The organism is Brevundimonas sp. MF30-B (assembly GCF_004683885.1).
Classification (GTDB): domain Bacteria; phylum Pseudomonadota; class Alphaproteobacteria; order Caulobacterales; family Caulobacteraceae; genus Brevundimonas.
Map to the genome: position 1 here is coordinate 273947 of NZ_CP038440.1, position 442335 is coordinate 716281.

General features: G+C 67.7%; 456 protein-coding genes, 7 tRNA genes, 1 pseudogene and 1 riboswitch (2 of these 465 only partly in view). Of the genes and pseudogenes, 214 read left to right on the top strand and 250 right to left on the bottom strand.

All coding sequences use genetic code 11. The annotated features are described in order from the left end of the window. Positions 1-1498, top strand: the 3' portion of a protein-coding gene (locus E4M01_RS01345; RefSeq protein ID WP_167765460.1) for a ShlB/FhaC/HecB family hemolysin secretion/activation protein. Its footprint begins 134 nt before the window's first position; 1498 of the gene's 1632 nt are visible here — the last part of the coding sequence; its start codon lies beyond the left edge, outside the window; its stop codon occupies positions 1496-1498. Between the two features lie 4 nt (positions 1499-1502). Here the strand turns inward: E4M01_RS01345 and ccmB are convergent, their stop codons facing one another. Both ccmB and ccmA read right to left on the bottom strand, forming a co-directional pair. Next, complete coding sequence (ccmB, locus tag E4M01_RS01350) at positions 1503-2165, bottom strand: heme exporter protein CcmB (protein WP_135066335.1); 663 nt, start codon at positions 2163-2165, stop codon at positions 1503-1505. Next, positions 2162-2767 carry a heme ABC exporter ATP-binding protein CcmA gene (gene ccmA / locus E4M01_RS01355; RefSeq protein WP_135066640.1) on the bottom strand — a complete coding sequence of 202 codons (606 nt, stop codon included), beginning with the start codon at positions 2765-2767 and terminating at the stop codon, positions 2162-2164. Before ccmA ends, ccmB begins: the two co-directional genes overlap by 4 nt. A gap of 197 nt (positions 2768-2964) precedes the next feature. On the opposite strand from ccmA, the gene acnA reads away from it, so the two are divergent. Beyond that, a complete protein-coding gene (acnA, locus tag E4M01_RS01360) occupies positions 2965-5682 on the top strand; it encodes an aconitate hydratase AcnA (RefSeq protein ID WP_135066338.1) in 2718 nt (905 codons plus the stop codon). Positions 5683-5792: 110 nt separating this feature from the next. Here the strand turns inward: acnA and E4M01_RS01365 are convergent, their stop codons facing one another. Beyond that, complete coding sequence (locus E4M01_RS01365; RefSeq protein ID WP_135066340.1) at positions 5793-6326, bottom strand: hypothetical protein; 534 nt, start codon at positions 6324-6326, stop codon at positions 5793-5795. A 90-nt stretch (positions 6327-6416) separates the two neighbouring features. Then, positions 6417-7304 (bottom strand): hydrogen peroxide-inducible genes activator, encoded by an 888-nt coding sequence (locus E4M01_RS01370; RefSeq protein ID WP_135066342.1) that lies wholly within the window; start codon positions 7302-7304, stop codon positions 6417-6419. 143 nt (positions 7305-7447) lie between these two features. Between E4M01_RS01370 and E4M01_RS01375 the strand changes: the two genes are divergently transcribed. After that, the gene (locus E4M01_RS01375) at positions 7448-8017 is read left to right on the top strand and encodes a peroxiredoxin (protein ID WP_245158324.1); all 570 of its coding nucleotides are present in this window, start codon (positions 7448-7450) and stop codon (positions 8015-8017) included. 200 nt (positions 8018-8217) lie between these two features. After that, a complete protein-coding gene (locus tag E4M01_RS01380; protein WP_135066345.1) occupies positions 8218-8754 on the top strand; it encodes a carboxymuconolactone decarboxylase family protein in 537 nt (178 codons plus the stop codon). A gap of 45 nt (positions 8755-8799) precedes the next feature. Here the strand turns inward: E4M01_RS01380 and E4M01_RS01385 are convergent, their stop codons facing one another. Genes E4M01_RS01385 through E4M01_RS01395 form a run of 3 tightly spaced genes read right to left on the bottom strand, consistent with a single transcriptional unit; the run spans position 8800 to position 10169 of the window. Then, the gene (locus tag E4M01_RS01385) at positions 8800-9339 is read right to left on the bottom strand and encodes a Smr/MutS family protein (RefSeq protein WP_135066348.1); all 540 of its coding nucleotides are present in this window, start codon (positions 9337-9339) and stop codon (positions 8800-8802) included. Next, positions 9336-9572 (bottom strand): helix-turn-helix transcriptional regulator, encoded by a 237-nt coding sequence (locus tag E4M01_RS01390; RefSeq protein WP_135066350.1) that lies wholly within the window; start codon positions 9570-9572, stop codon positions 9336-9338. The genes E4M01_RS01385 and E4M01_RS01390 overlap by 4 nt, the downstream gene beginning before the upstream one ends. Before the next feature lie 18 nt (positions 9573-9590). Continuing rightward, complete coding sequence (locus E4M01_RS01395) at positions 9591-10169, bottom strand: DUF2975 domain-containing protein (protein ID WP_245158325.1); 579 nt, start codon at positions 10167-10169, stop codon at positions 9591-9593. 453 nt (positions 10170-10622) lie between these two features. Between E4M01_RS01395 and rdgB the strand changes: the two genes are divergently transcribed. Together rdgB and hemW are read left to right on the top strand one after the other, a co-directional pair. Then, entirely contained in the window at positions 10623-11225 is a 603-nt protein-coding gene (gene rdgB, locus E4M01_RS01400) for an RdgB/HAM1 family non-canonical purine NTP pyrophosphatase (RefSeq protein WP_135066353.1), read from the top strand. Next, on the top strand, positions 11218-12378 hold the full coding sequence (hemW, locus tag E4M01_RS01405; RefSeq protein WP_135066355.1) for a radical SAM family heme chaperone HemW: 1161 nt from the start codon (positions 11218-11220) through the stop codon (positions 12376-12378). Before rdgB ends, hemW begins: the two co-directional genes overlap by 8 nt. Before the next feature lie 11 nt (positions 12379-12389). Here hemW and E4M01_RS01410 read toward each other — a convergent pair whose 3' ends face one another. The 3 genes from E4M01_RS01410 to E4M01_RS01420 form a co-directional block, all read right to left on the bottom strand. Continuing rightward, entirely contained in the window at positions 12390-13019 is a 630-nt protein-coding gene (locus E4M01_RS01410; RefSeq protein WP_135066358.1) for an inner membrane-spanning protein YciB, read from the bottom strand. A gap of 1 nt (position 13020) precedes the next feature. Beyond that, a complete protein-coding gene (gene ftsY / locus E4M01_RS01415) occupies positions 13021-13956 on the bottom strand; it encodes a signal recognition particle-docking protein FtsY (RefSeq protein WP_135066361.1) in 936 nt (311 codons plus the stop codon). Positions 13957-14349: 393 nt separating this feature from the next. Beyond that, positions 14350-15417, bottom strand: coding sequence for a DUF4062 domain-containing protein (locus E4M01_RS01420; protein WP_135066364.1), 1068 nt, complete (start codon positions 15415-15417; stop codon positions 14350-14352). 608 nt (positions 15418-16025) lie between these two features. On the opposite strand from E4M01_RS01420, the gene E4M01_RS01425 reads away from it, so the two are divergent. Together E4M01_RS01425 and E4M01_RS01435 are read left to right on the top strand one after the other, a co-directional pair. Then, positions 16026-18071, top strand: coding sequence for an NAD(+) synthase (locus tag E4M01_RS01425; protein ID WP_135066367.1), 2046 nt, complete (start codon positions 16026-16028; stop codon positions 18069-18071). A gap of 142 nt (positions 18072-18213) precedes the next feature. After that, entirely contained in the window at positions 18214-18834 is a 621-nt protein-coding gene (locus E4M01_RS01435; protein WP_167765462.1) for a DUF4168 domain-containing protein, read from the top strand. A 64-nt stretch (positions 18835-18898) separates the two neighbouring features. Here E4M01_RS01435 and E4M01_RS01440 read toward each other — a convergent pair whose 3' ends face one another. Further along, positions 18899-20074, bottom strand: a complete 1176-nt coding sequence (locus E4M01_RS01440) for an acetyl-CoA C-acetyltransferase (protein WP_135066373.1) — start codon at positions 20072-20074, stop codon at positions 18899-18901. A 164-nt stretch (positions 20075-20238) separates the two neighbouring features. Between E4M01_RS01440 and E4M01_RS01445 the strand changes: the two genes are divergently transcribed. From E4M01_RS01445 to E4M01_RS01455, 3 genes are all read left to right on the top strand, one after another. Continuing rightward, positions 20239-20952 (top strand): hemolysin III family protein, encoded by a 714-nt coding sequence (locus tag E4M01_RS01445; protein WP_135066376.1) that lies wholly within the window; start codon positions 20239-20241, stop codon positions 20950-20952. Positions 20953-21021: 69 nt separating this feature from the next. Then, positions 21022-21633: a polyhydroxyalkanoate synthesis repressor PhaR gene (gene phaR, locus E4M01_RS01450; protein ID WP_135066379.1), complete on the top strand. Its 612-nt coding sequence runs from the start codon at positions 21022-21024 to the stop codon at positions 21631-21633. After that, a complete protein-coding gene (locus E4M01_RS01455; RefSeq protein ID WP_135066382.1) occupies positions 21630-21941 on the top strand; it encodes a hypothetical protein in 312 nt (103 codons plus the stop codon). The genes phaR and E4M01_RS01455 overlap by 4 nt, the downstream gene beginning before the upstream one ends. A gap of 145 nt (positions 21942-22086) precedes the next feature. On the opposite strand, the gene E4M01_RS01460 is transcribed toward E4M01_RS01455, so the two are convergent. After that, positions 22087-23742: a thiamine pyrophosphate-binding protein gene (locus E4M01_RS01460; protein ID WP_135066385.1), complete on the bottom strand. Its 1656-nt coding sequence runs from the start codon at positions 23740-23742 to the stop codon at positions 22087-22089. Positions 23743-23813: 71 nt separating this feature from the next. Between E4M01_RS01460 and E4M01_RS01465 the strand changes: the two genes are divergently transcribed. Next, positions 23814-23951, top strand: a complete 138-nt coding sequence (locus E4M01_RS01465) for an entericidin A/B family lipoprotein (protein ID WP_135066388.1) — start codon at positions 23814-23816, stop codon at positions 23949-23951. 109 nt (positions 23952-24060) lie between these two features. On the opposite strand, the gene truA is transcribed toward E4M01_RS01465, so the two are convergent. Next, the gene (truA, locus tag E4M01_RS01470; RefSeq protein WP_135066391.1) at positions 24061-24804 is read right to left on the bottom strand and encodes a tRNA pseudouridine(38-40) synthase TruA; all 744 of its coding nucleotides are present in this window, start codon (positions 24802-24804) and stop codon (positions 24061-24063) included. A gap of 14 nt (positions 24805-24818) precedes the next feature. On the opposite strand from truA, the gene E4M01_RS01475 reads away from it, so the two are divergent. Continuing rightward, positions 24819-25058: a hypothetical protein gene (locus E4M01_RS01475; RefSeq protein WP_135066394.1), complete on the top strand. Its 240-nt coding sequence runs from the start codon at positions 24819-24821 to the stop codon at positions 25056-25058. Here the strand turns inward: E4M01_RS01475 and fmt are convergent. Further along, entirely contained in the window at positions 25050-25967 is a 918-nt protein-coding gene (gene fmt, locus E4M01_RS01480; RefSeq protein ID WP_135066397.1) for a methionyl-tRNA formyltransferase, read from the bottom strand. The two genes, E4M01_RS01475 and fmt, sit on opposite strands and share 9 nt — an antisense overlap. A 341-nt stretch (positions 25968-26308) precedes the next feature. On the opposite strand from fmt, the gene E4M01_RS01490 reads away from it, so the two are divergent. Continuing rightward, positions 26309-28408: a S8 family peptidase gene (locus tag E4M01_RS01490; protein ID WP_245158326.1), complete on the top strand. Its 2100-nt coding sequence runs from the start codon at positions 26309-26311 to the stop codon at positions 28406-28408. 25 nt (positions 28409-28433) lie between these two features. Here the strand turns inward: E4M01_RS01490 and grpE are convergent, their stop codons facing one another. Genes grpE through E4M01_RS01505 form a run of 3 tightly spaced genes read right to left on the bottom strand, consistent with a single transcriptional unit; the run spans position 28434 to position 30684 of the window. Beyond that, positions 28434-29018, bottom strand: coding sequence for a nucleotide exchange factor GrpE (grpE, locus tag E4M01_RS01495; RefSeq protein ID WP_135066649.1), 585 nt, complete (start codon positions 29016-29018; stop codon positions 28434-28436). 38 nt (positions 29019-29056) lie between these two features. Continuing rightward, a complete protein-coding gene (hrcA, locus tag E4M01_RS01500; RefSeq protein ID WP_135066403.1) occupies positions 29057-30130 on the bottom strand; it encodes a heat-inducible transcriptional repressor HrcA in 1074 nt (357 codons plus the stop codon). Beyond that, complete coding sequence (locus tag E4M01_RS01505; RefSeq protein WP_245158327.1) at positions 30127-30684, bottom strand: GNAT family N-acetyltransferase; 558 nt, start codon at positions 30682-30684, stop codon at positions 30127-30129. The genes hrcA and E4M01_RS01505 overlap by 4 nt, the downstream gene beginning before the upstream one ends. Positions 30685-30728: 44 nt before the next feature. On the opposite strand from E4M01_RS01505, the gene rph reads away from it, so the two are divergent. Further along, complete coding sequence (gene rph, locus E4M01_RS01510; RefSeq protein ID WP_135066406.1) at positions 30729-31457, top strand: ribonuclease PH; 729 nt, start codon at positions 30729-30731, stop codon at positions 31455-31457. A gap of 57 nt (positions 31458-31514) precedes the next feature. Continuing rightward, the gene (locus E4M01_RS01515) at positions 31515-31898 is read left to right on the top strand and encodes a hypothetical protein (RefSeq protein WP_135066409.1); all 384 of its coding nucleotides are present in this window, start codon (positions 31515-31517) and stop codon (positions 31896-31898) included. Here the strand turns inward: E4M01_RS01515 and E4M01_RS01520 are convergent. The 3 genes from E4M01_RS01520 to ald form a co-directional block, all read right to left on the bottom strand. Continuing rightward, on the bottom strand, positions 31889-32251 hold the full coding sequence (locus E4M01_RS01520) for a hypothetical protein (RefSeq protein ID WP_209316058.1): 363 nt from the start codon (positions 32249-32251) through the stop codon (positions 31889-31891). The two genes, E4M01_RS01515 and E4M01_RS01520, sit on opposite strands and share 10 nt — an antisense overlap. Positions 32252-32334: 83 nt before the next feature. After that, positions 32335-32688, bottom strand: coding sequence for a DUF6152 family protein (locus E4M01_RS01525; protein ID WP_135066415.1), 354 nt, complete (start codon positions 32686-32688; stop codon positions 32335-32337). A gap of 87 nt (positions 32689-32775) precedes the next feature. Then, positions 32776-33894: an alanine dehydrogenase gene (gene ald, locus E4M01_RS01530; protein WP_135066418.1), complete on the bottom strand. Its 1119-nt coding sequence runs from the start codon at positions 33892-33894 to the stop codon at positions 32776-32778. 140 nt (positions 33895-34034) lie between these two features. On the opposite strand from ald, the gene E4M01_RS01535 reads away from it, so the two are divergent. Then, a complete protein-coding gene (locus E4M01_RS01535) occupies positions 34035-34511 on the top strand; it encodes an Lrp/AsnC family transcriptional regulator (RefSeq protein WP_135066421.1) in 477 nt (158 codons plus the stop codon). Here E4M01_RS01535 and E4M01_RS01540 read toward each other — a convergent pair. After that, positions 34486-35805 carry an FAD/NAD(P)-binding protein gene (locus E4M01_RS01540; RefSeq protein ID WP_135066424.1) on the bottom strand — a complete coding sequence of 440 codons (1320 nt, stop codon included), beginning with the start codon at positions 35803-35805 and terminating at the stop codon, positions 34486-34488. The genes E4M01_RS01535 and E4M01_RS01540 overlap by 26 nt on opposite strands. A gap of 45 nt (positions 35806-35850) precedes the next feature. Then, positions 35851-37350, bottom strand: coding sequence for a phosphomannomutase/phosphoglucomutase (locus E4M01_RS01545; RefSeq protein ID WP_135066427.1), 1500 nt, complete (start codon positions 37348-37350; stop codon positions 35851-35853). Positions 37351-37590: 240 nt separating this feature from the next. Between E4M01_RS01545 and E4M01_RS01550 the strand changes: the two genes are divergently transcribed. The 3 genes from E4M01_RS01550 to E4M01_RS01560 all read left to right on the top strand — a co-directional run bounded on the left by E4M01_RS01550 (position 37591) and on the right by E4M01_RS01560 (position 39364). After that, entirely contained in the window at positions 37591-38307 is a 717-nt protein-coding gene (locus E4M01_RS01550; protein WP_135066430.1) for a 2,3-diphosphoglycerate-dependent phosphoglycerate mutase, read from the top strand. Beyond that, positions 38304-38921: a bifunctional diaminohydroxyphosphoribosylaminopyrimidine deaminase/5-amino-6-(5-phosphoribosylamino)uracil reductase RibD gene (ribD, locus tag E4M01_RS01555; RefSeq protein WP_245158328.1), complete on the top strand. Its 618-nt coding sequence runs from the start codon at positions 38304-38306 to the stop codon at positions 38919-38921. The genes E4M01_RS01550 and ribD overlap by 4 nt, the downstream gene beginning before the upstream one ends. Positions 38922-39028: 107 nt before the next feature. Beyond that, positions 39029-39364 (top strand): hypothetical protein, encoded by a 336-nt coding sequence (locus E4M01_RS01560; RefSeq protein WP_135066433.1) that lies wholly within the window; start codon positions 39029-39031, stop codon positions 39362-39364. Between the two features lie 60 nt (positions 39365-39424). Here E4M01_RS01560 and prfA read toward each other — a convergent pair whose 3' ends face one another. After that, a complete protein-coding gene (gene prfA, locus E4M01_RS01565; protein WP_135066436.1) occupies positions 39425-40492 on the bottom strand; it encodes a peptide chain release factor 1 in 1068 nt (355 codons plus the stop codon). Between the two features lie 190 nt (positions 40493-40682). On the opposite strand from prfA, the gene E4M01_RS01570 reads away from it, so the two are divergent. Then, positions 40683-41315: a response regulator gene (locus E4M01_RS01570; protein WP_135066439.1), complete on the top strand. Its 633-nt coding sequence runs from the start codon at positions 40683-40685 to the stop codon at positions 41313-41315. A gap of 53 nt (positions 41316-41368) precedes the next feature. Continuing rightward, on the top strand, positions 41369-42145 hold the full coding sequence (locus E4M01_RS01575) for a sulfite exporter TauE/SafE family protein (RefSeq protein ID WP_135066442.1): 777 nt from the start codon (positions 41369-41371) through the stop codon (positions 42143-42145). On the opposite strand, the gene E4M01_RS01580 is transcribed toward E4M01_RS01575, so the two are convergent. The 3 genes from E4M01_RS01580 to E4M01_RS01590 all read right to left on the bottom strand — a co-directional run bounded on the left by E4M01_RS01580 (position 42142) and on the right by E4M01_RS01590 (position 43483). Then, entirely contained in the window at positions 42142-42738 is a 597-nt protein-coding gene (locus tag E4M01_RS01580; RefSeq protein ID WP_135066445.1) for a glutathione S-transferase N-terminal domain-containing protein, read from the bottom strand. The two genes, E4M01_RS01575 and E4M01_RS01580, sit on opposite strands and share 4 nt — an antisense overlap. Positions 42739-42763: 25 nt before the next feature. Then, complete coding sequence (locus E4M01_RS01585) at positions 42764-43123, bottom strand: DUF6481 family protein (protein WP_135066448.1); 360 nt, start codon at positions 43121-43123, stop codon at positions 42764-42766. Between the two features lie 165 nt (positions 43124-43288). Beyond that, positions 43289-43483, bottom strand: a complete 195-nt coding sequence (locus tag E4M01_RS01590) for a hypothetical protein (RefSeq protein WP_135066451.1) — start codon at positions 43481-43483, stop codon at positions 43289-43291. A 386-nt stretch (positions 43484-43869) separates the two neighbouring features. On the opposite strand from E4M01_RS01590, the gene E4M01_RS01595 reads away from it, so the two are divergent. Further along, the gene (locus E4M01_RS01595) at positions 43870-45084 is read left to right on the top strand and encodes a cell wall hydrolase (RefSeq protein WP_245158329.1); all 1215 of its coding nucleotides are present in this window, start codon (positions 43870-43872) and stop codon (positions 45082-45084) included. Positions 45085-45309: 225 nt separating this feature from the next. Here the strand turns inward: E4M01_RS01595 and nadC are convergent, their stop codons facing one another. The 8 genes from nadC to E4M01_RS01635 form a co-directional block, all read right to left on the bottom strand. Beyond that, complete coding sequence (nadC, locus tag E4M01_RS01600) at positions 45310-46155, bottom strand: carboxylating nicotinate-nucleotide diphosphorylase (RefSeq protein WP_245158330.1); 846 nt, start codon at positions 46153-46155, stop codon at positions 45310-45312. Beyond that, positions 46152-47675 (bottom strand): L-aspartate oxidase, encoded by a 1524-nt coding sequence (locus tag E4M01_RS01605; protein WP_135066454.1) that lies wholly within the window; start codon positions 47673-47675, stop codon positions 46152-46154. The genes nadC and E4M01_RS01605 overlap by 4 nt, the downstream gene beginning before the upstream one ends. Then, positions 47672-48526 (bottom strand): metalloprotease, encoded by an 855-nt coding sequence (locus E4M01_RS01610; protein WP_135066457.1) that lies wholly within the window; start codon positions 48524-48526, stop codon positions 47672-47674. The genes E4M01_RS01605 and E4M01_RS01610 overlap by 4 nt, the downstream gene beginning before the upstream one ends. Positions 48527-48581: 55 nt before the next feature. Next, a complete protein-coding gene (gene nadA, locus E4M01_RS01615; RefSeq protein WP_135066460.1) occupies positions 48582-49661 on the bottom strand; it encodes a quinolinate synthase NadA in 1080 nt (359 codons plus the stop codon). Between the two features lie 195 nt (positions 49662-49856). Then, a complete protein-coding gene (locus tag E4M01_RS01620) occupies positions 49857-50948 on the bottom strand; it encodes a Glu/Leu/Phe/Val dehydrogenase (RefSeq protein ID WP_135066463.1) in 1092 nt (363 codons plus the stop codon). A gap of 86 nt (positions 50949-51034) precedes the next feature. Continuing rightward, on the bottom strand, positions 51035-52051 hold the full coding sequence (locus E4M01_RS01625; RefSeq protein ID WP_135066466.1) for an alpha/beta fold hydrolase: 1017 nt from the start codon (positions 52049-52051) through the stop codon (positions 51035-51037). Next, positions 52051-52632, bottom strand: a complete 582-nt coding sequence (locus E4M01_RS01630; RefSeq protein ID WP_135066469.1) for a uracil-DNA glycosylase family protein — start codon at positions 52630-52632, stop codon at positions 52051-52053. Before E4M01_RS01630 ends, E4M01_RS01625 begins: the two co-directional genes overlap by 1 nt. After that, positions 52629-52901 carry a DUF3253 domain-containing protein gene (locus E4M01_RS01635; protein WP_135066472.1) on the bottom strand — a complete coding sequence of 91 codons (273 nt, stop codon included), beginning with the start codon at positions 52899-52901 and terminating at the stop codon, positions 52629-52631. The genes E4M01_RS01630 and E4M01_RS01635 overlap by 4 nt, the downstream gene beginning before the upstream one ends. Positions 52902-52997: 96 nt before the next feature. On the opposite strand from E4M01_RS01635, the gene E4M01_RS01640 reads away from it, so the two are divergent. After that, the gene (locus E4M01_RS01640) at positions 52998-53432 is read left to right on the top strand and encodes a PaaI family thioesterase (RefSeq protein ID WP_135066475.1); all 435 of its coding nucleotides are present in this window, start codon (positions 52998-53000) and stop codon (positions 53430-53432) included. A gap of 81 nt (positions 53433-53513) precedes the next feature. Continuing rightward, on the top strand, positions 53514-54650 hold the full coding sequence (gene ispG, locus E4M01_RS01645; RefSeq protein WP_135066478.1) for a flavodoxin-dependent (E)-4-hydroxy-3-methylbut-2-enyl-diphosphate synthase: 1137 nt from the start codon (positions 53514-53516) through the stop codon (positions 54648-54650). Positions 54651-54666: 16 nt separating this feature from the next. Here the strand turns inward: ispG and E4M01_RS01650 are convergent, their stop codons facing one another. The 3 genes from E4M01_RS01650 to E4M01_RS01660 all read right to left on the bottom strand — a co-directional run bounded on the left by E4M01_RS01650 (position 54667) and on the right by E4M01_RS01660 (position 57812). Next, positions 54667-54957: a hypothetical protein gene (locus E4M01_RS01650; RefSeq protein WP_135066480.1), complete on the bottom strand. Its 291-nt coding sequence runs from the start codon at positions 54955-54957 to the stop codon at positions 54667-54669. Between the two features lie 105 nt (positions 54958-55062). Continuing rightward, positions 55063-55932 (bottom strand): flagellar motor stator protein MotA, encoded by an 870-nt coding sequence (motA, locus tag E4M01_RS01655; protein WP_135066483.1) that lies wholly within the window; start codon positions 55930-55932, stop codon positions 55063-55065. Positions 55933-56012: 80 nt separating this feature from the next. Continuing rightward, positions 56013-57812, bottom strand: coding sequence for a long-chain-acyl-CoA synthetase (locus E4M01_RS01660; RefSeq protein ID WP_135066486.1), 1800 nt, complete (start codon positions 57810-57812; stop codon positions 56013-56015). A gap of 238 nt (positions 57813-58050) precedes the next feature. Between E4M01_RS01660 and E4M01_RS01665 the strand changes: the two genes are divergently transcribed. From E4M01_RS01665 to E4M01_RS01725, 13 genes are all read left to right on the top strand, one after another. Further along, entirely contained in the window at positions 58051-58512 is a 462-nt protein-coding gene (locus E4M01_RS01665) for a peptidase S1 (RefSeq protein WP_135066489.1), read from the top strand. A gap of 133 nt (positions 58513-58645) precedes the next feature. Then, the gene (locus tag E4M01_RS01670) at positions 58646-59164 is read left to right on the top strand and encodes a hypothetical protein (RefSeq protein ID WP_135280305.1); all 519 of its coding nucleotides are present in this window, start codon (positions 58646-58648) and stop codon (positions 59162-59164) included. Positions 59165-59295: 131 nt separating this feature from the next. Further along, the gene (locus tag E4M01_RS01675; RefSeq protein ID WP_135066495.1) at positions 59296-61353 is read left to right on the top strand and encodes a TonB-dependent receptor domain-containing protein; all 2058 of its coding nucleotides are present in this window, start codon (positions 59296-59298) and stop codon (positions 61351-61353) included. Between the two features lie 90 nt (positions 61354-61443). Then, positions 61444-61530 (top strand) — tRNA-Leu (locus E4M01_RS01680). A gap of 103 nt (positions 61531-61633) precedes the next feature. Further along, entirely contained in the window at positions 61634-62248 is a 615-nt protein-coding gene (locus E4M01_RS01685; RefSeq protein WP_135066498.1) for a ribonuclease D, read from the top strand. A gap of 4 nt (positions 62249-62252) precedes the next feature. Then, positions 62253-62912: an LPS export ABC transporter periplasmic protein LptC gene (gene lptC, locus E4M01_RS01690; protein WP_135066501.1), complete on the top strand. Its 660-nt coding sequence runs from the start codon at positions 62253-62255 to the stop codon at positions 62910-62912. 2 nt (positions 62913-62914) lie between these two features. Then, a complete protein-coding gene (locus tag E4M01_RS01695) occupies positions 62915-63403 on the top strand; it encodes an LptA/OstA family protein (RefSeq protein WP_135066504.1) in 489 nt (162 codons plus the stop codon). A 33-nt stretch (positions 63404-63436) separates the two neighbouring features. Then, positions 63437-64198, top strand: coding sequence for an LPS export ABC transporter ATP-binding protein (gene lptB / locus E4M01_RS01700; RefSeq protein WP_245158333.1), 762 nt, complete (start codon positions 63437-63439; stop codon positions 64196-64198). 22 nt (positions 64199-64220) lie between these two features. After that, a complete protein-coding gene (locus E4M01_RS01705; RefSeq protein ID WP_135066510.1) occupies positions 64221-65507 on the top strand; it encodes an SDR family oxidoreductase in 1287 nt (428 codons plus the stop codon). Further along, on the top strand, positions 65504-65974 hold the full coding sequence (locus E4M01_RS01710) for a DUF2269 domain-containing protein (protein WP_135066513.1): 471 nt from the start codon (positions 65504-65506) through the stop codon (positions 65972-65974). Before E4M01_RS01705 ends, E4M01_RS01710 begins: the two co-directional genes overlap by 4 nt. A gap of 79 nt (positions 65975-66053) precedes the next feature. Continuing rightward, a complete protein-coding gene (gene rpoN, locus E4M01_RS01715; protein ID WP_135066516.1) occupies positions 66054-67562 on the top strand; it encodes an RNA polymerase factor sigma-54 in 1509 nt (502 codons plus the stop codon). A gap of 62 nt (positions 67563-67624) precedes the next feature. Beyond that, the gene (gene hpf / locus E4M01_RS01720) at positions 67625-68281 is read left to right on the top strand and encodes a ribosome hibernation-promoting factor, HPF/YfiA family (protein ID WP_135066519.1); all 657 of its coding nucleotides are present in this window, start codon (positions 67625-67627) and stop codon (positions 68279-68281) included. Between the two features lie 69 nt (positions 68282-68350). Then, positions 68351-68815 (top strand): PTS sugar transporter subunit IIA, encoded by a 465-nt coding sequence (locus tag E4M01_RS01725; RefSeq protein ID WP_135066664.1) that lies wholly within the window; start codon positions 68351-68353, stop codon positions 68813-68815. Between the two features lie 4 nt (positions 68816-68819). Here the strand turns inward: E4M01_RS01725 and E4M01_RS01730 are convergent, their stop codons facing one another. The 4 genes from E4M01_RS01730 to E4M01_RS01745 form a co-directional block, all read right to left on the bottom strand. Further along, positions 68820-69080 (bottom strand): DUF1150 family protein, encoded by a 261-nt coding sequence (locus E4M01_RS01730; protein WP_135066522.1) that lies wholly within the window; start codon positions 69078-69080, stop codon positions 68820-68822. Between the two features lie 55 nt (positions 69081-69135). After that, a complete protein-coding gene (locus E4M01_RS01735; protein WP_135066525.1) occupies positions 69136-69555 on the bottom strand; it encodes an Hsp20 family protein in 420 nt (139 codons plus the stop codon). Positions 69556-69720: 165 nt separating this feature from the next. After that, positions 69721-69796 (bottom strand) — tRNA-Ala (locus tag E4M01_RS01740). A 157-nt stretch (positions 69797-69953) separates the two neighbouring features. Further along, positions 69954-70415 carry a TIGR02300 family protein gene (locus E4M01_RS01745; RefSeq protein WP_135066528.1) on the bottom strand — a complete coding sequence of 154 codons (462 nt, stop codon included), beginning with the start codon at positions 70413-70415 and terminating at the stop codon, positions 69954-69956. A 131-nt stretch (positions 70416-70546) separates the two neighbouring features. Between E4M01_RS01745 and aroA the strand changes: the two genes are divergently transcribed. From aroA to mscL, 5 genes are all read left to right on the top strand, one after another. Then, the gene (gene aroA, locus E4M01_RS01750; RefSeq protein WP_371682908.1) at positions 70547-71863 is read left to right on the top strand and encodes a 3-phosphoshikimate 1-carboxyvinyltransferase; all 1317 of its coding nucleotides are present in this window, start codon (positions 70547-70549) and stop codon (positions 71861-71863) included. After that, on the top strand, positions 71860-72498 hold the full coding sequence (cmk, locus tag E4M01_RS01755; RefSeq protein WP_135066534.1) for a (d)CMP kinase: 639 nt from the start codon (positions 71860-71862) through the stop codon (positions 72496-72498). Before aroA ends, cmk begins: the two co-directional genes overlap by 4 nt. A gap of 167 nt (positions 72499-72665) precedes the next feature. Then, on the top strand, positions 72666-74366 hold the full coding sequence (rpsA, locus tag E4M01_RS01760) for a 30S ribosomal protein S1 (RefSeq protein WP_135066537.1): 1701 nt from the start codon (positions 72666-72668) through the stop codon (positions 74364-74366). 282 nt (positions 74367-74648) lie between these two features. Next, entirely contained in the window at positions 74649-74939 is a 291-nt protein-coding gene (locus tag E4M01_RS01765; protein ID WP_135066540.1) for an integration host factor subunit beta, read from the top strand. Positions 74940-74950: 11 nt separating this feature from the next. After that, complete coding sequence (gene mscL, locus E4M01_RS01770) at positions 74951-75373, top strand: large-conductance mechanosensitive channel protein MscL (RefSeq protein WP_135066543.1); 423 nt, start codon at positions 74951-74953, stop codon at positions 75371-75373. Positions 75374-75388: 15 nt separating this feature from the next. Here mscL and yihA read toward each other — a convergent pair whose 3' ends face one another. From yihA to rpmH, 4 genes are all read right to left on the bottom strand, one after another. After that, entirely contained in the window at positions 75389-76039 is a 651-nt protein-coding gene (gene yihA / locus E4M01_RS01775) for a ribosome biogenesis GTP-binding protein YihA/YsxC (RefSeq protein ID WP_135066546.1), read from the bottom strand. A 67-nt stretch (positions 76040-76106) separates the two neighbouring features. After that, a complete protein-coding gene (gene yidC, locus E4M01_RS01780) occupies positions 76107-77903 on the bottom strand; it encodes a membrane protein insertase YidC (protein WP_135066549.1) in 1797 nt (598 codons plus the stop codon). After that, positions 77900-78325: a ribonuclease P protein component gene (rnpA, locus tag E4M01_RS01785; RefSeq protein WP_135066552.1), complete on the bottom strand. Its 426-nt coding sequence runs from the start codon at positions 78323-78325 to the stop codon at positions 77900-77902. Before rnpA ends, yidC begins: the two co-directional genes overlap by 4 nt. A 23-nt stretch (positions 78326-78348) precedes the next feature. Beyond that, on the bottom strand, positions 78349-78483 hold the full coding sequence (rpmH, locus tag E4M01_RS01790; RefSeq protein WP_003164000.1) for a 50S ribosomal protein L34: 135 nt from the start codon (positions 78481-78483) through the stop codon (positions 78349-78351). Between the two features lie 123 nt (positions 78484-78606). Between rpmH and E4M01_RS01795 the strand changes: the two genes are divergently transcribed. Together E4M01_RS01795 and E4M01_RS01800 are read left to right on the top strand one after the other, a co-directional pair. Further along, the gene (locus E4M01_RS01795; RefSeq protein ID WP_135066555.1) at positions 78607-79353 is read left to right on the top strand and encodes a TVP38/TMEM64 family protein; all 747 of its coding nucleotides are present in this window, start codon (positions 78607-78609) and stop codon (positions 79351-79353) included. Next, positions 79350-80765, top strand: a complete 1416-nt coding sequence (locus tag E4M01_RS01800) for a sensor histidine kinase (RefSeq protein ID WP_135066558.1) — start codon at positions 79350-79352, stop codon at positions 80763-80765. The genes E4M01_RS01795 and E4M01_RS01800 overlap by 4 nt, the downstream gene beginning before the upstream one ends. A gap of 2 nt (positions 80766-80767) precedes the next feature. On the opposite strand, the gene E4M01_RS01805 is transcribed toward E4M01_RS01800, so the two are convergent. Next, a complete protein-coding gene (locus tag E4M01_RS01805; protein ID WP_135066667.1) occupies positions 80768-81031 on the bottom strand; it encodes a hypothetical protein in 264 nt (87 codons plus the stop codon). 105 nt (positions 81032-81136) lie between these two features. Here E4M01_RS01805 and E4M01_RS01810 point away from each other — a divergent pair, with 105 nt between their 5' ends. Beyond that, positions 81137-81652, top strand: coding sequence for a cell wall hydrolase (locus E4M01_RS01810; RefSeq protein ID WP_135066561.1), 516 nt, complete (start codon positions 81137-81139; stop codon positions 81650-81652). Here the strand turns inward: E4M01_RS01810 and E4M01_RS01815 are convergent, their stop codons facing one another. From E4M01_RS01815 to prmC, 11 genes are all read right to left on the bottom strand, one after another. Continuing rightward, positions 81653-82126: an RNA pyrophosphohydrolase gene (locus E4M01_RS01815; protein ID WP_135066564.1), complete on the bottom strand. Its 474-nt coding sequence runs from the start codon at positions 82124-82126 to the stop codon at positions 81653-81655. 31 nt (positions 82127-82157) lie between these two features. Next, entirely contained in the window at positions 82158-83345 is a 1188-nt protein-coding gene (locus E4M01_RS01820) for a divergent polysaccharide deacetylase family protein (RefSeq protein WP_135066567.1), read from the bottom strand. A 113-nt stretch (positions 83346-83458) separates the two neighbouring features. Beyond that, complete coding sequence (locus E4M01_RS01825; RefSeq protein WP_135066570.1) at positions 83459-84895, bottom strand: S41 family peptidase; 1437 nt, start codon at positions 84893-84895, stop codon at positions 83459-83461. 131 nt (positions 84896-85026) lie between these two features. Next, positions 85027-86109 carry a murein hydrolase activator EnvC gene (locus tag E4M01_RS01830; RefSeq protein ID WP_135066572.1) on the bottom strand — a complete coding sequence of 361 codons (1083 nt, stop codon included), beginning with the start codon at positions 86107-86109 and terminating at the stop codon, positions 85027-85029. After that, positions 86110-86574, bottom strand: coding sequence for a 23S rRNA (pseudouridine(1915)-N(3))-methyltransferase RlmH (gene rlmH, locus E4M01_RS01835; RefSeq protein ID WP_135066574.1), 465 nt, complete (start codon positions 86572-86574; stop codon positions 86110-86112). Between the two features lie 85 nt (positions 86575-86659). Beyond that, a complete protein-coding gene (rsfS, locus tag E4M01_RS01840; protein ID WP_135066576.1) occupies positions 86660-87100 on the bottom strand; it encodes a ribosome silencing factor in 441 nt (146 codons plus the stop codon). 117 nt (positions 87101-87217) lie between these two features. After that, the gene (locus E4M01_RS01845) at positions 87218-87880 is read right to left on the bottom strand and encodes a nicotinate-nucleotide adenylyltransferase (protein ID WP_209316090.1); all 663 of its coding nucleotides are present in this window, start codon (positions 87878-87880) and stop codon (positions 87218-87220) included. 67 nt (positions 87881-87947) lie between these two features. Further along, positions 87948-89201: a pentapeptide repeat-containing protein gene (locus tag E4M01_RS01850; protein WP_135066581.1), complete on the bottom strand. Its 1254-nt coding sequence runs from the start codon at positions 89199-89201 to the stop codon at positions 87948-87950. Next, positions 89198-90463 (bottom strand): pentapeptide repeat-containing protein, encoded by a 1266-nt coding sequence (locus E4M01_RS01855; RefSeq protein WP_135066584.1) that lies wholly within the window; start codon positions 90461-90463, stop codon positions 89198-89200. Before E4M01_RS01855 ends, E4M01_RS01850 begins: the two co-directional genes overlap by 4 nt. A gap of 52 nt (positions 90464-90515) precedes the next feature. Then, positions 90516-91481 (bottom strand): DUF4167 domain-containing protein, encoded by a 966-nt coding sequence (locus tag E4M01_RS01860; RefSeq protein WP_245158332.1) that lies wholly within the window; start codon positions 91479-91481, stop codon positions 90516-90518. A gap of 323 nt (positions 91482-91804) precedes the next feature. Beyond that, complete coding sequence (gene prmC / locus E4M01_RS01865; protein WP_135066590.1) at positions 91805-92695, bottom strand: peptide chain release factor N(5)-glutamine methyltransferase; 891 nt, start codon at positions 92693-92695, stop codon at positions 91805-91807. A gap of 116 nt (positions 92696-92811) precedes the next feature. Here prmC and E4M01_RS01870 point away from each other — a divergent pair, with 116 nt between their 5' ends. Further along, a complete protein-coding gene (locus tag E4M01_RS01870; RefSeq protein WP_135066593.1) occupies positions 92812-94086 on the top strand; it encodes a YihY/virulence factor BrkB family protein in 1275 nt (424 codons plus the stop codon). On the opposite strand, the gene E4M01_RS01875 is transcribed toward E4M01_RS01870, so the two are convergent. Continuing rightward, positions 94083-95108, bottom strand: coding sequence for an NAD-dependent epimerase/dehydratase family protein (locus E4M01_RS01875; protein WP_135066596.1), 1026 nt, complete (start codon positions 95106-95108; stop codon positions 94083-94085). The genes E4M01_RS01870 and E4M01_RS01875 overlap by 4 nt on opposite strands. Before the next feature lie 138 nt (positions 95109-95246). On the opposite strand from E4M01_RS01875, the gene E4M01_RS01880 reads away from it, so the two are divergent. The 4 genes from E4M01_RS01880 to E4M01_RS01895 all read left to right on the top strand — a co-directional run bounded on the left by E4M01_RS01880 (position 95247) and on the right by E4M01_RS01895 (position 98572). After that, positions 95247-96590, top strand: a complete 1344-nt coding sequence (locus tag E4M01_RS01880; protein WP_167765464.1) for an ATP-binding protein — start codon at positions 95247-95249, stop codon at positions 96588-96590. A 66-nt stretch (positions 96591-96656) separates the two neighbouring features. Continuing rightward, positions 96657-97298, top strand: a complete 642-nt coding sequence (locus E4M01_RS01885; protein WP_135066602.1) for a DUF4893 domain-containing protein — start codon at positions 96657-96659, stop codon at positions 97296-97298. Positions 97299-97359: 61 nt separating this feature from the next. Next, positions 97360-98097 (top strand): DUF4893 domain-containing protein, encoded by a 738-nt coding sequence (locus E4M01_RS01890; protein WP_135066605.1) that lies wholly within the window; start codon positions 97360-97362, stop codon positions 98095-98097. Between the two features lie 67 nt (positions 98098-98164). After that, the gene (locus E4M01_RS01895; protein WP_135066608.1) at positions 98165-98572 is read left to right on the top strand and encodes a hypothetical protein; all 408 of its coding nucleotides are present in this window, start codon (positions 98165-98167) and stop codon (positions 98570-98572) included. 59 nt (positions 98573-98631) lie between these two features. Here the strand turns inward: E4M01_RS01895 and E4M01_RS01900 are convergent, their stop codons facing one another. After that, positions 98632-100260 (bottom strand): serine hydrolase, encoded by a 1629-nt coding sequence (locus tag E4M01_RS01900; protein ID WP_135066611.1) that lies wholly within the window; start codon positions 100258-100260, stop codon positions 98632-98634. 225 nt (positions 100261-100485) lie between these two features. Here E4M01_RS01900 and E4M01_RS01905 point away from each other — a divergent pair, with 225 nt between their 5' ends. Further along, the gene (locus tag E4M01_RS01905; RefSeq protein ID WP_135066614.1) at positions 100486-102768 is read left to right on the top strand and encodes a TonB-dependent receptor domain-containing protein; all 2283 of its coding nucleotides are present in this window, start codon (positions 100486-100488) and stop codon (positions 102766-102768) included. Here E4M01_RS01905 and E4M01_RS01910 read toward each other — a convergent pair. After that, positions 102765-104672: a BCCT family transporter gene (locus tag E4M01_RS01910; protein WP_135066617.1), complete on the bottom strand. Its 1908-nt coding sequence runs from the start codon at positions 104670-104672 to the stop codon at positions 102765-102767. The two genes, E4M01_RS01905 and E4M01_RS01910, sit on opposite strands and share 4 nt — an antisense overlap. A 141-nt stretch (positions 104673-104813) precedes the next feature. Between E4M01_RS01910 and clpB the strand changes: the two genes are divergently transcribed. Beyond that, complete coding sequence (gene clpB / locus E4M01_RS01915; RefSeq protein WP_135066620.1) at positions 104814-107414, top strand: ATP-dependent chaperone ClpB; 2601 nt, start codon at positions 104814-104816, stop codon at positions 107412-107414. A gap of 43 nt (positions 107415-107457) precedes the next feature. On the opposite strand, the gene E4M01_RS01920 is transcribed toward clpB, so the two are convergent. After that, positions 107458-107661, bottom strand: coding sequence for a hypothetical protein (locus E4M01_RS01920; RefSeq protein WP_209316059.1), 204 nt, complete (start codon positions 107659-107661; stop codon positions 107458-107460). Between the two features lie 1039 nt (positions 107662-108700). After that, positions 108701-109051, bottom strand: coding sequence for a hypothetical protein (locus tag E4M01_RS01930; protein WP_135066629.1), 351 nt, complete (start codon positions 109049-109051; stop codon positions 108701-108703). Positions 109052-109264: 213 nt separating this feature from the next. Here E4M01_RS01930 and E4M01_RS14390 point away from each other — a divergent pair, with 213 nt between their 5' ends. Then, positions 109265-109828: a hypothetical protein gene (locus E4M01_RS14390; protein WP_209316060.1), complete on the top strand. Its 564-nt coding sequence runs from the start codon at positions 109265-109267 to the stop codon at positions 109826-109828. Between the two features lie 63 nt (positions 109829-109891). Further along, positions 109892-111613: a methionine--tRNA ligase gene (gene metG, locus E4M01_RS01940; RefSeq protein WP_135066632.1), complete on the top strand. Its 1722-nt coding sequence runs from the start codon at positions 109892-109894 to the stop codon at positions 111611-111613. Positions 111614-111638: 25 nt separating this feature from the next. On the opposite strand, the gene E4M01_RS01945 is transcribed toward metG, so the two are convergent. Together E4M01_RS01945 and rlmB are read right to left on the bottom strand one after the other, a co-directional pair. Further along, on the bottom strand, positions 111639-112454 hold the full coding sequence (locus tag E4M01_RS01945; RefSeq protein ID WP_135066634.1) for a TerC family protein: 816 nt from the start codon (positions 112452-112454) through the stop codon (positions 111639-111641). 39 nt (positions 112455-112493) lie between these two features. Continuing rightward, the gene (rlmB, locus tag E4M01_RS01950; protein ID WP_135066637.1) at positions 112494-113366 is read right to left on the bottom strand and encodes a 23S rRNA (guanosine(2251)-2'-O)-methyltransferase RlmB; all 873 of its coding nucleotides are present in this window, start codon (positions 113364-113366) and stop codon (positions 112494-112496) included. A 147-nt stretch (positions 113367-113513) separates the two neighbouring features. On the opposite strand from rlmB, the gene E4M01_RS01955 reads away from it, so the two are divergent. The 3 genes from E4M01_RS01955 to tuf all read left to right on the top strand — a co-directional run bounded on the left by E4M01_RS01955 (position 113514) and on the right by tuf (position 115007). Next, positions 113514-113597: transfer RNA gene (locus tag E4M01_RS01955), tRNA-Tyr, on the top strand. An 84-nt stretch (positions 113598-113681) separates the two neighbouring features. Further along, positions 113682-113755 (top strand) — tRNA-Gly (locus tag E4M01_RS01960). Positions 113756-113816: 61 nt separating this feature from the next. Further along, a complete protein-coding gene (gene tuf / locus E4M01_RS01965; RefSeq protein ID WP_135067176.1) occupies positions 113817-115007 on the top strand; it encodes an elongation factor Tu in 1191 nt (396 codons plus the stop codon). Positions 115008-115081: 74 nt separating this feature from the next. On the opposite strand, the gene E4M01_RS01970 is transcribed toward tuf, so the two are convergent. From E4M01_RS01970 to E4M01_RS01980, 3 genes are read right to left on the bottom strand one after another with little or no spacing between them, the layout of a single operon-like run. Then, complete coding sequence (locus E4M01_RS01970) at positions 115082-116107, bottom strand: RodZ family helix-turn-helix domain-containing protein (protein WP_135062632.1); 1026 nt, start codon at positions 116105-116107, stop codon at positions 115082-115084. A gap of 9 nt (positions 116108-116116) precedes the next feature. Next, the gene (ptsP, locus tag E4M01_RS01975; protein ID WP_135062799.1) at positions 116117-118411 is read right to left on the bottom strand and encodes a phosphoenolpyruvate--protein phosphotransferase; all 2295 of its coding nucleotides are present in this window, start codon (positions 118409-118411) and stop codon (positions 116117-116119) included. 43 nt (positions 118412-118454) lie between these two features. Continuing rightward, positions 118455-119714 (bottom strand): aspartate kinase, encoded by a 1260-nt coding sequence (locus E4M01_RS01980; RefSeq protein WP_135062630.1) that lies wholly within the window; start codon positions 119712-119714, stop codon positions 118455-118457. 56 nt (positions 119715-119770) lie between these two features. Between E4M01_RS01980 and ubiG the strand changes: the two genes are divergently transcribed. Beyond that, positions 119771-120598 (top strand): bifunctional 2-polyprenyl-6-hydroxyphenol methylase/3-demethylubiquinol 3-O-methyltransferase UbiG, encoded by an 828-nt coding sequence (gene ubiG / locus E4M01_RS01985; protein WP_135062628.1) that lies wholly within the window; start codon positions 119771-119773, stop codon positions 120596-120598. Here ubiG and E4M01_RS01990 read toward each other — a convergent pair. Further along, positions 120595-121458 (bottom strand): glutamate racemase, encoded by an 864-nt coding sequence (locus E4M01_RS01990; protein ID WP_135062626.1) that lies wholly within the window; start codon positions 121456-121458, stop codon positions 120595-120597. The two genes, ubiG and E4M01_RS01990, sit on opposite strands and share 4 nt — an antisense overlap. Before the next feature lie 131 nt (positions 121459-121589). Here E4M01_RS01990 and E4M01_RS01995 point away from each other — a divergent pair, with 131 nt between their 5' ends. Further along, positions 121590-123770 (top strand): M3 family metallopeptidase, encoded by a 2181-nt coding sequence (locus E4M01_RS01995; RefSeq protein ID WP_135062624.1) that lies wholly within the window; start codon positions 121590-121592, stop codon positions 123768-123770. Between the two features lie 98 nt (positions 123771-123868). Here E4M01_RS01995 and E4M01_RS02000 read toward each other — a convergent pair whose 3' ends face one another. Then, on the bottom strand, positions 123869-124669 hold the full coding sequence (locus E4M01_RS02000) for a SapC family protein (RefSeq protein WP_135062622.1): 801 nt from the start codon (positions 124667-124669) through the stop codon (positions 123869-123871). A gap of 102 nt (positions 124670-124771) precedes the next feature. On the opposite strand from E4M01_RS02000, the gene E4M01_RS02005 reads away from it, so the two are divergent. The 7 genes from E4M01_RS02005 (at position 124772) to E4M01_RS02035 (ending at position 131601) form a co-directional block, all read left to right on the top strand. Continuing rightward, entirely contained in the window at positions 124772-125257 is a 486-nt protein-coding gene (locus E4M01_RS02005) for a Fur family transcriptional regulator (protein WP_135062620.1), read from the top strand. After that, the gene (locus E4M01_RS02010) at positions 125230-126147 is read left to right on the top strand and encodes an alpha/beta fold hydrolase (RefSeq protein ID WP_245158201.1); all 918 of its coding nucleotides are present in this window, start codon (positions 125230-125232) and stop codon (positions 126145-126147) included. Before E4M01_RS02005 ends, E4M01_RS02010 begins: the two co-directional genes overlap by 28 nt. 78 nt (positions 126148-126225) lie before the next feature. Then, positions 126226-127728, top strand: coding sequence for a CoA-acylating methylmalonate-semialdehyde dehydrogenase (locus E4M01_RS02015; protein WP_135062618.1), 1503 nt, complete (start codon positions 126226-126228; stop codon positions 127726-127728). 142 nt (positions 127729-127870) lie between these two features. Further along, entirely contained in the window at positions 127871-128824 is a 954-nt protein-coding gene (locus tag E4M01_RS02020; protein ID WP_135062616.1) for a hypothetical protein, read from the top strand. A gap of 73 nt (positions 128825-128897) precedes the next feature. Next, a complete protein-coding gene (locus tag E4M01_RS02025; protein WP_135062614.1) occupies positions 128898-129677 on the top strand; it encodes a hypothetical protein in 780 nt (259 codons plus the stop codon). 8 nt (positions 129678-129685) lie between these two features. Next, complete coding sequence (locus E4M01_RS02030; RefSeq protein ID WP_135062612.1) at positions 129686-130459, top strand: metallophosphoesterase; 774 nt, start codon at positions 129686-129688, stop codon at positions 130457-130459. A 68-nt stretch (positions 130460-130527) separates the two neighbouring features. Further along, positions 130528-131601 carry a phosphatase PAP2 family protein gene (locus E4M01_RS02035; RefSeq protein WP_135062610.1) on the top strand — a complete coding sequence of 358 codons (1074 nt, stop codon included), beginning with the start codon at positions 130528-130530 and terminating at the stop codon, positions 131599-131601. Positions 131602-131660: 59 nt separating this feature from the next. On the opposite strand, the gene E4M01_RS02040 is transcribed toward E4M01_RS02035, so the two are convergent. Continuing rightward, positions 131661-132989, bottom strand: coding sequence for a M23 family metallopeptidase (locus E4M01_RS02040; protein WP_245158200.1), 1329 nt, complete (start codon positions 132987-132989; stop codon positions 131661-131663). 409 nt (positions 132990-133398) lie between these two features. Here E4M01_RS02040 and E4M01_RS02045 point away from each other — a divergent pair, with 409 nt between their 5' ends. The 5 genes from E4M01_RS02045 (at position 133399) to E4M01_RS02065 (ending at position 138291) form a co-directional block, all read left to right on the top strand. Beyond that, on the top strand, positions 133399-136575 hold the full coding sequence (locus tag E4M01_RS02045; protein WP_245158199.1) for a YdbH domain-containing protein: 3177 nt from the start codon (positions 133399-133401) through the stop codon (positions 136573-136575). A gap of 77 nt (positions 136576-136652) precedes the next feature. Then, positions 136653-136850: a YnbE family lipoprotein gene (locus tag E4M01_RS02050; RefSeq protein ID WP_135062606.1), complete on the top strand. Its 198-nt coding sequence runs from the start codon at positions 136653-136655 to the stop codon at positions 136848-136850. Positions 136851-136880: 30 nt separating this feature from the next. After that, positions 136881-137243, top strand: a complete 363-nt coding sequence (locus E4M01_RS02055; protein ID WP_135062604.1) for a YdbL family protein — start codon at positions 136881-136883, stop codon at positions 137241-137243. A 22-nt stretch (positions 137244-137265) separates the two neighbouring features. Beyond that, positions 137266-137535: a hypothetical protein gene (locus E4M01_RS02060; RefSeq protein WP_135062602.1), complete on the top strand. Its 270-nt coding sequence runs from the start codon at positions 137266-137268 to the stop codon at positions 137533-137535. A gap of 3 nt (positions 137536-137538) precedes the next feature. After that, positions 137539-138291 carry a dienelactone hydrolase family protein gene (locus E4M01_RS02065; protein ID WP_135062600.1) on the top strand — a complete coding sequence of 251 codons (753 nt, stop codon included), beginning with the start codon at positions 137539-137541 and terminating at the stop codon, positions 138289-138291. A gap of 3 nt (positions 138292-138294) precedes the next feature. On the opposite strand, the gene E4M01_RS02070 is transcribed toward E4M01_RS02065, so the two are convergent. Both E4M01_RS02070 and E4M01_RS02075 read right to left on the bottom strand, forming a co-directional pair. Then, complete coding sequence (locus E4M01_RS02070) at positions 138295-139212, bottom strand: hydroxymethylglutaryl-CoA lyase (RefSeq protein WP_135062598.1); 918 nt, start codon at positions 139210-139212, stop codon at positions 138295-138297. Continuing rightward, positions 139209-140870 carry a glycosyltransferase family 39 protein gene (locus tag E4M01_RS02075; protein WP_135062596.1) on the bottom strand — a complete coding sequence of 554 codons (1662 nt, stop codon included), beginning with the start codon at positions 140868-140870 and terminating at the stop codon, positions 139209-139211. Before E4M01_RS02075 ends, E4M01_RS02070 begins: the two co-directional genes overlap by 4 nt. Positions 140871-140947: 77 nt before the next feature. Between E4M01_RS02075 and nth the strand changes: the two genes are divergently transcribed. Then, entirely contained in the window at positions 140948-141703 is a 756-nt protein-coding gene (gene nth, locus E4M01_RS02080) for an endonuclease III (protein WP_135062793.1), read from the top strand. Here nth and E4M01_RS02085 read toward each other — a convergent pair. Then, the gene (locus tag E4M01_RS02085) at positions 141646-142512 is read right to left on the bottom strand and encodes a RimK family alpha-L-glutamate ligase (protein ID WP_135062594.1); all 867 of its coding nucleotides are present in this window, start codon (positions 142510-142512) and stop codon (positions 141646-141648) included. The two genes, nth and E4M01_RS02085, sit on opposite strands and share 58 nt — an antisense overlap. 231 nt (positions 142513-142743) lie before the next feature. Here E4M01_RS02085 and E4M01_RS02090 point away from each other — a divergent pair, with 231 nt between their 5' ends. After that, entirely contained in the window at positions 142744-143763 is a 1020-nt protein-coding gene (locus tag E4M01_RS02090; protein ID WP_135062592.1) for an adenosine kinase, read from the top strand. 70 nt (positions 143764-143833) lie between these two features. On the opposite strand, the gene E4M01_RS02095 is transcribed toward E4M01_RS02090, so the two are convergent. From E4M01_RS02095 to E4M01_RS02105, 3 genes are all read right to left on the bottom strand, one after another. After that, positions 143834-144010, bottom strand: coding sequence for a DUF1328 domain-containing protein (locus E4M01_RS02095; protein ID WP_135062590.1), 177 nt, complete (start codon positions 144008-144010; stop codon positions 143834-143836). Positions 144011-144101: 91 nt separating this feature from the next. Further along, a complete protein-coding gene (locus E4M01_RS02100) occupies positions 144102-144500 on the bottom strand; it encodes a hypothetical protein (protein ID WP_135062588.1) in 399 nt (132 codons plus the stop codon). After that, entirely contained in the window at positions 144500-144844 is a 345-nt protein-coding gene (locus tag E4M01_RS02105) for a YqjD family protein (protein ID WP_135062586.1), read from the bottom strand. The genes E4M01_RS02100 and E4M01_RS02105 overlap by 1 nt, the downstream gene beginning before the upstream one ends. Positions 144845-144981: 137 nt before the next feature. On the opposite strand from E4M01_RS02105, the gene E4M01_RS02110 reads away from it, so the two are divergent. From E4M01_RS02110 to E4M01_RS02120, 3 genes are all read left to right on the top strand, one after another. Beyond that, positions 144982-145638 (top strand): fumarylacetoacetate hydrolase family protein, encoded by a 657-nt coding sequence (locus E4M01_RS02110; protein ID WP_135062584.1) that lies wholly within the window; start codon positions 144982-144984, stop codon positions 145636-145638. Further along, positions 145635-146267, top strand: a complete 633-nt coding sequence (gene maiA / locus E4M01_RS02115; protein WP_135062582.1) for a maleylacetoacetate isomerase — start codon at positions 145635-145637, stop codon at positions 146265-146267. Before E4M01_RS02110 ends, maiA begins: the two co-directional genes overlap by 4 nt. A gap of 89 nt (positions 146268-146356) precedes the next feature. After that, positions 146357-147262, top strand: coding sequence for an aldo/keto reductase (locus E4M01_RS02120; RefSeq protein ID WP_245158197.1), 906 nt, complete (start codon positions 146357-146359; stop codon positions 147260-147262). Here the strand turns inward: E4M01_RS02120 and E4M01_RS02125 are convergent. After that, a complete protein-coding gene (locus E4M01_RS02125; protein WP_135062578.1) occupies positions 147246-149063 on the bottom strand; it encodes a TonB-dependent siderophore receptor in 1818 nt (605 codons plus the stop codon). The genes E4M01_RS02120 and E4M01_RS02125 overlap by 17 nt on opposite strands. Positions 149064-149235: 172 nt before the next feature. Further along, positions 149236-149383, bottom strand: a riboswitch (cobalamin riboswitch). Between the two features lie 99 nt (positions 149384-149482). Here E4M01_RS02125 and mutS point away from each other — a divergent pair. From mutS to trpS, 4 genes are all read left to right on the top strand, one after another. Next, a complete protein-coding gene (gene mutS, locus E4M01_RS02130; protein ID WP_135062576.1) occupies positions 149483-152173 on the top strand; it encodes a DNA mismatch repair protein MutS in 2691 nt (896 codons plus the stop codon). Then, on the top strand, positions 152170-154806 hold the full coding sequence (gene glnD / locus E4M01_RS02135) for a [protein-PII] uridylyltransferase (RefSeq protein ID WP_135062574.1): 2637 nt from the start codon (positions 152170-152172) through the stop codon (positions 154804-154806). Before mutS ends, glnD begins: the two co-directional genes overlap by 4 nt. A 32-nt stretch (positions 154807-154838) precedes the next feature. Beyond that, on the top strand, positions 154839-156434 hold the full coding sequence (murJ, locus tag E4M01_RS02140; protein WP_135062572.1) for a murein biosynthesis integral membrane protein MurJ: 1596 nt from the start codon (positions 154839-154841) through the stop codon (positions 156432-156434). A gap of 130 nt (positions 156435-156564) precedes the next feature. Beyond that, on the top strand, positions 156565-157599 hold the full coding sequence (trpS, locus tag E4M01_RS02145) for a tryptophan--tRNA ligase (RefSeq protein WP_135062570.1): 1035 nt from the start codon (positions 156565-156567) through the stop codon (positions 157597-157599). 6 nt (positions 157600-157605) lie between these two features. Here the strand turns inward: trpS and E4M01_RS02150 are convergent, their stop codons facing one another. Next, on the bottom strand, positions 157606-157818 hold the full coding sequence (locus E4M01_RS02150; RefSeq protein ID WP_135062568.1) for a hypothetical protein: 213 nt from the start codon (positions 157816-157818) through the stop codon (positions 157606-157608). On the opposite strand from E4M01_RS02150, the gene E4M01_RS14230 reads away from it, so the two are divergent. After that, positions 157817-158038 carry a hypothetical protein gene (locus E4M01_RS14230; RefSeq protein ID WP_167792135.1) on the top strand — a complete coding sequence of 74 codons (222 nt, stop codon included), beginning with the start codon at positions 157817-157819 and terminating at the stop codon, positions 158036-158038. The genes E4M01_RS02150 and E4M01_RS14230 overlap by 2 nt on opposite strands. Before the next feature lie 333 nt (positions 158039-158371). Here E4M01_RS14230 and E4M01_RS02155 read toward each other — a convergent pair whose 3' ends face one another. The 14 genes from E4M01_RS02155 to E4M01_RS02220 all read right to left on the bottom strand — a co-directional run bounded on the left by E4M01_RS02155 (position 158372) and on the right by E4M01_RS02220 (position 173846). Beyond that, a complete protein-coding gene (locus E4M01_RS02155; protein ID WP_135062566.1) occupies positions 158372-158755 on the bottom strand; it encodes a carboxymuconolactone decarboxylase family protein in 384 nt (127 codons plus the stop codon). A gap of 2 nt (positions 158756-158757) precedes the next feature. Further along, the gene (gene pcaD, locus E4M01_RS02160) at positions 158758-159540 is read right to left on the bottom strand and encodes a 3-oxoadipate enol-lactonase (RefSeq protein ID WP_135062564.1); all 783 of its coding nucleotides are present in this window, start codon (positions 159538-159540) and stop codon (positions 158758-158760) included. Next, positions 159537-160865: a 3-carboxy-cis,cis-muconate cycloisomerase gene (pcaB, locus tag E4M01_RS02165; RefSeq protein WP_135062562.1), complete on the bottom strand. Its 1329-nt coding sequence runs from the start codon at positions 160863-160865 to the stop codon at positions 159537-159539. The genes pcaD and pcaB overlap by 4 nt, the downstream gene beginning before the upstream one ends. Before the next feature lie 23 nt (positions 160866-160888). Beyond that, positions 160889-161524: a protocatechuate 3,4-dioxygenase subunit alpha gene (gene pcaG / locus E4M01_RS02170; RefSeq protein ID WP_135062560.1), complete on the bottom strand. Its 636-nt coding sequence runs from the start codon at positions 161522-161524 to the stop codon at positions 160889-160891. Then, positions 161524-162228 carry a protocatechuate 3,4-dioxygenase subunit beta gene (gene pcaH / locus E4M01_RS02175; RefSeq protein WP_245161285.1) on the bottom strand — a complete coding sequence of 235 codons (705 nt, stop codon included), beginning with the start codon at positions 162226-162228 and terminating at the stop codon, positions 161524-161526. Before pcaH ends, pcaG begins: the two co-directional genes overlap by 1 nt. After that, positions 162225-163424 carry a 3-oxoadipyl-CoA thiolase gene (gene pcaF / locus E4M01_RS02180; protein WP_135062558.1) on the bottom strand — a complete coding sequence of 400 codons (1200 nt, stop codon included), beginning with the start codon at positions 163422-163424 and terminating at the stop codon, positions 162225-162227. The genes pcaH and pcaF overlap by 4 nt, the downstream gene beginning before the upstream one ends. Continuing rightward, the gene (locus E4M01_RS02185; protein WP_135062556.1) at positions 163421-164068 is read right to left on the bottom strand and encodes a 3-oxoacid CoA-transferase subunit B; all 648 of its coding nucleotides are present in this window, start codon (positions 164066-164068) and stop codon (positions 163421-163423) included. Before E4M01_RS02185 ends, pcaF begins: the two co-directional genes overlap by 4 nt. After that, complete coding sequence (locus E4M01_RS02190; RefSeq protein ID WP_135062554.1) at positions 164065-164781, bottom strand: CoA transferase subunit A; 717 nt, start codon at positions 164779-164781, stop codon at positions 164065-164067. The genes E4M01_RS02185 and E4M01_RS02190 overlap by 4 nt, the downstream gene beginning before the upstream one ends. A gap of 111 nt (positions 164782-164892) precedes the next feature. Further along, complete coding sequence (locus tag E4M01_RS02195; protein WP_135062552.1) at positions 164893-167784, bottom strand: TonB-dependent receptor domain-containing protein; 2892 nt, start codon at positions 167782-167784, stop codon at positions 164893-164895. 183 nt (positions 167785-167967) lie between these two features. Next, complete coding sequence (locus E4M01_RS02200) at positions 167968-170088, bottom strand: acetate--CoA ligase family protein (RefSeq protein WP_135062550.1); 2121 nt, start codon at positions 170086-170088, stop codon at positions 167968-167970. Positions 170089-170098: 10 nt separating this feature from the next. Then, on the bottom strand, positions 170099-170932 hold the full coding sequence (locus E4M01_RS02205) for a p-hydroxycinnamoyl CoA hydratase/lyase (protein ID WP_135062548.1): 834 nt from the start codon (positions 170930-170932) through the stop codon (positions 170099-170101). 39 nt (positions 170933-170971) lie between these two features. After that, positions 170972-171436, bottom strand: a complete 465-nt coding sequence (locus E4M01_RS02210) for a MarR family winged helix-turn-helix transcriptional regulator (protein ID WP_135062546.1) — start codon at positions 171434-171436, stop codon at positions 170972-170974. A gap of 89 nt (positions 171437-171525) precedes the next feature. Further along, the gene (locus E4M01_RS02215) at positions 171526-172668 is read right to left on the bottom strand and encodes an acyl-CoA dehydrogenase family protein (protein WP_135062544.1); all 1143 of its coding nucleotides are present in this window, start codon (positions 172666-172668) and stop codon (positions 171526-171528) included. After that, complete coding sequence (locus E4M01_RS02220; RefSeq protein ID WP_135062542.1) at positions 172665-173846, bottom strand: acyl-CoA dehydrogenase family protein; 1182 nt, start codon at positions 173844-173846, stop codon at positions 172665-172667. Before E4M01_RS02220 ends, E4M01_RS02215 begins: the two co-directional genes overlap by 4 nt. A gap of 166 nt (positions 173847-174012) precedes the next feature. On the opposite strand from E4M01_RS02220, the gene E4M01_RS02225 reads away from it, so the two are divergent. Together E4M01_RS02225 and E4M01_RS02230 are read left to right on the top strand one after the other, a co-directional pair. Beyond that, positions 174013-175104: an aromatic ring-hydroxylating dioxygenase subunit alpha gene (locus tag E4M01_RS02225; protein ID WP_245158196.1), complete on the top strand. Its 1092-nt coding sequence runs from the start codon at positions 174013-174015 to the stop codon at positions 175102-175104. Positions 175105-175142: 38 nt separating this feature from the next. Then, the gene (locus tag E4M01_RS02230; RefSeq protein WP_135062540.1) at positions 175143-176108 is read left to right on the top strand and encodes a PDR/VanB family oxidoreductase; all 966 of its coding nucleotides are present in this window, start codon (positions 175143-175145) and stop codon (positions 176106-176108) included. A 27-nt stretch (positions 176109-176135) separates the two neighbouring features. On the opposite strand, the gene E4M01_RS02235 is transcribed toward E4M01_RS02230, so the two are convergent. Together E4M01_RS02235 and E4M01_RS02240 are read right to left on the bottom strand one after the other, a co-directional pair. Further along, positions 176136-176810, bottom strand: a complete 675-nt coding sequence (locus E4M01_RS02235) for an RraA family protein (protein ID WP_135062538.1) — start codon at positions 176808-176810, stop codon at positions 176136-176138. Next, positions 176807-178090, bottom strand: a complete 1284-nt coding sequence (locus tag E4M01_RS02240; RefSeq protein WP_135062536.1) for an MFS transporter — start codon at positions 178088-178090, stop codon at positions 176807-176809. Before E4M01_RS02240 ends, E4M01_RS02235 begins: the two co-directional genes overlap by 4 nt. Positions 178091-178353: 263 nt before the next feature. Here E4M01_RS02240 and E4M01_RS02245 point away from each other — a divergent pair, with 263 nt between their 5' ends. Continuing rightward, the gene (locus E4M01_RS02245) at positions 178354-178911 is read left to right on the top strand and encodes a MarR family winged helix-turn-helix transcriptional regulator (RefSeq protein ID WP_167765310.1); all 558 of its coding nucleotides are present in this window, start codon (positions 178354-178356) and stop codon (positions 178909-178911) included. Between the two features lie 88 nt (positions 178912-178999). Further along, entirely contained in the window at positions 179000-180499 is a 1500-nt protein-coding gene (locus E4M01_RS02250) for an aldehyde dehydrogenase family protein (protein ID WP_135062533.1), read from the top strand. Between the two features lie 60 nt (positions 180500-180559). Here the strand turns inward: E4M01_RS02250 and E4M01_RS02255 are convergent, their stop codons facing one another. From E4M01_RS02255 to E4M01_RS02270, 4 genes are all read right to left on the bottom strand, one after another. After that, positions 180560-181618, bottom strand: coding sequence for an amidohydrolase family protein (locus E4M01_RS02255; RefSeq protein ID WP_135062531.1), 1059 nt, complete (start codon positions 181616-181618; stop codon positions 180560-180562). Between the two features lie 61 nt (positions 181619-181679). Beyond that, positions 181680-182987 (bottom strand): aromatic ring-hydroxylating dioxygenase subunit alpha, encoded by a 1308-nt coding sequence (locus E4M01_RS02260; protein WP_135062529.1) that lies wholly within the window; start codon positions 182985-182987, stop codon positions 181680-181682. A 127-nt stretch (positions 182988-183114) separates the two neighbouring features. Next, positions 183115-184071: a PDR/VanB family oxidoreductase gene (locus E4M01_RS02265; protein ID WP_135062527.1), complete on the bottom strand. Its 957-nt coding sequence runs from the start codon at positions 184069-184071 to the stop codon at positions 183115-183117. A gap of 207 nt (positions 184072-184278) precedes the next feature. Continuing rightward, positions 184279-184995: a FadR/GntR family transcriptional regulator gene (locus E4M01_RS02270; RefSeq protein ID WP_167765308.1), complete on the bottom strand. Its 717-nt coding sequence runs from the start codon at positions 184993-184995 to the stop codon at positions 184279-184281. 197 nt (positions 184996-185192) lie between these two features. Between E4M01_RS02270 and E4M01_RS02275 the strand changes: the two genes are divergently transcribed. From E4M01_RS02275 to E4M01_RS02295, 5 genes are all read left to right on the top strand, one after another. Next, positions 185193-186200: an amidohydrolase family protein gene (locus E4M01_RS02275; protein ID WP_135062523.1), complete on the top strand. Its 1008-nt coding sequence runs from the start codon at positions 185193-185195 to the stop codon at positions 186198-186200. Positions 186201-186223: 23 nt separating this feature from the next. Continuing rightward, a complete protein-coding gene (locus E4M01_RS02280; RefSeq protein ID WP_135062521.1) occupies positions 186224-187252 on the top strand; it encodes a protocatechuate 3,4-dioxygenase in 1029 nt (342 codons plus the stop codon). Then, positions 187249-187917: an RraA family protein gene (locus E4M01_RS02285; protein WP_135062519.1), complete on the top strand. Its 669-nt coding sequence runs from the start codon at positions 187249-187251 to the stop codon at positions 187915-187917. The genes E4M01_RS02280 and E4M01_RS02285 overlap by 4 nt, the downstream gene beginning before the upstream one ends. Further along, positions 187914-188582: an RraA family protein gene (locus E4M01_RS02290; RefSeq protein WP_135062517.1), complete on the top strand. Its 669-nt coding sequence runs from the start codon at positions 187914-187916 to the stop codon at positions 188580-188582. The genes E4M01_RS02285 and E4M01_RS02290 overlap by 4 nt, the downstream gene beginning before the upstream one ends. A gap of 65 nt (positions 188583-188647) precedes the next feature. Continuing rightward, a complete protein-coding gene (locus E4M01_RS02295) occupies positions 188648-189967 on the top strand; it encodes an MFS transporter (protein WP_135062515.1) in 1320 nt (439 codons plus the stop codon). Positions 189968-190358: 391 nt separating this feature from the next. Here the strand turns inward: E4M01_RS02295 and E4M01_RS02305 are convergent. Then, positions 190359-190433: transfer RNA gene (locus E4M01_RS02305), tRNA-Gly, on the bottom strand. A gap of 233 nt (positions 190434-190666) precedes the next feature. Then, positions 190667-191449 (bottom strand): SDR family oxidoreductase, encoded by a 783-nt coding sequence (locus tag E4M01_RS02310; RefSeq protein WP_135062513.1) that lies wholly within the window; start codon positions 191447-191449, stop codon positions 190667-190669. 54 nt (positions 191450-191503) lie between these two features. Between E4M01_RS02310 and E4M01_RS02315 the strand changes: the two genes are divergently transcribed. Then, positions 191504-191914 (top strand): YkvA family protein, encoded by a 411-nt coding sequence (locus E4M01_RS02315; RefSeq protein WP_135062511.1) that lies wholly within the window; start codon positions 191504-191506, stop codon positions 191912-191914. Here E4M01_RS02315 and E4M01_RS02320 read toward each other — a convergent pair. Both E4M01_RS02320 and E4M01_RS02325 read right to left on the bottom strand, forming a co-directional pair. Next, a complete protein-coding gene (locus tag E4M01_RS02320; protein ID WP_135062509.1) occupies positions 191911-192648 on the bottom strand; it encodes a 2OG-Fe(II) oxygenase family protein in 738 nt (245 codons plus the stop codon). The two genes, E4M01_RS02315 and E4M01_RS02320, sit on opposite strands and share 4 nt — an antisense overlap. Further along, positions 192645-193646 (bottom strand): NADPH:quinone oxidoreductase family protein, encoded by a 1002-nt coding sequence (locus E4M01_RS02325; RefSeq protein ID WP_135062507.1) that lies wholly within the window; start codon positions 193644-193646, stop codon positions 192645-192647. The genes E4M01_RS02320 and E4M01_RS02325 overlap by 4 nt, the downstream gene beginning before the upstream one ends. A gap of 78 nt (positions 193647-193724) precedes the next feature. On the opposite strand from E4M01_RS02325, the gene E4M01_RS02330 reads away from it, so the two are divergent. Continuing rightward, positions 193725-194600, top strand: coding sequence for an isoaspartyl peptidase/L-asparaginase family protein (locus E4M01_RS02330; protein WP_135062505.1), 876 nt, complete (start codon positions 193725-193727; stop codon positions 194598-194600). Here E4M01_RS02330 and E4M01_RS02335 read toward each other — a convergent pair whose 3' ends face one another. The 5 genes from E4M01_RS02335 to E4M01_RS02355 form a co-directional block, all read right to left on the bottom strand. Further along, positions 194601-195431, bottom strand: a complete 831-nt coding sequence (locus E4M01_RS02335; RefSeq protein WP_135062503.1) for a serine protease — start codon at positions 195429-195431, stop codon at positions 194601-194603. It abuts the gene before it with no gap. 4 nt (positions 195432-195435) lie between these two features. Next, positions 195436-195870 carry a DUF350 domain-containing protein gene (locus E4M01_RS02340; protein ID WP_135062501.1) on the bottom strand — a complete coding sequence of 145 codons (435 nt, stop codon included), beginning with the start codon at positions 195868-195870 and terminating at the stop codon, positions 195436-195438. Between the two features lie 123 nt (positions 195871-195993). Further along, positions 195994-197151, bottom strand: coding sequence for a 23S rRNA (adenine(2503)-C(2))-methyltransferase RlmN (gene rlmN / locus E4M01_RS02345; protein WP_135062499.1), 1158 nt, complete (start codon positions 197149-197151; stop codon positions 195994-195996). 69 nt (positions 197152-197220) lie between these two features. Further along, a complete protein-coding gene (ppc, locus tag E4M01_RS02350; protein WP_135062497.1) occupies positions 197221-199917 on the bottom strand; it encodes a phosphoenolpyruvate carboxylase in 2697 nt (898 codons plus the stop codon). Between the two features lie 68 nt (positions 199918-199985). Next, on the bottom strand, positions 199986-201989 hold the full coding sequence (locus E4M01_RS02355; RefSeq protein ID WP_209316061.1) for a prolyl oligopeptidase family serine peptidase: 2004 nt from the start codon (positions 201987-201989) through the stop codon (positions 199986-199988). Between the two features lie 317 nt (positions 201990-202306). Between E4M01_RS02355 and ffh the strand changes: the two genes are divergently transcribed. The 3 genes from ffh (at position 202307) to rimM (ending at position 205041) form a co-directional block, all read left to right on the top strand. Continuing rightward, on the top strand, positions 202307-203827 hold the full coding sequence (gene ffh / locus E4M01_RS02360; RefSeq protein ID WP_135062495.1) for a signal recognition particle protein: 1521 nt from the start codon (positions 202307-202309) through the stop codon (positions 203825-203827). A 20-nt stretch (positions 203828-203847) separates the two neighbouring features. Continuing rightward, on the top strand, positions 203848-204411 hold the full coding sequence (rpsP, locus tag E4M01_RS02365; protein WP_135062493.1) for a 30S ribosomal protein S16: 564 nt from the start codon (positions 203848-203850) through the stop codon (positions 204409-204411). Between the two features lie 102 nt (positions 204412-204513). Then, positions 204514-205041, top strand: a complete 528-nt coding sequence (rimM, locus tag E4M01_RS02370; RefSeq protein ID WP_135062491.1) for a ribosome maturation factor RimM — start codon at positions 204514-204516, stop codon at positions 205039-205041. A gap of 2 nt (positions 205042-205043) precedes the next feature. Here rimM and E4M01_RS02375 read toward each other — a convergent pair whose 3' ends face one another. The 6 genes from E4M01_RS02375 to E4M01_RS02395 all read right to left on the bottom strand — a co-directional run bounded on the left by E4M01_RS02375 (position 205044) and on the right by E4M01_RS02395 (position 208969). Continuing rightward, complete coding sequence (locus tag E4M01_RS02375) at positions 205044-205439, bottom strand: DUF6491 family protein (RefSeq protein ID WP_135280306.1); 396 nt, start codon at positions 205437-205439, stop codon at positions 205044-205046. Positions 205440-205472: 33 nt separating this feature from the next. Beyond that, entirely contained in the window at positions 205473-207275 is a 1803-nt protein-coding gene (mnmD, locus tag E4M01_RS02380; protein WP_135062487.1) for a tRNA (5-methylaminomethyl-2-thiouridine)(34)-methyltransferase MnmD, read from the bottom strand. 112 nt (positions 207276-207387) lie between these two features. Next, a complete protein-coding gene (locus E4M01_RS02385) occupies positions 207388-207672 on the bottom strand; it encodes a hypothetical protein (protein WP_135062485.1) in 285 nt (94 codons plus the stop codon). Between the two features lie 158 nt (positions 207673-207830). Next, complete coding sequence (locus E4M01_RS14235) at positions 207831-208097, bottom strand: hypothetical protein (RefSeq protein ID WP_167765306.1); 267 nt, start codon at positions 208095-208097, stop codon at positions 207831-207833. A 91-nt stretch (positions 208098-208188) separates the two neighbouring features. After that, entirely contained in the window at positions 208189-208761 is a 573-nt protein-coding gene (locus tag E4M01_RS02390) for a cob(I)yrinic acid a,c-diamide adenosyltransferase (RefSeq protein WP_135062483.1), read from the bottom strand. Between the two features lie 4 nt (positions 208762-208765). Further along, positions 208766-208969: a twin transmembrane helix small protein gene (locus tag E4M01_RS02395; protein WP_135062481.1), complete on the bottom strand. Its 204-nt coding sequence runs from the start codon at positions 208967-208969 to the stop codon at positions 208766-208768. A gap of 135 nt (positions 208970-209104) precedes the next feature. Here E4M01_RS02395 and E4M01_RS02400 point away from each other — a divergent pair, with 135 nt between their 5' ends. Then, complete coding sequence (locus E4M01_RS02400; RefSeq protein ID WP_135062479.1) at positions 209105-211267, top strand: TonB-dependent receptor domain-containing protein; 2163 nt, start codon at positions 209105-209107, stop codon at positions 211265-211267. A 90-nt stretch (positions 211268-211357) separates the two neighbouring features. Continuing rightward, entirely contained in the window at positions 211358-212482 is a 1125-nt protein-coding gene (locus E4M01_RS02405) for a hypothetical protein (protein ID WP_135062477.1), read from the top strand. Between the two features lie 58 nt (positions 212483-212540). On the opposite strand, the gene ahcY is transcribed toward E4M01_RS02405, so the two are convergent. Further along, complete coding sequence (ahcY, locus tag E4M01_RS02410; protein WP_135062475.1) at positions 212541-213932, bottom strand: adenosylhomocysteinase; 1392 nt, start codon at positions 213930-213932, stop codon at positions 212541-212543. A 161-nt stretch (positions 213933-214093) separates the two neighbouring features. Here ahcY and E4M01_RS02415 point away from each other — a divergent pair, with 161 nt between their 5' ends. From E4M01_RS02415 to E4M01_RS02425, 3 genes are all read left to right on the top strand, one after another. Beyond that, complete coding sequence (locus E4M01_RS02415) at positions 214094-215014, top strand: aspartyl protease family protein (RefSeq protein ID WP_167765304.1); 921 nt, start codon at positions 214094-214096, stop codon at positions 215012-215014. 65 nt (positions 215015-215079) lie between these two features. Next, positions 215080-215451, top strand: coding sequence for a Tat pathway signal protein (locus E4M01_RS02420; RefSeq protein ID WP_135280307.1), 372 nt, complete (start codon positions 215080-215082; stop codon positions 215449-215451). 230 nt (positions 215452-215681) lie between these two features. Beyond that, positions 215682-216263 (top strand): manganese efflux pump MntP family protein, encoded by a 582-nt coding sequence (locus E4M01_RS02425; RefSeq protein WP_135062469.1) that lies wholly within the window; start codon positions 215682-215684, stop codon positions 216261-216263. On the opposite strand, the gene E4M01_RS02430 is transcribed toward E4M01_RS02425, so the two are convergent. Then, the gene (locus E4M01_RS02430; RefSeq protein WP_135062467.1) at positions 216260-216781 is read right to left on the bottom strand and encodes a methylated-DNA--[protein]-cysteine S-methyltransferase; all 522 of its coding nucleotides are present in this window, start codon (positions 216779-216781) and stop codon (positions 216260-216262) included. The genes E4M01_RS02425 and E4M01_RS02430 overlap by 4 nt on opposite strands. Beyond that, positions 216768-217841 carry a bifunctional transcriptional activator/DNA repair enzyme AdaA gene (locus E4M01_RS02435; protein WP_135062465.1) on the bottom strand — a complete coding sequence of 358 codons (1074 nt, stop codon included), beginning with the start codon at positions 217839-217841 and terminating at the stop codon, positions 216768-216770. Before E4M01_RS02435 ends, E4M01_RS02430 begins: the two co-directional genes overlap by 14 nt. Before the next feature lie 109 nt (positions 217842-217950). Between E4M01_RS02435 and E4M01_RS02440 the strand changes: the two genes are divergently transcribed. Then, positions 217951-219117: a CaiB/BaiF CoA-transferase family protein gene (locus E4M01_RS02440; RefSeq protein WP_135062463.1), complete on the top strand. Its 1167-nt coding sequence runs from the start codon at positions 217951-217953 to the stop codon at positions 219115-219117. 107 nt (positions 219118-219224) lie between these two features. Further along, the gene (locus E4M01_RS02445) at positions 219225-219644 is read left to right on the top strand and encodes a hypothetical protein (RefSeq protein WP_135062461.1); all 420 of its coding nucleotides are present in this window, start codon (positions 219225-219227) and stop codon (positions 219642-219644) included. A 64-nt stretch (positions 219645-219708) separates the two neighbouring features. Here the strand turns inward: E4M01_RS02445 and E4M01_RS02450 are convergent, their stop codons facing one another. From E4M01_RS02450 to E4M01_RS02470, 5 genes are all read right to left on the bottom strand, one after another. Continuing rightward, entirely contained in the window at positions 219709-220632 is a 924-nt protein-coding gene (locus tag E4M01_RS02450; RefSeq protein ID WP_135062459.1) for a hypothetical protein, read from the bottom strand. Positions 220633-220646: 14 nt separating this feature from the next. Beyond that, entirely contained in the window at positions 220647-223325 is a 2679-nt protein-coding gene (locus E4M01_RS02455) for a fimbria/pilus outer membrane usher protein (RefSeq protein ID WP_135062456.1), read from the bottom strand. After that, complete coding sequence (locus E4M01_RS02460) at positions 223322-224164, bottom strand: fimbria/pilus periplasmic chaperone (RefSeq protein ID WP_135062454.1); 843 nt, start codon at positions 224162-224164, stop codon at positions 223322-223324. The genes E4M01_RS02455 and E4M01_RS02460 overlap by 4 nt, the downstream gene beginning before the upstream one ends. 156 nt (positions 224165-224320) lie before the next feature. Beyond that, entirely contained in the window at positions 224321-225157 is an 837-nt protein-coding gene (locus E4M01_RS02465) for a hypothetical protein (RefSeq protein WP_135062452.1), read from the bottom strand. 245 nt (positions 225158-225402) lie between these two features. Further along, complete coding sequence (locus E4M01_RS02470; protein ID WP_135062450.1) at positions 225403-225942, bottom strand: hypothetical protein; 540 nt, start codon at positions 225940-225942, stop codon at positions 225403-225405. Between the two features lie 316 nt (positions 225943-226258). On the opposite strand from E4M01_RS02470, the gene E4M01_RS02475 reads away from it, so the two are divergent. Continuing rightward, a complete protein-coding gene (locus tag E4M01_RS02475) occupies positions 226259-227092 on the top strand; it encodes a tryptophan 2,3-dioxygenase (protein WP_256359976.1) in 834 nt (277 codons plus the stop codon). Positions 227093-227152: 60 nt separating this feature from the next. Continuing rightward, positions 227153-227638, top strand: coding sequence for a PA2169 family four-helix-bundle protein (locus tag E4M01_RS02480; protein ID WP_135062448.1), 486 nt, complete (start codon positions 227153-227155; stop codon positions 227636-227638). Positions 227639-227716: 78 nt separating this feature from the next. Here the strand turns inward: E4M01_RS02480 and rplS are convergent, their stop codons facing one another. The 5 genes from rplS to E4M01_RS02505 are packed head-to-tail and all read right to left on the bottom strand — an operon-like array spanning position 227717 to position 232395. After that, the gene (rplS, locus tag E4M01_RS02485) at positions 227717-228139 is read right to left on the bottom strand and encodes a 50S ribosomal protein L19 (protein WP_135062446.1); all 423 of its coding nucleotides are present in this window, start codon (positions 228137-228139) and stop codon (positions 227717-227719) included. 1 nt (position 228140) lies between these two features. Beyond that, entirely contained in the window at positions 228141-228866 is a 726-nt protein-coding gene (gene trmD / locus E4M01_RS02490) for a tRNA (guanosine(37)-N1)-methyltransferase TrmD (RefSeq protein WP_135062445.1), read from the bottom strand. A 39-nt stretch (positions 228867-228905) separates the two neighbouring features. Beyond that, positions 228906-230075, bottom strand: coding sequence for an aminotransferase class V-fold PLP-dependent enzyme (locus E4M01_RS02495; RefSeq protein ID WP_135062443.1), 1170 nt, complete (start codon positions 230073-230075; stop codon positions 228906-228908). A gap of 26 nt (positions 230076-230101) precedes the next feature. Then, positions 230102-231511, bottom strand: coding sequence for a bifunctional glutamate N-acetyltransferase/amino-acid acetyltransferase ArgJ (gene argJ / locus E4M01_RS02500; RefSeq protein WP_371682909.1), 1410 nt, complete (start codon positions 231509-231511; stop codon positions 230102-230104). Further along, positions 231508-232395: a peptidylprolyl isomerase gene (locus E4M01_RS02505; protein ID WP_135062441.1), complete on the bottom strand. Its 888-nt coding sequence runs from the start codon at positions 232393-232395 to the stop codon at positions 231508-231510. The genes argJ and E4M01_RS02505 overlap by 4 nt, the downstream gene beginning before the upstream one ends. A gap of 276 nt (positions 232396-232671) precedes the next feature. Between E4M01_RS02505 and secA the strand changes: the two genes are divergently transcribed. The 3 genes from secA to E4M01_RS02520 are packed head-to-tail and all read left to right on the top strand — an operon-like array spanning position 232672 to position 236161. Then, positions 232672-235515 (top strand): preprotein translocase subunit SecA, encoded by a 2844-nt coding sequence (gene secA, locus E4M01_RS02510; RefSeq protein ID WP_135062439.1) that lies wholly within the window; start codon positions 232672-232674, stop codon positions 235513-235515. Positions 235516-235549: 34 nt separating this feature from the next. Continuing rightward, the gene (locus tag E4M01_RS02515; protein WP_135062781.1) at positions 235550-235957 is read left to right on the top strand and encodes a (deoxy)nucleoside triphosphate pyrophosphohydrolase; all 408 of its coding nucleotides are present in this window, start codon (positions 235550-235552) and stop codon (positions 235955-235957) included. A 24-nt stretch (positions 235958-235981) separates the two neighbouring features. Then, positions 235982-236161, top strand: a complete 180-nt coding sequence (locus E4M01_RS02520; protein ID WP_135062437.1) for a Flp family type IVb pilin — start codon at positions 235982-235984, stop codon at positions 236159-236161. A 3-nt stretch (positions 236162-236164) separates the two neighbouring features. Here E4M01_RS02520 and E4M01_RS02525 read toward each other — a convergent pair whose 3' ends face one another. After that, positions 236165-237046, bottom strand: a complete 882-nt coding sequence (locus E4M01_RS02525) for a methyltransferase domain-containing protein (RefSeq protein ID WP_135062435.1) — start codon at positions 237044-237046, stop codon at positions 236165-236167. Here E4M01_RS02525 and E4M01_RS02530 point away from each other — a divergent pair. The 4 genes from E4M01_RS02530 to E4M01_RS02545 are packed head-to-tail and all read left to right on the top strand — an operon-like array spanning position 237045 to position 239389. Then, positions 237045-237836, top strand: coding sequence for a ComF family protein (locus E4M01_RS02530; protein ID WP_135062433.1), 792 nt, complete (start codon positions 237045-237047; stop codon positions 237834-237836). The genes E4M01_RS02525 and E4M01_RS02530 overlap by 2 nt on opposite strands. A 24-nt stretch (positions 237837-237860) precedes the next feature. Next, on the top strand, positions 237861-238118 hold the full coding sequence (grxC, locus tag E4M01_RS02535) for a glutaredoxin 3 (protein WP_135062431.1): 258 nt from the start codon (positions 237861-237863) through the stop codon (positions 238116-238118). 3 nt (positions 238119-238121) lie between these two features. Continuing rightward, positions 238122-238958 (top strand): carbon-nitrogen hydrolase family protein, encoded by an 837-nt coding sequence (locus tag E4M01_RS02540; RefSeq protein WP_135062429.1) that lies wholly within the window; start codon positions 238122-238124, stop codon positions 238956-238958. Next, positions 238955-239389 (top strand): DUF1178 family protein, encoded by a 435-nt coding sequence (locus tag E4M01_RS02545; protein ID WP_135062427.1) that lies wholly within the window; start codon positions 238955-238957, stop codon positions 239387-239389. Before E4M01_RS02540 ends, E4M01_RS02545 begins: the two co-directional genes overlap by 4 nt. On the opposite strand, the gene E4M01_RS02550 is transcribed toward E4M01_RS02545, so the two are convergent. Together E4M01_RS02550 and E4M01_RS02555 are read right to left on the bottom strand one after the other, a co-directional pair. Beyond that, on the bottom strand, positions 239386-240072 hold the full coding sequence (locus E4M01_RS02550; protein WP_135062425.1) for a response regulator transcription factor: 687 nt from the start codon (positions 240070-240072) through the stop codon (positions 239386-239388). The genes E4M01_RS02545 and E4M01_RS02550 overlap by 4 nt on opposite strands. A 59-nt stretch (positions 240073-240131) precedes the next feature. Next, entirely contained in the window at positions 240132-240836 is a 705-nt protein-coding gene (locus E4M01_RS02555) for a YggS family pyridoxal phosphate-dependent enzyme (RefSeq protein WP_135062423.1), read from the bottom strand. Between E4M01_RS02555 and E4M01_RS02560 the strand changes: the two genes are divergently transcribed. After that, positions 240835-241491 (top strand): thiamine phosphate synthase, encoded by a 657-nt coding sequence (locus tag E4M01_RS02560; RefSeq protein WP_209316062.1) that lies wholly within the window; start codon positions 240835-240837, stop codon positions 241489-241491. The two genes, E4M01_RS02555 and E4M01_RS02560, sit on opposite strands and share 2 nt — an antisense overlap. On the opposite strand, the gene E4M01_RS02565 is transcribed toward E4M01_RS02560, so the two are convergent. Beyond that, positions 241481-241897 (bottom strand): NtrZ family periplasmic regulatory protein, encoded by a 417-nt coding sequence (locus E4M01_RS02565; RefSeq protein WP_135062419.1) that lies wholly within the window; start codon positions 241895-241897, stop codon positions 241481-241483. The genes E4M01_RS02560 and E4M01_RS02565 overlap by 11 nt on opposite strands. A 398-nt stretch (positions 241898-242295) precedes the next feature. Between E4M01_RS02565 and E4M01_RS02570 the strand changes: the two genes are divergently transcribed. The 4 genes from E4M01_RS02570 (at position 242296) to holA (ending at position 246882) form a co-directional block, all read left to right on the top strand. Beyond that, positions 242296-242685 (top strand): DUF3576 domain-containing protein, encoded by a 390-nt coding sequence (locus E4M01_RS02570; protein WP_371682916.1) that lies wholly within the window; start codon positions 242296-242298, stop codon positions 242683-242685. Between the two features lie 70 nt (positions 242686-242755). Beyond that, positions 242756-245332: a leucine--tRNA ligase gene (leuS, locus tag E4M01_RS02575; RefSeq protein ID WP_135062415.1), complete on the top strand. Its 2577-nt coding sequence runs from the start codon at positions 242756-242758 to the stop codon at positions 245330-245332. Then, positions 245329-245811, top strand: coding sequence for an LPS assembly lipoprotein LptE (lptE, locus tag E4M01_RS02580; RefSeq protein ID WP_135062413.1), 483 nt, complete (start codon positions 245329-245331; stop codon positions 245809-245811). The genes leuS and lptE overlap by 4 nt, the downstream gene beginning before the upstream one ends. 18 nt (positions 245812-245829) lie before the next feature. Next, a complete protein-coding gene (gene holA / locus E4M01_RS02585) occupies positions 245830-246882 on the top strand; it encodes a DNA polymerase III subunit delta (RefSeq protein WP_135062411.1) in 1053 nt (350 codons plus the stop codon). 10 nt (positions 246883-246892) lie between these two features. Here the strand turns inward: holA and E4M01_RS02590 are convergent, their stop codons facing one another. From E4M01_RS02590 to hemE, 11 genes are all read right to left on the bottom strand, one after another. Next, entirely contained in the window at positions 246893-247078 is a 186-nt protein-coding gene (locus tag E4M01_RS02590; protein WP_135062409.1) for a hypothetical protein, read from the bottom strand. A 4-nt stretch (positions 247079-247082) separates the two neighbouring features. Beyond that, positions 247083-247964 carry a ParB/RepB/Spo0J family partition protein gene (locus tag E4M01_RS02595; RefSeq protein ID WP_135062407.1) on the bottom strand — a complete coding sequence of 294 codons (882 nt, stop codon included), beginning with the start codon at positions 247962-247964 and terminating at the stop codon, positions 247083-247085. Between the two features lie 19 nt (positions 247965-247983). After that, positions 247984-248787 carry a ParA family protein gene (locus E4M01_RS02600; protein WP_135062777.1) on the bottom strand — a complete coding sequence of 268 codons (804 nt, stop codon included), beginning with the start codon at positions 248785-248787 and terminating at the stop codon, positions 247984-247986. 7 nt (positions 248788-248794) lie between these two features. Next, positions 248795-249361, bottom strand: coding sequence for a 16S rRNA (guanine(527)-N(7))-methyltransferase RsmG (gene rsmG / locus E4M01_RS02605; RefSeq protein WP_135062779.1), 567 nt, complete (start codon positions 249359-249361; stop codon positions 248795-248797). Between the two features lie 50 nt (positions 249362-249411). After that, entirely contained in the window at positions 249412-251274 is a 1863-nt protein-coding gene (mnmG, locus tag E4M01_RS02610) for a tRNA uridine-5-carboxymethylaminomethyl(34) synthesis enzyme MnmG (RefSeq protein ID WP_371682910.1), read from the bottom strand. Positions 251275-251343: 69 nt separating this feature from the next. Further along, positions 251344-252648, bottom strand: coding sequence for a tRNA uridine-5-carboxymethylaminomethyl(34) synthesis GTPase MnmE (mnmE, locus tag E4M01_RS02615; protein WP_135062403.1), 1305 nt, complete (start codon positions 252646-252648; stop codon positions 251344-251346). A 40-nt stretch (positions 252649-252688) separates the two neighbouring features. Beyond that, positions 252689-252913, bottom strand: a complete 225-nt coding sequence (locus E4M01_RS02620) for a DUF6489 family protein (RefSeq protein WP_135062401.1) — start codon at positions 252911-252913, stop codon at positions 252689-252691. A 72-nt stretch (positions 252914-252985) separates the two neighbouring features. Further along, entirely contained in the window at positions 252986-254401 is a 1416-nt protein-coding gene (gene rho, locus E4M01_RS02625) for a transcription termination factor Rho (protein ID WP_135062399.1), read from the bottom strand. A 205-nt stretch (positions 254402-254606) separates the two neighbouring features. After that, positions 254607-255071, bottom strand: coding sequence for a CopD family protein (locus E4M01_RS02630; RefSeq protein WP_135062397.1), 465 nt, complete (start codon positions 255069-255071; stop codon positions 254607-254609). Continuing rightward, a complete protein-coding gene (gene hemH / locus E4M01_RS02635; protein ID WP_135062395.1) occupies positions 255068-256120 on the bottom strand; it encodes a ferrochelatase in 1053 nt (350 codons plus the stop codon). The genes E4M01_RS02630 and hemH overlap by 4 nt, the downstream gene beginning before the upstream one ends. Then, the gene (gene hemE / locus E4M01_RS02640; protein WP_135062393.1) at positions 256117-257151 is read right to left on the bottom strand and encodes a uroporphyrinogen decarboxylase; all 1035 of its coding nucleotides are present in this window, start codon (positions 257149-257151) and stop codon (positions 256117-256119) included. Before hemE ends, hemH begins: the two co-directional genes overlap by 4 nt. A gap of 481 nt (positions 257152-257632) precedes the next feature. On the opposite strand from hemE, the gene E4M01_RS02645 reads away from it, so the two are divergent. Genes E4M01_RS02645 through dnaQ form a run of 5 tightly spaced genes read left to right on the top strand, consistent with a single transcriptional unit; the run spans position 257633 to position 261265 of the window. After that, positions 257633-258502: a pyruvate, water dikinase regulatory protein gene (locus E4M01_RS02645; protein ID WP_135062391.1), complete on the top strand. Its 870-nt coding sequence runs from the start codon at positions 257633-257635 to the stop codon at positions 258500-258502. Then, positions 258499-259104, top strand: a complete 606-nt coding sequence (locus E4M01_RS02650; protein ID WP_256359979.1) for a nucleoside triphosphate pyrophosphatase — start codon at positions 258499-258501, stop codon at positions 259102-259104. Before E4M01_RS02645 ends, E4M01_RS02650 begins: the two co-directional genes overlap by 4 nt. Further along, a complete protein-coding gene (locus E4M01_RS02655) occupies positions 259101-259892 on the top strand; it encodes a shikimate dehydrogenase (RefSeq protein WP_135062389.1) in 792 nt (263 codons plus the stop codon). Before E4M01_RS02650 ends, E4M01_RS02655 begins: the two co-directional genes overlap by 4 nt. After that, positions 259889-260530 carry a dephospho-CoA kinase gene (coaE, locus tag E4M01_RS02660; protein ID WP_135062387.1) on the top strand — a complete coding sequence of 214 codons (642 nt, stop codon included), beginning with the start codon at positions 259889-259891 and terminating at the stop codon, positions 260528-260530. Before E4M01_RS02655 ends, coaE begins: the two co-directional genes overlap by 4 nt. Before the next feature lie 6 nt (positions 260531-260536). Then, positions 260537-261265, top strand: a complete 729-nt coding sequence (gene dnaQ, locus E4M01_RS02665) for a DNA polymerase III subunit epsilon (protein WP_135062385.1) — start codon at positions 260537-260539, stop codon at positions 261263-261265. 6 nt (positions 261266-261271) lie between these two features. On the opposite strand, the gene E4M01_RS14630 is transcribed toward dnaQ, so the two are convergent. From E4M01_RS14630 to E4M01_RS02685, 4 genes are all read right to left on the bottom strand, one after another. After that, positions 261272-263101, bottom strand: a complete 1830-nt coding sequence (locus tag E4M01_RS14630; protein WP_135062383.1) for a heparinase II/III family protein — start codon at positions 263099-263101, stop codon at positions 261272-261274. After that, on the bottom strand, positions 263098-263772 hold the full coding sequence (rpe, locus tag E4M01_RS02675) for a ribulose-phosphate 3-epimerase (protein ID WP_135062381.1): 675 nt from the start codon (positions 263770-263772) through the stop codon (positions 263098-263100). The genes E4M01_RS14630 and rpe overlap by 4 nt, the downstream gene beginning before the upstream one ends. Positions 263773-263825: 53 nt before the next feature. Next, the gene (locus tag E4M01_RS02680) at positions 263826-265130 is read right to left on the bottom strand and encodes an RsmB/NOP family class I SAM-dependent RNA methyltransferase (protein WP_245158195.1); all 1305 of its coding nucleotides are present in this window, start codon (positions 265128-265130) and stop codon (positions 263826-263828) included. An 80-nt stretch (positions 265131-265210) separates the two neighbouring features. Next, positions 265211-267172 (bottom strand): potassium transporter Kup, encoded by a 1962-nt coding sequence (locus E4M01_RS02685; RefSeq protein WP_135062377.1) that lies wholly within the window; start codon positions 267170-267172, stop codon positions 265211-265213. 143 nt (positions 267173-267315) lie between these two features. Here E4M01_RS02685 and E4M01_RS02690 point away from each other — a divergent pair, with 143 nt between their 5' ends. Beyond that, positions 267316-267768, top strand: coding sequence for an Rrf2 family transcriptional regulator (locus tag E4M01_RS02690; RefSeq protein WP_135062375.1), 453 nt, complete (start codon positions 267316-267318; stop codon positions 267766-267768). Next, positions 267765-268565 carry an SDR family oxidoreductase gene (locus E4M01_RS02695; RefSeq protein WP_135062373.1) on the top strand — a complete coding sequence of 267 codons (801 nt, stop codon included), beginning with the start codon at positions 267765-267767 and terminating at the stop codon, positions 268563-268565. Before E4M01_RS02690 ends, E4M01_RS02695 begins: the two co-directional genes overlap by 4 nt. An 11-nt stretch (positions 268566-268576) precedes the next feature. On the opposite strand, the gene E4M01_RS02700 is transcribed toward E4M01_RS02695, so the two are convergent. The 3 genes from E4M01_RS02700 to E4M01_RS14635 form a co-directional block, all read right to left on the bottom strand. Continuing rightward, on the bottom strand, positions 268577-268903 hold the full coding sequence (locus E4M01_RS02700; protein ID WP_135062371.1) for a TonB family protein: 327 nt from the start codon (positions 268901-268903) through the stop codon (positions 268577-268579). A gap of 151 nt (positions 268904-269054) precedes the next feature. Next, the gene (locus tag E4M01_RS02705) at positions 269055-270263 is read right to left on the bottom strand and encodes a cation:proton antiporter (RefSeq protein WP_245158211.1); all 1209 of its coding nucleotides are present in this window, start codon (positions 270261-270263) and stop codon (positions 269055-269057) included. Next, entirely contained in the window at positions 270263-271954 is a 1692-nt protein-coding gene (locus E4M01_RS14635; protein ID WP_167792136.1) for a PAS domain-containing protein, read from the bottom strand. Before E4M01_RS14635 ends, E4M01_RS02705 begins: the two co-directional genes overlap by 1 nt. 139 nt (positions 271955-272093) lie before the next feature. Here E4M01_RS14635 and E4M01_RS02715 point away from each other — a divergent pair, with 139 nt between their 5' ends. Beyond that, entirely contained in the window at positions 272094-272687 is a 594-nt protein-coding gene (locus E4M01_RS02715) for a response regulator transcription factor (protein ID WP_135062365.1), read from the top strand. 166 nt (positions 272688-272853) lie between these two features. On the opposite strand, the gene E4M01_RS02720 is transcribed toward E4M01_RS02715, so the two are convergent. Next, positions 272854-273066: a hypothetical protein gene (locus E4M01_RS02720; protein WP_135062363.1), complete on the bottom strand. Its 213-nt coding sequence runs from the start codon at positions 273064-273066 to the stop codon at positions 272854-272856. 198 nt (positions 273067-273264) lie between these two features. On the opposite strand from E4M01_RS02720, the gene pyrC reads away from it, so the two are divergent. After that, a complete protein-coding gene (gene pyrC, locus E4M01_RS02725) occupies positions 273265-274338 on the top strand; it encodes a dihydroorotase (RefSeq protein ID WP_135062361.1) in 1074 nt (357 codons plus the stop codon). On the opposite strand, the gene E4M01_RS02730 is transcribed toward pyrC, so the two are convergent. From E4M01_RS02730 to E4M01_RS02745, 4 genes are all read right to left on the bottom strand, one after another. Beyond that, the gene (locus E4M01_RS02730; RefSeq protein ID WP_209316063.1) at positions 274327-274530 is read right to left on the bottom strand and encodes a hypothetical protein; all 204 of its coding nucleotides are present in this window, start codon (positions 274528-274530) and stop codon (positions 274327-274329) included. The genes pyrC and E4M01_RS02730 overlap by 12 nt on opposite strands. A gap of 58 nt (positions 274531-274588) precedes the next feature. Further along, positions 274589-275371, bottom strand: a complete 783-nt coding sequence (locus E4M01_RS02735; RefSeq protein ID WP_209316064.1) for a DUF6671 family protein — start codon at positions 275369-275371, stop codon at positions 274589-274591. Positions 275372-275538: 167 nt separating this feature from the next. Then, positions 275539-276519, bottom strand: a complete 981-nt coding sequence (locus tag E4M01_RS02740) for a sodium-dependent bicarbonate transport family permease (RefSeq protein WP_245158193.1) — start codon at positions 276517-276519, stop codon at positions 275539-275541. A gap of 70 nt (positions 276520-276589) precedes the next feature. Beyond that, positions 276590-277309: a DUF2490 domain-containing protein gene (locus E4M01_RS02745; protein WP_167765302.1), complete on the bottom strand. Its 720-nt coding sequence runs from the start codon at positions 277307-277309 to the stop codon at positions 276590-276592. Between the two features lie 111 nt (positions 277310-277420). On the opposite strand from E4M01_RS02745, the gene E4M01_RS02750 reads away from it, so the two are divergent. From E4M01_RS02750 to E4M01_RS02785, 8 genes are all read left to right on the top strand, one after another. Further along, positions 277421-278296 carry a LysR substrate-binding domain-containing protein gene (locus E4M01_RS02750; RefSeq protein WP_135062356.1) on the top strand — a complete coding sequence of 292 codons (876 nt, stop codon included), beginning with the start codon at positions 277421-277423 and terminating at the stop codon, positions 278294-278296. A gap of 199 nt (positions 278297-278495) precedes the next feature. Continuing rightward, complete coding sequence (locus E4M01_RS14240; RefSeq protein WP_167765300.1) at positions 278496-278681, top strand: YdcH family protein; 186 nt, start codon at positions 278496-278498, stop codon at positions 278679-278681. A gap of 97 nt (positions 278682-278778) precedes the next feature. After that, positions 278779-279249, top strand: a complete 471-nt coding sequence (locus tag E4M01_RS02760) for a TerB family tellurite resistance protein (protein ID WP_167765298.1) — start codon at positions 278779-278781, stop codon at positions 279247-279249. Between the two features lie 291 nt (positions 279250-279540). Next, a complete protein-coding gene (locus E4M01_RS02765) occupies positions 279541-279726 on the top strand; it encodes a hypothetical protein (protein ID WP_135062353.1) in 186 nt (61 codons plus the stop codon). A gap of 103 nt (positions 279727-279829) precedes the next feature. After that, the gene (locus E4M01_RS02770; RefSeq protein WP_245158192.1) at positions 279830-280399 is read left to right on the top strand and encodes a carbonic anhydrase; all 570 of its coding nucleotides are present in this window, start codon (positions 279830-279832) and stop codon (positions 280397-280399) included. Positions 280400-280839: 440 nt separating this feature from the next. Continuing rightward, positions 280840-281256 (top strand): hypothetical protein, encoded by a 417-nt coding sequence (locus E4M01_RS02775; RefSeq protein WP_135062351.1) that lies wholly within the window; start codon positions 280840-280842, stop codon positions 281254-281256. A gap of 278 nt (positions 281257-281534) precedes the next feature. Next, positions 281535-282518, top strand: coding sequence for a calcium/sodium antiporter (locus tag E4M01_RS02780; RefSeq protein ID WP_135062350.1), 984 nt, complete (start codon positions 281535-281537; stop codon positions 282516-282518). A 648-nt stretch (positions 282519-283166) separates the two neighbouring features. After that, on the top strand, positions 283167-283454 hold the full coding sequence (locus E4M01_RS02785) for a zf-TFIIB domain-containing protein (protein ID WP_135062349.1): 288 nt from the start codon (positions 283167-283169) through the stop codon (positions 283452-283454). Between the two features lie 282 nt (positions 283455-283736). On the opposite strand, the gene E4M01_RS02790 is transcribed toward E4M01_RS02785, so the two are convergent. The 3 genes from E4M01_RS02790 to E4M01_RS14660 all read right to left on the bottom strand — a co-directional run bounded on the left by E4M01_RS02790 (position 283737) and on the right by E4M01_RS14660 (position 284826). Then, entirely contained in the window at positions 283737-284057 is a 321-nt protein-coding gene (locus E4M01_RS02790) for a HigA family addiction module antitoxin (RefSeq protein WP_135062348.1), read from the bottom strand. Between the two features lie 55 nt (positions 284058-284112). Continuing rightward, on the bottom strand, positions 284113-284394 hold the full coding sequence (locus E4M01_RS02795) for a type II toxin-antitoxin system RelE/ParE family toxin (protein WP_135062347.1): 282 nt from the start codon (positions 284392-284394) through the stop codon (positions 284113-284115). 123 nt (positions 284395-284517) lie between these two features. Then, on the bottom strand, positions 284518-284826 hold the full coding sequence (locus E4M01_RS14660) for a helix-turn-helix transcriptional regulator (RefSeq protein WP_349677572.1): 309 nt from the start codon (positions 284824-284826) through the stop codon (positions 284518-284520). 237 nt (positions 284827-285063) lie between these two features. On the opposite strand from E4M01_RS14660, the gene E4M01_RS02805 reads away from it, so the two are divergent. From E4M01_RS02805 to E4M01_RS02820, 4 genes are all read left to right on the top strand, one after another. Continuing rightward, on the top strand, positions 285064-285357 hold the full coding sequence (locus tag E4M01_RS02805; protein WP_135062345.1) for a hypothetical protein: 294 nt from the start codon (positions 285064-285066) through the stop codon (positions 285355-285357). Beyond that, positions 285354-285626, top strand: coding sequence for an RNA polymerase sigma factor (locus tag E4M01_RS02810; protein WP_135062344.1), 273 nt, complete (start codon positions 285354-285356; stop codon positions 285624-285626). Before E4M01_RS02805 ends, E4M01_RS02810 begins: the two co-directional genes overlap by 4 nt. A gap of 273 nt (positions 285627-285899) precedes the next feature. Beyond that, positions 285900-286103, top strand: coding sequence for a hypothetical protein (locus tag E4M01_RS02815; protein WP_135062343.1), 204 nt, complete (start codon positions 285900-285902; stop codon positions 286101-286103). Between the two features lie 12 nt (positions 286104-286115). Beyond that, the gene (locus E4M01_RS02820) at positions 286116-287789 is read left to right on the top strand and encodes a recombinase family protein (RefSeq protein ID WP_135062342.1); all 1674 of its coding nucleotides are present in this window, start codon (positions 286116-286118) and stop codon (positions 287787-287789) included. On the opposite strand, the gene E4M01_RS02825 is transcribed toward E4M01_RS02820, so the two are convergent. Beyond that, positions 287760-287836: transfer RNA gene (locus E4M01_RS02825), tRNA-Arg, on the bottom strand. The two genes, E4M01_RS02820 and E4M01_RS02825, sit on opposite strands and share 30 nt — an antisense overlap. A 158-nt stretch (positions 287837-287994) precedes the next feature. Here E4M01_RS02825 and E4M01_RS02830 point away from each other — a divergent pair. Continuing rightward, complete coding sequence (locus tag E4M01_RS02830; protein ID WP_167765296.1) at positions 287995-289215, top strand: NADP-dependent isocitrate dehydrogenase; 1221 nt, start codon at positions 287995-287997, stop codon at positions 289213-289215. Positions 289216-289300: 85 nt separating this feature from the next. Next, positions 289301-289870 carry a DUF2939 domain-containing protein gene (locus E4M01_RS02835; RefSeq protein ID WP_135062340.1) on the top strand — a complete coding sequence of 190 codons (570 nt, stop codon included), beginning with the start codon at positions 289301-289303 and terminating at the stop codon, positions 289868-289870. A gap of 1 nt (position 289871) precedes the next feature. Here the strand turns inward: E4M01_RS02835 and pyrF are convergent, their stop codons facing one another. Further along, positions 289872-290585 carry an orotidine-5'-phosphate decarboxylase gene (gene pyrF, locus E4M01_RS02840; RefSeq protein WP_135062339.1) on the bottom strand — a complete coding sequence of 238 codons (714 nt, stop codon included), beginning with the start codon at positions 290583-290585 and terminating at the stop codon, positions 289872-289874. A gap of 89 nt (positions 290586-290674) precedes the next feature. On the opposite strand from pyrF, the gene E4M01_RS02845 reads away from it, so the two are divergent. From E4M01_RS02845 to E4M01_RS02855, 3 genes are all read left to right on the top strand, one after another. After that, the gene (locus E4M01_RS02845; protein WP_135062338.1) at positions 290675-291370 is read left to right on the top strand and encodes a MarC family protein; all 696 of its coding nucleotides are present in this window, start codon (positions 290675-290677) and stop codon (positions 291368-291370) included. 60 nt (positions 291371-291430) lie between these two features. Next, complete coding sequence (locus tag E4M01_RS02850; RefSeq protein ID WP_135062337.1) at positions 291431-292249, top strand: enoyl-ACP reductase; 819 nt, start codon at positions 291431-291433, stop codon at positions 292247-292249. Between the two features lie 224 nt (positions 292250-292473). Next, on the top strand, positions 292474-293502 hold the full coding sequence (locus tag E4M01_RS02855) for a ribonucleotide-diphosphate reductase subunit beta (RefSeq protein WP_371682917.1): 1029 nt from the start codon (positions 292474-292476) through the stop codon (positions 293500-293502). 17 nt (positions 293503-293519) lie between these two features. Here E4M01_RS02855 and E4M01_RS02860 read toward each other — a convergent pair whose 3' ends face one another. Together E4M01_RS02860 and E4M01_RS02865 are read right to left on the bottom strand one after the other, a co-directional pair. Further along, a complete protein-coding gene (locus tag E4M01_RS02860) occupies positions 293520-293927 on the bottom strand; it encodes an acyl dehydratase (RefSeq protein WP_135062335.1) in 408 nt (135 codons plus the stop codon). Between the two features lie 13 nt (positions 293928-293940). Continuing rightward, complete coding sequence (locus tag E4M01_RS02865; RefSeq protein ID WP_135062334.1) at positions 293941-294960, bottom strand: NADP-dependent oxidoreductase; 1020 nt, start codon at positions 294958-294960, stop codon at positions 293941-293943. A gap of 329 nt (positions 294961-295289) precedes the next feature. Between E4M01_RS02865 and E4M01_RS02870 the strand changes: the two genes are divergently transcribed. Beyond that, the gene (locus tag E4M01_RS02870) at positions 295290-295637 is read left to right on the top strand and encodes a hypothetical protein (RefSeq protein WP_135062333.1); all 348 of its coding nucleotides are present in this window, start codon (positions 295290-295292) and stop codon (positions 295635-295637) included. Positions 295638-295715: 78 nt separating this feature from the next. Here E4M01_RS02870 and E4M01_RS02875 read toward each other — a convergent pair whose 3' ends face one another. Continuing rightward, positions 295716-296510, bottom strand: coding sequence for a response regulator (locus E4M01_RS02875; RefSeq protein WP_135062332.1), 795 nt, complete (start codon positions 296508-296510; stop codon positions 295716-295718). Positions 296511-296708: 198 nt separating this feature from the next. On the opposite strand from E4M01_RS02875, the gene E4M01_RS02880 reads away from it, so the two are divergent. The 5 genes from E4M01_RS02880 to E4M01_RS02900 all read left to right on the top strand — a co-directional run bounded on the left by E4M01_RS02880 (position 296709) and on the right by E4M01_RS02900 (position 301100). Then, the gene (locus tag E4M01_RS02880) at positions 296709-296906 is read left to right on the top strand and encodes a NepR family anti-sigma factor (RefSeq protein WP_135062771.1); all 198 of its coding nucleotides are present in this window, start codon (positions 296709-296711) and stop codon (positions 296904-296906) included. Further along, positions 296903-297505, top strand: a complete 603-nt coding sequence (locus E4M01_RS02885; RefSeq protein WP_135062331.1) for a sigma-70 family RNA polymerase sigma factor — start codon at positions 296903-296905, stop codon at positions 297503-297505. Before E4M01_RS02880 ends, E4M01_RS02885 begins: the two co-directional genes overlap by 4 nt. A gap of 104 nt (positions 297506-297609) precedes the next feature. Further along, complete coding sequence (locus E4M01_RS02890; protein ID WP_135062330.1) at positions 297610-299295, top strand: sensor histidine kinase; 1686 nt, start codon at positions 297610-297612, stop codon at positions 299293-299295. Between the two features lie 75 nt (positions 299296-299370). After that, complete coding sequence (locus E4M01_RS02895) at positions 299371-299511, top strand: entericidin A/B family lipoprotein (protein WP_135062329.1); 141 nt, start codon at positions 299371-299373, stop codon at positions 299509-299511. A 137-nt stretch (positions 299512-299648) separates the two neighbouring features. Continuing rightward, complete coding sequence (locus tag E4M01_RS02900; protein ID WP_209316065.1) at positions 299649-301100, top strand: NAD-dependent succinate-semialdehyde dehydrogenase; 1452 nt, start codon at positions 299649-299651, stop codon at positions 301098-301100. 3 nt (positions 301101-301103) lie between these two features. Here E4M01_RS02900 and E4M01_RS02905 read toward each other — a convergent pair whose 3' ends face one another. The 3 genes from E4M01_RS02905 to E4M01_RS02915 all read right to left on the bottom strand — a co-directional run bounded on the left by E4M01_RS02905 (position 301104) and on the right by E4M01_RS02915 (position 303861). Then, complete coding sequence (locus E4M01_RS02905) at positions 301104-302084, bottom strand: alpha/beta fold hydrolase (RefSeq protein WP_135062328.1); 981 nt, start codon at positions 302082-302084, stop codon at positions 301104-301106. Further along, on the bottom strand, positions 302081-302995 hold the full coding sequence (locus E4M01_RS02910) for a class I SAM-dependent methyltransferase (RefSeq protein WP_135062767.1): 915 nt from the start codon (positions 302993-302995) through the stop codon (positions 302081-302083). The genes E4M01_RS02905 and E4M01_RS02910 overlap by 4 nt, the downstream gene beginning before the upstream one ends. 83 nt (positions 302996-303078) lie before the next feature. Further along, positions 303079-303861, bottom strand: coding sequence for a class I SAM-dependent methyltransferase (locus tag E4M01_RS02915; RefSeq protein ID WP_135062327.1), 783 nt, complete (start codon positions 303859-303861; stop codon positions 303079-303081). A 256-nt stretch (positions 303862-304117) separates the two neighbouring features. Between E4M01_RS02915 and E4M01_RS02920 the strand changes: the two genes are divergently transcribed. After that, positions 304118-304582, top strand: a complete 465-nt coding sequence (locus E4M01_RS02920; RefSeq protein WP_135062326.1) for an Hsp20 family protein — start codon at positions 304118-304120, stop codon at positions 304580-304582. 60 nt (positions 304583-304642) lie between these two features. On the opposite strand, the gene obgE is transcribed toward E4M01_RS02920, so the two are convergent. The 14 genes from obgE to trmB all read right to left on the bottom strand — a co-directional run bounded on the left by obgE (position 304643) and on the right by trmB (position 320144). After that, positions 304643-305695, bottom strand: a complete 1053-nt coding sequence (gene obgE, locus E4M01_RS02925) for a GTPase ObgE (protein WP_135062325.1) — start codon at positions 305693-305695, stop codon at positions 304643-304645. Between the two features lie 30 nt (positions 305696-305725). Then, on the bottom strand, positions 305726-306178 hold the full coding sequence (locus tag E4M01_RS02930; protein WP_135062324.1) for a hypothetical protein: 453 nt from the start codon (positions 306176-306178) through the stop codon (positions 305726-305728). Beyond that, positions 306175-307461: a hypothetical protein gene (locus E4M01_RS02935; protein ID WP_135062323.1), complete on the bottom strand. Its 1287-nt coding sequence runs from the start codon at positions 307459-307461 to the stop codon at positions 306175-306177. The genes E4M01_RS02930 and E4M01_RS02935 overlap by 4 nt, the downstream gene beginning before the upstream one ends. A 99-nt stretch (positions 307462-307560) precedes the next feature. After that, positions 307561-309795, bottom strand: a complete 2235-nt coding sequence (pnp, locus tag E4M01_RS02940; protein WP_135062322.1) for a polyribonucleotide nucleotidyltransferase — start codon at positions 309793-309795, stop codon at positions 307561-307563. Positions 309796-310032: 237 nt separating this feature from the next. Next, a complete protein-coding gene (rpsO, locus tag E4M01_RS02945) occupies positions 310033-310302 on the bottom strand; it encodes a 30S ribosomal protein S15 (RefSeq protein WP_135062321.1) in 270 nt (89 codons plus the stop codon). Between the two features lie 12 nt (positions 310303-310314). Next, positions 310315-311247: a tRNA pseudouridine(55) synthase TruB gene (truB, locus tag E4M01_RS02950; protein ID WP_135062320.1), complete on the bottom strand. Its 933-nt coding sequence runs from the start codon at positions 311245-311247 to the stop codon at positions 310315-310317. 43 nt (positions 311248-311290) lie between these two features. Next, positions 311291-311740, bottom strand: coding sequence for a 30S ribosome-binding factor RbfA (gene rbfA, locus E4M01_RS02955; RefSeq protein ID WP_135062319.1), 450 nt, complete (start codon positions 311738-311740; stop codon positions 311291-311293). 63 nt (positions 311741-311803) lie between these two features. Beyond that, positions 311804-312502 carry a DUF2459 domain-containing protein gene (locus E4M01_RS02960; RefSeq protein ID WP_135062318.1) on the bottom strand — a complete coding sequence of 233 codons (699 nt, stop codon included), beginning with the start codon at positions 312500-312502 and terminating at the stop codon, positions 311804-311806. A 9-nt stretch (positions 312503-312511) separates the two neighbouring features. After that, positions 312512-313042: a hypothetical protein gene (locus E4M01_RS02965; protein WP_245158190.1), complete on the bottom strand. Its 531-nt coding sequence runs from the start codon at positions 313040-313042 to the stop codon at positions 312512-312514. Between the two features lie 103 nt (positions 313043-313145). Then, positions 313146-316139: a translation initiation factor IF-2 gene (gene infB, locus E4M01_RS02970; protein ID WP_135062317.1), complete on the bottom strand. Its 2994-nt coding sequence runs from the start codon at positions 316137-316139 to the stop codon at positions 313146-313148. A gap of 79 nt (positions 316140-316218) precedes the next feature. Beyond that, the gene (locus tag E4M01_RS02975) at positions 316219-316920 is read right to left on the bottom strand and encodes an RNA-binding protein (RefSeq protein WP_135062316.1); all 702 of its coding nucleotides are present in this window, start codon (positions 316918-316920) and stop codon (positions 316219-316221) included. An 18-nt stretch (positions 316921-316938) separates the two neighbouring features. Then, the gene (gene nusA / locus E4M01_RS02980; RefSeq protein WP_135062315.1) at positions 316939-318711 is read right to left on the bottom strand and encodes a transcription termination factor NusA; all 1773 of its coding nucleotides are present in this window, start codon (positions 318709-318711) and stop codon (positions 316939-316941) included. Further along, a complete protein-coding gene (gene rimP / locus E4M01_RS02985; protein WP_135062314.1) occupies positions 318711-319310 on the bottom strand; it encodes a ribosome maturation factor RimP in 600 nt (199 codons plus the stop codon). The genes nusA and rimP overlap by 1 nt, the downstream gene beginning before the upstream one ends. Positions 319311-319439: 129 nt before the next feature. Beyond that, positions 319440-320144 (bottom strand): tRNA (guanosine(46)-N7)-methyltransferase TrmB, encoded by a 705-nt coding sequence (gene trmB, locus E4M01_RS02990; protein ID WP_135062313.1) that lies wholly within the window; start codon positions 320142-320144, stop codon positions 319440-319442. An 80-nt stretch (positions 320145-320224) separates the two neighbouring features. On the opposite strand from trmB, the gene E4M01_RS02995 reads away from it, so the two are divergent. Continuing rightward, a complete protein-coding gene (locus tag E4M01_RS02995; protein ID WP_135062312.1) occupies positions 320225-320419 on the top strand; it encodes a Trm112 family protein in 195 nt (64 codons plus the stop codon). Here the strand turns inward: E4M01_RS02995 and E4M01_RS03000 are convergent, their stop codons facing one another. Further along, positions 320420-321151, bottom strand: a complete 732-nt coding sequence (locus tag E4M01_RS03000) for an alpha/beta fold hydrolase (protein WP_135062311.1) — start codon at positions 321149-321151, stop codon at positions 320420-320422. A 66-nt stretch (positions 321152-321217) separates the two neighbouring features. Between E4M01_RS03000 and E4M01_RS03005 the strand changes: the two genes are divergently transcribed. The 10 genes from E4M01_RS03005 (at position 321218) to E4M01_RS03050 (ending at position 329873) form a co-directional block, all read left to right on the top strand. Then, entirely contained in the window at positions 321218-322174 is a 957-nt protein-coding gene (locus tag E4M01_RS03005) for a glycosyltransferase family 9 protein (RefSeq protein ID WP_135062310.1), read from the top strand. Continuing rightward, positions 322171-323091 (top strand): glycosyltransferase family 9 protein, encoded by a 921-nt coding sequence (locus tag E4M01_RS03010; RefSeq protein WP_135062309.1) that lies wholly within the window; start codon positions 322171-322173, stop codon positions 323089-323091. Before E4M01_RS03005 ends, E4M01_RS03010 begins: the two co-directional genes overlap by 4 nt. Then, positions 323088-324047 carry a glycosyltransferase family 9 protein gene (locus E4M01_RS03015; RefSeq protein ID WP_135062308.1) on the top strand — a complete coding sequence of 320 codons (960 nt, stop codon included), beginning with the start codon at positions 323088-323090 and terminating at the stop codon, positions 324045-324047. Before E4M01_RS03010 ends, E4M01_RS03015 begins: the two co-directional genes overlap by 4 nt. 86 nt (positions 324048-324133) lie before the next feature. Beyond that, positions 324134-324655 (top strand): translation initiation factor IF-3, encoded by a 522-nt coding sequence (gene infC, locus E4M01_RS03020; RefSeq protein ID WP_135062307.1) that lies wholly within the window; start codon positions 324134-324136, stop codon positions 324653-324655. Positions 324656-324861: 206 nt separating this feature from the next. Continuing rightward, complete coding sequence (rpmI, locus tag E4M01_RS03025) at positions 324862-325059, top strand: 50S ribosomal protein L35 (RefSeq protein WP_003166435.1); 198 nt, start codon at positions 324862-324864, stop codon at positions 325057-325059. Positions 325060-325169: 110 nt separating this feature from the next. Next, complete coding sequence (rplT, locus tag E4M01_RS03030; RefSeq protein ID WP_135062306.1) at positions 325170-325523, top strand: 50S ribosomal protein L20; 354 nt, start codon at positions 325170-325172, stop codon at positions 325521-325523. Between the two features lie 103 nt (positions 325524-325626). After that, the gene (pheS, locus tag E4M01_RS03035) at positions 325627-326703 is read left to right on the top strand and encodes a phenylalanine--tRNA ligase subunit alpha (RefSeq protein ID WP_135062305.1); all 1077 of its coding nucleotides are present in this window, start codon (positions 325627-325629) and stop codon (positions 326701-326703) included. A gap of 1 nt (position 326704) precedes the next feature. Continuing rightward, positions 326705-327097: a hypothetical protein gene (locus E4M01_RS03040; RefSeq protein ID WP_135062304.1), complete on the top strand. Its 393-nt coding sequence runs from the start codon at positions 326705-326707 to the stop codon at positions 327095-327097. Further along, on the top strand, positions 327094-329502 hold the full coding sequence (pheT, locus tag E4M01_RS03045; protein WP_135062303.1) for a phenylalanine--tRNA ligase subunit beta: 2409 nt from the start codon (positions 327094-327096) through the stop codon (positions 329500-329502). Before E4M01_RS03040 ends, pheT begins: the two co-directional genes overlap by 4 nt. Before the next feature lie 38 nt (positions 329503-329540). Next, the gene (locus tag E4M01_RS03050; RefSeq protein WP_135062302.1) at positions 329541-329873 is read left to right on the top strand and encodes a DUF2794 domain-containing protein; all 333 of its coding nucleotides are present in this window, start codon (positions 329541-329543) and stop codon (positions 329871-329873) included. A gap of 15 nt (positions 329874-329888) precedes the next feature. Here E4M01_RS03050 and E4M01_RS03055 read toward each other — a convergent pair whose 3' ends face one another. Further along, positions 329889-331601, bottom strand: a complete 1713-nt coding sequence (locus E4M01_RS03055) for a hypothetical protein (protein WP_135062301.1) — start codon at positions 331599-331601, stop codon at positions 329889-329891. A gap of 194 nt (positions 331602-331795) precedes the next feature. Between E4M01_RS03055 and E4M01_RS03060 the strand changes: the two genes are divergently transcribed. From E4M01_RS03060 to E4M01_RS03080, 5 genes are all read left to right on the top strand, one after another. Further along, positions 331796-332500 (top strand): response regulator transcription factor, encoded by a 705-nt coding sequence (locus E4M01_RS03060; protein ID WP_135062300.1) that lies wholly within the window; start codon positions 331796-331798, stop codon positions 332498-332500. After that, the gene (locus E4M01_RS03065) at positions 332469-334109 is read left to right on the top strand and encodes a stimulus-sensing domain-containing protein (RefSeq protein ID WP_135062299.1); all 1641 of its coding nucleotides are present in this window, start codon (positions 332469-332471) and stop codon (positions 334107-334109) included. The genes E4M01_RS03060 and E4M01_RS03065 overlap by 32 nt, the downstream gene beginning before the upstream one ends. Continuing rightward, positions 334106-334528 (top strand): HPr kinase/phosphorylase, encoded by a 423-nt coding sequence (locus E4M01_RS03070; RefSeq protein ID WP_135062298.1) that lies wholly within the window; start codon positions 334106-334108, stop codon positions 334526-334528. The genes E4M01_RS03065 and E4M01_RS03070 overlap by 4 nt, the downstream gene beginning before the upstream one ends. A 99-nt stretch (positions 334529-334627) precedes the next feature. Further along, positions 334628-335032, top strand: a complete 405-nt coding sequence (locus E4M01_RS03075) for a PTS sugar transporter subunit IIA (protein WP_135062297.1) — start codon at positions 334628-334630, stop codon at positions 335030-335032. Further along, on the top strand, positions 335029-335325 hold the full coding sequence (locus tag E4M01_RS03080) for an HPr family phosphocarrier protein (RefSeq protein WP_135062296.1): 297 nt from the start codon (positions 335029-335031) through the stop codon (positions 335323-335325). Before E4M01_RS03075 ends, E4M01_RS03080 begins: the two co-directional genes overlap by 4 nt. 7 nt (positions 335326-335332) lie before the next feature. On the opposite strand, the gene E4M01_RS03085 is transcribed toward E4M01_RS03080, so the two are convergent. From E4M01_RS03085 to E4M01_RS03095, 3 genes are all read right to left on the bottom strand, one after another. Further along, positions 335333-335779, bottom strand: a complete 447-nt coding sequence (locus E4M01_RS03085; RefSeq protein ID WP_135062295.1) for a putative signal transducing protein — start codon at positions 335777-335779, stop codon at positions 335333-335335. A gap of 10 nt (positions 335780-335789) precedes the next feature. Then, entirely contained in the window at positions 335790-337874 is a 2085-nt protein-coding gene (locus tag E4M01_RS03090) for a transglycosylase domain-containing protein (protein WP_135062294.1), read from the bottom strand. Positions 337875-338011: 137 nt separating this feature from the next. Beyond that, complete coding sequence (locus tag E4M01_RS03095) at positions 338012-338938, bottom strand: alpha/beta fold hydrolase (protein ID WP_135062293.1); 927 nt, start codon at positions 338936-338938, stop codon at positions 338012-338014. 110 nt (positions 338939-339048) lie between these two features. Between E4M01_RS03095 and E4M01_RS03100 the strand changes: the two genes are divergently transcribed. Beyond that, positions 339049-340170, top strand: a complete 1122-nt coding sequence (locus E4M01_RS03100; protein WP_135062292.1) for an aromatic ring-hydroxylating dioxygenase subunit alpha — start codon at positions 339049-339051, stop codon at positions 340168-340170. A 17-nt stretch (positions 340171-340187) separates the two neighbouring features. On the opposite strand, the gene E4M01_RS03105 is transcribed toward E4M01_RS03100, so the two are convergent. Then, positions 340188-340841: a TetR/AcrR family transcriptional regulator gene (locus E4M01_RS03105; protein WP_245158189.1), complete on the bottom strand. Its 654-nt coding sequence runs from the start codon at positions 340839-340841 to the stop codon at positions 340188-340190. A gap of 322 nt (positions 340842-341163) precedes the next feature. Between E4M01_RS03105 and E4M01_RS03110 the strand changes: the two genes are divergently transcribed. The 11 genes from E4M01_RS03110 to E4M01_RS03160 all read left to right on the top strand — a co-directional run bounded on the left by E4M01_RS03110 (position 341164) and on the right by E4M01_RS03160 (position 350721). Further along, positions 341164-343293, top strand: a complete 2130-nt coding sequence (locus E4M01_RS03110; RefSeq protein ID WP_135062291.1) for a M13 family metallopeptidase — start codon at positions 341164-341166, stop codon at positions 343291-343293. A gap of 219 nt (positions 343294-343512) precedes the next feature. Continuing rightward, on the top strand, positions 343513-344232 hold the full coding sequence (gene ccmC, locus E4M01_RS03115; protein ID WP_135062290.1) for a heme ABC transporter permease CcmC: 720 nt from the start codon (positions 343513-343515) through the stop codon (positions 344230-344232). Further along, positions 344232-344450 (top strand): heme exporter protein CcmD, encoded by a 219-nt coding sequence (gene ccmD / locus E4M01_RS03120; RefSeq protein WP_135062289.1) that lies wholly within the window; start codon positions 344232-344234, stop codon positions 344448-344450. Before ccmC ends, ccmD begins: the two co-directional genes overlap by 1 nt. After that, positions 344447-345013 carry a DsbE family thiol:disulfide interchange protein gene (locus E4M01_RS03125; protein WP_135062288.1) on the top strand — a complete coding sequence of 189 codons (567 nt, stop codon included), beginning with the start codon at positions 344447-344449 and terminating at the stop codon, positions 345011-345013. The genes ccmD and E4M01_RS03125 overlap by 4 nt, the downstream gene beginning before the upstream one ends. Positions 345014-345064: 51 nt before the next feature. Next, complete coding sequence (locus E4M01_RS03130) at positions 345065-345310, top strand: hypothetical protein (protein WP_135062287.1); 246 nt, start codon at positions 345065-345067, stop codon at positions 345308-345310. 79 nt (positions 345311-345389) lie between these two features. Beyond that, positions 345390-345890, top strand: coding sequence for a hypothetical protein (locus E4M01_RS03135; RefSeq protein WP_135062286.1), 501 nt, complete (start codon positions 345390-345392; stop codon positions 345888-345890). 47 nt (positions 345891-345937) lie between these two features. Further along, positions 345938-346813 carry a 16S rRNA (cytidine(1402)-2'-O)-methyltransferase gene (gene rsmI, locus E4M01_RS03140; protein ID WP_135062285.1) on the top strand — a complete coding sequence of 292 codons (876 nt, stop codon included), beginning with the start codon at positions 345938-345940 and terminating at the stop codon, positions 346811-346813. Next, positions 346810-347208: a YraN family protein gene (locus E4M01_RS03145; RefSeq protein WP_135062284.1), complete on the top strand. Its 399-nt coding sequence runs from the start codon at positions 346810-346812 to the stop codon at positions 347206-347208. Before rsmI ends, E4M01_RS03145 begins: the two co-directional genes overlap by 4 nt. Further along, a complete protein-coding gene (locus E4M01_RS03150; protein ID WP_135062283.1) occupies positions 347205-348020 on the top strand; it encodes a transglutaminase family protein in 816 nt (271 codons plus the stop codon). Before E4M01_RS03145 ends, E4M01_RS03150 begins: the two co-directional genes overlap by 4 nt. A 123-nt stretch (positions 348021-348143) precedes the next feature. After that, the gene (gene gshB, locus E4M01_RS03155; RefSeq protein ID WP_135062282.1) at positions 348144-349088 is read left to right on the top strand and encodes a glutathione synthase; all 945 of its coding nucleotides are present in this window, start codon (positions 348144-348146) and stop codon (positions 349086-349088) included. Positions 349089-349149: 61 nt separating this feature from the next. Then, positions 349150-350721, top strand: a complete 1572-nt coding sequence (locus tag E4M01_RS03160) for a YifB family Mg chelatase-like AAA ATPase (RefSeq protein WP_135062281.1) — start codon at positions 349150-349152, stop codon at positions 350719-350721. A gap of 1 nt (position 350722) precedes the next feature. Here the strand turns inward: E4M01_RS03160 and E4M01_RS03165 are convergent, their stop codons facing one another. Both E4M01_RS03165 and E4M01_RS03170 read right to left on the bottom strand, forming a co-directional pair. Beyond that, entirely contained in the window at positions 350723-351868 is a 1146-nt protein-coding gene (locus E4M01_RS03165) for a serine hydrolase domain-containing protein (protein WP_135062280.1), read from the bottom strand. Positions 351869-351877: 9 nt separating this feature from the next. After that, on the bottom strand, positions 351878-353089 hold the full coding sequence (locus E4M01_RS03170; protein ID WP_135062279.1) for a TIGR03862 family flavoprotein: 1212 nt from the start codon (positions 353087-353089) through the stop codon (positions 351878-351880). Positions 353090-353139: 50 nt separating this feature from the next. On the opposite strand from E4M01_RS03170, the gene greA reads away from it, so the two are divergent. Then, the gene (gene greA, locus E4M01_RS03175; protein WP_135062278.1) at positions 353140-353619 is read left to right on the top strand and encodes a transcription elongation factor GreA; all 480 of its coding nucleotides are present in this window, start codon (positions 353140-353142) and stop codon (positions 353617-353619) included. Here the strand turns inward: greA and E4M01_RS03180 are convergent. Beyond that, positions 353613-355247, bottom strand: a complete 1635-nt coding sequence (locus tag E4M01_RS03180; RefSeq protein ID WP_135062277.1) for a leucyl aminopeptidase — start codon at positions 355245-355247, stop codon at positions 353613-353615. The genes greA and E4M01_RS03180 overlap by 7 nt on opposite strands. A 166-nt stretch (positions 355248-355413) precedes the next feature. Here E4M01_RS03180 and E4M01_RS03185 point away from each other — a divergent pair, with 166 nt between their 5' ends. Beyond that, positions 355414-355722, top strand: coding sequence for a hypothetical protein (locus E4M01_RS03185; RefSeq protein WP_135062276.1), 309 nt, complete (start codon positions 355414-355416; stop codon positions 355720-355722). Between the two features lie 4 nt (positions 355723-355726). Here E4M01_RS03185 and E4M01_RS03190 read toward each other — a convergent pair whose 3' ends face one another. The 3 genes from E4M01_RS03190 to E4M01_RS03200 all read right to left on the bottom strand — a co-directional run bounded on the left by E4M01_RS03190 (position 355727) and on the right by E4M01_RS03200 (position 358423). After that, entirely contained in the window at positions 355727-356452 is a 726-nt protein-coding gene (locus E4M01_RS03190; RefSeq protein WP_135062275.1) for a M48 family metallopeptidase, read from the bottom strand. After that, positions 356418-357698 carry a polyhydroxyalkanoate depolymerase gene (locus tag E4M01_RS03195; RefSeq protein WP_135062274.1) on the bottom strand — a complete coding sequence of 427 codons (1281 nt, stop codon included), beginning with the start codon at positions 357696-357698 and terminating at the stop codon, positions 356418-356420. The genes E4M01_RS03190 and E4M01_RS03195 overlap by 35 nt, the downstream gene beginning before the upstream one ends. 104 nt (positions 357699-357802) lie before the next feature. Continuing rightward, positions 357803-358423 (bottom strand): SCO family protein, encoded by a 621-nt coding sequence (locus E4M01_RS03200; RefSeq protein WP_135062273.1) that lies wholly within the window; start codon positions 358421-358423, stop codon positions 357803-357805. A 46-nt stretch (positions 358424-358469) separates the two neighbouring features. On the opposite strand from E4M01_RS03200, the gene E4M01_RS03205 reads away from it, so the two are divergent. Together E4M01_RS03205 and E4M01_RS03210 are read left to right on the top strand one after the other, a co-directional pair. Further along, positions 358470-359918: an ActS/PrrB/RegB family redox-sensitive histidine kinase gene (locus tag E4M01_RS03205; RefSeq protein ID WP_245158188.1), complete on the top strand. Its 1449-nt coding sequence runs from the start codon at positions 358470-358472 to the stop codon at positions 359916-359918. Positions 359919-359959: 41 nt separating this feature from the next. Continuing rightward, the gene (locus tag E4M01_RS03210; protein ID WP_135062271.1) at positions 359960-360514 is read left to right on the top strand and encodes an ActR/PrrA/RegA family redox response regulator transcription factor; all 555 of its coding nucleotides are present in this window, start codon (positions 359960-359962) and stop codon (positions 360512-360514) included. Positions 360515-360592: 78 nt separating this feature from the next. Here the strand turns inward: E4M01_RS03210 and E4M01_RS03215 are convergent, their stop codons facing one another. The 7 genes from E4M01_RS03215 to E4M01_RS03245 form a co-directional block, all read right to left on the bottom strand. Then, a complete protein-coding gene (locus tag E4M01_RS03215) occupies positions 360593-361336 on the bottom strand; it encodes a thioredoxin family protein (RefSeq protein WP_135062270.1) in 744 nt (247 codons plus the stop codon). 55 nt (positions 361337-361391) lie between these two features. Further along, positions 361392-362459, bottom strand: coding sequence for an enoyl-CoA hydratase/isomerase family protein (locus E4M01_RS03220; protein WP_371682911.1), 1068 nt, complete (start codon positions 362457-362459; stop codon positions 361392-361394). Continuing rightward, positions 362456-363592, bottom strand: a complete 1137-nt coding sequence (locus E4M01_RS03225) for an isobutyryl-CoA dehydrogenase (protein WP_135062269.1) — start codon at positions 363590-363592, stop codon at positions 362456-362458. The genes E4M01_RS03220 and E4M01_RS03225 overlap by 4 nt, the downstream gene beginning before the upstream one ends. 78 nt (positions 363593-363670) lie before the next feature. Continuing rightward, positions 363671-364603, bottom strand: coding sequence for an N-acetyl-gamma-glutamyl-phosphate reductase (argC, locus tag E4M01_RS03230; RefSeq protein ID WP_135062268.1), 933 nt, complete (start codon positions 364601-364603; stop codon positions 363671-363673). 74 nt (positions 364604-364677) lie between these two features. Then, positions 364678-365169 carry a 30S ribosomal protein S9 gene (rpsI, locus tag E4M01_RS03235; protein ID WP_135062267.1) on the bottom strand — a complete coding sequence of 164 codons (492 nt, stop codon included), beginning with the start codon at positions 365167-365169 and terminating at the stop codon, positions 364678-364680. Between the two features lie 2 nt (positions 365170-365171). Beyond that, positions 365172-365645, bottom strand: coding sequence for a 50S ribosomal protein L13 (gene rplM / locus E4M01_RS03240; RefSeq protein WP_209316095.1), 474 nt, complete (start codon positions 365643-365645; stop codon positions 365172-365174). A gap of 175 nt (positions 365646-365820) precedes the next feature. Then, positions 365821-366171 carry a phage holin family protein gene (locus E4M01_RS03245; protein WP_135062265.1) on the bottom strand — a complete coding sequence of 117 codons (351 nt, stop codon included), beginning with the start codon at positions 366169-366171 and terminating at the stop codon, positions 365821-365823. 103 nt (positions 366172-366274) lie between these two features. Here E4M01_RS03245 and E4M01_RS03250 point away from each other — a divergent pair, with 103 nt between their 5' ends. Then, entirely contained in the window at positions 366275-366712 is a 438-nt protein-coding gene (locus E4M01_RS03250; protein WP_135062264.1) for an HIT family protein, read from the top strand. Here E4M01_RS03250 and E4M01_RS03255 read toward each other — a convergent pair. Continuing rightward, on the bottom strand, positions 366709-367818 hold the full coding sequence (locus tag E4M01_RS03255) for a GNAT family N-acetyltransferase (protein ID WP_135062263.1): 1110 nt from the start codon (positions 367816-367818) through the stop codon (positions 366709-366711). The two genes, E4M01_RS03250 and E4M01_RS03255, sit on opposite strands and share 4 nt — an antisense overlap. Before the next feature lie 264 nt (positions 367819-368082). On the opposite strand from E4M01_RS03255, the gene E4M01_RS03260 reads away from it, so the two are divergent. Further along, the gene (locus E4M01_RS03260; protein ID WP_135062262.1) at positions 368083-369876 is read left to right on the top strand and encodes a peptide MFS transporter; all 1794 of its coding nucleotides are present in this window, start codon (positions 368083-368085) and stop codon (positions 369874-369876) included. Positions 369877-369955: 79 nt separating this feature from the next. Here E4M01_RS03260 and E4M01_RS03265 read toward each other — a convergent pair whose 3' ends face one another. Next, positions 369956-372040, bottom strand: coding sequence for a TonB-dependent siderophore receptor (locus E4M01_RS03265; protein WP_135062261.1), 2085 nt, complete (start codon positions 372038-372040; stop codon positions 369956-369958). A 166-nt stretch (positions 372041-372206) separates the two neighbouring features. On the opposite strand from E4M01_RS03265, the gene E4M01_RS03270 reads away from it, so the two are divergent. From E4M01_RS03270 to folP, 12 genes are all read left to right on the top strand, one after another. Further along, positions 372207-373190: a TraB/GumN family protein gene (locus E4M01_RS03270; protein ID WP_135062260.1), complete on the top strand. Its 984-nt coding sequence runs from the start codon at positions 372207-372209 to the stop codon at positions 373188-373190. 81 nt (positions 373191-373271) lie between these two features. Continuing rightward, complete coding sequence (gene tolQ, locus E4M01_RS03275; protein WP_135062259.1) at positions 373272-374027, top strand: protein TolQ; 756 nt, start codon at positions 373272-373274, stop codon at positions 374025-374027. Between the two features lie 3 nt (positions 374028-374030). Continuing rightward, positions 374031-374504, top strand: a complete 474-nt coding sequence (locus E4M01_RS03280; protein WP_135062258.1) for an ExbD/TolR family protein — start codon at positions 374031-374033, stop codon at positions 374502-374504. Between the two features lie 4 nt (positions 374505-374508). Next, a complete protein-coding gene (locus E4M01_RS03285; protein ID WP_135062257.1) occupies positions 374509-375333 on the top strand; it encodes a hypothetical protein in 825 nt (274 codons plus the stop codon). 123 nt (positions 375334-375456) lie between these two features. Beyond that, positions 375457-376824, top strand: a complete 1368-nt coding sequence (tolB, locus tag E4M01_RS03290) for a Tol-Pal system beta propeller repeat protein TolB (protein WP_135062256.1) — start codon at positions 375457-375459, stop codon at positions 376822-376824. A 148-nt stretch (positions 376825-376972) separates the two neighbouring features. Then, complete coding sequence (pal, locus tag E4M01_RS03295) at positions 376973-377527, top strand: peptidoglycan-associated lipoprotein Pal (RefSeq protein ID WP_135062255.1); 555 nt, start codon at positions 376973-376975, stop codon at positions 377525-377527. Between the two features lie 114 nt (positions 377528-377641). After that, complete coding sequence (locus E4M01_RS03300) at positions 377642-378493, top strand: tol-pal system YbgF family protein (protein ID WP_135062254.1); 852 nt, start codon at positions 377642-377644, stop codon at positions 378491-378493. After that, positions 378484-379770, top strand: a complete 1287-nt coding sequence (gene tilS / locus E4M01_RS03305) for a tRNA lysidine(34) synthetase TilS (RefSeq protein ID WP_167765292.1) — start codon at positions 378484-378486, stop codon at positions 379768-379770. Before E4M01_RS03300 ends, tilS begins: the two co-directional genes overlap by 10 nt. 55 nt (positions 379771-379825) lie before the next feature. Next, positions 379826-381796, top strand: coding sequence for an ATP-dependent zinc metalloprotease FtsH (gene ftsH / locus E4M01_RS03310; protein WP_135062252.1), 1971 nt, complete (start codon positions 379826-379828; stop codon positions 381794-381796). Between the two features lie 127 nt (positions 381797-381923). After that, complete coding sequence (locus E4M01_RS03315) at positions 381924-382577, top strand: hypothetical protein (RefSeq protein WP_135062251.1); 654 nt, start codon at positions 381924-381926, stop codon at positions 382575-382577. A 2-nt stretch (positions 382578-382579) separates the two neighbouring features. Then, positions 382580-382885, top strand: coding sequence for a transcriptional regulator (locus E4M01_RS03320; protein WP_135062250.1), 306 nt, complete (start codon positions 382580-382582; stop codon positions 382883-382885). After that, positions 382882-383691, top strand: coding sequence for a dihydropteroate synthase (folP, locus tag E4M01_RS03325; protein ID WP_135062249.1), 810 nt, complete (start codon positions 382882-382884; stop codon positions 383689-383691). The genes E4M01_RS03320 and folP overlap by 4 nt, the downstream gene beginning before the upstream one ends. On the opposite strand, the gene E4M01_RS03330 is transcribed toward folP, so the two are convergent. From E4M01_RS03330 to E4M01_RS03350, 5 genes are read right to left on the bottom strand one after another with little or no spacing between them, the layout of a single operon-like run. Beyond that, complete coding sequence (locus E4M01_RS03330; protein WP_245158187.1) at positions 383661-384068, bottom strand: VOC family protein; 408 nt, start codon at positions 384066-384068, stop codon at positions 383661-383663. The genes folP and E4M01_RS03330 overlap by 31 nt on opposite strands. Next, the gene (locus tag E4M01_RS03335) at positions 384065-384538 is read right to left on the bottom strand and encodes a DUF1579 family protein (protein ID WP_135062248.1); all 474 of its coding nucleotides are present in this window, start codon (positions 384536-384538) and stop codon (positions 384065-384067) included. The genes E4M01_RS03330 and E4M01_RS03335 overlap by 4 nt, the downstream gene beginning before the upstream one ends. A gap of 12 nt (positions 384539-384550) precedes the next feature. After that, positions 384551-384997, bottom strand: a complete 447-nt coding sequence (locus tag E4M01_RS03340; protein WP_209316066.1) for an SRPBCC family protein — start codon at positions 384995-384997, stop codon at positions 384551-384553. A 23-nt stretch (positions 384998-385020) separates the two neighbouring features. Then, positions 385021-385554, bottom strand: coding sequence for an SRPBCC family protein (locus tag E4M01_RS03345; protein ID WP_135062246.1), 534 nt, complete (start codon positions 385552-385554; stop codon positions 385021-385023). After that, the gene (locus E4M01_RS03350; RefSeq protein WP_135062245.1) at positions 385551-385874 is read right to left on the bottom strand and encodes a helix-turn-helix transcriptional regulator; all 324 of its coding nucleotides are present in this window, start codon (positions 385872-385874) and stop codon (positions 385551-385553) included. The genes E4M01_RS03345 and E4M01_RS03350 overlap by 4 nt, the downstream gene beginning before the upstream one ends. An 81-nt stretch (positions 385875-385955) precedes the next feature. On the opposite strand from E4M01_RS03350, the gene E4M01_RS03355 reads away from it, so the two are divergent. From E4M01_RS03355 to E4M01_RS03370, 4 genes and pseudogenes are all read left to right on the top strand, one after another. Then, complete coding sequence (locus tag E4M01_RS03355; RefSeq protein WP_135062244.1) at positions 385956-386291, top strand: multidrug efflux SMR transporter; 336 nt, start codon at positions 385956-385958, stop codon at positions 386289-386291. Continuing rightward, positions 386288-387085 carry a bifunctional hydroxymethylpyrimidine kinase/phosphomethylpyrimidine kinase gene (gene thiD / locus E4M01_RS03360; protein ID WP_135062243.1) on the top strand — a complete coding sequence of 266 codons (798 nt, stop codon included), beginning with the start codon at positions 386288-386290 and terminating at the stop codon, positions 387083-387085. Before E4M01_RS03355 ends, thiD begins: the two co-directional genes overlap by 4 nt. Next, positions 387082-387390: pseudogene (locus tag E4M01_RS03365) on the top strand (nucleotidyltransferase family protein); the annotation flags it as partial. The gene thiD and the pseudogene E4M01_RS03365, both read left to right, overlap by 4 nt. 62 nt (positions 387391-387452) lie before the next feature. Next, complete coding sequence (locus tag E4M01_RS03370) at positions 387453-389111, top strand: recombinase family protein (RefSeq protein ID WP_135062241.1); 1659 nt, start codon at positions 387453-387455, stop codon at positions 389109-389111. A gap of 16 nt (positions 389112-389127) precedes the next feature. Here the strand turns inward: E4M01_RS03370 and E4M01_RS03375 are convergent, their stop codons facing one another. The 3 genes from E4M01_RS03375 to E4M01_RS03385 form a co-directional block, all read right to left on the bottom strand. Continuing rightward, positions 389128-390027 carry a tyrosine-type recombinase/integrase gene (locus tag E4M01_RS03375; RefSeq protein WP_135062240.1) on the bottom strand — a complete coding sequence of 300 codons (900 nt, stop codon included), beginning with the start codon at positions 390025-390027 and terminating at the stop codon, positions 389128-389130. Then, on the bottom strand, positions 390024-390413 hold the full coding sequence (locus E4M01_RS03380; RefSeq protein ID WP_135062239.1) for a hypothetical protein: 390 nt from the start codon (positions 390411-390413) through the stop codon (positions 390024-390026). The genes E4M01_RS03375 and E4M01_RS03380 overlap by 4 nt, the downstream gene beginning before the upstream one ends. A gap of 135 nt (positions 390414-390548) precedes the next feature. After that, positions 390549-391130, bottom strand: a complete 582-nt coding sequence (locus E4M01_RS03385; RefSeq protein WP_135280309.1) for a TetR/AcrR family transcriptional regulator — start codon at positions 391128-391130, stop codon at positions 390549-390551. Between the two features lie 17 nt (positions 391131-391147). On the opposite strand from E4M01_RS03385, the gene E4M01_RS03390 reads away from it, so the two are divergent. Continuing rightward, positions 391148-391465 carry a multidrug efflux SMR transporter gene (locus E4M01_RS03390; protein WP_135062237.1) on the top strand — a complete coding sequence of 106 codons (318 nt, stop codon included), beginning with the start codon at positions 391148-391150 and terminating at the stop codon, positions 391463-391465. A 3-nt stretch (positions 391466-391468) separates the two neighbouring features. On the opposite strand, the gene E4M01_RS03395 is transcribed toward E4M01_RS03390, so the two are convergent. The 11 genes from E4M01_RS03395 to E4M01_RS14250 all read right to left on the bottom strand — a co-directional run bounded on the left by E4M01_RS03395 (position 391469) and on the right by E4M01_RS14250 (position 397884). Next, positions 391469-391687, bottom strand: a complete 219-nt coding sequence (locus tag E4M01_RS03395) for a hypothetical protein (protein WP_135062236.1) — start codon at positions 391685-391687, stop codon at positions 391469-391471. Further along, positions 391684-391851, bottom strand: a complete 168-nt coding sequence (locus tag E4M01_RS14245) for a hypothetical protein (RefSeq protein WP_167765290.1) — start codon at positions 391849-391851, stop codon at positions 391684-391686. Before E4M01_RS14245 ends, E4M01_RS03395 begins: the two co-directional genes overlap by 4 nt. Then, a complete protein-coding gene (locus E4M01_RS03400; protein WP_135062235.1) occupies positions 391851-392357 on the bottom strand; it encodes an NUMOD4 motif-containing HNH endonuclease in 507 nt (168 codons plus the stop codon). Before E4M01_RS03400 ends, E4M01_RS14245 begins: the two co-directional genes overlap by 1 nt. A 169-nt stretch (positions 392358-392526) precedes the next feature. Next, complete coding sequence (locus E4M01_RS14395) at positions 392527-393069, bottom strand: hypothetical protein (RefSeq protein WP_209316067.1); 543 nt, start codon at positions 393067-393069, stop codon at positions 392527-392529. 131 nt (positions 393070-393200) lie between these two features. After that, the gene (locus E4M01_RS03410; protein WP_135062234.1) at positions 393201-393596 is read right to left on the bottom strand and encodes a hypothetical protein; all 396 of its coding nucleotides are present in this window, start codon (positions 393594-393596) and stop codon (positions 393201-393203) included. Between the two features lie 124 nt (positions 393597-393720). Next, positions 393721-394272 carry a hypothetical protein gene (locus E4M01_RS03415; protein ID WP_135062233.1) on the bottom strand — a complete coding sequence of 184 codons (552 nt, stop codon included), beginning with the start codon at positions 394270-394272 and terminating at the stop codon, positions 393721-393723. Between the two features lie 256 nt (positions 394273-394528). After that, positions 394529-395188: a hypothetical protein gene (locus E4M01_RS03420; protein ID WP_135062232.1), complete on the bottom strand. Its 660-nt coding sequence runs from the start codon at positions 395186-395188 to the stop codon at positions 394529-394531. A 198-nt stretch (positions 395189-395386) separates the two neighbouring features. Then, a complete protein-coding gene (locus E4M01_RS03425; protein ID WP_135062231.1) occupies positions 395387-395605 on the bottom strand; it encodes a hypothetical protein in 219 nt (72 codons plus the stop codon). Next, positions 395605-396135, bottom strand: coding sequence for a hypothetical protein (locus E4M01_RS03430; protein WP_135062230.1), 531 nt, complete (start codon positions 396133-396135; stop codon positions 395605-395607). Before E4M01_RS03430 ends, E4M01_RS03425 begins: the two co-directional genes overlap by 1 nt. An 18-nt stretch (positions 396136-396153) precedes the next feature. Then, positions 396154-397680, bottom strand: a complete 1527-nt coding sequence (locus E4M01_RS03435) for an ArdC family protein (RefSeq protein ID WP_135062229.1) — start codon at positions 397678-397680, stop codon at positions 396154-396156. Positions 397681-397719: 39 nt separating this feature from the next. Next, complete coding sequence (locus tag E4M01_RS14250; protein WP_167765286.1) at positions 397720-397884, bottom strand: hypothetical protein; 165 nt, start codon at positions 397882-397884, stop codon at positions 397720-397722. Between the two features lie 473 nt (positions 397885-398357). On the opposite strand from E4M01_RS14250, the gene E4M01_RS03440 reads away from it, so the two are divergent. After that, positions 398358-398681 carry a hypothetical protein gene (locus E4M01_RS03440; RefSeq protein ID WP_135062228.1) on the top strand — a complete coding sequence of 108 codons (324 nt, stop codon included), beginning with the start codon at positions 398358-398360 and terminating at the stop codon, positions 398679-398681. Positions 398682-398950: 269 nt separating this feature from the next. Here the strand turns inward: E4M01_RS03440 and E4M01_RS03445 are convergent, their stop codons facing one another. Continuing rightward, a complete protein-coding gene (locus E4M01_RS03445) occupies positions 398951-399409 on the bottom strand; it encodes a hypothetical protein (RefSeq protein WP_135062227.1) in 459 nt (152 codons plus the stop codon). 68 nt (positions 399410-399477) lie between these two features. Here E4M01_RS03445 and E4M01_RS03450 point away from each other — a divergent pair, with 68 nt between their 5' ends. Beyond that, positions 399478-399810, top strand: a complete 333-nt coding sequence (locus tag E4M01_RS03450) for a hypothetical protein (protein WP_135062226.1) — start codon at positions 399478-399480, stop codon at positions 399808-399810. Here E4M01_RS03450 and E4M01_RS03455 read toward each other — a convergent pair whose 3' ends face one another. The 4 genes from E4M01_RS03455 to E4M01_RS03470 form a co-directional block, all read right to left on the bottom strand. Continuing rightward, complete coding sequence (locus E4M01_RS03455; RefSeq protein ID WP_135062225.1) at positions 399811-400200, bottom strand: response regulator; 390 nt, start codon at positions 400198-400200, stop codon at positions 399811-399813. It abuts the gene before it with no gap. Positions 400201-400317: 117 nt separating this feature from the next. Continuing rightward, on the bottom strand, positions 400318-401565 hold the full coding sequence (locus E4M01_RS03460; RefSeq protein ID WP_167765284.1) for an AAA family ATPase: 1248 nt from the start codon (positions 401563-401565) through the stop codon (positions 400318-400320). An 85-nt stretch (positions 401566-401650) separates the two neighbouring features. Then, the gene (locus E4M01_RS03465) at positions 401651-402391 is read right to left on the bottom strand and encodes a hypothetical protein (protein WP_135062223.1); all 741 of its coding nucleotides are present in this window, start codon (positions 402389-402391) and stop codon (positions 401651-401653) included. A gap of 74 nt (positions 402392-402465) precedes the next feature. Continuing rightward, a complete protein-coding gene (locus E4M01_RS03470) occupies positions 402466-402681 on the bottom strand; it encodes a hypothetical protein (RefSeq protein ID WP_135062222.1) in 216 nt (71 codons plus the stop codon). A 249-nt stretch (positions 402682-402930) separates the two neighbouring features. Between E4M01_RS03470 and E4M01_RS03475 the strand changes: the two genes are divergently transcribed. Continuing rightward, positions 402931-403785, top strand: coding sequence for a site-specific DNA-methyltransferase (locus E4M01_RS03475; protein ID WP_135062221.1), 855 nt, complete (start codon positions 402931-402933; stop codon positions 403783-403785). Here the strand turns inward: E4M01_RS03475 and terL are convergent. From terL to E4M01_RS03520, 8 genes are all read right to left on the bottom strand, one after another. Further along, entirely contained in the window at positions 403782-405491 is a 1710-nt protein-coding gene (gene terL, locus E4M01_RS03480; protein WP_135062220.1) for a phage terminase large subunit, read from the bottom strand. The genes E4M01_RS03475 and terL overlap by 4 nt on opposite strands. A gap of 63 nt (positions 405492-405554) precedes the next feature. Beyond that, positions 405555-405833 (bottom strand): hypothetical protein, encoded by a 279-nt coding sequence (locus E4M01_RS03485; protein ID WP_135062219.1) that lies wholly within the window; start codon positions 405831-405833, stop codon positions 405555-405557. Beyond that, positions 405830-406060 carry a hypothetical protein gene (locus E4M01_RS03490; RefSeq protein ID WP_135062218.1) on the bottom strand — a complete coding sequence of 77 codons (231 nt, stop codon included), beginning with the start codon at positions 406058-406060 and terminating at the stop codon, positions 405830-405832. Before E4M01_RS03490 ends, E4M01_RS03485 begins: the two co-directional genes overlap by 4 nt. Before the next feature lie 25 nt (positions 406061-406085). Next, a complete protein-coding gene (locus E4M01_RS03495) occupies positions 406086-406580 on the bottom strand; it encodes a hypothetical protein (RefSeq protein ID WP_135062217.1) in 495 nt (164 codons plus the stop codon). 3 nt (positions 406581-406583) lie between these two features. Next, on the bottom strand, positions 406584-409619 hold the full coding sequence (locus tag E4M01_RS03500) for a hypothetical protein (protein ID WP_135062216.1): 3036 nt from the start codon (positions 409617-409619) through the stop codon (positions 406584-406586). A 3-nt stretch (positions 409620-409622) separates the two neighbouring features. Beyond that, positions 409623-409847 carry a hypothetical protein gene (locus E4M01_RS03505; RefSeq protein WP_135062215.1) on the bottom strand — a complete coding sequence of 75 codons (225 nt, stop codon included), beginning with the start codon at positions 409845-409847 and terminating at the stop codon, positions 409623-409625. A gap of 69 nt (positions 409848-409916) precedes the next feature. After that, the gene (locus E4M01_RS14255; RefSeq protein ID WP_167765281.1) at positions 409917-412481 is read right to left on the bottom strand and encodes a phage tail fiber protein; all 2565 of its coding nucleotides are present in this window, start codon (positions 412479-412481) and stop codon (positions 409917-409919) included. A gap of 77 nt (positions 412482-412558) precedes the next feature. Continuing rightward, positions 412559-415984, bottom strand: a complete 3426-nt coding sequence (locus E4M01_RS03520) for a hypothetical protein (RefSeq protein ID WP_135062214.1) — start codon at positions 415982-415984, stop codon at positions 412559-412561. On the opposite strand from E4M01_RS03520, the gene E4M01_RS14260 reads away from it, so the two are divergent. Then, positions 415964-416350, top strand: a complete 387-nt coding sequence (locus E4M01_RS14260) for a hypothetical protein (protein WP_135062213.1) — start codon at positions 415964-415966, stop codon at positions 416348-416350. The genes E4M01_RS03520 and E4M01_RS14260 overlap by 21 nt on opposite strands. Positions 416351-416500: 150 nt before the next feature. On the opposite strand, the gene E4M01_RS03525 is transcribed toward E4M01_RS14260, so the two are convergent. From E4M01_RS03525 to E4M01_RS03580, 12 genes are all read right to left on the bottom strand, one after another. Beyond that, a complete protein-coding gene (locus E4M01_RS03525) occupies positions 416501-418705 on the bottom strand; it encodes a M23 family metallopeptidase (RefSeq protein ID WP_135062212.1) in 2205 nt (734 codons plus the stop codon). Next, positions 418698-419168 carry a hypothetical protein gene (locus E4M01_RS03530; RefSeq protein ID WP_135062211.1) on the bottom strand — a complete coding sequence of 157 codons (471 nt, stop codon included), beginning with the start codon at positions 419166-419168 and terminating at the stop codon, positions 418698-418700. The genes E4M01_RS03525 and E4M01_RS03530 overlap by 8 nt, the downstream gene beginning before the upstream one ends. Before the next feature lie 13 nt (positions 419169-419181). Continuing rightward, complete coding sequence (locus E4M01_RS03535; protein ID WP_135280311.1) at positions 419182-419589, bottom strand: hypothetical protein; 408 nt, start codon at positions 419587-419589, stop codon at positions 419182-419184. A gap of 124 nt (positions 419590-419713) precedes the next feature. Continuing rightward, positions 419714-421906, bottom strand: coding sequence for a hypothetical protein (locus E4M01_RS03540; protein WP_135062209.1), 2193 nt, complete (start codon positions 421904-421906; stop codon positions 419714-419716). Further along, on the bottom strand, positions 421903-422517 hold the full coding sequence (locus E4M01_RS03545) for a hypothetical protein (protein WP_167765279.1): 615 nt from the start codon (positions 422515-422517) through the stop codon (positions 421903-421905). The genes E4M01_RS03540 and E4M01_RS03545 overlap by 4 nt, the downstream gene beginning before the upstream one ends. A gap of 76 nt (positions 422518-422593) precedes the next feature. After that, the gene (locus E4M01_RS03550) at positions 422594-423541 is read right to left on the bottom strand and encodes a phage capsid protein (RefSeq protein ID WP_135062207.1); all 948 of its coding nucleotides are present in this window, start codon (positions 423539-423541) and stop codon (positions 422594-422596) included. A 246-nt stretch (positions 423542-423787) separates the two neighbouring features. Continuing rightward, positions 423788-424630 carry a hypothetical protein gene (locus E4M01_RS03555; protein ID WP_135062206.1) on the bottom strand — a complete coding sequence of 281 codons (843 nt, stop codon included), beginning with the start codon at positions 424628-424630 and terminating at the stop codon, positions 423788-423790. After that, on the bottom strand, positions 424627-426159 hold the full coding sequence (locus tag E4M01_RS03560) for a portal protein (RefSeq protein WP_135062205.1): 1533 nt from the start codon (positions 426157-426159) through the stop codon (positions 424627-424629). Before E4M01_RS03560 ends, E4M01_RS03555 begins: the two co-directional genes overlap by 4 nt. Positions 426160-426521: 362 nt before the next feature. After that, the gene (locus E4M01_RS03565; protein ID WP_135280312.1) at positions 426522-426737 is read right to left on the bottom strand and encodes a hypothetical protein; all 216 of its coding nucleotides are present in this window, start codon (positions 426735-426737) and stop codon (positions 426522-426524) included. After that, positions 426734-426919, bottom strand: coding sequence for a hypothetical protein (locus E4M01_RS03570; protein WP_135062203.1), 186 nt, complete (start codon positions 426917-426919; stop codon positions 426734-426736). The genes E4M01_RS03565 and E4M01_RS03570 overlap by 4 nt, the downstream gene beginning before the upstream one ends. Positions 426920-427154: 235 nt before the next feature. Then, positions 427155-427445: a hypothetical protein gene (locus tag E4M01_RS03575; RefSeq protein WP_135062202.1), complete on the bottom strand. Its 291-nt coding sequence runs from the start codon at positions 427443-427445 to the stop codon at positions 427155-427157. A 36-nt stretch (positions 427446-427481) separates the two neighbouring features. Further along, positions 427482-429848 (bottom strand): DNA-directed RNA polymerase, encoded by a 2367-nt coding sequence (locus tag E4M01_RS03580; RefSeq protein ID WP_135062201.1) that lies wholly within the window; start codon positions 429846-429848, stop codon positions 427482-427484. A gap of 106 nt (positions 429849-429954) precedes the next feature. On the opposite strand from E4M01_RS03580, the gene E4M01_RS03585 reads away from it, so the two are divergent. Both E4M01_RS03585 and E4M01_RS03590 read left to right on the top strand, forming a co-directional pair. Then, positions 429955-430527, top strand: a complete 573-nt coding sequence (locus tag E4M01_RS03585) for a nucleotidyltransferase family protein (RefSeq protein ID WP_135062200.1) — start codon at positions 429955-429957, stop codon at positions 430525-430527. Then, positions 430524-430829, top strand: coding sequence for a nucleotidyltransferase family protein (locus E4M01_RS03590; protein WP_135062199.1), 306 nt, complete (start codon positions 430524-430526; stop codon positions 430827-430829). Before E4M01_RS03585 ends, E4M01_RS03590 begins: the two co-directional genes overlap by 4 nt. Before the next feature lie 6 nt (positions 430830-430835). Here the strand turns inward: E4M01_RS03590 and E4M01_RS03595 are convergent. Both E4M01_RS03595 and E4M01_RS03600 read right to left on the bottom strand, forming a co-directional pair. Next, positions 430836-430920: transfer RNA gene (locus E4M01_RS03595), tRNA-Leu, on the bottom strand. A gap of 182 nt (positions 430921-431102) precedes the next feature. After that, a complete protein-coding gene (locus E4M01_RS03600; protein ID WP_135062198.1) occupies positions 431103-432110 on the bottom strand; it encodes a fumarylacetoacetate hydrolase family protein in 1008 nt (335 codons plus the stop codon). Between the two features lie 82 nt (positions 432111-432192). Here E4M01_RS03600 and cobT point away from each other — a divergent pair, with 82 nt between their 5' ends. Then, on the top strand, positions 432193-434052 hold the full coding sequence (cobT, locus tag E4M01_RS03605; RefSeq protein ID WP_135062197.1) for a cobaltochelatase subunit CobT: 1860 nt from the start codon (positions 432193-432195) through the stop codon (positions 434050-434052). 3 nt (positions 434053-434055) lie between these two features. Here the strand turns inward: cobT and E4M01_RS03610 are convergent, their stop codons facing one another. Further along, positions 434056-434397 carry a hypothetical protein gene (locus E4M01_RS03610; protein ID WP_135062196.1) on the bottom strand — a complete coding sequence of 114 codons (342 nt, stop codon included), beginning with the start codon at positions 434395-434397 and terminating at the stop codon, positions 434056-434058. A 110-nt stretch (positions 434398-434507) separates the two neighbouring features. Between E4M01_RS03610 and E4M01_RS03615 the strand changes: the two genes are divergently transcribed. The 6 genes from E4M01_RS03615 to E4M01_RS03640 all read left to right on the top strand — a co-directional run bounded on the left by E4M01_RS03615 (position 434508) and on the right by E4M01_RS03640 (position 439902). Next, complete coding sequence (locus E4M01_RS03615) at positions 434508-435269, top strand: electron transfer flavoprotein subunit beta/FixA family protein (RefSeq protein ID WP_135062195.1); 762 nt, start codon at positions 434508-434510, stop codon at positions 435267-435269. Continuing rightward, positions 435270-436199, top strand: a complete 930-nt coding sequence (locus E4M01_RS03620; RefSeq protein ID WP_135062194.1) for an electron transfer flavoprotein subunit alpha/FixB family protein — start codon at positions 435270-435272, stop codon at positions 436197-436199. Between the two features lie 112 nt (positions 436200-436311). Then, positions 436312-436605 carry an autorepressor SdpR family transcription factor gene (locus E4M01_RS03625; RefSeq protein ID WP_135062193.1) on the top strand — a complete coding sequence of 98 codons (294 nt, stop codon included), beginning with the start codon at positions 436312-436314 and terminating at the stop codon, positions 436603-436605. After that, on the top strand, positions 436602-436976 hold the full coding sequence (locus E4M01_RS03630; RefSeq protein WP_209316068.1) for an ammonium transporter: 375 nt from the start codon (positions 436602-436604) through the stop codon (positions 436974-436976). Before E4M01_RS03625 ends, E4M01_RS03630 begins: the two co-directional genes overlap by 4 nt. 104 nt (positions 436977-437080) lie before the next feature. Then, positions 437081-438550 carry an amidohydrolase gene (locus E4M01_RS03635; RefSeq protein ID WP_135062192.1) on the top strand — a complete coding sequence of 490 codons (1470 nt, stop codon included), beginning with the start codon at positions 437081-437083 and terminating at the stop codon, positions 438548-438550. After that, a complete protein-coding gene (locus E4M01_RS03640) occupies positions 438550-439902 on the top strand; it encodes an amidohydrolase family protein (RefSeq protein WP_135062191.1) in 1353 nt (450 codons plus the stop codon). Before E4M01_RS03635 ends, E4M01_RS03640 begins: the two co-directional genes overlap by 1 nt. Positions 439903-440070: 168 nt before the next feature. On the opposite strand, the gene E4M01_RS03645 is transcribed toward E4M01_RS03640, so the two are convergent. From E4M01_RS03645 to E4M01_RS03660, 4 genes are all read right to left on the bottom strand, one after another. Then, the gene (locus E4M01_RS03645; protein WP_135062190.1) at positions 440071-440736 is read right to left on the bottom strand and encodes an LON peptidase substrate-binding domain-containing protein; all 666 of its coding nucleotides are present in this window, start codon (positions 440734-440736) and stop codon (positions 440071-440073) included. Positions 440737-440746: 10 nt separating this feature from the next. Beyond that, positions 440747-441649, bottom strand: a complete 903-nt coding sequence (trxA, locus tag E4M01_RS03650) for a thioredoxin (RefSeq protein WP_135062189.1) — start codon at positions 441647-441649, stop codon at positions 440747-440749. A gap of 103 nt (positions 441650-441752) precedes the next feature. Continuing rightward, positions 441753-442301 (bottom strand): GNAT family N-acetyltransferase, encoded by a 549-nt coding sequence (locus E4M01_RS03655; RefSeq protein WP_135062188.1) that lies wholly within the window; start codon positions 442299-442301, stop codon positions 441753-441755. Next, positions 442298-442335, bottom strand: the 3' end of a protein-coding gene (locus E4M01_RS03660) for a prolyl-tRNA synthetase associated domain-containing protein (protein WP_135062755.1). 442 nt of this gene lie beyond the right edge of the window; the window shows 38 of its 480 coding nt (coding positions 443-480); the start codon falls outside the window, past its right edge; the stop codon is at positions 442298-442300. Before E4M01_RS03660 ends, E4M01_RS03655 begins: the two co-directional genes overlap by 4 nt.

Below are 442335 nucleotides of genomic sequence, written 5' to 3' on the forward strand. Positions count from 1 at the left end.
CCGACGTCCCGCCGATGTGGCGGCCCAGACCCGGGGTCCGGACATCCCCGCCGCCGCCCAAACCGTCGAGCCGTTCGTCTTGCGGGCCGTGTCGATTGAAGGATCGCGGCTGGAGGCGGGAAGGCTGGAAGCGGCTGTGACCCCGTTCATTGGCCAGACGCTGACGGCCGACAGCCTCGCCCGGCTGCGCGCAGCGGTTGCCCAGGCCTACGCCGGATCACCCTGGGCGCTGCCCATCATCACCGTCGACGGGAGCGAGGCGGAGCGCGGGGTGCTGAAGATCACGGCGCTGGAAGGCCGGATCGATCGGATAGCCATCACGGGCGACACCGAGGGCGACGTGGATCTGGTGCGTCGCTACGCGGCGGCGCTGGCCGCCGAACATCCATTGAGCCGGCGAAGGGCCGAGCGCTATTTCTCTCTCATCGGCGACATTCCGGGTCTGAAAACCACCACGCGCGCGGTCCAAGGCCGCAGCCCAGAGACCATCGACCTCGGGCTGGAGATCGAGCGAACGCCCTGGGAAATCGGCCTCGGTCTGGACAACCGCGGGTCGCGCACCTTGGGCCGGACGCAGCTGGTCGGCTCGGTGGTCCGCAACGGCTGGCTGACGATGGGAGATCAGACGCGGATGACGGCGGTCGCTCCGGTCGAGGTGGAGCGCTTCCAATATGCGGCCGTGTCTCACCGTCGCCCGATGGGACACGACGGAGCCGCCGTCACCGGCTCCCTGGGCTACCTGCGCACCCGTCCGCCAGGCGGGGTCGAAGGCGACGCCCTGAGCGGGGGGATCGTTGTCAGCTGGCCCGCGATTAGAGGCTATCGAGACAATCTCGTCGTCAGCGCCGGGCTGGACGGCGTGAACAGCGACAGCGCCGTCTTCGGCGAGCGGATCGCCGATGAACGCACGCGGGTCCTACGGGCCTCGGCGGCGTGGAGCCGCGCCACGCCCCGCCTGACCGCCGGCGCGAGCCTGACCCTGAGCCAGGGGGTTGACGGCCTGGGAGCGAGGGGCCTGCCTGGCCTGACCGACCTGGACTTCGCGAAACTCAACGCCCGCGTCGAGGCCGTCCGCGCCGTGGGCGACAGCCTGCGGCTGACGGGCGCCGTCAGCGCGCAGTACAGCCCCGACGCAGCTCCGGCGTCGGAGCAGTTCGCTTTGGGCGGCGCAGAGTTCGGACGAGGTTTTCCGAGCGCCTTGGCCACCGGCGATTCCGGGTGGGGAGCGCGGGCGGAGGCGGCTTTCAGGCCCCGCGCCGTCGGCGGCTTGCTGGCCGGAAGCGAGATCTACGTCTTCGGCGACGGTGGTCAGACGCGCATCAATCCCCGGCCCGGCCTGGCGCACGGCCGCCTGAAACTGGCCTCGGCCGGCGCCGGCGCGCGGGTGGCGCTGGGTCGCCGAAGCCAGATCGAAGTCGAGGCCGCCAAGGCGCTGACCGATCCCCGACCCGACGCCGACGACTGGCGCTTCAACTTCGGGGTATCGACGCGGTTCTAGGCTTTCAGCCCTGAGCCGAGCGAACGGCGGCGGCGCCGGCGAGCGGCGCGAGGGCCGCGGCGAACAGGGCATAGGCCGTTAGAAAGGCCAGGGCGGGAGCCGGCGACAGGCCCTGTGACGCCTGCTCGACCGCGCCGGCGCCGAAGATCACCGGCGGAATGAACAGCGGCAGCACGACCACGGCAATCAGCACGCCGCCGCGCTTTGCGCCCAGCGCAAGGGCCGCGCCCAGCGCGCCGGTGAAGGCGAAGCCCAGCCCGCCGATCAGGGCGGCGAGCCCCGTCAGTCCCACCAGTTCGGTCGGCTGACCCAGGGCCAGGGCGGCGACGGGCGCCGCCAGAGCCAGGGGCAGGCCCGTCGCGCACCACTGGGCCAGGGCCTTGAGCGTAACGACGGCCTCCATGGGCAGAGGGCCGGACGCGATCAGGTCCAGCGCCCCGTCCTCGAAGTCCCGCTCGAACATCCGCTCCAGCGACAGCAAGGACGCCAGCGCCAGGGCGAGCCAGGTCGCGCCCGAGGCGGCCGGGGCCAGGACCTTGGCGTTCGCGCCCGCCGCCAGCGGCAGGATGGCGGTCAGGCACAGCAGAAAACCGCAGGCGAGCAACGGCCCGCCGCCGCCACCCCAGGCCAGGGACAGCTCGCGTCGGAACAGGCGTGTCGCGCTCACGACGCCGCTCCCAATTCGACGGGCCGCGCCGTCACCGGCAGCGGATCATGCACCGCCGCCAGGATGATCCCTCCGCCGGCCAGATGCTCGGCCATCATCTCGCCGACCCGCCCGCGCCAGCCGGCGTCCAGCGGCGCCAGCGGCTCGTCCAGCAGCCATAGGGGGCGCGGCGCGGCGATCAGCCGGCCCATGGCCAGGCGTCGCCTTTGGCCCGCCGACAGTTTGCGCGTCTCGAGATCGAGCAGGGGTCTCAACCCCAGACGTTCGACCGCGCTTTCGATCCCGGCGGCGTCAGCGCCCAGATAGCCGGCCTGGAAGTCCAGTTCGTCGCGCGCGGTGCGGCCGCCCTTCAGCCCTTCGAGATGGCCCGTCAGATGCAGTCGCCCGCGTCGGGCCTCGGTGGCGTCCATGCCGAAGTCGATGGTTCCGGCGTCGGGCCGGATCAACCCGGCCACGGCGCGCAGCAGACTGGTCTTGCCCGCTCCGTTCGCCCCCGTGAGCGCACCCGCTTCGCCGGGCTTCAGCGCAAACGTCAGGCCGGTGAACAGCCGCCGCTCGCCGCGTGAGAGGGCGAGATTCTGGACATCGAGACCCGTCAGCATGGCCGACACGCCTTGAGAACCGCTCTCAATATCCATGACGCCGTCGTGGATACATGGACGGGTAAGACAAGCCGGACTATATCCGCCATCGCCGCAGCAGGCTTTCGCCGCGCGCGCCGGGGACCTGTGCGCCCCGTCGTCCAGCGCGCGAAGGCGCAACCGAATTGTCGGGCGGCGATGACCAGAGGAACCCTCCCATGCCGTCAGTCGACAGCCTGTCCACCCGTCGCGATCTCTCCGTCGGGCGCAAGAAATACGCCTATTACAGCCTTCCCGCCGCCGAGGAAGCCGGTCTGACCGGGATTTCCCGCCTGCCGCGCTCCATGAAGGTGCTGCTGGAGAACCTTCTGCGCAACGAAGACGGCGTCTCGGTCAGCGAGGGCGACCTCAAGGCCGTGGCCGCCTGGCTCGAGAACAAGGGCGCCGTCGAGCACGAGATCGCCTTCCGCCCGGCCCGCGTGCTGATGCAGGACTTCACCGGCGTGCCCGCCGTCGTCGACCTGGCCGCCATGCGCGACGCCATGGCCAAGCTGAGCGCCGATCCCAGCAAGATCAATCCGCTGAACCCCGTCGATCTGGTCATCGACCACTCGGTGATGGTCGACAACTTCGGCACGTCCAAGGCCTTTGGCCAGAACGTCGAGCGCGAATACGAGCGCAACATCGAGCGCTACAACTTCCTGCGCTGGGGCTCGTCGGCGTTCAACAACTTCCGCGTGGTGCCCCCCGGCACCGGCATCTGCCACCAGGTGAACCTGGAAAACCTGGCCCAGACCGTCTGGACCCTGACCGAAGGCAAGACCACCGTCGCCTATCCCGACACCGTGGTCGGCACCGACAGCCACACCACCATGATCAACGGCCTGGCCGTCCTGGGCTGGGGCGTCGGCGGCATCGAGGCCGAGGCGGCCATGCTGGGCCAGCCGATCCCGATGCTGATTCCCGAGGTCGTCGGCTTCCGCCTGACCGGCAAGCTGCCCGAGGGCGCGACGGCCACCGACCTGGTGCTGACCGTCACCCAGATGCTGCGCAAGAAGGGCGTGGTCGGCAAGTTCGTCGAGTTCTTCGGCGACGCCATCGCCGGCATGACCATCGAGGACCAGGCGACCATCGCCAACATGGCCCCGGAGTACGGCGCCACTTGCGGCTTCTTCCCGGTGTCGCGCGCCACGATCGACTATCTGACCGCCACGGGCCGCGACAAGGCGCGCGTCGCCCTGGTCGAGGCCTACGCCAAGGCCCAGGGCCTGTGGATCGACGAGACCTCGGAAGACCCGGTCTTCACCGACGTCCTGGAACTGGACATCTCGACCGTGGTGCCGTCGCTGGCTGGTCCGAAGCGTCCGCAGGATCGCGTCGAGCTGACCACCGCCGCCCCGGCTTTCGAAACGGCGCTGGCCGAAGTCTTCGCCCGCCCCGTCGACGGCGGGCGCGTGGCCGTGGAGGGCCAGAAGTTCGATCTGGGCGATGGCGATGTCGTGATCGCCGCCATCACCTCGTGCACCAACACCTCCAACCCGGCGGTGCTGATCGCCGCCGGCCTGGTGGCGCGCAAGGCTAATGCGCTGGGCCTGAAGGCCAAGCCCTGGGTCAAGACCTCGCTGGCGCCCGGCTCGCAGGTCGTCACCGACTATCTGACCGACGCCGGCCTGCAGAAGGATCTGGACGCGCTGGGTTTCAACCTGGTCGGCTACGGCTGCACCACCTGCATCGGCAACTCGGGTCCGCTCGATCCGGCGATCTCCAAGGCGATCAACGACGCTGGCCTGGTCGCCACCTCGGTCCTGTCGGGCAACCGCAACTTCGAAGGCCGCGTGAACCCCGACGTCCAGGCCAACTATCTGGCCTCGCCGCCGCTGGTCGTGGCCTACGCCCTCGCCGGCTCGATGCGGATCGACATCACCAAGGATCCGATCGGCAAGGACAAGAAGGGCAACGACGTCTTCCTGAAGGACGTGTGGCCGACCAGCCAGGAAATCGCCGACATCCAGAAGAAGTCGGTCACGCCCTCCATGTTCGCCAAGCGCTACAAGGACGTCTTCAAGGGCGACAAGCACTGGCAGGCCATCAAGGTCACCGGCGGCCAGACCTATGAGTGGGACGACAACTCCACCTACGTTCAGAACCCGCCCTACTTCGAGGGCCTGTCGATGGAGCCGACCCCGGTTCAGGACATCGTCGAGGCGCGCATCCTGGGCATCTTCGGCGACTCGATCACCACCGACCACATCTCGCCGGCCGGTTCGATCAAGAAGGCCTCGCCCGCCGGCGCCTATCTGACCAACCACGGCGTCGAGGCGCTGGACTTCAACAGCTACGGCGCGCGCCGCGGCAACCACGAAGTCATGATGCGCGGCACCTTCGCCAACATCCGCATCCGCAACAAGATCACCCCGGACATCGAAGGGGGCGTGACCAAGCACTTCCCGTCGCAGGACACGATGTCGATCTATGACGCGGCCATGCGCTACCAGGCCGAGGGTCGTCCGCTGGTCGTCTTCGCCGGCAAGGAATACGGCACCGGCTCGTCGCGCGACTGGGCGGCCAAGGGCACGCGCCTTCTGGGCGTCCGCGCCGTCATCGCCGAAAGCTATGAGCGCATCCACCGCTCCAACCTGGTCGGGATGGGCGTGGTGCCGCTTCAGTTCAAGGCCGACGGCTGGCTGAAACTGGGCCTGACGGGCGAAGAGATCGTCACGATCCGCGGCCTGTCGGACGTCAACATCGGCAAGCTGAAGCCGCGTCAGGACCTGTGGGTCGAGATGTTCCGTCCCTCGGACGGCAAGATGGCCCGTTTCCCGGTCCGCTGCCGCATCGATAACCAGACCGAGCTGGAATACTTCAAGGCCGGCGGCGTCATGCCCTACGTCCTGCGCAACCTGGCCCGCGGCCCGGAAGCCGAAGCGGCGGAGTAGGCCTCAGGCCGCGCGCGACAGGCCCGCTATCCGGCCTCAAGCAGCGCGTAGCGCGATAGGTCAACCAATAGAGGGCCGGCGGAGCGATTCCGCCGGCCTTTTTCGTCCGGTCAGCCTCGGGTGGCGTTGTGAAGGCCGGGCCGACGAGGATTTCGTTCAAACGCCATTGCGCACAGGGCTCGGCCGAACTCTTCGGACACCATCATCTGACGATCGCCGACCATGCCGGCGATCCGCCCGCCCGCCTGGGCGCCGACCACGATAGGATATCGGCCCATGACCTGACCGCCCCGTGCGGGATCGACCAGTTCCGCCGTCGCACGCATCTGATGCATGCCATGCCCCCGCACGAGGACGCCCATGCGGTTTGCGCGTCTCACCTCCTCGACGTGGACGCGCAGTTGCAACGGATAGGTTCCGTAGGCGCAGGCGTTCAACTCTTCCTGAACCTCGGCGACGAAGGTGTCGGAAAAATCATCCTCGACGTTCAGCCAGGCGCTCGACATGACGATTGAGGTCACCTGTGCGGTCTCAACCAGCCCCGGCGGCAGATCCAGCGAAGGGCCGCCTCTGACCACCGGCGCACAGGCCGCCGTCAAGACACACAGACTGAACAGGCCGAAGCCCGCGATAATCGGTTTCATTCTTCCACTCCCGACGAAGGCGGCCATTCAGCCTATGCCCAATGAACGGTGGATGAACCTTGATACGCGTGAAATTAAATCCCCGTAACGTCAGTCGAGCGTCAGCGCCTCGGCTAGCAGCCGCGCCTCTTCGGCCCGGCTGGAGCCTGTGCGCCAGGCGACGACGATCTCGCGCTTGGGCGCATCGGCCGAAATGGGGCGCACCACGACGCCCGGGTCGTCGGCCAGGCCGGCCTTGACCGCCATGCGCGGCAGGAAGCTGACCCCCAGGCCGGACGACACCATCTGCACCAGGGTGTGCAGGCTGGTCGCGGCGAAGACGTCGTCGCCGCGCGGGGCCTCCAGGTCGATGGCGGCCAGGGCCTGATCGCGCAGACAGTGGCCGTCTTCCAGAAGGATCAGGTCGTCGGCCTTCAAGGCCCCCGCCGGCAGCGGCCCCACGCCCGCCAGCGAATGTCCGCGCGGGGCCGCAGCGAGGATTTCATCATCTCCGATGCGCGCGTGCTGGATGCCCGAGGATGTGTAAGGCAGAGCGATCACCGCCGCGTCCAGCTGCCCGCCCTTAAGTCCTGCGATCAGGCGTGGGGTCAGGTCCTCGCGAATGAAAAGCCGAAGCGCCGGGTGTTTCTCCTTCAGCCCCGGCAGCTTGGCCGGAAGCAGGAAGGGGGCGACCGTCGGAATGATCCCCAGCCGGAAGCGACCCGACAGCGGCCGACCGGCGTTGCGCGCCGCCACCACCAGATCCTCGGCTTGCGTGAGCACCTGTTCGGCGCGCCGGACCGCCTCGACCCCGACCGCCGTCAGCTGGACATTGCCTCGTGTGCGCTCGACCACCGGGGCGCCCAGAATGCGCTCCAGCTCCTGCACGCCGGCGCTCAGCGCGGGCTGGCTGACATGGGCGGCCTCGGCGGCGCGGCTGAAGGAGCCGTGCTCGGCCAGAAGCTTGAGATACTGGAGTTGGCGAAGGGTAGGCAGCATCCCCAGATCCTATCACCGACCGGTTTCTCGCATAAGCGAAATCTATGTGCAAATGCGAAAGGATCGATTTGACTTGAGCGCCTCCAGCCCCCATCTGAACCCTGTGGCGGCGTCCTCCCCGACGCCGCTGATTCAATTCAACCATGATGGAGACCGCGATGCTCGGCGTCGGCCAAACCCTGCCTGACTTCAAGATCATCGGCGTGAAGCCCGGCTTCAACGCCCACGAGGAAAACGGCGTGTCGGCCTTCGAGCCGATCACCAAGGACAGCTTCGAAGGCAAGTGGAAGGTCATCTTCTTCTACCCGAAGGACTTCACCTTCGTTTGCCCGACCGAAATCGCCGCCTTCGCCAAGCTGGGCAAGGATTTCGAGGACCGCGACACCGTGGTGCTCGGCGGTTCGACCGACAACGAGTTCACCAAGCTGGCCTGGCGTCGTGACCACGCCGACCTGAACAAGCTGCCGATCTGGCAGTTCGCCGACAACGGCGGAAAGCTGGCCCGCGCGCTCGGCGTGATGGACGAAGAAGAAGGCGTCGCCCTGCGCGCGACCTTCGTGGTCGATCCGCACAACGTCATCCAGCACGTTTACGTCACCAACCTGAACGTGGGCCGCGCGCCGGAAGACACCCTGCGCGTCGTCGACGCCCTGCAGACCGACGAACTGTGCGCCTGCAACCGTCCGGTCGGCGGCGACGTCCTGGCCGCCTGATAGGCCGTCCAAGTTGACGATCAAGGGCGGCGGCGGATCCATTCGCCGCCGCCTTTTTTCTTAGTGGGCGCTATGCTCGGCTCGCAGAGCCTCGCGGCTTGAGCGCTGCTAGCGCCAACCTATCCATGACCCCATAATGCGGCTCAAGCCGCGAGCGACCGCGTCGCGCGCGCAGCCGCTTCCCGAAGGGAACCAGAACCATGTCCATCGACGCCCTGCGCGACTTGATCCCGGCCTATGGCAAGGACATCTCGCTGAACCTGTCCTCGCTCGCCAACGAGTCCGTGCTGAACGACCAGCAGAAATGGGGCTGCTTCCTGGCCTCGGCCCACGCCATCGGCGTCGGCCCCGTGGTCAAGCTGATCGAGGCCCAGGCCGCCTCGGTCCTGTCGCCCGAAGCCCTGAACGCGGCCAAGTCGGCCGCCGCCATCATGGGCATGAACAACATCTACTACCGGTCGCTGCACCTGATGAAGAACCAGGAGTACACGACCCTGCCGGCGCGCCTGCGCATGAATGTGATCGCCAATCCCGGTGTGGAGAAGCTGGACTTCGAACTGTGGTCCACCGCCGTTTCGGCCATCAACGGCTGCGGCGCCTGCCTGGACGCCCACGAGGGCGAGTTGCGCAAGCACGGCGTTCCCAACACTCAGATCCAGGCCGCCCTGCGCATCGGCGCCGTGGTCCACGCCGCCAGCCGCATCGTGGCCTCCGAGCAGGCGACCTCTGGTTCTTGAGCGAAAAACTGAGGCCCGAAGCCAAGGCTTCGGCCCCGATTTCGCTCACCGCTTCTTGAGCGTGACGTAAAGCGCGCCGTCGCCCCCGTGGCGGCGGTGCGCCGGGGCGTGGCCGGACACGACGCCCCTCAGGCTGGGTCCGGTCAGCCAGTCATGGATAGAGGCGCGGATGATCCCGCCGCCTCGCCGCCCCTGCCCGGTGACGACCAGCACGGCGCGCAGGCCCCGCGCCTGGGACGACACCAGAAACGCCCTTAGCTGGTCCTCAGCCTCGAAGCGGCCAAAGCCGTGCAGGTCGATGGACGCCTCGATCGGATCGCGCTCCCGCGACAACCGGCGCTGCCGTCGAGGCTCAAGGGTTTCGGGCGCGGCCGCTGGGCGCGTGGGCAGGACCTTGGCGGGTGTTCGAGGAACCGGGGCCTGCGGCATGGCCGCAGCCTTGGCGCCCGCGCGCGGGATCGGCGTCGGCTCGCTGGGCGTCGCGCCCTGGGTCATCAGCAGCGCCTTGCGCCGCGCGCGCGGTGTGACGGTGGAAGCCACCCGCTTCCACAGCCGAACGCCGTCGTCTTCGCCCGGGCCGCTCATGCCTCGTCGTCGATCATCTCTCCGGCCGGACCGGGGACATGGGCGATCAGATCGCCGGGCTGGCAGTCCAACTCGCGGCAAAGCGCGTCCAGGGTCGTGAAGCGCACGGCGCGCGCCTTGCCCGTCTTCAGGATCGACAGATTGGCCACGGTCACGCCCACGCGGTCGCTGAGCTCGGTCAGCGACATGCGCCGTTCGGCGAGCAGGCGGTCAAGCTGGATGATGATGGCCATATGGGTCGGGCTTTCGGCTCAGATGGTCAGTTCGGATTCATGACGCAGACGCGCGCCCTCGCGAAACACCTCGGCCAGCACCAGCACGACCAGGATGGAGAAGATCGGCGTCATCATGTCGCCCAGGCCCTGGCTCTCCAGCATGCCGGGGGCAAGCCGCGTGGACACCACGAAGCGCGCGATCCAGACCCCGCCGTTCACCACCGCCAGGATCAGGCCGATCTGGCGCAGGCGACGGACGTTGTCGGGTTGGAAGGGGTCGCCGATGGTCAGTGTGCGGAAGATCTTGCGCAGAGACCTCAGGATCAGCAGGAAGCCGCCGAAATAGGCGGTCACAGCGCCCATGCCGAACAGGATCAGCGGCCGGGTCAAGGGCAGGCGGCGGCCGTCATCGGCGCCGCCGACCGTCACGGTCAGATTGTCGAGCGGCACGAATACGGCGGCGATCACGCACAGCAGTAGGATGAAGGTGGTCAGCGCTAGCAGGCCATAGGCCACATCCAGCGCGATCTTCAGAAGGCTGGCCACCGAGCCGGGACCCAGGGTCCGAAAGCCGGCGACGGGAAGTCCGGGGCGCGCTCCGAGCATCGGCATCATCGGGCGTCGCATCGAAAAGGCAGCTCCGTCAGACCGGGTGAAGCCCAGCGGGGGCCGCGCGGGGTCCGGTCGACCCGCACGCGGCTCTATACATCGCTGTCTTCATCTGTCTCGTCAAAGTCCTCTGATCGTCGGCGGGATCAGAAGGCTTGCAGCAGAATGGCCACGGCCGCAGTCGGCAGGGCGGCCAGCATGACCGTGTGCAGGAAGGCGGCGCCGGCCTTGTCGAGCCATTGCGAGGCGTTCATCGTATGCATCGTGTTTCTCCGTCGTCTGGATGGGGGCGTTTATTGCCCTGATTGATTGTGTCGCTGCACGATCGTTCTGCTTTCGCTTTCGATCACGGCCGGTGCGACCCCCGTCCGTGATCAAAGTAGTAGGCCTCGCCTCGCCGGAAATCACGTTACATATCGTTTAACGATATTAAACTTTGGCAATCCAGGAGCCGCCTTCGTGAATCTCAAGCTTATCAAGGGGATGCGGCTGGTGCTGGCGACCCATAATCCCGGCAAGGTGCCCGAGATCGCCGCCCTGCTGGGCGAAGGTTACGAACTGGTCACGGCCGGCCAGCTGAACCTGCCCGAGCCCGAGGAAACCGAGACAACCTTCGTCGGCAACGCCCTCCTGAAGGCGCGCCATGCGGCGGAGGCGTCCGGCGAGGTCGCCATCGCCGACGACTCGGGGATGTCGGTCGCCGCGCTGGACGGCGCGCCCGGCGTCTTCTCGGCGCGCTGGGCCGGGCCGGGCAAGGACTTCGGCCTGGCGATGCGCAAGGTCGAGGAGCGGCTGGAGGAGGTCGGATCGACCGACCGGGCGGCCTGGTTCACCTCGGCCCTGGCGGTGGCCTGGCCGGGCGGACCGGCCGTGGTGGTCGAGGGCCGCGTCGATGGCGAGCTGGTGTTTCCGCCGCGCGGCGACCGCGGCTTCGGCTACGACCCCATCTTCCGGCCCGAGGGCGGCGATCTGACGTTCGGCGAGATGGACCCGGCGGCCAAGGACGCCATCAGCCACCGCGCCCGCGCCTTCGAGACGTTGAGGGCCTGGCTGATTGACTGACCCCCTCGACCCCGGCAGCGACCTGGCGGTCTATGTCCACTGGCCCTACTGCGCCCGCGTCTGCCCCTATTGCGACTTCAACGTGGTGCGCGACCGGGGGCGGGTGGAGGAGCAGGCCGGGCTGGCGAGCGCCATCCTGGCGGACATGGAGGCGCAGGCCCGGCGGGTCGGGCCTCGGCGGCTGGCCTCGATCTTCCTAGGCGGCGGCACGCCGTCGCTGATGGCGCCCGAGGCCGTGGCTGAGGTGATCGCGGCGGCGCATCGGCTGTTTCCCACCGACCGCCCTGTCGAGGTGACGCTGGAGGCCAATCCGACGGACGCGGAGGCCGGCCGCTACGCCGCCCTGGCCCAGGCCGGGGTAAACCGCCTGTCGCTGGGGGTGCAGTCGTTCGACGACGAGGCGCTGCGCTTCCTGGGGCGGGACCATTCGGCGGACGAGGCGCGGCGCGCCATCGGGCTGGCGGCCAGGGCCTTTGCGCGCCTGTCGATCGACCTGATCTACGCCCGGCCGGGCCAGACGGTCGCGGACTGGACGGCCGAGCTGGATGCGGCGCTGGACCTCGGGTTCGAGCACGTGTCGCCCTACCAGCTGACCATCGAGGCCGAGACGGCGTTCGGGCGGGCCCTGCGGCGCGGCCGGCTGATCCCGCCCGACGAGGACCGGGCGGCCGAGCTGTACGAGGCGACGCAGGCGCGCCTTCAGGCCGCGGGCTTCGAGGCCTATGAGGTGTCGAACCACGCGCGGGGGCATGGGGCGCGGTCGGCCCACAACATCCACGTCTGGCGAGGCGGAGACTATCTGGGTCTGGGACCGGGCGCGCACGGGCGGCTGACGCTGGGGGGCGTGCGGACCGCGACGGTCGCGCATCGCCGCATCGCCGACTATGTCGCGGGCGTCGAAGCCAGGACGCCCTGGGCCGAGGTCGAGGCGCTGGACGAGCGCGGCGCCGCCGAGGAGGCGCTGCTGCTGGGCCTGCGCACCGTGGAGGGCGCGGCGGGCCGGCATCTGACCACCCTGGGGCTGTCGGCCGAGCGCGGGCCGCTGGCCGATCTGATCGAGGAGGGCTTCGTCACCCTCGCGTCGGGCCGCCTGGTCGCCACGCCGCGCGGGCGGCCGCTGCTGGACGCCGTGCTGGGGCGGCTGCTGACCTAGAGGCCCAGATCCTAAAGACCCGGATCGGGCGGGACGGGGGCGACCTCGTCCTCGTCCTTGATCAGGTGCTTCATGATGAAGAAGACCTGCCAGATGCCAAACGCCGCCGAGGCCATCCACAGGCCGCCGCGGAAGGTCATCCAGGCGTCGTTGGTCATCATGTGGCGCACCACTTCATTGACCACGGCGACGGCGGCGAAGAACAGGCCGTAGCGCAGGGTCAGGCCGCGCCAGCCCTCGTCGGTGATGCGGATGGCCGAACCCAGCAGATACTTGAACGGATACTTCCTGAGCGGCAGCGAGCCCAGCAGCACGGCGGCCAGGAGCAGGTTCTGCACCGTGATCTTGATCTTCAGCAGCTCCTCGTTCTGGAACACCAGGGTCAGGACGCCGAAGATCAGGGCGAAGCCGCCGGCCAGAAGCGGCAGAGGCGCCAGGCGCTTTTCGACCAGATAGCCGATCAGCAGGGCCACGGCTGAGGCGCCGACCAGAACCCAGGTGGCCTGGATCATGGCGACATGGCTTTCCAGGCCCAGCACGACCCGATTGACCAGATAGGCGGCGAGGAAGGCCATCAGCGCGCCGAAATCGACGGCCTGGCGGATCCACTGGCCCGACTTGGGCGCGGCGTGCTGGGTCATGTCAGTCCTCTAGCCCCACCAGGGAACGGGAAAACGCGCGGGCGTCGAAGGGTTGCAGATCGTCGACGCCCTCGCCCACGCCGATCAGCTTGATCGGGGCGTCCGACGCCTGGGCCACGGGCACCAGAACCCCGCCGCGCGCCGTGCCGTCCAGCTTGGTCATCACCAGGCCCGAAACATAGGCGGTGCGGCCGAAGATCTGCTCCTGGGCCAGGGCGTTGCGGCCCACGGTGGCGTCCAGCACCAGCAGCGTCTCGTGCGGCGCCTCGGGGTCGATCTTCTTGAGCACCCGCACGATCTTGAGCAGCTCGTCCATCAGGGCGGACTTGTTCTGCAGCCGGCCGGCGGTGTCGATCAGCACCACGTCGTGCCCCTCGGCGCGGGCGCGGGTGAAGGCGTCGAACGCCAGGCCGGCCGGATCGGCGCCGTCGCGGCGGCTCTCGAAATCGGCCCCGGCCCGCTCGGACCAGACCTTGAGCTGGTCGCGCGCGGCGGCGCGGAAGGTGTCGCAGGCCACCACCATGACCTTGGCCCCCTTGGCCGTCAGGTCCGAGGCGATCTTGCCCAGGGTCGTGGTCTTGCCCGAGCCGTTGACGCCGACGAACAGCACCACGAAGGGTTTGGGCCCCGACAGCGGATCGAACGTCGCTTGGCGCGGCGTCAGCTCGGCGGCCACGGCCTCGGCCAGCGCCTCCTTGACCTCGCGCTCGTCCGACACCTTGCCGAAGCGCAGCTCGCGGAAGCGTTCGACGATGCGGTCGGTCGCGGCCGGGCCCAGGTCGCTTTCCAGCAGATGCTCCTCCAGCTGCTCCAGCGCCGCCTCGGACAGCGGCTCCTTGACGAAGCTGGCGACGACCTGATCGGTCATCTGTTTGGAGGAGCGGCTGAGGCCCGCGCTGAGGCGCTGGAACCAGCCCTTCTTGGGCGTATCGGTCATGGGATGGCTTTAGCCGGGGCGAGGCCCGCCGTCATCCGCATTCGCGGCGACGGGTTTCAGACGGCGGCGCGGAAAAAAAGCAGGGTGTGAATAGTGCGAATGGTGTGAAACCGCTCCGGCTGCGCGCGCGAGAGGCGCTGAGGCACCGGCATTATACGGGCAGTTTGAACTAGGGCGCGGAAGTGCGACTCTGGAAGGCGATACGTTTTTGAAGTCACGTCAATACGACTGTCTCCAATCCGGCTGCTCCTGACTTCAATCGGACCTTCGCAGCGTCCGCATTCCGGTCGGGGCTGAAAGCTAAATCCAGTGCGCTTATCAGAAGCGGGATCGCAAACGGCCGAGGAAGCCAGACTGCGTGGGCGAAGGCAGTTAGTCGCTAGCGATCAAGGCTCACGCTACTGGGAGGTCCTCGTCATCTTCAATGGGCCTCCCGGCAGCTGAGCCGCCGGTTGGATCGACGGCTTTTCGGATCGCCGTCAATTCCATGAACCGCTGACGACCTTGGTCAGTCAGCGAGACATACTCATGGTATTTCCCATCTACCCCCTTGCCCATATAGATTTTGACCAGCCCCAAGGCCTCCAGTTGAGTCCTAATGCGAACGTCATCCATGCTGTTGAGAGTGTGAACCTGACTTCGACCAGCAAACTCTTTCACGGCTAATGACACGCCGCTTCTAATGGCGGCGGTAGTTCGCCCCGCTGTACCTAGCTCGCTTGCAATGCCTAAGAATATTTGCTTCCAGGTGAGCGGGCATGATGTTTCAGGATAGGTAACGCGAGTGCCGTGTCCAGACCTATAAGTATAGCGAATGTCGAACGAGTCCCCGAAATCGGCTAGGTTGGACAGTTTGGGCTTGCTCGCCGTCTCTAGCGCCCAGAGCTTCTTTTTGAGGTCTGCATTCTCCAGGAGCAGTTTGTTTGATTGCTCGAGGATTGGCTGCGAAGCTGCTGCATCCCCCCTAATCCAGCCGGTTTGAGGATGGTTCGCGAAGGCGTGCGAAAGGGCCTTCACGACAACCATTTGAAGTGCCTCACGGCTCTTCCAGAACCGCACCAACCTACCCTTACCGACTTTATCTCTGAACTGCTCTAGCGCCTGGCGCTGTCCTTCATCAACGTCGACAAACTTCGACGGGATAACTCCTACATCACCATGGATGAAGGCAATTACGAACTTTCCTGTCTCCACCGCATAGTCGTATTCGCGCTCAGTGTAGCTGATGCCCTCTGGGTCAAGCGATCCGTAGCGGCCGCCGATGATGAGGACATAGTAGTCGCAGCCATCAATAATGCGCTTGATATAATCCAACTGCTCCATGTCGGTAGCCGGAAACAACTCCATCCCAGCCGGGATGTGTTGCAAGTCCAAAATAGTATAAATCGTGTCTTGTCGCTCCTCCTGTAGATCAGTGAAGGTGGATGAGACAAATACCTGATATTTTTTGGCGGTGGTCACTTGGGTTCTTTGAGCCTTGACTCAAGCATTTTCACCCCGCGAGAAGCGACGGTCCGCCCCCAAGCATGGTCAAGGAGCACGCGGATCGCTTCGGGTCTACTGAACCGCCCACCATCTTCCTCGATCCAATTGTCCAACCTCTGAAGCTGATCGGGCTGGAGGCGGACTTGGACCTGCACACCAGATTGTCCCGGGCGCTTGGCGTTTCTAGTAACAGAACCTTCGGACTTCATAGCCTTCTGATACCAAAAGAACAGGCCGAGCGGAAGCCATCGACCCGGCCATGACCGAGGCATCTACCTATTATGGAGATCGAGGCTGCGGCTAATCCGACCACTAGTATACCCGTGCCTCCTTGCCCTGGCCGCCCTGCTCACCCTTTCACTGTGCCACCCAGCGACGGCGACATGCTGGCGCTGGACAGGCAACCGGCTCGGCCGGAATGCGAAGTGTGCCCGCTCCCGCATCTGAATGTCCGCATTTCGGCTGTCAGCTAACGACTGAATTGACGTTTGAGCGCTCCAATACCTCCGCCATTCACCCCTCCCGCCATTCACGCCTATATGATGACCTCCACCGGCCCTGGCCGGGGCGAGCGGATTTGAGCGATGGCGCAGGATCACCTCTTTTATAGCCCCTCGACCCACGGCTTCGTGCGGGTGGGAGCGGCGACGCCGGTCGTGGCTACGGCGGACCCGGCGGCCAATGCGCGGGCCCATGTCGAGCTGATGCGGCGCGGGGCCGAGGCGGGCGTGCAGCTGCTGGTGTTTCCTGAGCTGAGCCTGTCGGCCTATGCGGTGGACGACCTGTTGATGCAGGACGCGCTCTTGGCCGAGGTCGAGCGGCGGATCGGCGAACTGGCGCACGTCGCCGACGAACTGGGCCTGGTCGCGGTGTTCGGCGCGCCGGTGCGCCAGGGCGACGCCCTGTTCAACTGCGCCGTGGTGGTCGGGCCGGGCGGGGTGCTGGGCGTGGTGCCCAAGACCTATCTGCCGAACTATCGCGAATACTATGAGAAGCGCTGGTTCGCGCCGGCGGCGGCGCGGTCGGACGACACGGTCACGCTGAACGGGGAGACGGTGGATTTCGCGCCGGGCCTGGTGTTCGAGGCGGTGGACCGGGCGGGCTTCGTCTTCTCGGCCGAAATCTGCGAGGACTTCTGGGCGCCGCAGCCGCCCTCGACGCGGGCGGCGCTGGCCGGGGCGCGGATCCTGTGCAACCTGTCGGCCTCCAACATCGTGATCGGCAAGGCCGAGGAGCGCGAACTGCTGTGCGCCAGCCAGTCGTCGCGGACCCTGTCGGCCTATGTGTTCGCCGCCTCCGGCTGGGGGGAATCGACCACCGACCTGGCCTGGGACGGCCAGGCGATGATCCACGAACTGGGCGCCAGACTGGCCGCAGGCGAGCGGTTCTCGCTCGAGCCGCATCTGACCCTCGCCGACGTGGATGTGGGCCGCATCGGGCTGGAGCGGCTGAGGAACGGCACATTCGCGGATTGCGCGCGGGCCGAGGGCGAGGCGGCGACCGTCATCCCGTTCGAACTGGGCGGTCACGACAGGACCGACGATCTGATCCGGCCGCTGGACCGCTTTCCCTTCGTGCCCGACGACGCCGCGCGGCTGGATCAGGACTGCTACGAAGCGTTCAACATCCAGGTCCAGGGCCTGATGCGGCGGCTGACGGCGACCAATGGCGAGCGCATCGTCATCGGCGTGTCGGGCGGGCTGGATTCGACCCAGGCGCTGCTGGTCGCGTGCCGGGCGTTCGACCGGCTGGGGCTGCCGCGCTCCAACATCCTGGGCTTCACCCTGCCGGGCTATGCGACGTCGGACGGGACCAGGTCGAACGCCTGGGCCCTGATGAAGGCCCTGGGCGTCACGGGCGGCGAAATCGACATCCGCCCGGCCGCTGACCAGATGCTGAGGGACATCGGCCACGCCTATGCAATGGGCGAGCCGGTGCATGACATCACCTTCGAGAACGTGCAGGCGGGCTTGCGCACCGACTATCTGTTCCGCCTGGCCAACCAGCACCGGGCCTTTGTGCTGGGGACCGGCGACCTGTCGGAGCTGGCGCTGGGGTGGGCGACCTATGGCGTGGGCGACCACATGAGCCACTACAACGTCAACGGCGGGGTGGCGAAGACCCTGATCCGGCACCTGATCCGCTGGGTCGCCGAGCGCGAGCCGGAAGGCGGGGCCGCCGAGGTGCTGCGCGCCATCCTGGCCACCGAAATCAGCCCCGAGTTGGTCCCCGCCGACGCCGAGGGGCGCATCCAGTCGACCGAGGGGACCGTCGGGCCCTATGCGCTGAACGACTTCTTCCTGTTCTATATCAGCCGGTTCGGAATGCGGCCGTCCAAGGTCGCCTTTCTGGCGCACCAAGCCTGGAAGGACGCAGGCGCTGGCGCCTGGCCCGCCCATACGCCGGACGCCGAGAAGGAGGCCTATGACCTGGCGACCATCCGCCAATGGCTGCGCAAATTCCTCGTGCGCTTCTTCCAGACCAGCCAGTTCAAGCGTTCGGCCCTGCCCAACGGGCCCAAGGTGGTGACGGGCGGCTCGCTGTCGCCGCGCGGGGACTGGCGCGCGCCGTCGGACGCCTCGGCGCAGGTGTGGCTGGACGAGCTGGACGCTAACCTGCCGGAATCGTGACTTATTTGCGGAACCCGGCGAAGCTTCCTACCTTTTAGGTCTCCCCGCTCCTCCCGTTGTTGATCAACTTCCGGCCGCGCGGGGGCCCGTGGATGCGGGCCGGCGTGACGTCGGGCGGACCGGAGGCAAAGAAGGATACGACATGCGTCTTGTGACTCTCGCCGCCCTTTCCGCCCTGACCGCCGCCGCCGCGGCGCCCGCCCTGGCCCAGGACGCCGCCGCCCCGGCCGCGACCCCCGCCCCGGCCGCTCAGCCGGCCCCTCAGGCAGAGCCGCAGGGCGCGCCGACCGACCAGGAGCTCAGCCAGTTCGCCGGCGCCATGCAGCGCCTGAGCGTCATCTCGCAGCAGGTCCAGGGCGGCCAGCCCACCGCCGAGCAGCAAGCCGAGATGGCCTCGATCGTTCAGAACTCGGGCCTCGAGGTCGAGCGCTTCAACGCCATATCGACCCAGGTCTCGGCCGACACGACGCTTCAGGCCCGCGCGGCCGTGGCCGGCGCCACGCCGTCGGCCGCCGGTTCGGTCGGCGCCTCGGTGACCGACGCCGAAGCCGCCCAATTCGCCACCGCCATGGCCTCGATCTCGGGCCTGGCCCAGCAGCTGAACGGCGCCCAGCCGAACGAAGAGCAGCAGGCGCAGATGGCCTCCGCCATCGAGGCCTCGGGCCTCGACATCGAACGCTTCAACGCCATTTCCGGCGCCCAGGCCCAGGACGAGCACCTGCGCGCGCGCATCGCCCTGGCGGCGGCTCAGCGCGGCGAATAATCGCCTTTAGGCCAAGCCGATCAGCGGGCCGTCCTTCGGGGCGGCCCGCTTCTTCGTGGGCGGGTCAGGCCCGCTCCACGCACAGGGCCACGCCCATGCCGCCGCCGATGCACAGGGTGGCCAGGCCCTTGGACGCGCCCCGCCGCTTCATCTCGTGCAGCAGTGTGGTCAGGATGCGCGCGCCCGAGGCGCCGATGGGGTGGCCGATGGCGATGGCGCCGCCGTTGACGTTCACCTTGGCGGGGTCGAGCCCCAGCTCTTTCAGCACGCACAGCGACTGGGCGGCGAAGGCCTCGTTGGATTCGACCAGGTCCAGGTCGGCGACGCTCCAGCCCGCCTTCTCCAGCGCCTTCCTGGACGCCGGGATCGGGCCCGTGCCCATCACCGCCGGATCGACGCCGGCGGTGGCCCAGGACGCGATGCGCGCCAGGGGTTCGAGCCCGCGGGCCTTGGCCTCCTCGGCGCTCATCAGCACCAGGGCGGCGGCGCCGTCGTTCAGGCCGGACGCATTGGCGGCCGTGACCGAGCCCTCCTTAGTGAAGGCGGGGCGCAGCTTCTCCATCGCCTCCAAGGTCGCGCCGTGGCGGATGTACTCGTCCTGGTCGACGACGATGTCGCCCTTTCTGCCGGCGATCGTGACGGGCGCGATCTCGTCGGCGAAACGGCCGGCCTTCTGCGCGGCCTCGGCCTTGTTCTGCGAGGCGACGGCGAAGGCGTCCTGATCGGCGCGGCTGATCGACCACTTGTCGGCGATGTTCTCGGCCGTCTGGCCCATGTGATAGCCGTTGAAGGCGTCCCACAGGCCGTCCTTGATCATGGTGTCGATCAGGGTGACGTCACCCATCTTCTGGCCAGTCCGCAGGGCCTGGGCGTGCGGGGCCTGGCTCATGCTCTCCTGACCGCCCGCAACCACGATCTTCGCGTCGCCCAGAGCGATCTGCTGGGCGGCGATGGCCACGGCGCGCAGACCCGAGCCGCAGATCTGGTTCAGGCTCCAGGCGGGGGTCTCCTTGGGGATGCCGGCGCCCATCGAGGCCTGGCGCGCAGGGCCCTGGCCGGCGGCGGCCTGAAGCACATGGCCCAGGATGACCTCGTCGACGGCCTGGGGCTCCACGCCCGCGCGCTCGAGCGCCGCCGTGATGGCGACTTCGCCGAGCTTGGAAGCGGGCAGGCCGGACAGGGCGCCGAGGAAGGCGCCGACGGGGGTGCGGGCGGCGGAAACGATGACGACGTCGGTCATGGCGGAGACTCCAGCAAGACGCCTGGGGGAGGGCGACGACAGTGCGGCTTTCATGCCGCATCCCAATGGCGTCGTCACGTGCGGCGGGCCGGATTCACGGATTAGGCGCCATGTCGCGGCAAGCTGAGCGGAACGAACGGCGCTGCTATCGGATTGAGGGTCCCATGCTGACGCGTCTGAAAGCCCTGGCCACCCACGTCTGCACGCCGGACGAGCTGGATATGATCGAGCATTATCAGACGCGCGGCGAGCGGCTGGCCGACCTGTGGGTCCATGTGGTCGGCCTGGTGCTGGCGGGGATCGGCGGGGTGGCGCTGGCGCTGCTGGCGGCGATCTATTCGGGCGTGGGCGCGGCGTTCTCTACGGCGATCTACGCCCTGTGTCTGGTCGCCATGCTGACCGCCTCGACGGTCTACAACCTGACCCGGCCCTGCGCGGCGCGGCCGGTGCTGCGGCGGCTGGACGAGGCGGCCATCTTCCTGATGATCGCCGGCAGCTACACCCCCTTCACGACCCAGAGGTTCGAGGGCGCCTGGTCCATCGGCTTCACGCTTCTGGTCTGGGCCATCGCCTTCGCCGGCGTGGGGGCCAAGATGTTCGCGCCGCGCATCTCCGACGCCTTCTGGAGCGGGGTCTATGTGCTTTTCGGCTGGCTGGCCGTGATCGCCCTGAAGCCGATGATCGAGACGGTCCATCCGCTGGCGCTGGGCCTGCTGGTGGCGGGCGGGCTGATCTACACCGCCGGCGTCTTCGTCTTCATCAATCAGAAGGTGAAGTTCCGTCGCGCCATCTGGCACGGGTTCGTCGTGGCGGGGGCAGGCACCCATTGGGCGGCCGTGCTGGTCGGGGTCGTCCTGGCTCCCGGATTGGCCAGTTGACCGGCCGGGCTGGCGCAATGCGCCAAGCCGGTCGATAGTGCCGCCTTGCAACAGAACGCGGGAACAAGCGTGGCGAACAAGAAAGCTCAGGGTGGAACCGACGATCCGATCGTCATCAAGAAGTATGCGAACCGCAGGCTCTACAACACCGCGACCTCGGCCTATGTGACGCTTGAGGACCTGGCGCAGATGGTGCGCGAGGGGGTCGAGTTCGTCGTCTATGACGCCAAGACCAACGAGGAGCTGACGCGACAGATCCTGACCCAGATCATCTTCGAGGAGGAAAGCCGCGGCGAGGCGCTTCTGCCGGTGCAGTTCCTGCGCCAGCTGATCGGCTTCTACGGCGGGCAGATGCAGTCGGTGCTGCCGTCCTATCTGGAGATGTCGCTGGACTCCTTCACCCGCCAGCAGGAGCAGCTGCGCGGTCAGTTCACCCGCGCCTTCGGATCGACGCCGGGCGCGGGGTTGATGGAAGAGGCGGTCAAGCAGAACATGGCCATGTTCGAGCGCGCCATGCGGATGTTCCCCGGCTTCGCCGCCGGAATGCCCGCGGCCGCCAAGCCCGAACCGCAGGCCAAGGCGTCCGACGACGCCGCGCCAGACCCCTTGGCTGAAATGCGCCGCCAGATGGACGAGATGCGCGCCCAGATCGACCGGTTGGCCACGGACGGAAAAAAATGAGCGACGACCGCGTCGGCGACGATCGGCGCAAGACGCCGCGTCGGCGCGGCGAGCGCCGGGCCGGATCGACCTCGCGCGCCCTGGTCCCGGCGGGCGAGGTGGTGGATCACGCTGTCACCCCGGCAAAGCCTGCCGCCCCGGATGATCCCGCCTTCACCGCCCAGATGCTGGCCCAGGGTCAGGTCAAGCGCGGCCTGAAGGGCGGCCCCCCGGTGCTGAGCGCCGCCCGCGCGGCCTATCTGGGCGCCGAGTACGCCGATCGCGACCGCCGTCCGCCCAAGGGCAAGGCCGCCGTCACCGACGTCTGAACTGGCCCGAGGTTTGCTTGAGACGCTCCGAACGTTCCGGAGCCGACCATGCCGACCCTCTTCTCCGCCGCCGCCCGCCTGTTCGACGTGACCGCCGTGGCGCTGATCTTCCTGGCGTTCGGCTGAGCGGCCCTCGAAGCGAAATCTAGCCGCCCCGCAGCTGAGTCAGGGTGCGGCCCGGCGCGATGTCTTCAGCCGACGTGATCAGGTGCACCAGGGCCGGTCGGCCCGCCTCGCGCGCCGCCTTCAGGGCGGCCGGGAAGTCTTCGGTCCGGTCGCAGCGCACGCCGAAGGCGCCGAAGGCCTGGGCGTATTTGACGAAGTCCGGGTTCTTCAGATCGGTGGCGACCACTCGGCCGGGGAAGTGGCCTTCCTGATGCATGCGAATGGTGCCGTAGGTGCCGTTGTCGACCACCACCACCACGGCGTTGACGCCGTACTGGACCGCGGTGGCGATCTCCTGGCCCGTCATCAGATAATCGCCGTCGCCGGCGATGCAGACCACGTCGCGGTCCGGATGGATCGACTTGGCCGCCAGGGCCGCCGGATAGCCGTAGCCCATGGCGCCTGACGTCGGCGCCAGCTGGGTGCGGCACGCACGGTGGCGATAGAAGCGGTGCAGCCAGGCGGCGAAGTTGCCTGCGCCATTGGTGACGATGGCGTCGGCTGGCAGCCCCTCGGCCAGATGCGCCATGCAGACGCCCAGATTGACCGTGCCGGTGACTTCGCCGGGCGTGGAGAAGGCGTGCCAGTCGGCGTGGCCTTGCTTGGCTTCGTCATGCCAGGTCCGCCCCGGTTCTATGGCGGTCAGGGCGAAAGCGGCCAAGCTGTTGTCGGCGACCGCGCTCATCGTGGTGGGCCAGACGCGGCCCAATTCTTCTGGGCCGGGATGGACGTGGACCAGCGCTTCGGCGGTGCGGTCGCGGTCCAGCAGGGTGTAGCCTTGGGTCGGGTTCTCACCCAGGCGCGCGCCGATGGCGATGATCAGATCGGCGTCCTTCGCCCGCTGGATCAGCTTGGGATTGCAGCCCAGCCCCAGGTCGCCGACATAGTTGGGGCGGTCGTTGGACAGGATGTCCTTGCGGCGGAACGACAGGCTGACCGGCAGCCCCAGCCGCTCGGCCCAATCGCCGATCGCGCCCGCCGCCTCTTCGCTCCAGCCGGATCCGCCCAGCACCAGCAGCGGACGCTCGGCCTTGGCCAGGCGCTGTTGCAGCTGTTCGACGAAGGCGGGGTCCAGGGCGGCCTTGGCGGGCGTGACCGCGCGCACCGGCGCGGGGCCGCCGTCCTCCAGCAGCACGTCCTCGGGCAGGGCGATGACCACCGGCCCCATCCGGCCCTGCAGCGAGGTGGCGATGGCGCGTTCCACGATCTCGACGGTGCGCTGGGGGCTTTCCAGCTCGGTCGCCCATTTGGCCAGGCCGCCGAAGACCTCGCGATAATCGATCTCCTGGAAGGCGCCGCGGCCCCGGTCGGTCAGGGCGATCTGGCCGACAAACAGGATCATCGGCGTGGAATCCTGATGCGCCGTGTGCACCCCGATCGAGGCGTGGGTCGCGCCCGGTCCGCGCGTGACCATGCAGACGCCCGGCTTTCCGGTCAGCTTGCCGTAGGCCTCGGCCATGTTGGCGGCTCCGGCCTCATGGCGGCAGGCGATGACCTGGATGTCGGACGTCACGTCGGCCAGCGCGTCCAGCACGGCCAGATAGCTCTCTCCCGGCACGCAGAAGACGCGGTCGATGCCGTTGACGATCAGGGTTTCGACGAGGCGGCGGGCGGCGGTTCCGGCGGGCTGGGTCATGGCCCCGGAGATAGACCAGATGGCCGAGGCTGGCTATCAAGGCGCACTGCAACGCTTGATCGGAGCCCGCCATGCGTAAACTCGCCGCCCTGTCGCTGATCGCCGCCTCGCTGGCGCTGACCGCCTGCAACACCGTCGCCGGCGTCGGCCGCGACATGCAGGCCGCCGGCCAGGCCGTGACCGGCGCCTCGAACGACGCGCGCCGCTAAACGCTTCCGTCTCCCCGGCGAAAGCCGGGGTCCAGAGCATCAGGCGTCAACTTCAGACGCTTCGATTGCCGTGCTGGGCCCCGGCCCGCGCCGGGGAGACGGGGCAGGGTCAGTCGCCGTAAACGACCCCGGTCAGATACAGGCCGGTCGAGGGCGCGACGGGGCCGCACCGCGCACGGTCGCGCGCCGCCAGCGCCTCGGCCACCGCGTCCTCGCCCCACCGGCCCAGACCGACCTCGACCAGCGTGCCGGTCATCGACCGCACCTGACGATGCAGGAAGGAGCGGGCGGCGAAACGCAGCCGGACCTCTTCGCCGACGCGCTCCACCGCCACCTCGTCCAGCGACTTGACCGGCGAGGCGGACTGGCAGTTTACGTCGCGAAAGGTGGTGAAGTCGTGATGTCCGACCAGGGCCTGGGCCGCGCGATTCATGGCTTCGGCGTCCAGCGGCTTCTTCACGTGCCACACCCGGCCATGGTCCAGGGCCGGACGGCCGGGGCGGTTCAGAATGCGATACAGATAGCGCCGGCCGGTCGCGGAAAAGCGCGCGTGCCACTCGTCATCCACCAAGGCGGCGTCCAGCACCGACACCTCGTCCTCGATCAGGTGAGCGTTCAGCGCATTCATGACCGTGCGCGCCGGCCAGTCGCGTTCAAGGTCGACATGGACGACCTGGCCGGTGGCGTGCACGCCGGTGTCGGTTCGGCCCGCCGCCGCGATCCGCACCGCCTGGCCCGAGAACTTCCGCACCGCCTGCTCGATCGCGCCCTGCACCGTCGGCCGGCCGGCCTGGGCCTGAAAGCCGTTGTAGCCCGAGCCGTCGTATTCGATGGTGAGACGATATCTAGGCATAGAGGCTCGAGCTAATGGCGGTCATCAAGAACTTTCAACGGTCCGATAGGCAGACCTTCAAGCTTCAGCCGACCCAGGTGGTGGGCTTCTATGGCACGTTCGGTGACGGCCAGACAAAGGTGCTGCAGATCGATACTCTTGGTTCTGAGGCTCGGGAGAATCGCCAAAAGCAGAGCCAAACTTTCCAACTTGACGTGAAGAGCGCGGAACAACTCTGGCGCTTGCTGGAGAAGGAGTTCGGCTTCTCAGCCTAGGCTTGCGCCCGGCGCGATCGGATAGCCGCGCAGCATTTCGACGTCGGCCTGGGCCGCCTTGCCTTCACGCTGAACGCGCGACAGACGGACCGCGCCCTCGCCGCAGGCGACGACCAGGCCGTCGCCGTCCAGCACCTGGCCGGGCGCGCCGGCGCCAGGCACGACCGCTGACATCAGCGCCTTGATGCGGGCGCCGTCGGGGCCGGCGAACCACGCGCCGGGAAAGGGCGACAGGCCGCGCACATGGGCGTCGATCTCGGCGGCCGGACGGCTCCAGTCGATGCGGGCCTCGGCAGGCGTGATCTTGCGGGCGTAGGTGGCCTCGCCGGCCTGTTCGGTCTCGGTCGCCCCGCCGCGTTCGATGGCGGCCAGGGCGCGGGGCCACAGGCTGGCGCCGGTCACGGCCATGCGATCCGAGAGGCTGGCGGCGGTGTCGTCGGGCCGGATGTCCAGAACTTCGCTGAGCAGGATCGGGCCTTCATCCAGCCCCTCGCTCATGCGCATGATCTGCACGCCCGTCTGACGGTCGCCCGCCATGATGGCCCGCTGGATCGGGGCCGCGCCGCGCCAGCGCGGCAAGAGCGAGCCGTGCAGGTTGAAACAGCCCAGGCGCGGCACCTCCAGCACCTCGCGCTTCAAGATCTGGCCATAGGCGACGACGCAGGCGGCATCGACTTCCAGACCGCGAAAGGCCTCGATCGCCTCGGCCGTCTTCATGGATTCAGGGGTGAACACCGGCAGGCCCATGGTCTCGGCGAAGGCCTGGACCGGCGAGGGCTTCAGCGTCTGGCCCCGCCCCTTGGGACGCGGCGGCTGGGACCACACAGCGACAACCTCATGGCCCGAGGCGATGAGTTCGGCCAGCGACGGCACGGCGAATTCGGGTGTTCCCATAAAGGCGATGCGCATCCGCGCCCCCATGCCCCACGTAGTGAAAAGGAGCAAGGCGGGCCGCGTCTTCCCGATCACACCTTTTCAATCTCCTCCAGCCAAGCTTCGTCGATTTTCTTGTCAACGAACCGTGTTGCTCGCAGTGTCGTCGCCGGTTCTTGGAGCGCGCCATGGTTTCGCGTCGTCATCGTCTGTGCGCGGCCGTCGGCGTCGCGCTGACTGTCCTCCCGTTGCTGGCGGCCTGTGGCGGAGGAGGAGGCGGGGGCGGCGGCTCTGCCGGGCCCATCGTCACGCCGCCGCCTCCTCCTCCGCCGCCTCCTCCTCCTCCGCCACCGCCTCCCCCGCCGCCGCCGCCCGCCGTGCCCTCGCAGACGTCGCGGGAGTACGAGCGCAACTACGGCGTGGCGAACGTCAACGCCATATCAGCCTGGCAGAGCGGAGCGACAGGGCGCGGGGTCACCGTCAGCGTGGTCGACAGCGGAATCCAGATGGACCACCCCGACCTGGCGACGAACATCTCGCCTCTGTCCACCGACATCGTCGTGGGCCGCAACCAGATCATGGGCCAGGATCGCCACGGCACGCGTGTTTCCGGAGTCATCGCCGCGCCGTTCAACGACTACGGCACCGTGGGCGTGGCCTACAACGCCACCATCCTTTCGATCCGGGCGGACATCAGCAACTGCACCGATCCGGACAACACCGTCTGCTTCCGGGGGTCGGATCTCGCGCGGGCGCTGGACTACGCAGTGGCCAATGGAGCCAAGGTGATCAACCTGTCCCTCGGCGGTGAAGCCCCATTGGGCACGGCGTTCGAGGCGGCCCTGGCGCGCGCCATCGGAGCCGGCGTGGTTTTCGCCATCGCCTCCGGCAACGAGGCCGGGGCCAATCCCGAATGGCCCGGCCGATACGCCAGCGACCCGCGCTTCGCCGGCGGGATCATCGTCACCGGCGCGCATAATGTGAACAATCAGATCGCGGGCTTCTCCAACCGGGCGGGCGTCTCGCGCGACTACTTCCTGTCGGCGCCGGGCGTGGAGGTCATCACGGACTGCGAAACCCCGACCACCTGCTGGCGGGTGAACGGCACCTCCTTCGCCGCCCCGGCTGTCGCCGGGGCGCTGGCGTTGCTGCTGGAGGCCTTTCCGAACCTGACCGGCCGGCAGGCGGTGGACATTCTGCTGCGCACCGGCCGGGACGCCGGGGATGTCGGCGCCGATGGGGTCTACGGCCGCGGCCTGCTCGATATCGCTCAGGCGTTCCAGCCGGTCGGCGCGACCACTTCGCCCCAGTCCGATGGAACGGCCGTGAGGGTCGCCCAACTGCCGGGCGCCCATGTCGGCGGAGCCTTCGGAGCGGCCCTGAGCACTCCAGCCCTGGACACCATCGCTCACGATGAATTCCAGCGGCTGTTCCGGATGAACCTGGGCGCGGCCTACTCGCCGGCCCCGCGTCGCAGCTGGCAGCCGGAAACGCCTCAGGCCATGCGCCAGACCTCGGTATCCATGGATGGGCCCGGAGGCCTCCAGTACGCCCTCGTCGCTGCGGCGGCCGTGCCGGAGCCCGATCCGGTCGTGACCCGCTTTGGGCCGTTCGATGCGCCATGGCAGGGTTCAGAGCCTCGGCAGGAGGCCCTGCTGGACATCCAGGCGGGACGGATGTCGTTCGCCGTCTGGCAGGGCAAGGGCGGATCGCGGTCGCCGTTCCGCGGCGCGGCGGGCGACGGCTTCGCCGCCCTGACCCAGGCCGACCACGCCATGCGCGCGGCGATGAATTTCGGAGCCGTGACTGTCACCGCGGAGACCGGATCCGGCGACCGCCGCGCAGCGCTGCAACAGGTTCAACAAGACGCCTCCAGCTACGCGCGCGGATCGGTTGGTTGGCGGGGTGACGGCAAGGGCCTGTCCATCTCGGCGGGGAGCCTCGACGAACGGATGGGGCCGCTGGGCGCCTATATGCCGCTGAACTCCGACTTCCGCCTACCGTCGGAAACCCGTTTCGCAGCTGTCGGCGGGGACATCGCGCTGGGCCGTGGGATGACCCTCGTGGGCGAGGCGGGCTTCGGCCGCACGGACATCGAGGGGCGTTTCCTGAGCCTGACCGAGCCGGCGATCAGCTCCACCTGGCGGGTCGGCCTGGTGACCGCCTGCCCGGTCGCCGTACTGGGTTGTTCGAACCTGACGTGGGAGGTGTCGCAGCCGCTGCGGATCGAGAACGGCGTGTTCAGCGCGGTGTTGGCCGATATTCCGCTAGAGTATTTCGACCCGGTGACCTTCTCGGAGCGTCGCTTCTCCGCGGCGCCGGAAGGGCGTGAGATCAATTTCGCCCTGCGCAGCCTGCACGGCCTGGGCGACGGCTCGGCCCTGCATCTGGAGGCCGTGATGATCCGTCAGGAACAACACCGCCTGGAGGCGCCGATGGGCTATGCGCTGCTGGCGAGCTGGCGGCGAGGGTTCTGACCCCCGCCGCCTGTATCGGTTCGGCTCAGGCCTTGCCGTCGTAGTTGCCGCCCGGTGCATAGCCGGCGCCGGCGGCCGCGCCCGATCCCTTGGCGGCGACGACCACCATGGCGGGACGCACGGTGCGGCCGAAAAGGGCGTAGCCGGCTTGAAGGGTCTGGATCACCTGGCCGCCCTGAACCGTATCGGACGGCTGCTCCATCATGGCCTGGTGCAGATGCGGGTCGAAGGCCTCGCCCGGCTCGGGCGCGACGCGCTTGAGGTTGTTGGATTCGAACGCCTGGAGCAGCGACTTCTGGGTCAGCTCCAGTCCCGAGACCAGACCAGCGGCGGCGCCCTCGGCGTCCTTGGGCGCGGCCTGAATGGCGCGCTCCAGATTGTCGGCTACGCCCAGCAGGTCGCGGGCGAAGCGCTGGATGGCGTAGGCGCGGGCGTCATTGGCCTGGGTCTCGGCGCGGCGTTTGACGTTTTCCGTCTCGGCGATGGCGCGCAGGGCGCGGTCCTTCCACTCGTCACGCTCGGCGATCACGGCGTCCAACGGGGCCAGGTCGCCGTCGTCGACCGGTTGGGAATCCAGCCCCGCCTCGGCGTTCAGCTCGGCCTCGCCCATGTCGGCGTCCAGCTCGGTTTCGTCTCTGATGTCGTCGTTCACGTGTCTTGTCCGTCCAGCATGCGCCCCAGCACCCGGGCGGTGTAGTCCACCAACGGGATGACGCGGGCGTAGTTCAGTCTCGCAGGGCCGATGACGCCGACGGCGCCCAGCACTCGCTGCCGGCCCGACATATAGGGCGCCGCGATCACGGCGGAACCCGAAAGCGAAAACAACCGTGTCTCGGCGCCGATGAAGATGCGCACGCCCTGCGCGCCCGCCACCCCGTCCAGCAGGCCGATCAGCTGCTCTTTCTGCTCCAGATCGTCGAACAGAGTGCGCACCCGCTCCAGATCCTCGACCGCGTCGCGATCCTGCAACAGGTTGGCGCGGCCCCGCACGATCAGGGCGCGGTCGCGCTCGGCCCCGCCCGACCAGGCGGCCACGCCGTCCTCGACCAGCCGGGCGGCAGCTTCGTTCAGCTCGCGCCGGGCGGCGTCCAGTTCGCCGCGCATCTCCACCCGCGCTTCCGACAACGGCCGCCCGCGCAATCGGGCGTTCAGGAAGTTAGAAGCCTCCTGAAGTGTGGAAGGCGTCACACCGGCCTTGAGCGGCATCAGCCGGTTCTCCACCGTGCCATCGTCGGCGACCAGCACCGCCAAGGCCTGATCATGCCCGAGGGCCACGAACTCGACATGCTTGACGCCCGCGTCGCGCACCGGACTTGCGACTACGCCTGCGCCTCCGGCGAGGCCTGACAAGAGAGCCGAAGCCTCGTTCAGCGCTTCTTCGAAGTTTCTGCCGCGCCCGGCCAGCCGCGCGTCAATCTCGCGCCGCTCCTCGGTCCCGACATCGCCGATCTCCAGCAGGCCGTCGACGAACAGGCGCAGGCCCGCGTGCGTCGGGATGCGACCGGCCGAGGTATGCGGAGAGGCCAGCAGCCCCGCCATCGTCAGATCCTGCATGGTGTTGCGGATCGAGGCGGGCGACAGGGATATGCCGGTCATCGACAGGGTGCGAGATCCCACGGGCTCGCCGGTCTGCAGATAGCTCTCGACAATGCGCCGGAAGATGTCGCGCGCGCGCTGATCCAGCACCCCCAGACCGGCGTAAGGGGCGGTGAAGGGCGTCATGAGCGCGGCCTCGCGGTCCAGGTGGCGCGCGTCAGCCGCATCACGAGACAGTCGTCTTCCCCGAATGTTCGCCGACCCTCGTCCACGAAGCCCAGCCGACGATAGAAGCGTTGCGCATCCGTGTTGGTGGCCAAAGGGTCGATCACGACCGCATCGACGCCGGGCGCGGCGAAGGCGTCATCCAAGGCCAGGCTCATCATGGCTGTGCCCAGGCCCTTGTTAAGGGCGTCGGCGGGACCGATCCAGATGTCGATGGCGCGCAGGCCCGGCTCGATCTCGCCCCAGTAATGGCTCGGTTCGCTGTGCGGATCGCACACCTGCAGCACGCCGACGGGTCTGCCGTCCGCCTCGGCGATGAAGGTCGTGATCCCGCTGGCGGCGTCGGCCAGCTCCTGAGGCCAGTCAATGCCGTCGAAGGCGACCTCGAGGTCTGGTCGATCGCTGGAGCAGGCGATGACGTGCGGCTCGCGATCCCAGGCTTCAAGCGTCGGAACGTCGTCGAGCGTGGCGGGACGCAGACGGACATCCGGATTGTGGAAGGAGGACAGGCTCACCGTTTCAAGATACAGCCCCGCAACATCGCTTCCAAGGAGTTCCCATGCGCCCGTCCGAACGCACCCCCGAACAGCTTCGTCCCGTGACGCTGGAGACGGGTGTGAACCGCTACGCCGAAGGCTCGTGCCTGGTGTCGTTCGGCCACACGAAGGTCCTGGTCACCGCCTCCGTGGAGGAGAAGGTGCCGGGCTGGATGCGCAACAGCGGCCAGGGGTGGGTCACCGCCGAATACGGCATGCTGCCGCGAGCCACCCACACGCGCGGCCGCCGCGAGGCCGCCGCCGGCAAGCAGTCGGGCCGCACTCAGGAAATCCAGCGTCTGATCGGCCGGTCGTTGCGCGCGGTGGTCGACCTTAAGGCCCTAGGCGAGCGCCAGGTGCTGATCGACTGCGACGTGATCCAGGCCGACGGCGGCACCCGCACCGCCTCGATCACCGGCGCCTGGGTCGCGATGGCCCAGGCCCTCGGCTATCTGCGCGCCGAGGGCGTCCTGAGCGCCGACCCGATCCTGGACCAGGTGGCGGCGGTGTCATGCGGCGTGTTCAACGATCTGCCGGTGCTGGACCTCGACTATGAAGAAGATTCGACGGCCGAGGCTGATTCCAACTTCGTCCTGACCGGCGCCGGGCAGATCGTCGAAATCCAGGCCACGGGCGAGAAGCGCGGCTTCTCGCGCGGCGAGTTCGACCGCCTGTTCGAGCTGGCCGAGATCGGCTGCCGCGACCTGTTCGTGATGCAGAAGCAGGCGGTGGATGCGGCGCTGAAGCGCTAATCGCGAACGGTTGCGGCCCAGGCGCGTTGCCGCAGGAGACCCATCAGGAGATCCCTCATGCGCCTGGCCTTCCTCGCCGCCCCCGTCGTCGCCCTGGCCGCCCTGACGGCCGCCTGCAATCAGAGCGACCCCGCGCCGGTCCCGCCGCCCGAGACGGCGACCGCCCCGGTCGAGGCGCCTGCGCAGCCCCCGGCGGAAGTCCCGGTGCAGACGCCAGCCGCCACGCCGGCGTCGAGCGGTTCATGCCTGGATGAGATCGGTCAGGAGGCCGCGACGCGGCTGGTCGAACAGTGCCGCGCGGTCAGTCCGGCGACGCGCCCGCCGTGCAACACCGCCAATCCCTGCGCGATGATCCAGGGCGAGATCGACCGGTCCTGCGCCCTGTGGGAGGGTCAAGGCGACGCGCCTGAGGAATGCCGGCCGGCCGCGCCTCAGACGTAGGCGATCATCCGCCCGGCCACGGCGACAGTGATCCACAGGATCAGGGAGGCGGCGGCGAAGGCTGCTGCGGCCCGGCCGTGCGGCTTGATCCATTCGAAGGCGGCGGCGTTGGCGACCGCTGCGACGATGAGGATCAGCTTCAGCCTGAACAGGTCGGAGCCCGCCAGTGCGACGGCGTCGGCGGCGAACAGGACAGCCCCGCTCAGCACCAGCAACCCGAAGCCGCCAACCGCCAGGGGCCGCACGACAGCCAGAAGCGTCTGCGCCGGCAGGGCGCGGCCCCAGCCCAGCATCCGCAGGTCATAGACGCCGATCGCGCCCAGCAGGCCGGCCAGGCCCAGAACGTGCGCCACGTTCGCGATCGGATAGGCGAGGGCCGAGCCCGACGCCCAGCGGCCGAAGCCGGACGCCTCGACCGCGCCGGCCAGTTCCGCGATCAGCGGAGTTCGACCGTCTTGTCGCCGACGATGATGCGTTCGGCGCGCATCTCACGCGTTCCGTCCTTGCGGGGATAGGCGTGTACGGTGACCGTCCGGCCGACGGCGATGTCGGCCTCGGCCAGGCCACGCGCCTGCATGCGCGACACCGGTGCCAGGACGACGTCCCAGCGCTGGCCGTCGACCGTCAGGACCAGGCTGCCATGCGGGCTGCCCCAGCTGGACTCAACCACCGGAGCGGTCGGGCGCATGACCTTCTCGGCGTCGTAGGAACTCCAGCCGTGATGGGCCCAGGCGGCCCCGGCGGTCAGGGCCACGACGGCGGGCGCGGCGATCCAGGATAGACGAGACATCGGCTTCTCTCCCTTGGTTCAGGCGATGACACTAACCCGTCCCGCCTCGACTGAGCCGCGACCCTCGGTCGCATAGGCCGCCCCGTTTCAGCCCTGCGGCCAGACGCCGAACGGGTCGGTCCATTCCAGGCCCAGAGCCTGGGCGACCGCCGGATAGGTGATCTCGCCCTTCAGCACGTTCAGGCCGCGCGCCAGATGCGGATCCTTGCGCAGCGCCTCCAGCCCATGGTCGGCCAGCGCCAAGCCGAACGGCAGGGTGGCGTTGTTCAGGGCCTCGGACGAGGTGCGCGGCGCGGCGCCCGGCATGTTGGCCACGCAATAGTGAACCACGCCATCGACGGTGTAGGTCGGGTCTTCGTGGGTGGTCGGCTTCGAGGTCTCGAAACAGCCGCCCTGATCGATGGCGACGTCGACCAGCACCGAGCCGGGCTTCATCTTCTTCAGGTGCTCGCGCTTGACCAGCTTGGGCGCCTCGGCGCCCGGCACCAGGACGGCGCCGATGACCACGTCGGCCTTGACGATCTCTTCCTCGATCGCGCCGATCGAGGAATAGCGGGTGATGACCCGGCCGCCGGTGACTTCGTCGATATAGGCCATGCGGGGGATGGAGCGTTCCAGCACCACCACCTCGGCGCCCAGGCCCATGGCCATGCGCGCCGCGTTCAGCCCGACCACGCCGCCGCCCAGCACCAGCACCCGCGCGGGCGCCACGCCCGGCACGCCGCAGAACAGCAGACCCATGCCGCCGTTGTGCTTCAGCAGGGTCTCGGCGGCCGAGAAGACGGCGATGCGGCCCGCGACCTCGGACATCGGCGCCAGCAGCGGCAGGCCGCCGCGCGCATCGGTCACCGTCTCATAGGCGACGGCGGCGCATTTGGAGGCGATCAGACCCTTGGTCTGCTCGGGGTCCGGCGCCAGGTGCAGGTAGGTGTAGAGGATCTGGTCCTCGCGCAGCATCTCCCACTCGACCTTCTGGGGCTCCTTGACCTTCACGATCATGTCGCTGTTAGCGAAGACAGTCGCGGCGTCAGCCACGATGGTCGCGCCGGCCTTGACGTAGTCGTCGTCGGTGAAGCCCGCGCCCATGCCGGCGCCCGTCTGGACGGAGACCTGGTGGCCGCGCGCCGCATATTCGCGGGCGGCGGTGGGCGTCAGGCCGACGCGGTGTTCGTTCTTCTTGATCTCGCTGGGCACGCCGACGCGCATTGTGTCTCTCCCGAAACTGGCCGTCCGCCTGTTTCGGCGGATCGTTCGGGCGCGACCATAGCGCCGGACGAGGCGCAGATTCCGGTTCATTTGCCTGGGTTATCGGCGTAAATGCGCAGACTCTGCGAGGATCGTGCGCAATGAAGACAGTTTCGGCCGTCGAACTGGACGCCATCGACCGCAAGATGCTGCGGTTGCTGCAGCAGGACGGGCGTATCACCAACGCCGATCTGGCGCGGCAGGTGGCCCTGTCGGAAAGCGCCTGCCTGCGGCGTCTGCGGGCGCTGGAAGGCGCGGGCGTGATCAGCCGCTACGCCGCCATGATCAACGAGCGGGCCGTGGGCCTGCCGATCAGCGTCTTCGTCACCGTCACCCTGGCCAGCCAGTCCGAAGCCGCGCTGACGGCCTTCGAGGCCGCCGTCGCCGCCGTGCCCGAGGTGATGGAATGTTATCTGATGACCGGCGGGTCGGACTATCTGCTGCGGCTGGTGGTGCGCGACGTGGATGATCTGGAGCGGCTGCACGCCAAGGCCCTGACGCGTCTGCCGGGCGTCAACCGCGTCTCGTCCAGCGTCGCCATGCGGGCGGTGGTCAAGCGCGGGGCGCTGCCGGTGTGAGGTGGTCCGTCAGCGCCTCGATCCGCTTGCGGATGTCGGGCACGGCGATCGTCTCCCAGAAGGCCGCGCGTGAAGGCGGCCCCAGCACATAGAGGGCGTCGTCGGGCCGACCCTGGGCGTCCAGAACCCGGCCTTCGCCGTCCAGGTCCAGCCCCAGCCGCAGAGGGTCCAGCCGCGCCCGGCCCGCGGCGATCAGCGGACCCGTCAGCGGGTCGCGCGCCGCATCATGGCCCGGTCCGGTGCAATCGAGCAGCCAGTCGGCCTGCAGCGCGCCCGGCGCGCCGCCGCCGCGCGGGCGATAGCCGGCGCGAACGTCCGTCTCGTCGGCCTCAACGCGGCCAAGCCGACCGGCGATGATTGTCAGCCGGCCCTCGGCGTTCAGCCGTTCCAGGAATCGGCCGATCCGCGCGGCGACGCGATGGCGGTGCACGTCCCACCAGGGGCGCAGATGCCGGACCAGCCGCGCTCGCTCGGCGACCGTGGCCTGGCTCCAGAGGTCTGCGGTGATGGGGCGGTAGGCCTCCATCACGGGCATCCAGCCAGCCGTCTCGGCCCTGGCGCGCGCAGCGTTCAGCCGCCTCGATACAGGCCCCGCCAAGGCTTGAGCCGGCAGGTCGGCCGCCGCATCATGGTGTTCGCCATGCGCGCGGGGCAGCAGGCCACGCCGCGACAACGCCACGGCCTTGCCGCGCCAGCCGCCCGCCTCCAGGCTCTGCAGCATGTCGACCATGGTCAGGCCGGTGCCCACGATCAGCACACGGTCGTCGGCGCCGATGCGCTCCAGCGCGCCGGGCGCCCAGGGATCGGACAGGGTGCGGTCGCTCGCGCCGCTCTCGGCGGTGCGCGGCGCGGGATTGCCGGTGGCCAGCACCACCGCGCGGCCTTCGATGCGGCGTCCATCAGCCAGACGCACGCCGTCGGCCTCAAGGGCGACCGCCTCGCCCTGCACCGTCTGGATCAGTCCAGTCGCCCGCGCCCTGTCGAACCGGTCGGCGACATAGCGGCCGTAGACGGCGCGCGGCGCGAAGTCCTCGGGATCGGCCAGTTCGGGCCGGCTGGCCTTCAGCCAGTGCACGAAGTCAGCAGGCCGGCCCTCCACCGCGCTCATGCGGCTGGATCTGACGTTCAGCAGATGACCTTCGAACGGCGTCGAATAGGCCACGCCCAGGCCGAAGCGGTCGTCGCGGCCGATGACGGTCGAACGCTGCCCGCGCTCGGCCAGCCGCGCCGCCAGCATGGCGCCGGAGAAGCCCCCGCCGACGATGACGATCTGATCTGCCCCAACCTCGCCCATGGCCGTCAGTGGCCCGAACGGCCGGCGCCGTCAAACCGCCCGGCTTCAGATTTCCTGGTTGTAGGCGCCGATCTCGGGATAGGCGGCCAGGCGCGGCTTGACCTCTTCATGGAACAGGGCGCGCATGTCGTCCTCGGAGCGCATCGACTCCACCACGACGACCAACTCGGGCTTGTTGGACGAGGCGCGGACTAGGACCCACGAGCCGTCTTCCAGGTGCACGCGCACGCCGTTGACGGTGATCGCCTCGACGATCTTGCGGCCCAGGATGGAGCCGCCGGCGTCGGCCAGGGCCTGATACTCCGCCACGATCCGCTCCAGCACCTCGTACTTCAGCTCGTCGTCGCAGTGGGGCGACATGGTCAGGCTGGTCCAGGCGTCCGGCAGAGCCGCCTTCAGTTCGCTCAGCTTTTTACCCGGATTGCGGTCCAGCATGGCCAGGATGGCGCCGGCGGCGACCAGCCCGTCGTCATAGCCATGGCCCAGTTCGCCGGCCATGAAGAAGTGGCCCGACTTCTCGAACCCGGCCAGGGCGCCGATTTCGGCGGTCTTGCGCTTGATGTAGCTGTGGCCGGTCTTCCAATAGACCGTCTGGGCGCCATTGGCCTTGAGCACCTCGTCGGTCTTGTACAGGCCCGTCGACTTCACATCGACGACGAAGGTCGCGTTGGGATGGATGGCCGACAGGTCGCGCGCCAGCATCAATCCGATCTTGTCGGCGAAGATCTCCTCGCCCGTGTCGTCGACCACGCCGCAGCGGTCGCCGTCGCCGTCGAAGCCCAGGGCCAGGTCGGCGCCCGTCTCGCGCACCCGCTGGGCCATCTGGCTCAGCATGGCGTGGTCTTCGGGGTTCGGATTGTATTTGGGGAAGGTGTAGTCGAGGTCGGCGTCCATCTCGATTACCTCAACGCCCATGCGGCGCAGGGCCTCGGGCGCGAAGGCGCCGGCCGTGCCGTTGCCGCAGGCGGCCACGATCTTGAGCGGGCGCTTGACCTGAACCTTGGACGCCACATCGGCGATATAGCGTTCGCGGAAGCCCTCGACGCGCTCCAGCCGGCCGTTGGGCCGAGCCACGCCCTGGCCCTCCAGCACGATTTCCTTCAAGCGGCCGATCTCGTCGGGGCCGAAGGTCAGGGGCGGGTTGGCGCCCATCTTCACGCCGGTCCAGCCGTTCTCGTTATGGCTGGCGGTGACCATAGCCACGCACGGCGCGTCCAGCTCGAACTGTCCGAAATAGGCCATGGGCGACAGGGCCAGACCGACGTCCAGCACCTCCATGCCGCCTTCCAGCAGGCCCAGGATCAGCGCTTGTTTCACGCTCAGCGAATAGCCGCGGAAGTCGTGGCCGACCACGATGCGCGGCTTGACCCCGATCTCGTGCACATAGGTCGCCAGGCCCAGACCCAGGGCCTGGATGCCCAGCAGATTGATCTCCTTTTCCAGGATCCAGCGCGCGTCGTATTCGCGAAAGCCCGTCGGCTTGACCAGCGGGACGGTCTCGTACTCGGCCGTGTTGGGGCGCAGGTCCTGGCGCGGTTTGATCATCGGATTGGGTCCTGAAAACAGCTGGGCGGTCAGGGCCAGACCGCGGCGAGCGCGATCAGGGCCAGGGCGACGAGGGCGGATGCGCCGAAGAAAACGCGGTCTGACATGACGATGTCTCTAGCGGCGGCTTCCGACGGGGACAACAACGCCGCTGGTCGACAAGGGATGCGCGAACACGGCGAAACCTTGACCTGCGCCCGGCGCGGGGCCTACCCCGAAGGTTCGCCAACGGAGAGCCCGATGCCTCGACTGATCCTGCTGCGCCACGGCCAGAGCCAGTGGAACCTGGAAAACCGCTTCACCGGCTGGGTCGACGTCGACCTGACCGCCGAGGGCGAGGCCCAGGCCCGGCGGTCCGGCGAGCTGATCGCCCAGGCGGGATTCCATCCGTCGGTGATGTTCGTCTCGGTGCTGAAGCGGGCCAAGCGCACGGGCGCCCTCGCCCTGCAGACGGCTGGGCTGAAGGATGTGCCGGTGGTCGAGGACTGGCGCCTGAACGAGCGCCACTACGGCGGGCTGACGGGGCTGAACAAGGCCGAGACGGCCGAGAAGCACGGCGAGGATCAGGTCAAGGTCTGGCGCCGCAGCTATGACGTGTCGCCCCCGCCGCTTCCTCCGGGCGGCGAATGGGACTTCGCCGGCGACGAACGCTACGCCGGCAAGGCCATCCCCGACACAGAGAGCCTCAAGACCACGCTGGACCGGGTCGAACCCTATTGGAACGAGGCCATCGCGCCGCGGCTGAAGGCCGGCGAGGACGTGCTGATCGCGGCCCACGGCAACTCCCTGCGGGCCATCGTCAAACTGCTGTTCGCCGTCCCGGACGACCAGATCGTCGGGGTGGAGATCCCGACCGGCAATCCGCTGGAGATCGACCTGGACGCCGGCCTGAAGCCGACCGCCGCCCGTTATCTGGACGCCGACCGCGCCCAGCCCCTGCCGGACGTGGCGGCGTGACCGACCAAGAAGCCATGCGCCGCGCCATCGACCTGGCGCGGGCGCACATGGGCCGCACCTGGCCCAATCCGTCGGTCGCCTGTGTGATCGTCAAGGACGGCGAGGTCGTCGCCGAGGCCGCCACCGCCGACGGCGGCCGTCCCCACGCCGAGGAACAGGCTGTGCCCGCCGCCGGCGACAGGGCGCGCGGGTCGACCGCCTATGTCACGCTGGAGCCCTGCGGCGCGCGGTCGTCGGGCCGTCGGTCCTGCGCTCACTTCCTGGTCGAGGCCGGCGTGGCGCGGGTGGTCGTGGCCTGCGTCGATCCTTCGCCCTTCGCCTCGGGCCGGGGCGTCGAGCGCCTGCGCCAGGCGGGGCTCGAGGTCGAGACCGGCCTGCTGTCGGACGAGGCGGCGGTCCTCTACGAAGGCTATCTGCACCGGCTCGAAACCGGGCGGCCCATGGTGCGGCTGTCCAGCGACGGCGAAGGCTTCGACGCCCGCTTCGCCGCCTCGGCCAAAGCCGACCTGACCACCGAACTCAAGCGCCTGGGCGAAGCCGGCTACACCCGCCTGTGGACCTCGCCAGGCGACCTGGCGGACGCGCTCAGGGCGCAGGGGCTGCTGACGGAGTAGGGGAACGGCCCGTATGCGATCCATCAAGAACGTCTGCTGCGTGGCAGGCATCCAGCGACCGCAATCGACTCGTTGCGGATAGTGGCAAGGCTGCTTAGCGTTCATGGATGGAGGCGCTGCCTATGACACTTCGGAGAATCATCCGGCGCTGGGAGGTTAGCGAGGAAAGAGCTTCAAGACGCCAGTTCTACGGCAAGACCTTTAGTGATCGCTTTGACGGGTGGCGCCGATCCAGAAGAAACGAAGCAAAGGTGTTACTGCTAGCCATGGCGCCGATGGCCGCGATCGGGCCATTCATTGGGCAATGGTCAGATGCTTCGCTTTTCGGAAAGGCCCTGCTGGCGCTGCTTTCCCTCTGGTTTTTGGCGGTGGCGATAGGCGGTGGCTTCATCTTTTTCCGCGCTAATGTTCGAGCTTCACGTGATCATTCTAAAGAAAAGTAGTGTCCGCCTCCCACCCTCAGCGGACTGCTGCTGCGTCCGCTTCTGAGCATCCACTAAATCTCAGCCGAACTCCGCCTCCAGGTCCGCCAGGCGCGCGGCCTGGTCTTCGGCGATCAGGGCGTCCAGCACGGGGTCGATGTCGCCCTCCAGGATCTGCGGCAGGCTGTGCAGGGTCAGGCCGATGCGGTGGTCGGTCACCCGGCCCTGCGGGAAGTTGTAGGTGCGGATGCGCTCGGACCGGTCGCCCGAGCCGACCTGGGACTTGCGCGCGTCCGAGCGTGCGGCGTCCTTGGCCTGGCGCTGCATGTCGTACAGGCGCACGCGCAGGTTTTTCATCGCCTTGTCGCGGTTCACGTGCTGCGACTTCTCCGAGCTGGTCACCACGATGCCGCTGGGCAGGTGGGTGATGCGCACGGCCGAGTCGGTCTTGTTGACGTGCTGGCCGCCCGAGCCCGACGCGCGGAAGGTGTCGATGCGGATGTCCTTGTCGTGGATCTCGATCTCGACGTCCTCGACCTCGGGCAGGACGGCGACGGTGGCGGCCGAGGTGTGGATGCGCCCGCCGGCCTCGGTGGTCGGCACGCGCTGGACGCGGTGCACGCCGCTCTCGAACTTCAGCCGGCCGAACACGCCGTCGCCGGTGACGGTGGCGATGATCTCCTTGTAGCCGCCGGCCTCGCCCTCGGTGGCGCTGTCGATCTCGACCCGCCAGCCGCGCGTGGAGGCGTAGCGCGAATACATGCGGAACAGATCGCCGGCGAACAGGGCCGCCTCGTCGCCGCCGGTGCCGGCGCGCACCTCCAGCACGGCCGAGGCGTTCTCGTCGGCGTCGCGCGGGGCCAGCAGCAGGGCGACCTCGCGCTCCATCTCGGGCAGCCGGTCCTTCAGCGCCTCGAGCTCAGCCGCCGCCATCTCGGCCATTTCCGGGTCGTCGGCCATGACGGCCAGGTCGCCCATCTCGGCCCGGGTGCGCGCCAGGGCCGACACGGCGTCGGCCACGGGCTTCATCTCGGCGTGCTCCTTGGACAGGCGCACGATCTCGGCCCCGTCGGTGGCCGCGCCCATGCGGGCCTCCACCTCGTGGAAGCGGTCGAGCACCTGGTCGAGGCGGGCCTGGGGCAGTCGCAAGGGCGGGCGTCCTGAAGGGCGAGGCGAAGGGCGCGAGCCTTACCCCGCGCGGCCCGCCGCTGTCGATTCCATGTGATCGCGCCCGGCTGGAGCGAAAGTGAACAGGGCTCACAACGGCGTCAGCCGCCTTTCGCCAGGGGCGCCGACGGCCTAGCTGCGCATTCGGCTGTTTCAGACTGGAGGCTGGCCCATGTTCGACGATCCTCGAAACGCACCGACCCTGGACAAGGATGTGGAGCGGCTGTGCGCTCTGTACGACCGCCTGCTGGCGGACGAGGCCGCTCCTTTGAACGAGGCGGCGGCGGCCGAACTGGCGGCCCTGGCCCAGATCTTCGACCTGGACGCGGCGCGCCCCCACGCCGAGGTCTGGCAGGACGTGCGTGCGGTCATCACCCGCCAATCGCCGCGCGACGCCGACGAAACGGCGGCGCCCGTGGCCGGCGAGCCCCTGACCCTGATGCTGGTCGAGGACGATCCCGACATGGCCGCCGACCTGACCGAGGCCCTGGTCGCGGCCGGGCACGATGTCGTCGGCCCCTTCCACAACGCCGCTGCGGCCGAGGTCGCCGCCGGCCTGCACGCCATCGACCTGGCGCTGCTGGACATCAATCTGTCGGGTGAGACGACGGGGGTGGAGCTGGCGCGCTCGCTGAAGTCCCGCTGGGGCCTGCGCTCGGTCTTCCTGTCGGGCGACGTCACCGCCGCCGCGCGCAGCGCCGATGTCGCCGAGGCCCTGATCACCAAGCCCTATACGGCCCGCGAGGTTCTGGCGGTCGCGGCGCGTGTCACGGCTGGAGGCGACGGGAACCGGGTCACAAGCTGAGCCTTTAGCCGAGTGGCGGCTGTTCGCCGGCCTGGAACATCGGCAGGGCGCGCATGGAGACCTTCTTCCTGTTTCTGCTGGTGGGCGTGGTGGCCCAAGGCGTCGATGGCGCCCTGGGCATGGCCTACGGCGTGATCTCCACCTCGGTTCTGCTGGCGCTCGGCGTGCCTCCGGCCACCGCCTCGGCCAGCGTCCACGCCGCGGAGGTCTTCACCACCGCCGCCTCAGCCTCCAGCCACGTCTGGCATCGAAATATCGAATGGCGGCTGTTCCTGCCCCTGGCGGTCGCCGGCGTCATCGGCGGGGTGCTGGGCGCCTATGTTCTGGCGGGGATCGAGGGCGACATCATCAAGCCCTTCATCATCGCCTATCTGGCCCTGATCGGTCTGTGGATCCTGTGGCGCGCCGGTCACGACGTGAAGCCGCGCCGCCTGCCCGCCTGGATCACCGGTCCCGTCGGAGTGGTCGGCGGTTTTCTGGACGCCATCGGCGGGGGTGGATGGGGCCCGACGGTGTCGTCCGCCATGGTCGGAGCGGGCCAGGAGCCGAGACGCGCCATCGGCACGGTGAATACGGCGGAGTTCTTCCTGACGGTGGCGATTTCGGCCACCTTCGTCTGGGCCCTGGTGACCGGCCACTGGCAGGACGCAGGCGCGATCCAGGACCATTTCAGCGCGGTCGCGGGCCTGGTGGTCGGCGGTCTGATCGCCGCCCCCTTCGCCGGCTACATCGTCAAGAAGATTCCGCGCCGGGCGCTCACCTACGCCGTCGGCGGCCTGCTGCTCGTGCTCGCCGCCTTCCAGGGCGCTCAGCTGGCCGGACTGTTCTAGACCGGCGAGGTATCGCGGAAGCTGTCGCGGGCTTCCAGCGCCTCGGACAGGGCGACCAGGCGGGGGCGACCCGCGCGCCAGTCGATGTCGGGATGACGGAATCCGATCCAGCTGGCGGCCACGCCGGCGGTGATCACGCCCATATCCAGCGGATCGGCCTTGAGGTCGGCGGCTTCAAGGCCGTCCAGGGCCCGTCCCAGGTTGCGCGTCCAGCGCTCGATCCAGGAGGGCGACCGCTCGTCCTCGGGCCGGCGCAGCTCCAGCACGCGCTTGACGCCCATTTCCAGCGCGGCGTTGGCCAGGGTCTCGATGCGGCGCACCCGCAGGCGCTCGGGCCCGGAGGCAGGCAGCAAACGCGGCCCCTCGCCGATCTCGTCCAGGTATTCGCAGATCACCGGGCTGTCGGTCAGCGGCGCGCCGTCGGCCGCGATCAGGGCCGGAACCTGCACGATGGGATTGGCCGCGAACAGATCGGGCGCGTCGGCGTAGGGGTCGGTGGCGATCTCTTCGATCCGATCCGACAGGCCCTTTTCACGCACCACGATGCGCACCTTGCGGGCGAAGGGCGATGGAGCGGTGATATAGAGCTTCATCCGTCGACCTCGCCCCGGCTATGCCTTAGCGGCGAGCCTTGCGCGCAGCGTAGCGGGCGTCGCGGCGGGCCTTCTGCTCTTCCTTGGTAAGCTGCTTGCGGGCCTTGCGGTCAGCGCGCTTGGCGGCTTCGACCTCTTCCTGGGCGGCCTGCTCGGCGGCGAGGCGCTCGGCTTCCTTGGCGGCCTTTTCCCGGCGCTCTTCGGCCTTGGCCAGCTCATGCTGCTGACGCAGGGCTTCCTTCTCGGCCGCCCGCTTCTGAGCCAGCTTGTCGAACTCGGGGTCCTGAACCGTCGGCTTGGGCTTGAACTTGGCCAGAAGCGCCTTCTTGGCTTCCTGCTGAGCGGTGAGGCGGTCGGTGAAGGCAGTCTGTTTCAGGTCTCGCATGCGGGAAAGAAATCGTGTCCTTGGAAGAGATCAGATGAGGCGGTGATCGGCGGAGCCGAGAACGTCGGCGCCGGAAAAGCCGAAAGCGGCGCGGAAATCAAGCCGCGCCGCTTTCGGCGTCACATAAGCCTCCAGCCGAAATTAGCAAGCGGAGGCGTTGCTCGGTCAGCGGGGATTCTGGGCCTTGCTGACGGCCGTGCCGGCCGCGCCGCCGACTGCTGCGCCCACCGGACCGCCGACGACGGCGCCCGCGACCGCGCCGGTGGCGGCTTTCTGCTCGGTGGTGGTGCCGCACGCGGCGAGCGACAGACCGGCGGCGACCACAGCGGCGAAACCGGCGACTTTAAACGAACGAACCATGAGGGCAGCCTCCTGAAAACAGTGACGCTTCAACGGCGGAAGCGGCGCGGCGTTCCCACTTCACGGCCGCAACAATTCGGCTGCGGCGAGATGAGAACTCAGGTCGTGCGGGTACGATTCATGCATGATCCGAAGCGACCACATGATTTAAAGCACCAGTAATCAGGCGATTGATTGCGGGGTCGAGTCTCGCTGGTCTTGACCACACCCTTAGCTGCGGCGCCGCCATCTCGCGGCGCCAAAAGGTCATGGTGCAATGCAAACAAAGTTGCGAATCGACCACATTTCGGCCACGCTTCCCCGGATAAAGGCCCGCTTTCCCGATCCCGGCCGGTCGCCGAGGGTTGGTTCCGCTGTCGGACCGCGACGCTTTCAGGTCGCCCGGCGTGCGAGACTATCTCAGGGGCTGCTTTCCCGCCCTGCCGCACAGGATCGAGCTTTTGTCCCTTTTCTCGCACTCGCGTGCGCTTCTGCGCGTCCGATCGTGGGGCCGGCACCGGACCCTGACCGCGGCGACGTGCGGCTGCCTCGTGGGCCTGGGAGTGGGCGGAGCCTATCTCGGTGGGACGATAGCCAAGGCCGACGCCGTGCGCGGCCAGGCCCAACGGCTGCAAAGCGCCGCAACGGCGGGCTTTACGGAAGAGGCTCTAGCCGCCGCCGCCGGAGGACTGGACGCCAGCGCCTTGTCTATTGCGCGCCGCCATGACCCCTACTCCATCGCCGGCCCCGATCAGCGCGACCGCCAGGCCGAATTGCTGACGGCGCGTCTGGAGCAGCTGCGGCAGGGTGACGCCGGCTTGCGCCGGGCGCGAATGGACGCCGGCCCCGCCATGCAGCCCTTCCGGCTCGGCGGCGCGCTGGATCAGTCGCGCGATCTCGAATGCCTGACCCAGGCCGTCTATTACGAAGCGCGCGGCGAAGGCCGCGCCGGAATGCAGGCTGTGGCCCAAGTGGTCCTGAACCGCAGTCGCCACCCGTCCTTCCCCAAGACCGTCTGCGGCGTGGTCTACCAAGGCTCTAACCGTTCCACCGGCTGCCAGTTCAGCTTCACCTGCAACGGCGCCATGCGCGGCGCGGTGAACCGCTCTGCCTGGAACCGCGCGCGCGACATCGCCTCCAGCGCGCTGTCGGGCCAGGTCTTCGGCCCGGTGGGGTCGGCGACCCATTTTCATACGACAGCGGTCGCGCCGGGCTGGCGGAACACCCTGGTGCGCGTCGCCCAGGTCGGCGACCACTATTTCTACCGCTTCGGCGGCCGTAGCGGTTCGGCGTCGGCCTTCGCCTACGAAGCCCGCCCGTCCGCGCCGGCAGCCAGTGAACCGCGTCTGGTGCAGGCCAGCCTGGACCCGGTAGCCGCAGCGCGTCAGGCTGGACAGGCGGTCGCCTATACGATGGTCCTGGCTCAGGAAGGCCTCAGCGCACCCCGTCAGGACGCCCAATCGGGGACGCAAACCCAAGCCCCCGCTCGCGCCGCAGAATCGATGCGCCGCGCCGAGCCTGCGCAAGAAGCTCAGCCGGCTCCTGCCCGCAACGCGCCTACGCAAGCCCCGGGCGATAAGGCCGAAGCCAGGACATCTTCGCCAACGGAAACGTCGTCCTAGCAATCGTCGGGCTTTCCAGGCCTCGCTGGATTGCGAGTCGAGTCATCGGTCCGCGTTGACCGTGGCGTATTATGGACGCCCTGCGGCGAGACCGCCCTCCTTGATGGGTCTGTCGTCAGCGCCGACTTGGGCGCAAAGCTGCGCGGCTCGTTGGCGACACGGATAGGGCGGCTCATTGGACGTCTCCTGCACGGAGACAACCGAGCCCTTCCCCGGATGTTCCGCTCAGGCGGCGTCCAGGCCGATGTCCAGGCTCGGCGCCGAATGGGTCAGGGCGCCGACGGAAATCACGTCCACGCCCGTCTCGGCGATGGCGCCCACCGTCTTCAGGTTCACCCCGCCTGACGCCTCCAGCACCAGCCGGCCGGCGGTGCGGCGCACCGCCTCGCGCAGGTCGTCCAGGCCGAAGTTGTCCAGCATGACCACGTCCGGCCCGTCGGCCAGCGCCAGCACGGCGTCCAGCTGGTCCAGGCCGTCGACCTCGACTTCGACCTTCATCAAGTGGCCGACAGCGGCCCGGGCCCGGCGCACCGCCTCGGCCGCGCCGCCGCAGACCGCGACGTGGTTGTCCTTGATCAGCACCGCGTCATCCAGGCCGAAGCGGTGGTTGGATCCGCCGCCCATGGCCACGGCGTGCTTTTCCAGCGCGCGCAGACCGGGCGTAGTCTTGCGCGTGTCGGCGATCCGGGCGCCAGTCCCAGCGACGGCCTTGACATAGGCGCGGGTCAGGGTCGCCACGCCGCACAGCCGCCCCAGCAGGTTCAGCGCCGTCCGCTCCCCCGCCAGCAGGGCTCGGGCGTTCGCTTCGACACGCACCAGGGTCTGCCCCGCCTCGAAGGCCTCGCCGTCCGTGATCCGCTCCTCGACGACGGCGTCAGGGTCCATCGCCCGCACGGCCAGGCGCACCACGGCCAGGCCCGCCGCGACGCCGGTCTGGCGCGCAGCGAAATCGGCGGTCAGGCGCGCGTCGACCGGAATGCAGGCGGCGGCCGTGACGTCGCCGGCCCGGCCCAGATCCTCGGCCAGCGCCAGACGCACCACGGGGTCGATCAGCAGGTCGGGAAGGCTCACGCGGCGGCGCTCCTGAAGGTCTGGCCGGCGGCCAGGGTGATGCGGCTGTGACGGGCCTCGGGCGCCGCCTCGGGATAATCGGACCGGAAGTGGCCGCCCCGGCTTTCGCGGCGATCCAGCGCCGCCTGGGCGATCAGCCGCGCGGCGACCAGGGCCGGGGCGCGCGGCGCCTCGATCTCCAGCCGGTCGATGACGCCGATCAGCCGGGTCAGGCCGCCGGCGTCGCGCTCGACCCCGGCGTCGGCCGTCATGGCCTGGCGAAGCGCGGCCAGCGCCTCGGCGCTCAGTCCAGGCGCGATGAGCCCGGCGTCGCCCCCGCCCGCTCCGGTCGCCTGAGCCGCCGCCGCGCCCGTGCGGCGGCCGAAGGCGGCGGCTTCCAGCAGGGAGTTGGAGGCCAGGCGGTTGGCTCCATGCACGCCCGTCGCGGCGCATTCCCCAACCGCGAACAGGCCCTTTAGACGCGTTCGGCCGTCCGCGTCGGCGGCGATGCCGCCCATGTGATAATGGGCCGCCGCCGCGACCGGGATCGGCTGTTCGCGCGGATCCAGCCCGGCCCCCAGGCAGGCGGCGAAGACGGCGGGAAAGGCTTCGGGAAAGTGGGCGCCGATGGCCTGGCGCGCATCCAGAAAGGCGCCGCGTCCCGACTGGACCGCACGATGCACGGCGCGGGCGACGATGTCCCTGGCGGCCAGGTCGGCGTCGGCGGCGGCGCCCAGCAGAAAGGCGCCCGAGGCGTCGATCAGACGCGCGCCCTCGCCCCGCAGGGCCTCGGTCGCCAGCGGCGCCGGGTCCAGGCCCACGTTGATCGCGGTGGGATGGAACTGGACGAACTCGGGATCGAGGATTTCCGCGCCCGCCAAGGCCGCCAGCCCCAGGCCCTCGCCGCGCAGGGCGGAGGGGTTGGTGGTCATGGCGTAAAGCCCGCTGGCGCCGCCGGTCGCCAACACGACCGAGGGCGCGGTGACCTCGACCAGCCGACGGCCGCGCGCGATCAGGGCGCCGCCGATGCGGCCGTGGGCATCCTGCATCAAGCCGACCAGGCGGCCGTCCTCGATGACCGTAACGTGGGGCGCGGCGCGCACGGCGGCGACCAGGGCCGACAGGATGGCGCGTCCAGCGCCGTCGCCGCCGACCCGAGCGACGCGGGCGATGCTGTGCGCCGCCTCGAGGTTGACGGCGAACCCGCCGGCCGCGTCCCGGTCGAACGGGGCGCCAAGCGCGGCCAGCCACTCCACCGTCTCGCGCCCCGCCTCGGTCAGGGCGCGGGTCGCCTCGGCCTCGACCAGGCCGGCACCCGCGCGCGCCGTATCGGCGGCGTGCAGATCGGGCGAGTCCGAGCCAGAGAGCGCGGCGGCCACCCCGCCCTGGGCCCAGGCTGAGGAACAGGCCTGAAGCAGGGGGGCGGGGCTGATGACGAGCGTCGAACGCGGTCCGGCCTGCAGCGCCGCCGACAGGCCGGCCAGGCCGCCGCCGATGATCAGCGGTCCGTCGTGGCGCAGGCGCTCGACGCTCTTTGTCATCGGCCGAGACCCAGGATGCGCGCGCCGCCGTCCAGCGCGGCGCCGGCGTCGCCGGTCAGCGGGATCACCGACATGAGGCCCACGCCGACGCAGGCCGCCGCGGTGATGACGAACAGGCCGACGCTGAAACCCGCCTCCTTCCAGCTCAGCTGACGCCCTTCAGGCCGCCAGACGCCGCGTCGCAGATGGCCGACCAGGGCCAGGGCCAAAAAGGCGGTGAAGATGAAGGCGCCGTTGGTCAGGCCCCACCAGATCACCAGGGCGCCGACCGCGACCATGGCGCCCATCTCGACCCACGGATGGATGCGCGCGAGCACGGGGCCCAGCGCCTTGGAGCCGTCCAGCGGCGGCGCGGGCGCGAGGTTGATCAGGTTCAGGAAGGCCACCGCGAAGACGCCCTGCAGCCAGATCGCCTGTCCCGTCAGATAGAAGGCGGCCAGAAACGGAATGGCGGCCAGCAGACCGAACGCCGGCCCGGCCAGCGACACCAGCACCCCATGCCACTCGCTGTCGGGCAGCCGCCGGCTCTTGGCCAGGCCGCCCAGGAACGGGATGATGTAGATGCGCGCCGGACCCATGCCGAGCCGGTTCATCGCCAGGACGTGGCCGTACTCATGCACGAACAGGCCGAAGATGGCCGCGCCCGCGAACATCACGCTGCCGGTGATCCACCAGATGAAGCCGCCCAGCAGGACGGTCGAAATCAGCGCCCACAGCGGATGCTGACCCTTGTCCTCATCCTCGACCCGGACTGGCCGACGCGTCTGAGACGCCGGCGCGGGCGCCGACAGCTCTTCCGGGCGGGGGTCCCAGGGACCGGGACGGCGGATGGGGGGATCAATGTCGCTCATGGCGTTCCAGATGGGGCGCGCGGCCGGATCTAGCGAGGGGACCGGTCGTCGCGCCTCAGATCAGCTCCACATCCACACGGTGGCGCGCCTTGAACAGGTCGTAGCGCGCCGGGATGGCGGGCGGCGGCAGGTCGATCATCCGTTGCACGGCCAGACGGCCGCGTTCGGCCATGTCGTCGGGCACCGTCACCTCGAACTGCATGTTGACCAGGCAGTCGCGGATGTTGGTCAGGGTGATGCGCTTCATGTGCGGGCACAGGTTGCACGGGCCGATGAAGTCGACGCCGGGCACGTCGCCCTTCACGTTGGACGCCATCGAGCACTCGGTGATCATCACCACCTGCTTGGGCCTGCGCGCCTCGACATAGTCGATCATCGCCGCAGTCGAGCCGGCGAAGTCCGACGCGGCCAGCACGTCCTCGGGGCATTCCGGATGAGCCAGGATCTCGGCGCCCGGATAGGCGGCGCGCATCTCCTGGATGTCGGCGGCGGTGAAACGCTCGTGCACCTCGCAGCGGCCCTTCCAGGCGATGATGCCCACGGTGGTCTGGGCCGCGACATTGCGGGCCAGGAATTCGTCCGGGATCAGGATGACCCGGTCCACGCCCCACTCTCGCGCGGCCCATTCGACCACTTGGACGGCGTTGGCCGAGGTGCAGCAGATGTCGGTCTCGGCCTTCACGTCGGCGGTGGTGTTCACATAGGTGACGACCGGCAAGCCCGGATAGCGCTGCTTGATCAGGCGCACGTCCGCGCCCGTGATCGACGAGGCCAGCGAGCAGCCGGCGCGCAGATCGGGGATCAGCACCGTCTTGGACGGGCTGAGGATCTTGGAGGTCTCGGCCATGAAGTGCACGCCGGCCTGGACGATCACCTTGGCGTCCGAGCGCGCGGCCTCCTTGGCCAGGCCCAGGCTGTCGCCGACATAGTCGCCGACGCCGTGAAAGATTTCGGGCGTCATATAGTTGTGGGCCAGGATGACGGCGTCGCGCTCGCGCTTCAGTCGGTTGATCTCGCTGATCAGCCGCGCCTGATCGGGCCACTCCATCGGGGTGACGAATTCCTTGACCTTGTCCCAAACGGGCGCGGTCTCGCGTTCCATCTCGCGCGACAGTCCGAAAGCGCCGTCCGCCATGCTCATCTCCGTCGGATATGCTCTATGTGAGCAAATCCCAGGGCCGATAAACGCCGACAAGGTTCTAGTTTACCAGCGACTTATGCTCACTTTCAGTATAAGCGGGTGCAATCTAGTCCGGCGCGCCGGAAATGCAAGCGGCGCCGCGTCAGGATCGACGCGGCGCCGCAGCACCGATCAGCAATGGAATGAGGCTCAGGCCGCCTTCAGACGCTCGGCCTTGGCGTCGGCCGCAGCGGCGATGCGCGCCTCGGCGATGGCGTCGGCGATCTCGTGCGTCGGCCGCTTTTCGGATTTGGCGCGCTCCAGCACCTCCTCCAGCGTCTCCATGAGGCGCGACAGCTTGGCCTCGACCCAGGTCGGATCGTAGGCGCCGCCGCTTTCGCGGGCCTTGAGCTCGGAGGCCACATTGATGATGCCGCCGCCGTTCACGACATAGTCGGGCGCATACAGCACGCCGCGCTGGAACAGGGCCTGGCTGATGTCCGCCGTGGCCAGCTGATTGTTGGCGGCTCCGACGACAGCCTTGACCGTCAGTCGGTCCAGCGTTTGCGGGTTCAGCGTCGCGCCCAGCGCGCACGGTGCGTAGATGTCGGCCTTGACGTCATAGATGGCGTCGGGCGCCACGATCTGCGCATTGGTGCGGGCCGCGACCTCTTCCAGCAACTCGGTGTTGACGTCGGTCATGACCAGCTTGGCGCCGGCGGCGTGCAGCTTGTCGGCCAGATAGCCGCCGACGTGACCGATGCCCTGCAGAGAAATCGTGAGTCCGGTCAGGTCGTCCTGGTTCCACAGGCGGCGCGCGGCGACCAGCGTCGAGCGGAACACGCCCTCGGCGGTGACCGGGCTGGGGTCGCCCGAGGCTTCCGGCCCTTCGCTCAGGCCCAGCACATAGGGGGTGACCTTGCGGGCTTCGGCGATGTCGGCGACCGACACGCCCACGTCCTCGGCCGAGTAGTAGCAGCCGCCCAGGGTGTCGAGCGCACGACCGAAGGCGTGGAACAGCTCGGGCGTCTTCTGGGTCTTGGAGTCGCCGATGATGACCGACTTGCCGCCGCCCATCTCCAGGTCCGCAACGGCGTTCTTGTAGCTCATGCCGCGCGACAGACGCAGCACGTCCTCCAGCGCTTCGGCCGAGGAACCGTAGTTCCACATGCGGCAGCCGCCGACGGCCGGACCGCGCGCGGTGGAGTGAACCGCGACGATGGCCTTCAGGCCGGTCTTTTCGTCAAAGAAGGCGTGCACGCCTTCGTGGTTCGCGAACGAGGGTGAATCGAACAGCGTCATGCCCTGAACCTGGCCTTCCCTTGGGATATTATTTTGCGGGCCAGATACGCGCCCGCACGGGCGGGGGCAAGCGTCGCCGTCCGGCCTCAGCGCCGATTGAGGCTTTCGGCCACAGTCGGCGCGCCGCTGGGCAAGGGGGCGGCCGCGTCGCGCAGATAGGCCTCGACGTCGCGATAGACGACCTCGCCGCCTAGGTCGCGGTTCAGGATGTGCCAGCCATCGATGTAATAGCCCGTACGCAGGTGCGGGGCGTCGCCTGCTCGGGCCAAAGCCCGCCGCATCGGGCCCTTCTGGACGATCTGATCGTGGCCGCCATACAGCAGCAGCGTCGGCGCCCCGCCGCGCCCCAGGCTGCGGGACGCCGTCTCCATCAGGCCCACCAGCCCCGACAAGGTGTCGAACCGGGTCGACAGGATGGTCTCCGGATCGCGCCCGTTTCGGATCAGTTCCAGCAGGTTGTCCGACGCGCGAATGCGCCGGGTGACGAACTCGGGCGGCTGCACGGCGCGTTCGCCCAGGGCGCGCGCGGCGACCCATAGCCCGGCGCGGTTGAAGGCGTTCTGGCTGGACCAGCCCCAGACGCCGGGCGCCAGCAGCACGACGCGATCGGCCGCCGGGGGCCGGTCCGAGGCGAAGGCGGCGGCTGCGACCGAACCGCCCATGCTTTCCCCCACCACCGCGATCAATGCGCGCGGATGAGTCTGGCGCGCCAGCGCGACGGCGGTGCGCAGATCCTCGACCATCAGGTCTTCGCCCGCCCAGGTCCCGCGACCGGGCGCGCCGCCGAAGCCGCGCTGGTCATAGGCCCAGGTCTCGATCCCGCGCGCCGCCCACCAAGGGCCGGCCAGGCGGAAGGAGGCGTTGTGGTCATTCATGCCGTGCAGGGCGACGATCACGGCCCACGGCTCTCCGTCGTCGGGCGTCCAGCGCAGCAGGGGCAGGCGCGCGCCGTCGCCCATCACCAGCGCGCCTTCCAGACCGGGCGCCGCAGCCTCGACACGCGGACCGGCGAAACCCTCGGGCGGGGTCAGCGGCGACTGCACATAGGGGGTGGCGCAGGCCGCCAGCATCAGCGCCGCGCAGGCAATAAACAGCCGGCGCATCACGACAGAATGTCCCGCACCCGGCCACGCAGATAGGGGACCACCTCGGCCTCGAACCACGGGTTCCTCCTGAGCCACGCCGTATTGCGCCATGACGGGTGCGGCAGTGGCAATACGTGAGGCAGATACTCGCGCCAGGCTGCCACGGTTTCGGTCATGTTGGCCTTGGCCCGGCCGCCCAGCGCCCAGGCCTGGGAATGGCCGCCGACCAGCAGGGTCAGTTCCATCGCCGGCAGGGCGTCCAGCAGACGCGGCCGCCACAGCTGGGCGCAACGCTTCGGCGGCGGATAGTCGCCGCCTTTCGGCGCCGTGCCGGGATAGCAGAAGGCCTGCGCCGCCACGCCCAGGCGACGGTCGCCATAGAAGGTCTCGGAATCGACGCCCATCCAGTCGCGCAGGCGATCGCCGGACGGGTCGGTGAAGGGCAGACCGCTCTCGTGCACGCGCCGCCCGGGGGCCTGGCCGCAGATCAGCAGACGCGTCTCGGGAAACACCCGCACCACCGGCCGGGGCTCGTGGGCCAGTTCGCCGGCGCAGGCCCGGCAGGCGCGGATGTCGTCGAGAACGGTCTGGAGGCTCATTCAGCCTCGGATGTGGTCCCCTCGCCCTCGTTCGGCAAGCGCAGCCGGATCACGCCCTTGAAGGCGTTCGGATCGACCGGTTTGCCCTTCTTGGTGATGACAAGGCGGCCTTCGCGGGCCAGGCCGACGGCGACGCCGCGCACCTTGCCCATCATGCGCTGCCACTGTTCCGGCTGCAGGCTCTTGGCCACTTCAGACGGGCAGATGCTCTTGCCGGCTTCGCGGCGGGACAACAGGTTGAAAATCTCGGCTTCGATCGGATCGCTCATTGCGCCTATATGCTGCATTGCGAGAGCGAGAAGAAGGCCTGGATGTATCGGGCCTCAAGCCGCGCGAAGCGCGATAGGCCGTCAAGGATTCCAGAAATGGTCGCCAAGATTACAATCACCGAAGGCGAGTTCGCCGGCTGGCAGACCTACGACCTGCACGGCACGTTCGATCAGGTGGTGGGGCCGTTCTATTTCAGGCCCGACGCGGACGGGCGGATGCGCTGCGCCTTCCGGGCCGAACAGAAGCACATGAACGCCGGCGACCGGATGCACGGCGGCTGCCTGATGACGTTCGCCGACATCGCCCTGTTCCAGACCGCCTATCAGGAAATGGAGGGCAAGAACGGCGTGACTGTGCAGTTGGACTCCACCTTCATCGACGGCGCGAGGGTTGGCGAGCTGGTCGAGGCCACGGGCGAGGTAGTGCGCGCGGGGGGCTCGCTGATCTTTGTGCGAGGACAGATCACCACGGGCGACCGCATGCTGATGACCTTCTCGGGCGTGATCCGGAAATTCGAGAGAAGGCCCTAGGCTGGCGACCGTGACGTCATGCAAAGACGCCGGGCCTGCGTCGTAGCGTCGTCGTAAGGGGCGCCCTATGTTGTCGCCGTCATGAGCACCTCATCCGATCTCGGCCATATCAGGCCTTGGCGCCATATCGAACGGCGCAGAAGCCGCCAGATCCGCGTGGGCGCGGTCCTGGTCGGCGGCGACGCGCCGATCAGCGTCCAGTCCATGACCAACACCCCGACCTCTGACGCCGCCGCGACGATCGACCAGATCCGTCAGCTGGAAGAGGCCGGCGCCGACATCGTGCGCGTCTCCTGCCCGGACGAAGAGTCCACCGCCGCCTTCCGCACCATCGCGCGCGAGGCCAAGGTTCCCTTGGTCGCCGACATCCATTTTCACTACAAGCGCGGGATCGAGGCGGCCCAGGCTGGCGCCGCCTGCCTGCGCATCAATCCGGGCAACATCGGCTCGGCCGACCGCGTGCGCGAAGTGATCCAGGCCGCCAAGGACCACGGCTGCTCCATGCGCATCGGCGTCAACGCCGGCAGTCTGGAAAAGGAGCTGCTGGAGAAGTACGGCGAGCCCTGCCCTGACGCCATGGTCGAGAGCGCGCTGAACCACGCTCGCATCCTGCAGGACCACGACTTCCACGAGTTCAAGATTTCGGTGAAGGCGTCCGACCCTTTCCTGACCGTCGCCGCCTATCAGCAGCTGGCCGAGGCCATCGACTGTCCGCTGCACCTGGGCGTGACCGAGGCGGGGCCGTTGCGCACCGGCACGATCAAATCGGCCATCGGCATGGGCTCGATGCTGTGGGCCGGGATCGGCGACACCATCCGCGTATCCCTGGCCGCCGACCCGGTCGAGGAGATCAAGGTCGGCTTCGACATCCTGAAGTCTCTGGGCCTGCGTCACCGGGGCGTGAACATCATCGCCTGCCCCTCGTGCGCGCGTCAGGGCTTCAACGTCATCGAGACGGTGGGGATTCTGGAAGAAAAGCTGGCCCATGTGACCACGCCGATGTCGCTGTCGATCATCGGCTGTGTCGTGAACGGGCCGGGCGAGGCGCTGTACACCGACGTCGGCTTCACCGGCGGCGGCAAGGGCGCGGGCATGGTCTATCTTAACGGCAAGATCGCCCACAAACAGGCCAACGACGGCATGATCGACGAGATCGTGGCGCGGGTCGAAGAGAAGGCCGCCGAGCTTGAGGCGGTGAGAGCGCGGGCGGCCGGCTAGGGCCGCCCGGCTGAAATCACCGTGCGGGCGGCGTCGTGGACGATCCCATGCCGTCCGGCGCGGGATCGGGCGGCAGGGTCGGCGGGGTCTGGCCGGGCGCCATGGGGTCGGTGGTGGGAACCGTGCCAGCCGGCGGCATCGTGCTGTCGCTCGGGGCCGGGGCCATGTCGGCCGGCGGCATCGGCGCCGTGGTCGTCGCGTCCATGCCGGTCGTGGTTTCGGCGGGCATGGTTTCATCGCGGTTGTCGCCGCAGGCGGCCAGGGCCAGGGCCGCGGCGCCGGCCAGCAGAAGTGCGGTCGTCTTCATGGAAAGTCCTCCAGGCTCGATCGCTTAGGGCCAAGGCGGCTCGCGCGATCGTTACCGGAAGACAACCTGCGTGATCCGCACCTGTTCCCTAGCGATGATCGCCGATCAGGCGTCGGTGGGGGCGGCTGACAGCGCCTCTTCCATTTCGGAGAAGGACGGCTGGGCGTCCGACGGAATGTCGCCGCGACCGATCTCGACCGAGATCTGGGCGGCATTGCCGTGCAGGTGGGCGACCAGCACCGACTGGATGATCTTGTAATACGCGCCGTCGCCCTCGATCACTTCCTTCAGGCGCGTCGCCATCGGACCAACCAGGCCATAGGCCAGGAAGACGCCCAGGAAGGTGCCGACCAGGGCGCCGCCGATCATGCCGCCCAGGACTTCCGGCGGTTCGGTGATGGCGGCCATGGTCTTGATGACCCCCAGCACGGCCGCGACGATGCCCAGCGCCGGCAGGGCGTCGGCGGTGTTCTGCAGGGCGTGCGCGGGCGCCAGGGCCTCGTGATGGTGCTTCTCCAGCTGCTTCTCCATGGCGTCCTCGATCTGATGCGGATCCTCGAGGTTCATGGTCATCATGCGCAGGGTGTCGCAGATGAAGTCCGTGGCGAAGTGGTCCTTCAGCACCTTGGGGTATTTCTGAAATATGGTGCTCTCGGCAGGCTTTTCGATGTGGCTTTCCAGGGCGATGACGCCCTTTGACTTCATCGTCTTGGTCAGCTGGAACAGCAGGCTCAGCAGGTCCTTGTAGTCCTGCTTTTTCCACTTGGGCCCGCCGAAGATGCGGCCGAAACCCCCTGCCACGCCTTTCAGCGTCGTCATCGAGTTCGCCATGACGAGCGCCGCGACCGCCGCGCCGCCGATCATCATCATCTCATATGGCAGGGAATGGAGAATGACCCCCATCTTGCCGCCGGCGATGGTGTAGCCGCCAAAGACCATGCCGAAGAGCAGCACGATGCCGATGATCTGGAACATGGGTGCGCGAAGGTCCGGCCGGGATAAGGACCTTCACCATGGCGGTTAATGCTTAAGGGGCCGTTGTCGTCGAACGCCGATCAAAGGCGCACCTCTCCCGAAACGATAGCCTCTCGCGCCTTCGGGCTGAGCTTCTGATACCCGGTCTTTCCGCCGCGCACGTAGAGGTTGGCGCCCGTCTTCTCCAGATCAAACCCGTCCCGAACGAGATCGATCTTGCGGTACTTGAACGTCCCGGTCGTCTCGGCCGCCTGGATAAGACGAACGAACACGGGACGAGCGTAGGGCGGCAACTGCTCATCGACGTGCGCGGCGAAGGCGGCGGGGCTGAAGCGGCCCTCAACGACCAGTGCGACCATGCCCGCCTTCCCGTCGTGCCCGGGGGTCGGGACGCCGTAAGCGATCACCTCCTGGACGCCGGGGGCCTCGGCCAGCCGCTGCTCGACCTCCGAGGTGGAGACGTTCTCCCCCTTCCAGCGGAAGGTGTCGCCGATTCGGTCGACGAAATAGAAGTAGCCGTCGGAATCCTGGCGCATCAGATCGCCGGTTCGGAACCAGCGGTCGCCGCGCTTGAACACATCCGTCAGAATTTTCTTCTGAGTGGCGGCCTTGTCGGCATAGCCCGAGAAGTCGTGGCGCACATCGTCGCCGATGGCGCCGATCGCCTCGCCGATCTCGCCCACAGACGCCTGGCGGCATAGTCCATTGGCCAGACGAACGGGTTCCTCGGTCTCGACGTCGAACGCCACCAGCTTGATATTAAGCTGCCTTTTCAGGAAGCCAGGCACTCGGCCGACCGCCCCCGGGCGGCCGTCGAAGTTGAACAGCGAGACGTTGCCTTCCGTCGAGCCGTAGAACTCGAGAATCTCGGGGATGGCGAAGCGGGCCTGGAACTCGGGCCAGACATCGGGCCGCAGACCGTTGCCGAAGGCCAGCCGCAGCTTGTGTCCACGCTCCTCGGGCTGTTCGGGCGAGTTGACCAGGTAGCGGCAAAGCTCGCCGATGTAGACGAACATGGTCGCGCCTACGCTATGGACGTCTGGCCAGAACCCGCCGGCCGAGAAGCGCCTGCGCAGCACCAGCTTGCCGCCGTTCAGGAGAACCGAGCCGACGCCGACCATGCCCCCGGTCGAGTGGTAGAGCGGCAGGACATTGATGAGCACATCCTTTTCGGTGGAGGCCGTAGCCCCGGCGAACGCGCGCATGTACGTCCGGGCGCGTGAGTGAGGAATCCGGGCGGCCTTGGGCAGGCCGGTGGTTCCCGAGGTGTAGATAAACAGCGCCGTATCGCGATTGGTCAGGCCCTGGCGAAGGTCGCGGTTGGGCCGCACGCTGGAGGCCGATCGCACCGCCGCGTCCAGGGAGCGGCGCTCGCTGGCCTCATGCTCCGACCGAAGACCCAGAGCCCAGACCATCAGGGTGCGGTCCACGAGCGGCCGCGCCTCCTCGACGCAGGTCCAGCAATCCTGATCCGTCACCACATTGAATGCGCCCGAAATGGTCAGGCAGTGGGCCAGGGCGTGGCCGGTGAGGTTGGTGTTTATGAGCGCCGTGGCCACCCCGACCTTGGAGAAGCCCAGCCAGGCGGCCAGATAGTCGGCCCGATTGGTCATCATCAGGGCCACGACGTCGCTGCGCCGGAGGTTGCGGCTCTTGGCCCAGTGGCCGTAGCGGTTGGCCAGAGCGTCCAGCTCTCGATAGGTCAGACTGCGGTGCTCGTCCTGGACCGCGACGTTGTCGCCGAACTTGTCGACCGCCTCCTCAAAGTCGTCGCAGATCAGGACGTCGCTATCCAGTTGGATCGGCTTGATGCGCTTCAGCAGTCGACGCAGGCCGCCGACGAACTTCAGGTCACGTCGGATATTGGCCGCCAGCCCCATGTCGCACTCCCAGTCCTGCCGTCCCTTGGGTGTGGGGCATGGCGCGGGGGCCGGTCAACCGCACATGGACTATTGGCGAGCGGGAAAAAGCCATTTGCGATCACGCGTTGCGCAACTGCGGCGGTTAACGCAGCGTCAATGATGCGGCGGGTTGTCGCGGCTGTCAGCTAAGGTGTAGCTTCGTGGAACAGCGGTCATCGGCATAGGGCTGTCAGGCCGCCTGCGGGACATCGCCTCCATGAAACTGATCATCGCCGCCGCCGCCGCGCTGATGGGCCTGGCCGCATCGGCCCACGCACAGGACTACAATGGTTCGCCGAACTTCGGCGAAGTCCATCTCCAAGCAGGATTCACGCCCGACCCGCACCTGACCAGCCTGCGCGCAGGCGGGAGCATCGACGCGTCGACCCGGTTCAATGAGTGCCAAGGCTACATCACAAACGCGCCCGACGTGCGCCTGCACTGGACCGGATCGAGCTCGTTGTCGCTGAAGATCTCAGCTCAAGCTTCGGCGGATGTGACCCTGGTGGTGAATGGACCCGACGGCCAGTGGTACTGCGACGACGATTCCGGCGAGGGGACCAACCCGTCGTTGACGCTCAAGCCCCAGGCCGGGCGGTACGAAATCTGGGTGGGGACCTACTCCAGCGGGGAAACACAGCGGGCGATCCTCTCGATTTCGGAGCTGGAAAGCTTCTGATCCAAAAGCGGCGCCGTTGTCGCCGCAACTGTGGCGACAACGGTTTTTCTTGAAGGTTTCGAGCCTATTCGCGGAACGGCGCTTGGCCGATCGGGTTTCCCTGACCATCGTTATGGAGGACCCGACTATGTCAATGACCTATTCGACCGACCGTGAGCCCGGCATCTTCGAAGAGACCCTGCCGCCCCGCGAGGCGGAGACGCGTCGCGCGCCCGCCCGTCGCAAGGCGCGCGCCGGCAAGCCGATCAAGACTTGGATGATCCTGGCCCCCCTAGGCGCAATCGTGCTGGTGGGATCCGGCGCCCTCATGCTGCAGGGGGGCGACAACACGACCGCCGCTCTGACGGCCGAGCCGGCGGCGACAGCGCCCACGCCGGCAACGTCGCTTGCAGCGCCCGTAGCGCCAACGGCGACCGAAACAACCCCGGCTCCGATCCCGGCTGCGCCGGTCGAGACCTCGCCCGCTCCCGTTCAGCGCGCCGCATCTCAGACCCGGGCGGCAGCCCCGGCAGCGGCGGCCGCCGAGACGCCGGTCGAACCCGTCGGCCCGCGTCCCTACGCCGCAGAGGCCCCTCCCACGGCCGCTTTGAACGCCCCGCCGGCTTCGGCGGCGCCCCCGCCGCCCGCCATCACTACTCAGCCGCTGATCTGAGGCGGCGGCAAGGCCCCGGTTCGCCGGGGCCTTGCCAATTTGTAATCCGACAGGCCCCCGTACAAGCGGTTGCGCGTGGTTACGGTATAACATATGCACCCTGGCAAATCTTGATGACCTTCGAGTGAGCCATGCGCCTGCGAACCTGCCTTCTCGCCTCCGCCTCCGTTCTGCTGATCACCGCGCCGGCGGCCGCTGGAGCGCGCGATGACCTGCCTCAGGCCGGTCCGACGACCGCCCTGCTGCCGGACGTGGTTGTCACCGCCGACCCCCTGGGTCGCGATCGTAACGACGTCGTGTCGAACGTCGCGGTCCTGTCGGGTGATGAACTGGTGCATCGCCGCCAGGGCACCCTGGGCGAGACCTTGAACGGACTGCCGGGCGTGAACGCCGATCCGTACGGCGGCGGCGCCGGTCGGCCCGTGGTGCGCGGCCAGACGGCGCCGCGCGTAAAGGTGCTTTCGGACGGCGTCGGACTGCTAGATGCGTCCGAGGTTTCTCCTGATCACGCTGTGACCGGCGAACCTCTTCTGCTTCAGGGGGTCGAGATTCTGCGCGGTCCTTCGGCCCTGCTGTACGGCGGCGGCGCTATCGGGGGCGCGGTCAATCTGATCGACAACAAGGTGCCGACCGCCATTCCCGCCAACGGCGGCGAGGGGGTGATCGAGGCGCGCCTCGGCACGGCGGACGACGAAGAGGCGGGCGTGATCGGCCTGACCGCAGGCGGGGGAAACTTCGCTCTCAGAGTCGAGGCCGTCGGCCGCAAGACGACCGACTACAAGGTGCCGGATTTCGACGAGGCCCGTCTGGACGGAACGTTCAACGAAACTTCCACCGGCACCATCGGCCTCTCGTGGGTCGGAACTCGCGGCTACCTCGGCGCCGCCTACACGGAGCAGCGCAGCCAGTACGGCTTGCCCGGCCACGAGCATGAGTATGAGGATTGCCACCCTCACGGCTCCAGCCTGCATTGCGGCGGCCACGATCACGACGAGGACGACCACGATCATGACCACGACCATGATCACGATGACCACGCCGTTCCCTTCGTCGATCTGCTGAGCAAGCGCGTTGACATCCGCGGGGAGATTCGAGACCCGTTCGCCGGCGTCGAGCGCATCCGAGTGCGCGGCGGCTTCACCGACTACCAACATCAGGAGATAGAGGACGGCGAAGTCGGCACGACCTTCACCAACAAGGGCCATGACGCCCGCTTCGAGGTGCAGCACGCGCCGATCGCGGGCTTCCGCGGCGTCGTCGGCTTCCAGACCTCGCGCAGCGACTTCGCCGCCGTCGGCGACGAGGCCTTCCTGCCGCCCAGCCGCACCGACAGCCAGGCCGTCTTCCTGCTGGAAGAGAAGGTCATCGGCGACTGGCGTCTTGAAGGCGCGGTGCGTCAGGAATGGCAGCAGGCCTCAGCCGACGGCCAGCCCGACGCCGATCATTCGCCCTTCTCGATTTCGGGCGCGGCAAGCTGGCGCTTCTCGCCCGGATGGACGGCGACCCTGGCCCTGGCCCGCTCGCAGCGCGCGCCCAGCGCCCAGGAGCTGTATGCAGACGGCGTGCACCTGGCGACCAACACCTTCGAGATCGGCGATGCGGACCTGGACGTCGAAACCAGCTACTCGGCCGAGCTGACCCTGAAGCGCACCCAAGGCGCCCTGACCCTGACCGGCAGCGCCTATCGCTACAACTATGACGGCTACATCTTCGCGCGCACCCTGGACCAGTTCGAGGAGTTCCGCCTGATCCAGTACAGCCAGGCCGACGCCAGCTTCACCGGTGTGGAAGGCGAGGCGCGCTGGGCGTTCCAGCCAGGTCTGTCGGCAGCGGTGTTCGGCGATTATGTGCGCGCCGAGTTCGACGAAGGCGGCGACCTGCCGCGCATCCCGGCCGCGCGCCTGGGCGTGCGGGGCGACTTCACCACCGGCGCCTGGTCGGGCGGAGCCGAGTATGTCCGCGTGTTCGAGCAGAACGACATCGCCCCGTTCGAAACCGTTACGCCCGGCTACAACATGATCAACGCCACCCTGGCCTATGATCTGAACCTCGGCCCGGCACAGACCCAGGTCTATGTGCGCGGCACCAATCTGCTGGATGAAAAGGCGTTCAACCACGCCTCCTACCTTGCTGACGTTCAACCGCTGCGGGGCCGCAACTTCGTCGTGGGGGTGCGCGCGCGCTTCTGATGCGGAAACTGTCGCATACAGGTTAAAAGGCCTGTTGACCGGCGAAAGGCGGGCCCCTATAGGTCCGCGCCTCCGAGGGGAAACCCCCGGGCCCAGATGGCGGAATTGGTAGACGCGCTGGCTTCAGGTGCCAGTGGCTTAACGGCCGTGGAGGTTCGAGTCCTCTTCTGGGCACCATCATTCGAAACGGCGTCGCGCCTCACGGTGCGGCGCCGTTTCTGCATCCGGCGAACGGCCCAGCCTCTCGCCTTGGGGCCGCAGGCCGATTACTTAGGACGCCATGACCGTTCATCTGCACCACGGCGACCTGCCTGACGACCTGGACCTGGGACCGGTCGTCGCCATCGATTCCGAGACGCTGGGCCTGCGCTTCCGCCGCGACCCGCTGTGCGTGGTTCAGCTGTCGTCCGGCGACGGCGACGCCCATGTGGTCCAGCTGAACCGCCCCGCCTACGACTGCCCCAATCTGAAGCGGCTGCTGACCGATCCCGACGTGCTGAAGATCTTCCACTTCGGCCGCTTCGACATCGGCATGTTCCAACTGCACCTGGGGGTGGAGACCCGCCCAGTCTATTGCACCAAGATCGCGTCCAAGCTGGCGCGCACCTATACCGACCGGCACGGGTTGAAGGACGTGGCGCGCGAGTGCGCTGGCGTAGACCTGTCCAAGGCCCAGCAGTCCTCCGACTGGGGTGCGGCGGTGCTCACGCCCGCCCAGCTGGAATACGCGGCCTCGGACGTGCTGCACCTGCACGCCATCCGGGCGCGCCTGGACGAGATGCTGGCCCGCGAGGGCCGCACCGAGCTGGCCCGCGCCTGTTTCGACTTCCTGCCGACGCGCGCCGCGCTCGACCTCGCCGGGTGGGACGAGATCGACATCTTCGCCCACAGCTGAACCCATGGACGAACCGCTCGACCCTCGCGAGGAGAGACGCCGCGCCGACGAGGCGCGGGTCGCCCAGGCGGGCGAGCGGTGGCGCGCGCGCTCACGTCGGGTCAGGCTGTACCGCCGACTGCTGCCGATCCTGATCCTGGCGCTGGCCGGCGCCACCCTGACCTGGACGGTCTTCCGCACCGTCATGAGCGATGTGGAGCGGCGAGCCAGCCAGACGCAGGGGATCGAGCTGGAAAAGCCGATGTTCCACGGCCAGGACGATCAGGGCCGCTCCTTCACCGTCGGGGCTCAGGGCGCCGTACGGGATCCGGCGACCGGACAATTCCGGCTGATCGGGCCCGCTCTGAAGCTGAACCTGGGCGGGGCCAAAGTCACCGAAATCACCGCCGACGGGGGGCAGTACGACCCCGACGGACGAAACGTCGTCATCGGTCCGAACGTGCGTATCTCCGACGGCGGCTCGGGCTTCACCCTCACCACGCCCGAGGCCGTGGTCGACACCCGCACGGGCGTCGTCACCGGATCCAAGGGCGTTCAGGCGTCGGGCCCCCTTGGAAGCCTGACCGCTTCGTCCTATGCGATCTATGACCAGGGCGAGCGCGTCGAGTTCAAGGGCTCTGGCGACACCAAGATTCGCGGCGTGTTCAACGTCGCCGGGAGCTGACCATGTCGAAACCCGTCCTCGCACTTATTCTAGCCGCGGTCGCCCTGGCCGGCGCAGCCACGGCCCAGACCCAGGCCCGCCAGACCGTGAGCAACCAGCCCATTTTCTTCGGCGCAGACGACGGCGGCGTGACGCCGGGCGGTTTCGCCCTGCGCGGACGGGCCGAGGTCATCCAGGGCGAGAACCGTCTGCGGGCGAACTCGATCGAGATCGCCCAGAACGGCGGAACGACCACGGGCGCCACGGCTTCGGGCGACGTCTATTACGTCACCCCCAATGAAAGCATCCGCGGCGACCGCGCCGTCTATTCCGTTTCGGCCGCCACGGTGACCGTCACGGGCGATGTGATCCTGACCCAGGGCCGAAACGTCCTCACCGGCGGTCGTCTGGTCTACAACATCGACACGGGCGAGGCGCAGATGGCTGGCGCGCCGCGCGGCGGAGGCGCGGGCAACCGCATCCAAGGCGTCTTCTATCCGACGCAGGACTGAACCTTGGCCCGCAAGGAACTCTCGGCGCTCAACCTGCATGACGACGCGGAAGCCCCCGCGCCAGCGGCCGTGGCCCGTGAGACGGGCCTGCGGGTCAACCACATCGCCCGCGCGTTCGGGGCCCGCCAAGTCGTCCAGGATGTCTCCCTGACCGTCCAGCGCGGGGAGGTCGCGGGCCTGCTTGGCCCCAACGGCGCAGGCAAGACCACCTGCTTCTACATGATCACCGGCCTCATCCCGGTCGATTCCGGGTCGATCTGGCTGGACGGCGAGGACATCACCGCGCAGCCCATGTATCAGCGCGCCCGCATGGGCCTGGGCTATCTGGCGCAAGAGGCCTCGATCTTCCGCGGCATGACGGTGGAGCAGAACATCCGCGCCGTGGTCGAACTGCGCGAGCAGGGCGCGGCCATCGGGACGGAGACCAGCCGTCTGCTTGAGGAGCTGCGCATCGACCACCTGCGCCACGCGCCGGCCGCCGGTCTGTCGGGCGGAGAGCGCCGCCGCGTGGAGATCGCGAGGGCCCTGGCCGGTCGGCCCAGCTTCATGTTGCTCGACGAACCGTTCGCCGGCATCGACCCGCTTGCCATCGCCGACATCCGCCAAGTGATCCGCTATCTGTCCGGCGAGGGCATCGGCGTGCTGATCACCGACCACAATGTGCGCGAGACGCTGGACATCATCGACCGCGCGGCGATCATCTCGGCCGGGTCGGTGCTGTTCGAAGGCACTGCCGAAGAGGTCATCCGCGACCCCGAAGTCCGCCGCGTCTATCTGGGCGATCTGTACGCCTGACGCCGAACAAGAAGGGGCGGTCGTGAGGGTTCTGGTGGTCGGGGGATACGGCCTGATCGGCGCGCAGGTGGTCGCCCGACTGCTGTCGCAGGGTCATCAGGTCGTGGGCGCGGGGCGTGCGGTGTCGTCCGCCCGTCGCCGCCTTCCATCGGCCGTCTGGATTGACCTAGACATGGGACGCGCCTCGGACGCCGAATGGGCTGAGGCGCTCAGCGGGATCGATGCGGTGGTCAACTGCGCCGGCGCGCTTCAGGATGGTCCGACGGATGACTTGCAGGCGGTGCATCAGAGGGGTCTGCAGGCCCTGATCCAAGCCTGCGCGCAGACTGGAATCCGTCGCCTGATCCACATCTCGGCCTCAACCATCGACGGCCGCACAGACGCCTTCAGCGCCACCAAGCGCGCGGGAGAGGCGGCGGTCAGCACAAGCGCGCTCGACTGGGTGATCCTGCGTCCCGGTCTGGTGCTGGCCCGAAGCGTCTACGGCGGAAGCGCCCTCTTGCGAGGCTTGGCGGGCTTTCCGTGTTTCATCCCGGTGGTGCACGCCGACGCCCTGGTGCGGGTCGTGTCGGCCGACGATGTCGCGGATGCCGTCGTGCGCGCCCTTCGGCCCGACGCGCCGGTTCGGGTGGCTGTCGACCTGGTGAGCGCTGAAGCGACGACCCTTGGCGATCTGCTGAGGAGGCTTCGAGGCTGGCTGGGTCTTGCGCCCGCTCCGATCGTCTCCGTGCCGCCGATCTTCGCCAGGCTCACGGGCCACGCGGCCGACGCTCTGGCCTGGCTAGGCTGGCGCGGCCCCCTGCGCACGACCGCCTTGTCGCAGTTGGCGGGCGGCGTCGGTGGACGGCCGGAAGACGCAGCGCGGCTGGGCCTGACGCTGCGCCCGCTGGCCGCCGTTCTGGAAGCATCGCCGGCTTCGGTTCAGGACCGCTGGCATGCGCGGCTGTACTTCCTGAAACCCGCTGTTCTGGCCGGGCTGGCGCTGTTCTGGCTAGCATCCGGCGTGGTAGGCGCGCTCAGCTTCGAGGCGGCTGTTTCGGTCCTGACCAACGCCGGGATGACGACGCCCCCTGCACAGGCCGGCGTTCTGGCGGGCGTCGTGGCGGATGTCGCCCTGGGCCTGATGCTGATGTTCCGGCGGTCCGCGCCCTGGGCGCTGAAAGGCATGGTGCTGGTGACGGGCGCATATCTTTTGGGCGCGACGGTCTGGGCGCCTGGGCTGTGGGCCGACCCGCTGGGCCCGCCGGTCAAGACCCTTCCAGCCGCGCTGCTGGCGCTCTGCGCCTTGGCTCTTCTGGAGGAACGATGAGCCTGTTCCTGCTGGTGAAACTGGCGCACATCATCGGCGCGACCGTGCTGTTCGGGACGGGGGCTGGCATCGCCTTCTTCATGCTGATGGCGCATCGGACCGGAAGTCCGCAATTGATCGCGCACACGGCGGGCGTGGTGGTCGTGGCCGACACCCTTTTCTCAGCGACGGCCGTCGTCCTGCAGCCTCTGACCGGCCTGTGGCTGGCGCAAATGGCTGGCTACGGGCTGCTCGAGCCGTGGATCGTGGCCAGCCTGGCGCTCTATGTCGTAACGGGCGTCTTTTGGCTGCCGGTGGTGTGGATTCAGCTGCGGCTGCGCGACCTCGCACGCCAGTCGGTTGAGACCGGCGAAGCCCTGCCTGCGGCCTACCACCGTCTGTGGCGCATCTGGTTCGCCTGCGGTTTCCCCGCTTTTGCCGCGGTGCTTGCGATCCTGTGGCTGATGGTGGCGCGACCGACGTTCTGACGTTGGGGAGCCGTTAACCCCTTTGGCGACACAGTCGCCAAAGCAAGTTCCGGGCCAGTCGCCCGGCGGGGGCGCCACGGTGATCGGTCAGAGGCTGGAGGTCAGGCAGGGGCAGGGGCTGGTCATCACGCCCCAGTTGCAGCAGGCCATCAAGCTGCTGCAACTGTCGAACCAGGAGCTGGATGCCTTCGTAGAGGCCGAGCTGGAACGCAATCCCCTGCTGCAGCGCGACGAGACCGACGCCAATGGCGAGACCGAGGCGACGCTCCAGCGTGAAGACGCGGCCGATCGCGCCGAAATGAGCTTCGAGGACGGCCGAGCCGGCGACGGCGGCGACGCGGTAGACGCGGGCTCTGACGACATCCACGGCGACGCCGCCCCGGGCGAGCGCACCTCCGACCGCATGGCCGAAGACAGCCAGCCCGGACTGAACGACTGGTCGCGTGTCGGCTCGGGCGGCGGGTCCTTCGACGGCGAAGGCGGCGAACTGCCCGACAGCCGCGCCGTGACCCTGTGGGAGCATCTGCAGGCCCAGGCCTCGTCGGCGCGCCTGTCGCCGGCGGACCACGCCATCGCCCTGGCCCTGATCGACATGACCGACGAGGGCGGTTACCTGCGCGGCGAACTGGCCGAGGTGGCCGACCGGCTGGGCTGCGGCCTGGATCGGGTCGAGGCGGTGCTGGCCGTCTGTCACGGCTTTGAGCCGACCGGCGTCATGGCGCGATCGGTGCCGGAATGCCTCAAGCTGCAGCTGATCGAGCGCAACCGCTTCGATCCGGCCATGGGCTGCCTGCTGGACAATCTGGACCTGCTGGCGCGGCGCGACCTGGCGGGCCTGCGCAAGGTCTGCGGCGTGGACGCCGAGGACGTGGCGGAGATGGTGGCCGAGCTGAAGGCTCTGACGCCGCGACCAGGCGCGGGCTTCGGCGGCGAGCCGGCTCAGACGGTGATCCCCGACGTCCATGTGCGGGCCGACCCGGCCGGCGGCTGGAAGGTCGAGCTGAACGCCGACACCCTGCCGCGCCTGCTGATCGACAAGCGCTATCACGGCGTGGTGGCGGGCGGTGCGCGCTCGGACACCGAAAAGACCTTTGTGGCCGACTGCGCGGCCCAGGCGAACTGGCTGGTCAAGTCGCTGGACCAGCGGGCGCGCACCATCCTGAAAGTGTCGTCCGAGATCGTGCGCCAGCAGGACGCCTTCCTGGCCTTCGGCGTCGAGTTCCTGCGCCCCCTGACGCTCAAGACCGTGGCCGACGCCATCGAGATGCATGAATCGACGGTCAGCCGGGTCACGTCCAACAAATATGTCTCCACCCCGCGCGGCGTTTTCGAGCTGAAATTCTTCTTCACGGCGGCGATCCAGTCCGCCGACGGGGGCGCCGCCCACTCGGCCGAGGCGGTGCGTCACCGCATCAAGGGTCTTATCGACGGCGAAGCGGCGCAGGGCGACGTTCTGTCCGACGACAGGATCGTGGAAATTCTCAACGAGGCCGGCGTCGACATCGCGCGCCGTACCGTCGCCAAATATCGGGAAGCCTTGCGGATTCCGTCGTCGGTCCAGCGCCGGCGCCTGCTCAAGGCCGGCTGAAGCCTCACCACAAATCGGTGATCGGCGTTGACACCAAACCGGGGTCGTCGCGTTCTATCGACATGCAAGTCCAAGTGAGCGGCAAGCAAGTGGATGTCGGCGAAGCGTTAGGCTCGCGCATCTCCCAGGAACTCGAAGACGGAGTTGGAAAATACTTCGAACGCGGCGGTCAGGACGCCGAGGTCGTGGTGTCCAAGGACGGGCACGGCTTCAAGGTCGATTGCTGGGTCAGGCTGGCCTCGGGCCAGTCGCTGGTGACCAGCGGTCAGGGCGGGGACGCCCATTCCGCCTTCACCGATAGTCTCGAAAAACTCGAGAAGCGGGTGCGCCGCTACAAGCGTCGCCTCAAGGATCACCACATCGGTCCCAAGGGCCTGTCGCCCGAGAAGACCGAGGACGCAGCCCGCGACGTGGCCCGCTCGATCGTGCTGCGGGATCCCGACACAGTCGAAGACGACGCGTTCGGCGAAGCGGGGCGTCCGGACGAGCCCCCGCCTGTGGGCATGGTCATCGCCGAGACCGAGCACGAGATCCGCACCATCACGGTGGGCAGGGCGGTGCTCGAGTTAGACATGACCGGCTACCCAGTTGTCTTGTTTCGCAATGCGGCGCACGGCGGCCTGTCGGTCGTTTACCGACGGCCCGACGGCAATGTCGGCTGGATCGACCCCGAAAGGACGCTGAAGGCCAACGGCAAGTCGAACGGCTCGACCGGTTAAGCTTTCAATGGGACGGCGCACCGGTTAAACGGCCCGCCGTCCCTTGTGCGGGGTCAAAGCGGGGTCGTGATGGATATCGGTAATCTGCTGGCGGCGGACGGCGTCTTGCTGAGGGGGTCCGCCTCCTCCAAACGTCAGGCTCTGCATCTGGTGGCAGAAGCGGCCAGCCACGCGCTCGGCATCGATGAGGCCAAGGCTTACGTCGCCTTAGCTGAGCGAGAGAGCTTGGGCTCGACCGGCCTGGGAGCCGGTGTTGCGGTGCCCCACGCCAGGATCGAGGGACTGGACCGCGTTTGGGCGGTATTGGTGCGGCTCGAGACGCCGGCGCCCTTTGATGCCTTGGATGACCGGCCCGTCGATCTGCTCATGGGGCTGTTCGGCCCGCCAGATGCGGGCGCTGAACATCTGCGGGCGCTGGCTGCTGTGTCCCGGGCGCTGCGCGCGCCAGCGTTCCGCGAGCGCCTTCGGCAGGCGCGGACAGCGGACGCCGTGCGCGCCGTTTTCGTCGAAGAAACGACCCAAACCGCTGCTTGACGTCCTAGTGGACGGAAACGGGCTCTAACTCGTGGGCCACGGCGGCGGCGAAGGCGGTGGCGCGGTCTATCATGACCGCCAAACGCTCGCCGTCGGCGCCATGCACGGCGTAAAGCGTCTGATCGGGATCTATCTCCAACCCCTGGGCCGTCTCGACCTGGGCGTCGGCGAGTACGTCCGCCGCCTTGATTTCGCGGACATAAACCAGGTCGGGAGCACCCAGACCGGCGAAGTCTTCCTTAGTCATGATGGTCTCGGGCGTCATGGTGACCGCCTCCTTCAAAGGTGCAACGCCCGGATCGCCGAGCGGTTCGACCGCCTCAGCCGGTCGTGATGGGGATGCTCTGGACGGTCGCCTTCTGGTCTGGACGCAGCAGGTCGACGTGCAGCAGGCCGCGCTCCAGGCGCGCACCCTGGACTTCCAGCCCGTCGGCCAGGACGAAGCTCCGCACGAAGCCCCGCGCCGCGATGCCGCGATGCAGAAAGGCCTGTTCGCCGCGGCTCTGATCGTCGCGCTTGCCCGCGATCGTCAGCTGACGCCCTTCGATCGTGATGGCCAACTCATCGGACGTGAAGCCCGCGACCGCCAGGGTGATGCGAACGGCGGCGTCGCCTGTCTGCTCGACATTGTACGGCGGATAGCTTTCGGCCGCAGCCTTGGCGGCCCGGTCGATCAGGGCTCGGGTGTGGTCGAACCCCAGCAGGAAGGGGCTGTCGAACAGCACAGTGCGCGTCGTCATCTCAGTCGGTCCTCGAAAGCGACCTGACCGTCGGCGTCTCCCGTCATCGGCAAGCCGCCCGGCCGTCCAAGAAGATGGTGGGCTGTCGTGGCGCGATCAAGACGCGCCGGCGCGACCTGAAGCCGCAAATGGAAAACCCCCCGCCGGGTCTCGGCGAGGGGTTTATGGTGGAGCTAAGCGGAGTCGAACCGCTGACCTCTTGAATGCCATTCAAGCGCTCTACCAACTGAGCTATAGCCCCGGACCGTTTCGGCCTGGTCCGCCGGTTCTTCTTTCGAAACGCCCCGGCGAGGCGGCGGAAACTATGTCAGGGCCTGACGGTGATCAAGACCCGTCCCGCATTTATTTTCGCCCGGCCAGGACACTGCGAAAACCGGGCGAAAACAGATGGTTGAGCGTTAATCGTCATCCTTGGAAGGCTTGGCGATCTCGTCGTCGAAGGAATCGTCATCCTCGTCTTCGATGAAGGGGACGGAATCGTCGTCATCGTCGTCGCCGAGGTCGTCGTCGCCGTCCGACGACCCCATGCCGGCGTCGTCATCGGAGGATTCGTCGTCGTCGTCGTCCGGAGTGACGATCGGTTCATGGCCTTCCTGATCGATCTCGGGGGTCGAGGTTTCCGCTTCCTCGTCCTCGTCGTCGCTCTCGCCCGACTTGTCCTTGACCTGGTCTTCGGCGTCTTCATCGGCGGCATAGCCCGCCGGGCGTCCGCGACCGATGGTGCGCCGGTTCTTCAGCGCCTCTTCGGGGTCGAACTCGGTGTCGCACTTGGGGCAGTGGGCGGGACGACGGGTCAGGTCGTAGAACTTAGCCTGGCAGTTCGGGCAGACCTGCTTGGCGCCCAGTTCGGGATTGGCCACGGACGATGCTCTCGAAAAGGGGTGATTTCGGGCGGCTCCCTTGCCACCCCCAAGGGCCGCTGTCAAAAGCTCTCTCTTCTCTACCCCATTTGGGCGCCGCCCGGCGCGCGATCCGCAAACGAGACCGCCGGGTGACGACCCCCTCCATCCTGACCTCCAGACCGTCCAATCCACTCCGGGGACACGTGCGCGCGCCGGGCGACAAGTCGATGTCGCACCGGGCGCTGATCCTGGGGGCGTTGGCGACCGGCACGACGCGGATCGAGGGGCTTCTGGAGGGCGAGGACATCCTGGCCACCGCCCGCGCCGTCCAGGCTTTCGGCGCCAAGGTCGAGCGCACCGGCGAGGGCGCCTGGCGTGTCGAGGGCCAGGGTGAGTTCCGCACGCCGGCCGATGTCATCGACTGCGGCAACGCCGGAACGGGGGTTCGTTTGCTGATGGGCGCCGCAGCCGGCCAGCCGGTCGAGGCGACCTTCGACGGCGACGCCTCGCTGCGCAAAAGGCCGATGAAGCGTGTGACCGACCCCCTGACCGCCATGGGCGCCCGCTTCGCCTGGCAGGGCGCCGAGGACCGGTTGCCCGCGACGCTCAAGGGCGGCGGGCTGAGCGCCATTCATCACGTCCAGACCGTGGCCTCGGCCCAGATCAAGTCGGCGATCCTGCTGGCCGCCCTGACGGCCGAGGGCGAAACCTGCGTCGTCGAGCCGGAGAAGAGCCGCGACCACACCGAGCGGATGCTGCGCGCCTTCGGCGTGGAGGTTTCCGTGGTCGCCGAGGGCCAGGGCTGGCGAATCCGGCTCAAGGGCGGCCAGACGCTGAAGGCGGCGGTCGTGGCCGTGCCGGGCGACCCGTCGTCGGCGGCCTTTCCGCTGGCGGCCGGCCTTATCGTGCCGGGATCCGAGGTGACGGTCGAGGGCGTCATGCTGAACGCCCTGCGTACGGGCCTTTTCGACACCTGGATCGAAATGGGAGCGGACCTGACCATCGCCAATCGCCGCCAGAGCGGCGGCGAGGACATTGGCGACGTCACCGCCCGCCACTCGCGCCTGAGGGGCGTGGTCGTGCCTGAAACGCGCGCCGCCTCCATGATCGACGAGTATCCGATCCTGGCGGCCACCGCCGCCTTCGCGGAAGGACAGACCATCATGCGCGGCGTGGGCGAGATGCGGGTCAAGGAAAGCGATCGCATCCGTCTGATGGTCGACGGCCTGCGCGCCTGCGGCGTCACTGTCGAAGAAGAGGCGGAAGGGTTCATCGTCATGGGCGGCGCAGTCCGCGGCGGCGCGATCGTCGCCACCGCCCACGACCACCGCATCGCCATGAGCCACCTGATCCTGGGCCTGGCGGCTGAACAGCCCGTGTCGGTGCTGGACCCTAAGATGATCGCCACCAGTTTCCCCGACTTCGTCGAACTGATGCAGGGTCTGGGCGCCGAGGTGGGCCCATGAGCGGCCTCATCATCGCCGTCGACGGCCCGGCCGCTTCGGGCAAGGGCACCATCGCCTCGCGGCTGGCGGCGCATTACGGCCTGCCGCATCTGGATACGGGCCTGCTCTATCGGGCGGTGGGCCTTAGCCTGCTGGACCAGGGCGTGTCACTGGACGACGCGCAGGCCGCCGAGGCGGCGGCGCGGGCGCTGGACGTGTCGGGCCTGTCGGACAATCCGAGGCTGATCGAGCGCGGAACCGGCGAGGCCGCCAGCCGCGTAGCCGGCCATCCCGGCGTGCGCGCGGCCCTGCTGAAGCTGCAGCAGGATTTCGCCGCCCTGCCCGGCGGGGCGGTGCTGGACGGGCGCGACATCGGCACGGTCATCGCGCCGGACGCGGTCGCCAAGCTGTTCGTCACCGCCAGCCCGCACGTGCGCGCCACGCGGCGCTGGACCCAGTTGACCAAGCGCGGCGAGGTCATCGCCTTCGAGGACATGCTGGTCGACATCATGCGCCGCGACGAGCGCGACGCCGGCCGCGGCGCCGCGCCCATGGTCCAGGCCGCAGACGCGGTCTTGCTGGACACGACAGAGATGGATATAGAAGCCGCCTTCGATGCGGCCCGCCGTATCGTCGAGACGGCGCGCGCGAACTAGGCCCTCAGGCCCTTTCGCAAATCCAACGCTCCCACCCTCGGCTTCCGCGGGCGATCGGGTCGAGCTTCGGCCCCGCATCCTGACGACCTGCCTTTTCTTCTGACAACCACTTCGCGCGGGGCCGTTCGGTCGCGCGCCATAGCCCTTTCCTCCAACCCCAGAGCTTCATGACCGATACCCTGAACCCCACCCGCGACGATTTCGCCGCGCTGCTCGACGAACAACTGCAAGGCCGCGACCTCGGCGAAGGCCAGGTCGTGCACGGCCGCGTGGTCGGCATCGAAAAAGACATCATCATCGTCGACGTCGGTCTGAAGACCGAAGGCCGCATCGCCGCGCGCGAGTTCGGGCAGGGCGAAGGCGCCGTCATCCCCAAGGTGGGCGATAACGTCGAAGTCTATCTGGAGCGCGTCGAGAACGCCCTGGGCGAAGCCGTCATCAGCCGCGACAAGGCTCGCCGCGAGGAAGCCTGGACCCGTCTGGAAGGCGTGTTCGCCGAAGGTCACCCGGTCAACGGCGCCATCGTCGGCCGCGTCAAGGGCGGCTTCACCGTCGACCTGGGCGGCGCCTCGGCCTTCCTGCCCGGCAGCCAGGTCGACATCCGCCCGGTGCGCGACGTCGGCCCGCTGATGGGCAAGGAACAGCCCTTCGCCATCCTGAAAATGGACCGTCCGCGCGGCAACATCGTCGTCTCGCGCCGCGCCATCCTGGAAGAAGCCCGCGCCGAACAGCGCACCGAGCTGGTCGGCCAGTTGGCCGAGGGCGAAGTCCGCGAAGGCGTGGTCAAGAACATCACCGACTACGGCGCGTTCGTCGACCTGGGCGGCATCGACGGCTTGCTGCACGTCACCGACATGAGCTGGAAGCGCGTCTCGCACCCGAGCCAGGTCCTGGCCGTGGGCGACACCGTCAAGGTCCAGATCGTCAAGATCAACCCGGACACCCAACGCATCTCGCTGGGCATGAAGCAGCTCCAGTCGGACCCCTGGGACGGCGTGGAAGCCAAGTACCCGGTCGGCGCCAAGTACACGGGCCGCATCACCAACATCACCGACTACGGCGCCTTCGTGGAGCTGGAGGCCGGTGTCGAGGGCCTGGTGCACGTCTCGGAAATGTCTTGGACCAAGAAGAACGTCCACCCCGGCAAGATCGTCTCCACCTCGCAGGAAGTGGACGTCATCGTGCTGGACGTCGACAGCTCCAAGCGCCGCATCTCGCTGGGCCTGAAGCAGGCCCAGGCCAATCCCTGGGACGCCTTCCTGGAAACCCACCCCGTCGGTTCGACCGTCGAGGGCGAGGTCAAGAACGCCACCGAGTTCGGCCTGTTCATCGGCCTGGACAACGACATCGACGGCATGGTGCACCTGTCCGACCTCGACTGGTCGGTGTCGGGTGAGGAAGCCATCCAGCGCTACCGCAAGGGCGAAATGGTCAAGGCCAAGGTGCTGGACGTCGACGTCGAGAAGGAACGCGTCTCGCTGGGCATCAAGCAGCTGGGCGGCGATCCGATCGGCGAGGGCGACACCTACAAGCGCGGCCAGCAGATCACCGTCACCGTCTCGTCGATCGAAACCGGCGGCATCGAGGTCAAGTTCGGTGAAGACGACGCGCCGGTCACGGCCTTCGTGCGCAAGTCGGACCTGTCGCGCGATCGCAACGAGCAACGTCCGGAACGTTTCGCCGTCGGCGACCGCGTCGACGCCATGATCACCGCTGTGGACAAGGCTTCGCGCCGCGTCTCGGTGTCGATCAAGGCTCTCGAGATGAAGGACGAGCAGGAAGCCATCGAACAGTTCGGTTCGTCGGATTCCGGCGCCTCGCTGGGCGACATTCTGGGCGCCGCGCTCAAGAACGCCAACAAGGAGTAGGCCTCAAGTTGCGGAGCGCCCTGCGTTCTGCGACAGGGTTTGAGGATGGGGCGGCCGGAGCGATCCGGCCGCCCTTTTCCATGCCGGCTCGCCCACGAGGCGAAGCGACCCCGCCTGGGTCGCCAGAGGCGGGAAAGAAAGCCCTTAACGACGATATTCCGCCCCAATTGGCCATGCAGGTCTTTTTCCTGCGGAAAGCTGTGGTTAGTGTGCGGCGGCGGTCATTGAGGCCGTGACCCCAGACAGCCCGGCGACGGGCGCGGCAGGGCGGGGGCCTATTCGATGATCAAGTCGGAACTGATCGACAAGCTGGCGGCGGAGAACACCCATCTGACCCACTCGGAGGTCGAGCGGGTGGTGAACATCGTGCTCGGCCGAATGACTGATGCGCTGTCGAATGGCGGTCGGGTCGAACTTCGGGGCTTCGGCGCCTTCTCGGTGCGGTCGCGGCCAGCGCGCTCGGGGCGAAACCCGCGCACGGGCGAGACTGTCGATGTCCCGGCCAAGTCGGTGCCCTTCTTCAAGAGCGGCAAAGAGCTGCGTGAACGGCTCAACGCCTCGGGCGACGCCTGAAGGAGCCGCGAATGAGCCTGCTCAAGGAATTCCGCGAGTTCGCGGTCAAGGGCAACGTCATCGACCTGGCGGTCGGCATCATCATCGGCGCCGCCTTCAACGGCATAGTCCAGAGCCTGGTCAATCAGGTGATCATGCCGCCGATCGGCCTGGCCACCGGCGGCATCGACTTCTCCAACCTGGAGTGGGTGCTCGTCCCCGAGAATCCGGCGACCGAAGAGATCGAGAAGGTCGCCATCCAGTACGGCGCCTTCATCAACACCCTGATCCAGTTCCTGATCGTGGCCTTCGTGGTCTTCATGCTGGTCAAGGTGATAAACAAGCTGCGTCGAGACCAGGCGGCCCAGCCGGATCCCGCGCCTGCCGCCCCGACGGCCACCGAAAGTCTCCTGACCGAAATCCGCGACGAGCTGAAATCGCGCCCGCGGCTATAGCGCCCGGTCCAGTCCTCAGCCTCCGGAAGGCGAGGTCTCGGTGGCGCGCATGACCATGGCGCGCAGTTCGGGAATGCCCGTGCCCTTGTCCGACGAGGTCACCGCGACTTCCGGATAGGCGGCGGGCCGCTTCGAAATGGCCTTGAGCGTCGCCTCAGCTACGCGCTCGACCTCGCTGGCCTTCAGCTTGTCGGCCTTGGTAAGCACGATCTGATAGCTGACGGCCGACAGGTCCAGCGCGTCCAGCGCCTCGGTGTCCACCGCCTTCAGCCCGTGGCGGCTGTCGATCAGCAGATAGACCCGCTTCAGCGTCACCCGGCCGCGCAGATAGTCGCGCCCCAGGTTCTGGAACCGCTTCACCTCGCCCTTTGACGCCTTGGCCCAGCCATAGCCTGGCAGATCGACCAGCCGCATCTTGCCGTCCAGGTCGAAGAAGTTGACCTCGCGCGTGCGGCCAGGCTCGTTGGACGCCCGCGCCAGCTTGTTCATGCCGACCAGAGCGTTGATCAGGCTGGACTTGCCGACGTTGGAGCGCCCGGCGAAGGCGACCTCGGGCAGGTCGGGCTCGGGCAGTTGCTCGATCTTGGCGCAGCCCATGACGAAGGTCGCCGGCCGCGCGAACAGCACGCGCGCGCCCTCGAGTTCTTCGTCGGTGAAATCGCTCATATCCGTCTCCCGGCGACGCCGGGCCCCCACGATGGAGCCCGGTCATTCACGGGTGGTGCAGTCGGCCTCAGGCCTTCTTGAAGCGGGCCAGGAAGGTGTCGATCGGGTTCTCGGCCTTGAAGCGGTGCATGATGATGTACTGCTGTAGGATCGACAGGATGTTGTTCCACGCCCAGTAGATCAGCAGCCCGGCCGCGAACGGCGCCATGATGAAGGTGAAGACCAGCGGCATGAAGGCGAAGATCTTGCGTTGAACCGGGTCGGGCGCAGGCGGGTTCATCGCCATCTGCAGCCACATCGTCAGGCCGTAGAAGATCGGCAGGATGCCCAGGTGCAGCGGCCCGTTCAGCAGGCCGCCGATCAGGGGAACCGACGCCACGTCCCAGGGGAACAGGCCGAACCCGGTGAAGATCGACGACGGGTCGCGCGCCGACAGGTCGCGTATCCATCCGAAGAACGGCGCGTGGCGCATCTCGATGGTGACGAACAGCACCTTGTACAGGGCGTAGAAGACCGGAATCTGGATCAGGATGGGCACGCAGCCCGCCAGCGGATTGATCTTCTCGCGCTGGTACAGCGCCATGATTTCCTGCTGCTGCTTCTGCGTGTCGCCTTCGTGCTTCTTCTTGATCTCCTCCATCTTGGGCTGGAGGGTCCGCATCTTGGACAGGCTTTCGTAGGCCTTGTTGGCCAGCGGGAACATGATCAGCTTGACCACGACGGTCAGGCCCAGGATGGCCAGGCCGAAGTTGCCCATCAGGTTGAAGAAGAACTCCACGACCATGAACAGCGGCCGGGTCAGGAACCAGAACATCCCCCAGTCAATGGCGTAGACGAAGCGCGGCAGGTCCAGTTGCTCCTCGTAGGACTTCAGGATCTCGTTGCGCTTGACCCCGGCGAACAGGCGCTGGGTCTCGGTGACCTGGCGGCCCGGCTGAATGGTGCGCGACTGGCCCAGCAGATTGGCTTCGTGGACATTGGTTTCGCCCGCCGCACGCACGCGGAACTCGCCCTGGACCTGTTCGGTCTGCGGGGGGATCAGGGCGGCCAGCCAGTATTTGTCGGTGATGCCCATCCAGCCGCCGGTCGAGGTCTGCTCGACCCGGGGGCGCTTTTCCCAGTCCTTGTACTTGATCTGCTCGGTGGAATAGGAGCCCTCGCGGCCGAAGGTGCCGATCGCGCCCTCATGCAGGATCATCTGCCGACCCAGGTCGTCGGGCACGCCCTGACGCTGCACCGAGCCGTAGGGCGCGATGGTGATGGGCTGGGTCCCCAGATTGGCGACCGTGTCGGAGACGGTGAACAGATACTGGTCGTCGATGGAGATGACGCGGGTGAAGCGCAGGCCCTGGCCGTTGTCCCAGATCAGGGTCACCGGCGTCGTCGGCGTGAGCGTCTGCCCGTTTGTCAGGCGCCAAAGGGTGTTGGGCCCGGGCACGCCGCCCGGCACGTTGGGGCCGGTCCAGCCGAACTGGGCGAAATAGGCGTGCTGCATGCCCTGCGGGCGGAACAGCTCCACCGGCGGCGAGTCGGCGTCCAGCGTCTCGCGGTAGCGGGTCAGGAACAGGTCGTCGATGCGGCCGCCCTGCAGCGACAGCGAACCGCGCAGGGTCGGCGTTTCGATCGCCACGCGCGCCGCCGAGCCGAGCGCAGCCGAGCGATCAGTGACGAAGACGCCGGTTTCGGGCCGCAGCGCCGTGTTGGAGGCGTCGGCGGCCGGTTGGCTCTGCTGCTCGGCTGCGGCGCGCTGGGCGGCCTGGCGGCGCTCGGCCTGCGGCTGCATCACAAAGGCGTAGTAGGCCAACATGATGACCGCCGAACACACGATGAAGATCAGCGTGTTGCGCGAGTTCTCGTTCTTCATCGGGGCGGGCTGTCCTGCACAACGGCGGAAGGGTCGGCCGGTCGGCCTGAGGGGGCGGCGGGCGCGGGGGCCGCGCGCGGGGTCGCCAGCCTTGTAAGCACCCATTTCACATCGTCAAGCAAACGGTCCCAGGGACGGTCAGCCGTGCCCATTCGGGCGATGAAGACATAGTCGCGTCCGGCCAGGGCGTGGGCGGGCGCCAGCAGACGCGCGGCCTCTCTCAGCCGGCGCTTGGCGCGGTTGCGGACCACCGCGCCGCCGATCTTGCGCGTAGCGGTGAAGCCCAGTCCGACGGCGTCTGATCCGTCGCCGCGGTCCAGCATCTGGATGACCACGCCGCCGCGGGCCTCGGAACGACCTTTGGCGGCCGCCAGGAACTGGGGCCGCCGCTTCAGTCGATGAAGTTCAAAGGCGTCGGTCATGCGCCGGACAACGGCGCGCGCCGTCAGGCCGTCAGGCGCTTGCGGCCCTTGGCGCGGCGGCGGGCGACGATCTTCTGGCCGTTCTTGGTGGCCATCCGCGAACGGAAGCCGTGACGGCGCTTGCGCACGAGTCGCGACGGCTGATAGGTCCGCTTCACGGTCGGCTCCAAACATAACTGGTGTGAGGCGGCGGGCAGGAAGACGTCCACCGCAGGAAGGGCGGGCGTATAAGCGGGGACTGGCGCGGTGTCAACGCCGAGCTGATCAGGGAAAACGAGCGGATGCAGCAGCGAAGGGCGAAGGACTGGGCGATCCGCCTTCTGCCGCTGGCCGCCGTCGCGGCTCTGGTGGCGCTGATCTTCGCCATGGGGTGGAACCGCTACCTGTCCATGGAGATGCTGCGCGAGCACGGTCTGGCGCTCCAGGCCTATGCGCGCGACCATTATCTGATCGCCCTGATCGCCTTCGTCGCCGTCTATGCGTTGGCGACGGCCTCGACCATTCCGGGACCGGTCTTCCTGACCCTGTTGGGCGGGATGATGTTCGGGCCCTACGTCGGCGCCTTGGCCCAGGCCACGGGCGCCACCATCGGCTCGATCGTGATCTATCTGGTGTACCGCACCGCAATCGGCCGCTGGCTGAGGGCCAAGTTCGAGGCGGACGCCGGCCTGATGGACCGGATAGCCAAGGGAATCGACCGCAACGCCTTCCTGACCCTGCTGACGCTTCGGCTTATCCCCAGCGTGCCCTTCGTGCTGATCAACGCCTGCGCCGGCATGGTGGCGGCGCCGCTGCGGCCCTACATCGCCGCGACCTTTCTGGGACTGCTCCCGTCGACCTTCATCTACACCTGGATCGGCTCGGGCCTGGGAGATCTTCTTCGCGCCGGCGTGCGTCCTGATCTGCGCATGCTGGTCGGACAGTTCTTCTGGCCGCTGATGGGGGTGGCCTTTCTGTCGCTGCTGCTTCCCGCGCTTATCAAGGGCGTTCAGATCTGGCGCACGCGACGCCGGGCGGCGGCGGCATGAGCCGGCTGGACGTCCTCTCCGCGCTGCGCCGGCTGCGCCTCGCCGCGCCCGAAGGTCTCACGCCGCGGCTCCTGATCCTGACCGCCCTGTTCACCCTGGCCGTGCTGTCCGCCATCGTCCTGCCCAGCGCCGCCGCCTTCCACGAACGCTGGCTGCAGGATCGGCTGCAGTCGGCCGAACTGGCGTCGGTGGGTGTCGAAGCCCTGCCCTATTCCGCCGTCGAGGACGAGACGGCCGCCGAACTGTTACGCATCGGCGGAGTGCAGTCGGTGGTGGTCGGCGAGCAGGGTGTGCGCCGGCTGCTGCTGCAGGCGCCCAACCTGCCCCGGGCGCCCGAGCTTATCGACCTACGCGAGCGGAACTTCGGCCAGCGGCTGATGGACCCCTGGCGCACCCTGTTCGGCCACCCGGACCGCTCGCTGCGCGTTCAGGCGGCGCCGCGCTATCGCTCGGGCGATCTGATCGAGATCCTGGCGCCGGCGCAGCCGCTGAAGATTGAACTACGCGGCTTCCTGCTGAACACGCTTCTGACCGCGCTGTTGATTTCGACCCTGGCCGGCGGACTGCTCTATGCGGCCCTGGCCTACCTTGTGGTCCAGCCGCTGAGGCGGGTGACCAAGGCCATCGAACGCTTTGCCTCCGATCCAGAGAGCGCCGGCGAGGCGCCAAGCCCGCGCCGCGACGAGATCGGCCGCGTCGAACGCGAACTGGCGCGGATGCAGGACGAGGTGCGCCAGTCCCTGCGCGCCCGCGCCCGCCTTGTGGCGCTGGGCGAGGCGGTGGCGAAGATCAATCACGATCTCCGGAACATGCTGACCTCGGCCCAAATGGCCTCCGAACGGCTCGCCGCCTCGGCCGACCCCCATGTGGCCAAGGCCCTGCCACGGCTTGAGCGGGCCCTGGGGCGGGCCTCGACCCTGGCGCGCAACGTGTTGGACTACGGCAAGAGCGAGGAGCCGCCGTCTCAGAAGGTCCGCCTCGCCCTGACGACCGCCGTGCGCGCCGCGGCCGAGGACGCGGGGCTGGACCCCCGGGGCGTGCGTCTCAAGACCCGCCTGCCGGCCCGGTTGATGGTCGAGGCCGATGCAGATCAGCTGCATCGCATCTTGGTCAATCTGATGCGCAACGCCCGCCAGGCCATCGAAGCCGCGGGACTCGAGGAGGGCGTCATCGAAGTGTCGGCGCACGAGGCCGAGGGACGCTGCCTGATCCGCCTGACCGACAACGGCCCTGGGATCCCGCCGCGCCTGGCCGAGCGCCTTTTCGAGCCCTTTGTCAGCGGCAAGGCTTCGGGCGGCACGGGCCTGGGCCTGACCATATCTCGAGAGCTGGCCGCGCTTCACGGCGGCGATCTGCGCCTGGTCGAGACCAGCGAGCGCGGCGCCGTCTTCGAACTTGCGCTGCCGGCCTGACCTCAGTCCAGGCCGTCCTCGGTGACGACGAACGGCCGGTTCTGAGCCTTGGCCTCAGCGGCCAGCTCCTCCTGAACCCGATGCCAGCGGCGCAGGCGCTCGAAGGCGATGACATTCTCGGGCGAAGCGTCCATCCAGTCTCGGAAGGCGATCACCTCGGGGTCACGTTCGCCGGCGTCCGGCGCCGGCATGGGCGGAGTGGACGGCAGCCGCGCGGCCACGCTCGCGGGAATGGGATAGTCGCCCGAGGGCGTGCTCAGCATCATGACCGGCATCTAAGCCGCGCTTTGGACGACGGCGCAATCTCAACCTTTCGCCGCGACAAGCGTTGCCGCTTTCGACAGGATGACGAAGACCACAAGGGAAGCTCCATGACACGCCTCGTCCTCACCGCCGCAGCCCTCTCCGCCTTGGCGCTCGGCCTGGCGGCGCCGGCCGTCGCCCAGCAGCAAACTCAGGCCCAGGTCTCCGCCCAAGCGGCCACGGGCGACGCCGCAACGCAGGCGCGACTGCGCGCGCAGGGCGAGGCTTATCACCGTGCGCCGGACTCCGCTCAAGATCCCGACGAACTGGTGCGAACCCGAATTCTCAATGCCGAGATCGCCGCCGGCAACATGGCGGCCGAGGATCAGGAGCGCGCCGCGGCCGCGGTGCACGCCCAGGCCCTAGCCAGCCATGAAGAGGAGGAGGTGCGCGCCGCCACGGCCCGCGCCGAATACGAGGCCACCCTGCGCGCTTCCGAGGCCGCTCAGGCGCGCTACGATGAGATGTACGCCGCCTGGGAAGCCCAGGTCAGGGCGTGCAATGCGGGCGACCGCCGGGGCTGCGCCGCCGGTCCCGCGCGCTTCGATCCGACGCCACCCGCGCCCGCGCCGCGCCGCTGGTGATCAGCCGGCGAAGCGGGCGAAGGACTCGATGACGCGGGCGTAGGCCTCGCGCTTGAACGGCACGATCAGGTCGCACGCTTCGCTCAGCCGCCCCCAGCGCCAGGCGTCGAACTCCGGCTCGCCATGCGCCGTCAGATCGACCTCGGCGTCCTGGCCCAGGAAGCGGCAGGCGAACCACATCTGCTTCTGCCCCTTCCAGCCCCGCGCCTGTTTTGAACCGCCGTAGTCGGCCGGGAAGTCGTACGCGATCCATTCGTCGGTTCGACCCATGACCTCGACCGAGGTGACGCCCGTCTCCTCGGCCAATTCGCGCAAGGCGGCGGCCTGCAGGTCCTCGCCCTCGTCCACGCCGCCTTGCGGAAACTGCCAGGCGTGGGCGCCGGATGTGTGGATGCGGTGTCCGTACCAGGCCAGACCGTCGCGGTTGAACAGGACGACGCCGACGTTGGGGCGGTGCAGGCTAAGATCGGTCATCGACGCCAGATAGCCCGCGTCGTCGCTCGTGTCAGCGTCCAGGGCGTTGGGTCATCGCCGAAGCGGGGGCCAGCTGCAGGCCGCGCGCGTCAAGGCCCTCGGCCCACCGGGCGGCGGCCTCAACGGTCACAGGATAGCTGAAGCCGGCGCCCATGGCGGAGCCGCGCGACTTGGCGAGAGCCTCGATCGCATTCAACTGGGCCATGATGGCGGCGGGGCTCTGGGTTTGGTCGATGACGCGATCGGCGCTGGCGCGCGCCCAGGCGCCGGGCCGGCGGCCCGCCGAGCCGTCGTCCAGGAAGGCCACGCCGCGCTGGCGCAGCACGCTCAGAAAGGCGTTCATGCCAGCGTCCGAGGCCATGAAGCGGTCGCCGAGATAGTTGGTCACCCCGAAGTAGCCTGTGGCCCTGCCGAGCAGCCAGTTCATCTTGGCCGTCACGTCGTCGGCTCCGCCCGAGGCCAGCAGGGTGTAGGGCCCAGGATCGTTGTCCGGATAGCCCGAGGGCTCCATCGGCATTTCGATCAGCACCTCGTGACCCTGGGCGCGGGCCTGGTCGATCCAGCTCTGCAGATTGTCCGCATAGGGCACGAAGCTCAGCGTCACCTCGGCCGGCAGGCGTTCGATGGCGGCGCGGGTGGTGACGGCGTTCAGCCCCAGGCCGCCCACGATCAGCGCCACGCGCGGCTTGCCATTCGAGCGGAATGGACGGGCATACGCCTGAGCCGGCACACGGCCGTCCGTGGCGATGACCGGCAGCGGACCGTCTGGCCCCGGCTGGCTGAGGCCGGCGATCGGCGCGGGCGCCAGAGGATCGGCAGCGCGGCGCGGTGCGCCCACCGGCACGCCGCCAGAGACCACCGCGCCGTCAGGCAGGGTGATCAGCGCCTCCCCGCCCTCGACGCCCGCCGACAAGGGATCGGTCGCGATCAGCGCCTGATAAGGATCCATGCCCTCGATGAAGAAGGCCTCGAAGCCCGACGGCGGCGCGGTGGACACGGCGTCACGCGTGATCTCGCCCCGCGCGCTGGGGGCGCCCGCGCGCGGGTCGCCCAGCACCGCCACGAACAGGGCGCCCGCCGCCAGCAGCAGTCCTCCCGCCGCCGCAACGGCGACCGGCGGCTTCTTCAGGATGGCGACGACCGGCGCGAGATTCAGCGACGCCTTGGGGGGCGGCGATCCGGCGGCGGCGGCGAGGGCGGACTGACGTTTGGCGAACATGGCTCGGGCGGGTCGGACGAACAGCGTCCACTCCACCCTGACGCCCGCCGGTTAAGAAACCCTAACGGCGGATTCACCACGATGTCTGCGCCCGTCTCCCATCGGGAGAGGGATCAGGGCTGCGGCGTCGGGCGCGGCTCGTTGCCTGGCGTGATCTCCGGCGCGCGGGTCGGCCGAGCGGCGTCGGGCGCCGTGGTCGAAACGCCTGGCGTCTCCGCCACCTCCACGGTCGGTTCGGTGACCACGATGTTCGCCGGCGCGGCCGCCAGACGGCTCAGATTTCCGCCCGCGCGCAGCACGTCGAAGGCGCGCTGCAGCTGATAGTCGGCGTCCTTGTCGTAGTCCGGGCCCGGCGCCTCACGCGGGGTGTGCGCCCCCCGGCGTTCGGCGCCGATCGAGGCGTCCAGCGCGGTGGAATAGGCGGCTTCGGAATAGATGAAGCTGGAGCGCGAGACGATGCGCGCCTCGGCCTCGGTGCGGGCCACCTCCAGGTCCGGCTCGATACCGATCTTCTGGATCGAGCGGCCCGACGGCGTGTAGTAGCGCGCCGTGGTGATCGACAGGGCGCCGTCCTGGCCGCCGCGGATCGGGATGACGGTCTGCACCGACCCCTTGCCGAAGCTGGTCAGGCCCACGACCGTCGCCCGTTCCTGATCCTTCAGGGCGCCGGCCACGATCTCTGACGCCGAGGCCGAGCCGTAGTTGATCAGCACCACGACCGGCAGGCCGTCGGCCAGGTCGCCCGGTTTGGCGGCGTAGCGTTCGATCTGGTCGGGGCGACGGCCGCGCTGGCTGACGATCTCACCACGCTCCAGGAAGGCGTCCGACACGTCGATGGCCGCCGTCAGCAGGCCGCCGCCGTTGTTGCGCAAATCCAGCACATAGCCCCTCAGACCCGGCTTCTCGGTCTTCAGGCGCGCGATGGTCTCGTTCAGCTCGCGGCCGGTGTTCTCGTTGAAGGTCGAGACGCGCAGATAGCCGAAGTCGCCCTCGATGCGGCCGGTGACCGATTCAATGCGGATCACCTCTCGGGTCAGCACCACCTCGCGCGGCTCCTCGCCGTCGCGCAGGAAGGTCACGGTCACGCTGGTGCCCATGGCGCCGCGCAGCTTCTCGGACACCTGGCTGACGGTCATGCCGGCCGCGTTCTGGCCGTCGATGGCCGAGATGACGTCGCCCGCCTGGACGTTGGCGCGGCCGGCCGGGCTGTTGTCCATCGGCGAGATGACCTTCACCAGGCCGCCCTCGGCGGTGATGGTCAGGCCGACGCCGGAATACTGGCCCTCGGTGCGCTCGCGCAGGTCGTCGAAGCCGCTGGCGGGCAGATAGTTGGAGTGCGGATCCAGCGAGGTCATCATCCCCTGAAGGGCCGCCTCGATCAGCTTCTTGTTGTCGACCGGCACCACATAATACTGCTCGACCACCCCCAGGACGTCCCCGAACAGCTCCAGCAGGCGGAAGGTCTCGTTGCGGGGGGTCTGGCTGGATACGGCCATGGCCGACCCGCCAAGCACCGCGGCGGCGCAGCCCAGAAGAAGCAGTTTACGCATTCGGTCTCTTTCGATCGGCGTCATCTCAACACCGGGGCGTCAGGTAAGTCCGGTGTAGCGGCCAAAAGGCGGCGCCGGGGAGTCTCGTCGATAAAATCAGCGTCAGCGGGGGACGCAAGGGATTTCCACCGTCAACGCAGCCAAGGCGCCGGATCGATCGGACGGTCGTCGCGGCGCAGTTCGAAATAGATCTCGCCGTCCGCGGCCGACCGGCCCAGCGCCTGACCATCGGCGACTGCGTCGCCGGCCGAGACATCCAGCCGGTCCAGCCCCGCCACGACCGCGCGCCAGCCCGGCCCCAAGTCCAGGATCACCACCTCGCCCCAACCTGACAGCGACCCGGCGTAGGCGACGCGGCCCGCCGCCGGCGCCTTGGCCAGCGCCCCGTCGGCCCGCCACCGCCAGCCGTCCGACCGCGCCCCTTCGCCCCGGCCCCAGGTCGCGGACGGCGCGCCGGCGACCGGCGCCGTCAGCCGCGCCCGCCCCGCCGGCAGGCTGGCCGTCTCGCGCGGCGCGGCCTCGGGCGCGCGGGCGTCACCCCCCAGTTCGCGCACGCGCGCCTCCAGCGCCCGCGCCGAGCGTTCGGCCTGCTCCGCCTCGGCCTTCAGCACCGCCGCCAGGGCGGTGCGGCGGGCGCGCAGTTGGTCGACCCCGGCCAGCCGGTCCTCCTGGGCGCTCTCGCGGGTGATCAACCGCTCGGCCGACATGACCGCCAGCCGGCGGATGCGGCCCAGCTCGGCCTGTTCGGTCATCAGAGCCTCGGCGCGCGCCTCGACCTCGGGGGCCATGGCGCGGATCAGGATGGCGGCCCGCACCGTGTCGGTGGCCCGCTCGGCCGGGATCAGCAGCGGCGGCGGGGGCTTGCGGCTCATCAGCTGAAGCGCCGACAGCAGCCGCGCCTGCGCGTTGCGCTCGCGCGCCAGCCGGGTGACCAGCTGCGCCTCGCGCTGAGACAGCTCGTCGAGCCTCAAGCGCTGCGAGCGGATCTGGATGTCCTCCTGGGCGGCTTCCCGCTCCAGAGCCGTCAGGCGGCGCTCCAGCTCGGCGGTTTCGCGCTGCGCGGCCTGGGCGTCGGCCCTCAGCCGGCGCGCCCGCACGGTCTCGTCGCGATACTCGGCCTCCAGCCGGCGCAGGTCCTGCGCGGCCTGAGGCAGGCGCGCGGAGGCGGGCGCGGCGACGGCCAGCATCAGAAGGGCGGGAATCAGCGGTCTCATCTAGTCGCGATGATAGGGCGATCCCGCCAGAATGGTCACCGCCCGATAGAGCTGTTCGGCCAGCATCGCGCGCGCCAGGGCGTGAGGCCAGGTCTGCGGCCCGAAGGCCAGGAGCGAACCGGCCCGCGCCCGCACGCTCTCGTCCAGCCCGTCGGCCCCGCCGATGGCGAAGGCCAGCCGCCGTTCGCCGCGATCTCTCAACAGCGCCAGATGTTCGGCGAAGGCGCGCGAGGACCAGGCCTTGCCGCGCTCATCGCAGGCGATCAGATGCGCCCCCTCGGCCGCGCCCAGGATCAGTTCGGCCTCAGGCGCCTTGCCGGGCTTCCTGGGCTCCAAGTCGATCAGTTCCAGCGGCCCCAGGCCCAGCGGCCGGCCGGCCAGGGTCGCACGCCGCGCATAGTCGTCGGCCAGCGCGGCCTCGGGCCCGCGACCCGGCTTGCCGATGGCGATAAGCGAGAGCTTCATAATGTAGGCCCTATCGCCTTGCACACGGTGCAAGGCTGCTTGAGGGCGCCGCAGCGGGAGGAACCACCCACCCGCTTGGCCTCCGTCAGGCGTTGGCGCCCGCGCCGCGGTGGGCGCTGTCGACCGACCAGATCTTCTCGATGTTGTAGAACGTCCGCACTTCGGGCCGGAACAGGTGGATCACCACGTCGCCGGCGTCGATCAGCACCCAGTCGCAGTGCGGCAGGCCCTCGACCTTGGCCTTGCCCAGGCCGTGGTCCTTCAGCAGGCGCAGCAGGTGATCGGCGATGGCGCCGACGTGGCGGTGCGACCGGCCAGAGGCCACGATCATGGCGTCCGACATCGGGCTTTTGCCGCGCAGGTCGATCAGAACGATGTCCTGGGCCTTGTCGTCGTCCAGCTTGGACAGCAGGGCCTGCTCCAGCGGCGTGGCGCCGACCGGCAGGGGATCGCTGGCATCGCGGGCTGCGGAGAAGTCGCCGTCTTCCAGGCCGTCTTCGGGATGGACAGGGTCGATCGGGTCCATCTCGTTCGCCGTGTTCGAAACGGCGGTGTCTTGCGCGTCGTGCGCGGGCGAGGGTGTCAGCGGAGGGCTCCGAGGCGATGAACTAAAGGCGCAGCCTAGCACGGATGGCGCGCCGGGTCACCCGTCGGCGTCCCGGGCGTCTCGCGCGGCCCGGATGGCGGTGGAGGAGCGGTGGTTCAGCGGGGCCGTCAGATAGGTCCAGGCCGGCGCCGCCAGGCGCGGCAGCAGACGCGCCTGCGCGGCCGGCACGCGGAAGCGGGCGAAACGCTGGGCGCCCGGCGCGGTGCGGCTGTCCAGCAGGCTGCCGGGCCGCGCGATCACCGCCACAGGCATAAGCCGCATGATGTCGCTCCAGCCCCGCCAGCGGTGGAATCCGGCCAGATTGTCCGACCCCATCAGCCAGACAAAACTCACGTCGGGGTGGCGCGCCACCAGGACGCGCAGCGTGTCGATGGTCCACGAAGTACCGGCCCGCGTCTCGAAATCCGACACGATCATCGACGGCCCGTGGGCGACAGCCGCCGCCGACGCCATGCGATCGGCCAGAGGCGCGCTGTCGGCGGCGTTCTTCAGCGGGTTCTGCGGCGATACGAGCCACACCACCCGATCCAGGCCCAGCCGCGCCAGAGCTGTCTCAGCGACGTGCAGGTGGCCGTCATGCGCGGGATTGAAAGAGCCGCCGAACAGGCCGACCCGCATGCCGGGCTGCAGGCCCAGGCCGTCTCTCAGGGCGCCCCGTCGCGGACCGGAGGCTTTCGGCGCGGGGCCGGCGTGGAACAGGGGCAAGACGGGCTCGAGGGTTATGCTCAGTGCGGAGCTAACACGCCTGGGCGCGTCTGTCGCTAGATCAGGCTGCGGCGATTTCCGGCGGCAGGCCCCGTGCGCGGTCCAACCGCGCATCGACAAGCTGAGCGGCGGTCACACTCGCCTGGGTGAGGTCCGCACCCGCCAGGTCGGCGCCGGTCAGAACCGCGTCGGTCAGGTCGCAACCCCGCATGACGGCGTAGCGGAGCCGCGCTTCGACCAGGGTCGCTGGCATCGAGCGGGTCTTTGACAGCGGCAGCGGGCCTAGGCTGGCCCCCGCCAGATCGGCCTTGCTCAACAGCGCTCCGTTCAATCGGGCCCCGCGCAGATCGGCCCCTCGCAGATCCGCGCAGCGCAGATCGGCGCCATCGAGATTCGCGCCCTGGAAGCCGGTGTCGCGCAGATCCATGCCAACGAAACAGGCCCCTCGCGCACTGATGGCGGGCAGTTTGAACCCTCTCAGCTGTCCTTCCAGCGGTCTCAGATCCTCGCTGTCCAGCACTGCGGGTCGACCGAGCACTCCCCCGCTCTCGGCCCAGGCCATCGCATCCTTCAGGGCCTCAAGCATGACATCGGCCCGCGCCTTCATGGCCGCGTCGGGGGTGCGCAGCACGCCGGACAGGTCGGTCCTGTCCAAACGGGCAGCCTCCATCGCAACGCCGGTCAGCACTGCCCCCCGCAACCGCGCTCCGGCGAAATTGGCGCCGCCCACATCGGCTCCGTCCATCATGGCGCCCGATAGGTCTGCATCCTTTAGATTGGCGCCGTTCAGCCGGGCGCCGCGCATTGAGCAGTCGGTGAAGTCCGCCTTGAAGGCGCTGACCCCGTCGAAGCGCGAGCCGTCGAGAAGAGCGCCCGAGAAGCTGGCGCCGTCAGCGATGCCCAGCATCTTCTCGTTCTTGACCGCAGACAGCCCCTTGGTGGCGTGCGGAATGGCCAGCACCCCCTCGCGGAAATCGGCCTGGCTGAGGTCCGCCTGGCTCAGATTGGCGCCGCGCAGACAGGCGCCGCGAATGTCGGCACGGCGCAGATTGGCGCCCGTCAGGTCCGCCCCGCGCAGATCGCAGCCGAACAGGATGGCCCGCTCGAGCCGAGCGCCCGACAGGCGGCCGTTCTCCAGCGACGAACCCGTCAGATCGGCGTCGTCCAACAGGATTTCCGACAGATTCAGGTCGCTCAGATCCAGGAACTTCAGGCTGGCGCGCCGCCCGCCCGAGCGACCTTCCAAAAAGCGCAGGTGGGCCTGGACGAACATGTCCAGTTCGCCCTGGGTCAGTCGACGGCGGACAAAGGTCATGCGGGCAGGCTGTCCAGGCCACGCGCGCCGTCCAGCCGCGCGTCGTCCAGCACCGTCTGCTTCATATTGGCGCCGTGCAGATGCGCCCGGCTTAGGTCCGCGCCGGTCATGTCGGCCCGGTGCAGGTCCGCGCCCGACAGGTCCGCGCCACGCAGGCTGGCCCCTGTCAGATCGGCCGCCAGCAGCCGTTCGGGCCCTATCAGCAACGGCCCCAGCTGCGCCTGGCGCAGGTCAGCCCCCGACAGGCGAGCGTTCTTCAGCCGCGCGCCGCGCAGGTCGGCGCCCTGCATTCGGGTCGAGCGCAGATCGGCGCCCTCCAGATGCGCGCCCTGAAGCTGCACCCCTTCCATGTCCAGGCCGTAGAAAACCGCCTCCTTGGCCGACAGGGCGGTCAGGTTAAAACCCACGATCGAGCCCAGGCCGCGCAGATCGACCCGGTCGAACACCGACGGCTGGCCCTCGACGCCCCCGGTTTCGCACCACCGGGCATGGTCGCGCAGCATCTCGGCGGCCGGCATTTCCGCCACGGGCGCGCCCGACGAGCGGTCGTCGGTCAGCACGCCCTCCATCTTGGCCCCGTCGGTGCGCCACATCGCCGACTTCACCCCCACCAGAATGGCGTCGCGCAGATCGGCGCCCGAGAGGTCCGCCCCCGAAAGGTCCGCGCCAGCAAGGTCCGCGCCGCGGAAGGTGGCCTGCTTGAGATTGGCGCGAACCAGCTTGCAGTCCTTCATGATGGCGTCGGAGAAGTCGGCTGACTGGGCCAGAATGCCCGCAAGCTTGGACCGCTGCAGATTGGCGCCGACCAGCGTTGCTCCCTGGGCTTGGGCGACGTTCCGATTCTGAGCTTCGACGACGCGGTAACCCAGCCGCGCATCTGCAGCGGCCAGCGCGCCTTCTCTGAGGTCCGCCTCGAACAGGTCTGCGCCGGTCAGGTCGGCGCCACGCAGGCACGCTCCACGCAGATCGGCTCGGCGCAGACTGGCCTCGACCAGGATCGCGTCCTGCAGGTCGGCCCCGAAAAGGTTGGCGTTGTCCAGCCGCGCCCCCGTCAGATCACATCCGATCAGACAGGCCGCCGCGAAATCGGCGTCGGCGAGGTTGCAGCCGCGGAGGTCCAGGCCTGAAAGGTCCATCCAGGCGAACACCGCGCGCGCGCCTCCGGGGCGGGCCTGCCACAGCCGATCATGCCGCGCGCATATCGCGTCGACCTCGGCTTGGGTGAGCTTCTTGCGCTCGATGTCCTGGGGCTTCTCCGCCATGGCGCCATTCTGGGGCGGCCATGCTTAATGAAGCTTTGCGAAAACCGGCGTTTCAGCCTTCGTCGGCAGGGGCTTCGGCCTTTTTCCGCGGCGCGCGTCGACGCGGGGCCGGCGGGGCTTTCTCGGACACGGCTTCGGTCTCCGCGATGGACTCAGCACGCGGCGCGCCACGCGTCAGGAACCCCGGCAGGACCGAGGGGCCCTCGTCGTCGGTAGACGCTTCGGTCACGCGCGGGGTGCGCGGACGGCGCGGCGCCCGTTCGGGACGCGCCTCGGCCTGCGGCGCGGCCTCGGCCTGGACCCCAGCGTCTTCGCGCGGAGCGTCGACGGTCTCGGCTCGGGCCTCGTCGCCGGATTTGCCCTGAGCGTCGGCGTGGCCCTCGGTCGGGGCGTCGCCGTCGCGTTCGAAGCGGCGATTGCGTTCCTCGCGGCGACGCTCCCAGCGTTCGCGGCGCGTTTCGCGCCGGCCGCCTTCGCCCTCGGCGCGCGGCTCGCGGTCGTCCTCGCCGCGATCGCGCGAAGGCTCGCGATTGGCGTCGCGCTCACGGTTGTTGTCACGGTCGCGATTGTGGTCGCGATCGCGGTTATTGTCGCGGTTGGCCTCGCGCTCGGCGCGTTCGGCCTGGCGGCGGACCTCGTCTTCCTGCTTCTGCTGCTCGGCCTGCTGGGCGGCCATGAAGGCGGCCGCCTGGGCGCCGGACTCGTCTTCGAAGTCGATGTCGAAGCCCTGGCCGGCCAGCTCGCGCTGGGCGATCTCGCTGACGGGCCGCTGCGGCTGCAGAGCGCGCAGGACGCGGAAATAGTGCTCGGCGTGCTGGGTGTAGTTCTCAGCCAGAACGCGGTCGCCGGCAGACGAGGCGTCGCGCGCCAGCTGCATGTAGCGCTCGTACACCGTCTGGGCGTTGCCCCGCACCTTGATGTTCTCGGGACCTTGCGAGTCCCAGGACCGGTTCGGATTGGCGTTGTTGGCGTTATTGGCGCCGCCGGGCTTTCTGTTGCGTCCGCGTTGACGCTTCATGCCCTTGAAATCTCTCATCGAACGCTGACCGTGGTTGGGGACGCGCCACCGAGGATCGGCAGCCAGGTCCCTGTTCGTATTCCGCTCGCTCGGGGCCTATCCCCGCTGTCGACCTGTTCGGAAAACCAGTGTCCCCGCCGTGGTGCGCCCGGACCTTGTGAGCCCCGGCCGTCACGATCTCCGCGCGCGCGCCACCGGGCGAACCGGCCCGGACGGATGCGTTTGGAGGGGGAGACGAGGCGAGACTTAGCGCGCCCCGCCGGTTTCTCCAAGACCTTTAAGCGCCGCACCGAAATCGGAGAGCGCCCCGGTGCGCTCTCAACCTATTGCGCGCCCTCGGCGACGGGCAGGGCGTGGACGCGGGGATCGGGGCCGTTGGTCACCACCCGGTCGCGGTCGGCCAGATCCTTGACCACCTTCACATCCTCGAACCCTTCGGCCTCGAACAGCGCCTTGACCGCCTTGCCCTGGTCCCAGCCGATCTCCACGGCGAAGACGCCGCCCGGCCGCAGGATGCGCTTCACCTCGGGCGCCAGGTCGCGATAGGCCTGCAGCCCATCCGGCCCGCCGTCCAGCGCCAGGCGCGGATCGTGATCGCGCACCTCGGGATCCAGGCCGTCGATGTCGTCCGACGGGATGTAGGGCGGGTTGGACGCCACCAGGTCGAAGCTGTGATCGGCAATGCCGGCCGCCCATTCGGTGCGCAGGAAGGTGGCGCGGCTGTCCAGGTCCAGGTTGGCCGCGTTCTCGCGCGCCACGGCCAGGGCCTCGGGCGAGATGTCGGTGCCCAGTCCCCGCGCGCCGATGCGCTCGGCCAGGGTCGCCAGCAGGATGGCGCCCGAGCCGGTGCCCAGGTCGATCATCTCGAACGCCTTGTGCGGCGGGAAGGCCAGCAGGATCACGTCCAGCAAGGCCTCTGTGTCCGGCCGCGGGCTGAGGACGTCGGGCGTGACGTTCAGATGGATCTTCCAGAACCCCTTCTTGCCCAGGATGCGCGACACCGGCTCGCGCTTCAGCCGCCGTTCGACATAGCCGTCCAGCGCGGTTTGCTGGTCCGGCGTCACCGCGCGATAGGGGTCGGTCAGGATGTCGGTGCGCGTCGCACCGGTCGCCGCCTCAAGCAGCAGTCGGGCGTCGATCGAGGGGCTGTCGATCCGGCCGTCCTTCAGGCGAGCCTGGGCGGATTTCCAGGCGGTCAGCAGGGTCGGGCTCACGGGCGGCTCCGCAATGAGGCTGATGAACAGGGCGCGTGCCTACGCTTACGCGCCCGCGTGGGCAATCGCCTCGCGCTTTGCGGGAACGCCCTTGGACCTTCACCGTTGCGCAAACCATGTCCAAGGCCGCTTCCCGTTTCCGTCTCCCCGATCTCGCCACGCGACTGCTGAACCGTCGCAAGCCGCCGTCCGGCGGAGGGCTGGGCGCGCTGTGGCGATACCTCGGCGCGACGGTCGGCGGTCTGGCGGCGGGCGCGGGCGCGGCGCACCTGATCTACACCCAGGGCCACCGGTTTGGTCTTGAGCTGCGCGCCTATCGCCCCTCGCCTGAGGACGCGCCTGATCCGACGCCCGAGGACTACGACGCCCGCGAGCCTGGCCGGGGCCGTCTGGCCCGACGGCCGACGCACATTCCGATGAAGGGCTGGGTCGACATCCTGTGGCGCACGGGTGCGGGTTATCTGGGCGACCGGGTGGGATTCGTCGCCGGTGCGGTCACCTTCTTCGTCGTGCTGGCGCTGTTTCCGATGCTCGGCTCGTTCGTCACCATCTACGGCCTGTTCGCCGATGCGGGCGACGCCTGGAGCCGACTGCAGTTCCTGTACTCAATGCTGCCCGCCAATGTGGCCGAGTTCCTGGGCGGGCAGATGCAGCGCCTGGCCGAGAACTCCACCGGCCAACTGACCCTGACCCTGGCCTGGACCCTGCCGCTGTCGCTGTGGGCGGCGAACGGCGGCATCCGCAACCTCTTCTGGGGGATCAACGTCGCCTATCACGAGACCGAGCGCCGCAACATCGTGACCTACAACCTGATCTGCCTGGCCTTCACCGTGTCGGGCCTGATCGCGGTTATGCTGAGCGCGGCGCTGGTGATCGGCGTGCCGGTCGTGGTCGGCCTGTTCGGTCTGACCGAAGAGATCCAGTATCTGGCCCTGCTGCGCTGGCCCGTGCTGTTCGTCGGCTATGTCTTCGCCCTGGCGCTGATCTACCGCTTCGGGCCGTGCCGGGCCAAGGCGCGGTGGCGCTGGCTGACCCCGGGGGCCCTGGTCGCCGCCACGCTCAGCCTGGGCCTGTCGGGCATTTTCAGCTGGTATCTGCAGACCTTCGTGCGCACCGATTCCTACGGTCCGCTGGCGGCGGTGATGGGTTTCCTGCTGTGGACCTGGCTGTCGGTGCAGATCATCCTGATGGGGGCCAAGCTGAACGCCGAGATCGAGCATCAGACGGCGCTGGACACCACCACCGGCAAGCCGGAGCCGCTTGGCAAGCGCGGGGCGGTGATGGCGGATTCGGTCGGCGCGCGCCGCGGAAACCCCGCCGCGCTGGCCTTCACCCTGAAGCACGCCGAGGCCCTGTCTGACCGGGTTCTGCGCCGCAAGATCGAGCGCTAGACCCGGTAATAGTCCCGGTACCAATCGACGAACCGACCCACCCCGACCTCGACCGGTGTTTCCGGGGCATAGTCCAGAGCCGCGCGGGTCTCGGTCACGTCGGCTTCGGTGCTGACCAGGTCGCCATCCTGATACGGCATCAGGTTCAGCACCGCCTTGCGGCCGGCCGCCTCCTCGATCAGCTCGATGTAGCGCATCAGCGGGGTGCGCCGGCCCGCGCCCAGGTTCAGTATCCGCCACGGCGCCACACCGCTGGTCGAAGGATCCGGCCGCGTCGCATCCCAGCCGGGGTCCGCCGTGGCCGGACGGTCCAGGGCTGCGATCACGCCCGTGACGACGTCGTCGACATAGGTGAAGTCGCGCTCCATCCGCCCCTCGCCGTACACGTCGATCGGCTCGCCCTTCAGGATCGCGCCGGTGAATTTGAACAGCGCCATGTCGGGCCGCCCCCACGGACCATAGACGGTGAAGAAGCGCAGTCCCGTCGCCGGCAGGCCGAACAGATGGGCGTACGCGTGAGCCATGGCCTCGTTGGCGATCTTGGTCGCCGCATAGAGCGTCAGTGGATGATCCGCCCCCTGCTTCACCGAGAACGGCAAGGCGCCGTTGGCCCCGAAGGCCGAGCTGGTTGAGGCGAAGACCAGGCTGGTCGCCTGGGTCGCGCGCGCGCCTTCCAGGATCGACAGGAAGCCCGTCAGGTTGGAATCCGCGTAGGTCCAGGGCGAGTCGATGCTGTAGCGCACTCCCGCCTGCGCCCCCAGATGGACGATGCGCCGCGGCCGCTCGGCCTCGAACAGCGCCGCCATCGCCGCCCGGTCCGCCAGGTCGATCTCGTGGTGGCGATAGGTCGGAAAGGCCTCGAGCAGCGCCAGTCGCGCGCGCTTCAGCGCCGGATCATAGTAGGCGTTCATGTTGTCGACGCCGACCACCGTCTCGCCGCGCTCCAGCAGGCGGCGCGCGGTGTGGAAGCCGATAAAGCCCGCCGCGCCGGTGACCAGCACCGGTCCGTCCCTGTCCGTCATGGTGCACTCCGTCTCCCGCTGGCTGGATACGCCGCCCGCCGACGCCGCGCCACCCCGTCGCATTCAGCACAACCCATGGAAGAATCTTCACCGAATCTACACCGATTGATTGCAACCTGGACGGGTGGAGGGGTTGTTATGTTGTTTCTCTCGATTGTGCTGGTCATGGCCGTCGTCGCCTGGATCAGCGGACTGACCATGGCGCTGGCGTCGCGGGCCGAGGCCAAGCGGCTGCGGGTGCTGAACAACACGCTGGAAGAGCGGATAAGAGCGCGCACCGCCGACCTCACCCAGGCGCTGGCGGCGTCCGAGGACCAAGCCCGCGCCTTGTCCAGTGCGAACCAGGCCAAGTCGGACTTCCTGGCGGCCATGAGCCACGAACTGCGCACGCCGCTGAACGCGGTCATGGGCTTTTCGCACATCCTGCAGATGAACGCCGAGGCCGAGCCTCTGACCCTGCGTCAGACCCAGGCCGTGGAGCAGATCCTGGCCGCCGGCGCGCACCTGCTGGCCCTGATCGAAGAGGTGCTGGACTTGGCTCGCATCGAGGCCGGCAAGCTGTCGTTGTCGATCGAGCGCGTGGATCCGCTGCTGGTCGCGCGCCAGGTCTGCGACAGCCTGCAGCCCGAGGCGCGCGCGGCGGGGGTGACCCTGATCGCACCGCCGCCCCAGGCCGGTCTGGGCGCCGTGGCCGACCGTACGCGACTGCGTCAGGTGCTGCTGAACCTGCTGAGCAACGCCATCAAATACAATCTGCCCGGCGGCTCGGTCCGGCTGGAGGCGCGCCATCAGGACGGCGGACTGACCCTGTCGGTGATCGACACCGGCTGCGGCCTGCCCGCCGACCGCATGGCCGAACTGTTCCAGCCTTTCAGCCGTCTCGGCCGCGAGACCTCGGCGACGCCCGGCACCGGGGTCGGCCTGGCCGTGTCGCGTCGCCTGGCCGAGGCCATGGGCGGACGGCTCGCGGCCGAAAGCGTCGAGGGCCAGGGCTCCACCTTCAGCCTGTGGCTGCCGGGCTCAACCGAGGCCATGGTCCTTGCCCCCGCGCCCGAGGTTGACGCCGCCTCCCTCGGCGACCTGCCCCAGGCGACCATGCTCTACGTCGAGGACAATCCCGCCAACGTCACCCTGATGCGCCACGTCATCCGCGCCCTGGGTCCGATGCGCCTGTTCACCGCCGAGACGGGGCCCGAGGGCCTGACCCTGGCGCGCGACCTGCGGCCCGACGTCATCCTGCTGGACATCAACCTGCCGGGCATGGACGGCTACACCCTGAAGACGGGGCTGGACGCCGACCCCCTGACGCGAGGCATCCCGGTGCTGGCCCTGTCGGCCAACGCCATGCCCGAAGACATCAAACGCGGCCGTCAGGCGGGCTTCGTGGCCTATCTGACCAAGCCGCTCGACATTCCCGCCCTGGCCGAGGCCTTGGGGCGGGCGCTGAATGCGTCAACACCCGTGAGCGGCCGGGCGGCCTGATCCCGCCCGCCCGGCCCGACCCGGCTCCGGCTTGACGCGGAGGCGGCGGACGGCTTTGAGCCCCCCATGTCCGTCCGCCGCCTCCCCTATCTTCTGCTGCTCACCACGCTGATCGCGGGGTGCGCCGCGCCGGCGGCCTCGCCCCCGCCGCCGCCACCGTCGCCCGGCGCCGTCCTGCCCGACTGGCGCGCGGTGGTGACGGCGACCGACCGCGACCGCCTGCGTCGCACCGAGGCGGCCTGGGGCCTAGCGCTGGAACAGGCCCGGCGGGGATCGCCGGACCGCCTGCGCGGCCTGGGCGACCTGGCCGACGCCGACGCGCGCCTGAGCGACCCGACCCCGCCCATCGGCGACTATCGCTGCCGCCTGGTCCGGCTGGGCTCCCAGGACGGGGCCGGCCCCGCCCTGGTCGTCGGCGAGTGGAGCCGCTGCCGCATCGAGGCCACCGCCCAGGGCCTGCGCTTCTCCAAGCTGACGGGAACCCAACGCCCCGCCGGCCTGCTGTTCCCCGAGGACGAGCGTCACATGGTGCTGCTGGGCGGACTGGCCCTGGCGTCCGAACCGCCCGCCAGCCGCTATGGCCGCAACCCGGCGCGCGATCTCGCCGGCAGGGTCGAGCGCATCGCCGCCGAGCGCTGGCGCATCGTCCTGCCCTGGCCCCAGGCCGGGGCCAATCTGGACCTGATCGAGCTGATCCCGGCGGGCTAGGATTGAACCGGGGCCGCTCCTGGTTCGTTCGAGCGTTTCAATCGCCCGGAGAGCCGCCGCCATGCGCCTGTCGCCGATCCTCGCACTCGCCGCCCTGTCGCCGCTAGCGCTCGCCGCCTGCGACCGCGGCTCCGACGCCACTGCGGAGGCCCCGGCGCCCACCGAGCTGAGCCCCTCGACCGAGGCTCCGCCCCTGCCGGCCGACCCGGCTCCGACCGATCCGGCCGTCTCGCCGCCCGCCTCGGGCGAGCAGGGCGGAACGGACGACTGGCGCGCCGTCGCCAATCCCGAGGACGCCTCGGCCCTTGGCCGTCTGGACGAGGCGTGGCGAATGGCCCGCGCCTCGGCCGACGCAGCGGGCTTCGCCGACGAGGTTCAGTCGCACGGCGCCCTGGTCGATCCGAACGCGGGGCTTCAAGGCCGGCTGCAGCCCCCGCCTGGCGAGTATCGCTGCCGCTCCGTACGCATGGGTGTGAAGGGCTCTGTCGGGCTGGCCTACATCGCCTATCCCTTCTTCCGCTGCTCGGTCGAGCTGACGCCCGGCGGCGACCTGATCCTGACCAAGACCACCGGCTCGCAGCGCACGCGCGGACTGCTGTATCCCGACACCGACCGTCGCCTCGTCTATGTCGGCGCCCAGGCCTGGGGCGATCAGGAACAGGGTTTTCCGCGCTACGGCCAGATGCGCGAGCGCGACCAGGTCGGCGTGTTCGAACGCATCGGCCCCAATCGGTGGCGCCTGGTCATCCCCTTTCCCAAGCAGGAAGCCCAGATCGACATCCTGGAGCTGACTCGCTGAAGCCGGCTTGACCCCGGCGGGGCGCCCCGTCCACCCTTGGACCATCAGCTGTAAAGGGGGGCGCGCCATGAGAGGCGGACTGGGTTTCACAATCGGATCGATCGTGCTCGTGGCCATCGTGGCGGCGGTCGCCCTGGTGGGCTTCCCCACCTACAACGTCTACGCCAAGCAGATGCAGGGCCGCGCCGCCTATGAGGAGGCGGTTCAAAACCGGCGCATCCGCGTCCTAGAAGCCCAGGCCGCTCTGGATTCCGCCAAGCTGACGGCCGCCGCCGAGATCGAGCGCGCCAAAGGCGCTAACGAGGCCAACCGCATCATGGCCCAGGCGCTGGGCGGGCCAGAGGCCTATCTGCGCTGGAGCTACATCAACATGCTCCAGGAGACGGCCGGAAAAGAAGGCCGCCAGACCATTTACATCCCCACCGAGGCGGGCATGCCCATCCTCGAGGCCGGCCAGCGCCCGACGATCCGCTGATCCATCGGTGAGTTGCGGCCCGCGTCAGGTCGCCGTCGCGGGCCTGCTGCTAAACCCGCTCAGCGGCGCGCCAGACGCAGGTCCTGATAGTCGTAGCTGAAGTCGATGTCGGGACTGACGCCCTTCATCGTGGCGCGCACCGGCCGGCCGCCTTCGATCTCGAAGGTGATGAAGGCGTCTTCCTCGCGCTTGTCGGGGAAGCGGGTGCGGAAGGTCTCGCCGTCGTAGGGCTCGAGCGGCCCCTTCAGCGCCGGCGTGCGGCTGAAGGCCAGCCACAGCCCTGCGCCGCGCCGCGACACGATGATGTCACCGTACCAGGGGTCCGACCACGTCCCGACATAGGCGTCCAGCGCCAGGGACGGCGCCGCGCCCGCGCGCTGGTTGGCGTCGATCTCGACCGCGGCGGCCAGGGATTTCTCGTTGCCCTCGGCCTCCAGCCGCTTGGAATCGGCGATCCAGTCGAAACCGGCCTTGCCCATGACGATGTCGGCCACGCCTGAGCGAAGCGCGCGCAGCAGGAAGCTCTCCTCGGCGTTGGTGAAGATGGCGAATCCGGCCTTGCGGGCCGGGATCAGCACGGTGGCGGAGATGCCGCCCGGCGAGCCGCCGCCGTGCGTCACCATCCGCTCGCCCCGATAGTCCTGCACCTGCCAGCCCATGGCGTAGGTCGAGGCGATGGCGCGGCCGGGCAGCTCGGCGGTGGGGCCGGGCGACGAGCCGGCGATGATGTTGGGCCGCCACAGCTCCCGCGCCGCGGCCTGCGAAAACAGCCGCGTCCCATCCGGCAGTTCGCCCTCGGCCAGGCACACCGCGATCCACTTGGCCCAGTCGGTTGTCGTGGTGCAGAAGCCGCCGGCGGCCGCGGCCGAATCCCAGTTCCAGATGTCGGCGATGCTCTCGGCCAGCACCGTCATCGGACCCTGATAGCGCAGCGGCGGCCCGACCCGTCCGTGCGGCAAGGCCGACTTCGCCGGATCGGCGCGTGTCATCAGCGGGACGGTTTCGGTCATGCCGACCCGATCCAGGATGCGGCTCTGGATAAAGTCCTCCCATGCCTGCCGCGAGACCTGTTCGATCACCGCGCCGGCGACCACGAACATCAGATTGCAATAGTGATAGCGCGCGCGGAAACCGTCCTCGATCGGCACCTGGGGCACGGCGGCCAGCACCTCGGCGCGCGTCCGGTCGCTGTTGGGCCAGAACAGCAGGTCGCCGGCGCCAAGGCCGAAGCCGGCGCGGTGGCTCAGCAGGTCGCGCACCGTGATCCGCTCGCCGATGACCGGATCCGACAGGGTGAAGCCGGGCAGATAGGTCCGCACCGGCTCGTCCCACTTCACCTTGCCCTCGTCGACCAAAATGGCCAGGGCCGCCGCGGTGACGTTCTTGGTGTTGGAGGCGATGGCGAACAGGGTGTGTTCGTCCGCGCGCTGAGCCTGACCCTGACGGCGGACGCCATAGCCGCGCGTCAGCACTGCCCGCCCGTCGCGCACGACGGCGACGCCCACCGCCGGCTGGTCGGGCCAGGCCGCCATGGCGCGCTTCACATAGGCGTCGATCTGCTCGGCCAGACCCGCGTCGTCATTGGCCGGCGACGCCTGGCTCCAGGCTGGGCTGGCGGACAGGGCGACCAGGCCGCCGGAGGCGAACAGGGCGGAACGACGCGACAGGCTGGGCTGACGAACGGACATAAAACGGCTCCCGATTTACTCGGACGCTAGCGCCGCCGTGAACGCCGCGCCAGCCTGGACCAGACACCGCCAAAAAGCCCCCGCCCTCATCCTGCCTCGACCATGAAATTCCTGTAACCTTCTGAAAAGACGACGTTTCATGACCGCGATGTAACTAGGGACGCTGGACAACCCCTGATATCAGCAAAGGTGGAACGGGCCGGACGAGCCCGCAGGGGCTGACCAATGATCCGACTGAAGACCATCCTGCTCGCCGGCGCCATCGCCGCCGTGACGTCGCCCGCGCTGGCCCAGACCGCCGCGCCGCAGAGCCAGCCTCAACCGCGTCCCGCGCCGACTCAGGGTCCGGCCAATCAGACCCAGCCCGCGCAGACGACGCCTCAGGAGCCTGCGGCCGAGGAAAAGGAAGAGACCGCGACCGTGGCCGACGTCGTCGTCAGCGCCCAGTCCGACGGCATTCGCACCTCGATCGATTCCGTCAGCTACAGCTTGGCCAACGACCTGCAGGCGACGACCGGCAGCCTGGCCGACGCCCTGCGCAACGTGCCGTCGGTGGACGTCGATCCCGAGGGCAACGTGTCCCTGCGCGGCGATTCCAACGTCACCATCCTGGTCGACGGCCGCCCCTCGGGCATCCTGACCGGCGCCGGGCGAGGCCAGGCGCTGATCCAGCTGCCGGCGGACCAGTACGCCCGCATCGAGGTCATGACCAACCCATCGGCCGCCTATAGCCCCGAAGGCTCAGGCGGGGTCATCAACCTGATCACCAAGCCCACCGCGCCGCGCCCGGGCGTCCAGACCACCGGCTCGATCCGCGCCAACGTCGGTGATAACGGCCGCTGGAACGCCGGCGTCAGCGGTTCCTATCAGAAGGACCGCCTGACCCTGTCGGGCGACCTCAGCTACCGCGCCGATCCAAACAGCATCGGTTTCGTGCGGCTGCGCGAGCGCCTGGATCCGGTCACCGGCGCCGTGGTGTCGACCAGCACCAACACCCAGGGCGTGGAGATGGAGCAGAACGGCGGTTTTGGCCGCTTCACCGCCGAATACCGCCTGACCGACAAGACCCAGCTGACCGGCGAGCTTCGCGGCGTGGCCTTCTCGGGCGACGGCGACGTCACCGGCCTGTTCGAGACGCGCGACGCCTCGGGCGCCTTGACCAGCGCCTATCGCCGCGACGGCTCGATGAACTTCGACTTCGTCAACTGGGGCGCCACCGCCCGCCTGCTGCACCGCTTCGACACGTCTGGCCACGAGTGGTCCAACGAGCTTCGCTACGACAGCAACTCCAACGAAAGCGCGGGCCGCACGCTGAACCGCTTTCTGACACCGACCGCGCCGGACCTGTTCGAGCGCACCGATCAGGCGCTGGATCAGGTCACGCTGGGCTTCACCAGCGCCTATGTGCGCCCCATGGAGGACGGCGGGCGCCTGCGCGCCGGCTATGAGCTGAACCAGCAGCGCCCCGATCAGGACGTGACCCTGTCGCGCGGTCCGTCCGAGGGCGGCCTCGTGGTCGTGCCGGGGTTCAGCAACCGGTTCGAAGGTCGCCAGACTGTCCACGCCCTGTACGGCACCTATGAGCGACCGCTCAGCGAGAAGTTGTCGGCCCAGGCCGGCCTGCGCCTGGAGCAGGCGGACATAAAGATCGACGACGTCACCGGCGGCGCCTCGGCGACCCAGGACTATTTCCGCGCCTATCCGACGGCGCACCTGCAGTATCAGCTGTCGGACAGCCAGACCCTGCGCGCCAGCTATTCGCGCCGCATCCAGCGGCCCCAGCTGGGCCAGCTGAATCCTTTCGTTGTCTATGCCGATCCGCTGAACCTGCGCTCGGGCAACCCGGACCTGGAGCCGCAGGAGACGGACGCCTTCGAGGCCATGTGGCAGATGCGGTCGGGCCAGACCTTCTATCAGGCCACCGCCTATCTGAGAGACACCGACAAGGCCTTCACCGAGGTGGCGACCGATGTGGGCGGCGGCGTGCTGCTGACCCGGCCCGAGAACCTGGGCTCGCGCCGCGACATCGGCCTTGAGGTGACCGCCAACGGCCGCCTGCATCCCACGCTTCGCTACAACGCCTCGGTCAACGTCTTCCGCCAGGAAATCGACGCGGCCGGCATCCCCGGCGGCGTCGACCGCCAGGCGACGCTGGCCAGCGGCCGGGTCAGCCTGTCGTGGCAGCCGACGCCCGAGGACTTCTTCCAGCTGACGGGCTTCTGGCAGGGCGAGACACTGCTGGCCCAGGGCACGCGCGAGGCGGGCGGCATGGTCAACCTCGGCTACCGCCGCAAGCTGACCGACAAGCTGTCGCTGAACGTCACGGGCCGCGACATCCTAAACACCTTCAACAACGACACGGTCTACGAGACGCCGCTGTTCCGCGACAGGTTCGAGCAGGACATCAAGCTGCGAGCCTTCTACATCGGCCTGACCTACAACTTCGGCTCCAGCCCGCGCCGCCAGCCCGAGCAGTTCGACTTCTCGACCGGTCCGACCGGGGGCTAAGCCAGACGCCAGACGGCCAACTGCTCCAGCACGTCGGCCGTCAGCTGGGCGCGGGTGAAGCCGGTCACGTCGCGTGGCCGGCCGCCGTCGCCCGTCTGGGCCGTCAGCCGCCATTCGATGGCGCGGCGCCCTTCGGAGGCGTTCAGCGGCGTGGCGGCCGGCAGAGGCCGCGAGCGCGGCCCCAGGCGGTACAGAAAGTCGCGGCCCGCGCCGCTTTCGACCACCAGCCAAACCGCGTCGCCCTCCATCTCGACCTTGGCGCCCTCCAGGCCCTCGGCGCCCAGGGCGTCGCGCACCTCGACCAGGGCCGGTGCGCCGTTGCGCTCGATCTGGCGCGCGATCTCGGCCCGGCTGGCGGGTTGGAACAGCCGCTTCAGCTGCTCGCCCAGCGGCGGACTTTCGGTCTCGATGGCCCGCCCGCTGAGGTCGGCGTTCATCTGTCGGATCAGCCCGGCCGCCAGCAGGATCATGATGATGCAGAACGGCAGGGCCGCCACCAGCGTCGCCGCCTGCAACGCCCCCAGGCCACCCGCCAGCAGCAGGGCCGAGGCAGCCAGGCCCTGGAACAGGCACCAGTAGATGCGCTGCCAGCGCGGCGTGTCCTCGGCGCCGCCTGAGGCCAGGGTGTCGATCACCAGCGAGCCGGAGTCCGCCGAGGTGACGAAGAAGACCGCCACCAGGGCCACCGCCAGGGCCGAGGTGAAGCCCGCCGCCGGCAGATACTCCAGGAAGCGGAAGATGGCTGTCGACAGGTCGATCTCCACCGCGCGCCCGATGGCCCCGGCCGCCCCGCCCATGTCCAGAGCTATGGCCGTGTTCCCGAACACCGTCATCCACAGGAAGGTGAACGCCGTGGGCACCAGCAGCACTCCGGCGATGAACTCGCGCACCGTCCGGCCGCGCGAAATGCGGGCGATGAACATGCCCACGAAAGGCGACCACGCGATCCACCAGGCCCAGTAGAACAGCGTCCAGTCCGCCATCCACGCCCGCGGCTCATAGGCGTACAGGGTGAAGGTGCGCACGAAGAAGTGGTCCAGATACAGGCCGAAGTTCTGCACCAGGGCCTTCATCAAAAAGCCCGTCGGGCCCGTGACCAGCACGAAGATCATCAGGCCAACAGCCAGGGCCAGGTTCAGCTCGGACAGCCGGCGCACGCCCTTGTCGACGCCGGACAGGACCGACATCGTCGCCACGCCCATGATGACGGCGATCATCACGACCTGGGTCGCCGGATCGATCGGCAGGCCGATCAGCTCGGCCAGGCCGGCGTTCATCTGGGCCACGCCCAGACCCAGCGAGGTGGCGATGCCGAACAGGGTGCCGCAGATGGCGAAGATGTCGACCGCATCGCCGATCGGCCCGTTGATGCGCCTGCCCAACAGGGGGAAGAGGCCCGACCGCAGCGTCAGCGGCAGACCCTTGCGGTGCGCGAAATAGGCCAGGCTCAGCCCCACCACCGCATAGATGGCCCAGGCGTGCACGCCCCAGTGGGTGAAGGTGATGACCATGGCCTCGCGCGCGGCGGCGAAGGAGCCAGGCTCAACCTCGGGCGGCGCGATATAGTGCTGGATCGGCTCGGCGACGGCGAAATACATCAGGCCGATGCCCATGCCCGCCGCGAACAGCATCGCCAGCCACGAGATGTAGGGGAAGTCCGGCTCGGCGTCGTCGGCGCCCAGCTTCAGCTTGCCCGTCGGGCCCAGCGCCAGATAGGCGACCACGCCCAGGAAGCCCGCCACGGCGGCGACGTAGAACCAGCCGAAGGTGTCGATGACCCACGACTGGGCCAGCTTGAAGGCGTAGTCCGACCAGCTCGGCGCCACGAACGCCAGGAGCAGCAGCCCGCCGGCGATTCCGCTCGCGCCCCAGAAGACACGCGGGTTCATCTTGGTCTTGAGCATCGGGGGCAAGCGCGCCTTTCCAGTCAAGGTTCCGAAGCCTAGCCCCTTGCGTGGCTCTCGGGCCACACCCACGTCGGTTCAGCGGTTGGCGTCGCCCGAACCGGGGCGCCGAACCGGGTCCGCTTTTCGAAGGGATGCGCCGTGAACCTCGACCTCTATTCCGACCGCGCCAAACAGGCCGTTCAGTCCGCCCAGTCGCTGGCGCTCGCCCGCCGGCATCAGCAGTTCGCGCCCGAACACCTTCTGAAGGTGCTGCTGGAGGAGCGCGACGGCCTGGCTCGAAATCTCATCACCCAGGCCGGCGGCGACGCCAAGCGCGCCGAGGCTGACGTGGAGACCGCGCTCGGCAAGCGCGCCCAGGTCACCGGCGGCTCGGGCCAGCTGTATCTGGACGGCGACACCGCCCGCGTCTTCGCCTCGGCCGAGGCGGCGGCCAAGAAGGCCGGCGACCAGTTCGTCACCACCGAGCGCCTGCTCAGCGCCCTGGCCCGCGAGGGCGGCGTGGCCGCCACCGTGCTGAAGGCCGCCGGCGCCGACGCGGATAAACTCGACGCCGCCATCACCGAAATCCGCAAGGGCAAGACCGCCGACAGCGCCTCGGCCGAGGACGGCTATGACGCGCTGAAACGCTACGCCCGCGACCTGACCCTGGCGGCGGCGGACGGCAAGATCGACCCCGTCATCGGCCGCGATGAAGAAATCCGCCGCACCATCCAGGTCCTGGCCCGGCGCACCAAGAACAACCCCGTCCTGATCGGCGAGCCCGGCGTGGGCAAGACCGCCATCGTCGAGGGCCTGGCCCTGCGCATCGTCAACGGCGACGTGCCCGAAAGCCTCAAGGACAAGAAGGTGCTGGCGCTCGACATGGGCAGCCTGATCGCCGGCGCGAAATACCGCGGCGAGTTCGAGGAAAGGCTGAAGGCCGTGCTGAACGAGGTCTCGGCCGCCGAGGGCCAGATCGTCCTGTTCATCGACGAGATGCACACCCTGGTCGGCGCCGGAAAGGGCGACGGGGCCATGGATGCGTCCAATCTGCTGAAACCCGCCTTGGCGCGCGGCGAGCTGCACTGCGTCGGCGCCACCACGCTGGACGAGTACCGCAAGCACGTCGAGAAGGACGCAGCCCTGGCCCGCCGCTTCCAGCCCGTCTTCGTCTCCGAGCCGACGGTGGAGGACACGGTCTCGATCCTGCGAGGCCTCAAGGAGAAGTACGAGGTCCACCACGGGGTGCGCATCTCCGACAGCGCCATCGTGGCCGCCGCCAGCCTGTCGAACCGCTACATCACCGACCGCTTCCTGCCCGACAAGGCCATCGACCTGATCGACGAGGCCGCCAGCCGCGTGCGCATGGCGGTCGATAGCAAGCCCGAGGCCCTGGACGAGATCGACCGCCGGCTGGTCCAGCTCAAGATCGAGCGCGAGGCTCTGAAGAAGGAGACTGACAAGGCCTCGGTCGCCCGGCTGGAGAAGCTGGAGGACGAGATCGCCGACCTGGAAGGCCAGTCCGACGACCTCACCGCCCGCTGGAAGGCGGAGAAGGAAAAGGTCGGCCAGGGCGCCCAGCTGCGCGAAACGCTGGACCGCCTGCGGCTGGAGCTGGCCGCCGCCCAGCGCGCGGGCGATCTGGGCCGCGCGTCGGAGATCGCCTACGGCCAGATCCCCCAGATCGAGAAACAGCTGGCCGAGGCCGAGGCCAATGAGTCAGGCAGGGACTCTGGCAAGTCCGGCCCCCTGACCCCCGAGGTCGTCGACGCCGAACAGATCGCCGCCGTCGTCAGCCGCTGGACCGGCGTGCCCGTCGACAAGATGCTGGAGGGCGAGCGCGAGAAGCTGCTCAAGATGGAAGACGCCCTGCGCTCGCGCGTCGTGGGTCAGGAAGACGCCCTGATCGCGGTGTCCGACGCCGTGCGCCGGGCGCGCGCGGGCCTGAACGACCCCAACCGCCCGCTCGGCTCCTTCCTGTTCCTGGGCCCGACGGGCGTGGGCAAGACCGAGCTGACCAAGGCCCTGGCCGAGTTCCTGTTCGACGACGAGGCCGCCATCACGCGCCTGGACATGAGCGAATACATGGAAAAGCACAGCGTCAGCCGCCTGATCGGCGCCCCTCCGGGCTATGTAGGCTATGACGAGGGCGGCGCCCTGACAGAAGCTGTCCGTAGGCGCCCCTATCAGGTCGTCCTGTTCGACGAGGTCGAAAAGGCCCACCCCGACGTCTTCAACACCCTGCTTCAGGTGCTGGACGACGGCCGGCTGACCGACGGCCAGGGCCGCACCATCGATTTCAGGAACACCCTGATCATCATGACCTCCAACCTGGGCTCCGAAGCCCTGGCCAATCAGGGCGAGGGTGACGATGTCGAGGCCGTGCGCCCCTTCGTCATGGAGGCCGTGCGCGCCCACTTCAGGCCCGAGTTCCTGAACCGCATCGACGAAATCGTCCTGTTCCAGCGCCTGGGCCGCGAGCAGATGGGCGGCATCGTCCGCATCCAGCTGTCGCGCTTCGAGAAACTGCTGGCCGACCGCCGCCTGACCCTGGCCCTGGACGACAGCGCCGCCGCCTGGCTGGCCGACAAGGGCTACGACCCGGTCTACGGCGCCCGCCCCCTGAAACGCGTCATCCAGAAAGAGCTGGTCGACCCCATCGCCCGCAAACTCCTGGCCGGCGAGATCGAGGACGGGAGCGTGATCGCGGTCTCAGCCGGCGCGGACGGGCTGGAGATCGGGAAGGCGCGGGTGCATTGACAGAAGGCCGCGAACCAGGTTCGCGGCCTTCACTGCCCAATCCTCAAGAGGTATGGCAGGCATTGCTGCAATAATAGCAGCCGTTCGAGCGCCAATAGATCGTTTTGGCTTTTGTCACTGCAGGACGACAGGAATCATACTCGCCCAAGAAGGTGCGGTTGTGCTCCGCCGGTCCGTGGGTGCAGTTGTAGGTATGCACTTCGTGGTCGCCGTTAGGCTGAGCATTCTGATTGACGTAGTAGCGCATTGCTTTCTCCAAAGCCGTTCTTAGTCATCGCAGATGACGGGCGGCAGCGCGCGCCGCCGCCCGTCTTTCGATCATCGCTGAGCAGTTGCCCACGGTCGCGAAGGTCGATCAGGATAGGTCGGCCTCAGCGGCGGCTGCGGATATGACGGCCTGTTCGGAAGCGATGGCCGTTGCGGCGAGGTCGGACGTTGCGGGAAAATCGACATACCGGCCCCCAATCAGCGGTTGCTGTTTGGGGTGCGATGGGTCGGCTTCCACGTCGATCCAGGCGTCGTGGTTGGCGGTAGGCGATGGTTGTCCGGCACTGTCGTGAAATTGGGCCGGGCACCGCCACGCGGGCCTACTTCTTGGAAGATGCCGCCGTTACGGCCGACATTGGATCCAGGTTTTTTAGTCATCGTTGATCTCCGTGGAATCTCTCGGATTCACAGGTTTTCGATGACGCTGTGGACAATCGGTGTTGCCGTGGTAGGCACGGCGTGCGCACTGATTCGCACAGCGTCGGTAGGCGCTACGGAGAGGGGCAACGGGTACTCGGCGTGAGAACTTTGTTCCCCGCGTTCCTCTCCACCTTCCTTTGAACCTCGCCGCATCACGCAGGCTGGTCCAAGGACATTTTGCTGAAAACTTCTGTTGCATCCTCCCTTGGGAATCGCCGACCTTTTTGCGGCAGCGTAACCGTATTCACCCTTTAGCACTTTCGTCTATGAGTGCCATTAACTTTTCCACAAGATATGGCGCCACCCCCCAAATATAGGGTTTTTTCGAGCAGCAACGCACATCAGGTTGGGGCTTTTTGTCGTCAGCGGCACCGAGTTGGAAGTCGGCAGATCAGAAAGGGACGCCTGATTTGTGGCACCAAGTGCCCGCAGACTCTCGCCTCCCCCCGATGTAAGACAGTGGCCCCAAAATGAACGACAGCGGGCGAAGTCAGCGTGACCGTGGCGGGACGCGAGCTATCAAACGCCCTCTCTCTCGGCCGGCGGAGAGCTTTACCGTCGCGCGCTCAAACCCTCTCCCACTGGGAGATGGTGAGTACTTACTCCCCCAACACCGGCATCACCTCCACCCCGTCGCAGGGGAAGATCGTCATGTGGGGGTGGTCTTGGAACAGGCGGGCGGCGGCCTCGTGGGTGTCGGCGCGGACCACCACGAAGACGGTCAGCCGATTGACCGCATCGGCGATCCGGCCCGCGTCGTCGATGCGCAGGGTCGACCCCAGCGGGCCGCCGATGTGGACGATGCGGTCGCGATGCGCCGCCTCCCAGGCCTTGACCGCCGCCACGCCGACTTCGGCCCGCGCCGCCTGCTCGGCCTCGCTCATCGCCTTCCAGGCCCGGAACCTGGGCCCGGCCTTGTCCATGGTGAAGACCGCCAGATAGTGCGCCATGCCGCACGCTACCCCCTTCCTTCTCCCATTAGGAGAAGGTGGCCCCGAAGGGGTCGGATGAGGGGCGGCGGTGTGAGGCGGCGAAGCCGCCGGCTCTGACGGTCGACCCTCACCCTTTCGGCTGGCGCATCGCTGCGCTCTGCGAGCCTCAAGCCCTCTCCCAGCGGGAGAGGGATGAGCGTAGGCTGGAGGTCGCAAGGTAAAGGAACCGCCATGACCCGCGCCGCCCTGTTCGCCCTGACGATCTCCGCCCTCGCCCTGACCGCCTGCGGCCAGCCCGCGCCGAGCGAGCCCGCGGCGCCGGCGGCCGCGCCCGCTCCCGCCGCGCCTGCCGCCGCCCCCGCGCCCGCCGGGCTGGAGGCCGCGCTGCGCGCGATGCACGCCGACGACGGCGACCTGACCTACGCCTTTGCGCCCATCGACCTGGACGGCGACGGGGCCGAAGAGGCCCTGGCCTATGTCATGGGGCCGATGGTCTGCGGCTCGGGCGGGTGCAATCTGTATGTGATGGCGCGCGAGGGCGAGGGCTGGCGGATGGCGGCGCGCACCACCGTGACCCGCACCCCCATCGGCGTGCTGCCCACCTCGACCAACGGCTGGCGCGACCTGGCCGTGTCGGTCGGCGGCGGCGGGGCCGAGGCCGGCTCGGTGCGCCTGGCCTTCGACGGCCGGACCTACGCCGCCAACCCCACCACGGCGCCCGCCGCGCCGCTGAACGCCGGCGACCAGGTCGACATCCTGATCCCCGCCGTGCCCGACGCCCGCCCCCTGCCCTGACGCGGGATGACGCCGGGCCGGCGGCGGCCTATATCGGTCGCCTCCCGAACGCTTCGAGACCCCATGGCCCGCATCCTCGTCACCTCCGCCCTGCCGTACATCAACGGCGTCAAGCACCTGGGCAATCTGGCGGGCTCCATGCTGCCGGCCGATGTCTGGAGCCGCTTCAAGCGCGCCCAGATTCTTCCTGATGGGAGCCGCCATGAGGTGCTCTACATCTGCGCCACCGACGAGCACGGCACCCCGGCCGAGCTGGCCGCCGCCGCCGCCGGTCAGGACGTGCGCGCCTATTGCGACGAGCAGCACCAGGTCCAGAAGGCGGCCGGCGAGGCCTTCGCCCTCTCCTACGACTGGTTCGGCCGCTCTTCGTCCGACGCCAACCGCCGCCTGACCCAGCACTTCGCCAAGGTTCTGGAGGAACGCGGCCTGATCGAGGAGCGGGTCGACCGGATGATCTATTCCGTCGCCGACGCGCGCTTCCTGCCCGACCGCTATGTCGAGGGCACCTGCCCGCACTGCGCCTATGAAAAGGCGCGCGGCGATCAGTGCGACAACTGCGGGCGGCTGCTGGACCCGACCGATCTGATCGAGCCCTATTCCGCCGTCTCGGGCAGCCGGGATCTGGAGGTGCGCGACACACGCCACCTGTATCTGCTGCAGACCAAGGTGGCGGACGACATTCGCGCCTGGGTGGGATCGAAGGACTGGCAGCCGCTGGCCAAGTCGATCGCCTACAAGCATCTGGACGAAGGCCTGATCGACCGCGGCATCACGCGCGACCTGAAATGGGGCGTGCCGGTGGTCGGGCCCGACGGCGGTCCGCGCCCGGGCATGGAGGGCAAGGTCTTCTACGTCTGGTTTGACGCCCCCATCGAATACATCGGCGCGACCGAGGAATGGGCCGAAGCGAACGGCCGGACCTGGCGCGACTGGTGGCGCACCGACGAGGGCGGCGAGGACGTCCGCTATGTCCAGTTCATGGGCAAGGACAATGTCGCCTTCCACACCGTCAGCTTCCCCGCCACCATCCTCGGCTCGGGCGAGCCGTGGAAGACGGTGGACCAGCTCAAGGCCTTCAACTGGCTGAACTGGTACGGCGGCAAGTTCTCGACCTCGATGAAGCGCGGCGTCTTCATGGACCAGGCGCTGGACATCGCGCCCGCCGATGTGTGGCGGTGGCACCTGACGGCCTATGGTCCCGAACACTCCGACGCGGCCTTCACCTGGGAGCAGTTCCAGTCGACGACGAACAAGGACCTGGCCGACGTGCTGGGCAACTTCGTCAACCGGATCGTCAAGTTCACGGAATCCAAGTTCGACGGCGTCGTGCCCGAGGGCGGAGAACCCGGGCCGGTCGAGGCGAAACTGCTGGCCGATGTCTCGGCCGGGATCGCCGAGGCCACGGCCCAGTTCGAGGCGATGGAGTTCAGGAAGGCCTGCCAGGCGCTGCGCGCCGTCTGGGTGCTGGGAAACGAGTATCTGCAGGAAGCCGCCCCCTGGACCGCGCTGAAGACCGACCGCGACCGCGCGGCGGTGGGCGTGCGCACCGGCCTGAACCTGGTCGCCCTGTTCGCCCGTCTGGCGGCGCCCGTCATGCCCGAGACGGCGGGCCGCATCGCTCAAACCGTGGGCGCGGCCGACCTGTCTTGGCCCTCCGCCGGCGACGACTGGACCCAGGCGGTCCAGCCCGGCCAGGCGGTTTCGGCGCCCTCGGTGCTGTTCGCAAAGATCGAGGACGTCCAGGTGGCCGAATGGTCGGAACGGTTCGGTGGCGCGGAGGCCTGAGGCCTGAGAGATGCCTGCAGGCCTGTCAGGCCGCAGGCGTCTCCGCCAGCGGCGTCGGCGGAGCCGGCAGGGCGCTGCCCTCGGTTCGAACACCCCGCCAATGCTTGGCCATTTCGTCGGCGCCGATGGCCATGAAGGCTGGAACGACCCGATTGTGGGCGTCGACATTCTCGGTGCGCACCACGACAGAGCGATAGCCGTCCCAGATCATGTGCAGCGCGACGTACAGCACGATGACGAGGCCGATGTAGGCGATCCAGCGGTGCCGGTTCAGAAGCTTGGCGATGAAGGTCGCCGCCAGACCCATCAGGGCGATCGACAGAACAAGGCCGAAGACCATGATCCAGGGATGGTCGTGGGCCGCCCCGGCGACAGCCAGAACATTGTCCAGGCTCATGGTCAGGTCGGCGATCATGATCTGAACCAGGGCCGCGCCGAACGTCTTGCGCTTCAGGCCCAGAGCTTCGGGGCTGGGCCCCCTGCCGTGTTCGATCGACTGGGCCAGCTCCAGTTCGGCCTGGGCCTCGGCCTGGTCGTGGGTCGCCTGCTCGCGCAGCTCGCGCCACATCTTCCAGCACACCCACAGCAGCAGGAAGCCGCCCGCCATCAGCAGGCCGACGACAGCCAGCAGCTGCACCGTGATCAGGGCCAGGCCGATGCGCATGACGACGGCGGCCGCCAGGCCGATCAGGATCGCCTTTCGGCGCTGCTCGGCCGGCAGGGCGGCGGCGGCCAGGCCGACGGCGACGGCGTTGTCGCCCGCCAGGACAAGGTCGATCATCAGAACCTTGGCCAGGGCCGAGAGCTGGCTGAGAAGTTCGGGGGTCAGCAGGGCGTCCATATCGGCGCCTTAGGCGTGCGCCGGCCCTGCGTCAATCTGTCAACCGGCAGGCTTGCGCCCCTGCGCCCGCGCCGCCTCATACAGCGCCACGGCGGCGGCGTTGGAGACGTTCAGGCTTTCAAAGCCGCCCGGCATCGGGATCCTGGCCATCACCTCGCAGTGCTCGGCCACCAGCCTGCGCACCCCGTCGCCCTCCGAGCCCATGACCAACACAGTGGGGCGATGATCCAGCGCCTGCTCCAGCGTGTGCTCCGCATCGCCGTCCAGGCCCACGGCGCGCCAGCCGTGTTCGGCCAGGGTCTCAAGCGCACGGCTCAGATTGGTGACGCGAGCGTGGGGCAGGCGCTCGGTCGCGCCGACGGCCGCCTTGGCCAGAGCGCCGGCCAGGGCCGGGGCGTGCCTGTCCTGAACCACGATGCCGCGCGCGCCGAAGGCCAAGGCCGAACGAAAAATGGCGCCGACGTTCTGAGGATCGGTCAGCTGGTCCAGCATGACGATCAACCCTTCAGCCGGTTCGGCCAGGTCGCGCAAATCCACGCCCTCCAGCGGCTGAACCTTGAAGGCCAAGCCCTGATGCACGGCGCCGGCGGGCAGCAGCCGGGTCAGGGCCTGGACGTCCACGACTTCGATGCGGTGGCCGTGAGCCAGGCCGTCGCGCTCGATCTCGGCGGCCCGCTCCTCGGTCGCCATCAACCGGCCCATGCCGCGCCGCGCAGGATTGGCCAGGGCCGCCAGCACCGGATGGCGGCCCCACAGAAAGTTGTCGCCCTCGGGCTTGGTCCGCCCGGCGCGCGGCGCGGCTTCAGCCGCGCGGGAGCCCTGACCGGGCCGGTCCGGACGGCCTTCCGGCCGCTTCTGGAAGCCCTGCTTTTTACCGGTTTTCCGGTCGTTGCGTTCGCGGTTCGACGACACTATAAGACGCCCTCCGATTTGGGGCCCCAGGGCCTTCGGGTCAGGCGCACCCCTCTATTACAGGCGCGTTCGACAGCGAAGGTTTTTGTTCCGAACGGTCGCTTCGACCGTCGGTTCAGCCTTGGAACGGTGTTGAAAAAGGCGCGCGGGGGAATGTCCCGAGCGGCAAAGGGGGCGGACTGTAAATCCGCTGCGTAAGCTTCGCAGGTTCGAGTCCTGCTTCCCCCACCACGCGCCTTTTCGAACACGGCTCCGGGCGAGGCCGCACTGAGGAGCGGAACGTCAGGCCGGCAGCGGTCCTTTCGTTCTTTCTGCGCGGGTATAGCACAATGGTAGTGCAGCAGCCTTCCAAGCTGAGGATGTCGGTTCGATCCCGTCTACCCGCTCCAGGTTTTTGATGAGCATGACGCCCATCCGACGAACGGACCCGGGCCATTAAGGAGTTTGGCCATGGCCAAGGAAAAGTTCGAACGTAACAAGCCGCACTGCAACATCGGCACGATTGGTCACGTTGACCATGGCAAGACGACGCTGACGGCGGCGATCACGATGACGCTGGCCAAGACGGGCGGCGCGGTGGCCAAGAACTACGCCGACATCGACGCGGCGCCGGAAGAGAAGGCGCGCGGCATCACGATCAACACGGCGCACGTCGAGTACGAGACCGAGAACCGCCACTACGCCCACGTCGACTGCCCCGGCCACGCCGACTATGTGAAGAACATGATCACCGGCGCGGCGCAGATGGACGGCGCGATCCTGGTGGTTTCGGCCGCCGACGGCCCGATGCCGCAGACCCGCGAGCACATTCTGCTGGCCCGTCAGGTCGGCGTGCCGGCCCTGGTCGTGTTCATGAACAAGGTGGACCTGGTCGACGACGAGGAACTGCTCGAGCTGGTCGAGATGGAAGTGCGCGAGCTGCTTTCGTCGTACCAGTTCCCGGGCGACGACATTCCGATCACCAAGGGCTCGGCCAAGGCCGCGACCGACGGCGTGAACCCGGAGATCGGCGAGCAGCGCATCCTGGAGCTGATGCAGACGGTTGACGCCTACATCCCGCAGCCGGAGCGTCCGGTGGACCTGCCGTTCCTGATGCCGGTGGAAGACGTCTTCTCGATCTCGGGCCGCGGCACCGTGGTGACCGGCCGTGTCGAGCGCGGCATCGTCAAGGTCGGCGAGGAAGTCGAGATCGTCGGCATCCGTCCGGTTCAGAAGACGACCTGCACGGGCGTCGAGATGTTCCGCAAGCTGCTGGACCAGGGTCAGGCGGGCGACAACGTCGGCGTGCTGCTGCGCGGCACCAAGCGCGAGGACGTCGAGCGCGGCCAGGTGCTGTGCAAGCCGGGTTCGATCACCCCGCACACCAAGTTCCTGGCCGAGGCCTACATCCTGACCAAGGAAGAGGGCGGCCGTCACACCCCGTTCTTCACCAACTACCGTCCGCAGTTCTACTTCCGCACCACGGACGTGACCGGCATCGTGCACCTCAAGGAAGGTGTCGAGATGATCATGCCCGGCGACAACGCCGAGCTGACCGTCGAGCTGATCACCCCGATCGCCATGGAAGAGAAGCTGCGCTTCGCCATCCGCGAAGGCGGCCGCACCGTCGGCGCCGGCGTGGTCTCCAAGATCCTGGCCTAAAACACCCCAGGTCAGACCAGAACGACAACGGCCCCCGGAGAAATCCGGGGGCCGAGTTCGTTGGGGGTGAGCGCTCAAGCTTCGGGCGGCGGCTGAACCGGCGTTTGCGCCGCTGCGGCCTGCGCGCGCTGCGCCTCGAGCCTGGCGGCTTGGCGCACCTCGGCCTGACGGGCCGCCGCTTCGGCCTGGGCGTTCAGCTGAGCCAGCGGCATGACGGGGCGGGCGAGATGTCCCGCGTGCTCTCCATTGAGGTACAGATCGAAGGCCTCCACCTCGGGAACGTCGATGGTCGCGGCGGTGGCCAAAGGGGCTCTCCAGCTGTCGCCTTCCGCCATGGCGCGGGCGAACAGAACGCGGCTGTCGCTGATGCGGACGACAAGCGTCGTCGGCTTCCTGGCCTGCAGGATGACACGTGAAGCATTGGCGGGCGCCCCGTACACAGCCCCGCGAGGATTGAAGGCTCGCTGCACAGGCGGGGCATTCACCGCGACCGCAGCGGCCATGGCCGAGGCGTCCTCAGGATCCACGCCCGAAAGCTCGGCTTCCAGGCCCGGGGTGATGTACATTTCCGGCGTTGTCTGGTCAGGCGGCGCCGGCAAGGGAGCGCCCAGGGTGATGGCCCTTTCGGCGTCTGCCATCTCGGCCCAATCCTCCGGCGTCTGAGTGATGGCCGAGGGATGCGGCGCATCCAACCTGGCCACTCGCACCACCACATTCCACACGACCACAGCGAGGACGAGGACCACCACGGCGGCCACGATGCGCGGCGAGCGCCGCCGCATCTCCTGAAAATCCACTCCTGTCGGCGCCTGCAGCGGCACCGTGCTGTCAGGGCTTTCGCGCTTCAGCCGCTCGACCGCGTGATGTTCGTCCAACCCCAGGGCTTGGGCGTAAGCTCGAACATAGCCGATCGCGAAAATGCGCGAGGGGAGCGCCGACCATTGGTTTTGCTCAAGAGCCGCCAGATGTCGACGGTGAACCCGCGTGTGCGCTTCGAACTGCTGAAGGCTGTAGCCCGAGCGCTCGCGCGCCTCACGCAGAGCTTCGCCCAGCGTCTCGGCCTGATCGAGCAGATCATGGATGGCGACGCCCGTCAGCATAGCCACGACCTACAGGGCCACGTTCAGTTTGCGCGCCAACGATTCGATCTCGCCCCTCACCGAACCGGCGGATGATAACAGCAGGCCCGCCATGCCGCGCCGCGCTGCGGTCAGATCGGCCGACAGGATCATGCGCTTGACCGGACCCACGCCGCCGGCCGGCGCCGACAGGCGGGTGAAGCCCAGGGCGATCAGGGCGAAGGCCTCCAGCGGCCGGCCGGCCAGCTCGCCGCAGACCGAGGCCGGCGTGCCGGTGTCCGCGCAGGCCTTCTGGATCGCCTGCAAGGCCCTGAGCGCCGGCGGCGACAGCGGGTCGTAGCGGTCCGACACCAGCGGATTGGTCCGGTCGGCGGCGTACATGTACTGGAAGAGGTCGTTGGTCCCGACCGAGACGAAGTCGGTCAGCGGCAGCAGGGCGTCCAGGTGCCACAACACCGAGGGGCATTCGATCATGGCCCCCACGCGCAACAGGCCCGGCAGAGGCCGACCGCGCCGCCGGGCCCAGTCGCACTCGACGTCCACCAACTCGCGCGCGGCGCGGAACTCGTCCACCGTCGCGATCATCGGGAACATGATGCGCAGTTCGCGGCCCGCCGCCGCCGCCAGCAAGGCGCGAATCTGCAGTCTCAGCAGGGCCGGGCGATCCAGGCCCAGACGGATGGCGCGACGGCCCAGCGCGGGGTTCTCTTCGCGTTCGTTGTCCAGATAGGGCAGCACCTTGTCGCCGCCGATGTCCAGGGTGCGGAACACCACTGGCCGGTCGCCCGCGGCGTCCATGACCAGCCGGTACAGCGCCGTCTGCGCCGTCAGGCGGGGCAGTTCGTCGGAGACCATGAACTGGAACTCGGTGCGGAACAGGCCGATGCCCTCGGCCCCCGTCAGATCCAGATTCTCGAGGTCCACCGCCAGACCGGCGTTGGTCAGCAGCGTGATGCGCGTGCCGTCGGTGGTCACGGCCGGCGTATCGCGCAGCAGGGCGAACTCGGCCTGACGCTGGCTTCGCACGGCCATGCGGCTCTGCACCGCCGCCAGCATGTCCGGGCGGGGCCGCAGATAGGCCTCGCCGGTCTCGCCGTCGGCGATGACCAGGTCGCCCTCGCTCAGCCGATCGCGCACGCCTGCCAGACGGCCGACGCACGGAATCTGCAGCGCGCGCGCCACGATGGCGGCGTGGCTGGCGGCCGAGCCCTCTTCCAGCAACAGGCCGCGCAGTTTGGCGCGGGGGTATTCCAGCAGGTCCGCCGGTCCCAGGTTGCGCGCCACCAGGATGGCGTCGTCGGGCAGGTCACGCTCGCCCGGCTTGTCGCCCGCCAGCACGCGCAGCAGCCGATTGGCCAGATCCTCGAAGTCGTGCAGCCGCTCGCGGATGTAGGGATCGCGCGCCTGGGCGAAGCGGGCGCGGTGTTCGTTGCGCACCCGATCAACCGCGGCCTCGGCCGTCAGACCGCTGCGCACCGCCTCCTCCAGTGACCGGTTCCAGCCCCGGTCGTCGGCGAACATGCGGTAGGTTTCCAGCACCTCGAACGACGGCCCGGCCAGCTTGCCCTGCCCGCCGTCCAGCATGGCGTCGATGCTGGCCCTCAGGTTGGCGAGGCCCAGTTTCAGCCGGTCTTCCTCCAGCACCGGATCGTCCGACAGCAGCCGCTCGGGCGGCAGGGGAGCCTCATGCAGCACGACCTGGCCGTAGGCGAGCCCCTCGGCGAACCTCTGGCCCTGGATATGCTCTGGCCGATGCGGAGCCACCTCGACATCGCGCAGTTCGTCCTGCGCCAGCAGCTCGCCCGAGGCGACCGTCTCGGCCAGCACCATGGCGATGGTCTGGATGTCCTCGACCTCGTCGTCATCGTAACGACGCTCGGCCCGGTTCTGCACGACTAGAACCCCGATGGCCCGGCCGCCACGCAGCAGGGGGGCGCCCAGGAAGGCGTGATACGGGTCCTCGCCCGTCTCTGGGCGATAGGAGAAGCTGGGGTGGTTGGGCGCGTCCGACAGGCTGACCGGCTGGGCGAGGCGGGCCACCTCTCCCACCAGGCCCTCGCCCGGTCGCAGACGGGTGTTGTGAACAGCCTCGGGATTCAGGCCCTGGGTGGCGAACAGCTCAAGCTCGCCCGAGGCGCGGCGCAGATAGATGGAGCAGACCTCGGCGACCATCGACTGGGCGATGATCCGCACCACCATGTCGAGGCGGTCCTGGGCCGAGGGCGCGCTGTCGCCAGGCCCCACGGCGGCGCCGGCCAGCGCCTCGCGGATCTGGCGCAGGAGGTTCCTGGGCCCCCTCGTCGTCAATCCGCCGCCCTTGGGCATGATCGCTCCCGTGACGGGCGACACCGCGTCGCCCCGCTTCATCCTATAGCGCGTCCAGGCCGTAGGCCGAATGCAGGGCCCGTACGGCCAGTTCGGCGTAGGCGTCCTCGATCAGCACGCTGATCTTGATCTCCGAGGTCGAGATGGCCTGGAACTTGATCCCCTTGTCGGCCAGGGCGCGGAACATGGTCTGGGCGACGCCCGCATGGCTGCGCATGCCCACGCCGACGACCGAGACCTTGGCCACGTCGGTGTCGACGCGGATCTCTTCGAAGCCGATCTGGCCCTGCGCCTCCTTCATCAGTTCGGCGGCGCGCGTGGCGTCGCGGCGGCCGGTGGTGAAGGTCAGATTGACCGCGCCTTCGGTGCGCGCCTGGCTCTGGACGATCATGTCCACATTGACGTTCGCCTCGGCCAGCCGCGTGAAGACGTCGGCGGGCGCGTCGGTGCGGTCCGACAGCCCCAGAAGGGCGATGCGGGCCTCGTCTCGGCTCATGGTCACGCCGGACACGATGCGTTTTTCCACGATCTCCTCCTCGTCGCAGATCAGGGTGCCGGCGGCCGCCGGGAGATTTCCGTATTCGTCAGGTTCGATGAAGCTGGACAGCACTCGCACGGGCACCTGTTTGGCCATGGCCAGCTCGACCGAGCGGGTCTGCAGCACCTTGGCCCCCAGCGACGCCATTTCCAGCATCTCTTCGTAGGACACGCGCTCCAGCCGGCGCGCCTTGGCCTCGATGCGCGGGTCGGTCGTATAGACGCCGTCCACGTCGGTGTAGATGTCGCACGGGCAGTCCAGCGCCGCCGCCGCCGCCACCGCCGAGGTGTCGGAGCCGCCGCGGCCCAGGGTGGTGATCCGGCCATCCCGCGTCACGCCCTGGAAGCCCGGAATGACCGCGATCTCGCCCGCATCCATGGCCGCGCCCAGCTGGTCGCCGGGAATGTCCTCGATGCGCGCCTTGCCATGGGCGTCGTCGGTCAGGATCGGCACCTGCCAGCCCATCCAGCTGCGCGCCTTGAAGCCCATGTTGCGCAGCGTCAGCGCCAGGAGCCCCGAGGTCACCTGCTCGCCCGAGGCCACCACCACGTCGTATTCGTCGTCCGACAGGGCCACGCCGGCCGAGGGCGCGCCCGCGCCGTCGGTCCAGGCCACCAGCTCATTGGTCTTGCCCGCCATGGCCGAAACCACCACGGCGACCTGGCGCCCGCGCCCTGCCTCGGCCGCGACGATGCGCGCCGCACGACGGATGCGTTCGAGGTCGCCCATCGAGGTGCCGCCGAACTTCATGACCAGCCGCGTCATCGTGGCCCGAAACTCCCGCCTTGCATGGAGGGCGCGGGGGGTTCATCCCTCGGCCCATGGCCGCTTCTAACGACAGCCGCACCGCGCGCAAACCCCAAAGCCTGGAGGGTTTTTCCGACCCGCCGAGCGCAGGCTCGCCCGACGTCGCATCCGGCGCCTCGATCGACCCCGCCGACGTGGCCCGCTTCTCGGCCCAGGCGGCCGAATGGTGGGATGCGCGGGGGCCGTTCGCGCCGCTGCACCGGTTCAATCCGGCCCGTCTGTCATTCATCCGAGACCAGGTCTGCGCCCGCTTCGGCCGCGACGCCCGGGCGCTTCGTCCGTTCGAAGGCCTTTCGCTGATCGACATCGGCTGCGGCGGCGGCCTGGTGGCCGAGCCGATGCGGCGCATGGGCTTTGACGTCACAGCCGTGGACGCCTCCTCCGAGAACATCGGCACCGCCCGCGCCCACGCCGCCGAGACCGGCCTGGACATCGCCTATCGCGCCGCCACCGTAGAGCAGATCGAAGCCGAGGGCGCCGGGCCGTTCGACGTCGTGCTGGCGCTCGAGATCATCGAGCACGTCACCGACCCCGAGGCCTTCATCCGCACCGCCTCGCGCCTGGTCGCCCCGGGCGGAATGCTGATCGTCGCCACCCTGAACCGCACCCTGCGCTCGCTGGCCCTGGGCAAGGTCGCGGCGGAGTATGTGCTGCGCTGGGTCCCGGCGGGCACCCACGACTGGCGCCAGTTCCTCAAGCCCGAGGAGATCCGGCTGATGCTGTCGCAAGAGCCGCTGGCCGTGCACGGCCCCTATGGACTGGCCTATGATTTGATCAACGACCGCTGGAGCGAAAGCACCGACGCCGCCGTCAACTTCATGATGGTCGCGACTCGGGACTAAGCCGCCGACAAGCTGAGCGGCTCCCCCCAGAACCGGCTGACCCGATCGCTCTGGGGGCCCGGCTGTCCGGTGGTCAGGAACACCCTTCGTCCTGTTTCTCCCAGATCATACTCGGGGTGGCGCTCGAAATAGGCCTCTAAAGCCTCGGCGACGGCGCTGGGCTGATGGATCACGGTGGTCGTGGGCGGCAGGGCCGCGGCGAACAGATCGGCGACGATCTCATAGTGGGTGCAGCCAAGGATCGCCTTGTCAGGATGACGGCCGATCCGGCGACGCAGGGCGTCGACATGTTCGTTCACGACGACCGACAACTCCTCCGTCGAGGCGCCGAGCTCGATCAGCCCCGCCAAGCCCGGGCAGGGCTCGCAGAAGACGGCAAGGTCTTCGCGCCGTTTGTCGATCTCTATCTCATAGACCCGGCTGATGGCCGTCGCCGCAGTGCAAAAGACGCCCGTGACCTCCAGGGCCGCCTTCTTCTCTCCATCCAGCCGGCCGTCGTGCTCCGCTTCAAAGCTCCAAGGCAAGCCGGTGGCCGCCTCGATGGTGGGAACGATTATGCCCAGCAGATTGACTGGGCGGCCCAGCCGATCCCGCTCGCCCGCGACCCAGGTTTGCTGAAGCCGACGCAGCGCTATGGCGGAGGCCGTGTTGCAGGCCAGGACCACGACCGAAGCGCCCGCATCGAACAGACGCGCGCATCCCGCACGGGTCAGTTCGACGATCTCCTCTCCTCCGAGCCCGCCGTAAGGCGCATTGGCCTGATCCGCCAGATAGACGAAGTCTCGCCCGGGAAACCGCCGGGTCAGTTCGCGGTGAACGGTCAGCCCGCCCACCCCAGAGTCGAATACGCCGATAGCCATGAGCCAAGCTCTTAGAGGGGATGCGGCGGCCTGACGAGAGGGCCTGATCCCGCTTGAAGCGCCCGAAAGGTGACGGGGCCGCCACTGTGTGACTATGTAGCAGCCAGTTCTGCATTCGAACGGAGTGATCCATGCACAGACGCCAGCTTCTCATCGCGGGGGGCAGCCTGATGGCCCTGACCGCTTGCGGCACCACAGGCCAGATGGCCGGAAGCTCAGGCCTGGCGGGCGCGCCCGACGCAGCGACCCTGGCCGAAGACGCCCGCATCGCCCGCGCCGTCCTTCCCACCCAGACGCCCCGCGCCGAGCTTCTGCAGGTCTGGACCGGTCCCTATGAAGGCGTCCCGCCGTGGGACCGCGTCACCGCCGACAAGCTGCGCGAAGCCATCATCGAGGGGATCGCCCTTCGCCGTGCCGAGTATGAGGCCATCGCCGCCAATCCAGAGCCGGCGACATTCGCCAACACGTTCGTCGCCATGCAGATGGCCGGCGAGCCTCTGAGCCGCGCCAACGCGCTGTTCGGCGTCATGACCTCCAACATCGGCTCTGCCGACTACCAGGCCGTTGCTCGCGAAGTTTCGCCGCTTCAGTCGGCGGCCGGCGACGAGATCACCTTCAACGAGGCCCTGTTCGCCCGCATCAAGTCCGTCGCCGACAATACCGTCGGGCTGACCGCCCAGCAGCGCCGTGTGGCCGAACGCTCGCGCGATCAGTTCGTACGCGGCGGCGCCGCCTTGGATGCTCAGAAGAAGGCCCAGCTCGGCGAGATCAACACTCAGCTCGCCAACCTCTTTACCGCCTTCAGCCAGAAGGTCGTGGCCGACGAGAACACCTGGACCGTCATCCCCAACGAGGCGGGCGTCGCCGGCCTGCCGGCCTCCAATAAGAACGCCGCCGCCGCTGCGGCGCGCAGCCGCAATCTGCAGGGCTGGGTCATCGTCAACACGCGCTCCAGCGTGGACCCGTTCCTGACGTTCGCCGACGACCGCAGCCTGCGCGAGCAGGTCTGGCGCAAGTTCATCATGCGCGGCGACAACGGCGACGCTAACGACACCAAGGCCGACATCGCGCGCATCGTCGCCCTGCGGGACCAGCGCGCCAAGCTGCTGGGCTATCGCCACCATGCAGAGCTGCGCATGCAGGACACCATGGCGCGCACGCCCGATGCGGCCATGGAGTTGATGATGCGCGTGTGGGAGCCGGCCAAGGCCCGAGTGACCGAAGAAGTGGCCGACATGCGCGCCATCGCCGGTCACGAGATCGAGCCTTGGGACTACCTCTATTACGCCGAGAAGGTGCGGAAGCAGAAGTACGACCTCGATCAGAACGACCTGAAGCCGTATTTCGAGTTGAACGCGGTCAAGCGGGGCGCCTTCTACATGGCCGAGCGCTTGTACGGCTTCACCTTCACTCCGGTCCCTGCCGGAAGCGTCCCGGTCTTCCATCCCGACGTCGAGGTGTTCGAGGTCCGGGGTCCCGACGGCGCCCATGTGGGCCTCTTCTACTCCGACGACTTCGCACGCGCAGGCAAGCGGTCGGGGGCTTGGGCCACGACCTACCGCAGCTATTCGACCTATGACGGCGTCAAGAACGTTCTGTCGTCGAACAACAACAACTTCATCAAGGCCGAGGCTGGCCAACCCCTGCTGATCTCGCTGGACGACGCCGAGACCCTGTTCCACGAGTTTGGCCACGCCCTGCACTCGCTGTCGTCGCGCGTGACCTATCCGTCGCTCGCCGGCACGCCGCGCGACTATGTTGAGTATCCGTCGCAGGTGCACGAGCACTGGGTGCTGAGCCGGCCGATCCTGGACGGCTTCATGAAGCACGTCGAAACCGGTCAGCCGATGCCGCAGGAGCTAGTCGACCGCATCGAGGCGGCCTCAACCTTTAATCAGGGCTACGCTACGGTCAGCTATCTGTCGTCGGCCCTGGTCGACATGGACCTGCACACCCGCGCCACGCCGCCGACCGACATCGCGGCCTTCGAGCGCGAGAGCCTGGCCAAATACGGCATGCCCAAGGAGATCGTGATGCGGCACCGCCTGCCGCAGTTCAATCACCTCTTCACCTCGGACGCCTATTCGGCGGGCTATTACTCCTACCTCTGGTCCGAGGTGATGGACGCCGACACCTGGGCCTATTTCGAGGAGTCGGGCGACGTCTTCAATCCGGACATCGGCCGCCGCTACAAGGAGATCATCCTGGCGGAAGGCAACTCGTCGGACCGCGCCGAAGCCTATCGCCGCTTCCGCGGGCGCGACCCGGATGTGGCGGCCCTGCTGCGGGTTCGCGGCTTCCCGGTCAACTGATCGCACGGGGGCCGGCATGACCGGCCCCGCAACCTCATGCAAAAGGCCCGGCGGATCACTCCGCCGGGCCTTATTCACGTCCTGAGATGAGCCTGCGATCAGGCGTTCGCAGCCGTTGGCATGGCGTTGGCGCGCTGGAAGGCCATGGCGATCAGGCGATCCCAACCGGCCAGCGACACCAGATGGGCGTAGATCTGGCCCAGGGCGCCGTTGTCGCGCAGTTCGGCCAGCTTTTCCGCCGGCAGGGCGCGCAGCTTTTCCTCATCGACAGCGAAGTACTCGGCCACCTTCTGGGGTTGCCCAGCCGTGCCGTCGGGGTTGCGCGGCGTGAAGGAGGCTTCGCGGACATGGAACAGGTCCAGCTCAATCAGAAGGATGACGAAGCTCTCCGTCCTCAGGCGCTCCTGCTCGAAGCTGTTGCAGAACTCCATCGCTTGCTTCGTGTAATCGCTGGGTTGCCCATTGACGAACAGAGGGGTCTGGCCCCCTTCCTTGATGAAGGGTGCTGCACGGTCGAGGCACAAGATCATCCGCTTCTGCTGGTCATCGTTGGCGAAAACGAAGGGGTAGCGTCGGACATAGGCGGGAATATACGCGTCGCTGCGGAACTCACCCGAGGAGTCTACAAAAAGGTTGTCGTCCTGACGCAGGCCCATCACGGCGACGGGAAGTTTTTCGTCGCCCAGGAAAATGACCGGATAAGACAACGCGGCCGGAGCGAATTCGGTGACGGTGAGCGGCACAATGTTGGACTTGGCGACAAAGCCATACGGTTTTTCGACCGGATCGACACCCAGCTTGCCATGCAGCTCCACGGAAAGCGGCTCCGGCTTGTCGTAAAACAGGACGTTGCCGGACAGGTCGCCCGAGGCCTGGGCGGAGGCGGTGGTGTCGGTCATGATAGGCTCTGGTGAAACGGAAGGCGGGCCTTCTAGCCTAAGGCGAGGGCGGCGGCAAATCGGTGCGTTGCGCTAGGCGCTCGGACGCCCTAGCTGTCAGCGATGAGCTCTGGTTGCGATCACCAACACGACCACGACGGACTTCAAGGTCCGGCGCTGGAAGGCGCCTTGGCTGCAGCCGAGGCGCGCTGCGCGACGCTTGGCGAGCGGATGACACCGCCCCGGCGGCGGGTGCTCGAACTGCTGTTGGCCGAAGGCGAGCCGGTCAAGGCCTACGATCTGATCGCTCGCTATGGGGCCGACGGCACAGCGGCCAAGCCTCCGACCGTCTATCGGGCCCTGGATTTCCTGGAGAAGCAGGGATTTGCGCACCGCATTGCCTCCATCAGCGCCTATGTGGCCTGTGCCGGCGGCGACCAGGCGCACGCTGCGGCCTTTCTGATCTGCGACTGCTGCGGCGTGACGCGCGAGTTTGCTACGCCGTTCGACAGTGCTCTTGACGCCGCAGCCCGGGCCGCCGGCTTCGTTGTGGAGCGCACGACCGTCGAGGCGCACGGTCGGTGCGACGCCTGCAGCCTGTCGGCCTGATCGTGGATAACGAGATGGGCGTCGAGACGCCGCGTCGCCTGTCGTTCGCCCTGGACGGTCGCGGGTCGGGCGAGATGGCGGTCCTGGAATGGGGCGATCCGACGCGGCCGGTGGACCTGATCTTCGTCCACGCCAACGGATTCAACGCCCGCACCTATTCGACCCTGCTGGCGCCGCTGGCCGAGGGCCGCCGCATCTGGGCGCCCGACCTGCGCGGGCACGGCCGTACGACCCTGACTGCAGACCCCGAGGGCCGCTGGAGCTGGGACGACCACGGCAACGACCTGGCGGCCCTGATCGATCAGGCCGGGTCGTCGTCGCTGGTGCTGGCCGGCCATTCGATGGGCGGCACATCGGCCGTTCTGGCCGCCGCCCAGCGGCGCGAGCGTGTGCGCGCCATGACGCTGTTCGACCCGGTCATCTGGTCGCGCGGCGCGGTCCTGGCCTTTGGACTGCCGGGACTGCGTCAGTTGCCGCGTCGCATCCCGCTGTATCTGAACGCCCTGAAGCGGCGGGCCCGCTTCGACAGCACCGAACAGGCCCGCGCCGCCTACGCCGGGCGGGGCGCTTTCAAGGGGTGGCCCGATCAGATGCTGGCCGACTATGTCGAGGACGGCTTGATCCCGACCGACGACGGCCTGGCTCTGGCCTGCGCGCCACGGTGGGAAGCGTCCAACTACGCCGCCCAGTCGCACGACCCCTGGCGCGCCCTGCGCCGATACGGCGGGCCGGTCCGCATCCTGGCCGCTGAGATCAACTCGACCTGCCGTGTGCCCAAGTGCGCTGCGGGCCTGCCCCGGGTTTCGGTCGAGCGACCGCCGGGCGCGACCCACTTCTTCCCCATGATCCAGCCCGGCCTGGCGAGCGAGGCGCTGCGGCGCCTTCTGTGACGCTGGCGTCCCAGGGTTCCGGGCGCTAAACCGAGCGCCAACGACAAGAACGGAAATTCCAGGATCAAGGCCCAGCTCATGCGCGATATTTCCCATTTCATCGACGGCGCGGCGTTCACGGGCGCTTCGGGCCGGTTCGGCGACGTGTTCAATCCGAACACCGGCGAGGTTCAGGCGCGGGTTCAACTGGCGACCGACAGCGAACTGGACCGCGCGGTTCAGGCCGCACAGGCCGCCTTCGAAGGCTGGTCCTCGACCAATCCCCAGCGCCGCGCGCGGGTGATGTTCGAGTTCAAGCGTCTGGTCGAAGCCAATATGCAGGAGCTGGCCGAGCTGCTGAGCTCGGAGCACGGCAAGGTCATCGCCGACTCCAAGGGCGACATTCAACGCGGCCTCGAGGTCATCGAGTTCGCCTGCGGCATCCCGCACGCGCTGAAGGGCGAATACACCTGGGGCGCCGGTCCCGGCATCGACGTCTATTCGATGCGCCAGCCGCTGGGCGTGGTGGCGGGCATCACCCCGTTCAACTTCCCCGCCATGATCCCGATGTGGATGTTCGGCGTGGCCATCGCGGTCGGCAACACCTTCATCCTGAAGCCCAGCGAGCGCGATCCGTCGGTGCCGGTGCGCCTGGCCGAGCTGATGATGGAGGCGGGGGCCCCCGCCGGCGTGCTGAACGTCGTCCACGGCGACAAGGCGGCGGTCGACGCGATCCTGACCCACCCGCAGATCCACGCCGTCAGCTTCGTCGGCTCGTCCGACATCGCCCACTATGTCTACCAGACCGGCGCGGCCAACCATAAGCGCGTCCAGGCGATGGGCGGGGCCAAGAACCACGGCATCGTCCTGCCCGACGCCGATATGGATCAGGTGATCAAGGACCTGGCCGGCGCGGCATTCGGCAGCGCGGGCGAACGCTGCATGGCCCTGCCGGTGGTGGTGCCGGTCGGCGACAAGACCGCCGAAACCTTACGCGAGCGCATGGTCCAGGAGATCGAGACGCTGCGCGTCGGCGTCTCGACCGACGACAAGGCGCACTACGGGCCCGTCGTCACGGCCCAGCATAAGGCCCGGGTAGAGGGCTGGATCGACCAGGGCGTCAAGGACGGCGCCGAACTGGTCGTCGACGGTCGTGGCTTCTCTCTGCAGGGCCACGAGAAGGGCTATTTCGTCGGCCCGTCGCTGTTCGACCACGTCAAGCCGGAGATGGAGTCCTACAAGGAGGAGATCTTCGGCCCGGTGCTGCAGATCGTGCGCGCCGGCAGCTTCGAGGACGCCCTGTCGCTGGCGTCCAAGCACCAGTACGGCAACGGCGTCGCCATCTTCACCCAGAACGGCCGCGCGGCCCGCGACTTCGCCGCCCGCGTCAACGTCGGCATGGTCGGCATCAACGTGCCGATCCCAGTGCCGGTCGCCTATCACACCTTCGGCGGTTGGAAGCGCTCGGCCTTCGGCGACACCAACCAGCACGGCATGGAGGGCGTCCGCTTCTGGACCAAGACCAAGACCGTCACCGCCCGCTGGCCCGACAGCGAGCTGGAGCACGCCGACAGCTCCTTCGTTATCCCGACGATGCGTTAAGCGAGGTATCGCGACGGTTCGGATTCGCGCCTGACGCGTCCTTGGGTGATTGTTCAGGATCGGGCGTCATGGTGACGCTCATGATCCGAGACGAAGCATGAGCCGACAGGCGAGCCGGGCCAGACGCGGAAGCGCCGGGACAATGGTCCTAGGCGCGGTTGCGGCCGCCCTGCTGTTCGCGGTCGGCTTTGTCGGCCACGACAAGCTGGCGCCCCTGGCGCCCGCCGCCCTGCAGCCCGCAGCGCCTCAGCCGCGCGTGGTGGATGCGCAGGCCCAGGAGATCGAGGCCCTGCTGGCCCAGGCCTCCTGGGTGTCCCTGGGCGGCGCGGGCGCGACCGTGCACATCCTGGCCCACCGCCATAACGAGACCTCGGCGCGCTTCCTGACCGAGATGGCCCCCCGCCTGGCCGACAGCGGCGCAGAGGTGCGGGTGACGATGTTCGCGCCGACGGACCGTGACGGCGTGGTCCAGTCCACCAAGGCCGAGCGCGCGACCGTCGCCGAACTGTGGCTCACCCGCGATCCGGCCCTTCTGGAGCGCTGGCTTGCGACCGACCCCGCGCGCTGGACGGCGGCGGGCCTGCCTTCGGCGGACGAGGGCGTGGCGAGGACGGATGTTGTCGATCAGGGCCGGCGCCTGGCCGCACGACTGGAAGGCCTGTTCTCGGCGGCGGGCGGTCGACCGGGCTATCCGCTGGTGATCTGGCGCGGCGCCGATGGTCGGCTCAGGGCCTGCAGCTGCTCGGACCAACGATCCTGGGCCGTCGTGCTTGAGGACCGCGCCAGACCCGATCCGGCTCCTACGCCGATGGAGGCTGTCCCGGCCGCCCCGCCTGCGCCGAGACGCCCGGCGCCGCCCGTCACCCCTGCCGGGCAGCCCTATCCCGACCTGCCGCCGCCCAAGGCCGCGTCCTCCCAACGGACTTCTGAAGCCCCTGCGCCGGCCCCTGCGCCGCGCGCTCAAAGGTCCGCGCCGCCCCCTCCGGCCGTCGCCGCCCGGCCTCAGGCCGAGCCGCCCGCGCGCCGCGAAAGCCGTCCGGCCCCGGGTCGCGCGCGCCCGGAAGCCAAGCGCCAGGACGACAGCCTGTTCTTCTGATCCTGCGGAACCGCGCGGCGAAGGAGGCCGTTTCGCTGCCTCGCCCCGCCTGTCGGGCGCGCAGGAGCGTTCGATGTCCGACACCGTGGCAGACCCCAGCTTTCACCCGCCAGCCGAGGCCGTGGCCTTCTACGAGGAAAGCCTGCGGCTGCTGAAGGAAAGCGGCATCCCGTTTCTGCTGTCGGGGACCTATGCGGTCGCAGCCTACACCGGCATTCGCCGGCCGACCAAGGATCTGGACGTCTTCTGCAAGCCGGGCGACTACCCGCGCATCCTCGCCTTCTTCCAGGCCCGCGGCTATCGCACCGACGTCGAAGACGAGCGCTGGATCGCCAAGGTCTGGAAGGACGACAAATACTTCTTCGACGTCATCTTCGCCATGTCGAACGGCACCATCGCCGTTTCGGACAGCTGGTTCGGCGATGACACAATCGAGGTCTACGGCCACAAGGTCGGCATCACGCCGCCGACGGCGCTGATCCTGTCCAAGGTCTTCATTCAGGACCGCTATCGCTACGACGGCGCCGATGTGAACCACGTCATCCTGAAGCAGGCCGACGCCATCGACTGGAAGTCCCTGCTGAACCAGATGGACCTGTATTGGGAGGTGCTGATGGCGCACCTGCTGAACTTCCGCTTCGCCTATCCGACCGAGCGCGACAGCGTGCCCGCCTGGCTGATGACCGAGCTGAGCGAGCGGCTGCAGGCCCAGGTCGATCTGCCGGCGCCGCGCGTGAAGGTGTGCCGCGGCCGGCTGTTCAGCCCGCGCGACTATGTGGCCGACATCTCCGAATGGGGCTTTGGCGACGTGGTCGGCAAGGGGCTGGAGGAACGGCACGACCCCGTCGATTGAGAGAGCGCATGACCGACCCGACCCCTGACCCTCAAACGCCCCAGCCCGGCATGACCGGCGGCTCGGCCAAGACCCTGCGCGTGGCGGCGGTCGGCGACCTGCACGTCGGCGAAGGCGCCGAACGGCCGCATCGCGAGCTGTTCGACCGCGTGCACGAGGACGCAGACGTCCTGTGCCTGTGCGGCGACCTGACCAACTTCGGCAAGACGCGCGAGGTCGAGATCCTGATCGAGGACATCAGGGCCTGCCGCATCCCCATGGTGGGCGTGCTGGGCAACCATGAGCATGAATGCGGCCAGCCAGACGAAGTCACGCGCATGCTATGCGACGCGGGCGTCAAGATGCTGGACGGCCAGGCCTACGAGATCGAAGGCGTCGGTTTCGCCGGCGGAAAGGGCTTTATCGGCGGGTTTGGCCGCTACATGCTCAGCTCGTTCGGCGAGAGCCAGATCAAGCGGTTCGTGCAGGAGGCGGTCGACGACGCCAACGCCATCGAAACCTCGATCCGCACTCTGAGGACCGAGCGCAGCGTGGTTCTGCTACACTACGCCCCCGTGGTCGACACGGTGATTGGCGAGCCGCCTGAAATCCACGCCTTCCTGGGGTCGTCGCGCCTGGCCGAGACCATCGACCGCTACGACAACATCAGCCTGGTCGTGCACGGCCACGCCCATCGCGGCGCACCGGAGGGCAGGACCAACAAGGGCGTGCCGGTCTACAACGTCGCCCTGCCCGTGCTGAAGACTCTGGGAGAGACGCCATATCGGGTGTTCGAGGTCTGACGGACCGCCGTTCAGCGATTTCTTAAACGTGATGCGTCAGGCTGTGCGTGAACCGAACGGGGACGCGGATGACGGCCGGATCACTGAAGTCGATGGCGTGGGACGCTGTCCGCTGGAACGCGCTGCCTGTGGCGATGATCGTGGCCCTCATTGCGGCCGGGGCCGCGCTGGGCGCACACCACGACTTCCATTTCGGCTTCATTGTCTTCCAGGACTTCTGGCTGCTGTTCAACGTCGCGGGCTTTGGGGCGATCCTGGCGGGGGCGGCCCTGCTGGAGCTGTTCCGGTCTCGACCCGCCAGGCCGTTCGCCCATCTGCGGGTGAAGTTCGGCGAGTGGCGGGTTCTGAAGCGCGCGATCGTCGCCTTGCCGATCCTGCTCACGGCCCCCGCCATGTTCTCCGCCTTCTCGGCGGTCAAGGCGGGCATTCCGGTCATGAACCCCTTCCACCTAGACCCCCTGTTTGCGGAGATGGACCGCATTATTCACGGCGGAGACGCCTGGACGCTGGTCCGGCCGGTCCTGGAGACGCCGGCGGCGGTGTTCGCCATCAACATCGCCTACCATCTCTGGTTCTTCCTGTTCTACGGGGCCCTGGCCTTGGCGGCGGTGATGGTGCGCGACGTGCGGCTGAGGAACCAGTTCCTGACCGCCTTCGTCCTGACATGGATCGTGCTGGGCCTGGTGGTCGCCACGCAGATGTCGTCGGTGGGGCCGGTCTTCTTCGCGGACTTCTATCCGCAACTGGCGGACCCCTATGCTGAACAGATGGCTCTGCTGAGGGCCGCCGACGAGCATTATCCGATCTGGGCCCTGGACGTTCAGGCTCTGCTGCTGGAGGGCGCCCGCAACCCGGCCCAGGACTCCATCGGGCGCGGCATATCGGCCATGCCTAGTCTGCATGTCGCCGTGTCGGTTCTGATGGCCCTGTTCACGCGGCGAGTGAACCGCTGGCTGGGTCTCGCGGCCTGGGTTTTCGCGGCCGTGATCATGCTGGGCTCGGTGGTCCTGGCCTGGCACTACGCCGTGGACGGCTATCTATCGGCGCTGCTGACGCCGATGGTCTGGGTCCTCGCCGGCTGGCTGACCCGGCCTCGGCGCGTGCTGGCCGCGGCGCCCCTGCCCCAGCCCGCATCCGCCTGAGGCGCCAAAGAAAACGCCCGCCTGCGAGAGGCGGGCGCATCGTTGTCCTGAAATCGACCTCAGCCCTGGGCGGGTCTCAGGCCGTCCGCCGACGCCTGCTGAAGCTGGGGCTTGCGCTCGCCGCCGGCGGCGATGATGCGGTCGATGCGGGCCTTCTCGGCGCGGAAGGCGGCGAGGTCGGCGCCGGAAAGCTCGGTGCCTTCCTGAGTTTTCACGCCCGCCGGGTTGATCCGCTGGCCGTTGCGCCAAATTTCATAGTGCAGGTGCGGGCCGGTCGAGGCGCCGGTCGAACCGACATAGGCGATGACCTGGCCTTGGCTGACACGTTGGCCGGGGCGGATGCCCGAGGCGTAACGCGACAGGTGAGCGTAGCCGGTCTCCAGACCGTTCGGATGGCGCACCCGCAGCCAGTTGCCGTAGCCGCCCCACCGACGAGCTTCGACCACCACTCCGTCGGCCGGCGCCACGATCGGGGTCCCGGTCGAGGCGGCGAAGTCGATGCCTTGGTGCATCTTGCGATAGCCCGAGATCGGGTGCGTGCGCACGCCGTAGCCGGACGAAACCCGACGGAAATTCTGTAGGGGGGTGCGCATCATCGCCGAACGCAGGTTCTTCCCGTTGGCGTCGAAATACTGAGCCTCGCGCGCGCCGGCGGGCTGGAAGCGGTAGAAGACGTGTCCCTTGAGCTCAGCGTACAGCAGGTCGCCGGTCTCAATGGTGCGCCCGCCTTCGGTAACCGCCCGGTCGAAGACCAGGGTGAACTCGTCGGACGCCCGCACGTCGCGCTGCATGTCCAGCTTGTGGGCGAACAGCTGGCTGGCGCGGCGCACAATGGCGGAGGTCGCGCCCATGTTGCGGGCCGTGGCGAACAAGGAGCGTTCGACGTCGCCGTTCAAAACCAACGTCTCGCGCGTGACCTTCTCTTCGAGAGCCCGCAGACGAAGCGCGCCGTCGAAGCTGCGGGACACGGTCAGCTGAGTGGCCGGGCCCGTGCGCATGGTCAGGCCGATCAGGCGGGCGTCGCCGCGGCCGGCGCGCTCCTTGGCGATGGCGGTTTCGAACTTGAGCCCGGCGCGCAGCTCCTTGAGGTCGAAGGCGCCGGCCACCGTCGCCGCCACCGCGGCGGCTTCCTCGGCGGTGACGCCGGTGCGGCGAACGGCCTGTTCGAAGGTTTCACCGCGACGGATCTGAACCGGGACGGCTTCCGGCGTCGTGAGCCCCGCAGGAGCGCCCGCGGCGGCGAACGCCTGAGCCTCTAGGGCGTTGAGCTGGGTGACGCTGAGCGGAGGCGCTTCGTGGGCGCGGGCCGGTTGATGGACAGCCTTTCCGGCCATCAGTGCGACGGAAACCGCCGCGACAGTGGTGAGCAGATGAGGCGACAGACGCATCGGCTGTCGACGCGGATCGAACTGAGCCATCGGTCCCCGGCAGCGACGGCGCACTTCAGCGCCTAGACACAATAAACAAGCACTGGAATCACAGTGACCGCGACCAGATCCCCCGACCGCGAGGCAAGCCGTATAGCCTGCTGAGTCCATCCTGTGAAGACAGTCGGTTACAAATGGTTAACCGGAGTGAAGCGCCGGGGGCTGTCGAGGGGGCCGATAGTGTCGTGGAAAGTGATCGACGGGCGCTTGTCGCCCTATCTTGTGTTCACGATACCAGCCACACCCAGATATCGCCTCGGTTGACTGCAAGTGTCCCACCTGCCACGCAGCAGTGTTCTTGCGGCAACGCTGTCGCGAAGCGCACGTTTGTCATCCTTGACCGTCTTCTGTCCTTGAGCGGACTCGTCGCTTGACCACCACTTCCCCCTACAAAATTCCAGGAGACGACGGGTCCAAGCCGCGGCGGCCGCGCATTCTGACCGTCATGGCGGCGATACTCGCGATCCTGATCGTGCTGGCGAGCCTGCTGTACCTGAACCGTCGCGCGGCGGCGCGCGAACTGCTCGTGGGCTGGCTCGAGCAACGAGGAATCGACGCCGAGGTCGACGTCGAGGCGGTCAACCTCAATCGCTTCGTCGCCCGAGTCCGCATCGGCGACGCAGACGACCCGGACTTCACCGTAGAGAGGGTCGAGATCGACTATGCCGTGGCGGGGCCCTGGTCAGCCCGCGGCGCTGGAGTGACTCCCAGCCGCATCAGGCTGATCCGCCCGATCTTGAGGGCCACCTGGGCGCAGGACCGCTTTTCCCTGGGATCCCTGGACCCGCTGATCGAGGAGTTCCGGTCCCGTCCGCCCAATCCGGACTCCGCCCCGCCGGAGGTTATCGTCGAGACCGGCCGGCTGCGGCTCTTGACCGAATACGGCCCCTACCCTGTGCTGGCCGACGCGCGGCTGGTCGATGGCCGGCTCGTCGCGCTGACGGCGCGGGCGCCGGCGGCGGCGCTCAGGAGCGGACGGATCGAGGCGCGCGGCCTGGCCTGGCGGTTGGATGCAACCGGTCAAGGCGACGCCCTCAGCTTTGATCTAACCGCCGAGGCCGGCCGCGCTCGCATCGGCGACTCCGCTGTGACTGGGGCCCGCATGAGCCTTGACGGCGCGCTGCCGTATCCCGATCCCGAGGTGGCGCGCATCGGCGGCGCGGCGCGGGTCGCCGCCGCCGGACAGGCCGAAGAGGTGCGCCTGGGCGCGATGTCGGCGACGGGGGTAGAGCTGACGGCCGAGTTCGAAGGCCGGGTGCGCGGCTGGCTCGAGGCGTTCGATCTGGGCGGCCGCGTGGGGATGAACCTGGAGGCACGGCGCCTGTCCGGTCCTTCGGCTCTGGGACACGCCCTGTCGCTGACCATGACCGAGGCCGAGCTGGAGGTTCGACGTCCGCGAAACAGCGCGGCGCGTTGGTCTGTCGCGGGCCCGGCGCGTGTGAACGCCGGTCGATTGTCGGCCGACGGCCTGAGAGGCGAGGCCGTGACCCTTTCGACCCCAGGTCTGGATGCAGGCGGTCAGGGACGGGCGTTCGAGGTTGAGGCGCCGTTGCAGGCCTCGGCCGGGCGGCTGACCTGGTCCGACATCCAACTTCGGCAAGTACAGGCCAGCACCGCCTTTAATCTCAGCCACGCGGGCGCCACCCTGATCACGGCGACCGGTCGCGCCTCGGCCGCTCGTGCGGAGTGGCCGCTGTTCGGCGCGCCGGCCGGCGACGATGTTCCCGAGCTGGCGCAGATGAAGCGAGCCCTGTCGAACTTCGCGCTGGACGCCCCCGGCTTCACGTTCACCACCGGCAGTCCGGGAACAACTCTGGCGCTGACGCGCCCGCTGACGGCGCGACCGCTCAACGGCGGCGTGCTGACGGTATCGGCGGCGAACCGACACCTCTATTCAGCAGAGCCGGGCAGGGCGGGCGGCGGCGCCCTGCGGCTGGCGGCGACGCGAGGCCAGGGCCTGCCGGCGCTGGACATGACCGTTCCCGACTGGCGGCTCACGCCTTCAGGCTTTGAAGCTCGGCTGACAGGCCGTGCGGGACTGGACTTCGGCCTGGCGCGCCAGATCGACCTGACCACCGCCGGCCTGCTGGCCTCGTCGGCGGGGCGGCTGACCTACACGGCCCAAGACTGCACGCCGCTGACCGTGGCGCGGCTGGAGCTCGAGGAAAACAGCGTCACCGGTATCTCGGGCCGTCTGTGCCCGACCGATGCGCCCCTGGTTCTGGTCGAGGGCGGGCGCTGGACCGCGCGCGGCCGGTTCGAGGGCGTCGCCGCCGAGGCGCCGTTTCTTCAGATGCAGTTCGCCGACGCCCAGGGTCCGCTGCGCGTGGACGGCGGTCCGTCCGGCCTGTTGCTGACGGCGGGCGTCGAGGCCGCCAGCGTAACCGACGCCGCCGAGCCCGTGCGCTTCCGCCGCCTTTCGGCGAGGGGTCGAGCGGGCCTGAGCAACGAGGTCTGGAGCGGCGACTTCGCCCTGTCGCGCGGCGATTTCGCCCTGGGCCAGGTAATGCTGACCCACGACGGCCGGGCGCAGGCCGGCGGCGTGACGATCGACACCGGCCTGCTGACGTTCGCCGAGGGCGGGCTTCAGCCCAATCTGCTGAGCCCATTAGTCGAGGACTATGTCCAGAACCCGGTGACGGGCTCGGCGCGGTTCCAAGGCCGATTCGACTGGTCTGCGACATCCGAGGTCGGAACCAGTTCGGGCCGGCTGACCATTCCGTCGCTGGATTTCGTCAGCCCCGCTGGCCCGGTCGAGGGCCTGTCGGGCGACATCGCCTTCAACAGCCTGGCTCCGCTGCAGGCCGCGCCGGGCCAGCGCCTGACGGTTCGGTCACTGAACGCCTTCGCGGACCTGTCGGACCTGGAGCTGGTGTTCGGCCTGGACACCGCCGCCCTGCTGGTCGACGGCGCCGCCGTTCGCGTGGGCGGCGGCTGGGCGCGGCTTGAGCCGCTGTCCATTCCCTTGGACCCCAAGGCCGCGACGACCGGCGTGCTGGTGCTGGAGAATGTCCAGATCGGCGACCTGATCTCAGGCGCGGGCTTCGCCGAGCAGGTTCGGATGGATGCGATGGTGTCGGGGCGGCTGCCCTTCACGTGGGACGCCGCGAACGGCGCGCGCGTCTCGGGCGGCCAGCTGACGGCGACGCGGCCCGGCCGGCTGTCGATCCAGCGCGAGGCTCTCAGCGATCTGGAGGCGGGCGGCGCCGGCGAGGACGTGGCGCCCAACACCGTGCAGGACCTGGCCTATCAAGCGATGGAGAACCTGGCCTTCGACCTGCTGACGGCCGAGGTGAACAGCCTGGACGGCGGGCGGCTGAATCTGCTGTTCCATATCAAGGGACGCCACGATCCGCCCCAGCGGCAGGAGCTGCGCCTGAGCCTGCGCGAACTGATCACTCGCGACTTCCTGAAGCGCGAACTGCCCTTGCCGTCGGACACGGGGATCGATCTGACGCTGGACACCACGCTGAACGTCAATCAGCTGATTTCGGACCTGATCGCCTATCAGCGCGCGCGGGCCGGCGAGCTGGAGCCGACGCCGTGACGGCTGGCCAATCGTTCAGAACCCGTTCACCCTCAATGGCGTTTAAGTCGTCGCGAACCAATACGGAGCTTCGCGCCATGATCCGTCGCCCCAGATCCACAGCCGGCCTGATGCTGGCCGCCGCCGCCCTGTCGATGGGTGCGGCCGCCTGCACGCCCACGGTCCGGCTGGAGGTGGCGCCGATCTCGATCTACGCCAAGCTCGACGCCGAGGTCCGCGTCAGACTCGATCAGGAGCTGCAGCAGCTCCTGCGCGAGAACCCCAATCTGTTCTGATCCGATAATAGTCGGAGGAAGGCTTCAGTCATGACGTTCCGCAAGCTCTTCGTCATCGGCGCCGCCATCGCGGCGCTGGGGGTGGCGGCCGGCGCGGCCTATGCGCAGACGGCCCAACAGAAATCGATGATCGACGCCGCCAAGGCGCAGGGCGTGGTCGGCGAACAGGCCGACGGTTACCTGGGCATCCGGCAATCCAGCGCCGACGCCTCGCTGCGAGAAGCGGTTCAGGTGACCAACGACGCGCGTCGCCGCGCCTATGCGCAAAGCGCGGCTCAGGCCGGCACCACCGCCGAAGTGGCGGGAGCCCGCATGTTCGAGGCGCAGCTTCTGCCGCGCATCTCGTCCGGCCAGTGGTACCGCAACGCCCAGGGGCAGTGGGTCCAGCGATAGGCCGCTGCGCCGCTGATCCGACATGACGTCGCGCCTCGCCCGCTTCGCCTTGTCGACAGGCCTGGCCGTCGTCATTTCGGTGGCGGTCACGCTGGGGCTCGGGCTGACCTGGACCGCGATCGGCGGCGGCGCCATGAGCCTGCACGGCTGGATCGCCCTGGCCATCGGCATCTTCGGCACGGCCGCCCTGGCCTGGGGCCTGATGACCCTCGCCTTTCGCTCGGACCGCGAAGGCTGGGACGACTGCGTCGACAACAGTCTGGACCCGGGCCGCGAAGAGCCGCACGACTGAGCCATGGACGACATTGCATCTCTCTGGCGCCGGCTTGAACCACATGTACAGGTCTATGGGCCGGCGGACGATCGGCCCCGCCCTGCTGTGATCCTGTTCCACGGCTGCGGCGGCCTGCGCAGCCATCTGCCGCGTTACGCTGAGGCGGCGACCGCAGTCGGATGGCGGACCTTCGTGGTCGATTCCTACGCCCCGCGCGGGATCAGCCGCGCTGTGGCCCTGACCACTGTCTGCACCGGGCTGAAGCTGCGCGGTCATGAGCGCGGCGGTGATGTCCTGGCCGCCATCCACGGCGTGTCGCAGCGCCCCGATGTCGATGCGGGCAGGCTGGCGCTCGCCGGCTGGAGCCATGGGGGCTGGGCCATCATGGAGGCCCTGAGCGCCGATCCGGCGAGACCGGGCGCACTGGGCGTGACGGACGCCGCCTCCGGCGATCTGTCGGGGGTCAAGGCGGTCTGGCTGGCCTATCCCTACATCGGACCTTGGGCCTTCAACCGGATGCGGCCCTGGCGGCATTGCCCGCGCCTGCTGGCGGTGACGGCCCGCAAGGATCACCTGACGACGGTGCGCAACGCCGAGCGGGTCAACGCCATGATCCAGGGCTGCGGCGTGACGGTCGAACACTGGATCGCGGATGGCACCCACGCCTTCGACGAGCCGACCAACAACGGCCCGATGCGGCATAATCCGGATCTGACGCTGGAGGCGCTGGATCGGTTCGCCCGTTTCCTTCAGGACACGGCGCCCACGCCTTGAATTCTAGCGAGGGAAGCGCCCGGCTCGGCTGAGCGCGCTCGACGCCGGCTTGCCCAGCTTGTCACCGATCCAGCGCGCGGCCTCGATCAGGGCGTCCAGGTCGTAGCCGGTGTCGAACCCGCCGCGCTCCAGCATATAGACGAGGTCCTCGGTGGCGATGTTCCCGGTCGCGCCCGGCGCGAAGGGGCAGCCGCCGATGCCGCCGACCGAGGCGTCCAGTATGGTCACGCCCGCCTCGACGCCCGCATGGGCATTGGCCAGGCCGGTGTTGCGCGTGTCGTGAAAGTGCAGACGCAACGCGGCGTCCGGCGCGGCGCGGCGCGCGGCCTCGACCTTTTTCGTCACGCTCCACGGGTCGCCGGCGCCGATGGTGTCGGCCAGGGCGATCTCGGCCACACCCAGGGCGGCGATGCGCCCGACGAGGTCGGCGACCTGATCGGCGGACACCTCGCCGTCGAACGGGCAACCCCAGACGCAGGACAGTGTGGCCGACAGGCTGGGCGCCGCCCCGGGCTCGCCCTCGGCGTTGGCGCGGCCGGCGACGATGGCGGCCAGCATCTCGACCTGCTGATCGACCGACAGGCCCTGGTTCTTCAGGCCGAAGCCGTCGGTGGCCGACATCGCCACATTGACCTCGTCGGCCGATGTGGCGAGCGCGCGGTCATAACCCCGGCCGTTCAGGACCAGGCCGATGCGGCTGCGCCCGGCCTCATGCGGCAGGGCGGCCAGCACCTCTTCGGCGCCGGCCATCTGAGGCACGTATTTGGGGTGGACGAAGCTGGCGGCCTCGATGCGGCGCGCACCGGCGGTTTCCAGCCGGCGCACAAAGTCGGCGCGCACCTCGGGCGACAGGACCGTCGTCTCGTTCTGCAGGCCGTCGCGCGGCCCGACCTCGACGATCTGGATGAAGGGTCGGCTCATCGGCCGCCTCCGGGCGGGGCGTAGATCGTCAGGTCCACATCGTCGCCGGTCGAATAGTTGCGCCCCCGCACCTCGCCGACGGCGCGGCCGACGACGCCCAGACCGGCAGAGGCCTGGCGGAAGGCTTCGGCGTCGCGCGCCTCGACGATCGCGGGCCGGCCCTCGGCCAGGGCGCGCGCGGCGCCGGCGGCGTCGGTCAGCTGGGTGTCGCGGCCGGTCAGGAAGACGAAGCTGGGCTCGTGGAAGGTGGTGATGGCGACCGGCCCTGGATAGCGGCCCTGGCGCGGGTGCAGATCGGCGCGCTCCAGCGCCTTCTCCAGCTGGGGCGAAACGGCCAGGGGGCGCAGCTGTCGAATCGTGCCCGACAAGGCGGCGTGCGAGACGATGCCGAACGCCAGGGCCAGCAGCAGGCCGGTGATCGCCGCCCGATTGATCAGCAGGAAGCCCCCAATCGCGGCGGCGGCGACAGCCGAAACGATGGTGACGGTGGCCCAGGTCTGGGCCGTGGAGGTGCCGAACTCGGTCAGGCCGTAGACGGTGATCAAACAAATCACGACGGAGGCGAAGGCCATCAGCCCGGCTCCGCTCCAGCGCGAGATGCGGCCGATGGGCTGGGTCAGGGCGGCGGCGGCCAGCAGCGCCAGGGCGCCGAAGGTCGGCAGGGTGTAGTGGGCCAGCTTGGTCGGGGCGAGCTCGAAGATCAGCCAGGCCGGGACCAGCCAGCAGATCAGGAACCTGACAGCCGGCTCGGCCCGCCGCGACCAGGCCGTCGAGATCGCCGCCGGCAGCAGCAGGGTCGCCGGGAAGAACAGCAGGGGCGCCAGCAGCAGATAGGTGCCGGGCCAGGCCCCGTGGCTTTCGTGCGCGCCCGCGATCTTGGGCGCCAGGTCGCCGCCGATGGCCTCGCGCCAGAAACCGCCGTCCGTGGCGATGGTGATGGCGATGGCCCACGGCCCGACGATCAACGCCGTCAGCGGCAAACCCCAGCCCCAGCCCAGCTTGCCCAGCCAGCGGATGTCGCGGTCCCAGATCGACAGCGCCAGGATGGCCGGCGCGATGACGATCAGGCCGATCGGCCCCTTGATCAGGATGGATGCGCCGAGGCCCAGCCAGAACAGCAGCTTGTGCAGCCGCTGCGGCCGCTCGCCCGCACGGGTCGACATATAGATGCGCGCCAGCCCGGCCATGGCCAGGGTGACCGAGCCGCACAGGAAGGCGTCGGTCTTGGCGATGCCGGCCTCGGTCGACAACAGGAAGGTCGCGCCCAGAATGGCCCCGGCCAGAAAGCCCGCGCGCCGTCCGAAAAGGGCGCCGCCCGCCCAGGCGGCGGCCCAGGCGGCCAGCATGGCGCCCAGCAGGCTGGGCAGGCGATAGGGACCGATGTCGCGCGCCTCGACGCTGGAGGTCACCGACACCGCCACGGCCTGCAGCCAGTAGATGCCGACCGGCTTCTTCCAGCGCGGATCGTCCTGGAAGCGAATGTCGACGAAGTCGCCCGTCTCAAGCATCTGGGCCGTCGCCTGGGCGTAGCGGCTCTCGTCGCGATCCAGCGGCGGCAGCAGCAGCAGACCAGGCAGGCCGGCGATTAGGGCGACAATCATGGCCAGGACGGGCCCGCGCCAGCCGGCGATGTGTCGGTCGAGGTTGGGGCGCGTCATGGCGCTGTCGTATCACGAGGCCCGCACCGCCTGAAAGCGGGCTTGACGGCGCCGTGAACACGGGCGACCCACGGCCCATGCCGCCCGCCGCCCGCAACGCCAGGACACCCCGCGCCGCGCCGGGCTTTCGCTTTCCGCCTGACCGGGATCGGGTGGAGACAATCTTCCGGCGTCTGAGCGGCGTCATGCCCGAGCCGAAGACCGAGCTGGACTTCACCTCGCCCTTCACCCTGGTCGTCGCCGTCGCCCTGTCGGCCCAGGCGACGGACGTCGGCGTGAACAAGGCGACCAGCAAGCTGTTCGCCGTCGCGGACACGCCCGCGAAGATGGCGGCGCTGGGGGTCGAGGGGGTGACGCCCTACATCGCCTCGATCGGCCTGTATCGAAACAAGGCCAAGAACGTCGTCGCCCTGTCGCTCATGATCCTCGATCAGCACGGCGGCGAAGTGCCGTTGAACCGCACGGACCTTCAGGCCCTGCCCGGCGTCGGACGAAAAACCGCCAGCGTGGTTCTGAACGAACTGGGCGTCGAGCCCGCCATCGCGGTCGACACCCACGTGTATCGCGTCTCGCATCGGCTGGCGCTGGCCAACGCCAACACCCCCGACAAGGTCGAGGCCCAGCTGCACAAGGTGGTCCCGGCGCAATGGCTGCCCAAGGCGCACCACTGGCTGATCCTGCACGGCCGCTATGTGTGCACGGCGCGCAAGCCCAACTGCCCCGGCTGCGTCATCTCCGACCTGTGTCCGTCCAGGGCGGGGATCATGGCGGACGCTCAGCCCAGCCGTTCGCGCACCGCCCGGGCGAAGGCCGCGCCGCCGTCCGGCGCATAGGCCAGATAGAAGTCCGGCTCGATCAGTTCGGCCTCCATCAGCACCCAACACTCGCCGTCGCGCGTCATGTCGATGCGGGCGTAGAGCAGCGGCTCGTCGATGGCGGACAGCACCCGCTCGGCCAGGACCAGGGCCTCGGCCGGGGGCTGGATCGGCTCGTACAGGCCGCCGAACTGAACCTGGATGCGGAAGTCCCCGTTCACCGGGCGCTTGCGCACCGCATGGCTGAAGCGCCCGCCGAAGAACAGCAGCGAGGTTTCGCCCTCGGTCTCGATGGCCGGCAGATAGGGCTGGATCATCGCCCGCCCGGCAGGCGGATCGCTCAGCGCCTCGCCCGGCGCCAGGCGCAGCGTGCGCCAGGCGCCGCCCGACACGGTCGGCTTGACCACCAGCTGGGACGCGCCCGTTTCGGCGAAGGCCGCGGCCATGACGGCGTCGTCGACCGCCGCGCTCCAGATCGTCGCCGGGATCGGCACGCCCTTGTCCGCAAGCCGGGCCAGATAGACCTTGTCGGAATTCCAGCTCAGGACCGAGGCGGGATTGGCCAGCGGCAGGCCGGCCTTGATCCACGTGCGGCAGGCCGCCATCCAGCGCTCGTGATCGCGGTGATAGCCCCAGGCCATGACCGGCAGGATCAGCGGAAAGTCCGCCAGCCTGTTCGCGTCCTCCACGTAATCGGTCCAGGGCGTCGGCCGAACCGTCACGCCTTCCTTCGCCAGCGCCTGGCTCAACCGCTCCAGCACCCCCGGCCACTGGCCGGCGTACGACGGGTCGGCGGGGTCGGGCGTCAGGACGGCGATCTGGGTCATGGGCGTGTCTTAGAAGATGAAACGATATCCGAAAATCCTTCTCCCCGCCGGGGGAGAAGGTGGCTTGCGGAGCAAGACGGATGAGGGGGACGTGTCCTCATCCTGATCGTCGGACGTTGAGCCTCGATCCGCCCGCCCCCTCATCCGAGCCGCTCACGCGGCCCACCTTCTCCCCCGAGGGGAGGAGGGTGAACTGGCGCCTCTCCCGTTTCCTCTGTAAGGGGCGCGGCCATGACCCAGACCCCTGCCTCTCCCGTCCGCTTCGACGTCTGCGCCGTCGGCAACGCCATCGTCGACGTGCTGAGCCCGTGCGAGCCCGCCTTCCTGGACGGGCGCGGCCTGACGCCGGGCTCGATGCAGCTCGTGGACGAGGCCCAGAGCGCGGACCTCTACGCCGCCATGGCCGCGGGCGTCGAGGCGTCCGGCGGGTCGGCCGGCAACACCGTCGCGGGCGTCGGCTCGTTCGGCGGGCGCGCGGCCTATGTCGGCAAGGTCGCGCCCGATCAGCTGGGCGAAGTCTTTAGCCACGACATTCGCGCCGTCGGCGTGCATTTCGACACGCCGGCGCTGGAGGGCGGAGCGGGAACCGGTCGCTGCCTGATCAACGTCACGCCCGACGGCCAGCGCACCATGTGCACCTTCCTGGGCGCCGCCAACCAACTGTCGGTCGAGGACATCGACGCGGCGCTGATCGGCGACAGCGCCATCGTCTATCTGGAAGGCTATCTGTTCGACCCGGCGCCGGCGCGCGCGGCGTTCGAGCAGGCGGCCAAGGCCGCGCACGCGGCAGGCCGCAAGGTGGCGATCACCCTGTCGGACACCTTCGTGGTGGCCCGCTGGCGCGCCGAGCTGCTGGCCTTCATCGAAGTCTCGGCCGACATCGTCCTGGCCAATGAGGCCGAGCTCGCCGCCCTGTTCGAAACCGAGGACTTCGACGCTGCCTGCGATCGCCTGGCCGCCATGGCCGAGGTCGCCGCCGTCACGCGCGGCGCGGCAGGGTCTGTGATCATCCGGGGCGAAGAGCGTGTCGCCGTCGCCGCCTTCCCGGTCGACAAGGTGATCGACACCACCGGCGCCGGCGATCAATACGCCGCCGGCGTGTTGCTGGGACTGGCGCGCGGCCTGAGCCTGGCCGAGGCGGGCGCCCTGGGCTCGCTGGCGGCCGCGGAAGTCATCGCCCACTGGGGACCGCGCCCGATGACGTCGCTGATCGATTTGGCCAAGACCAAGGGTCTGACGCTCGGCGCCTGATCCCGCCCTTTGGACATGAAAAAGGCCCCGGATCGCTCCGGGGCCTTCGTCATATCTGGCTCTCGCCTGTCTAGACCCTGGGGCCTCGGCCTCGCAGTCCGCCCGCCACCAGTGCGATGACGAACAGGATGATGGCGATCACGGCGATGAACTTGGCGATCTCGAACGAGAAGTTCGCGATGCCGCCGAAGCCTAGAACGGCCGCGACCAGCGCGATGACGAGAAAGATGATGGCCCAACGTAGCATGAGGCGTCCTCCGAGCGGTTGATGTTCGGCGGAGCCCTTCCGCCAGATCAACCCAACGCTCCCTGCGACATAGCGTTCCCGCAAAGCTTGCCTACCAGCGGCGGCGATAGCGCTTCTCGGCACGCTTCTCCGTGATCATCGACGCGGCGATGGCGGCCAGCGCAGGGTTGCGCAGCAGCAAGAACAGGATGCCCAAGCCGCCTGCGGCGCCCAGCACAGGACGATGGCGGACGATGTGGATGATCTTTCCAGCCAGGCCTTCCGGCTCCTCATCATCTTCGTGGTCGTCCTTGCCCTTGCCCAGGAAGACCAAGGCCGTGACGATGCAGATCAGGGCGAAGACGCCCGTGGTCACGGCGGCGGCACCGAGCGGCGTCATCACCAGGGACAGGGCGTAAAAGACGGTGAAGCCGAGGGCGACCGTGGCCACCAGGGCGCTGGCCGCCACCACGGCGATGGCGGTCAGCTTTTTGAACAGCCCATCCAACATCAGCGGCGACGACCGCCGAGCAGCAGGCCGATGACGACCCCGACGCCGAGCGCGATCGCGGTCGACTGGACCGGGCGCTCCTGCACGCGTTCGGTGACGTAGCGCTGGGCTTCGTCGAAGCGCTCGGCGGCGTCATCGTAATATTCGCGGCTGCGGACGCGGGCCTGCTCGTAATAGCCGCGGGCGCGCTCGCGGGCTGCGTCGGCCTTGGCGCGAACGGCGCCCTCGGTCTCAGACGCCTTGGCCTTGAGGTTTTCCTTTTCCTCGCGGACGACGGTCTTCAGATCCTCCTTGAGGGTCTTCAGGTCGTTCTTGACGTCTTCTCGAGCCTTGGTCGTGGCCATGGTGCGCTCCGATGCGTGAAAGCTTGGCGTTATGTATAGGGAACCCCGCCTTGCAACGCCACTCGCCCGCCTGGGTTCCCCGCAACGCAGCAATGCCGCGCTGGGAAAGCCCGGCGCGGCGCATTAGGAATACGCGCATGACCCAATGGCTGTTCCCGCCCGCCCCCACGCCGTCGCTGCCCATCGCCGGCCGCCCCGAGCGGTTTCCGGTACGCCGCATCCTGTGCGTCGGTCAGAACTACGCCGCCCACGCGCGCGAGATGGGGGCGGACGGCCGCCCGGCGCCCTTCTTCTTCGCCAAGCCCGCCGACGCCCTGGTTACGGACGGCGCGAACCCCGCCTTTCCCGGCGAGACCCAGAACCTGCACCACGAGGTCGAGCTGGTCTGCGCCATCGGCGAGGGCGGCGCGATCGTCGGCTGGGCCGTCGGCTGCGACCTGACCCGGCGCGACATCCAGGCCGAGGCCAAGTCCAAGGGCCGGCCGTGGGAGGCGGCCAAGGCCTTCGATCAGTCCGCGCCCTGCGGCGCCCTGACCCTGGGCGACCTGCCCGACCCGGCCGGCCCCATCGCCCTGACAGTCAATGGGGAGACGCGCCAGTCCGGCCGGCTGGACGACATGATCTGGAGCCCGCAGGAGGTGCTGGTCCAGGCGCGGCGCTTCTGGGACGTTCAAGCCGGGGACCTGATCTTCACCGGCACGCCCGAGGGCGTCAGCCCGCTTCAGCCCGGCGACCGGGTCGAGGCCCTGGTGGCAGGCCTGTCGCCCCTCAGCTTCCGGATGGGCGCGCAATGATCCTGCACGGCTACTGGCGTTCGGGCACCAGCTATCGAACCCGCATCGCCCTGAATCTGAAGGGGCTGACCTATGAGACGCGGGGCGTCGACCTGCGCCAGGGCGCGCAGAAGACCGCTGATTTCCTGGCGATGAACCCGCAAGGCCTGGTGCCCGCCCTTCAGGTCGGAGATGCGGTCCTGACGCAGAGCCCCGCCATTCTGGAATGGCTCGAGGAGGCGCATCCCCAACCGCCGCTGCTGCCGTCCGGCCCGCTGGACCGGGCCCAGGTGCGGGCCATGGCCGCACTGGTGGAATGTGACATCCATCCGCTGAACAATCTGCGGGTGCTGAAGGCCCTGCGCGAAAGTTTCGACGCCGACCAGGCCGCCACGGACGCCTGGGCAGGCCGCTGGATCGGAGCGGGCTTCGATGCGCTGGAAAGTCTGGTTCAGCGCCACGGCGACGGCTGGTGCTGGGGCGATCGACCGACGCTGGCCGACTGCTGCCTGATCCCGCAGATCTATTCCGCCCGGCGGTTCAACGTGGACATGACGGCCTGGCCCGCCCTGTCCGCCATCGAGAGCCGGGCCGAGGCGCACCCCGCCTTCCAGGCCGGCCACCCGGATCGCCAGCCGGACGCCGACTGAACTGCCCACAAATGGTCACGGTTTTCCACCGGACGCTCAATCTCCCTTAAGCATTCGGGGCGCACCGTCGGTGTGTGAGATTCGACGCCTTGCCCTCTCCGGCGGACCGGCTGGCCATCGCTGCGGTGACCGAGCCCGAACGCGCGCCTGACGCCTTCATGACGGCGCCCGTCGGCGCGCGCGAAGACGCCATGCGCCATCTGCTGCAGACCGCGGCCGACGCCGGCGTCGGCGTGGTTGCGACTCGCCCCGAAGGCGATGTCGAGCGTCTGCTGGGTCAGGCCTGGCCCTTCCCCTCGCCCTTCCGCGTCACTGTGCGGACCGTGGCCTTGGCCGACGGCCTGGATCGGATCGAAGCCCGCGCGCGCCGCTCGCTGGAGCGCATGGGCCTGCCGCGCGGCGAGGCGCTGCTGGTGTCCAACGCCGCCGATCTGGCCGGCGCCGAAGGCCGCGCCCTTTGGGACCGGTTGAAAAGCCTCAAGGACCGCGGCCTGTTCCGCAAAATCGGCTTCTGCGCGACCCTGGACGACGGCCCCGCCCTGCTGGCGCGTCGGCTGGAGCCGGACCTGGTCCAGATTCCGTGCAACCTGCTGGATCAGCGCGCCGCCACCGAAGGCGTTCTGGCCGAGCTGAAGGCCGCCGGGGCCGAAATCCACATCGCCCATGTCTTCGCCCAGGGCGTCCTGTTCGCCGCTGGCGAAAGCCTGCCGCCCGAACTGGCCGGACACGCCCTGGCCTTGTCGCGCGTCCGGCGTCGCCTGGCGGAATCGCGCCTGGACCCTATGCAGGCGGCTCTCGCCTTCGCCCTGAACCTGCCCGAGGCCTCGGCCGTGGTGGCCAGCGTCGCCTCGGCGGCCGAGCTGCGCGCCGTGCTCGCAGCGGCCCACGCGCCCGCGCCGGCCATCGACTGGTCGGCGCTGGCGCTGGAGACGCCGGCGGCCCGCTCGCTGGGGCAGGCCGCCGACATCCGCTATCGGATCAATAGCGCAGCCTGATCCCGACGTAGCCCGACCGGCCCGGCTCACCGTAGCCGAGCACCTGCTGATAGTGCTTGTCCGTCAGGTTCTCGATACGCGCCGTCAGATCGACATTGGGCGTCAGCGCATAGGCGCCGTTCAGATGGGCGACGACGAAGCGATCGCGCACCCCGCCGGCGTCGTTCTGATCACCCTCGGCCCGCACCGTCAGGGCGCCCGAAAGACGTTCCCCGCTCCAGCCCAAGATCGCCGAGCCCGAATGCTTGGGCACGCGCAGCAGGCGCGCGCCCGTGGTCCGGTCCTCGGCGTCGGTCCAGGCATAGGCAAGGGTCAGGTCGAAACCGCCGCCCAGCAGAGCCCTGCCTTCCAGCTCCACCCCATCGGTCCGCGTCTTGGCGATGTTGATGTAGCGGCCGGCGACATAAGTGATCTGGTCCTGCACGTTCAGGCGATAGAGCGTCGCCCGCGCCTGCAGCCGGCCGTCCGAGGTGCGATAACCGAGCGCCGCCTCGACGCTGTCGGCGGTCTCTGGGGTCAGGTCCGGCCACGGCAGCGGCGCAAAGCAGAAGTCGCACACCGACTGGCTGATCGACGGCGCTTTGAAACCCGTCCCATAGGCGCCCGACAGGGTGAAGCCGTAGTCCAGATCATAGGCGGCCGAGATGCGACCGGTAGTCTTTGAGCCGAAGTCTTCGGTGTCGTCCCAGCGCAGGGCGCCGGTCAAATCCAGGCGCTCCGTGGCGGCGAACCGCCCCACCGCGAACAGGGAGGTGATGCCCAGATCATCCGAGAGGCCGCTCGACAGGGCGCCCGACGTCTCCTCGCGCTCGGCGCCGAAGGCATAGGCGACGGCGCCCGATTCGCCGTCGGCCTGCCAGCGATAGACCTGCCGGTCGGCGCTGAAGGTCGAGCCGAAGCCGCCGCTGTAGCTGGTGCGTTCGATGTCCGAAGCCGCGACGCTGAACTGATGGTTCAGACCTCCGGCGGCCAGGCGCAGGCGGGCCAGGCCCGACCACTGCTCGCTGTCCTGCGTGTCGTCGGTGTCGGCCAGGGCGTAGGTGGGGGCGGGGAAGCCGTCGAGGTCGGCGTGGCTGTCCGACCAGCGCAGCGAGCCGTCGATCTGGGCGTTCGGCGCCACGGCGTAGCGGCCCTTTACGCCTACAGTGGTGTTCCTGAACCCGTCGCGTTCGGGATTGCCGTCGCGTTCGTCCGCCGCCGAAATGCCGTCGGTCTCGAAGCGTGAAACGTAAGCGCCGATGGCGTACCGGTCGTTGGCCACGCCGCCGGCCAGGCGGCCGCGCCGGGTGTCGAAGCTGCCCGCCTCCGCTTCAGCGCGCAGGCCGTCCAGCTCGCGGGCGGTGAAGGCGATCACCCCGCCGATGGCGTCCGAGCCCCACAGCGAGGACTGGGGTCCGCTGAGGACTTCGATGCGTTCGATGTCTCCCAGTTCGAAGCCGGAGAAGTCGAAGGCGCCGTTGATCTCGGCCGGGTCGTTGACGGGCGCGCCGTCGACGAGGACCAGGGTCTTCCCGGGCGCCGCGCCGCGCATGCGGACCTGGGCGACGCCGCCGAAGGCGCCCGAGCGCGTCACCGACAGGCCCGGCACGTCGGCCAGGATGTCGGCGGCGAACACCGCGCCTCGCTGTTCGATGGCGCGGTCGTCGATGACCCGTGCCCCGGGCGTGTCCAGGGCGATCGCCGGCAGGCGCGTGGCGGTGACGACCACCTCCTGCAGCGTCGTGGGATCGACCTCCTGGGCGAATGCAGGGAAGGCGACGGCGCAGGCGGCCGCCGTGGAAAGCAGGATCGAGCGTCTCATGGCTCATGACTCCGTGATCGGCCCGGCGACGGCGCGCGCGAACGGGCTGGCGAATGCGACCGATCCGCCGGGCCTTGCAGGTCCGGACGGCGCAGAGATCGGGTCGCTTCGACGGAATTCAGTCCCCGCGCCTCTGCCTGGTCCCGGACAGCGACGAGCGACATCGGCGGCCAGGTCTCCTGGCTTGCGGGTCAAAAAGCGCCGGCCTCGCCTTCCCAGACCCCAAGGGATCCAGTGGCGCCGGGATCGCTCCCGGATCGGACGACGGTCTCACCGCCTACAGTTGCGGGCACAGCCGCGGTGTCTGACCGCGTTCCCTTAACCGCCTGCCGGGCTTCTCGCAGGCCCAAAGCGTGGCCGCAAGTCGCGTCACACGGCGCTTGAGGCGACGGCCCTGATCCGTCACCTTCCGGCCACGCATGAACGCTCCACTTTCCCCGCCAAAGCCTTATCCGAAGCCCGAGCCCGGCGTGACCCCGGTCATGGCGCAATTCCTGGCGGCCAAGGCCGACCATGCCGACGCCCTGCTGTTCTTCCGCATGGGCGACTTCTACGAACTGTTCTTCGAGGACGCGGAGAAGGCAGCGGCCGCCCTGGGCCTGGCCCTGACCAAGCGCGGCAAGCATCTGGGCGAGGAGATCCCTATGGCCGGCGTGCCCGCGCACGCCGCCGAGGGCTATATGGCGCGGCTGATCCGCCAGGGCTTCCGCGTCGCCCTGTGCGACCAGGTCGAGGATCCCGCCGAGGCCAGGAAGCGCGGCTCCAAGTCCGTGGTCAAGCGCGAGGTGGTGCGGGTCGTCACCCCCGGCACCCTGACAGAGGACAGCCTGCTGGACGCGCGCGGCGCCAATCGCCTGGCAGCCGTGTCCGTGAGGAAGGGCCGGGCCGCCGTCGCCGTTGTCGAACTGTCGGCCGGCGTCGTGGACTGCGTGGCCTGCGATCCCGAAGACCTGGGTGCGACCCTGGCCGCCTTCCGCCCGTCCGAAGTGCTGGTGCCCGACCGCCTGTTCTCTGACGCCGCGCTGAAGGCGGCGCTCGACGGCTCGGGCGGCGTGGTCCAGGCCATGCCCCAGGCGCTGGGCGAACCGGTCGCCAGCCGGGCGCGGGTCGAACGCCTATACGGCGTCGCGGCGCTGGACGGTTTCGGCGCCTTCGAAGAAGCCGAGGTTTCGGCGCTGGGTCTGGTCGCCGCCTATCTGGAGACGACCCAGGCCGGCCGCACGCCCGCCCTGGCACCGCCTCGCCGCTCGGTTGAGGCGGGGTTCCTGGCCATCGATCCGGCCACCCGCCAGAGCCTGGAGATCGACCGCACTCAACGCGGCGAGCGCGAGGGCAGTCTGCTGGCCTGCCTGGACCGCACCGTCACGGCCGGCGGCGCACGATCGCTGGGCGAGCGCATCGCGCGGCCCCTGCGCGACCCCGCCGCGATCAACGCCCGGCTGGACGCCGTGGAATGGTTCGTCGAGCGCCGCGACCTGCGGCGCGACCTGCGCGAGGCGCTGCGCGGCTCGTCCGACGTCGCGCGGGCGGTGTCGCGTCTGGCGCTGGGCCGGGGCGGTCCGCGCGACCTGGCCGCCGTGCGCGCCGGGCTCAAGACCGCCGAGGGGCTGGTCGGGCGGCTGATGGCGCGGCCTGATCCGCTGTCGGGGCCGCCGGCGCGCATCGCAGACTGTCTGGCAAATCTCTCACCCACGACCGAGACGTCCCGGCTGCTGGCCGCGCTGAACGACGGTCTGGTCGAGGAACCGCCGCATCTGGCGCGCGACGGCGGCTTCGTTCAGCCCGAGCACCGCCCCGAACTGGACGAGACCCGGCGCCTTCGCGACGACAGCCGCCGCGTCGTCGCGGACCTCGAGGCCCGCGCCGCCGCCGAGGCGGGCGTGCCCTTCAAGGTCCGGCACAACGCCGTGCTGGGCTATTTCCTGGAAACCACCGCCAAACACGCCGATGGCCTGCTGCGCGCCGGCCCGGACAGCCGCTTCATCCACCGCCAGACCTTGGCCAACCAGGTCCGCTTCACAACGGTCGAACTGTCCGAGCTGGACGCGAAGATCAGCCAGGCCGGGGTGCGCGCCCTGGCCATCGAGACCGAGACCTTCGAAGGTTGGCGCGCCGAGGTCCAGACCCTGGCCGCGCCGCTCCAGGCCCTGGCCGACGCCCTGGCCGAACTGGACGCCCACGCCGCCCTGGCCGAATGGGCCGAGGAGGTCTCGGCCGTGCGCCCGACGGTGGACGAGACCCTGGGCTTCGAGGTCGAGGCCGGCCGCCATCCGGTGGTCGAGGCGGCGGTGAAGGCGCAAGGCCTGCCCTACACGCCCAATGACGGGCGGCTGGACGGCGCAGGCGCAGCCCACGCCCGGCTGGCCATTGTCACCGGGCCGAACATGGCCGGCAAGTCGACCTTCCTGCGCCAGAACGCGCTCCTGGTCATCCTGGCCCAGGCCGGCGCCTTCGTGCCGGCGCGCGCCATGCGGCTGGGCGTCGTGGACCGGCTGTTCAGCCGCGTCGGCGCCGGCGACGACCTGGCGCGCGGACGCTCGACCTTCATGACCGAAATGGTCGAGACCTCGGCCATCCTGAGCCAGGCGACCGAGCGCAGCTTCGTTGTGCTGGACGAGATCGGGCGCGGCACCGCCACCTATGACGGCCTGGCCATCGCCTGGGCCGTGGCCGAGGCTCTGCACGAGACCAACCGCGCCCGCACCCTGTTCGCGACCCACTATCACGAGCTGGCGCGGCTGGAGGATCAGCTGGCCTACGTCTGTAATCTGTCGATGAAGGCGCGCGAGTGGAACGGCGATCTCGTATTCCTGCACGAGGCGGCGCCCGGCGCAGCGGACCGGTCGTATGGCGTCCAGGTGGCCCGGCTGGCGGGCGTGCCCGGACCGGTCGTAGCGCGGGCCAAGGCGGTGCTGGATCGACTGGAGGGCCAGAAGGCCGCCGTCGCGCGTCTGGACGACCTGCCCCTGTTCGCCGTCGCCGATACCGCCGCGCCCCCGCCTGAACCCTCGGCCGTGGAGCGCGCGCTCGATGCGCTCGACCCAGACGCCCTCAGCCCGCGCGAGGCGCTGGAGGAACTCTACCGCCTGAAGGGCCTGGCGGGCCGGTGACCGCTCCCTCGCCCGACGACCTGCTGATCGCGGCGGCCGGGGCGGCCGATCCACGCGCGGCGGTCGCGGCGGTGCTGGGCGAACGTTACGATCAGGCGCGCGAGCGGGCGGCTCAGAAGCTGGCGGGCGGTCAGGCGGGCGTCGAAGTGGCCCGGCAGTATTGCGCCGCCGCCGACGTCCTGATGACCAGCCTGTGGCGGCTGGCGACCGAGGTGCTGTATCCGGCCCCCAATCCCACCGAGGCCGAGCGGCTGTGCGTGCTGGCCGTCGGCGGCTATGGGCGCGGCGTGCTGGCGCCGTTCTCGGACCTGGACCTGATGTTCCTGCGTCCGTGGAAGACCACGCCGCGCAGCGAACAGATCGTCGAGTTCGTCCAGTACGTCCTGTGGGATCTGAACCTGAAGATCGGCGCCTCCACGCGCTCGATCGACGAGGCCCTGACCCTGGCCTGGCGCGACATGACCGTGCGCACCGCGCTGCTGGAGGCCCGCTTCCTGGCCGGCGACGAGCGCCTAGCGGAGGGCTTCCTGGCCCGGTTTCGACGCGAGGCGGCCCAGATCGATCCCCGCCCCTTCATCGCCGCCAAGCTGGAGGAGCGCGAGACCCGGCACCAGAAGGCCGGCGCCTTCCGCTATCGCGTCGAGCCGAATGTGAAGGACGGCAAGGGCGGCCTGCGCGACCTCAACACCCTGTTCTGGATCGCGCGCGGACTGGCCCCCGACAGCCATCTGGGCGCCCGGGCGCTCGAGGGTCTTCTGACGGCGCGCGAGCGGCGGCTGTTCGAGGAGGCCTTCGACTTTCTGTGGCGCGTGCGGGCCAATATCCACCTGGTCGCCGGGCGCGCCGAGGAAAGACTGACCTTCGATCTGCAGCCCGAGATCGCACGCCGCATGGGCTGGCGCGGGCGCGGCGACGAGCTGGCGGTCGAGCGGTTCATGCGCCGCTATTTCATCGTGGCCCGCGACGTGGGCGCCCTGACGCGCGCGGTCAGCGCCCAGCTGGAGGCGCGCCAGCAGAAGAAGGCCATGGGCCTGTCGCGCCTGTTGCCCCGGCGGCGCAAGCGCCTGCCCGTCAAGGGCCTGGTCATTGAGGGCGGCCGCCTGTCGATCGCCGGGCCTGGCGTTTTCGAGACCGATCCGCCCCTGCTGCTCAAGCTGTTCGCCGAAGCCGACCGGCTGGATCTGGACCTCCATCCGGACGCCTTTTCGGCGGTCACGCGCGCCCTGCCGCTGGTGACGCCTGCCTTGCGTCGCGATCCCGAGGCGGCTCAGGCCTTCCTGACCGTGCTGGCTCACGGACAGCGGCCCTATCGCGCCCTGACCATCATGAACGAGACCGGGTTGCTGGGCCGCTTCCTGCCGGAATGGGGACGGATCGTCGGCCAGACCCAATTCAACATGTACCACGCCTATACGGTGGACGAGCACACGCTGCAGGCCGTGGGCGTCATCAACGACATCGCGCGCGGAAAGCTGAGGGACGATCATCCGCTGTCCAGCGACATCGTGCACCGCATCGCCGACTTCGAGGCCCTGATGCTGGCCATGCTGCTGCACGACGTGGGCAAGGGCGGCGACCGGGGGCAGTTGGAGGACGGGGCCATCGCCGCGCGTCGCGCCTGCGAGCGGCTGGGCGTCGAACCGCGCCGGATCGAGCTGGTGGTCTGGCTGGTGCGCCATCATCTGACCCTGTCGGACTACGCCCAGAAGCGGGATGTGTCCGATCCCGAGACAGTGCGCGCCTTCGCCGCCGTCGTCGGTGATCTGGAGCGGTTGCGCACCCTGGTGGTGCTGACCGTCGCCGACATCCGCGCGGTGGGACCGGGCGTGTGGAACAGCTGGAAGGGCCAGCTGATGCGCGACCTCTATGGGCGCACGGAGGCCCTGTTCCACGGCGAGGACATCGGCCGCGCCGACCCCCTGGCCCGGCACCCCGAACTGGTCGAACGCGCTAGACAAGCCGGCGCGGCGGCCGAGGCCTTCATGGACGAAGAGGGCGGCGGGCTGCGCGTCGCCGTCGCCGCGCGCGACCGCCAAGGTCTGTTCGCCGACCTGGCCGCCGCCCTGGCCGCCCTGGGCGCCGACGTGGCCGGGGCCCGCCTTGCCACCTCGCCCGACGGCATGGCCCTGGACGTCTTCGACCTGCACGGCGAGCCCGACGCCCGACGGCTGAAACGGCTGACCCTGGCGCTGGAACGCGCCGCCCTGGGGCGTTCGCGCCCGACGCCGCCCGGCCCCGAGCCGGTCAGCGCGCGGCGCGCGGTCTTCGACGTGCGGCCGGTGGTCATGATCGGCCGCGCCAGCGATCAGGGGCCGGTCATCCTGGAGGTTTCGGGCGCCGACCGGCCAGGCCTTCTAGCCGACCTGGGCCGGACCTTGGCCGACCACGACCTGTCGATCCGCTCGGCCCACGTCGCGACCTTCGGCGAGCGAGCGGTGGACAGCTTCTATTTGGACCGGGAGCCCGAAAGTCCGGCCGCCCTGAAAATGGCGCTGGAGGCGGTGCTGGACCGCTCGCTTCCGATCGCGCCGGGACGCCGCCCCGCGCCGGTCCGCGCTAGCGCCCGCGACGTGTCAGAGATCGGTCGCCTGCCGTCGCCCCAGCCCGTATCGCGGCGTCGCAAAGCGCGCTAATCGCTGAGGCTCCGCCGCCCCGGATCGCGCCCTTGAGCCTCGCCCGCAACACCCTGGTGCAATCGACCCTGACGCTGGGCAGCCGCGTGCTGGGCTTCGCCCGCGACCTGTTCCTGGCCGCCCGTTTTGGCCAAGGGCCGATGATGGACGCCTTCACCACGGCGCTGATGCTGCCCAACATGTTCCGGCGGCTGTTCGCCGAGGGCGCCTTCGCCCAGGCCTTCGTGCCCATCTACGGCGGCGTGCGCGAACGCGAGGGCGAAGAGGCCGCCGCCGTCACGGCGTCCGAGGCGCTCAGCTTCATCTTCGCCGTCGTGGCCGGCTTCTGCATCGTGTTGCAGGTCGCCATGCCCTGGATCATGCCCTGGCTGCTGTCGGCGTGGCGCGACGACGTGGGCGTGATGAGCGCAGCGGTCACCGCCGCCCAGCTGACCATGCCCTATCTCGCCTGCATGACCATCGCGTCTTTGCTGTCCGGCGTGCTGAACACCAGCGGCCGTTTCGCCCTGTCGGCGGGCGTGCCGGTGTTCCTGAACCTGTGCACCCTGGTCCCGCTCCTGGCGCCCAGCCTGATCCCGATGAGCCAGCCCACCATCCTGCTGTGGACCAGTGTGGCGGTCACGGTCTCGGGTCTGGTTCAGATGAGCCTGCTGTGGTGGGGCGTGCGGCGGCTGGGCGTGACCGTCCGTCTGTCCTGGCCGCGTCTGACGCCGGGTGTGAAGAAGACCCTGGCCCTGGCCGTGCCCGGCGTGCTGGCGGGCGGCGCCTTTCAGATCAACTCGCTGGTCAGCCAGTTCCTGGCCGGGTCGAACGAAGGCGCACGCTCGGTGCTGTACAACGCCGACCGCCTGTACCAGCTGCCGCTGGGCCTGGTCGGGGTGGCGCTCGGCTTGGCTCTAGTGCCGCGCCTGACACGGGCCTTTGTTTCCGGCGACCACGAAGGTGGGCGGCGCACGATGGACGACGGCATGACCCTGGCGCTCGCCTTCGCCCTGCCGGCGGCGGCAGCCCTTTTCGTCATCCCCTTCTTCATCATAGACGCCACGGTGACGCGCGCCGCCTTCACCAGCCAGGATGCCGCCCGGACGGCCGACGTGCTGCGTCAGTTCGCCTGGGGCGTGCCGGCGTTCGTTCTGGTCAAGGTGCTGACCCCGCCCTTCTTCGCGCGCCAGGATACGCGGCGGCCCATGATCTACGCCGTGGCCTCGGTGATCGCGACGGTGGTTCTGGGCGCTAGCCTGTTTTTCGGCCTGTCGCGTATCGGCGTGGACGGCGTTCTGGGCCTGGCCATCGCGACCAGCACGGCGGCCTGGCTGAACGTCGCCCTGCTGGCCGGAACCCTGGCGCGCGAGCATGTCTGGCGGCCCTCGCCCGCCTTTCTGTCGCGGTTCGTCCGCGTCGTCGGCGCCAGCGTCCTAATGGGGCTGGTGCTGTTCCTGGCCAGCCTCAACTATCCGCTCCTGTCGCGCCTGTTGCTGACCAAGGAGATCGCCGTGCTGATCGTGTGCGGCGTCGGGGCGGCGGTCTACGGCGCGGCCCTGCTGGGTCTTCGCGCCGTCACCTTGGCGGAACTCAGGGGCGTGCTGCGTCGCGAACCGGGCGCCAAGGCCGTGCAAGGGCTGGACTGACGACCCGATGTGGCGATAAGCGCGAGGCATGACAGCCTCGGGCCTCTCCCTCGACCGGCGATGGCGCGGCTAGCTCCGCCCCGATCGCCCCGATCGCCCCTGTCCGCCCCTTCGCTTCGAGACCCGCATCATGACTGACACCTCGGCTGACTACACCGGCCCGCGCCGCATCCTGAGCGGCATCCAGGCCTCCGGCGCCCTGCACCTGGGCAACTATCTCGGCGCGCTGAAGCGCTTCACGGCGCTGCAGGACGAGGGCGCGCCCTGCTTCCTGTTCGTGGCCGACATGCACGCCATCACTGTCTGGCAGGATCCGGCCAAGCTGGCCGCCCAAACGCGCGAGATCGCCGCCGCCTACCTGGCCTCTGGACTGGACCCGGCCAAGTCGACCATCTTTCCGCAGTCCGCCGTCCGCGCCCACGCCGAGCTGGCCTGGGTCTTCAACTGCGTCGCCCGCCTGGGCTGGCTGGACCGCATGACCCAGTTCAAGGAGAAGTCCGGCAAGCACAAGGAACGCTCCTCGGTCGGCCTCTACACCTACCCTGTGCTCCAGGCGGCCGACATCCTGCTTTACAAGGCCACGCAGGTGCCGGTCGGCGAGGACCAGAAGCAGCATTTGGAATTGACCCGCGACATCGCGGCCAAATTCAACACCGACTTCTCAGCCCCCGGTTTCTTCCCTCTGCCCGAACCCCTGATCCAGGGGCCGGCGACGCGGGTCATGAGTCTGCGCGACGGCTCGGCCAAGATGTCCAAGTCCGATCCGTCGGATCAGAGCCGCATCAACCTGACCGACGACGCCGACGCCATCGCCGTCAAGGTCAAGAAGGCCCGCACCGACGCCGAGCCCCTGCCCGAGACGCTGGACGGCCTGGCCGACCGCGCCGAGGCCAAAAACCTGGTCGCCATCTACGCCGCTCTCGCCGGGACAACGCGCGAGGCTGTGATCGCGGAGTACGCCGGCCAGGGCTTTGGCGCGTTCAAGCCGCGCCTGGCGGAGCTGGCGGTGTCCGAACTCGCGCCCGTCACAGCCGAGATGCGCCGTCTGATGGACGATCCGGCCGAGATCGACCGCGTTCTGGCCGACGGGGCGCGTCGCGCCGCTGAGATCGCCGATCCGGTGGTCGACGAGGTCAAGCGCATCGTGGGCTTCTGGCGCCCCTGATCGAACCTAGGTGATCTGGTCGCGATGCGTCTGCGTCCCGGCCGGCAGGCCATCGACGTCCTGCCAGGGGTCGTCGGTCTCGCGCACCGCCAGGATCGACTCGCCAGGGTGCATCAGCGGCACGGCGGCGTCGCCGGCCTGAACGTCTGTCTTGGACGGCACCTTCAGAACGCGTTTGGCGCCATCCTCGGCGCCCACGGTGACTTCGTAGATTCGCATGATCGGTCTCCTTGAGGGGATCGAACCCGCCGGGCGTCGGATGCGTTCCTGCGACATGACCGACCCCGACACCGATCCCCCCCTGAACCGCCACGGCTGGAGCGCGATCCTGATCCTGGTGATTCTGGGCTTCGTGGCCCTGCCCTTCCTGGTCTTCGCCTGGGCCAAGCTGAGCGACTGGGGTCTGTTGGGGGCATGGGCCTTGGGCGCCGGGGCCTAGACGCATCCCGCGAAGTCGATGCAAACCTCATGACGGAAGGGCGTCCGGCCACTGATGTAAAGGCGCTGGCTGGGCCGCGACGATCCCGCACCAGGCCCACGGACTGGAAGCAGCGCTGGAGGTCGACGAACGGCTGGACCGGCGCCGGCACGGGTCGGGCGAGTTCGGGCTGGTCGATGACATCGGCCAGGGCGTCGCCCAGCTGAGAGCTGTCGTGTGCCGCCAGGGCCTGCCCCCGCGCCGCGCCTGAGCCGAGGTGTCTCGACACCGGCGCCTTGACGATGACCCGCTGACGCACGTCCAGCCGGAAGGCGCTGCCGGCCCTAGCCCGCTCTAGCTCGCCCGGCGGCGCTTCAGGATGTCGGAGAAGTCATGATAGGCGGCGTTGGCGGCTGGGACGCCGCAGTAGATGGCCGCCTGGAAGATGGTTTCGCTGATCGTCTCGGGCGGGACGCCGTGGTCCAGCGCGGCTCCGACATGCAGCCGGAACTCCTCGCTTCTGTTGAGCGCGATCATCATGGACAGGACCATGAGCCGCCGCGTCTGGTGATCGATGCCGGGGCGGCTCCAGACCGTGCCCCAGGCATAACGGGTGATGAGGTCCTGGAAGTCCGCCGTGAGCTCGGTGGTCGAGGCGATGGCCCGGTCGACATGGGCATCGCCGAGCACCGATCGTCGCGTTTCGAACCCCAGCGCCAACCGTTCGGATTCATCCATTGTCAGGCCTCCAGAAAATCGAGCACGAGATTATTGAAGGCGGGCGGCTGCTCGATGTTCGACAGATGGGCCGCCGGCAGGCTCGCCAGCCGCGCGCCAGGGATGAGAGCGGCCAGCTCCTCGGCCTTCTCCGGCGGGGTGGCGGGATCCCGCGTCCCGCCGACGACCATCACCGGCCTGGCCAGGCGATGCAGGTCGGGTCGGTTGTCCATGTCGCGAATGGCGGCGCAGCAGCCGATGTAGCCCGCGGGGTCGAGGGCAAGCAGTTCGGCGCGCCGCCGCTCCACCGACGAACGACCTCCGTCTCGAAACTCCGGCGTGAACCAGCGCTCCATGACCGCGTCAGCAACGCCTGCCATGCCCAGGCTCCGCACCGTGCCGATGCGGGCGTTCCAGCTTTCGGGCGGCCCCATCCAGGCGGCGGTATTGGCCAGGACGAGACGATCCACGCGATCGGACGCGTGCAGGCCCAGCCACTGGCCCACCATTCCCCCCATGGAGACCCCGACGAGGTGAGCGCGGTCGACGCCCGCCGCGTCGAGCACCGCCACGGCGTCGGCGCCGAGGCGCGCCATGTCGTATTCGCCCCCGGGCGCATCGGAGTCGCCGTGCCCGCGACTGTCGTAGCGGATGACACGGAACACCTGCTGGAAGGCGGCGAGGTTGGCGTCCCACATCGATCGTCGCGTGCCCAGGGAGTTGGACAGCAGAAGAGGCGGGCCGGAGGTCACCCCAGTGACGTCCCAGGCGATGCGCACGCCGTCATCGGTCAGGAGATGGTTCATGGCTCGCCGACCAGTCGACGCTCGAGCTCGGAGGCGGAGACGACCGTCCGACCGAGGTCGAAGACCTCGTCCCAGCGTCCGGCCAGAGCCGCCGCAGCCCCAGGGTTGGCCTCCAGCGCCTGGCGCAGTGTGATCCCCTCGTCGACCACCCGTGCAGCGGCGGCCTTCACCCGGGCATGCGCCTGGGCCCGGCCGAGCGCGCCGGTGAGGGCCACGGCGGCCGCCTCGGAGAATAGTAGCCCCCGCGTCATCTCAAGATTGGCCGCCATCCGGTCGGCATCGATCCGAAGTCCCTCGAAGACATCGGCCATGCGGGCCGCGGCCCCGCCCGCAAGTCTGAAGAGGTCAGGCACGACCTCCCACTCCGCGTGCCATCCCCCGACATCACGCTCGTGCGCCTGGGGCAGGCTCATCATCAGGGTGGCGGCCAGTCCGGGCGCGCGTCGCGACGCCGCCAGGACCGCCGTGACGGCGACGGGGTTGCGCTTGTGGGGCATGGCGGAGGAACCGCCGCCGCCGTCCGCCGGAACCTCGAAGGCCTCGGACGTCTCGGTCGCCATCATGAGGCTGATGTCGAGCGCGGCCTTGGCCAGCACTCCCACCAGGATCGCCAGGACCGAGCCCAGCAGCGCGATACGCTCGCGTCGCGCGTGCCATGACGGCGAGGCGGTCAGGCCCAGTTCGGCGGCGAAGCCGTCCAGCACGGCCGGACCCCGCCCGCCCATCGAGGCCAGGGTTCCGGCCGCCCCGCCCAGTTGGGGCGGCAAATCCTCGATCGCCGCCTGAACGGCGCGGCGGGCGCGGCGGGCGCTGTCCAGCCATCCCGCGGCCTTCAGTCCGAATGTGGTCGGGAGGGCGTGCTGCAGCAGGGTGCGTCCCGCGAGAACATGATGGCCCCGATCCTGAACCTGTTTCACCAGGGCGGCGTCGACGCGGTCCAGGTCGGCGGCCAGGCTTGTCCACGCCCTGCGGACCTGGAGCACCAGGCCGGTGTCAATGATGTCCTGGCTCGTCGCCCCGTGGTGAACCCAGGCGGCGCTGTCCGGATCGATCCGGGCGACGTGCTCCATGAGCGCCGTCACGAGCGGGATCGCCGGATTGGCCGCCCTGGCCACGGCGCGCCCCAGCGCCGCCAGGTCGTAGAGCTCGGCCTGGCAAGCCCGCTCGATGGCCGGGGCTGCGCCGGCTGGAATGAGCCCCACGCCGGCCTGGGCCCGGGCGAGGGCGGCTTCGGCGTCCAGCATGGCCTGAAGCCGGGCGTCGTCGCCGAAGGCGACGTCCATCGACGGCGTCGAGAAGAGCGAAGCGGTGAGAACACTGGTCATGACGTGAGCCTGCCGCCTCGCGGTCAAAGGTCGAAGAAGACGGTCTCGTCCGGTCCGGACAGGCGAATGTCGAAGCGCCAGGTCTGGCCTTCGGGCCGCGCCAGCAGGGTGCGCCGCCTCCCCTCGGGGACAAGGGCCAGTATGGCGTCTTCCGCGTTTGCAGGATCGTGGGCGAAATAGATCCGGGTGACCAGCCGCTTGAGCAAGCCCCGGCCGAACACGCCGACGGCGAGGTGGGGGGCCTGCGGCCTGCCGTCCGGACCGGGAACGCCGCCAGGTCGGAGAGTACGGAAGCGATAGCCGCCGTCTTCGTCCGTGGCCGCGCGGCCGAACCCGGAAAAGGCGCCGCCTGCGATAAAACGCGGATCGTCCGGGCTCGCATAGACACCGGCGGCGTCCGCCTGCCAGATCTCGATCAGGGCGTCGCCGACCGGGGCTCCGTCCAGGTCGGTCACCACTCCGACAATCTCGAGGGCATCGCCGGTGACCGGCGCGGCCCGGCTATGGCGCGCAAGCCGGTCGTGGCCGGCCGGAATGAGATCCGGGCGGGCGCCGAGGTCCGACCCGGTTCCGACCAGGTCGGCGCCGCCTCGCCATGGCAGGGCATAGTGGAAGAAGGGTCCGACGGTCTGCCACGGCGTCTGTCCGATGCGGTCCATCAGTCGGTCTCCATCGGCGTGGCCTGACGGCCTCTTAAGACGATGTCGAACACATAGCCCAGGGCGTGGGCCTCCTCCGTCGTCTCCAGATCGAACCGGCTGATCAGGCGTTCAAGCGCTTCCGGCGGGCTGGCGTTGGCGATGGGATCCAGGGCGATCAGGGGATCTCCGGGAAAATACATCTGGGTGACGAGACGGGCCGCAAAGGCCGGACCGAACACCGAGAAATGAATGTGCTCCGGCCGCCAGGCGTTGGAGTGATTGCCCCAGGGATAGGCCCCGGGCCTGATCGTCACGAAGCGATAGCGGCCCTGGTCGTCCGTCACGGCGAGGCCGGACCCCGTGAAGTTGGGATCCAGCGGCGCATCCCAGCGGTCCTTGTGGTGCATGTAGCGGCCGGCGGCGTTCGCCTGCCAGAGCTCGACCGCCGTGCCGGCCACGGGCCGACCCCGGTCGTCCAGGACCCGTCCCGACACGATTATGCGCTGGCCGATCGCCTCGGCCGACCCCCGCCGCGTGAGGTCCGTCATCGAAGGCCCCGCAAGCGCCGCCCAGTTCGAAGGGCCGGTCGTTTCCGTCAGGGTCTGGGGGATGCGGACGAGAGGCTGACCCGGAGACCGCTTCAGGGTCGACCCATAGGGCCGGTGCAGGGACGGCGGATGGCCTGCGTCTTCGGGTGAATAGGGTTCGCGCTCGACCATCATACCCGCTCCACGACAAGGGCGACGCCCTGCCCCACCCCGACGCACAGGCTGACGAGCGCGCGTCGCCCGCCGCCCTGCTCGAGACCGTGGACGGCCGTCTGGACCAGGCGGGCGCCGGACATGCCGAGCGGGTGGCCCAGCGCGATGGCGCCGCCGCGAGGATTGACCCGTTCGTCGTCGGGACGGACGCCGAGTTCACGCAGGCAGGCCACGACCTGGCTGGCGAAGGCCTCGTTCAGCTCGATGAGGTCCATGTCGTCCAACGACAGTCCCAGGCGCTCCAGAAGTCGCCGGGACGCCTGCACCGGCCCAATGCCCATGACGTCCGGTTCGACGCCCGCCGAGGCGAAGCCGAGAAGGCGCGCGCGCGGCTCCAGGCCCTGCTGTTTCGCACCGGCTTCCGAGGCGATGAACATCGCCGCCGCCCCGTCGTTTACGCCCGACGCATTGCCCGCAGTGACCGTTCCGTCCGGCCTGACAGCGGGCTTGAGCGCGGCCAGCCTGTCCAGCGTCGTCTCCCGCGGATGCTCGTCGCGATCCATCCGACCGGTCGCCTCCCGGGGCCGTTCGACCTCGACCGCCACGATCTCCCGGCCGAAATAGCCCGAGGCCTGGGCGGCCGCGGCCTTGCGCTGGCTTTCGAAGGCGAAGCGATCCTGATCCTCGCGGCTGACGCCCCAACGCTGCGCGACCGTCTCGGCGGTCTCCGGCATGGAGGCGACGCCGTGCAGGGCCTCCATCCTCGGGTTCACAAAGCGCCAGCCGATGCTGGTGTCCTCAATCCTGGCGGAACGCTGGAAGGCGGTCTCCGCCTTGGCCATCACGAACGGCGCGCGCGTCATGGATTCCGCGCCGCCGGCCAGGGCGAGGTCCATTTCTCCGGCGCGGATGGCGCGAGCCGCCGCCGCGACGGCGTCCGCCCCGGAGGCGCACAGGCGGTTGACCGTGACGCCCGGGACGCTGACCGGCAGTCCGGCGAGCAGGCCCGCCATGCGCGCCAGATTGCGATTGTCCTCGCCCGCCTGGTTGGCGCAGCCCAGATAGATCTCCTCGATCGCCTCGGGATCGACGTCGTTGCGCTCAAGCAGCGCCCGCACCGGCACGGCCGCAAGATCGTCTGCGCGAACCGGGGCCAGCCCGCCGCCCCAGCGCCCGATCGGCGTCCGCACCGCGTCGCAGACGAAGGCCTCGGTCATGCGAACTCTCCCAGGGACAGGGCCGCCTCCGTCCGGGCGGCCACCTCGTCGGGCGCGACCCCGTCCGCCAGTTCGACCAGGCGGAGGCCGGCGTCGTCCGGCAGCACGTCCATCACGGCCAGGTCGGTGATGATCCGGTCGACCACGCCCGCTCCGGTGAGCGGCAGCGCGCAGCGGCGCAGCACCTTGGACTGGCCATGTTTGTTGGCGTGATCCATGACCACGACCACGCGACGGACGCCCGCCACCAGGTCCATGGCCCCGCCCATGCCCTTCATCATCTTGCCGGGGATGGTCCAGTTGGCGATGTCCCCGTTCTGCGCGACCTCCATGGCGCCCAGGATCGTGAGGTCGACATGGCCGCCGCGGATCATGGCGAAGCTCTGCGCGCTGTCGAAGAAGCTCGAAGTCGGCAGCTGGGTGATGGTCTGCTTGCCAGCGTTGATGAGGTCGGGATCGGCCTCGCCCTCATAGGGGAAAGGCCCCATGCCCAGCATGCCGTTCTCCGACTGCAGGGTGACATGCAGACCGGCCGGAATATGGTTGGCGACCAGGGTCGGAATGCCGATGCCCAGGTTCACATAGAAGCCGTCCTGCAGCTCGCGCGCGGCGCGCGCCGCCATCTGCTCGCGGCTCCAACTCAAGGAACGGTCTCCATCCGAGGCCGCTCGGTAAGCTTCTCGATGCGCTTCTCGTTGACGGTGGAGAGCACCACCCGGTCGACATAGATGCCGGGCGTGTGGATGACCTCCGGATCCAAGGCGCCGGGCGCCACGAACTCCTCGACCTCGGCCACGGTGACGCGGCCGGCGGTGGCCATCACCGGGTTGAAGTTCCGCGCGGTCTTGCGGAACACCAGATTGCCTTCCGGATCGGCTTTCCAGGCCTTGATCACCGCCAAATCGGCCCTCAGCCAGGTCTCGCGCACATAGTCGCGCCCCTCGAAGGCCTCGACCGGCTTGCCTTCGGCGACCACGGTGCCGACGCCCGTGGGGGTGTAGAAGGCCGGGATGCCCGCGCCTCCGGCGCGGATCCGCTCCGCCAGCGTGCCCTGGGGCGTCAGCTCCAGCTCCAGGTCACCAGACAGATAAAGCTGTTCGAACAGCCGGTTCTCTCCGACATAGGAGGAGATCATCTTGCGGATCTGGCCGTTGTTCAGAAGCATCCACAGTCCGAACCCGTCGGCGCCGCAGTTGTTGGAGACGACTGTCAGGCCGGAGACACCTGAGTCACGGATCGCCGGGATGAGGCTCTCCGGATTGCCGGACAGGCCGAACCCTCCCGACATCAGGGTCATGCCGTCGAACAGAAGTCCGTCCAGGGCCTCCGCCGGAGAGCCGAACAGCTTGCCGCTCATGCCCTGGGCCCCGTAACGGGAGCGTCGGCCGTGACGCAGCGCCCGCCGTCGGCGAGCCTGAAGGCACTCGCCGACGTTGAAGAAACTGAGCTCACAGCTGACCGCCCGCCATCAGTATTTGACCCGCAGGCCGAGCGAGTAGGATCGCCCGATCCGGTCGTAGAGGCCCGCCACCGCAGTCGAGGGGAAGGGAGGCTCGGTATTGGTGACGTTGTTCACCGAGCCGTAGACTTCCGCCGTCTCGCTGAGACGGTACGACCCCGACAGATTGACATAGAACCGGCTGTCGACCCGGTTGTCCGCGATCGAGATCGGCGAGCGCGGATCATAGAAGGGGCTGTCGGGCCCCACCAGTCCGTTGTCGATGCTTCCGCCCCCGACATAACGCCCCTGGAGGGTGGCGGAGAAGCGGTCCGTCGCGTAGTTGAGCGACCCGTTCAGGACCCATTCCGGCGCATTGGTGGCTCCGTTGTTCTGCCCCGAGGTGAAGCCGCCCACCTGTCCAGCGCGGTTGATCACGCCGCCCAGGCTCTGGATCACCCCTTGGGCGTTGAAGACCGGCGTCGCGCCCGTGCCGTCGTCGAAGATCAGGTCCTCGGTGTAAGTCCCGAAGAGACGCGACGTCAGGTGGCCGGCGAACAGCGGCAGACGATAGCTGACTTCGAAGTCAACACCCCGCGCCTTCAGAGAGGCCACATTGAGCAGTTGCACGCTCACCGACCGAACCGCCGTCGAGCCGCCCGTTCCCGAGCGATCCACGAAGCCGCAGAAGAAGCCGGGCGCCCCGCCGGCGATCTCGCCAAAGCAGTTGTCGGCGACCGTCTGCGGGGTGAAGGACGAGATCGCCCCTGCGATGTCGATGTCATAGTAGTCGACAGAGAAGCGCAGGCCGGGAACCGCTGAGGGGCTGATCACCGCCCCGACGGTGAGGGTGTCGGCCTCTTCCGGCTGAAGCGTCGGGCTCGGGCTGAAGATGACGGTGGTCTGCTCTGTCACCCCGGTGAACGGATTGCGGATCGTCGTGACGCTCGAAGTGGTGGAGAACAGTTCACTGGCGTTGGGCGCACGGATGTCGCGTGAACGCGTCCCCCGCAGGCGCAGATCGTCAAAAGGCTCCCAGGTCGCACCGACCTTCCAGGTCGTGACGCCGCCGCTCGTGCTGTAATCGGTGTAACGAACGGCCGCATTCAGGTCCAAGGTCTTGGCGAACGGAGCGTCTGCGGCCAGCGGGACCACGGTTTCCGCGTAGACTTCCTTGACCGAAAGGTCCCCTGCGAAAGGTCGAGGATTGCTGAAGGTGAACCGGCCGTTTGCGGCCAGGTCGTCGGATGTAGCGGTGGTTTCCTCCTTGCGGTACTCACCGCCTGCCGCAACCGAGACCGGCCCCGCCCAGGTGCTGAACGGCTCGCCGGTGATGTTGGCGGCGAACACGCTCTGTTCGAGCTCGACGCGGTAGATCTGGGTGCCGTGGGTGTAGTCGATCGCAGCCGCAGACGGAGACCCTTGGCCGATCAGATTGATCGGAACGCAGCCCGCCGCGCGCGCCACCGCGTCGCGGCAGATCGGATCGCCGGTGATCGGATCGCTCACGGCGTCGACCGCATAGGCGAAGTTCTGGGCGATCCGGAGGTTCTCAATCGTGGAGTCGGCGATGTTGCGGCCGAACTGGTAGTAGGCGTCCCAGGCCCAACCCCCGCCGAGGTCTCCGCTCAGCCCGGCTGCGAAACGGGTGGTGGTGCTGAAATTCTCAGCGTCGGTCGGCCCGAAATCGTCATTGGCGCGGCCGATCGGGAAGGAGGTGATTCCATTGGCGTCCATGATTGAAGCGACGGAAGCCGGAAGGAAGGGGTTGTCGCGCCGTATGACGATGGCCGTCAGGCTCGAATCCCTCGACTGGGGCGTGCGGAACCGCGCTCCGGCGCTGGCGTAGCTGAGCTCCGCGAAAGCCTGGATTGACGACGTCAGATCGTACTTGAAGTGCCCCGTCGCGGCCTCCCGGAAGATTTCCGGAAGCAGGGTGTGCTGACCGCGCGAATAAATGCCGTCCCCGGTGAAATCGATCGCGTTGACGCCGATGGCGTTTCCATAATCGAACGGCAGAACGGTTCCGCCTGGTCCGAACTGGATTCCGCGCAGCGGACCGCCCGGATTTGCGTTAGGCCCGATGATGACGCCGCCATAGGTCTGGTTGTTCTGCGTCACTCCGCTGGCGTAAAGGCGCGAAGGGTTGTCGCCGCGCGGACCGGAGAAGGACACCAGTTCCTCCCAGCGGCGGCCCCACTCGCGGTCATTGTAGCTGCTGATGCCGCTGCCGTTGTAATATTCAGCGCCCACCACGAAGTGGCCCCGCCCTTCGTGGAACTCGTCGCCGAGCGCCAGGCCCACGCGCACTGTTTCGTTGTCGCCCTCCTGGGTCACGCCATAGGACACGTCGCCCTTGGCCCCGCGCAGGGTGGAATTGAGGATGATGTTCACGACGCCGGCCACGGCGTCGGAGCCCCAGGCGGCCGATGCGCCGCCGGTCACCGCCTCGATCCGGTCCACCATGACGGTCGGAATCAGGTTGAGGTCCACCTGACCGGTCGCCGAGGACGGCACATAGCGTCGGCCGTTGACCAGGGTGAGGGTGCGGATGCTGCCCAGACCGCGAAGGTCCGCGAAGCTCTGTCCGCCGCCCAGCAGGTTCTGGGGATTTGTCTGCGGCGTCTGGCTAGGCCGGAAAGCGGGCACTTCGTTCAGGAAGTCACCCACATTCGGCAGGGCCCGTTGTTCAAGGGCCTCGGCGCCCAGGACGGTCGTGGGAGTGGGCGCGTCGAAACCGGCGCGTGCAACTCGAGTTCCGGTCACCACGATGTCGCTGACCTGTGCGGTCGACGGCTCCGCCTGGGCCGCCGGCTCCGCGACCACGACTTGAATCGCGGCCTGAGCCTCGACGGCGGAGAGAACCAGGGCCGACGCCGCGGCCGTCCCCAGTAGAGTCGCTCGAGTGACCTTGAAGGCCATGGGTATCCTCCCAATCCCATGCTGACCGGCAGCATTTCCGTTTCCTCGCCGACTGCGCTCTGCGTCGCATGTCGGCCCTTGGGGATGGCTATTGCCTGAAACCCCTATATTGGTGTGTTCAACAACATTGTCTTTGTCAACACTACCGATGCTTTTGGAACAATATCCATCGGAAGACGCAGCTCACCCGCCGGTGGCGGCGAAGACCAGGGCGTCCAGCGCCACCACCCCCTCGCCCTCCGCGTGGACGACAAGCGGATTGATCTCGATCTCTCCGATGGACGGATTGGACAGCATGAAGCGACCCAGACGTGCGGCGACGGCTGCTACGGCGTGATGGTCCTTCACCGTCGATCCGCGGCCGCCCGTCAGAAGGGTGGCTGCTCTTAGCCTGAGGATTTCCTCGGCGATGTCCGCCTCTGCCAGGTCGGCCGGCAGGATGCGGAAGTCCTTCATGGTTTCGGTCCAGACGCCGCCCAGGCCGATGACCAGGATCACGCCCCAGTCCGGATCGCGGCGCGCCGCCAGGATCATCTCAAGGCCGCGCGCACCCATGCGTTCGACGAGCAGACCGTCCAGCACCATCTCGGGTCGAGCCCGGCCCACATCGGCGGTCATCCGGTCCCACGCCGTCCTCAGATCGGCCTCGGTCTCGATCGAGAGCGCCACGCCGCCCACGTCGGACTTGTGCGGCAGATCGGCGGCCTGGGCCTTGAGCGCGACCGGATAACCGATCCGCCCTGCGACGCCGACGGCTTCGTCCGCGGTTCGGGCGAGCCCGCCCGGCGGTATGCGCACGCCAAGGTCGGCCAGGAGCTGCTTGGCGCGGTGTTCCGGCAGGACGGGATCGGCGGCGGAGAGGGTGACGCTCGGCGTCGGCTCGCCGGACACGCCGGCCTTGCGCGCACGCTCCACATTGCGCCCGAACTCCATCGCCGCCGCCTGCGCCCGCAGGGCGCGTTCCGGAGACCGGGTGAAGGCGATCCGCGCGTCGCGGACGCGTTCCAGGAATTCCGGCGCAAGCGGGGAGCCGTCGCCCATGATGGCGAGCGACACAGGCTTCTTCGCGTCCGACAGGGCCGGCTGAAGACCGTCGAAATACTTCACCGCCTGGCCTGGCCCGCCGGGGGTGATGGCGACCACGACGCTGCCGATGGCGGGGTCGTCCAGAACCGCCTGGAGCCCCCGGCCCAGCAGGTCCGGTTCGCGTTGCGGCTGCGTCGTCAGGTCCAGGGGATTGGACGGCTGGGCGTAGGCGGGAAGGATGGCGGCAAGCCCCTCCAGGGTGGCCGGCGCCAGTCGCGGCACGTCCAGCCCCATCGTATCGCAATAGTCGAGCGCAATGCCGCAGAAGGCGCCGGAGGTGGTCACAATCCCCACCCCGCCGGAGGGCGGGCCCGTGCGGGCGAGGATCTCAGCCACATCCACAAGCTCTTCCAGGGTCTCGACGATGACGGCGCCGGCATGGCTGACCAGGGTGCGCATGGCCGCGTAGTTGCCGGCCATGGCCCCGCTGTGGGACTGGGCCGCCTCCTGGGCGCGCTCGCTCCGGCCCGGATGCATCAGCACCACCGCCTTGCCCTTGTCCCGACAGGCGGAGACGGCCGCCAGGAAGTCGGAAGGGCGTCGGATCTGTTCGGCGAAGACGATGACCGACCGTGTCGCCTCGTCATCGGCGAAGTCGGCCAGGAAGTCCTCGAGGCCCAGAGACGCCTCATTGCCCGTGGACACGCCATAGGACAGCGGCAGGTGCCGCGTCGTCAGGGCCAGAGTAAGATGCGCCATCATCCCGCCGCTCTGCGTGAGGACGGCGACGGCCTGCCCCTGGCTCGGCGGCAGGGTCGGCGTCATCCCGCCGCTGAACCCGACGTACATGGGACGCACATAGTTGCGATAGCCCAGGCAGTTGGGGCCGATGAGCCGCATGCCGCCCGCTTCGGCGGCTTCGACCAGGGCGTCCTGGGCGGCCTTGCCCGCCTCGCCCAGTTCCGCGAAGCCGGAGGCGAAGATGATGCCGACACCCACACGCCGGGCGGCGCAGGCCTGGACGGTTTCCAGAATGGCGGCCGCCGGCACGGCGAGGATGGCGAGATCGACGCCTTCAGGCAGATCCGCGACGGAAGAAACCGATGTCCGCCCGTCGATCTCCACGCCGCTGCGGCTCACCAGGTGAATGTCGCCGTCGTAGCCGCCCGCCACAAGATTGTTCAGGGCGTTGCGGCCGGCGCTGCCGGGGGTGGCCGAGACGCCGACGACGGCGATGGAGCGCGGACGAAGGGCGCGGTCGACGGGCGTCCGGGTCACGGGCGAGGCCTCAGGCGTCACGACGGTAGCCGCCCAGGCCGGGACGATAGGACTTGTCGTCAAGGAACTGGGACATGCCCTTCTGACGCCCACGCTCGGGATCGGAGCCGGCGGAGGTGGCCGCCATGGCTCCCAGGACAGCCTCAGCCGTATCCCAGTCCATGGTCTTCACATATTTGAACGCGTTTTTGGCGAAGCGAAGCACGGTCGGGTTCTTGTCGAGCAGTGTGCGGGCCACGGCCTCGGTGTGGCTGCGCAGCTCCGCGGCGGGGACCGATCTGTTGACGAGACCCATTTCCGCGGCCTTTCGTCCGTCGAACGGCTCGCCGGTCATGATGTAGTACAGGGCGTCACGATGGTTCATGACCTCGGCGACGGCGCGCGTCACATTGCCGGCCGGAATGATGCCCCAGTTGATCTCCGACAGGCCGAAGGTGGCTTCGTCGGCCGCGAAGGCGAGGTCGCATCCGACCAGCGGCGTGAAGGCGCCCCCGAAGCACCAGCCGTTGACCATGGCGATGGTCGGCTTGGGATAGTGCATCAGCCGCCGCCACATCCAGTTGGTGGCTTCCTTGCGCACCCGCGCCTGCTGCAGGGCGGTCTGCCCCTCGGTCTCGCGGAAATATTCCTTCAGGTCCATGCCGGCGGAAAAGGATTCGCCGGCGCCGGTCAGCACCACGACCCCGACGTCCTCGCGCTGTTCCAGCTCATCCAGGACCACGTTCATCTCGCGGTTCAGCGTGGGGCTCATGGCGTTGCGCTTGGCCGGTCGGTTGAGGGTGACCCATGCCAGGCGATTGTCGATCTGGACATCGACGACGGAAGGAATGGCGGTCTCGGACATGAAGTCTCCTTGGGCGGGTTCAGGCGGCTGAGGCCGCCTTCAGTCTGGGGAAAGGGGCAGCCGGGACAGGAAGGCCTTGATGGCGGCGACCTGATCGGCCGGGATGTCGGCGAGCACGTCGCGCTCGATCTCGCTCACCCGCGCATCGATGGCGGCAAGGTTCTCGCGGCCCTTGTCGGACATCTCCACCAAGGTGATCCGGCGGTTCGCGGGATTCTCGGAGCGGACGACAAGCGCCTTGCCTTCGAGCTGGGCGACCTGCTGGGTGACGCCCTGCGGCGTGATTCCGGTCATGCGCGCCAGATCGGCCGAGGAGCACGGCCCCTTGCGGCCCAGCGTCGCCAGCATCGAATAGTCCGCCGTCGTCATGCCGAAGCTGCGGGTGACCGCCTCGACCCGCGCATGACCCGCGGAGTACCAGCGCTTGACCAGATAGAAGAGCCAGGGCGCGGCCGTACGGCCAGCGCCGGGTTTTGCGGTCTTGGGACTGGGCGGACGGGACATGGGTGAACCTGATGAAGCCGGCGCCGGACTGCGCCCGCCTTGTCCTACCACTGTTTCAGAACAGCCTCTTTATATCAAGTCACTTTATATCAAGTCGCTTTTACGTCCGCACCTGTCGCCTCCGCATAGCGCAGGAGGTGATGATCGCCGTCGCCCCACCGGCGCTCGAACAGCCCCAGCCGGGCGAAGAAATGGGCGGCGGGATACTCTTCGGCTAGCCCCATGCCGCCGTGCATCTGGACGGTTTCCTGGGCGATCAGCCGCGCGGACTGGCCGCACCGGACCTTTGCAGCCGAGACCCGCCAGCCGGAGTCGGTCGCCTCGGCGTCCAGGGCGTTCAGCGCAACCTGGGTGATGGCTTCGGCCAGGGCCTCTGCGATCTTCATGTCCACAAGGCGATGCTGCAGCGCCTGGAAGCCTCCTATCGGTCCGCCGAACTGCTTGCGCGTGCGCACATAGTCCAGGGTCAGGGCGTTGGCCGCCCGCATAGCTCCCACGGCGTCGGCGCACTGGAGCGCTGCGGCCTCGTCAACGGCCCGGTCCAGCACCGCCGCCGCATCGGTCATGCCGCCGAGTAGGGCGTCCGGGTCCAGTCTTACGCTGTCGAGCCCCACCTCGGAGAGACCCAGGCCGTCGAATGCCTGTCCTGCCGTTCGGGTCACCCCCGGCGCATCGGCCTCGACCAGGAACAGACCGGTTCCGCCGCCGTCCATCCGGGCCGAGACCACCAGCAGTCCCGCAGCGCCGCCGCCCTCGACCGCCTGTTTAGACCCGTCCAGCACCCAGTGCGCGCCGTCTCGGCGCGCCGTGGTGGCGCGCACGCCGAGCCCGTACCGACCTTCGGATTCGATATGGGCGAGACTGGCGATGCATGCGCCGGACAGCAGGCCCGGTGCCCAGAGCGCCTTCTGCTGCGGGGAGCCGAACCTGTCGATCAGGCGCGCCCCGAAGACGACGGAAGGCAGCAGGGGCTCCAGGGCCAGGGCCCCGCCCAGGACGTCCAGGGCCGCCCCCAGATCGCCCAGTCCGCCGCCAAGCCCGCCGCCCTCTTCCGAAACTCCCAGGGCCAGCAGTCCCAGCTCGGCGTAAGCCGCCCACGCCTCGGTGGAGTAACCCGGAGCCTCGCGCCTGAACCGCTGGCGGCTCTCGAAGTCGTACTGGCGCTGCATCAGGCGAGACAGGGATTCCCGCAGCTGTGTGCGGAACTCGTGCGTCGGCTCGTCGTGCCTCATTGGCCCCGGCCTCCCAGACCCAGCATACCCTTGGCGATGATGTTGCGTTGGATTTCGTTCGAGCCGCCGTAGATCGACACTACTCGGGTGTCGAAATGGCTCTTGAACAGGGCTGCGCCGGCGTCGCCCTCGTCCGGGTCGGCTTCGAAGGGCAGGGCGCCGGGACCGCGCACATCCACGAGCAGTTCCGTCAGACGCTGCTGCATTTCGGACCCTCGGATCTTGAGCATATTGGCCTCGAAGCCCGGAACCGCGCCCTTCTGCACCTGGGCCAGCATGCCCAGGCTCAGCGCCTCGATGCTCAGCAGGTCGATCTCGGCGGCCGCGATGCGGCTGCGCAGCAGCGGCTGGTCGAGCATCCTGCCGCCCGCCCCGTCCGGCGCCTCCGCGGCGAGCTGCTTTACGAGCCTGAGCTGGCGCTTGCACAGGCCGACGCGCGCGATATTCAGGCGCTCGTTGCCCAGCACGACCCGGGTGTAGTCCCAACCCTTGTGGACTTCGCCCACCAGACTGGAGGCCGGGAGACGGACGGCGTCGAAAAAGACCTCGTTCGTGGCCTGGCGGCCGTTGAGCAGAAGTATGGGCCGGACGGTCACCCCCGGCGTGCTCATCGGCAGGACGAACATGGAGATGCCCATCTGGCGCTTGGGCGCGCCGGGGTCCGTCCTCGCCAGGCAGAACATCATGTCGGCCCGATGGGCCATGGTGGTCCACATCTTCTGACCGTTGAGAACCCAGTCCTCGCCGTCCTTCACGGCCGAAAGCCGAAGCGACGCCAGGTCCGACCCCGCGCCCGGCTCCGAAAAGCCCTGGCACCACTGCTGGTCGCCGGCGATGATCCCCGGGAGATAGGCCTGCTTCTGGGCCTCGGAGCCGTACCGGATGAGCGTCGGCGCGAGCATCATGAGGCCGAACGGGCTCAGCTCCGGCGCGCCTTCCTCGGCCAGGGTCTCCGAAAACAGGTAGGCGCGCGCCGGCGACCAGTCCTGGCCGCCCCACTCGACCGGCCAGTGGGGCGCAGCCCAGCCGCGTGCATGAAGCGCCTTGTGCCAGGCCTTGCGCGCCTCGGGCGCAACCGGAAGGGCATGGATCACCCTGCGGCGAACGTCGGCCGGAAGGTTGTCATCGACAAACGCCCGCACCTCGTCGGCGAACGCCAGATCTTCGGACGTATGCATGGGACGCCTCCTTGAGGTCAGCCTACGTCCAAGGCCCGCCTTATATCAAGCCGCTTTATATCAAGCCGATTTTGATAGAGGAGTGTTTTGGGAACTTTTCTGTTGTTTTTGACAACTTTGCGTGCGAGCTTTTGAGCAGAGGAAACGTGGCAGAGGGATCCAACCCGTGCACGAGCTGATCAACAAGACGCCGGCGGGCGCTCAAGCTCAGGACTATCCCCTGAACGCCTGGTACGCCTGCGCCTACGACATCGAACTCAAGCATGAGCTTCTGGCGCGCACGATCTGTGACCGCGACCTGGTGATGTACCGGCGCACCGACGGCGCGCCCGCCGTCCTGGCCGACAGCTGCTGGCACCGCATGCTGCCCCTGTCCAAGGGCCGGCTGGTAGGCGACGAGATCATGTGCGGCTACCACGGCCTGAGATACAACGCCGAGGGCCGCTGCACCCACATGCCCTCTCAGGAGACGATCAACCCGGCGGCCTGCGTGCGCAGCTATCCGGTGGTCGAAAGGCATCGCTTCATATGGATCTGGATGGGCGACCCGGCCCTGGCCGATCCGAAGTCGATCCCGGACCTGCACTGGAACGATGATCCGGAGTGGGCGGGCGACGGCGAAGTCATCCATGCCCGCTGCAACTACAAGCTGGTGCTCGACAATCTGATGGACCTGACCCACGAGACCTTCGTGCATGGCTCGTCCATCGGACAGGACGCCGTGGCCGAGGCCCCGTTCATGACCTTCCACGGCCAGCGACGCGTCGAGGTCGAGCGCTGGATGACCGACCTCGAGGCCGCGCCGCCGTTCTGGCGCCAGCAGATGATGTGGAAGTTCGGGGCGTCGGACCGGGTGGATCGCTGGCAGATCATCCGGTTCGAAGCTCCTTCCACCATCGCCATCGACGTCGGGGTCGCCGCGGCCGGCAGCGGCGCCCCGCAGGGCGACCGCAGCCAGGGCGTCAACGGCTATGTCCTGAACACCATCACCCCCGAACGCGACGGCTCCTGCTGGTACTTCTGGGCCTTCAGCCGCAACTACGCACTGGGCGATCAAGCGATCACCCAGCGCATCAAGGCCGGCGTTCGCGGCGTCTTCGGCGAGGACGAGCTGATCCTCGAAGCCCAGCAGAAGGCCATCGACGCCCACCCGGGTCGGGACTTCTACAATCTCAATATCGACGCCGGCGGGGTCTGGGCGCGCAAGCTCATCGACCGGATGATCGAAGCCGAACAGGTCCGGACTGCGGCCGCCTGATCTGCTCCTCCCCGACCCAGCCAAGCCTTGGAGCTCCCATGGAACATGACAGCATGTGGATTCCGGCGGTCCTGCGCCGGATCGAGGACGTGGCCGAAGACATTCGTCTGTTCGAGATCGAGCCCGACGGCGGCGCCACCCCCTATCCGACAGGCAGCCATATCGAGATCGAGGTCCTGATCGGCGACGAGCCCGCGACCCGCTCCTACTCCCTCGTCGGAGCCGGGCCGACCGAGGGGGTCTGGCGCATCGCGGTCAAGCGACTGCCGCAGAGCCGTGGCGGCTCGGAGCGGATGTGGGCGCTCGCACCCGGCGCCCGGCTCAGGATCGCGAGGCCCACCTCCCATTTCGAACTCAGACCGGGAGCGCCGTCCTATCTGCTGCTGGCCGGCGGCATCGGCATAACGCCCATGGTCGGCATGGTTGAGGCCCTCGCCGCCGCGGGCGCGGACGCCCGCCTGGTCTACGCCGTTCGCAGCCGCAGCCAGGCCGCCTTCCTCGATCGGCTCGCTGGCCGCCTGGACCTGCGCGTCGACGACGAAGGCGCCGTCGTCGATCTCGACGCGGAGATCGCCGGCCTGCATCCCGAAGGTGAAATGTATGTCTGCGGCCCCGTAGGCCTGATGGAGGCGGCGCGCCGCGCCTGGAGCCGCGCGGGGCGTCCGGCCGAGCGGCTGCGCATGGAGACGTTCGGCTCAAGCGGACACCATCCCGCCCAGGACTTCGTGGTGCATGTCGCGGACCGGGACCTGACCCTCACGGTGCCGGCCAACCGCAGCCTTCTCGACGCCCTGGCCGGCGCCGGGGTCGACGTCGCCTCAGACTGCAAGCGCGGCGAATGCGGCCTCTGCGCGGTTCAGCTGGTGGCGGTTGCGGGAGAGGTCGATCACCGGGACCTGTTCCTGTCCGATCATCAGAAGATGGAGAATGCGCTGATCTGCGCCTGTGTGTCCCGCGCGGTCGGGACGGTCACCGTGGACACCGGACACCGCGCCCACCTGTGAGCTCGGCCTGAGGCGATAGGATTAAGGTCAGGCGCGCCCCCTGAAGGGCGCGCCTGGCGTCACTGAAGTCGGCGCGCCCTTGGCGAAGCCGTAGAGATCGAGCGTGCGCGCGCCCTGGCGGATTCGTGCAATCTTGTCCGCCTCGTCGGCTTCCCGGGCCTCTCCGGCGGCGATCACCGCTTCAACGTCGCCGGCCGGCAGGACCACGACCCCGTCGCGGTCGCCCATCACCAGGTCGCCGGGGCGTATCACCACCTCGCCGATCCGCACCGCCGCCTGCAGCCAGGCGACGGCTTCGTAGTCCTTGCCCGTTCCTTGAATGCAGACCCCGTTGGAGAACACGGGAAAGTCCATGGTCGACAGGCCGGCCGTGTCTCTCACGCCGCCGTCGATGACGAGACCGCCAAGACCCCGGGCCAGCGCGGCCTCGTTGAGGATGTCGCCCCAGTAGCCGGCCTCGACCCCGCCGCTGACGTGCACAACCAGGATATCGCCCGGCTGCGCATGATAAAGCGCGTGATGGATCTGCAGGTTCGAAAAGGCCGGACAGTGGACGGTGAAGGCCGGTCCGCACAGCCGCATGGCGTTGTTGACCGGCTTGATCGACGCGGGTAGCGCGCCCCGTCGGCCGGCGGCCTCGTGCAGGGTTGCGGCGCCCAGTCGGGAGGCCCGTTCGTACGAGCCCCGCGGGGCCGGCGTCATGATTTGGCGCCGGCGGTTGAAGCCTGGCTCTCGCGAGAGGCCGCCTTGCTGGCTCGCAGCGACAGCCAGTATTCCGGCTTGATCGTCCAGATCATGGCCGAGGCGATCAGCGGCAGGATGGCGAACAGGACGAAGGCCGAGGTGTAGGATCCCGACATGTCGTACATCTTGCCCATCAGCCAGGGGCCGACGGCGAAGCCCGCACTCACCAGGGCGGTGTAGAAGCCCAGCAGGGTGCCGAGCCGAGCGGGTCCATAGACATGCTTGGTCATGACCGTGGTGTCGATGAGCACAGCCGAATGGCCGATCGCCCGGGTGATGATGAAGGCCATGAAGATGATCGGGTTGAGCAGGGCGAAGGCCAGCAGGACCGATACGCTGAGAGTCGCCCACAGCACGGCCAGTCCCTTGTTGGAGGTTCCATCGAGGATGTTGCCTACCAGGACCCGCGTGAGGATGCCTGCCAAGCCCAAAGCGCTGACGCCTGCCGCGACCAGATCGCGCGGTATGCCGGCGTCGTTGAAGATCAGCACCTGGTGCTGCATGAAGGCCTGATCGACGAGAGCCACCAGGAACACGCCGCCGCCAATCACCCAGAAGCGGCGCTCGCGAATAAGGTGCCCCAGGGAATCCTCCTTGGCGACCTTGACGCGGTTCGCCGCCTGGACGCGTCGGCCGAACGCCATCGTCTTGGCGAACAGGCCGCAGGCCAGCAGCGGGATGGCGACCAGCCAGATTCCGCCCGAGAGCGCCGCGATCGCCGTGCGCCAGCCCCAGGCTTCGGTGGCGAAGACGACGAAGAAGGGCAGGATGATCGATCCCGTGACAGTGCCGATCAGGGCCAGGCCCATCGCCGAGCCCTGAGAGGTGTTGAAGGCGCGCGAGATCAGGACCTTGAGCGAGACCATGGTTCCGCCCGCCGCGAAACCCAGCAGGATGCCGATCATGTAATAGGCTGTCAGGCTGTCGACCCAGAGGAAGGAGACGAGCGCCAGTCCGCCCATCGCCACCGTGACGATCAGCGAGGCCCAGGCGCCGACGATGTCGACCACACGTCCGGCCAGAAGGGCCGCCACGGCCCCGACCGCGTATTTCGAGGAGGCCAGCAGCGTCGCCTGCTCCCGTGTCCATCCGAACTCGTTGATCACTTCCGGATAGATGAAGGGCAGCGCGAAGGCGGGAGCCGCGAACCCGAAGAGGAAGCAGCAGAAGGCCACGACGAGAACAAACCAGTTCTGTCGAAACTCGGCGCGAAACTCGCTGTCGAACCTGAACATCATTCCTCCGACGATTCCTCGCGGCTGGCGTATGTTCGCCGGGCTTATGCCCCTGCCGACAGCAGGATCGTAAGCCGATATTGTTTCCAAGGACAATCGTTTTGTTGGGTCGAGATCGATTCTCGGCCAAGAGGCCCGGGCAGGGCGCCTTTTTGGGTTTGCAGCCCTGTGGGCCTGCTCGCTATGGTAGCGGAATGGCCAGGCAAAAGACTTCCAATACCCAGCAGACGTCAGGCCCCACGGGCCTGAAGAGCTTCAGAAACCTGATGACCTTTCGCCTGCATATGGTGGCAAGGCTGTCTGAGCGGGTATCGGAGGACTACTATCGACAGCGGTTCGACCTGTCGCTTCCGGAGTGCCGTGTGATCGGCATCACGGGAGGCTACGGCTCCGTCTCCTTCAAGAAGGTGGCCAGCGACACCTATCTGGAGAAGAGCTATGCGAGCCGTGTGGTCTCCGCGCTCGTGGACCGCGGCATCATTGAAAAGCTGGAGAATCCGTCGGACAGCCGATCGGTCCTGCTGAGCCTGACCCCACACGGGGTGGCGGTGCATGACCAGATGCACAAGGCCGCCATACGGCTGAACGAGTGGCTGAGCACGGACCTTCTGAACAGCCAGGTCGAACAGCTCACAGCTACGCTTCGGCATTTGGAGACGAAGCTGGAGAGCCTCAGCCATTCGCTCGAAGAGATCGAACAGGCGTCCGAGACGCCTGACGCCGCCCTGACCGGATCGCCGGCACGCCAGACCGGCGCCATCGCACTGGATCGCGACCTCGCCCAGACCCTGGCGGACGCCCTGGCCCTGCAGCTTGGCCGCTGAGCCGCCGCGCCAGTCAGCAGAAAATTATTGTAGCCTCACACAACGATAATCATACTGCGCCCAACGAAATAGAGTTGGGAGGTCGATCATGTTCGAGCACGGCGTCGAGCGGCAAGCAGACGGCGGGGACCTGCCCATCCCCGTGGAAGGCCATCTGATCGACGGGGTCCTGCGTCGCGGCCCCGAAACCTTCGAGGTCATAAATCCCGCCACGGGCCGGCCCTTTGCGCTCTGCCCGAGCGCAGGCAGGGCCGATCTGGACGATGCGGTTCGCGCCGCGCGCCGCGAAGCGGCCTCCTGGCGCGCCCTGGCCCCCGAGGAACGCCGACGCCTGATCTTTCAGTTCGCCGATAGCATGGTGGAGGCCGCCGGCGACATCGCGCCGTTGCTGACGCAGGAACACGGCAAGCCGCTGGAACAGGCGAAGTTCGAACTCACCGTGGCGGCCCATCACATGAAGCAGCTGTCGTCGATATCCATCGACGACGAGATCCTGCGCGACGACGACGCGCGCGGGCGCGTCCTGCTGCGCTACCATCCGCTGGGGGTCGTAGGCGCGATCGCGCCGTGGAATTTCCCGATCGCCCTGGCCATGCACAAGGTCGCCCAGGCCCTCTACACGGGCAACACCCTGATCCTGAAGCCATCGCCCTTCACGCCTCTGGCGACGCTGGCCGTGGCCGCGCTGGCGCGCGACATCTTCCCGGCCGGTGTGATCAACGTCATCGCCGGCGGCAATGAGTTCGGCGCCTGGATGAGCAGCCACGAGGGGATCGACAAGATCACCTTCACGGGATCGGTCGAGACCGGGAAGAAGGTGATGGCCAGCGCCTCGGCGACGCTCAAACGCATCACCCTGGAGCTGGGCGGCAATGACGCGGCTCTGGTCCTCGACGATGCGGACCTGGACGTCGTGGTGCCCGGCCTGGCGCGCAGCGCCTTCTACAACAGCGGCCAGATCTGCATGGCGACCAAGCGGGTCTATGTCGCAGACGCCCTGCATGACGCCTTCGTGGACCGTCTGACCGCAGCCCTGGATCACCACCGTCCGGGCGACGGGATGGACCCGTCGTCCACGCTCGGCCCGCTCCAGAATGCCGCTCAGTTCGGCAAGGTTAAGGCCTATCTCGAAGACGCCCTGCGTCAGGACGGCGCCGCCCTGCGCAGCGGCGGCGACGTCGCCGAGGCGGGCGGATACTTCATCAGTCCCACCGTGATCACCGGCCTTTCCGATGAGGCCCGTCTGGTCAGGGAAGAGCAGTTCGGCCCTGTGCTTCCGGTGCTTCGCTTCGCGGACATCGACGAAGCCGTGGCGCGGATCAACGATTCCCGCTTCGGGCTGGGCGCCTCGGTCTGGGGGCGCGACCTCGACCGGGCCCTGGGCGTGGCCGAGCGGCTGAACGCGGGCACCGTCTGGGTCAATCGCCATGGGGTCAATGAATCGGAGGTGCCCTTCGGCGGCATGAAGGATTCGGGCTACGGCCGCGAACACGGTCAGCTCGGTCTGCGCTCCTACATGGAGCTCCAGGTGGTCAGCCTGCCGCCGCAGCCCCAGCCGGAACGCGCGCCGGCGCCTCCGGCGACCTGAAAAGAAGGGCGGTCGTCCTTTCGGTCGACCGCCCCAGTTTCAGGGAGAAACCTTCGCCCGTCAGAGGCGATCCGAAAGCCGGAAAAGACGGCGGGCATTGCCTTCGAAGAAGGCCGCCTTGGCGGCGTCCGCCATCGGCATGGCGTCCAGCGCCGCGACTTCTTCCACATTGTACTGGTACGGATAGTCCATCGCATACATCACGCGATCTTCGCCGATCACGTCCTGCAGGAAGCGGATGGGCGGCGCCCAGGCCACGCCGCTGTTGGTGTAGTGCAGGTTCTCGCGCATGTAGTCGCTCGGCCGACGCTCCAGCGGCTTCATGGACGAATAGCGACCTGAGGCGACGGACGCCTGGTGCATGTAGTCGATGCGGTAGAGGGTGAACGGCAGCGACTCGCCGACATGCCCGACGACAAGCTGAAGCTTGGGAAAGCGGTCGAATACGCCGGCGATGATGAGACGCAGCACATGCATGCCCGTCTCGACGCTGAAGCCGTAGATGGCGCCGTCCAGCCCCTTGTCGAGAAGGGGGCTGATCATCGCGTTGTTGGGCGAGTTCGGATGCAGGTAAACCGGCGCGCCCATGGCCTCGGCCGCCTCGAAGATCGGCCAGAATTTCGGATCGTCGAGATACTCGCCCTGGGTGTGGGAGTTCAGGATGACCCCGTTGAGCCCCAGCTTGCCGACACCGCGCTCGATCTCCTTGGCGGCCTGGGCCGGATCCTGCGGCGCGCACGCGGCAAGACCGGCGTAGCGGTCGGGGTGACGTGAGATGGCGTCGGCCAGCCAGTCGTTGGCGTAGGTCGAAAAGGCGGTGGCTTCCGCCCTGGGCATGATCTGAACGCCTGGCGACGTCAGGGCGAGGATGGCGACATCCACGCCCGCGGCGTCCATGTGCTGAAGCCTGCGCTCGTCGACGTCGGACAGGCAGTCGCGGATGTGGCGGCTCCGTGCGCTGTCCGAGGTGAGGTAGAAGCCCCACATGCTGCTGAAGCCGACGTCGTCCACACCGCCCTCATCGATCAGGCGCTTGTAGCGGGTCAGCATGTCGGGCGGGCAGAACGCCTCTTCAGTGGCGATCCGCTTGTAGGGTCGGGGTGTCTGGGTCTCGGCCATAGGCAAGCCTCCCGGCGCTAACGCCGCTACGAAAGATGGCTGGGTTCAGATGGAACGGGGCTCAGCCGCCCCGCGTCGGAAACTGCAGCGGCGCATGCACCTGCTTCAGGTCTTCCGGCGTGACCCCCATGGCTGCGGAGTAGGCCGCGGCGATCTCCGCCGGCTGTCCCGCCTGGAAGGCGTAGCCCTGCAGATGGTGGCCGAGGATGGGGTGTTTGATCAGATCGGCCTTGCTCATGCCCGTGGTGTAGTTGGCGCGGTTCACGATCGGCAGCTCGACGGAGATGTTCTGCTCGGGATCGCGGATGATCGCCTTGGGATCCTCGCCGCGCTTGATCTTCTCCATGTCCTGGAAGAACTGACGCCGGATCATCACCACGCCCCGGTCGCTGCCGCTCAGATTTTCCTTGGACCGATCCGCGATTGTTCCCTGTCCCACCCAGGCGACGAAATCCTGGTTCATGACGTGGGTGGACAGCCAGCGCCCGTTCTCATCCTTGATGGGGCCGTACCACGAGGGGATGGTCTCCTGCTCGAAGGGCTCGCTCTCGTGGGGCACGCGCGAGAAGGACCAGCAGACGCTGAGGGTGTTCTCGTCGTCGATCGGCACCCGCCACTCGAAATGATCTCCCAGGAAGACGCCGTTGGGCCACAGGGTGACCCGGCCCACCTTCCAGAGGTCATGCTCCTCGTCGGTGTCCTCGCGCACGCGCTTGTAGACGAAGCCGTGCTCGAACTCGTCGAAGCCAACCTTCAGGTGCTTCGCCGCATAGGGTCCGGTCTGGTTCTTCAGCCGGACGCTCCAGTTGGCGTGCATCCATTCGAAGTGGACGGGATCGATCGAATTCTCCTGGCACTGGAACCAGTTGCAGGGAATGTTGGCGAAGACGATCTGCTTAAAGCCGTTGGTCCAGCCGAAGGGTTCGTAGTTGGGCAGGAGCGGCGCCGGCAGCGGCCCCATATAGGCCCACAGCAGGCCGCCCTTCTCCTGCACCGGGTAGGATTTGATCTTGATCTTCTCGCGCAGCTTCAGGTCCGGAGTGGCCACGTCGTCATAGGGCTGCTCGATGCACTGGCCGGTCTCGTCGAACAGCCAGCCATGGTAGTTGCAGCGCAGCCCGCACTGCTCGACGAAGGCGTAGGAGAGGTCGGCGCGACGGTGGGGACATTGCCGGTCGATCAGTCCGTACCGACCCCCCAGATCCTTGTAGAGCACGAGGTCCTCGCCCATCAGGCGCGCCGCCCGAACCGGCTTCTCGTCGAACTCACTGGCGGCCCCGATCGGCATCCAATATCGGCGCAATAGATCGCCCATCGCCGTGCCCGGACCCACCTGGGTCAGCAGATCGTTCTTTTCCTGGCTGAGCATGGCTGGAGCCTCCCTGTCTTCTATCGAGCCGACCGCCGAGGCGGGGCTGGCTATTTATGGTGGAATATAACCATCTCGTTGTCTTGTTCAACGATTTAGGCGTGCGTTTCCGGCCGGACGGCTCCGGCTAGAGGTCCAGCACGAGGAGGGGCGTTCGCGCCCGGGAACAGCAGGGAGCGAACTCGTCCATTTCGGTGCCCATCAGCACCATGTCCCTGTGGTCGGGCTCCCCTTCGATCACCCGGGTGATGCAGGTGCCGCAGATTCCCTGCTGGCACGAGACCGGGATTTCGATGCCGTGGTCGGCCAGAACCTCCACCACGGTCCGGTCGGCGGGGATTGGATAGACGGCGCCCGTGCTGTTTACGCGGACCTCAAAGGCCTGGTCGCCGTCCACGACGATCGGAGACGCTGAGAAATACTCCCGGTGCAGCTGACCGTCGCTCCACCCCTGCGACCGGGCGCTGGCAAGCACCCAGTCGATAAAACCCTGCGGTCCACAGACATAGATGTGGACGCCAGGCTGCGGCGCTCCGAGCGCCTTGTCGGGATTGAAGCGCTGATGGTCCGGCCCGTCGTCGAAGTGGAGAATCAACCGGTCAGCGAAGTCGCCCCTGACCAGCTCATCGTGGAAGGCGGTGCGTGCAGGCGACCGGGTGCAGTAGTGAAATTCGAAATCGGCGCCCTCGGCCTGCAGATGGGCGGCCATGGACAATAGCGGGGTCACCCCTATGCCGCCCGCAATCAGGATGGAGCGACTTGCGCCGGGCGCCAGCTCGAAGTGATTTCGGGGCGGACTGATGTTCACCGCCTCCCCTTCGGCGAAGGCGTCGTGAAGCCGGACGGATCCTCCACGCGAAGCCGGATCCCTCAGCACGGCGATGCGATAGCGCTCGGTCTCGCCCGGCCTGTTGCAGAGCGAATACTGCCGCAGCACGCCGGGTTCGACCTCCACGTCGATGTGCGCTCCGGCGCTGAAAGGCGGCAGCGCGCCTCCATCGGCCGCCACGAGTTCGAAGGTCTGGATGTCATCCGCCGCCGGCCGCTTGGCCTGGATGCGGACGGCGATCATGGAGGGGGGCATGGCGGCGTCTCCGGCGCTCAATCTGGTCGATAACAACAAAACGGGGCCGGACTTCGGGTCCGGCGCAGGATCCGGGGTCGGACCCGCTGCCCGTCAAACCATATGATAGTTTGACTATGATGTGCGGAGTCCGCTGTCCATTTGTCAAGCGGCGGCGACAGCAACACGCAGGTGGACCGCGTAGGAGACGGCGTTCCTGTTCGGCCCCTACCGATTCTGTGTGACGGCGTCTCTCTGGCGCAGGAGGTGCTCGTGCATCGCCCTGCCGGCGCCCGGGGCGTCGCGCGTCTCGATGCGTTTCAGTATCTCTCCCAGCGACTGGTAGCCGGTGTCAGCACCGGCGGTTCCCGAAGGGTAGGACGACGCCCGATACAGGTTCAGCAGTGCGTGGGAGATGGCCTGCATGAGCGCGATCAGGGTACGGGCGCCCGAAGCTTCGACGATCGCCATATGGTAGTCGAGGATCAGGCCGATGGGATTGCGCCCGGCCTCTCCGGACGCGCGTATGTCCGCAAGAAGGCCTTGAAGCTTCATCAGATCCTCAGGGCTGGCGTGCATGGCGGCCAGTTCGGCGGCGCGCGCCTCAACGGCGATGCGGGCGTCGAACACCTCCTCAGCCGAGACCCCGAGGAGGATGAACTGGACCGCCAGCGCCGTTGCGAAACGTCCCGGCTCGCCGACCGCGATGCTGGCCCCGCCGCCGACGCCTGTCTTGACGCGCACGACGCCCAGCGCCTCGAGCCGGCCCAGGGCCTCGCGCACGGGCGCCCGGCTCGCCTGAAAGGTCTCCACCATCTGGGCTTCGGTCCCCAGGAAATCGCCGGGCTTCAGCTTTCCCGCGAAAAGGTCGTCCAGAACGCGGGTCACGATGCGGGACGGCATCGACACGCTGCGCCCCGCCGGGGCTGGATCCGGTTTCAACATGCCAACTCTCCTCACCCTGCAGACCCTGGAAACCATATGACACATTCGCGTGTCATAGGCGATCTCACTGCCCACATCGATCGCGCTCCAAGCCCACTCGTCATGTCGAGCAAAACCATTATGTTGCTTGCGTCTACTATTTCTCGCACCTAGGCTGCGCTGAAAGCCGCCGCAGTGCGGTGAACGGAGAAAGCGCCATGATCATCGACTGCCACGGCCACGTCAGCGCCCCGGCGGAGCTCTGGGCCTATAAGGCTTCGGTCCTGTCGCATCGCGGATCGCATGGCCGCGGCGGCGTTCGCGTCAGCGACGATGATATCCGTCGGGCGGTGAACAAGGTCGAGATGGCCCCGTGCGGGCATCTCGACATGCTGGATCGCCACGGCACCGACGTTCAGCTGATCTCGCCTCGCCCGTTCCAGATGATGTCCAGCTTCGAACCCGGCCGCGTGGTCCACTGGTTCGTGGAGGAGACCAACACCATCATCCATCGGCAGACCCAGCTGTTCCCCAACAAGTTCGTCGGGGTGGGCGGCCTGCCGCAGGTCGCGGGCGAGCCGATCGAGAACACCTTCCGGGAACTTGACCGCTGCATTGGCGAGCTTGGTTTCAAGGGCGTGTTGCTGAACCCTGACCCCTACGAGAACACACGCACCGACGGCCCCGGCCTGGGCGATCGCTATTGGTATCCGCTGTACGAAAAGCTCTGCGAGCTCGACGTGCCCGCCCATATCCACGCAACCGGTTCACGGTCCGACCGCTCACCCTACAGTCTGCACTTCATCAACGAGGAGACGATCGCGGTCTACAATCTGGTGAACTCCAGCGTGCTGGACGACTTCCCGGAGCTGAAGATCGTGGTCAGCCACGGCGGCGGCGCCATTCCGTATCAGCTGGGCCGGTTCGAAGCGGGCTCGATCCATCCCGGGGCCAAGCGACGCTTTTCCGAGGGGATGCGCAAACTCTACTATGACACGGTCCTCTACACCGAAGGCGCCTTGCGCCTGCTGATCGAAACCGTCGGCGTCGACCAGTGTCTCTTCGGGTCCGAATGCCCCGGCGTCGGATCAAAGATGCTGGACGGCCACGACCACACGATGGACCACATCGCGCCGACGATCGCCAAGTTCGATTTCCTCAGCGACGCCGACAAGAAGAAGATCTTCGAAGACAACGCGCGCCGCGTCTTCAAACTCGACATCTGAAGGCGGCAGAAAAGGAGGCCGCCATGGCCGAGATCGTCCTGGGCCTCTGGACAACCCACGGCCCCACCCTTTCAACCACGCCTGAAGAGTGGCTTCTGCGCCTGCCGGCCGATCGCGCGCGCTCCAACCATCCATTCCGCGGCAAGACCTACGATTTCGACAGCCTGGTCGAGCTGCGTCGGGATGAGAACCTGGGGGAGAAGGCCTCGGAGGCCGAGCGCACGCGTCGCCACGCCGCCTGCCGTGCCGCGGTGGAGCGGATGGCCGACATCTATGAGGCGGCCAAGCCCGACGTCGCGGTGATCTTCGGCAATGACCAGGGCGAACTGTTCCTCGACGACATCATGCCGGCCCTGACCGTCTTCGACGGCCCCACCCTGTGGAATGCACCCGCCACGGAAGAGCAGGCGGCCAAGATGGCGCCGGGAATCCACGCTGCCGAATGGGGTCACAACCCGCCGGTACGCACGGACTACCCCGGCGAGCCCGAGCTCGCCGCGCACATCATCCGCCAGGCCGTGGCGGATCAGTTCGACGTCGCCCGCTCTGCTCGCCTGCCGGAGAACCCGGGGCACTGGAACAGCGGCATCGGGCATGCCTTCGGCTTCGTCTATCGACAGATCATGCGCGACAAGGTGGTCCCGAACGTTCCCCTGATCGCCAACACCTTCTTCCCGCCGAACCAGCCCACCGCGCGCCGGATGTTCGAGTTCGGCCGATCGGTCGGCCGAGCGATACGCGATTGGGACACCGATGCGCGCGTCGTGGTGATCGGGTCTGGCGGGATGAGCCATTTCGTCATTGATGAATCCTTTGATCGCAGCATCATCGACGCGATCGAGGCCCGCGACGGCGAGATGCTGTGCAATATCGCGGAGTCGTGGTTCCAGTCAGGCACCTCGGAGCTCAAGAACTGGGTCGCGGCCGCCGGCTGTCTGTTCGAGACGGACCTGTCCGGCGATCTGGTGGACTATGTGCCCTGCTATCGGTCCGAAGCCGGAACCGGCACAGCCAACGGATTCGTCGCCTGGGCCGAGAGAGGACAGGCATGACCCAGACCCCTGCTCAGCGTCTTGCGCGGCTCGACGCCTGCGCCGTGTCCGACGCCCTGGATCAACTGGGCCTTGAGCCGTCGATCACCGGACTTCGCCCCCTTTCGGTGCGTCAGCGGATCTCGGGCCGGGTGACGACCGTGAGGCTAGCGGCCGGCAAGCCGGCGCAGGGGGCGCCGCCGCGCCATCTGTGCACCACCGCCATCGATGCTTCGGAGCCCGGCGCGGTCGTCGTCGTCGAACAGCGGACCGGCGTCGAATGCGCCGGCTGGGGCGGAATCCTGTCCAATGCGGCGCGTGGCCGTGACCTGGCCGGCGTCATCGTCGAGGGGCTGGCCCGCGATGTCGACGAGGCCGCGGACATCGGCTTTCCGGTCTACGGACGCGGATCCACCGCGCGCACGGCGCGCGGGAGGATCCATGAAGCCGAGACGGGCGGCCCGATCACCGTGGGCGACGTGTTGGTCAGGGACGGGGATTGGGTTGTCGCCGATTCCAGCGGCTGCGCCTTCGTGCCCGCTGACGCCCTGGACGCCGTTCTGGAGGCCGCCGAGCATATCGCCGCCAAGGAAGCGGCCATGACCAAGGCGGTGCTGGGCGGCGAACCCGTGAGCACCGTGATGGGCGCCCGATACGAACATCTGCTGGAGAAGAGCGGCCAATGACTGACGCAACCGTTGCGGACGCCAATGTGGAACGCGCCAGCCGCCTCGAGACGGCCACGCTGAGCGACGCCCTAGACAAGCTGGGCATCGCCGGCCAGTGCCTCGGCATCAAGCCGCTGGATCAGAAGTCCAGGCTGGCGGGCCGGGCCTTCACCCTGGCCTATGCGCCCGCCGGTCCGGGAGGCACGGTCGGCGATTTCATCGACGACGTGCCCCAGGGGGCGATCGTCGCGATCGACAATGGGGGACGCCCGGACGCGACGGTGTGGGGGGACATCATGACCCTGTACGCGCACAATCGCGGCATCGGCGGCACGGTCATCGACGGCGCCTGCCGGGACACCCATCTGGCTCTGGACCTGGGCTATCCGCTCTACAGCCGAAGCTATTCGATGCGCACGGGCAAGGACCGCGTGCAGCTCGAAGCCGTGCAGGCCGTGGTCAACATCGGGGATGCGCGCGTCCGGCCGGGCGACATCCTGCGCGGCGACTCCGACGGCGTCGTGGCGATCCCTCAGGATCGAGAGGACGAGGTGCTTTCCACCGCAGAGGCCATCGATATCGCCGAAGGGCGCATCCGCCAGGCCGTACTCTCAGGCCTTCGGCTGGACGAGGCGCGTCGTCAGCAGGGCTATCACACCCTCCAGACACCGGGTGAGACCTGAGCCGCCTGCAAAGTTCCGCCTCCGCAAGCGCCTTGATCGCCGCGTCCCCCCCGGACGGCCTGCCCATGCCGCGTCGCCTCTGGGCGATCGGAGCGATCTCTTTCGGCACGGCCCTGCTCGTGCTCGACAACGCAATCGCGACAATCGCCCTGCCGACGATCGCCGAAGCCCTGGACGTGCCCCAGGCCTCCGCCGTCACGATCGTGACCGTCTATCAACTCGTGCTGCTTATGGCCCTGCTGCCGTTTTCAGCGCTGGGCGACCGGATCGGCCACAAACGGCTGTACCAGTCCGGACAGATCACCTTCGTTCTCGCCAGCCTGCTTTGCTTCTTCGCCGTCAACCTGCCCATGCTGCTGGCCGCGCGAGCGGCCCAGGCCCTGGGGGTGGCGGCGGTCCTGGCGGTGAGCGCCGCCCTTCTGCGGCGGATCTATCCGTCGGCGGCGCTCGGCCGAGGGCTCGGCCTGAACAGCATCATCATCGGCTCAGCCGCAGCTTTCGCCCCCACCGTGGGAGGGCTGATCCTGGCGCTGGGATCCTGGCGATGGGTGTTCCTGGCGGCAGCCCCCTTCGCCGTGCTCTCCCTGGCCATCGGGCGGTTTCTGCCGGCGCCTCCTCCGGCTCGGAAAGATTACGACCTGGCCGGGGCCGCCCTCTGCGCCCTGATGTTCGGCGCGCTGATCGGAGCGCTGGAACTGCACGTCCATGGCTCGGCTATGTCGCTCACGGCTCCGCTCGCCCTGGCGGGCCTCGTCGGAACCTGGCTTTTCGTTCGACGCGAGCGTGGCCGTGAGGCTCCCATCCTTCCGATCGATCTGCTGTCGAAGCCTGCCTTCGCCCTCGCCACGACTTCCGCCCTTCTGTCGTTCGTCGCATCGATCGCCTTCACCCTGTCGCTGCCGTTCCGGCTCGGCTCAGCCTACGCGCTCTCACCGGCGGAGATCGGCGCGGTCATGGCGGCCTGGCCTCTCACCATGATGATCGTGGCGCCCTTCGCCGGCTATTTGTCGGACCGCGCGCCGAAGGGACTGCTGGGCGGCCTGGGCATGATCCTGTGCTGCGTGGCCTTTCTTCTCATGTCGCGGCTGCCAACGACCTTTCCCGGCTTTGGCCTCCTGATAGGCCCGCTCATGCTCGGAGGCGTGGGGTCGGGCCTGTTTCTGGCGCCCAACTCGCACCTCATCCTTTCCTCGGCGCCCTCTTCCCGCAGCGCCTCGGCCGGTGCGATGATCTCGACTACGCGGCTGCTAGGATCCGCCCTGGGCGCCACGGTGCTCGCCGCCCTGCTCGCCAGCGGCCTGGGCCACGGCCCCGGGCCCGCTCTGGTGGCCGCCGCCTGCGCCGCCGTCGCCGCCGCCTGCAGCTTCGCCAACCTGAAGGCCTAGACTGCCCTCACGGCTCGCAACCCCCTTGCCGTCTTCAACCCTGCCACGTCGGACGCGGCGACGCCGTGACCATCGTGCCGGTCAGCCAGATGCCGACCACGCAACAGGCTGCCGACATCATGAATGTCTCGCGACCCTTCCTCATCTCTCGACGCGATGCTGGACGCATCCCAGAGGCTGCGGGAGGCCGCCAAACCGCGCGTGTCTCGAGGGGCGGTCATAAAGTTCGCTGGACGGTCATCAGAGCGGGCGTGTCCAAGCGAACACACCTCGATCAAGCCATCTTCCGTCCTGCAGACGGTTTTGATGACCATGTGATGACCAGCGCCGCGGCGGGCAAAAAATCGGGGCTTACCGAAACCGGTAAGCCCCTGATTTTATTGACTTCGACTGGAGCGGGCGAGGCGATTCGAACGCCCGACCCTCACCTTGGCAAGGTGATGCTCTACCCCTGAGCTACGCCCGCACTCCGTGGAGCGACGATGCCGCCCCGTGTCGAGGAAGCGGCGTATAGCGGAGAGAAACGCAGTCGGGCAAGAGACTTTTCAGAAGAATTTCCGGTCGAGCCCGTCTCCCGACGGGAGCGGGCTTAAGCCCACGAAGGCGCAGCGATCGTGCTGGGGCGCCGAGGTGAGGGGCTTTTCTGCACGGCCTTGATCGCCGATCCTCACGCCCGCCCGCCAGAACGACGGCTCCGCCTCAGCGCGGGGCCAGACGGATCCCCCCGTCCAGGCGGATGCATTCGCCGTTGATGTACACGTTGCGCGCCAGCTCCAGCACCAGCGAGGCGTAGTCCGCCGGCGTGCCCAGGCGGCTGGGGAACGGGATGGCGGCGGCCAGGGCGTCCTGAATCTTCTGGTCCATGCCCGCCATCATCGGCGTCCACATGATGCCGGGCAGGATGGTGTTGCAGCGCACGCCCTCCTGGGCCAGGTCGCGGGCGACCGGCAGGGTCATGGCGTAGACGCCGCCTTTGGAGGCCGAATAGGCCGCCTGGCCGATCTGGCCGTCCTGGGCCGCAACCGAGGCGGTGTTGACGATCAGACCGCGCTCGCCGTCGGCCATGGGCTCCAGCGTGACCATGCCGGCGGCCGACTGGGACAGCACGCGGAAGGTGCCGAACAGATTGACCGTCACCGTCTTCTCGAACTGCGCCATGTCGTGGGCGCGGATTTCTCCGGTGTCCTTCTTGCGGCTGACGGTCTTCTGGCCCGTGGCGATGCCGGCGCAGTTGACAGTCAGGCGCTCCTGACCATGGGCGGCGCGCGCCTTTTCAAAGCCGGCTGCGACCGAAGCGTCGTCGGTGACGTCGACCTGGCAAAAGACGCCGCCGATCTGCTCGGCGATAATCTCGCCGCGCTCGACGTTCATGTCGAACAGCGCGACCTTCACACCCTGGGCGGCCAGCGCGCGCGCCGTGCCCTCGCCCAGGCCCGAGGCCCCGCCCGTCACCACCGCCGCGATCGAACCGTCGAGTTTCATGGCCTGAGCCCCTATATGAGTGAACCTTGGAAGAGTGTGCGGGATTTAGCCGTCATGGCCGCAAACGCAAAACGCCCCTTTGGATCCTGGTCGCCGCGCGACGTGATCGATCCCAAGCGCGCCCTGATCCCGTCGGTGGTGCGCGTCAACGAGCGGCGGGTGAAGCAGGGCTTCTGGCCCAAGGTGGCGCGGACGGCCGCGCACATCCCGTTCGCTGACCGGCTGCTGAGCGTCTGGTACGCCGCGCGCGATCCCAAGACGCCGGTGGCGGCCAAGGGGATCATGCTGGGCGCGCTGGCCTATTTCGTCCTGCCGGTCGACGCCATTCCCGATGTCTTCGTCGGCATAGGCTTCACCGACGATGCGGCGGTCATCGCCGCCCTGTTGGCGACCCTGGGCAGCCATGTGAAGCCGCGCCACCACGAAAAGGCCGAGCGGGCGCTGGACGATCTGAAGACCCGCTAGGTCTGCGGCTGACCAGCTTCGGGCGGATTGACCCGCCACCAGCCGGTGATCGAATGACGCGGGCCGCCGGCGAACGGGGCGACCATCGAGACGGCGTGGTCTTGCGGCACCCGAAAGACGTTGAGCGTCCCAAAGGCTGGCGTGAAGGTTTCGCCGACTGCTCCGTCTCCGTCCAGAAACATCAGCAGGCCGCCCCACTCGGCCCGCCAGCGCGGCGTCAGATTCAGCACATAGGCATAGAGTCGCCCCGCGCCCTCATGTTCGTCAGTGTGGCTGTTGAGAAAATGGCCCGGTAGATAGCGGGTGGCCTGGGCGTCGACATAGGCGATGCGGTCGTCGCCGGTCAGGTCGCGCGCGAAGTGGAGAAAGGCCTCGCTGTTGAAGAGGCTATGGACGTCGTACAGCGCCTGCGGGATCGGCAGGCCCATGGCCCGCGCCTGACCCAGGCGCAGACGGTCGAAGATAAACTGAAAGCCCTCGGTCGCCTCTTCGTGGGCCAGTCCGATCAGGCGGGCCTGCTCCTCCAGCGGCTCGCTGTTGAACACGGCCACCGGCACGTCGGCATTGTAGGGGTTCCGGATCGCGCGGTTCCAGACCATGTCGGGGTGGACCATCGCCTCGGCCAGGATCGTCGCCCCATCGCCTAACACCCGCTCCACCCGAACGCGGCTCGTTTCGGCCAGCCGAGCGCGCGCGGCCGCTATGTCCACGCCTGCGGCCAGAGACAGGCTCATGACGCGATCGTCACGACGATCTTGCCCATGGCCTGGCGGTCGCCCAGGGCCTTGATCGCCTCGCCCGCCTGCTCGAACGGATAGGTCCGGCTGACACGGGGCTTGATCTTGCCCTCGGCGTAGAGGCGGAACAGGTCGGCCATGTTGGCCGTGTGCGCCGCAGGGTCGCGCATCACCGCCGCGCCCCAGAACACGCCAATCACCGACACCGACTTCAGCAGCGTCAGATTCAGCGGCAGGGACGGAATGCCCGCCGGGAAGCCCACCACCAGATAGCGGCCGTTCCAGTCCATGGCCCTCAGGGCTGGCTCGGCGTAGTCGCCGCCTACCGCGTCATAGACCACATCGGCGCCGTCCCGCCCGGTCGCCAGCTTGAACTCGCCTGACAGCTCCTTCTGGGCGGCCTTGTCCATATGGCCAGACGGATAGATCAGGCCATTGTCGGCCCCCAAATCCAGCGCGAACTCGACCTTGTCGTTGGTCGAGGCTGCGGCGACCACGCGCGCGCCCATGGCCTTGCCGAGCTCAACGGCCGCGGCGCCGACGCCCCCTGCGGCGCCCAGCACCAGCAGCGTCTCGCCCGGCTGCAGGTTCGCCCGGTCCTTCAACGCATAGTAGCTGGTGCCATAGGTCATGATCAGGGCCGCGCCCTCTTCGAAACTCATGGTCTCGGGCATCTTGATGACGGTGGCCGCCGGCACGGCCAGCCGCTCGACCAGCCCGCCCCAGCCGGGCACGGCGATAACGCGGTCGCCCTTGAACAGCCCCTTCACGCCCTCGCCCACGGCTTCGATGACGCCGGCCACCTCGCCGCCCGGCGAGAAGGGCCGTTCGGGCCGGAACTGATACTTGTCCTCGATGATCAGGGTGTCGGGAAAGTTGATGCCCACCGCCCGCACATCGATGATCACCTCGCCCTTCTTGGGCGTCGGATCCAGCCTCTCCTCCAGCACCAGGGTTTCGGGACCGCCGGGGGTCTTGGACAGGATGGCGCGCATGTCGGCTTCTCGTGTGGCGGGGAGGATCGAGGGAGGCTAATCAGGCGCGTACGACTTGCCTAGTCCATCGGAGGCCGCGTGACGCGACCAGCCCTCATTCTTCACGGCGGCGCCGGCGCCCGCCGCTCGCGCGACTACACCGCGGAGATCGCGCATATGCGGTCTGTCGTCGAGGCCATGAAGCCGCGGCTGGAGGCCGGCGAGCCGGCGCTGGACGTGGCCGTCGCGGCGGTGGTGATGCTGGAGGACTCGGGCCTCTATGTCGCCGGTCGGGGAGCCTCGCCCAATCTGGACGGGGCCTATGAGCTGGACGCCAGCCTGATGGACGGCCCCAGCGGCAAGGCCGGGGCGGTCGCGGCGCTGCAGGGCTACCGCAATCCGGTCGTCGCCGCCCGCGCGGTGATGGACCGAACGCCTCACGTCATGCTGGCCGGCGAAGGCGCCGCGCGGTTCGCTGCCGATCAGGGTCTGACGACGGTTGACGACCCCGCCGCCTGGTTCACCGGCGCCGGCCAGGGCGAGGACAATCATCCGCCCGGAACCCTGGCGCACGGCACCGTGGGCTGCTGCGTGCTGGACATGGAGGGGCGGCTGGCGGCCGCGACCTCGACCGCCGGCGTGTTCGGCAAGATGCCGGGCCGGGTCGGCGACACGCCGATCCCCGCCGCTGGAACCTGGGCCGACGGACAGGCCGCCGTGTCCTGCACCGGCCAAGGCGAGTATTTCATTCGCTTGGCCGCCGCCGCGCGGGTCGCCTGGGGCGTGGAGGGCGGACAGACCCTTGCTCAGTCCGCGCAATCCGTCATCGACCGGATCGGCGCCCTGGGCGGCGACGGCGGCCTGATTGCTCTCAGCCACGACGGACAGATTGCGGCGCCCTTCAATAGCCAAGGCATGAAGCGCGCCTGGCTGGGCGTTGACGGCGAGATCGGGGTTGAGGTCTTCGGTCGCTGATCAGGCGGACAGGCAGACGACCTGGGCCACCCGAAGGTCGCGCCTCAGCCCTTCCGCCACCTGGCCGTAGTTGTCGGTGTTCACCGGCTCGCCCAGCACCTGTTCATCGGCTGCCTGCTGCCCGCCGACTGTGGGTCCGAAGGTCTCGGGCGAGGTAGTGTAGACGCGGCCCCGGCGCGGGGATTCCGCCAGGGTGACGCCCACGGCCCGCCCGCGCGCGTCCAGCACCGGACCGCCCGACAGGCCCGCCAGGGTGCCTTCCAGCCCTCGAGTGCGTCCGACCTCGGCCCAGGCCAGGACGGGCTCGTCGCGCTCGCCTCGCCCCCGGACCCGCAGGGTTTCGCGGCCCAGCAGCCGGCTGGCCACCTCGCCGGGCCGCCCCTGCGGAAACCCAGGATGGTAGGCGCGCTGGCCGCGCCTCAGTTCTGACCCCGAATAGACGGGCAAGGCAGGCGGCCCCCCGTCGGTCAGCAGCACGGCGATGTCGGCCCGTGGCGCCAGGCGCACGTCGGCGGCCACCGCACGCCCGCCGCCGACGACAAGGGCAGGCTGGCGACAGCCCTCAACCACGTGGCGGGCCGTGACCCATCGGCCTTCTCCGGCGATCGAAAAGGCAGTGCCGGAGGACGGCTGGAACGGGATGTCGGGAGCGTTGACCACCACGGCGGGATCGAAAGGTGTTATGGGGCCCAGAAGCTCGCCCTCGGCCTCTGCGTCGACAGGCGGGCTTGATGCGACGTCGGCGTTCTCCCGGCGGCCCAGAGAGGCGGCCAGAAGCACGCCTACCACCGCTGCATAGATGGCCCAGTCCGGCAGGCGTGGGAAATGCATGGGCTCAGCCCGTCAGGGCGGCGGCCAGCACCAGAGCGGTCGCAAGCTTCGCGCCCACCAGGACGACGGCGGCGGACATCTCGCCCTTTTCGATGCGCTGCGGCAGGCCGGTCAGCACCAGATCGACGAGCCGGAAGCACAGCAGTTGAATCACCAGCGTGGCCACGCCCCAGATGACGATGTCGCGGGCCGTGGTCGAAACAGAAAGAGACACCGCCAGCGGAACAGCCAGCCCCACCAGCACCCCGCCGAACGCCAGGGCTGCGGCCGCATTGCCCTGGCGGATCAGGGTGACCTCGCGCCAGGGCGTCATCAGCGAATACAGCACCGCGCCCGCGCCCAGCAGCACGAGCGTCACCGCCAGGTGCAGCAGCATCACTGGAAATCCGCTGGCGAAGGCCTGAACTTCCGGGCTGGACAGGGCGTTGGACGGGTCCATCAGACGGCGCCTGATCAAGGAGTGCAGATAGGAACGAAACCGGACCGTCCTTGCCCCATTGCCGCCCCAATCCGCAAGGGCGTCGAGGTCACAGTCCGCGACTGAAGTTTACAGACGACGGTCTCAAGCCGCCGCCTGCTCCGCCTTCCTGAGCGCAGACGCCCGGACCTTCTCGCTCTCGGACTTCAGCTGGCCGCAGGCGGCGAGAATGTCGCGACCGCGCGGGGTGCGGATCGGGGAGGCGTAACCGGCATTGTTCAGGATCGCCGCGAACCGCTCGATGGTCTTCCAGTCCGAGCATTCGTAATCGGTGCCCGGCCACGGGTTGAACGGGATCAGATTGACCTTGGCGGGGATGCCCTTGATCAAGTCCAGCAGGGCGCGGGCCTCCTCGGGGCTGTCGTTGACGCCCTTCAGCATGACGTATTCGAACGTCACCCGCCGTGCGTTGGACAGGCCCGGATAGGCGCGGATGCCGGCCATCAGCTGGTCCAGCGGATATTTCTTGTTCAGCGGCACCAGAACGTCGCGCAGCGCATCGTTGGTGGCGTGCAGGCTGATCGCCAGCATGGCAGCGGTGCGCTCGCCGAGCTCGTTCAGCTTGGGCACGACGCCCGAGGTCGAGACGGTGATCCGCCGACGCGAGAGGGCGATGCCCTCGTTGTCAGAGATGATGTCGATGGCGTCGGCGACGTGGTCCAGATTGTAGAGTGGCTCGCCCATGCCCATGAAGACGATGTTGGACAGGCGGCGGTCTTCCTTGGGCGACGGCCATTCGCCCAGATCGTCACGAGCCACCTGGACCTGAGCCACGATTTCGGCCGTGGTCAGGTTGCGCACCAGCTTCTGCGTGCCCGTGTGGCAGAAGGTGCAGTTCAGGGTGCAGCCGACCTGGGAGGAGACGCACAGCGCCCCGGCCCGGCCCACGTCGGGGATGTAGACGGCCTCGACCTCGATGCCCGGCGCCGTCCGGATCAGCCATTTGCGCGTGCCGTCCTTGGACACCTGGCGCTCGACGATCTCGGGGCGGGCCAGGGTGAAGTGCGCGGCCAGCTTGGCCTGCATGTCCTTGGCGACGTTGCTCATGGCCGCGAAGTCGGTCACGCCGTAGTGGTGGATCCAGCCCCAGATCTGGCTGGCGCGCATCTTGGCCTTTTCGGGCGGGCAGACGCCGGCGTCGATCAGCGCCTGGCGCAGCCCCGCACGCGTCAGACCGCTGAGGTTGACGGGGGCCGCAGCGGCCGGCGACGAAGCGCGCGAAAGATCGAGCGTGATGCTCAAGGCTGATGATCCTGAACGACGGGAGGCGCGCCTTATAGCACGGATCGCGCTGGTTTTAAGGCAGGGGCGTCAGCCGCTGTTGCGCAGGCCCGCCGCCACGCCGTTGATGGTCAGCAGAATGGCGTCGCGCAGCTGGGGGTCGTCGTCGCCAGCGCGCCGGCGGCCGATCAGTTCGACCTGGACGTGGTTCAGCGGCTCGACATAGGGCATGCGCAGCTGGATCAGCTGCTCCAGTTCGGGCTGGCCGCCCAGCAGTCGATCCTCGCCGGTGATCGCCAGGACGGCGGCGTGGGTGCGCTCCCATTCGGCGCGGATCTCGCCGAGCACCCGCTCCGCCAGGGCGCGATCGGGCACCAGTCCGGCGTAGCGTTCGGCCAGTGTCATGTCCGACTTGGCCATGACCATCTCCATGTTCTGGATCAGGGTGCGGAAGAAGGGCCAGTCGCGGTTCAACTCCGCCAGCCGCGCCATGTCCGCGCCCTGCACCGCCGAGCCGAAACCGAACCAGCCCGGCAGCATCACCCGCGACTGCGACCAGCTGAACACCCAGGGAATGGCCCGCAGATCCTCGATCCGCGTCGAGGACGTCCGCGACGCCGGGCGCGAGCCGATCTTCAGCTCGGCGATCTCGGCGATGGGGGTGGCGGCGCGGAAGTAGTCGACGAAGCCGGGGGTGTCATAGACCAGGGCCCGATAGGCGCCGCGCGACCGCTCCGACAGATCGTCCATCAGCGCCAGCCGGTCGTCGTCGTCCGACAGGTCGGGACGGGGCTCTAGCGACGCCAGAAGCGTGCCGCAGGCCAGGGCGTCCAGGTTCAGCCGCGCCACCGCCGGCTCGCCGTATTTGTTGGCGATGACCTCGCCCTGTTCAGTGATGCGGATGCGGCCGCTGACCGTGCCTCGAGGCTGGGCCAGGATGCCGGCGAAGGCCGAGCCGCCGCCGCGCCCGACCGCCCCGCCGCGACCGTGGAACAGCTGCAGCCGCACGCCCGCCGCCTCGGTTACCTCCAGCAGGGCGCGCGAGGCCTGGTGCAGCGACCAGCCCGAGGTCAGGTACGAGCCGTCCTTGTTCGAGTCCGAATAGCCGATCATCACCTCCTGCACGCCGCGCGCGCGGGCGACGGCACCGGCCGAGGGCTGGGCCAGAAGGCGTTCGAGCGTCGGCCGCGAAGCGTGCAGGTCCTCGATGGTCTCGAACAGGGGCGCCGCCTGGATCGGACAGGCGCCGGGGTCGGCCGGATCGAACAGACCGGCTTCCTTGAGCAGCAGATAGACCTCAAGCAGATCGGACGCCGCGTCGGTCTTGGAGACGATGTGGGTGCGGATCGCCTGCGGCCCGAACCGGGCCAGCGCTTCCGCGGCCGCCGCCAGGATCTCGCGCTCCTTCAGGGTCTCGGCGTCATAGTCGGCATAGGCCGAGAACAGCGGGCGGGGCGAGGCCAGCTCGGCCTCAAGCACCGCGACGCGCGCGTCCTCGTCCAGGTCGAGATAGTCGTCGGCGACGCCCGCGCCTGTCAGCAGATCGGCCACGACCCGTTCGTGCATATCGGCATTCTGACGCAGGTCCAGGGTCGCCAGGTGGAAGCCGAAAGCCTGCACTGCCGCGATCAGACGCGACAGGCCGTCGTCGGCGAAGGCCGCGCCATGGCCCTGCACCAGGCTGTCGCGCAGCAGCCGCAAGTCGGCCTCCAAGGCGTCCGGCCCCTCATAGGCGGGGGCCTCGAACCCGGCCGGGCGCGGCGGGGCGGCGTCGGCCAGTTCCAGATGCGTCGCCGCCAGCCGGGCGTAGATGTGCGACAGCGCTCGACGATAGGGCTCGTCCGCGCGATGCGGCGAAGCGTCGCCCGAGGCGTCGGCCAGGGCCTGCAAGGCAGGGCTGACCTTCGCCAGATCAGCCGACAGGCTCAGCTCGCCGCCCAGCGCATGCACGGCCTCCAGATAAAACCCCAGCACCGCCCGCGCCTGGGTGCGGAAGGCCGCCTTCAGCGTCGAGGCGTCGACATTGGGATTGCCGTCGCGGTCGCCGCCGACCCAGGCCCCGACCTTGAGGAACGGCTTGAGCTCCGGCGCGTCCAGCAGACGCCGCCAGTCGGCCAGCTGTTCGGGCACGACCTTCAGGAAGACCCGCTGCATGAAGGACACCGCCGTGTCGATCTCGTCCTGCACCACCAAGCCCTCGGCGCGCACCAACCGGGTCGCCCACAGGATCAGTATCTGGCGCATCAGCCCGGAGTTCAGCCTATCCGGCGCGTCGGCGACGCTCGCGCGGTCGTACTCATCCAGCAGATCGCCGATGGCCGTGATGCGGTCGATCACGCTCTTGCGCCGCACCTCCGACGGGTGGGCCGTCAGCACCGGCGAGATCAGGGCGCTGTCCAGCAGATCGCGCGCGGCCTCCGGCCCCACCCCGGCCTTGGCCAGCCGACGCAGCGCGCCCTCGGGCGTGTCGGGCCGTTCGCCGGCCGAGGTCTGAGCCCGCGCGCGGCGCTGGCCGGCCCGATCCTCGGCGATGTTGGCCAACAGCGAAAACAGGGCGAAGCCGTGCGCCAGACCCGCCGCCTCGCCCGCGTCCAGATCCTTGAGCAGGCCTTCCAGCGTCTGCGCCTCGGCGTCGGCGCCGTCGCGGTGCCAGGCGACCGAGGCCTGACGCACCGCCTCGACGCGGTCGAACAGAGCCTGTCCGCCCTCGTCGCGGATCACATCGCCGAGCAGGCCGCCCAGCAGACGGATTTCCTCGCGCAGTCGGTCGTCGGCGGCCTGGATCATGAAGCGTCTCTCGTCAGAAGGGATGCGAGCAGAAGTCCCGGCGGCCAGGCCGGTTGCGCGTCGTAACCCTATTGTGCGCTGACCGGCGGCAGGTCGAAGACGTCGCGCAGGAACAGGTTGGTCACCTCGGCCTGGGCGTCGGCGTTGGATTTCTTGCGGAAGCCGTGACCCTCGTCCATCGCCAGCAGGTACCAGACCGGCCGCCCATGGCCGCGCACGGCCGTCACGATCTGCTCGGCCTCGGAGCGCGGCACGCGCGGGTCGTTGGCGCCCTGGATCACCAGCAGCGGGCTGGTCATCCGGTCGGTCAGGTTCAGGGGCGAGATCTGGTCGAAGACCGCCCGCATGGCCGGGTCGCGCTCGTCGCCGTACTCGGCCCGGCGCAGGTCGCGGCGATAGCCCTCGGTGTTCTCCAGGAAGCTGACGAAGTTGGAGATGCCGACGATGTCGACACCGCCCGCCAGCCGATCCGCATAGGCCGCCATCGAGGCCAGCACCATGAAGCCGCCGTACGATCCGCCGTGCACGACCACCCGCTCCGGATCGAGGTCCGGCTGGGTCGCGATCCAGTCCAGCAGGGCTCCGATGTCCTTGACCGAATCCTGGCGCAGCGGGCCGTTGTCGAGCGAGACGTAGCGCTTGCCGTAGCCGGTCGAGCCGCGCACGTTGGGCACGATCACCGTCGCGCCCAGGTCGGCGATCCACTGCTGATAGGTGGTGTTGAAGCCCGGTCGGGACTGGCCTTCGGGGCCGCCGTGAATATCGATGACGACCGGCGCGCGGCCCGAGGCGTTGGGCGCGCGATAGACGAAGGCCGGCACGCTGAGGCCGTCGAAGGAGTCGAACCGCACTAGCTCCGGAATGACGAAGGCCGAGGCGTCGATCGGGCCTACTTCGGACTCGGTCCAGCGCGTCAGACCGCCCCCGGCGACGTCCCACGTCCAGACGTCGCCCGACGATCGGGGCGTCGACATGGTGATGGCCAGCGAGCGGCCGTCCGGCGAGAACTTGATCCCACCCACCACGCCGGTCGGCAGTTCGGGCTGCGGCAGGGCGCGGCGCGTGCGCAGGTCGCGCAGGTGCAGTTTGGAATAGCCGTCCTCGTTGGTGACATAGGCCAGCACCCGGCCGTCATCCGACAGCTCGACGGACGCCACGTCCCAGTTCAGCCCTTCGGTCAGCGGCGTGACCGCGCCGTCGGCCAGCGAGATTTCGACCAGGCCGCGGAAATCGGACCCCTCGTCGCTGGTGGCGATCACCGAGCGCGCATCCGGCCCGAACAGGGCGTCGCCATAGGAGACGGGCGTGTCGGACGAACGAACCTCGCGCACCTGGCCCGAGGCGACATCCAGCACCCACAGCTCGCTGTCCTGGATCGAGTTGTACTTGGTCAGCAGGATCGACCGGCCGTCCGACGAAATGTCCGCCGGCTGCCAAAGCCCGTCGCCGCGATACAGCACCCGCCGCTGGCCCGGCTGAGACGGATCGGCCGCCACGATCTCATAGGTCGCCTGGCCCGGCCGCACCTGGCTCCACACCGCCAGACGGCCGTCGTCGGACACCCGCAGGCCTTGGTTGCGCGTCCCGGCCTCGGTCAGCGCCGTCTCGGTGCCGTCCGGTCCCGCCACATAGATCTGGAAATATTCGGCGCCGCCGCTGTCGCGCGAGTAGGCATAGCGGTCCGAGCCCGGCAGGGCGGTGGCGCCGCCCACCGGCTCGGCGAAGAAGGTCAGCTGCCGCCGGTCCGCGCCGGGCGCTGCGACCCGGTGGATCTGCGCGGTTTCGCCGAAGCGCGTGCTGATCAGCATGCCGCCGTCTGCGGTCCAGTCCTGGAAGGACGCCGAGCGCGCGTTGCGATAGCGCTGCAGCTGCGGCTTCAGCTCGGCTGGGATCGCGGGGATGCCGTCGAACACCAGCGCACCGACTTCGCGCCGGTCCGGCTGGCCGGCGGCGGTCTGGGCTCCTGAGGTCTGCGCCCCGGCGCTCTGCTCGCCCTGCGCCAGCGCCATCGGCGCCGTCGAGGCCAGAAGCACGGTCGCCAGCGCCATGCGGCACGCCAGATTGCGGATCATCGTCGCCTCCCCTTGTGTCAAGGTAGGGAATCAAACGGGCTGAAGTTCCGCCTGGCAAGCGTCGGCCTTGTCTTTGACCCGCTTTTCCCTCATAAGCCGCCGCTTCCGGCGCAAGTGAACCCTGCGTCTCCACCCGCACGACCCCTTTCTTGGTCGTGCTACCGCGCTTCGCGCTACTTGAGCACGCGCTCAAGCAGGCCGAAGGCCGGTAGCGCAACGAAGATGAGGACGAGGCGGGCGAGAACCCTCTGCCGACGTGATCGTCGCCAGAGGCCGTTTCGCTATGGAGACCCGTTCGAGCGCATGAAAGGGTTTGAATGTTCGAGGCTCTGAACGAGCGGCTGACAGGCGTATTCGACCGGATCACCGGCCGCGGCGCCCTGTCCGAAAAGGATGTCGAGGCCGCGCTGCGCGAGGTCCGCGTCGCCCTGCTCGAGGCCGACGTCGCCCTGCCCGTCGTCAAGGACTTCATCGCCAAGGCCAAGGAGGCCGCGACCGGCGAGGACGTGATCCGTTCGGTCAAGCCGGCCGATCAGGTCATCAAGATCGTCTATGACGGCCTGGTCGACATGCTAGGCGGCGAAGAGCCTGTCGGGCTGAACACCAACGCCACGCCCCCCGCCGTCATCCTGATGGCCGGCCTGCAGGGCTCGGGCAAGACGACGACCTCGGCCAAGCTGGCGCTGCGCCTGACCAAGTTCGATCGCAAGAAGGTCATGATGGCCTCGCTGGACACGCGGCGTCCGGCGGCGATGGAGCAGCTGCAGACCCTTGGCAAGCAGATCGAGGTCGCCACCCTGCCGATCGTGGCGGGCGAGAGCGCGGTCCAGATCACCCGCCGGGCCCTGTCCTCGGCCAAGCTTCAGGGCTTCGACGTCCTGATCCTGGACACCGCCGGCCGCATCACCCTGGACGAAGGGCTGATGAACGAGGTGGCTGAGGTCGCCGACATCAGCCGCCCCGTCGAGACCCTGCTTGTCGCCGACAGCCTGACCGGCCAGGACGCGGTGCGCACCGCGGCCGCCTTCCACGAACGCCTGCCGCTGACCGGCCTGGTGCTGACCCGCGCCGACGGCGACGGGCGCGGCGGCGCCATGCTGTCGATGCGCGCCGTCACCGGCTTGCCGATCAAATATCTGGGCGCGGGCGAAAAGGTCGACCAGCTGGACGTCTTCGACGCCCGCCGCGTCGCCGGCCGCATCCTGGGCCAGGGCGACATCGTGGCCCTGGTCGAAAAGGCCGCCGGCGAGCTGGATCAGGCCAAGGCCGAGAAGATGGCCCGCAAGCTGGCCAAGGGTCAGTTCGATCTGGACGACCTGGCCGGCCAGCTGGCGCAGATGAAGCGCATGGGCGGTCTGCAGGGCGTCATGGGCCTGCTGCCGGGCGTGGCCAAGATGAAGGCCCAGATGGCCGACAACAACATCGACGACCGCATGATCGCCCGCCAGGAGGCCATTCTGTCGTCCATGACCAAGGCCGAGCGCAAGAAGCCCGACCTGCTGAACGCCAGCCGCAAGCGCCGCGTGGCCGCCGGCGCCGGCGTCGAGGTTCAGGATATCAACCGCCTGCTGAAGCAGCACCGGCAGATGGCCGACATGGTCAAGTCGCTGTCGCGCGGCGGACCCAAGAAGATGCAGCAGATGGCCGCCATGCTGGGCGGCCTGGGCGGCGGTGCGGGCGGGGCCGACATGGCCCGCCTCAAGGCGATGGGCGGGGGCAAGATGCCCGAGCCGGACGCCGAACAGATGAAAGCCCTTCAGGACCGGTTCGCCGGCCTGGGCGGCGGACAAACGCCGGGGGGCCTTCCGGGTCTTCCCGGCCTCCCCAAGAAGAACTGATTCCTAGAAAGAGACTGACAATGCTGAAGATTCGTCTGGCCCGCGGCGGCGCCAAGAAGCGCCCCTACTACCACATCGTCGTCGCCGACTCGCACTCGCCGCGCGACGGCAAGTTCATTGAGAAGGTCGGCAGCTACAACCCGATGCTGCCCAAGGACGGCGACAAGCCGCGCATCGCCCTGAAGGCCGACCGCATCGCCGAGTGGCTCGGCAAGGGCGCCCAGCCCACCGACCGCGTCGCGCGCTTCATCAGCCAGTCGCAGGACGAAGCCCTGGTCGGCAAGGTGAACTGGACCCAGTCCAACAACCCAAACAAGGCCCAGCCGGGCAAGAAGGCTCAGGAACGCGCCGCCGAGCGCGCCCAGCGCGAAGCCGACCGCGCCGAAGCCGAAGCCGCCGCCAAGGTGGAAGCCGCCGAAGCCGCCGAGCGCGCCAAGGCTGAAGCCGCCGCCGCCGCTGAAGAAGCCAAGAACGCCCCGGCTGCTGAAGACGCTCCGGCTGAAGACGCCCCCGCCGAGGAAGCCGCCGCTGAAGAGGCTCCGGCCGCTGAAGACGCCCCGGCTGAAGACAAGGCCGAGGGCTGATCCCTTCGCGGCGTCCGGTTTTGACCGGATCGGATATGGAAAGCAGCGTCCTCACGGGCGCTGCTTTTCTGTTATGGGCGGGCAGGAACTGCGGAGAGCGGCATGGCCGGCGATGACAGACTGATCCTGGTGGGCCAAGTGGCCGGCGGCTTCGGCGTGAAGGGCGAGGTGCGGATCACCGCCTACACCGCCGACCCGCTGGCGCTGACGGCGTACGGCCCCCTGTTGCGCGCCGACGGCTCGCCCGGCCTGACCCTGACCTCGGCCCGGCCCGACAAGAACGGCGTCGTCGGCCGCGCCCGCGAGATCGCCACCAAGGAGGAGGCCGACGCCCTGCGCGGGTTGAAGCTGCACGTGCCGCGCGACCGCTTTCCCGAGCCCGACGAGGACGAATTCTATCTCGCCGATCTGGTGGGCGTCGAAGCGCGCGACCCCGACGACGCCGCGCTGGGCGTGGTGAAGTCGGTTCAGAACTTCGGCGCCTCGGACATGCTGGAAATCGCCCCCGCGACCGGCGGCCCGACCTGGTATCTGCCCTTCACCCGCGAGGCCGTGCCCGAACTGCACCTGACCGCCGGCTGGCTGCGCGCCGTGCGCCCGACCGAGGTGGGCGAGCGCGAGCCGGACTGAGCCTAGGGCCTCTGGCGAGACGGCAGGGCCTCGACTTCCGCCTCGGTCAACTGGCGGCGCACGACCGCGCGGCACGGCTCGGCTCCCGCGCCGATGACGACCCAGTCGTCAACGCAGACGCGATTGCCGCCCCCGGCCTGAGGTCGGATGACGATGGCGTTGACGAAATCCAAATCTCGACAAAAGCCTGAAGTGTCCAGTTGGAAAACATTGCGCGACAGGTCGCGGATGTAGATGCTCTGGCTGTCGCCGGAACGGAAGTTGCGAACGAAATCGGTGCGGAAGCACGCTCTCGGTTCGCCTATCACATCCTCGCTCGACAGGCTGGGCGAGAGCGGCGCGCACCCGGCCAGGCCCGCCATCGTGGCTATCACTGTAAGAAGCGGTATCGATCGCATGGTCGGCTTCCCTGACTGTCCCCTGCCGCAAACTTAAGCCTCGTCTAGGCCATCAGGTTGCGCAAGAGGCCGCATCCGAAAGCGGAGCGGATTAAGCCGAGCGGCCTGATCAACAGTGAGCGGCGACGGCGCGCCGACAATCCGCGCGGCGATATGCTCGGCCAGCAGCGGCGCCACGCAGAAGCCTCGGGACCCCAGGCCACCCAGAACGTGCAGACCGGCTTCGATCTCACCGCAGAGGGGCAGTCGATCCGGCGTCGTGGCCCTGACGGCGGCGCGGGCGGAAGACTCGGCGGCGGAGACCCGATCGGCCTTGCCGGGCATTCGCGCCTGCAGAGCCGCCAGGTTTCGCGCGGAGTCTTCCGCGCGGACCGTCGTGTCGGTCTCGCCTCGATCATGGGTGGCCCCAAACAGCATCAGCCGTCCGTCAGACACGCCATATCCGCCCCAGGCGGCGGCGAAGGGCGCACCGTCGGTAGCGACCCAGTCCGCTTGTCCTCGCACCGGGCTCAAAGGCGCCTCCGACCACAGGCCTTGGACGCCCCATCCACCGGCCAGAACGAGGTGATCCGCCGCCGCAATCGCCTCGCCGCCGGCGTCGATCAGCGCCCACAGGTCGCCCCTTCGCTCCACCCTTGCGATGTGCGCGGTGATGCGTGCCGTGCTTTCCAGCCATGATTGGCGAATGACGGAGGGCCGGACGGCCAGCGCTCCGGACATCAGCAGCGCGCCGGGAAGATCAGCTTCCTGCAGGCGCGACGCGACCTCCGCGCTCTCAAGCCGGTTCATTGCGCCGACCGGCCACACGGCCTGCTGGGCGATGTGATCGTACCGCCTGGCGTCCCGGTCGGCCGCCTCCATCTGGACAACGCCTTCCACGGCTACGGCGTCAGGCAGGTCGAGATAGAGACGTCTCGCCCGCTCCAAGACCGCGGCGTAGAGGGCCGCCAGCACCGCATCCCCTGCATCGAGCCGCGGGGTCGCCAGCGCCAGCGGAAAACCCGAAGCCAGGTCGGACGCCCCATCTTCGACCACGGTCACGGCGACCCCTTCGGCGCCCAGGGCGCGCGCAACGGCGGCGCCGCCGACGCCAGCGCCCAACACCAGGGCCGAGGGTGCTGCGGTTGCAGACGCCGCGCCAGGCAGGCGCGCCTCCAGCCGCTCGCGCTTGCGGCCATGACCCGGGCGCTTCTCCACCTCAAAGCCACGGGCCGCGAGCGCGCGCCGCACATGACCCGCGACGGTGAAGGTTGACAGGCGCGCCCCTGCGGCCGAGCGGACGGCGACGCCGTCCATCACGGCCTCGGACCACATGGCGGGATTGAGCGCCGGCGAGAATCCGTCGAGGAACCAGGCGTCCGCCCGGCCCGTCCATTGGCTCAAAGCGGTTTCGACCTCGCCGATGAACAGGTCCAGCACCGCGTCGAACTGGGGCAGGTCCAGGCGGTGCAGGCCGGGCGTGCTCTCGGGCCACGCCGCCAGCAGGGCCTCTGCGGCGGGCGCAATCTCGGGCCAGGCGGTCAGCGCGCGGCGCGCCTCGTCACGCGACAGCGGATAGGCCTCGATCGAAAAGACATTCAGTCGCGCGCCCGCCGGGCGGCTGTCTCTCCACAGCGTCAGCAGGGCGGCGATATTCAGACCGGTGCCGAAGCCCAGTTCGCCCACCACGAAGCGGCGCCGGCCGGCCCAGGCGTCGGGCAGGCCGCAACCGGCCAGGAAGACCGCGCGGCTTTCCGCCAGGCCGTCGTCCTTGGAGAAATAGACGTCGCCGAACCGGCCCGAGCGGGGCTCGCCCTCAAGGCTCCAGTCCAGGCGGGGATCGGTGTCGATGGTCACAGGCGCTTCTAGGGCCGAACCGACCTTGCGCGCACGAAAAAAGGGGCCGCCCGAGGGCGACCCCTTTCCGTCATCCCGGCGAACCGGGACGAACCGTCAAAAGACCGAAGTCTTAGTGAGCGGCGGCCGGAGCCGGAGCAGCAGCCGGAGCTTCCGTGGTGGCCGGAGCAACGGTGCCGTCAGCAGCCGGAGCGGCGGCGGCGGCGGCCGAAGCTTCGCCAGCGGCGGCAGCGGCGTCGGTGGCGGCGGCGTCGGCGGTGGCGGCGGCGTCAGCGGCGGTGTCGGCAGCGGCCGAAGCGTCGGCGGCGGCGTCGGTCGCGGTGTCTTCGGCGGCCGGTTGGCAAGCGGCCAGGGCCAGAGCGGCGGCCGAGGCGGCGATCAGAGCGGTGATGCGCATGGTTTTGTCCTTCAGAAGGGAAATGGCGGGGTCATGAACCCCCGCTGAGGACAGATAACGGGATCGTGAGCGAAACCGCAAGCGAATTCTCACAGCTTCGTGATCGATTGCGGTGAACACGCGAGGCGGGCGTCTGCGCCCGCCTCGCGTGTGTCGATTTATTGCGCCGGAGCCGGGGCGGGAGCGTCGGCTGGCGGCGTGGTGCCGGCGGCGACGGCGGCGTCGGTCGCTTCAGCCGCGGCGGCGTCCGCCGAGGCTGCGGCCGAGCCGGCGGCTTCCGCGGCCTGATCGGCGGCGACCGCAGCGGTGTCGGCGGCCGCGTCAGCGGTGGTGTCTGCGGCCGTGGTGTCGGCCGGCTGCTGGCAGGCGGCGACCGAGAGAGCGGCCACGCCGGCGGCGGCGGTGATCAGCGTACGGATCTTCATGTGTCTTACCCCTGTCTGTCAGTCGGGCCGATCCCGACAAGCTTTACAGGGGTAACGCGGCCGTGAGCCGATGTGCAAGTCTCGGCTTGGTTCAGCGGGTGGCGCCGGGCCGCCATTTCACGTCCCCGGCGCCGTTGGCATTGGCGCGGCGGGCGGCGACGAACAGGTGGTCCGACAGGCGGTTGAGATAGCGTACCGCCTCCGGGTTCAGCTCCGCCCCGGTCTCGACGAGGGCGACCGCCTCGCGCTCGGCGCGGCGACAGACGGTGCGCGCCAGATGCAGGTGCGCCGACAGGGGCGCGCCGCCCGGCAAGATGAAGCTGTCGAGCGCCTTCAGGCTCTCGTTCATCCAGTCGATCTCCTGCTCCAGCCGTTCGACCTGCGAGGCGACGATGCGCAACGCCTCCCAGGCGGGCGGCGGATCCAACGGCGTCGCCAGATCGGCTCCGAGGTCGAAGAGCTCGTTCTGGATGCGAGCCAGCATGGCGTCGATGCGGTCGTTCTGGCCCGAATGCAGGCGAGCGACGCCCAGGACGGCGTTCAGCTCGTCGACCGTGCCATAGGCGGCGACGCGAGAGTCGGTCTTGGAGGTCTCGGCGCCTGAGGCCAGGCGGGTGCGGCCGCCGTCGCCAGTCCGGGTGTAGATCTTGTTCAGCACCACCATCGCATCAGGCTCCGTGCGTGGATTTCCACCAGAAGCCGATCAGCAGCAGGACGACCGCCACCGCCTGCAGCAGCACTCGCAGCCGCATGATCTTGTTGGACCGCGAGCGGGCCAGGTCGCCCCCGCGATACAAGGTGTAGAGGCCATAGAAAAGGGTGATGGCCACCGCCGCCACAGCCGCCAGGATCAGGATGTCAAAGACGCTCATGGCTGTCTTCTAGGCTTGTGTCCGCCCTTGCGCCAGCAGTTCGCTCAGCAAGTGCGACTAATTCGCATTTATCCTTGACAGGGAGGGGGAGTCGCTATTGAGAGGCGCTCGCAAGTATCTCTTTGGGGCGCCTTCATGATCATCTCCTCCGTTCTCTCGCGCAAATCCGGCTGGTTGAGCGCGGTCGCCCTCAGCGCCGTGGCGTCTTCAGCCCTTGCATCGCCCGAAGAGACGGATCAGAGCCGCCAGCAGCAGGCCCACCAGGTGGCCGACGTGGTCGTCACCGCGGCCGGTTTCGAGCAGCGCATCCAGCAGGCGCCGGCCTCAATCAGCGTCGTTCCGCGCGCCGAGATCGAGGAGATGCGCGCGGTCTCCATCGCCGAAATCCTGACCGCCGTCGAAGGCGTCGATGTCGGGGCGCCCGTCGGCAAGACTGGCGGCCAGACCATCAACATCCGCGGCATGGGCTCGGACTACACCTTGATCCTGATCGACGGTCGCCGCCAGAACACGGCCGGCAGCGTTACGCCCAACGGCTTTGGCGAGACCGCGACCAGCTTCCTGCCGCCCGTCTCGGCCATCGAGCGGATCGAGGTCGTGCGCGGCCCGGTCTCGACCCTGTACGGCTCCGACGCCATGGGCGGCGTGGTCAACATCATCACCCGCAAGGTCGGCGATGTCTGGACCGGCTCCGGCACGGCTCATTACACCCTGCAGGGTGATAACGAGTTCGGCGACATCCGCGGCGGCGACGTCTACCTCAGCGGCCCGCTGATCCGCGATCGCCTGGGCCTGACGCTACGTGCCTCTCGGTCCGAGCGCGAGGCGTCGAGCCTGACCTTCGAGAACGCGGTCGGGACCGATGCGCCCGTCACCGGTTTCGGGCGCAGCTCGACCGCCAACCGCATCTGGAGCGTCGGCGGCCGCCTGTCGGCGACCCCGCACCCCGATCACGACGTCTGGCTGGACGTCGATGTCGCGCGCCAGTGGTACGACAACCGCAACAGCGAGATGGGCACCGCCACCACCGCCGGCGGCTATGACAAATTCCTTGAGTTCAACCGCGACCAGGTCTCGCTGGCGCACGACTGGCGCCTGCCGTTCGGCATGCTGGAGTCCAATGTGTCGCTGGGCCGCACCGAGACCGTTGGCCGGATCATCCCCAACGGCGTCGCCGGCGCTGGCGGTCCTCGCACCCTGGAGAGCGAGAACCGCATCTTCGACACCAAGCTGTTCTCGCAGTGGCGCAACCACACCTTCACCGTCGGCGGCCAGTACTGGGAAGCCGAGATGGTCGACGGCGTGGCGCCCGAGCGGTTCGAGCACACCCAGTGGGCCCTGTTCGCAGAGGACGAGTGGCGTTTCACCGACACCCTGGCCCTGACCCTGGGCGCGCGTCACGACGACCACTCCAAGTTCGGCTCGCACTTCAGCCCGCGCGCCTATCTGGTGTGGAACGCGACCGACGCCTGGACTTTCAAGGGCGGCGTAAGCCAGGGCTTCAAGACGCCGCGGCTGGAGCAACTGGCGGAGGGCATCAACGGCTTCGGCCAGCAGGGCCGCCTGCCGCTTTTGGGCACGCCCACGCTGAAGCCCGAGACCTCCACTTCGACAGAGATCGCCGCCTTTTATGACGCCGGCGGCCCGATCCGGGCCAGTCTTACGCTGTTTCACAACACCTTTGAGGACAAGATCGCCTCGGGCGTGCCAATCGCCAACTGCAGCTTCGGCCTGACGGCGGCGCAGTATGCGGCCGGGGGCTATCCGACCACGGGCTGCGCCGACGTCGGCTTCTGGCCCACCTTCGCCACCTTTGGCCAGTCGGTGAACATCGACGAGGCCGAGACGCGCGGCGCCGAGGCTTCGATGCGCTGGCGCTTCGCCCCGGATTGGATGCTGCAGGCCAACTACACCTTCACAGAGAGCGAGCAGAAGTCGGGCGCCTCGGCCGGCCTGCCCTTGACCGACACGCCCGAGCATATGGTCAACGCCAATCTGCGCTGGCAGGCCACCGACCGCCTGGGCCTTTGGGTGCGCGGCGAATATCGGTCGGAGCGTTATCGCGGCGCGGGCGTGCCCCAGGACGTCTGGGGCGACTACGAGGCCTATGGGCTGATGCACATCGGCGGCGCCTATGACGCGACCGACAACGTCACCTTTACTGCAGCCGTCTACAACGTGTTCGACACCGACTTCGTGCAGCTGCTGCCGTACGGAACGCCGGTCGCCTACACGCCGAAGTACGCCAACAACCAGGAGCCTCGACGCCTGTGGGTTTCTGTGACGGCGCGCTTCTGAAACGCGCGCGAGGTTGATCGACCAAAGTTTTTCAAAGGCACGGTTGATCAACCTTTACCCTGTATGGGTCCTTCTTAGATCGGGGGATCCATGTCAGACCGCAACGTTCGCAATCTCGAGCATCTCCGTCGCACGGCCTCGACCGCGCGCGTGCTCAACTTGTTGAACGTCGCCGAGGAACACGGTCACACCGAGGAATGGGCCGAGAAACCCATGTTCCAGACCGCCGGACTGAACCGTTCGCTGATCATCAAGCACCGCCTGCGCCGCAACGAGCTGGACCTGTTTCCCGGGCGTCGCCAGATCGCGACCAAGGTGGTCATTCCGATCGACAGCACCGACCTGAAGAGCGGCGGCCGCTATGTCTTCGTGGACCAGTTCGGCTTCGAGCGGGCGCTGCACGAATCCTTCGGCCTCGGCCACGACCATCCCGACCTGCAAACCTTGCGCCTGATGGACAAGTTGCCGTCGCTGGACCCCTTCCTGCTGCGCGAGCAGCTTCGTCGCGGCGGGGTGGATGCGGGCGCCTGCTATTTCGCCCTGTCAGAGGCCGACCTGGATCGGATGCTCAGCTTCGTGAAACAGGAGATCGAGCCGCTCGTCATCCTCAGCCTGGGTGGAGATGTAACCGCTTCCAGCTCTATCGAGCGGATGGCGGCCAAGATTCTGTCAAACGCGCCTGGCGACGGCATGGAGGTTCTGGGCCAGACGCTGCGTCTGCAGCCTGAGCAGTACCAGGAGGGCGTTTTCTGCTGGAAGGGCTTCCTCTATTACAAGTGGTCGCTCAACGCGATGACGGCCGACGTGGCGAGCGTCGCGGACGCCGTTGCCAAGGTGAAGCCGACCGGCCCCAGCGATCCAGCGGCGCGCGAGTACATCGAGCGCGGCCGCCACGTCCTTCGCAGCCACATCCTCAAGACCTGCGTCGAGGTCAGTCGCACGCTCAAGGTCTACGACGAGGCCTATGAGGGTCTGACGCGCGAAGGCAATCCGCTGGCCTTCCGCGACTTCCTTCTGGAGGCGCCGGCCATGTTCAGCCGCCTGGGCGATCAGTTGGGCGCGGTGCAGCACATCGTCAGCTTCTGGAACTTCCGTTTCGGACCCAAGTCGCCGCCGGTCGGGGTAGACGAGCTGATCGACATCTTCATGGACTTCGAGACGGGCCTGATGGGCCGCGAGTCCAGCGCCGTAGACCCGCGCGACATCGCCGCCTGACAACGAAAAAGGGCCCGGCGTTCGTTCGCCGGGCCCTCGTCTTTTCGATCGCTTGTGATCAGTAGCGATAGTGGTCCGGCTTGAACGGGCCCTCGGTCGGCACCGAGATGTAGTCGGCCTGGTCCTTGGACAGCTTGGTCAGCTTGGCGCCCAGCTTGGCCAGGTGCAGGAAGGCGACCTTCTCGTCGAGGTGCTTGGGCAGGACATAGACCTGGTTCTGATAGGCGGACTTGTTGGTCCACAGTTCGATCTGGGCCAGCGTCTGGTTGGTGAAGGACGCACTCATCACGAACGAGGGGTGGCCCGTGGCGTTGCCCAGGTTCACCAGGCGGCCCTTGGACAGCAGGATGATCTTCTTGCCGTCCGGGAACTCGACATGGTCGACCTGCGGCTTGATCTCGTCCCACTTCATGTTCTTCAGGCCGGCGACCTGAATCTCGGAGTCGAAGTGGCCGATGTTGCAGACGATGGCGTTGTGCTTCATCGCCCGCATATGCTCGACGGTGATGACGTCCTTGTTGCCGGTCGCGGTGACGAAGATGTCGGCCTTGCCAGCCACGTCTTCCAGCGTCTGGACGTCATAGCCTTCCATCGCCGCCTGCAGGGCGCAGATCGGGTCGATTTCGGTCACGATCACGCGCGCGCCGCCCTGGCGCAACGAGGCGGCCGAGCCCTTGCCCACGTCGCCGTAGCCGCAGACCACCGCGACCTTGCCCGACAGCATGACGTCGGTGCCGCGGCGAATGGCGTCGACCAGCGATTCACGGCAGCCATACAGATTGTCGAACTTGGACTTGGTGACGCTGTCGTTGACGTTGATGGCGGGGAAGGGCAGTTCGCCGCGCTCGGCCATCTGATACAGGCGGTGCACGCCGGTGGTCGTTTCTTCCGACACGCCGCCGATGGCGTCGCGGATCGCCGAATAGAAGCCGGGCTTCTCCTTCAGGTACCGCTTCATCACCGCGTAGAGGGCTTCTTCTTCTTCGTTCTGCGGGTTGTCCAGGACGCTGGCGTCCTTCTCGGCCTTGGGACCCAGGACGCACAGCAGGGTGGCGTCGCCGCCGTCGTCCAGGATCAGGTTCGGATAGCCGCCGTCGGCCCATTCGAATATCTTGTGGGCGTAGTCCCAGTACTCTTCCAGCGTCTCGCCCTTAGTGGCGAACACGGGCGTGCCGCTGGCGGCGATGGCGGCGGCGGCGTGGTCCTGGGTCGAATAGATGTTGCACGAGGCCCAGCGGACCTCAGCGCCCAGCGCTTCCAGCGTCTGGATCAGCACGGCGGTCTGGATAGTCATGTGCAGGCTGCCGGCGATCCGGGCGCCCTTCAGCGGCTGAGCCTTGCCGTATTCATCGCGCAGGGCCATCAGGCCGGGCATTTCGGTTTCGGCGATGGCGATTTCCTTCTCGCCCCAGGGAGCGAGAGAGATGTCGCGCACGATATAGTCGGCCACGGTCGGCTCCTGATGTCGTCTTTTCGGGAAAGTCAGCCGCCGTATAGCCGCCGCCGCCGCTCGGGGCAAGAAACCCATAAGGATGTCCTTATATCCGTGCCTGCGGTTTTTCTTGCCGCGCGGGCCGCAAAGGCGTTTGCTGCGGCTGAGGAGGAATGGCGATGCTTTCTCGCCGTTCGTTGCTGTGGACCGCGGCCGGATGGGCCGTCGGAGCGCCGGCTGCGGTCGCTCAGGAAGCCGCTCCCGGCGACACACCGCATGAGCCGGCGTCGGCGAGGACCCGTGGACGGGTCGTCGCCGCCACCCATGTGAACGGGCGCGGGCCTTTGCGTTTCGCGATCGACAGCGCGGCCAACTGCTCCGTCATCGCCAGCGACCTGGTTGCGCCGCTTGAATTGCGAGCGGGGGAGCCCCTGACCATGCACACGCTTCTCGGCGCGGAGGTCGTCCCATCCGTCTGGGCCGAAGAGATCGCCAGCGGAGCGCGACGCCTTCAGCGTCAGCGTCTGGCCGTCGGCCTTCGGTCGGCCATGGAAGGTCTGGATGGTCTCCTGGGAATGGACTTCCTGCTTCGGCAGCGACTGACGCTCAATTTCCGAGGGGGCGTGCGGGCGCGCATCGGCGGCTCCTCCGCGCGGCGAGGCCTGTCGGAAACGTCCCCCTCGCTGCTGAAGCGGACGAATCTGCTTCAGGTCGGGCCGTTCGATCTTTTCGCCATCCCCGTAAAGCTGGGCCGGGCGGCGGCGGTGGCCATCGTCGATTCCGGCGCCGAAGCAAGCGTGATCAACCTGCCCGCCGCCATCGCCGGACGCGCCAGGACGATACCTCCGGCGGAAGGCGGACAAAGCCGGATCCAGTCACCCAGCGGCCTCTCCGCGGCGGCTCACGTCCGCGTGCTGCCAAGGCTCAGCTTCGCGGGATACACGATTTCGCAGTTGCCGGTGGTCGTCGGGGATTTTCACACGTTTCGTATTTCGGGTCTGGAGCAGCAGCCCGCCATGCTTCTCGCGGTTGACGTCCTGAGTCTCTTCGACAGCGTCTGGATGGATCTCGGCCGAGGCGAGTTCGGCGCGTCCCTATAGCCGCAGCGGGACTGCTGAGCGGATGCAAACCGCGTCTTAACGAGCAACGGCCCATGATCGCCCCCATGGAACGCCGGGTCCTCATAGGTCTGAAGCCGCGCCGCACGGGCGGGCCCACCGCCCCGCCTTCGGCCAACACCTACCTGCGTCTATCGACGGCGACCGGCACGGTGGTGCGCGGCGACGGTCGTAGAGGCGTGATGTCGGTGGAAGTGGGAGTGGATGTCGCGGACGTCGCCCTCCGCACAAGGGCCGAACAGTCGCAGCCCCGCTTGAACGCGGCCTACGGGGCCGTCATCCAGCGCACCGCCCAAGGTTTGCTGCCGGCGGCTGTTCCTGACGTCGATGCGCTGGCGCGGGCCCTACAATCCGCCACGGACCAGGTGCTCGGCCGGCCGGGCGCTCGCGTGCTGCTGGGCACGGTGATGGTGGTCTGATCGTTGATCTCCACCGCGCGGGCGGCTAGAGGGACGCCCACCCGTTGGGGAGTAGCCGCCGGCAGCGTCATGGCCGGGGTCGCGTCAACACATTCGCCTTCGCCGTTTTCGGCGCGGGCGTGGCGCGATCAGTGAAGCCTTGGCTTCACCTGGCGAGACCAGCGCGTCCTGTCGCCTTGCCGGGCTGACGGAAGGACGCGCGTCTCGTTGCTCGCCCGGCGGAGTACTCCATGACCCCAGGCGCCATCGCGATCCTGTCGCTCAGCATGTCCACGGACGCCTTCGCCGCCGCCGTCGGCCGTGGCGCGGCGCACCGCCCGACCTGGCCCGCGGCCGTGCGCGCGGGCCTGGTGTTCGGCGTGATCGAGGCCATCACCCCCATCATCGGCTGGGGCTTGGGCATGATCGCCGCCGGCCTGGTGGAGCGGATCGACCACTGGATCGCCTTCGGCCTGCTGGCGGTGGTCGGCGCCAAGATGATCCACGAGGGCCTGAAGAAGACCGACGAGGACGCCCCCCCGCGTCGCGCGGGCGTGTGGCCCCTGATCGCCACGGCCGTCGGCACCTCGATCGACGCCGCAGCCGTGGGCGTGGGCCTGGCCTTCATCGGCGTGAACATCTGGATCATCGCGCTCAGCATCGGCGTCACCACCTTCGTGCTGACCACGGTGGGCATGCGCATCGGCGCGGCCGTCGGCGTGCGGTTCGGCAAGGCGGCCGAGATCATCGGCGGCGTGGCCCTGATCGGCATCGGCACGCTCATCCTGGCGGAGCACACGGGCCTGCTGTCCGGCGGGGGCGTGAAGCTCTAGGGCCGCCGCGCGGCCTGCTCGTGCGCCAGCAGCCAGCGCTTGCGCTCCAGCCCGCCGGCATAGCCGGTCAGGGTTCCGTTGGCGCCGACGACGCGGTGGCAGGGCGCGATGAGGGCGATGGGATTGGCGCCGTTGGCCAGGCCGACGGCCCGCACCGCGCTCGGCCGGCCGATCATGGCCGCCAGTTGGGCGTAGCTGCGGGTCTGGCCCGCCGGAATGGTCTTCAGCGCCGCCCAGACCTGACGCTGGAAATCCGTTCCGCCCGTGCGGGTCGCCAGGCCGTCCAGCGCGTGCGCGTCGCCGTCGAAATAGGCCCGGACCGCCATCCGCACGGCCTCGGGCGCCAGGCCCTCTGACAGTTCCACTGCGCCGTAATGTCGCGCGAGCAGCTTCATCATGCGCGGTTCGAAGTCCGTGAAGTCCAGCGCGCGCACCGCGCCCTCGGCGTCGGTGACCAGCAGCACTTCGCCCAGCGGCGTCTCGATCCGGTCAAGCGTCAGGCGTTCAGGCCGCGACATCACGCGTCTCCATCGTCTTGAGATACAGCGCCCCATAGGCGCGCCAGGGCCGCCAGGCCTCGGCCCGCTCGGCCAGCGTCCTGGGAAAATCCTCGGGCAGTCGATCGCTGGGCGCCGTCTCGACCGCCTCGAGCCAGTCGCCCGCCAGCCTCAGCCCCGGCCGCGCCTCAAGCGCCGACCGCAGGCCGGGATCCAGCGCCAGATCGGCGGCGATGGCCTCGGGGTCGGCCGACAGGTCGAACACTCGCCGCACCCGCGCCAGCACGCCCGGCAGAACCCGCAGGTCCGGCGTCTCGACCTCGACCGCCAGCCGACCCTTGGCGAACCGGGCCGAGACCGAACCCGCCGCGCCGTCGACCTCTCGCGACAGGGCGCGCCGCCAGACGCCGGCCTGAACGCTGTCGCCGCGCGCCGTGAGCGCCGCCAGCATCGCCCCTTCATCATAGGGCGCGCGATAGGCCAGGCTCAGCCTGACGCCGCCACCTTCGCCGCGTGTAGCCCCGCGCCGAAGCGCCGAGGGCGGGCGGCCATACAGGGCCTGGAAGGTCTCGTTGAAGCGCCGCACGCTGCCGAAGCCCGAGGCCAGCGCCACCTCGGCCAGCCCTAAGTCCGTCTCCTGAATCAGCGCCTTGGCCAGCAGCACGCGCCGGGTCTGAGCCACGCTGACCGGCGCTGCGCCCAGATGTCGTCGGAACAGACGCCGAAGCTGCCGCTCGCCCATGCCCAGCCGGGCCGCCAGGGTGTCCACGTCGGCTTCGTCCAGCACCCCCGCCTCGATCAGGGCCAGGGCCCGGCCGACGGTGGCCGATGTGCCTTTCCACGCCCCCATGTCGGGCGCCGTCTCGGGCCGGCAGCGTAGGCAGGCCCGGTATCCCGCCTCTTCCGCCGCCGCCGCGCTGGGGACGAAACTGACGTTATCGCGCCGAGGCGTGCGCGCCGGGCAAACCGGCCGACAGTAGATTCCCGTCGTCTTCACGCAGGTGAAGAACCGACCGTCGAACCGCGGGTCGCGCGTGACGACCGCGCGGTAGCAGGCTTCGGGCTCCAGCGACTGGTTCATGAGCTCAGCATGAGCCCGACGCCCGTCGATGTCTCGCGGTTTTCGGACATCGCAGCGGCACCCGGCCGTTTCCCGCGACATCCTTCGACATCAGTCCTAGATTGGCCGCATGACCACTACTTCCTCTCCGCCCCTCAAGGGTGTCCGCGTGCTGGACCTTTCGCGCGTGCTGGCCGGGCCTTGGGCGACCCAACTGCTGGCGGACCTCGGCGCTGAGGTGATCAAGATCGAACGGCCGGGCGTCGGCGACGACACCCGGCACTGGGGTCCCCCCTTCACCATCCGCACCGACGGCTCGCGTGGGGACGCGGCCTATTTCCTGTGCGCCAACCGGGGCAAGGGCTCGGTGGAGCTGGACATCGCCACGCCCGACGGCGCCGAGGCGGTGCGCCGCCTGGCCGCGACCTGCGATGTGGTGGTCGAGAACTTCAAGGTCGGTGGCCTGAAGAAGTACGGCCTGGACTACGCCAGCCTCTCCAAGGACCGCCCAGAACTGGTCTATTGCTCCATCACCGGCTTTGGCCAGACCGGCCCGCGCGCGCACCAGGCCGGCTACGACTACATGATCCAGGCCATGGGCGGGCTGATGAGCGTGACCGGCCAGGCCGATGGCCAGCCGGGCGCCGAGCCCATGAAGGTCGGTGTCGCCGTAGCAGACCTGTTCACCGGCCTGTATGCCGCCAACGGCGTGCTGGCCGCTCTGCTGAGAGCGCGGGCGTCGGGAGTCGGCGGCCATGTCGACATCGCCCTGTTCGACGTCCAGGCGGCCATGCTGGCCAATCAGGCGACGAACTGGTTCGTTTCGGGACAGGCGCCCGGCCGCATGGGCAACGCCCACCCCAACCTGGCCCCCTACCAGCCCTTCGCCTGTTCCGACGGCTCGGTCGTGGTCGCCGTCGGCAACGACGGCCAATTCCGCGCCCTGGCGACCGCCTTGGGCGCGCCTGAGCTGGGCGAGGATCCGCGCTTCGTGACCAACGCCGTCAGGGTCGAGCACCGCGCGGCTCTCTCGGCCGCCCTTTCGGCCCTTGTCGTCGGCTTCACCCAGGCCGGGCTGATCGCGGCGCTGGAAGCGGCGGGCGTGCCCTGCGGGCCCGTCAACACTGTGGATCAGGTCTTCGCCGAGCCTCAGGCCGTGGCGCGCGGCTTGGTGGTCGAGCAGACGCGCCCGGACCTGACCCAGCCGGTCCGCACCGTCGCCAATCCGATCCGTCTGGACGGAGCCCCGCTGGTGGCTGCTGCGCCGCCCCCCGCCCTGGGCCAGACGAATGGTTAGCGCCCGCTAAGCCTGTTCGCATACCGCTCGCTAAGCGTGTCTGATCGCCTGACCTTAACAGGGCCGGGTCTAGGGTCGTGTCACAACGGCATGGATCGGACGACCCGATGACCAAGACCTTTCGCGTGATTTCCTCGGCCGCCGCCCTGGCCGCCGCAATGACCTTCGCCCAGGCCGCCCAGGCGGGCCCGACCGGCAGCCACACCTTCCGGGTGACGGCGACGGTGCCGGTCGCTTGCTGGGTTCGCCCCGCCAGCCCGGTGCTGGCTGAAACCGGCCGTTCGGGCCAGGTGGTCGAGGCGTGCAACAGCCCAGGCGGCTTCACCGTCTCGGCCAATTACCGACCGCTGCTGGCGACCGAAAAGGCGCGGCTGATCTACGGCGACCGTGCGCTGGATCTGGCCAAGACCGGCGACCAGGTGCTGCGTCGCTCCAACCTGGCCACCATCCGCACGGTCGACTACCGCTTCGACGAGGTCGAGTTGGAGCAGCCGCTGGTGCTGGCGCTGACGATCCAGCCGATCTGACGACGCCCTTCGACGTGCCTTTAAATGAGGCCGGGCCGTCGTTCGTCGGCCCGGCCTTTTCGCGTCAGATCGCCGACACCGTGAAGGTCAGGACATCGGAATAGTCCCCGGCCCGGCGGCCCGCCGTCGAGCCGATGTTGATCGACAGGGGATAGTCGTCCAGGCGCGGGCGGCGCGACACCACTTCCAGCTGATCGCCCTGCGCCAGGTTCATGGCGCGGTCGCCGATCGCCAGACCATAGGGCACGAACCAGTCGCTGGCCCCTTGACGGAGCCGCCCGGCGTTTGCCGAGGTCACCGACACGCGATAGCCGCCGGTGCTGAGCACATACAGGCTGGTGTTCAGGGTCCGTCCACCCTGGGTCAGGTCGCCCAGGTCGATGGTGGCGAGACCGCCGCGCCGCGTGAACTCGCCCTTCAGCCCCATCAGCGCGGTCGAGGCCACCTGCACGCCCAGCGTCACGGGCTTCTGCGTCTGGGGCGCTCCGTTGGGATGGTTCACGCCGATGAAGACGTTCTGTGAATACAGCCCCGCTCCCAGCAGCGACTGAGGATCGACGGCGAAGCTGAAGCGCAGGATTTCGCGCTCGCCGGGGCGCAGGTTGAATGATCGGCCGCCGGGCCGCCGGGCGCTTTCGCCCGTGCGGGGCGTCACGTCGATCGAGCCGCGCTCGTCGACCAGCACATAGGGCAGGCGCTGCGGATCGCCGCTCAGGGCCAGGCCGAAGGGGTCGCCCGACGTATCCACGACCACCTCGCCCGTGCACGGGCCGGAGCCGCGGTTGACGACGGCCAGGTCGAACTGGCGCGCCGCCTCGCTGTCGGCGAAAGGATCAAATTGGACGATCCACTGGTCCGGGCCGGACTCGAACGCCAGCTGGCAGTTGGGCTGGCCCTGGCCTTGGCCTTGGGCGGCGGCCTGACCGGCAAGGGTCAGAACCCCTAGGGCGGCGGCGAGCGCGGGGACGAGCGTCTTGGCGCGAAACATGAGCGACCTCCGGGTCATTCGGGAATATTCAGCGGGACGCGCAGGATCTGCAGGTCCAGCAGGCCGTCGTTGTCCGCCGGGACGGCGAACTCGAAGCTGGTCGCCGGGCTGGAGAACAGCTCGACGCGATAGCGTTTGCCGGGTTCCAGCTTCTGCACAGCGAAACGGCCCACCGAGTTGGTGAAGAACAGTTCAGGCTCGGCCGTCGGATCATCCAGCGCAATCACTCGACCCGACACCAGGGCGACCGGCTTGTCCTGATTGCCAACCAGGCGGCCCAAGGCGCTGACGAACTTCGAGGACCCCACTTCGATGGCGTAGCCGCTGCGATAGGCGGGGCGCACGCGCACGATGCCTTCGCCGATGTCGTAGCCGAGCGGCGCGTCGATGGCGTCATAGCGCACCGACTGATTCACGTAGGAGGTCAGGGTGTTGTCCAGCGCCGGTCCGAAGGCGCCGCTTCGCGAGGTGAAGCGTCCGCCCTCCAGCGTCTCGCCGGCGATCACGCCGCCGTCCAGCGTCTCGTGCGGATAGACGATGGCGAAGCTGTCGAAGATGGTCCTGCCCATGGCGACCTTGCCGCCCGTGGTGGCGAAGGAGGTGCCGACACGCAGGCTGGTGACCTGTTCCTGGGTGATGTTCGAGAAGCTCTCGCCAAAGGCCAGATGCGACAGGCTGGCGTCGAAACGGTTCGAGATGTAGTCGACCTGGCCCGACACCGTCTTGGCCCCGTCGTCATGCGTGGCCGCCAGCGAATAGCCGAAGCTGTCGACGCGGTTCTCTGGCGCCTGCTGGAAGCGGATGCTGCCGGAATCGCGGGCGCTGGAGTAGCGGGCCTCGGCGCGGCGGTCGTAGCGCGGCGTCCAGACCAGGGCGGCCGTGACGCCGAAGCCGTCGCCGCCCAACCCGCCGAACGGCGAGTTGCTGGGCAGACCCAGTTCCACGTATTCAGCGCCCACCTGGACACTCCATTGGCGTGCGTAACGGTAGCTGGAGGTGAGGTTCAGAGAGTAAGAATCTTCGCGAAAGGCGTCACGGCTCTGACGGTATGAACCGCTAAAAGCCATAGTCCAGTCTGGCGAGAACCGTCGTGAATATGCTGCAGACAGGGTCCAAGCCGTCTGATTTTGACCTAGAGAATTTCCCAGATCGGCAAAGTTCTCGGAGGTGTAGTCCGCTACCACGGTCCAGACGTCGGCGGTGCCGCCGTAGTCCAGGATGTAGTCGTAGCTGACGGTGAAGGCGTAGCCCTGGTCCACGAAACTGCTGTTCGAGACCGCGCCGTCCAGCCGAAGGCGCGAGCCCGCGTTCAGCAGGTACTGCGTCTGGCCGGTCAGGGTCTGCACATCGGCCGAGGCCTGCAGGCCCACGCCGATCGACGGGCGGTCCAGAAAGGCCTTGCGGTAATAGCCGGTAAAGGCGACGTCGCCGCCGGAATAGTCGGGCGAGCCAAAGCCGCGGTTGCTGACCACGCCGACATAGGCGGCGTATTCATAGTCGCCGGGCTCCAGGTCGATGCTGTCCAGATAGGCGTTGTAGGCCACGCTCTCGCGGCGGCCGGACTGGCCCTCGATCTCCAGCTGGATGTCGTTGCTGCCGGTGGTCAGCGGCAGGTTGGAGACGTCGTACTGGCCGGGATCCAGGCGGAACTCGCGCACGAAGACGCCGTTGCGCAGCACCCGAACGACCGAGTTCTCCTGCAGCACGATCTGGCGCGCGCCGGTCAGGACGTTGTTGCGGAAGGATTCGAACCGGCGCTTCTGGCGCGCCACGCCCAGGCCGCCCAGCTCGACGAAGCCCTGCCGGCCGCGCGTCTCGGCGCTGAGGTCGCCCAGCACCCAGCGGCGATACTCTTCGGGCTGGTCATAGACGAAGCGGGCGTAGCGGCGATCGACCTCATAGGTGTCGGCGAACCGATCGTCGCGACCTTGGACGTCGGCTTCGAACACCAGGCCGCCAAGGCGAACCGCGCCGTTCAGGAAGATGCTGGGCTTGTCGACGTCGCCGGTGGATTCGCGACGTTGCAGCGCCATGCTGGTGTTCAGATAGGCGCTGAACGATTCCGGGCCGCGTTCCGGCGCGTCGGGCGTGCCGCCGCGGAACAGGGATTCAGGCACGCGGCGTGTAGGATCGATGCGCAGCACCAGCACGGCCAGCTGTTCGGGATCGTAGTCCAGCGCGATGCCGGATCCGCCGATGGCTTCCGGCTCGAACGACGTCCGGCCCGCCAGGGTCACGTCCAGTTCGCCCTGCGCCTCGGGCGTCAGCAGCGGATTGATCAGGGCCTTGAAGCCGGCGGAATCGACGATGAAGCGGTCGTCGCGCGTCAGCAGAACCGGCAGTTCGCCCAGCACCCGGCGGTTGAACTGCAGCGGCACCGTCAGATTGATGTCGCGGTCATAGGGGTTGATGTTGGGCCGCGTCGGCTGGGCCTGGCTCTCGGCCGAGGCCTGGGCGGCGGGCGCGGCGTCCTGGGCTGGCGCCTGTTGAGGCGCGGGGGGTGCGGCGGGCGCGGCCTGGACCTGCTCGACCGCGCGGGCCGCGGCCAGGCTGGCCAGATTGAGCGCAGCCGTCTGCGCCGCCTCCAGCGAGTCCAGCGTGGCCCGCGCGGCTTCGGCCGCCGCCGCATTGGTGGTCGACGAAATCGCCGCGATCAGGGCGATGGCCGAAACTGTCCCCCCCGAGACCTTCATCGCGTGAACCGCACCGTCACGGGCTTGGAGGGATCGAGGGCGACGCCGCCGGTCGGGATCTTGAAGGTGCGGCGTGCGCCGCCGGGCGCCAGGTAGCCGACGCCGACCGTGGCCGCGACCGTCTGGCTGGAAAGGGCCTGAGAAAAGGGCTGGCCGGCCATGTCGGTGCCGGTCACGGTCCAGGTGGCGCCGCTCATCAGAGCATAGCGCTTGCCGCGGTTGACGACCGTAACCTCCAGACCCGGCTCTTCGGGCGGAGCGGCCAGGGGCGTGTCGCCGCTCAGGGACGGGTCGATCTCGGCGGCGGGCGGAGCGACCAGGGCCGGCTTGGCGGACTCGACCTGAACGTCGGCCTCGGCACCCGGAGGCGCGACCACGATCAGGGCCTTCATCGTATAGAGGACAGACACCTGCAGCGATCCGCCGCCTTCGCCGTCGGGCGTGGTGGCGACCGGCAGCTGGCGGACCCACAGGTAATAGGCGCGCGAGGTATCGATGGCGGTGTCGCCGACCCACTGGACGCGCACGACCTGGCGGCCGTTGGCGGGCACCAGGCCCTGGGGCGGGAAGATCAGGAAGCTGTCGTCGGCGGGCGTTTCGGTCAGCCCGCCGTTCTCGTCCATCGTGATCTCGGTGATCATGGTTTCGAACGGCATGGCAGACGAGCCGATGTTGCCGACCTCGATCCGAGCGGCCGATCCGGCGCCGCTGGTGGTCAGCTCGGACACCATGGGGGAGACACGCATGGCCTCGGCCGAACTGACGGCCAGGAAACCCCCGACCACCACGGCCGTCACCGCACCCAGGCGGCGCGCGCTTTGAACCAATCCGCGAAACATCTCGATACTCCCCGACGGCCCCCCGGCCAGCTGGCCAAAGAAGCCCACAAACTGTGGTTATGCAACCAAGCAATTCTCGTGCCGAACGCGTTGCCTGCGCCCATAAAAAACGAGGGGGCGCATCGCGCCCCCTCGCCCTTCGCAAGGATGCGCGCCTCAGTTGGCGGCGATCGTCACGGTGAAGCTGCCGTCATACGAGCCGGCGAGCAGCGCGTTCGGCGCTTGCGGGATGACAACGCGCAGGCTCATGTCCGACTTCCAAGCTCCGTGAGAAGCAGAACCGGCATCGGCGTTCAAGCCAACGTTCAGCGTTTGCGTCTGACCGATACCCATGCCCGTGCCATTGGCGGCAGTGTATTGGGCAGCGATCTCGTAAGGCAGGTTAGCCTGGAACACGCTGGTGTCGTAGTTGGAGCCGGTGCTGTTGACCAGACCACGAACATCATCCTTTTGAATGGTGATCGTATTGGCGGTGTTGCAGCCGGCCAGGTTGGTGTCGAAGGTCATCGCGGCGGGAGCAACCATGGTGAATGCCGCCGCAGCACCAGTGTTGTCAGAAGCGTAGACGCCGATCTGGCCAAAATCGAAATTGAGGCTGTTGCTGGTGCCGGTGTAGAAGGCGCAGTCAGGCGTCACGGTGCCGCTCAGCGAGAACGTTGCTTCCAAGCTATCGTCGGCGGTGCCGACGTTGCCGACCGACAGCGCAACCCCGTGCCACGCGGCGTTATTGGCGTCCGGATTGTTTGCGGTGGCCAGATTAGAAGCGTTGCTGATGGCTCCGAAGCCGAGAACGCCGCCATACGGGATGTTCACAGTCGGATTGATCAGGGTAGGCGCTGTGATGGAAACGTTGCCAAGCGCCCCAAAGCCGAGGGTGATGTTGTTCACGCGCGCCTGTTGGCCTTGCTGAACAGTCCGAAGAGATTGAGCCGAGACGGCGGTGGCCGACAGGGCGACGACGGCGACGCCGGCGAGAAGCGAAGCGATTTTCATTGGAAGTCTCCAAGCGAGGTTTGACGAAAAATCGTGCCGACCGAGATGGAGAAGTCCCCCCGATCTAACGCTGGTTTTAACGATCCATTAAGAACCGGGTCAACAGTAAAAAACGACGATTTTGCGTTTTCTACCGTCAGGTGAATAATAACTATTGAACACAAATACCCAAAAAGCCCAACGATTCTGTCATTGCTGAGCTTTGGGCCAGTATTAATGATGTAGAGTTTGAGTTTAGTCGCCGCCTACATGCGCGGCGTGACCGTCAGGGTCACCGTCTCGGTGTAGCGGCCGGCCAGAAGTCCCGCGCCCTCGGGTCGTCGGGTCTGGAATTCGATCATGCCGCCGCCGGCGCTGATGCCGTCGCCGCTGCTCAGCGTGCGGCGGGCCAGAAGCTCGCGCGAGGTGAAGCGCTCCTCGACCGTCGCCGGCGCCGGGCGCACCGTCGGCACCACCAGACGCAGGTCGTATTCCAGCAGGCCCGCGAACGGCCCCTCGCCGCCCGGCTTGGTCACATGGGCCAGGCCGCCGCGCGCCGAGCGCACGTCGATGTCGAAGGGCACGTTGCAGTCCAGACCGAACGCCGCCTGGGCGCCTTCGCCCCCGCGCAGCTCGCCCAGATCGATGTCGCCGCCGCCCGACAGCATGCAGCGCGAGGCGATCCGGCCGGTCACGCCCACATCGAGGCTGCGACCCAGGGCGACGCTCTTGTCGGGCCCATGCGCAAAGGCCGGAGCGGCGCATGCTGAAGCGGTCAGGCCCGCAGCCAGCGCGACAGCGCGCAAGCGGTTCACCCGCGAAAAGTGCTTTTTCCCCACGCCCATCGTCTTGGTCCCCACGCCGCCGAAGCGGCCGCCCGCCGATGTGGCGAGCCCTCCCCTCGTGAGTTCCAAGAACCGTGCCATCTCATTGTGACACACCCTTCAGGGCGCACCGGATGGTCGTGGTTAAGGAACCCTTAACGGCGGTCGTCATACTCCTGCCCCGCGGCCGACGCAACCTCGTTCTGTGATCGCCACAATCTCAACCCACGGAAGAATATGGTTAAGCTGTCGGCCGGGCGCGTCTGGCCGGGGCCTGCGGGACGGGTCATAAGGGGCCATGACCGACACCCGCACGACCGCTATCGAGACCGCCGCCCATGAGCCTGGCGGCATGACCTACGCCGGCTATCTGGCGCTGGATCAGCTGCTGGCGGCCCAGCATCCGTGTTCGGATCAGCATGACGAAATGCTGTTCGTCATCATCCACCAGACCAAGGAGCTGTGGCTCAAGCAGATCCTGCACGAGGTCGCCCTGGCCCAGGCCCTGGTGCGGGCGGGCGATCTGGTGCCAGCCTACAAGTCGCTGGCGCGGGTCAGCCGCATCCAGGCGGTCATGACCCAGAGCTGGGACATCCTGGCCACCATGACACCGGCCGACTATCTGCGCTTTCGCGGCGAGCTGGGGGCCTCCTCGGGCTTTCAGAGCGATCAGTTCCGCCGGCTGGAGGCCATGCTGGGGCTGAAGGATGAGCGCTTCCTGCGCTTCCACGTCGAACGGCCCGAAGCCCATGCGGCGCTGAAGGCCGCCATCGCCGCGCCCAGCCTGTACGACGACGCCCTGCACCAGCTGGCGCGCGCGGGCCTTGCGGTGCCGGCGACTGTGCTGAATCGGGACGTCTCGCAGCCCTATCAGGCCGACCCCGGCGTCGAGGGGGCCTGGCTTGAGGTCTATCGCGACACCGAGCGCTGGTGGCCGCTGTATCAGCTGGCCGAAAAGCTGGTCGATCTGGACGACGCCCTGCTGACCTGGCGGCACAAGCACGTCGTGACGGTCGAGCGGATCATCGGCCGCCGGCGCGGCACCGGCGGCACCGACGGGGTCGGCTATCTGGTCGAGACGCTAAACCGGCGCTGCTTTCCCGAGCTGTGGTCGCTGCGCACGGCGCTGTAGGCCCGAAACCAAAGCTCGGCGAAAGGGTTATGGGCTCCGACCCCACTCAAGGAGCCGGTCATGAGCAACCCCAACGACCCCGACATCAAGGTTCTGAACGGCCTGATCGAAACGACGCTGGACAGCGTCGACGGCTATCGCGAAGCCGCCAAGGAAACCGACAACTCCGCCTATCGCGCCCTGTTCGAACGCCGCGCCGAGGAGCGCGCGGGCGTCGCCTCAGACCTGCAGGCCTGCGTCCGCAGCCTGGGCGGCGACCCCGAGGACGACGGCTCGATCCTGGCCAAGGCGCATCGCGCGTTTCTGGACATCAAACACGCCCTGCTGCGCAACGAGCAGTCGGTCGTGGACTCCGTCGAAGCCGGCGAAGACCATATCAAGGCCAAGTACGAACGCGCGCTGGAAGACACCAAGCTGTCGGCCACCACGCGCGAGACGGTGCGCCGCGCCTATGCCGTGGTGAAGACCGGCCACGACCAGATGCGCGACCTCAAGCACAGCCTGGAAAGCCGCAGCGACGCCGACAGCCCGGTCTATCCGACCTGACCGCGCTTCAACCCTGAACGACAAAGGCCCCGGTCCTGCGACCGGGGCCTTTTTTGATCTGGGCGTGCGCCGAGCCGATCAGGACTCGGTGTCGGCCGCCTCGGCCTTGCCGGTTTCCGGCACCGCGACCTTGGGGGTGCGCACGGTCTGGCGCTCGGCGATCCGGGCCGACTTGCCGCGACGATCGCGCAGGTAATAGAGCTTGGCGCGCCGCACGACGCCGCGACGCTTGACCTCGATGGACTCGACGTTCGGCGACAGGATGGGGAAGCGACGCTCCACGCCCTCGCCGAAGGAAATCTTGCGGACCGTGAAGGTCTCGTTCACGCCGCCGCCGTCACGGGCGATGCAGACGCCTTCGAACGCCTGGATGCGTTCGCGCTCGCCTTCCTTGATGCGCACGTTGACGCGCAGGGTGTCGCCGGGCTGGAAGTCGGGAATCTTGCGGTCACCCAGGACGCGGGCTTTTTCTTCGGCAGCGAGCTGCTGGACGATGTTCATGTCATTCTCCTCGGGCTTTTTCGCCCTTTAGCTGTGAGTTGGCGAGATGCGCCGCCCAGAGGTCCGGACGCCGTTCCCGCGTGGTCGTCTCCCGCTGCGCCTGCCGCCACTGAGCGATCCGCCTGTGATCGCCCGACAGAAGCACCTCGGGTATGTCGAGCCCCTCGAACGTCCGCGGTCGCGTGTACTGCGGATGCTCCAAAAGCCCGTCCTCGAAGCTTTCGGACGACAGGCTGTCGCCTGAGCCGAGCACGCCGGGGATCAGTCTTACGCACGCCTCGATCGCGACCATCGCCGCCGCCTCGCCGCCGGCGAGAACCGCGTTTCCGACCGAAACCTCCTCGAACCCGCGCGCGTCGAGCACACGCTGATCCACCCCCTCGAACCGACCGCAGAGAACGGTGACGCCGTCCGCCTTGGCCCATTCCTTGACGCGCGCCTGGGTCAGGGGCCGACCCCGGGCGCTCATGTACAAAAGCGGCCGCCCGGCCCCGGATACGCTGTCGAGCGCCCTGGCCACCACGTCCGCCTTCAGAACCGCTCCCGGTCCGCCGCCCGCAGGGGTGTCGTCCAGGAAGCCGCGCGTATCTGTGGAAAAGGCGCGAATGTCAACCGTATCCAGGCTCCACAGGCCCCGCTCGCGCCACGCCGTGCCGATCAGCGAGACGCCGAGCGGCCCCGGAAAGGCCTCGGGAAACATGGTCAGGACGGTGGCGGTGAAGGGCATGGCGCGGGCTTCATAGAGACAAAGCGCGCGCGGTGCGACTCAACCGTTCAGGACGGAGGCGCAGCGCTGGATCAGGGCGTCCAGGTCGGCGTCATCCTGATACAGGCCAAAGCCGAAGCGGATGACGTCGTCGCGCACGTCGGTGACGACGCCCGCCTCCAGCAAAGCCGCGCGCCAGGCGGCGGCGTCCGGGTGACGCAGGGCCAGGAAGCGTGCGCGCGGCGCCTGCGCCTGCACCGGGTTCAGCACCTCGGCCTCGACCAGACGGCCCGCGCGGCCCTCAGTCACAGCCGCCTGGAAACGCTCGGCCAGGCTGCGGGCGTGGGCGGCGACGGCCGCGGTGTCCAGGCCGGCCTCGTCCAGGGTGCGACGTACGGCGTTGAAGCGGTATAGGGCCGTGAAGTCGAACGTAGCGCCCCAGAAGCGGCCCCCGTCGGTGCGGTAGCCGACGCCGCCGGGCGGCCCGGCCAGATCGCCGAACTCTGCGAACCAGCCTGTGACGACCGGCCGGGGGCAATAGCCGGCCGGGGCGTGCAGGAAGCAGACGCCCTCCCCGGACATGGCGTATTTGTAGCCGCCGCTCAGGTAGAAGACGCGGTCCTGGACCGCCGACAGGTCAGTCGGCAGGGCCATGAAGCCATGATAGCCGTCCACCACCACCCACGGCCCGCCGGGGCGAGCCAGCTCGGCCAGATCCGCGATGCGGTCGAACACGCCGCCGGTGCGGAAGAAGACCTGACTGACCAGGATCAGGTCGTGCGCGCCGGCCCGCGCCGCTTGGACGAAACGCTCGGCGAAGGTGTCGAACGGGTCCAGCGCCACGCGCTCGACGACCACCGCGCCGGCCTCTTCCCAGCGGGCGGCCTGGCGGCGGAAGGAATGGAATTCGCCGTCGGTGGCCAGAATGCGCACGGGACGGCGTTCGATCCCCGACACCAGCCGGACCAGCAGGTCGTGAGTGCTGGAGGCGAACACCACGGTGTTCGGGTCCGACAGGCCCAGCTCGGCCGCGACATGGGCCTGGGCCTGCGGCACGACCTCGCCGAAGATCTGGTCCCACTTGCGGTCGGCGTGCCGGTTGGCCTCGTCCCAGGCCGCCTGGTGAGCTTCGAAGCTGGCGTCGGGCCACAGGTGGTGGCTGTGCGCGGCGAAGTGCAGGCGGTCGGGAGCGAGCGACAGGGAGCGGGAGAACAGGGGTTTGAAACTCATGGTCGTCCTTGCGGCCGCCGGAACCGTCAACTGCGATAGTCGCCGTTGATCTCGATGTAGCGCTTGGTCAGATCGCAGGTCCACACCGTGGCCGAGGCGCGGCCAGAGCCGACGTCCACCGTGATGTCGATCTCCGGGCGCTTCATATAGGCGCTCATCTTGGCCTCGTCGTAGGTCGGCGAGGGCGCGCCGTCGACCGCCGCGACATGGGGGCCGAAGCGGATAGCCAGGCGGTCGCGGTCGACCGGCTCCTCGGTCTTGCCCACCGCCATGACGATGCGGCCCCAGTTGGCGTCCTCGCCGGCGATGGCGGTCTTGACCAGAGGGCTGTCGGCGATCGACTTGGCCAGCTTGCGCGCCGACGCGGGGCTGGCGGCGCCGTCCACCGTCACCTTGACGAACTTGGTCGCCCCCTCGCCGTCGCGCACCAGCTGGTGCGCCAGGTCCAGCATGACCTTGTCCAGGGCGGCCGAGAAGCTCTTGAGCCGGCGGTCGCCGACCCGGCCAATGCGCGGCGCGCCCGAGGCGCCGGTGGCGAAGATCAGGGCCGTATCGTTGGTCGAAGTGTCGCCGTCCACCGTCACCGAATTAAAGGTGGTGCGCACATGCACGTTCAGCAGCGCCCTCAGCACCGGGGGCGCAATGGCGGCGTCGGTGACGATGAAGGCCAGCATGGTGGCCATGTCGGGCGCGATCATGCCCGACCCCTTGGCGATGCCGGCGACCTTCACCTTGACGCCGTCGATCTCGGCCTCGGCCGCCGAGCCCTTGGGGAAGGTGTCGGTGGTCATGATGGCCTGGCCCGCCTCGGCCCAGCGATCCGCATGAAGGGCGGCCTCGACGTCGGGCAGGCGCGCCACGATCTTCTTCTCGTCCAGCACCACGCCGATGACACCGGTCGAGGCCAGCATGACGTCGCGCTGGCGGCAGCCGAAGCGCTTGGCCACTTCCGACGCGGTGCGCCGAGCCGCGTCGGCGCCGGCCTTTCCGGTGAAGGCGTTGGCGCAACCCGCGTTGACGACCAGGGCGCGCACGTCCTCGCCGCCGCGATCCGCCTCCAGATGCCGCCGGCACCAGTCCACGGGGGCCGAACCCACCTTGTGCCGGGTGAAGACGCCGGCGCAGGTCGTGCCGGGCGCGAAGCGGAAGACCGTCAGATCCTGTCGCTCGTGCTTGTAGAACCCGGCCCGCGCTGTGGCGATCTCGACCCCGACGATCGGGGCGATCGCGGGGAAGGGCACGGCCAGAGGCGACACGTCCAGGCCCGGCTTGCCCGGCGCGGCCGGCGCAGCGGTGGCGACGGTTCCCCCAGTCGCCCGCTTCAGCGCCGTGGCGAACGGATCCAGCGCCTTTTCGAGCGCATGTTCGAGCTTGTGCCCCGTCGAGGCCTTCGAAGGCTTCTGTGGCCGGCTTGGAGGCGTGGGCTTGCGGCTCAAGACGCGACGACCCCCTTGGAAGGTGACTTGGACGGCGTTTGCGGCGCCGGCAGGATTTCGACCTCGGCCTTGCCGCGCAGATCCTCAAGCAAGCGACGCACACCCTCATAGGTCAGATAACGCACGATTTGGGGGCGCGCCTGCTCCAGCGTCGGCGGCGTGGCGGGGCGTCGGTCCTCGACCTTGACCACGGCCCAGCCGCCCTCGGTCTCGAAAGGGCCCACCAGGGCGCCCGACGGCTGGTCGCGCAGCGCGTCGGCGTATGCCTGCGGCAGGACGTCCAGAGTGGAATAGCCCAGGTCGCCGCCGGAAAAGCGCGTCGCCTCGTCAACTGAGCGTTCGCCGGCCACCGCCTCGAAGGCGGCGCCTTGGGCCAGCACGCCGACCACGGCCTCTGCTTCCGGCCGGGTGCGCAACAGGATCAGGCGAAGGCGCAGCTCTTCGGCGTTCTGCGCCAGCCTGAGCTGCTCCTGATACAGCCGCTCAACCGCCTGGTCGGAGATCGAGCCGTTGACCACGCTCTCGACCAGCATGTCGCCGAGAATGCGCTGACGCGTCGCTTCCAGCCGGCGCTGGGCCAGGGCGGACTGGTCCAGACCCCGCCGTTCGGCCTCGCGGGCCAGCAGGCGCTGATCGACCACTTCGTCAAGCACGCGGCGGAACAGGTCGGAGGTGGCGTCCAGCGGTTCGCCGTCGCCGACCAGACCTTGGGCCACCGCCTCGCGTCGCACGTCGGAGGCCCAGATAGTCTGGCCCTCGACCGTGGCGACCGCCTGGTCGCCGGCCTCGGGCGGACGGCCTTCGCCCCCCCGGCCGCAGGCGGCCAGGGTCAACAGTCCCAGAGCCAGCGCCACAATGGTGATCGGGCGCGAAACCAATCTCATCGGCGCTCCCCGCCCAGCGGCGCCGGAACCCAAAGGCCGTGCGCCCGAAAAGCCCCTCGCGTTGACAGGGGTATGGCCGGTGCTTAAGTCCCGCCTGCGCCCAAGTCGAGGGGTTTTCGGCCGTTCGCGCGGCCCTGCGCGCGCTTGAACAGGCGCCCGGGGGCGCCGGCCGGCTTGATCCCGCCGCAGGCGCGTCGTCACCGCCCCACCCTGGGCCCCGTCCTGGGATCTTTTCAGAGCCGTCCCCACGCGCTCCACCGCCTTACCGGAAACTCCATGCTCGGCATCAAGAAACTGTTCGGCTCCGCCAACGACCGCAAGGTCAAGGGCTTCATGGCCCAGGTGCAGAAGATCAATGCGATGGAGCCCAAGTACGCGGCCCTGTCGGACGACGAACTTCGGATGATGACGGACCACTTCCGCGACCGCATCGAGAAGGGCGAAAGCCTCGACAAAATTCTGCCGGGAGCCTTCGCCGTGGCGCGCGAAGCCTCCAAGCGCGTCCTGGGTCAGCGACAGTACGACGTCCAGCTGGCCGGCGGCATGATCCTGCACGAGGGCGGCATCGCCGAGATGCGCACGGGCGAGGGCAAGACCCTGGTCGCGATCGCGCCGGCCTATCTGAACGCCCTGGCCGGCAAGGGCGTGCACGTCATCACCGTCAACGACTATCTGGCGCGGCGCGACGCCGACTGGATGGGCCGCGTTTATGGCTTCCTGGGGCTGGAGGTCGGGGTCATTGTCAACGGCCTGTCCCAGGGCCAGCGCCAGGCCGCCTATGAGGCGGACATCACCTACGGCACCAACAATGAATTCGGCTTCGACTACCTGCGCGACAACCTGGTCTATGACCGACGCGAGATGGTCCAGCGCGGCCACCACTTCGCCATCACCGACGAGGTCGACTCTATCCTGATCGACGAGGCCCGGACCCCTCTGATCATCTCGGGCCCGACCGAGGACCGGTCCGAACTCTACAAGATCGTCGACGCCATCGTGAAGAAGATGATCGTCGACAAGTCGACCTATGACCTCGACGAAAAGCAACGCCAGGCCCTGCTGACGGAAGAGGGCTCCGAATACATGGAGCGGGCCCTGGCCGAGGCCGGCCACCTGGATGCCGACACGACGGACCTCTATGAGGCGGCCAACGTCAGCCTGGTGCACCACATCAACCAGGCGCTTCGCGCCAACACCCTGTACCAGCGCGACAAGGACTACATCATCAAGGGCGGCGAGATCGTCCTGATCGACGAATACACGGGCCGCATGATGACCGGCCGACGTCTGTCCGAGGGCCTGCACCAGGCCATCGAGGCCAAGGAAGACGTCAAGATCATGCCCGAGAACCAGACCCTGGCCTCGGTGACGATCCAGAACTATTTCCGCCTCTACTCCAAGCTCTCGGGTATGACCGGCACGGCCGCGACGGAGGCCCAGGAGTTCATGGACATCTACAAGATGGACGTCCTGGAGGTGCCGACCCACCGTCCGATCCAGCGCAAGGACTACGACGACGAGGTCTATCGGACCTACGCCGAGAAGAACCGCGCCATCGCCGCCCAGGTCGCCGACTGCCACGTGCGCGGCCAGCCCATCCTCGTCGGCACCGTGTCCATCGAGAAGTCCGAGGAGCTGTCCAAGCTGCTCGACACCTATGACTACAAGGTCGAGACCGCCCGCACGCTGAAGCCTGAATACGCCGGCCGGGAAAAGGAAGCGCAGAAGATCGGGGACGACGCCTACGACATTACCTATGTCACGGGCCGCGGCATCCCCCACAGCGTCCTGAACGCCCGCCAGCACGAGCAGGAAGCCTTCATCGTCGCCGACGCCGGCCTGCCGGGCGCGGTGACCATCGCCACCAACATGGCCGGCCGCGGCACCGACATCCAGCTGGGCGGCAATCTGGAGATGCGCCTGGACAAGTGGCGTCTGGACCAGCGCAATATGGGCCTGGAGATCACGCGCGAGGCCGAAATCGCGATGGAGGTCCAGCTGAAGGCCGAGATCGCCGTTCAGCGCGAGAAATCGCTGGCCGCCGGCGGCCTGTTCGTTCTGGGCACCGAGCGCCATGAAAGCCGCCGCATCGACAACCAGCTGCGCGGCCGCACCGGCCGTCAGGGCGATCCCGGCACCTCGAAATTCTATCTGTCGTGCGAAGACGACCTGCTGCGCATCTTCGCCGGCGACCGGCTGGACGCCATCATGCAGCGCTTCGGCGTCGCCGAGGGCGAGGCCATCAGCCATCCGTGGCTGAACCGCGCGGTCGAGACGGCCCAGAAGCGGGTCGAGGCGCGCAACTACGACATGCGCAAGAACGTGCTGAAATACGACGACGTCGTGAACGACCAGCGCAAGGCCGTGTTCGAACAGCGCCAGGAGTTCATGGATTCCGAAGACCTGTCGGAACTGGTCGACGACTTCCGCCGGGACGTGGTCTCCGACCTGGTCGAGCGCCACATGCCGCCCAAGGCCTACGCCGAACAGTGGGACATCGACGGCCTGGACGAGAAGGTGAAATCCACCCTCGGCCTTGAGTTGCCGTTGCACGACTGGGCCGCCGAGGAAGGCGTCTCCAACGAAGAGATCGAGGAGCGCATCCAGGCCGCCGCCGACGCGCGCGCGGCCGAGCGCCTGGAGCAGATCGGCGCCGAGCAGACGCGCGGGCTCGAAAAGCAGTTCCTGATGCAGATGATCGACATGCAGTGGCGCGAGCACCTGGTGCATCTGGACCATCTGCGGGGCGTCATCGGCCTGCGTGGCTATGGCCAGCGCGATCCGCTGAACGAGTACAAGACCGAAGCCTTCAACCTGTTCGAAGGCCTGCTGCATGAGCTGCGCCACAACGTCACCCGCTGGCTGATGACGGTCGAGTTCCGGTTCCAGCCGCCGCCGGAGATGCCCGAGTTTCAGGAGATCCACCTGAACCCCGGCACCGGCGAAAACGAGATGGCCAACCCCATGGCCCAGAACCCGGAAGGCCAATTGCAGGGCGACGACCGTGCGCGCCTGCCCGTCGAGGCCCTGCCTGCCGGCTGGCAGCAGACCTCGCGCAACGCGCCCTGCCCCTGCGGCTCGGGCCGCAAGTTCAAGCACTGCCACGGGGCGCTGGTCTGATCGGGCCGAACTGGTGACCTCCGACAACGCGGCCATCGCAACGACGCCTGTCGTACTGGTGGTCGCCGTCGCCCTGGTCGACGCCGACGGGCGCGTGCTTATCGCCCAGCGGCCCGAAGGCAAGCAGATGGCCGGCCTTTGGGAGTTCCCAGGCGGCAAGGTCGAGCCCGGTGAGCGGCCGGAGCAGGCCCTGATCCGGGAGCTGAAGGAAGAGCTGGACATTGACGTCCAGTCGGCCTGCCTGGCGCCCTTCGTTTTCGCCAGCCACGGTTACGAATCCTTTCACCTTCTGATGCCACTGTATCTGTGTCGGCGGTGGTCCGGCGTGGTGAAGGCCCGCGAGCACGCGCGGCTTGCGTGGGTCAAACCGGATCGGCTGAGGGACTATCCCATGCCGCCGGCGGACGAACCTCTGGTCGCCTGGCTGCGCGACCTGCTCTGACGCCTTGAGGAGGGCGGCCGGTCGATGCAGACCTTCATTCAGCGGCTGATCGACGATGAATCCGGGGCCACGGCGCTGGAGTACGGCCTGATCATCTCGCTGATGTTCCTTGTCTTCCTCAGCGCCCTGACCGCCTTTGGCAACCACACCAGCGGCCTTTTCAATCGAGCCATGGACGCGATCCGTGGGGCGATGGGCGGCTGACCGCTAATCCTCGCCCGTCTGCTCCCTGACGCCCAGGGCGTCCGCCAAACGCATCTTCGCCGATCCGCGCGTCAGCGGCTTCTGCTGGCTCTCGTGCGGGGCCCAGCCGGCCAGGTGGATGATCTCAAAGGTCGCGCGCACCCGCCCGTCCGGATCCGAGAACCGTTCCGCATAAAGCGCCGCCGCACGCGCGGCGATCTCGCGCGTCAGGGGCCGGACGGGCCCGGCCAGGGCGTTGGTTTCGCCCATGGCCCGCAGATCGCGCATCAGGGCGAAGGCGTCGGAATAGCGCACCACCACCGTGTCGACGTCCACCACCGGCAGGGCGAATCCCGCCCGTTGCAGCAGGGCCGCGCCGTCATAGCCGTCCGCGAAGGGCGACACCCGCGCCTGGGCGCCGCCGCGCACCTGAAGTTCTGCCTCGGTCAGGACCTGCCGCAGCTCCGATAACGTTCCAGCGCCGAAGATCGCACCGAGAAACAGCCCGTCGGGTCGCAACGCGCGCCGGATCTGGGCCAGGGCGCCGGGCAGGTCGTCGGCCCAGTGCAGGCCCAGCAAGGCCACGATCAGATCGGTCGATCCGGGCGCCCGATCCAGCGGCTGATGCGCCGGCGCCGCGCGCCAGGCCGGATCGCCGGCCTCGACCGCCCCCACGCGCTCCGCCGACGGTCCCTCGGCCAGGGCCTCGGCGAACAGGCCGACGTGAGGCGACAGGTCGACCGCGGCCGGAAACTCGCGCAGGATGGCCGCCAGACTGTCGGCGGCGTCGGCGGCGACGCGGCGGTGCAGGAAGTCGGCCTGGGGGAACAGGCCCTGCGCGCGCGCCAGACGGGCGGCGCGACGGGCGGGGTCGAACAGTCGGGGCGGGGCGGAGGAGGAGCTCATGTCGCTTCAGGATGGGGGCTGGACGCGCGGTTTGAAAGCCGCGCCGCACCTCAAGGCGTTCGGGCGCGCCCTCGCCGACGTGCTTTTGCCGCCCCTGGCGCACGACAGCCGCGAGGCCACCGCCTCCATGGGCCTGACGCCCGACGCCTGGAGCCGCGTGGTGTTCCTGGAGGATCCCGTGTGCGACGGCTGCGGAGCCGCGTTCGAATTCGACGGCGGGGCCTTTGCCGAAACCAAATGCGCGGCCTGCCTGACCAAGCCCTACCGGTTCGAGCGAGCGCGGGCCGCCTGTGTCTATGACGAAGCATCGCGCGGCCTGATCCTGAAGTTCAAGCACGGCGATCAGCAGCAGTTCGGTCCTCTGTTTGCGCGCTGGATCAGCCGATCGGCCGCGCCCTTGATCGCCGAGGCCGACGCCATCGCCCCGGTGCCGCTGCACCCCGCCCGCCTGCTGGGACGGCGCTTCAATCAGGCCGCCGAGATCGCGCGCCCGCTGGCCCGTGCGGCCCGGCGCGAGTATCTGCCCGACGCCCTGGCCCGCACCCGCGCGACGGACACCCAGGGCGGCAAGTCCGGCCGCGGTCGGCGCGAGAACGTGCACGGCGCCTTCGTGATGACCGAGGCGGGCCGCCTGAAGGTCAGAGGGCGGCGCATCCTTCTGGTCGATGACGTATTGACTACCGGAGCCACCGCCGAGGCCTGCGCCGAGGCGCTGATCGCCGCGGGCGCGCGCGCCGTGGATCTGGCGGTCGTCGCCAGGGTGCGCACCGCGCGCGAACTGCCTATCTAGGGCTAGTCAACACGGAGAAGAAATTTGGCCGAAGTCGTCCTCTACACCAAGCCGGGCTGCCCCTATTGCATGGCCGCAAAGTCGCTGTTCGAGCGCAAGGGCGTGGATTTCATCGAGATCGTCGCCTCCAACGACCCCGAGAAGAAGGCCGAGATGGTCGAGAGGTCCGGCGGCAAGGCCACCTTTCCGCAGATCTTCGTGGGTGGAAAACACCTCGGCGGCTCCGACGACGTCCACGCCTTGGACAGCCGAGGCGGCCTGGATCCCCTGCTTCAGGCCTGACCTATGGTCGAGCTCCCGCTCAGGATCGCACTGATCCAGGCCCGCTCGCCGGCGACGGCGCAGGCGGCGCTGGATCACGTCACGCCGCTGATCCGCGAGGCGGCGGCGGGCGACGCCCGCCTGATCCTGACGCCCGAGGCGACCAATCTGATGGAGCAGCGCCGCGACCGCCGCGGCGAGGCCATCGTCGATCAGGACGCGGACCCGGCGGTGCAGGGCCTGCGTGCGCTGGCCGCCGAACTGGGCGTCTGGCTGCTGATCGGCTCGGCTATCGTGCGGTCCGGCGACGATGCGCGATCGGCCAACCGGTCGCTGCTGATCGACCCGCAGGGTCAGATCACGGCCGCCTATGACAAGCTGCATGTCTTTGACGTCGATCTCCCGAATGGCGAGACCTACCGCGAAAGCAACGGCGTCCGGCCCGGAGACCGTGCCGTGGCCGCCGACACGCCTTGGGGAAGAATGGGCCTGACGGTCTGCTACGACCTGCGATTCCCGCACCTGTTTCGGGCCCTGGCCAAGGCGGGCGCAAGCCTCATCGCCGTGCCGGCCGCCTTCACGGTTCCGACCGGCGAAGCGCATTGGGAGACCCTGCTGCGCGCCCGCGCCATCGAGACCGGCGCCTTCGTGCTGGCCCCCGCCCAGGGCGGAATGCACGAGGACGGCCGCCGCACCTGGGGCCGCTCGACCGTGGTGGCGCCATGGGGCGAGGTCATCGCGCGGCTGGACAACGACGCGCCCGGCGTGCTTTTCGCCGACCTCGATCTGGCGGCCGTGGACAAGGCGCGGCGCGCCATTCCCGCCCTGACGCATGACCGAGACTTCGACCCGCCCGCATGATCCGCTACGCCCTGACCTGCGACCACGCCCACGGCTTCGAAGCCTGGTTCGCCTCGTCGTCCGACTATGACGATCAGGCCGCGCGGGGTCTGGTCGAATGCCCCTTCTGCGGTTCCCGACAGGTCGACAAGCAGATCATGGCTCCGGCGGTCGCGGGCACGCGCAAAAGCGCGCCGGACGGCGAGGCGGCGGCCAAAATGCAGGCCATGATGAGCCAGGCCGCCCGCCAGGTCCGCGCCCATGTCGAGGCCAACTTCGACTATGTCGGCGACGCCTTCGCCCGCGAGGCCCGCGACATTCACGAAGGCCGCTCCGAGAAACGGGAAATCTACGGCGAGGCCACCCCCGCCGATGTAAAGAAGCTCAAGGACGACGGCGTTCCCGTCGCACCCTTGCCGCCGGCTCCGATCGATCCGTCCAAGGCCAACTAGGGCTGCAGGCGGTACCCACCCGTGTCGGTCAGCAACAGGCGCGCCTGGCCGGGCTCGGGCTCGATCTTCTGGCGCAGGCGGTAGATGTGGGTTTCCAGCGTGTGGGTGGTGACCCCGGCGTTATAGCCCCATACCTCGGTCAGCAGCTCTTCGCGCGACACGGGCTTGGCCCCGGCGCGGTAGAGATACTTGAGGATGTTGGTTTCCTTCTCCGTCAGCCGGATCTTCCGCGCCTTGCCGTCCAGCAGAATCTTGGCGGCGGGCCGGAACTCATACGGGCCGACCTGGAAGACGGCGTCCTCGGACTGTTCATGGCTGCGCAGATGAGCGCGGATGCGCGCCAAGAGCACGGCGAAGCGGAAGGGCTTGGTCACATAGTCGTTGGCGCCGGAGTCCAGACCCAGGATGGCGTCGGAATCCGACGACTGCCCCGTCAGCATGATCACCGGCGTCGAAACTCCCGCCTTGCGGATCAGCCGGCACGCCTCGCGCCCGTCCATGTCGGGCAGGTCGACGTCCAGCAAGATCAGGTCGGCGCGGATCTCGCGCGCCTGGCGCACGCCGTCGGTGGCGGTCGCGGCCTGGACCGGCCGGAACTCCTCGTGCAGAGCCAGCTGCTCGGCCAGCGCCTCGCGCAGGTCGTCGTCGTCGTCGATGATCAGGATGGTCTTGGGTGCGGGCATGAACACAGAATGGCGAGGCTTGAGGGCCGCGCCAAGGCGTGCGGCCGCATTTGTCACACTCAAGAGGGCGAAAGCGGCGCTTTTCGTTCCCCGAAAAGTCTCGAACCCAGTCGGACATGGGTCGCGCCGGCCGCAATGGCTGCTTCGAAATCGTCGCTCATGCCCATGGACAGGGTGTTGAGCCCGTTGCGGGCGGCGATCTCGGCCAGCAGTCGGAAATGCGGTTCGGGCGGCGCGTCGGCTGGTGGAATGCACATCAGGCCCTCGACCAGAAGGTCGGCCGCACGGGCGCTCGCGATGAGGGCGTCAGCGGCGTCAGGCGCGACGCCGGCCTTCTGATCCTCGAGGCCCGTGTTGACCTGAATAAGGACCCGTGGCGCTCGGCCCCGCCTTTCTCCGGCGCGGGCCAGGGCCTGGATCAGGCGATCGCGGTCCACCGTCTCGATCACGTCGAACAACGCCACGGCCTCGGCCGCCTTGTTGGTCTGCAGCGGACCGATCAGGCGCAGCTCTAGATCGGCAAGGGCATCGCGACGGTCGGCCCAGCGCGCTTGCGCCTCCTGCACCCGGTTTTCGCCGAAGACGCGCTGACCGGCGTCCAGCGCGGCCCGGACCCGGTCGGGCGCCTGCGTCTTGGTCACGGCGGTCAGGGTCGGATGGTCGGTTCGGCCGGCGGCCTCAGCCGCCCGGGCGATGCGGTCGCGCGCCTCTGCAAGAGCCTCGGCGATGGACGAAGCCGGCGTGGCGGGCGATGAGGCGGACATGACTGCTCTCCTCACGGACGACGCCCAACGACTGTGGGACGCCGCACAGGCTCTAAACCGCGCCGCCGCCGCTGTCAGCCCGGCGGCCGGCCGCCTGCCGCCGCTGCTGTTCTTCACCGACCCGGCGCGGACGCCTCGCCCATGGGAGACCGCCGCGCGCCTGCCTGCCGGGGCCGGAGTGGTGTTTCGCCATTTCGGTGCGGCGGACGCTCTGGATCAGGCTCGACGGCTGAGGCAGGCGACGCGCTCGGCGGGGGTGCGTCTGCTGATCGGACTCGACGCCGAGCTGGCGCAGGCGGTCGCGGCGGACGGCGTCCACCTGCCGGAGCGAGCGCTGTCGACCGCCTATGGTCTTTCGGAGCGATATCCGGGATGGATCATGACCGGCGCTGCGCATTCAAAGGAAGCTCTGAACACAGTGCGGGCGCTGGACGCCGTTGTGCTGTCGCCGGTGTTCCCCGCGGGCGGCGCTTCAGCTTCGCGACCATCGCTGGGTCTGGGAGGACTGGCCGAGTTGGCCGCCGCCGCGCCCTGCCGGGCCTATGCGCTGGGCGGAGTGACGGCGGCGAATGCGGCCACCCTGACAGGCGTGTGCGGCTTGGCGGCGGTGGATTCGATCGCCAAGGCCTTCGGCCCCGACACGATCAGAACTTGAAGATGGTCTCGAGCCGCACCCGAGGCTGGCCCCGGCGGTCGGTTTCGGCGGGGCGAGCGGGGTCCACCTCGCGCGCCCCCAGATCGGCGGCGGCGCCGACGCTGAGGCGACGGTTCAGACGATAATAGGCGCCGGCCTCTACGTCGCCTAGGTCCGCCTCGCGCCCGACAGGCTGATTTAGGTTGAAGTTCAGACCCCATCGGCCAGGATCATACCAGCGAAGGCCCCGGCGCGGCGCAGGGGCGGAAGTGGCCCGGTCAGCGGCCGTCGAAGCGTCGGCAAGAGAAGTCTGAGCGACCGGCGCGCGGCGCTGCGCAGTGTTCGCGCTCTGCGCCTGCGCGACTTCGGCGGCGCTGGCGCAAGCCAGCCCGAGGAATATCGCCGCCATGACGCCGCCGAAGCGCATATCCTGCCCTCTCGCGTCGGTTTTTCCGACGCCTGTCGTCTGGAATGCGGCATTGCCGACTTCAGACTCACTGCGATTAAGCGCCGTCTGTCCGCACGGTCAATGCAACGCGGGTTTCACGGGCCGGTTCCGGACGATTCGGTCGCCTCTTGTGTCCCATGCGTCACGCGATGGACGACAACGACGACCCACTTGCGTCAAAGGGAGGCCGCCAAGCGCCCATTCGCCTTGTCATCGCCCCTTTTCGCCGTGTTATAGACAATCGCCGCGCCGGCATCGGCCAAGGCCGCCGCTGATCGTCCGACGGTTCGGCTCGGTGTTTCACTTTAACGAAGAGGTTTTCGATGGGCCAGTTCCGCGGCGCTCTCAAGGCGATCGTCCCGGCCGTCCTGCTGGGCATGACCGTCACCGCATGCGGCGGCGTGCCGGGCTTCCGGTCCAATCGAGCAGCCGAGGCCCAGCCCGGCATCGGCGTGAACGCCTTCCTGTGGCGTGCGACCCTGGACACCCTGTCATTCATGCCCCTTGCCAGCGCCGACCCGTACGGCGGCGTGGTGAACTATGACTGGTACGCCGATCCGGCCACGCCGAACGAGCGCTTCAAGGCGACCGTCTTCATTCTGGATCGCCGCCTGCGCGCCGACGCGCTGAACGTGACGGTGACCAAGGAAGTGCGCGACGCCTCGGGCGGCTGGGTCACGGCCCAGGTCGCTGCACAGACCGAGACCGATCTCGAAAACGCCATCCTGACCAAGGCGCGTCAGCTCAACCTGGCGACAGCCCGCTAAACCTTCTCTTCGCAATCCTCGGGGGCCGGCTTCAGGGCTCAGCGCCTGAGCCGACGCTTCAGGACTGACCGTGGCCCGATACGAGCCCAAGACCGCCGAACCTCGCCAGCAGGCCCGCTGGGCGGACGCCGACGCCTTTTCCGTCTCCAACGAGGATACGGGTCGTCCAAAGTACTATGTGCTTGAAATGTTTCCGTATCCCAGCGGGAACATCCATATGGGGCACGCTCGGAATTACGTCATGGGCGACGTGGTGGCGCGTCACAAGCGGGCCCAGGGCTTCGACGTTCTTCACCCGATGGGCTGGGACGCCTTCGGCATGCCGGCCGAGAACGCGGCCATGGAGCGCGGCGTCCATCCCGGCGACTGGACCTGGTCCAACATCGCCAACATGCGCGAACAGCTGAAGCTTTTGGGCCTGTCGCTGGACTGGTCGCGCGAGTTCGCGACCTGCGACCCCGACTACTACGGAAAGCAGCAGGCCTGGTTCCTGGAGCTGTGTCGGCGCGGCCTGGTCTATCGCAAGGACGGCGTGGTCAACTGGGATCCGGTCGACAACACCGTGCTCGCCAATGAACAGGTCATCGACGGCCGCGGCTGGCGCTCGGGCGCCGTGGTCGAGAAGCGCAAGCTGAACCAGTGGTTCCTGCGCATCACCGACTATGCCGATGATCTGATCGAGGGCCTGACCGAGCTGGAAGGCCGCTGGCCCGACAAGGTCCGGCTGATGCAGGAGAACTGGATCGGCCGCTCCAAGGGTCTGCAGATGACCTGGGCCTGGGCGGGCGACGCGCCGGCGGGCTTTGAAAGCGGGCTGGAAATCTACACCACCCGGCCCGACACCCTGTTCGGCGCCAGCTTCATGGGGCTGGCCCCTGACCATCCGATCTCCAAACAGCTGGCCGAAGCCGATCCGGCCATCGCCGCTTTCGTGGCCGACTGCCGCAAGGGCGGCTCCAGCCAGGCCGAGATCGAACAGGCCGAAAAGATCGGGCGCGACACCGGCCTGAAGGTCGTGCACCCCTTCACCGGCCAGGAAATTCCCGTCTGGATCGCCAACTTCATCCTGTCGGAATACGGCACCGGTGCGATCTTCGCCTGTCCCGCGCACGACCAGCGCGATCTGGACTTCGCCCACAAATACGATCTGCCCGTAATCCCGGTCGTCCGGCCAGAGGGCGCGGGCGACGACTTCTCCGTGGGATCGGAAGCCTACACCGGCCCCGGCTTGATCTTCCATTCCGACTTCCTGGACGGGCTGGACATCGAGACCGCCAAGGCCGAGGCCGTGCGCCGCATCGAAGCCACTGGCCAGGGTCAGGGCGCGACCATCTATCGCCTCCGTGACTGGGGCGTGTCGCGCCAGCGGTATTGGGGCTGCCCCATCCCGATCATCCACTGCGAGGCCTGCGGTCCCGTCGAGGTTCCGGCCGACCAGCTGCCGGTCGAACTGCCCAAGGATGTCACCTTCGACGTGCCCGGCAATCCGCTGGACCGCCACCCCACGTGGAAGCACGTCAAATGTCCCTCGTGCGGGGGCGACGCCCGGCGCGAGACGGATACGCTGGACACCTTCGTCGACAGCTCCTGGTACTTCGCCCGCTTCGCCGATCCCAAGGCGGCCGATCCGATCAACCGCGCCGCCGCCGCCCGCTGGCTGCCGGTCGATCAGTACATCGGCGGGGTCGAGCATGCGGTGCTGCACCTGCTCTACGCTCGCTTCATTAGCCGCGCCCTGACGGACGCGGGCCTGATGGACGTGAAGGAGCCCTTCGCCGGCCTGTTCACCCAGGGCATGGTGGTCCACGAGACCTATTTCGACGGCGTTGACAACGGCAAGCCGCGCTGGATCGAGCCCTCGGACGTGCGCATCGAGACGGTCGACGGCCAGCGTGTCGCCACCCGGCTGTCGACGGGCGCCCAGGTCTCGATCGGCGACATCGAGAAGATGTCCAAGTCCAAGAAGAACGTGGTGGCCCCGCAGGATATCATCGAGGCCTATGGCGTCGACGCCGGCCGCCTGTTCGTCCTGTCCGACAGCCCGCCCGAGCGTGACGTGCAGTGGTCGACCGGCGGCGTCGAGGGCGCCAGCCGCTTCGTCCAGCGCGTCTGGGCCGAGTTCGACGGCTTCGACGCCGCTCAGTCCGGCGATGCGGCCGCTGGCGCCGCCCTGCGCCGCGAAACGCACAAGGCCATCAAGGCCGTGTCGGACGGGGTCGAGGGCTTCCGCTTCAACTCCGCCATCGCCAAGCTCTACGCCTTCGTCGCCACCGTGCGTCAGTACGCCGGTGCCGACGCCGAGGCCCGCCGCGAGGCCCTGTCGGCCCTGGCGCGCCTGGTCGCCCCCTTCACGCCCCACCTGGCCGAGGAATGCTGGGCCCGCCTGGGTGAGGACGGCATGGTCCTGAATGCGCCCTGGCCCGTCTACGACCCCGCCCTGGCCGCCGATGACGAGGTCACCCTGCCGATCCAGATCGGCGGCAAGCGTCGCGGCGAGATCGTCATGCCCAAGGGTGCAGACCCCAAGGCGGTGGAAGAGGCGGCGCTGGCCAATGCGGCCGTTCAGGCCTACCTTGCCGCCAACAGCCTCTCGGTCCGCAAGGTGATCGTCGTGCCCGACCGCATCGTCAATCTGGTGGCCGGATGAGGCGCGCACTGGCGATTCTGGCGGCCTCCGTAGCTCTGTCGGGTTGCGGCTTCACGCCCCTTTATGGGGACCTCGGAGTAGCGGGCGGCTTGTCTCGCATCACGGTCAGCACGCCGGACGACCGGCTGGGGTATCGGCTGCGCGAGCAGCTGGAGGACGCCCTGGGCTATGACCGGACCGCGCCGTCGGCCTACGCCCTCTCAACGGTCCTGGATGCGCAGCGCCGTCCTCTGGGTCGCCGCATCGACGACACCGCCAGCCGCTATGAACTGACCGTGCGCGCGGTCTGGACCCTCACCCCCGCCAGCGGCGGCGAAGCGCTGACAGGTACAGAGACAGCCACCGTCACCTATGCCGCGGCCGACCAGCCCTATGCCGCCATCGCCGCCCAGCAGGACGGCGAGGATCGCGCCGCTGCGGAACTGGCCCGACTGATCCGGCTGGACCTCATGCGGGCGCTCGCCGTCGGCCAGCCCTAGGCCGGGAGCGGTGACGCCATGATCCTGGCCAAGCGGCCCGAGGTCGATCGCTTCCTCAAGTCACCGGACCCCGCCGTCCGCGCGGCTCTTTTCCACGGCAAAGACCGCTCCGGCGTGGGCGAGCGGGCGGTGGTTCTGTCCAAGACGGTGACGCCGGACCTCAACGACCCGTTCAACGTCACCCTGCTGACCGAGACCGACATCGACAACGATCCGGCGCGTCTGGAGGACGCCCTGACCGCCATGAGCCTGATGGGCGGTCGGCGCCTGGTGCGGGTGCGACTGAGCGACGGCAAACCGGGCGTCGACAAGGCCCTGGCCGCCGCCCTGACGATCCATGCCGACGGCGGCTTCAACCCCGACGCCATGCTGGTGATCGAGGCCGGAGCGCTGGGGCGGGAATCCGCGCTGCGCAAGGCGGCGGAAAAGGCCACGGGCGCCGTCTCGATCGCCTGTTATGAAGACGAGGTCGGGGATGTGTCGCGCATGACACGCGAGGCCCTCGCCGCCGACAAGGTGGGCCTGACCTCGGACGCGCTGGAGATGTTCGTCGCCCGCCTGCCCCGCGAGCGTGGTCTGATGCGCCAAGAGATCGAGCGGTTGGCCCTGTTCATCGGACCCGGCTCAGGACGCAGCATTGGTCCCGAAGAACTGGAGCAGCACCTGGGCGTCGAGCCGGACGCCTCTCTGTCGGACGCCGCGCTCCAGGCCTTCGGCGCGCGGCCCGGTCCTGCCCAAGCCGGCCTGCGCCGCGCCTTCGCCGAGGGCGAGAGTGCTGTCATGGCCGTGCGCATGACCGCGCTTCACCTCGGGAAGCTTCGTCGAATCAATATCTTGCAACAGAGCGGCGCAGGCGCGAAGGAGGCCGCCAAGGCGGCCGGCGTCTTCTGGAAACAGGAAGCCGAAATGCTGCGTCAGGCGCGCGGCTGGCGGCTGGAAATGCTCGACGAGGTGCAGGACAGCGTCAACGCCGCCGATGTCGCGTCCAAGACGACAGGCCAGCCTGACCAACTGATCGCCGAGCGCCTATTGCTGGAGATCGCCGCGCGCGGGCGTCGCCTGGGGCTGTAAAGCCCGGCTTCTAGCCCCGCTTGGAGGCCTTGCGGAAGGCCGGCTTGTTCATTGCTGCGGCCTGACGCTGCATCGACTTCTCGGTCCCGCCGACCGGCGCCTTGCCCGGCTTCCCGGGGGCCGACACGCCCGCCTTCTTGGCCGCCAGCGCGCGTTTCAGGGCGTCGAGCGCCTGGGCCTTGTCGGTGTCGGTCATGGGGTCAGCCCTTCATCAGTCGACGGCACAACTCGTCGAGCTGCTCCAGCGATCCATAGCGCAACGTCAGCTCGCCCTTGCCGCCTTTGTCGCTGAGCGCGACCTTCAGGCCCAGCGCGTCGGCCAGATCCTGTTCCAGCGCGGCGATGTCGGCGTCGCCGTCCGAAGATTTAGCCTTGCTCGGACGCGGCGTTTTCGGGCCCTCGGCCGCCTGTCGCGCCAGGGCCTCGGTCTGACGCACGTTGAGCCCTTTGGACAGGACCACATCGGCGAGCGCCTTGGGGTCCGGCGCGGTGATCAGCGCGCGCGCGTGGCCGGCCGTCAGCTTCTCCTCCATCACCAGATTCAGCACCGAGATCGGCAGCTGCAGCAGGCGCAGGGTGTTGGCTACGTGACTGCGGCTCTTGCCGACCACGCCGGCCAGGGCGTCCTGGCTGCGGCCGAACCGCTCCATCAGGTTTGAATAGGCGTTCGCTTCCTCGACCGGGTTCAGGTCGGCGCGTTGCACGTTCTCGATGATGGCGGCTTCCAGAACGTCGCTGTCCTCCATCTCATGGACGACGATCGGCACTTCCTTCAGACGCGCCGCCTGGGCCGCGCGCCAGCGCCGTTCGCCGGCGATGATCTGCCACACGCCCTCCTCGCCGGGCTGGGCGCGAACCAGGATCGGCTGCAGCACGCCCTTGTCGCGGATCGAAGCCGTCAGTTCGTCCAGATCTTCGCGCTGGAAGATCTTGCGCGGCTGATCAGGATTGGGCTTGAGACGTTCGATCGGCGCGCGCCGCACACTTTCGGTCGTCGTCTGGGCGCCGGCGGCGGGCGCGGCGTCCTGCTCGCCCATCAAGGCGGCCAGGCCCCGGCCGAGGCCTCTCTGACGTTCGGACATGGCGGTTCCTTTCAAGGCTTCAGGCGGCGCGGCGCTGGCGTTCGCGCGCCACGACTTCGCGGGCCAGGCGCAGATAGGCCTGGCTGCCCGCGCATTTCAGATCGTAGATCAGAACGGGCTTGCCGAACGACGGCGCCTCCGACACCCGCACGTTTCGGGGGATGACAGAGTCATAGACCTTGTCGCCGAAGTGCGCCCGCACGTCGTTGGCGACCTGGCCCGACAGCGCGTTGCGACGATCGTACATGGTCAGAACCAGACCCTGAATCTCCAGCGCCGGGTTCAGGCTGTGACGCACCATTTCGATGGTCTTCATCAACTGGCTCAGACCCTCGAGTGCAAAGAACTCGCATTGAAGCGGCACCAAGACCGCGTCCGCCGCAGCCATGGCGTTCAGCGTCAGCAGGTTCAGCGACGGCGGGCAGTCGATGAGCACATAGTCGTACCCGGTCTGACCCGCGCGGTCCTGCGCCGCCAGGGCGTCGCGTAGACGATAGGAGCGTCTATCCGCCTGACTGAGCTCGATTTCCACGCCCGACATATCGGCGTCGGCCGGGATTATGGACAGACCCGGTACGGCCGTTTGCACGGCGGCGTCCTGAATTGAGCGTCCATCCACCACCACGTCGTAGATGGTGACACGCCGTGTTTCACGTGGAACACCCAGACCGGTGGAAGCATTGCCCTGCGGGTCCATGTCCACGATCAGCACGCGCTCGCCGATCGCCGCCAAGGCCGTGCCCAGATTGATCGCGGTCGTGGTCTTGCCGACGCCGCCCTTCTGATTGGAGACAGCCAAAACGCGCGGCGAGACGGGCGGCAGGGGCGTGTTATCGGGCACGTCTCAGGCTCCGTATGGAAACGATCCGACCGCGCGCATCGCTCAACGACGGCTTCAGCTCCGCTTCGAAATGCCAGACTCGGCGGGCGGCGATCAACTCACTGTCGGCCTTCTCTCCCTTGAGAAACAGCCCTTGTGCACCACGCTGGAAGTACGGCTGTGCATAAGCCAGCAGCTTATCGAGCGGCGCGACGGCCCTCGCTGTCACGACCTGGCATTTTACGGCCTGATCCTCGGCCCGGCCGTTGATGACGGTGGCCGGAAGTTTGAGTTCGTCCGCGACCTGATCCAGGAAGCGGCAACGCTTGCCCAAGCTGTCAATCAGCCAGACGTGACCGCCCGCGCGCGCCTTCAACAGGATCGCCAAGACCACGCCGGGGAACCCCGCCCCCGCACCCAGGTCCGCCCAGGTCAAAGCCTCGGGCTGGTGTTCCAGCAGTTGCGCGCTATCCAGCGCGTGGCGGTTCCAGAAGTCCGGCAGGCTGTCGGGACCGACTAGGTTCATAACGGCATTGGCTTGGGTCAGCAGGACCAGAAACCGATCCAGCTCCGCCATCGTCTCATCAGAACAGCGGAAGCGGGATTGAAAGGCGGCGCGGTCCGCGCTCACGCCGCCGCCTCGGTGGCGCCGCGGCGAACGTGGGCCAGCAGCGCGGTAAGCGCTCCGGGCGTCATGCCCTCGATCCGACCGGCTTGGCCCAGCGTCTGGGGCCTGACCCGCTCCAGCTTTTCTCGAACCTCGTTGGACAGACCGCCGATCGCCGCATAGTCCAGACCCGCAGGTAGCGACAGGCCTTCGTCACGGCGCAGCGCTTCGGCGTCGGCCGCCTGGCGATCCAGATAACCGGCGTAGCCCGCGTCGATTTCGACCTGCTCGCGCACGGTCGCGGACCAGTCGGCGATCGCCGGCCAGCGACCCTCGAACCGCGTCAGGTCGACGCCCGGATAGGCCAGCAGATCCCGAAGCGAACGCCGCTGACCGTCGGCGTTGACCGACACGCCCAGAGCCTGAGCCTCATTTGGCGTCAGGCGGATATCGCGGGCAAAAGCCTGGGCCTCGGCGACAGCCGCGCGCTTGGCCTCGAAGGCAACGGCGCGGGCGGTCCCAACGACGCCAATCTCGACGCCCAGCCCCGTCAGCCGCAGATCCGCGTTGTCGGCCCTCAGGCTGAGCCGATACTCGGCCCGGCTGGTGAACATGCGATACGGCTCGGTGACGCCGCGCGTCACCAGATCGTCGATCATCACACCGATATAGGCCTGGTCACGGCCGAGAATGACGGGGGCCTGTCCGCCAGCGGAGCGCGCGGCGTTCAGCCCCGCCATCAGCCCCTGCGCGCCCGCCTCTTCATAACCGGTCGTGCCGTTGATCTGTCCGGCCAGGTAAAGGCCTGGCCGCGCCTTGACCTCCAGCGCCAGCGTCAGTTCGCGCGGGTCGACATAGTCGTATTCGATCGCATAGCCGAAGCGGAACACCTCCACCGCTTCCAGTCCCGGAATGGTGCGCAGGAACTTCAGCTGGGTCTCATCGGACACCGAGGTCGAGATGCCGTTGGGATAGACGGTTGGATCGTCCAGCCCCTCGGGCTCCAGAAAGATCTGGTGCGAGATCTTGTCGGCGAAGCGGACGACCTTGTCTTCGATGGAGGGACAATAGCGCGGGCCGCGACCCGACAGCCGCCCGCCGTAGACGGCGCTTTCGCCAAGGTTCTCGGCGATGATCCGGTGCGTTTCCTCCGTCGTGTGCGTCACGCCGCAGGCGATCTGAGGCACATCGATGCGGTCGGTCAGGAAGCTGAAAGGCACAGGCTCGGCGTCGGCCTGCTGCATCTCCAAACGGTCCCAGGCGATGGTTCGGCCGTCCAGGCGCGCGGGCGTGCCGGTCTTCAGCCGCCCCATGCTCAGGCCCGCGCCATACAGATCGGCGGCCAAGCCGGTCGAGGGCGCCTCGCCGAAACGGCCGGCGGCGATCCGCTCTTCGCCGCGATGAATGACGCCGTTCAGGAAGGTGCCGGTCGTCAGAACGACGGCGCCCGCGCGCACTTCCTCGCCCTCGCCGGTCACCACCCCGACGACGTGGTCGCCCTCCAGCATCAGCCTCTCGGCCGTCGCGCCCTTCAGCGTCAGATTGGGCGTGGCCGCCAGTTCGGCCTGCATGGCTTCGCGGTACAGGCGACGGTCGATCTGGCTGCGCGGACCGCGCACTGCTGCGCCCTTGGAGCGGTTGAGCATGCGGAACTGGATGCCGGACACATCGGCCAGCCGCCCCATCAGTCCGTCCAGCGCGTCGATCTCGCGAACCAGATGGCCTTTGCCCAGACCGCCGATGGCGGGGTTGCAGCTCATCTCGCCGATGGTTTCGAGTTTCTGGGTCAGCAGCAGGGTGCGCGCGCCAACGCGCGCCGAGGCGGCCGCAGCCTCGCAGCCGGCGTGGCCGCCGCCAATGACGATGACGTCGAAAGCGTTCATGGCCGCTGACATAGTCGAAGTGGACGGGTCCCGCCACCGAGGCTGTGGGATCGTTTCACGTGAAACAGGCTATTTGCCGATGCAGAAGGTCGAGAAGACCTCGCCCAGAATATCTTCTACTCCGATTTCACCAGTCACCCGAGAGAGGGCGAGCGCGGCCCGGCGGAGATCATCGCCGGCCATTTCGGGTGCGATGTCCAAGGCGCGACGCCCTGCATCGACCGCCTCAAGCGCCTCCACCAGACGGCGCCGATGGCGCTCTCGCGTCACCGCCGGAAAGTCCGCGCCGGACAAATCCCGCGCCAGGCGGCGAGCGATCCAATCGTGGAGTTCGGCCAGCCCCTGCCCCGTAGCGGTCGAGACGGACACCTCGTCCGGCCGATCGGCCGAGGGCGGCGCCAAGTCGGCCTTGGTGCGCACGACGAGATCATCCGGCCGAGCAAAAGCGGCGGCGGCGCCGTCCGCGTCGCCGGGCGCCCGGACCCATAGCCGCAAGTCGGCGGCCTCGGCCCGCGCGCGGGCGCGCCGTACGCCTTCCGCCTCCACCAAGTCATCGCTGTCACGCAGGCCCGCAGTGTCGGACAGCGTCACCGCATAGCCGCCGATCACCAGTTCGGCGTCCAGCACATCGCGCGTGGTCCCAGCGATGGGCGTGACAATGGCGGCTTCGCGCTCGACCAGGGCGTTGAACAGCGAGGACTTGCCGGCGTTCGTTTCTCCGATCAGCACGATCCGGTAGCCCTCTCGCACGCGCCGTCCGCGATCCGCATCGCCCAAGGCGCGGCGAAGGTCGTCGGCCAAGGCATCCAGAACCGGCCCCGCCGTCGCGGCCAGATGGTCGGGCACCTCTTCATCGGGAAAGTCGATCTCGGCCTCGACCAGCGAAAGGGCCTTGAGCAGGTCGCGACGAAATCCGGCGTAGGCGGCGGACAGCGCTCCATCCAACTGACCCAAGGCCTGCTCGCGCTGGGCCGCCGTCTCGGCGTCGATCAGATCCGCGACCGCCTCGGCCTGGGCGAGGTCCATCCTGCCGTTCTGGAACGCGCGACGGGTGAACTCGCCAGGCTCCGCAGGGCGTAGGCCGAGAACGATAAGGGCCTCGGTGGCCGCTTCGACGACCGCGCGTCCGCCATGCAGATGGAGCTCGGCCACGTCCTCGCCGGTGAAGCTGCGCGGGGCCACAAACTTGAGCACCAGCGCCTGATCGATCGGGCGGCCGCGGTGCGCAAGGTCCCGCACGGACGCTTGACGCGGCTTTAGTCCGCCGGCGCCCAGGCCCGAGAGCGCCTCTTCAACGCCCGGCCCTGACAGGCGAATGACCGCGATGGCGCCGCGACCGGGCGGCGTAGCGAGCGCAAAGATGGTGTCGGTCATTGATTGTCCCCTCCCCACATCGTGGGGAGGCGGCGGTTCACTACTTGACCGCCGCTTCCATCAGACGGCGGAATTGGTCCTGGGCCTGAAGCCCGAAGCTGGTCCAGGTCTTCATCAGCTCTTCGGGCTGCATGGCCGCGACATTGGCCTGCATCCGCTTCTGCATCTCGGCGACCATGGCCTCGTTCAGAGGCGTGACATCCGGCAAACCCAGAAAGGCGCGCGCTTCGGCTGGCGTGCAGTCCACTTCTACATTCATCTTCATGCGGCGCGCTCCTGTTTCACGTGAAACAGGCCCTCAAGCAGCCTCCCGCAGCGCGGAGGCGTTCGGGCCTATTTATGTATTCATCGACTGGAAGAAGTCCGAATTGTTCTTTGACTGACGCAGCTTGTCGAGCAGGAATTCGATCGCGTCCTGCGGACCCATCGGGTTCAGGATGCGCCGCAGGACATAGGTCTTGGCTAGCTGATCCTTCGGCGTGATGAGGTCTTCCTTCCGGGTGCCGGACTTGAGCACGTCGATCGCCGGGAAGATGCGCTTGTCGGCGACCTTGCGGTCCAGCACGATCTCGGAGTTGCCAGTGCCCTTGAACTCTTCGAAGATCACCTCGTCCATGCGGCTGCCGGTGTCGATCAGCGCCGTGGCGATGATAGTCAGCGAGCCGCCCTGCTCCACGTTGCGCGCCGCGCCGAAGAAGCGCTTGGGCCGTTGCAGGGCGTTGGCGTCGACGCCGCCGGTCAGCACCTTGCCTGACGACGGCACAGTGGCGTTGTAGGCGCGGCCCAGACGGGTGATGGAGTCCAGCAGGATCACCACGTCCTTCTTGTGCTCGACCAGACGCTTGGCCTTTTCGATCACCATTTCGGCGACGGCGACGTGGCGGGTGGCCGGCTCGTCGAAGGTCGAGGCCACGACCTCGCCCTTTACCGTGCGCTGCATATCAGTGACTTCTTCGGGGCGTTCGTCGATCAGCAGGACGATCAGCGACACCTCGGGGTGGTTGGCCTCGATCGACTTGGCGATGTTCTGCAGCATCACCGTCTTGCCGACGCGTGGCGGCGCCACGATCAGGCAGCGCTGGCCCTTGCCCAGCGGGGCGACGATGTCGATGACCCGGCCCGAACGATCCTTCAGCGTCGGATCCTGGATCTCCATGTTCAGCCGCTCTTCGGGATAGAGCGGCGTCAGGTTGTCGAACAGGACCTTGGTGCGGACGGCCTCGGGGTCTTCGTAGTTGATGGTGTCGCACTTCAGCAGGGCGAAGTAGCGCTCGCCCTCGCGGGGCGCCCGCACAGCGCCGTGCACCGTGTCACCTGAGCGCAAGCCGAAACGGCGGATCTGCGACGGGGAAACATAGATGTCGTCCGGTCCCGGCAGGTAGTTGGCGTCGGGGCTGCGCAGGAAGCCAAAGCCGTCCGGCAGGATTTCCAGCACGCCGTCGGCGATGATCTCGACCTCTTCCTCGGCCAAGGCCTTGAGGATGGCGAACATCAGGTCCTGCTTGCGCAGATTGGAGGCGTTCTCGACCTCCAGCTGTTCGGCGAAGGCGACTAGGTCGGCCGGCGTCTTCTCGTTCAGTTCCTGTAGGGTGATGCGGCCGGAAGGGACGACAGGATCGCCGTCTTCCTCGTCGTCGGCTTCCTGGTCGATCACAGCGTTGCCCTGATCTTCGCCCGCGGCTTCGGTCTGGACCTGCTCGTCCAGGGTCTCGGCTTCGGGGGCGGTGTTGTCGGTGTCGCGGACGTCGGTCATGTGCAGGCTCACGCTCGCGCGGCGCAGCGGCGCCGGCGATGGACTGGAAGTCGGATTATGCGGCCTCGCGGCCGAAAGGGAGGCGCGACGGTCTCCGGTCCGCTCAAGGGGACAGGCGTCACGAAAAGGCGGGGTCCGCCCCAAGCTGGAACGGCATTGTCAGCGGAACCACGAAACACCCCTTCAGGTCAAGCGCAGCCGCTTGTCAGAAGGTCCACTCCAGAGTGACCGACAGCACCATGATGATGGCCAGCACAAAGGGGATTTCATTGGTCATGCGCCAGAACCGGCCAGTCCGCACCGAGGTCCCGGCCGCGATCCGCTTGCGCTCGGCGGACAGGAAGCCGTGCCAGCCGCTGAGCAGCAGCACGCCCAGAAGCTTGGTCAGCATCCAGGGCTCCAGCAAGAAGGTCCAGCCCCGCGCGACGGTGTCGATGTGGATCAGCCACAGACCGAACGCCCAGGCCAAAATCATCGCCGGGTTCAGGATGATGCGCAGCAGCCGCGTTTGCCAGGCGCGCAGAAGCGTCTGCATCTCGCTGCGCAGCGGCTCGGGCTTGTCGCGCTGCTCGGCGTCATAGGCATACAGGCGAGGCAGGAACAGCAGGCCGGCCATCCAGGCGATGACGGCCAGAATGTGCAGACCGCGAACCAGGTCATAGACGCTCATGCCGCATCCTTGCGTTCAGCCTGACAGGGACAGGCCTTCCAGCGTCCCTGACAGCCGGGACCAAAAGGTCGTGTCCCCTCGCGGCCCAGGGCCTCGGTGACGGCGTCCGCCAGTGTGTCGATGAACAGCGGCCCGGCGCCCACGGCCGGCGCGCGCAGATAGGGGCTGACGCCGTGCTCGTGCGCCAGTTCGGCGTATTCGATGTCCAACTCCACCAGGGTCTCGATGTGCTCCGACACGAAAGCGACGGGAGTGACCACGACGCCCACCTTGTCTCGGGCGGCCTGTTCGATCGCCTCGGGTGTCGACGGGCCCAGCCATTTCAGCGGGCCGACCCGGCTCTGATAGCAGAGGGCATGATGGATCGATCCGCGCAGCGCCTCGATGCGCGCCACCACGGCGGCCACGGTCGTCTCGACCTGCTCCTGATAGGGATCGCCCTTGCCGCTGACCAGCTTCTCGGGAATGCCGTGGGCCGAGAACAACACGCGCACCGGCGCGTCGCCCGCCTCGTCCAGCTTGCCGATGACCGCCTGCGCCTGCGCCTCGATCCAGCCGTCCGCAGCCGGATAGCAGCAGACGGTGCGGCTACGGCCGGGGCCGGCGTAGACCTCGTTCCACTTCTTCAGCGACGACGCCGTCGTGGTCGTCGAGAACTGCGGATAGAGCGGCAGCAGGACGATCTCGTCGGGCGCAAAGGCCGCCACCTCGGCAGCCGTTCGTTCCGTCAGCGGGTTCCAATAGCGCATGGCGATGAAGACGCCGACGTCCGCCCCGGCCATCCGCTGGCCCAGCGCAGCCTTCAGCGCCTCGGCTTGGGTGCGCGTCTCGGGCAGCAAGGGCGATCCGCCGCCCATCAGGGCGTAGTTGGCCTGGGCGCTCTTCTCGCGCCGGCTTGAGATCAACCGGGCCACCGCCGTGCGGGCGATGCCGGGCAGGCCAATGATGGCCGGGTCATTGAACAGGTTGAAAAGAAAAGGCTTTACCGACGCCTGGTCATCCGGGCCGCCGAGGTTGAACAGGACGACGGCGATACGGCGGCCGCTCATTGGGCGCCGATCCGACGCAGCGCCCGCTCGACGTGGGCGATGGGCACGTCCGGCAAGATGCCGTGGCCCAGATTGAAGATCCACGGCCCCTGGCCCCAGGCCTCCATCAGCTGATCGATGCGCCGATCCAGCGCTGGGCCGCCTGCTCTCAACAGCAGCGGATCCAGGGCGCCCTGGATGGGTTTGATCGCCTGCACCCTCTTGCCAACTTCAAGCGGGCAGGCCGTGTCCAGCGCCACGGCTTCGAAGGCCGTTTCGCGAGCATAACGCTCAGCCAGCGCCGCCGACCCGCGCGGGAAACCGATCAACGGAACGGTCACGCCCAGCTCGCGCACCCGGCGGACCAGGGCCTGGTGCGGCCGCAGCACCAGCCGTTCGAACAGATCGTCCGGCAGACCCTCGGCCCAGCTCTCGAACACTTTGAGCACCTGGGCGCCGCTATCCGCCTGCATCTTCAGATAATGCGCCGTGGCCTCGACCAGCACGGCCAGCAGGGCGTCCACCGTTTCGGGCTGGGCGTAGGCGTAGGTGCGGGCCGTGGCCCGCTCGCCCTTGCCGATGGTGCGGGCCTCGCCGTCCAGCATGTAGGTGGCCACCGTCCAGGGCGCGCCGGCGAAGCCGATCAGGGCCCGTTCCGGCTCCAGCTTGTCGCGCACGATCGACAGGGTCTGGCCGACGGACTTCAGCGCCTCTCCGGCGCCCTGGGCCTTGTCGCGCATGCTCTCGACCGACGGCATGGCGCCCAGCCGAGGCCCTTCACCGGCCTCGAACCAGACCTCCTGACCCAGCGCACCGGGGATCAGCAGGATGTCGGCGAAGACGATGGCCGCATCGAAACCAAACCGCCGCATGGGCTGAAGGGTCGCCTCGGCGGCCTTGTCCGGCGTCATGCAGAAATCGATGAAGCCCGAGGTCGTGGCCCTCAGCGCCCGGTACTCAGGCAGGTACCGCCCAGCCTGGCGCATGAACCACACCGGCGGCCGGTCTAGCGTCTCGCCCCGAAGGACACGGATCAGCGCGGGCGTTGTCATGAACGCCATCTACGACCCGATGAACCGAGCCTCAAGGGCGTCTCCGTCGCAGGCTCCCTCTTTCTCCCTTTCAAGAATTGAAAGGATTGGAAGCAGAGGTGTGGGGCCGGGGATGGCGGGGATGACTCCGGTCGGACCCACCGGTCATGCCGGGCTTATCCCAGGGTTTTCCCAGGTCCGCGGCCTGGGCGCCGCCCTGTGGGCATGTGAGGGCGATCGGGCAGACGAGCCCGGTGTGTCGGGGCCAAGCCGACGTCCAGCGCCTGTGGACCCTGGGCGCCGTTAGGCTTTCATTAGGGTTTGCCCGACGTGTCGATGCGGGATTGTCCGCCCGTGGATGGACGCGGTTCAAGCCGTCGGGTTTTCCGAGCCCGTCCCCAGGATCGGCGGGTCGCGGGCGAGCCTTCATCCGGCTAAGAGGAAACGGCGCCCTGCGGCGCGTCAGAGGCTCAACCGTCATGTCCACAGAAGAGCGAACCTTATGAGTCCGTCGCGCAGCGGCCCCGGTGGACGGCTGGCCACCTATTTCCATGTGCACCTGGTGTCGGACTCGACCGGCGAGACGCTGAACGCCATGGCCAAGGCGGTCACCGCCCGCTTCGACGGCGTCATCCCCATCGAGCACATCTACGCGCTGGTCCGCTCCGAGAAGCAGATGGAGCGGGTGCTGGAGGAGATCGCGTCCGCGCCGGGCGTGGTGCTGCACACCATCGTCGACCGCGAGCTGCGCGAGCAGTTGGAGGAAGGCTGCCGACGGCTGGACATGCCGCAGATCGGGGCGCTGGATCCGCTGGTGGGCGCCCTGTCACGCTATCTGGGCGCGGCCTTGTCGACCCGGGTCGGCGCCCAGCACGCCCTGGACCATGACTATTTCAACCGCATCGCCGCCCTGGACTACGCCATGGCCCACGACGACGGACAGGGCACTCTGGACCAGTTGGAGGGAGCGGACGTGGTGCTGTGCGGAGTGTCGCGCACGTCCAAGACGCCGACCTGCATCTATCTGGCCCACCGGGGAATCCGCGCCGCCAACGTGCCCCTGGTCCCGGGCCAGGAGGACGGCGAGCGGCTGACGGCGTTGCGTAATCCGCTGGTGGTCGGCCTGACGGTCTCGCCGGACCGTCTGGTGCAAATCCGCCGCAACCGCCTGGACGGCCTGAACGCGCATAGCGCCTCTGCCTATGTCGACCACGAGGCCGTGCGCGACGAGACCGTCAAGGCGCGGCGCGCCTTCGAGCGGCGCGGCTGGCCGACCATCGATGTGACCCGCCGTTCGGTCGAGGAGACCGCCGCCGCCATCGTCAATCTGCTGAGCGAGCGCCGGACCCATCGTCTGGGAGCCAGCTGGTGAGCGCGCTGATCGAACGCGCCGAGCGCCTGATCCTCGCCTCCAAGAGCGCCGCGCGTCAGGCCATGCTGCGTGAGGCGGGTGTGCCCTTCTTTGTGCAGGTCGCCGATGTCGACGAGGAGGCCCTAAAACGGCCGGGCGTCGACCCTGCCGGCCTGGCCGTCGAACTGGCCCAGGTCAAAGCCCTGGCGGTGTCGCGTCATGACGCCGAGGCCTGGGTGCTGGGCGCGGATCAGACCCTGGCGTTCGACGGCGGCCTGGTCTCCAAAGCGACGGACCTGGACGCCGCCCGCGTTCGCCTGTCGGCCATGCGCGGCCGGCCGCACGCCCTGCATTCCGGCGCCGCCCTGGCGCGCAACGGCCAGATCGTCTGGTCCGGCGTCGATACGGCCACGATGCGGGTGCGAAACTTCTCCGACGCCTTTCTGGACGGCTATCTGGCGGCAGAGGGCGAGGCTCTGCTGTCCTGTGTCGGCAGCTATCGGCTGGAGGGCCTGGGATCCCAGCTGTTCGAGCGGATCGACGGCGACTACTTCACCGTCCTGGGTCTGCCGCTGTGGCCCGTGCTGGCCGAGCTGCGGCGCGCCGGGGTGATCGCGGCATGACGGTGCGCGCCGGGGTCGTCGGCTGGCCGATCGCCCATTCGCTGAGCCCGCTGATCCACACGGCGTGGCTCTCGGCGGCGGGTCTGGACGGCGCCTATGAGGCGCACCCCTGCGAGACCGAGGCTGATTTCAGCCATATGCTGGACGAGGGCCGCGCCGGGCGGTTGCGCGGCCTGAACGTCACGGCCCCGTGGAAGGAGCGGGCATTGTCCGAGGCCGACACCGTCTCACCCACAGCCCGCGCCTGCGGTTCGGCCAATCTGCTGGTGTTCGAGGGCGGTCGGATCGTCGCCGACAGCACGGACGGCCAGGGGCTTTTGATCGCACTGGCGGACCAGGCGCCTCACATCTCGCTGTCGGCGGCGTCGGTGGTCGTGATGGGCGCGGGCGGCGCGGCTCGGGCGGCGGTCCAGGCTCTGGTCGCCGCGGGGGCCGAGGTCGGCGTGCTGAACCGCACGGCCGAACGCGCCGAACGCCTGGCCCAGGACCTGGGCGCGCGGGTCGTCACCCCCGAAGCGCTCACGACGGCCCGGCTGGTCGTCAATGCGCTGAGCGTCCCCCCCGCCCTGGATATGAACGCCCTGCCGGCCGACGCCGTGGTCATGGACATGACCTACCGGCCGCTGGAGACACCATTCCTGGCTCAGGCGCGCGCGCGGGGCCTGACCGGCGTCGACGGTCTGGCCATGCTGATCGGCCAGGCCCGGCCGTCGTTCGAAGCCCTGTTCGGGATGGCGCCGCCCGACATGAATGTCCGCGCCCTGGCGCTGGAGGCGCTGGCGTCATGATCGTGCTCGGCCTGACGGGCTCCATCGGCATGGGCAAGTCGACCACCACGGCCATGTTTCGCCGTCACGGCGCCCTGGTGTGGAACGCCGACGAGGCCGTGCACCGTCTCTACGCGCCCGGCGGCGCGGCCGTGGGGCCCATCGCCCAGGCCTTTCCCGGCGTCATCGTCGACGGCGGCGTGGATCGCGATCGCCTTGCCGCCGCCCTGGGTCAGGACGCTGAGGCCTTTGCGAGGCTGGAGGCCATAGTCCACCCGCTGGTCGCCCAGGGCCGAGCCGATGAGCTGAAGGCGGCGTCTGATGGAGGGGCGCGGCTGGCGGTTCTGGACATTCCCCTGCTGTTCGAGACCGGGGCAGACAAGGCGGTTCACGCCGTAGTGGTCGTCACCGCCCCCGCCGACATCCAGGCCCAGCGCGTCCTGGCGCGCCCCGGCATGACGCGCGAGCGCTTCGACGCCATCCTGGCGCGCCAGACGCCTGACGCCGAAAAGCGCCGCCTCGCCGATTATGTGATCGACACCAGCCTGGGGCGTCAGGCCGCCGAGGCCCGCGTGGCCGAAATCGTGGCCGAGGTGCTGTCGCCACGGTGGATACCCCCGCGCCGAACCCTTCCGTCAGAGCCCGAACGGCCCCATTAAGAGGCCATGGCTCGCGAGATCGTTCTGGATACGGAAACCACCGGCTTCGACCCGCGCACGGGCGACCGGCTGATCGAGGTCGGCTGTATCGAGATCGAGGATCTGCTGCCGACGGGTCGGACCTTCCACCGCTTCGTCAATCCCGAGCGTCTGATCCCGCCCGACGCCATCCGCGTGCACGGCATCACCGACGACAAGGTGCGCGACGCGCCGAAATTCCACCAGATCGTGGGCGACCTGATGGAGTTCATCGGCGACGCCCAGATCATCGCCCACAACGCCGCCTTCGACCGCAACTTCATCGATTTCGAGTGCGGCCGCTGCAATCATCCGATCACCGGCGAGGCCCGCTGGATCGACACGCTGCAGCTGGCGCAGAAACGCTTTCCGGGCATGGCCAACTCGCTGGACGCCCTGTGCAAGCGGTTCAAGATCTCTCTGGTCGAACGCACCCTGCACGGCGCCCTGATCGACGCCCGCCTGCTGGCCGAGGTCTATCTGGAGCTCAAGGGCGGCAAGGAGCGGGTGCTGGATCTCAGCGCCGCGCGGTCGACCGGATCCGATGTCGGCCAGACCGGGCCGCGCGCCTATGGGCCTCGCCCGCGCCCGCTGTCGCCCCTGGGCACGCCCGAAGAGCATCTGGCCCACGCCGCCTTCGTGCGCGACGTCGTGAAGGACGCCAGCCTGTGGGCCGCCTATGGCCTGGAGGTCGCCCCGGCCGAGGCCGCCGCCTGAGCCCGATCAGTGCGGATCGTCGGCGGCGCCGGCGGGGCTGAGCTTCCAGCGCACCTTGGTCTCGGCGTCCGTGCGGGCCGAGCCGCGCACCACGATCTGAAGCGACCGACGCGTCAGGCCCTCGTCGACATGAACCGCCGGCTCGATCGCCACATCCGGCCCGTCGGTGCGGAACCACCAGCCGCGTCCCGAGGCGCCCCGCAGCAGGATCGAGCGCCGGTCGCGCGACAGCGACGCCTGCACGCCCGGCTCCAGCTGGAACCGCACGGCATAGGGCGCGGCGATCGGGCGGGCGCCGACCGGCCCTTCGGCGGGCGGATGCAGACGCTCCTCGGCCCGCAGTTCGTCAAGCCGCTGATCCAGATACAGGCGGCGCTGATGCACCAGGCCAAAGCCCGGCAGCCAGCCGTCGTGTTCCAGCTCCAGCCATACGGCCCCGTCGCCCTGCTGCCGCGATGCGCGCACGGCGAAAGGACCGCCGACCAGGCGCGGCCCCAGAAGGTCGCCCGCCCAGCCGCCCAAAGGCTCGGCCAGGGGTTGCTCGCCCAGGGTCAGGGTGGAGTGGCCGGGCGACAGGCGCAGGGCTTGTCGATCCGCCGCCGCCGGGGTCCAGTCGCAGCCGGTGAAGAGGCGGTCACGCCCACAGGCGACGATCAGGGCCAGCGGCTGGGCGCAGGCGGCTTCGCTCCACGCGCCCGTCGCGGGCGGCGCGGCGTCGGCCATCAGGGTGATCAAGGGACTGGAGACACGCATCAGGCCGCCGACCTCGCCCGCGCCGTCTTCCACGTCGGCCTCGTCATGGGCGCGGGCCGCGGCCACACGCTCGGCTGTCGAGGGACCGCCGCCCTGGAAACCGGCCAGGCGGCCGTCGGGCAGGGTCTGCAGGCGCAGGGCGCGCGTCAGCCGCTCAATGGCCTGCCCCACGCCCTGCGGCGTCGGCAGCGACAGCTGCGCCAGGGCGTCGTCCAGGGTCAGAAGGTCCAACAGCAGCTCGAGCCCGGCCTCCGGGCTGCGCGAGGCATGGCCTCCGTCGGCCAGGACCGTGGCGGCCAGGGCGGGCTCCAGCTTCCTTAGCGCCCGCATGCGGATCGAGGCGCCCGGCCCCCCGCTGAGGACGCAGCCGGCCACCGCCGCCGCCAGATAGCGCTCGGCCTTGACCGCCAGGGCGCCGGGCGGACGCAGCAGCTGGCGCGCCTGGCGCGTCAGGCTGTCGGCCAGGCGCTGGCGCTCGGGCTCGCTGCCGGCCTGGCCCATGCGTCGCGCCGCGCAGGACAGGTTCAGCACGCGCCGGGCCAGGATGCGGGGCTCCCAGGCGAACGGCGACCAGCGGCCGAACTGATCGCTCCAGCTCAGGGCCAGGCGCATGGCCTCGCGTGCACCGCGGTCGCCCTGAAGCATCAGCGCCGGGAGCCAGGCGAAGGCGTGCAGCTGGACCGCGAAGGGGCGGCTGGGGCTGGGGCGGTTCCAGGGGTCGCTGGGCTCGGCCGCCTCCAGCGTCGCGCCGGCCAGGGCGAAACGGCCGGACAGAACGGTCTTGCCCGGCGCCGGATCGACCGGCCGGAAATCACGCGGCGAGGCGGCGAAGCCCATGGCTCGGCCGCCGCCCAGGGTCAGGCCGTAGCCAGGCAGGCCGTACAGCTCGATCCACATCTGGCGCGTGACCAGACGACCCAGGACGGCGGGCCACAGGCCGGGCCCGGGCCCATTGCGCCCGGGCTTCACCGGGGTGCGCACCGGCGCGCCGCGCAATCCGGGGATGGCGGTGGCGGGCGATGGCTGAGGGATGGGGTCAGGCGTCCCCTCCGGGCGCTCGGCGAAGGGACCAAAGGGGCTCACGCGCGGCCGCTCCCGGCGGCTTTCAGCGCGGCGATGTTGGCGGCGTAGACGTCCGCACCGCCCTTGAACACGGCCGTGCCCGCGACCAGCGCGTCAGCCCCGGCCGAGACGCAGGCGCCGATGGTGTCCACCGTCACGCCGCCGTCGACCTGCAGATGCGCCGGCGAGCCGACGCGGTCCAGGATGGCGCGGACCCGCTCGATCTTGCGCGTCGAGGCGTCGATGAACTTCTGGCCGCCATAGCCGGGATTGACCGACATGATCAGCACCACGTCCACGGCCTCGACCACCTCTTCCAGGATCGCGACAGGCGTGGCGGGGTTCAGAACCAGCCCGGCCTTGGCGCCCAGCTGGCGGATGCGGCCCAGGGTGCGGTGCGTGTGCGGTCCGCTTTCGGGGTGGATGCTCAGGATGTCGGCGCCCGCCTCGCGATAGGCCTCCAGCCAGTTGTCGACCGGCGCGGTCATCAGATGGACGTCGAACGGCAGGCTGCTGTGCGGCCTCAGGGCCTTCACCACGTCGGGGCCGATGGTCAGGTTGGGCACGAAATGCCCGTCCATCACGTCGACATGGACCCAGTCGGCGCCCGCAGCCTCGATGGCGCGGACCTCCTCGCCCAGTCGGGCGAAATCGCTGGCGAGAATGGACGGGCAGATCAGGGGCGCGCTCATGCCCCCCGCTTAGGACCCGGAAACGGCGGCGGCAAGGCGCCGCCGACTTCGCATCAACCCTCGCGCACCATCAGGGCGGCGAAGAAGCCGTCGACGCCGCCGCGTTCGGCCCACATCGAAGGCAGGATGCGCAGCCAGCCTTCGGGCGTCAGGGCCTCCATCGGCGCGCCCACGGCCTGCGGATCGGCGGCCACGGTCTTGAAGGCCGGGTTGCGGCGCAGAAAGGCGATGATCTGGGTCTCGCCCTCCTCGCGCTCCAGCGAACAGGTGCAATAAACCAGCCGTCCGCCGGGCTTCACCCGCTCGGCGGCGACGTCGAGCAGCCGGTGCTGCACATCGGCCAGCTTGGCGACCTCTGCGGGCCGCGTGGCGCGCAGAACCTCGGGATTGCGGCGGTAGGTTCCAGTGGAGGTGCAGGGGGCGTCCAGCAGGACCGCGTCGAACTGTCCCGGCTCGTCCCACTCTTCGGCGGCCACGGCGATGACGCGCGCCTCCAGCCCGGTGCGTTCCAGATTGGCGTGGAGCCGTTTCAACCGGGAGGCCGACCGGTCCAGAGCCGTCACCTCGGCGCCCGCCGCCGCCAGCTGCAGCGTCTTGCCGCCCGGCGCCGCGCACAGGTCCAGGGCGGTTTCGCCCGGTTTCACCTCAAGCAGGCGCGCGGGCGCGGCCGCGGCGGCGTCCTGCACCCACCAGTCGCCGCCCTCGAAGCCCGGCCATTGCGCCACGTCGCCGCGACGGCCGGTCCGGATGTTGCCGCCGGGCAGCACCTCGCCCTCGACAGCCGCCGCCACGGCGGCCGGGTCCACTCCGGGCTTCAGCGTCAGGTCGGTCGGCGGTTCGTCCCGACCGGCCAGGGCCAGGGCGGCCAGGCCCGCCTCGCCATACGCCGCCTTCCAGCGCGCGGCGATCCAGTCCGGCAGGTTGGCATCGGCGGTGGTCAGGCCGGGTCCGTCGCGCCCGATCCCGCGCAGCACCGCATTGACCAGATTCTTGTAGGGCCGCGCCTTGGCGTCACGCTCCGCAAGTTTGACCGCCGTCGACACCGCCGCGAAGGCCGGCGTCTCCAGCACAAGCGTCTGGGCCAGGGCGATGCGCAGGATGGTCATGACCGGCTCGGGCGGCCGCTTGGAGAAGCGACGGTCCAGGATCTGGTCGATCTCGCTCAGACGGCGCAACGCCGCCATGGCCGTGGCGCGGGCGAAGGCCCGATCCGGCGCCGGCAGGCTCGACAGCGCCGGCGACGCCAGGGTCTCGTCCAAGCCGTTGCGCCGCTCCAGCGCCGCGTTCAGCAGCAGGCCGGCGGCAATGCGGGCCTCCACGCCGATGTCGGCCGCCGCATCGGGCGCGGCGGGCTCCACAGGGCGAGGTGCGCGACCCTTCTCGGCCCTGCGGCGCCCGCGCGAGGCGGAGTTGCGGCCGGCGCTCGGCCCAGTGGGGTTCAAACCGACACCTGCGTGCCCATCTCGACCACTCGGCCTGGCGGGATGTGATAGAAATCGGTCGGGTTGGCGGCGTTTCTCATCAGGAAGATATACAGCCGGTCCTGCCACAGGGGCATCCCCCTGCGCGCCGCGGGCACGACCGAGCGCCGGCCCAGGAAGAAGCTGGTCGACATGATGTCGAACTTCAGCCCCTGCTTGCGGCACAGGCTCAGCGCGCGCGGCACGTTGGGCGTCTCCATGAAGCCATAGGTCACGGTCAGCCGTTTAAAGTCGTCGCTGATCGGCTCCATCACGATGCGCTGGGCCTCGGGCACGCGAGGCCGGTCGGCCGTACGCACTGTCAGGATCACATTCTTCTCGTGCAGCACCTTGTTGTGCTTGAGATTGTGCATCAGGGCGACCGGCGCGATCTCGGCGTCGGAGGTCAGGAACACCGCCGTGCCCGGCGCGCGATGCGGCGGCCTGGCCTTCAGCATCTGGATGAGATCCGTAAGCGGCAGGCTGTCCTTGTGGGTCTTGACCGTCAGCAGCTGTGTGCCGCGCACCCAAGTCCACATGATGGTCACCAAGCCCGCGCCCATGGCCAGCGGCGCCCAGGCCCCCTGCGGAATTTTCAGCAGGTTCGAACCGAAGAAGGCCAGGTCGATCATCAGGAAGGGCGTGACGAAGGCCAGGCTGAGCGGCAGGCTCCACTTCCACATGCGACGCACGATGAACCAGGCCAGCAGACTGTCCACCAGCATGGCGCCGGTGACCGCCACGCCATAGGCGCCCGCCAGCTGCGACGATGTCGGGAACAGCGCCAGCAGAAGCAGCACGCCGACAAGCATCAGCATATTGACCGACGGCACGTAGATCTGACCCGCCTGGCTCTCACTTGTCTGGCGGATGCCGAGGCGCGGCAGAAGACCCAGCTGCACGGCCTGCTGCGTCAGGGAGAAGGCGCCGGTGATGACGGCCTGGCTGGCGATCACCGTGGCCAAGGTGGCCAGGATCAGCACGGGCCAATAGGCCATCTGCGGGATCATCTCCCAGAAGGGATTGGTCCGCGCGCCCGGATCACTGAGCACCAGGGCGCCCTGGCCCAGATAGTTCAGCATCAGGCACGGCAGCACGACCCACAGCCAGCCTGCCCGGATCGGCGCTTTACCGAAATGGCCCATGTCCGTGTAGAGCGCCTCGGCCCCCGTCACGGCCAGGAAGACGCTGCCCAAAAGGACGAAGCCCAGAAAGCCATTGTCGATGAGAAACATGATCCCGTAGTGAGGCGACAGCGCCCGCAGGATCGAAACGTCGTCGAAGATATGCAGGACGCCCAGACCCGCCAGGGTCAGGAACCAGATGGTGGTCAGCGGTCCGAAGGCGCGAGCCATGCTGGCGGTCCCCCGCGACTGCACCATGAACAGGCTGATCAGGATGCCGGCCGCGATGGGCAAGATGAAGGGCGTGAAGTGGCGGCCGACCACCGGCGCCTCTCCCAGGCCCTCGACCGCCGACAACACCGACACCGCCGGGGTCAGCACCCCGTCTGCGTAGAACAGCGCCGCACCGCAGACGCCTAGCAGAAACACGGTCGCCGACCGCCGGCCCAACGCACGCTGCGCCAGCGCCATAAGCGACAGGGTCCCCCCCTCGCCCTTGTTGTCTGCCCGCATCAGGAAGATGACGTACTTGACCGTCACCACCAGGATCAGGGCCCAGAAGATCAGGGACACGGTGCCCAGCACCGCAAGCTCGGCCGCACCGCCGCTGCGTGAATGCGCTAGGGCCTCGCGCATGGCGTACAGGGGGCTTGTGCCGATATCGCCGAAGACGACGCCAATCGCGCCGATCAGCAACGCGCGAAAGCCGGCGCCTCCCGGACCGTGGCCCGGTGCGTGCGATGCGTCTTGCAGCGATGCGGTCTGAGTATCGGCGGCGGCGGAAGCGTCGGCGCCGAGGGGGCTGTCCCCTGCCATGCTTGTCCTCCGGGCCGCGAACGTTCGGGCCCATCAAAAGCAGCGGCGCGCATACGCCCATTCCGCGAGCGGTTCAATCGCGGGCCTGCGGATTCGTTCCGCAGTTTGTGAAACCGCCGCCTCATGCCTATTTTCAGCGCACCATGTCGGACAGCCAGCGCTTTCCCGTCGCCGCTCACGCCCTGGCCTATATGGCGCACAAGGGCGCGTACGGTCCTGCCCAGGCGGCTTCCAGCGCGCTGCTGGCTGCGTCGGTGCCCACCAACCCCGTGGTCGTGCGGCGCGTCACCGCCCTGCTGGCCAAGGCTGGCTTGATCGCCACCCGGCCTGGCGCCTCCGGAGGCTCCTGGCTGCTGCGGCGGCCGGAGCACATCCGGCTGGACGAGGTGCTGCGTGCGGTGAACGGCTGCGCGCATCTGGGTTCGCCCCCCGCCGGCGCTCGTGGCTGCCCGGTCGGTGAGCACATCCCGCGCCAAGTGGCCAAGGCCCTGACGGCTGCCGACCACGCCGCAGCCGATGCCCTCTCGCGCATCACCATCGCCGATTTGCTGGACGAGGCGCCGGCCTCTCTCGCCCGTTTCGCCGTCCCAGCGTGAAGAAGAGGACCGTACTGATCAGCGGCGCTTCGGCGGGCATCGGCGCCGCCCTGGCGCGTGTTTGCGCAGCCGATGGCTGGGATCTTGTTCTGACGGCCCGGCGCGAGGATCGTTTGCTGGCCTTGGCCGACGAGATCATGGCCGCCCATCCGGTCCAGGCCCGCGTCGTCGCCGCCGACCTGGCGCAAACCGACGCCGTCCAGCGTCTGGTCCAAGCGATAGAGGATCAGGGGCTGATGCTGGACGGCCTGATCAACAACGCCGGCTTCAGCCGCACCACCGGCTTCCTGCAGACCGATCCGGCCGATCACGCCGCCATGCTGCGCGTTATGCTGAGCGCGCCGGTCGAACTCACGCGTTTGCTGCTGCCCGGCATGGTCCAGCGCGGCTTCGGACGGGTGCTGAACGTGGCCTCCCTAGCCGGGCTGATGCCGGCCACCGGCGGCGACACCCTGTACGGCCCGATCAAGAGCTTTTTGATCAAGGCCAGCCAAGGCCTGCACCTCGAGACGCACGGCACGGGTGTTCATGTCACCGTTCTCAACCCTGGATACACCCTGACGGAATTCCACGACGTCAACGGCTCGCGGGAGCAGGTGTCCTCGGCCTATCCCGCCTGGATGTGGATGGACGCCGATCGCGTGGCGCGCATCGGCTGGAACGCCTGCGAGGCGGGCAGGGCCTCAGTCACGCCGGGCCTCGCCAACCGCCTGCTGTCCGGCTTGGCCAAGCATCTGCCCGATGCGACGGCCCTGCGCATGGTGGGCGGCCACGCCCAGCGGCTCAAGCGCCTCTAGCAGCGAGTCGCTCAGGGCGTGAATTCTATGGTGTGTTCGAAGGAAGCGCGCACCGGCTTCCCGTCTCTCAGAGCCGGTTGGACGTCGGCGCCGTTCATCAGCGCGACCGCCGCCTCGCCGAAGCCGAGGCCGGGACGCGTCTCCGAGACGACGTGGCAGTCACTGACACGACCGGTTGCGGAGGCCAGGCAACGAACTCGAACCGAAACGCCCTCCAATGCGCCAGATGACCGTGCCGCCGCCTTCTCGACTGCAGGGGGGCGCGGCGCCGCGTCGTTCGATGCGCCGATCTCGGGCGTGGACAGCGCGACGACAGCCAGCAGAACGAACAGGGACATGGCGACGACTTCCTTTCAGGAATACAAGCCACAGAACGCCAGCGAGTTCCGAGGGCCTTCGACGGACGCTGGGCCGTGGCTGGGCCTCCAACATTCGCCTTCATCCGGATGGCCTTGGCGAAGAAGTCGCACTCGTGCGCTCCGCGCCGCATTAGGGAATGGGCCTCTCGGCAGACGGCCCATTGAGGCGTTCGCGAAGGTCGTTCAGCACGCCGTCGGTGGCGGGCTGGTCCAGCCCGCAAAGCAGCAGGGACTGACGCGCCAGGCCCAGACCGGCGGCTAGGTTTTCCGGGAAGACCAGGTCGGCGCCCGCCGCCCGGAGCCGCTTCGCGACCTCCTCATCGAGCGCATTGGCGAGCCGGAGCGCTTTCGGCGCTTCCGTCCGCGTGCGGTGAAGGATACGCTCGGCCTCGCGCTCGCCTTCGAACGCAACCACCACGAGCCGCGCCCTAGAAAGGCCCGTCGCAGCCAGAACGGTTCTGCGTCCAGCGTCGGCGAATACGACATTCAAGCCCAGAGTCTGCGCCGCCCGAAAGCTGTCGAAGTCTCTTTCCACCGCAACATAGGGGATGCCGGCGAGCTTGAGCGCCGCCGCCACCGGACGGCCGATTCGCCCACAGCCGCAGAGGACCACATGGTTTGCGAGATCGCCCGTTGAGGCGGCGCGTGCGCCCTCGTCCTCAGGCGATTGAGGCCCGGCAAAGCGACGCGCGAAGCCAGCCGAGCCGGCGGTCAGGATCGGCGCAAGCCCCATGCTCAGCACCAGGGCCACGAGAAGAGGACCCGCGACGGGGAGCGGAAGCAGGCTGGCGGCAAGGCCTTGAGTAATCAGCAGAAGGCCGAATTCGCCTCCGTTGGCCATAGAGACGGCCGTACGCAGGCTGTCCTGGCGGGCCCATCGGCGAACCCGGCCTACCAGAAGCACCACTGCGGGCTTGATGAGCAGGAAAACCATCAACCAAACCCCTACGGCCAGGGGCGCAGCGACGGCGACGGACAGGTCGAGCCCCATCCCCACGGTGACGAAGAAGAGGCCCAAGAGGACGTCGCGAAACGGCCGAACCTCGTCCTCTATGTGGTGGCGGAAATCGCTTTCCCCGACGATGACCCCGGCCATAAAGGCGCCGAGCGGCGCCGCAAGTCCCGCCAGTCCGGCGATCCAGGCTGTCCCAAGGGCGAGCAACAGCACCACCAGGAGAAAAAGTTCGGCGGATTGGCTTCTAGCGACCCAGGCCAGTGCACCGCGAAACAGAGGCCTGCCGATCACGGCCGCAGCCGCCAAGGCCAGACCGCCCAAGGCCACGGTGCGAGCAAGCGTCAACGGCTCAACCTTGTCGCCTTCGGCATAGGCCCCGATCATCACCAGGAAGGGCAGGGTGGCCAGATCCTGGAACAGCGGCTGGTGAGCTCTGCGCCCCGCTCCGCCGCCTGGATCGTCATGCTCGCCAGATCCTTGAGCGCCGGCTCGCCGGAAAGCGCCTCTTCCAGCCCTTCGGCATTGTTGAGAATGACGGTGAGCAGATTGTTGAAATCGTGGGCGATGCCGCCCGTAAGCTGCCCCACTGCCTCCAGCTTCTGCGACTGTCGTACGTTGTCCTCCAACTCGCGGCGCTCGGTTACGTCCAGCATGGAGCCGACCGCCCGGGTCGGACGCCCGGCTTCGTCACGGATGATGAAGCCGCGATCGGCGACTGCGGCGTAGCGGCCGTCAGCCTTCTGGAACCGGTATTCGGCGCGCCAGATCGTGTCCGAACCCTTCAGCGCGGCGAAAAACCCGGCATGAACACGCTCGCGGTCGTCGGGATGCAGATGATGCAGCCAGAACGACAAGGGCGTCTGGCTCAACTCCGGGGCGTAGCCGAAGAGCGCCTGCAAGTTGCTGTTCCACCAGAGGGCGTCCCGCTCGATATCCCAGTCCCACACCACGTCGTTGGTGGCCCGGGCCATGAGCTGGAAACGCTCCTCGCCCAGGCGCATGGCCTCCTGCGCCGCCCGCCGCCCGGTGATATCGCGCTGCACTGAGACGAAGTGAGTATGCGCGTCCCCGTCCAGCCCGATCGGAACGATGTCCATCTCGACCCAGAACGGGTCGCCAAGACGCGTGTAGTTGACCAGTTCGGCTCGAACGGATTCTCCGCGCATCAGGGCGTCGCGGATGCGATCCACCTCGGCCTGCGACGTGTCGGGGCCCTGCAGAATCCGGGGCGTTCGTCCGATGATGTCGGCCTTCTCGTACCCCGTCATGCGAACGAAGGCGTCATTGACATAGACCACGCGCGGCCCCGCGAATTTCTCCTCGATCGGACCGGCCTCGGTGATCAGCACGACGTCGTTCAGGTGCGATACGGCTTGCTCGAGCAGCCGCAGCTGCGTCTCCGCCGCCCGTTCCGACGTCACGTCCCGGAAGTAGACGGTCACGCCTCCATTGTCGGCGGGATGGACGGCCGACTGAAACCACCGGCCGGGCGGGTCGAGATAGTCGGTGAAATGTTGGCTTTGCCCGCTTTCGACAGCGGCTTCGACCGCCACCTTGAACTTCTTGTCCCGCGCCTCAGGAAACGCGTCCCAGACATTCCGCCCGATGAGATCCTTGCGCGAGCGGTCGAGGTAAGCCTCGGCCTGACCGTTCAGAAAGGTGAAGCAGCCATGGCCGTCCAGGGTGAAGAAACCATCGCTGATGCTCTCGAGCATAGCGGTTCGCTCGTGCTCCAGTTCGACCAGGCGCGTGACGTCTCGCGCCGAGACGAAGCGCGCCGCCCGGCCCTGATGGCTGAGCTCGTGGGAAACGACATCCACGAAGATCACCCGGCCCTCGCGGGTCAGATGCCGCCACACGCCCGAAGCGTCGAGCACCTGGGTGTTCCTTGCACCCTCGCCTTGAGATGGGTCGAGCTCCGCCAGCGACATGTCGAGGAACTCGTCGCGAGACCAGCCATATTTGCGCTCGGCCGCTGCATTGACGTCCAAGAACTTCAGCGTTTTCGCATCGTGGACCCACATCGGATCGGGGTGGGCGTGGAAGAAGGCTTGGCGGAGATCGGTCTGGTCCAAGGCGTGTTCCATCGCTCCCCGAGAAGCTCGACGTTGACCGGTTCGCTGGCGGAAACAACCCCGTGATTATACTGCCCGGCGGATTTCGCGGCCTGACAGGCTTAACTGCTCACTCACGTTGTGGCCCTATGACGGGATCATGTATGTGTACCTGGTTGATGATGACCCGCTAGTCCTTGCGTCGCTGCGGGCTACGCTCGCGGTTCGCTACGAAACCCACGCCTTTCAGTCAGCCGAGGCCTTTCTGGCTGTCCTTGACGAACTGCCGCCCGGCGTCGCCCTGATCGACATGGCGTTGCCCGGGATGGATGGGTTCGCCCTCCACGACGAACTTTCCAGGCGGCATGCCCCGGTGTCGATCGTCTTCCTGACCGGGCGGGGGAATGTGCCGCTCGCCGTCGACGCCATGCGGCGCGGCGCTGTCGATTTTCTGTGCAAGCCGATCCGCCGCGCCGACCTGCTGTCCGCCTTGGACCGGGCGGCCGAGAGGCAGGCCGCCCTGATCGACAATCGCCGTCGCACCGACGCCATCTCCCGCCTGACCGAGAGAGAGCGCCAAGTCCTGCAGAATTTGGCGACCGGGGCGCCCAGCAAAGTGATCGCCCACAGGCTCGGCATCAGCGCGCGCACGGTGGAAATGCACCGGGCGCACATTTGCGAAAAACTCGGCGTACCCACTGCTGCGGCCGTTGCTCTCGGCTGCGCGGCCGGGCTGGTCACTTCGTCAGGCTGAGACAAGCCGTTCGATCGCACCCATGTTGGTGAAATGGCGCGCCACCGTGGATGATGCTGAGAACTATCAGGCCACTGTGCCGCTGCCAGGATGAAAGGTCGGAAGGCTTGCTGTTCGGCAGGCAGCCAAGGGCATAGTTCGACGCGTTGCAAACCTTGGAGCAGGTTCACTCAGTCGCTGTGATCGGACGCAGGGTGAGTTCGAGACCGTCGATCATCTGACCATCCGGGCCTTGTTGCCCGATCGAAAGTCGAGCTTCACCGCCACGGCGAAGGATCATGTTCGGTTCTTGAGGCTGGCTGCCTTCATCAAAGATGCTGACTTGTAGCGAAAGCTGGTCATTCCCATCGCCCTGAATTGGAGCCAAAGAGGCGTCCATTTCGAACAGCCAGTCGAATCATGCACTGTCACCGACGCATTCGGCGCTCGGAAAGGGCAGTCGTGCACCGGCTGCCAGCTCCTCGAACTCTCTTCGATCCATTTCCAAGCAGCCTTCCGATGGGAGGCTCCGTTTGGGCAAGTTGAGGTTTCCCTGTTCGATGTCGGCGCGCGGCCCGGAATCGGCTAGCGTTAGCGGATGCCCGCACTGCTTCCCCCCTCTCGACGTCTTGTCATTCGCGCTCCGGACGACTGGCATGTTCACCTTCGCGACGGGGATATGCTTCGGTCCGTCGTCGGATACACGGCGCGCCAGTTCAGACGCGCGATCGTCATGCCGAATCTGACCCCACCGGTCACCACGACCGCCGCCGCCGAAGGCTATCGCACCCGAATCCTCAACGCGCTGGATCCTGGCGGGACGTTCGAGCCCCTGATGACCTGTTACCTGACCGACGACGCCGACCCTGACGAGATCAACCGCGGTTTCGAAACCGGGGTCTTCGCGGCCTGCAAACTCTATCCGGCCCACGCGACCACCAACGCCGACCACGGGGTGACCGACGTCCGCAGGATCTATCCCGTCCTGGAACGGATGCAGCGCCTTGGCATGCCGCTATTGCTGCACGGGGAGGTGACCGACCCGGCGATCGACATCTTTGATCGCGAGGCGGTCTTTATCGAGACGATTTTCTCCAGGATCATTGCTGACTTTCCGGCGCTCAGGGCAGTGTTCGAGCACATCACCACCGCCGATGCGGTAGCCTTCGTCGAGAGCGGCGGCCCGAATCTCGCCGCGACCATCACCCCCCATCATCTGCGCCTGAACCGGAACGCCATGTTCGCCGGAGGTCTGCGCCCGCACGCCTACTGCCTGCCAGTGGCCAAGCGCGAGCGACACCGGCTCGCCCTGCGGCGCGCGGCGACGTCAGGCTCGCCCAAATTCTTCCTCGGCACCGACTCCGCCCCGCACCTGATCGGCCAGAAGGAGTCCGCGTGTGGATGCGCCGGCATCTTCAATGCCCCTTTCGCTATCGAAAGCTATGCGGCGACGTTCGAAGAAGATGGGGCGCTCGACCGGTTGGAAGGTTTCGCCTCTGAGCACGGCCCGCGCTTCTATGGCCTGCCCCTGAACACGACTTCCATCATTCTGGAGCGCGATCCTCTGGTTGTCCCGGAACGGCTTGCGGGGACATCCGAAGGCGACCTGGTCCCTTTCCACGCCGACGAAACCCTGCCATGGCGATTCCTGGGGCCCGTCTCAGCGCGATGACAGGCCTCCGTCGCCGAGGGGCTGTCGCAGCAACGCATTTACTCTTGGCACGATCAAATGAGTCAGAATTTCCAGGTCATTGGACAGGGTGATGGGGTTTTCCGCCAATGCCGACTTCAACGCCGACTTGAGCCAGACGCTCATGCCGGGACTCTCCAGAACCCAGGCGATGCGCTCGTCGATGGCGGCCAAGGCTGCGGCGGCCCGATCGTCTTTCCCGGTCATCATAGTTCACCCCATGCCAGTTGATCTAAGGATTGCAGTCGCCGCAGGATCCGGGATCGGCTTTCGCGGCCGGAACCGGGCGCTCCAGCCAATGACCGCAGCCGGCGCAGGTCAGACGCTCGGCGCGGATCTTCACCGTGGGCCCGCCGCAGTCCGCACAGGCCAGGCCCGGCAAGCGCTCGGTCACGACGTATCCCGGTCGACCGCAGGCGGGACAGGCGCTCCGGGATCGCCGGACCAGATCCAGCGTGGCGCGCCGGATCGCCTGCATCCTGTGGGGATTGCGATGGGCCCGCATGTCGGTTTCGACCAGAGCGCTCCCTGTCAGGCCGATGACGCGTTCGATCGCTCCGTCGAGGGCGTCCCAACCGCCGATATCCTTGATCAGCGCGACATCCGGCGCCGGCACCCGATCGATGGAGGCCGTGACGATCAGGCCATGGTCCGGAAAACCGATCCGGGCGCCGAAGGTCCGTCCCGCTTCGATCGTATTCACGATCTCGTGCGCGAAATTCGTCCTGATCCCGGCGAACTGGCCGACTAGTTCGAGTCCGGACAGACGGTCGATCAGGACCACGATCTCGCGCCCAAGGGGCAGGAACGGAATCAGAGGGTGAGGCCCGAAACTGCCTTCGCTGGCCAGACCGAAGCGCGCTTCAGGCATCAGATCGAAACCGGAGGCGATCTTTGCCCGCGCCGCGTCGAGCGGAGTCCCCCTGCGCTCGACCTCGCGGCTGAAGGTTCCAAACGCGTCGGTGTCCAGCCCGGCGGGCACCCCCACCTCGAGGCCCATGAAGCGAGCGATCACCGGCGTGATCGCCGTCTCCTTTCCATGCATCGTGGCCAAAACCGCCCGTTCGCCCGGCCATGGGGGGCCACCGTCCCGCGCCGGTAAAGGTCGCATTCTCCCCGGGGTCTCGCGGTGACGAAACGCCGCCTGGGTTGAGGATTGAGACACGGAACGCATGAGGAAACTCACTGCCAGAGCCAGGCCGCCGCGGCGGCGTAGAGGGCGATGCCGATCGTCAGGTTGAAGGGGAAGGTCACGGCCAAGGACGCGGTTACGTACACGCCGGGGTCCGCCTCGGGCGCGGCAAGCCGCATGGCGGCGGGGACCGCGATATAGGAGGCGGAGCCTGCCAGAATGGTCAGCAGGGCGGCGTTTCCAGCCTCGAGCCCGGCCATGCGCGCCAGGCCGAGGGCAATGGCGGCCGAAACCAGGGGAAAGGCCAAGGCAAAGCCGATCACGGCGGGGGTCATCTTGCCCCCCCCATCCATCAGTCTCCGCGCCGCGATCAGGCCGATGTCGAGCAGAAAGAAGCACAGGGCGCCCTGGAACAGCGGCCCGACGAACACCTCCAGCTTGGCCATGCCGGTCTGGCCGGAGACCAGCCCGACGACGAAGCTGCCGAGCAGCATGATCGTGGCCGCGCCGACGAACACCTCCTTGAGGATGGTCCGGCGACGTCCCGGCTCGCCGCGGCCCGCGCCGTTGAGCAGGAGCAGCGCCGTCAGGATGGCGGGCGTCTCCATGAGCGCCAGAACGGCGGCCATATAGCCGCCGGAGGTCATGCCGACCGCGGCGAGGTGCTGCTGGCCGGCGGCGAAGGTCACGACCGAGACCGACCCGTAGGTGGCCGCCAGCGCGCAGATCGTGGGCCGGTCCAGCCGCGACACCCGCTTCAGGATGATGAACGCCAGCAGCGGCATCAGGGCGCTGAGCGCCACGCCGATGGCCGCGGCGACGAGAAAGTCGCCGTTCAGGCCCGCATCGCGCGCCTCTACCCCGCCCTTGAAGCCGATGGCCAGCATCAAATACAGCGACAGCGCCTTAGACACGGGCTCGGGAATGGCGAGGTCGGAGCGCGCGAACGCCGCCGCCGCGCCGATGAAGAAGAACAGGATGGCCGGGGAAGTCAGGAGCGCAAGGCTGGACGGCAGGCCGAAGTCGGTCAATGGAGGCCTCCGTCCACAGAGGCGCCGTGACGTCGCGTAGCCTGAAGACATTCTGCCGGATGAACGAGGCTCATGGCCGGAGCACCATCGACAAGGACAGCACATGGTCGATCCGGTCGATCGCGCGGTCGTCCAGTTGGTTGAGGTAGCCGATTTCGAGGGAGACGGTCTCTCGCACCGGGATCGCCACGCCGACGAACGACCGTATCCGATCGAAGCCGCCGCTGGCCCCCCAATCCGTGTCATTCATGGCGACGAAGACCTCGGCGTGTGCGACGAACGACACATCAGGGTCCCGCCCGATTGGGCGGTCGTAGCAAAGCTGCTGGCGCAGCCGCCACCCGACGTCGTCGCCCGAGCTGACGAAGCGTTGTTCCAACCGCGTGCGTGCGCTGAACGCGCCGCTGAACGCCGGGCCGATGTTCAATGAAACCTGCTGCCCGCCGCGATGCTCGGTCGTGCCGGGTTGGCCGTCCCGCTCGACACCCTGATAGTGGTAGCCGGCCCACACAGTGGCTCCCGGACTTGCCCGATAACCGACGCCCAGACGCAGGATCCGCTGTTCCATCGCCGCGTCGTCGTTGAACCTGCCCTGCACCTCCACCGATCCCAGAAGGTCGCGCCCCATTGGCGCGGTGGCGCTCACCTGCGTCCAGAACCCGGAATTCTGGTTGCTCTGCGCGACAGCGGGAGTGGCCAAAAGCGCGGTAGCCGACGTCAGCGCGATCAGCAGCAGGGGTGGAAAACAGTCGGGCGCAAGTTGGGCTTTCGGGCAGACGACTGTGGTCAATGGAGTTGCGATCTCGACGTGGCGGGGTCGCATCCCATGGCGCTCGACTTGCCCCAAGGGCCAGTTTAATGGGCTCATGCACCCTATAAGCTCTGCTAATGATCGGGTCTGATGCATCGTCTCGTGAATCTCGATCTCGATCTGCTGAGGGCGTTCGTCACAGTCGCCGACACTAGCAGCTTTACCCGCGCCGGCGTTCGCCTGGGGCGCAGCCAGCCGGCGATCAGTCTGCAAATCCGCAGGCTGGAGAATCAGGTGGGCGTCGAACTGTTCAGCCGGAACGCTCGCGACGTGATCCTGACGGCCGAGGGCCAGACCCTGCTCCCGTCCGCGAATGCTCTGCTGCGCCTCAACGACCAAATCATCGCAGGGTTGAATGAGGGCGATGTCGAGGGCGAGGTGCGCTTCGGCGCCCCTGAGGACATCGCTACAGCTTTCCTGCCGCGTATTCTCGGCGATTTCGCCCGTAGTCATCCAAGGGTCAGTCTCGCAGTCACCTGCGACTACACCGCCAATCTGCTCGACCAACTTTCGAAAGGCGCGCTGGACCTGGCGCTGATAAAGCGCGAACCAATGGGGCCCGACCTCGGCGTGCGGGTGTGGCGCGAGCCGCTGGTCTGGGTGGCCGCAGACCCCGCCTTGGCCAAGACCCCGATCATCCCGCTGATCACCGCGCCGGCCCCGGACATCTATCGCAAGCGGGCTCTGGCGGCGCTCACCGAACAGGGCGTCGCCTTTCGAATCGCCTACACCTCGCCCAGTCTCGCCGGCCAGCACGCCGCGCTCAGAGCCGGGCTGGGGGTCGGCGTATTGTCGGCGACCATGACGCCGAAGGACCTCGTCACCCTGTCGCTCGACAGTGGTCTGCCCGACCTGCACGAGACGGAGATCGCCCTGGTGCGGGCGCGCGGCTCCCGCTCCGGCGCGGCGGACCTCCTGTCCGAGCAGGTGCTGCGATCGCTGGATCGCGATCATATCGCGCTGTGATGCCTGGCATCACGACTTATCATTGGCTCCGGACCGGCTTGATCGGCAGAGTGTCTGTGCGGCCCGGGCCCCTCTGGCGATCACTGTGATCGTGATGTCGGACCGCATCGGTGCGCTCGATGACGGGTCCGGCTTGTTTGTCCCCTTCGAACCGACGGTCTCGGCGGCGAGCGCTCCCGTTCTGAGAAGGAGAGGCTCCATGTCTATCGTGTTGGCGCGCCGGCTGCAGGGCTTCCATGTCCTGCTGGAGATGGCGCTGAGGAACGAGCGGGCCCGCCCGGGCCCGGATGATCGCACGGTCACAAACATCAAGAAGAAGAAGCTGGCCATCAAGGACCGGCTGGCCGTCTTCGACGATCGTCGGCTGCCGTCAAGGTCGCGCTAACGCCGGGAGGGTCGGCGGCTTCCCCTGGCCGCCGACCCGATCGCTCCCCACACCAACCCGTGATCGCGGCCTAGCCAGTGATCCGAAGAGAGGCCCGATGCCCAGAACAAACAGGACCCGGCGAAGGCGAGTTCAGGTCGATCCGCACGATGTCTGGACCGCGGGCGACGTCGCTCAGATGGACGCAGTCGTCGCCGCCTGCGCTCTGGTCGCACAGGCCGACGGCTGGGTCACGGCCGATGAACGCAAGCGGATGATCGACCGGATGAGCCAGTCGCCGAGCATCCGCTTCTTCGGACTGCATGAGGTGATGGTCGGTTTCGAAGCGCTGAACATGCGGTTCGACCGCGATCCGGACGACGGCGAGGCTGCGGCGGACGCTGCGGTCTCTGTCCTCCGGGGTCAGCCGGGACCCTCGCACCTGCTTGTCGACACGGCGTGTTCGGTCGCGGAAGCGGACGGCGGTTTCGACGCCGAAGAGCGCGAGGTTATTCTGCGCCTCTGCCGGCTGCTGGACCTTGATCCCGCGCGCTACGAACTGATCTCCGGCGAGGGAGGGCGGCGATGAGGATCAGCCCGATTTCGATGCCCGTCGCCCGTGGCTTGGCGGTTCAACTCTCGCAGATGACCTGCCGAGTCGCTGCACATCGGAGTTCGCCGACGACCCGCCCCGTGGAGCCACCCGGAGCGATCACCGACGACGCGGTCACCCGCCGAGCCAGCCGTCACACGTTCGACATCCGCGCCTGATCGCGGAAACAGGGCGGAGCTTGATCCATGGAATATCCAACCGAGGACGGTATGACCAAGCCGGTCTGGATGTGGGCGGCCTTTCTCGGCTCTCGTCGTTATCCTGCGCGTGCTCGACCTGGGCGTCCCGCACAAGAAGCACCGCGAGATTGCCGTCGTCGAGAGCCAGCTGATGTCGCTGGGGTATCTGACCCTTGGCCTCAGCTTCGGCGTTTTGATCTTCGTCGGCTCGACGGTCTTCGTCGCCGACCTCATGGAGTGGGAGAAATGCCCCGCCGCCCCTCCCGGCGCGTGACCTTCGCCATCCTCGCGACGGGCGTCCATTGGTCGCTGTGGCGCACCGGCCCGGTCAAGACCGCCGCGGCTGAGCCATGACGCTGGACCCGGACGATGCTTTGATGGCGGGTTACCGTCGCTTCCGCTCGGCAGTCTGGCCGGCCCAGGCGGAGAGGTATGCTCGGCTGGCCCGACGGCGCCAGCGACCGGCGACGGCCGTCATCGCCTGCTCCGACGCCCGGATCGATCCGCAGACCATCTTCGACGCGGAGCCGGGCGAACTGTTCGTCATTCGCAATGTGGCCGGGCTGGTCCCAGAGTATGCGCCCGATGGCGGGTGTCACGGGACCAGTGCAGCGCTCGAGTATGCGGTCAAGATTCTCAAGGTCCGCCGGATCGTGGTGCTCGGGCACGCGCAATGCGATGGCATTCATGCGATGATTCATGGTCCTCTGCGGAGCGCCCCCGACTTCTTGGCGCCGTGGGTGGACATCGCCGAGCCGGTGATGTGGCCCATGCCCGAGCAGGGCTCCGGCGAGACGTTCGAGGCGGCGATCGAGGACGCCGTGCTCCGTCAGTCCCAGACCAATCTGAGGACGTTCCCGTGGATCCGGGAGGCCGAAAAGTCCGGTCAACTAGCCTTGTCGGCGTGGAAGTTCAGCATTGCCACGGGCGAACTGACGACCGTCTAGACGGAGCTATTGGGGATGATTATCGGCCGGATGAGCACAACTCATTGGCCTGCGCCGAGGAACATAGTCAGCGTGACTGGGCGGCCCGGGCCCCTCTGACGATCATGGTGATCGTGATGTCGGACCGCATCGGGTGCGCCCGATGCCGGGGTCCAGTCCTTCCAGAGTCCCCTCGTCCCGGCCAGGAGCGCGCCCTTTCAATCCAGGAGAGGCTCGATGGCGACCCGTCCGACGCGCTGGTTTAGGCGCTACAGCACCTTGATGGCGTTTGGCATTGTGACTGCCTTCTCATCGTTGGTCATGGCCTTTCGTTCGCCCCGGACCAGACCGCGCAAGGCCCGCTGATCCATAAACGGAAAACACCTTTCACACTATCCAGCGGCCACTGCGCCATCAACAGCCATTCTGGCGGCACGCCACAGACTCGAGGAACTTGTCGAATGAGGCCCACCATCCGATCCATTTTCGTCACCCTGGCTACAGGCGTGGCTCTCACCGCATGTGAACCGATTGATACTTCGGTTCTGCAGGACATCGAAAAGGCGGCGGAAACGGCCCGCACCACCGCTGACAGCCTGAACTCACGCGGTCACGAGATCCAGGGCGCCATTGCCGACCCGGTCGGGGCATTGCGCACCGCCGCCCTCGGAGCGACCTTCACCAAGACTCCAACCGCCGAGGCGAACCTGTTCATGTTAACCGACCTGCAGACCGGCTGCCAATGGCTCGCGACCTATGGCCCGGACAACAAGGCCGTCAGTATTGCGCCGCGCACCGAGCGAAGCGGGACAGAAACCCGGCAGCTATGCCTTGTGATCGATGCCGGCGCTCCTGGGGTTGGCGAAAGACCGCAATGACGCTTTCCTCGACCCCGTCCGTATTGGGCCTCTCTTTTGGTGACGGCGGGATGAGCCGCCCCCAGGTCCCGTTCTCTGCGCCCAGTTCGCTACACCCAGACCGCCCCGGGATTTCCGGAGGATGTCTGTTTAAGTTATGCGGCGATGGGACGTCGTCCTTGTTCTCTCGCCTGCAGAGAGCCGTTCCGCTGACCCGTGTCCGGCTAACGAGATGCTGCCTCGACCGGAAACATTCAGAGAATCGCTCTTAGCGTCTAACCGAACCGATTGATCCCACCATGCCGGCCGATGCCCTGTTCCTGTTGTTAGGCCTCGTCCTGCTGATTGCGGGCGGGGATCTTCTCGTGCGCGGGGCGGTCCGGATAGCGGAGAGACTCCGTCTCTCGCCGATGCTCATCGGCCTGACGGTGGTGGGTATGGGCACCTCGACGCCCGAACTCGCCGCAAGCCTGAAGGCCAGCCTGGCCGGGTCTCCGGGCATCGCCCTCGGCAATATCGTGGGATCGAACATCGCCAACACACTCCTGATCCTCGGGGTGGCCGCCCTGATCGCACCCATCGCGGTCAATGCCCGCGCCCTGTGGCGCGATGGCGGCGTGGGCATCCTGGCGGCTCTGGCGCTGCTGGCCGCGGGTGCGACGGTGGGCCTGTCGCGCGAGGCCGGAATCGCCTTCCTGGTCCTGATGGCGGGGTACATCTACTACGCCTACCGCCAGGAGCGTCTGGGGGCCCCGCACAGCGCCGGCTATGATCGCGCCGTGGCGATGGAAGAAGTCGACCCGGCCCTGATCCCCCGCGCCCAGCCGGCGGGGCGACTGTCGGTCGCACTCCTGCTGTTCCTCGCCGGTCTCGCTCTGGTCGTAGGCGGCGGCAGTCTTCTGGTGGAGGCCGCCATCGGCATCGCCGAACAACTCGGTGTCAGCGACACCGTTATCGGACTTACGATCGTGGCGGTGGGGACGTCCCTGCCGGAACTGGTCACCTCCGCCTTGGCGGCCTGGCGCAGGCAGGGGGACATTGCCCTCGGCAATGTGCTAGGCTCCAACATCTACAACATCCTGTTCATCGGCGGCCTCACAGGGGCCGTGGCGCCCACCACTGTGCCGGCCAGCATCATGGCCTTCGACCTCTGGGTCCTGGTCGTTGTCTCTCTGGTCGTGATGGTGTTCGCCTTTACGGGCGGTCGGCTGAGCAGACGGGAAGGCTTGGTTCTCGTCGCCGCCTATGTCGCCTACGCGGCCTACACCGCCGGCCTTTTCTGAACGCGGCGGTCCTGGCCGGGTCGGTACCGTCATAACCCGGCATGCAAGCCTTGCTGTTGGCGAACGCTCTGACTTTTGAGCTGGTCTATCGGTCCTGCTTATCGGTCGCATCACCATAACGCATTGGCGTCAGGCGGATGCGCGGCGCAGTCTGCTCATGCGGCCCGGGCCCCTCTGACGATCATTGCGATCGTGATGTCGGACCGCATCGGGTGCGCTCGATGCCGGGGTCCAGACCTTCCAGAACCCTGATCCCGGCGGCGAGCGTGCCCCTCATTCAAGGAGAGGCTCGATGACGACCCGTTCGACGCGCTGGTTCAAGCGCTACAGCACCCTGATAGCCCTTGGCATTGTGACGGCATTCTCATCGCTGCTCATGTCGGTTCGCGTAGCTCGGTCCAGGTCGCGCAAGGCCCGCTGAACCTCGGCGGACCTTCCAAATCGACGGTGATCGATCCAATCACCGTCGACGACGGCGCCTAGCGGCTGAACATCCCGCTTTCGGTTTGGCGCGGATAAAGGCGGCGGGGGATCGCCACCCGTTTCGGCGTGTTGATCCTGTGTGCCAATTGCGTAGCCGTGCTACCATCCGGCCCGCATTCCTTGGCGGGCATCGCTCACCACAGCCTTATCCATCGGAGATTCGATATGCCCCTTCTGCTATGCCCCAACGACAACGCCTCAATGACAACCGTCAACCGCAGCGGCGTCGAGTTTGACATGTGTCCGACTTGTCGGGGCGTGTGGCTTGACCGCGGCGAACTGGAAAAGCTGATCGAGGATGGTGGCAGTCAAGGTGGACAGTCGCCCACGCCAACGACTTACGCGATGCGCCCACCAGAGCGTGATCACCGCAGAGATCGCGACGACGAATTCGGTCGTGACGAAGGTTACCGCAAGAAGAAGCGTCGCGACATCTTCGATATCTTTGACTGAGCAATTCGAACCGATTAACTTTTCATTGATAGGCATCGGCCACTGCTGAAAGTCGATTGGGATCAGCTGCGCTGGCCGTTCCGTGTGCGACAAGGCATCCCAGACAAGGACCAGAAGATACCGATGCGCGATGTCTTGCTTCAAATCGACACCTAACCTATGGCGAATATCGATACCTGAACACGTCAGCATGCCGACAGTTCGCCGACAGCGGCAACCCGATTATGGGCATCTACGCGGGACGTAGGCATAGATCTGCCGGAACGGCAGTTCGTCCCGTGCTCACGCTGGCGCGTGCAGCTGCTCGATCCGTTCCAGCTCGCCGCGGCCCTCAATCGCGGCCTTGGACAGGTCGTGCGTGGTCTGGAGGTTGATCCAGTACTGAGGGGATGTGCCGAAGACCTTGGCCAAGCGCAGCGCCGTATCGGCGGTGATGGACTGCTTCTCACGCACCAGGCGCTCTATACGGGCCCGGTCCTTAAGGCCCATCGCCTTGGCGAGGGCACCGGCGCTGAGATCGTAAGCGGGCAGGTAGTCTTCCCGAAGGTGCTCGCCAGGGTGCGGCGCGGGGGCCGCGAAGTTGGCGAAGTCATGCGTCGCCATCGGCGGACTTCTCTCTTTCTGGCCCGACACCCGGGCCGTTCCACCAAGCCCCCGCTCAGTGGTAATCGACGAACTCAACGTCCTCCGGACCCTGATCGGTCCATCGGAAGCAGATGCGGAACTGGTCGTTCACACTGATCGACCACTGCCCCGCCCGATCCTCCTGGAGGCGGTGCAGACGGTTTCCCGGCGGATGTTTGAGATCATCGAGCCGCGTCGCCGCATCCAGCTGGAAGAGGCTTCGCCGCACCCGCTTGAAGAGGTCCGCCGGGAAACCCTTGGGGCAGTTGCCCTCAAAGACCTCCCTAGCTTGCTTGCCCTTCCAACTGAGGATCACGGCGAGAGCCTTCCACGCACAGCTTGTAGCGAGACGTGCTACACAAGTCAAGCTTTTGTAGCGCGATTCGCTACATCGGTGACTCGCTTGGAGTCGGCCATTTCGCGTGGGCCTACGGCAGCATCAGAGCTTCAATCGAACACCTGGTCCGCATTGCGAATCCGGTGGGAGAAAGACAACGCCGGCATTCTCTAGCGCGTCCTGCATGCGTCGCATGTTGCTCGTGAGGATCGCCCCTTTCCCAGCTTCGAACCGAAGGATGGTCGAGTCGGCGACGCCGGACAGCGACGACAACTCTCTGACGCTAATCTTCAGCGCTGCACGAGCCATTCGGACTTGGCTGGGCTCCAACATGAAAGAAATTCCTTCTTGCGTGACGGAATTTCGTTGACTCACTCGCGGAAATTCGGTCGAGTGTAGGTGAAATTCCATCAAACTCCACCGTTCAGCATGTTCTGAGCGACCGGGCAGCTGCGCGGGAGGTCACGCATGCTTGGCCACCGACACGTATCGTTATCGAAGCGGAGGGGAGGGCGACGTCCTCCCGACCATCGTTTAGCCGCTGCCTTCCTCCGCAACGCCCGCACCTTCCACGCCATGGCCTGGACCAAGCATGACCGCTCAGGGGGCAGATCGGCCTACCCGAGCGCAATTGCCATAGAACTCGGCTTGAAGGCCTATCTCCTCCATCGCGGGTTCTCCGACGACTGGAACCGCATCCATCTGCGTCATGATCTGAAGAAGGCTCTCCGGTGCGCCCGGCTGGCCGGACTGCGAGACTTGCCAGTTGGGTTAGCCGACCTCGCCGCAGTCCTTGGACCGCTCTACGCCTCAGGGAATTTGCGATCCGGTTTGGTCGAGCCGGTCCTGCCGATTTCGCCCGAGGTCGCCGACAGAGTGATCAGTGGCCTTCTGGACCTCGTCGAGGCTGCCATCGGGGTCGAAGGACAGGTAGGGCCATGAGCCTTGGCTGGTTCCGATGCGGGCGAGGGCGCACGCAGGCCGCAGAACCGGACGGGCGTCGTGTTCTGGTGCGAGCGATCCAGCAACTGCCGCCCGAATGCCACGACGTCTTCGTTCTGCACCGATTCGAGGACATGCCGCTGGACGAGGTCGCAGCGCATCTCGGGATCGACCAAGCATTGGCCGAAGCGCGCCTGGCCGAGGCGCTCGTCCGGCTGTGCGGTGTGGTCGACGAGGCGGAAGCGCGGCACTCTTCTGAACGCTCGTGAGGGTCGAGGGCAGGATAGGCTTTGCGCCGGCATTGTCTGACAGGCTTGGCCGTATTGACCCTCATTGCGTGGTGGCGAGCAGCGCCGTTCGCCCGCTTCAACCCCGCTTCGCGCCCTGCGGGCTGCGGCAAGGCCGCAGGCATTGACCCGGTCGGCCGCCGCCGCTGAGGGCTTGGCGCGGATCGAGGGGTCGATCCGCTTTGCGAGAAAGCGGCGGCCGGAGGTTTGCGAGGGAGAGGTTACGAATATGCGCGCGGTTATAGAGCGGACAGCTTGGCGGGCATGCACGTCCAGCCGTCATCAGAGCCCCTGGCGCGTCGGGGTCGGACTCCGCCCGCCCGTCGAATTGGCGTACAGTCGGCCTTCCACGTCACCGACACCTGGCCCGATGATCTCCCGATCAGCCCGGCCGAGCTTCTGGCGGTGGAGGCGTGGCTTGGCGAGGTGCTCGACGAGATTCTGGGTCCGCGCCTCTGAGAGGAGCAGGACATGACCCGGAAACCTATTGCCACGACAGCAGGCGTTCAGACCCGGGCTGCCCTCTACCTTCGGGTCTCGACCGGACGGCAGGCCGTCAATGACCTGTCGATCCCTGACCAGCGCCGTCAGCTTGAAGCCTACTGCGAGACCAAGGGATGGGAGGCAACCGCGGAGTATGTGGAGCCGGGCAACACCGCCACCGACGACCGGCGCCCATCTTTCCAATCCATGATCGAGGCGGCGCTGGCCAAGCCGCCAGCGTTCGACGTGATCGTGGTGCACAGCTTCTCGCGGTTCTTCCGCGACCAGTTCCAGTTCGAGTTCTACGTCCGGAAGCTGGCGACGAACGGGGTGCGTCTGGTCTCGATCACCCAAGAGCTGGGCGACGACCCCATGAGCGTGATGATGCGCCAGATCATGACGCTCTTCGACGAGTATCAATCCCGCGAGAACGCCAAACACACGCTACGAGCCATGAAGGAGAACGCCCGCCAGGGGTTCTGGAACGGCGCCCGGCCGCCCATCGGCTACCGCATCGTCGCGGCCGAGCAGCGCGGGGCCAAGATCAAGAAGACGCTGGAGATCGATCCGCTCCAGGCCGAGACGGTTCGGACCATCTATCGCTGGGCGCTTACCGGCGATGGCGCGCAGGGGCCGATGGGACTGAAGACCATTGCGACGCGGCTCAACGATCAGAACATCCGCACGCGAGACGGCGGGCGCTGGGGGATCGGCACGGTCCATCAGATTCTGACCCGCTCGACCTACATGGGCGAGCATCGGTTCAACACGCGAGACCACAAGACCAGGACGCCGAAGCCTGAGTCCGAGCACGCTGTCATGGCCGTGCCGCCCATTGTTTCGAAGGCGGACCATGAGGCTGTCCGTGCGCGCCTGGCGTCGCGGAATCCGAAGTGGACGCCGCCGCGCGTCTCGACCGGGCCGAACCTGCTGACGGGCATCTGCTTCTGCGGATTCTGCGGCGGCGCCATGACCCTGAGGACAGGAAAGGGTCAGGCGGGCGGCCAGTATCGCTACTACGCTTGTTCAACCAGGGCTCGGATGGGCGAGGCGGGATGCACTGGTTTGGCCGTTCCCATGCACAAGCTGGATGATGCGATCATCGACCACCTGGAAACCCGACTGCTCGACCCGGAGCGTCTCGCGGCGCTGATGGAGCAGCTTCTGGATCGCCGCCAGGAATGGGCCGACCAGAGGCGCAGCCACATTGCGGAGATGCGCAAACGCGCGACCGAGGCCGAGGCCAAGCTGAACCGGCTCTATGAGGCCATCGAGAACGGCCTGCTGGCGCCGGACGACGCTTCGCTGAAAGATCGCGTCGCTGAGCTTTCCAGCACGCGCGATCAGGCCAGGGCGGACGCCGAGCGCATCAGCGCCTCAGTGGAGCGGTTGGCGCCCACGATCACACCGGACGCCTTGGCGCGTTTCGCCACCGTCGCGCGACGCAAGCTGCGGGATCGCACCAGCGGCTATCGGCGCGATCATCTCCGCGCTCTGACGCAGCGGGTGGAGGTCATCAGCAAGACCGAGGCGCGCATCATCGGCTCGCGAACGGAGCTTCTGCGGGCCCTGGCGTCCAGTGGTGGTGGGAATTACGCCGCCGCTGGCGGAGTTCTCGGTTTTAAACCGAAGTGGCGCACCCGAGAGGATTCGAACCTCTGACCCCTGCCTTCGGAGGGCAGTACTCTATCCAGCTGAGCTACGGGTGCGTCGCGGCCTAGGACCGGAGCGGCTGCTTACAGCATGGGCAAGACCGTCTCAATCCCCGATGCACGATCCGACCCAACGGCTTCGCTTTGCGCCGGGCGCGCGGCCTCGCTATACCGCGCGCACCCTTTTCCTTCCCGACCACAGACAGAGAGAGCGCATGGCCAAGATCAAGGTCGCAAACCCCATCGTGGACATCGACGGCGACGAGATGACCCGCATCATCTGGCAGATGATCAAGGACAAGCTGGTCTTCCCGTATCTGGACCTGGAGCTGGACTATTACGACCTGGGCATGGAGCACCGCGACGCCACCGACGACCAGGTGACGATCGACGCCGCCCACGCCATCCAGAAGCACGGCGTCGGCGTGAAGTGCGCCACCATCACGCCGGACGAGGCGCGGGTCGAGGAGTTCGGCCTGAAGAAGATGTGGAAGTCGCCCAACGGCACCATCCGCAACATCCTGGGTGGCGTGGTCTTCCGCGAGCCGATCATCTGCTCGAACGTGCCGCGCCTGGTGCCTGGCTGGACCCAGCCGATCGTCGTCGGCCGTCACGCCTTCGGCGACCAGTACAAGGCCACCGACTTCCTGATGCCGGGCGCCGGCACCCTGTCGATCAAGTTCGTCGGCGACGACGGCCAGGTGATCGAGCACGAGGTGTTCAAGTCGCCGTCGGCCGGCGTGGCCATGGGCATGTACAATCTGGACGACTCGATCCGCGACTTCGCGCGCGCCTCGTTCAGCTATGGCCTGAACCGCAACTATCCGGTCTATCTGTCGACCAAGAACACCATCCTGAAAGCCTATGACGGCCGCTTCAAGGACCTGTTCCAGGAAGTGTTCGACGCCGAATACGCCGACAAGTTCAAGGCCGCCGGCCTGACCTATGAGCACCGCCTGATCGACGACATGGTGGCGGCGGCCATCAAGTGGTCGGGCGGCTTCGTCTGGGCGTGCAAGAACTACGACGGCGACGTGCAGTCCGACGTGGTGGCGCAGGGCTTCGGCTCTCTGGGCTTGATGACTTCGGTGCTGATGACGCCTGACGGCCGCGTGATGGAGACCGAGGCCGCCCACGGCACCGTGACCCGCCACTATCGCCAGCACCAAAAGGGCGAGGCCACCTCGACCAACTCGATCGCCTCGATCTTCGCCTGGACCCGCGGCTTCAAGCACCGCGCCAAGCTGGACGGCAACGCCGAGCTGAACGAGTTCGCCGAAACGCTGGAGAAGGTCGTGGTCGACACGGTCGAGTCCGGCTTGATGACCAAGGACCTGGCCCTGCTGGTCGGCGATCAGCAGAGCTGGCTGACCACCGAAGGCTTCCTCGACAAGGTGTCGGAGAACCTGCGCAAGGCCCTGCCCCAGCTGGGCTGAGCCATCACCCAATCGTCAGGCCCGCCGGATCGCCTCCGGCGGGCCTTTCTGATTTTATGACCGCATCCGAAGGCCGGGAGGGCTCATGGGTCGCAAGCGCATCGTCGGGGCGGTCGTCGTCCTTCTGGTCCTGTTCGCCGCCGTTTGGCTGGCGTCGCCGATCCTGACCGCGCGCGCGGTGATCCAGGCCGGCAAGGACGGCGACGAGGCGCGGCTGGAGCAGCACGTCGACTTCCCGGCGCTGCGCGCCAGCCTCAAGGACGAGCTGGGCGCCCGGCTGAGCCAGGAGATGCGCGACGACCCGCGCCTGTCGGGCGGCCTGGGCGGCCTGGGCATGCTGCTGGCGCCGTCGCTGGTGTCTGGCGCGGTGGACGCCCTGGTCACGCCGCGCGCCGTGGCCTTCATGGTCCAGGAGGCCCGCGCCCCCGAACCCGCCGACGCCGTCCGCCCCGTCGAGGCCGAGCCCGAAGCTGCGCGCGAGCCCGGCCGGCGCGTGCGCCAGGCCTGGGCCTATCGCGACCTGAACACCTTCGCTGTCACCCTGTGGCGCGAAGACCGGGCCGACGACCGCCTGGCTCTGTTGCTGGAGCGCCGTGGCCTATTCGAGTGGAAACTGGCGGCCGTCGATCTCACGCCCGAATCCTCACGCTCTTAACTCAGGCGATCTCGGCGGCGATCGCCATAGCGGCCGCGCGTGGATCCGCCGCCGCTGTGATGGGACGCCCTACCACCAGATGCGTGGCCCCGTGGCGGATCGCTTGGGCGGGGGTCGCCGCCCGCGCCTGGTCGTCCAGGGCGGCGCCGGCGGGCCGAACGCCTGGGGTGACGATCAGGAAGTCCTCGCGGCCTGCTTCATACGCCAGGTCGCGCACGCGCGCCGCCTCATGCGGGCTGGCGACCACACCGTGCACGCCCGCCTCCAGCGCCTGACGCACGCGATGTTCGACCAGTTCGGCGGGCGACAGGCTGTGGTCGTCGGCGGCCACATCCTCGGACGTCAGGCTGGTGAGGACGGTGACGCCCAGCACCTTGAGGTCTGATCCCTCGACCCCGCGCATCGCCGCCGCCATCACCTGGGGCCGGGCGTGCACCGTCAGCAGGTCGCAGCCGGACCCGGCCAGAACCGCCGCCGCCTTCTGAACCGTCGCGCCGATGTCGTGCAGCTTCCAGTCCAGGAAGACCTGGCGGCCCTCGGCCTTGAGCTCGCGCGCCAGCGCCATGCCGTCCGTCGCGAAGAGCTGAAGGCCGATCTTGAAGAAGCCCACGGCGCCGCCGGTGCGCTCGACCAGTCGCCGCGCCTCGTTGGCCGTCTCGACGTCCAGCGCGCAGATCAGCCGGGGATCCGGCGCTCGGTTGGGATTGTGGGTCATCGACGGGCTCGCGCTGACCGGCTATGGCGAGACGACGCGGCGGGACGCGTGGTCGGCTGGGCCGGCGTATTGAGGGGCGAGGTCAGGCAATGGACGCGTTCTACCTGGGGATCAACCTGTTCGTGATCCTGTTCGCGCTGGTCGATCCCATCGGCAACATCCCCATCTTCGCCGCAGCCACGGCTGGAGCCAGCTGGAAGCAGCGCATGGCGGTGGCGGCCCGACTCTGCGGCGCCATCGTTCTTTTCCTGCTGTTCTTCCTGCTGACCGGCCTGATGGTGCTGGAGTTCTTCGGCATCTCAATGGCCGCCTTCCGCATCGCGGGCGGCATTCTGCTGCTGCTGCTCGGTCTCAGCATGGCGCGCGAGGACTTTCTCAAACTGTTCGCCGACGCCGACGCCGTGGCGGACGCTCAGGACGTGCGCGGTTACGCCAAGCGCCGTTTCCAAAAACTGATCGTACCCTTCGCCATCCCCCTTCTGGTCGGCCCGGGCGCCATTTCGGCCGTCATCATCCAGGCCGGTGAGGCGGAAGTCCTGGGCCCCATGGGCCTGGCCGCCAGCGCGGCGGCCATCGTGGCGGTCAGCGTCATCACCTTCGTCTGCTTCTCCCTGACCGGCCCGATCAGCCGCGTGATGGGCGACGTCGTCATGGCGGTCGTGGTGCGGGTGCTGGGCCTGATCCTGTGCGCCATGGCCATCCAGTTCATCCTGGCGGGCCTGGGCGAAGCCATGCCCGGCGTCATCTCGACCGGCGTGACCATCCCCTATCCCACGGGCGACTGACTTCCGACCTCGCGCGCACGGTGCTAGGTCAGGCGGCTGAAAACCAACAGGAGAGCCGTCATGGCCGAGAGCAGCTGGACCATGCCCGCGGGCGAACTCATGAAGGGCAAGAAGGGCCTGGTCATGGGCGTCGCGAACGCCAACTCCATCGCCTGGGGCATCGCCTCGCAGCTGGCCGCCCAGGGCGCCGAGCTGGCCTTCACCTATCTGGGCGAGGGGCTTGAGCGCCGCGTGCGCCCGCTGGCCGAAAGCGTCGGCGCCAAGGCCATTCTGCCCTGCGACGTAACCGACGACGCCTCGATGGACGCCCTGTTCATCGAGCTGGAGAAGACCTTCGGCACGATCGACTTCGTCGTCCACTCGGTCGCCTTCGCCAACAAGAACGAACTGCAGGGCAGCTTCGTGGACAACACCACGCGCGACAGCTTCCTGCTGGCCATGAACATCTCGGTGTTCAGCTTCGTGGACGTGGCCAAGCGGGCGGCCAAGCTGATGCCCAACGGCGGCTCGATGATCACCATGACCTATCTGGGCGCCGAGCGGGCTATCCCGAACTACAACACCATGGGCGTGGCCAAGGCCGGGCTGGAAGCCGCGACCCGCTACATCGCCCGCGACCTCGGTCCCAAGGGCATCCGCGTCAACGCCATCTCGGCTGGCGCCATGCGCACCCTCAGCCTGGCCGGCATCTCGGGCGGCCGGGGCATGATCGCCCAGGGCCGCGCCATGTCGGCGATGAAGGAGGACACCTCCATGGAGGGCGTCGCCGGCGCCGCCCTGTGGCTGTGCTCGGACCTGGGCCTGTCAACTACCGGAGAGGTCGTGCACGTCGACGCCGGCTTCCACATGATGGGCCTGTCAGGCGACGAAGAGCAGTAGACCGCGCCGTTGGGGGCTGTCGCCGTTCACCGACCGTCCCCAGCCTCGTCCCCAGGAAACTCAGCTCAGACACTACATCTAGCGGTCACTGTAAAATGTGATCGCAACATAGGCTGATTGCCGCTTGGCGCCGACCCGATTGCGCCGCATTCTGGCGACCTCTCCACGGATTCGTCTTCTCGAGGTCGCCCGCGATGAACGCCCCCATCAAGCCCGGCATCATCATGCCTGCAAAGGCCGGCCTGCTGACCCCCTCGGCCGCCTACAAGCCCTTCCGCTACCCTTGGGCCTTCGACATGTGGAAGAAGCAGCAGCAGGTCCACTGGATGCCCGAAGAGGTGCCGCTGGGCGAGGACTGCAAGGACTGGGCGGCGAACCTGAACGACAAGGAGCGCAATCTGCTGACGCAGATCTTCCGCTTCTTCACCCAGTCGGACATCGAGGTCGCGGACAACTACATGGAAAAATACGGTCGGGTGTTCAAACCGACCGAGGTGAAGATGATGCTGTCGTCCTTCGCCAACATGGAGACGATCCACATCGCGGCCTATGCCCTGCTGCTCGAGACGATCGGCATGCCCGAGAGCGAGTTCGGCGCCTTCATGGAATATGAGGCCATGCGGGACAAGCACGACTACATGGGCCAGTTCGGGGTCGAGACCGACGCCGACATCTGCCGGACCCTGGCGATGTTCGGGGGCTTCACCGAGGGCCTTCAGCTGTTCGCTAGCTTCGCCATGCTGATGAACTTCCCGCGCTTCTCCAAGATGAAGGGCATGGGCCAGATCGTGTCCTGGTCGGTGCGCGACGAAAGCCTGCACTGCGAGGGCATCATCAAGCTGTACCACGCCTTCAACAAGGAAACGGGCGCCGTCACCAAGGCCGTGGCCGACGACATCGTCCAGTGCTGCGAGACCGTGGTGGGCCTGGAGGACAAGTTCATCGACCTGGCCTTCGAGGCCGGCGAAGTGCAGGGCATGACGCCCGAGGACATCAAGAAGTACATCCGGTTCATCGCCGACTGGCGCCTGCGCCAGCTGAACCTGCCGGAGCTGTACGGCGGTTCGCGCGAGAACCCGCTGCCGTGGCTGCAGTCGCTGCTGTCGGGCGTCGAGCACGCCAACTTCTTCGAGGCGCGCGCAACCGAGTACTCCAAGGCCGCAACCCAGGGCGCCTGGCATGGGGCTGACGGCGTCTGGTCGGAGTTCGACAAGATGATGGCCCGTCGCGACATGAGCCTGGTCCCGAACTGACGGGATCCGCGCGGTGTTCAGCGTCGCTTGAGCACCGCGCGCGTCAGGCAGGAAAAGACGAGACGCCCGGCCTCGTCCAGCAGATCGTGCTGGGCGATGACGATGCCCTTGTCGTCGCCGACCGGGTCCTTGCCCATCACGGTCATCCGACCACGCAGCAGTTCGCCGGGGGGCGGATTGCGCATGAAGCGCAGGCCGTCGATCGCCAGCATCTTGGTCTGCGCCCAGCCGGCGGCCTTTTCCGCGGCCAGCCGATTCCACAGCGCATAGACCAGGGCGTCGGGCGCGCCATAGGCGACGTCCCAGCCCGGCGCGAACCGCTCGGCGAACACCTCCAGGGCCTCGCCGTCGACGGCGCAGGCGCCCAGGGGGATCACCTGGCCCACCTCGATGTCCTCGAAATGGGCCGAAAGCGGATCGCTCATCGGAGGGTCTCCTTTATGCGGGCTCCTCGGACACCCGCACCAGCAGCTTGCCGTCGTGATCGCCGGTGAACAAGCGGTCCAGCGACTTGACCGCGCCTTCCAGCCCGTCGTCGACGTGGACCTTCCACTTCACGCGCCCGTCGGCGAGCCACGGGCCCATCTCCTCGACCATCTCGCGGGCGCGGTGGGCGTAATCGAGCACCAGGAAGCCCTGGACGTTCAGCCGGTGGGTGATGATGCGCGAGAAGTTCGGCGAGGGCGGCATGCGCGTGGCGTTATAGGCCGAGATCAGACCGCAGACCGCCATGCGGGCGTGTACGTTCAGCCGGTTCCACACGGCGATCATGATGTCGCCGCCGACGTTCTCGAAGTTCAAGTCGATGCCGTTCGGCGCCAGTCGGTCCAGCGCCTCGCCCACGTCTTCGTTCTTGTAGTCGACCGCGCCGTCGAAACCGAGCTCTTCGGTCAGCCAGCGGCACTTGTCCGGGCCACCGGCGATGCCGATGACGCGCGCGCCGCGCTGCTTGGCCACCTGCCCGGCGATCGAGCCCACGGCCCCGGCAGCCGCCGAGATCACCAGCGTCTCGCCCGCCTTGGCCTTCAGCACGTCGGTGACGCCGAAGTAGGCGGTCAGGCCGGTCATGCCCAGCACCGACAGATTGGCGGTCAGCGGCAGGCCGGGGAAGCGGTGCACCGGGCGCAGGCCCTGCTCATGCACAACGGCGTAGTCAGCCCAGCCGCCTGACAGCGGCGTGACGATGTCGCCTTCCTTGTAGCGCTCGGACTTCGACTGCTCGACCACGCCCAGGGTCAGGCCGCGCATGACGTCGCCTATGCCCACCGGCGGCAGATAGCCTTCGGAATCATTCATCCAAGTCCGGTTGGTCGGATCCAGCGACAGATAGAGGGTGCGGACCAGCGCTTCGCCGTCCTTCAGATCAGGAATGGCGGTTTCGATCAGCTCCAGGTCGCCGTCCTGGACATTGCCCTTGGGGCGATTGCGCAGGACCCACTGACGATTGCGGATGGACATGGTCGGCTCCGTGATGCGTTTTCTTTCGATACGCGCATTTGGGCCGCGGAAGACGTCGCTGTCGAGAGCACGTGCGAGAAAAAGGGCGGACCCTATCGGGTCCGCCCTGTAGAAGTGGCATCATCGAGAATGAGGCGCGGAGGCGACAGATCGGCTTTCGCCAATCTCAAGTCGGGGGGGCGTCGCCGCCTCCGCCAAGTGATAACCCGGAGCCCTGAACCCGGTTCCGTTGTTCGCCGAAAAATCTCCGCGCCGGCTCAGGCGGAACAGCCACGCTGGCGCGCGCGTTGGTCCAACCGAACTCATTCATTCGGGCGGGAGCCGATCAGTTGACCCACGAAGATCCCCATTCCAAATCCGCCGACGCCGTGCACGAAGGCCGGCCGGTCGAAGCTCAATATACGCGTCAGGGCCGCCCCGGCGTGCGCATTCTGTGGCTGCTGATCATCTCGGCCGGCGCCGCCGCTGTGCTGCTGATCGGCATGTGGATGCTGAGCCAAGGCGGCTTCTCGCAGACCAACGCCAATGCGGGTCAGCAGGCGGTGGACGCCGCTGCCTTCCAAGGCGATGCGCAGAGCGCGCCAGCGGCCAGCGCGCCGACCGACGCCGACGGCAATCCTCAACCGGTCCCCACCGGCGAGGCCCCCAACGTCAACGCCCCGACCGTTCAGCGCTGATCGGCTGATCCAATAGAAAAAGGCCCCGGCGATCGGATCGCCGGGGCCTTTCGTTTGTCGTGTGTGACAGGCGACAGATCAGGCCGCCTGCTTCTGCCGCGAAGGGTGGAAGAACAGCGCCTGGCTGATCGCCGCCTTCACCGTTTCGGGCTGGAAGGGCTTGGTGATCAGGAAGGTCGGCTCCGGGCGCTCGCCGGTCAGCAAGCGTTCCGGGAAGGCGGTGATGAAGATCACCGGCACGTCGATGCGCTTCAGGATGTCCTTGACCGCATCGATCCCCGACGAGCCGTCGGCCAGCTGGATGTCGGCCAGGACCAAGCCCGGGCGATGGCGGGCCACGGCGTCGACGGCCTCGTCATGCGTCGTCGCCGTCGCGGTGACATTGTGACCCAGTTCCTTCACCAGGCTTTCGATGTCGGCCGAGATGATGGCCTCATCCTCGATGATCAGCACGTCGGTCGCCAGTTCGGCGTCGATGTCCGCCTGAGCGTCGGCGATCAGACGTTCGACCGAATGGGGATCGGAGCCCAGGATCTGCGAGGCTTCCGAAGGCGTGAAGCCTTCCAGCGCCGTCAGCAGGAACGCCTGTCGCGAGCGCGGCGCGATGCGCATCAGGCGGCGCGAGGCGTCGTCGCGGGCTTCCAGACCGCTGGTGTCCTCCAGCTGCGCGCCGGTCGAAGACCAGATGGCGTGGAACACGTGGTACAGGGCCACCCGCGGCGTCATGTCGGCGGGCAGCTGACGCTCGCCGGCGGCCAGTGCCTCCAGCGCCACCCGCACATAGTTGTCGCCGGTGGTTTGGTCTCCAGTCAGCGCGCGCGCGTAGCGACGAACATAGGGCAGGTGCGGCGCCAATCTGGCCAGAAGGCTCATTCGATAATCCCCGACTCCAACGCGCCGCCGACGTGGCGGGCGTGACTAAGGGGGGCTAACGTATCGCGAAGATCGCGGTTCCAACAAATTTGCGCTGCGCCGAGATGAATTCGCTGTCATGATCGGAACCGCCCCGTCGGTTCGCCGTTGTCGGCTGTCAATGAGGCTTTCAGACCCGAGGGCGGCGGTCTAAAATTAATGACGAAACCAAGCGATCCTTCTCGAAAGGCGGCGACAAACGGCGCCGGCCAGGAAGAGGCGCGCCTGCGCCAGCAGGCCATAGGCGTCAAGCTGCGCCATATGTTCGACGAAGTGGTGAACGAGCCTGTCCCTGACGAGTTCCTGGACATTCTGCGCCGCGCAGACGAGCGTTCGTCCGGCGGGAGCAACGCATGAGCGGTTCGCCCGCCCCCAAGCCGCCTTCGGCTGATGATGCAGCGTTCAAGCGCGAATTGGTGGGGCTCATTCCTCACCTGCGCGCCTTCGCGCGGACCCTGACCGGAGATCCCACGGCCGCCGACGATCTGGCGCAGGACGCCATGATGAAGGCGTGGGACGCCCGCGCCAGCTATCAGATGGGCACGAACATGAAGGCTTGGACCTTCATGATTCTGCGCAACCAGTTCTATTCCGAGAAGCGCCGCTCGTGGCGCCAGTCTCAGCTCGACCAGGAAGCCGCCGAACGCACTCTCGTGGCTGTCGACGACCCAGAGGCGCCCGTCGCGCTCGATGAATTGCGCCAAGCCCTCAAAACCTTGCCGGAAGAACAGCGCGAGGCCCTCATTCTGGTTGGGGCAGGCGGCTTCGCCTACGAGGAAGCCGCCGAGATCTGCCAGTGCGCTGTTGGGACGGTCAAAAGCCGAGTCAGCCGCGCTCGGCGCGCCTTGCAGGCGACGCTTGAGCGTGGGGGCTATGCCCGCGACGGCAGAGCTGCGGGCGACGCCATGCGATCCATCCTGGCCGCAGCGGACAGCCTCAGCGCCCGTCGGGGCTGAAGGTGAAGCGGATTCGGCGAGCCTTCGGGCAAAGCCTCGGCCTGGGACGACGTTGGAATCGCCCGAACCGCTTTCAAGGCATACGGTTCAGGCTCGGCGCGGCCATGGCCGTCGCTCTGCTGCCCATCGTCATTCTCAGCGCCTTTCAAGCTCAGGCCGACTTCCAGAACCAGGCGGATGATCGTCGTGTCGATCTCGAGCTGGCCGCCGAGCGAAGCGCGTCGCAAGCCGCCTCGAAGCTGAATTCCGCTCAGACGATGCTCAGGGTTCTCAGCCCAGAAGCGCTCGGCGTCTATTGCGAGCCCCGGCTGACGGAGCTGGTTCAGCGCCTCGAAGGCTACGACGGTCTCTACCGGCTCTCGCCCACCGGCGCGCCCGTCTGCGCCTCTACGCCGAAGGGGAGCACCGGGGTTCCCCGAATAGGTCAGGCCGGCCGACAGACCTGGTTTCAAAGACTGGCGGCCGGGGAAGAGACGGTCGTGACGCGGGCGTCGCACTCCGACGTGCATGAGCCGGCCCTCATCGTCGCGGAACGGGTAGAGACGGCGCGGGGCGACTTCGCGGGGGCGATGGCCGCCGTGTTGCCGATCAGCAGCCTGCAGCCCGACATCGATGATCCCGCCATGCCTGCCGGCGCCCAGGCGGCGCTTACGGACGCCCAGGGACGGATTCTGACATCGACCCTTCCGTCGGCCTTTTCATTCGGAGGCCGGTCTTCGATCGAAGGCTGGGTCGATCGAGCCCGACAGGGCGGGGCGTCCGTGTTCGAGGCGGTGGATCGCGGAGGAGAGCGTCGGGTCTACGCTGGCGCCGCGCTTTACGGCCGCGACGTCTACGTCCTGCTGACGGCCCCTGCTCCTGGTCTTTTGTCATGGGCGCAGCTGAACCCGATCGGCATCTTCCTGCTGCCGCTGGCTGCCTGGTTCACGGCCTTCGCTGCCGTGATGCTGTTCTCTGAGCGCATTGTGATCCGTTGGCTGGACTATCTGGAGCGCGTAGCCGCCATCTACGCACGCGGACGCTTCAGCGTCCGCCCGGTCCAGGCCGTTCATGCTCCCGCGGAGATCCGCGTTCTGGCTCGCACTCTGGACGAGTTGGCCGACACGATAACCACCCGAGACGCCGCGCTCGTCGCCGCGCTCGACGAAAAGGATGGTCTGCTGCGCGAGATCCACCACCGGGTGAAGAACAATCTCCAGATCATCTCGTCGCTGCTCAGCATGCAGCAGCGCACCCTTACAGATGCGCCCGCGAAATCGGCCCTGGCGGACACGAGACACAGGATTTCGGCCTTGGCCTTGATCTATCGCACTCTTTATCAGGGCGCCGACATCCGCCATGCGGACGCGCGCGAGTTTCTGACGGAACTGGTCGGCCAGCTCGTATCCGCTGAAGCCAGCCGAGGCCCGGTGGTGATCAGCCACGTGGAGGCCGACAGCCTTCAGGTGGATCCCGACCGTCTGGCCCCGCTCGCACTCTGGCTGGTCGAGGCTGTCTCAAACGCGCAGAAGCATGCGTTCGCTGGACGGGGCGGGCGCCTGGACGTTCGGTTCAAGGTCAACGGGGACACTAGCGTGTTGGAGGTTCAGGACGACGGTCCCGGATTGGAGGCGGCGCGGGCCGGACTTGGACAAACCCTGATGAGCGCCTTCGCCAAACAGCTGCGAGGCGAGGCCGAACTGATCGCGGCCCCTGGCGGCGGCGTCATCGCTCGCATGACGTTCGCAACCCCAGAGGCCGCGCCCATTTCCGCCCCGGGCCAGTTCGAGATTTCTCGCAACCTGACCTGAGGAACCGCAGGCGCAGGCGGACGTTTCAGCGCCAATCCGTCGGCAGGGGCCGCCGGAATCCTAGGAGATTTCTCGATGCGCAAGGTTATCGTTCTGATGGTCGCCGCGGCCGCCCTGACCACCGCCGCCTGCAACACCATCTCCGGCGTGGGACGCGACACCCAGGCCGCCGGTCAGGCCGTCACGGGCGCGGCCGAGGATGCTCGACGCAACTAAGCGCTCGCGGATTGCAGGCACGGCCCCGTCGGTGCTCGCACCGGCGGGGCCGGCTGCATTCGGGCATGGCTTGACCGTGCAGCCGAGCCGCGCTTGACCCGTCGCAGCACCATCCGTTTCCTTCTGGAGAATGAGCCATGGCCGATCCCCGCGCCGCCGCCCGCAGCATGATCTTCGAACACGCGCTGATCGCGGGCGAGAAGGTCGCCGGCTCCGGCGCGCGGATCGCGGTCGATGACCCGGCGACCGGCGACGTCATCGGCCATGTGCCCGATCTCGGCGTCGCCGAAACGGAGCGGGCTATTCAGGCGGCTCACGACGCCTTTCCCGGCTGGTCGCGCACCGACCCGCACAAGCGGGCAGCCTTTCTGCGAGAATGGGCTCGCCTGATCGACGAGAACATCGAGGGCCTGGGCGCCCTCATGGCGCTGGAGAACGGCAAGCCGTTCGAAGAGGCCAAGGGCGAGGCGGTCTACGCCAACAGCTTCCTGAAGTGGTTCGCCGGCGAGGCCGAGCGCCTGCTGGGCGACACCCAGGACAGCCCGCTGGGGCACGCCATCATCACCTTCCGACAGGCCGTCGGTCCCGCCGCCCTGATCACGCCCTGGAACTTCCCGGCCGCCATGCTGACGCGCAAGCTGGGCCCCGCCTTCGCCGCCGGCTGCACCGCCGTGGTCAAGCCGGCCAGCCAGACCCCGTTCACCGCCATCGCCCTGGTCGAGCTGGCCTACAAGGCCGGCCTGCCCAAGGGTGCGCTCAGCGTCGTCACCGGCGATGCGGCGACGATCGGCGGCGTGCTTACATCGTCGCCGCTGATCCGCAAGCTCAGCTTCACCGGCTCCACCCCGGTGGGCAAGAAGCTGGCCGAGCAGTGCGCCCCGACCCTGAAGCGTCTGTCGATGGAGCTGGGCGGCGCCGCCCCGCTGATCGTCTTCGCCGACGCCGATCTGGACCTCGCCGTGGCCGAGACCATCAAGGGCAAGTTCCGCAACTCGGGCCAGACCTGCGTCTGCCCCAACCGCGTCTATGTCGAACGCTCGGTGTCGGAAGCTTTCGCCGAAAAGCTGGCCGCCGAAGTCGCCAAGCTGAAGGTCGGCGCCGCCTTCGAAGACGGCGTGAAAGTCGGCCCGCTGATCGAAGACAAGGCCGTCGACAAGGTCAAACGTCACCTGGAGCACATCAAGGAGAAGGGCGGCCGTGTCCTAACCGGCGGCGGACGCCACGAACTGGGCGGACGCTTCTTCCAGCCGACCGTGACCCTGGGCGGCGACGACGCCCTGTTCCGCGAAGAGGAGACCTTCGGCCCTCTGGTGCCGGTCTTCGCCTTCGACAGTGAGGACGAGGTGGTGGCCAAGGCGAACGACAGCGCGTTCGGCCTGGCGTCCTACCTGTTCACACGCGATCTGGACCGCGCCTTCCGCATCGGCCGCCAAATCGAGGCAGGGATGTGCGGAATCAACACCGGCCTGACCTCCACCGCCGTCGCCCCCTTCGGCGGGGTCAAGGAGTCGGGCTACGGCCGCGAGGGATCGACCCACGGCATCGACGAATATGTGGACATCAAGGCCCTGACCCTGGGCCTGAAGTAGCCGTCAGCCCGCCGCCCGGGGCGCAACCTGGTCGGCCAGGGCGTCGAACTCGGCCAAAAAGACGCCGCGCCGCGGATCCGTCTCCATGATGATCTCGTGGCGCGCGCCTTCGACCTCGACATAGCGGCCGTGCGCCAGGCGTTTGGCGGCCCAGCGACTGGTCTGTTTCCAGATGCGATCGTCGTCGGCTGACTGGACGATCACCACCGGAGCCTTGACGACCTTCAGCGCCCGCGGCTTCAGCGCACGCTCACCTGCATCGATGGCGAAGTTCAGCCAGCCCCAGGTCGGTCCGCCCACCGCCAGATGCGGACAGGCGTACAGCTGCTGACGCCATATCTCGTAGCGCGCCTCGTCCGTGGTCAGGGCGTCGTGCTCGAAGGTGTGTTCGAACGGATCGTCAGGATCTCCCAGGATGTAGTCGCCAGCCTTGCCGTGCCGCAGGTGCCACCGCACCGCCAGCTTGACGGACCACATCGAGCGCTTGCCGGTCTTGACCTTCAGCATGGGGCTGGACAGCACGGCGCCGGCGAAACGTCCCTCACCTTCTTCCAGCGTCAGCAGATTCAGCGCGCCGCCCATCGAATGGCCGACCATGATCCAGGGCCTGGGCATCCGCGTCTCGAAGGCGTCGATCAGCCGTGCATAGTCGTCCAGGAACTCCTCGACCGCGCGCGCATGGCCCTTCAACCGATCCGGCAGCAGCCGCGCGGAAAGTCCCTGGCCTCGCCAGTCGTGCGCCAGAACCACAAAGCCACGCGCCAGGAAGTTGCCGATGACCTCATAATATTTCTCGATCGGCTCGGTCCGCCCGGGACTGAGCACCACCGACCCGCGCGGCGGCGTCGCCGGCGTCCACAGGGCCGCGCGCAGGCGAAGGCCGCCGGCGCCGCGATACCACTCGCCCTGTCCGCCGGGAGGCGAAGCGGCGCCGGGAACCCCCATCAGGGGCGCATGGGCGGCGAAGTCTGTGACGCGGTTCACTCGGGCTTCCTGAACTTGAGCGTCATTCGATCGCTTTCGCCGATGGCGTCATACTTGGTGCGGTCGAACTCGGGATCGGGCGCCTCCCCGGGCGGCGAGGTTCGGCGCTGGGGCGCCAGGGTTTCGACCCCGAAGGGATGATCCTTCGTGTCGGCTGGATTGGCGTTGATCTCCGATGAGTCGACGAAGACGAAGCCCGCTTCCTCGGCCAACTGCCGGACAAAGGCTTCCTGGACGTAGCCGTTGGCTGCCGCCGGATCCTGATCGCGCTCAGGCTGAAGACGATGCTGTTCGACGCCGAGTATGCCGCCTGGCCGCAGCGCCGCGTAGGCGTCCGCGAAAGCCTTCTCGGCGATCCCCGCCGCCATCCACGAATGGATGGATCTCAGAAAGAGCACCATGTCGGCCCGCCCGGCCGGCTCGATCACAGGCCCCGAACCTGATCCGAAGGTGGATGTCTGGATCTGGCCGTAAAGGCGCCGATCACCTTCGAAGCGGTTATGGAACGCGGTGTTTAAAGCAGCCTGCGCCGGATCCGCGCCTGGACCCGCTGCGAAAAGGGCAGCCCAGTATGAACCGCCGCCGCGATTGAGATACGGCGCCAGGATTTCGGTGTACCAGCCGGCGCCCGGCCAGAACTCGACGACGGTCATTCGCGGCTGCAGGCCGAAGAATCGCAGCGTCTCCATGGGGTGGCGCCATTCGTCGCGGCCCTTGTCGCGCTCGCGCCAGGGACCGGCCACGGCCCATTCCAGAGACCCCTCGGGCGGGCCCGGCTCGGGAGCAGGTTCCTGGGCGGCCGGCGCGGCTGTTTTCTCTTCGCGGCGCCCGCAGGCGGCCAGTCCGGTCAGCGCCAGGACAGAGCCCGCGCCCCCCATCAGCCATCGGCGCGAAACGGCGCCCGGCGCCATCGGCCTCAACTCACGCATCCGAAATCCCCTGCTCGGCGTCTTGGGGATTAACTAGCTTCGCGCCTTGGGTCAAAGACCGCGTCTCAGGCCGGCTTGCGGAAGCGCAGCGTCATGCGGTCGCTTTCTCCCACGGCGTCGTATCTCGCGCGCTCCTCGGCGGTCAGGGTCCGGCCGTCCTGTTCGGTGCGGCGCACCGGCGGCAGGGTCCAGACGCCGAACGGATGGGCGCGGTCGTCCTTGGGATTGGCGTTCACCTCGCTGCGCGCGTCCAGAACGAAGCCGGCGCGCTGGGCGGCCTGGATGACCCAGCTCTCGGGCACATAGCCGGTCGAGGCGGTGTCGTTGATGTTCAGGCCGTCGACGCTGCGATGCTGTTCGACAGCCAGCACGCCGCCCGGCTTCAGCGCCTTGAAGAAGGCGTCCAGATAGGCCTCGGTGCGGCCGGCGCGGTGCCAGTTGTGGAAGGCGCGCGCCACGATCACCAGATCGGCCGAGCCGTCCTCGACGCCCATCGTCTCCAGCGGACGGTTCACGGCGACGTATCGGCCGCCGGTCGCCTGGGCGTACGGCTCCAGGATGTGGCTCCACCAGCCGGCGCGGCCAGGCTCGATCTCGACCACGGTCTGGCCGGGCTGCAGCCCCCAGAAGGTCAGGGTCTCGACGGGATTGCGATAGGCGTCGCGCGCCCGATCAGCCTCGGACCGCGTGGTCGAGGCGACGGCGGCTGCGAGGGCCTGATCTTCCTGAGGCACCGGCGGAGTCATGGACAGGGCCGAACGCTGCAGGGTGCGCGGCGCCTCCTGGGCCAGGGCGGGCGCCGCGATCAGCGGCAGGACGGCGGCGAGGATGAGGGCGGTCGGGCGCATCGGCAAGCTCCGGAACGAGATGATGGGTCACCCTAGAGCCGCCTCGCGACGGGACAAGGGCGCGCGTGCAGGCGCGGCGATTTCGCACCCCTTGACGGTCGAGAACGGCTTCCCACATCGCATTCGAAGGCGCCGATCCCGGGCCTTCCAGACCTGGCGGGGCCGATTTCGGGCCGCTGAAGGGCTGACACCCAACGCCGTCCCGGGCCAAACCGCGGGGGCGGTTCAACCTTGCTGATCCTCAGGAGGATGACTGATGCGTACCTATGATTTCTCGCCGCTGTACCGTTCGGCCGTCGGCTTCGACCGTCTGGCCAATCTGCTGGAAAGCGCCTCGCGCTCCAGCCAGGAAAACGGATGGCCGCCCTACAATATCGAGACGACGGGCGAGAACGCCTATCGCATCGAGATCGCCGTCGCCGGCTTCTCGCCCGACGAGCTGAACATCGAGGTGAAGGAGAACCTGCTCACCGTCACCGGGCGCAAGACCGCCAATGACGACGCCGCGCAGAAGACCTACCTGCATCGCGGCCTGGCCGAGCGCGACTTCGAGCGCCGCTTCCAGCTGGCCGACTATGTGGTGGTCACCGCCGCCGATCTGGTCAACGGCTTGCTCGCCATCGAGCTGAAGCGCGAGCTGCCCGAGGCGCTCAAGCCGCGCCGCATCGATATCGGGACCGGTCCGGCCCTGATCGAAGGAAAGGCCAAGAAGGCCGCCTGATCCGATCAGGCCGCTGAAGACCAAGGGGACGGCGTTCGCGCCGTCCCCTTTTTTCGCGTTCTAGGGCGCCCAGCCGCCCGGCGCCTCGGCCGTCTCGTCCTCGTCGACGCCGGCCTCGCCGCGCGCCTTGCGCACCTCGGCCCAGGCAGCGCGCAGCAGCTGCGGCACGCCTTCGCCCGACACGCCCGACACCAGCATCGGCCGGCGGCCGGCCACGGCCTCGAGCTCGGCGGCCTTCTCCTCGCGCACCTCGGGCGTCAGGGCGTCGACCTTGTTCAGCGCCAGGATTTCTGCCTTGTCGCCCAGGCCCGCGCCATAGGCCTCAAGCTCGCCGCGGATGGTGCGGTAGGCGCCGGCCACGTCGTCCTGCGTGCCGTCGATGAGGTGGATCAGGCTGGCCGACCGCTCGACGTGGCCCAAAAAGCGCGTGCCCAGGCCCGCGCCCTCGCTGGCGCCCTCGATCAGGCCCGGAATGTCGGCGATGACGAACCGTTCGGACGGGCTCAGGTCCACCATGCCCAGGTTGGGCGCCAGGGTGGTGAAGGGATAGTCCGCGATCTTGGGCCGCGCGGCCGACGCCGCAGCTAGGAAGGTCGACTTGCCCGCATTGGGCAGGCCCGCCAGGCCGATGTCGGCGATCAGCTTCAGCCGCAGCCAGATCCAGCGCTCCTGGCCCTCCTGGCCCGGATTGGCGTGTTTGGGCGCCTGGTTGACCGGCCCCTTGAAGCGGTCGTTGCCCCAGCCGCCGTTGCCGCCGCTCAGCAGTAGTTCGCGCTTGCCGGCCACGTCCATGTCCAGCAGCACCGTCTCCTTGTCCTCGTCCAGCACCTGAGTGCCGACCGGAACCTTCAGCACCACGTCGGCGCCCTTGGCGCCGTGCATGTTGCGCCCCTGGCCGTGGTGGCCGGTCTGGGCCTTGAAATGCTGCTGATAGCGGTAGTCGATCAGGGTGTTCAGCCCTTCGTGCGACTCGATCCAGACGTCGCCGCCCCGCCCGCCGTCGCCCCCGTCGGGACCGCCGTTCGGAATGAACTTCTCGCGCCGAAACGACACGGCCCCCCCGCCGCCATTTCCCGAGCGAATGTAGATCTTGGCCTGGTCGAGGAATTTCATCGCCGGCTTATGCCCCAGGACGACGGCGAATTACAGGCGTGGCCGGCTGACCCAGAACCAGATCGCCGCAGGTCCGAAACCCAGGACGAAGAACAGGGCGATCTCGGCCCAGCTGGACGAGGTGACGGCGAAGCTCACAGGCCCCACCTCGGCGATCGCCGCCTGCATGGCAGTGAAGCCGTGAAGCGCCATCAGAAGACCCAAAGCGACGCTGGCCGAGCCGACGATTCTCAGCACCCAGCTCAGGCCGTGCGCTCGGCGGCCGGTTGCGAAATGGATAATCGCGAACACCACCCCGATCACGGCGAGGAACAGCAGGAGCAGCACGCCCAGCGTCATCGAGACGTGCATCATCGCCATGAGATGAAGCGGCGTCCAACCTGACATGTAGGTCAAAAGCAGGCCGGCCAGCGCGACAGCGCTGATGGCGGCGACAACGGCGCAACCCACGGACAGACCGCGCCACACGCCCTCGGACTTCATTTCAGGTCCACCGGCAGGATCTGGCTGGACAGCAGGACCTTGGTCGTCGCCCAGTGGTCCGGGCCCTGCGCCTCGATCCAGCGCTGCACCAAGTCGCGGCCAAGGCCGTAGTTGATGACATAGCTGCGGTAGGTGTCGATGAAGGCCACGCGCTGGGTCGCCCGCGCCCGGTCCATCAGCCGATAGCGCGACAGGGCCTCGATCGCCTGATCGCGCGGCATTCGCCCGGCCAGATACTCCGAGGCGATGGTGTATTCCGCGCCTTCCAGCTGACGCGTCAGGGCCAGCAGTTCGGCGTTCGAAGCGACGCGCTCGGGCGACACCCCGGCCAGCGGGGCCAGAACCTCGCGCTGATACCGGATCGCCTCGTCGCCCGGGAAGGCCAGGTCGATGCCGTAGTTGGCGCTGCCCTCGGCCACCAGGGACATGGGGCTGAACAGCGGATACAGGCTCATCTCCACCCAGCCCTTCTCGGTGACGAAGATCTGCTCCAGCAGGGCGTTGTAGACGTGGTGGCCGGGATAGCCTTCGTGGCAGCCCAGATCGATCGCCCGGTCCAGATAGATCGGCAGATCGGCGTTGATCTCGATCTTGGAGACCGAACCGCCCTGATAGTAATTATAGCCGGACCACGGTTTGTCGCCGACCAGGGTCAGGGTGAAGCTTTCGTTGGCCGGCAGGGCGATATGCGCCTCGGTGCGCCGACGGCATTCGTCGATGGCGGCCTGCATCACGGTCTGCAGCCGGTCACGCGGGATGGCGAGGGGCGCGCGGAAGGCGGCGATGCGCTCGCCGACCGCACCTTCACCGGGAACCAGCGCTTCGATGCGGGCCAGGATGGGATCATAGCTCGACAGAGGATTGAGCTCGGGCCGGATGCCGAACAGCCGCTCGGCCTCTTCGGCGAAGCTGAAGGTCTGGCCCTGCTGCATGCGCAGGCGCGTGTCGGCGGCGGCGATATGGGCCAGCAGATAGCGGCGACGCTGAACCTCCTCCTGCGTCCAGCCTGCCGCGTCCAGTGCGTTCAGCCGCGATGTCAGCCCGGCCGCGGCGACGACCAGTTGACCGACCGTGCGCGGATTTGCCTTGGCCGCCTCGGCCCATTCGGCGGGACCGTAATAGGCGTCGACGTATCCGTCCTCGCGCTCGCCGATCTCCAGCTGCATGCGCACATAGTCGGCCGCGATCGCGTCCAGGCTGTCGACGGTCGGGCGCGGCGCGCTCGCGCAGGCGGCGGCCAACAGGCACAGGCCCAGGCTCAAGCTCAGGATGATGGCGCGCATGGGTCCCTCCTCAGGCGTCGCCGAAGGCTAGAGGCTGAGCGCCCATGAAAAAAGCCCCGCCGTCGCCGGCGGGGCCCTTCTCATCAGTCAGGATGACGATCAGTCGCGACGACGACGGCCGCGATCGCCGCCGTTGCGGTCGCCGTCCCGCTTGGGACGACCGCCGGTGTCTTCCGACAGCGGGGCCTCGCCGCGTTCGGCGCGCTCGGCGTTGATCTTGTCGGTGATGTCCTCACCGGTTTCCTGATCCACGACCTTCATCGACAGCTTCGTCTTGCCGCGATCGTCCATGCCCAGGAACTTGACCTTGACCTCCTGGCCTTCCGACAGGACGTCAGCCGGGTTGGCGACGCGCTCCAGCGAGATCTGGCTGACGTGGACCAAGCCGTCCTTGGCGCCGAAGAAGTTCACGAAGGCGCCGAAGTCGACGACCTTCACGACCTTGCCGGTGTAGATGGCGCCCGGCTCGGGCTCGGAGACGATGGACGAGATCCAGGCCTTGGCGGCGTCGATCTTTTCCTGTTCCGAGGCGGCGATCTTCACCGTGCCGTCGTCCTCGATGTTGATCTTGGCGCCGGTCTTTTCGACGATCTCGCGGATGATCTTGCCGCCGGTGCCGATGATGTCACGGATCTTGTCGGTCGGAACCTTGATCGACTCGATCTTGGGCGCGAACTCGCCCAGCTCGGTGCGGGCGCCGTCGATGGCCTTGTCCATCTCGTCGAGAATGTGAAGACGGCCGGCCGAAGCCTGGGCGATCGCCTTCTTCATGATCTCTTCGGTGATGCCGGCGACCTTGATGTCCATCTGCAGCGAGGTGATGCCGTCACGCGTGCCGGCGACCTTGAAGTCCATGTCGCCCAGGTGATCTTCGTCACCCAGGATGTCCGACAGGATGGCGAACTCGCCCGACGGCTCCAGGATCAGGCCCATGGCGATGCCCGAGACGGGCTTCTTCAGCGGCACGCCCGCATCCATCAGCGCCAGCGACGAACCGCAGACCGTGGCCATCGAGGACGAGCCGTTGGACTCGGTGATCTCCGACACCAGACGGATGGTGTAGGGGAAGTCTTCCGACGACGGCAGCATCGGACGGATGGCGCGCCAGGCCAGCTTGCCGTGACCGATTTCCCGACGACCCGCGCCGCCCATCCGACCGGTCTCGCCGACCGAGTAGGGAGGGAAGTTATAGTGCAGCAGGAACTTCTCTTTGTACGTCCCCGACAGGGCGTCGACGTACTGTTCGTCTTCGCCGGTGCCCAGGGTGGCGACCACGATGGCTTGCGTTTCACCGCGGGTGAACAGGGCCGAGCCGTGGGTGCGCGGGAAGACGCCGACTTCCGAGACGATGTCCCGGACCTTGTCCAGGGCGCGGCCGTCGACGCGGTGGCCGTTGTCGATGATGTCGCGACGCAGGACGTGGGCTTCGCATTCCTTGAAAGCCGCGCCGAACTTGGCCGGCTCGACGCCGTCCGGGTTCTCGTCGGTCTTCACCAGGGCTTCGGCGGCCTTCTTCTTGGCCACGTCGACGCCGGTGCGGCGCTCGTACTTGCCGGCGTGGGTGTAGGCGGCCTTGATGTCCTCGCCGACCAGGTTCTGGATCGAGGCGACGACGTCGGAGTGATCCTCGGCCTGGAAGTCGAAGGGCTCCTTGGCGGCGTGCTCGGCCAGTTCGATGATCGCGTCGATCACCGGCTGCATGCCGCGGTGGGCGAACATCAGAGCGTCCAGGAAGGTGTCTTCCGACAGTTCCTTGGCCTCGGACTCGACCATCATCAGGGCGTCCTGGGTGCCGGCGACCACCAGATCCAGGTCCGAGGTCGGCATCTGCTCCAGCGTCGGGTTCAGCACCAGCTCGCCGTCGATGTAGCCGACGCGCGCGGCGCCGATCGGGCCCATGAAGGGCACGCCCGAGATCGTCAGGGCGGCCGAGGCGGCCACCAGGCCGACGATGTCCGGATCGTTTTCCATGTCGTGCTGCAGCACGGTGACGACGACCTGGGTCTCGTTCTTGAAGCCCTTGACGAACAGCGGACGGATCGGACGGTCGATCAGGCGCGAGACCAGCGTCTCCTTCTCGGTCGGACGGCCTTCACGCTTGAAATAGCCGCCCGGGATCTTGCCGGCGGCGAAGGTCTTTTCCTGGTAGTTGACGGTCAGCGGGAAGAAATCCAGGCCGGGCTTGGGCGCGCGTCCGTAGACGACGGTGGCCAGAACCACGGTCTCGCCATAGGTCGCCAGCACGGCGCCGTCGGCCTGACGGGCGATGCGGCCGGTTTCCAGCGTCAGCGGCCGGCCGGCCCAGTCGATCGTCTTGCGTTTGATATCGAACATGTTTCGTCTTTCGTATCCCGGCGGGCGTATTCCCGGCGGGGCGGAGCGTCAGGGGTTCAGTCCCTCGGTCCCTATGGACCCGGCGTCCGAATGACGGCGGGCGGGTGATGAGGACCGGTGCTGGCCCTCGCGTCTACGCCGTGACATCCCGCGGCGCTCGGGTGGTCTTTGGATGCGGAACGAGGCGCGGACGTGACGCCCGCGCCTCGAAAAGCTTTTCCGCTGCCGGTTCGCGCCTTAGCGGCGCAGGCCCAGCTTGCCGATCAGGGCGGTGTAACGCGCGCTGTCGACGGTGTTCAGGTGGTCAAGAAGACGACGACGCTGCGAGACCATCTTGAGCAGGCCGCGGCGCGAGTGGTTGTCTTTCTTGTGGGTCTTGAAGTGCTCGGTGAGGTTGGCGATGCGTTCCGAAAGGATCGCGACCTGGACCTCGGCCGAACCGGTGTCGCCCGAAGCGCGGGCGTTATCGGCGATGACTTCGGCCTTGCGTTGAGCCGTAATCGACATCGTATGACTCCATCATGGGAGGTTGAAAACGCGGTCGGGTTCTAATCGACCGGCCCGCATCGAACAGAGAGCGACCAGGGTTCCGCCCGCGAACGCCGAAACCGTCCGAGAACCCGCATTGAGCTGGTCCTTGAGCGTTTCGACCTGTCGGGGGAGCAGAACGATCGGCCGTCCCTGCCTCAGCGAGAGGGCGTCCTGGTCCGTGACGGCCAGCTCCGGGATGTCGTCCAGAGCGGTCGAGACGGGCAGCAGGCCCTCCGAGGCGGCGCCCTTATGCGCCAGATCGGACAGAAAATCCAGCGACACCGCATTCTGGGTCGAGAACGGCCCCACGCGCTCGCGCCGCAGGGCCGAAACGTGCCCCTCCGCGCCCAGCATCCGGGCCAGGTCGCGCGCCAGCGAGCGGACGTAGACGCCCTTGCCGGTGCGCATGGTGATCTCGAGGTGGTCGGCGTCCGGCGCGTCGGTCACCGCGGCTTCGTGGATGGTCACGCGGCGCGAAGCCAGCTCGACCTCGACCCCGTCGCGCGCCAGGTCATAGGCGCGCTCGCCATTGACCTTGATGGCCGAGAAGGCCGGCGGAACCTGATCGATCTCACCCACGAAGTCCGGCAGCGCCGCCTTCACCGCCTCGACCGAGGGCCGAACGTCGGAGCGGCCGGTGATCTCACCCTCGCGATCCAGGCTGTCGGTCGAGACGCCCCACTGGATGGTGAAGCGATAGACCTTCTGCGCCTCCATCATGAAGGGCACGGTCTTTGTGGCTTCGCCCAGCGCGATCGGCAGGATGCCGTCCGCCAGCGGATCCAGCGTGCCGGCGTGACCCGCCTTCTGGGCGTTGAACAGGCGGCGCACCTTGGTGACCGCCTCGGTCGATCCCATGCCGTAGGGCTTGTCCAGACAGACCCACCCGTCGACGACGTCGCCGCGCTTGCGACGGGCCATTAGGCTGGGCCTGCCGCGCGTTGCGCTGCTTGAGGCCGCGTTCTCATTCCTCGCCGTCCTCGCCCGCTTCCAGATCGGCGCGGACGCGGGGGTCGTTGAACAGGCGGTCCATGTGGCTGGCCGCGTCGAAGCTTTCGTCATGGCGGAAGCGCAGGTCGGGGGTGAACTTCATGTCCAGCTTGGACCCCAGGCGGCCGCGCAGGAATTTGGCGTGGACGTTCAGCGCCTTGATGATGGCGCTCTCCTGACCCGTGGTCGGCGCGGCCTCGACGCCGGCGCCCAGCGGCTCGACGAAACAGGTGGCGTGGCGCAGGTCCGGGCTCATCCGCACCTCGGTCACGGTGACCGACACGCCCTGAAGGGCCTCGTCGTGGATGTCCTCCTCTCGCAGGACGTCGACCAGGGCGTGGCGAACCAGTTCGCCCGCGCGAAGCTGGCGTTGCGACGGTCCCTGAGCCCCGGAGGCGTTTCGGGTGTGCTGTTTGCGGGCCATGGGCCGCTCCTTTCGGTCGCTCGCCGGGGATCGGACCCGGCAGGAAAAGCGAAGGGGCGCGGTCTAGTCGTCTCGCCCCCCGGTGTCCAGCGCGGCTGCTGCGCCGACCGCCCGCATGACCTCGGCCGAGGTCACGGACCGCAGCGGACGCACCGGCACGCCGCCGGCGTTCAGCACTCGCGCCGTCCAGTGATTGCACAGATGGCCGATCCAAAAGGTCTCGCGGCTGGCGAAGAAGGCGGCGTCGTCGCCGGGCCGCTGCGTCGCCGGGCGGGCCTCGCCGTCCTGCAACGCCAGGGATCGCTCGATGCGCTCGGCCATTCGGTCGAAACCGCCGGGCGACAGGCGCAGCTCGCGTCGCCCCTCGGAGGCACGAAGCTGCGCCGGATCATGCTGAACTGGGTCCAGCATCACCACGGATGGGTTGCCCGGCCGGAAAAAGGCGCGGGCGCCGTCGGGCAGCCGCTCGCCTATCGGCCCTTGCTCGACATAGAAGCGTGCGTCCCCCCAGCCGATCAACACCCAGTCTCCGGGAGCCAAGCCCCGGACCGCGCGGCCCAGCGGCCCGGGGCGCGCTTGGAGCGTCGCGCGGGGCACGGCGATATCGGTGTGAAAGCCGTTGTCGAGTAGGTGGACGATCACCGGCGCATCGTCCGTCCGGCTCGGGAAAACGGCTGGATCGCCGGGCAGGGTCCAGGTCCAGAGTCCCGCGATCAGGCCGATCAGGCCCGCGCCGATAATGCGTCCCAGCCCTCCGCCCATGTCAGGCCGCTAGCGGGTGAAGCCCGGAAGCGTCGTGTCCGACGGTCCCGTCCCGGCTGGCGGCAGGGCCCACTCCCCGCGATAGGTGTAGCTCAGCTGCACGCAGTGCCGCATCTGGCCGTCGGGCCAGCGTCCCACCGCCTGCATGGTCAGCGGCCGCCCCGCCCGGACCCGGCCCAGCACCAACCAGGCCTCCTCGGCGCTGGGACACAGAGCGCGCGCCAAGCCGCGTCCGTCCCCCTGGGCCTGGATGGCGTAGATGGCCCGCTCACCGGCTTCGCTAGGCAGGGCGGCCAGGACTTGAGACGGTCCGCCACGCTCGATCCGGGCCTCACCGCGGGCGCTAGTCGAGATTAGCCGGTTCACACGGATGGCGCCGAACAGACCTCGCTCGACTTCCAGAGTCAGGCCGCGAGTCAGGGCCTGGGTGACGCGATCGGAGGCGTCATAGGCGAGGAAGCGGGTATCGGCCTGGACCGGCGCTGGCGCGGCCACGGCCGAAACGGCGGTGATGAAGGCGAGGGCGGGCATGGCTTTCATGGGCCAATCTCTAACCTGCATTGCGGCGAAAAGCCGAATCCCCTCCCGCCGGGCGGCGGAAGGGGATCGAGGTAGTCCTGGCGATGTCGCGACTCGGACAGGACTAGTCCAGCGTGCGCTTGATCTCTTCGACCGTGAAGCACTCGATGTAGTCACCTTCCTTGATGTCCTGGAAGCCTTGGAACTGCATGCCGCATTCCTGGCCCGAGGGCACTTCGTTGACCTCGTCCTTGAAGCGCTTGAGCGTGTTGAGCGTGCCCAACTCCAGCACCACCACGTCGTCGCGGATGATGCGGACCTTAGCGCCCTTGCGTACGACGCCTTCTGTGACGCGGCAGCCGGCGATCTTGCCGATCTTGGAGATGTCGAAGACCTGCAAGACCTGAGCGTTGCCCAGGAAGGTTTCCCGTTGCAGCGGCGCCAGCATGCCCGACAGCACGCCTTTGATGTCGTCCAGCAGGTCGTAGATGATCGCGTAGTAGCGGATCTCCACGCCTTCGCGCTCGGCCAGATCGCGGGCCTGTTTGGAGGCGCGGACGTTGAAGCCCAGGATGGGCGCCCCGGCCGACTTGGCCAGGTTCACGTCGCTCTCGGTGATGCCGCCGGCGCCCGAATAGACGGTGCGGGCGCGGACCTCGTCGTTGCCCATCTTGTCCAGCGAGCCGACAATGGCCTCGGCCGAGCCCTGGACGTCGGCCTTGATGAGGACCGGCAGCTCCGAGACCTTCTTGGACTGCAGCTTGGACATCATGTCGACCAGCGAGACCGAGCCGCCCGAGACCTGACCCGCCTGACGACGGGTGCGTTCGCGGTAGTCGGTCAGTTCGCGGGCGCGAGCCTCGCTCTCGACCACGGCGAAGACGTCGCCCGGGCTGGGGGCTTCGTCCAGGCCGAGGATCTCGACCGGAACGGACGGACCGGCTTCGGTCAGCTGCTCGTTGCGCTCGTTCAGCAGGGCGCGGACCTTGCCCCAGGCCGAGCCGGCCACGACGATGTCGCCGCGCTTCAGCGTACCGCGCTTGACCAGCACGGTGCCGACCGGACCGCGGCCCTTGTCCAGCTTGGCCTCGATGACCACGCCTTCGGCCGAGCGTTCCGGGTTGGCGCGCAGATCCATGATCTCGGCCTGCACCAGGATGGCTTCGAGCAGGCCATCCAGGTTGATGCGCTCCTTGGCCGACACCTCGATGATCTGGGTGTCGCCGCCCAGGCTCTCGGCGATGACTTCGTGCTGCAGCAGCTCGTTGACGACCTTGGTCGAGTTGGCGTCCGGCTTGTCGATCTTGTTGACCGCCACGATCAGGGGCGCATTGGCCGCCTTGGCGTGCTGGATGGCCTCGATGGTCTGAGGCATGACGCCGTCGTCGGCGGCCACCACCAGAACCACGATGTCGGTGACATTCGCGCCGCGCGCCCGCATCGCCGAGAAAGCGGCGTGGCCCGGGGTGTCCAGGAAGGTGACCTTCTGACCGTCGTCCAGCCGCACCTGATAGGCGCCGATGTGCTGGGTGATGCCGCCGGCCTCGCCCGCCGCCACGTCGGTAGTGCGCAGGGCGTCCAGCAGCGAGGTCTTGCCGTGGTCGACGTGGCCCATGATGGCCACGACCGGCGCGCGGGCCTCGGTCGCGTCGGTGTCGTCGTCCTCGGCCAGGAAGCCGGTTTCGATGTCGCTCTCCGACACGCGCTTGACGGCCATGCCGTATTCCTCGGCCACCAGTTCGGCGGTGTCGGAATCGATGACGTCGTTGATCTTCATCATCATGCCCTGACGCATCAGGAACTTGATGATGTCCACGCCGCGCACGGCCATCCGGTTGGCCAGGTCGCCGACAGTGATGACGTCGGGGATGACGACTTCGCGCGGGCGATTGGGAGCGTCGGTCGAGCCGCCCTTGCGCTTTTCCTTCTCGCGTTCGCGGGCCCGGCGAACCGAGGCCAGCGAGCGCATGCGCTCGGCGGTGTCGCCGTCGCCGGCCAGGGCCGAGATGGTCAGGCGACCTTCGCGGCGCTTGGGCTCGCCGCGCGTGCGGCTGACAGCCTTGCCAGGACCGGCGTCGCCGAAACGCTTGTCACGATCGTCGTCACGCGTCGCGCGTCCGCCGAAACCGGCGCGCACCGGGCGCAGGACCGAGGGTTCGGCCGGCGGCTGGTTCGGGGCCGGGCGGCCGCCGGGGCGGGCGCCGCCGGGTCCGCCGGGACGCGCCGCGCCGGGCGCCGGCCGGGGGTTGAGGGCCGAGTAGCGGACGGTCTCATTGGCCTTGGGACGACCCGCTCCCGCGCCGGCGCCGGCGGCGCCTTGCGGACGAGAGGACGCCTGGGGCCGTTCAGAGAAGCTGCGTTCGCCGCCGCCCATGGCCTGTTCGCGCGCCGAGCGGCCGCCGAAGGCAGGACGTTCGACGGGCGCGCGGCCGGTCGGGATCTTGGGCGCGCGCTGTCCGAAGTTGACGGCGGGACGCGCCGGCGGCGCCGGGCGAGCGGGCGCGGCCGGGGTCGGTTCGGCCTTGGGCACTTCCGCCTTGGGGGCTTCGACCTTGGCTTCCGGCTTGGCGGCCGGCTTGGCCGGCGCCGGCGCGGCGGCGCTCAGCTTGGCGGCCTGCTGACGCGCGGCCTCGGCGGCGGCGCGGGCGGCCTCCGCCTCGGCGCGAGCGGCGCTGGCGGCTTGTTCCGTGGCGGCGGCCTGCTCGCGCGCAGCCTCGTCGCGGCGCGCCTTTTCTTCGGCGGCCTTGCGTTCACGCTCGGCCTGGGCGCGGGTCGCGGCTTCGATGGCGCGGCGACGGGCTTCCTGCTCTTCGCTCGACAGGCCACCCGCCGAAGCGGGAGCGCGCGGCGCGGCCGGCCGCGGCGCCGACTGTCCTTCCGGACGCGGACGCGCGACATCGAAGCCCTGCGGCCTCTGATGCCCGGCTCCGGCGCCGGCCCGGCGCTTGGTCTCCACCACGACGGTCTTGGAACGGCCGTGGCTGAAGCTCTGCTTCACCGTGCCGGTCGACACAGATCCCGTGGCGCGCGGCTTCAAGCTCAGGGGCGCACGAGGCCCCGTCTGCGAAGGGGCCTGAGGGGTCTTGCCGTCGTTGGTCTTGTCGTTTTCGTCGCTCATCCGGTCGCTTTACTCAGGGCGGAGAATTCCGCCGTCGTCTTGCCCAAACACAAATAGCCGCGCGTCGCTCCACCCCCGGTCAGGGAGCGGAACCCCGCGCGTCTGAAACCCGTCCTGCTCCCTCGCCGGGAGCCGCCTCGACCTCGTCGCCGACGCCGTCGCCGGGGAAATCCCTGCGCCAGCCCTCTGGGATAAGAGACCGAAATCCCGCCAGCCGCCCGACTTCGTCAGTCCAGCGATCGGCCCGTCCGCCCGAGAGCAGCACGGCATGTATCGCATTTTCCAGCCCGAGGGCCAAACTCAAATCGTCCGCCGTGAAGACGCCGCACACTTGGGTCGCCTGATGACGGGCCAGAGCCAGCAGCTTTCCGCGTCCATCGGCGGACCCGTCGGCCGCCTCGATCAGCCACGCGGCGCGTCCGGCGCGGATCGCCGCCGCCGATTTCTCGAAGCCCGAGATAAGCACGCCTTCGCGCCGGGCAAGGCCCAGTTGCTGCAAACAGCGGCGCGCGATCAGCGTTTCAACCTGATCGGCGAGGTCCGGCTGGACCGTGAGGCGGGCCTTCGCCGCACCTGAAAACAGGTTCTTCTTGGCCGCCGTCTGGACCGAGACGCGGTTCGCGGCCACCCACAGCCCCCGGCCAGGCAGCTTGCGCGCCAGGTCGGGAACCACCGAGCCGTCCGGGCCGGCGACGAAGCGGATCAGGCGAGATTCATCCATGACCTGGCGTGTCACCAGGTCCCGGCGCTCCCTATCCGCATTCGCCTCGCGCAGCGTCATGGACGGCCCGGCTCCTCATCACGCGTCGCGCGAAGAGTCGGAAGCCGGCTCGGCCTCCGCATCATCGGCGTCGCCATCGGTGGGTTCGGCGTCCTCGGCCGCGCCTTCCGGCGCATCGCTGAACACGGCGTCGGCGTCGTATTGGCCCTCTTCGCCCTCGGCGAACTCACCCTCTTCCTCATATTCGGGCTCGGGCTGCGGCAGTTCCGACGCGTCGATCCAGCCGGCGGCCACGCGAGCCTGCAGTATCAGCAGTTCTGCGTCTTCCTGGCTCAGATTGAAGCTCTCCAGCACGCCGGCCAGCTTGACCCGCTCGCCGTTCTGAACCTCGTAGCCGCCGCGGATTTCGTCGGTGGCCAGATCGGCCAGATCCTCGACCGTCTTCACGCCGCCTTCGCCCAGGGCGACGGCGATCGGCAGGGTCACGCCCGGCACCTCCAGCACGCCGTCTTCGACGCCCAGCTCCTTGCGCTTGGCATCCTGCTCGGCCGCCTGCTTGTCCAGGTAGTCGCGGGCGCGGGCCTGCAGCTCCTCGGCGGTGTCTTCGTCGAAGCCTTCGATCTCGGCGACCTCATAGGCCTCCACAAAGGCCAGATCCTCGACCGTGGCGAAGCCTTCGGTCACCAGCAGCTGGGCGATGACCTCGTCGACGTCCAGGGCGTCCTGGAACAGCTGGGTGCGCTCGGCGAACTCGCGCTGGCGACGCTCGCTGTCCTGGCTCTCGGTGATGATGTCGATCTGCCACCCGGTCAGCTGGGAGGCGAGACGCACATTCTGGCCGCGACGGCCGATGGCCAGCGACAGCTGCTCGTCCGGCACCACGACCTCGACGCGGTCGGCCTCTTCGTCCAGCACGACCTTCGAGACTTCGGCCGGGGCCAGGGCGTTGACGATGAAGGTGGGCTCGTCGTCGTTCCACTGGATGATGTCGATCTTCTCGCCCTGCAGCTCGGCGACCACCGCCTGCACGCGCGAACCGCGCATGCCGACGCAGGCGCCCACGGGATCGATCGAGCTGTCGTTGGACAGCACCGCCATCTTGGCGCGCGAGCCGCTGTCGCGGGCGGCGGCGCGGATCTCGATCACGCCGTCGTAGACCTCGGGCACTTCCTGAGCGAACAGCTTGGCCATGAAGCCCGGGTGGGCGCGGCTCAGCATGATCTGCGGGCCCTTCGCCTCGGGGCGGACGTCGTAGATGTAGGTGCGGATCCGGTCGCCGATATTGAACACCTCGCGCGGGATCGAGTCGTTGCGGCGCATGATGCCCTCGCCGCGGCCCAGATCGACGATGGTGTTGCCGTATTCGACGCGCTTGACCGTGCCGTTGACGATCTCGCCGACGCGATCCTTGAACTCTTCGTACTGATTGGCGCGCTCCGCCTCGCGGACCTTTCCGGTCACGACCTGGCGGGCCATCTGGGTCTGGACGCGGCCGAACTCGAACGGCGGCAGGACCTCGACGTATTCCTTGCCGACCACGGCTTCGGGGTCGCGCTTGGAGGCGTCGGTCAGGCGCACCATGGCGCTGTCGTTGAACTCTTCCAGCTCGTCTTCCGGCTGCCAGTCGTCCTCGACGATGGTGACGTGACGGGTCAGCGACAGCTCGCCGGTCTTGATGTCGATCTTGGCGCGGATGTCGTGGTGGGCGCCGTAGCGCGACTTGGCGCCCTTCTGGATCGCTTCCTCGATCGCCTCGACGACGATCTCCTTGTCGATGTTCTTCTCGCGCGCGACGGCGTCGGCGATCGAAAGCAGTTCCAGACGGTTGGCGGAAATACCGGTGACGGCCATCAGGCTTTGTCCTTGGTCGCTTTGGTTTGTGCGGTGGAGGTGTCTTCGGCCTCGCCTTCCGGCAGGCCGTCGTCTTCAGGTTCGCCGCGCTCGGCGCGCAGCTGGGCGCCGCGCTTGAGCAGGGCGTCGGTCATGACCAGCTTGGCGTCCGCCAGCCAGTCGAAGGGGATCAGGGCGGTCTCGTCCTCGCCGTCCAGGTCGATGGCGATCGCATCGTCCTCGACGCCGGCCAGGATGCCCTTGAAGCGCTTGCGGCCCTCGACCATCCGGTCGGTCTCCAGCCGCGCCTCAAAGCCCTCGAACAGTTCAAAGTCGATCAGGCGCGTCAGGGGCCGGTCGATGCCGGGCGACGACACTTCCAGCAGATATTCGCCCGAGATCGGATCGGCGGCGTCCATCACCTCGGATACGGCGCGGCTAAGACGGGCGCATTCCTCGACAGAAATGTCGTTGTCGACAACCCGCTCGGCCATGATCTGCAGCCGGCGGCGCAGGGTGCCGCCCATCAGGCGCACACGCACGATGGCCAGCCCCAGGCTCTCGGCCACGGGGTCGATCAGCTCCAGGAGAGCGCGGTCTTCGGCGGTCTTGGCGCGCAAGAGGGAACCCTGAGAAAACAAAAGCGGCGACCCCTCCGGACCGCCGCTTCAATCGGCGCCGTCGGACGCCGGTCTAACGATGTGGGAGGCGATATAGGCGACCACGACCGGCTTGTCAGCCCTTTTCGCTCAACGCCGCTTATACTCCAGGAAGATCGGCGCGGTGTCGCCCAGCTTCTTTTCCTCGTAGCGGGTCACGACATGGTCGGCCGGAGCGACGTGCCAGTCCTGGTCCGCGTCGAGACGCTCAAAGGCTTCGGACCGGTCCAGCCGCTCCAGCGCCCAGTCGGCGTAGTCTGCCCAGTCGGTGACGAAGCGCAGGCGCCCGCCGGGCTTCAGCACGCGGGCGAAGGCGGCGATGGTCTCGTCCTGAACCAGACGGCGCTTATTGTGCCGCGCCTTCTGCCAGGGATCGGGGAACAGGATCAGCACCCGGTCCAGGCTGGCGTCCGGCAGGGCGTCGACCACCGCGCGGGCGTCGTCGGCGTGGATGCGGACGTTTTCGAGCTGCTGCTCCTCGACGTGCCGTAGGGCCGAGGCCACGCCGTTCAGGAAGGGCTCGCAGCCGATCACCAGCACGTCGGGCCGGCGCGCGGCCTGGGCCGCCATGTGCTCGCCGCCGCCGAAGCCGATCTCGAGCCAGGCTTCGGTCGCGCCGGGCATCAGGGTGGCGGGATCGATCGGCCCGTTCGCCGGATCGGGCACGGCGATGCGCGGCAGAAGCGTGTCCACCAGCGCCGCCTGACGCGGCTTGATCGGCCGCGCCTTGATGCGGCCGAAGGAACGCAGGGGGCCGTGGGCCTTGTCGGAAGCCTTGTCGAGGTCGGATGCCATGGCGCGCCCTCTACCGCCCCGCGCCCGACAAGAGAAGCATCGGGATGGCGTCAGCCCGCGCGCGGCGCTAGATCAGGCGCATGAGCGACGCCTTTCACACCCCCGCGACCGTCGATCCGCGCCTGCTCGAGGTGCTGGTCTGTCCGGTGACGCGCGGACCGCTGACGTTTGACCGCGCTCGGGGCGAGCTGGTGTCCAAGGGGGCCAAGCTGGCCTATCCGATCCGCGACGGCGTGCCGATCATGCTGCCCGAAGAGGCCCGACCGCTGGACTGATCAGCGCAGCCCCTCGACCGCGGCGATCAGCCGGTCGAGTTGCTCCGGCGAGGACAGACGGTGGTCGCCGCCGTCGATCAGATCCAGCCGAACGTCCCCGCCGCTCAGCCTCTCCAGCAGCGCCGTCTGATGTCGCCACGGCACGGCGTCGTCCTCGCGCCCTTGCAGAATATGAATGGGCGCCGCGATCTCGATCGGCCCGTCCAGCAGCAGCCAGTCGTGCGCCTCTTCGAACATGCGCGCGGTCAGAACGTACTCGCCCAGGCCGGGCTCGGAGATGTTCGCCTCGCCGTCGCGCAGGATGGCCTGGCGAAGGTGGTCGGGCAGGCCGGGCCACATCAGCCGCTCGGTGAAGTCCTGCGCCGGATTGACCAGAACCAGGCCCTGAATCCGCTCAGGCCGCGCCAACGCCGCCAGCAGGGCGGTCCAGCCGCCCATGGATGAGCCGACCAGGATCACCGGGCCCTCAAGACTGTCGATCAGGGCGACCGCATCCTCGCGCCAGCGTCCGACCGTCGCCTGGCGCCATTCGCCGGAAGACCGGCCGTGGGCGAAGTGGTCGTAGCGGACATAGGCCCAGCCCCGCTCGCGCGCCGCCTGGTCCAGCGCCAGCGCCTTGGTCCCCTCCATGTCCGAGCGGAAGCCGCCGATCCAGATCACGGTGGGGCCGTCGCCCTCGACGCGCTTGTAAGCCAGGGTTTCGCCGTCCGGGCGGGTCAGATGCAGCAGCATGTCGAGCCTTCTTCGTCAGCAAGCCGTCTGATAACAAGATCGTCCGCAAATTCGTAAGGTCCGTCGGTGCCGCCCAGCAAGGTCCTCTTCATCTCGCCCAATCGCATCGGCGACAGCGTCATGGCCTCAGGCATCGTGCGCGAGATTCTCCGTCAGCGGCCGGACGCGCGGATCACCGTGGTCGCCGGCGGCCCGCCCGCCGCCTTTTTCCGGTCCGCGCCCGGAGTCGAGCGGATCATCGGGATCGACAAGGCGCGGTTCAAAATGCACTGGCCGCGCCTGTGGGCCAAGATCGTCGGCCGCCGCTGGGACCTGGTCGTGGACACGCGCGGTTCGCTGGTTTCGCGCCTGGTCCTCGCCAAGGAACGACGCGTCTATTCGCGCGCGCTTCGCGGCGAAGGGCCGCAAGTCGAGATGATCACCCGCGTGATGCAGGCGCCCCAGGTGCTGGAGCCCGAACTGTTCATCGATGACGAAGCGCGCCGCGCCGCCGCCGCCGTGATCGATCCTCAGCTGGCGGACGGTCCGGGCCCCGGCCCGATCCTCGCGCTGGCGCCCATCGCAGTGCAGCCTGGCAAGAGCTGGCCCGCAGATCGCTGGGGCCGGCTGGTGGAGCGGCTCAAGGCGGATCCCCGCTTCATGGGCTGGCGCTTCATGCTGGTGGGCGGGCCGGGCGATCATGCCCCGGCCGCGCCGGCGCTGGCGGCGGCCGGGCCTTCCGGCATCGACATGGTCGGCAAGGGCGACATCCTGACCTCGGCCGCGGCCATCACGCGGGCGACGCTGTTCGTCGGCAACGATTCCGGCCTCATGCACGTGGCGGCGGCGGCCGGGACGCCCACGCTGGGCCTGTTCGGCCCGACCCAGTGGTGGATCTATTCTCCGCGCGGACCTCGGACCCAGACCGTGGCGGCCAATGCGCAGGAAGGCGAGTACGCGCGGATCGAGGACCTGACGGTCGAGCGGGTCTACGATGCCGTCCTGACCCTGCGCGAACGCTTCGCGGCGGATGCGGGCGCATGACTACGGCGCCGCGCGTCCTTCTGATCGCGCCGACCCGAATCGGCGACGCCGTGCTGTTTTCGGGCGCGATCGACGGCGTTCGCCGGCTGCTGCCGGCGGCGGAAGTGACCGTGGCCTGCAGCGCCCTCACCGCCCCGCTCTACCGTGGCTTTGATGAAGTGACGGCCGTCTGGACCCTGACAACCGGCTCGCGGCTTGCGCGATGGCGCGCGCTGTGGCGCCGAGCCTGGCCGGTGCGCTGGGACCTTGTCGTGGACCTGCGCGGCTCCGCCTTCGCCTATCTCGTCCGGACGCGACGACGTCTGATCCATAATCCGCGCGAAACGGTGGGCCTGCACCGGGTCGAGGCCGTCAGCGCCGTGTTGCGGTCGGCCACGCCCCTGTCGCCGCGACTGCCGCTGGACGAGACGGCGCGGGCGTCGGCCGACGCCGTGCTGGGTCGGGCTGGCCCCCTCATCGTTCTGGCCCCCGTGGCCGCCTCGTCCGACAAGACCTGGGAGGCCCAGAACTGGGCCCGGCTCGTCGAGCGGCTTCTGGCGCGGCCGGAATTCCAGACCCACAGGGTGGCCGTGATCGCCGCCGCGGACGAACGCATTGGCGCGACGCCCGCGCTGCAGGCGGCGGGGAAGCGCAGCGTGGACGCCATCGGCGCGCTGGACCTGCCCGGCGCCGCGGCCCTGCTGGCGCGGGCGGACCTGTTCATCGGCAATGACTCGGGCCTCGGCCACATGGCGGCGGCCGTCGGCGCGCCCAGCCTGGTGCTGTTCGGTCCCACGGACGCGCGCCTGTATCGACCGTGGGGAGAGCGAACAGCCATCGTGCGCGCAGGCGAAGATCGAGGGCCCATCGAGGCGCTCACTGTGGATCAGGTCGAACGTGCGGCTATAGCCCTGGCGAGGGAGACCGAAGGCCTGTGAACCGCATTCTGATCATAAAGCTGGGCGCGGTCGGCGACATCATCATGGCGCTGCCGGCCATCCGTCGCATCCGGCTGGCTCACCCGGACGCCGAGATCACCATTCTTACCAGCCGGCCGTTCGCGTCCCTGTTCGAAGTGTGCCCGGACGTCGACCGCGTCGATTCCTCGGCCCGCAGCGGCAGAAAATTCGAGAGCCTCTGGCTTGCCCGCAGGGTGCTCGAGGGCGGGTTCAGCCTGGTCTACGACCTCCAGGCGTCCGCCGGCACGCGCCGCCTATTCCTGGCCCTGAGGCTGCTGACGTTCGGCCGCAAGCAGCGACCTCGTTGGTCAGGGCCGTTTCGCGGCGCGAGCGATCCGGCGCCCGATCTCGATCGTTCCGCCGTGCGCGCCCAGGATCGCCACGCGGCCCAGCTGGACGTCCCCAGTCTTCCGACCGCAGGCGTGGACCGTCAGACGCCGGACCTGCGCTGGCTGGCGGATCAAAGCACGTTCGCCCTGCCAGGCTCGCCCTACGCCTTGCTCATTCCAGGGGCTTCGCCTGGTGGCGCGGCCAAGCGCTGGCCGGAGGCGGGCTACGCCGCCTTGGCCGCCGCGCTCGAAAGCCGGGGGCTGGTCCCCGTTGTTCTGGGCGGCTCGGACGACCCGGAACTCGGCCGACGTGTTCTGGCGGCCTCACGCGCCGGCCTGGACCTAGTGGGCAAAACCAGCCTCTTCGACATCGCCGCGCTCGGGGCGTCCGCTGAGGTGGCGATCGGCAACGACACCGGCCCAACGCATTTGGCGGCCTCAATGGGAGCGCCCACGCTGTTTCTGGTGTCGGACGCCTCGGCCTCGGCCCTGAGGGCGCCCTTCGAGACGATCACTCCCCTCTACGCTCCCCGACTTGACGCGCTGTCCGTGGATGCGGTCATGGAGGCGTTGGGACGGATCCTGGAGGAGCCATCCCCTCCTTGAGACCTTCCCCGTTGCGCAGCGGAGGTCCAACCATCATATTACCGCGACTTTCCATATGAACGGAGCCCACGCCCATTCGCCGTCCCATGCAAGCGCCGCCGGTCAAAGACGGGCCGCCCATCAACCAGGATATTCGCGCTACCCGCGTTCTGCTGATCGATCAGAACGGCGAGAAACAGGGCGTCATGCCGCTGTCCGCCGCGCTCGAAGCCGCGGAAGAGGCCGGCCTTGATCTGGTCCAGATCGTCAACAATCCCGACGCGCCGGTCTGCAAAATCCTGGACTACGGCAAGCATCGCTTCCAGGAGCAGAAAAAGAAGGCTGAGCAGCGCAAGCGCCAGAAGGTCGTCGAGCTCAAGGAAATCAAGCTCCGGCCCAACATCGACACCCACGACTACGAGGTGAAGGCCAAGGCCATGCACCGCTTCTTCGATGAGGGCGACAAGGTGAAGGTCACCCTGCGCTTCCGCGGTCGTGAGATGGCGCACCCCGAGCTGGGCATGAAGCTGCTGAACAAGGTCCAGGAGGACTTCGACGAGGTCGCCAAGGTCGAGTTCGCGCCCAAGATGGAAGGCCGCCAGATGATCATGATCCTGGCGCCGAGATAGCAGACGCTATGCTCGCGACTTGAGCGAGGATCAGACGCCCGGCCAGCGCCGGGCGTCTTGCATTTCGGGGGGCGGCGCCATACAAGCCGCGCCTTCGCGTACCGGACCGCCGGGCGAACAGGCATGCCTGGGCGGTCTTAATCAGGGTTTCCCGTGTGGGCTCAAGTAGCCGACAGGCGGTAGCCCACTCAAAAGAGAGAGTGAAAATGCCGAAACTGAAGACGAAGTCGGGCGCCAAGAAGCGCTTCAAATTCACCGCAACGGGCAAGGTCAAGGCTGGCGTGGCCGGCAAGCGCCACCGCCTGATCAGCCACAACTCGAAGTACATCCGCCAGAACCGCGGCACTTCGGTCATGGCCGACGCCGACGCCAAGAAGATCAAGTCCTACATGCCCTACGCCTGATCGGCGCAGCGCAGACCTGACCTTTCAACCGCATAGAATTTGAATAAAGGCCCTCAAGCAGCAAGCGACCGCGTCGCGCGCGTTAGGGCCCGTCCGAAGGAAGATACATCATGGCTCGCGTCACTCGGGGCGTTACGTCCCACGCCAAGCACAAGAAGGTTCTGAAGCAGGCCAAGGGCTTCTACGGCCGCCGCAAGAACACCATCCGCGCCGCCAAGGCCGCCGTGGACCGCGCCGGGCAATACGCCTATCGCGACCGCCGCAACAAGAAGCGCTCGTTCCGCGCCCTGTGGATCCAGCGCATCAACGCTGCGGCCCGCGCCGAAGGCTTCACCTATTCGCAGTTCATGCACGGTCTGTCGAAGGCGGGCATCGAGCTGGACCGCAAGGTCCTGGCCGCCATCGCCGCCGATGAAGTCGGCTTCAAGGGCGTCGCCGACAAGGTCCGCGCCGCCCTGGCCTAAGGGTCTTTGGCCTGATCGTTTCCGCCTGACGGAACCGAACAAAAGCCCCCCGGCCGCGCCGGGGGGCTTTTTGCTTGACCACACAGACGCTAGACGGACGCCCATGATCGATTTCGCCCAACTGGAACTCGACCTCATCAACGCCATCGGCTCGGCCGAGACCACGGCGGCGGTCGAGGACATCCGCGTCGCCGCGCTCGGAAAGTCCGGCTCCATCTCGGGCCTGCTTAAAGGCATGGGCGCGCTCAGCCCGGACGAGCGGCGCGAACAGGGGCCCAAGATCAACGGCCTGCGCGACCGCGTCGGCTCGGCGCTCGCCGCCCGCAAGGCCGAACTGGAGGCCGCCGAGCTGGACGCCCGCCTCCAGGCCGAGCACATCGACCTCAGCCTGCCGGCCCGGCCGCGCCGGCGCGGCTCGGTGCACCCGACGATGCAGGTCATGGACGAGATGATCGCCATCTTCGCCGAAATGGGCTTCGCCGTGGCCGAGGGCCCGGATATCGAGGACGACTTCCACAACTTCACGGCCCTGAACTTCCCGCCCAAGCACCCGGCGCGGGAGATGCACGACACCTTCTTTTTGAAACCAGACCCGCAAACCGGCGAGCGCAAGGTGCTGCGCACCCACACCAGCCCGGTGCAGGTGCGCACGATGCAGAGCCAGGAACCCCCGATCCGCATCATCGCGCCGGGCCGCACCTTCCGTAAGGATTCCGACGCCACCCACACGCCGATGTTCCACCAGATCGAGGGTCTGGTGATCGACCGCGACATCCACATGGGCCATCTGAAGTGGGTGCTGGAGACCTTCGTCGCGCGCTTCTTCGAGATCGACGACGTCCAGGCGCGCTTCCGCCCGCACCACTTCCCCTTCACCGAGCCTTCGGCCGAGATGGACATTCGCTGCGACCGCTCCGGCGGCAAGCTGACGCTGAACACGGGCGATGACTGGCTGGAGATCCTGGGCTGCGGCATGGTTCACCCGAACGTGCTGCGCGCCTGCGGCCTCGACCCCGACGAATGGCAGGGCTTCGCCTTCGGCATGGGCGTCGATCGGCTGGCCATGTTGAAGTACGGCGTGCCGGATCTGCGTCCCATGTTCGAGGCCGACGTGCGCTGGCTGGCCCACTACGGTTTCTCCGCCTACGCCGCCCCCAACCCCGCTTCAGGACTGAGCTGACATGACCGAGCCCGTGCAATCCCCTCTCGAACCCGTCGGCCCAGGTCCCGAGTACAAGAACCGTGGCGTTTGGCTGCCGCAGTTGTTCCTGGAGTCAGCTAGGCAGGAAAAATACGTCATCGAAGATCGCGTGTTCACGGAATGCGTGCTTGAGGGTCCGGCGGTGATTCTGCCCGTCGAGGGTTGCCGCTTCGATGACTGCTTTTTCGGCGCCCACGGCGGAGACCCCGCTGTATTGCTGATGAGGCCATTGCTTCCTGACCGCGTGGTTGGAGCGATTCCCTTCAAGAATTGCACGTTTACGCGTTGCCAATTCCTAGGTGTCGGATTCACCGGCAGCGAAGCATTTCTCCAGCAAATTCAAGATCTTTATAGAGCGCTTGCTCAGCAATGAAGTTCACCCTCTCCTGGCTTAAGGACCACCTCGACACCGAGGCGGACGTCGATGCGGTCGCCCAGGCCATGACCATGGCCGGGCTGGAGGTAGAGGATGTCCATGATCCCGTCGCGGCGCTGGCGCCCTTCACCTTGGCCAAGATCGTCTCGGCCGAGCGGCATCCGAACGCCGACCGGCTGCAGGTCTGCCAGGTCGAGACCGTCGATGGTCTTAAGGAGATCGTCTGCGGCGCCCCCAACGCGCGGGCAGGCCTGACCACCATCTATGCCCCCATCGGCGCTTATGTGCCGGGCCTGGGCGTGACCCTGGTCGAAAAGCCGGTGCGCGGCGTGGTGTCCAATGGCATGCTGTGCTCGGCCTCAGAGCTGGAGCTGGCTGACGAAAGCGACGGCATCCTGGAGCTGGCGGACGACCTGAAGGTCGGCGAGCCCGCCGCCGGCGTGTTCGGCGCCGAGCCGGTGATCGATTTCGAGGTGACGCCAAACCGGCCCGACTGGCTGGGCGTGTCGGGCATCGCCCGCGACCTGGCCGCCGCCGGTCTCGGCGCGCTGAAGACGCCCGAGATCGCGACTGTGCCCGCGACTTCTGACGCGACCGTCGCCATCCGCATCGAGGCGCCCGAGCTGTGCCCGGTCTTCGCTGGCCGAGTGATCCGCGGCGTGAAGAATGGCCCGTCGCCCGAGTGGCTGCAGCGGCGCCTGACGGCCATCGGCCTGCGTCCGATCAATCGGCTGGTCGATGTGACCAACCTGATCTCCTACGACCGCGCGCGTCCTCTGCACGTCTATGACATGGCCAAGCTGGCGGGCGGCGAGATCGTTGTGCGCGGCGGCCAGACGGCGCGCGACACCGGCGAGCCCGAGCATCTGATCGCGCTGGACGGAAAGACCTATGCGCTCGGGGCGCACATGGCGGTCATCGCCGACGCCGCCGGCGAGCGGCCCATCGGCCTGGGCGGCGTCATGGGCGGCGAGTCCACCGGTTGCGACGAGACCACCGGCGACGTTCTGGTCGAAAGCGCCTGGTTCGACCCCATCGTGACGGCCCAGACAGGCCGCGAGCTGAACATCCATTCCGACGCTCAATATCGCTTCGCACGCGGCGTCGACCCGGCTTCGGTCACGCCCGGTCTGGAGCTCGCCACGCGCCTGATCCTGGATCTGTGCGGCGGCGAGCCCGGCCCCATCGTGGTCGCGGGCCAGGCCCCGGCCGCGCCCGCGCCGGTCGCCTTCGATCCGGCCCGCGTCGGCCGCCTGACTGGCTTGACGCTCAGCGAAGACCGCATTGCGGAAATCCTGACGGCGCTGGGCTTCTCGGTCGAACGCGGCGGGCCGTGGACCGTCACGCCGCCGTCCTGGCGCCGCGACGTCGAAGGCCACGCCGATCTGGTCGAGGAAGTGGCTCGCATCCACGGTTACGACGCCCTGCCCGCCACGCCTCTGCCCGAGGCGCCGCGCGCGCCGGGCGGCGTGCTCAGCCCCATTCAGGCGCGCGTCCGCGCCGCGCGCCGCGCCCTGGCGGGCCTGGGCTACGCCGAGGCCGTGACGTGGTCCTTCCTCAAGCGCGAAGTCGCCGAACGCTTCGGCGGCGGCGCCGAGGCGCTGCAGCTTGAGAACCCCATCGCGGCGGACCTGGACTGCATGCGGCCGTCCATACTGCCCAATCTGGTCCAGGCGGCCGCCCGCAATGCCGCGCGCGGCCACGCTCAGGCCGCGCTGTTCGAGATCGGGCCGATCTATCTGGGCGATGGTCCCAAGGATCAGCGCACGGTCATCGCCGGCCTGATCGCGCCGCACGCGCCGCGTCATTGGGCTGGCGCCGGCGACGAGCCGTTGTCGGCGCTGAAGAGCGATCTGCTGGCCCTGCTGGAAGAGATCGGCGCGCCGGTCGCCTCGCTGCAGCTGGCGCAAGGGTCAAACCGCGACTGGTGGCACCCCGGCCGGTCGGCGCGTCTGCAGCTCGGTCCCAAGACCGTCGTGGCCGAGTTCGGGGCTCTGCACCCGTCGGCCCTGAAAGCGCTGGACGCTGACGGTCCGATGCTGGCTTTCGAGATCGTGCTGGACGCCGTCCCCGCCCCGCGCGGCAAGGCGTCCAAGGCGCGTCCGCCGGCCGATCTGCCGTCGCTGATGCCGCTGACCCGCGACTTCGCTTTCGTGGTCGAGGAATCGCGCGCGGCCGGCGATCTGGTTCGGGCGGTTCAAGGGGCCGACAAGGCGCTGATCGTCGAGGCGCGCGTCTTTGACGTCTATCGCGGCAAGGGCGTGGACGACGGCTTCAAGTCCGTCGCCTTCGAAGTAGTCATCCAGCCCCGCGAGGCGACCCTGACTGAAGCCGAGATCGAGGCCCTGTCCGCCAAGATCGTTGCGGCGGCCGAAAAGCTGGGCGCCCGCCTCAGAAGCTGACCTCTGGCGTCGGCGACCGCTTCGCCTAGATTGAAGCCATGAGCCTGGAGCCTCTTGATCCGCCTCCGGCGGGCCCGGTCTTCTTCGACCGCCGTGAGCTGGACCTGATCCTGCGGGTCTATGGCCGCATGGTCGCCGCCGGCGAATGGCGCGACTATTCCGTCGTGGGTCAAAAGGACGTGGCCGAGTTCGCCGTGTTCCGCCGATCCGGCGACGCCCCGGCCTATCGAATCGAGAAGCGCCCGGCGCTGAGGCTGCGACAGGGCCAGTGGGCGGTCGTCGGCGAGGGCGGGCACGTGCTGAAGCGCGGGCGCGAACTGGGCCAGGTCCTGCGCGTCTTCGACAGCGGCCGCTTCACGGTCGTGGACTAGACCTCTGTTCCGGTCTCAGGCGGCCAGACCCGCAGCCCGCATCAAATCCTTCAGCGGGGCGATGGCTTCGGGCGCGGCGGTCAGGTCGGCGCGGGTCTGAGGCTGGCGGAACAGCCTCAACGCCTCGGCCTTGGCGCGATCCGCAGCCGGTCCTAGCGGCGCGGCCTCGCCCGAGGCCAGGCGGAGCAGGGCGCCCAGCTTCTGAGGCGTCGAGACCCTGGCGCGGCTCAACTGAGCCACCAGCCGTGTTTCACGCTCGACCACGTCGCCTACGGCGCCTATGGCGTCGCACAGCTTGCCTTCCTCTATCTCCGACAGGTCACACAGGCGCGCCGAGCGCTGCAACGCGGCCAGGGCCAAAAGTTTCTGTGACGCCGTCTGCCCCGCCTGGCGCATCTCACTTTCAAACCGCAGAGAGGACACGCAGGCCGACATCCAGCGCGCCGCCGACCGCTTGTTGGACGCGCCCGTCACGTTCTCGCACAGCCAGGCCAGGTTCTGGGCCTCGTCCAGCACCGTCGGACAGCCCTTCACATAGGCCGCCACGAAGTCGGCGGTGACCAGGCTTTTGGACCGCTCGGCGAAGGCCGACAACACTTCCTCCTGGCTCAACAGGCGATCCGACGCCGCCGTCAACAATGTCGCCAAGGCGCGTAGGATCTCGATTTCTCCCACCGCATCCGCTGGACGCAAGCGGCGAGGGCCCTTGAGCTCTCGCGCCACCATCCTCGCGAGCGCCGTCGCCAGCAGCGGGAAGTCGCCCGCCGCCAGCCGTTCGGCCAGTCGCGCCGCCGGCCCGTCCAGGGGCGGGATCAACAGGGCTAGGTCTGGATCCACGCGCAGGACGGCGTCGACCTCTCGCGGCGCGATCATGCGTACAACCGCCGCGAGGCTGCCGCCCTGGTCCAGCGCCGGCCCGAGGATTTCCGCCAGGCTGGTGCGCGCCGAGAGCATTTCGCTGGCCAGTTGCTCAATCGGCACCAGGGCGAGGGCGCGCGGCGGGCCTTCGGCGGGTGCGCCCTCGGCCAGGTCCATCAATCGGCCCAGCTTCGTCCGCGCGCCCCGCAGCGGCGCCAACGCGCCCGCCACGGCGGCTCCCATCAACAGCCCCCGCTCGGCCTTGCCCGAAAGGCGGTGGGCGACGTCGGCGATCGACCGGTCGGTCAGGTCAGGAATTTTCTGAGAGCGGCCCAGCGCCATAAGCCGCTCGATCGCCTGCTCCGACAGCTTCTGATAACGCCGCACCAGGTCGTGCACCGACTGGCCAACGGCCTGGCTTTCGGGCACGGCGGTCTTCTGGATGGCGTGCTGAAGCTCCACCCCTGAGGCGTCCAGCCGCTCGGCCAAGTCGGGACGATGCAGCAGTTCGAACGCCGTGGCCCCCTGTCGCGCCAGCCAATCCTCCAGCACGCGGCCGATGAGTTCGCGTGCATGGGGCGTATAGAAGTCCTGCGGCCCTCTGCAGGATGGGCCTGCCTCTTCCTCGGAGACCAGCCGCTTGCGCTTCACCTCCGGGGCGCCCTTGGTCAGGATGGTGACGCTGGCGAACTCCATCGTTTCGGGTTCCAGCGTCTCCTTGGTGACGCGCACCGCTGCAGCGCGATCGTCCTTCAGCAGATCCTCGGCCGTTTCGATCGCTATCTTTCGGTCTTCGACCGCCATCAGCAGCGACCACGGCGCCGGGTCGGTCTTTCGCACATAAACTTCGTAGTGGATCGGACCGGCCATTCCGGCAGCTTTGGGCCCATGGGCTTAAGGCTAGGTTGCCGGAGAGACAGGTTGCGCCCGGCGGACGCCCCGCCCATGTCTTCGAGCAGACATGAATTGATAGAACGGTTACGCTTGGCGCGCGTTAAGGCGTAACGACGAGCGCCGCCGCACGTCCATGCCGCTTTCCGGCGCGCTGCTTTGAGGAGAAGCTCTTGGCCAACATCACCCTGGTCGATGACGACGAGAACATCGTGGCGTCCGTGTCGCTGGCGCTGGAAAGCCACGGCCACAAGATCACCGCCTATCACGACGGAGCCTCGGGCCTAGAGGCGCTTGAGTCCACGCCCCCCGACCTGGCCATTCTGGATGTGAAGATGCCGCGGATGGACGGAATGGAAGTGCTGCGCCGCCTGCGTCAGACCTCCCAGATCCCCGTCATCATGCTGACGTCCAAGGATGAGGAGATCGACGAAATTCTCGGCTTCAACCTTGGCGCTGACGACTACATCCACAAGCCTTTCAGCCAGCGCCTGCTGATCGAGCGCGTAAAGGCTCTCCTGCGCCGAACGGGCGCCGAGGGCGGCGAGGCCGAGCCTTCGGCCGAGGGCTCGGGGCGAGCCATCAAGCGCGGCAAGCTGACCATGGACCCGGCGCGCCACGAATCCATGTGGGACGGCAAGCCGGTCAAGCTGACGGTGACCGAGTTCCTGCTGCTTCAGGCCCTGGCCCAGCGGCCCGGCTTCGTGAAGAGCCGCGACAATCTGATGGACGCCGCCTACGACGATCAGGTCTATGTCGACGACCGCACCATCGACAGCCACGTCAAGCGGATGCGAAAGAAGTTCCGGGTGGTCGATCCCGAGTTCGACGCGATCGAGACCCTGTATGGCGTCGGATACCGCTACCGCGAGAGCTGATCGACAGGACGCCGACGAGGCGCGCCAGGTCCGCCGACGGCTGATGCGCTTCGGCGGTTCGCGCCTGGGCGGCTTCATCCTGGCGCTGAACCTGCTCAGCCTGCTGATTCTGTTCGGCGGCGCCTTGGCGCTTAACGAATGGAGCCGCGGCCTGGTCAATGCACGCCAGGAATCCCTGACCAGCCAGGCGCAGCTGTTGGCCAATCTGCTGGGCGAGGCGGGCGCCACGCGCGGCGACCCGATCCCGTCGCTGAACCCCAACGACGCCTCGCTTCTGCTGCGCGACACCTTCATACCGGCGGGACAGCGCGCGCGCCTGTATGATCTGGACGGCCTTCTGGTCACCGACAGCTATGCGGTGTCGGACCACATTCCAGGGCGAGCTCTGCCGGCGGCGCAGCCCGCAGGCACGGCGCCAGCCCCTGACCTGGCCGAACAGCGGGCCGCCGACAGCCGCCGCACGGAGGCCGCCCGCCTGGTGCTGGGCCAGGAGGTCGAGCGCGCCCTGGCAGGGGAGCCCCAGACCAGCGTGCGCCGCAACGAAGAGGGCGAGCGGGTCGTTTCGGTCTCTGTCCCCGTGCGCCACGTTCAGCAGGTGCTGGGCGTGCTGACGCTGGAGGCCGGCGATGTCGATGAGATCCTGGCCGCGCAACGCGGCGCTCTAGTGCCCTTCGCCCTCGTGGCGCTGGCGGTGAATCTGCTGGCGTCGCTGCTGCTGCATCTGTTCGTGGCGCGGCCGGTGATGCGGCTGTCGGCGGCGGCGGATCAGGTCAAGCTGCAGCGGGCGCGCGCCATCTCCCTGCCCGATCTGGAAGACCGCAAGGACGAGATCGGGGATCTGGCGCGTTCGCTGGAGAGCATGACCGAGACGTTGTCGACGCGGATGGACGCTATCGAAGGATTCGCCGCCGACGTCAGCCACGAGATCAAGAACCCGTTGACCTCCATCCGCTCGGCGCTCGAGACCCTGCCTCTGGTCAAGACGGACGAGCAGCGCGCCAAGCTGACCGCCCTGCTGCAACAGGATGTGCGGCGTCTGGATCGACTGATCACCGACATCTCAAACGCTTCCAGACTGGACGCCGACCTGTCGCGCGACCGGCCGCGCGCCATTGATCTGACGGCGCTGCTGAGCGAGATCGTCAATGTCTATGAGACCACGTCCAAGCCCGGCGAGGCGCATGTTCGGCTGACCCACGACCTGGACGCCAAGACGCCGGAGGCCCGGGTCATGGGCCGCGACGGGCCGCTGGGCCAGGTGTTCCGCAATCTGATCGACAACGCCCGGTCCTTCAGTCCGGCCGGGGGCGAGGTTCGCGTGCGGCTGGCGCGCGACGAGGCTGAACCCGGGCGCTGGCGCATCACCGTCGAGGACGACGGGCCCGGCATACCGCCGGAGAACCTGGAGACCGTCTTCCAGCGCTTCTACACCTCGCGGCCCAAGGGCGCGGCCTTCGGCTCGAACTCCGGGCTTGGGCTGTCGATCGTGCGTCAGATCGTCGAGGCGCACGGCGGCGAGGCGCGCGCCGAGAACCGACTGGACGAGGCAGGACAGGTGCAGGGCGCGCGGTTCGCCGTGACCCTGCCCGCCACCACGCGACGCGGATGACCGCGCCCCTCCACGCCACGGTCGTCGCCCGCCGGGGGCCGGAAGGCTGGCGGGCGCTGATGATCACCGGCCCGTCGGGGGCGGGAAAGAGCGACCTGGCGCTGCGCCTGATCGCCTCGGGCTGGACGCTGGTGTCGGACGACTACAGCCTGATCTGGGCGTCGGGCGGCGCCCTCTACGCCCGCGCGCCCGACACTATCGCCGGCCGGATCGAGGTGCGGGGCGTGGGCGTGGTCCACCTGCCTCGACGCGAAACGGCGCGCGTGGTCCTGGCGCTGGACTGCGTGGACGGCCCGGTGGAGCGCCTGCCCGAACCCGGCGCGCTCGAGATCGGAGGCGTCGCCATCCCGCGCCTGGACATCGACCCGCGCCTGCCCTCGGCCGCCGCCCTGGCGGCTGCGGCGATGCAGGGCCTTTGACGCCGCGCGGCTTTGGCCTAAGAACAGCCGCTTGCGGTCCTGTCCGCGCCGTCGCCTGACGGCCGGGGACGTCACGAGGCGTTTGCGGGTGAGCCCTGAATGATCGGCCTGGTCATCGTCACGCACGGCGGCCTGGCCTCCGAATTCCTGTCCGCCATGGAGCATGTCGTCGGCCCCCAGCGGGCCGTCGCGGCCATCTGCATCGGCCCCGAGGACGACATGGAACGCCGGCGTCGCGACATCGTCGACGCGGCCGCCGCCGTGGATGACGGCGATGGCGTCATCCTGCTGACCGACATGTTCGGCGGCACGCCCTCAAATCTGGCGATTTCGGTTATGGAGCAGACGCGCGCCGAGGTCATTGCGGGCCTGAATCTGCCCATGCTGATCAAGCTGGCCAGCGTGCGCGGCCGCGAGAGCCTGGAGGCCTGCGTGGCCCATGCCCAGGATGCGGGACGCAAATACATCTCGGTCGCCTCTTGGGTTCTTGCAGGCGAGAAATGAGCGATCAGGCCGCGATCCAGGAGCAGGCCTCGGCCACGCTGAACATCTGCAACACGCGCGGCCTGCACGCCCGCGCCTCGGCCAAGTTCGTCAAGACGGCGTCCGAGTTCGAGTGCGAAATCCGCGTCAGCCGCGACGGGACGACGGTCAACGCCCTGTCGATCATGGGCCTGCTGATGCTGGGCGCCGGCATCGGCTGCACCATCGACGTCGAGGCCGAGGGTCCGGGCGCCGCCGAAGCGATTGCGGCTCTGACAGACCTGGTCGCCCGCCGCTTCGACGAAGATCAGTAGCGGCCGATCATCGGCCCATCAGGGGCCAGGCGGCCAGCCAGGCCAGGCCGAGCAGCACCATCATCACCAGGATCACGCCGACCGCAGCCCGGCGCGCCCAGCCTCTGCGCTTGAGCGCGGTCACCGCCATGCCGCCCTCCGGCCCCATGGTCACCAGGCCAGCCAGAACCGTCGCCGACAGACCCCACGGCCCTAGCGGCGCGGCGCTGGGCGCCTCCGTGTCCGGGTCTGGCGGTGGGGCGCGCCCGACGGCCTCCAACAACGCGCGGGCCTGATCGGCGTCAGAGGCGGCGACGCTCAGACGGCTCCAGCCCAGGGCCTGCTGCATCAACGGATCGATGCGCGCGTGCTGGTCGCCCGCGACCCAAGCCTCCACGCCCTGAGACGCCAGGTATCCACGCGCGATCTCAGCCTCGTTGACGTCGGCGAAGCGCCGGATCTCCACGAGGCTCATTGCGCGGCCCTCAGAAGAACAGGCCGTCCTGGCGGCGTTCGGGCGGGTCGCGGCGCGGAGGTTCGGGCTGGCTCCGAGGCTCGATCGGACGGGCGAAGCCGTCGCCGCCGCCACCGGGCCCCGGTCCGCCTTGCGGAGGCTGGATCGGCTGGACGGGCTGAGAGAAGCCCTGGTCGTCCGCGGGCGGCAGGCTGTCGTAAGGCACGCCCTCGCCCGTCATCAGGTCGCCGATCGGATCGGGGGCCCGCCAGCCCTCGGGCAGGGGCGGGCCGTCGGGAATGCGCTGGACCGCCAGGCGCGGCAGTGCCGCCTCCATGAAGCCGCGCCAGATGGCCGCCGGGGCATTGCCGCCCGTCACGCCGCGCATGGCGGTGTTGTCGTCCTTGCCGACCCAGACGGCGGCGACGAAGCCGCCGGTGTAGCCCACGAACCAGGCGTCCTTGTAGTCCGAGGTCGTGCCGGTCTTGCCCGCCAGGTCGCGGCCGCCGATGGCGACCGAGCGCGCCGTGCCCGAGGTGACCACGCCACGCAGCATCTCGTTCAGATAATAGAGCGGCGGATTGTTGATGGCCTGGCCCTGCGCGGCCTCTCGGCCCGCATGGCTGTAGATCACTCGCCCGTCGGGCGTGCGGATGGTCTCGATTCCGAAAGCCTGAACGCGGCGACCGCCGTTGGCGAAGGCGTCATAGGCGGTGGCCATCTCCAGCGGCGACACCTCGACCGCGCCCAGCGCCATCGACGGCTGGGTGCCGATCGAGGAGGTGATCCCCAGCCGCCGCGCGACGCGCGCCACGCTGTCGCGACCGATCTGGTCGGCGATGTAGGCCGCCACTGTATTGGTGGACTGGGCCACGGCCTGCGCGAGGGTCATCTGGCCGGCGAAGGTGCCGGAGTAGTTGCGCGGGCTCCAGCCGCTGATCGTCACAGGCTGATCCACCACCGGGGTCTGGGGCGTGTAGCCGGCCTCCAGCGCGGCCAGATAGACGAACGGCTTCCAGGCCGAGCCGGCCTGGCGCTTGGCGTCGACCGCGCGGTTGAACTGGCTGTCGGCGTAGGAAGCGCCGCCGATCATGGCGCGCACCCGGCCGTCGCCGTCCAGGGCGACCAGCGAAGCCTGCTGCACCCCGCGATTGGCGTCGCGGTCCAGGATGCGGCGCACCGAACGCTCGGCGTCGGTCTGCAGGGTCAGATCCAGCGTGGTCTGCACGACCAGGTCCTCGGTCGGTTCGCCGACCAGGCCGCGGATCTGCTTGTCCAGCCAGTCGACGAAATACTGGGCGTGCTGGGTCGCCAGGGTGCGCGAGACGCGGACCGGCTCGGCCACGGCGGCGGCGCGCTGCGCCGGGCTGATGACGCCCATCTCCTCCATCTCGTTGAGCACGACGGTAGCGCGCGTGGCGGCCCGCTCGCTCTCGGACACGGGCGAATAGCGCGACGGGGCCTTCAGCAGGCCGGCCAGCAGCGCGGCCTCTCCGACCGTCAGCCTGTCGGCGCTCTTGTCGAAATAGCGTTGCGAGGCCGCCTCGATCCCATAGGCCCCGGCGCCGAAATAGACGCGGTTCAGATACAGGGCGAGAATCTCGTCCTTGGAGAATTTCAACTCCAGCCAGACGGCCAGGATCAACTCCTGCACCTTGCGGCGCATGTTCTGCTCGGGCGTGAGGAACAGGTTCTTGGCCAGCTGCTGGGTCAGGGTGGAGCCGCCCTGCACCACCCGTCCGGCCCGCGCATTGGCGACCAGGGCGCGGCTCATGCCGATGGGATCGAAGCCCGGGTGATAGTAGAAGCGCCGGTCCTCGATGGCGATGAAGGCTGCTGGCACATAGTCCGGCAGGGCGTCCAGATCGGCCGGCGGCGCCATCTGGGTGCCCCGCACCGCGATCAGCGCGCCGGAGCGATCCAGATAGGTGATCGAGGGCTGGCGATCGACATTGTAGAGGCTGGAGGTGTCCGGCAGGTCGCGCGCGAACACGGCGAAGAAGGCGACCGCGAAGATCAGCCCCCAGACCGCCAGCACCATGCCCCAGTAGACCAGTCGCTGAAACCAGGTGCGCCGAGGCTTGGGCGCCCCGCCCTGGACTTTGGGATTCGCCATCTACGCCCTCTCGCCAACCCTCTCCCGTTTAGGCCGGGCCGAGGGCATCGCGCAAACGCCCCGCTGCGTTCACGCGACCGTGAAGCGCTATTTCGCCGAAAGAATGGCGCGGGACGACAGCCGGCGCTGGCTGAGGCCTATCGCGCCAGGAAGGCGTCCAGCTCGGCGTTGAAGCGGTCGGGCTGGTCCCACATGATGAAATGGGCGCTGTCGTCGATGCGCTTCAGCTGGGCGGACGGCAGGGTGGCGAACGACATGCGGTAGATGCCGTCGGTGATCTCAGGCGTCATCCGCGCGTCGTTGAACTTGACGTACAGCACCTCGACCGGCGCGGTGATGCGCGACAGTTCGGGCCGCAGGTCGGTGACGATCAGTTCGCGGAAGGCCGAGGCGGCGACCTTCTGGTCGCTTTCGCGCATGTGCTCCAGCGCCTCGGCACGCCGGGCCTCGGTGTTGATCATGCCGTTGATCGAGGCGGTCGCCTGTTCGTCGTAGGCGGCGCGCGGGCTGTTGGCCATGCCGGCGTAGACCTGATCCGCAACCGGGGTCACGCTTTCGGCCGTGGCGCCGGGCGCGCCGAACATCGCCCCCATGAACGGGACCATGTCCACGACCATCAGCTTGCCGACCAGATCGGGATGGCGTGCCGCCAGCATCATGCCGATGGTGCCGCCCATGGAGTGGCCGACGACCGCCGGCTGGTTCAGACCCTGCTCGCGGATGTAGCGGGCGATCTCTTCGGCCACCGGCGCGGCCACGGGACCGGTCGCATTCGCCCCCGCCTCGGCGCCGGCGAAGCCGTTCACATGGATGCGGTGCACGCGGTAGCGGCCGCCCAGGTGATCGACCGCGCCCTGCCAGATTTCCGGCGACGACGTCAGGCCCGGAATGAAGATGACGTCCGGTCCCTGGCCCTCCACCCTCACATGCAGGCGGTCCGACACGAAGTCGGCGTGCTGATGGCCGGCATGGGCGCCGTGCTGGGCGTGGCCGGTATGGGATTGGGCTTGCGCGGCGACGGGCGCGGCGGCGGCGATAAGGGCGGCGATGGCGATGCGGATCATGACAGTCTCCCCGAGGGCGATGGCGTCGTCCTACGCCCCTTACTTTGCAATGTAAAGCACTCTGCATACAACGCCACGACAGCCGCCGCGTCGCTTGATATGGACAGGCCATGAAGACCGCAGACACCGCCGCCGTCCAGCCCTCCAATGTCGAACGCGCGCCCCCGCCCGCCGCCTTCGGCAAGGGGTTCGTGCGCGACGCCTGGTATTTCGTCGCTCTGGCGCGCGACGTCGCCGCCGCCTCGCTGAAACGCTATGAGATCATGGGCGAGCCGGTGCTGATCGGTCGGACCCGGGCGGGCCAGGTCTACGCCATGCGCGACATCTGCCCGCACCGCGCGGCGCCCCTGTCGGCCGGCCGCCTGGTCGACAAGCCGGGCGAGGGCGAGACGATCGAATGCCCCTATCACGGCTGGCGCTTCCGACCCGACGGCGTCTGCGCCGCCATTCCCTCCCTGGTCGAGGATCAGGCTATCGAGGCCGACCGGATCCGCGTGCGGTCCTATCCCGTGCGCGAAAGCCAGGGCGTCGTCTTCGTCTGGATGGCCTCGGACGTACGCAACCCCATGGCGCCCGACCACGAGCCGCCAGTTTTTCCCGGCGTGGTTGGCGGCGAGGCCAAGCTGGTCGAGGCGATGGATTTCGACAGCCACATCGACCACGCCGTCGTCGGTCTGATGGACCCCGCGCACGGCCCCTATGTGCATCAGCAGTGGTGGTGGCGGTCAGAGCATTCGATGCACGAGAAGGCCAAGGCCTTTGAACCGCGCGAGCACGGCTTCGCCATGGTCCGCCACGCGCCCTCGTCCAACAGCCGCGCCTACAAGATCCTGGGCGGCGCGCCGGCGACCGAGATCACCTTCCGCCTGCCCGGCTATCGCTGGGAGCACATTGAGGTCGGGGAGCGCCAGGTCTTGGCCCTGACCTGCCTGACGCCGGTGACCGAGACCAAGACCCGCATCACCCAGATCTTCTGGTCCGACCACTGGGTGTTCAACCTGGCAAAGCCCTTCCTGCGGATGGGGGTGGTCGCCTTCCTGAAACAGGACGGCGGCATGGTGAACCTGCAGAACGAGGGCCTGCGCTACGACCCGGCCCTGATCTGGATCGACGACGCCGACAAACAGGCCAAGTGGTATCAGCAGCTCAAGCGCGAATGGACGAAAAGCCGCGCCGAGGGGCGCGACTTTTCAAATCCGGTCAAGCCGGCCGTGCTGAGGTGGAAGAGCTAGGCCTCTGAGGCCCAGCCTTACTGCCGGTTCAGCGCACCCGCCAGAATGGCGTCGACCTGGCGGCCGATATGGTCGGACAAGGTGTCCGCATCCCAGCCCTCATAGGCGGCGCGGCGATAGTTCGACAGATAGGCGGCCCAGACCAGTTCACCCAACAGACGGGGATCGGCGTCCGACTTCAGCTCGCCGCGCGCCTTTGCGCTTTCGAGGACCTCGACGCCGACCATCGGAAGGGCCCTGAAAGCCGGGCGCAGCCGCGCCTCCGCCTCGGTCGGCTGGAACCAGGAGCGGGCCACCACGGCCTGAACCAGCGGCAGTTGCTCCAGCGAAGCGTGATAGCCCGCGATGAAGCCGTTCACCAAGCGATCACGCACAGGCGCTTCGCGCGATGCGCCATCGCGCAGCACATTGGCGGCGCCCTGCAGGTCCTCGGTCAGAACCGCCTCGAAAAGCTCGGCCTTATCCTGAAAGTTGGCGAAGACGGCGCCCGTGGACATGCCAGCGCCCTTGGCGATGTCGCGTATGGTGGCCGGGTCGTAGCCGCGCTCAGCGAACAGGGCGCGAGCGGCGTCCAGGACTTTTTGCCGGGTGCGCACCTTCGCCGCCTGACGGCGGTTCATTCGCGGGGCGGTTTGGATGGAGACGGCGCCGGAGGGGGAGGCTTCACTCATGGGACGGCTACTCAACGCTGACTGGCGGGCGGCCCCGCCGTGAACACAGCGTCCGCGCGTCGGATCATGCGACCCGGCGCGTGGACGCGACGGAATGTACTGGTTGCCCTGACAGGCTGGAGAAACCTGGCTTAGACCAACCAAGAATGACCAAAATGGGTCTTCAACTGCAACGCTTGAAGCTCGAAAGCCTGTGGGTCGAAACACAACGTCATTCGAACTTGGCCGCTTTCATGAATTTTTTTTAAGGCGACTCGGAGGCAGGGCGGCATAGGGTCGCCACCGACCCCGGCAAGGCCGGGCCGAATCAAGGACTTCGCTCATGAAGAGACTGCTGATCGGGGCCGCCGCGGCCGCCCTCCTCCTGCCCGCCCAAGCCGCAATGGCGCACGATGACGGGCACAACCACGCCTGTGTCGACGAGGCCTGCACCGTCTTCGAACTGTTCCAGACTGCGCCCGTCGCCGGCGGAGCCTCAGGCTGGCAGGGCGTCGAGGCGCCCAAGTACGGGAGCTGGGGCTTCGATCTGTCGAGCCGCGACACTTCGGTGCGCCCTGGCGACAACTTCTTCCGCTACGCCAACGGCGCGGCCCTGGACCGGCTCGAAATTCCGTCGGACCGCACCTCCTACGGCTCGTTCGCCCTGCTGCGCGAACTGTCGGACAATCGCCTCAAGGCCATGGTGGACACCCTTTCGGCCCGCCGCGACCTGACGGCCGGCTCCGACGAGCAGAAGATCGCCGACGCCTATCGCTCCTATATGGACGAGGCTCGCGTCGAACAGCTGGACCGCGCGCCGATCGACCCCTACCTCGCCGACATCCGCGCCCTGGACACTCACGCCAAGCTGGCCGCCTACATGGGCCGCACCGATCGCACGCGCGGGTCGCTGTTCGGCATGGGCATCAGCGCCGACCAGAAGTCGCCCAACGCCTATGTCAGCTACATCAGCCAGTCAGGCCTCGGACTGCCCAATCGCGACTATTATCTGGACCCGCGTTTCGAGCGTCAGCGCGGCCTGTACCGCGCCTATCTGGAGCAGATGCTGACCCTGGCCGGCTGGGCGAACCCGTCGGCGGCCGCTGATGCGGTCATGGCCTTCGAGACCCGCATCGCCGAGGCCCACTGGAGCCCTGAGCAGAGCCGCGACCGCGACCGGACCTATAACGAGTTCACCCCCGCCAGCCTGACCGAGACGGCGCCAGGCTTCGATTGGGCGGGCTATATGAATGCCGCCGGACTGGGCGACGTGCAGCGTGTGGTCGTTCGCCAGAACACAGCCTTCCCGCAGATGGCGGCCATTTTCGCCGAAACTCCGGTCGAGACCCTGCAGGCCTGGCAGGCCTTCCACACCACCGACCGCGCCGCTTCGCGCCTATCCAAGCGGTTCGCTGACGCGCAGTGGGGCTTCCGCCTGCGCGATCTGCAGGGCCAGCCCGAGCAGCGCGCGCGCGACAAGCGCGGCATCTCCTTCACCGAAGGCATGCTGGGCGAGTCCATGGGCCGCCTCTATGTCGCTGAATACTTCCCGCCGGAATCCAAGGCCAAGATGGAGGAGCTGGTCGCCAACCTGCGCGTCGCGCTGGAGGCCCGCATCAACCAGCTGCCGTGGATGGGCGACGCCACCAAGGCGCAGGCTCAGGACAAGCTGAAGAAGTTCAACGTCAAGATCGGCTATCCGTCGAAGTGGCGCGACTACTCCGCCCTGGACATTCGCGCCGACGACCTGTTCGGCAACGCCGAGCGGGCCAACGCCTTCGAGTGGAATTACAATCGCGGCCGCATGAACGGCCCTGTGGACCGCGATGAGTGGGGCATGACGCCGCAGACGGTGAACGCCTACTACAACTCGACCATGAACGAGATCGTCTTCCCGGCGGCGATCCTCCAGCCGCCGTTCTTCGATCCCGACGCCGACCCGGCGGTCAACTACGGCGCCATCGGCGGCGTGATCGGACACGAGATCGGGCATGGCTTCGACGACCAAGGCCGCAAGTCCGACGGCGACGGCGTGCTGCGTGACTGGTGGACGGCCGAGGACGCGGCCAACTTCACCAAGGCGACCGACATCATGGACGCCCAGTTCGCCAGCTATGAGCCGCTGCCGGGCTATCCGATCCGTCCGGGTCTGAGCCGCGGCGAGAACATCGGCGACCTGGCCGGCGTCACCTTGGGCCTGGAAGGCTATCGCGCGTCGCTGAACGGCCAGCCGTCGCCCGTCCTGGACGGCACCACTGGCGACCAGCGCGTTTTCTACGGCTGGGCCCAGGTCTGGCAGACCAAGTACCGCGAGGAGGCTCTGCGCCAGCAGGTCACCAACGGACCCCACAGCCCGGCGGAGTTCCGCGTCATCGGCCCGATCCGCAACGTGGACGCCTGGTACGAGGCCTTCGACGTTCAGCCCGGCGACAAATACTACGTCGCCCCCGAGGGCCGGGTCCGCCTCTGGTAGGCCGCCACACGACTGGAAAAGAAAAGACCGGGGTTTGCGCCCCGGTCTTTTTGTATGGCCTGACGCGCTTCGCGCTGCTTCAGGCTCCACCTTGGGCCTATCGCGCTTCGCGCTGCTTCAGGCTCCACGTTGGGCCTATCGCACTTCGCGCTGCTTGAGGCCGCTGGTCGCAGCGGCGCTGCCTTGCCCGCGCCGCGAGGGCGGCGTAATCCGCGCGTCATGTTCGGCCTCGCCAATCCTGAGCGCTTCATGCGCTTCACTCGTCCTCTGACGCCCGTGCTCTGGGCTGCGGCGGCGGTGCTGCTGGCCATCGGCGTCTGGCTCAGCTTCATCGCGCCGGAGGACTATCAGCAAGGCGACACGGTGCGGATCATGTTCGTGCACGTGCCCGCCGCCTCGCTGGGCTTGATGGCCTATGGCGCGCTGGGCGTTGCCAGCCTCTTCTCACTAATCTTCCGCCACCCGCTGGCCGATGCGGCGGCGCGCGCGGCGGCTCTGCCGGGCGCGGCCTTCACGGCCTTGGCGCTGATCACGGGCTCTCTTTGGGGCCAGCCGATGTGGGGCGCCTGGTGGGTGTGGGACGCGCGTCTGACCAGCGTGCTGGTGCTGTTCCTGTTCTACCTCGGCTACATGGCGCTCAGGGCCTCGATCGACGACGAGGCCAAGGCGGCGCGCGCCGCCGCCGTGCTGGGCCTTGTCGGGCTGATCAACCTGCCGATCGTGCGGTTCTCGGTTGACTGGTGGAACACCCTGCATCAGCCGGCGTCCCTGCTGCGCGTTGGAGGCCCGTCCATGGATTCGGCCTATCTGGCGCCGCTGCTGACCATGATGGCGGCCTATGGGGTGCTGTTCCTGGCGCTGTGGATCACCGCGATCCGAACCGAGGTCACGCGCCGCCGCGTCTTGTCGATCCGCGCCCGCCGCGCTCTGGAAGCCTGATGCTGGATCTGGACATGAGCCCCTACGCCGCCTTCGTTTGGCCCGCCTGGGCGATCAGCGCGGTGGTCTTGGCTGGCCTGGTCGTGCGCGCCGGCGCCGCCTCGCGCCGCTGGAGCGCGGCGCTGAAGGCCGAAAACAGCCCTCAAGCCGCGCAAGGCGCGGTAGGACCGGAAACCCGCCCTCAAGCAGCGGGAAGCGCGATAGGGCCAGAGCAATGAACCGCTGGCTGGCGCTCCTGCCCCTGGTCGTTCTGGCGGCCCTGGCGATCCTGTTCATCGGCTGGTCGCTGAAGCGCGATCCGGCGTTCAAGCCCGACGCCATGGTCGGCCAGCCCATCCCCGAGACGGTGCTGCCGATGCTGGACGGCGACCGGACCGGCGACGCCATGCTGGACCTGAAGACCGCCGGGCGCGGGCGGCCGATGATTGTCAATGTCTTCGCCTCCTGGTGCGCGCCCTGCCGGCTGGAGCACCCCCAGCTTCTCGAGCTTCAGCGCCGGGGCGTGGCCGTGGTGGGCATCGCCTACAAGGACGACCCCGCCGCGACCCGCGCCTTCCTGGACGAACTGGGCGACCCCTTCGCCATGGTGCTGGTCGATCGCGAGGGCCGGGCCGGCCTGGACCTGGGCATTTCAGGCGTGCCCGAAACCTTCGCCGTGGACGCCATGGGCAAGATCACCGCCAAGGCGTCCGGCCCCCTGGTCCAGCCCGCCGACATCGAGCCGCTGATCCGGGCCATCCAGGCCCCGCCCCGCGCCCTGCCGACCGCCCCATCCCGCTGATCCCTAAAGCTCGTTAACCCTCTTTAGACCGTTCCGGTTAACCCTGCGGGCATGAGCGCGATTCGTCCCGACCTGCCCCTGCCTCTGCCCGGCGTGCAACCGGCCAACGATGCGCGCGCGGCCCAGGCCGCCTTCTTCCGCGCCGCCATGGGCCAGCCGGCGCCCGCCGCGCCGGTCGAGACGAGGTCAGCGCCCCTGGATCCCGCGACCCTGCCCCGCCCGCTGGCCGATCGCGTCGAGGCCATGCAGGAAGGCCGTCTGCTGCGGCCGGGCTCGATGCTGGACATCCGCATCTAGGGCGCGGCTCGGCGTCGCAAGCCGGAACCGCACGCCGATCTGACACGCTTTGTCTCCTCAAGCTTACAAGGAGACGACCATGGCGCGCGCCAAGAAAACCGAAGACCGCAACCTGACCAAGGACGAGCGCGAGCTGGTGGATCAGAGCCGCGCGCCGGCTCTGTGCAAGCTGGAAGGCCCCGAATTGGTCGGCTTGGCGCGTCGTCTTCGCGAGCGTCGTGACCGCGTCAAGACGATGACCCGCGCCCGCGCCCGCGACGCCAAGAGCGGCGCCAAGGAATCCGGCGCCGACACGGGGGCCAAGGAGAAGAAGGCCGCGCTCGCCACGGCGGTCAAGCGGGTCAACAAGGAGATCGAGCGTCGTCGCGGCGTGAAGCGGGCCGAACTGGCCGGCGCGGCCCAGAAGAACCTGCGCGCGGCGCTGCGCCGTCGCCAGGACGCCCACCCCTGGCGCGGGCCCGAGGACAAGACCTCGGACGCGGGCATGATCGACCTGCCGAACCGCAAGATCGCCCCGTCGGGCGCCCTGCACGCCGAGGGTATGCGCGCCGCCATCTCGCGGTCGACCGGGGACCGGTGAGAATATGATGTCTTGAGGCCAGGGGCGGCGCCTGCCACCCTTGGCCCATGATCGATCGGCCGCTTTTCCCGCCTCTCGCCCCGCCGCCGCGCGGGGTCGAGGCGGGCCTGTATCTGGTGGCCACGCCCATCGGCAATCTGCGCGACATCACCCTGCGGGCGCTGGATGTCCTGGCCGCCGCCGATCTGGTGCTGGCCGAGGACACGCGGGTGTCGGGCAAGCTGATGGCCGCCTATGGGCTGAAGGCGAAACTGGAGCGGTGCGACGACCACGCCTCGGCTCGCGCGGCCGAGATCGCCATCGAACGGATCCGCGAAGGCGCCGTCGTGGCCCTGGTGTCGGACGCCGGCACGCCGATGGTGAGCGATCCGGGCTATGTCGTCGCCCGCGCCGTGATTGCGGCCGGGCTGCCCCTGCATCCCATTCCCGGCGCCTCGAGCCTGCTGGCCGCCCTGATGCTAGCAGGGCTGCCCGCCGACCGCGTCACCTTCGCCGGCTTCCTGCCGCCCAAGTCGGCGGCGCGTAAGGCGATGCTGGAAGAACTGCGGCCGGGGCGGCAGACCCTGGTCTTCTTCGAGAGCGGACCACGCCTGAAGGACAGCCTGACCGACATGGCCGCCGTGCTGGGCGCGCGTCCGGCGGCGGTCACGCGCGAACTGACCAAACTCTATGAAGACTGCGTGCGCGGCCCGCTGGACGCCTTGGCGCAGAACCCGGCTCTGGACGGCCCGAAGGGCGAGATCGTCGTCGTCGTGGCGCCGGGCGACGCCGAGGTCGCCACCGAAGCCGATGCGGACGCGGCCCTGGCCGAAGCCCTGACCCGCCTGCCGCCCGGCGAGGCGGCCGCAGAGGTGTCCAAGGCGCTGAACCTGTCGCGCAAGCCGCTCTACCGCCGCGCCCTGGAACTGAAGGGTGCCGGGTGAAGCCGGCCGCGCCCTGGCGTCGCCGCCTGGGCGGCCGGTCGCGGCGCGAGGGTCATGCCGCCGAATGGATCGCGGCGGTCTTTCTGATGCTGAAGGGCTATCAGATCATCGGCTTCCGGCTGAAGAGCCGCGCGGGCGAGATCGACATCCTGGCCCGGCGCGGCCGCGTTCTGGCCGTGGTCGAGGTCAAGCGCCGAACCACCCTGGAGGCCGCGATGCTGTCCCTGACCCCGCATCAGCACGCGCGGCTGCTGGCCTCGGGCCAGGCCGTGGCGCGCGGCCGTCCCGCCCTGGCCGGGCTGGATCTGCGGCTGGATATGGTCGCGCTGGCCCCCGGCCGATTTCCGCGTCATCTTCGCGGCGTTATGTCGCCAGACATCGGATATCCGTCGTGACGCGCGAAGAGGCCGAAGCCCAGTTGGCCGAGATCGGCCGAAGCGAGGAGGCGGAGTTCCCCCTTCTGGAAGCCGCCCTCGCCTGTGCGCTGCACGACTGGCCGTTCCGCGACCCCGAGCCGGTCCGCGTCCTGGCCGCCATCGCGGGCGAACGCCTGAAAGAGCGCATCGGCGGCGAGCCGGTCGATGACGCTCTGGCCGAGACGCTGTCGGCCGATCTGCGGTTCAACGGCGACCTGCTGCGCTACGACGACCCCGGAAACACCGACGTCATCGATGTGGCCGAGCGGCGGCGCGGCCTCTCGGCGGCCCTGGCGGTCTTCTACCTGGACGCGGCGCGCAGGGCGGGCGTTCAGGCCGCCGCCGTGGACTTTCCTGGCCACGTCCTGCTGCGCGTCGAAACCCCCGAAGGCCCGGTGGCGCTGGACCCGTTCAGCCAGGGGCGGGTCGTGCTTCCCTCCGAGCTCACCCGCCGCGCGCTGAGGGCCGGCCTGACGCCTCATGTCGCGGACCGGCTGGATCTGCTGATGGCCCCGGTCAGCGAGCGTCAGGCCCTGATCCGACTGCAGAACATCCTTTTCAGCCGCGCGCTCAAGGCCGGCGACTTCGAGGCGGCTGAGCGCTCAGCCCTGCGCCGCGCCCTCTTGGACCCCGAGGATCACCGGCCCTGGCTGGACGTCGCCGCCGCCCGCGAGAAACAAGGCGCCCTCGCCGGCGCCTTGGACGCGCTTTCGCGCGCCCGAGGCGTGGACGGCGCCGCCGAGGTGGGCCGCCAGGTCGTGTTCGACCGCGTTCGTCTGCGCCTGAACTGAAGCTGCGCCTTGCAGCGACGCCCCGCCACGCTCAAGTAAGCCACACCCGACAGCGCCCGCCTCGGCGCTCAAGCAACCCGCGTCCGTGGCGCGGGCGTTAGCGCCAAACAAGAGAGATCCAAGATGCTCAAGGTCGCCATTCAGATGGACCCCATCGAGGCGGTCGACGTCGAGTCCGACACCACCTTCCTGTTGGCCCTGTCGGCCCAGGAGCGCGGGCACAGCCTGTGGGTCTACGACTTCCGCACCCTGGCGCTGGAGGACGGCCGCCTGTTCTGCCGCGCCCGTCCGGTCAGTCTGAAGGCGGCCCAAGGCGACCATGTCGTCTTCGGTGAAGAGGCCAAGCTGGACCTGGCGGCCGATGTCGACGTGATCCTGATGCGCCAGGATCCGCCCTTCGACATGGCCTATGTCACCGCCACCTATCTGCTGGAGACGGTGCATCCGCACACTCTGGTGGTGAACGACCCCGCCGAGGTGCGCTCGGCGCCCGAGAAGCTCTTGGTCACACGCTTCCCCGGCCTGACGCCGCCGACTCTGATTTCGTCGGACCCGGTCGCCCTGAACGCCTTCCATCAGAAGCACGGCGACGTGGTTCTGAAACCGCTGCACGGCGCGGCCGGTTCGGGCGTGGTGCGGCTGAAGGCCGGCGACCCGAACCTGGACGCCCTGGTCGAAATCCACGCCATGGGCAGCCGCGATCCGCTGGTGATCCAGAAATTCATCCCCGCCGTCTCGGCCGGGGACAAGCGGATCATCCTGATCGACGGCGAGCCGATCGGCGCCATCAACCGCATCCCGGCGTCTGGACAGGTGCGCTCCAACCTGCGCGTGGGCGGCGTCGCGGCGCCGGTCGAGCTGACCCCCCGCGACCGCGAGATCTGCGCCGCCATCGGACCCGAGCTGAAGCGGCGGGGTCTGATCTTCGTCGGCATCGACGTGATCGGCGACTATCTAACCGAGATCAACGTCACCTCCCCCACCGGCGCCCAGCAGCTGAAGCGCTTCAGCGGCGTCGACGCGGGCGCCCTGCTGTGGGACGTGATCGAGGCTAGACGCGCCGCGTAACGCGGGCTTGCCAATCCGTCCAGTTCATGGTTCGTTCCCCTTGGGTTGAGGGAGGCGCGCCATGGTCGCTCGGGTTGTCACGGTCGCCTTCGACGGCGTGGACGCGCGGCGCGTGGATGTGGAGGTCCAGTTTCTGGGCAGTCCGCAGGGCGCCTTCGCCAACGTCGGCCTGCCCGACAAGGCTGTGGCCGAGAGCCGCGAGCGCGTGCGCGGCGCCTTCGCGGGCATCGGCCTGGCCCTGCCGCCCAAGAAGGTGATCGCCAATCTGGCGCCCGCCGACCTGCCCAAGGAGGGCAGCCATTTCGACCTGCCCATCGCGCTGGCCCTTCTGGCCGCCATGGGCGTGATCGCGCCCGATGCGCTGGACGGCTGGGCGGCGGTGGGGGAGCTGGGGCTGGACGGTCAGATCGCCTCGGTCGGCGGCGCCCTGCCCGCCGCAGTCGCCGCCTCGGCCATGGGGCTGGGCCTGATCTGTCCCGAGGCCAACGGACCCGAAGCCGCCTGGGCCGATGGAGCGCAGATCCTGGCGCCCCGTTCGCTGATCGGCCTGATCAACCATTTCAAGGGCTCGCAGGTCCTGCGCGCACCCGAGCGCGGCGACATGCGCTCGGGCGCCGCCGTGCCGGACCTGCGCGAAGTGCGCGGCCAGGAAGGCGCCAAGCGCGCGCTCGAGATCGCGGCGGCGGGCGGCCACAACCTGCTGTTCATCGGCCCACCCGGCTCGGGCAAGTCGATGATGGCCCAGCGCCTGCCGGGCCTGTTGCCGCCCCTGACGTCGCGCGAACTGCTGGAGACCTCGATGATCTGGTCGGTGGCCGGCCTGATCGAGCGCGGCGCCCTGACACGCGACCGGCCGTTCCGCGCGCCGCACCATTCGGCCTCCATGGCGGCCCTGACCGGCGGCGGGCTGCGGGCCAAGCCGGGCGAGGCGTCCCTGGCGCACAACGGCGTGCTGTTCCTGGACGAATTGCCCGAATACGCACCCCAGGCCCTGGATTCCCTGCGCCAGCCGCTGGAGACGGGCGAGGTCGTGGTGGCCCGCGCCAACGCCCATGTCCGCTATCCAGCGCGGTTCCAGCTGGTGGCGGCCATGAACCCGTGCCGCTGCGGCCTGGGCGGGGCCGGCCGCGGCGCTTGCGGCAAGGCCCCGCGCTGCCAGGCCAGCTATCAGAACCGCATCTCAGGCCCCCTGTTCGACCGCATCGATCTGACCGTCGAGACGCCCACCGTCACCGCCGCCGACATGGCCCTGCCGCCGGCGGCCGAAGGCACGGCCGAGGCTGCCGCCCGCGTCGCCGCCGCCCGCGCCTTGCAGGCCGATCGCGCGGCCGAGGCCGGGCTGGACCCCGTGGCGTCGATCAACTCGCGCGCCTCGGGCGACTTCCTGGACCGCACCGCCCGGCCCGACGACGCGGGGCGAATGCTGCTGATGCGCGCCGGCGAGGCGGGCGGCCTGACCGCGCGCGGCTGGACGCGCACCCTGCGCCTGGCCCGCACAATCGCCGATCTGGACGGCTGCGACGGCGTCCTTCGTCGCCACATCGCCGAGGCCCTGCTCTATCGCCGCACCACCCTCGGCGCCCAGGGCGATTTCGACCGCCAGACGGCCCGGACCGGCGCGCCGGCTTTCTAGGTCAGAGCGCCGAATACAGCGCCTCGAACAGCCGCAGCGCGCGGGGGTCGCCGATCAGGTGCGGCGACTGGCGCGTCATGACATAGGCGGCCGAAAGCCCCGCCTTCGGATCGGCGAAGGCGCAGGAGCCGCCCCAGCCGCAATGGCCGAAGGCCTCCGCGTTCGGACCGAAGATGTTCAGCCCTTCATTCAGGGTGAAGCCCGCGCCCCAGCCCATGTCGAAGGGCAGCACCCGGTCGCGGCCGCGAATGCGCTCTTTGGACGCCTCGGCCACGGTGCGGGCGCTCAGCACCTCGTCACCATCCAGCACCCCGCCCTGGGCGAAGGGCGACAGGATGCGGGCCAGGTCGCGCGCCGTGCCGTGCAGATTGGCCGAGGGGATCTCGGCCATGCGCCATTCCGTCGAACCGCGCCCGCCGGGAGCCGAGCCGCGGTCCAGGAAGGCCGCCTTCTTTATAGCGTCGATGATCCCTAGGTCCGGCGCCGCCGAGGGCTTGCGAAGCTGCGCCACGCGGCCGTGTTCGGCCTCAGGCAGGCCGATCCACAGGTCCAGACCATACGGGTGGGCGAAGTCTTCGCGCAGCGCCGTCCCCATGGTCCGCCCGTCCAGGCGACGGAACAGTTCGCCGGCCAGAAAGCCGATGGTGATCGGGTGATAGCCGGACGCCGTGCCAGGCTCCCACATCGGCGCCTGAGCGCACAGCCGGTCCAGCACCGCCTGGCGGTCGAACCAGATGGCCGGCTCCACCGTCTCGGAAAAGCCCGGCAGGCCGGACTGGTGGCTCATCAGCTGGCCGATGGTGATCCGGTCCTTGCCGGCCTGGCCAAACTCGGGCCAGTGGAAAGCGACCCGGTCGTCATAGGCCGCCAGCCCCCGGTCGACGCAGCGCGCGATCATCGTCGCCATCACCGACTTGCCGGTCGAGAAGACCGGGACCAGCGTCCGCTCGTCGAACGCCCGGGTTCGCGCCGTGTCGGCCCACCCGGCCCACAGATCGATCGCGACCTCGCCGTCGATGACCACCGAGAAGCGCGCGGCCAGTTCGTCCAGCCCCTCGGGCGCGTCGGTGAAATTGCGGGCGAAGGCGTCCTTCACCGCGCCGAAACGGTCGGGGCACAGGCTGTGGATGTCGGGCAGGTCGGTCATGGTCCTGATCTAGCCGCGCGCGTCCAGCCACGCCAGCACGCCCTCTGCGGCCACAACGCCCGAGGCGAAGCTGGCTTGGAGCAGGTAGCCGCCGGTCGGAGCCTCCCAGTCCAGCATTTCACCGGCGACGAAGACGCCGGGGCGCGCGGTAAGCATCAGCCGTGCATCCGCCTGATCCAGCCGCACGCCGCCGGCCGAAGAGATGGCTCGCTCCAGCCCTTGAACGCCGGTCACCGTCAGGGGCAGGGCCTTGAGGCGCGCCGCCAGGGCTTCGGGCTCGGCCGGGATGTCGCCGGCTTCGCGCAGCAGGGCGACGGCGACGGGCGCCAGGCCCAGCGCCTTGCGCAGCCAGTTCGACAGGCTGTCCCTGCCGCGCGGGCGTGACAGGCGGCGAGCTAGGTCCTGCACAGAGGCGTCGGGCCTCAGGTCCAGTCTCACAGCGGCATGACCGTGTCCCTCGACCGCTTCGCGGATGGACGCGAACAGGGCGTAGACGGCCCCGCCCTCCAGCCCATAGGCCGAGATCAGGGCCTCGCCGCGGACCCGATTTTCGCCAAGCGACAGGGCGATCCCCTTCAACGGCGTTCCCGCGAAGCGCTCGATCAACGGCGCGGACCAGGCGATGTCGACGCCGGCGTTGGCGGGGCGGAAAGGCGCGACGGCGACGCCTTCGGCCTGCAGCAGGTTCATCCAACCGCCGTCGGAGCCCAGGCGCGGCCAGCTGGCGCCGCCGAGCGCCAACACGACGGCCGAGGCCGGTTCGAACCGCTCGCCGTCCGGCGTGTCGAAGGCCAGAGCCTCGTCGCGCCAGCCGGTCCAGCGCGAGCGGGTGCGGACCTCGACGCCCAGCCCATTCAGCCGGGCCAGCCAGGCGCGCAGAAGCGGCGAGGCTTTGAGCGCCTTGGGAAACACCCTGCCGGAGCTGCCTACGAAGGTTTGCTGGCCCAGCCCTTCGGCCCAGGCGATCAGGTCGGCAGGCGTGAAGCGGTCCAGCCAGGGCGTCACGCTCCCTTCGGCCTCGGCGTATCGGCCCTGTAACTGATCCAGCGGCTCGGCGTGGGTGAGGTTCAGCCCGCCGCGGCCGGCCATCAGGAACTTGCGCGCCACTGACGGCATGCGCTCGTGCACGACCACGCGCCGGCCGGCCTGGGCCAGGCGCTCGGCCGCCATCAGGCCGGCCGGACCGGCGCCGATGACGTGGATGGGGGCCTTGGAGCTCATCGGCTGCTTCCTGGACCGGAACGGCGTGGCGCGCCATACGCTAGCTCTTGATGAGCGTAGCCTTCACCCGCGAGGAAGACCTGGAAGCCACGGCGGCGGACCTGCCGGATCGGCCGGTGTCGACGCACGCCAATCTGGTCACGCCCGAGGGACTGGCCGCCATCGACGCAGAGCTGGCGTCAGCCCGCGCCGCCTATGGCGCGGCCCAGGCCAACGGCTCCATCGAGGCCGACCGCACCGCCATGGCGCGGGCGACGCGGGACCTGCGCTACTGGTCGGCGCGCCGCGCCAACGCCCAGCTGGTCGAGCCGGGTGAGGCGGACGGCGCCGTGCGGTTTGGCGGCGGCTTCACCATCGAGCGCGAGGACGGCCGCACCCAGACCTGGCGCATCGTCGGCGAGGACGAGGCGGATCCGGCGAACGGCACCGTCAGCCACGTCTCGCCCCTGGCCCGCGCCGCTATGGGCCGCCGCGCCGGCGACGAGATCATCGTCGCCGGTCAGGCCTGTGAGATCGTCGCGGTTCAGTAGCCTCCGGCGCCGCGCTCGCGCGCGATCGGGGTCCAGTCCAGAACGAACCGCTCCAGCAGGCGCACGGCGTAGCCGTAGGAGCCGGACGGCCGCACGTCGCTGGCGCCGCCATACGCCGCCGAGGCGATGTCGAGGTGCGCCCAGGGCGTTTCCGGCCGCACAAACTCGCCGATGAACCAGGCCCCCGTGCCGGCGCCCGCGCCGCCGTCGCCGGTGTTGCGCAGGTCCGCGATCGAGGAGCTGAGATAGCGGGCGTAAGACGGATGCAGCGGCAGCCGCCACAGCGGCTCCCCGGTGGCCAGGCCGGCGCGCTGCAGCTGGTCGGCCATGGCTTCGTGGCGCGTGAACAGGCCGGCGTATTCCGAACCCAGGGCTCCGCCGACCGCACCGGTCAGGGTGGCGACATCGACGACCACCGACGGGTTGAAGGTGTTCTCGGTCCACACCAGGGCGTCGGACAGGACCATGCGGCCCTCGGCGTCGGTGGAGATGATTTCGATGGTCTTGCCGTTCATGGCGGTCACAACGTCGGCCGGGCGTGCGGCCGTGCTGCTGGGCATGTTCTCGGCCAGGGCGGCGACGGCGATGACATCGACCGGCGCGCCCGACTTGGCCAGGGCCAGGACCGTGCCGGTGACGCTGGCCGCGCCCGACATGTCCATCTTCATATTGCCCATGCCGGCGCCCGGCTTGAGCGAGATGCCGCCGGTGTCGAAGGTGATGCCCTTGCCGACCAGGGCGATCGGGCCGCCTTCGGGCGCGCCCTGACCGCGGTAACGGATGGCCATCAGGCGTGACGGCCGCGCCGATCCCTGGCCCACGCTCAACAGGGCGCCCATGCCCAGCCGCTCCATCTGCGGCACGTCCAGCACCTCGATGGTCACGCCCGGCACCCCGGCGAAGGCCTGGCGGGCGCGGTCGACGAAGCTTTCCGGATAGACGATGTTGGCCGGTTCGTTGGAGATGTCCCGAGTCCAGGCCATGGCCTCGATCAGGGCGCGGCCGCGACGCTCGAACTGGGCGCGGGCGGCATCAGCGCCGACGACCGTCAGGACGCCCGGCGCGGCCTGCTCACGGCCCGTGGTGCGGTGCAGGTCGGACCGGTATTCGCCGAGACCGAAGCCGGTCAGGAACTCCGCGGCCTGATCCGCCGGCAGGCCGCCGGCCCAAAGGGTGGCGGGCGCGCTGTCGGTGTGCAGCATCCGGCCCGCTGCGGCGCCGGCGCCCTGAACATCGTCCATCGACGGATTGGCGCCCAGGCCGACGACCACGATCCGATCCCAGCCGCCCAGGCCGCGAAGCGCCAGCGTCTGGCGCGCGCCGTATCGGAAATTCGCCGAGGTCAAGGCGCGCTGCACCGACTGGAGCACGGCCGGGTCCATGGAGGCGGCGCGGGCCGCTAGTTCGCCCTCGGACGAAAGCGGCAGGATCAGAGTTCCCGTCTCGGCGCCCGCCTGGGCGGCGAAGGTCACGGGACGATTGACCTGGGCGGCGGCGATATGGGACTGGACGCCGGCGATCGTGGCCGACGCCTGGTTCTGACGGCGGATCTGGGCCTCGGCCGAGGTCGGGGCGAGGACGGCCAAGCCGAGGGCGACGGCGAGGGCGGAGGCGGCGACGGAACGCATGGACGTGAAACTCCCGGGGTTGTCGTTGGCCTGTTTCGGAAAAGGCGCGGCACCTTGACCGTCCCGCGCCCGCGCCGCACCCCGGAACGGCCGCGACCTTTTGTCCCGCCGACGCCCGGCCGCCTGCAACCGCATCCGACGCGCGTTTCCGGGCGTTGGCGACACCATGCATCCCCGAACCCCAGATGGCCGATACTTCGTCGTTCGCGGCCGCCTGTGGCGGCGGAGCGATCCCGGCCTGTCCGAGGAGCGGCGGGGCGAACTGGTCAGCGAACTGATGGCCGCCCGTCGCGCCGTGCGCGAAGCCCACCGGTCGGGCGAGGGCCTGGCGGAGGCCCGGTCACGCGTGGACGCCGCCAAGGTCGCGCTGGGCGAACGCGGGCCGCCCTGGTGGAGCGACGGGGCGCCGGACTATAACCGTCACATGGCCCGCAACACGCCCTATGCGGACTGGTTCGGCGCGCTGGACGACTGAACCGTCAGCCGACCGCGTGGAGCGCCGCTCCATGCTCGCGCAGCCAGCGGCGGAACGGGCGGTGGTCGCCGACCAGACGATGTACGACCGCCCAATAGGCGGGGCTGTGATCGGCGTGGACCAGATGGGCCACCTCATGGGCGGCCAGGTAGTCGATGACCGGTTCGGGCGCCATCACCACCCGCCACGAGTAGCGGATCGAACGGTTGTGCGGGCTGCAGGAGCCCCATCGCGATCGGGTGTCGACGATCGAAATCCGCACGGGGCCTCGGCCCGCCTGGCCGCCAAGGCTGGCCAAATGGTGTTCGGTGCGGGCGGTCAGGAGGTCTCGCGCCTGGCGCTTGAACAGGTTCTCGACGCGGCGGGCGAAGGCCTCGCCCTCTCCGCCGGACAGAATGACGGGCTCGCCGTCCCTTTCGACCAGCCGGGCCGCGCCGGCGCCGCCGGTCGCCTCCAGACGGATGGGGCGGCCCTTCAGGCTGACGGTCGCTCCCGGCTCCAGCGGCCGGCTTTCGGCGCGCGCCGCCAGACGCTCGGCGATCCAGGCGCCGCGTGAGCGGGCGAAGGCGACCGCCTGGGCCAGGCTGCGTTGCGAGGGGGCTACGACCACCGCCTCGCCCCGGCGCGCATCGATGCGCACCGACAGGCGTCGCGCGCGCGGATTGACCGTGAGCAGAAGGGCCGGAACCCCGTCCTCAGGCGGCAGTCTTTGACCGTGGCTGAACCGCACTGACGGCCTCGTTGCGGGCGATGAAGTCGCGCACTCTGGGATAGATTTCGTCTCTGAACCGACGGCCGTTGAAGACCCCGTAGTGGCCGACCTCAGGCTGGACGTAGAGCTCGCGGCGCGTCTTGGGAATGTTGGCGCACAGGCCGTGCGCCGCCTGGGTCTGACCGACGCCGGAGATGTCGTCCTTCTCGCCTTCCACCGTCATCAGGCCGATGTCGGTGATGGCGCCCAGATCGACCGGCCGGCCGCGATGCTCCAGCAGGCCGCGCGCCAACAGGTGCTGCTGGAAGACGATGTCGATGGTCTGGAGATAGAACTCCTCGGTCAGATCCAGGACCGACAGATATTCGTCATAGAACTGTTCGTGCTTCTCAACTCCGTCGCCGTCGCCCGACACCAGGTCGTCGAAGTAGCGGCGGTGGGCGTCGATGTGCTTGTCCTCGTTCATCGACATGAAGCTGAACAGCTGGACGAAGCCCGGATAGACCCGCCGACCGAACCCGGGATAGGGCCAGGGCACGGTGTGGATCATGTTGGACTTGAACCAGGTGAAGGGCTTTTCCTCCGCCAGCTGGTTGGTCACCGTCGGCGACAGGCGCGCGTCGATCGGCGAGCCCATGAAGGTCATCGACGCCGGGCGGTTGGGGTCGTTCTCCTCGGCCATGACGGCGCAGGCGGCCAGCACCGGCGGGCCCGGCTGGCACACGCCGACGACGTGGGCGCGCGGGCCGATCACGGCCAGCATTTCGCGCACATGGTCGATGTAGTCGTAGAAGTCGAACCGGCCCTCCAGCATCGGCACCTGCCGCGCATTGGTCCAGTCGGTGACGTAGACGTCGTGATCCTGGATGAAGGTCTCGACCGTGCCGCGCAGCAGGGTGGCGTAGTGGCCCGACAGGGGCGCCACAACCATGACGGCCGGGGCCGCCGCCGGCTTTCCGGCCCGCTTCAGATCGCCGACGTGACGGGCGAAGCGCACCAGGCGGCACCAGGGCGAAGACCAGACGACCTGTTCGGTCGTTCGCACCGGCTTGCCGTCGATCTCGACGGTCTCCAGCCCCCAGGCCGGCTTGCCGTAGCGTCGCGTGACGCTCTCGAACAGCTCGGCCGAGGCATAGGCCGTGCGTCCGATTGCGGTGTCGGACGCGGGGTTGAAGGGCGAGGTCCAGAACTGGCGCGCCATCTGGGCGCCGATCCGGAAAGGCGTCGCCGAATGATAGGCGAGCTCGTGAAGGGCGTAGAGCATGAAGTCCTGTTCTTGGCCGCCGGGTTGTGCAGGGCAGCATAGAACGCGCGGCGGCGCAAAAGGATTAAAAGAGGCGGTCGCTCGCGACTTCAGCGGAGATCAGTTCAACCCCGCTCCATCGCCCGGCGGATCACGTCGGCCGACCGGTCAGGCCCCAGGTCGTGCGCCAGGGCCGAACGGAACTGGCCGTCGGGCCCCATGAGATAGATCGTGAGCGAGTGGTTCATGGTGTAGGCCTCGCCGTCGCCGGCCTTCTCGTAATAGGCGCGATAGGATTTGGCGGCCTGGGCCACCTGCTCGGGCGTGCCGGTCAGGCCGATGACGCCGCGCGGGAAACCGTCCGAGGACAGATAGTCGTTCAGCAGCTGCGGCGTGTCGCGTTCGGGGTCCACGCTGATGAAGACGATCTGCAGGTCGTCGGCCTGCGCGCCCAGCCGCTCCTTGGTCGCCGCCAGCGTGCCCAGGGTCGCGGGGCAATAATCGGGGCAATGGGTGAAGCCGAAGAAGACCAGGCTCCATTTGCCGTCAAGCAGGGTCTGATCGACCGTCTCGCCGTTCTGGTCGATCAATTGGAAAGGTCCTCCGACCTGCGGCTGGCCGGTCGAGGCGACTTCCATCGAGGCGGGCTTCGAACCGCCGGCAGTGACCACGATGGCGGCGATGGCGATGGCGGCGGCGAGCGCGATGCAGGCGCCGGCGAACAGCAGCACGGGACGACGGGGCATTCAGGAACCTTTCGCGGCGAGGACGCAGCGCGTCTATAAGGCCAGGGTGACCCTCGCCCAAGTCCCCTCCGCGCCGCAGGGCGCCGATCCCGTCCGCCGCGGCCGCGGCCTGAGCCTGCGCACCCTGGTGCTGCTGCGCTGGCTGGCGATCGCCGGACAGTCGGCCGCCGTCCTGATCGCCTGGGGGGTGCTGGAGTTCCCCCTGCTGATCGGCCCGTGCCTGGGGGTGATCGGCGCCAGCGTCCTGTTCAACCTGGTCGCCTCGGCGCGGTTGCAGCAGGCCGACGCCGGTCTGCCCGACGGACCGCGCACGGCCTGGCACCTGGGCTTCGACATCCTGCAGCTGGCGACCTTGCTGGCGCTGACGGGCGGGTTGGACAATCCGTTCTGCATCCTCCTGATCGCGCCGGTGACCATTGCGGCGGCGGCCTTGCCGGGGCGGCAGGCGGCGGCGCTGGGCGTGCTGGTTCTTATAGTCACGGCGGTTCTGTTCACCTGGTCGCTGGATCTGCCCTGGCGGCGCGGACAGCATCTGGTCCTGCCCGGCCTCTATCACTTGGGCATGGGCCTGGCGCTGGTGACAGGCGTGGTCTTCACCGCCGGCTACGCCTGGCGTGTGGCCGCCGACGCCGAGAAGCTGGAGCTGGCCCTGGCCACGACCCAGGACGTGCTTCAGCGCGAGCAGAGGCTGGCGGCGCTGGGCGGGCTGGCGGCGGCGGCGGCGCACGAACTGGGCACGCCGCTGGCCACCATCCAGATCGTGGCCAAGGAACTGCTGCGCGCCTCGCCCGCCGGCACGGGGGCGGCCGAGGACGCGGCCCTGATCCTGCAGCAGTCCGAACGCTGCCGGGAAATCCTGACCCGCCTGTCGCAGCAGCCCGAGGACGGGGACGCGCTTTACGCCGACGTTGGCCTCAAGGCGCTGCTGGAGGAGGTGGTAGAGCCGCACCGCGGGTTTGACTTGAACTTCGAGGTGATCGTGCGTACGCCCGACGGCCACGCCCATCCGCGCGTCAAGCGCCTGCCCGAGGTCATTCACGGCCTGTCGACCATTGTTGAAAACGCCGCCGATTTCGCCGCTTCGAGCGTGCGTGTTTCCGCGCTCGTGGATGCGGGATGGATCACGATCGAGGTGGTGGATGACGGTCCCGGCTTCGCTAGCGACATCCTGCCACGGCTTGGCGAGCCCTATGTGACCAGCCGGCCGCACGGCAAGGCGCGGCTGGCCCTGGCGGCGCAGCTGGCCGCCGCTGCGGCGCGCCCAGGGGGGCGCAAGGCGCTGAAGTCGATGCCGCCGGCCGAACTGGTGGCTCCGAGCCAAGGCGGCATGGGTCTGGGCTTTTTCATCGCCCGCACCCTGCTTGAACGAACCGGCGGCGAGGTCTCCGCCGGCTCTGGAGACGGGAGCGGACGCCAGAAGGGCGCCCGCGTCTCGGTGCGATGGCCTCGCCAGGCGCTCGAAGTGTCGCAGGGGGAACCGGAAAGCTTGACCTGAGCTTCACGGGCGCCGACTTGAAGGGGATGGAGATGACGACGATGTCCGAGATCGAAGATCAGATCGCCGCCTTGCCCGACCGCAGCCTGCTGCTGCTGGATGACGACCAGGCTCTGCGCACCCGCCTGGGGCGCGCCCTGGAGACGCGTGGCTTCGAGGTCACGACGGCCGAATCCGTGGCCGAGGCCAGCCAACATCTGCGGCAGGCCGCGCCCGCCTTCGCCGTGCTCGACATGCGGCTGGAGGACGGCAACGGTCTCAAGATCGTCGAGGACCTGCGCGCGCGGCGCGAGGACGCCCGGATCATCATGCTGACCGGCTACGGCGCCATCGCCACGGCCGTGGCGGCGGTGAAGGCCGGCGCGGTCGACTATCTGCAGAAGCCCGCCGACGCCGACGACGTGGTCAAGGCCCTGCTGGCGACGGGCGAGGCCCCGGAGCCGCCGGAAAACCCCATGAGCGCCGACCGTGTGCGCTGGGAGCATATCCAGCGGGTCTATGAGCTGTGCGACCACAATGTATCCGAAACCGCGCGCCGTCTGGGCATGCATCGCCGGACGCTGCAGCGCATCCTGGCCAAGCGCGCGCCTCGATAGGCTTGCTTTTGAGCGCTATGCTCGCGACGCGGTCGCTCGCGGCTTGAGCGCGATTAGCGCTCGACGTTTTTGGCGGTGCTATCGCGTCGCGGCGTTGAGAATGCGCCGGTCGGCCTTGGCTTGGACCATGACGGCGACGGCTTCGCCCGGCTCAAGACCGCTGGGCAGGCCGAACAGGACCGGCCGACCGGCCCAGTCGCCCAATCGGACCACGTCGCGCACCACATTGACGTGACGAACCGCCTGGCCGCGGTTGTCGCCGCCCTCGACGGTCACCACCTGGGCGCCCGGCCGATAGATCACGGCGATCACCTCCGCCCCGCCGCGAGGCGCGCGGCCTGAGCCGACCCCGACACGGTCGCCGGTGGCGCGGAACTCGATCTCCGGCGGAAAGATTCGACGCTCGGCCTCTTCGCGGATGGCGTCGGTCAGTTCGATCGAGCGCGCGCCTGAAATCTGACGCCGGCCGTCCACCACCACCTGCGGCGTCGACACGGAGCGAAGCTTCAGCGCCTGACGATAGGCCCTCTGCCGCTCGACAAACTCGGGTCGGGCGAAGGTGTCCGACCAGCCCAGATAATCCCAGTAGTCGACGCCATAGGTCAGGGCGATGACGCCGGGCGTCTCCGCCGCCCGCTCGACCGCGCGATTGGCTTCCGGGCAGCCGGCGCAGCCCTGGGCGGTGAACAGTTCCACCACCACGGGCGCGTCGCGGGCGATGACCACGCGTGGCGCAGAGGCCGCCGGCTGAGCCGACGAACCCGCTGCCATGCCGCCGGCGAGCGCGAGCCCCGCCGCAATGATCCAGCCCCTGGCGTTCATGTTCAGACCCATACGCCGCCAGCGGCCCTACCGCGCCTCATAATCGCGTGAAGCCTTAGATCAGGGGCGAGAAGGCCTGATCGGCAGGCAGTGGCGCGAACAGGGCGTCCAGATCCGCGTCGGTCACGCCGTCCAGGGCCGCGGGGGACCATTTCGGCGCGTTGTCCTTGTCGACGATGACGGCGCGCACGCCTTCCTGGAAGTCGTGGGTGCGCACCACCCGGCCGCCCAAGGCGTATTCCATCGCCATGTTGTCGGCGAAGCTGTCCATCGTCGCGCCGGTGCGGATCTGGCGCAGTGACACCTTTAGCGACTGGGGCGACTTGGTCTTCAGGATGTCCAGCTGCTGGCGCGCCCAGTCCGATCCCTCGGCCTCCAGAGCGGCGAAGATTTCCTCGACCGTGTCGAAGGCGAACAGGCGGTCGATGGCGTCCAGATGCGCCTCGATCGGCGCCTCGCCGGCGTCGTCCTCCAGGCCGTCGGCGATATCGGCCGGGTGGGCAGGATCGGTGGCCAGGATCGCCTTGAAGGCCTCCAGGGCGTCGGTCGGCAGATAGTGGGTGTGAATGCCCAGGAAGACCGTGTCCGCCGCCTTCAGTCGCGCGCCGGTCAGGGCGATCCAGACGCCGGCCTGGCCCGGCAGGCGCGGCAGGAACCAGCCGCCGCCCACGTCAGGGAACAGGCCGATGCCGGTCTCGGGCATGGCGTAGGTAGTCCGCTCGGTGGCGATACGCACCTCGGCCGGCTCGGAGATGCCGACGCCGCCGCCCATGACGATCCCGTCCACCAGCGCCGTGATGGGTTTGGGATAGTCGAACATCAGGGTGTTCAGCCGATACTCGGCCAGGAAGAAGGCCTTGGCCTCGGACGCGTCGCCTGCCCCGCTCTCGGCGATCATGCGGATGTCGCCCCCAGCGCAGAAGCCGCGCTCGCCGGCATGGTCGATCAGCACCGACTTGACCGCCTCCTCAGCGCGCCACTCCAGCAGGGCGGCGGTCATCGCCTCGCACATGCCCCGGTTCAGCGCATGGATCGCCCTGGGCCGGTTCAGAGTGATGCGGCCGACGCCGTTTTCGACGCGGGCGAGGATTTCGGGTTCGGGGGTCATCTCGACTTCGCTCATCGCGCCAGCTCCCGCGCCACGATCACGCGCATGATCTCGTTGGTGCCTTCCAGGATGCGGTGCACCCGCAGGTCGCGCACGATCCGCTCCAGCGGATAGTCCTTCAGATAGCCGTAGCCGCCGTGCAGCTGCAGCGCCTGGTCGGCGATCTGGAAACAGGCGTCGGTGGCCAGCCGCTTGGCCATGGCGCACCATTTGGTCTTCTCGGGATGATCGGTGTCGATGGCCCAGGCGCCGCGCAGCACCATCAGGCGCGCCGCCTCCAGGTCGGTGGCCATGTCGGCCAGCTGGAACTGGGTGTTCTGGAACTCGCCGATCGATTTGCCGAACTGCTTTCTGGACGCGACGTAGTCCTGGGCGGTCTCCAGCGCCAGCCGCGCGCCGCCCAGCGAGCAGGCGGCGATGTTCAGCCGCCCGCCGTCCAGCCCCGCCATCGCATAGCGGAAGCCGGCGCCCTCTTCGCCCAGCAGGTTGGCGACCGGCACACGGCAGTCGTCGAACTGCACGATGGCGGTGGGCTGGGCGTTCCAGCCCATCTTCTTTTCCTGCGCGCCGAACGACAGACCGGGCGTGCCGGCCTCGACCAATAGGGCGCTGATGCCTTTCGGCCCCTCGCCGCCGGTGCGGACCATCACGACATAGACGTCCGACGCGCCCGCGCCCGAGATGAAGGCCTTGGCCCCGTTCAGGACGAAATGATCGCCGTCGCGCACCGCGGTGGTGCGCAGCGCCGCCGCGTCGGAGCCCGAGCCCGGCTCGGTCAGGCAGTAGCTGGCGATCTTCTCCATGCTCGTCAGCGACGGCACGAAGCGGCCGCGCAGATCGTCCGAGCCGAAGCGGTCGATCATCCAGGTCGCCATGTTGTGGATCGAGATGAAGGCCGCCGTCGCCACGTCGCCGCGCGACAGCTCCTCGAAGATCACCGCCGCCTCGACCCGGCCCAGCGCCATGCCGCCGTGTTCCTCGCCCGTGTAGATGCCGCAGAAGCCCATTTCGGCGGCCGCCTTCATGACGTCGACGGGGAAATGCTTGTCCTCGTCCCAGCGGGCCGAGTTCGGCGCCAGCTGGTCGTCGGCGAAGGCGCGGGCCGCGTCCTGAATGGCGCGCTGGTCTTCGGTGAGGGCGAAATCCATGAGGTCCTCCGGCTCGCGGGCAGACCCCGCTGTTGGGGGGCTTCTAGACCAGACAGGCGGCCGATGCAGCCCCGCCGGTCAGCTCAGTCCCTCGCCCTCGTCCAGGCCCAGTATGAGGTTCAGGTTCTGCACCGCCGCGCCCGAAGCGCCCTTGCCCAGATTGTCCAGCAGCGCCACCAGACGCGCCTGTTCGCCGGAGCGATCGCCGAACACATGCAGCCGCAGACGGTTGGTGCCGTTCAGCCCCTCGGGCGTCAGACCACCCATGGCTTCCGTCGCCTCCAGCTCCGCCACCTCGACGAAGCGGGCGCCGGCGTAGGCCTCGACCAGGGCGCCATGCACCACCTCAATGGAAGGCGAGCCCGGCAGGGCCGACAGATGCAGCGGGACCTCGACCAGCATCCCTTGGCGATAGTTTCCCACCGCCGGGGCAAACAGCACGGGCCGCGTCAGGCCGGCGTGCTGGGTCATCTCCGGCACATGCTTGTGCTTCAGGCTCAGCCCATAGGCGCGGAAGGGATCGGCCGCGCCGCTTTCGAACTCGGCGATCATGGCCTTGCCCCCGCCGGAATAGCCGCTGACGGCGTTGACGGTAATCGGCTGATCGGCCGGCACGATCCCCGCCCGCACCAGGGGCGCCATCAGCCCCAGAAAGCCGGTCGGATAGCAGCCGGGGTTGCTGACACGCGTGGACTTGGCGATCCGCTCGCCCTGTCCCGTCGCCATTTCCGCGAACCCATAGGTCCAGTCCGGATCGACCCGATAGGCGGTGGAGGCGTCGATGATCCGCACCGCGGGGTTCTCGACCATGCCCACGGCCTCCCGGGCGGCGTCGTCCGGCAGACACAGGATCACCGCATCGGTGGTGTTCAGCGCCTCGCGCCGGGCCTCGACGTCACGCCGACGGTCGCCCAGCAGCATCAGTTGCAGATCGCGGCGCGTCTCCAGCCGCTCGCGGATCTCCAGCCCCGTGGTGCCGGCCTCGCCGTCGATGAAGATGGTGTGGGTCATGATCTGGCCTCCAAAGAAAAAGGCGCTCCGGGTTTCCCCGAAGCGCCCCTTCGTAACCGACTGGCGGTCGCCAGTTAGCGCTTCGAGAACTGGAAGCTGCGGCGAGCCTTGGCGCGGCCGTACTTCTTGCGCTCGACGACGCGGCTGTCGCGGGTCAGGAAGCCGTGCGGCTTCAGAACCTTGCGCAGTTCCGGCTCATAGTGCGTCAGGGCGTGCGACAGGCCGTGGCGGATGGCGCCGGCCTGGCCCGACAGGCCCGAGCCCTCGACCGTGCAGACCACGTCGAACTGGGTGGCGCGGTCCGAGACGTTCAGCGGCTGGGCGACCATCATCTGCAGCACGGGGCGGGCGAAATACTGGGCCAGCTCCTTGCCGTTGACGGTGATCTTGCCCGAACCCGGCTTCACCCACACGCGGGCGATGGCGTTCTTGCGCTTGCCGGTCGAGTAGGCGCGGCCCTGGGCGTCCAGCTTCTGGACGTGGACGGGCGCTTCGTTCTCGGCCGAGGCGGACAGGCCCTTCAGGGCGTCGAAACCGGTGGCTTCGGTGTTGGTCACGTCGGTCATGCTCAGACGCTCCGGGTGTTCTTGGGAGAGGCCGACGCGAAGTCGATCGTCTCGGGCGACTGGGCTTGGTGGCTGTGCTCGGAGCCGGCGAACAGACGCAGGTGCGTCATCTGCTTGCGGGCCAGCGGGCTTTCCTTGGGAAGCATGCGCTCGACGGCCTTCTCGAGCACGCGCTCGGGGAAGCGGCCGTTCAGCACCTTCTCAGGCGTGGTCGACTTGACGCCGCCCGGGTGACCGGTGTGGCGATAGTAGACCTTGTCGGTGTTCTTCTTGCCGGTGAACACCACCTTGTCGACGTTGGTGACGACGACATAGTCGCCGCAATCGACGTGGGGGGTGTAGGTCGGCAGGTGCTTGCCGCGCAGACGGTTGGCGATGAAGGTCGCGAGACGGCCCACCACGACGCCTTCGGCGTCGATGTGGATCCACTTCTTCTCGACCTCGGCCGGCTTCAGCGAAGCCGTAGTGCTCTTCAGCATGACGAGGGTCCTGGGACGACGGAAAAACGAGGGTCCGGCCGGACGGGCCGAACGGAAGGCGCGCTCTTAGAGCAGGCGCGGCCCGTCGTCAATGCGGTTAAGGCGCACCAAATCGCACTAAGGCTATGATCCAAAATCAGTTTTCTTCTATGGTATTAAAATACCCGACCCTTTATCGCCGATCGTCGCCGATGAAGGCTCCGGCGATCCAGCTGACCACGCCGGTAACGATGGCCGCGCCGATGCCCGCCCACAGGCCCGCGACGGTGAACCCGCCCAGGAACATGGAGGTCAGGCCGATCATCGCGGCGTTCACCACCAGCAGGAACAGACCCAGGGTCAGGATGGTGATGGGGAAGGTCAGCACCACCAGGATCGGCCGCACGAAGGCGTTGACCAGGCCCAGGATGACGGCCGCGGCGATCAGCGATCCGGTCGAGGTGAAGTCCACCCCCGGCACGATCCGGGCCGACAGCCACAGGCCGATGGCCGTCACGACGGCCTGGACGATGAACCTCAGCATGACGCGCTCCCTTTGTTCAGCTTGACCATATAGCGCACGAGGCGCCGTTCCGCTCCCGTGCAATCGGCTGCTAGTCTGCCGGCCTCGGACACGGAGCTTGCCCATGAGCCTTCACGGCGCCTACGACCCCGACAACATCTTCGCCAAGATCCTGCGCGGCGACATCCCCTCGGTGACGGTGTGGCAGGACGACCATGTGCTGGCCTTCATGGACGTGTTTCCGCAGTCCGAAGGCCATGTGCTGGTGATCGACAAGGCCTCGACGGCCCGAAACCTGCTGGAGATCGAACCCGAAGCGCTGTCGCGGCTGGCGCTGGCGGTGCAGCGCACGGCGCGCGCGGTCGAAAAGGCGCTGAAGCCCGAGGGCGTCAGCATTCTGCAATTCAACGGCGAGGCCGGAGGCCAGACCGTCTTCCACCTGCATTTCCACGTCGTGCCGCGCTGGTCGGGACGCGAGCTGAAGGGCCACGGACACGCCCCCATGGCCGACACGGCCGCGCTCAAGACCCTGGCCGAACGCATCGCAGCGGAACTGGACTAGACTCGCCTGCCGACCTTCGATCCGAACGGCGCAGGCCGCAGGCAGAATGAATAGTCTCCGTCCCAGGCCGTCGGAGACCATAGCGCCGGCTCCGGCGCGCCGGCCATGAAGCGTGCGTGGGCATGGCCCCAGCCGCCCTCCCGTCGGGCGCCGCCCGGCAGGGGGCCCAGACGCTCCAGCAGCCACGGCGACACGACCGGCAGGCGGGTCTTGGCGGCGCCGAGCCGCCGCGCGGCGGCGATCAGCGTCCGAAGCAGGACGGCGCAGCCCTCGGCCTCCTGATCGAGGGCTGTCAGATCCAGTATCTCCAGCACAGCCGGCTCGAGCGGGTGCCCCTTCGCCAGCAGGGCGACGGCGACTGCCGTCAGCCGACCATGGCGACGATAGCCCAGGATGAGCGGCGCCCGCACCAGGTCTGGATCGGCGAGACGCCAGGCGATCTCCGAAGGACACCGATCGACGCGCAGACCGCCTTCGGCGCTCAAATCCGACCAGTAGGCGGCGTAGTCGCTGCGGCGACCCAGCCGCGACAAGATCTCCACCGTGTCAGGCAGGATCAAGGGCAGGGGATCGGCCAGGCGCCGGGTCACCAGTCGCTCGGGAAACGCTGTCCTGCGCGGCCCTAGCCGGGCGGCGGCGCGCCACAGACGTGAGCGGGCGCAGACGGCTGGATCGGCCATCCAGGACAACTTCAGCCCTGAGGTGGCCGGGGGCCAGGGGCGCATGCCGTGTCGAGCGTAGATGGGCGCCGACTGCGCATTGGCGTTCAACGTATAGTGAGCGAACACGCCGTCCTGAGCGAGAAAGGCCTCGATCAGTCTTCGGCCGGCGCCCTTGGCCGACGGTTTGACGACGATGGAATAGCCCGTCGCGCCCCTGAGGCGTCGGCCCCGGTAGGAGAAAGGCAGGATCATGTTGCCGAGGAATCCCGCAACCTGGCCGTCCGAATCCTCGACCACCCATCCCTGCGGGGCGTGAATCTCCCGAGCGGCGGGACAGGCGGCGAGCCATTTCCACCCTGCCTCGGACCGGTCGGGCCAGCCGACGGACCGCAGCAGGGCATTGACCGACGCATGGTCTTCGAGACGAAACGGCCGAACCATCATACATCCTCCGACGTCGGTATAATCCAAGGTTGTAAACTGTCCCTGAACTCGCGCGACGAGCGCGCGCCGCTTCCGCGACGGTTGCGCCCGCGCGCTTAACGCTTGTCGGGACAAGGCCGCCGTGCTCGATATGCGGGCTTCCGGCGCAGCCCCGGCTACAGGGGCGCGCAAGCATCATGGAGTAGGCCGTTGAGCACGACGGACGGGGGAGGAACGCTTACGGCGTCGCCTCGAAAGACATTCCTGGGACACCCGCGGGGGCTGGTGATCCTGTTCTTCACCGAGATGTGGGAGCGCTTCTCCTACTACGGCATGCGGGCGCTGCTGGTGCTGTATCTGACGCAGCACTTCCTGTTCGGCCCGGCTGAGGCGCAGGGCATCTACGCCGCCTACGCCGCGCTGGTTTATCTGATGCCGGTTCTGGGCGGCATGATCGCCGACAAGTATCTGGGCTCGCGCAAGGCGGTGATCATCGGCGCAGTGCTACTGGTCGCCGGTCACTTCACCATGGCCTTTGAGGGCTCGGGCGGGCGTGAATATCTGACCGTGGGCGGCACGGAGTATGTGCTCGAGGTCGAGGGCCGCGATCAGGATCGCCGCATCTTCGCCGTCAATGGTGATCAGCGGACGGAAATCCGCATCTCGCCGGAGGGCATATCCACGGTCGGCGCCGAACCCGGGGCTGCGCTGGCCGCCGATGCAGCCGCCAGCGCCGTGTCGCAGGCCGAAACGGGTCAACCGCCTATCGGTGCGGCCTCGCCAGCCGTCGACGCCGCCACCGCTGGCGCGCAAGGCGCGGTTGCGGCAACAGCAGTGACACCCGCAGGCGCCTTCCCTTCACAAGTCGCCACGGGCGGCTACGAGCTTCGCACGGTCCGGGATCTTCGCGCCGAGCCGGTGCTGTTCCTGGCCCTATCGCTGATCATCGTTGGCGTGGGCTTCCTGAAGGCCAACATCTCCACTGTCGTCGGCTCCCTCTACGAAGAAGGTGATCCGCGTCGTGATGGCGGCTTCACCATCTTCTACGTCGGCATCAACCTGGGCGCCTTGCTCGCCACGCTGCTGTGCTCCTGGCTGGGCATCAAGTATGGCTGGGCTTATGGTTTCGGCCTCGCCGGCTTCGGCATGCTGTTCGGCCTGCTGACCTTCATCTTCGGACAGAGCTGGCTAGAGGGTCGCGGCGGTCCGCCCCAACCGCTCGAGGGCCGCAAGCTTCTCGGCGTTCCTCTCGTGCCCTTCTTCTGGATCGCCGGCCTGATTGCGGTCTTCCCGACTTGGCTGCTGATCCGCGATCACAGCCTGATCGAGGGGGCGCTGCCGGTGGTGGCGGGTCTCATCTTCGCGGCCGTGGTCGGTTACACGGTCGTGAAGCTCAAGGGCGCGGAGCGCAGCCGAATGCTGGTCGCGCAGGTGTTGATCTTCTTCTCGGTTCTGTTCTGGGCCCTGTTCGAGCAGGCCGGTTCGTCGCTGACCCTGTTCGCCGACCAGTCCACGGCCATGCCGCACTGGTTCAACGCCGCCATGACGCAGTTCTTCAACCCCGCGATCATCGTCACACTGGGACCGGTCGTGGCCGGCCTGTGGGTGTGGCTGGGCAAGCGCGGGCGCGAACCGTCCACGCCGGTCAAGTTCTCCTTCGGTCTGGTGTTCGTGGGCGCGGGCTTCCTCCTTCTGGCCTGGGCCGCGGGTAACGCGTTCAACGTCGATTTCCGCGTCCCGCTCCTCTTCCTGTTCCTGACCTATCTTCTGCACACGCTCGGCGAGCTGTGCCTGTCGCCGGTCGGCCTTTCCATGATCACCAAGCTGTCGGTGGATCGTGTCGTGGGCCTGATGATGGGCGTCTGGTTCCTGTCCAGCTCGGTCGCGCACATCGTCGCCGGCCAGATCGCCAAGGCCACGGCCACGGACACGGTCGCGGGCGTGGTGACGGATCGCGCTGGGGCCTTGGAGACCTATGGCTCGATCTTCGGCACCATCGGCTGGGTCGGCGTCGGCGTCGGCGTCTTCCTGCTGGTTCTGTCGCCGATCCTGAAGAAGGGCATGGCCGGGGTTCACTGATCCCGACTACGCGCTGAAAAAAGAGGGCGGCGTCTCGATCGAGGCGCCGCCCTTCTTCTTTGATCCGAACAAGCGGACGTCAGAACGTCTTGCGCACCCGGATCTGGTAGAAGGTGCGCGGGTCGACGAAGCGGTTTTCGACGAAGGCGATCGGGCGGGTCGTGCGGTTGGCGTAGACCTCGCGCTCCTGAGAAAAGTCATCCCACAGGTTCACCTGGCCGCGGATCGACAGGGTCGGGGTCGGCTTGTACTCCGCCCAGAGCTCCAGATAGTCGCGCCCGCGCCAGCTGGACTTGAAGTCCGGATCGAAGCTGGCCTGGCCCAGCAGCGGGATGTAGGCGGCGCCGTACTGCAGCTTCCAGCTGTCGATGTCCTGCTGGAAGGTGATGACCGCCTGGGTCGGGCGCACGCCCGAAATCGGACGCCGCTCGCCTGTCGTCGGATCGGTGACCTCGGTGCGGTTCCAGCTGTTGCGGAAGCCGAACTGGCCGCCCGAGACCCCCAGCTTGTCCAGCGGCACTGTGATGTTCAGGGCCAGTTGGTCCAGCGTGCCGTCGCCGATGTTGCCGATGGCCGACAGGCCGCCGGGCAGGGGGATCACATCGATGGCTTCGCGGATCTCGTCATGGCGCAGGCCGACGGAGACGACGCCCTCGCCCCAGAAGCGGCGCTCGTAGATGACCTCGCTGACCCAGCGCTGTTCAGGCTTCAGGTCGATGTTGCCGCCCTGGACGTTCTCGTCCTGAAAGTTGGCCGAGGCCGCGAAGTCGTCGAAGTCCAGCTGACCCAGCACGCGCTCGAAGCGGAAGCGCAGCTGGTTGTCGGCCATGGGAGTCCAAGTCACCAGCAGGCGGGGCTTGGCGTAGAAGAAGCTCTCTTCCTGATCCGCGTCCCCTGACTGGCTGATGGTCGAGGATTCCAGCCTCAGGCCGGCCTCGACGTTGAGCTTGGGGCTGACCCGCCAGCCGGACTTGGCGAACACCTCGCCGCGCGTCTCTTCGACCTTGACGGTCGCCGACGGCAGGGGCACCGCCACGCCGCCGACCGTATAAGCCTGTTCCGTGTCGAGCATGTTGTAGGCGATCTCGCCGCCCAGCTCGAAGTTCAGGGTCGGCGACCGCTCGTAGCGCACCAGGGCACGGGCGATGCTTTCCGAGGAGTCGCCGACGGAGCGGAACACCTGCTCGGGGCTGTTGACGTCCGCGACACGGTTGCGCGACGTGGAGGTGGCGTCGAACTCGTTGAACTGATGCATCAGCCGGGTCTCCAGCTTCAGATCGTCGCGAAGCGGGCGGGTGTAGACCACCCCGAACTCGCCGCCGCTGGACTCCTGGTCGCTAAGATTTTCGCGGCGTATCCCGGTCGCGGTCTGCAGGTTGATCCCGTGCCAGTCGTTGCGGCCATAGCGGGCGGTCAGATCGACCTTGCCGCCCGCAAAGGGCGTGGAGAAGTTGCCGCGAACCGACTGACCGCCGCCGTAGCCGTCGTTGTAAAAGTCTTCGTCGCGCGTGACAGTCCCGTCGGGCGCGCGGCGGATCACACGGCCCGCGCCGTTGGAATCGCTCATTGAGATGCCGTCAGACAGGGTCAGGCCATAGCTGCGCTCCCCTTCGCGGGCGGTGAATTGATAGGAGCCGCCGAATAGATCCTGTCCGCCCTCGAACAGATTGGCGTTCCAGGTGACGATGTGCTGGCGGCTGGCGGTGGTCTTGAGGACCACGTTCACCACCACCGAATAGCCCTGCATGTCTATGCCCGGCGCGCCGCCGCGGATCAGCTCGATGCGGTCCACCTGATTGGCCAGCGTGCGGCCGAGCACATTGGTGCCGGTGTCGTTCTTGGAGGCAGGTCGCGCGCCGTTGATCAGGATGTTTCCGACCGCGCCCTCGAAACCGCGCGCGCCCGAGCCGTTGTCGGCCGAGAAGCCCGGCACGCGATTGACCATGTCCAGCGCCGTGTTCGGGCGCTGCTCGGCGAAGAAGTCCGGCGTGAAGACCAGCACGCCCCGATCGGCGGCGTCCACCAGCGGCGAGGTCGAGGTCGGACCGGTCGGAACCGGGCGTTGGGCGACCTGGGGGTCGCGGCCGTCGGCGCTGGCCTGGGCCAGGGCGGCGTTGGGAATGAGCAGCAGGGCCGTGCCGGCCAGCAGAATGGTCTTGGACATCACGGTCCCTCCTCGTGTGGCGCGAAGGTGGCCGTCCCGCCTTGATCAAGCCAGTTACAAGGCGGCAAGGTGGATTAAACATTCGCCATCTATTACAATGGTTTAAGATTAAGAATCGGCAATGTTCGCGCCGCATTCCGGCCGCGATTCGTGGGAGGGCATTCTGATGATCCGACGAGCGATGGCGCTGGTCCTTGCGGCCATGCTGATGTTGCCGGCGCAGCCTGGGCGCGCCCAGGACGCCGACTCTGCAACTCAGGTCGAGGACATTATCGTCACCGCGCGGCGTTCGGGCGCGCCGATGTGGGAGGTCACCCAGGGCGACCGAACCCTGATCTTGGTCGGAGCGATCACGCCGCCGCGCGAACTGGAATGGCGGCCCGACGCCTTGGAGGCTGCCACGCTGCGGGCTGACCGGATCCTATTTCCCCAACAGGGGCGCGGTTCGGCGGCGGATGTGCTGCGCCTGATCTGGCGCATCCGCACCATCTCCAATCTGCCGGCGGGCACGACGACCGCGGACTATCTGGAGCCCGAATGGCAGTCGCGGCTGGAGGCCGTCATGGCGGGCGAGCGCAATGCGCGCTGGCGCACCACCAATTTCGTGCCGCTCAGCATTGATCTTCTCAATGACAAGGCCGGGTTCTCGCGGCGCACCCGTGCAGGGCCTGACGACGTGGTGCGCCGCGCGGCGCGTCGCACCAGGGTCCCAGTCACGCCCGTGGGCGTCATTCGCGGCGACGAACTGATCGACAGCCTGATCAACGCCCCGCCGTCCACCTACGCGCCGTGCGTCAAGGCGGCCATCGTCGCCGCCGAAGGCGGGCCGGAAATGACCCTGGCCCGCGCCGAAGCCTGGCGCCGTTTCCGGGTGGCTGAGGTCGCGGCCTCGCCGATCGATGCGGCGCTTGACGTGTGCTGGCCCTGGGGCGATCCCGAGGTCGCGCCCCTGCTGCGCAGCCAGTGGGACGAAGCGCTGAACCAGGCGTTGGCCCAGCCCGGCGTCACCCTGGCGGTGGCGCCGATCCGGCTGCTGGCGCGACCCGGCGGCGTGCTTGACGCCCTGGAGGCGAGGGGCCTGGAGGTCGAGGGGCCGGAATGGCGTCCGATCACGCAACCGACAGGTGACGCGGCCGATTCAGGCGTCTAGACGGAATCTACGCCTTGAAATGGCCGCGCTCGGTCGTTCGAACGGGCTGACCCATCCTCTGATCCGCCGCAGGACCGCTGAATGACCGCGCCCGTCGACGCCTCGATGCTCAATCCCATCGAACTCTTCATGCACGCCGACTGGGTGGTGAAGTCGGTGATGATCGGCCTGGCGGTCGCCTCAGTCTGGTCCTGGACCGTCATCATCGACAAGGCCGTCCGCATCGGCCGCCTGAACCGTCAGGCCGACGCCTTCGAGGCCGACCTGAACTCGGGCCGCTCGCTTGAGGACGTCGCCGCCCAGGCCGGGCCCCAGCCCGCCCACGCCCTGCCCCAGATGCTGAAGCTGGCCCTGGCGGAGTGGAAGGAGACGCGGCAACGCGGGCCGGTTGACGCCGACCAGGGCGGCCTGCTGGTCGCGCGCATCGACCGCTCGCTGAACAGCCTGATCGCGCGGGAAGGCCAGAGGGTCGAGAACGGCCTGGGCGTGCTTTCGGTGGTCGCCACCTCCTCGCCCTTCATCGGCCTGTTCGGGACGGTCTGGGGCATCATGAACGCCTTCGACGCCATCGCCTCGGCCGGCAACACCAATCTGACGACCGTGGCCCCGGCCATCGCCGAGGCCCTGTTCGCCACCGCCATCGGCCTGGGCGCGGCCATCCCGGCTTATATCGCCTACAACAAGTTCTCGATCGACGCGGGCAAGTATGTCGGCCGTCTGGAGGCCTTCGCCGACGACCTGCAAGCCGCCGTGGCGCGCCGCCTGGCCTCGCCGTCAACCACTCCGCCCCCGCCGCCCCCGCCCTCGTCGGACTTCAGCCTGCGCCGGAGCGCCTGACCCATGGCCCTGGGCGGAGGAGGCGCGGCCGGCGGCTCGGGCCGCGGCCGTGGCCGCAGGCGGCGCGCACCGCTGAGCGAGATCAACGTCACGCCCCTGGTGGACGTGATGCTGGTGCTGCTGATCATCTTCATGATCTCGGCGCCGCTGCTGACGGTCGGCGTGCCGGTCGAACTGCCTCAGACCGAGGCGTCCGCCGTCGAACAGACGCAGGAGCCCCTATCGGTCTCCATCGATCAGAACGGCGCCATCTATGTCGACGACGCCGAGGCGGCCTGGGACCAGTTCGTGCCGCGTCTGCGCGCCCAGGGCGGAGACGGCGAGGGCGCGGCCACCGACCGGCCGGTCTTCATCCGCGCCGACGGGCGCGCGCCCTATCAGGCGGTGGCGCGCGTCATGGCGCGCCTGTCGGCCTCGGGCTTCACCAAGCTGAACCTGATCACCGACACCGCGCCGGATGCGGCGAGCGGAGGCTGACCGCTTGCGTCGTCCCAGCCCCGCCGTACTGGGATCCATCGCCCTTCACCTGGGGGTGGCTTCGCTCGCCCTGATTTCCTTCCCGCGCAGCGAGCCGCGTCCTCTGCCGTCGTCCGTGCCGGTTTCGATCGTGTCCGACATCGAGATCGCGGCCGCCGCGCCCGACAATCCGCAGGAGGAGCTGTCGCCCGACGACGGCGCCACGGCCCCGCCGCCGCCCGAGCCCGAAGTCGCGCCGCCACTGCCCGAGCCGACTCCGCCGACGCCGCCCGCCCCCGCACCTCGGCCGACACCGACACCCACGCCGCGCCCGCCCGAGAAGAAGGCGCCGACGCCCGCGCCGACGCCGCCGCGTCCGGCGCCGCCCACGCCGGCCCCTCCCACCAAGAGCCAGCCGACGCCGCCGCGTCCTGCGCCTCCGCGTCGCGAGGAAAGCCTGGACCTTGACGCCTTGGCCGGACCGCCGCGGCCCACCGGCACGACCGGCCGCCCCGCCGCCGGTCAGCAGGGCGCGGGCCAGGCGCCGCGCGCTACAGGACCGCAGCTCAGCGCGCTCGCCTCGCAGGTGACGCCGCACTGGAACGTCAACTGCGAGATGCCCGGAGCGGACAATCTGACGATCCGCGTCACGGTGCGCCTAGCCGCCTCGGGTCAAATCATCGGCAATCCACGTCTCGATGGCGCCCGCAGCGACGCGGCCTGGCGCGCCGCGTCGGACTCCATGTTGCGCGCCCTGCGGGCCGCCGCCCCGTTCGACGTCCCAAGCGGCTTCGAAACCCAGGACGTACCCTTCCGCTTCGAGACCGCGCGCCAGTGCGGCAATCGTTAGGGGCAAGTCGGATAACGGGATCGTCATCGCCGTCCTGATCGTTTCGTGCCCCAGGCCATCCCAATATCGCCCCAATCCCGGTCAAGCTGAGCGGACCGGGCCGAGACTTCCAAGGAGACCCCCATGCGTCTGACGCTTCTGCTGGCATCTGCCGCCGCTCTGGCCCTGACGACGACGGCCAACGCCCAGACCGGCCAGCCCGCGCAGAGCGCGCCGGTTCAGGACGTGGTGGTCGATCAGGGCGTGCTGCGGCCCTTTCCCATCGCCATCGCCCCCTTCAGCGGCGCGAACGGCGCGGATATCTCCAATGTGGTGTCGGGCAATCTGCGGCGCTCGGGGTATTTCGCGCCGCTGGACCCGCGCAGCTTCATCGAGACCAATCTGACCCTGGCCAATGCGCCGAACTTTCCGCAGTGGACCTCGATCGGCGCCCAGGCGGTGCTTTACGGGTCCGTCACACCGCGCCCCGACGGCCGCAACGACGTGGGCTTCCGCCTCTACGATCCCTACCGCCAGTGCCAGCTGGTCAGCTATCAGTTCACCGCCACGCCCGAGCAGTGGCGCCGTATCGCGCACAAGATCTCAGACGTCGTCTATCAGCGCATGACAGGCGAGAACGGCTTCTTCGACAGCCGCGTGATCTTCGTGTCGGAAAGCGGCACTCAGCTGAACCGCTTGTCGCGCCTGTCGATCGTGGATCAGGACGGCTTCAACCCCGTCTATCTGACCCAGGGCGACGAGGTGATCATGTCTCCGCGTTTCTCGGCCTCCAATCCGGACGAGGTGACCTATGTGGCGCTGGGTCGTGACTACAGCCGTATCTATCTGCTGAACCTGTCGACCGGCCGTCGCGAGAATCTGGGCGAGTTCGACGGCCAGGTGCTGGCGCCGCGCTTCTCCAACGACGGGTCGCGCGTCGCCTTCTCGATCATTCGGGGGGGCAACACAGACATCTACGTGATGAATCTGCGCACGCGCCAGCTGTCGCGCCTGACGACCGATCCGGGGATCGACACCTCGCCCTCGTTCAGCGCCGACGGCTCTCAGATCGTCTTCACCTCCGATCGCGGCGGCTCGGCCCGGCTCTATGTCATGAGCGCAGACGGACGCGGCCAGCGGCCGATCTCTCGCGGCGGCGGCATCTACACCGCCCCGGCCTGGAGCCCGCGCGGCGATCTGATCGCCTTCACCAAGCAGCAGGGCGGGCGCTTCCACATCGGTGTGATGCGGCCTGACGGCTCGGGCGAGCGCATCCTGTCGTCCTCCTATTTCGAGGAAGGCCCGTCTTGGGCGCCCAACGGCCGCTACATCATGTTCGCGCGTCAGACGCGGGGCGGCGACACCCGTCTGTGGACCGTCGACCTCTCGGGCCGCGTGGTGGCCCAGGCCGGCTATGACGGGCGCGGCTCCGACCCGGCCTGGTCGCCGCTTCTAGACACGCCGCCGGCGACGCTGGGCCTGAACCAGGGGCCGGATTCCTGCCCCTCGTAACGCTGTTTGGGTAACGCGCGGTCACGAGCGGAGCCTTATCGCTCAACTGTGCGTTACCCCCGCTGGCGCGATGCGGTGACCGCCGCTAGCAGCAGCTTCAAGGCAAAGCTTGGGGCGAGGCCCCGAACCAGATTTAGGAGACGCCCAGATGAACACCCGCACCCTCGTCAACCTGGCCGCCGTGGGCGTGATCGCCGTGGCCGTCACCGCCTGCACCCCGCGTCGTCCCGTCGACACGGTCGTGCCCGACACGGCCCCGCCGGCCACGGGTCCGGCCTATCCGACCGCCCCGACCGGCCCGGTCTCGGGAGGCAATGTCGGCGCCGCCGTTCCGGGCTCGGAGCAGGACTTCATCGTCAACGTCGGCGACCGCGTCTACTTCGACCTGGACAGCTATGAGGTGAAGTCGGACGCCTATCCGCGCCTGGACGCCCAGGCCCAGTGGCTGCAGCGCTATCCGAACGTGCGCATCCGCATCGAAGGCAACGCCGACGAACGCGGCACCCGCGAATACAATCTGGCTCTGGGCGCCCGCCGCGCCGAGTCGGTGCGCAATTATCTGGTGGACCGTGGCATCCCGGCGGCCCGCATCGACACCATCAGCTTCGGCAAGGAGCGTCCGATCGCCGAGGGTTCGACCGAGGACGCCTGGGCCCGCAACCGCAACGCCCACACTGCGATCGTCTCCGGCGCACAGCGCTGATTTCGACGCCCTGATTGATCAGACCGGCCGGGCTGTCCCGGCCGGTCTTTTCATGTGTGAAGACCCCGCGTCCGCGCCTTGCGGCCGCCGCAGATTGGTGGGACCGTCCGCTCCATGACGACCAAGCCTCGACCCCTAAGTTCGCGCCGCGCGCGGTTGATCCTAGCCGCCGGCGGCGTGGCCCTGACGCTGGGCGCCGGTTTCGCCGTGGCCCAGGTCCAGCCGATGCAGCCGGTGCAGTGGGACAACCGCCGCCTGGACCAGCTGGACCGCAACGTGCGCCGCCTGGAACGCGCTCTGACCCAGCGCAACGCCGCCGGCCAGCCCGTCCTGGTCGAGCCCGACCCTGAGGTCATCGCCCTGCAGGACCGCCTGGCCAACATGGACCGGCGGCTGCGTGACCTGGAGCAGACCTTCCAGCGGGTGAACAGCGATAGTGAGCGCCTGACCTTTCAGGCCGATGAGGCCACGCGCGACAACACCGCCCTGCGCACCCGGCTGCAGGACGCCGAGGCCCGCATCCAGAAGCTGGAAGCCGACGCCGAGCTGAACGCGCCGATCACCGCCAACTCGGCCACCAATGACCCGGCCCAGGATCTGGCTGCCGCGGCCCGCCTGGCCGCCGGCGATCCGGTGCGGGGCGCGCGCGCCCTGGAGACCGTCATCGTCACCTGGCCCGATACGCCCCAGGCGCGCGAGGCCAACTCGCGGCTGGGCGACCTGCGCGTCTCGACGGGCGATCGGCCGGGCGCCGTCCAGGCCTACGCCGCCGCCCTGCGCGGCTGGCCGCGCGTCGCCTGGGCTGGGGAAACCACGTTGAAGCTGGCCGACAATCTGGTCATGACGGACCAGAAGCCGCAGGCCTGCGCCGCCCTGGCCGAGTTCGGCCGTCGCTACGCCGAAGGCGCGGCCCAGACCCTGCGCACCCGCGCCACCCAGATCCGCAGTCGCGCGGAGTGCAGCTGAGCGACCTTGACGCCCTGACCGGCCGCGTTCACGCGCGGCTGGATCGGAGCCTGGAGGCTCAGGCCGATCGTCCAGTCACCCTGGCCCTGTCGGGCGGCGGGGACTCCCTGGCCCTGCTCGCCATGACCTCCGACTGGGCGCGTCGTCGCGGCCGCGCCCTGCTGGCTCTGACCGTCGATCACGGGCTGAATTCCGACAGCCGCGACTGGACCCGTCGCGCCGGAGATCAGGCGAGGGCGCTCGGCGCCGATTGGCGCGGCCTGGCCTGGACCGGCCCCAAGCCGACCACCGGCCTCCCGGCCGCCGCACGACAGGCGCGGCACTCCCTGATCGCCGACGCAGCGCGCGAGGCAGGGGCGTGCGTCATCCTGTTCGCCCATACGGCGGATGACGTGGCCGAAAACGACTGGATGCGCAGGTCTGGCACACCCATCGGGCGCCTGCATGCAGCCTCGCCTTCGCCAGCTTGGCCCGAAGGGCGCGATCTGGTGCTTTTGCGGCCGTTGATCGAGGAGCGCCGCGACGATCTTCGGGCATGGCTGAGGTCTCGTGGCGTCGACTGGATCGAGGACCCGGCCAATGTCGATCTGCGGTATGCTCGGTCGCGGGCGCGCATGGCGCTGGCCGGCGCGCCGCCGTCAGCGCCGGCGCCGGCGCCCGCTTCGGCGCTGGCGTCCAGGCTTGATCCGGAGCCGATGGCCGCCTGCGGCGTGATTGTCCTGCCTCGATCCGCGCCGCCTCAGGCTCTCGCTGCGGCGATCTGCTGTTCGTCCGGCGGATCGACGCCGCCGCGCGGGCGCGCTCTCGCGCGGGCGGGGGCGCGGTTGGCGGAGCAGCGGGACGCCGTCTTTGTCGTGGGCGGAGCCCGCGTCGAGGCGGGGCCCGAGCGACTGCTCGTGCTGCGCCAGATGCGGGGGCGCGACGAACGTGCTTTGCAGCCTTGCAGGCTGGGCGAGATCACGGTCTGGGACGGGCGCTTCGAGGTCTCCGAGGCGCCGCCGTCCGCCCAGATTGCGCCCGCGCTGGGGCGCATGGCCGGTCTGACCGCCGGGGATCGAGCCTGGCTGTCTAGCCTTCCCCCGGCGGCTCGCGCGGCCTTTCCGATCATCCTGCGCCCCGAACGAAGGCCCGAACTGGCCTTTCGCGCGGCTCGGCTGACCCCGCTGGTGCCCGCCCGGTTCGAGCTCTGGAGCCGCCTGGCCTCGGGCGAAACGCCGCAGGAATCTCAGCTGGCCCAGGCCATGCATGGCGCGACGCCTTGGAACCACCTATTTTGAGCGTGACGCTTTCCTGACCGGCGCCGTACTGCGGGCCGGACGATCGAGGACTAGAATGAATCTGCGCAACTTCGCCTTCGGCGCCCTGCTGCTGCTGGGGCTTCTGGCCGTCTACGCCGCCATGTCGCAGGGCGGCGCGGGGACCATGCCCGGCGCCAAGGCGGGCTCGAGCGGTCGTCCCGAAACGATCACCTATTCCGAACTCGTGCGTCAGACGGAGGCCGGCGAGATCAAGTCGGCCGTCGTGAAGGGCGATCAGGTGACGGGTGTTTACAAGAACGACGGGAAGTTCGCCGCCACCACCCCTTATCCGAACGAGCAGCTGGTGGCGTCGATGCTGGCCGCCGGAGTGGACCTGGACGCCAAGTCCTCGCGTGCGCCGTGGTGGTCGGGCATCCTAGGCCTCCTGCTGCCGGTCGCCCTGATCATCGGCTTCTGGCTCTTCATCATGAACCGCATGCAGGGCGGCGCGCGCGGCGCCATGGGCTTCGGCAAATCCAAGGCCAAGCTTCTGACTGAACACAAGGGCCGGAAGACCTTTGACGACGTCGCCGGCGTGGACGAGGCCAAGGAAGAGCTGACCGAGGTGGTCGAGTTCCTGAAGGATCCCGGCAAGTTCCAGCGCCTGGGCGGCAAGATTCCCAAGGGCGCCCTGCTGGTCGGCCCTCCCGGCACCGGCAAGACGCTTTTGGCCCGCGCCGTCGCCGGCGAGGCGGGCGTTCCTTTCTTCTCGATCTCGGGCTCGGACTTCGTGGAGATGTTCGTGGGCGTCGGCGCAAGCCGCGTGCGTGACATGTTCGAGCAGGCCAAGAAAAACGCGCCTTGCATCATCTTCATCGACGAGATCGATGCGGTGGGCCGCCATCGCGGCGCCGGCCTGGGCGGCGGAAATGACGAGCGCGAGCAAACGTTGAACCAGCTGCTGGTCGAGATGGACGGCTTCGAGGCGTCCGAGAACATCATCTTGATCGCCGCCACCAACAGGCCCGATGTGCTGGACCCGGCCCTGCTGCGCCCGGGTCGCTTCGACCGTCAGGTCGTGGTGCCCAATCCCGACGTGTCCGGCCGCGAACGCATCCTGCGCGTTCACATGAAGGACGTGCCGCTTGGGCCGGACGTCAACGTCAAGACTATCGCGCGCGGCACGCCCGGCTTCTCGGGCGCCGACCTGGCCAACCTCGTCAATGAAGCCGCGCTGATGGCGGCGCGCAAGGACCGCAAAATGGTCACCCACCGCGACTTCGAGGACGCCAAGGACAAGGTTCTGATGGGCTCGGAGCGTAAGTCCATGGCGATGAACGAGGAGGAGAAGCGCCTGACCGCCTATCATGAGGCCGGTCACGCCATTGTCGCCATGAATGTGAAGATGGCCGACCCGGTGCACAAGGCGACCATCGTGCCGCGCGGCCGCGCCCTGGGCATGGTCATGCAACTACCCGAGGGCGACCGCTATTCGATGAAGTACCAGCAGATGATCGACCGCATCGCCATCATGGCCGGCGGCCGCGTCGCCGAAGAGATCATCTTCGGGCCGGAGAACATAACGTCGGGCGCGTCATCCGACATCGAGCAGGCGACCAAGCTGGCCCGCGCCATGGTGACCCGCTGGGGCTTCTCGGACCGCCTGGGCACCGTGGCGTACGGCGAGAACCAGGAGGAGGTCTTTCTTGGCCACTCGGTCGCGCGCAATCAGAGCGTTTCGGAAGAAACCGCCCGGATCATCGACGAAGAGGTCAAGCGCATCGTGACCGCCGGCTGGGAGGAGGCTCGCAAGATTCTCACCGAAAAGGCCGAGGACCACGAAAAGCTGTCCCAAGCCCTGCTGGAGTACGAGACCCTCTCGGGAGAGGAGATCAGGGATCTGATTGAAAAGGGCGTCGCCCCCAACCGCGACGAAAGCAACTTCCCCAACGCCGGTCCCTCTGTCGCTGTGCCCGTTACGCCGGTTTCGGACGGGACGGAGATCGAGCCTTCGCAGGCGGGGACGCCGGCCGCGCCGACGACCAGCGTGCCGACGGTCCACTAGGGACGGAAAGCCCCGCCGGCGACGCTTGCGGGGCTTTCTTCTAAAAGAACAGGTTTGCAACACAAACTAGTTGATGTAGTGATGCTCTGTCTGAGGCGCCTTCCCGCGCCTTTCTCAGGAGATCGCCATGACCACGCCGTCCGCCTTGTCTCCCCAACATGCCGCCGAGGCCGATCTGGCCTATCTGCGCGCCATCGTCGAAGGCGACGGCCGGCCGCGTCTGACCTTAGCGGTGGCTTATCTCGCGGGCGGCCTGCTGTACGGTCTTCAGTGTCTGTTTCATCTCGGACAGGCGACCGGTGTGATCCGCTGGCCGGATCTGGCCAATCTGAGCTTTGTGGTCGGGATCAGCGTCGCCTTCATGGTGGTCCTGAGCTGGGCGATCCGGCGCGATCGCCGCGATCAGGCGGCCAACGTGGGCCCCGCCGCCAACCGCGCCATGCACGCCGCGCTGAACGGCGCCGGCATGGTCAATGTGGCCGCCATCATCGTCTTTGGAGTCGGGGCCGCGCGCGATCAGGATCTGGCTCTTTGGCTCTATTATCCCGCCATGGTGTTCGGCTTGCAGAGCGCCGCCTGGATCATGGCCTGGAGCCTGAAACGCAAGGGCTGGATGCTCGCCACGGCGCTGGGCGGCTGGGGCGCCGCGGTGGCGCTTGGGCTGCTGGTGCGCGAGCCCCTGGCGTATCTGCTGGTCTGCACGGCGGCGTTGTTCGCCCTGTTCGCCGCGCCTGGCTGGATCATGTTTCGTGACGCGCGCCGGACCGGGCGAGAGGCCTGATCGTGGCCCTGAGCGATCTAGGGCGCATTGACGAGGTCATCCACGGTCGCGTTCGCCTGGGCGTCATGGTCTATCTGGCCGACGCCGAAAGCGCAGACTTCGCCGAGCTGAAGACCGCGCTGGAGGCGACGCAAGGCAATCTGTCTGTCCACCTTAAGAAGCTCGAGGAGGCGCGTTACATCGCCATCGCCAAGAGCTTCGTGAACAACAAGCCGCTTACGCGCGTCTCGATCACCAGCCAGGGCCGCCGCGCCTTCGCCGACTATCTGGACGCGCTAGGCGATCTGATCGGGAGCAAGAGTGGATGAGCCGGCCTCTGGTCATGGGCATCGTCAACGTCACGCCCGACAGCTTTTCGGACGGCGGACGGCTGGCGACGGCCGAGGCGGCGATAGCGCATGGCTTGAAGCTGGTCGAACAGGGCGCCGACTGGCTGGATGTGGGCGGCGAGAGCACGCGGCCGGGCGCCGCGCCGGTGGCCGAGGCCGAGGAGTTGGACCGGGTGCTCCCGGTGATCGAGGGTCTGGCCGCACGGTGGGGCGGGCGGATCAGCATCGACACCCTCAAGCCCGATCTGGCTCGGGCGGCTATGGCGGCGGGGGCCGCCATGTGGAACGACGTCTCCGCCCTCTCCTGGGCTCCCGACAGCCTCAAGACGGCGGCCGATCTCAGCTGTTCCGTCTGCCTGATGCATATGAAGGGCGAGCCGCGCACCATGCAGGCCGCGCCCGCCTACGAAGATGTCGTCGCTGAGGTCGCCGACTATCTGGTCGAACGGGCCGAGGCGGCCATGACGGCAGGCGTCGCCCGCGACGCGATCTGGCTGGACCCCGGCCTCGGCTTCGGCAAGACGGCGGCGCACAACCTCGCCCTGACGGCGCGTCTGGATCGGATCGCGGCGCTCGGCTTTCCGGTGCTGTACGGCGCCAGCCGCAAGCGCACGATCCAGGCGATGGATCCGACCGCGACCGACCCGCTGGACCGCCTAGGGGGCTCGCTGGCTCTTGCGCTGGAGGCGGCGCGACGCGGGGCGGACATGGTCCGCGTCCATGATGTGCGCGAAACCGTCCAGGCGCTGAAGCTTCAGGCTGCGGTCGGGGCCGCGGCGGAATAAAGCATGATCAGATTGCCGCATGTGTCGTCCAGGACTGCGACACGCACTTCGCCCATGTCCGCGGGCGGGCCGGTGAACGTTACGCCTAGATCCGTCAGCCGTGCGTGGTCGGCGTCGATGTCATCCACCTGAAAGGTGGTCCACGGAATGCCTTTTCGCACCATCATGGCCTGGAAGGCGGCGAACTCGAGATCCTGACCGCCGGGTTCGATGGAAAGTTCGACGCCGTCGGGTTCGACGGGGGACACCACCGTCAGATAGCGGACCGGCCCCATCGGCAGGTTCCGCTTCACCTGAAATCCAAGCTTGTCCACGTAGAAGCGCTCGGCCTTGTCCTGATCATCCACGGCGATGCTGGTCAGCTTGATGCGGATCACAGGGCGGCTCCCTTGCGGCGCAGAGTGGTGACGTAGAGCTCGTTCCAGTCGCCGTTCTCATCCAGACAGGCGCCTCGCTGGATGCGTTCGTCGAGGCTCGTGATTTCAAACGTGTCGCGATAGGTCTGCATCCGATCGGACCCATCGGCAGCAGGACCCTCGCTGAAGAGGAGCAATGCGCGGCGGTCCGGCGACAGCTCGCCGTCATAGATCCACGCATGGCTCATCATCGACCCGACCCACTGGCCGATGAAGCGTCCCTTCGCCGGGTCGAAGCCCACAACGGACAAATAGGCGCCGCTCGGCATAACGCCTTCGGTGATGATCCATTGATCGCCGAGCCGCCGGACGGCTTCCATGCCCTGGCTGCGGTCCTCGCCCTGGCCGGTTTCAAAGGTCCAATCGCCGAGGAAATGGTCCAGCCAGCGATGCTGTTCGGTAATGCTCGAAGCGGAGGGGGCGTCGCTCATGATCTCTGCTCCTCAGTCGCGCCGGTTCGGCAGGACGGCGTCGGGATGGCGGTCCAGAACAAACGTCGCCTCCAGGCCATGTTCGAGCCAGACCTTGGCGCCGGCCAGCACCAGGCTGAAGCCGCCCATGGCGTCCAGCGCGGCCGTCGTCCGCGCGTCGTCGTCACCGTGAAAGCCCCGGTTGACGATACTGACCAGAGTGCGATGGGGGCCGTGCGGTTCAAACCGCCACTCGACTTCGGTGGGCGTGTCGGGCCCGTCCCACTCGATCAGGATGCGGTGGGGCGGCTCCAAGGCCTTGACCACGACGTCGGCGCCGACGCCATACATCTCCCAATCCCAGCGCACGGTTCGGCCGGCTTCCAGGGGGCCGCTCGAGCGGGTGAACCAGAAGCGCGTCGTCGCGGCCGGCTCGACAAAGGCCCGGTAGACCTCCGCTATGGGACGTCGGATGAGCATGGCGGTCTCAACGATCGGCGGCCTCATGATGCGATCTCGACCGCATAGGCGTCGCGCAGGGCCGTCCAGCGGGACCAGCTCCAAGGATGTCGCCGCCCCTGGGCGGCGTCCTCCAGGCCTTCCATGTGGTGATGCCAGCCCGACAGGGTGCGGCTGAGGTCGCATTCCCAGGCCTGGGGCACCCGATGGATCAGGGTCAGGTGCGTGCCGTCGCCATCGGGCGCCAGCCGCCAGCTGACGATCGATTCTTCGTGGCCGAAGGTGTGGTCAAACCGGCGGGGCGGGTCGAACACCAGCACTTCGTTGGACTGCTCGCGGCAGTCGCGGGTGTCGGGAAAATCCGGTGTTTCGGGCTGGCGGAAATTCAGGTCCATTCGCCCTCCTTCCCGGGGTTCGATAACCCCTTCGGCCAGCCAGCACCTCAACCCCTGAGGCGTGGTGAGAGCGCCCCAGACGCGGTCCGGCGAATGACGCAGACGGCGCTCGAAGCGCAGCTCCCAGCCACCGTCGATCGCGCGCCAGACGCCTTGATCGATCCGATCCATGACATCGGTCATTGAGCGAACTCCCTGTCCAAATGCGCCTCCAGAGCGTCGAGCCGGCTGGTCCAAAGACGTCGATAGGTCTCCAGCCAGCCGTCGATCTCGGCGAGAGGGCGAGGGTTGAGGCTGTAGAGCCGTCGATTGGCGTCTTTGCGCACCGTCACGAGGCCGGCCTCGCGCAGTACGGACAGATGGCGCGACACGGTGGGCTGGCTGACCGGCAAGGCGTCCACCAGATCCCCCGCCGCCCGCTCGCCGCCGGCCAGCAGCCCCAGGATTGCGAGGCGATGCGGCTCGGCCAGGGCGGCGAACGCGGGCGTAAGGATCAAGCTCATTAATATCGTCTAGCATCAATATAGCGATATTGCAATATTCAAATCCTTGCTCGCGGGATGTAAAGCCCGCATCAGGGCGTCATGATCGTCATCAATCCCTGGATCGCCCTGGTCATCGCCGGCCTGCTGGAAGTCGGCTGGGCCTCGGCCTTCAAGTTCGTGGGCCCGCAGCGGCCCGTGACCTCCCTGGTCGTGATCGCCGCCATGGGCCTGAGCTTCTGGTTCCTGTGGATGGCGACCCAGCGCATTCCGATCGGCACCGCCTACGCCATCTGGACCGGCATAGGGGCGGTGGGCGCCGCGACCGTCGGCATGGCGATCTACAACGAGCCGGCGACGGCGCTGCGCATCGTCTGCATCGTCCTGATCGTCGCCGGGATCGTGGGGCTGAAGCTGTTCTCGGCGGCCCATCCATGAGCGGCTTCAAGGGACGCGTCCTGATCCTGGCCGGCTCGGACTCGGGCGGTGGTGCCGGCATCCAGGCCGACATCAAGGCGGTGACCATGCTGGGCGGCTTTGCGGCCACGGCGATCACGGCCGTCACCGTCCAGAACACCCTGGGCGTCCACGGCGTGCACCCTCTGCCCATCGAACTGATCCGCGCCCAGGCCGAGGCGGTGCTGGACGACATCGGCGCCGATGCGCTCAAGACCGGCATGCTGGGGTCGGTCGAGGTGGTCGAGACGGTCGCTGCCCTGATGGATCAGGCCGGGGCGCCCGCGGTGGTCGACCCCGTCATGGTGGCCAAGGGCGGCGCGGCTCTGCTGCCGGACCAGGCCGTCGCGGCGGTGAAGGCGCTGATGATCCCGCGCGCCGCCCTCTTGACCCCCAATGCGCCGGAGGCGGAGGCCCTGACCGGCCTGACCGTGGCCGACCTGGACGGCCAGCGGCGCGCCGGCGAGGCCCTGCTCCGACTCGGCGCGCGCGCCGTGCTGATGAAGGGCGGCCATGTGCCGGGCGAGCGGCTGATCGACGTGCTGATGACGCCGGACAGCGAGACCCTGTTCGAGGGCGAGCGGGTCGAGACGCGCCACACCCATGGGACGGGCTGCACACTGGCCAGTGCGTGTGCGGCCGGCCTGGCCAAGGGCCTGCCACTGCCCATCGCTGTGGCCGAGGCCTGGGCCTATGTCGCCGAGGCCATCCGCCGCGCGCCCGGCCTGGGCGGCGGCCACGGCCCCTTGGACCACGCCTGGCCCGTGCGCCGATGAGCGACCTCCAACGCCGACTTGTCGAGATCGTCCGCGCCGATCCCGAGCTGATGACCGTGCTGACCGGCGTGCGCGACTTGGACCTGCCGGACTGGCGGCTGTTCTCGGGCGCCGTCTATCAGTCGGTCTGGAACGCCCTGACCGGGCGTCCGGCGGGCTATGGCGTCAAGGACTTCGACCTGGGCTATTTCGATTCTGACACCTCGTGGGACGCCGAGGACGCCGTCATCCGCCGCGTCGCCGCCGCCTTCGAGACGCCGCTTCGCGATCGGATCGAGGTGCGCAATCAGGCCCGCGTCCGCCTCTGTCTGTAAGTATGAACCTTGCTTGGATGGGGACCAGAGTCCCGGTTTGAGCCAGTTTCACTATGCCGATCAAAGCCTTTGCGTATGTGCGCTACAGCGATCCGTCGCAATCCACCGGCAATTCGGTGGCCCGTCAGACGGAGATGGCGATCAGCTACGCCGCGACGGCTGGCGTTGAACTCGACTGGACATATCGGGACGACGGGGTTTCCGCCTTCCACGGCTTGAACCGCACGACTGGCGACCTTGGCCGGTTCATTGGGGACGTTCAGAGCGGCAAGGTCGCCAAAGGATCACACCTTCTGATCGAAGGCTTCGACCGGTTCTCACGCGAAGACCCGATGGAAGCTTTGTGGACGTTCCTGACCGTGATCCGGTCGGGGATCGTGCTGGTCACACTTGCCGACAATCAGGTCTGGTCCGCCGAAACCCTCATGGGTCAAAGCCACCGGCTCTTCGGCGTCCTCCCGCACATGGAGCGCGCCCATAGCGAGTCGAAGGTGAAGAGCACCCGCACCCTCCACAACTGGCAACAAAGGCGGGCGAAGGGTGTGGTCGTGGACAGGCTGACCAAGCCCGCGTGGCTTGATGTCGTGGACGGGGAATACAAGGTCAACGACGACAAGCAGCGTATCTTGCTCCGCATCTTCGAAGAGGTCGCAGCCGGGACCGGCGTGGATCGCGTGGCGCGTCGTCTGAACGAAGCGGGCGAACGAGCATGGGGCCACGCCTACAAGGACACCGGCTCGCGCGCTGGCCAGACCCGCAAATGGCACGGCTCCTATATCCAAACGATCCTGAACAGCCGGGCGATCATTGGCGAGCATCAGCACCACCAATACGAATCCGGGTCGAGAAAACGCATCCCTATCGGCGATCCGATCCCCGGCTACTTCCCGCCCGCGATTTCGCTCGATCTGTATCACCGCGCTAAGGCCGCGTTTAAGTCGCGCAACGTCGGGGGAGGCCGCAAGGAAGCCTCTCTGGTCAACCTCTTCGGAGACGCCATCCGGTGCGCCGATTGCGGGTCTCGGATGCGTTGGGGTGGTCACCATCACCGGGAGCGGGATGGCGGCAACTTCGCCTATTACCGGTGTTCCTCGACGGTCCAGCGCACCGGATGCGATCACACGCCCAAACACCGGGTGGTCTACCTCGAAAACGCTGTCCTCAATCTGGTGACAGAAATCCGTCTGGAGGGACTGGCCGACGACGCCGAGGCCAAGGCCAAGGTCGCCGAGGCCAAACATCAGCGTCAGTTGGCGAAGGATCGCGCGATGAAGGCCGCCCGACTGGTCCTCGAAATGGACAACGCGATCATGCGCGAACTCGCCAATGAAGCTTCGGACGCATCGCTGGCCGCGAACAAAGCCGTCTTGGACGCGGAAGAAGAACTGGCCATCGTCCGAACCCGGCTCATGCCGTCGAACCAGCAGACGGCCATCGCCGATCTTCGCGCCGCCTACACGGAGACCAAGGACATCGGTCTTCGGATGCAACTGGCCGGAGCCGTGAAGACGGTCATGGACAACATCATCATCGACCGGGACGGCTTCGCCACGGTCTCGGTCATGGGCGGGGCGCGCGTCTACCGTTTCAAGATCGCCAAGACGGTCACGTCATTCACGCTGGTCAGCGGGGAGACGGTCATGGAGATCGGGCAAGCCCGGACGAACGCCGAGGCTCAAGCGTTCAAGGACAGCCTTAAGAGAGCCGCGTAGGCGTTAGCCCGCCAAACTATGCAGCGATCCCGTCCACCATTTCGACGAGATCGTCAGCCGACAGGTGGCCGTATCGGTCGGCCGTAATCTGGATGCTGGCGTGACCGGCGAGCTTCGACACCATGGCGATGGGAAACCGCTTCATGGCCTTGGTCAGGGTGGTGTGCCGCGTGGTGTGGTAGCGGACCAGCGCGAAGTCGTAGCCGCGCGCCGCCATGTCCTCGCGCACCGCCTTCCACATCGCCCAAAGGGTCCATGGCTCGAACGGGAACAGCGGCCCGTTGCCCGCCTGTAGGCGCAGCGCGGGAAGCAGCGAGACGATATCGGCCGTGAGCGGCACGATCCGGGGTTTCTTGGTCTTGGTCGTGTAGCGTTCGAAGATCACGAAGTGTCGGGCCACGCCATCGACCTCGCGGCGTTCGATATGGCCCGGCCACACCCGCAAGGCTTCGCCCCGCCGACAGGCCGTCGCCAGAAGGAAGCGGATCAAGGCGTCGTAGCGGCTCCAGTCGCGCCACGGTTCGGCAATCCGTCGAACGGCGATGACCTCGAACAGGGCTGCGATCTCGTCATCGGAGATCACGCGCTCCTGAATGTTGTCGATCTCAAACGTCGGGAATGTCGGCTTGGCCTTGAGGACGGGCGATCCGTTTTCGGCGGTCATCTTCGTTGCGATAGTCAGGGCGTTCGACAGCGTGTCCAGCTTGCGCTTGACGGTAGCGGGCGCCGCTGGCCGCTTGCCGAACGTCTCCAGTTCGGACGCCAACCGCTTGAGCCGCGTGTAGTGCAGCCCGTCGATGTCCTCGTCGCCAATCAGGGCGTTCAGATGCTTGATGTTGGTGCGGAGCGTCGCCTTGGCTCTTAGCCCGCGCCACTCGTGCAGTTCGCAGTATCGCAGGAGCGCGCGGACCTTCACGGCTTCTCCTTAAGAGCCTTGGCGATCCGTAGCGCGACGGCCTCACCCTCTGGCGTCAACCGGATGAACTTGTGGCGCCGGTCATCCTCATTCTCTTCGACTTCCGCCCATCCGAGGTTGGTCGGCTGCTTCTTCGTAGGCTTGAGAAAGATTTGGTAGGACCGGCCGATGCTCTGGCCGAGCAGATCGCCGCCGCTTTTGTCTTTGCCGACTTCCTTACGGAGGGCGGCGATGGTGATGTCGTGACCGAGGCTCACCTTCTCGACGATCATGGCGAACACGAGCAGTTGCCGGATCGTGACCCGCTCCGGCAGTTGGAACGCCAGTGCTTCAAGAGCGGTAGCGAACTGCGAGAACGTCTGCGTTTCGGTCTTGAGAGAGGGCATGTCCGAATCCTTTGGCACGAGGCGCAAAGGATGCGTCGGAATAGCCTTCGCCTCAACGAACATATCAAGTGCCTCGCTCAGGAAATACGTGCGTTGACGGTATTATTGACGCCAACGCACATATTGGTCAACCCGTCAGCTTGGCTTTCCGGCAAGGGTCTCGATGTCGTCAAAGATGGCTCGCCATTCCGCCGGTGACATTTCAACCAAGCCGAGGAAGCGGAGATAATAGGCTCCTTCCGAAGCAAGCAGAGCCAGACGGGCTGACGCAGACTTGGCGGACAGGTCGCCGAAACGCGCACGATACCAATCGCGCACCGTCGCGGTATGCGTAGGCGAGGACATTAGTGCCGCCATGAGGTTCGTGATCTGACGCTCGGCATTGTCGCCAAGTTTGCGGGTAGCTTGAACATGTCCTCGGATTGGGCCGTATTCGCCCGAAAGCCGGGCAATTTCAGCGTCATCAGCTTTAAGCCAACGATCAAGCATGGCCGCAATGAGATCGTCCTTGGTTCCAAAAGCAGATTGGACGCCGCCCTTCGATATGCCCGCAGCAGCCGCGACGGCACCGATAGAGAGTGCTGACGCTCCTTCCTGATCCACGATCCTCTGCGCGGCATCCAACACTGCGGCTTTATCGACGGATGGCTTTCGACCCATGGAACCCTCTTGCAACTTTTCGAATACGAGCGTATTCCAACCGTAGTGCTGATGCAACGCCTTCGGAGGATGTTATGAGTTGGGTCTACCTGCTGCTGGCTGGGATTTTTGAGATCGGATGGCCGGTGGGTCTGAAGATGGCTCAGGTTCCCTCCACAAGATTGAGCGGGATCGCGACCGCCGTGTTCTTCATGGGGGTCAGTGGCTTTCTCCTTTGGATGGCTCAAAAGCAAATCCCAATCGGGACCGCATATGCGGTTTGGACCGGCATCGGTGCAGCCGGGACATTCCTCGTTGGGGTCATGATCTACGGCGATCCGACTTCTTGGATGCGCTGGTTTGGTATCGCCCTAATTATTGGCGGCGTGGTCGCGCTCAAGATGGCCCACTAAACCTCAATCGACGCCCCGCTGGATTAGGTAGGCTTCAATAAACAGGGCGGCGTCATGGCCGTCCTGTTCCATCTTTGCGAGGTGGTTTTCGAGTTCATGCAGCCGGGTCCGCGTTTGGCTGATATCGCCTCGTGTCTTCAATGCTGCGGCCTCGGCCCGTTTCCACATGTCCCACATGATGGCGAGACGTTGGGGCGTCAGTTCCTCGGGCGCGTAGGTCATGACCGCCCCCTGACCATGGTCCAGAGTTGGCGAAGGATCGTGCACTCACGGGCGTCGCGGTCCCGCTCGCGAGCGAGCCGGTTGCGGTGCCATTCGTCGCGCCGTTGATTGATGATGTCGGCTGCTTCCTGCGCCGAGACGGGGTTGCCGTTGTAGTGGAACATCACGCGACCCTCGTGACGGTCCAAGAGCCGTCGTCGTTCGCGGCGTCGGGGATGTCGAATGTGCCGGGGAAGCGGCGGTTGGCGTCCCAGACTATACGCTTGATGCTGTTGCGATTGAGTGGGTTCGAGCGGAAGGCTTGGCCTACCTCAAGAAGCTCCCAAGGGTAGATCAAAGGGCGCCCGCCTCTGCTCACGCCCATCGCGTGGCTGTCGCGTAGGTTCTCGGATCGCGTGGCGTATCGCAGGTTCGACGGTCGGTTGTCAGTCTTGATGCAGTTGCCGTGTGCGATGTCCAAGCCGTCCGGGCGTGGCCCGTGGAAGGCTGCGGCTACCAGACTGTGAACAGTCACTGTGCGGCATCGCGTGTCAGACCCGCGCTTCACCTGCACGATGTGATAGCCCATCGTATGGGGCTGCGGTTTGAGGATCACTCCGCGCGGGCTGCGGATGCGCCCGAGGCTTGAGGCTTCGTAGTCAGAGCCGGGGATCGGCTTCCAAATCTCCATTGTTGTCACCAAAGAAAAAGGCTCGCCGGGATGAAGCCAGCGAGCCTTTCTTTTTGAACATCAGACGGAGAATCCTACGTTCGAAACATCGGCCCGGTCACGGTCTTCATCCCCGCTCGCGGTCTATGTTTCTATTTAGTCAGCGACCCCAATCCAGTCACCCGGCCGGTCAAAAGTCGTCGATGATCCCCTCGACCGGCTTGTCGATGCACTGGCGCCGGAAACCGATCTCCCATGAAGACGAGCCGTCATAGATCGTCGCCCAACCGCCCGTGCCATAGAACGGACGGAAGTCGCTGTAGCCGCCAAAGGCGTTCTTCGCGTTCACCTCACCGCAAATGACCGCTGCGCCGTTCTCGAACCGCGTGTATCCGACGCGGCGAAACTGCGCGCTGTCGGGGTCATTCAGCAACATCAGCAACGCGCGCTTGGTTTCGGCACGAGTGGAAGCCGCTTGGCCATGGATATCCGACATGGCTCCGTCGCTTGCAGTCGGCTGAACAGGCCCCTCTCCAGCATCGCGAACCGGCTCCGATTCCTCGATCACGACTTCCGGGGCTGACGCCGATGGCGTGGTCGCCGGAGCGGCAGCAGGAGGCGCCGATGCATGAGCTTCCTGACCGCCCGGCGGGTGCGTGACCATGAAAGTCACGGTTCCGGCCACAATCGCGGCGGTCACGGCGATGACGATGGTGTTCGCTGTCTGGTTCATCCCAGAAGATCACCACGGGTTGTCTGGAAAACCGGTGAAGCTTCATCACTAACGGGTGGTTGCCGAAGGCCAGCCCAAAAGAAAAAGGCCCCCGGATCGCTCCGAGGGCCTTGGCTTGATCTAACTGGCGATCAGTCGTCGATGCCGGGGAGCGGCTGGCGCACCCGGTGCAGCCCGCCCGCCTTCTCCCACGCACCCTTGCGGTGGCGCGCGGCGGTCTGGGTGATGTTCAGGGCCTTGGAAGCACGGTTATAGCCCGCGCCCATGTCGAACAGGCGGTAGAGGACTTCGACGCCGCGCTCCGTCAGGTTCGCCCCGTTCTTGTTCGCCGGGTCTTGGCACTGCTCGAACGTGGGAATCTTGATCGACGCTGCGGTGTCTTCAGCCGTGTGGCCCATCGCGCCGATCATGCTCATGAGCTTGGCTTCAAGCTCGTCCGCCGAGCGATCCGCGAAGTCGTGCATCTCCTTGCGGTGGGTTTCGGCGATACCGCGCGCGATCATCACGGGGTTGTTCAGGTCAGTCATGGGAAAGGAATCCTTTTCCGGGGTTGCCCCGCGCACATGGAGTGCGTGAGGACAGCACACGAAAGGTGTGCTGCACCCCCTGTCTACAAACTGTAGACCCCTGCGTCAATGCCTACTCGTGCAGTCAGTCGAGCGTCCGAAGGTCCATCGCCTTGTATGGGTCCATCCCCGAAGCCAGCCGCTCACGGATCACCTCGATGTGTCGCAGCGTCTTCGCTGGATCAGGCCGGATACCCGCACCGATCTCGAACCCTTTGCGGGTGTGGCGATATTTGTTGTCGTCCTGCCTAACCGTTTGGATGTCAGGGTCGGGGATAAACTGGAACCGCGACGGCTCGCCGGGGATCGGTGTGATGCAGCGATACTCGCCGCCGACGTTGACGACGGCATGAAGGACATAGTTGCCGGTCGGCTCCCGCATCCAACCGGTGACAGACTTAGCGGTCCCGGTCGGATCGTTCCGTTCATACCAAGCGCAGTTGTCATGGCAGAGCCGGGGCTTCATGCGCGCCCATTCGAGCCGTTCGGCCGACTCTCGCTCGACAGTCACGGCGGGCAGGGCCTCCACCTCGGCAACCGTTCGGGCCTCGGCTTCCGAAGGCGGGAATGACCACATGTCCAGCACGCGGCTGAACTCCGCGCGCAAGGCCGCATCCCGCTTCTTCGCTTCGCCCATATCCATCCTCCGTCCAGCCGCCCGACGTGGGCGACCCGCGCCGCCGCCGCAACCCCGCTCCCTCTATTAGAGAAATGGTTTGGCGCCGACGAGGAACGAGGCGGGACAAACCTATGTCCCTATTGTCGAGCGAACCGTAGGTGACGCTCTCTATTAGAGGGAACCGATCAAATCCGTATGGGCCGAGGGTGCTCCCTCTATTAATATATTAGTATTCGTAGGTATTAATAGAGGGAGCATCTCTCCCGGCGAATAGTCAGAACGAAACCGGCTCGCCCGTGGACCAGTGGTCCAGCGTGTCGGACGACGATGAACGCGAGTGCAGGACGCCGTTTGCTTTGAGAGGCTTGCCCTTGGCGTCCAGCGTGTCGAACGGCGCCAGCCAGAAGTGAGCGTTCGGCGAGTAGATCATCGCCGTGTTGGCCTCGATGTCGATCCAGACGACATGCTGATCGTTGTAGGTGGACCCCATGCCCGCGCCGGTGTGCATGAACACGCCAACATAGCCGGAACCTTGATCGGCCAGTGCCTCCACGACCGCCAGCGTAGCCTCCGAGAACTTGGCCTTTGATTTCTTCGCCGTCTTCAAGGCGACATCATGGGGCCAGAGCGTCGCGGTCGCCTTCCAGTTCGGCCGCTTCCAGTTCGGATGGTCGCCTGTGTAGGCTTGCACGGTGATCTTGTGCCGGAACTTCGGTTCAGGGCCGTTGTCGAAGACCGTCGCCTCAAGGGCCAAGATCGTCTCCAGCGCGGGCAAGGGCGTCACGGCCGATGCGCGAACCTTGTGGTGACGGTCGGCGATGATCTCGCACCATCGAAGGAAGTCAGGGTTCTTGTAGAGGACGGAGTTCAGAAGGGCGTTGTCCCGCCCGAGGAAATCGAGTTCAGCCACGACGGCTGCAAATGGGTCGTTCATCAAAATCACAAAACAAAAGGCCCCGCGAGTGGAAGATCGCAGGGCCTTAAGTTTTCGGATTTGATGACAGAACCGAGTATACGATCCTGACGATATTTATCCAATATCTAAACGGCCCTGTTGCGAAGCTTCCACCCAACGGAACAGGTTATAAACCTATTTAGACGGAAGGGGCCGTTTGCTGCCATATCTTTCGGATCAGGGCAGGGGCTTAGCCGTCGTAGCGACGTTCCCTTGCAAGGCCGCCGCGAACAGTTCGGCCGCGTTGTCAGCGGTTTCCTCGTCCGGGTAGTGGGCGATGAAGATAATGTCGCCGGTGTCGGCGTCCGAGATAGCGACGGGATGCGTGTTGCCGTGCCGGAAGGTCTCGATCTCTTCGTGCATGGCGATTTTCAGCTTGCGGGCGCGGGTAGCCATCAGTTGACCTCGTAAGTGTCGTTCGTGACCGGCTCGCCGCCCATGAACGTCTGGATGTTGATAGTGGAGCCATCGACGGTGAATCGGATGGTGTCTTCATTGCGCCAGCGACCGGGCTGGCCGTCCATAACCGCCCGCCATTCGGCCGTGCCGTTGCCGACGCGGCATTCGTTGGTCCAGACGGTGCCGTCGTCGCGACGATAGCGAACCCGGTGGATTCCGGCGTTGGTCGAGATCACGCGGATGATAGCCGGATCGCGACCGTTCAAGCTTGCGATAGCAGCACGGCAGACGCGCCCGGCGTCCTCATCCGACAGGCTAACCGGCGTCGGCTCCGGCGGCAGGAGCGCGCGGGCATTCGCAGTCGCCTCCTGCAATTCGGCCGTGCTTTCCGTCAGGTTCTCGCGCGCCTGTTGGTCTGCATCGCCGCAAGCGGCCAACATCGTGAGCGCAGACAGCGCAGCAAGTCGTTTCATAGTTTCCCCCTCTAAAGCTGTGTGTGGTTCTAACGTGAGGGTTGCGGACGGCAAGCCGTCCGCGTCCCAAGATCACGCGAAGAACGCTTCGTCATGCTCGCCCCAAACTTGGGCGTAGTCGTCGCGTAGCTCCCTATCCAGCGCGGCGACCAACATGTCTGACGTGACCGGGTGCATGTTGTCGGAGCTATCCCAAGCCGGAACCGGAACATCAGGGAAATAGCCCGCCTCCCAAGCCATACGGGCGGCCGTCTCCAGCGACACGCCATCGGCCCGAACCAACCGGCGCCGGAAGGGCGCCTCGCGATGCCAGCGGTCGAGATCGCGGGCCGACAGTTCGCCGCCATCGTCACAGATGCCGCGAACCGACAGATATTCGCAGAGGGACGGGTCACGGCGCGGATGGAACGGGCGGGCGGGCTTGGCGACAGGTTCGGCGGGCGCGGTGATGTCCTGCACAATGTCATCGACCGTGCGGACCTTGCGAGCCGCGACGCGGGAAGGCGCGCGGACACGCGCTCCCTTGAAAGCCGACAGACGGGCGAGGAAACCGGCCGCCACGCCAGCCGGAACCGGACCCGGCGAAGGTGCAACGGGCGGCGTCGGATCATCGTCGCCGTCATCCACTACAGTGGCCGCCACGGGCGCGCTGGAGAGGCCCGACAGGTCAGGAAGGCAGATGACGCCAGCCGGAACGGAAGGCCGCTCCACGGGCCGGAAATCGGCCTTATCGGCGAGGTCAAAGAGGAAGTCACAAGCTTGTTGCGCCTTGCTCGCCGCCGTGAAGATCGCGCGCTTGTCCTGTTTCAGAACCTTGAGCCACGATTGCAGATAGGCGGCATGATCCTCGCGCGGTTCCGCGCTGATACCTAAGCGGGCCATTGCGAAGGCCGCGCCAAGTTCGGCGACAAGTTCCTCGAACGCATAGGCTTGCGAACCGAACCGCTTGCCAAACTCGCGCGCCAGCCGGGCCTTGTGGCCGCTCCAGTGCGTCAGTTCATGCGCGAGGGTCGAGTAATAGTTCTCGACTTCCGCGAAGGCGCCAGCGGGCGGCATTTGCACGAAGTCATGGGCGGGCGAAAAGAATGCCCGGTTCCCGCCATGGCGGACATCGGCGCCGATACCTGCAACCCAAGTTTCCGCCCGTTCGATCCGCTCGACTTCCGGCAAGGGCGCCGCGTCGGCAAAGAACCGATCCGGCAAGCCGTCGATCTGCCCGACGTTGAAAACCGTGTAGGACTTCGCGAACAGAACGCCGCGTTCCTCGCCGTCGTCGCCTTCCTCGCCCTTTGGATCGAAGCGGCCCCAATAGACGACTTGCGTTCCCTTCTCGCCCTTGCGGACGCATCCGCCCAATTCCTTCGCCTGACGGAACGTCATCCACGTTTGATGGCGGTATCCCTTGGCTTCCGCCGCGCCCCACAACAACATCGTGTTGAGGCCGCGATACGTCTCGCCGTTGGCGCGGGTAGGAAGGGCGAGCAACCCGCCCGCATCCTTCGCCCATTGCGGCGCCCAAGGCTTCGTGCCGCGCTCCAGCATGGCGACGATTGAGTCCGTCACGGTCTGATAGATGTCTTTCTTTTCGGAAGTCGTCATATCTGAATCCTTTGCGTCAAGGCATGTTTTTGGGAAGGGTTAGGCGACGAGTTCGAAGAGCCATCCGTTGACGCGGAGCCATTCGCCCGTGTCGTCGCAGATGGCGTCAAACGTGCCGTCGAGGTCCGCGCCCGGTTGAACCCAGACAGTCAGGTCAACGGCTGCGGAGGTCAGGTCGATCAGGTTCGTGAAGCCCGGTTGCATCGTCAAATCCTTTGCGTAAGCGCATCTAATGACGACCCTTAGAATCCCTATCCGATGACGGGTCAAGCGCATTCTTTGCGCCAAAGCATACTTCGTCAAACAACGTAGGGCCAAACGCATGGCCACGCGGACGCGCGGCTTAGGATCGTCGGCCCATGCGCGCCAGCGTCCGCCCTGACGATGCGTCATGACCATGCGCGCGAGGTCGATTGCCGGTTATGGTGGGATTGTTGGCGAGCAACATCAAAGCGTTAGACGCGACATCGCGCCCGGAAGCCCTCGCGCATCCCTTGAAGGGCCTGTTGTTCTGGAGGGTCGAGGCGAACCCTCGTCAGAGCGTGACCCCCACGGGGGGTAGAGCCAGCCGCAGCGCGTATATGCCCTGCTTCGACAATGTGACCCAAAATCAATCCGGGTTGTCCGCGCCCACTGGATGCTCCAAGCAGTGGCTTGAGCCTTGGGGAGAGCATGACGTGGGCGACTTCGAAGACACCTACGGCGCCGGTGCGGACGCCAGCGAGATCATCGACGGCAACTCTCATTCCCGCGAATGGAACAAGATCAAGGAAGGCTGGCAGCGAGACCGCGAAAAGCGGAATGCGGAGATGAAGAACGATCCGACGTTCATCGCTATGCGTGAGGACTTCCGGGCGAGACAAGGCTCCGGCAAGCCAATCGTCACTCTGACGGAGGATGAGCAGGACGCCCGACGCCGCGCCATCGAAACAGCTACAAGGTTGCAAGCCGAGCGTATGGCAGCTTTGGCGAAAGCCAAAAAGGATTCCAGCCAGTCATGACGCGGACGGTCGCGGTGATCGCCTTCCTCATGCTTGTCGGATGCGGACGGTCAGCGGACTGGACTGGCTTCGTCTACCCGGAGGCGAACGATCTTGGAGTGTCCGTTGAGATCGGACGGTTCGAGACATTCGAGCAGTGTCGGACTGCGGCAAACCAGACGCTCGCCACCTTCGGAAGTCAGGACATCGGGACGTTTGAGTGCGGGCGAAACTGTCGGCCTTCGGAGACTGGATTGCAGGTCTGCGCCGAGACGCGGGACTAACGACCATCAGAAGGCTTGCGACGCTGGCTGATCGACCTTCACGCACGGCGCGTCGAAGCTGACTTGAATGTGCGCCTCTGGGATCAGGAGGTCCGTCCTGACGCTGACGGTTCCAAGCGTTCGGTCGAACCGGGTCACGGAGTTCTGCACGCTGTCTTCCGTCCTCGCGGGTCGCGAACGAATGACGATGCTCGCCGGACTGACATCCATGGTCTCTTCACCGGCTTCGTTCAGTTCCGCGAATGTCACAAATCGCCGGGTATCCGGGTTCCAGTGAGCGAAGGTCTTGGCGTCTGGGTCGATGCGATAGGTTCTCCGTTGAGGCGTCGGCCCTCCGCGCCCAGCTTCTCGAACGTGACCGTCGCACTGGAGGATGAAAGCGGAGGACTCGGGGGCCTTCGTGCCCGACTGGCTGCATCCAGCGAGGGCGACCGCGCACCCGATGATGAAACTCGCGATACGCATGCAGTCCCCCAACCTTGGCGGGAAGCTAACCGACTGTCATACAAGCCACAACACAGAGGGGCTTGAACATGAACTGGCTGGCCATCATCGCGGGACTGTTCCTCGCTCAGACGCCGCCTCGCGAACCAACCGTCATTGCTTGCAAGTTCGAACGTCTGCCTCTGATGGTAATGGTCCTGCGTGGCGGCATGGGCGCCGACGACAACACTCTCCAGATTGGACAGGACGCGCCAGTCAAGCTGAACGTCGGATCGACCCTGATGACGGCCGAGCGCGACGCACAAGAGTTCACCTTCTCGCTTCGGCTCCCGGCTTCGGTGTCGGTGAGCGCGCCGGGCAACGACACCCAAACCTATGACGGGGAGTGCGTGGTCGCGGCTCAATCCGAGCAGCCGCGATAGCTACGAGGAGATCGTCGCCTCGGCATTCAGGAGCGTCGCCACAGCGTTGATGATCTGCGCCGCGACGAAAGGCTTGCTCACGAGGACGCTGTTGGGGACGCCATGGGCCGCCCACTCGTGCGCGCTGTCGCCGGTGACGTAGACGACCGGCAAGGTCGGATACTTCTCGCGGGCATTACGAGCGACATCCCAGCCCGAGACCTCACCGCCGAGATTCACATCGGTAATCAAGGCGCGACAGTTGTCGCCATGCTCGGCAAACAGGTTCGCAGCCTCTTCGGCTGACATCACTGACTTGTGGTCGAAGCCGCCGTCTTCAAGCGCGTGTTCGATGGTCAGGAGGATCAGGGCTTCGTCATCGACGACGAAGACGCAAACGCTTTCGGACATTCAGGACTCGGAACAAATCAGTGCCCCACTAACACGAGACACTGCGACCAGTTGCGAGATTTTCTCTTAAAGTTCCGTCATATCCGGTAGCCGAATCTCGACCTACTACGATGAAGGTCAGGCGCGGATATGATCAACGCCGATCTCTATGCCAGCCCGTTCCGCGCGCAGTCGAACGTAGCCACGCACGACGTTTTCTCTGAAGCCATACCAGCCCTGCCGGTTGCCGATCACGATGCTCCCGTGGGTGTCCTTCTTCAGCCGGTTTAGCCGCTGATAGAAGAGGTCTTTGGTCAGGGCGTTTCGGTTCGACCGCTGTTCCATGATTGGGAGATAGGACTTTTCGTAGATGTCTGTGACCTGACGCTTCAGGAGCGGCCCATCGGCGACTGCCCATAGGACTTCCTCGTAGTCCTCGCTGTTTTTGTGCTTCTGCGTAGCCATCTCATAAGCTTGCTTGAGCGAGGTCTGAGACTCTTCAATCGAGGCGCGGATGCCGTTCTGATAGTGATCCATCGTGACAGCAGCGATCACTTCGCTGTCGTCCAGCACTTGGTAGAAAATCTGCTCGCCCATCAGGTGAACGTAGTAGGGGAAGCCGTCGCTTAGCTGTCCGATCCTGATCTGGCTGTCACGGTCGATAGACACGCCGAGGGCATCGGAGGCCGTCGTCAGAATTTGCCATCGCGCATCGTGAGGCAGAGGCTCAAGAGGGATGGTGGCGAGATAGCGGTCGGTTGAGAGGTGGACGCCTATGAGTTCGTCCAGTGATGTCCCGATCCCGCAGATTATGAGCCGCAGATTTATGCGCTGATCCGAAAGCTGCTTGATCAAATCTGCGACGTATTTTTTCTCTGTGTCGCTGGAAAGCTGATCGAACTCGTCGATCACGACGATGGGCGTGACGCCAGCCTTCGGCGAGATGGATTTCAGCATCTCGACGGCATCGTTGATCGTCTTCAGGGCAGGGAGGCCGAGGGCTTCGCTCGTCTTGACCTTCACAAAGCCAGCGTTGAGTTCGACGCCTTCGACCTTCAGTTTGCCCAGAGAGTAGAGGCGATGAAGCTGACGGTAGATGTCTTCGACCATATCGAAGAACGTCGTGCCCTGATCGCAAGCGATGAAGGCGAAGCCTTCCTCATCGCCGCTGTGAATAGCCGCTGCGGTTCGGCCGAGGGAGGTCTTGCCGACACCACGGTCGCCGAAAATGAAAATATGCTTGCCCGGTGAATGCAGCGCGCGGCTGATCAGTGTCAGCTTTTGATCGCGCCCGTGCAGATGTTCCGGTTTTGAGATCGGCTGAGCGGGAGTGAGAAGCCCCTTGAGCTTCTCCCTGAATGCAGCCTCGTCCAAACCACGGATCATACTTTTGCCCCGATGTGACCCACATCGAGTCATCGCCATCACAATAGCCCATAACGCGGCGGCTTAAAGTGCTACCGCACGTTGCCTATGAGCGCAGTGACTGAAGCTTGCGGATAAGCTGCTTCTTCATGGTCTCCAGCCCTTCGGAGTTGTTCAGGTAGCGGATGTAGCGGTGGTGGCTAACATCGAAGGGCACGTCGGAAGGGTGCTGGGTGATTGGAATGACAGTCTTGCCAAGAGTGTGGGCGATACCTGCCTCGTAGAAGACATTGGGGTTTCGGCCTGTGTAGTCACAAACCACCGCACGACTGCGGAAGATCAGGCTGAAGACATCTTGGATGATGGTCTGATGGTCCCAGATATCGTCTGCGCGCTGCGCTCGGAGGCCCGCTATCTGACAGGCGCCGGTGATGGCTTCGTAGACCGGTGAAAACCCGTCGAAGGGCATCATCACCGCAATTAGTTTCGGATCGACGCCTTCTTCAGGCACATCGAACACAGCCGGGCAAAAGGTAATCAGGCGGCCCTTGGATTTCTCGGTAGAAATGTTCTCGCCCTCCGGCTCGATCTCACCTGATAGGTAGTTCTCGATGATCCCAAGGTTGGCTTCGTCCCGCGCCACGATCTGGGTCAACACGGCTAAGACGTTATCCGGGTAGTCGGGATCGCCCCATGACAGGCTACGCAGCAGTCGGCTGTGTCCGGTCACGATGTCGTGGCTGTTGGTCAGCAAGCCCAACTCCAACCACTTGCCCTCGGTGAACTTGTCACCGGCGACACGAGCTATCTGGAGGACGCGCTTGCCACTGTGTGGATCGAGATACATGCCGTCGTCTAACAGGTGAAATTCGCAGCGAGAAGCGTTGGCTGGCTGATCAGCGGACCAGCGGGCCAGACCACTCAGAGCGGGATGACGAAGACCCGTTCGTAGCCGGTGTGACCGTCAGAAGTCGGGAAGACAGCAAACTCCTGCCCGGCGTCATTGATTAGTTCGCGGGCGAGGTTGTTGAACTCGGCGTCTTTGCCATCGCGGCGGATGAGCAAGAGACCATTGTCAGAAGCCTCCACCTGATAGGCGGGGTGATCTCGCACCAGCTTGTCCAGAATGCGACCCATTCAGGAAGATGAACACCAAGCTACACCGGAGTCCAGCGTAGCTATTGTGACAGCCAGCCATTCGGTCACGCTGACTAAATATCAGCATGATCTCCAACCTGACCCATGCGCGACCAGACCACCGGCGACGAAAGCCGTAAGCCCGTCAAAGCCTAATATATGCGCTTCCGCAATCGTTGCGGCATTATGATAGACGCTTTCAAGTTCCGTGAGAGTCTTGGTCATCGACAAAGGTGACGGAGGCTCGGATTGAACCAGACTGCTCGGCTTTGGCATGGCGACTGCCTGTCGCTCATGGCGTCGATCCCTGACGGATCGGTGGACCTCATCGCGACGGATTTGCCCTACGGAGCGATGAAGTCGGGATGGGACAAAGCCTTGCCGATGGATCGGGTCTGGGCCGCCTATCGCCGCATCCTCAAACCTGCTGGGTCTGTGGTCATGACGACGGCTGGAATGTTCACGGCGCGGCACATGATGGCCGCCCCCGACCTCTACAAATACGGATTGGTCTGGGCCAAGTCGCGCGTCACCTGTCCGATGCAAGCGGCCTACCGGCCGATGTCGGCGCACGAAGATATCCTCGTGTTTTCCAAGGGCGGGATCGGCGTCCGGGCCAAGCGGCCCATGACCTACAACCCGCAAGGGCTGGTTGCGTTGGAGCATCCCAGAGCGCGCAAGCAAGTCGGGATCAGCGCGCTCTACGACAGCTACGCGGACCCAGAGCATCCGGTTGAGTGGGAGCAAACCCACACTAACTACCCGCGCTCGGTCCAGCACTTCGCCTCTGTCGGCAATCCGATTCACAACACCCAGAAGCCCGTCGAACTGTTCGACTGGATCGTGCGGACCTACTCGAACCCCGGCGATGTCGTTCTCGATAACTGCCTCGGATCGGGGACCACGGGCGTCGCCGCGCTGGCTGCTGGCCGAAGCTTCATCGGCATGGAGTTGAACCCCGCCTTCTATGAAACAGCGGTCGAGCGCATCCGCGCCAGCGCGCCGGGCAACATCACGTTCGACGATGACCTTCCGCTCCCGACGCTCGACATCGTGGACGAGATCATCGCGAGGAAGCGCGCCGCCTATCACGCGGCGGTCTAAGCCATCCGCCGCCCTTGGGCGCGGCCCCGCGTATTCAAAAGGTGCGGGCTGTGACCCAACGGCGAGCGTCGGTTTCGCTCACGATGTTTGGCCTCTGCCTTTTCGACATCGGCGTCCATCTGCGTCTTCCAGTAGTCCACGGCCAATGCCAACACGTCGATCCGGTCGTCGTGTTTCAGGGCACCGCGAGCCTCGGTCATGTGGGTCATCTGGAAGATGCCCCGGTTCACGGCGTCAGCCTTTGAATCCTCTCGGATGACGTTGATGTCGAAGATCAGGCGATGCTGTTTCATCACCGGCTCCAGCGCGCCGATGATCCGTTTCTCCTTCATGCCCCGGACCTTCACTCCCTCCAGAATGCAGGGATGATTGCGGGCGAGGATCGGCGTCAGCAGCTTGCGATACATGCCGTCGCCCCAGTTATCTTCGGTGACGACGACGCTGACTTTCTCGGCTTTGGCGATGGCTGCGACTTGTTCGAGCGCGTCGCCTTCGGTCCCGTCTTTCAGGCCGCCCCATCTCGTGACGTAGATGCGGCCTTCCAAGAACTTCGTGACGACATAGGCGGTCTCGTCTCTACCGGAGCCGGAGGGGTCGATGTGCATGGCCGAGCCGGTGAACGTCGCCCACGTCTCGCTGACATTGAAGGGTCGGTAGAACCGGTCGCCGGGGAAGCCGTGACAGGTGAGATCGTCAAGCTGGAGGTTCGACGACGAGCCGTAGGCGAGAGCCACTGGAGCGCGGGTCTGGTCCACGTCCATGACGATCAGGTCGGAGCATTTCAGGGGGTAGCGTTCGGCGTCCGACAGCGACGTGTCGAGCATGTAGTGCAACGTCCAATTGGACGCGGTGTCGTCGAGTTCGCGTTGCCAAAGCTGCTTGTCGTTGAAGCGGGCGGGATCGGTCGGGGCGCCGCCGAGTTCGGACAATCCAACAGGATCGCAGAGCGAAGGGTCGGCCTTGATGTCGGCCACCAACATCGGCGCGAGCGTGTCGCCATAGGCGTCCAGCTTGTTCGGCCGGGGGTAGCGAGCGGTCCAGACGCGGCGAGTGTAGCCGCGCGCCGGAAGCCCGGCATAGATGGAATCCTGCGTCTGCGGCGTCCCGAGATAAATGATCTCGGCGTTCTCAAGAGGCTTGAGGATTTTGCCGAACTCAGTCGTCAGGCCGCGCAGCTTGTCGCGCTGATCCTCGGTCTCACTGTTCCGCTGAATCTCAACGTCGTCGGCGATGATGATGTCGGCGCGGTTGTTCGGAAGCTGGCCGCCGATGCCGACGCAGAAGACGGATGGCTGACGGTCGGGTTCGGCCGGGCCAACGTCGAAGGAGAGGACGGACGTTCGCTGGCCGTCGCGGGACCGTAGCTCCCCCCAAAGGCCATCACCTTCGGGGTGATAGATGATGGAGCGGACGAGGTTGGCGTTCTTGATCGCGGCGGCTTCACCGGCCGATACGATCAGCACCTTGGCTTGGGGGTTCCGCCAGAGTTTCCAGACGACGTAGCCGCACGTCAGGAAGCTCTTTCCGACACCGCGATAGCCCTCCACGATCCGAAGGTTCGGACCCGTGGCGAGGAACTTCGCGATGTCCAATTGGACCCGCGTCGGAGCCGGGAGGTTCAGCACCTTCAGCCACAGATGGCGAAGGAAGATATCGAAGTTGTCTTTGAGGATGTCGGCGTAGGAGCCGGGGGTCGTTGCGTTCAATCGGACATGCGCCCGCGTCCGCCCGCCCTTTAGGGCGAGCGGCGCGATGCGAGGGGGCTTGGGTTAGTTGGGCCTGACCCGTTCGAGGATTTCCTCGTCGAGGTTCAATTCGGCCAGCTTGGCGGCGACATCTTCGACCCGCTTTGTTGTTGCGGGAGCGGTGACGCCGTTCATGGCGAGGAATTTCATCGCCTTGTCGAGAAGCTGCGGCGAGATCGCATAGGCGGGATCGTCGGGCTTCATCTCTGCGCGGTTCATGGCGCGGTCGAGTTCGTTCGAGATCAACAGGGCCACTGCGGCGTGGAGTTCGTCCAACGCCTTTTCGGATGCGCGCTCGCTCATTTCGTCACCAAGTTCATAAGGAAGCTGGCGATCCCGCCGAGGGCGGCGGCGGCGCCGAGAAGCCAAGCCTTGGATCGTTCGAGACCGCCAAGGCGGGTCTCATGCTGGTCGAACTTCTTGTCGTATTGGTCGTGCTTGTCGCCGACGAGGGCGATCAGAGATGCCAGTTGGCCTCTGATTTCGCCGAGGATGAACTTCACGTCCCCCTCAATATTGGGTTCGTTCATAGAGCCTTTCGATTGTTGATGGGGGTTAGCCGATGATGATGGGGCCGCCGCCGCCACCGCCGTATTCGATTTCCAGTTGGTAGTAGGCGAGCGCGGAGTCTGTGGAGTTGCCGTTGGCGTCGGTGACGGTGCACCAGACGTTTCCGCTGGAGGTCGTGCCAGCTTGGCCAGAGAGGCGCAGCGTGAAGCTTGTGGCGGTGCTGCTCCCGACGACGGTGACGCCGCCAAACCCCGTGTCTGTGTATGACCACTGGTAGCTGTAAGGCGTCGTGCCGCCGCTGACCGAGTTTATATAGAAATCCACCGTCGCCCAGCCGGGGGAATGCTCCGCAGAGTATCCGGTCCCGTAAGCGTCCATCGGGATGATCGTTAGCTCGGGTGCATTGACCCAAGCTTTTCGCCATGTCCCGCCAGAGCGAACCCAGACCTCCTTGGCGGCTCGCCACGCGCCAGAAGCGTTGACGTGGACGGCTTTGGCGGGGCGCCATGCCCCGCCAGCTTTGATGTTGAAGCTACCCATGCATCACCACACGATGTGCACGTCGCCGTCAGTGCCGCCCGAGGGCGCAGACTGGCTGTAGGTCGTCACCGGAACGCGGTTCGAACCTCCGTTCTGGTAGACGTGGCCCGCCGACAGCAGCGCACCTTCGGAGTAGAAGTTCGCGCCGTTGTAGGTCCGAACCTCACCGCCTTTGATGGCCCAAATGCCGACGCTGTAGTCCGCGTTGAACCAACCGGATTGACCGGTCGAACGCCACCAGTTGTTGCTGTAGGCGAGACCCCCAGTGATCTGGAGACCACCGGCGACGGTCAAATAACCATTCGTTTGGATCGCACCATTGAGGGTGACTTGGCCATTGAAGTTGGATGGTCCCGACGCCTGAATGCCTCCACCAGTGTAGAGGTGGTTCGAATGGTAGGCATCGCCGCCAGCCCGGAACTTGTGGGCCGAGCCAGCTTCCGTGCTGGCACTCCCGAAGTGCAGACCAATGGTATCTGTCCCGCCCCAGCCGCCCGATCCTTCGAAGTAGGAGAGGCCGTAGCCATCGGCGTTGTTGAACGACCAGATGCGATTTCGACCGGTTTGATAGCCAGCGTTTTGAAAGCCCTTGCCTGTTTGAGAGACGATAACATCTCCGGCTTGGATGCTTCCGACCGTCCAGATGCCCGTGCCGATGGCCGTCATCGTGGTCCCGTAGTGCTGTAGAAGAAGCTGGTGCGACAGCCCCGGTTTGGACTGCACGTTGTTTCCCGCGCCGCCGTATCCCGGTTCATAGGACCACGCCAAACCGTAGTGGTTGGCATAGTCGCCTGATCCGCCAGTGCCGAGTTTGTAGGCCGCACCCATGGCCCAAACCGCTTGTGTCGAGGTCGGATCATAGACGCCGACCGCGCCCGATTTCACGTTGTCGAAGACGACATTGCGGATGCTTAGATCACCCGAGCCGTCGCGTTTGACGACGGTGTTCTGGCTTGAAGCGGCTGAAACCGTGAAGTGCGCGTCGGTGTAGATCGAACCGAAACCACCCAGAACGTATGCCGAGCCGTCGAAGTAGAGATAGCGGGTGCCGCTCGTGCCGAAGTAGACGCAGCCGGTGCCGTTGCTCCGGCTCGTGGTGAAGTCACGGGCCATGATGTCGCCGCCGCCATTGCGAGAGACAACGGTGTCGCCGATGACGCCCTCTGCGAGAGCGCGACCACCAAGGGTGCCCGCATTGTCGGCATAGCCAGCCTTGATCTTGTTCCACGCATCGACGCCACCGCCCTCTGTTGAGCGGTAGTGAAGGTAGCCCTCGCTCGTGTAGCCCTTGCGAGGAACAGCGAGGTCCATGCTGTAGGATGACGCCGCGTATTCGGCGCCCAAGCCGAGGGTCAGGCCATAGGCTTGGGTGCTGTTCGGCCCGTTCGAAAAGAAGAACTTTGCGCCGTAGCCATCCGGCGTAGAGCCGTGACCAACGCCCGAATTATTGAACAGGGTGGTTCTGGCGAACGTAGGATCGGCCGCGCTCCAAAGACGATGGCCGCCCGCGTTCACAACGGTCGATTGGATCGTCACGTCGCCGTTCGGATACGCGATCTGCAATCGGACCTTAGCGGGATCGCCAGCCTCCCGAATCTGGAAGTGATCGCCCGCGCTGATAAGTGAGTAGTTGTAGTTGGTGGAGCTTCCGAGGCTGATGAAGCGGTCGGCGCCGGAGGGCAGGATCACATTCCCGGTGAAGGATGCATGACCGGCCCGGAGCGTGACCGGATTATCTGTCCCGCCCTCGATCAGCGCGAAGCCGCCCGGCTCCCCGCGAAGACGGACATACCACTTGTTGTGCTGGTGGAAACGAAGGTCGATAGGCCCGGCGACGCTGCTATCGGAGCGTGAGAATTCGGCGTTGTAGGTCCAGTCACTCGCCGAAGCGTTGTGGATGACCATCGCTCCTGAAAGGCTCACGGCCGAGGCCGACAGGCTCCCTCCAACGAGTTCGAAGTTTGAACCGTTGTAGTGAAGATACTTGTCGGAGGGGCCGAAGTAGACCGTGCCCCCAACCGAGCCGTAGCTGGTCCTAATCTGGCTGAACGTCGGGAACGAACCGCTGGCCGCTTTCGCGTCGAGTGCTGCTTGAAGCCCGGAGACTTCGCCGATGCTGTGCCCGTGACCCGCCGCTGCCTTGCCGTCGAGCGCGGCTTGAAGGCCGGGCACGAGAGCGATGGTCGAAGGGAAGTTCAGAGGCTTGTCGGCGATGGCGTCCCAGATCGGGGTGACATCACCTTGCTCGATGTAGCCGGATGCAGCGGTCTTCGAACCGCCGTCGCCTTTGTAGGCCCAACGCTTGCCATCGGTGGTCGCGACAATCGTGCCGGGACCAATGCCCTGCTGCTGCGCGGTCGTGAGATCAGCGAGTCCGCCAGCGGACATGACCGGGTATTGGCTCAAGAGAACCGGGATGCGGGCCGGGTCGATCATCCCGAACAACCGAGCGGAGTTCAGACCATCGGTTTTCAGGGCGTAGAGAGCCGGGTCGAACGTCGCGGCGAGCGCGGCGGACGCTGCTGCATCCGAAGCGTCCTGTGACGCTGAGGCGGCGTTGTCTGCGGTTTCCGCTGCAAGCTGTTCGACTACGGCTCGATCATCAGCGGAGCCTTGGCCCGAGCCTTGAGCGAGTTCGGCCCAATAGCGAGCGTTGGCCTCGTGCGTCCCGGCGTGACTGCGATGTTCCTGAGCCAGATTCCGGGCGTCAATAGCGGCGCCGCGAGCCGCTTCCGACAGGGCGCGTTGTGCGTCCGCCCGGTCGGCGTGACCCTGCGCGAGATCGCGCGCGAGTTCGGCCGCGACCTTGGCAACATCGGCCAAGGCCGCTGGGCCTGACACCATGTCGTTGAATGTCGCGGGGGACGGAACGAGGATTTCGCGACCGCTCAAATCCACGAATGGATAGCGGCCGTCGAGGTTGGGTCCACCATCGGCGGACCCGCCCAGCCAAGCTGTCAGGTAATCAGCCTGAAGCTTCTGAGTATCAAGGAGAGCTTGAACTTGCTGGGCGAGAACGGAGTTCGTCAGCCCGCTCATTCCTTAATCCTCCGGGGAGGTCGGAGTGTCGTTCGCCGCGTCCGCTGCGGCGGCTTGTTGCGCCACGGCGAAACCAAGCTGCGCGCCCTGTAGGGCTGCTCGGATGCTCGTCAGTTGAGCGTTGGTCGCCTCCAGTTGCTCAAGCAGTCGCGCTTTCGCAGTCAGGGCTTGGGTCTCTTGTTCAACGAGGGTCTTGTGCTGCTCAGCAGCGGTGGGGGTCTGGGACATATGTCTCCTGAAACTGTTGAAGGGTCTGATATTTATGCGAGTGACCGGCCCCTAAAGGCCGGTCACAGGTCAGTATGGGTTGAGGGTGATGGGCTGGTCGTAGCCGCCGCCGCCACCGCCCGGATCGGGCGGCGGATCGTAGCCGCCACCGCCTCCAGTGCTTCCGCCCCCGCCGCCGCTTCCGAGACCCACGCCCGCACCGGTCCCGCTTGAGAGCGTTGAGGTGTTGTTCTTGAGTTCGGTGAGCTTGCCGTATCGAGCCACGACGCTCTGGATCGTCATGTTGGACGTGCTGGTGTAAATCTGGACGTAGTAGTGCCAGTTTCCGGCCTCGCCGGGCTTATCCAGAAACTTGATCGGAATAGGCCCCTGCCAAGTGTCATTGGCCATGCCGGAACCGTAGATCGGCACGGTCACGAGGACTTGGCCACCGCTCGTGTCGCGGGAACGCACAAGCTGAACGTAAGCGGTGAAGCTGCCGCCCGCGTTGTGGGTGAATGTGCCCCAGCTATTGAAGTCGATGTCGATAGGGCTGGATGCCTTTTCGACATTCAGCCAGACACCATGGATGCGAGTAGGCGTCGTCCCGGCAAGGCTCACGCCGCCGTTGTTGTAGGCGACTTCCACGCCCGTCACGGTGTTGTTGCTCAACGCCGCGTTGGTGATGGTGCCGGTGACGAGAAGGTCGCCGTAGATGTCCACATTGGCGTTGAAGCGGGCGCGTCCCGCCGAGACCGAGAAGGGCTGAACCGGCGTCCCGCCGTTGGGCGAGGTGACAGTGAAATTGTCGGCGACCACGGCGAACTGACCGCTGCTGCCGTTGTTGTTCAGCAGCCAGCCGGTGATGTGACCGTTGACGTTCAGCGACAGGCCAGCCCGCGCGTTCAGGCCGTCAGTGACTTGGAACAGTTGAGTGATCGACGCGGTATTCCCGCCGACAGTGTTCGACAGGTTGGTGATCGACTGCGACAACGCGGAGTCGGCGTTCGCCCGTGCCGTCGCTTCGTTTACGACTGAGGCCGTGACGTTGCCAACACTGGTGTCGATGCCGGAGAGCCGCGAACCGAGGCTGTAGCCCGCGCCGACTTCGACCTTGTTGAGATCGAGGACAAAAGCGGTCTGTCCGTTTCGGAAGGCTCCGAGAACAGCGAACTGTTGAGCCAACGCTGCGTCAGCGTTCGCTCGCGCCGTCGCCTCATTCTGGATTGCGGACTGGTTCTGCCCGACCGTCACTGCGAGGGACTGGCGGGCCTGTGCTTCGGCTGCGATAGCCGACGCGCGAGCATTGCTTTCGGCAAGCACGGCGGCTGCGATGTCACCCGGAATCTTGGCGGTTAGAGCTTGCCGCGCCGCCGCTTCCGCCGACACTGCATTGGTTCGCGCCGTGACTTCCGAAGCGATTGCCGCCTCGTTGGCGTCTGTCTTCGCGCCGACGCTATCAATGCGCTGACCCAAAGAAACGTCCGCGCTGGCGCGGGTCGTCGCTTCCGACGTGACGAGGGCTTGCGCGTTGGTTCCGGCTGTCGCGACAAGCTGATTCAGTCGGGTCAGGAAGGTCTCTGTCGGACTGACGAGAACCTTGTTCAGGTCGAGGATGAAGCCGGTGTTGTTGGCGTTCCGCGCCCCGATCAGAGCGATGGTCTGAGCGAAGGAGTTGTCCGCCGAGGTGCGGGCCGTGGCCTCGTTGGTGATGCTCGTTTCGTTGTTGCCGACACGAGTGATGAGGGCCGTGATCCGATCCGCTTCGGCACTGACTGCCGTTGCTCGGGCGGACTCTTCCGCGAGGATTTTGGCTTCGTTTTCGTTGGCCTTGGCAGTGATCGCGGCGAGCCGCTGAGCGAGGCTTTCGCTCCCACTGACCCGGACAGAGTTCAGGTTCAGGACGAAGGCGTTGTTCGCCCCGTTCTTCGCGCCGATCAGCGCGAGCGTGGAGGCAAGCGCGGTGTCGCCCGCGACCCGTTCGGCCGCTTCGTTCTGAATGATTGATGCGAGGCCGGTCCCGTTTTCGAGGTTGGCCAACGAGTCCACGAGATCGGTGATCGTCTCGACGCGGAGTTCGAGGTCATCCGTCCGAGCCGTGGTGTTCGCCACGATCCCGTCGAGGGTATCGGTTCGGAAGGCTTGGTCGGTAAGCTGGAACGATTGTTCGAGGATGCGTTCAGCCGAGAGGTCGATTGCAGCCAAGGCGTCGCGGAAGCGGTTGAGCGCATCCGCACCGAGGTCCGAGATGCGGATCATTTCGTCGAGGATGGCGTCGGGATCGGTGACGACGCCAAGCTGTTCGCCAAGGCGGACGCGGGCTTGCTCCAGCGATCCGCTGATGAAGTCGTCCTGCTCCTGCTGACGATAGAGGGTGTGGAGGTAGCCCCGGTTCAGTTCCTCTTGAGTGAGGTTCGACGAGTTGGTGAACTCGACGAGGGGGCGATCAATCGGGGTCTCGCGCCTGATGTTGACGACGGAGCCATTAGGCGTCGGGAAGGTGAGCCGGATGCGGCTCGCCGACACCCACGAGAAGGCGGGGATTACTCCGTTGACCGCGACCTTGATGTGAGATCGGTCGAGATACGGGACGGCAAGATCGAACTCCTGCTGACCGTTCGCGACGATGTAGTTGACGTTGGTTTGGTGGCTCATTGATCCTTTCGCTGGCCACGCAGAAAGGCCCGGCCGCCGAAGCGACCGGGCCTTGCGTGTGGCTCTGGTTGGAGGGGTTAGTTTCCGGGCTGGAAGTTCATGATGGTGTCGATGTCGCCAGCCGAGACGCCGTAGCGTCGCGCGTTGGCTTCGGTCTGCCAGCTTTGCCAGCCTTCCTGCATCGCCCGCTCATTGGCCTTCTCGCCACCGGTGCGGTTGACCATTTCACGCAGTGCGGGGACGGCGCCCGACCGGATCGAGGCGTTCGCCAGACGGCGGTGACGGCTGACCGTATCCTTGACGACCGTGGCCCGTTGGGGGTCAGGCATTTGTGCGTATTCCGGCGACTGGATCAGCGCGGCCAAAGCTTCGTGCATGGTCAATCCAGTGAGCGGATCGCGGAAGACTTGGCCCTGATATTCGAGGACCGCACCATGCTCGCGCGGTGTGATCTTCTGCTCGTTGAAGCGAGCGGAAGGCCGCGTCGCCATGCGGAGATCGGGATCAGCTTGCGCCAAGGCCGAGACCTCCAGACGCACGATGTCCGTCACCTGTTCGCTGATGCGCGTCGGCTGGATCATGCCTTCAACGAACCCGCCGTCCTTGTCCTTGCGGATGACCGAAAGGCCCAGCCAGTCCCTACGCTCGGGCAAAGATTGGGAGAGGGTCGGGATGTTGGCGCGGATGTGGTCGAGGAAGCTTTCGGCTTCCCGCATCACCGGGTCTTGCGAGTGGGCGAAGTTGCGAACCACAGCCGGGACCAGAGTTGATCCAGCCTTCTTGGCCAGTTCCTTCCCGGCGCGGGCGCCACGGTCGGTGTCGCCGTAGGTGAACGACGGGTCGATCAAGTCCCAGAAGTCGCCGACGCCCTGCAACGCGGCCTTGTTGACGATGTTGTTGACGATGGCCGACAGGACGCCGCCGCCGATGCCTTGCAGCATGTCGTCGTCGTTGATGTCGTGATCCTTGAAGGTCTGCATCATGTCCGCGACGATGCCGAGCATTTCGGCGACCGGGGATAGCTGCTGATACTGGAACCAGCGACCGCCGAGGCGGATGCTGTAGGACTTCACACCGTCTTCCTCTTCCGCCGCCGAACGCTTGCCGACGAGATCGCCGCCCGCGAACAGGAGGCCAGCCGTGGACATGAAGCCGATGCCGGTGACGAGACGCGCCATTGCAAGATCGGCTTCGGCGCCGCCCCTTTCGAGCGACTGATCGAGACCGCGCATGGCCGCCGTGTAGTTCATGAACTTATCGCGGTTGTCCTTCATCAGCCCGTAGAGAACCGGGTTGCGGTCGAACATGCCCGCCCGCACGAGGTTGAGCGGGGTGCGGAGGAACGGCACGAACAGAGCCTTGAAGAGGCGGTGCTGGCCAAGAGCCTTCTCCCATTTCTTCATGACCGGGCCGCTGTTCTGGAACGTCATGAGACGCGCGTAGTCGTCCGCCATTGCGTGGAGATCGACCGATGCCAGCACGTCGGCCGCCTGATGAAGTGTCGGGTCCGTGCTGTAGTTCTTGGCACTGTCGAATTGCTCGCCCGCCAGTTCGAAGACGGCCTTGGCGCGGTAGACCGCAGCCGATGTGGGCCGGTTCGCTACGGCGTCCATGACCCGCGTGAATTCCTTGGTCGCATCGGCGCCTTTTAGGCGGGCCGAGCGGTAGGAAGCTTCGCGAACCGAAAGGGCGTTAAGCTGCATCCGGTAGGTCATCGCCTTGGCGAACTCGTCCATCGCAATCGACGGCCGGTGGCCGAGGGTTCGGAGGGTCGAGAAGATCGCCGCCCCCGCCATGTCAGGGATCGACAGGACCGGGTTGGATTTCCAGCGATCCTTACGATCCTTGGTGATGAGGAACGGTTGATTGAAGGCGACCTCGCCCACACTGGTCGAGTTGTCGCGAACCGGCGCCGCCTGTTTGAAGGCTTGGAAGCCCGCCCGGCTTGCGTCGGCGAAGGACTGATAGATGCCCGCGACATAGGCGTTTGCCTCACGGAAGGTGACGCTTTCGACCGATCCTTTTGAGCCGCTGAATGCCCGGCGTAGGGGCGACGTGACGCCAGCCGCGACATAGCGTTCGCCGACACTGAGACCGGCGTGGAGAACTGAGCCGATGGCGTTGCGGACTGCCGTGGCCGGGGTCGAGAGATACCCCATAACGACGTAGTAGCTGGCGTAGTCGGCCAGCCCCATCGCCCGCATCTTACGGACCTCTTCTTTGAAGCCCTTGGCGCCGTCCTTCTTGTTCGCTTTCAGCAGCGCATCGAGCGCGGCGGCCATGTCCTCGTTGTTTTTGGCTCCCCCGCCCAGCGCATCGTTGAGGCCGTCGATGGAGTCCTGAATGTCGTTGAAGACGCGGGCGCGGTGCTTGGTCGCCTTCATGATGTTGAGGGCGCGGGCCACTTCCGACTTTGCGCCTCCGGCCATGGCGTCGAACATCGTCGTCGCTTGGAGATGAGCCGCCAAATCGGAGATGTCGTTGGCCGTCGCTGTCCCGTCCGCCAACTTGGCGCGGGTTGCAGCGACCTTCGTCACGAGGTGATCGACGTGCTGCATGGCGATGGTTTCGAGCGCGTGGATTTTCGACGACACGCCGAAGTTCGAGGTGATGTCGGCGTGTGCCTTCACTGCCTCGGAAGTGGAAATGCCGAGCGTCTGTTGACGGTCCTGCACTGACTTCCACGAGCGGGCTGCATCGCCCGCTTCGTCGTAGAGCGGCTTGAAGATTTGGCCCATGACGTTCGCCAATTCCTCGAACTGGTCGGGGTCATTCACGAGCTTGTCGAAGTCGAATACGTCCGGGTTCCAATGGCTCGCGCCCTCGGTGATCTCGTCGCCTTGACGGCCCAGCCAACGGACAAACTGATCGACCTGCTCTGGCTTCACGAATTTCTTGAGGCTGTCGAGGTGCGCCATGGCGGCCTTGGCCCGTTCAGGTGATCCGGCAAGTCCCCAATCCACACCGTTCCAGCGTTCGTCGGCGGTAGCCTTGGCCCCCGCTTCGGCGCGACCGGCTTCGGCCTCAAGGTCTTCCAGCGAAGGCCCCTTGGCGCGCGGTTGTTCGATCCGAGCGGGAATGCTGACCGGCGAAACCGGCCCCTGTTGGGTCGGGCGGAAGGTCCAGTCGTCCATGGTTAGAGCCGGGAGGTTCACGCTGTCGGACAAGTCGAGTTCGTCGCGCATGGCTTGGTCGAGTTCGACTGTAGCGGGGCGCGGCTCACGGACGCGACGGACAAGAGACCCCGCGCCCTCCAGCGCACCGGTGAAACCGGCGCCCGCCAGAGCGGATAGACCCGTTTGGGTGATGTCGATGCGATCTTGAACTCCGGCCGACGTAGAGTCGCCTTGAGCCAGCAAGTCAGTGCCGCCCGCGATCAACCCTTGCACACCGGCTTTCACCCAAATCGACGAACCGCCGCTGATGTAGGAAGTCGGATCGACAGCCGTGGCGCCGAGAGTGCCGAGCAGCGCGGCGCCGCCGTGGAGACCCTTGCCGATCAAGCCGCCTTCAGCTTCCCAGAACGGGTCGTTCTTGGACTCTTGCGCGAACTCCTGACGCCGGGCGCGTTCGCTGGCGACGGCTTCGTCAGCACGACGCCGGGCATTGTCGGTGTTGTTCCAATTGTCGAAGAGGACATCGCCCGAGTGAGCGAGCCGCGACAGGAGGCGAACGGGGTTCATCGTGAAGCGGTCGGATACGGCGATGGCTTCGCGAGTGCGGCCTTGCTTCGAAAGTTCGATGTAGTCCGCCGTGTCGTCCTGACCCGCCCGCCAGCCCTCGGCGATGAAGCCGGTGTTCCATGTGTTCGAGAACACGTCGGTCAGGCGTTCGCCGAGCGACCGCTTGTCCTTGGGGTTGGAGAGTGAGACCGCCGCTGATCGGCGGTCTCGTTGTTGCTCAGGAGCATGGCCGTAGTGACGGTCCATTTCACGTTCGATGACGCTGTTAGGTGTGCCGTCAGGGAAGGTGATGACGGCCCCATCCGGGCCTCTCACAGTGATGCTCATTCAGTCCTTTCACCGGGTCGGAACGAGTCCTTGGCCGGGGATGTAGGTTAGTTGCGCGGGCTGCTGGCCTGACGTGTTGGTCTGGCCGGGCGCCCGCGTATTTCCACCAGCCGTCTGTCCGCCCGTGGGGGCGGCGGGGGCGCGGAGAAACTTCGTGTAGTTCGTGATGACGGCTTCGGCCGCCGCCATGGGGTCTTCACCCGAGGCAAGGCGTCGCTCGTATTCGTTCTCGCCCTGCGTGATGAGGCGCAGCATGTGCGGGGGCAAAGCCACGCCCATACCGCCACCCGCCACGGTGCGAAGCGATGCGGAGACGTAGGAGCGAGCGTTGCCGACGATCTGCTGTTGAGCGGGATCGCGCCCCGCATCGCCACGCGCTGCCGAAGCGGCACGAGTGCGGATGTCGAGATAGGCACGAGTGGCCGAACGTCCTGATCCGAACAGTCCAGCCCGATAGTCTCGGTCTGCTTGGGCGGCGATGCTCGCATAGTTCGGATTGTTGGCGGCGAACCGCTGACCGTAGCGGAGGATCAAGTCTTCGTCGGCTTCGCCCTCCAAGGTGGATTCACGAAGCGACCGGAAGGCCGAGGTCATGGTCATGCCTTCGCCCGGCTCCAGCACGTTGTTTCGCACGGCTTGCTCGATGGTGTCCGAGACATCCTCGCCGCGCTGGGCGCGATTCCAGATGTCCATGGTCAGTTCGTCTTTCGCTTCCTGACGGGCCTGTTCGGTCTTGCGCTCCGTATCGCCCTCGATGCTGTCGATGGCGTTCAGAATGCGAACTTGCTGCGCCGGTGTAAGCAGCGAGCGGCCGGGCTGACGGGGGCGTCGCGCCGGTTCGACCGTGGCCGAAGCGACGACAGCCGAGTCCGCTGCGGCGGGTGCAGCAGCCATCGCTTGAGTTTGCGATCCGACCACGGAACGCGGGTCGAGCCGGTTGCCGTTGGCGTCGCGATAGGTCCAGTGAAGGTGCGGGCCAGTGGAGTTGCCGGTGTTGCCGGTCGCGGCGATGACCTGAGCCTGCGTGACGGTCTGGCCTACTTCGACATCCACGCTCTTGAGGTGCGCGAAGCCGGTGCGCGAGCCATCCGCATGACGGATGATGAGCGAGACTCCACCGCGACCGCGAGGGCCAGCCACTTCGACGACGCCATCAGCCGGAGCCGAGAGAGGGGTTCCGACCGGCACGGGAATGTCGATCCCCCCGTGGTTGGTCGAGGCGCCGGGCAGAGGCGCGCGGCGCGCTCCCAAACCAGAGGACACGCGGTCGATGTTCGCCAGCGGCGCGGTGTAGGTCTGCGCCGTCGCCGGGGCGGCGGGAACCGATGCTTCGGGCGCCGGGGCGGCCTCTGCGACAGGCGGAAGAGGTGAGCCTTCAATCGTGTTGTTGAAGGCGACCACATCAGGGTCGTTCGGATCGCGAGCGTCCAAGAGGTTCTGGAGAACCGAGGTGTCTCCGGTCTCTTGTGAGTAAGCCACGATCCCGTTGACGAAGGCTTCCTTGGCGGTGTCGCCGTTCAGGCCAGCTTCGGTCAGGCGACCGACTTCTCCGGCAAGATCGAAGTCCTCGCCACGCTGGAGACCCGCGACGGCGTTGTTGACGGACAGTTCGACAAGCTCGCGGTCTGTCTTCTCCTTCAGCATCGCATTCGCGCGGCTGTCGAGATCGGTGGACCAGTTGATGAGGCGGGTCGCCACCTGACGCTGAACGTCGGGTTGCGAGAACAGGTCGCCAGATTCGTCGATGAAGGCCCGGTTCCGTTCTGCAAGGAACTCGTCGATGTCGGCAGGAGTGGCGCCCGCATTGATGCGGCGTTCCAGTTCTTGGCTGGTCTCCGTCTCGTAGGCGCCCTGACGGGCCTTTGCCGTGGTCGAGTAGTAGGCGCGCTGATAGGCGGTGGACTGTGCGAGAGCCGGGTCAAGTTCGGCGCCGGAAGCCGCGTCTACCTGACCTTCGGCGAAGTCCTTTTCGGCCTGTTCGCGACGCTGGATCAGGTCGTTTTCATAGAAGGCTTCGGCATTGCGCTGTGTTTGGCCGAGGAACTGGCGGATGGCGTCGTTCTGCGGATCGCCCCGGAATGCGTTGCGGAGATCGGCGCGGACTTGAACGCTGTCGGAGCGCGTGTCGCGCGAGGTCGGCGCGATGCTGTCACGGTTCTGAGTGATGCGGTCCTGCGCTGTGCGGCGGTTATTCGAGCGGGAGAGATCAGCCATTCAGTGCCGGTCCTTTCGACGCGGCGGTCTGCTGAGCCTTGATCCCCTGTCCCTGATAGTAGCCGCCGACACCGGCTTGGGCGATCCGAAGACCGGCACCGAGAATGGTGGGTTGGCTGATACGGGAATACATGGAGTTGGCTTCGGCGACTGCCGCTTTGTGTTGGTTGTCGGCGTTGAGCGCGATGCGCTCCGACGCCAGCGCGCCTTGCATCGCGCTATCCTGAAGAAGGCTCACGACGCTGCCCGAGATATTTAGCCCCTGCTGGCCAGCAGCCACGCGGATGCGGGCTTGTTCTCGCTGCACCTGACGCTTGCGGTCGTTGAGTTCCGCGCTTTCAGCGGTCTCGATTTGCTGCTGCTGTTCGGCAAGCTGCGCGTCGATGGCGCGCTTCTGATGCTTGGCAGACTGAATCTCGGTGATGGTTTGCGCGGCCGTGGAGACGACAGCGAGGGTCGTCATGATCGTGACGGGATCACAGATGGGTTGGTCCCTCCCTGTTGGTGTGGGTGAATTTTATGAAGAGGCGTTGTTCGCGCCCGTGACGCGGGTCCACGTCGGCGATCTCGAACCCTGACCACCTGAGCCAGCGGGCGGATTGGACGTTGCGCGCATCGACCCAATTCCAGAGGCAGGGCCAGCGTTCGTGGAGCCGTTCGACATAGGCGGCGGTTGCCTTGGCGACGACGGCGGCGGGACGCGGCTTCCACATGCCGGGCGTCCCCATCATCCAGACGATACCTTCCGGGGCGCATCCGAAGATGCAGACGGGTTCGTCTTGATCGGTGATGACCCATGCCTGTTCGGACTGCATGACCGACATCGTGAGCAACAGGAGTGCATCGGGCGGCCCGATGGTCAGGAGCGGATTGGCTGCGATCATTTCGTCGCGGTCTCCGTCTCGGAGATTGGCCGCGATGTGTTCGAGCCAGTCGAAAGTCTGCTCGTCCGACGTGTCGGCGAGATCGTGGAATTGGATCATGGGATGAGGGCCTGACCCCGAAGGGTCAGGCTCGTGCGCGGTTGTAGTAGAGGGCTTCCCATTCGGCTGACACGAAGGTCGATCCGACATGGGAGTCGTTCACAAGGCGGATGCGCGCCGCCGTGTTCTGACCCATGACAAGGAAGCGATAGCTTCCCGTGTGATAGGCCGGTGCGTTCAGTTTCAGGCTGGCGGCGCCGAGCGTTCGCCCGGTCATTTCGGCCAGCTTGGCGGGGATGATGTCTTCGACATTCTCGTCCACGCCGTAGGGCGCGACCGCCACTTTGAAGTAGGCCGATCCCGAGTAGTTGACGGTGAAGGACCGAAGCTGTGTGCGGCCCGACGTGATCGCCTCGCCGCGTCCATTGCGGACGAACGGCTTGGAGAAGACAAGCTCGAACTCATAGGCTTCGCCCACGATGACTGGCCCGGCGATCTCGCTGGTCGGAACCCGAACCTCTGTGTCGCTGACCCACTCGTAGGTGATGGGGTCGATGAGCGTTTCCGCCCGCCCGGAGAAGGCGTTGGTGCGGACCATCCTGAACCGATCCTTGTTCGGTTTGAACGGAAGCACGAAGTGGGTCCGCTGCGCCGTCTCGGAGAGTTCGCCCTGCACAGTCGCGCGACGGTCGAGGAAGATGTCGTGATCCACGTTGGCCGGGTGGGCGCCCGCTTGAAGGTCCACCTTCTCCAGCCACAGTCCGTCGCCACGTTTAATGACGAGGTAGAGGAAGCCTTGGAGGTAGGTCGCGGCGACGATGGCCGCGCCAGTGCCGAAGCTCCAACGATGCCAAGCCGACTGCGCCTTCTCGTCGGCCGAGGTCCAATAGAACTGGTAGACGAAGATGCTCTCCGGCGATCCCTGCGTCAGGACGAAGATCGTGTTGAGATCGTCGGCCGCGACAAGAGCATGGACCCCGCCCGGAATGTAGGTCGGCACATGGGCCGTCACGTCAGCGGCCGAGGTCGCGTCCGATCCCGACAAGCGGGTGTATTCGCGGACGCTGGCATGGCCGGAGCGTTCGACCGCGAAGTAGATTTCCGAGCCGCAAGCGGTCAGTCCTGCCTTGGTGTTGACGGTGTAGTTCGTGGTCGGTCGGATCGCGATGGACGCGGCGGTCAGTCCGAGTTCGCCGTTGGACAACGAGAACTGCGTTTGATCGGAGGTCATGAAGATGCCGTCCGCGTGGGCGACCGCATCATGCAGCTTGGCAACCTTCGTTGATGTCGCCGTCGTTTCGATGGCGTCGCTGTCGAGGTAGTCCCGCTGGCTCATTCGCCAGAAGTTGCCGAACTGCCCCGCCTCGCTCATCCCGACGCTCTCGTCATAGAGGAACGCCAAGCGGTTCTGGTAAAGCAGCACTCTTTGGATTGAGCGGCCGATGAAGCCCGGATTGGGATTGCTGGCTTCGTCCCCGAGGCGACGCGGCGCCCACGAGAACGGTGCGAACGTAAACGTGCCGTTGGCCTCTGAAATCAGGGCGTGGGGCATGGTCGTCGGGTTGATGGCGTTGACCAGACCCGGCTTCACGCACTCCTGCCAAGTGCCGCCCCGGAAGCAGACGTAGTAGCTGATAAAGTCCGAGGAATCGTCGCCTCGAACTTGCCAGACATCGCCTTCGGTGTTGGTCGGCGGGAGCTTGTCGAAGCGTTGGACCGTGCCTTTGAACGCGCCGAGGACCGGGTTGGCCTGATACTGATAGGCCGATCCGGGCGCATAGCCGACGCCGTTCTGGTCGGTCCCAATGTTGCGGTTCAGCCAGATTTGGTAGCTCTCGTCAGGCGACACGTCGGCGCCGAGGGCGGCCATGGCGCACGTCTTCTGACGATTGGTGATGAAGGTGTAGTCGGCCACGGTCACGGCGTCGAAGTCGGCGCCATAGTCCGACACGCCGGTCAGGTAGCCCCATCCAGCCGGAGCGTTGACGGTGCGTTCCTCGCCGGTCAGCACGTCGAACACGCGGATCACGCCGTCAGCGATGATCGCGATGTATTGCTCGCTGACATCCCGGTTGATGGCATGGACGAAAGCGTTGGCCGGAGCGTCGGCCATGAGCTTGGCGACAAGCTGCGACGGCGGACGCTTGGAGACGCCCGTCGCGATGCCGGAGAAACCGTTAGTTTGAGCTTCCAGTTGGTCGGGAGACCGGACCAAATCGCTCTGCTGCGACACGCCGCCGAACAGGGCGCCGATGGTGTAGGTGTTCGGGCGGCTCACTTGGTGAACCTCCGATCCGCGACACGCCCGCGAACGATCTTGGCCGCGATCTCATTGGACGCACGGAAGACGTTGATGTCGGCGGTTGCGGCTTGCTCACGCTGGAGCGCGAGCCACGCGCGTTGCTCGTCTTCGGCCGCAAAGCGATCCAGTTCCGGCGATCCGACGAGGCGAGCTTGCAGCTTGCGACCGGCACGGATGACGGCATAGCCGCGCGCCAGTTCGGGAAGCGCGTCGTAGGTTAGAGACCAACGGACACGGCAAACGACCGGGGCTTCGATAGTCCACGACAGGTGGGCCGCATCCCAGAGGCACATCCCGTTGTCGGGGTGCTGTCGTGGCGTCAGGTCTTGGCGCGGGTCCATCGGATCGACGGACAGGGCGCCGGAAGGGATCGAGACTGTGCCGTCGATCTCGGGATAGAGGGTGTGCCCCTCATCGGTGTTGAACTTGAAACCGTAGGCGCAAACTTCGCGGACCACCTTCGCCAGTTCTTGGCGGGCGATGTTCTGATCCGAGTTGTTGGCGGTGAATGCGTTGACCGGGGCTTGGCCGATGACGGCCAGCATGTCGTTGACGGCCTCAAGTTCCGTCAGCGGCGCGGCATACATGCGCGGCCTCCTTTCGGAACGAGGTGAAAAAAAGGGCCGCCCCCTGTGAGGGCGACCCTTTCGTGTTGGTGTCGGATTAGGCCGTAGTGACCAGTTCGACAGCTTCCGCAGCGCGGAAGACATCGGTGCCGGAGGTGTAGGCGGCATACAGGAGCGTGCCGCGCTTCTCGGGCTGGTTCACGGTCTGGAATTCCAGAGCCTCGACTTCCGCCGTGGCGACCGCGTTCTTCGTCCACACTGCACCAACGGTGTTGGTGTAGTTGGCGCGGTAGCGGGCCGGGATGGCGGTGTTGCTGGTGTCGTTCACGCCGAAGGGCATGATGTTCGACTTGAGGATTTCGATGCCATCGACGGACTGGAGCGTGAACTTACGCAGCGTGGCGTCGCCACCGTTGTAGTCGCGGTTCAGGTTCTTGTCCGAGCGGGCCATCAGATACCACGAGGCGGTCGGGAGGACGGCGTAGACATCCTGCGAGACATCGACGTTCTTGATGTCCATCGTTTCCTTGGCCTTGCTGATCGCGTCGAACAGCTTTTGGGCGTTCGAGGCGAGGGCTTGGTCCGAGACCGGCGTCGCTGCACCCGCGCCCAGAAGGTCGGCGGTGCGAGCGGCCTTGACCACAGCGCGGAGGATGTTGGCGTCGTGCTTCTCTGCGAGAACGCGGCCGAGTTCCTTCATCCACTCCGAGCGGACGGAGAAGTTCGACATGATCTCGTCGATACCCGCCATGAAGACGTCGGCGACGAGGGCGTCGTCCGAGGTCAGGACGATCTCGTCGTTCTGGATTTGACCGCCGGTCAGTTCAGTGCCGGGAACGTGGTATGCGGCCGATGCCTTACCGATGCGCGGGAAGCGCAGCGACTTGCCGCCGTTCAGCGAGAAGACGCGGTGACGCTCGCGCATGATGGTCTTGCGCTCGTAGGCGGATTGGACCTCGCCACCGGCGAGGTCGAGATACAGGTTGATGTTTCCTGCGCCAGCACCCGGCTTAAAGCCCGGCACCGAAGGGGTAGAGTTAGCCATTTGGCTCCTTGGTTGATTGAAAGGGTTTGGTGTTCCCGTCGATCAATCGGAGGCCGTCTGGCGCGAGGTTGTGCGGGCGCAGCCCGGCCTCATCGCAGCCGGGTTTTCCGCTGAATGTGGGAGAAAAGGTTGGGCCGGGTTCACACCGGCCGCTCGCCCGAGGGCGATCAGCTTGAGCTTTTGCGCGCTAAGCGACGCGGCCTCGGCGTCCTGTCCCGAAGGGACTGGCGGCTAAGGTCTTAGGGGTCAGATGAAGCCCGCTGCTTTGGAGCGGGCCAGCTTCTCTTCGACGCCCGCGCGATAGGCGCGGTCGTTGTTGTAGTAGCGATCATCCTTCATGGCGGCGTGAAGCTCCGCACGATTGCGGAACACGTCGCCTGTTGCGGCGCCAGCTTCGGCCTCGATGAACGAGCCTTCCGAAGGGGCGGTCGCGTTGAACTTCGCCATCAGCCATTCGACGCCTTGCATGGCAGTCTTGGGATTGCTGACGAGTGCGTCATAGCTGTCGATCTCAGCGGCCGAGAGACCGCCTTGACCGGCCCATGAAAGGGCTGCGCTAAGCTTTTCCTCACCGCCAGCGGCCGAGAACGCCGTTTGCATTTGGCGTTCTTGAAGGGCCTCCAGCCCGGCGAGGTAGTTGTCGATGACGCCTTGCGGCACACCGATGTTCACGAGAGCCTGAACCTGATCGGCTTCGACCTTGCCGCCCGTCTCCGCGTAGTGCGAGGCGAAGGCGTCGAACGCCGTCGTCAGCGGATTGGCTGCACCTTCGGCTGGAGCTTCCGGCTTCGGGATCGAGAGACCTTCGACCTTCTCTGGCTCCGTTTTCGGAGCGCGGAGGCGGCCTTCAAGTTCAGTGTAGGATTTCAGTAGATCGTCAACGCGGACGGTCTTGCCTTCAGCATCCCAGAACTTTTCGGGGATGTGGGTCGGCCGTTCCGTGGAAGCCTTGGTCGAGGTCTTCGGTTCTTCCGGCGTCGCACCTTTGAGCGATGCGAGATAGGTCGAGGGGTCAACGCCCTCGGGAAAGGCGGACGCCGGAAGTTCGGAGTAGTCCTTGGTATCGACCACTTGTTCGTTGGGGATCATGCAGTTCCTTGGTTCGGGTTATCGGATGCAGCCTTCATGGCGGCGTCCACGAAGCCGGGGGCGGCCGACTGTGCGGCTTGGGCCATCGCGGCTTGTTGCTGTTCCTGCGCCATCTGTTCGGGCGACTTGAGCAGCGTCTTGAGATCGGTGACGCCGTGTTCCACGCCCAGCTTGTTCAGAAGCGAGGGGACGTTGATCGCGGCGGCAAACTGTTGCTGGCCGAAGATGCCGATGGCGTCGTTGGCCCACATGCGGACCCGGTTCACTTCGGCCGCTGCGCCAAGCGCGGCGAGGCCAGTGACCACCTTCGGGACGATGCCCTTGGGTAGCTTCGGGATCATCTTCTTGCGGGCGGCGATGTAGAGAAGTCGGTTCGCGATGGCGCGTTGGAGTTCGGCTGACAGGACCGAGTAGGTTCCGCCAAGCGTGTTCTCCAGTTCCTCGCTGGCCAGTCGCACCTCTTCCGCCGTGACCCGCTCCGCGTTGCGGAACTGCTGGATCAGGAAGGCGGTGTTGACGCGAGCTTCGATGTTCTCGGCCGTCGCCCGCATGACCGAGAAGTCCTGCGACTTGTCGAGTTGGAGCGAGGTCACATCATCGGCGCGACCGTAGAGGTAATCGCCGGAGTTCGACCCGGCGAGTTCAGCGGTCGAGAGAGACGAGTTCGGATTGACGAGGAAGGTGATGCGCGACGCGATGGACGCGAAACGAATGATCGACTCGTTCAGGTCTTCAAGCGACATCAGATCGGCGGCGTATTCGGTCACATGGCTGCGGCCCCAATCGGACCCCGGCACGGCGAGCCAGCGGAGGGCGAGCCAACCCGATTGTTCGATGGGTGCTGACCCCTCCGAACCGGGAACACGGGCGTTGTTGATCTCCTGCCAGTGTTTGTGCTGCTCGCCCTCTTTTTCGACGACCGTGTAGATGTCGATGGGTTCTTCCGGTTTGCCGGGTTCCCACTGCACACCGCAAACGGCGCGGACTTCCGCGCTCAGGGTCGAAGGGTAGACCTTCTCCTGAACGACAATATTGATCGGCTGACCGACACTGTTGCGCTTAAGCACATATTGGTCGATCCGGTAGATGCGCGGCGGGCCTTCCACCGGGAACCAGAGAAGGACGTTGCCCGCGATCACGAGGTGCTTGAGGGCTTCGGCCAAGATCGGGCGAGCGTTGATGTCTTCCATCAAGTTCGCCGCCGATTGGGCGTATTGCGCCATCGTCGCGTCGGCTTGGTTCTTGTCGAACTCGCCGCCTTGCATCAGGGCCTCGGCGACAGACGCATCAAGCGACAGGCGGAAGAAGGGAATGTTCGTGGGGAACAGCGTCATCAAGAGCCGCGACGCCAAGCTGCGGACGCCGTTGGCGCCGACGCTCTGGAAGGGCTGGGATGCTGTGTAGTGTTCGTTCTGGCCGTCTTCGGGGACCAGACCGGGAATGGTCAAACGCGATGCATGGCGCGCACGGTCGAGGACCGTGTTGCGAGACGTAAGCAGCGCGTTGAATCGCGCTGCTGCGGTCTTCATGCGTTAGGGGGAGACTTTCTTCTGAAGTTTTCGGCTCGCGGCGCCGACACTGCCGGGCATGATCGAGAGGAAGTTCAAGGCGGCGAGATCGCGAGATGACGGGCCGTCACCTCCAGACCCGCCGCCCGATCCACCACCACCCGGTGCGACGGGCGTGTTTGGGGCCGTTGGGCGAGGACCGGGCGCGGTGTTCGCGCTCCCTGATCCGCCAGTGCGACGGATGGTAAGCGACTGGACGCCACCGCGACGGGCGCGAAGGATAGCGGGAAGGCCGTCGAGGTAAGGATTGGTGATGACCGGGGCTTCTTTGGCCTCGGCCGCCGTCGATGTGACGACCTTTGGTTTTTTGACGAGGCACATGCTCAGTCCTCCGGTAGGTTGGATGCGGCTTCGAACTCGGCGCGCATCTGCTGCGCCACGGAGCGTTGGCCAGCCGCGAACATCACTTCCTCAAGGGTCTGGCCGGGGCGCGGCGAAAGCTCGGGGTAGCGGCGGTCGAGGAAGTCGATGAAGTCTTTGACGGACGCGGGGATTGTCTCGCGGCGACCGTGGCCGGTCGGTTGAACGCGCGACATCAAGCGGCGGTCTTGTCTTTCCAGAGGACGCCGATCAGGCCAGCGATGCCCGAACCGAGGGCGATGGCAATCTCAAGATATTGAGGATCAACGGCGACGCCGAGGGCAGTCAGGATGCCGACAAGGCCGACATAGGTGGATCGCTCGCGCAGTCGCGGCACGATGAATTCGAGGATGGCGTTCATGCTGAAAGCCCTTTCAGAGAGAGGTGGGGCCAGCCGGGATTAACCCTCATTCTTGGGGAACGGGTCAGTGCGGCGGGCTATTTGAACGGTGATGCTTAGTCCGCTGACCGATGAAGACCGCGAACTCGATGCTCTTTGGCGCGAGAAATTTGGCGAACCGCTCCCGATAATGGGAGGCGGTGATTTCGTTCGCGTCGTGCTTGGTCTGCCTCCCAAACAACAGGAAGCCGCCTAATCAGTCAGCGCGGCGCAGTTCGTTCTCTGCGTAGTCGCGGATGGCTTGGACGTGTTCGGTATGCGGGCCTGTGGCCACCGACATCATCCGTTGGGAGGCATGGATCAGGTCATGCGGATCGACGCCGACACCCTCACACATGGCCGTTAGAGCCAGCGCGACGGCGCGGATTTGGTCAGCCGGATCGACACGCTGAACGCGGTCGATGACGAGGAAGGCGGGTTCGCGGAGGCAAGCGACAGTCGAGGCGTTGCGGGCGCGGTCTCCAAGGGAAGGGTCGGAAAAGATCATGAGGAAGGGTTCAAATATTCAAGAGGTGCGGGTCGCTCACCCGAAGAGGTAGTCGCTGTGCGCGACCGCCTCGATGTCGAGCGCACCCATGGGCGGGAGCGGCGGGAGCGCGTCGAGCAGTTCGTCGGGAAGCTGGGCCAGCAGTTCGTCGCGAAGGATGGCGAGGCGGTCGGGGCGATACTGTTCGACGAACGTTTCTCGGAGGATGCCGCGCATTTCGAACGCGCGGCTCGGGAGACATCCGAAGCTGTCGTGGACCACGGCGAGGTCGATCCCCTGTTCCGCGCAGCGGTTCGCCACCGACATCAGGTGTGCGGCGTCCAGAGAATGGATGACGTTCGGTGCAATGGCGTTGGCTTGGCGGCGACCGTCGATCCCGCCCGCGTCCATATGGACGACGAGGCGAACTTCCTTGGTCTGGTGGTAGACGCGGATGAGATCGCGGCGCGAGTTCGGGTAGTCTTGCAGGACCGGCAGACCCATTGGGGTGGTCCACCAGATCGGCTTACCGGCCTTGGTCATGACCTTCGCCGCCTGACGCAGCCAGTCCATGGCGGCAGACGCAGCGATAACCGTCTCGCGGATCGAGTCCCACAGGATGTAGGACATGGCGTAGCTGGCGTCGTAGTTGTCGCCGTCGATGTGCGGATCACCGTCGCGGTCGATCTCGCGCAAGGTCTGATAGACTTGATCGAGCATCCCGAAGCGCGTTGCGCTGTAGGTGTAGGTCATCGTCGGACGCTTCGCGATCTTGCGAATGACCCGGCCATCCGACCAAAGCCGGGTATTGGCGTCAGTGGACGCATCGACCTTGGCTTGAGCTACCTTGGCCACCTCGGCGTAGATGTCGGCGGGCTTGTCCTGCGGCACGAGGTTTACGGCGGCGCCGCCTACCGGGTCTCGCAGCAGGGCAGAGAAGTGCTGGAGACCGGAGTTCGAACCGTCGAGGTGCACCGGCAGATGGGTGACGTAGCTCGCGCCCTGTTCGACGTAGCCTTGCCACTCGAAACAGGCGGCCAGCGCGAGGAAGGGGTTTTCGGCTGACGCCCAGAACCGTTGTCCGTCGAGAGGATCACGCGCGCTGTCGAGGATCAGGGCTTCATTGGCGAAGACCCAATCGACCCGCTCATTGAACGGTAGCTTGTCGTGGCCGAACTGATTGGCGAGGTGCACGGCCAGCCAGTGGGCGCCGCCGTCGCCGATGGGTTCGCCTCGCGCGAACTCCAGCATCGACTTGGACAGGTCATCGCCTTGCGGGTTCGGTCCACCGGCCGGGATGGGGTAGATGCGGCCACGGAAGTCGAGGGCATGGGGGAAGAAGATTTCTTCCTCGTCCTTGAACTTCTCCGCGATCCAGAGCCGTTGGCTCATGCTGATCCGCAAGGCGACGCGCTTGTGGTTGGCGTCGTGCACATTCATCGCCTCCCGTTTCCAGCGGGCGATGGCGTCGTCATCCCCGTTCGTGGGGCGGGCTGGCACAGGTAGAGGGTTGCGCTCGGGCAGTCCGCCGAGAACGCCGCCGCTATCCCAGATGGCTCGCACAACATCGAAGAGGCGGGCATTGATGCGCCAAGGCGTGGCTTGGATCGCGTTCACCGCCGCGTAGACGCCGGGCATGTCCACGTCGCGAAGCTGCTCGTGGTATTTTCGGTTCGCCTGTTTGACGAGGCGGTTGCCGGGCGACTTCGTGATGTAGCCGCCCTTGTAGGGGCTGACCCAACGGCGCGGCGCCACGATCATCGGAAGGTGGATCGGATTCAGGAGTTCGCAGCGGGCGTGTTGCTGCTCCAGCCAGCGGTGCACCGCCTCTGTCGGGCGGATGCGGCGACGGCCGAGACCGGTGGTGTCGATCACGAACAGGTCGGTCGCGTCGCAGAACAGGCCGATGGCTTTCACGCCAGCGCGTAGACGCTGCTGCATCGTGAAGGTGCGGTCGGCGTCGAACCGCTCGTAGAACATTTTGTGGTTCTTGCGACGACGCTTCGTCTGAGCCTGATGGCTCTGCCGCTGGAGGAATTGCTTGGCCGCCTTGGTGTTTCGCTTACGCACTGCGGCAAGCTGGATGTGGTCGATCATCGCGTCGGCCACGCGGATCGCGGTCGCCGTCAGCAACATGCCTTCGGCGGCCGAATGCATCACGACACGGGCGGTGAGGGCTGCGGCCTCTTCGTCGCCAATCAGACAAAGGATGTCGGCCGCGTCCGCGCTAACCGACGCACCTTTGAGGGCGCGTTCCTTGAACTCCTTAAAGGCGGCGGCAGTAGGCTCGATTGCCAAGCGCACAAGCTGACGGCCGGGCGGTAGATCGCCCTCCTGTTCAGCGGAAGAAGTTTCATTTCGCCATGGCAGGGGTCGCGCGCTGCGGTAGCGTTCCGCGCCAAGGGCACGGGATTCGTTTTCCAACGCGATTTGGCGTCGGACCTTCTCGGTAAATGTATCGGCTCGCACCTCATATTTAGCCGGAGGGCCGGGGCCTTATGGTCGGCGTGAACCGGGGCTATGAAGCGGGATGACCCAAGCCACCCGACTCGCCGACATCGTTCGCAACGATCCCGATCTCATGGCCGTGCTGACGACCGTGCGTGGTCTCGGCCTGAACGACTGGTTGGTGTTCTCCGGCGCCGTTTATCAGTCGGCATGGAACAACGTGACGGGCAGGGTGCCCGGATATGGCGTCAAGGATTTCGACCTCGGCTATTTCGATCCTGACGTGTCTTGGGATGCGGAGGACGTAGTGATCAAGCGTGTGGCGGACGCTTTCGAAGAGCCACTTCGGAGCCGGGTCGAAGTGCGAAACCAACGTCGTGTGTCAGAGTGGTTCCCGGCGAAATTCGGTGAGCCATATCCGCCGATCTCCGAGACCGCCGAGGCCCTGACCCGTTTCGTTGCTCCCGCTTTCGCAGTCGGCGTGAGGCTGGAGGACGATGGCCACATCACCGTGGTCGCCCCGTTCGGGCTGGAGGATGTGTTCGACATGGTGATCCGCCCGAATCCCAATCGCTCGGTGGCGAAAGATTGGGATCAAATCACCGCAAGAGCTTTGGACCGCTGGCCGGAACTGACCATCATGGCTCCGAAATGAAGGTCCGAACATACAAACAGAGTTGCGTCCCGCTGTGGTTTCCGCAAAAGTTCGGCGAGCCCTATCCGCCGATCCAGGGCACGGACGAAGCCCTGGCGCGGTTCGTCGCCCCCTGTTTCGCCGTCGCCGTCAGGCTGGAGGCCGACGATGCGATCAGCATCGCGGCGCCCTTCGGACTGGACGACGTCTTCGCCCTGACGATCCGGCCTAATCCCAATCGTCCCCTGGCGCGAGACTGGCCCCGCGTCATCGAGCGCGCCCGCGCGCGCTGGCCCGAGCTGACGGTGGTCGATGCCGATTGAATGAGGTGGTGCGGGCGGTCGGGCTCGAACCGACACTCCTTTCGGAACCGGATTTTGAGTCCGGCGCGTCTACCAATTCCACCACGCCCGCAATGATCGTGGGAGCCGCGATTGCCACAGGCGCGACGAGGCGTCCAGCCGAAAGGTGGAGGCGCTGCAGCCGCCCGTGTGGGCGTCGCCGGGCCCTGAGCCTTGGCGAGGCTAGCCAGCGATCTTGTCCAAGAGGATTCAGATTGACGAACGCCACCCGGCTTGAACGGCGCATCAGCGAAGTCAGGCGCTCTGAACCGTCTGCTCTATGGCGCCGAAGATCGAGTGGCGCCGCTCGTCCAGCATTTCGATCCGAACCGTGTCGCCGGCCTTGAGGAAGGGCGTCTCGGGCTTGCCGCGCAGGATGGTCTCGACCGTGCGGACTTCCGCCAGGCACGAGTAGCCCAGGCCGCCCTCGGCGACCGGCTTGCCCGGCCCGCCGTCGGCGTCGCGGTTGGACACTGTGCCCGAACCAATGATCGAACCGGCGCCGAGCGAGCGGGTCTTGGCCAGATGGGCGATCAGGGTGCCGAAGTCGAAGGTCATGTCCACGCCGGCGTCGGCGCGGCCGAAGTCGGCGCCGTTCAGCTGGACCTCCAGCGCGCCGTGCAGCTTGCCGTCCTTCCAGCGCTCGCCCAGGGCGTCGGGCGTCACGAAGACGGGCGACAGGGCGCTGGCGGGCTTGGACTGGACGAAGCCGAAGCCCTTGCCCAGCTCGGCCGGGATCAGATTGCGCAGCGACACGTCGTTGACCAGGCCGACCAGGCGGATGTGGTTCAGCGCCTCTTCACGCGACACGCCCTGAGGCACGTCGCCGGTGACGACCACGATCTCGGCCTCCAGGTCGCAGCCCCAGGCCTCGTCGGCCAGCGGGATGGGATCGCGCGGCCCCAGCATGGAGTCCGAACCGCCCTGATACATCAGCGGATCGGTCCAGAAGCTCTCGGGCATCTCCGCCCCGCGCGCCTGACGCACCAGCTGGACGTGGTTCACATAGGCGGAGCCGTCGGCCCACTGATAGGCGCGCGGCAGGGGAGCGGCGGCCTCGCGCTCGTGGAAGCGGCCGCGCGGCACGGCCTCGTGCTCCAGGCTTTCGGCCAGGGCGCGCAGTTCGGGCTCGCAAGCCTCCCAGTCGTCGAGCGCGGCCTGCAATGTGGGGGCGATCAGGAAGGCGTCGGTGAACCAGTTCAGGTCCTGGGAGACGACCACGAGGCGGCCGTCGCGGCCGTGCTTGAGCGAGGCGAGTTTCATGCCCTTCTGATTAGGCGGTTTCCGGCGTGGTGCAAACCGCATCGCTCTTTCGGACGCGGCCATTTGGTTCTAACTCCCTGCCATGGCCGATACGCCCGCCGAGACCTTCAAGCGCGCCCTGGCGCACGCCGCCCGCGCTCTGGCCGAACAGGCCGAGCTGGAGGTCGCCTTTGGCTCTGACGGGCCGAAGCTGTCCAACGGCGTCCTGACCCTGCCGCATCCGCCGCGCGATCCGGCCGGCCCCGAGAGCGCGACCCTGCGCGGTCAGGCCGACCGTCTGGCCCTGCGCCTGGCCAATCACGACGAGGCTCTGGGCGGGCGGCTGCGTCCGGCTGACAGCCAGGCCGCCGAGGTGTTCGAGGCGGCGGAGCAGGCGCGGGTGGAATCCCTGGGCGCGCGGTCGCTGGCGGGGGTGCGGTCCAATCTGGACGCGGCGCTGTTGACCCGGCTGGAGAAGACCGGCGCCCTGCGCGCCGAGGCCGAGCGGGTGCCCGTGTCCGAGGCCGTGAGCCTTCTGGTGCGCGAGCGGCTGACAGGCCACCGCGCGCCCGACGGCGCCGGGACCATGCTGGACCGCGTGCGCGGCGACCTGGAGGGCAAGGCCGGCGCCGCGCTCGACGCCCTGGCTCAGGCCGCCGATGACCAGGCCGCCTTCGCCGACAAGTTCCGCGATGTGCTGCGCGCCCTGGACCTGGATCCCGGCGACGGGCGCGGCGACGACGCGTCCGACGACCTGGGCGAGGATCAGCCCGAGCCCCAGGAGCCCGAGGCCTCGGATCAGGACGACGAGGACGAACAGCTGCCTGACGCCGGCGAGGGCCAGTCGCTGGAAGGCTCGGCCGACGACGAGGGCGCCGATCAGGAGCGCGAGGCTCGCCCCGATGGCGCGCCGGCAGACCCGAACGGCGAGCCCGGTCCCGACGACCCGGAGCTGGGCGAGGGCGAGCGCCCCAACCGGACGCAGAACGCCGACGACGGCCGCGCCGTCAACGCCTATCACGCCTTCACCACCGCCTTCGACGAGGTGATCGACGCCGCCGACCTGTGCGATCCGGTCGAGCTGGACCGCTTGCGCGCCCTGCTGGATCAGCAGCTGACGGTCCTCTCCAGCGTGGTGTCGCGCCTGGCCAACCGGCTGCAGCGCCGCCTGATGGCCCAGCAGAACCGCAGCTGGATCTTCGACCTGGAGGAGGGCGTGCTGGACACTGCGCGGCTGACCCGCGTCGTCACCGACCCCGCCAGCCCCCTGTCATTCAAGGCCGAGAGCGAGAGCCCTTTCCGAGACACGGTGGTGACCCTGCTGCTCGACAACTCGGGCTCGATGCGCGGCCGGCCGATCATGGTGGCGGCGGTCTGCGCCGACATTCTGGCGCGCACGCTTGAGCGGTGCGGCGTCAAGGTCGAGATCCTGGGCTTCACCACCCGCGCCTGGAAGGGCGGACAGTCGCGTGAGGCCTGGATCAGCGCCGGCAAACCGCCCAATCCGGGCCGCCTGAACGACTTGCGCCACATTATCTACAAGTCCGCCGACGCGCCCTGGCGCCGGGCCAAAAAGAACCTGGGGCTGATGATGCGCGAGGGCCTGCTGAAGGAAAACATCGACGGCGAGGCGCTGGAGTGGGCGCACGGCCGGCTGATGGCCCGCAGCGAGGCGCGGCGCATCCTCATGGTCATTTCCGACGGCTCGCCGGTCGACGATTCCACCCAGTCAGCCAACGCCGCCCTATATCTGGACAAGCACCTGCGCCAGGTGATCGCCGAAATCGAGGATCGCTCGCCGGTCGAATTGCTGGCCATCGGCATCGGCCACGACGTGACCCGCTGGTACCGCCGCGCCGTGACGCTTGTCGACGTCGAGCAGCTTGCCGGGGCCATGATCGAGAAGCTGGCCGAACTGTTCGACGCCGAGACAGCCGGCCCTCGCCGCAATCGGGCGGCCTGAACCCTAACGCCCCTCGGCGGCGGCCAGGGCGACCCGTTGACGGTCGGCGTCCGCAGCGATCGCGGCGTCCCGGGCGGCCAGCTGGCGCTCGATCGCGACGAGTTCGCGGTTCTTCTCGGCCGACGCCTCTGCCCGGCTGACGCCGATGGGGCGGCGGGTGATTTCAGCGATGGAGATCGGCTGAGCGCAGGTGCGGCTCTCCATGTGCCACCAGCGGCCCGATTTCTCACAGCGCTCTCCAGGCGCGGCCCAGACGCTCTGATAGGCGAACAGGCCGATCATCATCACGCCGAACACGCCCGCGAACAGGATGCTGAGGCGTTTCATGGTGAGGAAGCGATGCATCCCTTGCTCCGATGAGTCGTTGCGGGTCATTGACCCCGCGTCACGTTGACAGGCCTTCTCGCCCGTTCCATTCCGTGGCGCAACATTTCGGCGATCGTGTGGATAGGCTCATGAAGGTACTCGTCCCCGTCAAACGGGTGATCGATTCGAACGTGAAGGCTCGCGTCAAGGCGGACCAGAGCGGCGTCGATCTGGCCAATGTGAAGATGAGCATGAACCCCTTCTGCGAGATCGCGGTCGAGGAAGCCGTGCGCATGAAGGAAGGCAAGGGCCACGCGGCCGGCGCCGTGTCGGAGATCGTGGCCGTCTCGATCGGGCCGGCTCAGGCGCAGGAGACGATCCGCACCGCCCTGGCCATGGGCGCGGATCGCGGCGTGCTGATCCAGTCGGACACGGATCTTGAGCCGCTGGCGGTCGCCAAGCTGCTGAAGGCGGTGGTTGACGAGGAGCAGCCCGATTTGGTGCTGATGGGCAAACAGTCGATCGACGGCGACAACAATGCGGTCGGTCAGATGCTGGCGGCGCTGCTGGACTGGCCCCAGGCCACCTTCGCCGCCAAGATCGAACTGGCCGACGGCAAGGCCAATGTGACGCGTGAAGTGGACGGCGGCGTGCAGACCGTGGCCGTGCAGCTGCCAGCCGTGGTGACCACGGACCTGCGCCTGAACACGCCGCGCTATGCGTCCCTGCCCAACATCATGAAGGCCAAGAAGAAGGAGATCGCCACGAAGGCGGTCGCCGACTACGGCGTGGACGTCGCGCCGCGCCTCAAGGTCCTCAAGGTCGCCGAGCCGCCCAAGCGCGGCGCCGGCGTCAAGGTGAACTCGGCCGAAGACCTGGTCGCTGCCCTCAAGTCTGCGGGAGCTCTGTAAATGGCTGTCCTCGTCATCGCCGATCACGACGGCTCGGCCGTTCGCGACACCACCGCCAAGACCGTGACCGCCGCGTCCAAGCTGAGCGGCGACATCGACATCCTGGTCGTGGGGCAGGGCGCACAGGCCGCCGCCGACAGCGCCGCCAAGATCTCGGGCGTGCGCAAGGTGCTGCTGGCCGAAAGCGCCGAGCTGGGCAAGACCCTGGCCGAGGCCGTGGAGGCCACTGTGCTGCCTCTCGCTGACGCCTATGACGCCATTCTGACGCCGGCCAACATGGACGGAAAGAATTTCGCACCGCGCATCGCCGCCAGGCTGGACGTGGCTCCGATCTCGGACATCGTCGAGGTCGTCTCGGCCGACACCTTCGTGCGGCCGATCTACGCCGGCAATGCGCTGGAGACGATCCAGTCGTCGGACGCCAAGAAGGTCATCACCGTGCGCCCGACCGCCTTCGACGCGGCGCCCGACGGGGGCTCGGCCTCGGTCGAAGCCATCGCCGGCGCCGACGCGCCCAAGACGGACTTTGTCTCCGAGGAGATGGTCAAGTCGGATCGTCCCGAACTGGGCGCCGCCAAGATCATCGTTTCGGGCGGCCGCGCCCTGGGCTCGGCCGAGGAGTTCCACGCCGTGATGGACCCGCTGGCCGACAAGCTGGGCGCCGCCGTCGGCGCCTCCAGAGCCGCCGTGGACGCGGGCTATGCGCCGAACGACTATCAGGTCGGCCAGACCGGCAAGGTCGTCGCCCCCCAGCTCTACATCGCCATCGGCATCTCGGGCGCCATCCAACACCTGGCGGGGATGAAGGACTCCAAGACCATCGTCGCCATCAACAAGGACGCCGACGCCCCCATATTCCAGGTGGCGGACTATGGCCTGGTCGCCGACTACAAGACGGCCGTGCCGGAGCTGATGAAGGCTCTGGGCTGACCCTTCAGCCGCCGACGTTCGGAAAGGGGCGCGACCGTAGGGCCGCGTCCCTTTTTTGTTGCGAAGATCGTCGCGCTTGACTCATTTCGACGTTTAGCTAAATGTCGTTTCTATGAGCCGCGTCTTCAAGGCCCTCTCCGATCCGACCCGCCGCGCGGTGCTTCAGCTGCTGCGCCAGGGGCCCATGAGCGCCGGCGATCTGAGCGACCGGTTCGATGTCTCGCGCCCCACCATGTCAGCCCATTTCGCCGTCCTCAGGGAGGCGGACCTGGTCCACGCCGAGAAGTCGGGCAAGTCGATCATCTATCACCTGAAGCTGTCGGTGCTCGAAGAGGCGCTGCTCGGCTTTGTCCATTCATTCGGTGCGGCGGCTCAATCCGCCGAACCCGAGGAGACGACGAAATGAACACCGACATTCGTTCCGCCATGGTCTGGGCCGGCGGACTGATCGTGATCGCCCTGGCGGCCACCGTGGCCCGTCAACAGGGCTGGATAGAGGGCGAGGCGGTGAACCGCATCGTGCTGGGCGCCATAGGCCTGATGGTCGCCTGGTACGGCAACCGCATGCCAAAGGCCTTTGCGCCGAACGGCCACGCCCGTCGCGTGGCGCGGGTCGGAGGATGGTCGATGGCGCTGAGCGGCCTGGCCTACGCCTGTCTCTGGGCTTTCGCGCCCCCCACGGTGGCGCTCGTCGTCGGGTGCGGCGCGATACTGGCCGGCATCGCCGTGACTTTCGCCTTCTGCGTGTTGCAGCGCGGGCGGGCCCAAGCGGCCTGAGCCGCCCCAAGACGAACCGGATCGAGATTTGCCCTTTACGGGAGGGAAATGAGCCGTTTCTATGCCTGCGCCGTCGTCCTGGGGGACGTTCAGGGGGGAGTTTCATGCGTCAAATGCTCACGCGCGGGGCCTGCGCGGCCGCGCTTGTTCTCGTCGTCTCGGCCTGCGCCTCGACGGGCGACAGCGCCTCGACATCCGAAGCTCCCAAGCGTGAGCGGGCGCCGATGGCCGCGGGCCTGGACGCCGCCGCCAATCCCGACCCCTATCCCTCGACCTATCGCGGCCTGCCGCGCGAAAACATCGCCATCGTCGGCGGGGTGGTGCTGACCGGCGCCGGTCAGAAGATCGACAACGGCGTGGTGATCGTCACCGACGGCCGGGTCGCCGCGGTCGGCGACGCCTCCACCCCCGTGCCCGGCGGCCACCGTGTGGTCGATGCGCGCGGACGCTTCGTGACCCCGGGCATCATCGACGTGCACAGCCACCTGGGCGTCTATCCCTCGCCCGGCGTCATGGGCATGAGCGACGGCAACGAGGCGACCAATCCGAACACCGCCCAGGTCTGGGCCGAACATTCGCTGTGGCCCCAGGATCCGGGCTTCAACACCGCGCGCGCCGGCGGCGTCACCACGATGCACATCCTCCCCGGTTCGGCGAACCTGTTCGGCGGACGCGGCGTGACGGTGCGCAATGTGCCGTCGGTGACCATGCAGGGCATGAAGTTCCCGAACGCCCCCTATACGGTCAAGATGGCCTGCGGCGAGAACCCCAGCCGCGTCTACGGCGGCCGCAACCAGAGCCCGGCCACCGGCATGGGCAATATGGCCGGCTATCGTGCGGCCTTCATCGCCGCCCAGGACTATCGCGAGAAGTGGGATAAGTGGCGGCGCACCGGCGAGGGAACTCCGCCGACCCGCAACCTGCAGAACGAAACCCTCGCCGGCGTTCTGGACGGCTCCATCCTGGTGCAGAACCACTGTTATCGCGCCGACGAGATGGCGCTGATGCTGGATCTGGGCCGCGAGTTCGACTTCAAGATCACCGCCTTCCACCACGCCATCGAGGCCTACAAGCTGGCCCCCCGCCTGGCGCGCGAAGGCGTCTGCGCGGCGATGTGGACCGGCTGGTGGGGCTTCAAGATGGAGGCCCTGGACGGCATCGAGGAGAACGCCGCCCTGGTCGACGTTCCGCAGAACTCTTGCGCGGTCATCCACTCCGATGACGCCGAACTGATCCAGCGCCTGAACCAGGAGGCCGCCGCCGCCCTGTCGGCCGGCCGCCGCGCGGGCATGAACATCAGCGAGGAACACGCCATCCGCTGGATCACGCTGAACGCCGCCCGCGCCCTGGGCATCGCCGACGAAACCGGCTCGCTGGAGGCCGGCAAGCGCGCCGACGTGGTGATCTGGAGCGCCGATCCCTTCTCGATCTACGCCAGAGCCGATCAGGTCTTCATCGACGGCGCCCTGTCGTTCGACCGCTCCAATCCGGCCTATCAGCCCGTCTCGGACTTCGAGCTGGGCCAGCCCGGATACGGCCTGTCGGCCGCCAACGTTCGCGAAGGAGCCCGCTGATGCGCCTCAACGCCCTCATCGCCTCCGCCGCGCTGGCGCTTGCCTTGGCCGCCCCTGCCGTCGCCCAGGACACCGTCGCCATCACCGGCGGCCGGATCCTGACCGGCACGTCCGTGATCGAGAACGGCACGGTGGTGATCGCCAACGGCCGCATCGCCTCGGTCGGGACCGGCGCGGCCCCGGCCGGCGCGCGGATCATCGACGCGCGCGGCAAGGTCGTGGCCCCCGGCTTCGTCGCCGTGGATTCGGGCCTGGGCGGATCGGAGGTGTCCTCGGTTCAGGGCTCCAACGACCTGTCCAATAGCGCCAATACGCTGAGCGCAGCCTTCGACCTGTCCTATGGGCTGGACCCCTGGTCCTTCACCCTGCCGGTGGCGCGCCTGGGCGGGGTGACCCGCGCGGTGGTGACGCCGCGCCACGGGGGCTCGTCGGGCGGCCACAGCCATGATGATTCCGACTTCGCCGGCGCCGGTCACGGCGGCTATCAGTCGCCCGGTCTGTTCGCGGGCCAGGCGGCGGTGATCCATCTGGGTCAGGGCCAGGACATCCTGGTGCGCCCGCGCGTGGCCATGGTCGCGCCGTTCGGCGAGGCCGGAGCGCGCATCGCCGGCGGCGGTCGTGGAGCCGAATTCGTCCTGTTCAAGGAGACGATGGCCGAGGTCCGCCTCTACGCCCGCAACAAGGCCGCCTATGACCGCGCGGCGCTGCGCGACCTCAGCCTCTCGCGCGCCGATCTGGAGGCCCTGATCCCGGTGGCCGAGGGGCGCATGCCGCTGATCGTCACCGTGCACCGCGCCTCCGACATCCGTCAGGTCCTGCGCCTGGCGCGCGAGGAGGGGGTCAAGGTGATCCTGGACGGCGCCGAGGAAGGCTGGCTGGTCGCCAATGAGATCGCGGCGGCCGGCGTGCCGGTGCTGCTGCACCCCAACTCCAACCTGCCCGGCAACTTCCAGACCCGCGCCTCGCGGATGGAGAACGCCGCGGCCCTGAACGCGGCCGGGGTGGTCATCGCCATCAAGGCCAACGAGGGCGCGGTGCACAGGGCGCGCGAGACCCGGTACAACGCCGGCAACGCCGTGTCCCACGGCCTGCCGTTCGAGGCGGCGATCGCGGCGATCACGGTCAACCCGGCGCGCATCTTCGGCTTCGAGGGCCAGTTCGGCGAGCTGCGCGCGGGCGCGGCCGGCGATGTGGTGGTCTGGTCCGGCGATCCGCTGGAGCCGCTGAGCCAGCCGTCGGCGGTCTTCGTCAACGGCGTGGAGCAGCCGATGCAGGCCCGCAACCTGATGCTGCGCGACCGCTACAAGGACGGCGGCGAAGGGGCGATGCCCCCGGCCTATTCGGCGCGCTGACGGATCGTCCTCCTCCCACTGGGAGAAGGTGGCCCCCAAGGGGTCGGATGAGGGGCCGCGGTGTCAGGCGGCGAAGCCGCTGCTGTCGGTCGGCCCTCACCCTTTCGCGCAAGAACGCCGGCTGCGCCGTCGTGCGCTCAAGCCCTCTCCCAGCGGGAGAGGGAAGGGTTATTGGAGCGACGAGGGCTCGTCCTCGCCGTCTCCGGCCCCCGCGGCGTCGATGCGCATCAGGGCCGTCAGGGCCGCCCCGCGCTCCGGCAGTTCCGGCGCCTCGAGCAGCGCCTGCTTCTCGGGCGGATCGAACGGCAGGGCCATGGCCAGGCTGTTGATCAGGGCCTCGGGCGGCGCCGCTTCAGCGGTCTCCCAGTCGATGTCCAGGCCGCGCCGCTCCAGATAGGCCTTGAGCGCGCCGAGGAAGCCCTCGCGGTCGAAGTCGTAGTCGTCGATCACCGGCGGCTTCAGGTCCGCCTCATAGGGGGCGAAGGCCACCCGCGCGGTGCGATAGGGCGCCTGGCTGGGCAGTTCGCCGGCCATGCGGAACCGGCTGACCCCCGTCAGGGTGATCAGATAGCGGCCGTCCGAGGTCTCGGCGAAGCTGGTGATGCGCCCGACGCAGCCGACGTGCGATAGGCGCGGCAGATTGGGCGGGCCTCCGGCAGGCTGGATCATGCCGATCAACCGGTCGCCCGCCATGGCGTCGTCCACCATGTTCAGATAGCGAGGCTCGAAGATGTTCAGCGGCAGCTGGCCACGCGCGAACAGGATGGCGCCGGGCAGGGGGAACACCGGAATGACCTGCGGCAGGTCGGCGGCCCTTACATAGCTCTGCGCCATCTCGCCCGCCCTAGGAGAACAGAAGCGAGGACAGGCGGCGTCGCCCGTCCTTGGCGACGTCCGAGGTCGCACCGGCAGCCTCGAACACCGTCAGCAGTTGCTTGCGCGCCGCCTGATCGTTCCACTCGCGGTCGGCCTTGACGATGGTCAGCAGGTGATCGACCGCCCCCTTCAGATCGCCCGAGGCCGCCTGGGCCTGAGCCAGGTCGAAGCGAGCCTGATGGTCGTTCGGATCGGCCTTGACCCGCGCCTCCAGATCCGACGAGACGCCGGCCGGCGCCGAGGCCAGGGCCAGTTGGGCGCGCACGCTCTGCACCGCCGGTTCGCGGCTGTCGGCGGGGGCCATGGCGATGGTCTGGCGCGCCTGTTCAGGGTCGCCGTCGGCCAGATAGACCCGCGCCATGCCGGCGATGGCCTTCTGATTGTCGCTCTCCAGCGTCAGCACCTGGGCGAAGGCCTGCGCCGCGCCGCCCAGGTCGTTCAGAGATAGGGATTCCTCGCCGAGCGACAGCAGCTGTTCGACGTCGCTGTTCCCGGACTTGCCGCCGGTCAGCTTGTCGATGAAGGCCTTGATCTGGCTCTCGGGCACGGCGCCCTGAAAGCCGTCGACGGGCTGGCCGTCCTTGAAGGCGTAGACGGTGGGGATGGACTGGACCCGCAGCTGGCCCGCATAGGCCGGGTTGGCGTCCACATCGATCTTGACCATCTTCACCGCGCCGCCTGCGGCGCGCACGGCCTTCTCCAGCATCGGCCCCAGCGTCCGGCACGGCCCGCACCAGGTCGCCCAGAAGTCCACGATCACCGGCTGGATCTTGGACGCCTCGACCACGTCGGCCATGAAGCTGGCGTCCGTGCCCTCCTTGATCAGGTCATCGGCCATGGGGTTGGGGGCGTGCGGGTCGGCGAGGGTCATGTGCGCTCCGGGGCTGGCGGGTCTAACGCGGCACTCAGCAGATGGTCGCGAACGACGGGCGAGGCAACACCTGATGGGCGATGGGGGCAGACGGGGCTGACGATCATTCGCCCTGGGCTGCGGATGCTATGCGACGCGTCATCCAGCGCGCATCCTCTCCGTAGCTCGCGATCTTTTGAACCGCGGCAGGCGGCGGCGTCGCTTCGTCAAAGCCCAGACCACGCCAATAGCTGGAGGCGCCTTGAACGGCGATCAGCTCGGCGATTTGAAGTCCGTCGCGTCCGGACTGTTCCAACGCCCGGGAGACGAGTTGTCGGCCGATCCCGGCGCTGCGTCCAGCAGGCGAGATCGCGAGATCGTGGATGTAGAGAACCTCGCAGGCGGCGTGGGCGGGCAAGATCATGCCCACGGCCGGTGGCGAGCCCCTGGGCCATCCATGCGCCAGCAGATAGCCCAGCAACTCGTCTCCGCGCTTGGCCGCGAGGCAATACGAGGCCGAGATGCTCAATCGACTGGCGAAGGCGTGTCGGTCTTCGAGCAGAAACGCCGGATAGGCGGCGGCCTGCAGCGCGAGCGCCGCTGGCAGATCGTCGGCCAGCAACGCCCCGATCCAGAGCGTCGAAGGCTCACGATCTGCGCCGACGGGCGTCATGGAGCGCCCGCCCCGAAATCCACCACCTTCGCCT

Bases quoted from the DNA above. Each gene is read 5' to 3' on its own strand.
- ccmA (WP_135066640.1), bottom strand. From the start codon at position 2,767: ATGCTGACGGGTCTCGATGTCCAGAATCTCGCCCTCTCACGCGGCGAG.
- acnA (WP_135066338.1), top strand. From the start codon at position 2,965: ATGCCGTCAGTCGACAGCCTGTCCACCCGTCGCGATCTCTCCGTCGGG.
- E4M01_RS01365 (WP_135066340.1), bottom strand. From the start codon at position 6,326: ATGAAACCGATTATCGCGGGCTTCGGCCTGTTCAGTCTGTGTGTCTTG.
- E4M01_RS01370 (WP_135066342.1), bottom strand. From the start codon at position 7,304: ATGCTGCCTACCCTTCGCCAACTCCAGTATCTCAAGCTTCTGGCCGAG.
- E4M01_RS01375 (WP_245158324.1), top strand. From the start codon at position 7,448: ATGATGGAGACCGCGATGCTCGGCGTCGGCCAAACCCTGCCTGACTTC.
- E4M01_RS01380 (WP_135066345.1), top strand. From the start codon at position 8,218: ATGTCCATCGACGCCCTGCGCGACTTGATCCCGGCCTATGGCAAGGAC.
- E4M01_RS01385 (WP_135066348.1), bottom strand. From the start codon at position 9,339: ATGAGCGGCCCGGGCGAAGACGACGGCGTTCGGCTGTGGAAGCGGGTG.
- E4M01_RS01390 (WP_135066350.1), bottom strand. From the start codon at position 9,572: ATGGCCATCATCATCCAGCTTGACCGCCTGCTCGCCGAACGGCGCATG.
- E4M01_RS01395 (WP_245158325.1), bottom strand. From the start codon at position 10,169: ATGATGCCGATGCTCGGAGCGCGCCCCGGACTTCCCGTCGCCGGCTTT.
- E4M01_RS01410 (WP_135066358.1), bottom strand. From the start codon at position 13,019: ATGACCCAGCACGCCGCGCCCAAGTCGGGCCAGTGGATCCGCCAGGCC.
- ftsY (WP_135066361.1), bottom strand. From the start codon at position 13,956: ATGACCGATACGCCCAAGAAGGGCTGGTTCCAGCGCCTCAGCGCGGGC.
- E4M01_RS01425 (WP_135066367.1), top strand. From the start codon at position 16,026: ATGGCGCAGGATCACCTCTTTTATAGCCCCTCGACCCACGGCTTCGTG.
- E4M01_RS01435 (WP_167765462.1), top strand. From the start codon at position 18,214: ATGCGTCTTGTGACTCTCGCCGCCCTTTCCGCCCTGACCGCCGCCGCC.
- E4M01_RS01440 (WP_135066373.1), bottom strand. From the start codon at position 20,074: ATGACCGACGTCGTCATCGTTTCCGCCGCCCGCACCCCCGTCGGCGCC.
- E4M01_RS01445 (WP_135066376.1), top strand. From the start codon at position 20,239: ATGCTGACGCGTCTGAAAGCCCTGGCCACCCACGTCTGCACGCCGGAC.
- E4M01_RS01455 (WP_135066382.1), top strand. From the start codon at position 21,630: ATGAGCGACGACCGCGTCGGCGACGATCGGCGCAAGACGCCGCGTCGG.
- E4M01_RS01460 (WP_135066385.1), bottom strand. From the start codon at position 23,742: ATGACCCAGCCCGCCGGAACCGCCGCCCGCCGCCTCGTCGAAACCCTG.
- E4M01_RS01465 (WP_135066388.1), top strand. From the start codon at position 23,814: ATGCGTAAACTCGCCGCCCTGTCGCTGATCGCCGCCTCGCTGGCGCTG.
- truA (WP_135066391.1), bottom strand. From the start codon at position 24,804: ATGCCTAGATATCGTCTCACCATCGAATACGACGGCTCGGGCTACAAC.
- E4M01_RS01475 (WP_135066394.1), top strand. From the start codon at position 24,819: ATGGCGGTCATCAAGAACTTTCAACGGTCCGATAGGCAGACCTTCAAG.
- fmt (WP_135066397.1), bottom strand. From the start codon at position 25,967: ATGCGCATCGCCTTTATGGGAACACCCGAATTCGCCGTGCCGTCGCTG.
- grpE (WP_135066649.1), bottom strand. From the start codon at position 29,018: ATGGGCGAGGCCGAGCTGAACGCCGAGGCGGGGCTGGATTCCCAACCG.
- hrcA (WP_135066403.1), bottom strand. From the start codon at position 30,130: ATGACGCCCTTCACCGCCCCTTACGCCGGTCTGGGGGTGCTGGATCAG.
- rph (WP_135066406.1), top strand. From the start codon at position 30,729: ATGCGCCCGTCCGAACGCACCCCCGAACAGCTTCGTCCCGTGACGCTG.
- E4M01_RS01515 (WP_135066409.1), top strand. From the start codon at position 31,515: ATGCGCCTGGCCTTCCTCGCCGCCCCCGTCGTCGCCCTGGCCGCCCTG.
- E4M01_RS01525 (WP_135066415.1), bottom strand. From the start codon at position 32,688: ATGTCTCGTCTATCCTGGATCGCCGCGCCCGCCGTCGTGGCCCTGACC.
- ald (WP_135066418.1), bottom strand. From the start codon at position 33,894: ATGCGCGTCGGCGTGCCCAGCGAGATCAAGAAGAACGAACACCGCGTC.
- E4M01_RS01535 (WP_135066421.1), top strand. From the start codon at position 34,035: ATGAAGACAGTTTCGGCCGTCGAACTGGACGCCATCGACCGCAAGATG.
- E4M01_RS01540 (WP_135066424.1), bottom strand. From the start codon at position 35,805: ATGGGCGAGGTTGGGGCAGATCAGATCGTCATCGTCGGCGGGGGCTTC.
- E4M01_RS01545 (WP_135066427.1), bottom strand. From the start codon at position 37,350: ATGATCAAACCGCGCCAGGACCTGCGCCCCAACACGGCCGAGTACGAG.
- E4M01_RS01550 (WP_135066430.1), top strand. From the start codon at position 37,591: ATGCCTCGACTGATCCTGCTGCGCCACGGCCAGAGCCAGTGGAACCTG.
- E4M01_RS01560 (WP_135066433.1), top strand. From the start codon at position 39,029: ATGGAGGCGCTGCCTATGACACTTCGGAGAATCATCCGGCGCTGGGAG.
- E4M01_RS01570 (WP_135066439.1), top strand. From the start codon at position 40,683: ATGTTCGACGATCCTCGAAACGCACCGACCCTGGACAAGGATGTGGAG.
- E4M01_RS01575 (WP_135066442.1), top strand. From the start codon at position 41,369: ATGGAGACCTTCTTCCTGTTTCTGCTGGTGGGCGTGGTGGCCCAAGGC.
- E4M01_RS01580 (WP_135066445.1), bottom strand. From the start codon at position 42,738: ATGAAGCTCTATATCACCGCTCCATCGCCCTTCGCCCGCAAGGTGCGC.
- E4M01_RS01585 (WP_135066448.1), bottom strand. From the start codon at position 43,123: ATGCGAGACCTGAAACAGACTGCCTTCACCGACCGCCTCACCGCTCAG.
- E4M01_RS01590 (WP_135066451.1), bottom strand. From the start codon at position 43,483: ATGGTTCGTTCGTTTAAAGTCGCCGGTTTCGCCGCTGTGGTCGCCGCC.
- E4M01_RS01605 (WP_135066454.1), bottom strand. From the start codon at position 47,675: ATGACAAAGAGCGTCGAGCGCCTGCGCCACGACGGACCGCTGATCATC.
- E4M01_RS01610 (WP_135066457.1), bottom strand. From the start codon at position 48,526: ATGAGCGACATTGATCCCCCCATCCGCCGTCCCGGTCCCTGGGACCCC.
- nadA (WP_135066460.1), bottom strand. From the start codon at position 49,661: ATGGCGGACGGCGCTTTCGGACTGTCGCGCGAGATGGAACGCGAGACC.
- E4M01_RS01620 (WP_135066463.1), bottom strand. From the start codon at position 50,948: ATGACGCTGTTCGATTCACCCTCGTTCGCGAACCACGAAGGCGTGCAC.
- E4M01_RS01625 (WP_135066466.1), bottom strand. From the start codon at position 52,051: ATGCGCCGGCTGTTTATTGCCTGCGCGGCGCTGATGCTGGCGGCCTGC.
- E4M01_RS01630 (WP_135066469.1), bottom strand. From the start codon at position 52,632: ATGAGCCTCCAGACCGTTCTCGACGACATCCGCGCCTGCCGGGCCTGC.
- E4M01_RS01635 (WP_135066472.1), bottom strand. From the start codon at position 52,901: ATGAGCGATCCGATCGAAGCCGAGATTTTCAACCTGTTGTCCCGCCGC.
- E4M01_RS01640 (WP_135066475.1), top strand. From the start codon at position 52,998: ATGGTCGCCAAGATTACAATCACCGAAGGCGAGTTCGCCGGCTGGCAG.
- ispG (WP_135066478.1), top strand. From the start codon at position 53,514: ATGAGCACCTCATCCGATCTCGGCCATATCAGGCCTTGGCGCCATATC.
- E4M01_RS01650 (WP_135066480.1), bottom strand. From the start codon at position 54,957: ATGAAGACGACCGCACTTCTGCTGGCCGGCGCCGCGGCCCTGGCCCTG.
- motA (WP_135066483.1), bottom strand. From the start codon at position 55,932: ATGTTCCAGATCATCGGCATCGTGCTGCTCTTCGGCATGGTCTTTGGC.
- E4M01_RS01660 (WP_135066486.1), bottom strand. From the start codon at position 57,812: ATGGGGCTGGCGGCCAATATCCGACGTGACCTGAAGTTCGTCGGCGGC.
- E4M01_RS01665 (WP_135066489.1), top strand. From the start codon at position 58,051: ATGAAACTGATCATCGCCGCCGCCGCCGCGCTGATGGGCCTGGCCGCA.
- E4M01_RS01670 (WP_135280305.1), top strand. From the start codon at position 58,646: ATGACCTATTCGACCGACCGTGAGCCCGGCATCTTCGAAGAGACCCTG.
- E4M01_RS01675 (WP_135066495.1), top strand. From the start codon at position 59,296: ATGCGCCTGCGAACCTGCCTTCTCGCCTCCGCCTCCGTTCTGCTGATC.
- E4M01_RS01685 (WP_135066498.1), top strand. From the start codon at position 61,634: ATGACCGTTCATCTGCACCACGGCGACCTGCCTGACGACCTGGACCTG.
- lptC (WP_135066501.1), top strand. From the start codon at position 62,253: ATGGACGAACCGCTCGACCCTCGCGAGGAGAGACGCCGCGCCGACGAG.
- E4M01_RS01695 (WP_135066504.1), top strand. From the start codon at position 62,915: ATGTCGAAACCCGTCCTCGCACTTATTCTAGCCGCGGTCGCCCTGGCC.
- E4M01_RS01710 (WP_135066513.1), top strand. From the start codon at position 65,504: ATGAGCCTGTTCCTGCTGGTGAAACTGGCGCACATCATCGGCGCGACC.
- hpf (WP_135066519.1), top strand. From the start codon at position 67,625: ATGCAAGTCCAAGTGAGCGGCAAGCAAGTGGATGTCGGCGAAGCGTTA.
- E4M01_RS01725 (WP_135066664.1), top strand. From the start codon at position 68,351: ATGGATATCGGTAATCTGCTGGCGGCGGACGGCGTCTTGCTGAGGGGG.
- E4M01_RS01730 (WP_135066522.1), bottom strand. From the start codon at position 69,080: ATGACGCCCGAGACCATCATGACTAAGGAAGACTTCGCCGGTCTGGGT.
- E4M01_RS01735 (WP_135066525.1), bottom strand. From the start codon at position 69,555: ATGACGACGCGCACTGTGCTGTTCGACAGCCCCTTCCTGCTGGGGTTC.
- cmk (WP_135066534.1), top strand. From the start codon at position 71,860: ATGAGCGGCCTCATCATCGCCGTCGACGGCCCGGCCGCTTCGGGCAAG.
- rpsA (WP_135066537.1), top strand. From the start codon at position 72,666: ATGACCGATACCCTGAACCCCACCCGCGACGATTTCGCCGCGCTGCTC.
- E4M01_RS01765 (WP_135066540.1), top strand. From the start codon at position 74,649: ATGATCAAGTCGGAACTGATCGACAAGCTGGCGGCGGAGAACACCCAT.
- mscL (WP_135066543.1), top strand. From the start codon at position 74,951: ATGAGCCTGCTCAAGGAATTCCGCGAGTTCGCGGTCAAGGGCAACGTC.
- yihA (WP_135066546.1), bottom strand. From the start codon at position 76,039: ATGAGCGATTTCACCGACGAAGAACTCGAGGGCGCGCGCGTGCTGTTC.
- yidC (WP_135066549.1), bottom strand. From the start codon at position 77,903: ATGAAGAACGAGAACTCGCGCAACACGCTGATCTTCATCGTGTGTTCG.
- rnpA (WP_135066552.1), bottom strand. From the start codon at position 78,325: ATGACCGACGCCTTTGAACTTCATCGACTGAAGCGGCGGCCCCAGTTC.
- E4M01_RS01795 (WP_135066555.1), top strand. From the start codon at position 78,607: ATGCAGCAGCGAAGGGCGAAGGACTGGGCGATCCGCCTTCTGCCGCTG.
- E4M01_RS01800 (WP_135066558.1), top strand. From the start codon at position 79,350: ATGAGCCGGCTGGACGTCCTCTCCGCGCTGCGCCGGCTGCGCCTCGCC.
- E4M01_RS01805 (WP_135066667.1), bottom strand. From the start codon at position 81,031: ATGATGCTGAGCACGCCCTCGGGCGACTATCCCATTCCCGCGAGCGTG.
- E4M01_RS01810 (WP_135066561.1), top strand. From the start codon at position 81,137: ATGACACGCCTCGTCCTCACCGCCGCAGCCCTCTCCGCCTTGGCGCTC.
- E4M01_RS01815 (WP_135066564.1), bottom strand. From the start codon at position 82,126: ATGACCGATCTTAGCCTGCACCGCCCCAACGTCGGCGTCGTCCTGTTC.
- E4M01_RS01820 (WP_135066567.1), bottom strand. From the start codon at position 83,345: ATGTTCGCCAAACGTCAGTCCGCCCTCGCCGCCGCCGCCGGATCGCCG.
- E4M01_RS01825 (WP_135066570.1), bottom strand. From the start codon at position 84,895: ATGCGTAAACTGCTTCTTCTGGGCTGCGCCGCCGCGGTGCTTGGCGGG.
- E4M01_RS01830 (WP_135066572.1), bottom strand. From the start codon at position 86,109: ATGAGACCGCTGATTCCCGCCCTTCTGATGCTGGCCGTCGCCGCGCCC.
- rlmH (WP_135066574.1), bottom strand. From the start codon at position 86,574: ATGAAGCTCTCGCTTATCGCCATCGGCAAGCCGGGTCGCGGGCCCGAG.
- rsfS (WP_135066576.1), bottom strand. From the start codon at position 87,100: ATGGACCCGATCGACCCTGTCCATCCCGAAGACGGCCTGGAAGACGGC.
- E4M01_RS01850 (WP_135066581.1), bottom strand. From the start codon at position 89,201: ATGACCTTTGTCCGCCGTCGACTGACCCAGGGCGAACTGGACATGTTC.
- E4M01_RS01855 (WP_135066584.1), bottom strand. From the start codon at position 90,463: ATGGCGGAGAAGCCCCAGGACATCGAGCGCAAGAAGCTCACCCAAGCC.
- E4M01_RS01860 (WP_245158332.1), bottom strand. From the start codon at position 91,481: ATGAAGCGTCAACGCGGACGCAACAGAAAGCCCGGCGGCGCCAATAAC.
- E4M01_RS01870 (WP_135066593.1), top strand. From the start codon at position 92,812: ATGTCCAAGGCCGCTTCCCGTTTCCGTCTCCCCGATCTCGCCACGCGA.
- E4M01_RS01875 (WP_135066596.1), bottom strand. From the start codon at position 95,108: ATGACGGACAGGGACGGACCGGTGCTGGTCACCGGCGCGGCGGGCTTT.
- E4M01_RS01880 (WP_167765464.1), top strand. From the start codon at position 95,247: ATGTTGTTTCTCTCGATTGTGCTGGTCATGGCCGTCGTCGCCTGGATC.
- E4M01_RS01885 (WP_135066602.1), top strand. From the start codon at position 96,657: ATGTCCGTCCGCCGCCTCCCCTATCTTCTGCTGCTCACCACGCTGATC.
- E4M01_RS01890 (WP_135066605.1), top strand. From the start codon at position 97,360: ATGCGCCTGTCGCCGATCCTCGCACTCGCCGCCCTGTCGCCGCTAGCG.
- E4M01_RS01895 (WP_135066608.1), top strand. From the start codon at position 98,165: ATGAGAGGCGGACTGGGTTTCACAATCGGATCGATCGTGCTCGTGGCC.
- E4M01_RS01900 (WP_135066611.1), bottom strand. From the start codon at position 100,260: ATGTCCGTTCGTCAGCCCAGCCTGTCGCGTCGTTCCGCCCTGTTCGCC.
- E4M01_RS01905 (WP_135066614.1), top strand. From the start codon at position 100,486: ATGATCCGACTGAAGACCATCCTGCTCGCCGGCGCCATCGCCGCCGTG.
- E4M01_RS01910 (WP_135066617.1), bottom strand. From the start codon at position 104,672: ATGCTCAAGACCAAGATGAACCCGCGTGTCTTCTGGGGCGCGAGCGGA.
- E4M01_RS01920 (WP_209316059.1), bottom strand. From the start codon at position 107,661: ATGCGCTACTACGTCAATCAGAATGCTCAGCCTAACGGCGACCACGAA.
- E4M01_RS01930 (WP_135066629.1), bottom strand. From the start codon at position 109,051: ATGGCGCACTATCTGGCGGTCTTCACCATGGACAAGGCCGGGCCCAGG.
- E4M01_RS14390 (WP_209316060.1), top strand. From the start codon at position 109,265: ATGACCCGCGCCGCCCTGTTCGCCCTGACGATCTCCGCCCTCGCCCTG.
- metG (WP_135066632.1), top strand. From the start codon at position 109,892: ATGGCCCGCATCCTCGTCACCTCCGCCCTGCCGTACATCAACGGCGTC.
- E4M01_RS01945 (WP_135066634.1), bottom strand. From the start codon at position 112,454: ATGGACGCCCTGCTGACCCCCGAACTTCTCAGCCAGCTCTCGGCCCTG.
- tuf (WP_135067176.1), top strand. From the start codon at position 113,817: ATGGCCAAGGAAAAGTTCGAACGTAACAAGCCGCACTGCAACATCGGC.
- E4M01_RS01970 (WP_135062632.1), bottom strand. From the start codon at position 116,107: ATGCTGACGGGCGTCGCCATCCATGATCTGCTCGATCAGGCCGAGACG.
- ptsP (WP_135062799.1), bottom strand. From the start codon at position 118,411: ATGCCCAAGGGCGGCGGATTGACGACGAGGGGGCCCAGGAACCTCCTG.
- E4M01_RS01980 (WP_135062630.1), bottom strand. From the start codon at position 119,714: ATGACGCGGCTGGTCATGAAGTTCGGCGGCACCTCGATGGGCGACCTC.
- ubiG (WP_135062628.1), top strand. From the start codon at position 119,771: ATGGCCGCTTCTAACGACAGCCGCACCGCGCGCAAACCCCAAAGCCTG.
- E4M01_RS01990 (WP_135062626.1), bottom strand. From the start codon at position 121,458: ATGGCTATCGGCGTATTCGACTCTGGGGTGGGCGGGCTGACCGTTCAC.
- E4M01_RS01995 (WP_135062624.1), top strand. From the start codon at position 121,590: ATGCACAGACGCCAGCTTCTCATCGCGGGGGGCAGCCTGATGGCCCTG.
- E4M01_RS02000 (WP_135062622.1), bottom strand. From the start codon at position 124,669: ATGACCGACACCACCGCCTCCGCCCAGGCCTCGGGCGACCTGTCCGGC.
- E4M01_RS02005 (WP_135062620.1), top strand. From the start codon at position 124,772: ATGAGCTCTGGTTGCGATCACCAACACGACCACGACGGACTTCAAGGT.
- E4M01_RS02015 (WP_135062618.1), top strand. From the start codon at position 126,226: ATGCGCGATATTTCCCATTTCATCGACGGCGCGGCGTTCACGGGCGCT.
- E4M01_RS02020 (WP_135062616.1), top strand. From the start codon at position 127,871: ATGGTCCTAGGCGCGGTTGCGGCCGCCCTGCTGTTCGCGGTCGGCTTT.
- E4M01_RS02025 (WP_135062614.1), top strand. From the start codon at position 128,898: ATGTCCGACACCGTGGCAGACCCCAGCTTTCACCCGCCAGCCGAGGCC.
- E4M01_RS02030 (WP_135062612.1), top strand. From the start codon at position 129,686: ATGACCGACCCGACCCCTGACCCTCAAACGCCCCAGCCCGGCATGACC.
- E4M01_RS02035 (WP_135062610.1), top strand. From the start codon at position 130,528: ATGACGGCCGGATCACTGAAGTCGATGGCGTGGGACGCTGTCCGCTGG.
- E4M01_RS02040 (WP_245158200.1), bottom strand. From the start codon at position 132,989: ATGCGTCTGTCGCCTCATCTGCTCACCACTGTCGCGGCGGTTTCCGTC.
- E4M01_RS02050 (WP_135062606.1), top strand. From the start codon at position 136,653: ATGATCCGTCGCCCCAGATCCACAGCCGGCCTGATGCTGGCCGCCGCC.
- E4M01_RS02055 (WP_135062604.1), top strand. From the start codon at position 136,881: ATGACGTTCCGCAAGCTCTTCGTCATCGGCGCCGCCATCGCGGCGCTG.
- E4M01_RS02060 (WP_135062602.1), top strand. From the start codon at position 137,266: ATGACGTCGCGCCTCGCCCGCTTCGCCTTGTCGACAGGCCTGGCCGTC.
- E4M01_RS02065 (WP_135062600.1), top strand. From the start codon at position 137,539: ATGGACGACATTGCATCTCTCTGGCGCCGGCTTGAACCACATGTACAG.
- E4M01_RS02070 (WP_135062598.1), bottom strand. From the start codon at position 139,212: ATGAGCCGACCCTTCATCCAGATCGTCGAGGTCGGGCCGCGCGACGGC.
- E4M01_RS02075 (WP_135062596.1), bottom strand. From the start codon at position 140,870: ATGACGCGCCCCAACCTCGACCGACACATCGCCGGCTGGCGCGGGCCC.
- nth (WP_135062793.1), top strand. From the start codon at position 140,948: ATGCCGCCCGCCGCCCGCAACGCCAGGACACCCCGCGCCGCGCCGGGC.
- E4M01_RS02085 (WP_135062594.1), bottom strand. From the start codon at position 142,512: ATGACCCAGATCGCCGTCCTGACGCCCGACCCCGCCGACCCGTCGTAC.
- E4M01_RS02090 (WP_135062592.1), top strand. From the start codon at position 142,744: ATGACCCAGACCCCTGCCTCTCCCGTCCGCTTCGACGTCTGCGCCGTC.
- E4M01_RS02095 (WP_135062590.1), bottom strand. From the start codon at position 144,010: ATGCTACGTTGGGCCATCATCTTTCTCGTCATCGCGCTGGTCGCGGCC.
- E4M01_RS02100 (WP_135062588.1), bottom strand. From the start codon at position 144,500: ATGTTGGATGGGCTGTTCAAAAAGCTGACCGCCATCGCCGTGGTGGCG.
- E4M01_RS02105 (WP_135062586.1), bottom strand. From the start codon at position 144,844: ATGGCCACGACCAAGGCTCGAGAAGACGTCAAGAACGACCTGAAGACC.
- E4M01_RS02110 (WP_135062584.1), top strand. From the start codon at position 144,982: ATGACCCAATGGCTGTTCCCGCCCGCCCCCACGCCGTCGCTGCCCATC.
- maiA (WP_135062582.1), top strand. From the start codon at position 145,635: ATGATCCTGCACGGCTACTGGCGTTCGGGCACCAGCTATCGAACCCGC.
- E4M01_RS02125 (WP_135062578.1), bottom strand. From the start codon at position 149,063: ATGAGACGCTCGATCCTGCTTTCCACGGCGGCCGCCTGCGCCGTCGCC.
- mutS (WP_135062576.1), top strand. From the start codon at position 149,483: ATGAACGCTCCACTTTCCCCGCCAAAGCCTTATCCGAAGCCCGAGCCC.
- trpS (WP_135062570.1), top strand. From the start codon at position 156,565: ATGACTGACACCTCGGCTGACTACACCGGCCCGCGCCGCATCCTGAGC.
- E4M01_RS14230 (WP_167792135.1), top strand. From the start codon at position 157,817: ATGATCGGTCTCCTTGAGGGGATCGAACCCGCCGGGCGTCGGATGCGT.
- E4M01_RS02150 (WP_135062568.1), bottom strand. From the start codon at position 157,818: ATGCGAATCTACGAAGTCACCGTGGGCGCCGAGGATGGCGCCAAACGC.
- E4M01_RS02155 (WP_135062566.1), bottom strand. From the start codon at position 158,755: ATGGATGAATCCGAACGGTTGGCGCTGGGGTTCGAAACGCGACGATCG.
- pcaD (WP_135062564.1), bottom strand. From the start codon at position 159,540: ATGAACCATCTCCTGACCGATGACGGCGTGCGCATCGCCTGGGACGTC.
- pcaB (WP_135062562.1), bottom strand. From the start codon at position 160,865: ATGACCAGTGTTCTCACCGCTTCGCTCTTCTCGACGCCGTCGATGGAC.
- pcaG (WP_135062560.1), bottom strand. From the start codon at position 161,524: ATGGACCGCATCGGACAGACGCCGTGGCAGACCGTCGGACCCTTCTTC.
- pcaH (WP_245161285.1), bottom strand. From the start codon at position 162,228: ATGATGGTCGAGCGCGAACCCTATTCACCCGAAGACGCAGGCCATCCG.
- pcaF (WP_135062558.1), bottom strand. From the start codon at position 163,424: ATGACCGAGGCCTTCGTCTGCGACGCGGTGCGGACGCCGATCGGGCGC.
- E4M01_RS02190 (WP_135062554.1), bottom strand. From the start codon at position 164,781: ATGAGCGGCAAGCTGTTCGGCTCTCCGGCGGAGGCCCTGGACGGACTT.
- E4M01_RS02195 (WP_135062552.1), bottom strand. From the start codon at position 167,784: ATGGCCTTCAAGGTCACTCGAGCGACTCTACTGGGGACGGCCGCGGCG.
- E4M01_RS02205 (WP_135062548.1), bottom strand. From the start codon at position 170,932: ATGTCCGAGACCGCCATTCCTTCCGTCGTCGATGTCCAGATCGACAAT.
- E4M01_RS02210 (WP_135062546.1), bottom strand. From the start codon at position 171,436: ATGTCCCGTCCGCCCAGTCCCAAGACCGCAAAACCCGGCGCTGGCCGT.
- E4M01_RS02215 (WP_135062544.1), bottom strand. From the start codon at position 172,668: ATGAGGCACGACGAGCCGACGCACGAGTTCCGCACACAGCTGCGGGAA.
- E4M01_RS02220 (WP_135062542.1), bottom strand. From the start codon at position 173,846: ATGCATACGTCCGAAGATCTGGCGTTCGCCGACGAGGTGCGGGCGTTT.
- E4M01_RS02230 (WP_135062540.1), top strand. From the start codon at position 175,143: ATGGAACATGACAGCATGTGGATTCCGGCGGTCCTGCGCCGGATCGAG.
- E4M01_RS02235 (WP_135062538.1), bottom strand. From the start codon at position 176,810: ATGACGCCGGCCCCGCGGGGCTCGTACGAACGGGCCTCCCGACTGGGC.
- E4M01_RS02240 (WP_135062536.1), bottom strand. From the start codon at position 178,090: ATGATGTTCAGGTTCGACAGCGAGTTTCGCGCCGAGTTTCGACAGAAC.
- E4M01_RS02245 (WP_167765310.1), top strand. From the start codon at position 178,354: ATGACCTTTCGCCTGCATATGGTGGCAAGGCTGTCTGAGCGGGTATCG.
- E4M01_RS02250 (WP_135062533.1), top strand. From the start codon at position 179,000: ATGTTCGAGCACGGCGTCGAGCGGCAAGCAGACGGCGGGGACCTGCCC.
- E4M01_RS02255 (WP_135062531.1), bottom strand. From the start codon at position 181,618: ATGGCCGAGACCCAGACACCCCGACCCTACAAGCGGATCGCCACTGAA.
- E4M01_RS02260 (WP_135062529.1), bottom strand. From the start codon at position 182,987: ATGCTCAGCCAGGAAAAGAACGATCTGCTGACCCAGGTGGGTCCGGGC.
- E4M01_RS02265 (WP_135062527.1), bottom strand. From the start codon at position 184,071: ATGCCCCCCTCCATGATCGCCGTCCGCATCCAGGCCAAGCGGCCGGCG.
- E4M01_RS02270 (WP_167765308.1), bottom strand. From the start codon at position 184,995: ATGTTGAAACCGGATCCAGCCCCGGCGGGGCGCAGCGTGTCGATGCCG.
- E4M01_RS02275 (WP_135062523.1), top strand. From the start codon at position 185,193: ATGATCATCGACTGCCACGGCCACGTCAGCGCCCCGGCGGAGCTCTGG.
- E4M01_RS02280 (WP_135062521.1), top strand. From the start codon at position 186,224: ATGGCCGAGATCGTCCTGGGCCTCTGGACAACCCACGGCCCCACCCTT.
- E4M01_RS02285 (WP_135062519.1), top strand. From the start codon at position 187,249: ATGACCCAGACCCCTGCTCAGCGTCTTGCGCGGCTCGACGCCTGCGCC.
- E4M01_RS02290 (WP_135062517.1), top strand. From the start codon at position 187,914: ATGACTGACGCAACCGTTGCGGACGCCAATGTGGAACGCGCCAGCCGC.
- E4M01_RS02295 (WP_135062515.1), top strand. From the start codon at position 188,648: ATGCCGCGTCGCCTCTGGGCGATCGGAGCGATCTCTTTCGGCACGGCC.
- E4M01_RS02310 (WP_135062513.1), bottom strand. From the start codon at position 191,449: ATGAAACTCGACGGTTCGATCGCGGCGGTGGTGACGGGCGGGGCCTCG.
- E4M01_RS02315 (WP_135062511.1), top strand. From the start codon at position 191,504: ATGGCCGCAAACGCAAAACGCCCCTTTGGATCCTGGTCGCCGCGCGAC.
- E4M01_RS02320 (WP_135062509.1), bottom strand. From the start codon at position 192,648: ATGAGCCTGTCTCTGGCCGCAGGCGTGGACATAGCGGCCGCGCGCGCT.
- E4M01_RS02325 (WP_135062507.1), bottom strand. From the start codon at position 193,646: ATGCGCGCCATCCTGTCCAAGACCCCCGGCGGTCCCGAAACCCTGGTG.
- E4M01_RS02335 (WP_135062503.1), bottom strand. From the start codon at position 195,431: ATGCATTTCCCACGCCTGCCGGACTGGGCCATCTATGCAGCGGTGGTA.
- E4M01_RS02340 (WP_135062501.1), bottom strand. From the start codon at position 195,870: ATGGACCCGTCCAACGCCCTGTCCAGCCCGGAAGTTCAGGCCTTCGCC.
- ppc (WP_135062497.1), bottom strand. From the start codon at position 199,917: ATGATCCAGGCCGCCGACGACCGACTGCGCGAGGAAATCCGTCTGCTG.
- E4M01_RS02355 (WP_209316061.1), bottom strand. From the start codon at position 201,989: ATGATCCGCAATCTGGCGTGCCGCATGGCGCTGGCGACCGTGCTTCTG.
- ffh (WP_135062495.1), top strand. From the start codon at position 202,307: ATGTTCGAGGCTCTGAACGAGCGGCTGACAGGCGTATTCGACCGGATC.
- rpsP (WP_135062493.1), top strand. From the start codon at position 203,848: ATGCTGAAGATTCGTCTGGCCCGCGGCGGCGCCAAGAAGCGCCCCTAC.
- rimM (WP_135062491.1), top strand. From the start codon at position 204,514: ATGGCCGGCGATGACAGACTGATCCTGGTGGGCCAAGTGGCCGGCGGC.
- E4M01_RS02375 (WP_135280306.1), bottom strand. From the start codon at position 205,439: ATGCGATCGATACCGCTTCTTACAGTGATAGCCACGATGGCGGGCCTG.
- E4M01_RS02385 (WP_135062485.1), bottom strand. From the start codon at position 207,672: ATGCGCATCACCGCTCTGATCGCCGCCTCGGCCGCCGCTCTGGCCCTG.
- E4M01_RS14235 (WP_167765306.1), bottom strand. From the start codon at position 208,097: ATGAAGATCCGTACGCTGATCACCGCCGCCGCCGGCGTGGCCGCTCTC.
- E4M01_RS02390 (WP_135062483.1), bottom strand. From the start codon at position 208,761: ATGGTGGTGCTGAACAAGATCTACACCCGGACTGGCGACGGCGGCCGC.
- E4M01_RS02395 (WP_135062481.1), bottom strand. From the start codon at position 208,969: ATGAGCGTCTTTGACATCCTGATCCTGGCGGCTGTGGCGGCGGTGGCC.
- E4M01_RS02400 (WP_135062479.1), top strand. From the start codon at position 209,105: ATGATCATCTCCTCCGTTCTCTCGCGCAAATCCGGCTGGTTGAGCGCG.
- E4M01_RS02405 (WP_135062477.1), top strand. From the start codon at position 211,358: ATGTCAGACCGCAACGTTCGCAATCTCGAGCATCTCCGTCGCACGGCC.
- E4M01_RS02415 (WP_167765304.1), top strand. From the start codon at position 214,094: ATGCTTTCTCGCCGTTCGTTGCTGTGGACCGCGGCCGGATGGGCCGTC.
- E4M01_RS02420 (WP_135280307.1), top strand. From the start codon at position 215,080: ATGGAACGCCGGGTCCTCATAGGTCTGAAGCCGCGCCGCACGGGCGGG.
- E4M01_RS02425 (WP_135062469.1), top strand. From the start codon at position 215,682: ATGACCCCAGGCGCCATCGCGATCCTGTCGCTCAGCATGTCCACGGAC.
- E4M01_RS02430 (WP_135062467.1), bottom strand. From the start codon at position 216,781: ATGTCGCGGCCTGAACGCCTGACGCTTGACCGGATCGAGACGCCGCTG.
- E4M01_RS02435 (WP_135062465.1), bottom strand. From the start codon at position 217,841: ATGAACCAGTCGCTGGAGCCCGAAGCCTGCTACCGCGCGGTCGTCACG.
- E4M01_RS02440 (WP_135062463.1), top strand. From the start codon at position 217,951: ATGACCACTACTTCCTCTCCGCCCCTCAAGGGTGTCCGCGTGCTGGAC.
- E4M01_RS02445 (WP_135062461.1), top strand. From the start codon at position 219,225: ATGACCAAGACCTTTCGCGTGATTTCCTCGGCCGCCGCCCTGGCCGCC.
- E4M01_RS02450 (WP_135062459.1), bottom strand. From the start codon at position 220,632: ATGTTTCGCGCCAAGACGCTCGTCCCCGCGCTCGCCGCCGCCCTAGGG.
- E4M01_RS02455 (WP_135062456.1), bottom strand. From the start codon at position 223,325: ATGAAGGTCTCGGGGGGGACAGTTTCGGCCATCGCCCTGATCGCGGCG.
- E4M01_RS02460 (WP_135062454.1), bottom strand. From the start codon at position 224,164: ATGTTTCGCGGATTGGTTCAAAGCGCGCGCCGCCTGGGTGCGGTGACG.
- E4M01_RS02465 (WP_135062452.1), bottom strand. From the start codon at position 225,157: ATGAAAATCGCTTCGCTTCTCGCCGGCGTCGCCGTCGTCGCCCTGTCG.
- E4M01_RS02475 (WP_256359976.1), top strand. From the start codon at position 226,259: ATGACCGACACCCGCACGACCGCTATCGAGACCGCCGCCCATGAGCCT.
- E4M01_RS02480 (WP_135062448.1), top strand. From the start codon at position 227,153: ATGAGCAACCCCAACGACCCCGACATCAAGGTTCTGAACGGCCTGATC.
- rplS (WP_135062446.1), bottom strand. From the start codon at position 228,139: ATGAACATCGTCCAGCAGCTCGCTGCCGAAGAAAAAGCCCGCGTCCTG.
- trmD (WP_135062445.1), bottom strand. From the start codon at position 228,866: ATGCCCTTCACCGCCACCGTCCTGACCATGTTTCCCGAGGCCTTTCCG.
- E4M01_RS02495 (WP_135062443.1), bottom strand. From the start codon at position 230,075: ATGAGTTTCAAACCCCTGTTCTCCCGCTCCCTGTCGCTCGCTCCCGAC.
- E4M01_RS02505 (WP_135062441.1), bottom strand. From the start codon at position 232,395: ATGAGATTGGTTTCGCGCCCGATCACCATTGTGGCGCTGGCTCTGGGA.
- secA (WP_135062439.1), top strand. From the start codon at position 232,672: ATGCTCGGCATCAAGAAACTGTTCGGCTCCGCCAACGACCGCAAGGTC.
- E4M01_RS02520 (WP_135062437.1), top strand. From the start codon at position 235,982: ATGCAGACCTTCATTCAGCGGCTGATCGACGATGAATCCGGGGCCACG.
- E4M01_RS02530 (WP_135062433.1), top strand. From the start codon at position 237,045: ATGTCGCTTCAGGATGGGGGCTGGACGCGCGGTTTGAAAGCCGCGCCG.
- E4M01_RS02525 (WP_135062435.1), bottom strand. From the start codon at position 237,046: ATGAGCTCCTCCTCCGCCCCGCCCCGACTGTTCGACCCCGCCCGTCGC.
- E4M01_RS02540 (WP_135062429.1), top strand. From the start codon at position 238,122: ATGGTCGAGCTCCCGCTCAGGATCGCACTGATCCAGGCCCGCTCGCCG.
- E4M01_RS02545 (WP_135062427.1), top strand. From the start codon at position 238,955: ATGATCCGCTACGCCCTGACCTGCGACCACGCCCACGGCTTCGAAGCC.
- E4M01_RS02550 (WP_135062425.1), bottom strand. From the start codon at position 240,072: ATGCCCGCACCCAAGACCATCCTGATCATCGACGACGACGACGACCTG.
- E4M01_RS02560 (WP_209316062.1), top strand. From the start codon at position 240,835: ATGACTGCTCTCCTCACGGACGACGCCCAACGACTGTGGGACGCCGCA.
- E4M01_RS02555 (WP_135062423.1), bottom strand. From the start codon at position 240,836: ATGTCCGCCTCATCGCCCGCCACGCCGGCTTCGTCCATCGCCGAGGCT.
- E4M01_RS02565 (WP_135062419.1), bottom strand. From the start codon at position 241,897: ATGCGCTTCGGCGGCGTCATGGCGGCGATATTCCTCGGGCTGGCTTGC.
- E4M01_RS02570 (WP_371682916.1), top strand. From the start codon at position 242,296: ATGACCGTCACCGCATGCGGCGGCGTGCCGGGCTTCCGGTCCAATCGA.
- lptE (WP_135062413.1), top strand. From the start codon at position 245,329: ATGAGGCGCGCACTGGCGATTCTGGCGGCCTCCGTAGCTCTGTCGGGT.
- holA (WP_135062411.1), top strand. From the start codon at position 245,830: ATGATCCTGGCCAAGCGGCCCGAGGTCGATCGCTTCCTCAAGTCACCG.
- E4M01_RS02590 (WP_135062409.1), bottom strand. From the start codon at position 247,078: ATGACCGACACCGACAAGGCCCAGGCGCTCGACGCCCTGAAACGCGCG.
- E4M01_RS02595 (WP_135062407.1), bottom strand. From the start codon at position 247,964: ATGTCCGAACGTCAGAGAGGCCTCGGCCGGGGCCTGGCCGCCTTGATG.
- rsmG (WP_135062779.1), bottom strand. From the start codon at position 249,361: ATGGCGGAGCTGGATCGGTTTCTGGTCCTGCTGACCCAAGCCAATGCC.
- mnmG (WP_371682910.1), bottom strand. From the start codon at position 251,274: ATGAACGCTTTCGACGTCATCGTCATTGGCGGCGGCCACGCCGGCTGC.
- mnmE (WP_135062403.1), bottom strand. From the start codon at position 252,648: ATGACCGACACCATCTTTGCGCTCGCTACGCCGCCCGGTCGCGGCGCC.
- E4M01_RS02620 (WP_135062401.1), bottom strand. From the start codon at position 252,913: ATGAAGATGAATGTAGAAGTGGACTGCACGCCAGCCGAAGCGCGCGCC.
- rho (WP_135062399.1), bottom strand. From the start codon at position 254,401: ATGACCGACGTCCGCGACACCGACAACACCGCCCCCGAAGCCGAGACC.
- E4M01_RS02630 (WP_135062397.1), bottom strand. From the start codon at position 255,071: ATGAGCGTCTATGACCTGGTTCGCGGTCTGCACATTCTGGCCGTCATC.
- hemH (WP_135062395.1), bottom strand. From the start codon at position 256,120: ATGAGCGGCCGCCGTATCGCCGTCGTCCTGTTCAACCTCGGCGGCCCG.
- hemE (WP_135062393.1), bottom strand. From the start codon at position 257,151: ATGACAACGCCCGCGCTGATCCGTGTCCTTCGGGGCGAGACGCTAGAC.
- E4M01_RS02645 (WP_135062391.1), top strand. From the start codon at position 257,633: ATGAGTCCGTCGCGCAGCGGCCCCGGTGGACGGCTGGCCACCTATTTC.
- E4M01_RS02655 (WP_135062389.1), top strand. From the start codon at position 259,101: ATGACGGTGCGCGCCGGGGTCGTCGGCTGGCCGATCGCCCATTCGCTG.
- coaE (WP_135062387.1), top strand. From the start codon at position 259,889: ATGATCGTGCTCGGCCTGACGGGCTCCATCGGCATGGGCAAGTCGACC.
- dnaQ (WP_135062385.1), top strand. From the start codon at position 260,537: ATGGCTCGCGAGATCGTTCTGGATACGGAAACCACCGGCTTCGACCCG.
- rpe (WP_135062381.1), bottom strand. From the start codon at position 263,772: ATGAGCGCGCCCCTGATCTGCCCGTCCATTCTCGCCAGCGATTTCGCC.
- E4M01_RS02685 (WP_135062377.1), bottom strand. From the start codon at position 267,172: ATGGCAGGGGACAGCCCCCTCGGCGCCGACGCTTCCGCCGCCGCCGAT.
- E4M01_RS02690 (WP_135062375.1), top strand. From the start codon at position 267,316: ATGTCGGACAGCCAGCGCTTTCCCGTCGCCGCTCACGCCCTGGCCTAT.
- E4M01_RS02700 (WP_135062371.1), bottom strand. From the start codon at position 268,903: ATGTCCCTGTTCGTTCTGCTGGCTGTCGTCGCGCTGTCCACGCCCGAG.
- E4M01_RS02705 (WP_245158211.1), bottom strand. From the start codon at position 270,263: ATGATCGGGGCCTATGCCGAAGGCGACAAGGTTGAGCCGTTGACGCTT.
- E4M01_RS02715 (WP_135062365.1), top strand. From the start codon at position 272,094: ATGTATGTGTACCTGGTTGATGATGACCCGCTAGTCCTTGCGTCGCTG.
- E4M01_RS02720 (WP_135062363.1), bottom strand. From the start codon at position 273,066: ATGGACGCCTCTTTGGCTCCAATTCAGGGCGATGGGAATGACCAGCTT.
- pyrC (WP_135062361.1), top strand. From the start codon at position 273,265: ATGCCCGCACTGCTTCCCCCCTCTCGACGTCTTGTCATTCGCGCTCCG.
- E4M01_RS02750 (WP_135062356.1), top strand. From the start codon at position 277,421: ATGCATCGTCTCGTGAATCTCGATCTCGATCTGCTGAGGGCGTTCGTC.
- E4M01_RS14240 (WP_167765300.1), top strand. From the start codon at position 278,496: ATGTCTATCGTGTTGGCGCGCCGGCTGCAGGGCTTCCATGTCCTGCTG.
- E4M01_RS02760 (WP_167765298.1), top strand. From the start codon at position 278,779: ATGCCCAGAACAAACAGGACCCGGCGAAGGCGAGTTCAGGTCGATCCG.
- E4M01_RS02770 (WP_245158192.1), top strand. From the start codon at position 279,830: ATGGCGGGTTACCGTCGCTTCCGCTCGGCAGTCTGGCCGGCCCAGGCG.
- E4M01_RS02775 (WP_135062351.1), top strand. From the start codon at position 280,840: ATGAGGCCCACCATCCGATCCATTTTCGTCACCCTGGCTACAGGCGTG.
- E4M01_RS02780 (WP_135062350.1), top strand. From the start codon at position 281,535: ATGCCGGCCGATGCCCTGTTCCTGTTGTTAGGCCTCGTCCTGCTGATT.
- E4M01_RS02785 (WP_135062349.1), top strand. From the start codon at position 283,167: ATGCCCCTTCTGCTATGCCCCAACGACAACGCCTCAATGACAACCGTC.
- E4M01_RS02790 (WP_135062348.1), bottom strand. From the start codon at position 284,057: ATGGCGACGCATGACTTCGCCAACTTCGCGGCCCCCGCGCCGCACCCT.
- E4M01_RS14660 (WP_349677572.1), bottom strand. From the start codon at position 284,826: ATGGAATTTCACCTACACTCGACCGAATTTCCGCGAGTGAGTCAACGA.
- E4M01_RS02810 (WP_135062344.1), top strand. From the start codon at position 285,354: ATGAGCCTTGGCTGGTTCCGATGCGGGCGAGGGCGCACGCAGGCCGCA.
- E4M01_RS02820 (WP_135062342.1), top strand. From the start codon at position 286,116: ATGACCCGGAAACCTATTGCCACGACAGCAGGCGTTCAGACCCGGGCT.
- E4M01_RS02830 (WP_167765296.1), top strand. From the start codon at position 287,995: ATGGCCAAGATCAAGGTCGCAAACCCCATCGTGGACATCGACGGCGAC.
- E4M01_RS02835 (WP_135062340.1), top strand. From the start codon at position 289,301: ATGGGTCGCAAGCGCATCGTCGGGGCGGTCGTCGTCCTTCTGGTCCTG.
- pyrF (WP_135062339.1), bottom strand. From the start codon at position 290,585: ATGACCCACAATCCCAACCGAGCGCCGGATCCCCGGCTGATCTGCGCG.
- E4M01_RS02845 (WP_135062338.1), top strand. From the start codon at position 290,675: ATGGACGCGTTCTACCTGGGGATCAACCTGTTCGTGATCCTGTTCGCG.
- E4M01_RS02850 (WP_135062337.1), top strand. From the start codon at position 291,431: ATGGCCGAGAGCAGCTGGACCATGCCCGCGGGCGAACTCATGAAGGGC.
- E4M01_RS02855 (WP_371682917.1), top strand. From the start codon at position 292,474: ATGCCTGCAAAGGCCGGCCTGCTGACCCCCTCGGCCGCCTACAAGCCC.
- E4M01_RS02860 (WP_135062335.1), bottom strand. From the start codon at position 293,927: ATGAGCGATCCGCTTTCGGCCCATTTCGAGGACATCGAGGTGGGCCAG.
- E4M01_RS02865 (WP_135062334.1), bottom strand. From the start codon at position 294,960: ATGTCCATCCGCAATCGTCAGTGGGTCCTGCGCAATCGCCCCAAGGGC.
- E4M01_RS02875 (WP_135062332.1), bottom strand. From the start codon at position 296,510: ATGAGCCTTCTGGCCAGATTGGCGCCGCACCTGCCCTATGTTCGTCGC.
- E4M01_RS02880 (WP_135062771.1), top strand. From the start codon at position 296,709: ATGACGAAACCAAGCGATCCTTCTCGAAAGGCGGCGACAAACGGCGCC.
- E4M01_RS02885 (WP_135062331.1), top strand. From the start codon at position 296,903: ATGAGCGGTTCGCCCGCCCCCAAGCCGCCTTCGGCTGATGATGCAGCG.
- E4M01_RS02890 (WP_135062330.1), top strand. From the start codon at position 297,610: ATGGCCGTCGCTCTGCTGCCCATCGTCATTCTCAGCGCCTTTCAAGCT.
- E4M01_RS02895 (WP_135062329.1), top strand. From the start codon at position 299,371: ATGCGCAAGGTTATCGTTCTGATGGTCGCCGCGGCCGCCCTGACCACC.
- E4M01_RS02900 (WP_209316065.1), top strand. From the start codon at position 299,649: ATGGCCGATCCCCGCGCCGCCGCCCGCAGCATGATCTTCGAACACGCG.
- E4M01_RS02910 (WP_135062767.1), bottom strand. From the start codon at position 302,995: ATGGCGCCGGGCGCCGTTTCGCGCCGATGGCTGATGGGGGGCGCGGGC.
- E4M01_RS02915 (WP_135062327.1), bottom strand. From the start codon at position 303,861: ATGCGCCCGACCGCCCTCATCCTCGCCGCCGTCCTGCCGCTGATCGCG.
- E4M01_RS02920 (WP_135062326.1), top strand. From the start codon at position 304,118: ATGCGTACCTATGATTTCTCGCCGCTGTACCGTTCGGCCGTCGGCTTC.
- obgE (WP_135062325.1), bottom strand. From the start codon at position 305,695: ATGAAATTCCTCGACCAGGCCAAGATCTACATTCGCTCGGGAAATGGC.
- E4M01_RS02930 (WP_135062324.1), bottom strand. From the start codon at position 306,178: ATGAAGTCCGAGGGCGTGTGGCGCGGTCTGTCCGTGGGTTGCGCCGTT.
- E4M01_RS02935 (WP_135062323.1), bottom strand. From the start codon at position 307,461: ATGCGCGCCATCATCCTGAGCTTGAGCCTGGGCCTGTGCCTGTTGGCC.
- pnp (WP_135062322.1), bottom strand. From the start codon at position 309,795: ATGTTCGATATCAAACGCAAGACGATCGACTGGGCCGGCCGGCCGCTG.
- rpsO (WP_135062321.1), bottom strand. From the start codon at position 310,302: ATGTCGATTACGGCTCAACGCAAGGCCGAAGTCATCGCCGATAACGCC.
- truB (WP_135062320.1), bottom strand. From the start codon at position 311,247: ATGGCCCGTCGCAAGCGCGGCGACGTCGTCGACGGGTGGGTCTGTCTG.
- rbfA (WP_135062319.1), bottom strand. From the start codon at position 311,740: ATGGCCCGCAAACAGCACACCCGAAACGCCTCCGGGGCTCAGGGACCG.
- E4M01_RS02960 (WP_135062318.1), bottom strand. From the start codon at position 312,502: ATGGGCGGAGGGCTGGGACGCATTATCGGCGCGGGCCTGATCGGCCTG.
- E4M01_RS02965 (WP_245158190.1), bottom strand. From the start codon at position 313,042: ATGAAAGCCATGCCCGCCCTCGCCTTCATCACCGCCGTTTCGGCCGTG.
- infB (WP_135062317.1), bottom strand. From the start codon at position 316,139: ATGAGCGACGAAAACGACAAGACCAACGACGGCAAGACCCCTCAGGCC.
- E4M01_RS02975 (WP_135062316.1), bottom strand. From the start codon at position 316,920: ATGACGCTGCGCGAGGCGAATGCGGATAGGGAGCGCCGGGACCTGGTG.
- nusA (WP_135062315.1), bottom strand. From the start codon at position 318,711: ATGGCCGTCACCGGTATTTCCGCCAACCGTCTGGAACTGCTTTCGATC.
- trmB (WP_135062313.1), bottom strand. From the start codon at position 320,144: ATGGCATCCGACCTCGACAAGGCTTCCGACAAGGCCCACGGCCCCCTG.
- E4M01_RS02995 (WP_135062312.1), top strand. From the start codon at position 320,225: ATGAGCGACGCCTTTCACACCCCCGCGACCGTCGATCCGCGCCTGCTC.
- E4M01_RS03000 (WP_135062311.1), bottom strand. From the start codon at position 321,151: ATGCTGCTGCATCTGACCCGCCCGGACGGCGAAACCCTGGCTTACAAG.
- E4M01_RS03010 (WP_135062309.1), top strand. From the start codon at position 322,171: ATGACTACGGCGCCGCGCGTCCTTCTGATCGCGCCGACCCGAATCGGC.
- infC (WP_135062307.1), top strand. From the start codon at position 324,134: ATGCAAGCGCCGCCGGTCAAAGACGGGCCGCCCATCAACCAGGATATT.
- rpmI (WP_003166435.1), top strand. From the start codon at position 324,862: ATGCCGAAACTGAAGACGAAGTCGGGCGCCAAGAAGCGCTTCAAATTC.
- rplT (WP_135062306.1), top strand. From the start codon at position 325,170: ATGGCTCGCGTCACTCGGGGCGTTACGTCCCACGCCAAGCACAAGAAG.
- pheS (WP_135062305.1), top strand. From the start codon at position 325,627: ATGATCGATTTCGCCCAACTGGAACTCGACCTCATCAACGCCATCGGC.
- E4M01_RS03040 (WP_135062304.1), top strand. From the start codon at position 326,705: ATGACCGAGCCCGTGCAATCCCCTCTCGAACCCGTCGGCCCAGGTCCC.
- pheT (WP_135062303.1), top strand. From the start codon at position 327,094: ATGAAGTTCACCCTCTCCTGGCTTAAGGACCACCTCGACACCGAGGCG.
- E4M01_RS03050 (WP_135062302.1), top strand. From the start codon at position 329,541: ATGAGCCTGGAGCCTCTTGATCCGCCTCCGGCGGGCCCGGTCTTCTTC.
- E4M01_RS03055 (WP_135062301.1), bottom strand. From the start codon at position 331,601: ATGGCCGGTCCGATCCACTACGAAGTTTATGTGCGAAAGACCGACCCG.
- E4M01_RS03065 (WP_135062299.1), top strand. From the start codon at position 332,469: ATGGCGTCGGATACCGCTACCGCGAGAGCTGATCGACAGGACGCCGAC.
- E4M01_RS03070 (WP_135062298.1), top strand. From the start codon at position 334,106: ATGACCGCGCCCCTCCACGCCACGGTCGTCGCCCGCCGGGGGCCGGAA.
- E4M01_RS03075 (WP_135062297.1), top strand. From the start codon at position 334,628: ATGATCGGCCTGGTCATCGTCACGCACGGCGGCCTGGCCTCCGAATTC.
- E4M01_RS03080 (WP_135062296.1), top strand. From the start codon at position 335,029: ATGAGCGATCAGGCCGCGATCCAGGAGCAGGCCTCGGCCACGCTGAAC.
- E4M01_RS03085 (WP_135062295.1), bottom strand. From the start codon at position 335,779: ATGAGCCTCGTGGAGATCCGGCGCTTCGCCGACGTCAACGAGGCTGAG.
- E4M01_RS03090 (WP_135062294.1), bottom strand. From the start codon at position 337,874: ATGGCGAATCCCAAAGTCCAGGGCGGGGCGCCCAAGCCTCGGCGCACC.
- E4M01_RS03095 (WP_135062293.1), bottom strand. From the start codon at position 338,938: ATGATCCGCATCGCCATCGCCGCCCTTATCGCCGCCGCCGCGCCCGTC.
- E4M01_RS03100 (WP_135062292.1), top strand. From the start codon at position 339,049: ATGAAGACCGCAGACACCGCCGCCGTCCAGCCCTCCAATGTCGAACGC.
- E4M01_RS03105 (WP_245158189.1), bottom strand. From the start codon at position 340,841: ATGAGTGAAGCCTCCCCCTCCGGCGCCGTCTCCATCCAAACCGCCCCG.
- E4M01_RS03110 (WP_135062291.1), top strand. From the start codon at position 341,164: ATGAAGAGACTGCTGATCGGGGCCGCCGCGGCCGCCCTCCTCCTGCCC.
- ccmC (WP_135062290.1), top strand. From the start codon at position 343,513: ATGTTCGGCCTCGCCAATCCTGAGCGCTTCATGCGCTTCACTCGTCCT.
- ccmD (WP_135062289.1), top strand. From the start codon at position 344,232: ATGCTGGATCTGGACATGAGCCCCTACGCCGCCTTCGTTTGGCCCGCC.
- E4M01_RS03125 (WP_135062288.1), top strand. From the start codon at position 344,447: ATGAACCGCTGGCTGGCGCTCCTGCCCCTGGTCGTTCTGGCGGCCCTG.
- E4M01_RS03130 (WP_135062287.1), top strand. From the start codon at position 345,065: ATGAGCGCGATTCGTCCCGACCTGCCCCTGCCTCTGCCCGGCGTGCAA.
- E4M01_RS03135 (WP_135062286.1), top strand. From the start codon at position 345,390: ATGGCGCGCGCCAAGAAAACCGAAGACCGCAACCTGACCAAGGACGAG.
- rsmI (WP_135062285.1), top strand. From the start codon at position 345,938: ATGATCGATCGGCCGCTTTTCCCGCCTCTCGCCCCGCCGCCGCGCGGG.
- gshB (WP_135062282.1), top strand. From the start codon at position 348,144: ATGCTCAAGGTCGCCATTCAGATGGACCCCATCGAGGCGGTCGACGTC.
- E4M01_RS03160 (WP_135062281.1), top strand. From the start codon at position 349,150: ATGGTCGCTCGGGTTGTCACGGTCGCCTTCGACGGCGTGGACGCGCGG.
- E4M01_RS03165 (WP_135062280.1), bottom strand. From the start codon at position 351,868: ATGACCGACCTGCCCGACATCCACAGCCTGTGCCCCGACCGTTTCGGC.
- E4M01_RS03170 (WP_135062279.1), bottom strand. From the start codon at position 353,089: ATGAGCTCCAAGGCCCCCATCCACGTCATCGGCGCCGGTCCGGCCGGC.
- greA (WP_135062278.1), top strand. From the start codon at position 353,140: ATGAGCGTAGCCTTCACCCGCGAGGAAGACCTGGAAGCCACGGCGGCG.
- E4M01_RS03180 (WP_135062277.1), bottom strand. From the start codon at position 355,247: ATGCGTTCCGTCGCCGCCTCCGCCCTCGCCGTCGCCCTCGGCTTGGCC.
- E4M01_RS03185 (WP_135062276.1), top strand. From the start codon at position 355,414: ATGCATCCCCGAACCCCAGATGGCCGATACTTCGTCGTTCGCGGCCGC.
- E4M01_RS03195 (WP_135062274.1), bottom strand. From the start codon at position 357,698: ATGCTCTACGCCCTTCACGAGCTCGCCTATCATTCGGCGACGCCTTTC.
- E4M01_RS03200 (WP_135062273.1), bottom strand. From the start codon at position 358,423: ATGCCCCGTCGTCCCGTGCTGCTGTTCGCCGGCGCCTGCATCGCGCTC.
- E4M01_RS03210 (WP_135062271.1), top strand. From the start codon at position 359,960: ATGTCCGAGATCGAAGATCAGATCGCCGCCTTGCCCGACCGCAGCCTG.
- E4M01_RS03215 (WP_135062270.1), bottom strand. From the start codon at position 361,336: ATGAACGCCAGGGGCTGGATCATTGCGGCGGGGCTCGCGCTCGCCGGC.
- E4M01_RS03220 (WP_371682911.1), bottom strand. From the start codon at position 362,459: ATGAGCGAAGTCGAGATGACCCCCGAACCCGAAATCCTCGCCCGCGTC.
- E4M01_RS03225 (WP_135062269.1), bottom strand. From the start codon at position 363,592: ATGGATTTCGCCCTCACCGAAGACCAGCGCGCCATTCAGGACGCGGCC.
- argC (WP_135062268.1), bottom strand. From the start codon at position 364,603: ATGACCCACACCATCTTCATCGACGGCGAGGCCGGCACCACGGGGCTG.
- rpsI (WP_135062267.1), bottom strand. From the start codon at position 365,169: ATGACCGACGTGACCAACACCGAAGCCACCGGTTTCGACGCCCTGAAG.
- E4M01_RS03245 (WP_135062265.1), bottom strand. From the start codon at position 366,171: ATGCTGAGGTTCATCGTCCAGGCCGTCGTGACGGCCATCGGCCTGTGG.
- E4M01_RS03250 (WP_135062264.1), top strand. From the start codon at position 366,275: ATGAGCCTTCACGGCGCCTACGACCCCGACAACATCTTCGCCAAGATC.
- E4M01_RS03255 (WP_135062263.1), bottom strand. From the start codon at position 367,818: ATGATGGTTCGGCCGTTTCGTCTCGAAGACCATGCGTCGGTCAATGCC.
- E4M01_RS03265 (WP_135062261.1), bottom strand. From the start codon at position 372,040: ATGTCCAAGACCATTCTGCTGGCCGGCACGGCCCTGCTGCTCATTCCC.
- E4M01_RS03270 (WP_135062260.1), top strand. From the start codon at position 372,207: ATGATCCGACGAGCGATGGCGCTGGTCCTTGCGGCCATGCTGATGTTG.
- tolQ (WP_135062259.1), top strand. From the start codon at position 373,272: ATGACCGCGCCCGTCGACGCCTCGATGCTCAATCCCATCGAACTCTTC.
- E4M01_RS03280 (WP_135062258.1), top strand. From the start codon at position 374,031: ATGGCCCTGGGCGGAGGAGGCGCGGCCGGCGGCTCGGGCCGCGGCCGT.
- tolB (WP_135062256.1), top strand. From the start codon at position 375,457: ATGCGTCTGACGCTTCTGCTGGCATCTGCCGCCGCTCTGGCCCTGACG.
- pal (WP_135062255.1), top strand. From the start codon at position 376,973: ATGAACACCCGCACCCTCGTCAACCTGGCCGCCGTGGGCGTGATCGCC.
- E4M01_RS03300 (WP_135062254.1), top strand. From the start codon at position 377,642: ATGACGACCAAGCCTCGACCCCTAAGTTCGCGCCGCGCGCGGTTGATC.
- ftsH (WP_135062252.1), top strand. From the start codon at position 379,826: ATGAATCTGCGCAACTTCGCCTTCGGCGCCCTGCTGCTGCTGGGGCTT.
- E4M01_RS03315 (WP_135062251.1), top strand. From the start codon at position 381,924: ATGACCACGCCGTCCGCCTTGTCTCCCCAACATGCCGCCGAGGCCGAT.
- folP (WP_135062249.1), top strand. From the start codon at position 382,882: ATGAGCCGGCCTCTGGTCATGGGCATCGTCAACGTCACGCCCGACAGC.
- E4M01_RS03335 (WP_135062248.1), bottom strand. From the start codon at position 384,538: ATGAGCGACGCCCCCTCCGCTTCGAGCATTACCGAACAGCATCGCTGG.
- E4M01_RS03340 (WP_209316066.1), bottom strand. From the start codon at position 384,997: ATGCTCATCCGACGTCCCATAGCGGAGGTCTACCGGGCCTTTGTCGAG.
- E4M01_RS03345 (WP_135062246.1), bottom strand. From the start codon at position 385,554: ATGACCGATGTCATGGATCGGATCGATCAAGGCGTCTGGCGCGCGATC.
- E4M01_RS03350 (WP_135062245.1), bottom strand. From the start codon at position 385,874: ATGAGCTTGATCCTTACGCCCGCGTTCGCCGCCCTGGCCGAGCCGCAT.
- E4M01_RS03355 (WP_135062244.1), top strand. From the start codon at position 385,956: ATGATCGTCATCAATCCCTGGATCGCCCTGGTCATCGCCGGCCTGCTG.
- thiD (WP_135062243.1), top strand. From the start codon at position 386,288: ATGAGCGGCTTCAAGGGACGCGTCCTGATCCTGGCCGGCTCGGACTCG.
- E4M01_RS03370 (WP_135062241.1), top strand. From the start codon at position 387,453: ATGCCGATCAAAGCCTTTGCGTATGTGCGCTACAGCGATCCGTCGCAA.
- E4M01_RS03380 (WP_135062239.1), bottom strand. From the start codon at position 390,413: ATGCCCTCTCTCAAGACCGAAACGCAGACGTTCTCGCAGTTCGCTACC.
- E4M01_RS03390 (WP_135062237.1), top strand. From the start codon at position 391,148: ATGAGTTGGGTCTACCTGCTGCTGGCTGGGATTTTTGAGATCGGATGG.
- E4M01_RS03395 (WP_135062236.1), bottom strand. From the start codon at position 391,687: ATGACCTACGCGCCCGAGGAACTGACGCCCCAACGTCTCGCCATCATG.
- E4M01_RS14245 (WP_167765290.1), bottom strand. From the start codon at position 391,851: ATGTTCCACTACAACGGCAACCCCGTCTCGGCGCAGGAAGCAGCCGAC.
- E4M01_RS03400 (WP_135062235.1), bottom strand. From the start codon at position 392,357: ATGGAGATTTGGAAGCCGATCCCCGGCTCTGACTACGAAGCCTCAAGC.
- E4M01_RS14395 (WP_209316067.1), bottom strand. From the start codon at position 393,069: ATGAACCAGACAGCGAACACCATCGTCATCGCCGTGACCGCCGCGATT.
- E4M01_RS03410 (WP_135062234.1), bottom strand. From the start codon at position 393,596: ATGACTGACCTGAACAACCCCGTGATGATCGCGCGCGGTATCGCCGAA.
- E4M01_RS03415 (WP_135062233.1), bottom strand. From the start codon at position 394,272: ATGGGCGAAGCGAAGAAGCGGGATGCGGCCTTGCGCGCGGAGTTCAGC.
- E4M01_RS03420 (WP_135062232.1), bottom strand. From the start codon at position 395,188: ATGAACGACCCATTTGCAGCCGTCGTGGCTGAACTCGATTTCCTCGGG.
- E4M01_RS03425 (WP_135062231.1), bottom strand. From the start codon at position 395,605: ATGGCTACCCGCGCCCGCAAGCTGAAAATCGCCATGCACGAAGAGATC.
- E4M01_RS03435 (WP_135062229.1), bottom strand. From the start codon at position 397,680: ATGACGACTTCCGAAAAGAAAGACATCTATCAGACCGTGACGGACTCA.
- E4M01_RS14250 (WP_167765286.1), bottom strand. From the start codon at position 397,884: ATGCAACCGGGCTTCACGAACCTGATCGACCTGACCTCCGCAGCCGTT.
- E4M01_RS03445 (WP_135062227.1), bottom strand. From the start codon at position 399,409: ATGCGTATCGCGAGTTTCATCATCGGGTGCGCGGTCGCCCTCGCTGGA.
- E4M01_RS03450 (WP_135062226.1), top strand. From the start codon at position 399,478: ATGAACTGGCTGGCCATCATCGCGGGACTGTTCCTCGCTCAGACGCCG.
- E4M01_RS03455 (WP_135062225.1), bottom strand. From the start codon at position 400,200: ATGTCCGAAAGCGTTTGCGTCTTCGTCGTCGATGACGAAGCCCTGATC.
- E4M01_RS03460 (WP_167765284.1), bottom strand. From the start codon at position 401,565: ATGATCCGTGGTTTGGACGAGGCTGCATTCAGGGAGAAGCTCAAGGGG.
- E4M01_RS03465 (WP_135062223.1), bottom strand. From the start codon at position 402,391: ATGTATCTCGATCCACACAGTGGCAAGCGCGTCCTCCAGATAGCTCGT.
- E4M01_RS03470 (WP_135062222.1), bottom strand. From the start codon at position 402,681: ATGGGTCGCATTCTGGACAAGCTGGTGCGAGATCACCCCGCCTATCAG.
- E4M01_RS03485 (WP_135062219.1), bottom strand. From the start codon at position 405,833: ATGAGCGAGCGCGCATCCGAAAAGGCGTTGGACGAACTCCACGCCGCA.
- E4M01_RS03490 (WP_135062218.1), bottom strand. From the start codon at position 406,060: ATGAACGAACCCAATATTGAGGGGGACGTGAAGTTCATCCTCGGCGAA.
- E4M01_RS03495 (WP_135062217.1), bottom strand. From the start codon at position 406,580: ATGGGTAGCTTCAACATCAAAGCTGGCGGGGCATGGCGCCCCGCCAAA.
- E4M01_RS03500 (WP_135062216.1), bottom strand. From the start codon at position 409,619: ATGAGCGGGCTGACGAACTCCGTTCTCGCCCAGCAAGTTCAAGCTCTC.
- E4M01_RS03505 (WP_135062215.1), bottom strand. From the start codon at position 409,847: ATGTCCCAGACCCCCACCGCTGCTGAGCAGCACAAGACCCTCGTTGAA.
- E4M01_RS14255 (WP_167765281.1), bottom strand. From the start codon at position 412,481: ATGAGCCACCAAACCAACGTCAACTACATCGTCGCGAACGGTCAGCAG.
- E4M01_RS03525 (WP_135062212.1), bottom strand. From the start codon at position 418,705: ATGGCTGATCTCTCCCGCTCGAATAACCGCCGCACAGCGCAGGACCGC.
- E4M01_RS03530 (WP_135062211.1), bottom strand. From the start codon at position 419,168: ATGACGACCCTCGCTGTCGTCTCCACGGCCGCGCAAACCATCACCGAG.
- E4M01_RS03535 (WP_135280311.1), bottom strand. From the start codon at position 419,589: ATGATCGCAGCCAATCCGCTCCTGACCATCGGGCCGCCCGATGCACTC.
- E4M01_RS03545 (WP_167765279.1), bottom strand. From the start codon at position 422,517: ATGTATGCCGCGCCGCTGACGGAACTTGAGGCCGTCAACGACATGCTG.
- E4M01_RS03550 (WP_135062207.1), bottom strand. From the start codon at position 423,541: ATGGCTAACTCTACCCCTTCGGTGCCGGGCTTTAAGCCGGGTGCTGGC.
- E4M01_RS03555 (WP_135062206.1), bottom strand. From the start codon at position 424,630: ATGATCCCCAACGAACAAGTGGTCGATACCAAGGACTACTCCGAACTT.
- E4M01_RS03560 (WP_135062205.1), bottom strand. From the start codon at position 426,159: ATGAAGACCGCAGCAGCGCGATTCAACGCGCTGCTTACGTCTCGCAAC.
- E4M01_RS03570 (WP_135062203.1), bottom strand. From the start codon at position 426,919: ATGAACGCCATCCTCGAATTCATCGTGCCGCGACTGCGCGAGCGATCC.
- E4M01_RS03575 (WP_135062202.1), bottom strand. From the start codon at position 427,445: ATGATCTTTTCCGACCCTTCCCTTGGAGACCGCGCCCGCAACGCCTCG.
- E4M01_RS03585 (WP_135062200.1), top strand. From the start codon at position 429,955: ATGACCCAAGCCACCCGACTCGCCGACATCGTTCGCAACGATCCCGAT.
- E4M01_RS03590 (WP_135062199.1), top strand. From the start codon at position 430,524: ATGAAGGTCCGAACATACAAACAGAGTTGCGTCCCGCTGTGGTTTCCG.
- E4M01_RS03600 (WP_135062198.1), bottom strand. From the start codon at position 432,110: ATGAAACTCGCCTCGCTCAAGCACGGCCGCGACGGCCGCCTCGTGGTC.
- cobT (WP_135062197.1), top strand. From the start codon at position 432,193: ATGGCCGATACGCCCGCCGAGACCTTCAAGCGCGCCCTGGCGCACGCC.
- E4M01_RS03610 (WP_135062196.1), bottom strand. From the start codon at position 434,397: ATGCATCGCTTCCTCACCATGAAACGCCTCAGCATCCTGTTCGCGGGC.
- E4M01_RS03615 (WP_135062195.1), top strand. From the start codon at position 434,508: ATGAAGGTACTCGTCCCCGTCAAACGGGTGATCGATTCGAACGTGAAG.
- E4M01_RS03620 (WP_135062194.1), top strand. From the start codon at position 435,270: ATGGCTGTCCTCGTCATCGCCGATCACGACGGCTCGGCCGTTCGCGAC.
- E4M01_RS03625 (WP_135062193.1), top strand. From the start codon at position 436,312: ATGAGCCGCGTCTTCAAGGCCCTCTCCGATCCGACCCGCCGCGCGGTG.
- E4M01_RS03630 (WP_209316068.1), top strand. From the start codon at position 436,602: ATGAACACCGACATTCGTTCCGCCATGGTCTGGGCCGGCGGACTGATC.
- E4M01_RS03635 (WP_135062192.1), top strand. From the start codon at position 437,081: ATGCGTCAAATGCTCACGCGCGGGGCCTGCGCGGCCGCGCTTGTTCTC.
- E4M01_RS03640 (WP_135062191.1), top strand. From the start codon at position 438,550: ATGCGCCTCAACGCCCTCATCGCCTCCGCCGCGCTGGCGCTTGCCTTG.
- E4M01_RS03645 (WP_135062190.1), bottom strand. From the start codon at position 440,736: ATGGCGCAGAGCTATGTAAGGGCCGCCGACCTGCCGCAGGTCATTCCG.
- trxA (WP_135062189.1), bottom strand. From the start codon at position 441,649: ATGACCCTCGCCGACCCGCACGCCCCCAACCCCATGGCCGATGACCTG.
- E4M01_RS03655 (WP_135062188.1), bottom strand. From the start codon at position 442,301: ATGACGCCCGTCGGCGCAGATCGTGAGCCTTCGACGCTCTGGATCGGG.